At 63.0% G+C, this 442,928-nt stretch carries 461 protein-coding genes, 4 tRNA genes, 1 other RNA gene, 6 pseudogenes and 1 riboswitch (2 of these 473 running past the window's edge); of the genes and pseudogenes, 207 read left to right on the top strand and 265 right to left on the bottom strand.

The annotated features are described in order from the left end of the window. The 3 genes in view from AB4M76_RS17355 to AB4M76_RS17345 are tightly spaced (at most 55 nt apart) and all read right to left on the bottom strand, a layout consistent with a single transcriptional unit that may run on beyond the window. Nucleotides 1-22 carry the 5' end (the start) of an MATE family efflux transporter gene (locus AB4M76_RS17355; protein WP_368443545.1) on the bottom strand. 1,292 nt of this gene lie to the left of the window's left edge, so only the first 22 of its 1,314 coding nucleotides appear in the window; it begins with the start codon at nt 20-22; its stop codon lies off the left edge, out of view. A 55-nt stretch (nt 23-77) separates the two neighbouring features. Beyond that, nucleotides 78-590: a PaaI family thioesterase gene (locus tag AB4M76_RS17350; RefSeq protein ID WP_368443244.1), complete on the bottom strand. Its 513-nt coding sequence runs from the start codon at nt 588-590 to the stop codon at nt 78-80. Next, the gene (locus tag AB4M76_RS17345; protein ID WP_368443243.1) at nt 587-1,009 is read right to left on the bottom strand and encodes a PaaI family thioesterase; all 423 of its coding nucleotides are present in this window, start codon (nt 1,007-1,009) and stop codon (nt 587-589) included. The genes AB4M76_RS17350 and AB4M76_RS17345 overlap by 4 nt, the downstream gene beginning before the upstream one ends. Before the next feature lie 118 nt (nt 1,010-1,127). Between AB4M76_RS17345 and AB4M76_RS17340 the strand changes: the two genes are divergently transcribed. After that, nucleotides 1,128-1,499 carry a MerR family DNA-binding transcriptional regulator gene (locus AB4M76_RS17340; protein WP_368443242.1) on the top strand — a complete coding sequence of 124 codons (372 nt, stop codon included), beginning with the start codon at nt 1,128-1,130 and terminating at the stop codon, nt 1,497-1,499. Nucleotides 1,500-1,539: 40 nt separating this feature from the next. Here AB4M76_RS17340 and AB4M76_RS17335 read toward each other — a convergent pair whose 3' ends face one another. Further along, on the bottom strand, nt 1,540-1,785 hold the full coding sequence (locus AB4M76_RS17335; protein WP_368443241.1) for a hypothetical protein: 246 nt from the start codon (nt 1,783-1,785) through the stop codon (nt 1,540-1,542). Between the two features lie 92 nt (nt 1,786-1,877). Next, entirely contained in the window at nt 1,878-2,624 is a 747-nt protein-coding gene (locus AB4M76_RS17330; RefSeq protein ID WP_368443240.1) for a LuxR C-terminal-related transcriptional regulator, read from the bottom strand. Between the two features lie 204 nt (nt 2,625-2,828). Between AB4M76_RS17330 and AB4M76_RS17325 the strand changes: the two genes are divergently transcribed. The 7 genes from AB4M76_RS17325 (at nt 2,829) to AB4M76_RS17295 (ending at nt 10,713) form a co-directional block, all read left to right on the top strand. Beyond that, a complete protein-coding gene (locus AB4M76_RS17325; protein WP_368443239.1) occupies nt 2,829-3,230 on the top strand; it encodes a MerR family DNA-binding transcriptional regulator in 402 nt (133 codons plus the stop codon). A 38-nt stretch (nt 3,231-3,268) separates the two neighbouring features. After that, nucleotides 3,269-5,050 (top strand): acyl-CoA dehydrogenase C-terminal domain-containing protein, encoded by a 1,782-nt coding sequence (locus AB4M76_RS17320; RefSeq protein WP_368443238.1) that lies wholly within the window; start codon nt 3,269-3,271, stop codon nt 5,048-5,050. Between the two features lie 52 nt (nt 5,051-5,102). Continuing rightward, the gene (locus AB4M76_RS17315; protein WP_368443237.1) at nt 5,103-5,315 is read left to right on the top strand and encodes a hypothetical protein; all 213 of its coding nucleotides are present in this window, start codon (nt 5,103-5,105) and stop codon (nt 5,313-5,315) included. A gap of 17 nt (nt 5,316-5,332) precedes the next feature. Continuing rightward, on the top strand, nt 5,333-6,484 hold the full coding sequence (locus AB4M76_RS17310; RefSeq protein WP_368443236.1) for an acyl-CoA dehydrogenase family protein: 1,152 nt from the start codon (nt 5,333-5,335) through the stop codon (nt 6,482-6,484). Between the two features lie 135 nt (nt 6,485-6,619). Continuing rightward, on the top strand, nt 6,620-7,258 hold the full coding sequence (locus AB4M76_RS17305) for a glutathione S-transferase family protein (RefSeq protein ID WP_368443235.1): 639 nt from the start codon (nt 6,620-6,622) through the stop codon (nt 7,256-7,258). Nucleotides 7,259-7,273: 15 nt separating this feature from the next. Next, nucleotides 7,274-8,488 carry an acetyl-CoA C-acetyltransferase gene (locus AB4M76_RS17300; RefSeq protein ID WP_368443234.1) on the top strand — a complete coding sequence of 405 codons (1,215 nt, stop codon included), beginning with the start codon at nt 7,274-7,276 and terminating at the stop codon, nt 8,486-8,488. A 20-nt stretch (nt 8,489-8,508) separates the two neighbouring features. After that, the gene (locus AB4M76_RS17295) at nt 8,509-10,713 is read left to right on the top strand and encodes a 3-hydroxyacyl-CoA dehydrogenase NAD-binding domain-containing protein (RefSeq protein ID WP_368443232.1); all 2,205 of its coding nucleotides are present in this window, start codon (nt 8,509-8,511) and stop codon (nt 10,711-10,713) included. 203 nt (nt 10,714-10,916) lie between these two features. Here AB4M76_RS17295 and AB4M76_RS17290 read toward each other — a convergent pair whose 3' ends face one another. Both AB4M76_RS17290 and AB4M76_RS17285 read right to left on the bottom strand, forming a co-directional pair. Beyond that, nucleotides 10,917-11,558, bottom strand: coding sequence for a sulfotransferase family 2 domain-containing protein (locus tag AB4M76_RS17290; RefSeq protein ID WP_368443231.1), 642 nt, complete (start codon nt 11,556-11,558; stop codon nt 10,917-10,919). Next, nucleotides 11,555-12,487: a DMT family transporter gene (locus AB4M76_RS17285; RefSeq protein ID WP_368443230.1), complete on the bottom strand. Its 933-nt coding sequence runs from the start codon at nt 12,485-12,487 to the stop codon at nt 11,555-11,557. The genes AB4M76_RS17290 and AB4M76_RS17285 overlap by 4 nt, the downstream gene beginning before the upstream one ends. Before the next feature lie 95 nt (nt 12,488-12,582). Between AB4M76_RS17285 and AB4M76_RS17280 the strand changes: the two genes are divergently transcribed. Continuing rightward, complete coding sequence (locus AB4M76_RS17280) at nt 12,583-14,208, top strand: AMP-binding protein (protein WP_368443229.1); 1,626 nt, start codon at nt 12,583-12,585, stop codon at nt 14,206-14,208. 87 nt (nt 14,209-14,295) lie between these two features. After that, nucleotides 14,296-15,309 (top strand): hypothetical protein, encoded by a 1,014-nt coding sequence (locus tag AB4M76_RS17275; protein WP_368443227.1) that lies wholly within the window; start codon nt 14,296-14,298, stop codon nt 15,307-15,309. Between the two features lie 68 nt (nt 15,310-15,377). Here the strand turns inward: AB4M76_RS17275 and AB4M76_RS17270 are convergent, their stop codons facing one another. The 5 genes from AB4M76_RS17270 to AB4M76_RS17250 form a co-directional block, all read right to left on the bottom strand. Beyond that, nucleotides 15,378-16,811, bottom strand: a complete 1,434-nt coding sequence (locus AB4M76_RS17270; RefSeq protein WP_368443226.1) for an SPOR domain-containing protein — start codon at nt 16,809-16,811, stop codon at nt 15,378-15,380. Between the two features lie 90 nt (nt 16,812-16,901). Continuing rightward, nucleotides 16,902-17,543 carry a uracil phosphoribosyltransferase gene (upp, locus tag AB4M76_RS17265; RefSeq protein ID WP_368443225.1) on the bottom strand — a complete coding sequence of 214 codons (642 nt, stop codon included), beginning with the start codon at nt 17,541-17,543 and terminating at the stop codon, nt 16,902-16,904. A 67-nt stretch (nt 17,544-17,610) separates the two neighbouring features. After that, nucleotides 17,611-18,801, bottom strand: coding sequence for a phosphopentomutase (locus AB4M76_RS17260; RefSeq protein WP_368443224.1), 1,191 nt, complete (start codon nt 18,799-18,801; stop codon nt 17,611-17,613). Further along, the gene (locus tag AB4M76_RS17255) at nt 18,801-20,105 is read right to left on the bottom strand and encodes a thymidine phosphorylase (RefSeq protein ID WP_368443223.1); all 1,305 of its coding nucleotides are present in this window, start codon (nt 20,103-20,105) and stop codon (nt 18,801-18,803) included. The genes AB4M76_RS17260 and AB4M76_RS17255 overlap by 1 nt, the downstream gene beginning before the upstream one ends. A gap of 3 nt (nt 20,106-20,108) precedes the next feature. Then, on the bottom strand, nt 20,109-20,510 hold the full coding sequence (locus AB4M76_RS17250) for a cytidine deaminase (protein ID WP_368443222.1): 402 nt from the start codon (nt 20,508-20,510) through the stop codon (nt 20,109-20,111). Nucleotides 20,511-20,721: 211 nt separating this feature from the next. On the opposite strand from AB4M76_RS17250, the gene AB4M76_RS17245 reads away from it, so the two are divergent. Continuing rightward, a complete protein-coding gene (locus tag AB4M76_RS17245; protein ID WP_368443221.1) occupies nt 20,722-22,995 on the top strand; it encodes an NADP-dependent malic enzyme in 2,274 nt (757 codons plus the stop codon). A gap of 58 nt (nt 22,996-23,053) precedes the next feature. Here AB4M76_RS17245 and AB4M76_RS17240 read toward each other — a convergent pair whose 3' ends face one another. Next, a complete protein-coding gene (locus AB4M76_RS17240) occupies nt 23,054-23,164 on the bottom strand; it encodes a malic enzyme (RefSeq protein WP_368443220.1) in 111 nt (36 codons plus the stop codon). 142 nt (nt 23,165-23,306) lie between these two features. Further along, a complete protein-coding gene (locus tag AB4M76_RS17235) occupies nt 23,307-24,062 on the bottom strand; it encodes a MipA/OmpV family protein (protein WP_368443219.1) in 756 nt (251 codons plus the stop codon). A gap of 165 nt (nt 24,063-24,227) precedes the next feature. On the opposite strand from AB4M76_RS17235, the gene AB4M76_RS17230 reads away from it, so the two are divergent. The 3 genes from AB4M76_RS17230 to AB4M76_RS17220 all read left to right on the top strand — a co-directional run bounded on the left by AB4M76_RS17230 (nt 24,228) and on the right by AB4M76_RS17220 (nt 28,676). Beyond that, entirely contained in the window at nt 24,228-26,120 is a 1,893-nt protein-coding gene (locus tag AB4M76_RS17230; protein ID WP_368443218.1) for a propionyl-CoA synthetase, read from the top strand. Nucleotides 26,121-26,319: 199 nt separating this feature from the next. Further along, entirely contained in the window at nt 26,320-27,414 is a 1,095-nt protein-coding gene (locus AB4M76_RS17225) for a carboxynorspermidine decarboxylase (RefSeq protein WP_368443217.1), read from the top strand. A gap of 20 nt (nt 27,415-27,434) precedes the next feature. Then, nucleotides 27,435-28,676: a saccharopine dehydrogenase family protein gene (locus AB4M76_RS17220; protein WP_368443216.1), complete on the top strand. Its 1,242-nt coding sequence runs from the start codon at nt 27,435-27,437 to the stop codon at nt 28,674-28,676. 71 nt (nt 28,677-28,747) lie between these two features. On the opposite strand, the gene AB4M76_RS17215 is transcribed toward AB4M76_RS17220, so the two are convergent. Together AB4M76_RS17215 and AB4M76_RS17210 are read right to left on the bottom strand one after the other, a co-directional pair. Continuing rightward, entirely contained in the window at nt 28,748-28,945 is a 198-nt protein-coding gene (locus AB4M76_RS17215; RefSeq protein ID WP_368443215.1) for a CsbD family protein, read from the bottom strand. Nucleotides 28,946-29,096: 151 nt separating this feature from the next. Continuing rightward, complete coding sequence (locus AB4M76_RS17210; protein ID WP_368443214.1) at nt 29,097-29,858, bottom strand: NAD kinase; 762 nt, start codon at nt 29,856-29,858, stop codon at nt 29,097-29,099. A 184-nt stretch (nt 29,859-30,042) separates the two neighbouring features. Here AB4M76_RS17210 and glyA point away from each other — a divergent pair, with 184 nt between their 5' ends. Together glyA and AB4M76_RS17200 are read left to right on the top strand one after the other, a co-directional pair. Next, nucleotides 30,043-31,320, top strand: a complete 1,278-nt coding sequence (gene glyA, locus AB4M76_RS17205; protein ID WP_368443213.1) for a serine hydroxymethyltransferase — start codon at nt 30,043-30,045, stop codon at nt 31,318-31,320. A gap of 412 nt (nt 31,321-31,732) precedes the next feature. Then, nucleotides 31,733-32,131: a cupin domain-containing protein gene (locus AB4M76_RS17200; RefSeq protein ID WP_368443212.1), complete on the top strand. Its 399-nt coding sequence runs from the start codon at nt 31,733-31,735 to the stop codon at nt 32,129-32,131. A gap of 15 nt (nt 32,132-32,146) precedes the next feature. On the opposite strand, the gene AB4M76_RS17195 is transcribed toward AB4M76_RS17200, so the two are convergent. Continuing rightward, on the bottom strand, nt 32,147-32,530 hold the full coding sequence (locus AB4M76_RS17195) for a hypothetical protein (protein WP_368443211.1): 384 nt from the start codon (nt 32,528-32,530) through the stop codon (nt 32,147-32,149). Between the two features lie 45 nt (nt 32,531-32,575). Between AB4M76_RS17195 and AB4M76_RS17190 the strand changes: the two genes are divergently transcribed. From AB4M76_RS17190 to carB, 3 genes are all read left to right on the top strand, one after another. Further along, on the top strand, nt 32,576-33,358 hold the full coding sequence (locus AB4M76_RS17190; protein WP_368443210.1) for an alpha/beta fold hydrolase: 783 nt from the start codon (nt 32,576-32,578) through the stop codon (nt 33,356-33,358). Between the two features lie 92 nt (nt 33,359-33,450). After that, nucleotides 33,451-34,686 carry a class I SAM-dependent methyltransferase gene (locus AB4M76_RS17185; RefSeq protein WP_368443209.1) on the top strand — a complete coding sequence of 412 codons (1,236 nt, stop codon included), beginning with the start codon at nt 33,451-33,453 and terminating at the stop codon, nt 34,684-34,686. A gap of 104 nt (nt 34,687-34,790) precedes the next feature. Continuing rightward, entirely contained in the window at nt 34,791-38,150 is a 3,360-nt protein-coding gene (gene carB / locus AB4M76_RS17180; protein ID WP_368443208.1) for a carbamoyl-phosphate synthase large subunit, read from the top strand. Nucleotides 38,151-38,563: 413 nt separating this feature from the next. Here the strand turns inward: carB and AB4M76_RS17175 are convergent, their stop codons facing one another. Continuing rightward, nucleotides 38,564-39,061, bottom strand: coding sequence for a BrnA antitoxin family protein (locus AB4M76_RS17175; protein ID WP_368443207.1), 498 nt, complete (start codon nt 39,059-39,061; stop codon nt 38,564-38,566). A gap of 185 nt (nt 39,062-39,246) precedes the next feature. Between AB4M76_RS17175 and AB4M76_RS17170 the strand changes: the two genes are divergently transcribed. Then, nucleotides 39,247-40,371 (top strand): beta-ketoacyl-ACP synthase III, encoded by a 1,125-nt coding sequence (locus AB4M76_RS17170; protein WP_368443206.1) that lies wholly within the window; start codon nt 39,247-39,249, stop codon nt 40,369-40,371. A gap of 28 nt (nt 40,372-40,399) precedes the next feature. Here AB4M76_RS17170 and arsH read toward each other — a convergent pair whose 3' ends face one another. After that, complete coding sequence (arsH, locus tag AB4M76_RS17165; protein ID WP_368443205.1) at nt 40,400-41,116, bottom strand: arsenical resistance protein ArsH; 717 nt, start codon at nt 41,114-41,116, stop codon at nt 40,400-40,402. Nucleotides 41,117-41,236: 120 nt separating this feature from the next. On the opposite strand from arsH, the gene AB4M76_RS17160 reads away from it, so the two are divergent. Next, a complete protein-coding gene (locus AB4M76_RS17160) occupies nt 41,237-41,818 on the top strand; it encodes a thymidine kinase (protein WP_368443204.1) in 582 nt (193 codons plus the stop codon). Here the strand turns inward: AB4M76_RS17160 and AB4M76_RS17155 are convergent. From AB4M76_RS17155 to AB4M76_RS17135, 5 genes are all read right to left on the bottom strand, one after another. Then, nucleotides 41,815-42,765: a 2-hydroxyacid dehydrogenase gene (locus tag AB4M76_RS17155; RefSeq protein ID WP_368443202.1), complete on the bottom strand. Its 951-nt coding sequence runs from the start codon at nt 42,763-42,765 to the stop codon at nt 41,815-41,817. The genes AB4M76_RS17160 and AB4M76_RS17155 overlap by 4 nt on opposite strands. After that, the gene (locus AB4M76_RS17150) at nt 42,762-43,100 is read right to left on the bottom strand and encodes a tRNA-binding protein (protein ID WP_368443201.1); all 339 of its coding nucleotides are present in this window, start codon (nt 43,098-43,100) and stop codon (nt 42,762-42,764) included. Before AB4M76_RS17150 ends, AB4M76_RS17155 begins: the two co-directional genes overlap by 4 nt. Then, a complete protein-coding gene (proC, locus tag AB4M76_RS17145) occupies nt 43,093-43,908 on the bottom strand; it encodes a pyrroline-5-carboxylate reductase (protein ID WP_368443200.1) in 816 nt (271 codons plus the stop codon). Before proC ends, AB4M76_RS17150 begins: the two co-directional genes overlap by 8 nt. A gap of 30 nt (nt 43,909-43,938) precedes the next feature. After that, complete coding sequence (locus AB4M76_RS17140; protein WP_368443199.1) at nt 43,939-44,439, bottom strand: YbjN domain-containing protein; 501 nt, start codon at nt 44,437-44,439, stop codon at nt 43,939-43,941. 305 nt (nt 44,440-44,744) lie between these two features. Next, entirely contained in the window at nt 44,745-44,987 is a 243-nt protein-coding gene (locus AB4M76_RS17135) for an accessory factor UbiK family protein (RefSeq protein WP_368443198.1), read from the bottom strand. A gap of 95 nt (nt 44,988-45,082) precedes the next feature. Here AB4M76_RS17135 and lgt point away from each other — a divergent pair, with 95 nt between their 5' ends. The 5 genes from lgt to AB4M76_RS17110 all read left to right on the top strand — a co-directional run bounded on the left by lgt (nt 45,083) and on the right by AB4M76_RS17110 (nt 49,243). Continuing rightward, entirely contained in the window at nt 45,083-45,967 is an 885-nt protein-coding gene (gene lgt / locus AB4M76_RS17130; protein ID WP_368443197.1) for a prolipoprotein diacylglyceryl transferase, read from the top strand. Beyond that, a complete protein-coding gene (locus tag AB4M76_RS17125) occupies nt 45,964-47,022 on the top strand; it encodes a class I SAM-dependent methyltransferase (protein ID WP_368443196.1) in 1,059 nt (352 codons plus the stop codon). Before lgt ends, AB4M76_RS17125 begins: the two co-directional genes overlap by 4 nt. Then, nucleotides 47,019-47,774, top strand: a complete 756-nt coding sequence (gene pgeF, locus AB4M76_RS17120; RefSeq protein ID WP_368443195.1) for a peptidoglycan editing factor PgeF — start codon at nt 47,019-47,021, stop codon at nt 47,772-47,774. The genes AB4M76_RS17125 and pgeF overlap by 4 nt, the downstream gene beginning before the upstream one ends. A gap of 279 nt (nt 47,775-48,053) precedes the next feature. Then, entirely contained in the window at nt 48,054-48,197 is a 144-nt protein-coding gene (locus tag AB4M76_RS17115) for a hypothetical protein (RefSeq protein WP_368443194.1), read from the top strand. Nucleotides 48,198-48,487: 290 nt separating this feature from the next. Further along, the gene (locus AB4M76_RS17110) at nt 48,488-49,243 is read left to right on the top strand and encodes a Hint domain-containing protein (RefSeq protein ID WP_368443193.1); all 756 of its coding nucleotides are present in this window, start codon (nt 48,488-48,490) and stop codon (nt 49,241-49,243) included. Here AB4M76_RS17110 and AB4M76_RS17105 read toward each other — a convergent pair. Then, nucleotides 49,240-49,740, bottom strand: coding sequence for an Lrp/AsnC family transcriptional regulator (locus AB4M76_RS17105; protein ID WP_368443192.1), 501 nt, complete (start codon nt 49,738-49,740; stop codon nt 49,240-49,242). The genes AB4M76_RS17110 and AB4M76_RS17105 overlap by 4 nt on opposite strands. A 207-nt stretch (nt 49,741-49,947) precedes the next feature. On the opposite strand from AB4M76_RS17105, the gene trxB reads away from it, so the two are divergent. Then, nucleotides 49,948-50,952 carry a thioredoxin-disulfide reductase gene (gene trxB / locus AB4M76_RS17100; protein WP_368443191.1) on the top strand — a complete coding sequence of 335 codons (1,005 nt, stop codon included), beginning with the start codon at nt 49,948-49,950 and terminating at the stop codon, nt 50,950-50,952. A gap of 194 nt (nt 50,953-51,146) precedes the next feature. Beyond that, nucleotides 51,147-52,859 carry a bifunctional sulfate adenylyltransferase/adenylylsulfate kinase gene (locus AB4M76_RS17095; protein WP_368443190.1) on the top strand — a complete coding sequence of 571 codons (1,713 nt, stop codon included), beginning with the start codon at nt 51,147-51,149 and terminating at the stop codon, nt 52,857-52,859. A 93-nt stretch (nt 52,860-52,952) separates the two neighbouring features. Here the strand turns inward: AB4M76_RS17095 and AB4M76_RS17090 are convergent, their stop codons facing one another. From AB4M76_RS17090 to AB4M76_RS17080, 3 genes are all read right to left on the bottom strand, one after another. Next, complete coding sequence (locus tag AB4M76_RS17090; RefSeq protein WP_368443189.1) at nt 52,953-53,834, bottom strand: PhzF family phenazine biosynthesis protein; 882 nt, start codon at nt 53,832-53,834, stop codon at nt 52,953-52,955. Nucleotides 53,835-53,911: 77 nt separating this feature from the next. Next, nucleotides 53,912-54,130 carry a DUF1150 family protein gene (locus tag AB4M76_RS17085; RefSeq protein WP_368443188.1) on the bottom strand — a complete coding sequence of 73 codons (219 nt, stop codon included), beginning with the start codon at nt 54,128-54,130 and terminating at the stop codon, nt 53,912-53,914. A 4-nt stretch (nt 54,131-54,134) separates the two neighbouring features. Beyond that, nucleotides 54,135-54,548, bottom strand: coding sequence for an Hsp20 family protein (locus AB4M76_RS17080; RefSeq protein ID WP_067267324.1), 414 nt, complete (start codon nt 54,546-54,548; stop codon nt 54,135-54,137). Between the two features lie 166 nt (nt 54,549-54,714). Between AB4M76_RS17080 and AB4M76_RS17075 the strand changes: the two genes are divergently transcribed. From AB4M76_RS17075 to AB4M76_RS17065, 3 genes are all read left to right on the top strand, one after another. Next, entirely contained in the window at nt 54,715-54,939 is a 225-nt protein-coding gene (locus AB4M76_RS17075) for a YdcH family protein (protein WP_368443187.1), read from the top strand. A 96-nt stretch (nt 54,940-55,035) separates the two neighbouring features. After that, complete coding sequence (gene purE, locus AB4M76_RS17070; protein WP_368443186.1) at nt 55,036-55,521, top strand: 5-(carboxyamino)imidazole ribonucleotide mutase; 486 nt, start codon at nt 55,036-55,038, stop codon at nt 55,519-55,521. Further along, complete coding sequence (locus tag AB4M76_RS17065) at nt 55,514-56,584, top strand: 5-(carboxyamino)imidazole ribonucleotide synthase (protein ID WP_368443185.1); 1,071 nt, start codon at nt 55,514-55,516, stop codon at nt 56,582-56,584. The genes purE and AB4M76_RS17065 overlap by 8 nt, the downstream gene beginning before the upstream one ends. Nucleotides 56,585-56,587: 3 nt before the next feature. Here the strand turns inward: AB4M76_RS17065 and AB4M76_RS17060 are convergent, their stop codons facing one another. Next, the gene (locus AB4M76_RS17060) at nt 56,588-57,730 is read right to left on the bottom strand and encodes an alpha-D-ribose 1-methylphosphonate 5-triphosphate diphosphatase (protein ID WP_368443184.1); all 1,143 of its coding nucleotides are present in this window, start codon (nt 57,728-57,730) and stop codon (nt 56,588-56,590) included. After that, on the bottom strand, nt 57,717-58,475 hold the full coding sequence (locus tag AB4M76_RS17055; RefSeq protein WP_368443543.1) for an esterase/lipase family protein: 759 nt from the start codon (nt 58,473-58,475) through the stop codon (nt 57,717-57,719). Before AB4M76_RS17055 ends, AB4M76_RS17060 begins: the two co-directional genes overlap by 14 nt. An 84-nt stretch (nt 58,476-58,559) precedes the next feature. Here AB4M76_RS17055 and AB4M76_RS17050 point away from each other — a divergent pair, with 84 nt between their 5' ends. Next, complete coding sequence (locus AB4M76_RS17050) at nt 58,560-59,039, top strand: NUDIX domain-containing protein (RefSeq protein ID WP_368443183.1); 480 nt, start codon at nt 58,560-58,562, stop codon at nt 59,037-59,039. On the opposite strand, the gene AB4M76_RS17045 is transcribed toward AB4M76_RS17050, so the two are convergent. The 4 genes from AB4M76_RS17045 to AB4M76_RS17030 all read right to left on the bottom strand — a co-directional run bounded on the left by AB4M76_RS17045 (nt 59,005) and on the right by AB4M76_RS17030 (nt 62,879). Then, nucleotides 59,005-59,853 (bottom strand): DMT family transporter, encoded by an 849-nt coding sequence (locus tag AB4M76_RS17045; RefSeq protein WP_368443182.1) that lies wholly within the window; start codon nt 59,851-59,853, stop codon nt 59,005-59,007. The two genes, AB4M76_RS17050 and AB4M76_RS17045, sit on opposite strands and share 35 nt — an antisense overlap. Nucleotides 59,854-59,911: 58 nt before the next feature. Continuing rightward, entirely contained in the window at nt 59,912-60,565 is a 654-nt protein-coding gene (locus tag AB4M76_RS17040) for a response regulator (RefSeq protein WP_368443181.1), read from the bottom strand. A gap of 54 nt (nt 60,566-60,619) precedes the next feature. Further along, entirely contained in the window at nt 60,620-61,363 is a 744-nt protein-coding gene (locus AB4M76_RS17035) for an ATP-binding protein (RefSeq protein ID WP_368443180.1), read from the bottom strand. A gap of 70 nt (nt 61,364-61,433) precedes the next feature. After that, complete coding sequence (locus tag AB4M76_RS17030; RefSeq protein ID WP_368443179.1) at nt 61,434-62,879, bottom strand: extracellular solute-binding protein; 1,446 nt, start codon at nt 62,877-62,879, stop codon at nt 61,434-61,436. 128 nt (nt 62,880-63,007) lie between these two features. Between AB4M76_RS17030 and AB4M76_RS17025 the strand changes: the two genes are divergently transcribed. Beyond that, nucleotides 63,008-64,987, top strand: coding sequence for an ATP-binding protein (locus tag AB4M76_RS17025; protein WP_368443178.1), 1,980 nt, complete (start codon nt 63,008-63,010; stop codon nt 64,985-64,987). 23 nt (nt 64,988-65,010) lie between these two features. Continuing rightward, entirely contained in the window at nt 65,011-65,439 is a 429-nt protein-coding gene (locus tag AB4M76_RS17020) for a response regulator (protein WP_368443177.1), read from the top strand. Between the two features lie 158 nt (nt 65,440-65,597). Here the strand turns inward: AB4M76_RS17020 and groL are convergent, their stop codons facing one another. The 3 genes from groL to AB4M76_RS17005 form a co-directional block, all read right to left on the bottom strand. Continuing rightward, on the bottom strand, nt 65,598-67,241 hold the full coding sequence (gene groL / locus AB4M76_RS17015; protein WP_368443176.1) for a chaperonin GroEL: 1,644 nt from the start codon (nt 67,239-67,241) through the stop codon (nt 65,598-65,600). A 64-nt stretch (nt 67,242-67,305) separates the two neighbouring features. Further along, a complete protein-coding gene (groES, locus tag AB4M76_RS17010; RefSeq protein ID WP_368443174.1) occupies nt 67,306-67,593 on the bottom strand; it encodes a co-chaperone GroES in 288 nt (95 codons plus the stop codon). Nucleotides 67,594-67,759: 166 nt separating this feature from the next. Continuing rightward, nucleotides 67,760-68,440: a DUF2161 domain-containing phosphodiesterase gene (locus AB4M76_RS17005; protein WP_368443173.1), complete on the bottom strand. Its 681-nt coding sequence runs from the start codon at nt 68,438-68,440 to the stop codon at nt 67,760-67,762. Nucleotides 68,441-68,504: 64 nt separating this feature from the next. On the opposite strand from AB4M76_RS17005, the gene AB4M76_RS17000 reads away from it, so the two are divergent. The 7 genes from AB4M76_RS17000 (at nt 68,505) to AB4M76_RS16970 (ending at nt 73,829) form a co-directional block, all read left to right on the top strand. Then, complete coding sequence (locus tag AB4M76_RS17000) at nt 68,505-68,858, top strand: MmcQ/YjbR family DNA-binding protein (protein WP_368443172.1); 354 nt, start codon at nt 68,505-68,507, stop codon at nt 68,856-68,858. 99 nt (nt 68,859-68,957) lie between these two features. After that, a complete protein-coding gene (locus tag AB4M76_RS16995) occupies nt 68,958-69,878 on the top strand; it encodes a manganese-dependent inorganic pyrophosphatase (RefSeq protein WP_368443171.1) in 921 nt (306 codons plus the stop codon). Between the two features lie 49 nt (nt 69,879-69,927). After that, complete coding sequence (locus AB4M76_RS16990) at nt 69,928-70,800, top strand: TIGR01459 family HAD-type hydrolase (RefSeq protein WP_368443170.1); 873 nt, start codon at nt 69,928-69,930, stop codon at nt 70,798-70,800. A gap of 89 nt (nt 70,801-70,889) precedes the next feature. Then, a complete protein-coding gene (locus AB4M76_RS16985) occupies nt 70,890-71,333 on the top strand; it encodes a MaoC family dehydratase (protein WP_368443169.1) in 444 nt (147 codons plus the stop codon). A gap of 62 nt (nt 71,334-71,395) precedes the next feature. After that, complete coding sequence (locus AB4M76_RS16980) at nt 71,396-72,328, top strand: bifunctional riboflavin kinase/FAD synthetase (protein ID WP_368443167.1); 933 nt, start codon at nt 71,396-71,398, stop codon at nt 72,326-72,328. Beyond that, entirely contained in the window at nt 72,325-72,795 is a 471-nt protein-coding gene (locus AB4M76_RS16975; protein WP_368443166.1) for a YcgN family cysteine cluster protein, read from the top strand. Before AB4M76_RS16980 ends, AB4M76_RS16975 begins: the two co-directional genes overlap by 4 nt. Further along, a complete protein-coding gene (locus tag AB4M76_RS16970; protein WP_368443165.1) occupies nt 72,795-73,829 on the top strand; it encodes a low specificity L-threonine aldolase in 1,035 nt (344 codons plus the stop codon). Before AB4M76_RS16975 ends, AB4M76_RS16970 begins: the two co-directional genes overlap by 1 nt. On the opposite strand, the gene AB4M76_RS16965 is transcribed toward AB4M76_RS16970, so the two are convergent. Continuing rightward, entirely contained in the window at nt 73,826-74,632 is an 807-nt protein-coding gene (locus AB4M76_RS16965) for an alpha/beta fold hydrolase (protein WP_368443164.1), read from the bottom strand. The two genes, AB4M76_RS16970 and AB4M76_RS16965, sit on opposite strands and share 4 nt — an antisense overlap. Further along, nucleotides 74,629-75,225, bottom strand: a complete 597-nt coding sequence (locus AB4M76_RS16960; RefSeq protein ID WP_368443163.1) for a 2-hydroxychromene-2-carboxylate isomerase — start codon at nt 75,223-75,225, stop codon at nt 74,629-74,631. Before AB4M76_RS16960 ends, AB4M76_RS16965 begins: the two co-directional genes overlap by 4 nt. Before the next feature lie 102 nt (nt 75,226-75,327). Between AB4M76_RS16960 and AB4M76_RS16955 the strand changes: the two genes are divergently transcribed. Beyond that, nucleotides 75,328-76,347 carry a ribose-phosphate pyrophosphokinase gene (locus AB4M76_RS16955; RefSeq protein WP_368443162.1) on the top strand — a complete coding sequence of 340 codons (1,020 nt, stop codon included), beginning with the start codon at nt 75,328-75,330 and terminating at the stop codon, nt 76,345-76,347. A 49-nt stretch (nt 76,348-76,396) separates the two neighbouring features. On the opposite strand, the gene AB4M76_RS16950 is transcribed toward AB4M76_RS16955, so the two are convergent. The 7 genes from AB4M76_RS16950 to AB4M76_RS16920 all read right to left on the bottom strand — a co-directional run bounded on the left by AB4M76_RS16950 (nt 76,397) and on the right by AB4M76_RS16920 (nt 82,806). Continuing rightward, nucleotides 76,397-76,747, bottom strand: coding sequence for an H-type lectin domain-containing protein (locus tag AB4M76_RS16950; RefSeq protein ID WP_368443161.1), 351 nt, complete (start codon nt 76,745-76,747; stop codon nt 76,397-76,399). Nucleotides 76,748-76,860: 113 nt separating this feature from the next. After that, nucleotides 76,861-77,301 carry a F0F1 ATP synthase subunit epsilon gene (locus AB4M76_RS16945; RefSeq protein WP_368443160.1) on the bottom strand — a complete coding sequence of 147 codons (441 nt, stop codon included), beginning with the start codon at nt 77,299-77,301 and terminating at the stop codon, nt 76,861-76,863. A 12-nt stretch (nt 77,302-77,313) separates the two neighbouring features. After that, complete coding sequence (gene atpD / locus AB4M76_RS16940) at nt 77,314-78,738, bottom strand: F0F1 ATP synthase subunit beta (RefSeq protein ID WP_368443159.1); 1,425 nt, start codon at nt 78,736-78,738, stop codon at nt 77,314-77,316. An 18-nt stretch (nt 78,739-78,756) separates the two neighbouring features. Next, complete coding sequence (locus AB4M76_RS16935; protein WP_368443158.1) at nt 78,757-79,638, bottom strand: F0F1 ATP synthase subunit gamma; 882 nt, start codon at nt 79,636-79,638, stop codon at nt 78,757-78,759. A gap of 15 nt (nt 79,639-79,653) precedes the next feature. Next, the gene (gene atpA, locus AB4M76_RS16930) at nt 79,654-81,192 is read right to left on the bottom strand and encodes a F0F1 ATP synthase subunit alpha (protein WP_368443157.1); all 1,539 of its coding nucleotides are present in this window, start codon (nt 81,190-81,192) and stop codon (nt 79,654-79,656) included. Next, a complete protein-coding gene (locus AB4M76_RS16925) occupies nt 81,193-81,753 on the bottom strand; it encodes a F0F1 ATP synthase subunit delta (protein WP_368443156.1) in 561 nt (186 codons plus the stop codon). Nucleotides 81,754-82,059: 306 nt separating this feature from the next. Beyond that, nucleotides 82,060-82,806, bottom strand: coding sequence for a methyltransferase domain-containing protein (locus tag AB4M76_RS16920; protein ID WP_368443155.1), 747 nt, complete (start codon nt 82,804-82,806; stop codon nt 82,060-82,062). Between the two features lie 63 nt (nt 82,807-82,869). Here AB4M76_RS16920 and gloB point away from each other — a divergent pair, with 63 nt between their 5' ends. The 3 genes from gloB to AB4M76_RS16905 all read left to right on the top strand — a co-directional run bounded on the left by gloB (nt 82,870) and on the right by AB4M76_RS16905 (nt 87,087). After that, nucleotides 82,870-83,637: a hydroxyacylglutathione hydrolase gene (gene gloB / locus AB4M76_RS16915; protein ID WP_368443154.1), complete on the top strand. Its 768-nt coding sequence runs from the start codon at nt 82,870-82,872 to the stop codon at nt 83,635-83,637. A gap of 175 nt (nt 83,638-83,812) precedes the next feature. After that, entirely contained in the window at nt 83,813-86,134 is a 2,322-nt protein-coding gene (gene clpA / locus AB4M76_RS16910; protein WP_368443153.1) for an ATP-dependent Clp protease ATP-binding subunit ClpA, read from the top strand. Continuing rightward, nucleotides 86,131-87,087, top strand: coding sequence for a M23 family metallopeptidase (locus tag AB4M76_RS16905; RefSeq protein WP_368443152.1), 957 nt, complete (start codon nt 86,131-86,133; stop codon nt 87,085-87,087). Before clpA ends, AB4M76_RS16905 begins: the two co-directional genes overlap by 4 nt. On the opposite strand, the gene AB4M76_RS16900 is transcribed toward AB4M76_RS16905, so the two are convergent. The 3 genes from AB4M76_RS16900 to AB4M76_RS16890 form a co-directional block, all read right to left on the bottom strand. After that, nucleotides 87,088-89,046 carry a peptidoglycan -binding protein gene (locus tag AB4M76_RS16900; protein ID WP_368443151.1) on the bottom strand — a complete coding sequence of 653 codons (1,959 nt, stop codon included), beginning with the start codon at nt 89,044-89,046 and terminating at the stop codon, nt 87,088-87,090. 1 nt (nt 89,047) lies between these two features. Next, complete coding sequence (locus AB4M76_RS16895) at nt 89,048-90,247, bottom strand: biopolymer transporter ExbB (protein ID WP_368443150.1); 1,200 nt, start codon at nt 90,245-90,247, stop codon at nt 89,048-89,050. Nucleotides 90,248-90,318: 71 nt separating this feature from the next. Beyond that, on the bottom strand, nt 90,319-90,849 hold the full coding sequence (locus AB4M76_RS16890) for a gamma-glutamylcyclotransferase (protein WP_368443149.1): 531 nt from the start codon (nt 90,847-90,849) through the stop codon (nt 90,319-90,321). 66 nt (nt 90,850-90,915) lie between these two features. On the opposite strand from AB4M76_RS16890, the gene AB4M76_RS16885 reads away from it, so the two are divergent. Next, complete coding sequence (locus AB4M76_RS16885; protein WP_368443148.1) at nt 90,916-91,923, top strand: DUF2125 domain-containing protein; 1,008 nt, start codon at nt 90,916-90,918, stop codon at nt 91,921-91,923. Here the strand turns inward: AB4M76_RS16885 and AB4M76_RS16880 are convergent. The 5 genes and pseudogenes from AB4M76_RS16880 to AB4M76_RS16860 form a co-directional block, all read right to left on the bottom strand. Continuing rightward, nucleotides 91,920-92,400: pseudogene (locus AB4M76_RS16880) on the bottom strand (extensin family protein). The gene AB4M76_RS16885 and the pseudogene AB4M76_RS16880 overlap by 4 nt on opposite strands. Next, complete coding sequence (locus AB4M76_RS16875) at nt 92,397-93,317, bottom strand: prephenate/arogenate dehydrogenase family protein (RefSeq protein WP_368443147.1); 921 nt, start codon at nt 93,315-93,317, stop codon at nt 92,397-92,399. The pseudogene AB4M76_RS16880 and the gene AB4M76_RS16875 overlap by 4 nt, the downstream one beginning before the upstream one ends. Beyond that, a complete protein-coding gene (gene hisC / locus AB4M76_RS16870; RefSeq protein WP_368443146.1) occupies nt 93,317-94,399 on the bottom strand; it encodes a histidinol-phosphate transaminase in 1,083 nt (360 codons plus the stop codon). Before hisC ends, AB4M76_RS16875 begins: the two co-directional genes overlap by 1 nt. A 137-nt stretch (nt 94,400-94,536) precedes the next feature. Beyond that, nucleotides 94,537-95,157 carry a 30S ribosomal protein S4 gene (gene rpsD, locus AB4M76_RS16865; protein ID WP_368443145.1) on the bottom strand — a complete coding sequence of 207 codons (621 nt, stop codon included), beginning with the start codon at nt 95,155-95,157 and terminating at the stop codon, nt 94,537-94,539. 131 nt (nt 95,158-95,288) lie between these two features. After that, nucleotides 95,289-95,894, bottom strand: coding sequence for a DNA-3-methyladenine glycosylase I (locus AB4M76_RS16860; RefSeq protein ID WP_368443144.1), 606 nt, complete (start codon nt 95,892-95,894; stop codon nt 95,289-95,291). 102 nt (nt 95,895-95,996) lie between these two features. On the opposite strand from AB4M76_RS16860, the gene AB4M76_RS16855 reads away from it, so the two are divergent. The 4 genes from AB4M76_RS16855 (at nt 95,997) to AB4M76_RS16840 (ending at nt 100,019) form a co-directional block, all read left to right on the top strand. Next, nucleotides 95,997-96,839, top strand: a complete 843-nt coding sequence (locus AB4M76_RS16855; RefSeq protein ID WP_368443143.1) for an EAL domain-containing protein — start codon at nt 95,997-95,999, stop codon at nt 96,837-96,839. A gap of 160 nt (nt 96,840-96,999) precedes the next feature. Then, nucleotides 97,000-98,175 (top strand): acetyl-CoA C-acetyltransferase, encoded by a 1,176-nt coding sequence (locus AB4M76_RS16850; protein WP_368443142.1) that lies wholly within the window; start codon nt 97,000-97,002, stop codon nt 98,173-98,175. Nucleotides 98,176-98,251: 76 nt separating this feature from the next. Beyond that, the gene (gene phbB, locus AB4M76_RS16845) at nt 98,252-98,974 is read left to right on the top strand and encodes an acetoacetyl-CoA reductase (RefSeq protein WP_368443141.1); all 723 of its coding nucleotides are present in this window, start codon (nt 98,252-98,254) and stop codon (nt 98,972-98,974) included. 127 nt (nt 98,975-99,101) lie between these two features. Further along, entirely contained in the window at nt 99,102-100,019 is a 918-nt protein-coding gene (locus tag AB4M76_RS16840) for a DMT family transporter (RefSeq protein ID WP_368443140.1), read from the top strand. A gap of 94 nt (nt 100,020-100,113) precedes the next feature. Here the strand turns inward: AB4M76_RS16840 and AB4M76_RS16835 are convergent, their stop codons facing one another. The 3 genes from AB4M76_RS16835 to AB4M76_RS16825 form a co-directional block, all read right to left on the bottom strand. Continuing rightward, nucleotides 100,114-100,278, bottom strand: a complete 165-nt coding sequence (locus tag AB4M76_RS16835) for a YdcH family protein (protein WP_368443139.1) — start codon at nt 100,276-100,278, stop codon at nt 100,114-100,116. A 100-nt stretch (nt 100,279-100,378) separates the two neighbouring features. Beyond that, entirely contained in the window at nt 100,379-101,146 is a 768-nt protein-coding gene (locus AB4M76_RS16830) for a tRNA1(Val) (adenine(37)-N6)-methyltransferase (RefSeq protein WP_368443138.1), read from the bottom strand. Next, nucleotides 101,143-101,358: a DUF2007 domain-containing protein gene (locus AB4M76_RS16825; protein WP_368443541.1), complete on the bottom strand. Its 216-nt coding sequence runs from the start codon at nt 101,356-101,358 to the stop codon at nt 101,143-101,145. The genes AB4M76_RS16830 and AB4M76_RS16825 overlap by 4 nt, the downstream gene beginning before the upstream one ends. 52 nt (nt 101,359-101,410) lie before the next feature. Here AB4M76_RS16825 and AB4M76_RS16820 point away from each other — a divergent pair, with 52 nt between their 5' ends. After that, nucleotides 101,411-102,412 (top strand): polyprenyl synthetase family protein, encoded by a 1,002-nt coding sequence (locus AB4M76_RS16820; protein ID WP_368443137.1) that lies wholly within the window; start codon nt 101,411-101,413, stop codon nt 102,410-102,412. Here AB4M76_RS16820 and AB4M76_RS16815 read toward each other — a convergent pair. From AB4M76_RS16815 to soxR, 4 genes are all read right to left on the bottom strand, one after another. Continuing rightward, nucleotides 102,405-103,283 (bottom strand): 4-(cytidine 5'-diphospho)-2-C-methyl-D-erythritol kinase, encoded by an 879-nt coding sequence (locus AB4M76_RS16815; RefSeq protein ID WP_368443136.1) that lies wholly within the window; start codon nt 103,281-103,283, stop codon nt 102,405-102,407. The two genes, AB4M76_RS16820 and AB4M76_RS16815, sit on opposite strands and share 8 nt — an antisense overlap. Continuing rightward, nucleotides 103,280-104,989 carry a tetratricopeptide repeat protein gene (locus tag AB4M76_RS16810; RefSeq protein WP_368443135.1) on the bottom strand — a complete coding sequence of 570 codons (1,710 nt, stop codon included), beginning with the start codon at nt 104,987-104,989 and terminating at the stop codon, nt 103,280-103,282. The genes AB4M76_RS16815 and AB4M76_RS16810 overlap by 4 nt, the downstream gene beginning before the upstream one ends. 163 nt (nt 104,990-105,152) lie before the next feature. Beyond that, nucleotides 105,153-106,805 carry a 4Fe-4S dicluster domain-containing protein gene (locus AB4M76_RS16805; protein ID WP_368443134.1) on the bottom strand — a complete coding sequence of 551 codons (1,653 nt, stop codon included), beginning with the start codon at nt 106,803-106,805 and terminating at the stop codon, nt 105,153-105,155. A 126-nt stretch (nt 106,806-106,931) separates the two neighbouring features. Next, nucleotides 106,932-107,387 carry a redox-sensitive transcriptional activator SoxR gene (soxR, locus tag AB4M76_RS16800; protein ID WP_368443133.1) on the bottom strand — a complete coding sequence of 152 codons (456 nt, stop codon included), beginning with the start codon at nt 107,385-107,387 and terminating at the stop codon, nt 106,932-106,934. An 84-nt stretch (nt 107,388-107,471) separates the two neighbouring features. Between soxR and AB4M76_RS16795 the strand changes: the two genes are divergently transcribed. The 3 genes from AB4M76_RS16795 to AB4M76_RS16785 all read left to right on the top strand — a co-directional run bounded on the left by AB4M76_RS16795 (nt 107,472) and on the right by AB4M76_RS16785 (nt 109,545). Continuing rightward, nucleotides 107,472-107,852, top strand: coding sequence for a VOC family protein (locus AB4M76_RS16795; RefSeq protein WP_368443131.1), 381 nt, complete (start codon nt 107,472-107,474; stop codon nt 107,850-107,852). A gap of 143 nt (nt 107,853-107,995) precedes the next feature. Further along, nucleotides 107,996-108,466, top strand: coding sequence for a transcription elongation factor GreA (greA, locus tag AB4M76_RS16790; protein WP_368443130.1), 471 nt, complete (start codon nt 107,996-107,998; stop codon nt 108,464-108,466). Between the two features lie 14 nt (nt 108,467-108,480). Beyond that, nucleotides 108,481-109,545: a hypothetical protein gene (locus tag AB4M76_RS16785; protein ID WP_368443129.1), complete on the top strand. Its 1,065-nt coding sequence runs from the start codon at nt 108,481-108,483 to the stop codon at nt 109,543-109,545. A gap of 9 nt (nt 109,546-109,554) precedes the next feature. Here the strand turns inward: AB4M76_RS16785 and AB4M76_RS16780 are convergent, their stop codons facing one another. The 3 genes from AB4M76_RS16780 to AB4M76_RS16770 are packed head-to-tail and all read right to left on the bottom strand — an operon-like array spanning nt 109,555 to nt 112,815. After that, on the bottom strand, nt 109,555-111,321 hold the full coding sequence (locus AB4M76_RS16780) for a bifunctional molybdopterin-guanine dinucleotide biosynthesis adaptor protein MobB/molybdopterin molybdotransferase MoeA (RefSeq protein ID WP_368443128.1): 1,767 nt from the start codon (nt 111,319-111,321) through the stop codon (nt 109,555-109,557). Then, nucleotides 111,318-111,920, bottom strand: a complete 603-nt coding sequence (gene mobA / locus AB4M76_RS16775) for a molybdenum cofactor guanylyltransferase MobA (RefSeq protein WP_368443126.1) — start codon at nt 111,918-111,920, stop codon at nt 111,318-111,320. The genes AB4M76_RS16780 and mobA overlap by 4 nt, the downstream gene beginning before the upstream one ends. 4 nt (nt 111,921-111,924) lie before the next feature. Then, nucleotides 111,925-112,815, bottom strand: coding sequence for a formate dehydrogenase accessory sulfurtransferase FdhD (locus AB4M76_RS16770; protein WP_368443539.1), 891 nt, complete (start codon nt 112,813-112,815; stop codon nt 111,925-111,927). A 49-nt stretch (nt 112,816-112,864) separates the two neighbouring features. On the opposite strand from AB4M76_RS16770, the gene AB4M76_RS16765 reads away from it, so the two are divergent. Continuing rightward, on the top strand, nt 112,865-113,590 hold the full coding sequence (locus AB4M76_RS16765; RefSeq protein ID WP_368443125.1) for an AzlC family ABC transporter permease: 726 nt from the start codon (nt 112,865-112,867) through the stop codon (nt 113,588-113,590). Then, nucleotides 113,587-113,913, top strand: coding sequence for an AzlD domain-containing protein (locus AB4M76_RS16760; protein ID WP_368443123.1), 327 nt, complete (start codon nt 113,587-113,589; stop codon nt 113,911-113,913). The genes AB4M76_RS16765 and AB4M76_RS16760 overlap by 4 nt, the downstream gene beginning before the upstream one ends. A 26-nt stretch (nt 113,914-113,939) precedes the next feature. Here AB4M76_RS16760 and AB4M76_RS16755 read toward each other — a convergent pair whose 3' ends face one another. The 4 genes from AB4M76_RS16755 to AB4M76_RS16740 all read right to left on the bottom strand — a co-directional run bounded on the left by AB4M76_RS16755 (nt 113,940) and on the right by AB4M76_RS16740 (nt 117,871). After that, nucleotides 113,940-114,548 (bottom strand): hypothetical protein, encoded by a 609-nt coding sequence (locus AB4M76_RS16755; RefSeq protein WP_368443121.1) that lies wholly within the window; start codon nt 114,546-114,548, stop codon nt 113,940-113,942. A gap of 35 nt (nt 114,549-114,583) precedes the next feature. Next, nucleotides 114,584-114,718: an aa3-type cytochrome c oxidase subunit IV gene (locus AB4M76_RS16750; RefSeq protein ID WP_368443120.1), complete on the bottom strand. Its 135-nt coding sequence runs from the start codon at nt 114,716-114,718 to the stop codon at nt 114,584-114,586. Between the two features lie 352 nt (nt 114,719-115,070). Further along, nucleotides 115,071-116,144: an MBL fold metallo-hydrolase gene (locus tag AB4M76_RS16745; protein ID WP_368443119.1), complete on the bottom strand. Its 1,074-nt coding sequence runs from the start codon at nt 116,142-116,144 to the stop codon at nt 115,071-115,073. Beyond that, nucleotides 116,144-117,871 carry an acyl-CoA dehydrogenase gene (locus AB4M76_RS16740; protein WP_368443118.1) on the bottom strand — a complete coding sequence of 576 codons (1,728 nt, stop codon included), beginning with the start codon at nt 117,869-117,871 and terminating at the stop codon, nt 116,144-116,146. Before AB4M76_RS16740 ends, AB4M76_RS16745 begins: the two co-directional genes overlap by 1 nt. Before the next feature lie 158 nt (nt 117,872-118,029). Here AB4M76_RS16740 and AB4M76_RS16735 point away from each other — a divergent pair, with 158 nt between their 5' ends. Continuing rightward, nucleotides 118,030-118,962 carry an L-threonylcarbamoyladenylate synthase gene (locus AB4M76_RS16735; RefSeq protein WP_368443117.1) on the top strand — a complete coding sequence of 311 codons (933 nt, stop codon included), beginning with the start codon at nt 118,030-118,032 and terminating at the stop codon, nt 118,960-118,962. Here the strand turns inward: AB4M76_RS16735 and AB4M76_RS16730 are convergent. Next, complete coding sequence (locus AB4M76_RS16730) at nt 118,959-119,513, bottom strand: YqgE/AlgH family protein (RefSeq protein WP_368443116.1); 555 nt, start codon at nt 119,511-119,513, stop codon at nt 118,959-118,961. The genes AB4M76_RS16735 and AB4M76_RS16730 overlap by 4 nt on opposite strands. Before the next feature lie 164 nt (nt 119,514-119,677). On the opposite strand from AB4M76_RS16730, the gene AB4M76_RS16725 reads away from it, so the two are divergent. Beyond that, nucleotides 119,678-120,487, top strand: coding sequence for a protein-disulfide reductase DsbD domain-containing protein (locus AB4M76_RS16725; protein ID WP_368443115.1), 810 nt, complete (start codon nt 119,678-119,680; stop codon nt 120,485-120,487). Between the two features lie 2 nt (nt 120,488-120,489). On the opposite strand, the gene moaB is transcribed toward AB4M76_RS16725, so the two are convergent. Genes moaB through AB4M76_RS16710 form a run of 3 tightly spaced genes read right to left on the bottom strand, consistent with a single transcriptional unit; the run spans nt 120,490 to nt 122,397 of the window. Continuing rightward, entirely contained in the window at nt 120,490-121,032 is a 543-nt protein-coding gene (gene moaB / locus AB4M76_RS16720; protein WP_368443114.1) for a molybdenum cofactor biosynthesis protein B, read from the bottom strand. Then, nucleotides 121,029-121,643 carry a LysE family translocator gene (locus AB4M76_RS16715; protein WP_368443113.1) on the bottom strand — a complete coding sequence of 205 codons (615 nt, stop codon included), beginning with the start codon at nt 121,641-121,643 and terminating at the stop codon, nt 121,029-121,031. Before AB4M76_RS16715 ends, moaB begins: the two co-directional genes overlap by 4 nt. Further along, nucleotides 121,636-122,397: a uracil-DNA glycosylase family protein gene (locus AB4M76_RS16710; protein WP_368443112.1), complete on the bottom strand. Its 762-nt coding sequence runs from the start codon at nt 122,395-122,397 to the stop codon at nt 121,636-121,638. The genes AB4M76_RS16715 and AB4M76_RS16710 overlap by 8 nt, the downstream gene beginning before the upstream one ends. A gap of 108 nt (nt 122,398-122,505) precedes the next feature. Between AB4M76_RS16710 and AB4M76_RS16705 the strand changes: the two genes are divergently transcribed. From AB4M76_RS16705 to plsY, 4 genes are all read left to right on the top strand, one after another. Continuing rightward, the gene (locus AB4M76_RS16705) at nt 122,506-123,453 is read left to right on the top strand and encodes an aspartate carbamoyltransferase catalytic subunit (RefSeq protein WP_368443110.1); all 948 of its coding nucleotides are present in this window, start codon (nt 122,506-122,508) and stop codon (nt 123,451-123,453) included. A gap of 56 nt (nt 123,454-123,509) precedes the next feature. Further along, nucleotides 123,510-124,043: a hypothetical protein gene (locus AB4M76_RS16700; protein ID WP_368443109.1), complete on the top strand. Its 534-nt coding sequence runs from the start codon at nt 123,510-123,512 to the stop codon at nt 124,041-124,043. Nucleotides 124,044-124,287: 244 nt separating this feature from the next. Further along, nucleotides 124,288-125,568, top strand: a complete 1,281-nt coding sequence (gene pyrC, locus AB4M76_RS16695; RefSeq protein ID WP_368443108.1) for a dihydroorotase — start codon at nt 124,288-124,290, stop codon at nt 125,566-125,568. Beyond that, on the top strand, nt 125,568-126,176 hold the full coding sequence (plsY, locus tag AB4M76_RS16690) for a glycerol-3-phosphate 1-O-acyltransferase PlsY (RefSeq protein ID WP_368443107.1): 609 nt from the start codon (nt 125,568-125,570) through the stop codon (nt 126,174-126,176). The genes pyrC and plsY overlap by 1 nt, the downstream gene beginning before the upstream one ends. 33 nt (nt 126,177-126,209) lie before the next feature. Here plsY and AB4M76_RS16685 read toward each other — a convergent pair whose 3' ends face one another. The 3 genes from AB4M76_RS16685 to AB4M76_RS16675 all read right to left on the bottom strand — a co-directional run bounded on the left by AB4M76_RS16685 (nt 126,210) and on the right by AB4M76_RS16675 (nt 128,912). Next, nucleotides 126,210-127,580, bottom strand: a complete 1,371-nt coding sequence (locus AB4M76_RS16685) for a glutamate--cysteine ligase (protein ID WP_368443106.1) — start codon at nt 127,578-127,580, stop codon at nt 126,210-126,212. Nucleotides 127,581-127,645: 65 nt separating this feature from the next. Beyond that, nucleotides 127,646-128,176, bottom strand: coding sequence for a hypothetical protein (locus AB4M76_RS16680; RefSeq protein ID WP_368443105.1), 531 nt, complete (start codon nt 128,174-128,176; stop codon nt 127,646-127,648). A gap of 16 nt (nt 128,177-128,192) precedes the next feature. Next, entirely contained in the window at nt 128,193-128,912 is a 720-nt protein-coding gene (locus AB4M76_RS16675; RefSeq protein WP_368443104.1) for a 16S rRNA (uracil(1498)-N(3))-methyltransferase, read from the bottom strand. A gap of 12 nt (nt 128,913-128,924) precedes the next feature. Here AB4M76_RS16675 and ubiA point away from each other — a divergent pair, with 12 nt between their 5' ends. Genes ubiA through AB4M76_RS16655 form a run of 4 tightly spaced genes read left to right on the top strand, consistent with a single transcriptional unit; the run spans nt 128,925 to nt 132,616 of the window. Beyond that, nucleotides 128,925-129,899, top strand: a complete 975-nt coding sequence (gene ubiA / locus AB4M76_RS16670; protein ID WP_368443103.1) for a 4-hydroxybenzoate octaprenyltransferase — start codon at nt 128,925-128,927, stop codon at nt 129,897-129,899. Between the two features lie 59 nt (nt 129,900-129,958). Continuing rightward, entirely contained in the window at nt 129,959-131,884 is a 1,926-nt protein-coding gene (locus AB4M76_RS16665; RefSeq protein ID WP_368443102.1) for an OmpA family protein, read from the top strand. Next, a complete protein-coding gene (locus AB4M76_RS16660; RefSeq protein WP_007118939.1) occupies nt 131,871-132,194 on the top strand; it encodes a hypothetical protein in 324 nt (107 codons plus the stop codon). The genes AB4M76_RS16665 and AB4M76_RS16660 overlap by 14 nt, the downstream gene beginning before the upstream one ends. 26 nt (nt 132,195-132,220) lie before the next feature. Then, nucleotides 132,221-132,616: a VOC family protein gene (locus AB4M76_RS16655; protein ID WP_368443101.1), complete on the top strand. Its 396-nt coding sequence runs from the start codon at nt 132,221-132,223 to the stop codon at nt 132,614-132,616. A 6-nt stretch (nt 132,617-132,622) separates the two neighbouring features. On the opposite strand, the gene AB4M76_RS16650 is transcribed toward AB4M76_RS16655, so the two are convergent. The 9 genes and pseudogenes from AB4M76_RS16650 to AB4M76_RS16610 form a co-directional block, all read right to left on the bottom strand. Continuing rightward, complete coding sequence (locus AB4M76_RS16650) at nt 132,623-133,066, bottom strand: molybdenum cofactor biosynthesis protein MoaE (RefSeq protein WP_368443100.1); 444 nt, start codon at nt 133,064-133,066, stop codon at nt 132,623-132,625. 3 nt (nt 133,067-133,069) lie between these two features. Continuing rightward, complete coding sequence (gene moaD / locus AB4M76_RS16645; protein ID WP_368443537.1) at nt 133,070-133,318, bottom strand: molybdopterin converting factor subunit 1; 249 nt, start codon at nt 133,316-133,318, stop codon at nt 133,070-133,072. Further along, the gene (pgsA, locus tag AB4M76_RS16640) at nt 133,315-133,980 is read right to left on the bottom strand and encodes a CDP-diacylglycerol--glycerol-3-phosphate 3-phosphatidyltransferase (RefSeq protein WP_368443098.1); all 666 of its coding nucleotides are present in this window, start codon (nt 133,978-133,980) and stop codon (nt 133,315-133,317) included. Before pgsA ends, moaD begins: the two co-directional genes overlap by 4 nt. 97 nt (nt 133,981-134,077) lie before the next feature. Further along, a complete protein-coding gene (uvrC, locus tag AB4M76_RS16635; protein WP_368443097.1) occupies nt 134,078-135,946 on the bottom strand; it encodes an excinuclease ABC subunit UvrC in 1,869 nt (622 codons plus the stop codon). A gap of 501 nt (nt 135,947-136,447) precedes the next feature. Beyond that, complete coding sequence (locus AB4M76_RS16630) at nt 136,448-137,401, bottom strand: calcium/sodium antiporter (RefSeq protein ID WP_368443096.1); 954 nt, start codon at nt 137,399-137,401, stop codon at nt 136,448-136,450. 173 nt (nt 137,402-137,574) lie between these two features. Beyond that, nucleotides 137,575-138,371, bottom strand: a pseudogene (locus tag AB4M76_RS16625) (S49 family peptidase). Between the two features lie 60 nt (nt 138,372-138,431). After that, on the bottom strand, nt 138,432-139,193 hold the full coding sequence (locus AB4M76_RS16620) for an ABC transporter permease (RefSeq protein WP_368443095.1): 762 nt from the start codon (nt 139,191-139,193) through the stop codon (nt 138,432-138,434). Next, a complete protein-coding gene (locus tag AB4M76_RS16615; RefSeq protein WP_368443094.1) occupies nt 139,190-140,119 on the bottom strand; it encodes an ABC transporter ATP-binding protein in 930 nt (309 codons plus the stop codon). The genes AB4M76_RS16620 and AB4M76_RS16615 overlap by 4 nt, the downstream gene beginning before the upstream one ends. A 63-nt stretch (nt 140,120-140,182) precedes the next feature. Further along, the gene (locus AB4M76_RS16610; RefSeq protein WP_368443093.1) at nt 140,183-140,704 is read right to left on the bottom strand and encodes a CoxG family protein; all 522 of its coding nucleotides are present in this window, start codon (nt 140,702-140,704) and stop codon (nt 140,183-140,185) included. A gap of 103 nt (nt 140,705-140,807) precedes the next feature. Here AB4M76_RS16610 and AB4M76_RS16605 point away from each other — a divergent pair, with 103 nt between their 5' ends. Beyond that, complete coding sequence (locus AB4M76_RS16605; protein WP_368443092.1) at nt 140,808-141,788, top strand: DMT family transporter; 981 nt, start codon at nt 140,808-140,810, stop codon at nt 141,786-141,788. Here the strand turns inward: AB4M76_RS16605 and AB4M76_RS16600 are convergent. From AB4M76_RS16600 to AB4M76_RS16575, 6 genes are all read right to left on the bottom strand, one after another. Further along, nucleotides 141,785-142,750, bottom strand: a complete 966-nt coding sequence (locus AB4M76_RS16600; protein ID WP_368443091.1) for an NADPH:quinone oxidoreductase family protein — start codon at nt 142,748-142,750, stop codon at nt 141,785-141,787. The two genes, AB4M76_RS16605 and AB4M76_RS16600, sit on opposite strands and share 4 nt — an antisense overlap. An 82-nt stretch (nt 142,751-142,832) precedes the next feature. Then, nucleotides 142,833-142,943, bottom strand: a complete 111-nt coding sequence (locus tag AB4M76_RS16595) for a DUF2474 family protein (protein WP_368443090.1) — start codon at nt 142,941-142,943, stop codon at nt 142,833-142,835. Next, nucleotides 142,943-143,950: a cytochrome d ubiquinol oxidase subunit II gene (cydB, locus tag AB4M76_RS16590; RefSeq protein WP_368443089.1), complete on the bottom strand. Its 1,008-nt coding sequence runs from the start codon at nt 143,948-143,950 to the stop codon at nt 142,943-142,945. Before cydB ends, AB4M76_RS16595 begins: the two co-directional genes overlap by 1 nt. A gap of 1 nt (nt 143,951) precedes the next feature. Beyond that, entirely contained in the window at nt 143,952-145,370 is a 1,419-nt protein-coding gene (locus AB4M76_RS16585) for a cytochrome ubiquinol oxidase subunit I (protein ID WP_368443088.1), read from the bottom strand. Between the two features lie 90 nt (nt 145,371-145,460). Beyond that, on the bottom strand, nt 145,461-146,810 hold the full coding sequence (locus AB4M76_RS16580) for a sensor histidine kinase (RefSeq protein WP_368443087.1): 1,350 nt from the start codon (nt 146,808-146,810) through the stop codon (nt 145,461-145,463). After that, nucleotides 146,807-147,478 (bottom strand): winged helix-turn-helix domain-containing protein, encoded by a 672-nt coding sequence (locus AB4M76_RS16575; RefSeq protein WP_368443086.1) that lies wholly within the window; start codon nt 147,476-147,478, stop codon nt 146,807-146,809. Before AB4M76_RS16575 ends, AB4M76_RS16580 begins: the two co-directional genes overlap by 4 nt. A 161-nt stretch (nt 147,479-147,639) precedes the next feature. On the opposite strand from AB4M76_RS16575, the gene AB4M76_RS16570 reads away from it, so the two are divergent. Continuing rightward, nucleotides 147,640-148,761 (top strand): Do family serine endopeptidase, encoded by a 1,122-nt coding sequence (locus AB4M76_RS16570; protein ID WP_368443085.1) that lies wholly within the window; start codon nt 147,640-147,642, stop codon nt 148,759-148,761. A gap of 115 nt (nt 148,762-148,876) precedes the next feature. Here AB4M76_RS16570 and AB4M76_RS16565 read toward each other — a convergent pair whose 3' ends face one another. Both AB4M76_RS16565 and AB4M76_RS16560 read right to left on the bottom strand, forming a co-directional pair. Then, nucleotides 148,877-149,479, bottom strand: a complete 603-nt coding sequence (locus AB4M76_RS16565) for a response regulator transcription factor (protein WP_368443084.1) — start codon at nt 149,477-149,479, stop codon at nt 148,877-148,879. Nucleotides 149,480-149,507: 28 nt separating this feature from the next. Beyond that, nucleotides 149,508-152,030 carry a PAS domain-containing protein gene (locus AB4M76_RS16560; protein ID WP_368443083.1) on the bottom strand — a complete coding sequence of 841 codons (2,523 nt, stop codon included), beginning with the start codon at nt 152,028-152,030 and terminating at the stop codon, nt 149,508-149,510. A gap of 369 nt (nt 152,031-152,399) precedes the next feature. Between AB4M76_RS16560 and AB4M76_RS16555 the strand changes: the two genes are divergently transcribed. Beyond that, entirely contained in the window at nt 152,400-152,588 is a 189-nt protein-coding gene (locus tag AB4M76_RS16555) for a hypothetical protein (RefSeq protein ID WP_368443082.1), read from the top strand. Between the two features lie 14 nt (nt 152,589-152,602). Here AB4M76_RS16555 and AB4M76_RS16550 read toward each other — a convergent pair whose 3' ends face one another. Beyond that, on the bottom strand, nt 152,603-153,208 hold the full coding sequence (locus AB4M76_RS16550; RefSeq protein ID WP_368443081.1) for a LuxR C-terminal-related transcriptional regulator: 606 nt from the start codon (nt 153,206-153,208) through the stop codon (nt 152,603-152,605). Nucleotides 153,209-153,306: 98 nt separating this feature from the next. Between AB4M76_RS16550 and AB4M76_RS16545 the strand changes: the two genes are divergently transcribed. The 7 genes from AB4M76_RS16545 (at nt 153,307) to AB4M76_RS16515 (ending at nt 161,241) form a co-directional block, all read left to right on the top strand. After that, nucleotides 153,307-154,506, top strand: coding sequence for a substrate-binding domain-containing protein (locus AB4M76_RS16545; protein WP_368443080.1), 1,200 nt, complete (start codon nt 153,307-153,309; stop codon nt 154,504-154,506). Nucleotides 154,507-154,585: 79 nt separating this feature from the next. Then, nucleotides 154,586-155,353 (top strand): ABC transporter ATP-binding protein, encoded by a 768-nt coding sequence (locus AB4M76_RS16540; RefSeq protein ID WP_368443079.1) that lies wholly within the window; start codon nt 154,586-154,588, stop codon nt 155,351-155,353. Then, nucleotides 155,350-156,051: an ABC transporter ATP-binding protein gene (locus tag AB4M76_RS16535; RefSeq protein ID WP_368443078.1), complete on the top strand. Its 702-nt coding sequence runs from the start codon at nt 155,350-155,352 to the stop codon at nt 156,049-156,051. The genes AB4M76_RS16540 and AB4M76_RS16535 overlap by 4 nt, the downstream gene beginning before the upstream one ends. A gap of 11 nt (nt 156,052-156,062) precedes the next feature. Beyond that, entirely contained in the window at nt 156,063-157,055 is a 993-nt protein-coding gene (locus AB4M76_RS16530; RefSeq protein WP_368443077.1) for a branched-chain amino acid ABC transporter permease, read from the top strand. 7 nt (nt 157,056-157,062) lie between these two features. Continuing rightward, on the top strand, nt 157,063-158,136 hold the full coding sequence (locus AB4M76_RS16525; protein ID WP_368443076.1) for a branched-chain amino acid ABC transporter permease: 1,074 nt from the start codon (nt 157,063-157,065) through the stop codon (nt 158,134-158,136). Then, complete coding sequence (locus AB4M76_RS16520; protein WP_368443075.1) at nt 158,133-158,993, top strand: alpha/beta fold hydrolase; 861 nt, start codon at nt 158,133-158,135, stop codon at nt 158,991-158,993. The genes AB4M76_RS16525 and AB4M76_RS16520 overlap by 4 nt, the downstream gene beginning before the upstream one ends. A 160-nt stretch (nt 158,994-159,153) precedes the next feature. Beyond that, complete coding sequence (locus AB4M76_RS16515) at nt 159,154-161,241, top strand: ATP-binding protein (protein WP_368443074.1); 2,088 nt, start codon at nt 159,154-159,156, stop codon at nt 161,239-161,241. Between the two features lie 25 nt (nt 161,242-161,266). On the opposite strand, the gene AB4M76_RS16510 is transcribed toward AB4M76_RS16515, so the two are convergent. After that, nucleotides 161,267-162,112: a fumarylacetoacetate hydrolase family protein gene (locus tag AB4M76_RS16510; protein WP_368443073.1), complete on the bottom strand. Its 846-nt coding sequence runs from the start codon at nt 162,110-162,112 to the stop codon at nt 161,267-161,269. Between the two features lie 186 nt (nt 162,113-162,298). Here AB4M76_RS16510 and AB4M76_RS16505 point away from each other — a divergent pair, with 186 nt between their 5' ends. The 16 genes from AB4M76_RS16505 (at nt 162,299) to AB4M76_RS16430 (ending at nt 182,550) form a co-directional block, all read left to right on the top strand. Further along, complete coding sequence (locus AB4M76_RS16505; protein WP_368443072.1) at nt 162,299-164,566, top strand: acyl-CoA dehydrogenase; 2,268 nt, start codon at nt 162,299-162,301, stop codon at nt 164,564-164,566. Next, nucleotides 164,563-165,858, top strand: a complete 1,296-nt coding sequence (locus AB4M76_RS16500) for an acetyl-CoA C-acetyltransferase (protein WP_368443070.1) — start codon at nt 164,563-164,565, stop codon at nt 165,856-165,858. The genes AB4M76_RS16505 and AB4M76_RS16500 overlap by 4 nt, the downstream gene beginning before the upstream one ends. Then, entirely contained in the window at nt 165,855-167,927 is a 2,073-nt protein-coding gene (locus AB4M76_RS16495; RefSeq protein ID WP_368443069.1) for a 3-hydroxyacyl-CoA dehydrogenase NAD-binding domain-containing protein, read from the top strand. The genes AB4M76_RS16500 and AB4M76_RS16495 overlap by 4 nt, the downstream gene beginning before the upstream one ends. 185 nt (nt 167,928-168,112) lie before the next feature. Then, nucleotides 168,113-169,708, top strand: coding sequence for an ATP-binding protein (locus AB4M76_RS16490; protein WP_368443068.1), 1,596 nt, complete (start codon nt 168,113-168,115; stop codon nt 169,706-169,708). Nucleotides 169,709-169,809: 101 nt separating this feature from the next. Then, nucleotides 169,810-170,017: riboswitch (cobalamin riboswitch) on the top strand. Between the two features lie 126 nt (nt 170,018-170,143). Beyond that, a complete protein-coding gene (locus AB4M76_RS16485; RefSeq protein WP_368443067.1) occupies nt 170,144-171,964 on the top strand; it encodes a TonB-dependent receptor plug domain-containing protein in 1,821 nt (606 codons plus the stop codon). A gap of 19 nt (nt 171,965-171,983) precedes the next feature. Beyond that, the gene (locus AB4M76_RS16480) at nt 171,984-172,847 is read left to right on the top strand and encodes an ABC transporter substrate-binding protein (RefSeq protein WP_368443066.1); all 864 of its coding nucleotides are present in this window, start codon (nt 171,984-171,986) and stop codon (nt 172,845-172,847) included. Beyond that, nucleotides 172,844-173,827 (top strand): FecCD family ABC transporter permease, encoded by a 984-nt coding sequence (locus AB4M76_RS16475; protein ID WP_368443065.1) that lies wholly within the window; start codon nt 172,844-172,846, stop codon nt 173,825-173,827. The genes AB4M76_RS16480 and AB4M76_RS16475 overlap by 4 nt, the downstream gene beginning before the upstream one ends. Further along, nucleotides 173,824-174,582 (top strand): ABC transporter ATP-binding protein, encoded by a 759-nt coding sequence (locus AB4M76_RS16470; protein WP_368443064.1) that lies wholly within the window; start codon nt 173,824-173,826, stop codon nt 174,580-174,582. Before AB4M76_RS16475 ends, AB4M76_RS16470 begins: the two co-directional genes overlap by 4 nt. Continuing rightward, nucleotides 174,579-175,247, top strand: coding sequence for an adenosylcobinamide amidohydrolase (locus AB4M76_RS16465; RefSeq protein ID WP_368443063.1), 669 nt, complete (start codon nt 174,579-174,581; stop codon nt 175,245-175,247). Before AB4M76_RS16470 ends, AB4M76_RS16465 begins: the two co-directional genes overlap by 4 nt. Nucleotides 175,248-175,390: 143 nt before the next feature. Beyond that, entirely contained in the window at nt 175,391-176,311 is a 921-nt protein-coding gene (gene htpX / locus AB4M76_RS16460) for a zinc metalloprotease HtpX (protein WP_368443062.1), read from the top strand. Nucleotides 176,312-176,648: 337 nt separating this feature from the next. After that, entirely contained in the window at nt 176,649-177,833 is a 1,185-nt protein-coding gene (locus AB4M76_RS16455) for a tyrosine-type recombinase/integrase (protein WP_368443060.1), read from the top strand. Between the two features lie 77 nt (nt 177,834-177,910). Continuing rightward, nucleotides 177,911-178,615 carry a hypothetical protein gene (locus AB4M76_RS16450; RefSeq protein ID WP_368443059.1) on the top strand — a complete coding sequence of 235 codons (705 nt, stop codon included), beginning with the start codon at nt 177,911-177,913 and terminating at the stop codon, nt 178,613-178,615. A 72-nt stretch (nt 178,616-178,687) separates the two neighbouring features. Next, nucleotides 178,688-178,879, top strand: coding sequence for an AlpA family transcriptional regulator (locus AB4M76_RS16445; RefSeq protein WP_082852100.1), 192 nt, complete (start codon nt 178,688-178,690; stop codon nt 178,877-178,879). Nucleotides 178,880-179,026: 147 nt separating this feature from the next. Further along, the gene (locus AB4M76_RS16440; RefSeq protein WP_368443058.1) at nt 179,027-180,220 is read left to right on the top strand and encodes a hypothetical protein; all 1,194 of its coding nucleotides are present in this window, start codon (nt 179,027-179,029) and stop codon (nt 180,218-180,220) included. A 627-nt stretch (nt 180,221-180,847) separates the two neighbouring features. Then, nucleotides 180,848-181,996 carry a hypothetical protein gene (locus AB4M76_RS16435; protein WP_368443057.1) on the top strand — a complete coding sequence of 383 codons (1,149 nt, stop codon included), beginning with the start codon at nt 180,848-180,850 and terminating at the stop codon, nt 181,994-181,996. Continuing rightward, nucleotides 181,993-182,550: a hypothetical protein gene (locus tag AB4M76_RS16430; protein WP_368443056.1), complete on the top strand. Its 558-nt coding sequence runs from the start codon at nt 181,993-181,995 to the stop codon at nt 182,548-182,550. The genes AB4M76_RS16435 and AB4M76_RS16430 overlap by 4 nt, the downstream gene beginning before the upstream one ends. Nucleotides 182,551-183,027: 477 nt before the next feature. Here AB4M76_RS16430 and AB4M76_RS16425 read toward each other — a convergent pair whose 3' ends face one another. From AB4M76_RS16425 to AB4M76_RS16415, 3 genes are read right to left on the bottom strand one after another with little or no spacing between them, the layout of a single operon-like run. After that, the gene (locus tag AB4M76_RS16425) at nt 183,028-183,492 is read right to left on the bottom strand and encodes a hypothetical protein (protein WP_368443055.1); all 465 of its coding nucleotides are present in this window, start codon (nt 183,490-183,492) and stop codon (nt 183,028-183,030) included. A 55-nt stretch (nt 183,493-183,547) separates the two neighbouring features. Continuing rightward, the gene (locus tag AB4M76_RS16420) at nt 183,548-184,054 is read right to left on the bottom strand and encodes a helix-turn-helix domain-containing protein (RefSeq protein ID WP_368443054.1); all 507 of its coding nucleotides are present in this window, start codon (nt 184,052-184,054) and stop codon (nt 183,548-183,550) included. 49 nt (nt 184,055-184,103) lie between these two features. After that, a complete protein-coding gene (locus AB4M76_RS16415; RefSeq protein WP_368443053.1) occupies nt 184,104-184,388 on the bottom strand; it encodes a helix-turn-helix domain-containing protein in 285 nt (94 codons plus the stop codon). A 230-nt stretch (nt 184,389-184,618) separates the two neighbouring features. Here AB4M76_RS16415 and AB4M76_RS16410 point away from each other — a divergent pair, with 230 nt between their 5' ends. Genes AB4M76_RS16410 through AB4M76_RS16400 form a run of 3 tightly spaced genes read left to right on the top strand, consistent with a single transcriptional unit; the run spans nt 184,619 to nt 186,018 of the window. Then, on the top strand, nt 184,619-184,981 hold the full coding sequence (locus AB4M76_RS16410; protein WP_368443052.1) for a hypothetical protein: 363 nt from the start codon (nt 184,619-184,621) through the stop codon (nt 184,979-184,981). Continuing rightward, a complete protein-coding gene (locus AB4M76_RS16405; RefSeq protein ID WP_368443051.1) occupies nt 184,982-185,305 on the top strand; it encodes a helix-turn-helix transcriptional regulator in 324 nt (107 codons plus the stop codon). Continuing rightward, the gene (locus tag AB4M76_RS16400; RefSeq protein WP_368443049.1) at nt 185,302-186,018 is read left to right on the top strand and encodes a hypothetical protein; all 717 of its coding nucleotides are present in this window, start codon (nt 185,302-185,304) and stop codon (nt 186,016-186,018) included. Before AB4M76_RS16405 ends, AB4M76_RS16400 begins: the two co-directional genes overlap by 4 nt. A gap of 85 nt (nt 186,019-186,103) precedes the next feature. On the opposite strand, the gene AB4M76_RS16395 is transcribed toward AB4M76_RS16400, so the two are convergent. The 7 genes from AB4M76_RS16395 to AB4M76_RS16365 form a co-directional block, all read right to left on the bottom strand. After that, entirely contained in the window at nt 186,104-188,635 is a 2,532-nt protein-coding gene (locus tag AB4M76_RS16395) for a hypothetical protein (protein ID WP_368443048.1), read from the bottom strand. Further along, on the bottom strand, nt 188,632-188,820 hold the full coding sequence (locus tag AB4M76_RS16390; RefSeq protein WP_082852030.1) for a ribbon-helix-helix protein, CopG family: 189 nt from the start codon (nt 188,818-188,820) through the stop codon (nt 188,632-188,634). The genes AB4M76_RS16395 and AB4M76_RS16390 overlap by 4 nt, the downstream gene beginning before the upstream one ends. Before the next feature lie 253 nt (nt 188,821-189,073). Further along, complete coding sequence (locus AB4M76_RS16385; RefSeq protein ID WP_368443047.1) at nt 189,074-189,427, bottom strand: hypothetical protein; 354 nt, start codon at nt 189,425-189,427, stop codon at nt 189,074-189,076. A gap of 392 nt (nt 189,428-189,819) precedes the next feature. Beyond that, nucleotides 189,820-189,896, bottom strand: a tRNA-Arg gene (locus tag AB4M76_RS16380). Between the two features lie 87 nt (nt 189,897-189,983). Further along, nucleotides 189,984-191,369 carry a sensor histidine kinase gene (locus AB4M76_RS16375; RefSeq protein WP_368443046.1) on the bottom strand — a complete coding sequence of 462 codons (1,386 nt, stop codon included), beginning with the start codon at nt 191,367-191,369 and terminating at the stop codon, nt 189,984-189,986. Between the two features lie 8 nt (nt 191,370-191,377). Beyond that, on the bottom strand, nt 191,378-192,799 hold the full coding sequence (locus AB4M76_RS16370; RefSeq protein WP_368443045.1) for an NAD(P)/FAD-dependent oxidoreductase: 1,422 nt from the start codon (nt 192,797-192,799) through the stop codon (nt 191,378-191,380). Beyond that, complete coding sequence (locus AB4M76_RS16365) at nt 192,796-193,521, bottom strand: TVP38/TMEM64 family protein (RefSeq protein ID WP_368443044.1); 726 nt, start codon at nt 193,519-193,521, stop codon at nt 192,796-192,798. Before AB4M76_RS16365 ends, AB4M76_RS16370 begins: the two co-directional genes overlap by 4 nt. Before the next feature lie 318 nt (nt 193,522-193,839). Here AB4M76_RS16365 and rpmH point away from each other — a divergent pair, with 318 nt between their 5' ends. From rpmH to AB4M76_RS16315, 10 genes are all read left to right on the top strand, one after another. Then, nucleotides 193,840-193,974 (top strand): 50S ribosomal protein L34, encoded by a 135-nt coding sequence (rpmH, locus tag AB4M76_RS16360; RefSeq protein ID WP_007118882.1) that lies wholly within the window; start codon nt 193,840-193,842, stop codon nt 193,972-193,974. A 26-nt stretch (nt 193,975-194,000) separates the two neighbouring features. Then, entirely contained in the window at nt 194,001-194,423 is a 423-nt protein-coding gene (gene rnpA, locus AB4M76_RS16355) for a ribonuclease P protein component (protein WP_368443043.1), read from the top strand. Then, a complete protein-coding gene (gene yidD, locus AB4M76_RS16350; RefSeq protein ID WP_368443042.1) occupies nt 194,420-194,641 on the top strand; it encodes a membrane protein insertion efficiency factor YidD in 222 nt (73 codons plus the stop codon). Before rnpA ends, yidD begins: the two co-directional genes overlap by 4 nt. A gap of 66 nt (nt 194,642-194,707) precedes the next feature. Next, nucleotides 194,708-195,577 carry a tRNA 2-thiocytidine(32) synthetase TtcA gene (gene ttcA, locus AB4M76_RS16345; RefSeq protein ID WP_368443041.1) on the top strand — a complete coding sequence of 290 codons (870 nt, stop codon included), beginning with the start codon at nt 194,708-194,710 and terminating at the stop codon, nt 195,575-195,577. A 108-nt stretch (nt 195,578-195,685) separates the two neighbouring features. Next, nucleotides 195,686-197,227 carry a putative bifunctional diguanylate cyclase/phosphodiesterase gene (locus AB4M76_RS16340; RefSeq protein ID WP_368443040.1) on the top strand — a complete coding sequence of 514 codons (1,542 nt, stop codon included), beginning with the start codon at nt 195,686-195,688 and terminating at the stop codon, nt 197,225-197,227. Nucleotides 197,228-197,439: 212 nt separating this feature from the next. After that, nucleotides 197,440-199,308 (top strand): membrane protein insertase YidC, encoded by a 1,869-nt coding sequence (yidC, locus tag AB4M76_RS16335; protein WP_368443039.1) that lies wholly within the window; start codon nt 197,440-197,442, stop codon nt 199,306-199,308. Continuing rightward, nucleotides 199,308-200,045 carry an MOSC domain-containing protein gene (locus AB4M76_RS16330; protein ID WP_368443038.1) on the top strand — a complete coding sequence of 246 codons (738 nt, stop codon included), beginning with the start codon at nt 199,308-199,310 and terminating at the stop codon, nt 200,043-200,045. Before yidC ends, AB4M76_RS16330 begins: the two co-directional genes overlap by 1 nt. Further along, nucleotides 200,045-200,695 (top strand): ribosome biogenesis GTP-binding protein YihA/YsxC, encoded by a 651-nt coding sequence (yihA, locus tag AB4M76_RS16325; protein ID WP_368443037.1) that lies wholly within the window; start codon nt 200,045-200,047, stop codon nt 200,693-200,695. Before AB4M76_RS16330 ends, yihA begins: the two co-directional genes overlap by 1 nt. A gap of 36 nt (nt 200,696-200,731) precedes the next feature. Further along, nucleotides 200,732-201,595, top strand: coding sequence for an acetylglutamate kinase (argB, locus tag AB4M76_RS16320; protein WP_368443036.1), 864 nt, complete (start codon nt 200,732-200,734; stop codon nt 201,593-201,595). A 67-nt stretch (nt 201,596-201,662) separates the two neighbouring features. Then, nucleotides 201,663-202,151: a histidine phosphatase family protein gene (locus AB4M76_RS16315; protein WP_368443035.1), complete on the top strand. Its 489-nt coding sequence runs from the start codon at nt 201,663-201,665 to the stop codon at nt 202,149-202,151. A gap of 27 nt (nt 202,152-202,178) precedes the next feature. On the opposite strand, the gene AB4M76_RS16310 is transcribed toward AB4M76_RS16315, so the two are convergent. The 28 genes from AB4M76_RS16310 to rpmC form a co-directional block, all read right to left on the bottom strand. Beyond that, the gene (locus tag AB4M76_RS16310) at nt 202,179-202,946 is read right to left on the bottom strand and encodes an amino acid ABC transporter ATP-binding protein (protein ID WP_368443034.1); all 768 of its coding nucleotides are present in this window, start codon (nt 202,944-202,946) and stop codon (nt 202,179-202,181) included. Between the two features lie 14 nt (nt 202,947-202,960). Further along, nucleotides 202,961-204,259, bottom strand: coding sequence for an amino acid ABC transporter permease (locus tag AB4M76_RS16305; protein ID WP_368443033.1), 1,299 nt, complete (start codon nt 204,257-204,259; stop codon nt 202,961-202,963). Nucleotides 204,260-204,262: 3 nt separating this feature from the next. Further along, nucleotides 204,263-205,477: an amino acid ABC transporter permease gene (locus tag AB4M76_RS16300; protein ID WP_368443032.1), complete on the bottom strand. Its 1,215-nt coding sequence runs from the start codon at nt 205,475-205,477 to the stop codon at nt 204,263-204,265. A gap of 188 nt (nt 205,478-205,665) precedes the next feature. Beyond that, nucleotides 205,666-206,682, bottom strand: a complete 1,017-nt coding sequence (locus AB4M76_RS16295; RefSeq protein ID WP_368443031.1) for an amino acid ABC transporter substrate-binding protein — start codon at nt 206,680-206,682, stop codon at nt 205,666-205,668. Nucleotides 206,683-206,878: 196 nt separating this feature from the next. Further along, nucleotides 206,879-207,592 (bottom strand): ATP12 family chaperone protein, encoded by a 714-nt coding sequence (locus tag AB4M76_RS16290; RefSeq protein WP_368443030.1) that lies wholly within the window; start codon nt 207,590-207,592, stop codon nt 206,879-206,881. Beyond that, a complete protein-coding gene (locus AB4M76_RS16285) occupies nt 207,589-208,272 on the bottom strand; it encodes an HAD-IA family hydrolase (RefSeq protein WP_368443029.1) in 684 nt (227 codons plus the stop codon). The genes AB4M76_RS16290 and AB4M76_RS16285 overlap by 4 nt, the downstream gene beginning before the upstream one ends. Further along, entirely contained in the window at nt 208,269-209,315 is a 1,047-nt protein-coding gene (locus AB4M76_RS16280) for an RluA family pseudouridine synthase (RefSeq protein WP_368443028.1), read from the bottom strand. The genes AB4M76_RS16285 and AB4M76_RS16280 overlap by 4 nt, the downstream gene beginning before the upstream one ends. Beyond that, entirely contained in the window at nt 209,312-209,665 is a 354-nt protein-coding gene (locus AB4M76_RS16275; protein WP_368443027.1) for a CrcB family protein, read from the bottom strand. Before AB4M76_RS16275 ends, AB4M76_RS16280 begins: the two co-directional genes overlap by 4 nt. Before the next feature lie 31 nt (nt 209,666-209,696). After that, entirely contained in the window at nt 209,697-211,004 is a 1,308-nt protein-coding gene (locus tag AB4M76_RS16270) for a replication-associated recombination protein A (RefSeq protein ID WP_368443026.1), read from the bottom strand. A gap of 1 nt (nt 211,005) precedes the next feature. Then, entirely contained in the window at nt 211,006-212,379 is a 1,374-nt protein-coding gene (locus AB4M76_RS16265) for a trypsin-like peptidase domain-containing protein (RefSeq protein ID WP_368443024.1), read from the bottom strand. Between the two features lie 127 nt (nt 212,380-212,506). Further along, on the bottom strand, nt 212,507-212,923 hold the full coding sequence (rplQ, locus tag AB4M76_RS16260; protein ID WP_174859679.1) for a 50S ribosomal protein L17: 417 nt from the start codon (nt 212,921-212,923) through the stop codon (nt 212,507-212,509). 163 nt (nt 212,924-213,086) lie between these two features. Next, nucleotides 213,087-214,103 (bottom strand): DNA-directed RNA polymerase subunit alpha, encoded by a 1,017-nt coding sequence (locus tag AB4M76_RS16255; protein WP_007118862.1) that lies wholly within the window; start codon nt 214,101-214,103, stop codon nt 213,087-213,089. A gap of 114 nt (nt 214,104-214,217) precedes the next feature. After that, nucleotides 214,218-214,607 carry a 30S ribosomal protein S11 gene (gene rpsK / locus AB4M76_RS16250; RefSeq protein WP_067263152.1) on the bottom strand — a complete coding sequence of 130 codons (390 nt, stop codon included), beginning with the start codon at nt 214,605-214,607 and terminating at the stop codon, nt 214,218-214,220. A 15-nt stretch (nt 214,608-214,622) separates the two neighbouring features. Then, the gene (rpsM, locus tag AB4M76_RS16245) at nt 214,623-214,991 is read right to left on the bottom strand and encodes a 30S ribosomal protein S13 (protein ID WP_067263150.1); all 369 of its coding nucleotides are present in this window, start codon (nt 214,989-214,991) and stop codon (nt 214,623-214,625) included. 249 nt (nt 214,992-215,240) lie between these two features. Further along, a complete protein-coding gene (locus AB4M76_RS16240; RefSeq protein ID WP_368443023.1) occupies nt 215,241-215,888 on the bottom strand; it encodes an adenylate kinase in 648 nt (215 codons plus the stop codon). Then, nucleotides 215,885-217,267, bottom strand: coding sequence for a preprotein translocase subunit SecY (secY, locus tag AB4M76_RS16235; protein ID WP_368443022.1), 1,383 nt, complete (start codon nt 217,265-217,267; stop codon nt 215,885-215,887). The genes AB4M76_RS16240 and secY overlap by 4 nt, the downstream gene beginning before the upstream one ends. A gap of 120 nt (nt 217,268-217,387) precedes the next feature. Beyond that, a complete protein-coding gene (gene rplO, locus AB4M76_RS16230) occupies nt 217,388-217,870 on the bottom strand; it encodes a 50S ribosomal protein L15 (protein ID WP_368443021.1) in 483 nt (160 codons plus the stop codon). A gap of 442 nt (nt 217,871-218,312) precedes the next feature. Continuing rightward, entirely contained in the window at nt 218,313-218,501 is a 189-nt protein-coding gene (rpmD, locus tag AB4M76_RS16225) for a 50S ribosomal protein L30 (protein WP_368443019.1), read from the bottom strand. 2 nt (nt 218,502-218,503) lie between these two features. Continuing rightward, nucleotides 218,504-219,085 (bottom strand): 30S ribosomal protein S5, encoded by a 582-nt coding sequence (gene rpsE / locus AB4M76_RS16220; RefSeq protein WP_368443018.1) that lies wholly within the window; start codon nt 219,083-219,085, stop codon nt 218,504-218,506. Nucleotides 219,086-219,254: 169 nt separating this feature from the next. Continuing rightward, on the bottom strand, nt 219,255-219,614 hold the full coding sequence (gene rplR / locus AB4M76_RS16215; protein ID WP_174859672.1) for a 50S ribosomal protein L18: 360 nt from the start codon (nt 219,612-219,614) through the stop codon (nt 219,255-219,257). 11 nt (nt 219,615-219,625) lie between these two features. After that, the gene (gene rplF / locus AB4M76_RS16210) at nt 219,626-220,159 is read right to left on the bottom strand and encodes a 50S ribosomal protein L6 (protein ID WP_174859671.1); all 534 of its coding nucleotides are present in this window, start codon (nt 220,157-220,159) and stop codon (nt 219,626-219,628) included. 10 nt (nt 220,160-220,169) lie between these two features. Beyond that, nucleotides 220,170-220,562, bottom strand: a complete 393-nt coding sequence (gene rpsH, locus AB4M76_RS16205) for a 30S ribosomal protein S8 (RefSeq protein ID WP_174859670.1) — start codon at nt 220,560-220,562, stop codon at nt 220,170-220,172. Between the two features lie 12 nt (nt 220,563-220,574). Then, entirely contained in the window at nt 220,575-220,880 is a 306-nt protein-coding gene (rpsN, locus tag AB4M76_RS16200) for a 30S ribosomal protein S14 (RefSeq protein ID WP_136720403.1), read from the bottom strand. An 18-nt stretch (nt 220,881-220,898) separates the two neighbouring features. Continuing rightward, a complete protein-coding gene (gene rplE / locus AB4M76_RS16195; RefSeq protein ID WP_368443017.1) occupies nt 220,899-221,462 on the bottom strand; it encodes a 50S ribosomal protein L5 in 564 nt (187 codons plus the stop codon). After that, nucleotides 221,455-221,766 carry a 50S ribosomal protein L24 gene (gene rplX / locus AB4M76_RS16190; RefSeq protein ID WP_067267981.1) on the bottom strand — a complete coding sequence of 104 codons (312 nt, stop codon included), beginning with the start codon at nt 221,764-221,766 and terminating at the stop codon, nt 221,455-221,457. The genes rplE and rplX overlap by 8 nt, the downstream gene beginning before the upstream one ends. A 2-nt stretch (nt 221,767-221,768) precedes the next feature. Beyond that, nucleotides 221,769-222,137 (bottom strand): 50S ribosomal protein L14, encoded by a 369-nt coding sequence (rplN, locus tag AB4M76_RS16185; protein WP_005621870.1) that lies wholly within the window; start codon nt 222,135-222,137, stop codon nt 221,769-221,771. Between the two features lie 63 nt (nt 222,138-222,200). Next, complete coding sequence (gene rpsQ / locus AB4M76_RS16180; RefSeq protein WP_067267977.1) at nt 222,201-222,446, bottom strand: 30S ribosomal protein S17; 246 nt, start codon at nt 222,444-222,446, stop codon at nt 222,201-222,203. A gap of 14 nt (nt 222,447-222,460) precedes the next feature. Then, nucleotides 222,461-222,664: a 50S ribosomal protein L29 gene (gene rpmC / locus AB4M76_RS16175; protein WP_007118846.1), complete on the bottom strand. Its 204-nt coding sequence runs from the start codon at nt 222,662-222,664 to the stop codon at nt 222,461-222,463. 181 nt (nt 222,665-222,845) lie between these two features. On the opposite strand from rpmC, the gene AB4M76_RS16170 reads away from it, so the two are divergent. Next, nucleotides 222,846-223,466: a TIGR02466 family protein gene (locus AB4M76_RS16170; protein WP_368443016.1), complete on the top strand. Its 621-nt coding sequence runs from the start codon at nt 222,846-222,848 to the stop codon at nt 223,464-223,466. A gap of 413 nt (nt 223,467-223,879) precedes the next feature. On the opposite strand, the gene rplP is transcribed toward AB4M76_RS16170, so the two are convergent. The 7 genes from rplP to AB4M76_RS16135 form a co-directional block, all read right to left on the bottom strand. Beyond that, nucleotides 223,880-224,293 carry a 50S ribosomal protein L16 gene (gene rplP, locus AB4M76_RS16165; protein WP_007118841.1) on the bottom strand — a complete coding sequence of 138 codons (414 nt, stop codon included), beginning with the start codon at nt 224,291-224,293 and terminating at the stop codon, nt 223,880-223,882. Between the two features lie 13 nt (nt 224,294-224,306). Next, nucleotides 224,307-225,014: a 30S ribosomal protein S3 gene (gene rpsC, locus AB4M76_RS16160; RefSeq protein ID WP_174859664.1), complete on the bottom strand. Its 708-nt coding sequence runs from the start codon at nt 225,012-225,014 to the stop codon at nt 224,307-224,309. Continuing rightward, on the bottom strand, nt 225,014-225,394 hold the full coding sequence (rplV, locus tag AB4M76_RS16155) for a 50S ribosomal protein L22 (RefSeq protein ID WP_067267968.1): 381 nt from the start codon (nt 225,392-225,394) through the stop codon (nt 225,014-225,016). The genes rpsC and rplV overlap by 1 nt, the downstream gene beginning before the upstream one ends. Nucleotides 225,395-225,397: 3 nt before the next feature. Continuing rightward, nucleotides 225,398-225,676, bottom strand: a complete 279-nt coding sequence (gene rpsS, locus AB4M76_RS16150) for a 30S ribosomal protein S19 (RefSeq protein ID WP_007118838.1) — start codon at nt 225,674-225,676, stop codon at nt 225,398-225,400. Nucleotides 225,677-225,679: 3 nt separating this feature from the next. Continuing rightward, complete coding sequence (rplB, locus tag AB4M76_RS16145) at nt 225,680-226,522, bottom strand: 50S ribosomal protein L2 (RefSeq protein ID WP_067267965.1); 843 nt, start codon at nt 226,520-226,522, stop codon at nt 225,680-225,682. A 459-nt stretch (nt 226,523-226,981) separates the two neighbouring features. Beyond that, complete coding sequence (locus tag AB4M76_RS16140) at nt 226,982-228,121, bottom strand: PRC-barrel domain-containing protein (RefSeq protein WP_368443014.1); 1,140 nt, start codon at nt 228,119-228,121, stop codon at nt 226,982-226,984. Nucleotides 228,122-228,407: 286 nt separating this feature from the next. Beyond that, on the bottom strand, nt 228,408-229,439 hold the full coding sequence (locus AB4M76_RS16135; RefSeq protein ID WP_368443013.1) for a fatty acid desaturase: 1,032 nt from the start codon (nt 229,437-229,439) through the stop codon (nt 228,408-228,410). A 156-nt stretch (nt 229,440-229,595) separates the two neighbouring features. On the opposite strand from AB4M76_RS16135, the gene AB4M76_RS16130 reads away from it, so the two are divergent. Next, nucleotides 229,596-230,003, top strand: coding sequence for a DUF1801 domain-containing protein (locus AB4M76_RS16130; RefSeq protein WP_368443012.1), 408 nt, complete (start codon nt 229,596-229,598; stop codon nt 230,001-230,003). A gap of 54 nt (nt 230,004-230,057) precedes the next feature. Here the strand turns inward: AB4M76_RS16130 and AB4M76_RS16125 are convergent, their stop codons facing one another. From AB4M76_RS16125 to rpsL, 8 genes are all read right to left on the bottom strand, one after another. Then, a complete protein-coding gene (locus AB4M76_RS16125; RefSeq protein ID WP_007118833.1) occupies nt 230,058-230,354 on the bottom strand; it encodes a 50S ribosomal protein L23 in 297 nt (98 codons plus the stop codon). Further along, nucleotides 230,351-230,968, bottom strand: coding sequence for a 50S ribosomal protein L4 (rplD, locus tag AB4M76_RS16120; RefSeq protein ID WP_368443011.1), 618 nt, complete (start codon nt 230,966-230,968; stop codon nt 230,351-230,353). Before rplD ends, AB4M76_RS16125 begins: the two co-directional genes overlap by 4 nt. Continuing rightward, nucleotides 230,965-231,843 carry a 50S ribosomal protein L3 gene (gene rplC, locus AB4M76_RS16115; RefSeq protein WP_368443010.1) on the bottom strand — a complete coding sequence of 293 codons (879 nt, stop codon included), beginning with the start codon at nt 231,841-231,843 and terminating at the stop codon, nt 230,965-230,967. The genes rplD and rplC overlap by 4 nt, the downstream gene beginning before the upstream one ends. Before the next feature lie 18 nt (nt 231,844-231,861). Continuing rightward, nucleotides 231,862-232,182: a 30S ribosomal protein S10 gene (gene rpsJ / locus AB4M76_RS16110; RefSeq protein ID WP_093927152.1), complete on the bottom strand. Its 321-nt coding sequence runs from the start codon at nt 232,180-232,182 to the stop codon at nt 231,862-231,864. Between the two features lie 375 nt (nt 232,183-232,557). Further along, on the bottom strand, nt 232,558-233,733 hold the full coding sequence (gene tuf / locus AB4M76_RS16105) for an elongation factor Tu (protein ID WP_174859657.1): 1,176 nt from the start codon (nt 233,731-233,733) through the stop codon (nt 232,558-232,560). Nucleotides 233,734-233,827: 94 nt separating this feature from the next. Continuing rightward, on the bottom strand, nt 233,828-235,954 hold the full coding sequence (gene fusA, locus AB4M76_RS16100) for an elongation factor G (protein ID WP_368443009.1): 2,127 nt from the start codon (nt 235,952-235,954) through the stop codon (nt 233,828-233,830). 65 nt (nt 235,955-236,019) lie between these two features. Next, nucleotides 236,020-236,490 (bottom strand): 30S ribosomal protein S7, encoded by a 471-nt coding sequence (gene rpsG / locus AB4M76_RS16095; RefSeq protein WP_368443008.1) that lies wholly within the window; start codon nt 236,488-236,490, stop codon nt 236,020-236,022. 87 nt (nt 236,491-236,577) lie between these two features. Continuing rightward, on the bottom strand, nt 236,578-236,949 hold the full coding sequence (gene rpsL / locus AB4M76_RS16090) for a 30S ribosomal protein S12 (protein WP_007118826.1): 372 nt from the start codon (nt 236,947-236,949) through the stop codon (nt 236,578-236,580). A 367-nt stretch (nt 236,950-237,316) separates the two neighbouring features. Between rpsL and AB4M76_RS16085 the strand changes: the two genes are divergently transcribed. Continuing rightward, on the top strand, nt 237,317-238,120 hold the full coding sequence (locus AB4M76_RS16085) for a putative rhamnosyl transferase (RefSeq protein ID WP_368443007.1): 804 nt from the start codon (nt 237,317-237,319) through the stop codon (nt 238,118-238,120). Here the strand turns inward: AB4M76_RS16085 and AB4M76_RS16080 are convergent. The 12 genes from AB4M76_RS16080 to AB4M76_RS16025 all read right to left on the bottom strand — a co-directional run bounded on the left by AB4M76_RS16080 (nt 238,112) and on the right by AB4M76_RS16025 (nt 252,859). Then, a complete protein-coding gene (locus AB4M76_RS16080) occupies nt 238,112-238,981 on the bottom strand; it encodes a DMT family transporter (protein WP_368443006.1) in 870 nt (289 codons plus the stop codon). The two genes, AB4M76_RS16085 and AB4M76_RS16080, sit on opposite strands and share 9 nt — an antisense overlap. 130 nt (nt 238,982-239,111) lie before the next feature. Beyond that, nucleotides 239,112-239,516 carry a response regulator gene (locus AB4M76_RS16075; protein ID WP_368443005.1) on the bottom strand — a complete coding sequence of 135 codons (405 nt, stop codon included), beginning with the start codon at nt 239,514-239,516 and terminating at the stop codon, nt 239,112-239,114. Between the two features lie 243 nt (nt 239,517-239,759). Beyond that, nucleotides 239,760-244,010, bottom strand: a complete 4,251-nt coding sequence (rpoC, locus tag AB4M76_RS16070) for a DNA-directed RNA polymerase subunit beta' (protein ID WP_368443003.1) — start codon at nt 244,008-244,010, stop codon at nt 239,760-239,762. Nucleotides 244,011-244,104: 94 nt separating this feature from the next. Beyond that, nucleotides 244,105-248,241, bottom strand: coding sequence for a DNA-directed RNA polymerase subunit beta (gene rpoB / locus AB4M76_RS16065; RefSeq protein WP_368443002.1), 4,137 nt, complete (start codon nt 248,239-248,241; stop codon nt 244,105-244,107). 245 nt (nt 248,242-248,486) lie between these two features. Next, nucleotides 248,487-248,858 (bottom strand): 50S ribosomal protein L7/L12, encoded by a 372-nt coding sequence (gene rplL / locus AB4M76_RS16060; RefSeq protein WP_368443001.1) that lies wholly within the window; start codon nt 248,856-248,858, stop codon nt 248,487-248,489. Nucleotides 248,859-248,932: 74 nt separating this feature from the next. Beyond that, nucleotides 248,933-249,448, bottom strand: a complete 516-nt coding sequence (rplJ, locus tag AB4M76_RS16055; RefSeq protein ID WP_368443000.1) for a 50S ribosomal protein L10 — start codon at nt 249,446-249,448, stop codon at nt 248,933-248,935. A 270-nt stretch (nt 249,449-249,718) separates the two neighbouring features. Further along, nucleotides 249,719-250,417 (bottom strand): 50S ribosomal protein L1, encoded by a 699-nt coding sequence (gene rplA / locus AB4M76_RS16050; RefSeq protein ID WP_368442999.1) that lies wholly within the window; start codon nt 250,415-250,417, stop codon nt 249,719-249,721. Nucleotide 250,418: 1 nt separating this feature from the next. Then, entirely contained in the window at nt 250,419-250,844 is a 426-nt protein-coding gene (gene rplK / locus AB4M76_RS16045; RefSeq protein ID WP_368442998.1) for a 50S ribosomal protein L11, read from the bottom strand. Nucleotides 250,845-250,990: 146 nt separating this feature from the next. Then, complete coding sequence (gene nusG, locus AB4M76_RS16040; protein WP_067264099.1) at nt 250,991-251,524, bottom strand: transcription termination/antitermination protein NusG; 534 nt, start codon at nt 251,522-251,524, stop codon at nt 250,991-250,993. Between the two features lie 207 nt (nt 251,525-251,731). Next, nucleotides 251,732-251,929: a preprotein translocase subunit SecE gene (gene secE, locus AB4M76_RS16035; protein WP_368442997.1), complete on the bottom strand. Its 198-nt coding sequence runs from the start codon at nt 251,927-251,929 to the stop codon at nt 251,732-251,734. Between the two features lie 78 nt (nt 251,930-252,007). Further along, the gene (locus tag AB4M76_RS16030; protein ID WP_368442996.1) at nt 252,008-252,667 is read right to left on the bottom strand and encodes a hypothetical protein; all 660 of its coding nucleotides are present in this window, start codon (nt 252,665-252,667) and stop codon (nt 252,008-252,010) included. A gap of 116 nt (nt 252,668-252,783) precedes the next feature. Continuing rightward, nucleotides 252,784-252,859: transfer RNA gene (locus tag AB4M76_RS16025), tRNA-Trp, on the bottom strand. Between the two features lie 143 nt (nt 252,860-253,002). Here AB4M76_RS16025 and AB4M76_RS16020 point away from each other — a divergent pair. Further along, nucleotides 253,003-253,500 carry a DUF892 family protein gene (locus AB4M76_RS16020; RefSeq protein ID WP_368442995.1) on the top strand — a complete coding sequence of 166 codons (498 nt, stop codon included), beginning with the start codon at nt 253,003-253,005 and terminating at the stop codon, nt 253,498-253,500. 152 nt (nt 253,501-253,652) lie between these two features. Here AB4M76_RS16020 and tuf (AB4M76_RS16015) read toward each other — a convergent pair whose 3' ends face one another. After that, complete coding sequence (tuf, locus tag AB4M76_RS16015) at nt 253,653-254,828, bottom strand: elongation factor Tu (RefSeq protein ID WP_174859657.1); 1,176 nt, start codon at nt 254,826-254,828, stop codon at nt 253,653-253,655. Nucleotides 254,829-254,991: 163 nt separating this feature from the next. After that, nucleotides 254,992-255,570: a hypothetical protein gene (locus tag AB4M76_RS16010; RefSeq protein ID WP_368442994.1), complete on the bottom strand. Its 579-nt coding sequence runs from the start codon at nt 255,568-255,570 to the stop codon at nt 254,992-254,994. Nucleotides 255,571-255,696: 126 nt separating this feature from the next. Between AB4M76_RS16010 and AB4M76_RS16005 the strand changes: the two genes are divergently transcribed. Continuing rightward, the gene (locus AB4M76_RS16005; RefSeq protein WP_368442992.1) at nt 255,697-257,055 is read left to right on the top strand and encodes a cytochrome P450; all 1,359 of its coding nucleotides are present in this window, start codon (nt 255,697-255,699) and stop codon (nt 257,053-257,055) included. 41 nt (nt 257,056-257,096) lie between these two features. Here AB4M76_RS16005 and AB4M76_RS16000 read toward each other — a convergent pair whose 3' ends face one another. Then, on the bottom strand, nt 257,097-259,538 hold the full coding sequence (locus AB4M76_RS16000; RefSeq protein WP_368442991.1) for a DNA topoisomerase IV subunit A: 2,442 nt from the start codon (nt 259,536-259,538) through the stop codon (nt 257,097-257,099). Between the two features lie 211 nt (nt 259,539-259,749). On the opposite strand from AB4M76_RS16000, the gene AB4M76_RS15995 reads away from it, so the two are divergent. The 6 genes from AB4M76_RS15995 to AB4M76_RS15970 all read left to right on the top strand — a co-directional run bounded on the left by AB4M76_RS15995 (nt 259,750) and on the right by AB4M76_RS15970 (nt 264,122). Then, nucleotides 259,750-260,550 (top strand): SH3 domain-containing protein, encoded by an 801-nt coding sequence (locus AB4M76_RS15995; protein ID WP_368442990.1) that lies wholly within the window; start codon nt 259,750-259,752, stop codon nt 260,548-260,550. A gap of 58 nt (nt 260,551-260,608) precedes the next feature. After that, nucleotides 260,609-261,442, top strand: a complete 834-nt coding sequence (locus AB4M76_RS15990) for an SDR family oxidoreductase (RefSeq protein ID WP_368442989.1) — start codon at nt 260,609-260,611, stop codon at nt 261,440-261,442. Between the two features lie 57 nt (nt 261,443-261,499). Next, nucleotides 261,500-261,706 carry a twin transmembrane helix small protein gene (locus AB4M76_RS15985; RefSeq protein ID WP_368442988.1) on the top strand — a complete coding sequence of 69 codons (207 nt, stop codon included), beginning with the start codon at nt 261,500-261,502 and terminating at the stop codon, nt 261,704-261,706. Further along, nucleotides 261,706-262,278: a cob(I)yrinic acid a,c-diamide adenosyltransferase gene (locus tag AB4M76_RS15980; protein WP_368442987.1), complete on the top strand. Its 573-nt coding sequence runs from the start codon at nt 261,706-261,708 to the stop codon at nt 262,276-262,278. The genes AB4M76_RS15985 and AB4M76_RS15980 overlap by 1 nt, the downstream gene beginning before the upstream one ends. 159 nt (nt 262,279-262,437) lie before the next feature. Next, the gene (locus AB4M76_RS15975; RefSeq protein ID WP_174860552.1) at nt 262,438-263,196 is read left to right on the top strand and encodes an electron transfer flavoprotein subunit beta/FixA family protein; all 759 of its coding nucleotides are present in this window, start codon (nt 262,438-262,440) and stop codon (nt 263,194-263,196) included. Beyond that, nucleotides 263,196-264,122, top strand: coding sequence for an electron transfer flavoprotein subunit alpha/FixB family protein (locus AB4M76_RS15970; RefSeq protein ID WP_368442986.1), 927 nt, complete (start codon nt 263,196-263,198; stop codon nt 264,120-264,122). The genes AB4M76_RS15975 and AB4M76_RS15970 overlap by 1 nt, the downstream gene beginning before the upstream one ends. 96 nt (nt 264,123-264,218) lie before the next feature. Here AB4M76_RS15970 and AB4M76_RS15965 read toward each other — a convergent pair whose 3' ends face one another. After that, nucleotides 264,219-265,052 (bottom strand): DUF6473 family protein, encoded by an 834-nt coding sequence (locus AB4M76_RS15965; RefSeq protein ID WP_368442985.1) that lies wholly within the window; start codon nt 265,050-265,052, stop codon nt 264,219-264,221. A 157-nt stretch (nt 265,053-265,209) separates the two neighbouring features. On the opposite strand from AB4M76_RS15965, the gene AB4M76_RS15960 reads away from it, so the two are divergent. Next, the gene (locus AB4M76_RS15960) at nt 265,210-266,085 is read left to right on the top strand and encodes a 3-hydroxybutyryl-CoA dehydrogenase (RefSeq protein WP_368442984.1); all 876 of its coding nucleotides are present in this window, start codon (nt 265,210-265,212) and stop codon (nt 266,083-266,085) included. Nucleotides 266,086-266,156: 71 nt separating this feature from the next. On the opposite strand, the gene AB4M76_RS15955 is transcribed toward AB4M76_RS15960, so the two are convergent. Genes AB4M76_RS15955 through AB4M76_RS15925 form a run of 7 tightly spaced genes read right to left on the bottom strand, consistent with a single transcriptional unit; the run spans nt 266,157 to nt 271,543 of the window. Beyond that, complete coding sequence (locus AB4M76_RS15955; RefSeq protein WP_368442983.1) at nt 266,157-267,041, bottom strand: lysophospholipid acyltransferase family protein; 885 nt, start codon at nt 267,039-267,041, stop codon at nt 266,157-266,159. Nucleotides 267,042-267,073: 32 nt separating this feature from the next. Further along, complete coding sequence (locus AB4M76_RS15950; RefSeq protein WP_093738069.1) at nt 267,074-267,343, bottom strand: HPr family phosphocarrier protein; 270 nt, start codon at nt 267,341-267,343, stop codon at nt 267,074-267,076. A 15-nt stretch (nt 267,344-267,358) separates the two neighbouring features. Continuing rightward, complete coding sequence (locus AB4M76_RS15945; protein WP_174860558.1) at nt 267,359-267,751, bottom strand: PTS fructose transporter subunit IIA; 393 nt, start codon at nt 267,749-267,751, stop codon at nt 267,359-267,361. Further along, entirely contained in the window at nt 267,748-268,653 is a 906-nt protein-coding gene (gene rapZ, locus AB4M76_RS15940; protein ID WP_368442982.1) for an RNase adapter RapZ, read from the bottom strand. The genes AB4M76_RS15945 and rapZ overlap by 4 nt, the downstream gene beginning before the upstream one ends. Continuing rightward, nucleotides 268,650-269,081 carry an HPr kinase/phosphorylase gene (locus AB4M76_RS15935; protein ID WP_368442981.1) on the bottom strand — a complete coding sequence of 144 codons (432 nt, stop codon included), beginning with the start codon at nt 269,079-269,081 and terminating at the stop codon, nt 268,650-268,652. The genes rapZ and AB4M76_RS15935 overlap by 4 nt, the downstream gene beginning before the upstream one ends. Before the next feature lie 32 nt (nt 269,082-269,113). Beyond that, nucleotides 269,114-270,799 carry a sensor N-terminal transmembrane domain-containing protein gene (locus tag AB4M76_RS15930; RefSeq protein ID WP_368442980.1) on the bottom strand — a complete coding sequence of 562 codons (1,686 nt, stop codon included), beginning with the start codon at nt 270,797-270,799 and terminating at the stop codon, nt 269,114-269,116. A 42-nt stretch (nt 270,800-270,841) separates the two neighbouring features. Continuing rightward, entirely contained in the window at nt 270,842-271,543 is a 702-nt protein-coding gene (locus AB4M76_RS15925) for a response regulator transcription factor (protein WP_368442979.1), read from the bottom strand. Between the two features lie 380 nt (nt 271,544-271,923). On the opposite strand from AB4M76_RS15925, the gene AB4M76_RS15920 reads away from it, so the two are divergent. Continuing rightward, nucleotides 271,924-273,522 carry a phosphoenolpyruvate carboxykinase gene (locus tag AB4M76_RS15920; protein ID WP_368442978.1) on the top strand — a complete coding sequence of 533 codons (1,599 nt, stop codon included), beginning with the start codon at nt 271,924-271,926 and terminating at the stop codon, nt 273,520-273,522. A 107-nt stretch (nt 273,523-273,629) separates the two neighbouring features. Here the strand turns inward: AB4M76_RS15920 and AB4M76_RS15915 are convergent, their stop codons facing one another. After that, complete coding sequence (locus AB4M76_RS15915; protein ID WP_368442977.1) at nt 273,630-274,496, bottom strand: LysR family transcriptional regulator; 867 nt, start codon at nt 274,494-274,496, stop codon at nt 273,630-273,632. 205 nt (nt 274,497-274,701) lie between these two features. On the opposite strand from AB4M76_RS15915, the gene AB4M76_RS15910 reads away from it, so the two are divergent. After that, on the top strand, nt 274,702-275,061 hold the full coding sequence (locus AB4M76_RS15910; RefSeq protein WP_368442976.1) for a helix-turn-helix domain-containing protein: 360 nt from the start codon (nt 274,702-274,704) through the stop codon (nt 275,059-275,061). A gap of 107 nt (nt 275,062-275,168) precedes the next feature. On the opposite strand, the gene smc is transcribed toward AB4M76_RS15910, so the two are convergent. The 7 genes from smc to AB4M76_RS15875 form a co-directional block, all read right to left on the bottom strand. Continuing rightward, entirely contained in the window at nt 275,169-278,624 is a 3,456-nt protein-coding gene (smc, locus tag AB4M76_RS15905; protein WP_368442974.1) for a chromosome segregation protein SMC, read from the bottom strand. A 122-nt stretch (nt 278,625-278,746) separates the two neighbouring features. Further along, nucleotides 278,747-279,034, bottom strand: coding sequence for a hypothetical protein (locus AB4M76_RS15900; protein ID WP_368442973.1), 288 nt, complete (start codon nt 279,032-279,034; stop codon nt 278,747-278,749). A gap of 210 nt (nt 279,035-279,244) precedes the next feature. Beyond that, nucleotides 279,245-279,805 (bottom strand): F0F1 ATP synthase subunit B, encoded by a 561-nt coding sequence (locus AB4M76_RS15895; protein ID WP_368443535.1) that lies wholly within the window; start codon nt 279,803-279,805, stop codon nt 279,245-279,247. Between the two features lie 15 nt (nt 279,806-279,820). Next, entirely contained in the window at nt 279,821-280,378 is a 558-nt protein-coding gene (locus AB4M76_RS15890; RefSeq protein ID WP_368442972.1) for a F0F1 ATP synthase subunit B', read from the bottom strand. A gap of 90 nt (nt 280,379-280,468) precedes the next feature. Then, the gene (locus tag AB4M76_RS15885; RefSeq protein WP_007118046.1) at nt 280,469-280,693 is read right to left on the bottom strand and encodes a F0F1 ATP synthase subunit C; all 225 of its coding nucleotides are present in this window, start codon (nt 280,691-280,693) and stop codon (nt 280,469-280,471) included. 64 nt (nt 280,694-280,757) lie between these two features. After that, a complete protein-coding gene (locus AB4M76_RS15880) occupies nt 280,758-281,519 on the bottom strand; it encodes a F0F1 ATP synthase subunit A (protein ID WP_368442971.1) in 762 nt (253 codons plus the stop codon). Between the two features lies 1 nt (nt 281,520). Beyond that, complete coding sequence (locus AB4M76_RS15875; protein WP_368442970.1) at nt 281,521-281,871, bottom strand: AtpZ/AtpI family protein; 351 nt, start codon at nt 281,869-281,871, stop codon at nt 281,521-281,523. A 239-nt stretch (nt 281,872-282,110) separates the two neighbouring features. On the opposite strand from AB4M76_RS15875, the gene AB4M76_RS15870 reads away from it, so the two are divergent. Beyond that, entirely contained in the window at nt 282,111-282,464 is a 354-nt protein-coding gene (locus tag AB4M76_RS15870; protein ID WP_368442969.1) for an ArsR/SmtB family transcription factor, read from the top strand. A gap of 220 nt (nt 282,465-282,684) precedes the next feature. On the opposite strand, the gene AB4M76_RS15865 is transcribed toward AB4M76_RS15870, so the two are convergent. Both AB4M76_RS15865 and AB4M76_RS15860 read right to left on the bottom strand, forming a co-directional pair. Then, entirely contained in the window at nt 282,685-283,587 is a 903-nt protein-coding gene (locus AB4M76_RS15865; RefSeq protein WP_368442968.1) for a DMT family transporter, read from the bottom strand. After that, the gene (locus AB4M76_RS15860; protein WP_368442967.1) at nt 283,575-284,462 is read right to left on the bottom strand and encodes a LysR family transcriptional regulator; all 888 of its coding nucleotides are present in this window, start codon (nt 284,460-284,462) and stop codon (nt 283,575-283,577) included. Before AB4M76_RS15860 ends, AB4M76_RS15865 begins: the two co-directional genes overlap by 13 nt. Nucleotides 284,463-284,588: 126 nt before the next feature. On the opposite strand from AB4M76_RS15860, the gene AB4M76_RS15855 reads away from it, so the two are divergent. From AB4M76_RS15855 to rpmE, 12 genes are all read left to right on the top strand, one after another. Continuing rightward, the gene (locus tag AB4M76_RS15855; RefSeq protein ID WP_368442966.1) at nt 284,589-285,173 is read left to right on the top strand and encodes an FMN-dependent NADH-azoreductase; all 585 of its coding nucleotides are present in this window, start codon (nt 284,589-284,591) and stop codon (nt 285,171-285,173) included. Between the two features lie 270 nt (nt 285,174-285,443). Next, nucleotides 285,444-286,964 (top strand): signal recognition particle protein, encoded by a 1,521-nt coding sequence (gene ffh / locus AB4M76_RS15850; protein WP_368442965.1) that lies wholly within the window; start codon nt 285,444-285,446, stop codon nt 286,962-286,964. After that, entirely contained in the window at nt 286,961-287,269 is a 309-nt protein-coding gene (locus AB4M76_RS15845) for a chorismate mutase (RefSeq protein ID WP_368442964.1), read from the top strand. Before ffh ends, AB4M76_RS15845 begins: the two co-directional genes overlap by 4 nt. 43 nt (nt 287,270-287,312) lie before the next feature. Continuing rightward, entirely contained in the window at nt 287,313-287,699 is a 387-nt protein-coding gene (gene rpsP, locus AB4M76_RS15840; RefSeq protein ID WP_368442963.1) for a 30S ribosomal protein S16, read from the top strand. Nucleotides 287,700-287,715: 16 nt separating this feature from the next. Continuing rightward, a complete protein-coding gene (gene bluB / locus AB4M76_RS15835; RefSeq protein ID WP_368442962.1) occupies nt 287,716-288,345 on the top strand; it encodes a 5,6-dimethylbenzimidazole synthase in 630 nt (209 codons plus the stop codon). Then, entirely contained in the window at nt 288,345-288,494 is a 150-nt protein-coding gene (locus AB4M76_RS15830) for a hypothetical protein (RefSeq protein WP_174860576.1), read from the top strand. Before bluB ends, AB4M76_RS15830 begins: the two co-directional genes overlap by 1 nt. Next, complete coding sequence (rimM, locus tag AB4M76_RS15825; RefSeq protein ID WP_368442961.1) at nt 288,491-289,018, top strand: ribosome maturation factor RimM; 528 nt, start codon at nt 288,491-288,493, stop codon at nt 289,016-289,018. Before AB4M76_RS15830 ends, rimM begins: the two co-directional genes overlap by 4 nt. A gap of 15 nt (nt 289,019-289,033) precedes the next feature. Then, complete coding sequence (locus tag AB4M76_RS15820) at nt 289,034-289,825, top strand: hypothetical protein (RefSeq protein WP_368442960.1); 792 nt, start codon at nt 289,034-289,036, stop codon at nt 289,823-289,825. After that, entirely contained in the window at nt 289,822-290,610 is a 789-nt protein-coding gene (trmD, locus tag AB4M76_RS15815; protein ID WP_368442959.1) for a tRNA (guanosine(37)-N1)-methyltransferase TrmD, read from the top strand. The genes AB4M76_RS15820 and trmD overlap by 4 nt, the downstream gene beginning before the upstream one ends. A 66-nt stretch (nt 290,611-290,676) precedes the next feature. Then, nucleotides 290,677-290,838, top strand: coding sequence for a DUF1328 family protein (locus AB4M76_RS15810; RefSeq protein WP_174860579.1), 162 nt, complete (start codon nt 290,677-290,679; stop codon nt 290,836-290,838). Between the two features lie 251 nt (nt 290,839-291,089). Further along, entirely contained in the window at nt 291,090-291,467 is a 378-nt protein-coding gene (rplS, locus tag AB4M76_RS15805) for a 50S ribosomal protein L19 (RefSeq protein WP_368442958.1), read from the top strand. A gap of 11 nt (nt 291,468-291,478) precedes the next feature. Beyond that, complete coding sequence (gene rpmE / locus AB4M76_RS15800) at nt 291,479-291,700, top strand: 50S ribosomal protein L31 (RefSeq protein WP_174860580.1); 222 nt, start codon at nt 291,479-291,481, stop codon at nt 291,698-291,700. Between the two features lie 157 nt (nt 291,701-291,857). Here rpmE and AB4M76_RS15795 read toward each other — a convergent pair whose 3' ends face one another. Further along, nucleotides 291,858-292,547: a hypothetical protein gene (locus AB4M76_RS15795; RefSeq protein WP_368442957.1), complete on the bottom strand. Its 690-nt coding sequence runs from the start codon at nt 292,545-292,547 to the stop codon at nt 291,858-291,860. Between the two features lie 217 nt (nt 292,548-292,764). Between AB4M76_RS15795 and AB4M76_RS15790 the strand changes: the two genes are divergently transcribed. Further along, complete coding sequence (locus tag AB4M76_RS15790) at nt 292,765-293,574, top strand: division plane positioning ATPase MipZ (RefSeq protein WP_368442956.1); 810 nt, start codon at nt 292,765-292,767, stop codon at nt 293,572-293,574. 2 nt (nt 293,575-293,576) lie between these two features. Here AB4M76_RS15790 and AB4M76_RS15785 read toward each other — a convergent pair whose 3' ends face one another. Both AB4M76_RS15785 and AB4M76_RS15780 read right to left on the bottom strand, forming a co-directional pair. Next, nucleotides 293,577-294,461, bottom strand: coding sequence for a DMT family transporter (locus tag AB4M76_RS15785; protein ID WP_368442955.1), 885 nt, complete (start codon nt 294,459-294,461; stop codon nt 293,577-293,579). A gap of 26 nt (nt 294,462-294,487) precedes the next feature. Beyond that, nucleotides 294,488-294,937, bottom strand: coding sequence for a MarR family winged helix-turn-helix transcriptional regulator (locus AB4M76_RS15780; protein WP_368442954.1), 450 nt, complete (start codon nt 294,935-294,937; stop codon nt 294,488-294,490). 66 nt (nt 294,938-295,003) lie between these two features. Here AB4M76_RS15780 and hmgA point away from each other — a divergent pair, with 66 nt between their 5' ends. From hmgA to AB4M76_RS15750, 6 genes and pseudogenes are all read left to right on the top strand, one after another. Further along, complete coding sequence (gene hmgA, locus AB4M76_RS15775) at nt 295,004-296,359, top strand: homogentisate 1,2-dioxygenase (RefSeq protein WP_368442953.1); 1,356 nt, start codon at nt 295,004-295,006, stop codon at nt 296,357-296,359. Between the two features lie 25 nt (nt 296,360-296,384). Next, nucleotides 296,385-297,638: a fumarylacetoacetase gene (gene fahA / locus AB4M76_RS15770; RefSeq protein ID WP_368442952.1), complete on the top strand. Its 1,254-nt coding sequence runs from the start codon at nt 296,385-296,387 to the stop codon at nt 297,636-297,638. A 53-nt stretch (nt 297,639-297,691) separates the two neighbouring features. Next, nucleotides 297,692-297,958, top strand: a pseudogene (locus tag AB4M76_RS15765) (MBL fold metallo-hydrolase); the annotation flags it as partial. Between the two features lie 151 nt (nt 297,959-298,109). Next, a complete protein-coding gene (locus AB4M76_RS15760) occupies nt 298,110-299,717 on the top strand; it encodes an FAD-dependent oxidoreductase (RefSeq protein ID WP_368442951.1) in 1,608 nt (535 codons plus the stop codon). Next, nucleotides 299,714-299,911: a DUF2783 domain-containing protein gene (locus tag AB4M76_RS15755; protein ID WP_368442950.1), complete on the top strand. Its 198-nt coding sequence runs from the start codon at nt 299,714-299,716 to the stop codon at nt 299,909-299,911. Before AB4M76_RS15760 ends, AB4M76_RS15755 begins: the two co-directional genes overlap by 4 nt. A 223-nt stretch (nt 299,912-300,134) precedes the next feature. Further along, nucleotides 300,135-301,811 (top strand): ABC transporter substrate-binding protein, encoded by a 1,677-nt coding sequence (locus AB4M76_RS15750; protein WP_368442949.1) that lies wholly within the window; start codon nt 300,135-300,137, stop codon nt 301,809-301,811. Nucleotides 301,812-301,870: 59 nt separating this feature from the next. Here AB4M76_RS15750 and AB4M76_RS15745 read toward each other — a convergent pair whose 3' ends face one another. The 10 genes from AB4M76_RS15745 to clpS form a co-directional block, all read right to left on the bottom strand. Further along, a complete protein-coding gene (locus AB4M76_RS15745; protein ID WP_368442947.1) occupies nt 301,871-302,806 on the bottom strand; it encodes an acetamidase/formamidase family protein in 936 nt (311 codons plus the stop codon). Continuing rightward, nucleotides 302,803-303,771 carry a Gfo/Idh/MocA family protein gene (locus tag AB4M76_RS15740; protein ID WP_368442946.1) on the bottom strand — a complete coding sequence of 323 codons (969 nt, stop codon included), beginning with the start codon at nt 303,769-303,771 and terminating at the stop codon, nt 302,803-302,805. The genes AB4M76_RS15745 and AB4M76_RS15740 overlap by 4 nt, the downstream gene beginning before the upstream one ends. Nucleotides 303,772-303,850: 79 nt before the next feature. Beyond that, on the bottom strand, nt 303,851-304,279 hold the full coding sequence (locus AB4M76_RS15735; protein ID WP_368442945.1) for an acyl-CoA thioesterase: 429 nt from the start codon (nt 304,277-304,279) through the stop codon (nt 303,851-303,853). Between the two features lie 77 nt (nt 304,280-304,356). Then, complete coding sequence (locus tag AB4M76_RS15730; RefSeq protein WP_368442944.1) at nt 304,357-305,676, bottom strand: TRAP transporter large permease; 1,320 nt, start codon at nt 305,674-305,676, stop codon at nt 304,357-304,359. A 1-nt stretch (nt 305,677) separates the two neighbouring features. Beyond that, nucleotides 305,678-306,259, bottom strand: coding sequence for a TRAP transporter small permease (locus AB4M76_RS15725; RefSeq protein WP_368442943.1), 582 nt, complete (start codon nt 306,257-306,259; stop codon nt 305,678-305,680). Between the two features lie 75 nt (nt 306,260-306,334). Beyond that, nucleotides 306,335-307,375, bottom strand: a complete 1,041-nt coding sequence (locus AB4M76_RS15720) for a TRAP transporter substrate-binding protein (RefSeq protein ID WP_368442942.1) — start codon at nt 307,373-307,375, stop codon at nt 306,335-306,337. A 169-nt stretch (nt 307,376-307,544) separates the two neighbouring features. Then, nucleotides 307,545-307,621 (bottom strand) — tRNA-Met (locus tag AB4M76_RS15715). A gap of 213 nt (nt 307,622-307,834) precedes the next feature. Next, nucleotides 307,835-308,635, bottom strand: a complete 801-nt coding sequence (locus AB4M76_RS15710; RefSeq protein WP_368442941.1) for an SDR family NAD(P)-dependent oxidoreductase — start codon at nt 308,633-308,635, stop codon at nt 307,835-307,837. 19 nt (nt 308,636-308,654) lie between these two features. Further along, on the bottom strand, nt 308,655-309,647 hold the full coding sequence (locus AB4M76_RS15705) for a class I SAM-dependent methyltransferase (protein ID WP_368442940.1): 993 nt from the start codon (nt 309,645-309,647) through the stop codon (nt 308,655-308,657). Nucleotides 309,648-309,650: 3 nt separating this feature from the next. Continuing rightward, entirely contained in the window at nt 309,651-309,974 is a 324-nt protein-coding gene (clpS, locus tag AB4M76_RS15700; protein ID WP_368443533.1) for an ATP-dependent Clp protease adapter ClpS, read from the bottom strand. Nucleotides 309,975-310,130: 156 nt separating this feature from the next. Between clpS and AB4M76_RS15695 the strand changes: the two genes are divergently transcribed. Together AB4M76_RS15695 and AB4M76_RS15690 are read left to right on the top strand one after the other, a co-directional pair. Further along, nucleotides 310,131-310,838 (top strand): HAD family hydrolase, encoded by a 708-nt coding sequence (locus AB4M76_RS15695; protein WP_368442939.1) that lies wholly within the window; start codon nt 310,131-310,133, stop codon nt 310,836-310,838. 256 nt (nt 310,839-311,094) lie between these two features. Next, nucleotides 311,095-312,558: a serine hydrolase gene (locus AB4M76_RS15690; RefSeq protein WP_368442938.1), complete on the top strand. Its 1,464-nt coding sequence runs from the start codon at nt 311,095-311,097 to the stop codon at nt 312,556-312,558. Between the two features lie 63 nt (nt 312,559-312,621). On the opposite strand, the gene AB4M76_RS15685 is transcribed toward AB4M76_RS15690, so the two are convergent. The 6 genes from AB4M76_RS15685 to AB4M76_RS15660 all read right to left on the bottom strand — a co-directional run bounded on the left by AB4M76_RS15685 (nt 312,622) and on the right by AB4M76_RS15660 (nt 319,954). After that, nucleotides 312,622-314,202, bottom strand: a complete 1,581-nt coding sequence (locus tag AB4M76_RS15685) for an ABC transporter ATP-binding protein (RefSeq protein ID WP_368442937.1) — start codon at nt 314,200-314,202, stop codon at nt 312,622-312,624. Next, a complete protein-coding gene (locus tag AB4M76_RS15680) occupies nt 314,199-315,305 on the bottom strand; it encodes an ABC transporter permease (protein ID WP_368442936.1) in 1,107 nt (368 codons plus the stop codon). The genes AB4M76_RS15685 and AB4M76_RS15680 overlap by 4 nt, the downstream gene beginning before the upstream one ends. Further along, complete coding sequence (locus tag AB4M76_RS15675; protein WP_368442935.1) at nt 315,305-316,396, bottom strand: microcin C ABC transporter permease YejB; 1,092 nt, start codon at nt 316,394-316,396, stop codon at nt 315,305-315,307. The genes AB4M76_RS15680 and AB4M76_RS15675 overlap by 1 nt, the downstream gene beginning before the upstream one ends. Nucleotides 316,397-316,406: 10 nt before the next feature. Then, nucleotides 316,407-318,332, bottom strand: a complete 1,926-nt coding sequence (locus AB4M76_RS15670) for an extracellular solute-binding protein (protein ID WP_368442934.1) — start codon at nt 318,330-318,332, stop codon at nt 316,407-316,409. Nucleotides 318,333-318,511: 179 nt separating this feature from the next. Then, a complete protein-coding gene (locus tag AB4M76_RS15665; protein ID WP_368442933.1) occupies nt 318,512-319,330 on the bottom strand; it encodes an alpha/beta fold hydrolase in 819 nt (272 codons plus the stop codon). Nucleotides 319,331-319,453: 123 nt separating this feature from the next. Beyond that, nucleotides 319,454-319,954 (bottom strand): cytochrome c family protein, encoded by a 501-nt coding sequence (locus tag AB4M76_RS15660; RefSeq protein WP_368442931.1) that lies wholly within the window; start codon nt 319,952-319,954, stop codon nt 319,454-319,456. Nucleotides 319,955-320,107: 153 nt separating this feature from the next. Here AB4M76_RS15660 and AB4M76_RS15655 point away from each other — a divergent pair, with 153 nt between their 5' ends. Next, the gene (locus tag AB4M76_RS15655; RefSeq protein WP_368442930.1) at nt 320,108-320,965 is read left to right on the top strand and encodes a prephenate dehydratase; all 858 of its coding nucleotides are present in this window, start codon (nt 320,108-320,110) and stop codon (nt 320,963-320,965) included. Between the two features lie 33 nt (nt 320,966-320,998). Here the strand turns inward: AB4M76_RS15655 and AB4M76_RS15650 are convergent, their stop codons facing one another. Both AB4M76_RS15650 and nudC read right to left on the bottom strand, forming a co-directional pair. Then, nucleotides 320,999-321,472, bottom strand: coding sequence for an SRPBCC family protein (locus AB4M76_RS15650; RefSeq protein ID WP_368442929.1), 474 nt, complete (start codon nt 321,470-321,472; stop codon nt 320,999-321,001). A gap of 62 nt (nt 321,473-321,534) precedes the next feature. Beyond that, entirely contained in the window at nt 321,535-322,503 is a 969-nt protein-coding gene (gene nudC / locus AB4M76_RS15645; RefSeq protein ID WP_368442928.1) for an NAD(+) diphosphatase, read from the bottom strand. A 130-nt stretch (nt 322,504-322,633) separates the two neighbouring features. On the opposite strand from nudC, the gene ffs reads away from it, so the two are divergent. Continuing rightward, an RNA gene (gene ffs, locus AB4M76_RS15640) (signal recognition particle sRNA small type) lies at nt 322,634-322,731 on the top strand. A 264-nt stretch (nt 322,732-322,995) separates the two neighbouring features. Here ffs and AB4M76_RS15635 read toward each other — a convergent pair. After that, nucleotides 322,996-323,829 (bottom strand): neutral zinc metallopeptidase, encoded by an 834-nt coding sequence (locus tag AB4M76_RS15635; RefSeq protein ID WP_368442927.1) that lies wholly within the window; start codon nt 323,827-323,829, stop codon nt 322,996-322,998. Nucleotides 323,830-323,892: 63 nt separating this feature from the next. On the opposite strand from AB4M76_RS15635, the gene AB4M76_RS15630 reads away from it, so the two are divergent. The 4 genes from AB4M76_RS15630 (at nt 323,893) to recR (ending at nt 327,130) form a co-directional block, all read left to right on the top strand. Next, the gene (locus tag AB4M76_RS15630; protein ID WP_368442926.1) at nt 323,893-324,255 is read left to right on the top strand and encodes a YidH family protein; all 363 of its coding nucleotides are present in this window, start codon (nt 323,893-323,895) and stop codon (nt 324,253-324,255) included. Nucleotides 324,256-324,330: 75 nt separating this feature from the next. Beyond that, nucleotides 324,331-326,088: a DNA polymerase III subunit gamma/tau gene (locus AB4M76_RS15625; protein WP_368442925.1), complete on the top strand. Its 1,758-nt coding sequence runs from the start codon at nt 324,331-324,333 to the stop codon at nt 326,086-326,088. A gap of 51 nt (nt 326,089-326,139) precedes the next feature. Continuing rightward, nucleotides 326,140-326,484, top strand: a complete 345-nt coding sequence (locus AB4M76_RS15620; protein WP_007118099.1) for a YbaB/EbfC family nucleoid-associated protein — start codon at nt 326,140-326,142, stop codon at nt 326,482-326,484. Between the two features lie 52 nt (nt 326,485-326,536). After that, a complete protein-coding gene (recR, locus tag AB4M76_RS15615) occupies nt 326,537-327,130 on the top strand; it encodes a recombination mediator RecR (RefSeq protein WP_174860611.1) in 594 nt (197 codons plus the stop codon). Nucleotides 327,131-327,218: 88 nt separating this feature from the next. On the opposite strand, the pseudogene AB4M76_RS15610 reads toward recR, so the two are convergent. The 3 genes and pseudogenes from AB4M76_RS15610 to AB4M76_RS15600 all read right to left on the bottom strand — a co-directional run bounded on the left by AB4M76_RS15610 (nt 327,219) and on the right by AB4M76_RS15600 (nt 330,603). Continuing rightward, nucleotides 327,219-328,396, bottom strand: a pseudogene (locus tag AB4M76_RS15610) (type III PLP-dependent enzyme). A 186-nt stretch (nt 328,397-328,582) separates the two neighbouring features. Continuing rightward, nucleotides 328,583-329,704 (bottom strand): endonuclease/exonuclease/phosphatase family protein, encoded by a 1,122-nt coding sequence (locus AB4M76_RS15605; protein ID WP_368442924.1) that lies wholly within the window; start codon nt 329,702-329,704, stop codon nt 328,583-328,585. A gap of 119 nt (nt 329,705-329,823) precedes the next feature. After that, nucleotides 329,824-330,603, bottom strand: a complete 780-nt coding sequence (locus tag AB4M76_RS15600) for a DUF1013 domain-containing protein (RefSeq protein WP_368442923.1) — start codon at nt 330,601-330,603, stop codon at nt 329,824-329,826. Between the two features lie 123 nt (nt 330,604-330,726). On the opposite strand from AB4M76_RS15600, the gene AB4M76_RS15595 reads away from it, so the two are divergent. Then, nucleotides 330,727-331,371 carry a ribonuclease T gene (locus tag AB4M76_RS15595; protein ID WP_368442922.1) on the top strand — a complete coding sequence of 215 codons (645 nt, stop codon included), beginning with the start codon at nt 330,727-330,729 and terminating at the stop codon, nt 331,369-331,371. Between the two features lie 160 nt (nt 331,372-331,531). On the opposite strand, the gene AB4M76_RS15590 is transcribed toward AB4M76_RS15595, so the two are convergent. Next, complete coding sequence (locus AB4M76_RS15590) at nt 331,532-332,542, bottom strand: NAD(P)H-quinone oxidoreductase (RefSeq protein WP_368442921.1); 1,011 nt, start codon at nt 332,540-332,542, stop codon at nt 331,532-331,534. 96 nt (nt 332,543-332,638) lie between these two features. Here AB4M76_RS15590 and AB4M76_RS15585 point away from each other — a divergent pair, with 96 nt between their 5' ends. Both AB4M76_RS15585 and AB4M76_RS15580 read left to right on the top strand, forming a co-directional pair. Continuing rightward, nucleotides 332,639-333,862: an AMP-binding protein gene (locus AB4M76_RS15585; RefSeq protein ID WP_368442920.1), complete on the top strand. Its 1,224-nt coding sequence runs from the start codon at nt 332,639-332,641 to the stop codon at nt 333,860-333,862. After that, on the top strand, nt 333,859-334,965 hold the full coding sequence (locus AB4M76_RS15580) for an acetyl-CoA C-acyltransferase (protein ID WP_368442919.1): 1,107 nt from the start codon (nt 333,859-333,861) through the stop codon (nt 334,963-334,965). The genes AB4M76_RS15585 and AB4M76_RS15580 overlap by 4 nt, the downstream gene beginning before the upstream one ends. A 30-nt stretch (nt 334,966-334,995) precedes the next feature. On the opposite strand, the gene AB4M76_RS15575 is transcribed toward AB4M76_RS15580, so the two are convergent. From AB4M76_RS15575 to AB4M76_RS15560, 4 genes are all read right to left on the bottom strand, one after another. Further along, a complete protein-coding gene (locus tag AB4M76_RS15575; protein WP_368442917.1) occupies nt 334,996-335,541 on the bottom strand; it encodes a biotin transporter BioY in 546 nt (181 codons plus the stop codon). Nucleotides 335,542-335,604: 63 nt separating this feature from the next. Then, nucleotides 335,605-336,201 (bottom strand): energy-coupling factor transporter transmembrane protein EcfT, encoded by a 597-nt coding sequence (locus AB4M76_RS15570; protein WP_368442916.1) that lies wholly within the window; start codon nt 336,199-336,201, stop codon nt 335,605-335,607. Beyond that, nucleotides 336,176-336,910, bottom strand: a complete 735-nt coding sequence (locus AB4M76_RS15565; RefSeq protein ID WP_368442914.1) for an energy-coupling factor ABC transporter ATP-binding protein — start codon at nt 336,908-336,910, stop codon at nt 336,176-336,178. Before AB4M76_RS15565 ends, AB4M76_RS15570 begins: the two co-directional genes overlap by 26 nt. Nucleotides 336,911-336,985: 75 nt before the next feature. Then, nucleotides 336,986-337,678: a COQ9 family protein gene (locus AB4M76_RS15560; RefSeq protein ID WP_368442913.1), complete on the bottom strand. Its 693-nt coding sequence runs from the start codon at nt 337,676-337,678 to the stop codon at nt 336,986-336,988. 110 nt (nt 337,679-337,788) lie between these two features. On the opposite strand from AB4M76_RS15560, the gene rpsU reads away from it, so the two are divergent. Further along, nucleotides 337,789-337,995 carry a 30S ribosomal protein S21 gene (gene rpsU / locus AB4M76_RS15555; protein WP_007118112.1) on the top strand — a complete coding sequence of 69 codons (207 nt, stop codon included), beginning with the start codon at nt 337,789-337,791 and terminating at the stop codon, nt 337,993-337,995. A 567-nt stretch (nt 337,996-338,562) separates the two neighbouring features. Here the strand turns inward: rpsU and AB4M76_RS15550 are convergent. Then, nucleotides 338,563-339,021, bottom strand: coding sequence for an Lrp/AsnC family transcriptional regulator (locus tag AB4M76_RS15550; RefSeq protein WP_368442912.1), 459 nt, complete (start codon nt 339,019-339,021; stop codon nt 338,563-338,565). Between the two features lie 138 nt (nt 339,022-339,159). Between AB4M76_RS15550 and ald the strand changes: the two genes are divergently transcribed. After that, nucleotides 339,160-340,278: an alanine dehydrogenase gene (gene ald / locus AB4M76_RS15545; RefSeq protein ID WP_368442911.1), complete on the top strand. Its 1,119-nt coding sequence runs from the start codon at nt 339,160-339,162 to the stop codon at nt 340,276-340,278. Between the two features lie 71 nt (nt 340,279-340,349). Here the strand turns inward: ald and mscL are convergent, their stop codons facing one another. The 6 genes from mscL to pheS form a co-directional block, all read right to left on the bottom strand. Then, nucleotides 340,350-340,781 carry a large conductance mechanosensitive channel protein MscL gene (gene mscL / locus AB4M76_RS15540; RefSeq protein ID WP_368442910.1) on the bottom strand — a complete coding sequence of 144 codons (432 nt, stop codon included), beginning with the start codon at nt 340,779-340,781 and terminating at the stop codon, nt 340,350-340,352. A 127-nt stretch (nt 340,782-340,908) separates the two neighbouring features. Continuing rightward, the gene (locus AB4M76_RS15535; RefSeq protein WP_368442908.1) at nt 340,909-342,030 is read right to left on the bottom strand and encodes a histidine kinase dimerization/phosphoacceptor domain -containing protein; all 1,122 of its coding nucleotides are present in this window, start codon (nt 342,028-342,030) and stop codon (nt 340,909-340,911) included. A 170-nt stretch (nt 342,031-342,200) separates the two neighbouring features. Continuing rightward, entirely contained in the window at nt 342,201-342,644 is a 444-nt protein-coding gene (locus AB4M76_RS15530) for a YtoQ family protein (RefSeq protein WP_368442907.1), read from the bottom strand. A gap of 15 nt (nt 342,645-342,659) precedes the next feature. Then, nucleotides 342,660-345,056 (bottom strand): phenylalanine--tRNA ligase subunit beta, encoded by a 2,397-nt coding sequence (pheT, locus tag AB4M76_RS15525; protein ID WP_368442906.1) that lies wholly within the window; start codon nt 345,054-345,056, stop codon nt 342,660-342,662. Continuing rightward, on the bottom strand, nt 345,053-345,466 hold the full coding sequence (locus AB4M76_RS15520) for a DUF2513 domain-containing protein (RefSeq protein ID WP_368442905.1): 414 nt from the start codon (nt 345,464-345,466) through the stop codon (nt 345,053-345,055). The genes pheT and AB4M76_RS15520 overlap by 4 nt, the downstream gene beginning before the upstream one ends. Then, entirely contained in the window at nt 345,463-346,536 is a 1,074-nt protein-coding gene (pheS, locus tag AB4M76_RS15515; RefSeq protein ID WP_368442904.1) for a phenylalanine--tRNA ligase subunit alpha, read from the bottom strand. The genes AB4M76_RS15520 and pheS overlap by 4 nt, the downstream gene beginning before the upstream one ends. A 177-nt stretch (nt 346,537-346,713) precedes the next feature. Here pheS and AB4M76_RS15510 point away from each other — a divergent pair, with 177 nt between their 5' ends. Both AB4M76_RS15510 and AB4M76_RS15505 read left to right on the top strand, forming a co-directional pair. Beyond that, nucleotides 346,714-347,388, top strand: coding sequence for a type 1 glutamine amidotransferase domain-containing protein (locus AB4M76_RS15510; RefSeq protein ID WP_368442903.1), 675 nt, complete (start codon nt 346,714-346,716; stop codon nt 347,386-347,388). 86 nt (nt 347,389-347,474) lie between these two features. Then, a complete protein-coding gene (locus tag AB4M76_RS15505) occupies nt 347,475-347,651 on the top strand; it encodes a hypothetical protein (RefSeq protein WP_368442902.1) in 177 nt (58 codons plus the stop codon). Nucleotides 347,652-347,761: 110 nt separating this feature from the next. On the opposite strand, the gene rplT is transcribed toward AB4M76_RS15505, so the two are convergent. From rplT to pyk, 4 genes are all read right to left on the bottom strand, one after another. Then, a complete protein-coding gene (rplT, locus tag AB4M76_RS15500) occupies nt 347,762-348,127 on the bottom strand; it encodes a 50S ribosomal protein L20 (protein ID WP_067264504.1) in 366 nt (121 codons plus the stop codon). Nucleotides 348,128-348,142: 15 nt separating this feature from the next. Next, nucleotides 348,143-348,343 (bottom strand): 50S ribosomal protein L35, encoded by a 201-nt coding sequence (rpmI, locus tag AB4M76_RS15495; RefSeq protein ID WP_067264506.1) that lies wholly within the window; start codon nt 348,341-348,343, stop codon nt 348,143-348,145. A 124-nt stretch (nt 348,344-348,467) separates the two neighbouring features. Beyond that, entirely contained in the window at nt 348,468-348,692 is a 225-nt protein-coding gene (locus AB4M76_RS15490) for a hypothetical protein (RefSeq protein ID WP_368442901.1), read from the bottom strand. A gap of 29 nt (nt 348,693-348,721) precedes the next feature. After that, the gene (gene pyk / locus AB4M76_RS15485; protein ID WP_368442900.1) at nt 348,722-350,167 is read right to left on the bottom strand and encodes a pyruvate kinase; all 1,446 of its coding nucleotides are present in this window, start codon (nt 350,165-350,167) and stop codon (nt 348,722-348,724) included. Nucleotides 350,168-350,319: 152 nt separating this feature from the next. On the opposite strand from pyk, the gene AB4M76_RS15480 reads away from it, so the two are divergent. Further along, nucleotides 350,320-350,631, top strand: coding sequence for a DUF1244 domain-containing protein (locus AB4M76_RS15480; protein ID WP_368442899.1), 312 nt, complete (start codon nt 350,320-350,322; stop codon nt 350,629-350,631). A gap of 167 nt (nt 350,632-350,798) precedes the next feature. On the opposite strand, the gene AB4M76_RS15475 is transcribed toward AB4M76_RS15480, so the two are convergent. Then, nucleotides 350,799-351,257, bottom strand: coding sequence for a MaoC family dehydratase (locus AB4M76_RS15475; RefSeq protein ID WP_368442898.1), 459 nt, complete (start codon nt 351,255-351,257; stop codon nt 350,799-350,801). A 108-nt stretch (nt 351,258-351,365) separates the two neighbouring features. Here AB4M76_RS15475 and AB4M76_RS15470 point away from each other — a divergent pair, with 108 nt between their 5' ends. After that, nucleotides 351,366-351,809, top strand: a complete 444-nt coding sequence (locus AB4M76_RS15470) for a DMT family transporter (RefSeq protein ID WP_368442897.1) — start codon at nt 351,366-351,368, stop codon at nt 351,807-351,809. A gap of 3 nt (nt 351,810-351,812) precedes the next feature. Here the strand turns inward: AB4M76_RS15470 and AB4M76_RS15465 are convergent, their stop codons facing one another. Genes AB4M76_RS15465 through dgcN form a run of 3 tightly spaced genes read right to left on the bottom strand, consistent with a single transcriptional unit; the run spans nt 351,813 to nt 354,645 of the window. Then, complete coding sequence (locus AB4M76_RS15465) at nt 351,813-352,673, bottom strand: D-amino-acid transaminase (RefSeq protein ID WP_368442896.1); 861 nt, start codon at nt 352,671-352,673, stop codon at nt 351,813-351,815. A gap of 2 nt (nt 352,674-352,675) precedes the next feature. Then, on the bottom strand, nt 352,676-353,641 hold the full coding sequence (gene dgcA / locus AB4M76_RS15460) for an N-acetyl-D-Glu racemase DgcA (RefSeq protein WP_368442894.1): 966 nt from the start codon (nt 353,639-353,641) through the stop codon (nt 352,676-352,678). Between the two features lie 2 nt (nt 353,642-353,643). Then, the gene (gene dgcN / locus AB4M76_RS15455) at nt 353,644-354,645 is read right to left on the bottom strand and encodes an N-acetyltransferase DgcN (RefSeq protein ID WP_368442893.1); all 1,002 of its coding nucleotides are present in this window, start codon (nt 354,643-354,645) and stop codon (nt 353,644-353,646) included. A 257-nt stretch (nt 354,646-354,902) separates the two neighbouring features. On the opposite strand from dgcN, the gene AB4M76_RS15450 reads away from it, so the two are divergent. Further along, on the top strand, nt 354,903-355,862 hold the full coding sequence (locus AB4M76_RS15450) for an L-malyl-CoA/beta-methylmalyl-CoA lyase (protein ID WP_368442892.1): 960 nt from the start codon (nt 354,903-354,905) through the stop codon (nt 355,860-355,862). Between the two features lie 156 nt (nt 355,863-356,018). After that, complete coding sequence (locus AB4M76_RS15445; RefSeq protein ID WP_368442891.1) at nt 356,019-356,981, top strand: acetyl-CoA carboxylase carboxyltransferase subunit alpha; 963 nt, start codon at nt 356,019-356,021, stop codon at nt 356,979-356,981. Here the strand turns inward: AB4M76_RS15445 and AB4M76_RS15440 are convergent. After that, entirely contained in the window at nt 356,978-357,424 is a 447-nt protein-coding gene (locus tag AB4M76_RS15440; protein WP_368442890.1) for an N-acetyltransferase family protein, read from the bottom strand. The two genes, AB4M76_RS15445 and AB4M76_RS15440, sit on opposite strands and share 4 nt — an antisense overlap. Before the next feature lie 302 nt (nt 357,425-357,726). Here AB4M76_RS15440 and AB4M76_RS15435 point away from each other — a divergent pair, with 302 nt between their 5' ends. Beyond that, a complete protein-coding gene (locus tag AB4M76_RS15435) occupies nt 357,727-358,032 on the top strand; it encodes a hypothetical protein (protein ID WP_368442889.1) in 306 nt (101 codons plus the stop codon). Between the two features lie 3 nt (nt 358,033-358,035). On the opposite strand, the gene AB4M76_RS15430 is transcribed toward AB4M76_RS15435, so the two are convergent. Then, the gene (locus AB4M76_RS15430) at nt 358,036-358,686 is read right to left on the bottom strand and encodes a GntR family transcriptional regulator (protein WP_368442888.1); all 651 of its coding nucleotides are present in this window, start codon (nt 358,684-358,686) and stop codon (nt 358,036-358,038) included. Between the two features lie 126 nt (nt 358,687-358,812). Between AB4M76_RS15430 and AB4M76_RS15425 the strand changes: the two genes are divergently transcribed. Beyond that, nucleotides 358,813-359,106: a Dabb family protein gene (locus AB4M76_RS15425; RefSeq protein ID WP_368442887.1), complete on the top strand. Its 294-nt coding sequence runs from the start codon at nt 358,813-358,815 to the stop codon at nt 359,104-359,106. A gap of 12 nt (nt 359,107-359,118) precedes the next feature. Here AB4M76_RS15425 and AB4M76_RS15420 read toward each other — a convergent pair whose 3' ends face one another. Then, complete coding sequence (locus AB4M76_RS15420) at nt 359,119-359,805, bottom strand: M48 family metallopeptidase (protein ID WP_368442886.1); 687 nt, start codon at nt 359,803-359,805, stop codon at nt 359,119-359,121. A 111-nt stretch (nt 359,806-359,916) separates the two neighbouring features. Between AB4M76_RS15420 and AB4M76_RS15415 the strand changes: the two genes are divergently transcribed. Together AB4M76_RS15415 and AB4M76_RS15410 are read left to right on the top strand one after the other, a co-directional pair. Then, on the top strand, nt 359,917-360,246 hold the full coding sequence (locus tag AB4M76_RS15415; RefSeq protein WP_368442885.1) for a TIGR02300 family protein: 330 nt from the start codon (nt 359,917-359,919) through the stop codon (nt 360,244-360,246). Nucleotides 360,247-360,338: 92 nt separating this feature from the next. Beyond that, a tRNA-Ala gene (locus AB4M76_RS15410) sits at nt 360,339-360,414 on the top strand. A 179-nt stretch (nt 360,415-360,593) separates the two neighbouring features. Here the strand turns inward: AB4M76_RS15410 and AB4M76_RS15405 are convergent. Further along, on the bottom strand, nt 360,594-361,358 hold the full coding sequence (locus AB4M76_RS15405) for a sulfite exporter TauE/SafE family protein (RefSeq protein WP_368442884.1): 765 nt from the start codon (nt 361,356-361,358) through the stop codon (nt 360,594-360,596). Nucleotides 361,359-361,500: 142 nt separating this feature from the next. Here AB4M76_RS15405 and AB4M76_RS15400 point away from each other — a divergent pair, with 142 nt between their 5' ends. Further along, nucleotides 361,501-363,183 (top strand): acyl-CoA dehydrogenase family protein, encoded by a 1,683-nt coding sequence (locus AB4M76_RS15400; RefSeq protein WP_368442883.1) that lies wholly within the window; start codon nt 361,501-361,503, stop codon nt 363,181-363,183. Nucleotides 363,184-363,253: 70 nt separating this feature from the next. Further along, a complete protein-coding gene (locus tag AB4M76_RS15395; protein ID WP_368442882.1) occupies nt 363,254-363,646 on the top strand; it encodes an META domain-containing protein in 393 nt (130 codons plus the stop codon). On the opposite strand, the gene recO is transcribed toward AB4M76_RS15395, so the two are convergent. The 12 genes from recO to folK form a co-directional block, all read right to left on the bottom strand. Beyond that, a complete protein-coding gene (recO, locus tag AB4M76_RS15390; RefSeq protein WP_368442881.1) occupies nt 363,630-364,352 on the bottom strand; it encodes a DNA repair protein RecO in 723 nt (240 codons plus the stop codon). The two genes, AB4M76_RS15395 and recO, sit on opposite strands and share 17 nt — an antisense overlap. Continuing rightward, nucleotides 364,352-364,681 (bottom strand): DUF1491 family protein, encoded by a 330-nt coding sequence (locus AB4M76_RS15385; protein ID WP_368442879.1) that lies wholly within the window; start codon nt 364,679-364,681, stop codon nt 364,352-364,354. Before AB4M76_RS15385 ends, recO begins: the two co-directional genes overlap by 1 nt. 15 nt (nt 364,682-364,696) lie before the next feature. Continuing rightward, nucleotides 364,697-365,605: a GTPase Era gene (era, locus tag AB4M76_RS15380; protein WP_368442878.1), complete on the bottom strand. Its 909-nt coding sequence runs from the start codon at nt 365,603-365,605 to the stop codon at nt 364,697-364,699. Continuing rightward, a complete protein-coding gene (rnc, locus tag AB4M76_RS15375) occupies nt 365,602-366,288 on the bottom strand; it encodes a ribonuclease III (protein ID WP_368442877.1) in 687 nt (228 codons plus the stop codon). The genes era and rnc overlap by 4 nt, the downstream gene beginning before the upstream one ends. Continuing rightward, complete coding sequence (gene lepB, locus AB4M76_RS15370; protein ID WP_368442876.1) at nt 366,285-367,121, bottom strand: signal peptidase I; 837 nt, start codon at nt 367,119-367,121, stop codon at nt 366,285-366,287. The genes rnc and lepB overlap by 4 nt, the downstream gene beginning before the upstream one ends. A 113-nt stretch (nt 367,122-367,234) precedes the next feature. Next, nucleotides 367,235-367,636, bottom strand: a complete 402-nt coding sequence (gene acpS, locus AB4M76_RS15365) for a holo-ACP synthase (protein ID WP_368442875.1) — start codon at nt 367,634-367,636, stop codon at nt 367,235-367,237. 160 nt (nt 367,637-367,796) lie between these two features. Continuing rightward, a complete protein-coding gene (locus tag AB4M76_RS15360) occupies nt 367,797-368,240 on the bottom strand; it encodes a PA2169 family four-helix-bundle protein (protein ID WP_368442874.1) in 444 nt (147 codons plus the stop codon). A gap of 102 nt (nt 368,241-368,342) precedes the next feature. Beyond that, complete coding sequence (locus AB4M76_RS15355; protein ID WP_368442873.1) at nt 368,343-369,095, bottom strand: pyridoxine 5'-phosphate synthase; 753 nt, start codon at nt 369,093-369,095, stop codon at nt 368,343-368,345. A 141-nt stretch (nt 369,096-369,236) separates the two neighbouring features. Next, nucleotides 369,237-369,893, bottom strand: coding sequence for a DUF2062 domain-containing protein (locus AB4M76_RS15350; RefSeq protein ID WP_368442872.1), 657 nt, complete (start codon nt 369,891-369,893; stop codon nt 369,237-369,239). Nucleotides 369,894-369,929: 36 nt separating this feature from the next. Beyond that, complete coding sequence (locus AB4M76_RS15345; protein WP_368442871.1) at nt 369,930-372,080, bottom strand: bifunctional (p)ppGpp synthetase/guanosine-3',5'-bis(diphosphate) 3'-pyrophosphohydrolase; 2,151 nt, start codon at nt 372,078-372,080, stop codon at nt 369,930-369,932. Nucleotides 372,081-372,116: 36 nt separating this feature from the next. After that, entirely contained in the window at nt 372,117-372,470 is a 354-nt protein-coding gene (gene rpoZ, locus AB4M76_RS15340; protein ID WP_174860665.1) for a DNA-directed RNA polymerase subunit omega, read from the bottom strand. A gap of 73 nt (nt 372,471-372,543) precedes the next feature. Then, nucleotides 372,544-373,092 carry a 2-amino-4-hydroxy-6-hydroxymethyldihydropteridine diphosphokinase gene (gene folK / locus AB4M76_RS15335; protein WP_368443531.1) on the bottom strand — a complete coding sequence of 183 codons (549 nt, stop codon included), beginning with the start codon at nt 373,090-373,092 and terminating at the stop codon, nt 372,544-372,546. 184 nt (nt 373,093-373,276) lie between these two features. On the opposite strand from folK, the gene AB4M76_RS15330 reads away from it, so the two are divergent. From AB4M76_RS15330 to AB4M76_RS15310, 5 genes are all read left to right on the top strand, one after another. After that, a complete protein-coding gene (locus AB4M76_RS15330) occupies nt 373,277-373,831 on the top strand; it encodes an NYN domain-containing protein (RefSeq protein WP_368442870.1) in 555 nt (184 codons plus the stop codon). Nucleotides 373,832-374,100: 269 nt separating this feature from the next. Further along, a complete protein-coding gene (locus AB4M76_RS15325) occupies nt 374,101-374,844 on the top strand; it encodes a LuxR C-terminal-related transcriptional regulator (RefSeq protein ID WP_368442869.1) in 744 nt (247 codons plus the stop codon). Nucleotides 374,845-374,896: 52 nt separating this feature from the next. Further along, the gene (gene ispH / locus AB4M76_RS15320) at nt 374,897-375,847 is read left to right on the top strand and encodes a 4-hydroxy-3-methylbut-2-enyl diphosphate reductase (protein WP_368442868.1); all 951 of its coding nucleotides are present in this window, start codon (nt 374,897-374,899) and stop codon (nt 375,845-375,847) included. A 55-nt stretch (nt 375,848-375,902) separates the two neighbouring features. Next, nucleotides 375,903-376,367, top strand: a complete 465-nt coding sequence (gene rnhA, locus AB4M76_RS15315) for a ribonuclease HI (protein ID WP_368442867.1) — start codon at nt 375,903-375,905, stop codon at nt 376,365-376,367. After that, the gene (locus tag AB4M76_RS15310; protein ID WP_368442866.1) at nt 376,364-376,987 is read left to right on the top strand and encodes a trimeric intracellular cation channel family protein; all 624 of its coding nucleotides are present in this window, start codon (nt 376,364-376,366) and stop codon (nt 376,985-376,987) included. The genes rnhA and AB4M76_RS15310 overlap by 4 nt, the downstream gene beginning before the upstream one ends. A 4-nt stretch (nt 376,988-376,991) precedes the next feature. Here the strand turns inward: AB4M76_RS15310 and fmt are convergent, their stop codons facing one another. The 4 genes from fmt to def (AB4M76_RS15290) are packed head-to-tail and all read right to left on the bottom strand — an operon-like array spanning nt 376,992 to nt 379,448. Next, nucleotides 376,992-377,906, bottom strand: coding sequence for a methionyl-tRNA formyltransferase (fmt, locus tag AB4M76_RS15305; RefSeq protein ID WP_368442865.1), 915 nt, complete (start codon nt 377,904-377,906; stop codon nt 376,992-376,994). Nucleotides 377,907-377,941: 35 nt separating this feature from the next. Continuing rightward, nucleotides 377,942-378,439, bottom strand: coding sequence for a peptide deformylase (def, locus tag AB4M76_RS15300; protein WP_368442864.1), 498 nt, complete (start codon nt 378,437-378,439; stop codon nt 377,942-377,944). Then, a complete protein-coding gene (def, locus tag AB4M76_RS15295) occupies nt 378,436-378,933 on the bottom strand; it encodes a peptide deformylase (protein WP_368442863.1) in 498 nt (165 codons plus the stop codon). Before def (AB4M76_RS15295) ends, def (AB4M76_RS15300) begins: the two co-directional genes overlap by 4 nt. Continuing rightward, nucleotides 378,930-379,448, bottom strand: coding sequence for a peptide deformylase (gene def / locus AB4M76_RS15290; RefSeq protein WP_368442862.1), 519 nt, complete (start codon nt 379,446-379,448; stop codon nt 378,930-378,932). Before def (AB4M76_RS15290) ends, def (AB4M76_RS15295) begins: the two co-directional genes overlap by 4 nt. Before the next feature lie 96 nt (nt 379,449-379,544). Between def (AB4M76_RS15290) and AB4M76_RS15285 the strand changes: the two genes are divergently transcribed. Further along, nucleotides 379,545-380,714 (top strand): MalY/PatB family protein, encoded by a 1,170-nt coding sequence (locus AB4M76_RS15285; RefSeq protein WP_368442861.1) that lies wholly within the window; start codon nt 379,545-379,547, stop codon nt 380,712-380,714. A 45-nt stretch (nt 380,715-380,759) separates the two neighbouring features. On the opposite strand, the gene AB4M76_RS15280 is transcribed toward AB4M76_RS15285, so the two are convergent. Then, nucleotides 380,760-381,119, bottom strand: coding sequence for a hypothetical protein (locus AB4M76_RS15280; protein ID WP_368442860.1), 360 nt, complete (start codon nt 381,117-381,119; stop codon nt 380,760-380,762). Between the two features lie 172 nt (nt 381,120-381,291). Here AB4M76_RS15280 and AB4M76_RS15275 point away from each other — a divergent pair, with 172 nt between their 5' ends. From AB4M76_RS15275 to mnmH, 7 genes are all read left to right on the top strand, one after another. Beyond that, nucleotides 381,292-382,266: a glutathione S-transferase family protein gene (locus tag AB4M76_RS15275; RefSeq protein WP_368442859.1), complete on the top strand. Its 975-nt coding sequence runs from the start codon at nt 381,292-381,294 to the stop codon at nt 382,264-382,266. An 80-nt stretch (nt 382,267-382,346) separates the two neighbouring features. After that, nucleotides 382,347-383,294: a threonine-phosphate decarboxylase CobD gene (gene cobD / locus AB4M76_RS15270; RefSeq protein ID WP_368442858.1), complete on the top strand. Its 948-nt coding sequence runs from the start codon at nt 382,347-382,349 to the stop codon at nt 383,292-383,294. Beyond that, complete coding sequence (gene cbiB / locus AB4M76_RS15265) at nt 383,291-384,199, top strand: adenosylcobinamide-phosphate synthase CbiB (RefSeq protein ID WP_368442857.1); 909 nt, start codon at nt 383,291-383,293, stop codon at nt 384,197-384,199. Before cobD ends, cbiB begins: the two co-directional genes overlap by 4 nt. Nucleotides 384,200-384,213: 14 nt before the next feature. Then, nucleotides 384,214-385,422, top strand: coding sequence for a lytic murein transglycosylase (locus AB4M76_RS15260; RefSeq protein WP_368442856.1), 1,209 nt, complete (start codon nt 384,214-384,216; stop codon nt 385,420-385,422). A gap of 13 nt (nt 385,423-385,435) precedes the next feature. Further along, entirely contained in the window at nt 385,436-385,837 is a 402-nt protein-coding gene (locus AB4M76_RS15255; protein ID WP_368442855.1) for a rhodanese-like domain-containing protein, read from the top strand. Nucleotides 385,838-385,908: 71 nt separating this feature from the next. Continuing rightward, a complete protein-coding gene (locus tag AB4M76_RS15250) occupies nt 385,909-386,259 on the top strand; it encodes a RidA family protein (RefSeq protein WP_368442854.1) in 351 nt (116 codons plus the stop codon). 51 nt (nt 386,260-386,310) lie between these two features. Continuing rightward, the gene (mnmH, locus tag AB4M76_RS15245; protein WP_368442853.1) at nt 386,311-387,366 is read left to right on the top strand and encodes a tRNA 2-selenouridine(34) synthase MnmH; all 1,056 of its coding nucleotides are present in this window, start codon (nt 386,311-386,313) and stop codon (nt 387,364-387,366) included. On the opposite strand, the gene selD is transcribed toward mnmH, so the two are convergent. Next, nucleotides 387,350-389,524, bottom strand: a complete 2,175-nt coding sequence (gene selD / locus AB4M76_RS15240) for a selenide, water dikinase SelD (RefSeq protein WP_368443529.1) — start codon at nt 389,522-389,524, stop codon at nt 387,350-387,352. The genes mnmH and selD overlap by 17 nt on opposite strands. A 274-nt stretch (nt 389,525-389,798) precedes the next feature. Between selD and AB4M76_RS15235 the strand changes: the two genes are divergently transcribed. The 4 genes from AB4M76_RS15235 (at nt 389,799) to AB4M76_RS15220 (ending at nt 394,887) form a co-directional block, all read left to right on the top strand. After that, nucleotides 389,799-391,847, top strand: coding sequence for a DEAD/DEAH box helicase (locus tag AB4M76_RS15235; protein ID WP_368442852.1), 2,049 nt, complete (start codon nt 389,799-389,801; stop codon nt 391,845-391,847). A 260-nt stretch (nt 391,848-392,107) separates the two neighbouring features. Further along, the gene (locus AB4M76_RS15230; protein ID WP_368442851.1) at nt 392,108-393,505 is read left to right on the top strand and encodes an aspartate aminotransferase family protein; all 1,398 of its coding nucleotides are present in this window, start codon (nt 392,108-392,110) and stop codon (nt 393,503-393,505) included. A 207-nt stretch (nt 393,506-393,712) separates the two neighbouring features. Next, entirely contained in the window at nt 393,713-393,976 is a 264-nt protein-coding gene (locus tag AB4M76_RS15225; RefSeq protein ID WP_368442850.1) for a glycine zipper 2TM domain-containing protein, read from the top strand. A 152-nt stretch (nt 393,977-394,128) separates the two neighbouring features. Next, nucleotides 394,129-394,887: a sulfite exporter TauE/SafE family protein gene (locus tag AB4M76_RS15220; RefSeq protein ID WP_368442849.1), complete on the top strand. Its 759-nt coding sequence runs from the start codon at nt 394,129-394,131 to the stop codon at nt 394,885-394,887. On the opposite strand, the gene nagA is transcribed toward AB4M76_RS15220, so the two are convergent. Together nagA and AB4M76_RS15210 are read right to left on the bottom strand one after the other, a co-directional pair. After that, nucleotides 394,884-396,011, bottom strand: a complete 1,128-nt coding sequence (gene nagA / locus AB4M76_RS15215; RefSeq protein ID WP_368442848.1) for an N-acetylglucosamine-6-phosphate deacetylase — start codon at nt 396,009-396,011, stop codon at nt 394,884-394,886. The two genes, AB4M76_RS15220 and nagA, sit on opposite strands and share 4 nt — an antisense overlap. Beyond that, complete coding sequence (locus tag AB4M76_RS15210) at nt 396,008-396,898, bottom strand: BadF/BadG/BcrA/BcrD ATPase family protein (protein WP_368442847.1); 891 nt, start codon at nt 396,896-396,898, stop codon at nt 396,008-396,010. Before AB4M76_RS15210 ends, nagA begins: the two co-directional genes overlap by 4 nt. A 111-nt stretch (nt 396,899-397,009) precedes the next feature. On the opposite strand from AB4M76_RS15210, the gene AB4M76_RS15205 reads away from it, so the two are divergent. From AB4M76_RS15205 to AB4M76_RS15185, 5 genes are all read left to right on the top strand, one after another. Next, on the top strand, nt 397,010-398,473 hold the full coding sequence (locus tag AB4M76_RS15205) for a PLP-dependent aminotransferase family protein (protein WP_368442846.1): 1,464 nt from the start codon (nt 397,010-397,012) through the stop codon (nt 398,471-398,473). Between the two features lie 101 nt (nt 398,474-398,574). Further along, nucleotides 398,575-400,350 (top strand): sulfoacetaldehyde acetyltransferase, encoded by a 1,776-nt coding sequence (gene xsc / locus AB4M76_RS15200; protein ID WP_368442845.1) that lies wholly within the window; start codon nt 398,575-398,577, stop codon nt 400,348-400,350. 212 nt (nt 400,351-400,562) lie between these two features. Beyond that, nucleotides 400,563-403,379, top strand: a complete 2,817-nt coding sequence (locus AB4M76_RS15195) for a molybdopterin oxidoreductase family protein (RefSeq protein WP_368442844.1) — start codon at nt 400,563-400,565, stop codon at nt 403,377-403,379. An 85-nt stretch (nt 403,380-403,464) separates the two neighbouring features. Further along, the gene (locus AB4M76_RS15190; RefSeq protein WP_368442843.1) at nt 403,465-404,229 is read left to right on the top strand and encodes a 4Fe-4S dicluster domain-containing protein; all 765 of its coding nucleotides are present in this window, start codon (nt 403,465-403,467) and stop codon (nt 404,227-404,229) included. Beyond that, nucleotides 404,229-405,104 carry a dimethyl sulfoxide reductase anchor subunit family protein gene (locus AB4M76_RS15185; protein WP_368442842.1) on the top strand — a complete coding sequence of 292 codons (876 nt, stop codon included), beginning with the start codon at nt 404,229-404,231 and terminating at the stop codon, nt 405,102-405,104. Before AB4M76_RS15190 ends, AB4M76_RS15185 begins: the two co-directional genes overlap by 1 nt. Nucleotides 405,105-405,186: 82 nt before the next feature. Here AB4M76_RS15185 and dapA read toward each other — a convergent pair whose 3' ends face one another. Next, nucleotides 405,187-406,062, bottom strand: a complete 876-nt coding sequence (dapA, locus tag AB4M76_RS15180) for a 4-hydroxy-tetrahydrodipicolinate synthase (RefSeq protein WP_368442841.1) — start codon at nt 406,060-406,062, stop codon at nt 405,187-405,189. 125 nt (nt 406,063-406,187) lie between these two features. Here dapA and AB4M76_RS15175 point away from each other — a divergent pair, with 125 nt between their 5' ends. Continuing rightward, on the top strand, nt 406,188-408,152 hold the full coding sequence (locus AB4M76_RS15175; protein ID WP_368442840.1) for a lytic transglycosylase domain-containing protein: 1,965 nt from the start codon (nt 406,188-406,190) through the stop codon (nt 408,150-408,152). On the opposite strand, the gene AB4M76_RS15170 is transcribed toward AB4M76_RS15175, so the two are convergent. Both AB4M76_RS15170 and mnmD read right to left on the bottom strand, forming a co-directional pair. Next, complete coding sequence (locus tag AB4M76_RS15170; RefSeq protein ID WP_368442839.1) at nt 408,117-409,010, bottom strand: DMT family transporter; 894 nt, start codon at nt 409,008-409,010, stop codon at nt 408,117-408,119. The genes AB4M76_RS15175 and AB4M76_RS15170 overlap by 36 nt on opposite strands. Beyond that, nucleotides 409,007-409,681 carry a tRNA (5-methylaminomethyl-2-thiouridine)(34)-methyltransferase MnmD gene (gene mnmD / locus AB4M76_RS15165; protein ID WP_368442838.1) on the bottom strand — a complete coding sequence of 225 codons (675 nt, stop codon included), beginning with the start codon at nt 409,679-409,681 and terminating at the stop codon, nt 409,007-409,009. The genes AB4M76_RS15170 and mnmD overlap by 4 nt, the downstream gene beginning before the upstream one ends. Before the next feature lie 58 nt (nt 409,682-409,739). Here mnmD and AB4M76_RS15160 point away from each other — a divergent pair, with 58 nt between their 5' ends. Continuing rightward, complete coding sequence (locus AB4M76_RS15160) at nt 409,740-410,777, top strand: NAD(P)/FAD-dependent oxidoreductase (protein ID WP_368442837.1); 1,038 nt, start codon at nt 409,740-409,742, stop codon at nt 410,775-410,777. A 59-nt stretch (nt 410,778-410,836) separates the two neighbouring features. Here AB4M76_RS15160 and AB4M76_RS15155 read toward each other — a convergent pair whose 3' ends face one another. After that, nucleotides 410,837-411,493, bottom strand: coding sequence for an OmpA family protein (locus tag AB4M76_RS15155; RefSeq protein ID WP_368442836.1), 657 nt, complete (start codon nt 411,491-411,493; stop codon nt 410,837-410,839). A 133-nt stretch (nt 411,494-411,626) separates the two neighbouring features. Continuing rightward, nucleotides 411,627-412,496 (bottom strand): methylated-DNA--[protein]-cysteine S-methyltransferase, encoded by an 870-nt coding sequence (locus tag AB4M76_RS15150; protein ID WP_368442835.1) that lies wholly within the window; start codon nt 412,494-412,496, stop codon nt 411,627-411,629. Between the two features lie 111 nt (nt 412,497-412,607). On the opposite strand from AB4M76_RS15150, the gene nth reads away from it, so the two are divergent. The 3 genes from nth to AB4M76_RS15135 are packed head-to-tail and all read left to right on the top strand — an operon-like array spanning nt 412,608 to nt 414,831. Next, on the top strand, nt 412,608-413,252 hold the full coding sequence (nth, locus tag AB4M76_RS15145) for an endonuclease III (protein WP_368442834.1): 645 nt from the start codon (nt 412,608-412,610) through the stop codon (nt 413,250-413,252). Beyond that, complete coding sequence (locus AB4M76_RS15140) at nt 413,249-414,238, top strand: adenosine kinase (protein WP_368442833.1); 990 nt, start codon at nt 413,249-413,251, stop codon at nt 414,236-414,238. The genes nth and AB4M76_RS15140 overlap by 4 nt, the downstream gene beginning before the upstream one ends. Nucleotides 414,239-414,240: 2 nt before the next feature. Then, nucleotides 414,241-414,831 carry a GNAT family N-acetyltransferase gene (locus tag AB4M76_RS15135; RefSeq protein ID WP_368442832.1) on the top strand — a complete coding sequence of 197 codons (591 nt, stop codon included), beginning with the start codon at nt 414,241-414,243 and terminating at the stop codon, nt 414,829-414,831. 1 nt (nt 414,832) lies between these two features. Here AB4M76_RS15135 and AB4M76_RS15130 read toward each other — a convergent pair whose 3' ends face one another. From AB4M76_RS15130 to AB4M76_RS15120, 3 genes are read right to left on the bottom strand one after another with little or no spacing between them, the layout of a single operon-like run. Continuing rightward, nucleotides 414,833-415,315, bottom strand: a complete 483-nt coding sequence (locus AB4M76_RS15130) for a hypothetical protein (RefSeq protein WP_368442831.1) — start codon at nt 415,313-415,315, stop codon at nt 414,833-414,835. After that, nucleotides 415,312-415,794, bottom strand: coding sequence for an RNA pyrophosphohydrolase (locus AB4M76_RS15125; protein ID WP_368442830.1), 483 nt, complete (start codon nt 415,792-415,794; stop codon nt 415,312-415,314). The genes AB4M76_RS15130 and AB4M76_RS15125 overlap by 4 nt, the downstream gene beginning before the upstream one ends. Then, on the bottom strand, nt 415,791-416,264 hold the full coding sequence (locus tag AB4M76_RS15120; protein ID WP_368442829.1) for a GNAT family N-acetyltransferase: 474 nt from the start codon (nt 416,262-416,264) through the stop codon (nt 415,791-415,793). The genes AB4M76_RS15125 and AB4M76_RS15120 overlap by 4 nt, the downstream gene beginning before the upstream one ends. A gap of 117 nt (nt 416,265-416,381) precedes the next feature. Here AB4M76_RS15120 and AB4M76_RS15115 point away from each other — a divergent pair, with 117 nt between their 5' ends. The 4 genes from AB4M76_RS15115 (at nt 416,382) to zapE (ending at nt 421,640) form a co-directional block, all read left to right on the top strand. Continuing rightward, entirely contained in the window at nt 416,382-418,409 is a 2,028-nt protein-coding gene (locus AB4M76_RS15115) for an FAD-dependent oxidoreductase (protein ID WP_368442828.1), read from the top strand. Nucleotides 418,410-418,489: 80 nt separating this feature from the next. After that, nucleotides 418,490-419,431, top strand: coding sequence for a zinc transporter ZntB (locus tag AB4M76_RS15110; RefSeq protein ID WP_368442827.1), 942 nt, complete (start codon nt 418,490-418,492; stop codon nt 419,429-419,431). A gap of 144 nt (nt 419,432-419,575) precedes the next feature. Continuing rightward, complete coding sequence (locus tag AB4M76_RS15105; protein WP_067261147.1) at nt 419,576-420,481, top strand: LysR family transcriptional regulator; 906 nt, start codon at nt 419,576-419,578, stop codon at nt 420,479-420,481. A 100-nt stretch (nt 420,482-420,581) separates the two neighbouring features. Next, the gene (gene zapE, locus AB4M76_RS15100; RefSeq protein ID WP_368442826.1) at nt 420,582-421,640 is read left to right on the top strand and encodes a cell division protein ZapE; all 1,059 of its coding nucleotides are present in this window, start codon (nt 420,582-420,584) and stop codon (nt 421,638-421,640) included. Nucleotides 421,641-421,661: 21 nt separating this feature from the next. Here zapE and AB4M76_RS15095 read toward each other — a convergent pair whose 3' ends face one another. The 4 genes from AB4M76_RS15095 to AB4M76_RS15080 all read right to left on the bottom strand — a co-directional run bounded on the left by AB4M76_RS15095 (nt 421,662) and on the right by AB4M76_RS15080 (nt 425,125). Next, nucleotides 421,662-421,847 carry a hypothetical protein gene (locus tag AB4M76_RS15095; protein ID WP_368442825.1) on the bottom strand — a complete coding sequence of 62 codons (186 nt, stop codon included), beginning with the start codon at nt 421,845-421,847 and terminating at the stop codon, nt 421,662-421,664. Between the two features lie 91 nt (nt 421,848-421,938). Then, the gene (locus AB4M76_RS15090; protein WP_368442824.1) at nt 421,939-423,213 is read right to left on the bottom strand and encodes a folylpolyglutamate synthase/dihydrofolate synthase family protein; all 1,275 of its coding nucleotides are present in this window, start codon (nt 423,211-423,213) and stop codon (nt 421,939-421,941) included. After that, the gene (gene accD, locus AB4M76_RS15085; protein WP_368442823.1) at nt 423,210-424,169 is read right to left on the bottom strand and encodes an acetyl-CoA carboxylase, carboxyltransferase subunit beta; all 960 of its coding nucleotides are present in this window, start codon (nt 424,167-424,169) and stop codon (nt 423,210-423,212) included. The genes AB4M76_RS15090 and accD overlap by 4 nt, the downstream gene beginning before the upstream one ends. Before the next feature lie 56 nt (nt 424,170-424,225). Further along, the gene (locus tag AB4M76_RS15080; RefSeq protein WP_368442822.1) at nt 424,226-425,125 is read right to left on the bottom strand and encodes a lysostaphin resistance A-like protein; all 900 of its coding nucleotides are present in this window, start codon (nt 425,123-425,125) and stop codon (nt 424,226-424,228) included. 214 nt (nt 425,126-425,339) lie between these two features. On the opposite strand from AB4M76_RS15080, the gene ilvD reads away from it, so the two are divergent. From ilvD to AB4M76_RS15060, 4 genes are all read left to right on the top strand, one after another. Then, a complete protein-coding gene (gene ilvD, locus AB4M76_RS15075) occupies nt 425,340-427,106 on the top strand; it encodes a dihydroxy-acid dehydratase (RefSeq protein ID WP_368442821.1) in 1,767 nt (588 codons plus the stop codon). Next, entirely contained in the window at nt 427,087-427,680 is a 594-nt protein-coding gene (locus AB4M76_RS15070) for a hypothetical protein (protein ID WP_368442820.1), read from the top strand. Before ilvD ends, AB4M76_RS15070 begins: the two co-directional genes overlap by 20 nt. A gap of 89 nt (nt 427,681-427,769) precedes the next feature. Next, nucleotides 427,770-428,543 (top strand): DUF6478 family protein, encoded by a 774-nt coding sequence (locus AB4M76_RS15065; RefSeq protein ID WP_368442819.1) that lies wholly within the window; start codon nt 427,770-427,772, stop codon nt 428,541-428,543. Nucleotides 428,544-428,551: 8 nt separating this feature from the next. Then, nucleotides 428,552-428,929, top strand: a complete 378-nt coding sequence (locus AB4M76_RS15060) for a hypothetical protein (RefSeq protein ID WP_368442818.1) — start codon at nt 428,552-428,554, stop codon at nt 428,927-428,929. An 83-nt stretch (nt 428,930-429,012) separates the two neighbouring features. On the opposite strand, the gene AB4M76_RS15055 is transcribed toward AB4M76_RS15060, so the two are convergent. The 3 genes from AB4M76_RS15055 to gpmI are packed head-to-tail and all read right to left on the bottom strand — an operon-like array spanning nt 429,013 to nt 433,004. Further along, nucleotides 429,013-430,350, bottom strand: coding sequence for a S41 family peptidase (locus AB4M76_RS15055; RefSeq protein WP_368442817.1), 1,338 nt, complete (start codon nt 430,348-430,350; stop codon nt 429,013-429,015). Between the two features lie 3 nt (nt 430,351-430,353). After that, entirely contained in the window at nt 430,354-431,490 is a 1,137-nt protein-coding gene (locus AB4M76_RS15050; RefSeq protein ID WP_368442816.1) for a murein hydrolase activator EnvC, read from the bottom strand. Further along, complete coding sequence (gene gpmI, locus AB4M76_RS15045) at nt 431,487-433,004, bottom strand: 2,3-bisphosphoglycerate-independent phosphoglycerate mutase (protein WP_368442815.1); 1,518 nt, start codon at nt 433,002-433,004, stop codon at nt 431,487-431,489. The genes AB4M76_RS15050 and gpmI overlap by 4 nt, the downstream gene beginning before the upstream one ends. 167 nt (nt 433,005-433,171) lie before the next feature. Here gpmI and AB4M76_RS15040 point away from each other — a divergent pair, with 167 nt between their 5' ends. From AB4M76_RS15040 to AB4M76_RS15025, 4 genes are all read left to right on the top strand, one after another. Next, entirely contained in the window at nt 433,172-433,351 is a 180-nt protein-coding gene (locus AB4M76_RS15040; RefSeq protein WP_174860725.1) for a zinc-finger domain-containing protein, read from the top strand. 125 nt (nt 433,352-433,476) lie between these two features. After that, nucleotides 433,477-436,275, top strand: a complete 2,799-nt coding sequence (gene polA, locus AB4M76_RS15035; RefSeq protein ID WP_368442814.1) for a DNA polymerase I — start codon at nt 433,477-433,479, stop codon at nt 436,273-436,275. Continuing rightward, nucleotides 436,275-436,481: a YdeI/OmpD-associated family protein gene (locus AB4M76_RS15030; protein ID WP_368442813.1), complete on the top strand. Its 207-nt coding sequence runs from the start codon at nt 436,275-436,277 to the stop codon at nt 436,479-436,481. The genes polA and AB4M76_RS15030 overlap by 1 nt, the downstream gene beginning before the upstream one ends. Nucleotides 436,482-436,691: 210 nt before the next feature. After that, nucleotides 436,692-437,309, top strand: a complete 618-nt coding sequence (locus AB4M76_RS15025) for a glutathione S-transferase (RefSeq protein ID WP_368442812.1) — start codon at nt 436,692-436,694, stop codon at nt 437,307-437,309. A 24-nt stretch (nt 437,310-437,333) separates the two neighbouring features. Here the strand turns inward: AB4M76_RS15025 and AB4M76_RS15020 are convergent, their stop codons facing one another. Beyond that, nucleotides 437,334-437,918, bottom strand: a complete 585-nt coding sequence (locus AB4M76_RS15020; RefSeq protein ID WP_368442811.1) for a DUF1285 domain-containing protein — start codon at nt 437,916-437,918, stop codon at nt 437,334-437,336. A 70-nt stretch (nt 437,919-437,988) separates the two neighbouring features. Between AB4M76_RS15020 and AB4M76_RS15015 the strand changes: the two genes are divergently transcribed. From AB4M76_RS15015 to AB4M76_RS15000, 4 genes and pseudogenes are all read left to right on the top strand, one after another. Beyond that, nucleotides 437,989-438,996 (top strand): AAA family ATPase, encoded by a 1,008-nt coding sequence (locus AB4M76_RS15015; RefSeq protein WP_368442810.1) that lies wholly within the window; start codon nt 437,989-437,991, stop codon nt 438,994-438,996. Next, nucleotides 438,993-439,880 carry a DUF58 domain-containing protein gene (locus AB4M76_RS15010; protein WP_368442809.1) on the top strand — a complete coding sequence of 296 codons (888 nt, stop codon included), beginning with the start codon at nt 438,993-438,995 and terminating at the stop codon, nt 439,878-439,880. The genes AB4M76_RS15015 and AB4M76_RS15010 overlap by 4 nt, the downstream gene beginning before the upstream one ends. Beyond that, nucleotides 439,877-442,646, top strand: a pseudogene (locus AB4M76_RS15005) (DUF4159 domain-containing protein). Before AB4M76_RS15010 ends, AB4M76_RS15005 begins: the two are co-directional and overlap by 4 nt. Beyond that, nucleotides 442,643-442,928: pseudogene (locus AB4M76_RS15000) on the top strand (hypothetical protein); it runs 1,756 nt beyond the window's last position. The pseudogenes AB4M76_RS15005 and AB4M76_RS15000 overlap by 4 nt, the downstream one beginning before the upstream one ends.

Here is a 442,928-nt window from a genome sequence, read left to right as displayed (position 1 = left end):
TCACCACATCGCGGGCCGCCAGCGTGCCGCGCTCCACCGCGCGGACCTCGGCCTCGGTGAGCGGTTCGGCTTCCGGCTCAGCCACGCCGTTGCGGCAGCACGAAATGGCCGGTGGCCTGGGCGAAAATGCGGCTGCGGTTGTCCTGCCAGGCTTCGACATGGACGCTGGCATAGCGCCGCCCGGAGCGGTTGATCCGCGCCCGCGCATAGGCGTCACGCGGCAGGCCGGTGCGCAGGTAGTCGACGGTGAAATCAATCGTCTTGGGCAGACGCGGCAGGTGATCGCCGTCCAGATTGTCGAGATCGAGCGCGCCGCTTTCCATATCTTCCCAGATCAGCCCCCAGCTTAGCGTGATGATCGCCGTGACTTCCAGAAACGCCGCCGTCGCCCCGCCATGCAGCGCCGGCAGGATCGGGTTGCCGATCAGCTGGTCGGTATAGGGCATCACCCCCGTCAACTCATCGCCGCGTCGTTCCAACTGGATGCCCAGAAACTGAATGTAGGGCACGCCTTCGACCAGCGCGCGCAGCACCCCGTCGCGGCGTTGCTTGATGACCTGAACCGGCTCTGGCTTGCGACGGGTGCTCATTTGTGGCCCTCCACGGTGAAGGTTCCGGTGGCGGTGGCCACGAGGTTCTCGGCATCCTCATCCGTCGCCGTGGCGCGGACAAAGGCGACCGAGCGGGTGACGTGATAGCAGGTCGCGCGGGTGGTGATGGCTTGGCCCGGGGTCGCGGCGCGCAGATATTCGATGCGCAGATCCATCGTCGCCGTGGCCGCGGGGTTGCTTGGATGGCTCATCACCGCCGCGCCGCAGCAGGTGTCCATCAGGGCCGAGACCGCGCCGCCGTGGATGACACCCGTCTTGGGGTCGCCGATCAGTTTTTCGTCATAGGGCATGGTGATCTCGGCCGAGCCATCGCCCAGATCGCGCAGCTCCATGCCCAATGCCATGGAATGCGGCAGGGCCTGAATGAACTGGCGCGCAAATTTCAACTTCTCCGACATGCGGTCCGGTCCCTCGCGGCTGGTTTCCCCCTTTATCACGGGGGGATCGCGAAAGGGCAAGAGCAGCGGTTGCGCATCCCCGCCGCTGACCATAGTTTGCGCGTAAGGAGTAGATGCTTTGGATGATGAACGCCTGACTTTCAAAGAAATGTGCGCGGCTTTTGACGTAACGCCCCGCACCCTGCGCTATTACGAATACATCGAATTGCTCCAACCGCACCGCGAAGGGCGGTCCCGCTTTTACGGTCCGCGCGAACGGGCGCGGATGAAGCTCATCCTGCGCGGCCGCAAATTCGGCTTTGCGCTGGAAGATATCCGGCAATGGCTGCTGATCTATGAGAAAGAAGGCACCGAGGCGCAGATGCGCGCTTGGGTGACGATGGCGGATGGGCAGTTGGACGAATTGGCCGAGCAGCGCCGCCAGTTGGACGAAGCCATGGCCGAATTGCAAAAGCTGCGCGACGATACCGCTGCCGCATTGGTGCAGTAATCAGGCTGACCCCGGGCGCCTGTGACGGCGGGCAGGTCTGTTACTGAGACGGGCGGCCCGACAATTGCGAAATCAGCAGCTGCAAATCGGCCACCACGCGGATCATGTCGGACACCGTATCGTTATTGGCCTGCCCGGCAAGGTCAAAGGCGCCGTTTTCCACCAGATCAGAGGCGGCCCTGAGGTCGCGCAGGACACGTGCGGTGGTTTCATCCTGTGCCGCGTCCTGGGCTGCGGAACCGCCGGCACCCGCGGCGGGGTGCGTGATGCTCTGATGGTTGGACATGCTCGATCCCTATGGTTTCAGCTCACCTTTCTACCGGTGGCCGTAGCACAAGTCATGTCACGCGACCACGTGACAACCAATACCAAACTGGTTCAAGATTGGTCTTTTTTCGGTTTCCGCAATATCCCCGTGCCAAGACCGCGGATCGCGGCGGTGGTGCGGTCGTTGACCTCAAGCTTGGAAAAGATGCGCCGGACATTGGTGTCGACCGTATGGGGGGAGATCCCAAGGATCTCGGCAATCACCCCGTTGCTCTTGCCAGCGGCGATCCATTCCAGCACTTCGATTTCGCGCGGCGACAGATTTGCATCCTGCGCGCCGCCATCTTCCATCATCACCGAATAGCGCAGATGCGCGATCTGCGCCGCGCTGTGCAGCGTAAAGATATCAACCTTGGACAATCTCGGCGCCGCCGCCGCAAACCCCAGAGAAACTACCGCAGCAGCCCCCTGCGGCCCATGCACCTGAATCGCCAGACCATCGTTCGGGTAGGCTTTCAGCACCCTGCGCAGATAGCTCTGTTCGGCCTTGGTCATCCGCGTGAGCTCCGCAACCTCGGACCAGTAAAACGGCAGGATCCGCCGCCGGGCGAGATTCTCGATCGGGCTGACGCCCAAGGCTGCCCGGTCCAGAATATGGGCCGTCCAGCGCGGCTCATCGGAGACGCTCATGTCGCGATCAAACTGAACCGCCGTCGCCTCGCTGTCATCGCCATGATAGCTGACCGAATTGATACCATAGCCCGCATAGAAATTCAGTCCGCAGTGCGCCAGGGCGACCCCGTCTTCGGCCTCGGCACAGCAGCGTGAAAAACAATCCAATGCGGTTCTGTCTGACATCAATGCCCCTCAACTTGCCTGCCCCATTTGCCCAAAGGCAACAGGTTTGCGCAACCGCCGACGACAGTCCGTCGCCATGGGACGATCCGCGCCTCCCTGCGCAGAAGTGACGCAACGTATCGCTTACGTCAACGTAAGCTTTCATTGTATCAGCGAGGCAAGTCACCACCTGAAGTCTACAAACGATGCTCTGAGAGACATGATATGACTGCCGACACACTGACCATCCGCGAAATGTGCGATGCTTTTGAAGTGACCCCCCGCACCCTGCGTTTCTATGAGGCCAAGGAATTGCTGTTCCCCCATCGGGAAGGCCAGAAACGCCTGTTCACCAAGAGCGACCGGGCCCGGCTCAAGCTGATCCTACGCGGCAAACGCTTTGGCTTCAGCCTCGAAGAGATTCGCCAATTGCTCGATCTTTATTACATGGGCGACCAGCAGCAGACCCAGATCGCCGCCGCCTATGACGTCGCCCGCGCCCGTCTGGCCGATCTCGAATCCCGCCGCGATGAGCTGAATGAGGCCATTGATGACCTCAAGGACCAGCTGAAATGGGGGGAGAAGATGATCGCCTCCATGAACCAGACGCGCCGCGCCGCCGAATAATCCCCGACATCCATTAAAAGACCCCCCGGAGAGCCTAGATGCCCAGCTACACAGCCCCCACCAAAGACCTGCAATTCGTTCTGCATGACGTGCTGAAAGTCACCGAGAGCCAAACCCCCGGCTATGACGAGTTGGAGCCCGATTTCACCTCCGCCATCCTTGAGGAAGCCGGCAAGCTGACCTCCGAAGTGCTCGCCCCGCTGAACGTCGTGGGCGACAAGGAAGGCTGCCGTTTGGAAAATGGCGTGGTCTATACGCCGAAAGGCTTCAAGGAAGCCTTTGAAAAGGTCAAAGAAGGCGGCTGGCCCGGCCTCGACATGCCCGAACAATACGGTGGGCAGAACATGCCCTATGTCCTCGGCACCGCCGTGGGCGAGATGTTCTCCGCCGCGAACCAGGCCTTCACCATGTACCAGGGTCTGACCCATGGCGCGGCTTCGGCGATCCTCGCCCATGGCACCGAGGCGCAGAAAGACACCTACCTGCCCAAGATGGTTTCCTGCGAATGGACCGGCACCATGAACCTGACCGAGCCGCATTGCGGCACCGATCTGGGTCTCATGCGCACCAAGGCCGCCCCGCAGAAGGATGGCAGCTATAAAATCTCCGGCCAGAAGATCTTCATCTCCTCGGGTGAGCATGACATGGCCGACAACATCATCCATCTGGTGCTGGCCAAGATCGAAGGCGGGCCTGAGGGCATCAAGGGCGTCTCGCTTTTCATCGTGCCGAAATTCATGGTCAACGAAGACGGCTCCTTGGGCGAGCGCAACGGCGTCTCCGTCGGCTCCATCGAGGAAAAGATGGGCATCCATGGCAACTCCACCTGCGTGATGAACTACGACGGGGCGACCGGCTACCTCTTGGGCACCGAGCACAAGGGCATGCGCGCCATGTTTACCATGATGAACGAGGCCCGTGTTGGCGTCGGCATGCAGGGTCTGGCGCAGGCCGAAGTGGCCTATCAAAACGCCGTGATCTACGCCAATGACCGGCTTCAGGGCCGCGCGGTGACCGGGGCCAAATTCCCCGAAAAACCCGCCGACCCGTTGATCGTGCACCCCGACATCCGCCGCGCGCTGATGGATCAGAAAAGCTTCGTCGAAGCCGCCCGTGCCTTCATCCTCTGGGGCGCCACGATGATCGACGCGGCGCACCGCGCCGACGACAAGGACGCCGATGGCCTCGTCTCGCTGCTCACGCCGGTGATCAAGGGCTTCCTGACCGACCAGGGCTACGACATGACCGTGAAGGCCCAGCAGATCTATGGCGGCCACGGCTATATCGAAGAATGGGGCATGTCGCAGTTCACCCGCGATGCGCGCATCGCGCAGATCTACGAAGGCGCCAATGGCGTGCAGGCGCTCGACCTCGTGGGCCGCAAACTGGCGCAGGACGGCGGCAAGCACGTCATGGCCTTCTTCGATCTGGTCAAAGGCTTCATCAAGAAGAATGCGGGCCAAGACGCCGAGTTTGACGCCGCCTTCCTTGACCCGCTCAAAGCGGCCAGCAAAGATCTGCAATCGGCGGGCATGTATTTCATGCAAAACGGCATGAAGAACCCCAACAACGCGCTCGCCGGCTCCAATGACTTCATGCATATGTTCGGCCATGTCTGCCTTGGCCTGATGTGGGCCAAGATGGGTCTGGCGGCGAAAGAAGCGTTGAAGACCGGCAGCGGCGACGCCACCTTCTACGAAAGCAAACTGGCGACAGGCCGCTACTATATGGCGCGCCAATTGCCCGCCACGGCCCTGCACCTCACCCGCATCCAATCGGGCGCGGATACGGTCATGGCGCTGGAGGCTGCAAACTTCTAAACCGGGGGGTGGGGGCCAGCCCCCCCCACCCTACCCAACTTTCGGAGAGACCATGCCCAAACGCTTCCGCCTGACCCGCCGCTTCCCCGTCGCCATGACCGAAGAAGGCTACCGCAGGCTGAAAAAGTTCAGCGCAGAGGCCGGTCTCGACGAAGGCGAAGCACTGTCGTTCCTGTTCGAGAATTTCAACTCGGTGATGAACGAAGAAAACCTGACCGCGCGGCTGCGCCTGTTCAACGCCGAACTGGACGCCCGCAAACGCTGAACCCTGGGGAGGGGCGGATGACGCAAGGCAAGACATCCTCTTGGATGACCGAAGAACACCAGATGATCGCCGATATGACGGCGCAGTTCATCAATACCGAATGGGCGCCCAAGTTCGAGAAATGGCGCAAACAGGGAGAGATGGACCGCGAGACTTGGGCCCAAGCCGGCGCGCTCGGCCTGCTCTGCCCCTCGGTGCCCGAAGAATACGGCGGCGCCGGCGGTGATTTCGGCCATGAAGCCGCGATCCTGATCGAAGGCTCCCGCGCCAACCTCGCCTCATGGGGCCACGGCATCCATTCCGGCATCGTCGCGCATTACATCCTCGCCTATGGCACCGAAGACCAGAAGAAACGCTGGCTGCCCAAGATGGTCTCGGGCGAGCTCGTGGGCGCGCTGGCGATGACCGAACCCTCGACCGGCTCCGACGTGCAGCGCATCAAGACCAAGGCGATCCGCGACGGCAACGCCTACAAGCTCTCGGGCCAGAAGACCTTCATCACCAACGGCCAGCACGCCAACCTGATCATCGTGGCGGCCAAAACCGATCCCAAGGAAGGCTCCAAAGGCGTCTCCCTCGTCGTGGTCGAAACCGACGGGGCGCAAGGGTTCCAACGCGGCCGCAACCTCGACAAGGTCGGATTGCACGCCGCCGATACCTCCGAGCTTTTCTTCGACAATGTCGAAATCCCGCCCGAAAACATCCTCGGCCAGGACGAGGGTCAGGGCTTCTACCAGATGATGCAACAGCTCCCCCAAGAGCGTCTCATCATCGGCTGCGGCGCGGTCGGCGCCATGGAAGGCGCGGTGGCCCGCACGATCACCTACTGCAAGGAACGCGAAGCCTTCGGCGGCCCGCTCACCCAGTTCCAGAACACCCGCTTCCAACTGGCCGAGGTCAAAACCAAGACCGCCGTGGCCCGCGCTTTCCTCGACGAATGCATCGCGGAACATCTGCGCGGCGAGCTTAGCGTCGACAAGGCGGCGATGCAGAAATACTGGCTCACAGATACCCAGGGCGAAGTGCTGGACGTCTGCTTGCAGATGCACGGCGGCTACGGCTTCATGCAGGAATATGCCGTGGGCGAAATGTGGGCCGACGCCCGCGTCCAGCGCATCTACGGCGGCACCAACGAGATCATGAAGGAACTGATCGCACGCAGCCTCTGACCGCGCGCGGGTCGAAACACCGGTGCAGAGGTATTTAAGAAAGGATGAAGATAAGGCGCCCCCTGCCCCCTTTCATCCTTTTAAAAATACCGTCCGAAGATGCTGCGGGCGCCGAGATTTGAGAAGGAGAACAACGTGACCATTCAGCTTTATTGTTTTGGTGAATCCGGCAACGCCTATAAGGCGGCGCTCGCGCTGGAACTGTCGGGGCTCGACTGGGAACCGGTGAAGGTGGACTTCTTCGGCGGCCAGACGCGCCAGCCAGACTACCGCGCGCAGATCAACAACATGGGCGAGGCGCCGGTGATGATCGACGGTGAGTTGCGGTTGACGCAATCCGGGGTGATTCAGGATTACGTCGCGGAAAAGTCGGGCAAATTCGGCGGCCGCGACGCGACGGAACGGCGTGAAATCCTGCGGTGGGTGCTATGGGATAACCACAAGCTCAGCTCCGTCGCCGGGATGACCCGTTTTCTGATGAACTTCCTGCCCGAAGACAAACGCCCCGCCGAGGTCATCGCCTTCAACCAGGGCCGGCTCAAGGCCGCTTACGGCGTGCTGAACGACCATCTCGACGGCCGCGACTGGATCGTGGGCGACGAATTGACCAACGCGGACCTCAGCTGCTGCGGGTATCTTTATTACCCCGAGCCCTTCGGCTTTGACCGCAGCGACTGGCCCCATATCGACGCGTGGCTCACGCGTCTGAGCGAAACACCGGGCTGGAAAGCCCCCTATGATTTGATGCCCGGCAGCCCTGCTGACCGCGCCTGACCCGGAGGACATGACATGACCCAAGACGTTTACATCTACGACGCCCTGCGCACCCCGCGCGGCAAGGGCCGCAAGGACGGCGCATTGCACGAGGTGACCTCGCTGCGCTTGTCGGCCCAGACGCTGAATGCCGTGAAGGAGCGCAACAACCTTGAAGGCCATGCCGTCGAGGACGTGATCTGGGGCAATGTGACCCAGGTGATGGAACAGGGCGGCTGTCTGGCGCGCTCGGCGGTGCTGGCTTCGGACCTTGATGAGCGCATCCCGGGCCTTGCCATCAACCGTTTCTGTGCGAGCGGAATGGAGGCGGTGAACCTTGCTGCCAACCAGGTCAAAGGCGGCGCGGGCAATGGCTATATCGCCGGCGGTGTCGAGATGATGGGCCGCGTGGCGATGGGTGCCGATGGTGCTGCGATTGCCGTGGACCCGACCTTGGCGATGGAGAAATACTTTGTGCCGCAGGGTATCTCCGCGGACATCATCGCGACCGAGTTCGGCTTTAGCCGTGACGAGGCCGACCAGCTTGCCATGCAGTCCCAGCAGCGCGCGGCGCGGGCCTGGGAAGAGGGCCGCTTTGACAAATCCGTCATGACCGTGCGCGACCAGAACGGTCTCGCGATCCTTGACCGAGACGAATACATGCGCCCGCAGACCGATATGCAAAGCCTTGGCGGGTTGAACCCTGCCTTCCAGCAGATGGGTGAGGTCATGCCCGGCTTCGACAAGGTCGCGCTGATGAAATATCCCCATCTGGAGCGGATCAACCACATCCACCACGCGGGCAACTCGTCTGGCATCGTCGATGGTGCCGCGGCAGTGCTGATCGGCAACAAGGAGTTCGGCGAGCAGCATGGGCTGAAGCCCCGCGCCCGCATCCGCGCCACCGCCAAGATCGGCACCGATCCAACCATCATGCTGACTGGCCCGGTGCCGGTGACCGAGAAGATCCTCAAGGACAACGGCATGACCATCGGCGACATCGATCTCTTCGAGGTCAATGAGGCCTTCGCCGCCGTGGTGCTGCGTTTCATGCAGGCCTTCGATGTGGACGACAGCAAGGTCAATGTGAACGGCGGCGGCATCGCCATGGGGCACCCTTTGGGCGCCACCGGGGCCATGATCATCGGCATCCTGCTCGATGAGATGGAGCGCGCCGACAAGGAAGTGGGGCTGGCCACGCTCTGCATCGCGTCCGGCATGGGTGCCGCCACCATCATCGAGCGCGTGTGAGCCGCGAAGGGAGCAAGAGAATGACCGATTTCACAATGAACAAGGATGCCGAAGGCATCGCCACCATCACCTGGGACGTGCCGGGCAAGAGCATGAACGTCATGTCCTTCGAGGGCTTGCGCGATCTGGAAAAGCACATCGACGACGCGCTGGCCGATGACGCCGTGAAGGGCATCATCATCACCTCGGGCAAGGAGGGTTCCTTCGCCGGGGGCATGGACCTGAACCTGCTGGCCAAGATGAAGGAAGACGCGGGCGACGATCCGGCAAAGGGTCTGTTCGAAGGCACGATGCAGATGCACGCCCTGTTGCGCAAGATCGAGCGCGCGGGCATGGACCCCAAGACCAACAAGGGCGGCAAGCCCGTGGCCTGCGTGATCCCCGGCACCGCTGCGGGCATCGGGCTGGAACTGCCGCTCGCGACGCATCGCACCTTTGCTGCGGATAACCCCAAGGCGCGCATCGGCCTGCCGGAGATTCTCGTGGGCATCTTCCCCGGTGCTGGCGGCACCACGCGGATGGTGCGCAAGCTCGGCGCCATGGCGGCTTCGCCCTTCCTTCTGGAAGGCAAGATGGTGGCCCCTGCAGCAGCGCAGAAGGCCGGGATCATCGACGAGGTCAGCGAGGACCCGATGGCCGCCGCCCGCGACTGGGTGCTGAATGCCAAGGACGCCGATCTGGTGAAGCCCTGGGACGCCAAGGGCTACAAGATGCCCGGCGGCGCGCCCTACCACCCGGCGGGTTTCATGACCTTCGTCGGCGCCAATGCGATGGTCAACGGCAAGACGCAAGGCGTCTATCCGGCGGCTAAGGCGCTGCTCTCGGCGGTCTATGAAGGGGCGCTGGTGCCGTTTGACACGGCGCTGAAGATCGAGGCGCGTTGGTTCACCAGTGTGCTGATGAACCCCTCCTCGGGCAATATGATCCGCTCGCTTTTCCTCAACAAGGAAGCGCTTGAGAAAGGTGCCGTTCGGCCTGAAGGTGTGCCGGACCAGCGCGTCAAGAAGCTGGGTGTTCTGGGTGCCGGCATGATGGGTGCGGGCATCACGCTGGTCTCGGTTCAGGCCGGTATCGAAGTTGTGCTGATCGACCAGACCCAAGAAGCCGCCGACAAGGGCAAAGCCTATTCCGCGAGCTATTTCGACAAGGGCATTGCCCGCAAGAAATCGACCGAGGAGAAGAAGGCCAAGGCGTTGGACCTCATCACCGCGACCACCGATCTCGACGCGCTCAAGGGTTGTGACCTGATCATCGAAGCGGTCTTTGAAGACCCCAAGGTGAAAGCCGAGATGACCCAGAAGGTCGAAGCGGTAATCCCCGAGGATTGCATTTTCGCCTCCAACACTTCGACCCTGCCGATCACCGATCTGGCGAAAGCGTCGAGCCGCGATGAGCAGTTCATCGGCATCCACTTCTTCTCGCCTGTTGAGAAGATGCTGCTGGTGGAGATCATCAAGGGCCAGAAGACCGGCGACCGGGCCGTGGCCAAGGCGCTCGACTATGTGCGCCAGATCCGCAAGACGCCGATCGTGGTCAATGACGCGCGTTTCTTCTATGCCAACCGCTGTATCATTCCCTACATCAACGAAGGTGTGCGCATGGTGCAGGAGGGTGTCGAGCCCGCGCTGATCGAAAACGCCGCCAAGCTTGTCGGCATGCCCTTGGGCCCGCTGCAGCTGATGGACGAAACCTCAATCGATCTGGGTGCCAAGATTGCCCGCGCGACAAAGGCCGCGATGGGTGATGAATACCCCAATGACGACATCGACCCGCTGGTGTTCTGGATGGAGGAAGAGGGCCGTCTGGGCCGCAAGGCCAACGCCGGTTTCTACAGCTATGACGCCAAGGGCAAGCGTGAGGGCCTGTGGCAGGGCATGGGCGACAAATACCCCGTGGCCGAGGAACAGCCCGAGTTGATCGAGGTGCAGCATCGTCTGCTGTTCTCGCAGACCTTGGAGGCCGTGCGCGCGCTGGAGGAAGGTGTCTTGATGGACATCCGCGAGGGTGACGTGGGCGCGATCCTTGGCTGGGGCTTTGCGCCCTGGTCCGGCGGCCCGCTGAGCTGGCTCGACATGATCGGCGCGCCCTATGCGGCGGAGCGTTGTGACGAGCTGACCGAGAAGTATGGGGCGCGCTTTGCCTGCCCGGACCTGCTGCGCGAGATGGCGCAGAAGAACCAAAGCTTCTACGGGCGGTTCAACCCGGATGCCTCGAAGGCAGCATGATAGATTGGGGCGCTTCGGCGCCCCTTTTCTTTGAAGAGTACAAGGGCCATCGCCTGCCCGTGGGGTGGCGATGGTGACGCTGATCCATGCCACTTTATGGATCAGCCTTGGTGCGACTTTGCAGAGTTGCGCCCAGCCTCACCAAATCGCCAGCCCGCCGGGACGGGCAGGCGATGGCCCGGCGCCTACGGCTTGTCCCGGGCCTAGTGCTCTTCGTAAACGTAGCCAAACCGCGCGATATCCTCGGCGCAGACCTCGGCCACCACGTCCCGCAATTCCGGCGTATAGGCCGCCACCCCTTCCGAAGCGTTCACCCGCGGCAATTTCAACTCAAACCCCAGATGCTCGAACAGCGGCGCCGCATCCGCCGCGAAATGCTCCAGCCGGATATAGAGATCACAGCGCTCCCGTCCCGCCGCATCCACCATATAGCGCCGCGCGGGCCAGGCGCGCAGACTGGCCTGCGTTTGGGGATGCCGCAGGAACCCGGCGAAATCCTCCGCCTTGGCCAGAGCCACAGCCGGATGATCGAAGCCCTGCCCGCGCAGCCAGCGATAGTAGCTCGCCACCCGGTCCCACGGGTTGCGCACCATGGTAAAACAAAACAGCCCGTCCAGCTCCTCCGCCGAGACCAGCCCGTCAATATCCGCCAGCGTCGCATGTTTCCACAACCGCCCCGCAGCCTGCGCCCCCCGCAACCGCCGACGCCGCTTCAAGGCTTTCGGCGTGTCGCCCAACATCAGATCGTCCTTCATCGCCCGCCCCTCCAGCGTCAGCGCCAGCGAGGTGCCGCCGGTCTTAGGGATATGCACGAATGCATAGCGGCGGCCCGGGCTGATGATCACTCCACCGCCTCCGGCGCGCGCAGGGTAGAAGGCGCCTCGCTGCGCAGAGCGATCACCGCCCCTGCCCCGGCGATCAGCCCCATGCCAACCAGACCCAGCGGCGCGATGGTCTGGCCCCAGAGCATCCAGGCCCAGAAACTGGCAAAGATCAGCAGCGAATACTCAAAAATCGCCACATGGCCGGCCTCGCCCAATTGATAGCCGCGCACCAGCAGCCCGATGCCCAAGAGCGAGCCCACGGCCTGCACGGCGAACCAGAACCACATGGAGGCGTCCAGCGGCCCCCATGTGCGGCTCACGAAACCCCGCGTGCCCAGCGTATCGGCGCCGGGCAGCACCAGCATGCCAATGCCGCCCATCACCGCCAGCATGGCAAAGAACCCGGCGGTCATGACCATCGTGCTCTCCCCCTCGCACCAGGCCCGCGTCGCCACGGCCCCGATGGCATAGAGCACACCCGCCAGCAGCGGCAGAAAGGCCACCAGTTGCAAATCATTCGGATCCGGGCGGATCACCAAGAGCGCGCCGAGAAAACCGACAGCCACCGCCGCCCAGCGAAAGCGGCCCACCTCTTTGCCCTGAAACAGCGCCGCGATCATCAGCACGAAGAGCGGCGAGGTGAAAAGCCCGGCCACCACCACGCCAATCGGCAGAAAGGCCAGGCAGCCAAAGTAGATCAGCATCGCGCCGGACTGAAACAGGCTGCGCCCCGCCACCGCCCAAAAGCGCCGGGGCCGCAGGAAGCCGAAGCCCAAGGCCGCCAGCACCGCCAGAAGCGCCACCGCCATAATGCCCCGGACAAAGTGAAACTGCCAAAGCGAGCCGCGCTCGGAGATATAGGGCACGAAATTATCCGTCAGCCCCAAGGCCGCCGTGCCGCCAATGACGCAAAGCGCCGCCAGTCCTGATTTTACCGCCGTGTCCTGCATCTTGCCCCCCTTTTTCCCTGTCTCCCTCTTTGCAAAGTCACGTCCTCGCAGCAATACTCAACCCCAAATCGCAATCAAAGGCTTGGGAGGCTCAGATGGGGTGGATGTCGGACGAAACAGGGCTTGAGAAATGCGCGGCGAATTTCGTGCCGCTGACGCCCCTGTCACATCTGCGCCGCGCGGCGCGGGTCTTTGCCGAGCAGACCGCCGTGATCTATGGCACCCACCGTGTCACCTATGCGCAATACTATGACCGCTGCACCCGGCTGGCCTCGGTGCTGGCCCGGATCGGGGTGACCCCGGGCGATGTCGTCGCCACGCTGATCCCCAACCTGCCGGCGCAGGCCGAAGCGCATTTCGGCGTGCCGGCCTGTGGCGCGGTGCTCAACACCATCAACATCCGGCTCGATGCGGGGACGGTGGCCTATATCCTCGACCATGGGGAGGCCAAGGTGCTGCTGGTCGACAGCGCGTTTCTGGAGCTTGCCGAAGCCGCCTGTGCCAAGATGGAGGGCCCGCCCCCGGCGCTTATCGAAGTGCCGGACCCGGATGCGGGCTACCCGGCCAACGGGCGGCACCCCGAATACGAAGACCTGCTGGCCGAGGGGGACCCTGATTTTGATTGGATCATGCCGCAGGACGAATGGGAAAGCCTTGCGCTGAACTATACCTCCGGCACCACCGGGCGGCCCAAGGGCGTCGTCTATCACCACCGGGGGGCCTATCTGATGACCATGGGCACGGTGGTCTCCTGGCAGATGGTGCTGCGCCCGGTCTTCATGCAGATCGTGCCGCTGTTTCACTGCAACGGCTGGAACCACACTTGGATGATGCCGCTTTTGGGCGGCACGCTGGTCGGCTGCCGCGACATCACGGCGGCGGCGATCTATGATGCCATTGCCGATCACGGGGTCACCCATTTCGGCGGCGCGCCCATCGTGCTGAACCTGCTGGTCAACGCGCGTGCGGAGGAACGCCGCGATTTTGACCATGCGGTCGAAGTCTTTACCGCCGGCGCCCCCCCGGCCCCCGCGACCCTGTCCAAGATCGAGAGACTGGGCTTCAACGTGACCCAGGTTTACGGGCTGACAGAGACCTTTGGCCATGTCACCGAATGTCTCTGGCAAGGCGATTGGGATGAGCTTCCGGAGTCTGAGCGCGCCGCCGTCAAGGCCCGCCAAGGGGTCGCCATGCCGATGATGGAAGACATCACCGTCACCGACGCGCAGATCACCCAGACCCCGATGGACGGCAAAACGCTGGGCGAGATCATGATCCGCGGCAATTCGGTGATGAAGGGCTATCTCAAGAACCCCGAGGCCACGCAGGAGGCTTTCGCAGGCGGCTACTTCCATTCCGGCGACATCGCGGTGCAGCATCCCGACGGCTATATCCAGATCGCGGACCGCGCCAAGGACATCATCATCTCGGGCGGCGAGAATATCTCAAGCGTCGAGGTCGAAGGCGTGCTGATGGGCCATCCGGAGGTCAACCTCGCCGCCGTGGTGGCCCAACCGCATGAGAAATGGGGCGAAGTGCCCTGCGCCTTTGTCGAACTGAAACCGGAGGCCCAGACGACCGAAGCCGATCTCATCGCCTTTGCCCGCGAGAGTCTCGCCGGGTTCAAAACCCCCAAACGGGTGGTCTTTGGCGAGCTGCCGAAAACCTCGACCGGGAAGATCCAGAAGTTCGAACTGCGCAAGCAAGCGGCGGCGCTGTGACGCAGGACCGCCTTATGTCACATGCCATTGCTGATCCCGCGGCGCATGGTAGAGTGCCGAAAACACACAGGCCCGCAGCAGAACCCCATGACCGCACTCACAAAATACGCCCGCATTGAAGCGACGGGCCTTTGGCGTCCGGGGCCGGATGCGCAGCGGCGCGAGGTCATTGTCTCGATCGGTGATGCGACGCTGGTGATCAGCGATCTGAAGGATCAGGCGCTGACCCATTGGTCACTGGCCGCGATCGAGCGGGCCAATGCGGGCCAGCGACCGGCGCTTTATCACCCCGACGGTGATGCCAGCGAAACGCTGGAACTGCCCGACGATGAGACCGAGATGATCGAGGCCATCGAAAAGCTGCGCCGCGCCATCAACCGCAGCCGCCCGCGGCCGGGGCGCCTGCGCTGGCTTGGGGTGGCGGTCTCGGTGGCGGTGGTCGCGGCTTTGGCGCTGTTCTGGATGCCCGGCGCCCTGCGCGATCATGCGCTGAAAGTGGTGCCGGAGGTCAAACGCGCCTCGCTGGGGGCGGCGCTGCTGGACCGGCTCGAAAGGGTCTCTGGCCCGGTCTGTGAAACCCCCACCGGCAGTGCCGCGCTCAGCCGTCTGGCGAAACGGCTTGAGGCCGGGCGGCTGGCGGTGCTGCCCGATATGACCCGCCCCAGCCTGCATCTGCCGGGACGTCTGATCGTGCTGGACCGCTCGGTGCTGGAAGATCACGAAGAGCCGGATGTGGCGGCGGGCTATGTGCTGACCGAAGACGTCGCCCGCGCCGCCCATGATCCGCTGCGCGATCTGCTCGATACCGTGGGGCTGCGCGAGACCTTTCGCCTCCTGACCACCGGCGATATCGCCCCCGAGGCGCTGAACAGCTATGCCGAGACCCTGCTGACCCGCAAAACCGCCGTGCCGCAGATCGAGCCCCATCTGGCGCGTTTTGCCCAAGCCGAATTGCGCAGCACCCCCTATGCCTATGCCAAGGATATCACCGGCGAAAACACCCTGCCGCTGATCGAAGGTGATCCGATGACCGGCAAGCTCACCGCGCCGCTGTTGTCGGATGCCGATTGGCTGCGGCTGCAAAACATCTGCGGCGGGTAATGCGCCGATGAAAAAGGCCAGCCCGCTGTCAGCGCGGCTGGCCTTCTCTTGTTCTGGTTCAGTTTCTCTCAGCGCCGCAGATAGGCATCGCCGAAGCCTGCCCGGCGCAGCCGGGTGACCGCCGCATCGGTGGCGCCGCCTGCAATCGGCCCCGCCTGCACGCTGTGATAGGTCTTGCCGCCCCGGCTCTGCTGTCCGATCCGCGCGGGCAGCCCCATCTGCGAAATCTGCCGCGCGGCGCGCTGCGCATTGGCCGGGTTGCCGAACACGCCGACCTGAACATAGCCCGCGCGGGGGGCGGTCTGAGCCGTCGCAGCCGCGCTGTTGGAGCGGCTGGAATAGACCACATCGCGGCGCTTGGTGGGGCGCTCATCCCGGTGCAGCGGTGCGGCATTGCGGTAGCGCAGCACCCGTTTGACCACCTGCCCGTCGCGTTTCACGATCTTGACCTGCCCCAGCTTGCGCCGCTGCGTTGCGATATCGAGATAGGGATAGACCAACGGCACTTTGGCGGTCACATCCTCGCCGGTGGCGCGGTTGATCAGGCGGCGCGGCACGGTCTGGGTCCAGATCAGCAGCATGTCGGCGCGGCCATTCAAAGTCTGTTCGGCCCGATGCGGGTTCAAACGGTCATCCTCCCACACTTTGCGATAGCCGCGCGGGACTTTCACATTGGTGGTGTTGATCCGGTTGAGCGCCACATGTTTCGGCACGATCCGCGTCTGCGCGCCCACTGCGCGCGGCGCCGGGCCGCTGGGCCGCGAGAGGGTCACCACCGCCCGGGGCACGACAGCATGGGCCGGGGCGGCAGCATAGGCGGGCGCATGGGCGGCGCTGCGATAGGGCCGCGGCGCTTGCCCCCGCAGCGGCGCGCCGGGGGCGCTGCGATGGGAAACGATCGCCTCAGCCTGCGGGCCGCAGCGCACCGCATAGCCCTTGCCGCCCCGCATATAGTGCTGCGACAGCCTTGAGGCGCCCGGACAGGCACTGACATATCCGCCTGCCGCGGGGGCCGAAAGCGTGACCTGCCGAACCGGTGCCACGGGCACGGGCGCCGGGGCGGGCTGATGCACGACAGCCGGTGCGGGGGCGCGTTTCGGCGCCGGGGCGACGCGGCGCACCGTCTTTTGCGGTGCCGGCCGCGCGACCGGCAGTTCCTTTACCCGTTTTGGCTTGGGCTTCGCCTGGGCCGCGGCCTCCGCCACGGTGATCTTCTCGGCCGTCTCGGCCGGTTGCGCGGCCGCGGCGGCCACCTGAACACCCCCCGTCGGCTGGAAGCCGCAGACCTGTTTGCGCGCGCGGCTCATGCGCGGAACCCAGGACACATTGCCGTCAATCCCCGCCCGGATGAAAACACAGCCCGCGCTATCGACATATTGCTTGCCCTTATAGGACGCGGGCGGAAATTCCGCCGGCTGGCTGCGGCTGTCCTGCGCCTGCGCGCCGGTGACGCCCAGCGTCGCGGCAAAGACCGCCATGGCAATAGTTCTGGTAAGTGTCATCTGATGCCCCCACACAATCTGGTAGAAAGGATGCCTCAGCGCGCGGCTTGAGTAAAGCGTGACGCGCGCCGAGACACGGGAAAGACCCGATCACTTGGTGCCGAACATCCGGTCCCCTGCATCGCCGAGACCGGGGATGATATAGCCTTTTTCGTTCAAGGATTCGTCCAATGCCGCCGTGACGATCGGCACATCGGGATGGGCGGCCTTCATCGTGGCCACCCCTTCGGGCGAGGCCAGCAGGCAGAGGAAGATGATATTCGTCGCCCCGGCCTGTTTCAGCAGATCAACCGCCGCGACCGAGGAATTGCCGGTGGCCAGCATCGGGTCCACCGCGATGACCAGACGGTCCTCCATCGCCTCGGGCACCTTGAAGTAATACTGCACCGGTTGCAGCGTTTCCTCATCCCGGTACAGCCCCACGAAACCGACCCGCGCCGAGGGGATCAGTTCAAGCACCCCGTCAAGCAAGCCATTGCCCGCCCGCAGGATCGAGATCAGCGCCAGTTTCTTGCCGTCCAGCGTCGGTGCGTCCATCTCCTGCATCGGGGTTTCGATGCGCATGGTGGTCATCGGCAGGTTGCGCGTGACCTCATAGGCCAAAAGCTGGCTGATCTCGCGCAGCAACTGGCGGAACACGGCGGTCGAGGTGCCCTTGTCGCGCATAATGGTCAGCTTGTGCTGCACCAATGGGTGGTCGACGACGGTCAGATGTGGGGGGGTATCGGTCATGCGGCAGGCTCCTTGATTTCCCTCGCTTCTAGCCGGAGAAGCGCGCATCTCGCAAGCACAGGCTGCCCTAGCCCGGCACCGCCACCCCCAGATGCGCGGCCACCAGCGCTGCCACATCGGCAAAGCCCAACTGCCCCAGTTCACCGGCCCCGGTGCCTGCGATCACCACCGGCACCCGCTCGCGCGTGTGATCGCTGCCCGCCCATGTCGGATCATTGCCGTGATCGGCGGTCACCAGCAGCATGTCGCCTTCGCGCAGTGCGGCGATGACCTTGCCGATTTTCGCGTCGAACCATTCCAAGGCCCGGGCATAGCCCGAGACATCGCGGCGGTGGCCATAGATACTGTCGAACTCCACGAAATTGGCGAAGGTCAGGCTGCCCTCTTCACCCTCTGCCACCAGATCCTGCAGATGTTCCATTAGCCTGGCATCCGGCCCTTTGCGCAGCTCATCAATGCCCTGCATCGAGAAAATGTCACCGATCTTGCCCACCGCATAGACGCGCCCCCCGGCGTTCTGCACCCAATTGGTCAGAACCGGCTTGGGCGGCATGATCGCATAATCGCGCCGGTTCGCGGTGCGTTCAAAAGCCCCCGCTTCGCCCGTGAAGGGCCGTGCAATCACCCGGCCCACCTTCATCTCATGCAGCCGCGGCGCGATGTCCTCGCAAAGCTTCAGGAGCCGGTCGAGGCCAAAGACCTCCTCATGCGCCGCGATCTGAAAGACGCTGTCGGCGGAGGTGTAGCAAATGGGCTCGCCGGTGGCGCAATGCTCGGCCCCGAGCGCCTCGATGATCGCGGTGCCCGAGGCATGGCAATCGCCCAGAATACCCTCGGTCCCGGCCAGACGCGCGACTTCCGCCGACAGTTCTGGCGGAAAGGCGGGGGTCTCGTCGGGGAAATAATGCCATTCCCAAGGCACCGGCAATCCGGCCAATTCCCAATGGCCCGAGGGCGTGTCCTTGCCCTGCGACACTTCGGTCGCCGCGCCCCAGCGGCCCTGCGGCGCGGCCCCGAGCCCTGCAGCCTCGGCCCCGCTGGCGAGCTTCAACGCCGCCCCAAGTCCGAGCCGGTCCAGATGGGGCATATGAAGCGGCCCGCTGCGCCCCTCTTCGGCCTGCCCCGCGGCACAGGCCGCAGCGATATGACCCAGCGTATTGGCCCCCGTATCGGGCAGGGTGCCGTTAAAGAACGCCCCCGCATCCGGCGCGCCGCCGATGCCCACGCTGTCCATCACCACCAAAAATGCACGTGCCATCAGCCGATCCTTTCCAAGATCAATTTCGGTTCCGCCACCGGCGCATCGCCCAGCGTGATCGCCGCCGAAACCGCCGCGACCGCCGCCTCTGCCGCGTCGCTGCGCGCCGCATGGACCAGCGCCAAAGGCTGCCCCTGCGCCACCCGCGCCCCAAGGCGGACCACTTCCGACAGGCCCACCGCCGGATCGATCACATCCGCCTCAACCACCCGGCCGCCGCCCAGACCCACGACCGCCATGCCAAGCGCCGCGCCATCAATGGCGCTGACCACCCCGTCACGCGGCGCTTTCACCGCGCAGATCACCGGCGCGTCGGGCAGACAGCGCGACCAGTCATCGGCGAAGCGCTCCGGCGCGCCCATCGCAGACAGCATCCGCGCAAAACGCGCCAACGCCCGCCCGTCCCGCACCGCCGCCCGGATCGCCTCGGCCCCGGCCTGCGCATCCGGCGCCAGCCCCCCGCTCGCCAGCAGACCGCCGCCCAGCTCCGCCGCAACCTCCAGAATCGGCCCTTCGGACGCCCCGGTCAGCACCCGCATCACCTCGGCCACCTCCAGCGCATTGCCAAGGCTCGGCACCAGCGGCTGGTTCATATCGCTGATCATCGCCGTGGTCGGACAACCCGCCGAGGTCGCCGTGCTGCTCAGCGCCTGCGCCAAGGCCCGCGCCTCATCCATATCCTTCATGAAGGCGCCGGAGCCGACCTTTACATCCAGCACCAGCCCATCCAGCCCGGCCGCGAGTTTCTTTGACAGGATCGACGCGGTGATCAAATCCAGCGAATCCACCGTCGAAGTCACATCGCGCACCGCATAGAGCCGCTTGTCCGCCGGGGCGATATCGCCGCTGGCACTGACGATGGCACAGCCCGCCGCCTGCACAACCGCGCGAAACTGCGCCTCTTCCAATTGCGTCGTCACACCGGGGATCGCTTCGAGCTTGTCCAGCGTCCCGCCGGTATGGCCCAGCCCCCGCCCCGAGATCATCGGCACGTAAGCGCCGCAGGCCGCCAGCGCCGGGGCAAGGATCAGCGACACGCAATCGCCGACACCGCCGGTGGAATGTTTATCCAGCACCGGCCCGTCCAGATCCCACTGCAGCACCCGCCCCGAATCGCGCATTGCCAGCGTCAGCGCCACGCGCCCGGCATCGTCCAACCCGTTCAGACAGATGCCCATGGCAAAAGCCCCCGCCTGCGCGTCGCTCACCCCGCCTTCCGCCAGCGCCTGCGCCATCCAGCTGAGCGCCGCAGCGTCCAAGGGCTGCCCATGGCGCAACCGCGCCAGAATCTCCCGCGCGTTCACCGCTCAGCCTTTCATATGGGCCGCGCCAAAGGCGCCGGGCAGCAAATCACCCAGGGTCATCTGCTGCTCTTCGCCCCCGGTGGTCGCCATAACGACGGTCACGTCCCCGCCGCCAAACTCCGCCAGCTTTTGCCGACAGCCGCCACAGGGCGTCACCGGCAGCTCGCTGCCCGCCACCACATAGACCTCGGCAATCTCACGCTCGCCCGACGCCACCATGGCCGCAATCGCGCCCGCTTCGGCACAGGTGCCCTGCGGATAGGCGATATTCTCCACATTGCAGCCGCTGAACACCGCCCCCGAGACCGTGCGGATCGCCGCGCCGACCTTGAACTCTGAATAGGGCGCATGGGCATTTTCCCGCACCTTCACCGCCGCATCCCGCAAATCACGCAAATCACGCATCATCTTCTCCCGTTTTCCCGAACTATAGAAAATTGCCCCGCCCTATGCGATGCAAAACCCGCCGCCCTGCTCTTTTTGGCCAAGAAGACGTCGGGGAAACCGCCTGCAGGGGCGATGGGGGCCGGCCCCCGCGCGCCTTTGTCAAAAGCCGCTTTGCGCGCGCGCGAAAAATAGTTTAACGCTAAACCATTATTCGGGAGAAGCACAGAAGATGACCGACGCCCCCAATTTACGCCAAGCCGCATTGGATTATCACGAACACCCCCGCCCCGGGAAACTCGAGGTCCGCGCGACCAAGCCGCTGGCCAACGGCCGCGATCTGGCGCGCGCCTATTCGCCGGGCGTGGCCGAGGCCTGTATCGAGATCCAGAAAGACCCCGACAGCGCCGCGCGCTTCACCTCGCGCGGCAATCTGGTGGCCGTGGTCAGCAATGGCACGGCGGTGCTGGGGCTGGGCAATATCGGCGCGCTGGCCTCCAAACCGGTGATGGAGGGCAAGGCGGTGCTCTTCAAGAAATTCGCCAATATCGACTGTTTCGACATCGAGCTCGATCAGGCCGACCCTGAAAAACTGGCCGAGATCGTCTGCGCGATGGAGCCGAGTTTCGGTGCCGTCAATCTCGAAGACATCAAGGCGCCCGATTGTTTCACCGTCGAGCGCATCTGCCGCGAGCGCATGAACATCCCGGTTTTCCACGACGACCAGCATGGCACCGCCATTGTCGTGGGTGCCGCCGCCAAGAACGCGCTGCATGTGGCGGGCAAGCGCTTCGAGGACATCAAGATCGTCTCCACCGGCGGCGGGGCGGCGGGCATCGCCTGTCTCAACATGCTGCTGAAGCTCGGCGTGAAACGCGAAAACGTCTGGCTTTGTGACATCAACGGGCTGGTCTATGAGGGCCGGACCGAGGATATGAACCCGATCAAGGCCGAATATGCGCAGAAGTCCGAGCTGCGCACGCTCGATGATGTGATCCCCGAGGCGGACATGTTCCTCGGCCTCTCCGGCCCCGGCGTCCTGACCCCGGATATGGTCACCAAAATGGCCAGCCGCCCGATCATCTTTGCGCTGGCCAACCCCACGCCGGAGATTCTGCCCGACGTCGCGCGGGAAGTCGCCCCCGACGCGATCATCGCCACAGGGCGCAGCGATTTTCCGAACCAAGTCAATAACGTGCTCTGCTTTCCGTTCATCTTCCGCGGCGCGCTGGATGTCGGCGCCACCACGATCAATGACGAGATGAAGATCGCCTGTATCGACGGCATCGCCGCCCTCGCCCGCGCCACCACCAGCGCCGAGGCGGCGGCGGCCTATCAGGGCGAGCAACTCACCTTCGGGGCCGATTACCTGATCCCCAAACCCTTTGATCCGCGGCTCATCGGCGTGGTTTCCTCTGCCGTGGCCAAGGCCGCGATGGAGACCGGCGTGGCGGCCCGGCCCATCGCTGATCTTGACGGCTACAAACGCCGCCTCGACGGGTCGGTCTTCAAATCCGCCCTCATCATGCGCCCGGTGTTTGAATCGGCCCGCACCTCACCGCGCCGTTTGGTCTTTGCCGAGGGCGAAGACGAGCGCGTGCTGCGCGCCGCCCAAGCGATCATTGAAGAAACCGTGGAACGGCCGATCCTCATTGGCCGCCCCGAGGTCATCGAACGGCGCATCGAGAAAGCCGGGCTGAACCTGCAACTGGGCCAGAACGTCGATCTGGTGAACCCCGAAAACGACCCCCGCTACCGCGACTATTGGGAGACCTATCACAGCCTGATGTGCCGCCGTGGCGTCAGCCCCGACATCGCCCGCGCGGTGATGCGCACCAATACCACCGCCATCGGCGCGGTCATGGTGCATCGCGGCGAGGCCGACAGTCTGATCTGCGGCACCTTTGGCGAGTTCGGCTGGCATCTGAACTACGTCAATCAAGTGCTGGGCCGCGACGGCTTGCGCCCCCATGGGGCGCTGTCGATGATGATCCTGGAAGACGGGCCGCTGTTTATCGCCGACACCCAGGTCAACCTGCACCCCACCCCCGAACAGATCGCCGAAATCGCCATCGGCGCCGCCCGCCATGTGCGCCGCTTTGGGATCGAGCCGAAAGTGGCGCTTTGTTCGCAAAGCCAGTTCGGCAATCAGGGCGAAGGCTCCGGCAAACGCCTGCGCGCGGCGCTGCAAATCCTCGACGAGGGGCAGCATGATTTCGTCTATGAGGGCGAGATGAACATCGACACCGCGCTCGACGCGGACCTGCGCGCGCGGCTCTTGCCCTGCAACCGCATGGAAGGCGCCGCCAATGTGCTGGTCTTTGCCCATGCGGATGCGGCCTCGGGCGTGCGTAACATCCTGAAAATGAAGGGCGGCGGGCTGGAGGTTGGCCCGATCCTGATGGGCATGGGCAACCGCGCGCATATCGTCTCGCCGGCCATCACCGCCCGTGGGCTGCTCAATGTCGGCGCCATCGCGGGCACGCCCGTGGCGCATTACGGCTAAACACAAAACGCCGCCCCCCTTGTTTCAGGGGGGCGGCGCGGTTCGGCCAAGGCCGAGCTTACTTGCGCGCTGTTGCGGGTTTAATATCCGCCACCGAAGCGGGCGCCTTGGACGCGGGCTTTGCCGCACCCTTGGCTTGCTTTTTCTTCTTGCCGATCTTGTCACCCATGGGCGACCCCTTTGCTCATGAACGGCGCGCGCACCCTGCCGCGCCTGCCTGCATCATCGCAAAATCCCGGCGCCAGACTGATCCATTTTCGACAGGGATGTCGGAAATGATGCAGCGCCCCCGAGAGGCGGCGCAAAGCCGCTCAGAACCGCCAGTTGAAGGCGCGGCTCACGCCCAAGCGCATGGTCCATTGATCCTCTGACCCCGCCTGTGTGATCGGGCTGTCGGCGGCGTCGTTCAGCAGATGCTCATAGGCCACGGCCCCTTCCAGCGCCCAGGCCTCATCCAGACGGTAGGTCGCCTCAATCTCGACCCCCGCGCCGAGCAGACCGCCCTCGGCCTCATAGGCGGCGAAGGTCGGCGTGCGGGTATCGACGCCGAAATAAGTGTCCGCGAATCTGTCATTGCCGAGGCTGAAACGCGGGCCTGCGGTGATGGTCCAGCGTTCATCCGGGCGGAAGATCACATCGGCACCGATGTCGCCGGTCACCCCCTCATGCCCGCCAAAGCCGCGGCGAACCTTGCCGAAAACCTGCCAGTTCACCTCGCGGTAGACCACCCCAAAGCCCAGTTCGACCGCCGCGTCGATATCCTCAAGCCCGGCCAGTTCCGGGTGATCCGAGGCGTCACGCTCGCCCAGATAGCGGAATGAGCCGGTCAGGCCAAAGCCGGTCTTGGGCGCATTCCCGATCCCGGCGCCAATCTTGCGCCCGCCCCATTCCAGTGCGCCAAAGGTAAAGCCAAGATCGGGCGTCGCATGGTAGCTGCTGGACCCGGGATATTCCGGCGCCACCCCCAGACCGCCGCGCAGGGCAAAGTTGAAGGACCGTTCCTGCGCCCCGGCGGGCAGCGCGGCGGCGACGGAAAGACAGGCAAGAAAGGGAAGGGCAAAACGCATCGAACGGCTCCTGGACAGGGGTTTTGCGGCTAACTAGCACGTTTGCGGCCAAGGAACAGCTCTGCCCGCCCTTGCCGTTCCCGCGCCTTCGCGCCACTTTGTGCCACCGCGCCCGGCTTGTAGCAGCCTTAAGCCGCGCGTAACAAAAGGCAGGAGGACATCACCATGGGATACCGCGAGACCTACGACCGCTGGAAGGACGATCCAGAGGCCTATTGGCTGGAGCAGGCCGAAGCCATCGACTGGGACCTCGCCCCGAAACAGGCGCTGTTTGACCGGGGCGATGACATCTATGAATGGTTCGCCGATGCCCGGGTAAACACCTGCTACAATGCGGTGGACCGCCATGTGGATCAGGGCAATGGCAAACGTGTCGCGATCATCCATGACAGCCCGATCACCGGCAAGAAATCGACCCTGACCTATAGCGAATTGCAGGCCCAGGTCGCAGCGCTCGCCGGGGCGCTCAAGGCGCAGGGCGTGGAAAAGGGCGACCGGGTGGTGATCTATATGCCGATGGTCCCCGAAGCGGTTCAGGCGATGCTGGCCTGCGCCCGCATCGGCGCGATCCATTCCGTGGTTTTCGGGGGGTTCGCCTCCAGCGAACTCGCTGTGCGCATTGATGACTGCAAACCCAAGGCGATCATCGCCGCCTCCTGCGGGATGGAGCCGGGGCGTGTGGTGGAATATAAACCGCTGCTCGATGGGGCCATCGAACAGGCCGAGCATAAGCCCGAGGTCTGCATCATCTTCCAGCGCGGCCAGAACCCCTGCGAGCTGATCCGGGGCCGCGATATTGACTGGTACGCCGCCCAGGACGGCGTGCGCCCCGCACCCTGCGTGCCGGTCGAGGGCAACCACCCGGTCTATATCCTCTATACCTCCGGCACCACCGGCGCGCCCAAGGGCGTGGTGCGCCCCACGGCGGGGCATCTGGTGGCGCTGAACTGGACGATGAAGAACATCTATAACGTCGAACCGGGAGAGGTCTTTTGGGCCGCCTCTGACGTGGGCTGGGTCGTGGGCCACAGCTATATCTGCTACGCGCCGCTGATTGCCGGCAACACCTCCGTGGTGTTCGAAGGCAAGCCGGTCGGCACCCCCGATGCCGGCACCTTCTGGCGGGTGATCGAAGAGCATAAGGTCGCCAGTTTCTTCACCGCTCCCACTGCGATCCGCGCCGTGAAACGCGAAGACCCCGAGGGCGAGGAGATCAAGAAATACGACCTGTCGAGCCTGCGCGCGCTCTACCTTGCCGGCGAACGGGCCGACCCCGACACCGTCGAATGGGCGCAGGAAAAACTGGACAAGCCGGTTTACGATCATTGGTGGCAGACCGAGACCGGCTATACCATCGTCGGCAACCCCGCGGGTCTCGAAGCGTTGCCGGTCAAGGTCGGCTCGCCCACCGTGCCGATGCCCGGCTATGACGTGCAGATCCTCGATGAAAGCGGCCAGCCGCAACCGCCGGGCGAATTGGGCGCCATTGCCATCAAACTGCCCCTGCCCCCCGGCACCCTGCCCGGCCTCTGGAACGCCGAAGAGCGCTTCCGCAAATCCTACCTCTCCACCTTCCCCGGCTATTACGAGACCGGCGACGCGGGCATGATCGACGAAGACGGTTACGTCTGGATCATGGCGCGCACCGACGATGTGATCAATGTCGCGGGCCACCGTCTGTCGACGGGGGCCATGGAAGAGGCGCTGGCGGGCCACCCCGATGTGGCCGAATGCGCCGTGGTGGGGGTGAGCGATGAGCTGAAAGGCCAGATGCCTGTCGGCTTCCTCTGCCTGACCAAGGGCGTGGACCGGCCCGAGGCCGAGATCGTCGAGGAATGTGTCGCCCGCGTGCGCGACCAGATCGGCCCGGTGGCGGCCTTCAAACAGGCGGTGGTCGTTGACCGTCTGCCCAAGACCCGCTCGGGCAAGATCCTGCGCGCGACGATGGTCAAGGTTGCCGATGGGGAGGATTTCAAACCGCCGGCGACAATCGACGATCCGGCGATCTTGGACGAAATCCGCGCCGCCCTCGGGCGCATCGGCTACCCCAAGGGCTGAGCCGCCAACATAGGTCGCGCTTGCCCCCGGCGGCGCGGCCCCTACCCTTAGCGGGCGCGGCGTCGGCATCTGCGACGCCCCGGTGGCGTTTTTTGAATTGCAGGCTGCGGCCAAAATATGCGAAGCGCCCCCGCAATGCACCATCTCGGCGCAGACCATGACGACATGTTCGGCGGGCCAGGCCCAGAAAGGTTTGACAGTGCAGACCCCCTATTACCTGATCGATAAATCCCGGTTGCAAGACAACATGGAGAAGATCGCCCGCCTGCGCGCGCTCTCGGGCGCGCGTTGCCTGCTGGCGCTGAAATGTTTCGCCACTTGGTCGGTCTTTGACTTCATGTCGGAATATATGGACGGCTCGACCTCTTCCTCGCTTTATGAGGTGCGTCTCGGGGCCGAGAAATTCCCCGGTGAGACCCATGCCTATTCCGTGGCCTATGCCGAACATGAGATCGACGCGGTGTTGCGCCATGCCGACAAGATCATCTTCAACTCCATCGGCCAGCTCGACCGGTTCGACGCGCAGTCGGCGGGCCACATTCGCGGGTTGCGGGTAAACCCCGGTGTCTCGACCTCCGACTTCGACCTCGCCGATCCGGCCCGCCCCTTCAGCCGTCTGGGCGAGCATGACCCGGCGGCCATTGACGCGGTTGCGGACCGGATCAGCGGGCTGATGTTCCACAACAATTGCGAGAATGACAGTTTCGAGCGTTTCGACGAGATGCTGACCCTGATCGAAGACCGCTTTGGCGCGGTGCTGCATAAGATGCAGTGGATCAGCCTCGGCGGCGGCATCCATTTCACCGGCAGGGACTACCCGCTCGACCGCCTTGCCCTGCGGCTCAAAGCCTTTGCCGAAGCCTTTGGCGTGCAGGTCTATCTGGAGCCGGGCGAAGCCGCGATCACCGGGGCCGCGACGCTGGAAGTCACCGTCTTGGACACGATGTTCAACGGCAAGAACCTCGCCATCGTGGACAGTTCCATCGAAGCGCATATGCTCGACCTGCTGATCTACCGCGAACCGGCCAAGATCAGCCCCGATACCGGCGAGCAGGAATGGATGATCTGCGGCAAATCCTGCCTTGCCGGCGATATCTTTGGCGAGTTCCGCTTCGACGCCCCGCTGAAACCGGGCGACCGGCTCTCCTTTCAGGATGCGGCCGGCTACACGATGGTCAAGAAAAACTGGTTCAACGGCGTCAAGATGCCCGGCATCGCTGTGCGCGAGTTGGACGGAACCACCACAATGGTGCGCGATTTCGACTATGATGATTTCGCCGCCGCCCTGTCATGACATTGAGAGAGGTAGCTCACATGAAACGCAATGTTCTTATCATCGGCGCGGGCGGCGTCGCACAGGTCGTGGCGCATAAATGCGCGCAGAACAACGACCGTCTGGGCGAGTTGCATATCGCCAGCCGCACGGTCTCCAAATGCGAGGCGATCATCGCCAGCGTGCATGAGAAAGGCGCGATGAAACAGGAGGGCGTCTTCAAGGCGCATGAGGTCGATGGCATGGACACCGAGGCCGTCGCCGCGCTCATCAAGGACACAGGCTGCCAGATCGTCATCAACGTGGGCTCGCCCTTCGTCAATATGACCGTGCTCGAAGCCTGCATCCAGACCGGCGCCGCCTATATCGACACCGCGATTCACGAAGACCCCCGCAAAATCTGCGAGACCCCGCCCTGGTATGGCAACTACGAATGGAAGCGCCGCGAGGCCTGCGCCGAGGCTGGTGTGACCGCGATCCTTGGGGCCGGTTTCGATCCCGGCATGGTCAACGCCTTTGCGCGCTTTGCGGTAGATGAGTTCATGGACGAGGTGAAATCCATCGACATCGTCGACATCAACGCGGGCGATCACGGCAAGTATTTCTCGACCAACTTTGACCCCGAGATCAACTTCCGCGAATTTACCGGCACCGTCTACAGCTGGCAGGACGGCGAGTGGAAAGAGAACAAGATGTTCGAAGTGGGCCGCGAATGGGACCTGCCCGTCGTCGGCAAGCAAAAGGCCTATATGTCGGGCCATGACGAGGTGCATTCGCTGGCCGCGAATTATCCGCAGGCCGATGTGCGCTTCTGGATGGGCTTTGGCGATCACTACATCAATGTCTTCACCGTCTTGCAGAACCTTGGGCTTCTGTCCGAACAGCCGGTGACCACCGCCGAGGGGCTCGAAGTCGTGCCGCTGAAAGTGGTGAAAGCCGTGCTGCCCGACCCGTCGAGCCTTGCCCCCAATTACACCGGCAAGACCTGCATCGGTGATCTGGTGAAAGGTGTGAAAGACGGCGAAGAGGTCGAGGTTTTCGTCTATAACGTCGCCGATCACAAAGACGCCTATAACGAGGTCGGCTCGCAGGGCATTTCCTATACCGCGGGCGTGCCGCCCGTCGCCTTTGCCCTGCTAATCGCCGATGGCCCCTATGACACCGGCACCATGGTCAATGTCGAAGAGCTGGACCCCAAGCCGCTCTTTACCCTCCTAGACGACATCGGCCTGCCGACCCGCGTCAAAGACGACAAGGGCGACCGCGAGTGGCACCAGGCCTGAGCGGCGCGCCGCGAAAAACAGAAAAGGCGCCCGCTCGGGGCGCCTTTTTCACATGCGACACTTAGGAATGCTCAGTAACGCGCGGCGAACTCATCCACCTGACGCTCGGCTTCATCCTTTGCCACGCCATAGCGTTCCTGAACCTTGCCCACCAGTTTTTCACGGTTGCCGCGGGTCTCGGCGATCTCATCATCCGTCAGATCACCCCATTGCGCTTTCGCCGCACCGGTCATCTGCTTCCAATTGCCTTCGATACGATCCCAATTCATAGCAGGTCTCCTTTCTTTGGCCATGAGAGCGGTGACACCGCTTTCACAGGAGAAACGCGAAGCGTAAGGCGGGGGTTCCTACCCAAGGTGGAAACGGCGGGAAGGTGCTGACACCTCCGCGCCCTCGCCCGCCCGGCCGCAGCAAATGGCCCTAGTTAAACTGCTCCGAGATTAACCGCTCTTCCAACCCATGCCCCGGGTCAAACAGGATGCGATGCGTAATTCGGGGGTTCGACGTCACCTCCACCCGCGTGACATTCCGATGCGACTTCCCATCGGCATCCGCCATCACCGGGCGCTTGTCCACTTCCAGCACATCAAACCGCACCGTCGCCCCCTTGGGCAGCAACGCCCCGCGCCACCGCCGGGGTCGGAACGCCGCGATCGGGGTCAGCGCCAAAACATCCGCGCCAATCGGCAGGATCGGCCCATGCGCCGAATAATTATAGGCCGTCGACCCGGCCGGCGTCGCCACCAGCGCCCCGTCGCAGACCAGCTCTTCCATCCGCTGCCGGCCATCAATGGTGATCCGCAGCTTCGCCGCCTGCGGCCCGGCGCGCAGCAATGACACCTCATTGATCGCCAGCGCCTTGGACCGGCTCCCGTCAATATGCGTGGCCTGCATCACCAGCGGGTTGATCACCGCTTCCTCCGCCGCGGCCAGCCGCTCCTGCAAATCGCCCTCATGGTATTCATTCATCAAAAAGCCGATGGTCCCCCGGTTCATTCCGTAGACCGGCACGTCGAGCTCTTGGATGTCATGCAGCGTGTGCAGCATAAAGCCGTCCCCGCCCAGCGCGACGATCACCTCCGCCTCGCTCAGCGGCACATCCCCATAACGCCCGATCAACGCGGCCCGCGCGGTCTGGGCAACGCTGGCGCGGCTGGCGACAAAGGCAATTTTCTGCATCATGGCGGGCGATCTATCCGGGGGCAAAGTTTCCGATGGTCGGCGTTTGGGGCCAAAACAATCACATTATTCCGCACACCACCAGCGCTGCCGCACATATCTTCCGCTGATAGGGTTTACAGCCTTCACCTTCGGTAAAGTTTCCGATAGGCAACAGGCGCAACCTGCCCCCAATGAGGAACCCCAGATGTCCGATTTCTTCACCCGATCCCTTGCTGACTCCGACCCCGCCATCGCCGCCTCCATCCGCGATGAACTGGGCCGCCAGCGCGATGAGATTGAATTGATCGCCAGCGAAAACATCGTCTCCACTGCGGTGCTCGAAGCGCAGGGCAGCATCATGACCAACAAATACGCCGAAGGCTATCCGGGCCGGCGCTATTATGGCGGTTGCGACCATGTCGACGTGGCCGAGAACCTCGCGATCGAGCGCGCCTGCAAGCTCTTCGACTGCCAATTCGCCAATGTCCAGCCGAACTCCGGCAGCCAGGCGAACCAGGGTGTCTTTACCGCGCTGCTGCAACCCGGCGACACCATTCTGGGCATGAGCCTCGACGCCGGCGGCCACCTCACCCATGGGGCCAAGCCGAACCAATCCGGCAAATGGTTCAACGCCGTGCAATACGGTGTGCGCAAACAGGACAATCTGCTCGATTATGATCAGGTCGCCGAACTGGCCAAAGAACACCAGCCCAAGATGATCATCGCCGGCGGCTCCGCCATCCCGCGCCAGATCGACTTTGCCAAGATGCGCGAGATTGCCGACAGTGTCGGGGCCTATCTGCTGGTCGATATGGCGCATTTCGCCGGCCTCGTGGCGGCGGGCGAACACCCCTCGCCCTTCCCCCATGCCCATGTCGCCACCACCACCACCCACAAGACCCTGCGCGGCCCGCGCGGCGGCATGATCCTCACCAATGACGAGGCGCTGTCGAAAAAGATCAACTCCGCCATTTTCCCCGGCATCCAGGGCGGCCCGCTGATGCATGTCATCGCCGCCAAGGCCGTGGCCTTTGGCGAGGCGCTGGACCCGTCGTTCAAGGACTACGCCAAACAGGTCATCGCCAATGCGCAGGCGCTGTCGGACCAGCTGATCAAAGGCGGGCTCGACACCGTGACCCATGGCACCGACACCCATGTGGTGCTGGTCGATCTGCGGCCCAAAGGCGTCAAAGGCAATGACACCGAAAAGGCGCTGGGCCGGGCGCATATCACCTGCAACAAGAACGGCGTGCCCTTTGATCCCGAAAAGCCGATGGTGACCAGCGGCATCCGTCTGGGCTCCCCGGCGGGCACGACGCGCGGCTTTGGCGAGGCCGAGTTCCGCCAGATCGCGGATTGGATCATCGAAGTGGTCGATGGGCTGGCCGCCAATGGGGCTGAGGGCAATGCCGAGGTCGAGGCCAAGGTCGCGGCTGAGGTCGAGGCGCTTTGCGCACGCTTCCCGATGTATCCGAAGCTGTAAAGCAAACGAGGCGATCCCCAGCGCGCAGGGTATCGCCTTCCCTGGCGGGCGTTCCGACGTCCGCTGGCTACCAGATACGCTCCTAAATCGCTCACCGCGCGGGGCTACCCGAACGCTGCGAAATTGTGCTCTGGGGGAAGGAAAGGCGATGGTCGGCGTGTCGCCGGGCGATACGGCCCAGCCCGGAATCAAGGCGCCCCGCGCCGCCGGGCAGCGCCCGACCGCCCCATGGGCGGGCGCTTTTGCGACCAAGCACCCGCTCACGACCACACATCAAATCTGATAAATAAAGTGGCAGCCACTTCTGGTCCGATGCCCACCCGCGGTCTGGCGCCGCCCTCCAAGGCAAGGTCACGCACCCCCTTGCCGATCCCCCACCACCGCGCCACATTCTCCTGCAAAGGAGACCCATATGATTGTCCACCCCGCCAACAGCCGCCCGGTCGAGCCCGGCCCCGAAGATTATTTCACCGGCGAGGTCCAGATAACCCCGCTGATCTCTGCCCCCGCCCCGGCCCGCCTGCGCGGCGTCAGCGTCACCTTCCAACCCGGCGCCCGCACCGCCTGGCATGTGCATCCCCTGGGCCAGACCCTCATCGTCACCCAAGGCAGAGGCCGTGCCCAGACCGCAGGCGGCCCGGTGAAGACCCTCAACGAAGGCGATGTCGTCTGGTTTGAACCCGGCGAGAAACATTGGCACGGCGCAGCCCCCGACAGCGCCATGACCCATATCGCCCTGCAAGAAGCGCAGGTCGGCGAAGCGGTCGAATGGATGGAAAAGGTCTCGGACGCGGATTACGACCCGGCCTAGGGCAAACAGCGCGGCTCAGACGTAGCCGCGCCACCAGAGCCAAAACACGAAAGCCGTGAAAACCACGATCAGGTTGAACGCCACCGTCGCGGCAATGTCCAACAAGCGCCCGCGGCGGCGATGGCCCACATCGACCCCGCGTAGAAACGCGCTGACCCGGTCAAAGGCCTCCCAGACCGGGGCCGCCTCCAACTGCCGCGCGATATGCGGGTTGCCAACCACCCGCTCGGTGCGGCTCAGCAAGGCCCCATCGGCCCGCAGCCTGCGCGGCAAGTCCCGCCCGGCGCGGCCAAAGGCATGGCGCAGATCATGCGCTTTGACGCCCAGTTTTTCCTTGAACTGGGGGCGCAGGGCTTCGGCGCGCGCGGTGAATTCATTGCCATCAATCATGGCGCGCATCTAATCGCTCTGGCCCCCGGCCTGCAATGGCCGTAATTTGCCCCCATGCTGAATTATACCGAATATGGCGATCCCACCGCCGCCCCGCCCCTGCTCATTGTCCACGGTCTCTATGGCTCAGGCCGCAACTGGGGCGTGATTGCCAAACGCCTTGCCGATACGCGCCGCACCGTGACCGTCGACATGCGCAACCACGGCCAAAGCCCGCATCACGAAAGCCACAGCTACGCGGAGCTTGCCCAAGACCTTGCAGAGCTGATCGACCACCTCGGCGCCCCGGTCGATATCTGCGGCCATTCGATGGGCGGCAAGGCGGTGATGATGCTGGCCCTGACCCGGCCCGAATTGCTGCGCCGCGTGGTGGTGGCCGATATTGCCCCGGTCAGCTATGGGCACACGCAGCAGATGTTCATCGACGCCATGCGCGATGTTGACCTCACCCGGGTTGAACGCCGCTCGGACGCCGAAGCCCAGCTGGCCGAGGCCGGGGTCGACCGCGCCCTGCAAAGCTTCTTTACCCAATCGCTCGACATTCCCGGCAAACGCTGGCGGCTCAACCTCGACGCGCTGGAGGCCGAAATGCCCCAGATCATCGGCTGGCCTGCGGATGTCTCGGGCCAATTCGACGGGCCAACGCTGTTCCTATCGGGCGGCGCGTCGGACTATGTGACCCGCGATCACCGCGCCCCGATCAAAGAGTTGTTCCCGCAGGCCCGCTTTGCGAAAATCCCCGACGCGGGCCATTGGCTGCACGCCGAAAAGCCCCGCGAGTTCGAAGCCGCCCTGCGCGTGTTTCTGGATGCCGACCTGCCGCAAGACCCTGCCTGAATTGACCAAAACCGCTTTTTCGGCTAGGCTGGAGCGGCAAAACAAGGTCTTTGCATCTGTCTTGCGCTTCTGGGTGGCTACAGGAGGACGGCATGTGGAAGGGACTGCTCGGCCAACTGCTTAACGGCATGATGGTGCGCGACCGGCTGCTGGTGCGCTTTCCCGATGGGGACAGCCGCCACTACGGTCCCGACATTGGCGAAACCGTGCAAATCGCCATCAACGATCCCGCCACCCTGCGTGCCCTCTGTCTGAACCCTGAACTGGCCTTGGGCGAAGCCTTTATGGACGGCACGCTGGTGCTGATCGACACCCGCCTTGATGATCTGCTGCGCGTGCTGCTGCGCAACCGCGAGGCGGGCGACATGCCGGGCTGGGTCGTCTCTTCGGACCACTTCCGCTACCATCTGCGGCGCATCATCCAACGCAACAGCCCGCAGCGGGCCCGGGCCAATGTGGCGCATCACTATGACCTGTCGGACGAGCTTTACCGCCTCTTCCTCGACACCGACATGCAATATTCCTGCGCCTATTTCCCCGACCCGAAAATGTCCCTCGAAGCCGCGCAGGAGGCCAAGAAGGCGCATATCGCCGCCAAACTCTGCCTGAAACCGGGCCAGCATGTGCTCGACATCGGCTGCGGCTGGGGCGGGCTGGCGCTGACATTGGCGCGGGACCATGACGTGCGCGTCACCGGCATCACCCTGTCGGAAAACCAGCTGCGCACCGCCCGCACCCGGGCCGAGGCCGAGGGCCTCTCTGACCGCGTGCAATTCCACCTTGAGGATTACCGCGACACCCAAGGCATCTTTGACCGGATCGTCAGCGTTGGCATGTTGGAACATGTGGGCCTGCCCAACTTTGACACCTATTTCACCCGGCTGCACGATCTCCTGACCCCCGATGGCGTCGCGCTGATCCATGCCATTGGCCGCAGCGCCCCGCCGATGCCGCATAGCGCATGGCTCAACAAATACATCTTCCCCGGCGGCTATGTCCCCTCGCTTTCGGAAATCGCCGGCCCGATGGAGCGGGCGGGGCTCTGGCAATGCGACATTGAAATCTGGCGCCTGCATTATGCCCGCACCCTGCGCCATTGGCGCAAGCGGTTCGAGGCCAATGTCGATAAGCTGCGCGAGATGTATGACGAGCGTTTCATCGCCATGTTCCGCTATTACTTCGCGATCTGCATCGCCGCCTTTGAGCATCAGGCCCAGGCTGTCTATCAATTCCAACTCGCCCGCGAACGCGATTCGGTGCCGCTGACGCGCGATTACCTCTACAGCCGCCCCGATCCGCTGCCCGCGTCGCGCGCCACAATCGGCTGATCTTCCCCAAACCCCTTTTTCCTATGACGCAGGCCCATTCCCCCCTTGCAGCCCCTGTCGCCATCCCTATAAGGCAGGACAATTTGCAAAATTAGGGGGCCGCCATGCCAAAACGCACCGACATCCAGTCGATCATGATCATTGGTGCGGGGCCGATTGTTATCGGACAAGCCTGCGAGTTCGACTATTCCGGCGCCCAAGCCTGTAAGGCGCTGAAGGAGGAAGGCTACCGCGTCATCCTCGTCAACTCCAACCCCGCCACGATCATGACCGACCCCGGCCTCGCCGATGCCACCTATATCGAGCCGATCACGCCCGAGATCGTCGCCAAGATCATCGAAAAAGAACGCCCCGACGCGCTGCTGCCCACCATGGGCGGCCAGACCGGCCTTAACACCTCGCTCGCGCTCGAAGAAATGGGCGTGCTTGAGAAATTCGGCGTCGAGATGATCGGCGCCAAGCGCGAAGCCATCGAAATGGCCGAAGACCGCAAGCTTTTCCGCGAGGCGATGGACCGTCTGGGCATCGAAAACCCCAAGGCCACCATCGTCACCGCGCCCAAGCGCGAAGACGGCAAGAAAGACCTCGCCGCCGGCGTCACCCTCGCCCTCGAAGCACTGGAATACGTCGGACTGCCCGCGATCATCCGCCCCGCCTTCACCATGGGCGGCACCGGCGGCGGCGTGGCCTATAACCGCGAAGACTACGAATTCTACTGCCGCTCGGGCATGGACGCCTCGCCGATGGGGCAGATCCTCGTCGACGAGTCGCTGCTCGGCTGGAAAGAATATGAGATGGAAGTGGTGCGCGACACCGCCGACAACGCCATCATCGTCTGTTCGATCGAGAACATCGACCCGATGGGCGTGCACACCGGCGACAGCATCACCGTGGCCCCGGCCCTGACGCTGACCGACAAAGAATACCAGATCATGCGCAACCACTCGATCGCGGTGCTGCGCGAGATCGGGGTCGAGACCGGCGGCTCCAACGTGCAATGGGCGGTGAACCCCGCCGATGGCCGCATGGTGGTGATCGAAATGAACCCGCGCGTCAGCCGCTCTTCGGCGCTCGCCTCCAAAGCCACCGGCTTCCCCATCGCCAAGATCGCGGCCAAACTCGCCGTGGGCTTCACGCTGGACGAGCTCGACAATGACATCACCGGCGTCACGCCCGCCTCCTTCGAGCCCTCGATCGACTATGTCGTCACCAAAATCCCCAAATTCGCCTTCGAGAAATTCCCCGGCGCCGAGCCGAACCTCACCACCGCGATGAAATCCGTGGGCGAGACCATGGCGATTGGCCGCACCATCCACGAGAGCCTGCAAAAAGCCCTCGCCTCGATGGAATCCGGCCTCACCGGATTTGACGATGTGACCATTCCGGGCTTCGACGCTGACCAGCCCGAGGACGCGCCGGCCAATATCGCCGCGCTGATCAAAGCCGTCTCGGCCCCCACGCCCGACCGGATGCGCACCATCGCCCAGGCCATGCGCCACGGCATGAGCGACGACGATCTGCACGCCCATACAATGTTCGACCCTTGGTTCCTCGCCCGCATCCGCGAGATCATCGAGGCCGAAGCGACCATCCGCGAGAGCGGCCTGCCGACCGACGCCGACAGCTTCCGCGAGTTGAAAATGATGGGCTTCACCGACGCCCGTCTCGCCCTTCTGACCGACCAGCGCGAAGCCGCCGTCCGCGACGCCCGCCTCGCCCTCGGCGTCAAGGCCGTCTTCAAACGCATCGACACCTGCGCCGCCGAATTCGAAGCCCAAACCCCCTATATGTATTCCACCTACGAGGCCCCGCTGATGGGCGAGGCGGAATGCGAAGCCCGGCCTTCGGACCGTAAAAAGGTCGTCATCCTCGGCGGTGGCCCGAACCGCATCGGCCAGGGCATCGAGTTCGACTATTGCTGCTGCCACGCCTGCTATGCGCTGACGGACGCCGGCTATGAAACCATCATGGTCAACTGCAACCCCGAGACCGTCTCGACCGACTATGACACCTCCGACCGCCTCTATTTCGAACCGCTGACTTTTGAGCATGTGATGGAGATTCTGCGCGTCGAGCAGGAGAACGGCACGCTGCACGGCGTCATCGTCCAATTCGGCGGCCAGACCCCGCTGAAGCTCGCCAATGGTCTGCAAGAGGCCGGCATCCCGATCCTTGGCACCACGCCCGACATGATCGACCTCGCCGAAGACCGCGAGCGTTTCCAGCAGCTTGTGCTGAACCTCGGCCTCAAGCAACCGCGCAACGGCATCGCCCATTCCGACGCCGAAGCTCTGGAGATCGCCAAGGAAATCGGCTTCCCGCTGGTCATCCGCCCTTCCTATGTTCTGGGTGGCCGGGCGATGGAGATCGTGCGCGATCAGGCCAGTCTTGAGCGCTATATCACCAATGCCGTCGTCGTCTCCGGCGACAGCCCGGTGCTGCTCGACAGCTACCTCTCTGGCGCGGTGGAGCTGGACGTCGACGCGCTCTGCGACGGCGAAAACGTCCATGTCGCGGGTATCATGCAGCATATCGAAGAGGCCGGCGTCCACTCCGGCGACAGCGCCTGTTCCCTGCCGCCCTACTCGCTCCCCCGCGAAATCATCGCCGAGGTCGAAGAGCAGACCCGCGCATTGGCCAAGGCGCTCAATGTCGTGGGCCTGATGAACATCCAATTTGCGGTGAAAGACGGCGAGATCTACCTGATTGAGGTCAACCCCCGCGCCTCGCGCACCGTGCCCTTCGTGGCCAAGGCGACCGACTCTGCCATCGCCTCCATCGCCGCGCGGATCATGGCCGGGGAGCCGCTTTCGAACTTCCCGCAGCGCGCCCCCTACGACGCCTCCGCCGCCTACGAAGACACGCTGCCGCTGGGCGATCCGATGACACTGGCGGACCCCAATATGCCATGGTTCTCGGTCAAAGAGGCGGTGCTGCCCTTCGCCCGTTTCCCCGGCGTCGACACGCTTCTGGGGCCGGAAATGCGCTCCACCGGCGAGGTCATGGGCTGGGACCGCGACTTCCCCCGCGCCTTCCTCAAGGCGCAGATGGGCGCCGGCACGATGCTGCCGCGCAAGGGCTGCGCCTTCCTGTCGATCAAGGACGCCGACAAGGATGCCGCGATGCTGGAGGCCGCAGAAATCCTGCTGTCCCAAGGCTTTACCCTCATCGGCACCCGCGGCACCGCGCAGTGGTTGTCGCAGAACGGTCATGCCTGCGAGGTGGTGAACAAGGTCTATGAGGGCCGCCCGGACATCACCGACCTGATGAAAAACGGCGATGTGCATCTGGTCATGAACACCACCGAAGGCGCGCAGGCGGTGGAAGACAGCAAGTCGATCCGCTCCATCGCGCTTTACGACAAGATCCCCTATTTCACCACCGCCGCCGGCGCCCATGCCGCCGCGCTGGCAATCAAGGCGCAGGCCGAGGATGAGATCGGGGTCAAGGCGCTTCAGGGGTGAGAGCCGGCCCCGCGCGCCCCGCGCGGGCGGACTGTCCAGTGGACAGTCCGAGGCTCGAACGGGCGGAGCCCCGGGGGCAGCGTGAGACGGTGCGCTTCTAGCGCGCCTTCTCAACGCTAACCACGAACTCCCACCCTCCTTCACCCCCCGCCCGGTGGCACAGCGGGCGAAAGGTCCGGCACCGAGCCGGGCAGCGCCAGACCGCGGGCGGGCATCGCAACAGCCGTGCCCACCACTTTATTTCTCAGCCATGATCTGCGCCGGATATGTTGCACAGGGTCGCAAAAGCGCCCGCCCATGGGGCGGTCGGGCGCTCCCCGGCGGCGCGGGGCGCCTTGAGTCCGGGCAACCACCGCAAGACAGTCTCCTCAACTCCCCGCCCCCGTCCGGTGGCACAGCGGGCATCGGCCTCCTCACCCCACCCCACCCCGGCACGACCGAAACACCCCCAGCGCCCCCTCGCCCCCGGTCACCTCCTCCTCCGCCAGATACCGCTCCTCATTCAGCGAATAGAGCCGCCCGTCATCCCGCCGCACCACCCCGTGATGCGCCATTTCGATCTCCCCCGTGCGCGGCCTCGGATATTGCATTAACAAGGCCAGCTCCAAATCATCGGCCTCCGGCCCGTCGATCACCCCGGCCAAACGCCCATGCATCCAGGCCCGCAGCACATCGTTCATCCGCTCCTGATAGCCCCGCCCCATGGCGCGGTAGAATTTCACCACATCCTCTTCCAGCCGGATCGTCAGCCGCAGCTTCGGCCGCCGCCCCCGCGCCCGGGCAATCTCATGCCAGTCCCGCGGCACCGCCCCATTGTCCAAGACCGCCTGATGCACGTCCCATTTCACCTGCTGCATGACATCGGTGAAATAATTCATATGCATCCGCTGCACCTGCCCGCGCTTAGTCATAACGCCTCCCCTGTCAAAGCCGTGGCAAGTCTGTTGCAATTTCGTTAAAATAATCCCTGACCACCGTATGCACGCGCCGTGCACGCCCGGTGTACAGGCTGTGACAATGACCAAAGGGTTAATCCCAAGCGGCCCAACCGAATGAACAGGACGAGCCAAGCCATTGGCGAGAAAGGATACTTTAGATGTACCAAGCCGCCATCACCGGCACGGGCGTTTTCACCCCGAAACAGACCATCAGCAACGCCGAACTGGTCGAAGCCTTCAACGCCTATGCGGACCTCTATAACGCTGAAAACGCCGACGCGATCGAGGCTGGCAAGATCACGCCCAAAGCCCATTCCTCTGAGGAATTCATCGTCAAGGCCAGCGGCATCGAGCAGCGCTATGTCATGGATAAATCAGGGATTCTCGACCCCAATATCATGCACCCGCTGCTGCGCCAGCGCAGCGACGAAGAGCCCTCTCTCATGGCCGAAATGGCCGTCGACGCGGCCCAGAAAGCGCTCGCTCAAGCGGGCAAGACCGCCGCGGATATCGACCTTGTGATCTGCGCCGCCTCCAATCTGGAACGCGCCTATCCCGCCGTGGCGATTGAGATCCAAGACCTCATGGAAATCAAAGGCTTCGCCTTCGACATGAACGTGGCCTGCTCTTCCGCCACCTTCGGCATCCAAGCCGCCGCCGACATGATCCGCTCCGGCTCGATCCGCGCCGCATTGGTTGTCAACCCCGAGATCTGTTCCGCCCATCTCGAATGGCGCGATAGGGACTGCCATTTCATCTTTGGCGACGTCGCCACCGCCACGCTGGTCGAGCGGGCCGAAGACGCAGACGGCCCCTGTTTCGATATCATTTCAACACGTTGCGCGACCGACTATTCCAACAACATCCGCAACAACAACGGCTTTCTGCGCCGCTCCCGCCCCGACGGTCTGGCCGACCGGCGCGACATGCAATTCATGCAAAACGGGCGCAAAGTCTTCAAGGAAGTGCTGCCCATGGTGGCCGAACATATCGGCAGCCACATGGCCGACAATGACCTGCAATCCGCTGATCTGAAACGGGTTTGGCTGCATCAGGCCAATAAATCCATGAATGATTTCATCGGCCGCAAAGTACTGGGCCGTGAGCCGGAGCCGGGCGAACAGCCCAATATCCTGCAGGACTACGCCAATACTTCCTCCGCCGGGTCGATCATCGCCTTTGCCAAACATTCCAGCGACTTGGAAGACGGCGACACCGGGCTGATCTGCTCCTTTGGCGCGGGCTATTCGGTGGGTTCCGTCCTCGTCCGGAAACGCGGCTAGGCGTTTCCGGAGGGCGGATGCGGGGGCGTTAAACGTCTTTTAACGAAACTCGCTTATGAAGTTCCTCGGCGCTTTCCACGCGCTCTGAGTAACGATTGACGAGGTAATCCGCCCGACCCCGCACCAACCATGTGAACTTAACCAGTTCCTCCATCACATCGACGATGCGGGCCAGAAACGGCCCCTGCGGCAAACGCCCGCCTTCGTCGAACTCCAACCAGGCTTTCGGGATGCTGGATTGATTGGGGATCGTCACCATTCGCATCCAGCGGCCCAGAATACGCATCTGGTTCACCGCGTTAAAGGATTGCGAGCCGCCGCTGACCTGCATCACGGCCAGCGTCTTGCCCTGTGTCGGGCGAATGCCGCCTTTCAACGACAGCGGCAGCCAGTCGATCTGCGCTTTCATGATCGCGGTCATCGCGCCATGCCGCTCCGGGCTGGACCAGACCATGCCCTCGGCCCAGATCGCCAGCTCGCGCAGCTCCGTGACCTTCGGATGATCGGCCGACGCATCATCCGGCAGCGGCAGACCGGCGGGGTCGAATATCCGGGTTTCACAGCCCAGATACTCCAGAATCCGCGCCGCCTCCTGCGCGGCCTTGCGCGAATAGCTGACCTCGCGCAGAGAGCCATAAAGCAGCAAAATCCGTGGCTTATGCCCCGGATCATCTGCCGCCTTGAGTGCTGCCACATCGATCTGCGGCAAGGCCTCTTTGCGCAGGTTGTCCAAACCATCTGTCATCACGCGATCCCCTATATTGACCTGCCTGCCCCTTACCCCCTCGCGGCCCCAATGTCATCCCGCAGGATCCCCGGTCATTCAATCTTGATCCGCCCCGACGGGCGGCGTAACACCCGGCCCATGGCCAAGCTCTACTTCAACTATTCGACCATGAACGCCGGCAAATCCACGGTGCTCCTGCAAGCCGCGCATAACTATGTGGAACGCGGCATGGTGCCCTATTTGCTCACCGCGCAGTTCGACAACCGCGCCGGCGAAGGCCGTATCGCCTCGCGGATCGGCATCGGTCAAAACGCCGATACTTTCGGCCCCGGAGAAGACCTTTTGGCCAAGGTCAAAACCCGGCTCGCCGACGGCCCCTGCGCCTGTATTTTCATCGACGAAGCCCAGTTTTTGGAAGCCGAACAAGTCTGGCAACTGGCCCGCGCCGTGGACGATTTACACGTGCCGATCATGTGCTACGGGCTGCGCGTGGATTTCCAGGGCAAGCTCTTCCCCGGCTCCGCCGCCCTGCTCGCGCTGGCGGATGAAATGCGCGAGGTGCGCACCATCTGCCACTGCGGGAAAAAGGCAACAATGGTCGTGCGCCAAGACGCCGAAGGCCATGTCATGCGCGCCGGGGCGCAGGTTCAGATCGGCGGCAACGAGACCTATGTCTCGCTCTGCCGCCGACATTGGCGCGCCGCCGTGGGCGACAATTAAACTTTATTGGGCAAAGGCTTACCCTCTATGAAAGCCTGTAGGTTGGCAACAACCATCAGCCCCATATCCACCCGCACCTCGCGCGCCGAGGTCCCTAAGTGCGGCAGCAGAACCACATTTTCCAGGTCACGCAGCGCCTGCGGCACCTGCGGCTCGAACTCATAGACATCCAGCCCCGCCCCGCCGATCTGCCCCGCCTGCAGAGCGTCGATCAGCGCAGCCTCCTGCACCACATCGCCGCGCGCGATATTGACCAGCCGCGCATGGGGCTGCATGGCTGCCAGAACCTGCGCGTCAATCATATGCCGCGTTTCACTGCCGCCGGGAACCGCCACGACGAGCACATCGACCTTGCCCGCCAGCGCTGCAAGGCTCTCCACCCGCGCAGCCGGAAAGGCCAAGTCCTTGGCGCTGCGGTTAAAATAACTGACCTCCATGCCAAAGCCGAAGTGGCAACGCTGCGCAATCGCCTGACCGATACGCCCCATGCCGACGATCCCGACCTTCTTGCCGGTCAGATGCAGCCCCAGCATCTGCGTCGGATGCCAGCCCTCCCAGGCGCCGGAGCGGACCAGTCGCTCCCCCTCCCCCGCGCGGCGGGCGGACATCAGCATCAGGGTCATGGCGATATCTGCGGTCGCATCCGTCACCGCCCCGGGAGTGTTGGTCACCGCCACACCAGCAGCCCGCGCGGCCTCCACGTCGATATGGTTGTAACCGACGCCGAAATTGGCCAGCAGCTTGCAACGGGGCTCGGGGACATCGGCAAAAACCTCGGCGGTAAAGCCATCGCCCAGGGTCGGCATCACCGCATCATAATCCCGCAGCGCCGCGCGCAGTTCATCCGCGCCGAGCGGGGCAGTCTCTGCCCGGACCGTCACGTCACAGCCCACGAGCGCGCGGGTTACCTCCTGAGGTAACGGTCTGGCAAACAATATCTTTTTCAATGCATCCGCCCCCCGTCCGGCACCTTCTGGTCGGGTGAAATCAAGACGATCTCGCCCGAGCTGTCGGGCAGCCCCAAGACCAGCACTTCGGACATGAAAGGCCCGATCTGCCGCGCCGGGAAGTTCACCACCGCCAGCACCTGCCGCCCGACCAACCTCTCGGGATCATAATGCGCCGTGATCTGCGCCGAGGTCTTGCGCTCGCCGAGCTCAGACCCGAAATCGACCCAGAGCTTGATCGCAGGTTTGCGCGCTTCGGGGAAAGGCTCGGCCCGCGTCACGGTGCCCACCCGGATGTCGACTTTCAGGAAATCATCGAATGCAATCTCAGCCATCGGCCAGCTCCCGCGAGCGGTCTGCGGCGGCGGCAACGGCCCGTTTCAGCAAGGCGGGGAAGCCGTTCTCGGCATCCATCAGCACTTCGAGCGCGGCCTGCGTGGTGCCATTGGGGCTGGTGACATTCACGCGCAGCTGCGCGGGGTCCTCCTCGGCCTCCATCGCCAGCGCCCCGGCCCCGGCGACCGTGGCCTTGGCCAATTGCAAGGCCAGTTCCTCTGGCAACCCCTGCGCCACACCGGCGGCGGCCATAGATTCGATCATATGGAAGACATAAGCCGGGCCCGAGCCGCTCACCCCGGTCACCGCGTCGATCTGCGCCTCATTCTCAAGCCGAACCACCTCGCCCACGGCGCTGAGCAGCGTTTCGGCCTCCTCCAACGCCCGGCTGCCAGCCTGCGCGTTGCCGACGATGGCGGTGATCCCCCTGGAAATCGCGGCGGGCGTGTTGGGCATGGCCCGCACAATGGGGGTGTCTGCGCCGAGGATACCCTCGAAATAGCCGATCGTCGTGCCAGCCGCGACGCTGACAAAGACCGTCTCGCCATTGCCCATCGCTTGCAGCGTCGGCAATGCCTCTGCCATCATCTGCGGTTTGACGGCGACCAGCACCACAGCGGGTATTGCAGGCAAGGTGGCATTGAGGTTCACCCCGGTCTGCTGCACCCAATCCGACGGCTTTGGGTCGACCACCCAGACGGCGCTTGGCGGCAGCCCGCGGGCCAACCATCCTGCCAGCATTGCCGATCCCATCTTGCCACAGCCCAGCAAAACCAGACCATCGCGCGCAACCCTGCTGTCTTTCATCCTATCCCCCGAAGTTGTTCGGGGACTTTGTTACGCCCGGCCGTAAGCCTCTGCAATGGCTACGTCCATCGCGGCTTTTGGGGATTGATCGCCCCAGACCAAAAGTTGCAGCGCCGGATAGTAGCGTTCCGCACTCATCACCGCGGCCCCGATCATCGCGTCAATCTGTTCTGGCCCCGCATGCTGGCCACCGGACAGCACCAGACCATAGCGGTAGACCATCAACTGCTGCTCGGACCAAAAGGTAAAGGCCCCTGCCCAGCATTGATCGTTCACCAGGTTTAACAATTCGTAAAGCGGCGACAGTTTTTCTGCGGGCGGCTCCATTTCGAAGGTACAGATCAGACGGAGCGTTTCGTCATAGGCGGACCATGCCAGTGTCACCGAATAGGTGCGCCACTGCCCCTCGACCGCCATGGCGATCTGATCATCGGCAACCCGGTCAAACTCCCAATCATGATGAGCCGCCAAGTTTTCAACGATATCAATGGGGTGAATGTCTTCGTCAAGGTACTGTTCGGACAGGGCCATCTCGCCACCTTTCACTCTCTTCCGGGCGGAGCGGTGAACGCTACCAACCATGGAAACCTGCACAAATAGACGTGTAACTTTACCAAGCCTATACAATATATGGTGGTGCGAGTGAGTCGATCTGGCAACCTTTTTCTTGGGGATAACCACAATTCATAGGGGATAACCGCAATAACTTGTGGGTAAGTTGCGCAAATCGTCTAGGGTTGGGGGAAATGCAGGGGGCGCAGGCTATCGAGGGATGCGCTTGCGGGGCCGCCGCCCTGAGGGCGACCGCCGGTCTTTCATGCGACGCGGAGCGAAGATCAGCCTTTCGCTTCCAGCTTGTCCAGCCGCGCCTTTAGCGCGTCATTCTCTTCACGGGCTTTTTGCGCCATGGCGCGCACGGCATCGAACTCTTCACGGGTCACGAAATCGCGGTCTGCGAGCCACCGGTCCAACATGCCTTTGAACGCGGTTTCGGCCTCGTCTTTGGCGCCCTGGGCCACGCCCATCGCATTTGTCATCATCTGTGATACGTCGTCGAAAAACTTGTTACGGGTCTGCATTTCTGGCCTCCGGCTATCATGTTGGTTTCTATATGGGGCGCATGGCCCCTACCCGCAAGGTTGACTTCCCCGCGCGCCCTTGCTCAATCAGCGCCATGATAGCCATGCTCCCCTTCCCCGACATCGCGCCGGAAATCTTTTCGGTCAGCCTTTTTGGCACCACTTTCGCGCTGCGCTGGTATGCGCTGGCCTATATCGTGGGCATTCTGATCGGCTGGCGGATCGCCACCGCGGCGGTCAAACGCCCGCATCTGTGGAAAGACAACACGCCGGTGATGAAACCCGGACAGGTCGAAGACCTGCTGTTTTGGGTGATCCTTGGCGTGATCCTTGGCGGCCGCCTGGGCTATGTGCTGTTTTACCAGCATGCCTACTATCTCGCGAACCCGGCGGCGATCCTGCAGCTTTGGGAAGGCGGCATGTCCTTCCACGGCGGCGCGCTTGGGGTTATTCTGGCGGGGCTCTTCTACACTTGGCGCCACCGCATCCCGGTGATCTCCACCGGCGATATGGTCTGTCTTGGGTTGGCGCCGGGGCTGTTCTTGGGGCGGCTCGCGAATTTCATCAACGCCGAGCTTTGGGGCCGCCCGACCGATCTGCCCTGGGGCGTCGCCTTTCCCGGTGAGGCCGCGCAATTTTGCCCGGACGTGGCCGGCATCTGCGCCCGCCACCCTTCGCAGCTTTATGAAGCCCTGCTGGAAGGGCTGCTGCTCGGCGGGTTGCTGATCTGGATGGCATGGAAGCGCGGCGCGCTGAAGAAGCCGGGCCTCATCGGCGGCACCTTTCTGGCCGGCTACGGCGCGGCGCGCTTTGCGGTTGAGTTTTTCCGCCAGCCCGACGCGCAGTTTGTCACCCCGGGCAACCCGCTTGGTCTGGCGTGGCATATTGGCGGCTGGGGGCTGACCATGGGGCAAATCCTGTCGCTGCCGATGATCGCCGTCGGGGTCTATCTTATCCTGCGGGCACGGCGGCGCGGATGAGCTTGAAGGACCATCTGCTGGCGCGGATCGCCTTGGAAGGCCCGATGCGGCTCGACGCCTATATGCAATCCTGTCTACTGCACCCCGAATGGGGCTACTACACAACCCGCGCGCCCTTTGGGGCGGCGGGCGATTTCACCACCGCGCCCGAGATCAGTCAGATGTTTGGCGAGTTGGTCGGCCTGTCGCTGGCGCAAAGCTGGCTCGATCAGGGCGCGCCGGCGCCTTTTACGCTGGCAGAGCTTGGCCCCGGACGCGGCACGCTCATGGCCGATATCCTGCGCGCCTGCGCCCGCGTGCCGGGATTTCTTGACGCGGCGCAAGTGACGCTGATCGAGGCCAGCCCGGCCCTGCGTGAGGTGCAGCGCGAGACGCTCAAGGGGCATGAGGTGACATGGCAGGACGGTGTTGCGGACCTGCCCAACGCGCCGCTTTTCCTGATCGCCAATGAGTTTTTCGACGCGCTGCCGATCCGTCAGTTCATCCGGCAGGGCGCGGGCTGGGCCGAGCGTTTGGTGGGCGCGGCCGAGGGCGAGCTCGCCTTCGGTCTTGGCCCCGTCGCCGCGCAGCCCGCCCTCGCGCATCGCATGGAGGATACGCGGGACGGCGATCTGGTCGAACTTTGCCCCCTTGCGCCCAAGATCATGCAGAGCATCGGCACGCGGATCGACCAGCACGGCGGAGCCGCGCTGATCTTTGACTATGGCGATTGGCGCGCATTGGGCGACACGTTTCAAGCGGTGGAGAATCATCAGCCCACCGACCCGCTGGCCGCCCCGGGCCGCGCTGATCTGACCGCCCATGTGGATTTCGAAGCGCTGGCCACAGCCTGCCCCTGCGCGCATAGTCGGGTGACGCCGCAGGGCGTGTTTCTTGAACGTCTCGGCATCACCGCGAGGGCGCAAAAGCTGGCCGAAACCCTTAAAGGCGACGCACTTCAATCGCATATCGCTGCACATCGACGGTTGACGCATCCATCGGAAATGGGAAACCTGTTTAAAGCGATGGGGCTTTATCAGGCCGGTCAGGCCCCGCCACCGGGGACCGAAGCATGACGTTAGAAATTCTCACCTCAGACGCCCTCAGCCCCTTTCGCCACGGGTTCTTTACCCGACAGGGCGGCGCGTCTTCGGGGGTTTTCGCCGGGCTGAATTGCGGCACCGGCAGTTCGGATCAATCCGAGATCGTCAGCATCAACCGCGCGCGGGTGGCGCAGGCAATGAATGTAGCCCCGGACCACCTCGTCGGGGTGCATCAGGTACATTCCGCGACCGTGGTGACGGCCACCGCCCCCTGTCAGGACAAGCCGCGCGCCGATGCGCTGGTCACCCGCATCCCCGGCCTCGCCCTGTCGGTGCTCACGGCGGATTGCCAGCCCGTCCTCTTTGGCGATGCGGAGGCCGGCGTCATCGGCGCGGCCCACGCAGGCTGGCGCGGCGCGCTTGATGGGGTGCTGGATGCCACGGTGGATGCGATGGTCGGCCTTGGCGCAAGCCGCGAGGGGATCACCGCCGTCATTGGCCCGACGATCAGCCAGCGCGCCTATGAGGTCGGTCCGGAGTTCATGGACAATTTTATGAATGAAGACCCGGCCTTCGCCCGGTATTTCACGCAGGGCGACGGCGACCGGCTGCTCTTTGATCTGCCCGGTTTTGGCCTCAACCGCCTGCGCGCCGCCGGGGTTGGCCATGCCGAATGGACCCGGCACTGCACCTATAGCGACCCGCAGCGATTCTACTCCTACCGCCGCACGACCCACGCCAAAGAGGCGGACTACGGGCGATTGATCGCGGCCATCGTTCTGTAAAACGGCCTTAAATAGGGCAACCCCCGCCCCCTTTGCGCCGCATTGCTGATGCCAAATCGGGCACAATACCCCAGAGCCGCGCACTATTGTTTCAACAACCTCCCGGAACGCCCTGAAAAATCGCATTTTTCAGAATGCGGCGAGAGCTGCACAATCTGCCTTCTGCCTCGCGCATTTTCTCTAAACCTTTCCTCGAATCGTCAAAAACCGGCCCGATTGCCCCGTCATAGTAATCCTATGCCGGGTGCCAGCCCCGATAGACGCAAGAGGAATAAGACCATGAAAAAGAACCCGCGTTTCATTAAGTCGGTGGTTGATAGCGCCGCCAAGAATGACACCGTCATGCCTTGGGCCAGAGGCGCCCGCCGCGCGGCCTTTATCGCCAAGCGCAACGCCGCGCCGGTTGCCCGCAAAACCGCCTGATTTCCCCTTCCCCGCAGGCGCGCCCTGCTGGCGTATCCGACAGCCCCGCGGGGCGGCGATTCGCCTTTGGGGGCAGGCTCAGCTGAATTATGGCCAGGGGTTACCACCAAGCGGAAACAGCCCCCGCCGATCCAACGCATTGACCCAAAACGCGACCGCAATGTCGCGGAAGTTTTGACAATGCGCCGCCAACATGGCGAACTCGTCTGACAGACCCGATGAACCGATGCCGTTTATGCCTGTACCGCCGGTTGCGCCCGCGCGGATGGGACCGATTGAAAGGTTTCGAAATGCCAGCACCCGCAGCTCTAGCGGCCAGCCCCCTGCTCTCCGACGCATTTGGCGGTGGCGAAATCCATGCGCCCCCCCCGCCAGTGCGCAACTACGAGATCGCGGCCCTGAGGGCGGATGGATCGCTTTTCATTGGCCAGGACCACGCCCCCGCCCTGCCGCTGTTTGAATCCGCCTTCGCGGCCTTTGCGCGCGGCACGCTGGTCCAGACGGTGCAGGGCGAAGTCGCCATCGAAGACCTGCAACCGGGCGATATGATCAACACATCCTCGAGCGAGCCAGCGGAACTGGTCTGGATCGGGTCAAGCAATTTTGTGCCGGCAGACGCCGGGCGGCGGATGCCCCTCGTCAGGATCATGCCCGACAGTTTTGGCCAAGATCGGCCTAGTTCTTTCCTGACCGTCGGCCCCGCGGCCCGCGTGCTGCACACGCCGCCTCAGCTGCGGGGCGAAGCTGGGGGCACGCGTCTGCTGACACCGGTTCGGGAATTTGTGGATGGGGTCAATGTGATCGAAGTCGTTCCGCCCACGCCGGTGCGGCTTTTCCACATCTGCCTGTCGCGCCACGCGGTGCTCAAGGCCGGGGGGCTTGAGATGGAGACGTTTCATCCCGGCGCGCAGGCCACGCGGGCTGTCTCGCAAAACCTTCGCGACAGGTTCCTCTCCCTGTTCCCGCAAATCGGCCATGCCACGGACTTCGGCCCTCTGGCCCACCCGCGCGCGCCTGAGACAGCTGGTGACGGCGCCGCGCCCTAAGGCGCTGTCGCCAGCCGCGCTTCCAACACATCAAAGGGCACGCCGGGCTCATCCTTGGCGCCCCGGATCACAAGGCTTGTCTTGACGCTGGCGACATTGGGCGTCGTCAGCAACTGCCCGGTCAGAAAGCTTTGAAAGCTCGACAGATCGGGGGCCACGCATTTGAGAATGAAATCGACCTCGCCATTGAGCATGTGACACTCTCGCACCAAGGGCCAGCCGCGGCATTTCTCTTCGAAAGCGCTGAGATCAGCCTCCGCCTGACTGGCCAGACCGACCATGGCGAAGACCTGCACTTCAAACCCGAGCTCTCGCGCATCAACGTCGGCGTGATAGCCTTTGATATAGCCGTGCTCTTCCAAAGTGCGGACCCGACGCAGGCAGGGCGGCGCTGAAATACCAACCCGTTTCGCGAGTTCGACATTCGTCATCCGACCATCCGCCTGCAATTCCGCCAGTATCATTCGGTCAATTGGATCCAGTCGCGTGCCTGCCATAATATCCTCAGCATTTTTCAATTCTTATAGCAGCCCACAGGGCGCGCGCAATAAAGTTTCACAATAGCGCAAGATTCTTCGCGCTTGAAAAGTCTTTGCTTCGAGACTGCCGATCACTGGAGGGGGCAACCTACGGCAGGGGTTTAACGGCCCCGCAGTGATCGCTATATGAAACCAGCATTATCAACGACAGCCCGGGGGCGCCAGATGGCCGAAACACGTAAAACCAAGGTACTGATCATCGGCTCCGGCCCCGCAGGCTACACCGCTGGCGTCTATGCCAGCCGGGCGATGCTGAACCCGATCCTCGTGCAGGGGATCGAACCGGGTGGCCAGCTCACCACCACCACCGAGGTCGAGAACTGGCCCGGCGACAGCGAGGTTCAGGGCCCCGATTTGATGATCCGCATGCAGGAACACGCCAAGGCCATGGGCACCGAGATCATCGGCGACATCATCACCGATCTGGATCTCAGCAGCCGCCCCTTTCACGCCAAGGGCGACAGCGGCACCACCTATATCGCCGACGCGGTGATCCTCGCCACAGGCGCGCGGGCAAAATGGCTGGGGCTGGAGTCAGAAGAGAAATTCAAAGGCTTCGGCGTCTCGGCCTGTGCCACCTGTGACGGTTTCTTTTACCGCGGGCAGGAGATCGTGGTCATCGGCGGGGGCAATACCGCTGTGGAAGAGGCGCTGTTCCTGACCAACTTCGCCTCCAAGGTCACGCTGATCCACCGCCGCGATGAGCTGCGCGCGGAGAAGATCCTGATCGACCGGCTGATGAAGAACCCCAAGATCGAGCCACTGTGGTTCCATGAGCTGCATGAAGTCTATGGCAGCGACAGCCCGCTCGGCGTGGAGGGTGTGAAGGTCAAACACACCCAAACCGGCGCGATCACCGACATTCCGGCCAAAGGCGTCTTCGTGGCGATCGGCCATGCGCCGTCGAATGAGCTGGTGAAAGACGTGCTGGAGACACATATGGGCGGCTATGTCGTCACCAAGCCCGACAGCACCGAAACCTCCGTGCCGGGTGTTTTTGCAGCAGGCGATTTGACCGACCACAAGTACCGCCAAGCCGTCACCTCTGCGGGAATGGGCTGTATGGCCGCGCTGGAGGCCGAGCGGTTTCTTGCAGAGGTTGGCGATGACGAGGGCAAAGATACCTCCCTCCCGCTGGGCTACGGGGCCGAGGTTAAGGAAAGCGTTTAAAACATCGCTCGGGAAGGCGGACAGAATTCTTCTGGCGCCTTCCCCATCCTCACGTTTTTACGAAAGATCGAGCATCGAGGGGATTCCTGCCCTTCTTCGCCTGCTGCACCACGATACTATAGACTTTCTTACCCGTCCGACGCTAAGGCGGCTTTACCGAGACCTGACCCTACTCGTTGCCAAAAGTGATAGATATGATGCAAAACAACCTCGCCCCGATTTCCGAACTCTATGTCTCCTACGACTCCGCGCAGAAGCTGAAAGTAGAAGCCGGCAACCTCGTCAGCCTCGACCTTACCCCCCGCCAGATCTGTGATCTGGAACTGTTGATGAACGGCGGTTTCAACCCGCTCAAAGGGTTCCTGACCGAGGAAGACTACGACGGCGTGGTCGAGAACATGCGGCTGGCGGATGGCTCCCTCTGGCCGATGCCGATCAACCTCGATGTCAGCGAAGACTTCGCCGAGAAGCTGGAACTGGGTCAGGACATCGCCCTGCGCGATCAGGAAGGCGTGATCCTCGCCACTATGACGGTCACCGACCGCTGGACCCCGAACAAGGCACGCGAAGCCGAAAAGGTCTTCGGCGCCGATGATGACGCGCACCCGGCGGTGAACTATCTGCACAATCAGGCGGGCAAGATTTACCTCGGCGGGCCGGTGACCGGCATCCAGCAGCCCGTGCATTACGATTTCCGCGGCCGCCGCGACACGCCGAACGAGCTGCGCGCCTATTTCCGCAAGCTGGGCTGGCGCCGCGTTGTGGCTTTCCAGACCCGCAACCCGCTGCACCGCGCGCATCAGGAACTGACCTTCCGCGCCGCCCGCGAAGCCCAGGCCAACCTGCTCATTCACCCGGTCGTGGGCCTGACCAAACCTGGCGATGTCGATCACTTCACCCGGGTGCGCTGCTATGAGGCGGTGCTCGACAAATACCCCGCAGCCACCACGTCGATGAGCCTGCTGAACCTCGCCATGCGCATGGCCGGCCCGCGTGAAGCGGTCTGGCACGGGCTGATCCGCAAGAACCACGGCTGCACCCATTTCATCGTCGGCCGCGACCACGCCGGGCCGGGCAAGAACTCCGCCGGTGAAGATTTCTACGGCCCCTATGACGCGCAGGAACTCTTCCGCGCGCATCAGGAGGAAATGGGCATCGAAATGGTCGACTTCAAACATATGGTCTATGTGCAGGAGCGCGCCCAGTATGAGCCCAATGACGAGATCGAGGATAAGGATAACGTCACCATCCTCAACATCTCGGGCACCGAACTGCGCCGCCGCCTGCGCGAGGGGCTTGAGATCCCCGAGTGGTTCTCCTTCCCCGAGGTGGTCAAGGAGTTGCGCCGCACCTCGCCGCCGCGTTCCAAACAGGGGTTCACCGTTTTCTTCACCGGCTTCTCCGGCTCGGGCAAATCCACCATCGCCAATGCGTTGATGGTCAAGCTAATGGAGATGGGCGGCCGCCCGGTCACGCTTCTGGACGGCGACATCGTGCGCAAGAACCTCTCCTCCGAATTGGGCTTCTCGAAAGAGCACCGCGACCTGAACATCCGCCGCATCGGCTATGTCGCGAGCGAGATCACCAAGAACGGCGGCATCGCCATCTGCGCCCCCATCGCGCCCTATGCCACCACCCGCCGCGCTGTGCGTGAGGATGTGGAAAACTTCGGTGCCTTCGTGGAGGTTCATGTCGCCACCTCCATCGAGGAATGCGAACGCCGTGACCGCAAAGGTCTCTACAAGCTGGCGCGCGAGGGTAAGATCAAAGAGTTCACCGGCATCTCTGACCCCTACGATGTGCCGCAGAACGCCGAACTGGTGCTGGACACAGAGAATGTCGATGTCGACAACTGTGCGCATCAGGTGCTCTTGAAGCTGGAAAACATGGGTCTGATTGCGGGCTAATCTCCGCCAGTTGAGATCAACCGTAGGCGCAGCCCCCCGGGGCTGCGTTTTGCGTTTCAGCGCTCTTTCATGAGCCTTCCGCGCCGCCTTCGCCTAAACCGCCCCTGGCATAAAGACATCACCCGACATCACGACACGCCCCTGCCCGGCCACGCGCACGCCGGTGATCGCCTCACGGGCCCCGAGTACCTCTACCTCGGCGCGGCCGGGGCGCCCCATGCCGTGCCCCTGCTCGGCGGTGAACTGCGGCCCGTTGATCAGCCCGTTGGCCCAAAGATAGGCCGCCATCGCCCCGGTCGCCGATCCGGTAAAGGGATCTTCGGGCGGGCTGGGCGGGGCAAGCAGCAGACGCGCATAGGTGTCACCCGCCGCCGTCGCGCCATCGAGCGTGACCCAAAAGGGCTCCATCATATCCGTGCCGGGCTGCCCCAGCAGGCGATTATAGGTCTCAAGCGCGCCCATATCGAGCTGCAGCGCGTCAAGCATGGCGCGGTCTTTCAGGACGGTGATGCAAAAGGGCAGCCCGGTGGACACGATCTGCGGTGCGCCGAGAATGGCATCCGGTGAAATCCCCCCGACCGCTGCCACAACCTCGGCCGGGACCTTTTGACCGAACTCGGGCGCGATCTGCGTCATGGCGATCTGCTCGCCCGCCACCTCAACCTCGACGATGCCGGCCCCGGTCTCAAGCCGCAGCGCGCCCTCACCCACCAAGCCGCGGTGGCGCAGGGCCGCAACGGTGGCGATGGTGGGGTGACCTGCAAAGGGGATCTCGCGGCTGGCGAGATAGTATTTCACCTTGATGTCCGCCACCTGAGACGGGCCGGTAAAGGTGCATTCCACCAGGGAAGTCTCGCGCACATAGGCCAGACAGCTTTCATCCGGCAGTTCAGCACCATCATGGACCACGGCGCAGCCATTGCCGCCAAACAGTTGATCCGTAAATGCATCGACCCAATCGAATTTATATGTCACGGCCCTGCTCCCACCAAAAAGGCCGCAGCGGACTGCGGCCTTGCATAAAGCTTAGGTTACCTACGTCGTCTGGCGCGTCAATGCACCAGAACCGGTTTATAGTCGTGCTCACGGGCCAGTGCGAAAGCAAGCTTGCGGTCGCCCACCAGCGCCAACTGCTGCCCTTCCGCGTCGTGAACGGCATAGAGCAGTTCCAGCCCTTCCGCCTGATCGCGCACCTCCCGCGGGAGGTCGGTAACAGCGATGGTCTTGACATAGACCATACGGTCATTTCCGTGGGTGATTGCGTTTTGCATGATATTACCCCTTCTTGATCTTGATGGTTTGAACCACCGTTTCGGGCTTGGCGCGGGTCAGGTCGACATGCAGCAGACCATTCTCCATCACGGCTTCGCCCACATCGACCCCATCGGCCAGAACGAACGAGCGCTGAAACTGTCGCGCGGCGATTCCACGGTGCAAGAACACCCGGTCTTCGCCATCGTCAGACTGACGCCCACGGATCACGAGCTGTCTATCCTCAACGGTTATGGACAGATCCTGTTCCGAAAAACCTGCAACGGCGAGCGTTATTCGGTAGCTGTAATCCGATGTTTGTTCGATGTTGAACGGCGGATAACCTTCGTTTCCGGCCTTTGCGCTGCGTTCAAGCACCCGTTCCAATTGTTCAAACCCAAGCATATGCGGGTAAGAGGCAAGCGTTAGTTTCGTCATGCGACACGTCCTTATCAGGTCAAGCGACAGTGTTTCTTACGGGCCCCGCGTTTGGCGACCCGTTGCTATGAATATGGGGGGGCTTGGGGGGCGGCGCAAGGGCTATGCCAAATGATCTCAACCGCTTATATTCAGGGTTCAGCAGCCCTAACGGAATCACCTGCCCATGAATGCCCCTACTGATCTGTCGATGAAAACGGACGAAGTGCTGCGTGTGGAGCTTGAAGTCTTTAGACGAGAACATCGCGACCTTGATGATGCCATTCAAGCCCTCTCCGACAAGGGAACCGGCGACCAGCTGACGCTGCAACGGCTCAAGAAACGCAAGCTGCGCCTCAAGGATTTGATCGCCCAGATCGAAGACCGTTTGACCCCCGACATTATCGCCTGAGCCAATATCCCCCTCGGCCACGGGCAATCGCCGTTGCCACATGGTCGATGATGAGTATAGTGCGCGCTTTGATACACCAAGAGAAGGCCCAGCGACATGACCACGCCCCCGGTTGGCATCATCATGGGGTCCCAGTCTGACTGGGCCACCATGCGCGAAGCAGCGACCCTGCTGGACGAGTTGAACATCGCGTTTGAACCCCGCATCGTCTCGGCCCATCGCACCCCGGACCGGCTGTGGGACTATGGCAAAACCGCTGCGGAACGGGGCTTGCAGGTCATCATCGCAGGCGCTGGCGGGGCCGCGCATCTGCCCGGGATGATGGCGTCCAAAACCCGGCTGCCGGTGATTGGCGTGCCGGTCCAGACCAAGGCGCTTTCGGGCGTGGATTCGCTCTATTCCATCCTGCAAATGCCGCGCGGTTATCCGGTGGCAACCATGGCCATCGGCGCGGCGGGGGCGGCCAATGCGGCCCTGATGGCGGCAGGCATCCTTGCCCTGCAAGACCCGGAGCTCGCCAAACGGCTGGACGACTGGCGCGACGCGCTCAGCGCCTCGATCCCCGAGGTGCCGCATGACTGAGCCGCTGCAAACCGGCGCCACCATCGGCATTCTGGGCGGCGGGCAATTGGGCCGTATGCTGTCGGTCGCGGCCGCGCGCCTGGGCTTTCGCAGCCATATCTTTGAGCCGGGCGCCAACCCGCCCGCTGCCGACGTGGCCCATGCGGTGACCACCGCAGGTTATGACGACCCCAGGGCGCTGGAGGCTTTCGCCCGCGCCTGTGACATCGTCACTTTCGAGTTCGAAAACATCCCGACCGAAGCGCTCGATGTGGTCGAGGCGATCACCCCGATCCGCCCGGGCCGCGAAGCCCTGCGCATCTCCCAGGATCGCCTGACGGAAAAAACCTTTCTCAGCGATCTCGGCCTGCAGGTGGCGCCTTTCGCCGATGTGACCGACGCCGCGAGCCTGAAGGCGGCCGTCGCGCAGATCGGCACGCCTGCGATCCTCAAAACCCGCCGGTTCGGATATGACGGCAAGGGCCAAGCGCGTTTGAAGGGGGCAGATGACCTCGACGCCGCATGGGCCGAAATGAACGGCGCGCCCTCGGTTCTCGAAGGGTTCGTGGATTTCACCGCCGAGATCTCCGTCATCGCGGCCCGCTCCTCCACCGGCGAAGTCGCCTGTTTCGACCCCGGCGAGAATGTCCACCGTGACGGCATCCTGCATACCACCGCCGTGCCCGCAAAGATCAGCAATGGGCAGCGCACCGACGCGGTCTTGCTGGCCGGTCGGGTGCTGAATGCGCTTGATTATGTCGGTGTCATGGGGGTCGAGCTTTTCGTCACACCGCAGGGGCTGATCGTGAATGAGATCGCGCCGCGGGTGCATAACTCCGGCCATTGGACCCAGAACGGCTGCGCCATCGACCAGTTTGAGCAGCATATCCGCGCCGTGGCCGGGTGGCCGCTTGGCGATGGGCAGCGCTATGCCGATGTGGTTATGACCAATCTCATTGGCGACGACATGGACCAGGTGCCGGATCTCGCCCGCGCGCGCGATACGGCGATCCATCTTTATGGCAAGGTCGAGGTCAAAGCCGGCCGCAAGATGGGCCATGTCAACCGCATCCTACGGGATTAAGGCTCAGGTGGCGAAACGCTCGGCGATCGCCCCTGACATATAGCTGACCCGCCCCGCCGCGAATGTCGCCGCAACGCGCCCCGTGGCTTTCTCAAGCACCACAATGTCAGCCCGCTTGCCCGTTGCGAGCGTGCCGCGATCCGCGAGCCCCAGCACCTCGGCCGGGCCCGCGGACACCAGCGCCCAAGCGCCCGCCAAATCCAGCACCCCGCTCTGCGCCAACATCAATGCGGCGCGGCGCGGGGACGGGTAGTGGTAATCCGACGCCAGCGCATGACACAGCCCCATGCTGATCAGGTCCAAGGCCGAAAGATTGCCATTGTGCGACCCGCCGCGCACCACATTGGGCGCGCCCATGATGACGCTATCTCCTGCCGCATGGGCCGCCTCTGCCGCCTCATGCGTTTCGGGAAACTCCGCCAAGGTCACATGCCGCGCGCGCCATTCGGCACGGCCCTCTGCGGTTTGATCGTCATGGCTGCCCATCCGAACGCTGCGGGCCGAGAGCGTGGCACAAAGCGCGTCCAATGCCGCCGGAACCTCTGCGCGCCGCGCGTGCATCGCTTGCATCTGCGCCAGATGACTTTCCGGACTGCGCCCCGCCTTTAACGCCTGCCCCACCAACCGCTTTGGCGTTTTGCCCTGTGCCAGCCGATCATGCGGCAGATGATCGTTAAAGACCACATAGCCCACCTTCCATGCGTCCATCCGTTTCGGGAGGTCCTCATAAAGGTCCAGCATATGGGTCTCGAAGCGCAATTGCGGGCGCAGGTCTGTGACGAGCTGCGGCGCCGTGTCGCGAATGCCGGTAAAGACCTGATCCGCGAACTCCAGCCCCCGCAGCCCGCCTTCCCAACTTACGAATTGCGCCAGAACCGCGGTGGTGATCCCATTGGCCGCCAGTTCTGCCTCTGCCGCGACCAGCCCTTCGGACAGTTGTTTCATCGCCCCCCGCCGGGGCGCAAGGTGCCGCTCAAAGCCGTCGCCATGCAGATCAACGATCCCCGGCAGCACCTGAAATCCCGACAGATCAACCGCGCGCCCGACAGAGCTGTCGGTGATGCGCCCTTCGGCAAACGACAGCGGCGCGCGGCTCAGCCCATCAGGGTGCAATACCTCGGCCCCGACCAGATCAAGGTTTGGCATCGTCGTCCCCCAACTTTGGCAAACAGCCCCCTTCGGGACAGCCGATCGCTTCAAGCACCCCCTCAAACCACGTCATCGAGCCGTCAAAAGCGCCGGTCTCCAAAAAAGCCATGGTCTGCGCGATCACCCGGGGGTTGTTCATCATAAACGTATGGGTCACCGGCAGCACGATATGATCCTTCATCCCGGCCACGCGGGTCGATGCGACCGACACCTTGCCGTCATCCGGCCCCGGCAACAGGCTGGAAAAATAGGGGTTCAGCGACTGCGACCCGGCAATTACGCCCAGTTCAAACGTCACGGGCGGCAACTGGTTCGGCACGGCTTCCGCATCGGTGCCGATCTCGGCCCCGGCTGGACCGTTAAGCCAAGTGAAGGCCGGGTTCTCGACCAATTCATCCACCACCTCGCTGCCGTGGTTCGGCGGCCCCAGCATGACCACACGGCCCACCCTCTCGGCGCCCACCTCGGCCACCCATTTGCGCAGCAGAATACCGCCCATCGAATGGGTCACGAAATCAATCCGCGCCGTGCCACAGGCCGCGACCGCATCGGGCATGGTGCGGGTGACAAGATCGGCAATCGCAGCTTTGGTGGAGGGATAGCCGGGCCGCACCACGCGGTAGCCTTCGGCAGAGAGCGCGGCTTCCATGACCGCGAATGAGGTCTCAGTTCGCGCCAGCCCATGCAACAGCACAACGCAGCGCGGCGGGTCACCTGCCGCAGAGATCTGGGGCAGAGCCATGAAGGCGGTGGCAAGAAGGAGAGCAACACGAGGCATCATACGCATCAGATAGACTGATTGCGCGCGGTGTGAAATGGTCTTGCGATGACCCATGACGAAAGTCTGCCGATGCCCCGTCCCTGCCCCCGTTTGGCCGCCCGCGCTGTGATCATACACGAGAACCGGCTGCTGCTGGTGAACGCCTATCCCGACAATCACTTGGGCCTAATGTGCGCCCCCGGCGGCGGTGTTGAGGCGGGCGCCTCACTGCCTGACAATCTGATTCGCGAGGTTTTTGAGGAAACCGGCCTGCGGATCAACGTCGGCGCCCCCTGTCTGGTGAATGAGTTTCACGACCCCGGCGGCACGTTTCATCAGGTCGACATCTACTTTCACTGCACAGTGCGCGGTGCCTCTGTGGTCGATCCCGAATGGAAGGACAGCGAAGCGGTCGTTACCCGCCATCTTTGGGTCACACAGGCCGAACTCGCAGAGGTGCCTCATAAGCCCGACAGTCTCGGCGCTGTGGCCTTCGGCGCGACTGGGGCGCTTACCTATGATCCGCTGGAACCGATCTTGCGCTAAGCGCCCAGAAGATACCGCCCAGCACCAGTCCAGTGGCCAGAAGCAGCGTTCCGCTCACCGGCTCCCCCAGCATTAAAACGCCGCCCAAAATGGCGATAATCGGCACGCTCAGCTGCGCCACCGCGGCGGTGCCGCCGTCGATGTGTTTTAGAACACCGTACCACAAAGCATAGCCGAGGCCGGAGGTGACGCCGCCCGAAAGCGCGGCGAGCATGACACCTGTCGCACTGAATGTCGCGCCCGACAGCAGCGGCAATATCAGCATCACGGGGAGGCAAAGCAAGAAGTTCGCCGCCGTCACCGCCAATGGATTTCCCGCATCCCGGCCGATAATCGTATAGGCGGCCCAGCCAAGCCCGGCGAGCCCCATCAGACCGGCCCCCGCCAAATCGGTGCCGCCGCCCTCTGCGGGCCGGAGCACGAGCATAAGCCCGCTAAACGCGACCAGAGCCCCGGTCATCTGCCGCCCTGTCGGGGGCGTTCCGGCCAAGGCACCATGCCCAAACATCGCCATCTGCACCACGCCAAACAAGATCAAGGCGCCCAGCCCCGCGTCAAGGGTGAGATAGGCCAGACTGAAGCCGATCATATAAAGCGCAAGGCTGAGCGCGCCGGCGATCCGCTCGCGCCGGAACAGCGGCAACCTTTCCCCACGCAAAGCCACCAAGCTCGCCAGCACCGCCGCCCCCGCCGCGACCCGCAGAAGGGCGAACCCCGCGGGATCGATATGCCCCGGTTCCACCGCCATGCGGGTCAGGATCGAGTTTGCGGCAAAAGCAGCCATGGCTACCGTGGTCAAAAAGAATATCCTCATAGCAAAGGGCTTAGCCATCACGCCGCGTTGCGCCAAGCCCGGATGAGGGTCCTGGGGGTTAATGCGGGCTTGCGGCGAAAATAAACTCATCTGCATCTGCCAACGCCGCGATCATGCCATCGATTTCCGTTGTGCGCTGCAACGGCTGCGCTTTCGTGAAATGGGTCAGTTCCCTCTGGTTAATCGCACCGATGCTGTCGCGCACTTCGGCGTCCTTCAACGCGACCATACAGTCGCGAACGATTTCGCGCTGCATTGCCATCTGTTGCTGCGCCTGCGCGCTGCGGCGCGCCAAAGATATCACATTTAGGATTGCATCGCGCAGAATTTCCGCACTCATGGCATTTTTCGACAGGAAATCGTGACAACCCTTGCGCATCGCTTCAACAGCCGCCCCGATATCCTCCCTCCCGGTGATCATGATCCGCCCGGCGCCATGATGTCTTGCGATGTTTGATATCCGTTCCAGAGCCTGCACCCCGGTGCCTTCCGCCAAGCAATAGTCGACAAAAATCACATCATAGGCTCGGCGCGCCGACGCAGTTTCAAGTTCAGCCAAGGGGCCAACTTCGTCCAGTGCCAGCGCCAAGTCGGCGATCCGCGCCCCGAGCCGGCGAATGCGCTGCCGATCAAAACTGCTGTCATCAAGTAAAAGTGCCTGAATTCTGCGCGGCGACGACACTTCAATACCAAGCGGATTTTGGGGCTGCATTACCTTACCTCTGTATCCTGTAAAATTTCGGCGCCACCTCGGGGGGCCCTCGCTTCATTCATCTTTAAAGACTCTGCCGCGATAGAACTGCACCTCAACACAAGTGCCGCGCCCCTGCGGCATGGGGAGAAGCCGAACCCCGCCCCCATAATGCCCAGCGGTTCTAGCCACATTGGCGAGGCCCAGACCGGACCCCTCGACATCATCGCGGGGTCGGAGGGTGGTCAGGGGCTGGAAGACGCGGGTGTGAAACTCGGGCGCGATGCCCGGGCCGTCATCCTCTACCGCAAGGATTACCGCACCCTCGCGCCTTTGGCTGGAAAAAGTAATTCGACCTTCATCGCGGTCATGGTGCTTGACGGCATTGTCGATCAGCGCAAACAGCAGGGTTTGAAGGTCACGGTCACCCATCACGATGCTGGGGCAGTCCAGCCGTCGATCAAGGGTGAACCCGCGCGGCAAAGACAACATCTCAAGCACCTGATCCAGCGCCTTGCCCAGACCGACGTGTGAAACCGTTTGCATCCTTCCGATCCGGGAATAGGTCAATAGATCGATCAACATACGGTCCAACCGTCGCGTGTGGCGCTGCATCAAAGCGATAGATTCCGCGACCGGCCCTTCGAGTCTAAAACCCGCTTCTTCAAGATCCTCGGCAATCCAATGAGGCAATTCCAGCAATGCCCGGACCGAACTGCGCAGATCATGGCTGACGAGGTAGATAAACTCCTCCTCATTTGTCGTGGTTTGACACTGCGCTTCAAACTGTACCGCGTGATCTAAAGGCTGTTGTGGCATAGGCTCTTTCGGTCTGGTTTCCTCCTAATTAGACCCTCAAAGTTGACTTGGCGTTAAACGATGAGGCCATTCAAGCAAGGTCGCGCAATAATCGCTGAGCCCCCGGTGGATATTTCGCACGCAGTTGACGCCACCGTTTAATCTGAGCGCGACGCCCCGCGCGGCTCGTGATCAGCTCCCATTTCTGCGCAACCCGCGCCAGAGCCACTTCCGGGCTCACTTGCCCCTGCAAGGCTCGGTCCAACCCCTCGCCAAGCGCTTGGAAATAGTCCGATTGACCCTTGAGATAAAGGTCAGGGATGGCCCCTTCGAGCGCCGCACGCTGCACCTTGAGGAAGGGGGCGGAATAGGCGTCGCGCACGCCGATATCGTCATAATGTTCAGGCCGGTAGGGATCGAAGAAACCGTCAGACTGGCGTACAGCCAAGGTCGACATGTGCGGGCTGGTGGCGAAGAGGGAGAACAGATAGGCCAATTCAGGTCTGGTAGACGTAGCACTGACGACGAAGCTCCAGCCCCAGTTGAAATAGGGCGTTCTCAAGAGTTCCCCCCGGACCAGCCCCCCCGGGGTCGGCCCGTGTTCAATACGCCCGCGCATGGCCGATTGTGGGCTGTTCAAATATTTCTGCGTGCCGCCCCAACCAATGTTGCAATAGACATCGCCCCTTGCATAGCGCGCCCAATTTCCAAATAGACCCAATGTGCCCACTTCGGGCGCCAAATATCTGGTCACAGCGATCATTTCTTCGAGCGCCGCCACCCCCGCCGCGCCTGCAATTTGTGGGGTCATGTCAGGACTAAACGGCCAATGCCCTTTCGCATGAAAACGCACCCACCATTCCCAAGCAAGATAGCCAGGCGTTCGAAACAAAAGCCCGCCGTATCTGCCGGCATCCGGGTCGTGGAAAAAGGCAATCTGTCGGTCCAGTTCCGCCCAAGTCTCAGGGGGTGACAAGGGGATCCCGAACCGGTCCTCATACCGCGCCTTGAACTCAGGGTCTTCAAGCATTTCGCGGTGATAGAACATAACATAGGCATCGCCGTCCGTCTGAAAGCCATAGGTCTGGCCATCGAACTGGTCGCCTACTTTATATAGAACATCCCCATGAACACCCCGCGCTTTATATTTTGAGGCATAATTATCAAGGGGTTGGATCGCCCCGGCATCTGCCAAGTCTGGAAGCCCAAAGGTCGCTGGAAGGGCAATGTCATATCTCGCCGTGCCCATCATACTGTCGAGCATCACTTCCGTATTTATCTGGTCCACATGGACCTCTTCCATCACGATCTCTATCCCCGTTTGCGCTGAAAACGCGGCAACAACAGGCGCCAGATTGGCCTGCGATCCTTCAGGCAAGAGCATCATCAGCGGCATATCGGATACCGGCGCGAACTCTTTGGCATAGGCGACAACGCGGTCGTCGAGAGCCATGGCCGGCAGCGACGTCGCAAAAGCCGCAAACCCGGCAGTCAGTCCCAATGTGACGTCACGTCTATTTGGTCTGACAGAGTTCATGCGAGACAGACCATGAGCTTCTCCCTCCTATCAAAACGGCGCTGCCACAGACTTCAAAACCGCCGATAGGATGGATTTAGGCAAAGGCTTTTAACATTGCGTTAATTGCTGAGGTCTATGCAGTCGCCATGGTCTCCTTACCGCCATATACTCAATTGTTGCAGGCCTTAAGCAGCCGCATTACCACCCGTTTGCGGGCGGCGCTGTCGGTGGTGGCCATTATCTTTTGCGCAGCTGGGCTGAGCACGGCGCTGCAAATGCAAACGGTGCTCAACACGCCCGCGCATCTCAATAAGTCAGCCCTTCCGATGCTGACCATCGCCCAGCAAATCGAACGCGATTTGAACAGTGTTTTCCTGACAATGGACATGCTTCAACAACGCGAAACCCCGTTCGCCCTCAGTGAGTTGGAGGCCGATGTTTCGGCGAAAATATCGACCATCAGCGCCCGGCTATCTTCCCTGCGCACGCTTGGCATGTCCCCTTCCCTTGTTGATCGGGTAGAGCATCGTTTGCTGACCGCCAAGCGGGCCAGCAAGGAGGTTCTGCGCAGTCGGGAAGCCTTGCGGAAGGCTGATGAACAGATCGCCGCAACCCTTGACCAAATCAGAGATTTACAGGAGCGGAGCAATCTGATCCTCGACGGTCTATCCTATCGCTTCTCGGCGGAGACAGACCGACTGCTGCGTGCCGCCGCGCGGAAAAATATAACCGCGTCACCCCAAGACAACTCATTTTCCAAGCTGATGTTGGACGCCATCAACCTTAACGATCTGCGATTGGACATCGATGCGCTGGTCAATATTGCGGTCAGTGAGGGACTTCAGAAACAGCCGGACCACTCTGACCGCGCGCGGTTGCTGGTATCTGAAAAATTGCAGGATGTGATCGCCCGGCTGCCCCGCATTGCGGACGAAGGGAAACGGCGCGCTCTGGCATCCCAGACCGCGATGATGCGCGAACGCCTTCTGAATGAGAGCGATGGGTTCTTCTCACATCTTGCTGCGCGCCAACATTTTCAGGCGAAGTTCAATGTCCTTAGGGCCGAACATCTGCCGATGATTGTCGAAATCTCGAATATGACGTCGGACCTGACAGCGTACACGCTTCGGCTCGTCGATACCATTACGCAGCGGTTGCGAGATACGATCCATCGGGTGATCTGGATTGTGGCTGTGACAGCGCTTACCGCTCTGCTGATCATCATTTTGACCAATCGGCTGGTTATTGAGCGCCAGTTCAACAGCCGCATCAAAAAGCTCACCGGGGCCGTCAGCGCAATTTCAGCGGGAGATCTGGATCATCCGATCCCCGTTAAAGGGCGCGATGAACTGGGAGAAATGGCGCGGGCGCTGGTTGTTTTCCGGCGCAATGCCGAAGAGCTGCGACGCTCTAACGTCGAGTTGGAAAAATTCGCCTATGTCGCGGCCCATGACCTGCGTTCACCGCTCCGGGCGGTGCATGAGCTGAGTGTTTGGGTGGTTGAGGATGAAGACAATCGCCTGAGCGCCGAAAGCCACGCCTATCTTTGCATGTTGCAACAGCGCATTGGCCGTCTGAACCGGCTCTTGAAGGACCTGTTGGATTACGCCCGCGCGGGTCAGAACGAGCCTGCGGCCGAACCGGTCGATTTGCACCATTTGGTGCGAGAGCTTGCACGGGGCGCTGATCCTGAGGGGCGTTTCGAGGTTACCTTTGAGGGGCCTGAGGAACCGGTGACAGCGCGATTAACACCGCTTCAACAGATACTTGGAAACCTGCTGTCCAACGCGATCAAACATCATGACAGCAATCACGGCGCGATCCAGGTGCGAGCTGAAATCGACCACGACAGGCTATTGCTGCGTGTCACGGATGATGGCCCGGGCATCGACCCACGCTATCAGTCACGTGTATTCGAGTTGTTCCAAACGCTGCGCCCCCGGGATGAAGTCGAAGGCAGCGGGCTCGGCCTTGCCATCGTTAGCAAACTGGCCTCGCATTACAAAGGCAGTGTCACATTGATCTCGGACCCGAAAAGCGCGCGGGGGGCGACCTTCGTTGTCGAACTGCCGCTGCCGCACGCGCCCTCTGCCCCACCGATACCGCGCGTTGCTGCCGCCGCATGAGCCATAAATTGAAAGGCATCACGATGAAAACAACCGCCGTCAAATTTCTGATTGTCGACGATGACGTCGTCAGCGTCATGGCCATGCAGCGCGCGATGCGCAAACTCAAGATCGTGAATGAGACCGAAGTCTGCCACGACGGCCAGCAGGCGCTTGATTTCCTTGGCGAAGAAGTCCAGCGGCATGGGCGCTTACCGCCTTATATCGTGACGCTCGACCTTAATATGCCGCGTATGGGCGGGCTGGAGTTTCTGGAGGCCGTGCGTGCCGATCCGGCGCTAGAACGGGTCGTTGTTTTCGTTTTCACCACATCTGACATGCCGACGGATGTGCAGTCTGCCTATAGCAAGAACGTGGCGGGCTATATTGTGAAAGAGAACCCGTCTGAAACCTTTTCCAATGCGCTTGATATGCTGAACGCCTATGTGCGGATCGTCGAATTACCGCGTTGAAGGAGCGCCCAGGAGCAGACCTTCGACGCAACCCAGATCGGCCGCTACAATGACGCATCCGCTGCGCTGGTGAGCGGGCCACAGGAATTAACTAAGCTGCAAATGAAAGAGGCGCGCCATTTCTGGCACGCCTCCGATCTTTAGCCAATAGGGCTGGCTTACATCATGCCGCCCATGCCGCCCATGTCGGGCATGCCGCCTGCGGGGGCTGCGCCTTCTTTGGCGGGCTTGTCGGCAACCATCGCTTCGGTGGTGATCAGCAGACCAGCGATCGAAGCCGCGTCCTGCAGTGCGGTGCGCACCACTTTCGCAGGGTCGATAACGCCGAAGGAGAACATGTCGCCATATTCTTCGGTCTGTGCGTTGAAGCCGAATTTCAAGTCGTCGCTCTCGCGGATCTTGCCGGCCACAACCGACCCGTCCACACCAGCGTTCTCAGCGATCTGACGCAGCGGTGCTTCCAGTGCCTTGCGCACGATGGAGATACCGACGTTCTGATCGTTGTTGTCGCCTGTGAGGCCTTCCAGCTTCTTGGCGCCCTGAACCAGAGCAACACCACCACCCACGACGATGCCTTCTTGAACAGCGGCACGTGTCGCGTTCAGGGCGTCGTCAACGCGGTCTTTGCGCTCTTTCACTTCGACTTCGGTCATGCCGCCGACGCGGATCACGGCAACACCGCCTGCCAGTTTGGCAACGCGCTCTTGCAGCTTCTCACGGTCGTAGTCGGAGGTGGTTTCTTCGATCTGGTTGCGGATCTGGGCCACGCGGGCTTCGATCTCGGCCTTCTCGCCAGCGCCGTCAACGACGGTGGTCTCGTCCTTGGTGATCGACACTTTCTTGGCCGAACCCAGCATGTCCATGGTCACGGACTCGAGCTTCATGCCGAGGTCTTCGGAGATCACCTGACCACCGGTCAGGATCGCGAGGTCCTGCAGCATCGCCTTGCGACGGTCACCGAAGCCCGGTGCCTTCACAGCAGCAATCTTCAGACCGCCGCGCAGCTTGTTCACGACGAGGGTCGCCAGAGCTTCGCCCTCGACGTCTTCGGCGATAATCAAGAGCGGCTTCTGGGACTGGATCACCTGCTCAAGCAGCGGCACCATCGGCTGGAGGCTCGACAGTTTCTTTTCGTGCAGCAGGATGATCGCATCTTCCAGCTCGACAGTCATCTTGTCGGAGTTGGTGACGAAATAGGGGCTCAGGTAGCCGCGGTCGAACTGCATGCCTTCGACGACATCGGTCTCGGTTTCCAGACCTTTGTTCTCTTCGACGGTGATCACACCTTCGTTGCCGACTTTCTGCATCGCGTCCGCGATCTGACGGCCGATCTCTTTTTCGCCGTTGGCGGAGATGGTGCCGACCTGCGCGACTTCGTCGCTGTCGGATACGTCACGGGCCGCGGCGCGGATCGCTTCGACGACTTTCGACGTGGCCAGATCGATGCCGCGCTTGAGGTCCATCGGGTTCATGCCGGCGGCAACCGATTTCATGCCTTCACGCACGATTGCCTGGGCCAGAACGGTGGCGGTGGTGGTGCCGTCGCCGGCTTCGTCGTTGGTCCGGGAAGCGACTTCCTTGACCATCTGTGCGCCCATGTTCTCGAACTTGTCTTCCAGTTCGATTTCCTTCGCCACGGAAACACCGTCTTTGGTGATGCGCGGTGCGCCGAAGGATTTGTCCAGAACCACGTTCCGGCCTTTCGGGCCGAGCGTGACTTTCACCGCATCGGCAAGGATGTTCACACCCTTAAGCATCCGGTTGCGGGCTTCGGTGTCAAATTTGACGTCCTTAGCAGCCATGTTGTCTTCTCCTAAATTCTTGGATTGATGGGAGCGTCTTCAAAGGGTCAGCAAGCCGGGTGGCTTACGCGAGGATCCCCATGATGTCGCTTTCTTTCATCATCAGCATTTCTTCGCCGTCGACGGTGACCTCGGTGCCGGACCATTTGCCGAACAGGATTTTGTCGCCGGGTGCGACGGCCATCTCGATCAGCTCGCCATTGTCCTTGCGTGCGCCGGTGCCCACGGCCACGACTTCACCTTCGGAAGGCTTTTCCTTGGCGGAATCGGGGATGATCAACCCGCCGGCGGTTTTCTCTTCGCTTTCTGTGCGCTTGACCAGCACACGGTCATGAAGCGGTTTCAATGCCATCTTTGCAGCTCCTTAAGGCTCAAAGTTACTCTTCCAAGCCACCCCCTCCGTCCGAGGGGTGCAGCCGTTAGCACTCGACCCATGTGAGTGATAACGAGGCATAGCTAAGGAGCGTTCTGAGTTCTGTCAACAACGGCGTTGAAAAATTTCGAGCGCATTGGAACCATTAATCGGCGCCCAGGATCCGCCCTGCGCTGGCGACGGCCTCGGCCCCCGCCGGGGTCAGCCCGTATATGCCCTTGTCGACCTTTTCAAACCAGCCATAGTGATCGGCGCGCATCATGCGGGTGGCCGCCGAAACGCCTGTGGCGCGGGCCACATCCGCGCCTTTGCTCGCCCCCGCTTCAAAGAGAAACATCGCCAGCTTCAGCGCGTCCTGCCGGTAGGCCGTCACCAGCCCGGCGCGGGTCTGGCCGCCGTCATTCGGATCACCCTGCCGCCGGGCAAATTCGCGCAAGAGCAGCGCCGCCCGTTTGGCATTCTTGCGCGGCGCATAGGGGCCGGGGTCGCAATGCACCTCGACCAGCCCATCCGAGAGCCGCACGGTGATCAGCCCCAGCCCGAGCCGCCGCGCCAGCGTGACATTGTCCTTTACCGCCTTGGCAAAGCGTTTGCCGGGCTGGCGGGCCACCGCAAGGTAGACATCATCCGACACCTTCAGCCGCGCCAGACATTGATGAAACAGCGCCAGTGAAAAGCCGAGCTTCAGCTCCACCACGACCGGCGGCTCCGCCCCGCGCAGCGCCACCACATCCGCCGCCCCCACCTCGGATTTCACCACATAGCCCTGATCCTCAAGGAATGCCTTGATCGGCGGGTAAAGATCGGTTTCGCGCGGGCTGCTCATGGGGCGCAACTTGCCCCATCGCGCGGCGCTATGCAAAGGGGCTCCGTGGCCCTAGAGTGACCCGATGACCCGCGACGATTTCAACGCCTTCTGCGCCGCCCTGCCCCAGACGACCCATGTGGTGCAATGGGGCAATGCCGATGTGTGGAAGGTGGGCGGCAAGGTCTTTGCCATCTGCGGCTGGGCCGAGGATGCGCCGGCCTTTACCTTCAAGGTCACGGAACTGGGGTTTGAAGTCCTCTCCGACAGCCCCGGACTGCGCCCTGCGCCCTATCTGGCGTCACGCGGGCTCAAATGGATACAGCATTACGCGGCACCGGGGCTGAGCGACGAGAGCCTGCGCGACCACATTCGCGCGTCATATGACATGATCGTCGCGGCCCTCGCCAAAAAGAAGCGCGCGGAGCTGGGGCTTTAGGCCCGCTCTGCAATGCCGCATTGCAGAAGGCGCAGGTGACAAGCCTATTGAACCTGTTATAAGGCCCGCAAATTCACCCGAACAGACAGGACCGCCCGTATGACAACGCTTGTTTTTGGCCATAAATCTCCCGACACCGACAGCACCGGCAGCCCGATCGTTTGGGCTTGGTATCTCAATGAGATCAAAGGCATCCCCGCCAAGCCGGTCCTGCTGGGAGAGCCGAATACCGAAGCGCTGTTCATGCTGGATAAATGGGACCTCGAAAAGCCCGAAATCCTGACCGCGCTTGAGGCCGACACCAAGGTTGTCATCGTCGACACCAACAACCCCGCCGAACTGCCCGACAACATCAATGACGCCGACATCACCGGCATCATCGACCACCACCGTCTGGTGGCGGGTCTTGAGACGCGCGGCCCGATTGAGATCAACATCCAGCCGCTCGCCTGCACCGCGACCATCATGTACAAGATGATCGGCAGAGACTGGGCACAGGCGCCGCGCGGCATCAAGGCGGCGGCCCTGTCCTGCATCCTGTCCGACACGCTGGAATTCCGCAGCCCGACCACCACCCAGGAAGACCGCGCCATCGCCCATGACATCGCGCAGGATCTGGGCGTCGATATCGCTGACTATGCCGCCGAAATGTTCGCCGCAAAATCCGATGTGTCGTCCTTCAGCGAAGCCGAATTGCTGCGCATGGACAGCAAGGAATTTGACCTCGGCGGAACCAACCTGCGCGTGAGCGTGCTGGAGACCACCTCCCCCGCCCCGCTTTTGGCGCGCAAGGACGCGCTGATGGCCGAGATGCCGAAAGTGGCCGAAGCCGATGGCGCCGCGCAGGTGCTCTTGTTCATCGTCGACATTCTGAAAGAAGAGGCGACGCTGCTGGTGCCCAACGACATGGTCAAACATATCGCCGAGCAGAGCTTTGGCGCTGAGGTCTCCGGCGACACGGTCGTGCTGCCCGGCGTGATGAGCCGCAAAAAGCAGATCATTCCGAACCTCAAGATGTAAGCCAATCGGGCGGGCCAAATGCCCGCCCTCGCTTTTTGAAAGGCCGCCTATGACCCGCGTTATCTCTGACCTGTCCGCCGTCTCCGATCAATATGACGCGCTTTTCGTCGATCTTTGGGGCTGTGTGCATGACGGGCGCAAAGCCTTGCCGGACGCGGTCGCGGCCTTGCAGGCCTACCGTCAGACCGGCGGCAAGGTCGTGCTGGTCACCAACTCCCCCCGCCCCCGCGGGGGCGTCGAGAAACAATTGCAGCAGTTCGGCGTGCCGCAAGACGCATGGGACAGCATCGCCACCTCCGGCGATTCCGCGCGCTCGGCGATGTTCCGGGGCGTGGTGGGCGAAAAGGTCTGGTTCATCGGTCATCCGGGCGAGCGCAAGTTTTTCGAACCGCTGGCGATCCTTGAAAACCCCGTTGAGGTTGAGACCGTGCCGCTGGACCACGCGGAAGGCATCGTCTGCACCGGCCCCGTTGATCCGATGGCCGAGCCCAAGGCGATGCGCCCCGAGTTTGAGCAGGCCATCGCCCGCGGTCTGAAACTGCTCTGCGCCAACCCCGATATCGTGGTCGACCGGGGCGAGGTGCGCGAATGGTGTGCCGGGGCGCTGGCCGCGCTCTATACGGAGATGGGCGGCGAAAGCCTCTATTTCGGCAAGCCGCATGCCCCGATCTACGACCTCGCCCGCCGTCGTCTCGCCGCGCTTGAGGTCGACATTCCCGACAACCGCATCCTCGCCATCGGCGACGGTATCCTCACGGATGTCAAAGGCGCGATGGACGAAGGCATCGATTCGCTCTTCATCACTGGCGGGCTCGCCGCGGCCGAGACCGCGACCAGCGAGCAGCCGGATGAAGAGAAGCTCCGCGCCTATCTTGACCGCGAAGCATCGGCCCCGACCTACGTCATCGGCTTCCTGCGCTAACCCAGAATAAACTTGATTTTCTGCGATTGCGAAGTAATAAAGTTACACCAAGGCGCTACGCTGCGCCACTTTGTTATCAAGGAGCCGCCATGTTGGACAATATGCCGCGCGGAACGATCTGCATCGAAGACATCGAAATCGGCATGACCCGCCATCTGCGCAAGGTCGTGACCGACATGGACATCGAGATGTTCGCGCAGGTCTCGACCGACCGCAACCCGGTGCATCTGGATGACGACTATGCCCGCGAGACGATCTTTGAAGGGCGCATTGCCCATGGCATGCTGACCGCCGGGCTGATCTCGGCGGTGATCGGCGAACAACTTCCCGGCCATGGCACGATCTACCTCGGCCAATCGCTCAAGTTCCTCGGCCCCGTGCGCCCCGGCGATATGGTGCTGGCCGAGGTCACCGTGACCGACATGGACATCGCCAAGCGCCGCGTGAAAATGGATTGCCGCTGCTCGGTCGATGGCAAGCCGGTGCTGGCGGGTGAAGCCACGGTGCTCGCCCCCTCGGCCAAGCTGGACTGAGCGGGCGGTTTTCGCCCTCTGAGCATCTTGCCCTTGCGCCGCCGCGCCGCTAGGCAAGGCGCATGCGGATCATCCGAGATTATCAATTCGTCGACCTGCCAGATCGCGGTGCCACCGCTGCGATTGGCAATTTCGATGGCGTACATTTGGGTCACCTGTCGGTGATCGAATTGGCGCAGCGTGCGGCCCCTGATGCGCCGCTCGGGGTGCTGACCTTTGAGCCGCATCCGCGCGAATATTTCGCCCCCGACGCCCCGCCCTTTCGCCTCATGGGCCGCGACGCCCGCGCGCATCGGTTGGAGAAGATCGGCGTCGAGCGGCTTTATGAACTCGCCTTCAACGGCACATTGGCCAGCCTCAGCCCCGAAGCCTTTGCCCGCGATGTGCTGCACGAGGGGCTGGGCCTTGCGCATGTGGTCGTGGGTGCGGATTTCTGCTTTGGCAAAGGCCGCGCCGGCACGGCCAAGGACTTGGTGCGCTTTGGCGCGGAATACGGCTTTGGCGTCACCATCGCGCCGCTGATGGAGCGCGATGATCTCACCGTCTCTTCCACCGCCATCCGCGACGCGCTGAGCCGGGGTGCCCCCCGCGAAGCCGCTGCGATGCTGGGCCATTGGCACCGGATCGACGGGCCGGTGATCTCGGGCGAGCAGCGCGGCCGCGAGTTGGGTTTTCCCACCGCCAACATGTCCATCGACGGTCTGCACCCGCCCGCCTTTGGCGTCTATGCGGTGCTGGTCGACGTGCTGGAGGGGCCGCATCGGGGCAGCTACCACGGTGCCTCCAGCATTGGCGTGCGGCCGATGTTTGGTGAGAACAAAGCCAACCTCGAAACCTATCTCTTTGATTTCAAAGGCGACCTCTATGGCACGCCCCTGTCGGTCGGTCTGGTTGAGCATCTGCGCGGCGAAGAGAAATTCGACAGCCTCGACGCCTTGATTGCCCAGATGGAGGCCGACTGCGCCCGCGCCCGGACCATTCTGGAGGCGCTATGAGCGACCCGATCCCCCGCAAAGGTCTCGCCCCGAAGTTCTGGGAAAAGAAGCCGCTGAAGGAAATGTCGCAGACAGAATGGGAAGCGCTCTGTGATGGTTGCGGCAAATGCTGCCTTAACAAGCTGGAAGACGAGGACAGCGGCGAAGTCGCCCTGACCCGTGTTGCCTGCCGCCTGCTCGACGACAGCACATGCCGCTGCGTGCATTATGAGAACCGGCATGAATTCGTGCCCGACTGCATCGTGCTGCGCCCCGACAACCTTGATACCCACGCCTATTGGATGCCCCAGACCTGCGCCTATCGGCTGCTCTGGGAGGGCAAGCCCCTGCCCGAGTGGCATCCCCTGCTGACCGGCACGCCCGAGAGCGTTCATGAGGCCGGGGTCAGCGTGCAATTTGATACCGTATCCGAATTTGATACCCCGTTCGAGGAATGGGAAGACCATATTATCGAGGAGCCCACCTGATGTTTTTCGCCTCTGACAACGCCGGCCCCGTCCACCCCAAGGTGATGGAGCGCGTGATCGCGGCCAACAGCGACTACGCGATGCCCTACGGGAAAGACCCGATCATGGAGGAGGTCCGTGCCCAGATCCGGGAGCAGTTCGAGGCACCGGAGGCGGAGGTCTATCTCGTCGCCACCGGCACGGCGGCCAATGCGCTGGCGCTGGCCTGCTACTGTCAGCCTTGGCAGACGATCTTCTGCTCCAAGGTCGCGCATATCGAAGAGGATGAGTGCAACGCGCCGGAATTCTACAGCGGGGCGGCCAAGCTGACGCTGGTGGACACCGAGGACAAGATGACCCCCGACGCCCTGCGCCGCGCCATCACGGCCCGCGTGGCGGGGGACGTGCACACGCCGCAGCGCGGGCCGGTGTCGATCACCCAGGTAACCGAACGCGGCGGCGTGCACAGCCTTGAAGAATTGCATGCGCTGACCACGGTGGCCAAGGACTACGACCTGCCCGTCCATATGGACGGCGCGCGGTTCGCCAATGCGCTGGTGGCACTGGGCTGCACGCCGGCTGAGATGACCTGGAAATCGGGCGTCGATGTGGTGAGCTTTGGCGGCACCAAGAACGGCTGTATGGGTGTAGAAGCGGTCGTGTTCTTCGATCCCAAGAAAGCATGGGAGTTCGAGCTGCGCCGCAAACGCGGGGCGCATCTGTTCTCCAAACACCGGTTTCTTTCGGCGCAGATGGCGGGATATCTTGGTGAGGGCGTATGGCTGGAGGCAGCAAAGACGGCCAATGCCAATGCCGCGCATCTGGCCGAGGGGCTGCGCAAGGCGGGGGCCGAGTTTCTCCATGAGCCCGCCGCGAATATGATCTTCGCCCGTTTCCCCCGCGCCATTCACCGCAAGCTGCATGACGTCGGCGCGCGCTATTACCTGTGGGATGGTATATTAGAGGGCGACGATGACGAGATGATCGCGGCGCGGATGGTCTGCGATTGGTCGATCAGCCGCGCGCAGATCGACCAGTTCCTGAGCCACTTTTAGGCCCGCGCGGCCAGCGGCACGTCGTTCAGGAAATCACGTATCGCCTCGGCAACCTCGGCGGCATGGGTGATCGGGACCATATGCCCCGCCCCTTCGACCACGACGCGCCGCGCGTCCGGCAGGCGTCGCATGAGCGAGGTGTTGATCGCATGGGCCGCCTTGGGCGAGGCGCTGCCCTCGACCAGCAGCGCGGGCATTGCCGCACGCTCGAACATCCCCGGCGCCAGCAACCCCGCGCTGTCTTCGCCAAGGAAGGGTGAAGAGGCGGGGATAAAGCCGATCCGCTCCACCATATAGGCGCGGGTGGGCGCGGGGATTTGATCCCATTTCGTGCCATCCCCCCAGACCCGGTTGAACAGCCGCGCGGCGGTCTCTCTGTCGCCCTCGGCCAAGGCTGCCTCAAAGGCGGCGTTCTGTTCGTTGTACTCTGCGATGTTGCTCGGGTCATCCTGCGCCGCCGCGGCGAAATAGACCGGCTCGATCAGCGTCAGGCTGCGGACCAGTTCCGGCCGTTCAATCGCGATCCGCAGCGCAACGGTCGCGCCAAAGGAATGACCAATCAGGTCCATCGGCGCTTCGAGCAGGCTCAGCGCCATGTCGGTGGCAACGTCATGGATATTGCCCTGCCCGTCCCATTCGCCCGACTTGCCATGCATCGGCAGATCAAAGGCCCGCAGGGTCAGGTCATCGGCAAGCGCCTCCCCCACCCCGCGCCAGGCGCCGGAATGCGCCAGCGAGCAGTGGATCGCCAGCGCCGGACGCGGCCCATAGCCAAAGCGCCGGGCGTTGATCTCAGGGATCACAGCTTGCCCCCAAGGTGCAGGTCTAGGTCTTCCAGCCGGTCCTGCCCCCAGAATTTCTGATCGCCCACAATGTAGAACGGCGCCCCAAAGACCCCTTGCGCGACCGCTTCTTCGAGATTGGCGGCATAGGTTTCCGCCCCCTGCAACAGCCCGCTGTTCGCCAGATCGGGATCAAACCCCGCCTCGGCCAAACAATCGCGCACCACATCGTCATGGCCGATGTCCTTTTCCTCGGCCCAGACCGCGCGGGTGATGGCATGGGTCAGCTTGCCCAGATCCCCCCCGCCCGCATTCTGCGCCGCGATCACCGCATAGGCCGCGGGGGCGCCGTTTGTGGGCCAATGGGCGGGCTGCAGGTTAAACGGCAGCCCCAGCTTGCGCGCCTGCCGCGGCAGGTCTTGGGCACGGTAGTCATTGCGGCTCGGGTGACGCTCTGCCGGGGAGAGCCCACCGGTGCGGGGAAAGGCCGCGACGATGTCGAAGGGCTTGTAGATTATCTCTGCCCCATGTTTCTCGGCAATGGCCTCAAGCCGGTTCCCGGCAAGGTAGCAATAGGGCGACAGGGTTGCGAAAAAATAATCGATCCGGGCCATTTGGCTCTCCTTTGGGGGCGGTGCAGCTTTGCCCGACCGTAAGCCCATGCTAAGCGGTGTCAACGTCACGAATCTGCAACCTACCGCTGCTCCGGAGCCCCTATGCCACGCACTTCAGAACCAAAACTGATCTCAGGCAATGCCAATATGCCGCTTGCCAAAGGCATTGCCCGGCGCATGTCGCTGCACCGCGGCGTCAACGTGGGGCTCGTCGATGCGCGGGTGGAGCGGTTTAACGATGGCGAGATCTTCGTCGAGGTCTATGAGAATGTGCGCGGTGAGGACATGTTCATCATCCAGCCCACCTCGAACCCCGCCAATGACAACCTGATGGAACTAATGATCATGGCCGACGCGCTGCGCCGTTCCTCGGCCGCCCGTGTGACCGCTGTGCTGCCCTATTTCGGCTATGCCCGTCAGGACCGCCGCACCAAGGCGCGCACGCCGATCACCGCCAAGATGGTTGCCAATATGCTCACCGGCAGCGGCATCGAGCGCATTCTGACCATGGACCTGCACGCAGCTCAGATCCAGGGCTTCTTCGACATCCCGGTCGACAACCTCTATGCCTCGCCGATCTTCGCGCTCGACATCAAGGACGCGTTCAAGGATCGTATGGACGAGCTGATGATTGTCAGCCCCGACGTCGGCGGTGTGGCCCGCGCGCGGGAACTTGCGAAACGCATCAACTCGCCGCTCGCCATCGTCGACAAACGCCGCGAGAAGGCGGGCGAAGTGGCCGAGATGACCGTGATCGGCGACGTGAAGGACAAGACCTGCCTGATCGTGGACGATATTTGCGACACCGCCGGCACGCTCTGCAAGGCGGCAGAGGTGCTGCTGGAGAACGGTGCGAAGGAAGTGCATTCCTATATCACCCATGGCGTCATGTCCGGCCCCGCGGTTGAGCGGGTGACCAATTCGGTGATGAAATCCTTGGTGATCACCGACAGTATCGCGCCCACGGCAGAGGTGAAAAAGGCCGCGAACATCCGTATCGTGCCCACCGCGCCGATGTTTGCCCAGGCGATCCTGAACATCTGGAACGGCACCTCGGTCTCCTCCCTCTTTGAGGCCGAGACATTGGGCCCGATCTACGACGGCATGTACAGCCACGGCTGAGACCAAGCGCAGGGCGGCCCGATCGGGCTGCCCGCCTCCGATCCGGGCGCTAGTCCACCGCCCAATCGTCCTCTTCCCCCACCGCTCCGATTGCCGTCCAGGCCATGCGTATCCGTGCGACGCGGGTGTCGCCCCAGGTGCGGAACACCATATCGAAACCGGCCTCTGTGACCGCCTCGGCGCTGACGTCTGCGCGGATCACCGTGCTGCTGTCGATATCCCAAAGGGATGTGCTGACCTGCACGGTTGGGGCTTCTCGGAACGGCTCGGAGAAGGTCACCCGGCGCCGGCGCTCCCTTTGGCCCCGGCCTGTCCACATCGGGCCGCCATCCTCGTAATCCGAGAACAGCATCACATCACCACTGTCCACACCGATCGTATGGCTCCGGAGTCTCTTCATGGGAAGGGTCAGCCTGCTTTGGGTCTCATTGCCCCATGATGCCGCAGGGACGCAGGCGGTAAAAGCACAAAAGCCCCGCCGGGGCGGGGCTTTCGTAAAGCGATAGGAACGGATTACAGGTTCGGCTGCTTGCTCGACAGGCCGATGTGATCGCCAACGGCAACCATGTCAGCCAGAAGCTTGGCCGCGTCATCCACGGGACCGGGCTCGTTCTCCCAGTTCTCCTTGGCGCGGGTGTAGACGGCATGCGCCTCTGCCACCATGTCGTCCATCTGCTCCTGCGTCATGTCGGCGCGTGCCACGGCACGTTCCGCCAGCACAGACACGCCGCCCTGACCGCCGATTTCGGCGAAGCCGCCGGTCACGACATATTCGGACGTGCCCTCCGGCCCTTCCACGCGCAGAAGGCCCGGACGCAGGGTGGTGATGGTGGGCGCATGATCGGCCATGGCCGTCATGTCGCCCTCGGTGCCCGGAATCTGCACGGCCGTCACCTGCATCGATGCCAGCCGCCGTTCCGGCGAAACGAGGTCGAATTGCATTGTGTCTGCCATTGTCAGCGCTCCTTAAGCGGCGTCTGCCGCCATTTTCTCGGCTTTCGCCTTCACGTCATCGATGCCGCCAACCATGTAGAAGGCACCTTCGGGCAGGTGGTCATACTCACCGGCAACCACGGCCTTGAAGGAGGCAATGGTTTCTTCCAGCGGCACCTGAACACCGTCGGACCCGGTGAAGACTTTCGCCACGTCGAAGGGCTGGCTGAGGAAACGCTCGATCTTACGGGCGCGGGCCACGGTCAGCTTGTCTTCTTCGCTCAGTTCGTCCATGCCGAGAATGGCGATGATGTCCTGAAGCGATTTGTAGCGCTGCAGCACCTGCTGCACGTCTGTCGCCACCTTGTAGTGCTCGTCGCCGATGATCAGCGGGTCAAGCAGACGCGAGGTGGAGCCGAGCGGGTCAACCGCCGGGTAGATGCCCTTTTCCGAGATCGAACGGTCAAGAACCGTCGTCGCGTCGAGGTGGGCAAAGGAGGTCGCCGGCGCCGGGTCGGTAAGGTCATCCGCAGGGACGTAGACGGCCTGCACCGAGGTAATCGAACCGGATTTGGTCGAAGCAATACGCTCCTGCATGACGCCCATGTCGGTCGCCAGTGTCGGCTGGTAGCCCACAGCGGAAGGGATACGACCCAGCAGAGCGGACACTTCGGAACCGGCCTGTGTGAAGCGGAAGATGTTGTCGACGAAGAACAGAACGTCGGAACCGGATTCGTCGCGGAACTGCTCGGCCAATGTCAGGCCGGTCAGGGCGATCCGCATACGCGCACCGGGAGGTTCGTTCATCTGGCCGTAGACCAGCGCAATTTTCGAGTCGACGAGGTTATCGGGAACGATAACGCCGGATTCGATCATCTCGTGGTAGAGGTCATTGCCCTCACGGGTCCGCTCACCTACGCCCGCGAACACGGAGAGGCCCGAGTGCACTTTGGCGATGTTGTTGATCAGTTCCATGATGAGAACCGTCTTGCCCACGCCGGCACCGCCGAAGAGACCAATCTTACCACCCTTGGTGTAAGGCGCCAGCAGGTCGATGACCTTGATGCCGGTGACGAGGATCTCGGTCTCGGTGGACTGGGCCGCGAACTCGGGCGCTTCGCCGTGAATGGCGCGGGTCGCGTCGGAGTTGACCGGGCCCTGCTCGTCCACGGCTTCGCCGGTGACGTTCATGATGCGGCCCAGGGTCGCGTTGCCCACGGGCACGCGGATCTGGTCGCCCGTGTCGGTCACGTCCTGACCGCGCACCAGACCTTCGGTGGCGTCCATCGCAATGGCCCGCACCGTGTTTTCGCCAAGGTGCTGCGCCACTTCGAGAACCAGCGTCTTGCCCTGGTTCTCGGTGTGGAGCGCGTTGAGAATCTCGGGCAGTTCGCCCTCGAATTGAACGTCAACGACAGCGCCGATGACCTGTGTGATTTTACCGACAGCGTTTGCCATGTCGTTTCTCCGATTTGCTTACAGCGCTTCCGCGCCGGAAATGATTTCGATCAGCTCGTTGGTGATGACAGCCTGACGCGAGCGGTTGTACTCGATGGTCAGCTTGTCGATCATCTCGCCCGCGTTGCGTGTGGCGTTGTCCATCGCCGACATCCGCGCACCCTGTTCGGAGGCGCCGTTCTCCAGCAGAGCCGAGAAGATCGCCGTGGCGACCCCGCGCGGCAGAAGGTCGGCCAGAACCGCCTCTTCGCTGGGTTCATAGTCGAACAATGTGGACGCGCCGCTGTCTTCGCCCTCTTCGGCGTCGAATTTGGCGGGGATGATCTGCTGCGCCGTGGGCGTTTGCATGACCACGTTGACGAACTTCGCATAGAAGATCGTCGCCACGTCAAATTCACCCGCGTCAAAGCGGTTCAGCACGTCCTGCGCGATCTTCTGCGCATCACCATAGCCGATCTTCTTGACTTCGCTGAGGTCAACATGGCCGACCAGATGGTCGCCCAGATCACGCCGCAGCGCGTCACGGCCCTTTTTGCCAACGGTGAGGATTTTCACCTCTTTGCCCTGAGCCAGCAGTTCCCGCGCATGGGCTTTCGCCTTTTTCGCGATATTGCTGTTGAAGCCGCCGCACAGCCCGCGTTCGGCGGTCATGACCACCAGCAGATGCACCTTGTCTTCACCCGTGCCGCTGAGCAGCTTGGGCGCGCTGTCGGAACCGCTGACCCCCGCCGCGAGCCCTGCCATCACGGCGTTGAACCGCTCCGTATAGGGACGCGAAGCCTCGGCAGCCTCCTGCGCGCGGCGAAGTTTCGCCGCGGCAACCATTTGCATGGCCTTGGTGATCTTGCGGGTCGATTTGACCGACGAGATCCTGTTCTTCAGGTCCTTGAGATTTGGCATTGCCTTATCTCCCGTTTAAGCGAAGTCGGCGGCGAAACCGTCGATGGCGGCTTTGATCTTCTCTTCCAACTCGCCTTTGACCTTGCGGTCATTGTTGGTGATGTCCTTGAGAAGGTCGTCATGCTTGCTGCGCAGATGCGCCAGCAGCCCCGCTTCAAAGCGGCCAACGTCGGTCAGGTCGACCTTGTCGAGATAGCCATGGGTACCGGCGTAGATCACGCAGACGATTTCGGAGTTGGTCAGCGGCGCATACTGGGGCTGCTTCATCAGTTCGGTCAGACGCGCACCACGGTTCAGCAGCTGCTGGGTCGCGGCGTCGAGGTCGGAACCGAACTGGGCGAAGGCCGCCATCTCGCGGTACTGGGCCAGCGACAGTTTCACCGGGCCGGCGACCGAGGACATCGCCTTGGTCTGGGCCGAGGACCCGACGCGGGACACCGACAGACCGGTGTTCACGGCGGGACGGATGCCCTGGTAGAACAATTCGGTCTCAAGGAAGATCTGGCCGTCGGTGATCGAGATCACGTTGGTCGGAATAAAGGCCGACACGTCGCCCCCTTGGGTTTCGATGATCGGCAGCGCCGTCAGCGAGCCATTGCCAGCCTCGTCACCCAGCTTCGCGGAACGCTCCAGCAGGCGGGAGTGGAGATAGAAAACGTCGCCCGGATAGGCTTCGCGGCCTGGCGGGCGGCGCAGCAGCAGGGACATCTGACGGTAGGACACGGCCTGTTTGGACAGGTCATCATAGACGATCAGCGCGTGGCGGCCATTGTCGCGGAAATGCTCGGCCATGGCGGTGGCGGCATAGGGCGCAAGGAACTGCATCGGCGCAGGCTCGGACGCGGTCGCGGCGACAACGATGGAATAGTCGATCGCGCCGGTTTCTTCGAGCTTCTTCACCAGCTGTGCAACGGTCGAACGCTTCTGGCCGATCGCGACATAGACGCAGTACATCTTCTTGCTCTCGTCGTCGCCGGCAGCGGCGTTGACCTGAGCCTGGTTCAGCATCGCGTCGAGGGCGACAGCGGTTTTACCGGTCTGACGGTCACCAATGATCAGCTCCCGCTGGCCACGGCCGATTGGGATCATCGCGTCAACGGATTTGATCCCGGTCGCCATCGGCTCATGCACCGATTTACGCGGGATGATGCCCGGCGCCTTGACGTCGGCGATGCCGCGCTTGGAGGCGCCGATGGGGCCTTTGCCGTCGATGGGGTTGCCCAGACCGTCCACAACGCGGCCCAGCAGTTCGTCACCGATTGGCACGTCCACGATGGAGTTGGTGCGCTTGACGGTGTCGCCTTCGGTAATGTCGCGGTCGGAACCGAAGATAACAACACCCACGTTGTCGGCTTCGAGGTTCAGGGCCATGCCCTGAATGCCGCCGGGGAATTCGACCATTTCACCGGCCTGAACATTGTCCAGACCATAGACGCGGGCGATACCGTCACCGACGGAGAGAACGCGACCCACTTCGGCCACTTCGGTTTCCTGACCGAAATCCTTGATCTGGTCCTTCAGGATCGCAGAAATCTCTGCTGCTTGGATACCCATTTATCCGACCTCTTTCATTACATTCTGGAGGGAATTGAGCTTGGAACGGATCGACGTATCGATCATTTTCGAGCCCACTTTGACAACAAGACCGCCGATGAGGCTTTCATCAACGGTCGCATGGAGTGATACTTTCTTGCCGGTGGAGGCGTTGAGCGACTTGGTCAGCTTGTCGGCCTGCGTCTTGGTCAGCGCCTTGGCCGATGTGACGTCCGCGGTGATCTCGCCCTTGGCGTCGGCAATCGTCTCGCGCAGCGCTTTGACAAGGGCCGGCAGCACAAACAGACGACGCTTCTGCGCCATCAGCGCCAGCGTGTTCGCCATGGTCTTGGTCAGGCTCATCTTATCGGCCAGCACCTTGATCGCCTGTGCCTGCTCTTCGCGCGTGTAGAGCGGCGAGGTGATCAGACGGCGAAAGTCTTCGCTGTCGTTCAATGCCGCTTCAAGCGCAGTCAGATCACCTTCAATGGCATCGACCTGATTGGCCTCACGGGCCAGATCGTACACGGCGGTCGCGTAGCGTTCTGCGATGCCGGTGGAAATGGAAGCAGGTTCGGACACGTCCATCCTCTCGTTCAATAAGCGCCGGATATGCGAATATGTCGCGTCACCAGCAGTTGGCGCGGCTTGAAGTTACCCAAGACGTCTAAATCAGGGGCGATGTAACAGACAGGTTCGCGCCCGGCAACACAGTATAGACAGCTAATGTTCCCATGCGCGGCAATATTGCAAAGGTCCCACAAATGCGCCTCCTATTTCTGGTTGAAAAACAGGCAAGGTGCAACGTCCCCGACACGGCAGATTTCAGCGATTCCCCTCGGGCCTAGTCGCCCCACCCCGCTGTTGTTTTTGGGCTTCGCCCGCGGGTCAGACCGGCTTGGCCTGCGGTTCGGCCATGCCTTCGAGCACCCCAATCGCCCGGCGCGCCCGGGTGCGCTGAGGCCGGCCGCGCGGCGGGTACACCAGCTTTGTCGCCTCCACCATGATCGCCCCGCCGCCCATCATCGTCGGCATCTGGCGGCCGATCTTTTCAAACAGCGGCGCGGATTTCATCCAGATTCGCTGCTGTGACGGAAACTGATAAAGCGCCCCGATATGCCGTTCGGGCAGGAACTGATGTTTGCGCAGCTGGGTCTCCAACTGCCGCGGTGAATAGGGGCGCCCATAGCCGAAAGGCGTGCGGTCCCGCCGCGCCCACATGCCCGCGCGGCTCGGCACGATAAAGAGCGCCTTGCCCCCCGGCCCCAGCACCCGCCAACATTCATCCAAAAGGTCACTTGGCCGTTCCGAGGTCTCAAGCCCATGCATCAGCACCAGCTTGTCCACCGCCCCGGTTTCCACCGGCCAGAGCGTCTCTTCCGTCAGCACCGATGTATTCGGCATCCCCGCGGGCCAGGGCATCACCCCCTGCGGGCCGGGCATCAAGACCATCACCCGCCGCGCATCCGCCAGATAGGGCCGCAGCAGCGGGGCGGCAAAGCCAAAGCCCACCACCGTCTGCCCCTTGGCTTCCGGCCAGAGCTCCAACAGCCGCCCGCGCAGGGATTTCTGCGCCGCCCGTCCCAACGCGCTGCGATAATAGAAATTGCGCAGATCCTGTACATCAAGATGCATTGCAGCCCGCCTTGGTGAATGTCACTCTGATCTCAGCATAACAACACAGCGAGGTAAGACGCCATGGCCTTTGATCTGGTCACGATTCCCTGTCTGTCGGACAATTACGCCTTCCTGCTGCGCGACCATGACAGTGGCAAAGTCGCATTGATCGACGTGCCCGAAGCCGCCCCGATCAAACAGGAACTCAGCGCGCGCGGTTGGACGCTGGACCAGATTTGGCTGACCCATCACCACCCCGACCATGTGCAGGGGCTCGCGGATGTCCTTGAGAGCTTCCCGGCCCGGGTGATCGGTGCCACGGCCGACGCCCACCGCCTGCCCCCGCTCGACCATAAGGTGGCCGAGGGCGACCGCGTCGAGCTTGGCGCGCTGGAAGCCCAGGTGATGGATGTGTCGGGCCATACCGTCGGCCATATCGCCTTTCACGTGCCGCAGGCCAAAGTGGCCTTTACCGCCGACAGTCTGATGGCGCTCGGCTGTGGCCGCCTGTTCGAAGGCACGCCCGCGCAGATGTGGGAGAGCCTGCAAAAGCTCGCCGCCCTGCCCCAAGACACGCTGATCTGCTCGGGCCATGAATATACCGCCGCCAATGCAAAATTCGCGCTGACCGTTGATCCGCAGAACCCGGCGCTTATATCAAGGTCCAAGGACATCGAGACCGCCCGCGAAGCAGGCCGCCCCACCGTCCCCTCGTCGCTTTCACTGGAACTAGAAACCAATCCCTTCCTGCGCCCCGCCGACCCGGACATCCGCGCGACCCTAGGGATGCCAGACGCCACCGACACGGAAGTGTTTACCGAAATCCGCAGGCGCAAAGACCAATTCTGAGTGCCTGCAATCATGGCTCAAAGTCCTCGCTCACGGCAATTGTGACCGATTCGGACCAGAATCTTCTTGAAGATGAGCTATGATCAACCAAACTCTAATACTATGAGGCCATGGTCGGACCGGGGCCTGAGACATCTCAGCACCTCACCGACCCCGATCGAAAAGGAGCACGCCCGTGCCTTCATTCTCGACTACACTTGAGCAGGCGATCCACGCGGCCCTCGCGTTGGCCAATGCCCGCCGCCATGAATTCGCCACGCTGGAACACCTGCTGTTGGCCCTGCTGGACGAGCCTGACGCGGTTCAGGTGATGAAAGCCTGTTCGGTCGACGTCTCTGATCTGCGCGACACGCTGGTTGAGTTCGTGGATGACGACCTGAGCAATCTGGTCACCGACATCGACGGTTCCGAAGCGGTGCCGACCGCCGCCTTCCAGCGCGTGATCCAACGCGCCGCGATCCACGTGCAATCTTCGGGCCGCACCGAAGTGACCGGCGCCAATGTGCTCGTCGCAATCTTTGCCGAACGCGAGAGCAATGCCGCCTACTTCCTGCAGGAGCAGGACATGACCCGCTATGACGCGGTGAACTTCATCGCCCATGGCGTCGCCAAAGACCCGGCTTACGGCGAAGCCCGGCCCGTGTCCGGCGCGCCGGAGCATGAGGAAGAAGCCCAGGGCGTGACCGATGGCGACAAGAAGGAATCCGCGCTGGCGAAATACTGCGTGGACCTCAATGCCAAATCCCGCGAAGGCGACATCGACCCGCTGATCGGCCGCGAGGGCGAGGTCGAGCGCTGCATCCAAGTGCTTTGCCGCCGCCGCAAGAACAACCCGCTTCTGGTGGGGGATCCGGGCGTGGGCAAGACCGCCATCGCCGAAGGTCTGGCGCGCAAGATCGTCGCCGGTGAAACGCCTGAGGTTCTGGCAAATACCACGATCTACTCGCTCGACATGGGCGCGCTCTTGGCAGGCACCCGCTACCGCGGCGATTTCGAAGAGCGCTTGAAGGCCGTGGTGACCGAGCTTGAAGAGCATAAGGACGCGGTGCTCTTCATCGATGAGATCCACACCGTGATCGGTGCGGGCGCGACCTCTGGCGGCGCGATGGACGCCTCCAACCTCCTGAAGCCCGCGCTTCAGGGCGGCAAGCTGCGCACCATGGGCTCCACCACCTATAAGGAGTTCCGCCAGCATTTCGAGAAGGACCGCGCGCTGTCGCGCCGGTTCCAGAAGATCGACGTGTCCGAGCCTTCGGTCGAAGACGCCACCAAGATCCTCAAGGGCCTCAAGCCCTATTTCGAAGAGCATCACAGCGTCAAATACACCTCGGATGCGATCAAGACCTCCGTGGAACTGGCGCATCGCTACATCAACGACCGCAAGCTGCCGGACAGCGCGATTGACGTGATCGACGAAGCGGGGGCCGCCCAGCATCTCGTGGCCGCCTCCAAGCGGCGCAAGACCATCGGCACCAAGGAGGTCGAGGCCGTCGTGGCCAAGATCGCCCGCATCCCGCCGAAGAACGTCAGCAAAGACGATGTCATCGTGCTCAAAGATCTCGAAAGCTCGCTGAAACGGGTGGTCTTTGGTCAGGACGACGCCATCGTGGCGCTGTCTTCGGCCATCAAACTGTCCCGCGCGGGGCTGCGTGAGCCGGACAAACCGATCGGCAACTACCTCTTCGCCGGCCCCACCGGCGTGGGTAAAACCGAGGTCGCCAAGCAACTGGCGGATACGCTGGGCGTGGAACTGCTGCGCTTCGACATGTCGGAGTATATGGAGAAACACGCGGTCTCCCGTCTGATCGGCGCGCCTCCGGGCTATGTCGGCTTTGACCAGGGCGGCATGTTGACCGACGGTGTTGACCAGCATCCGCATTGCGTGCTGCTGCTGGACGAGATGGAGAAGGCGCATCCGGATGTCTACAACATCCTCTTGCAGGTGATGGACCACGGCAAGCTGACCGATCACAATGGCCGCACGGTGGATTTCCGCAATGTGGTGCTGATCATGACCTCCAACGCGGGCGCCTCTGAACAGGCCAAAGCGGCCGTGGGCTTTGGCCGTGATCGGCGCGAGGGCGAGGACACCGCCGCGATTGAGCGGACCTTCACGCCGGAGTTCCGCAACCGTCTCGACGCGGTGATCTCCTTCGCACCGCTGCCGAAATCGGTGATCCTGCGGGTGGTTGAGAAGTTCGTGCTGCAACTCGAAGCGCAGTTGATGGACCGCAATGTGACCATCGAGCTCAGCAAGAAAGCCGCCGCATGGCTGGCCGATAAAGGCTATGACGACAAGATGGGGGCGCGCCCTCTGGGCCGCGTGATCCAAGAGCACATCAAAAAGCCGCTGGCCGAGGAATTGCTGTTCGGCAAGCTCGCCAAAGGCGGTGTGGTCAAGGTGGACGCGAAGGATGGCGAGTTGACGCTCGAAGTTCTGGGCGTCGAAAGCAAACGTCTTTCGGGCAACCGTCCACCGCTGCTGACCGCAGAATGATCCGCAGGGCCGTGCTGGCCCTGCTTCTCTCCTCCGCCGGCCCTGCGTTGGCGGAGGATTTGCAACTGGCTTTTCCGCTGGATTGCAGCCTCGGGCAAGACTGCCACATTCAACAATATATGGACCGAGACCCCAGCCCCGAGGCGCGCGATTATCGCTGCGCGGGGCTGACCTACGACGGCCACAAGGGCACCGATTTTGCCCTGCCCAGCACTGCCGCGATGCACAGCGGCGTGACGGTGCGGGCGGCGGCTGCGGGGGTGATCAAAGGGCGGCGCGATGGGATGGCAGACGGGGCGCCGCTGGACGCGGTGCAGGGCCGCGAATGTGGCAATGGCGTCGTCATCGATCACGGGGGCGGCTGGGAAAGCCAGTACTGCCATCTGAAACAAGGGTCGGTCAGCGTATCAGAAGGCCAGCAGGTCGCCTCGGGCGAGGCTATCGGACAGGTGGGCCAATCCGGCAAAGCGGCCTTCCCGCATCTGCATCTGTCCCTGCGCCGCAACGGCGCGCCTGTTGACCCCTTTGACCCTGCGAGCGCAGAGACCTGCGGCGCAACGCCCACGCAATCTCTTTGGCAAGATGCCCTGCCCTATCGTCCTGGGGGTCTGATCACCGTCGGTTTCGCCGATCAGATCCCCGATTACGCGGCGATCAAAGCCGGCACCGCAGACCGCCGCGCTCTGCCCACAGACGCGCCTGCGCTGGTGGTTTTCGGTTTCAGCTATGGCACCCGCGCGGGCGATATATTGCGCCTGCGTCTGACTGGGCCTCAGGGGGAGGTCATCGAAAAAGATGTGCTGCTGGGGAAATCCCAAGCGCAATCCTTTCGCGCCATCGGCAAGAAACGTCGCGGCAAGGCTTGGCCAGCGGGAGCCTATGAAGGCAGCGCGACACTTTTGCGCGACGGCGACGTCATTGACAGCCTCAGAGCAACATTGGCCCTGCGCTGACTATTTCTCGGTAAATTTCAGCTCGATCCGCCGGTTCTGGGCGCGGGCCGCTTCGGTATCGCCGCGCGCGACCGGTTGATACTGGCCAAAGCCATTCGCCGCCAAACGATCCGGCGCAATGCCGAGGAAGTCGATCATATATTTCACGACCGACAAAGCCCGCGCTTGGCTCAATTCCCAGTTGTCGGCGAACTTGCCCCGGCCCGAGAGCGGCACATCGTCCGTGTGACCGTCGACGCGGATCACCCAGTCAATCTCGGCTGGGATGTCATCCACCACGCTGCGCAGGATGCCTGCGACCTTGGCGATCTCGCCCTGACCTTCTTGCGACAACACCGCGCTCCCGGGCGCGAAAAGCACTTCGGAAGAGAACACGAACCGGTCGCCTTCGATCCGCACGCCCTCCTGATTGCCCAAGAGATCCCGCAGCCGGCCAAAGAACTCAGAGCGATATTGCGCGAGGTCTTTGGTTTCCTCTTCCAGCCGTTTGCGCTCTGCCGCCTCCAATTCGGCGCGGCGGCGTTCTTCGGCGGCCACCCGCGCCAATGCGGTGTTCAACTCAGACCCTAGCGACTGCAATTCGACCGATTTGGCCGCGTCGCGCGCCACCGCATCGTCGAGCAGGGCTTGCAGTTTGCCCAGCTGCGCACGCAGCTCCGCGACCTGCTGGTTGAGCAATTCGGTCTGCCGCTGCGCCTCTGCGCTCACGGCTTTTTCCTCTGACAATGTCTGCTCGGCTTGCGCAAGCAAGGCGGCGCGGCGTTCGGCGGCGGTGGTCTTGTCCTCGGCCAGCGTCTCCGCCGCCAGTTTGGCGGCCAGGGCCTGCGCCAATCTCTCGCGCAGATCGGCTTGATCGCCGCTCAGCGCCTTGCCCTCTTCTTCCAAAGCCTGAACCCGCTGCAGCGCCTCGGCCAATTTTGCGTTCAGTTCAGTCTCGGTGGCCTCCGCCTCGGCCAGTCTTGCGCGCAGCGCGCCCTCGGTCCCCTCGGCAGCCACCAACTCCGCGTTCAGCGCCTCTTGCTGCGCCCGCAGGGCGGCGCGCTCCGCGTCGAGATCCTCCCCCCTCTGTTCGAGGTTCTCCATCCGCAAGAGCGCTTCGGCCAATTGCGTATCGAGATCGCTCTCCGCCGCCCGCGCGGCGGCGAGCAGGGTCAGCGTGTCTTCGGCCTTCTGGCGCTGCTTCTCAAGCGCGAGGGTCATCGCGGTGAGTTCCGCATCGGCATTTTCCAGCTTTTCGCGCAGAGCCTGAGCCGCAGCCGCTTCGGCCAGACGGGCGGCCTCTTCATCGCTGAGGGCCGTTTCCGCCTCGGCCACTTCGGTATTCAGGGCGGCGACTTCGGCCTCGGCTTCGGCATTCTGCGCGCGCAGATCGGCGACCAGAGCATCCAGCGCCTCGCGTTTTGCGGCGGCCAAACGGGCGGCCTCGGTCTGCGCGTCGATCTCATCCCGGGCAGAGGCCAGCGCGCTGTTCAGGGCCTGCTGTTCGTCGAGCAGTTCCGCCTCGCGCGTCTCCAGATCGCCAATCCGCGCTTGATCATCGGCCTGTGCGGCCAGCAAAGCCGCGACGCGCGCCTCGAACCCCGTGATCTGCGCTTCTGCCGCCTGCAACGCCCGGTCCTGCTCCGCCCGTTCAGCGGTCAACCCGGCGATCACAGCCTCCTGCCGGGAGACTTCCTCGCGGGTATCGTTCAGCGTGGCGTTGAGCGCGCCCAGCCGGGCCTGCAGGCGCGCGTTCGAGCGTTCCTCAACACCAAGCGCCTGCGCCAGAGCCGCAATCTCTCCGGCCAGATCGTTTAACTCGTTTTCCTGCCCGCTGATGCGTTCGGTGAGCACGAATTGCACCACCATGAAGATCGTCAGCACGAACATCAGGACCAGCAGCAGGCCGGTCATGGCATCCACGAAACCGGGCCAGATCGACCCCTGAAACCGCGTGCCTGTCCGCCGGGAAAGCGCCATATTAGCGCGCCTCGCTACCGGGGTTTACACCATCACGGGGGCGGCGGCTGTCGGCGCTGCGCTGGCCTGACAAGGCCTTGGCGAGCAATGAGATATCCTTGCGCAACTCGGCCATCGTCTCCTGCCGGCCTGCCGAAATCTCTTCGAGGATGCGCAGCATCTGCACATCGATGGAGCGCAGCCGCATCCGGCTTTCCGCGTCGATCCCTTCGCCGGCGGTCTGGCCTTCGAGCACCGTGATCAGCCGCTCCTGCCCCTCGGCCACACGCTCCAGTGCGGCGCTGGACGGGTCAGTACGTTCCATCCGGGTGGTCATCCGGTCCACCGCATCGGCGAGCTTGCCCAGCTTGTCATCCACCATCGCGCGGCTGACATCAGACTGGGTGAACAACTGCTGCAACTCGCCCATCTGCTCGACCATCTGGTCCATCACACCGGCCATGACGTTCTGGTCATTGGCCTCATCCCCGGTGGAGAGCCCGACGCGGGTAATGGAGCTCAGCCAATCCTCAAGCTCTTGGTAAAAGCGGTTCTGCCCATGGCCGGCGAAAAGCTCCAGCAGCCCAACCACCAGAGACCCGGCCAGCCCCAGAAGCGAGGAGCCAAAGGCCACGCCCATGCCTCCCAACTGCGCCTCAAGCCCGGTCATCAGCCGGCCAAAGACATCAACGCCGGCCTCCCCCTCACCGGGGGCGAGGGAACGGATCGTATCGACCACCGCGGGCACCGTCGTAGCGAGCCCGTAGAACGTGCCCAAGAGCCCGAGGAAAATCAGCATATTGACGATATAGCGCGTGATCTCGCGCACTTCGTCGATACGCGAGGCCACGGAATCGAGAATCGAGCGGGTCGAGGTCGGGCTGACCTGCATCCGCGCCCCGCGCTGGCGCAGAAGCGAGGCCAAGGGGGCCAGCAGCTGCGGTGCGACGGTATCGGGCACCGGGGTGTCGGAGGCGAAATTCTCGATCCAGCGCACCGAGCCGATCAACTGCGTGACCTGATAGAAACAGGCCAGCACGCCGATCAGAAAGACAAAGATGATCACCCCGTTCAGCCAGGGGTTTGCCGCGAAGATCGGCAAGACGCGGGGCAACGCCAAAAACGCCCCGACGCCGGTCAGGCCCAGCACGATCAACATCAGAGAAATCTGACGCACCGGTTGTGAAAATTGCGGTTTTGCCTTGCGGTCTGGCTGTGCCATGCGGCCTTTCCTGACCCTTTGTTCTGCCCTCGGCTCAGCCTACACCGAAACCGCGGGGAGTTGCCAAGTTTTTATGAGGCTAATGCCTTCACGCGGTCATGAAGCCATTCCAATGCCGGGTCGTGCAGACCGACTTCCGACAGATGCAGGGCGGTATTTATCAGATACTCGCTGTTCGGCCCCCGGTCGCCTACGGCGCGGGCGATGATCTGGGCCTGTTCTTCGAGCGGCAGCCCGCCGCAATATTGCACGTGATCGGCGTCGATCACATAGGTCACCGCTTCGATATCGCGCCCGTCGGTCAGATGCACGGTGAGGTTTTTCTCGATATAGGCCGAAGAGATCAATTCCCGTTCGCGCAGATAGTCGAGCGTGCGCGCCTCATGGCCTTCGGCCACCCGCATCGCCATGCCTTCGCAGGCCGAGCGAACGGATTCGTCCAGCGCGAGCACCAGCCCCGGTTCGCTAACCGTGCCGCGGTGGTGGATCGAGCGCATGCAGAAAGACCGCGCGTATCCCGGCAGGGTGCTGATCACCCGTTCCGCCACCTCAAACCCCGGATTCCACAACAGGCTGCCATAGCCAAATACCCACATCGCCATCTTGCTGGTCCTTTCTGCTGGGCTTGGATAAACCGCATCTGAGGCACGATTTAAAGGGCTATCGAGATGCGCAAATTGGTTTGGCTGCTGATTTTACTGGCCGCGCTCTGGGGCGCATGGTGGGCCGTGGCCACGGCGCAGATGCAAAGCGCCCTGTCCCGCCTGCTCGACGCCCGCCGTGCGGCGGGTTGGGAGGTCGCCTTGGACGATATAACCAAGGCCGGGTTTCCGCTGAAACTGCAAAATACCCTGACCGGGCTGTCATTGGCCGACCCGGCGCAGGGCTTTCAGCTCAAGGCTGCCAAGACGACACTTTCGGCCCCCCTCTGGTGGCCCGGCGACCTCTCACTCGACGCGCCGGGCCTGCATCTGGACACCGCAGCCGGACCGCTGCCGCTGGAAGTGACAGCGCAGGATGTGGCGGGGCGGCTCTTCCTGTCCCCCGGTCTCGCGCTTGAGCTTGAACAGCTGAGCCTGCACAGCGCCGCGCTTGAACTGGAGGGGCCGGACGGCCCGCTGTTGGAGATCGCGCAGCCGCGGGCAGAGATGCGTCCTCTGGCGGACCAGCCGATGACCTATCGCCTTCATATTCTGCCCGACGCGATCACCCCCGGCCCGCTGCTGCGCCGGCTTTTCTCCGAAGACGGCCCGCCGCCATCGGCCCCAAGCCTGGCGGTCGAGGCAGAGATCACCTTTGATCACCCTCTGAACCGGCAGATGGCGATGCGCGGCAGCGCGCCGCGCGTGCAGCAGATTGACCTGACAGAGGCCCGTATCGCTTGGGGTGACATCAGCCTTGCGGCCAATGGCACTGTGTCCGTCGATGCCGAGGGCCAGCCCGAGGGGGCGCTGACCCTCAAGGTGCAGAACTGGGAGCGTCTGGTGAATATTGCGCAGCGCGCCGGCCTCTTGCCGCCCGCGATGCGGTTGCAGGTGGAAACGATGCTGCGGGCCTTGGAAAACCGGGGCGACGTGCCGGGCGGGCTGGACCTGGAACTTGTCTTTATCGACGGGCAAATGACGCTCGCGGGCATCCCGCTCGGCCCTGCTCCGCGCCTGCCCCGCACGGACTAGCGGCAGTAGCGGCCGTTGCGATAGCGGGCCGTGTCGAAGTGGAAGTGATCTTGGTGGTAGCGATCGGCTGCGGGGCCAAGCACGGTGCCAAAGGGACCGCAGGCGCCCTTATGCATCCGCCGCAACGCATGACCGCCGCGCCGCGCGCCAGCTTTTGAGCAGCACCGTCCCGATCGCCTCGCCTTGTATCGCCAGATCGCCGCAAACCGCCCCTTTGGCCAAGCGCCGCGCCCGGGCGCGGGCGGCGTTTTCGACTTTCTGACTGCGCAGAAAGGGGCGCAAGGAAAATCTCAGGCCGCCGGCTGCCTTCTGCGCCGCCGGAGCGCCTGCGGGCGGGGCAATGGCGCCGCTGGGGCTTACGGGAACGGGCAAAACCCCATCCCCACCCCGCGTCATGGGGCGGAGAGAGGTTTCAGGCCCCGCCGCAAAGACCGCCTGTCCGATCAAGATCAGACAGCGGGCGGCCCCCAGTTTCATCGCTTCGGCGCGCCCCGGCCAAAGTCGGGCGCGTCGGTGTCCTGCCCCGCTTCGATAATGCCGCGCCGGATCGCGCGGGTGCGGGTGAAATAGGCGTGCAGGTGATCGCCGTCGCCGGTGCGGATCGCCCGTTGCAGGGCGAAAAGCTCTTCGGTGAAACGGCCGAGGATTTCCAGCGTGGCATCTTTGTTGGTCAGGAAGACATCGCGCCACATGGTCGGGTCACTGGCCGCGATCCGGGTGAAGTCCCGAAAACCGGCGGCGGAATATTTGATCACTTCGCTGTCGGTCACCCGGCGCAGATCATCGGCCACGCCAACCATCGTATAGGCAATGAGATGCGGTGCATGGGAGGTCACGGCGAGCACCAGATCATGGTGTTCGGCGTCCATCTCCTCGACATGCGCGCCCGCCCCTTCCCAAAGCGCGCGCAGCCGCGCGATGGCCTCGGCATCGGTTCCCTCGACCGGGACCAGCAGGCACCAGCGATTGTCGAACAATTCGGCAAAGCCGCTGCGCGGGCCGGAATGTTCGGTCCCCGCCAGCGGGTGGCCGGGGATGAAATGCACGCCCTCGGGCAAATGTGGCCCGACCTGGGCGATGACATCGGCCTTGACCGAGCCTACGTCCGTCACCGTCGCGCCCGGCGCCAGATGCGGTGCAATCTCGGCCGCCACGGCGCCCATGACACCCACCGGCACGCAGAGCACCACCAGATCGGCATCCGCCACCGCCTCGGCCGCGCTGTCGCAAACCCGGTCGCAGAGGCCGATCTCACGCGCGGTCGCGCGGGTCTCATCGCTGCGCGCATAGCCGGTCACCTCGCCCGCCAGACCGCCGCGTTTCATCGCCCAGTAGAGCGAGGAGGCGATCAGCCCGAGCCCAATGAGCGCGACCCGTTCGTAAACCTGCGCCATCAGCGCACCCCCTTGAACTGCCGCACCGCATGTACCACGCGGCGACAGGCGCTTTCGTCCCCCACCGTGATGCGCAGGCATTGCGGCAGGTTGTAGCCGCCCACCCGGCGCACGATCAGCCCTTGGGTTTTCAGGTAATCGTCACAGGCTTCGGCCTCGGCCTGATTGGCGAAACGCGCCAGCACGAAATTCGCGCAGGACACATCCGAGGGCACGCCGATCTCGGCCAGCGCATCGGCCAGCCACATCCGCCAGCGGGCATTCTCGGCCCGGCAATGGTCGGTATAGGCGCGGTCACGGATCGCGGCTTCGGCGGCGGCGAGCGCGGCCTGAGAGATGTTGAACGGCCCCCGCACTCGGTTCAGCACATCGATCACATGCGCAGGACCGTAACCCCAGCCGATGCGCAGCCCGCCGAGCCCGTAGAGTTTGGAGAAGGTCCGCGTCATCACCACATTGTCGCGCTGGTCGACCAGTTCGGCCCCGCCGTCATACCCTTCGACATATTCGGCATAGGCCCCATCCAGCACCAAAAGCGCTTGCGGGGGCAGCCTGTCGGCCAGCCGCTCGATCTCGGCCAGGCTGACCATCGTGCCGGTCGGGTTGTTGGGGTTGGCGATAAAGACCAGACGCGTCGCCGCGCTACAGGCCGCAAGGATCGCATCGACATCGGTGACCCGCTCGCGCTCCGGCACTTCGACCGGCGTGGCCCCGGCGGCCAGCGCCGAGATGCGGTACATGGCAAAACCGTGTTCGGTATGGACCACCTCGGTCCCCGGCCCGGCATAGGCTTGGCAAAGAAAGGCGATGATCTCATCCGACCCGGCGCCGCAGATGATCCGCTCGGCGTCCAGCCCCAGCACCTCGGCAATGGCGGTGCGCAGCGCGCTATGGTCGGAAGACGGATAGCGATGCAGATCATAGGCCGCGCGGCGATAGGCTTCGACGGCGGCGGGGCTTGGCCCCAATGGGTTCTCGTTCGAGCTCAGCTTGACCACATTCTCAAGGCCCGCGACATGCGCCGCACCCCCTTGGTAAAGGTCAATCTCCATAATGCCCGGTTGCGGTGCGATCTGTGTCATCTCGCTGGTATCCTCACGCTATTGCCGCTCTTCTATCGGGGCCAGTGCGCCGATGCTACAGCAAGTTTGCCGCGCAAAGAAAAGGGCCGCGCGGTGATATACCGCACGGCCCCAAAGCACAAAGATCAATGCGATCCTTAGTTCTTGGCGTAGAATTCCACCACGAGGTTCGGTTCCATCACGACCGGGTAAGGCACATCGCCAAGGCTCGGCGTGCGCACGAAGGTCGCGGTCATTTTGGAGTGATCGGTTTCGAGGTAATCCGGCACGTCGCGCTCAGGCAGTTGCACGGCTTCCAGAACCGAGGCCAGCTGCTTGGAACGGTCACGCACTTCGATCACGTCACCCTCTTTCACACGGTAGGAGGGGATGTTGACCTTGCGGCCGTTCACTTTGACATGGCCGTGGTTCACGAACTGGCGTGCGGCGAAAACGGTCGGCACGAATTTGGCGCGATACACAACCGCGTCCAGACGACGCTCCAGCAGGCCGATCAGGTTTTCACCGGTATCGCCCTTAACACGCTCGGCTTCGCCATAGATGCGGCGGAACTGCTTCTCGGTCAAGTCGCCATAGTAGCCCTTGAGCTTCTGCTTGGCGCGCAGCTGGATACCGAAATCCGAAATCTTGCCCTTACGACGCTGGCCGTGCTGGCCGGGGCCGTATTCACGACGGTTCACCGGGGACTTCGGACGACCCCAGATGTTTTCGCCCATGCGGCGGTCAATCTTGTGCTTGGCAGCTGTGCGTTTTGTCACGGCTGATCTCCTTTATAAGGCCCCTGAGGGCGGTAAAGGGCGTTGTCCTTTGGCCGAAGCCCGACAGGGTTCCCCTTGCGGGGTCCACCAACACCAATGAAGGGGCGCTTATACGGTGCTGCGGTGCAGAGTCAACGGGGGATTTTCGCGCCAAGCGCCGCCCCGCCCTTACCCGCCATCGCCGCGCAGGGCGCGTGGCGGTGACAGCTCAGAATATGGTCATTGACCAGGCCGCAGGCCTCCATCCAGGCATAGGTGATCGTCGGGCCGCAGAATTTGAACCCGGCTTTCTTCAGATCCTTGCTCACCTGTTCTGACAGCGCTGTCTTGGGCGGCACATCGGCCTGTGTGGCAAAGCCGGGCTGTAGCGGCACCCCGTCGACATAGCGCCACATGAACTGGTCAAACCCGGCGCCGGCCTCGATCTCTTGCCAGGCCCGGGCGTTGGTGATCGCGGCCTCGATCTTGCCCCGGTGGCGGATGATGCCGGGATCGGCCAGCAGACGCTGAACATCCGCCTCGCCCCATTCGGCAATCCGGTGCGGATCGAACCCGGCGAAAGCCCGGCGAAAGTTATCGCGCTTTTTAAGGATCGTGATCCAGCTCAGCCCGGCTTGGAACCCATCAAGGATCAGCTTTTCCCACAGCGCCCGGCTGTCATACTCCGGCACGCCCCATTCGGTGTCATGATAGGCTTGGTATATCGGGTCATCCCCGGCCCAGTCACAGCGCTGCATCTTGCCCCTCCCCGATTGGCCGGGCGGAAATTGCCGCCGATTAAGGCCATGTTATCACCTTGTCGCCCATACCTGCAGCGAAGTCAGTCAGAAAGTACCCCCGTGACCCGCCGATTCCAACGCCGCATTGCCGATATGCCCCCCGGCGCGCAGAGCCCGCTTGATCATGCGGTCACGCAGCGCGATGGGTCCACGCTCGATATGGTGCGCGACGCGATTGCGCATAAGCAGACCTTGCTCGCCTTTCAACCGGTGATGCGCGCTGCAGATCCGACCCGCATCGCTTTTTACGAAGGGTTGATCCGCGTGCTGGACCCCACCGGGCGGATCATCCCGGCGAAGGATTTCATCTCTTCGATTGAGGACACAGAGACCGGGCGCCAGATCGACGTGCTGGCCCTGCGCATGGGGCTGGGCGCGCTGCATAACAACCCCGGCCTGCGCCTGTCGATCAACATGTCGGCCCGTTCCATCGGCTATCAGGCGTGGAACCGGATGCTGCGCCGCTGGCTGGACCGCGACGCCACCATCGGCGAAAGGCTCATTCTTGAGATCACCGAAAGCTCGGCGATGCTGGTGCCTGAACTGGTCGCTGATTTCATGGATCAATTGCAGCCCTATGGCATCTGCTTTGCGATGGACGATTTCGGCGCGGGGCATACGGCGATCCGCTATTTCAAAGACTTCTACTTCGACATTCTGAAGCTTGACGGGCAGTTCATCAGGGGCATCGCCCATGACCCCGACAACCGCGCCCTGACCGCGGCCCTGATCTCCATCGCCACGCATTTCGATATGCTCACCGTTGCCGAATGCGTCGAGAATGCGGAGGATGCGGCGGTGCTCAGCGAGATGGGCATCGACTGTCTGCAGGGCTACTACTATGCTGCCCCCACCGCCCAGCCGGAGTGGCTGAACAAGGGCCAAGGTCGCGCGACGGGCTGAACGGTTTCTCCGCCTATCCGCCGGCATCGGCGGTGCTTGACCTGCTCAGTTGCCGCAATGCAGCGCATCCGCTATCACTTCACACAAGGGACAAGAAACCCGCGCCCCCAGACGGTGCGCGCGGTTTGCTTTTGCCCAGTTAGATAGAGGAATTCACACTATGACCAATGTTGTCATCGCATCCGCCGCCCGTACCGCCGTGGGCAGTTTCGGCGGGGCCTTCGCCAAAACCCCGGCCCATGATCTGGGCGCTGCCGTTCTGAAAGAGCTCGTCGCCCGGGCCGGCGTCGATCCCAGCGAAGTCTCCGAGACCATTCTGGGCCAGGTGCTGACCGCCGCCCAGGGGCAGAACCCGGCCCGTCAGGCGCATATCAACGCGGGCCTGCCGAAAGAAAGCGCCGCCTGGGGCATCAATCAGGTCTGCGGCTCCGGCCTGCGCGCCGTGGCCTTGGCCGCGCAGCACATCCAATTGGGCGACGCCAGCATCGTCGCCGCCGGGGGGCAGGAAAACATGACCCTCAGCCCCCATGCGCAGAACCTGCGCGCGGGTCAGAAGATGGGCGATCTGCAGTTCATCGACACGATGATCCGCGACGGGCTCTGGGATGCGTTCAACGGCTACCACATGGGCCAAACCGCCGAGAATGTCGCCGAGAAATGGCAGATTTCCCGCGATACGCAGGATGAATTTGCCGTGGCCTCCCAGAACAAGGCCGAGGCCGCCCAGAAAGCCGGTAAATTCGCAGATGAGATCGTCCCCTATACGATCACATCGCGCAAAGGCGAGACGGTCGTGGATCAGGATGAATACATCCGCCACGGCGCCAATATCGAGACCATGCAGAAGCTCCGCCCCGCCTTTACCAAGGATGGCTCTGTCACCGCAGCCAATGCCTCTGGCATCAATGATGGCGCGGCGGGTGCTTTGCTGATGAGCGCCGATGACGCCGAAAAACGCGGCATCACCCCGCTGGCGCGGATCGCCTCCTATGCGACGGCGGGTCTTGACCCGTCGATCATGGGCGTCGGCCCGGTCTATGCCTCACGCAAGGCCTTGGAAAAAGCAGGCTGGAAGCCCGAAGATCTCGATCTGGTGGAAGCCAACGAAGCCTTCGCCGCTCAGGCCTGCGCGGTGAACAAAGAGATGGGCTGGGACCCTGAGATCGTCAATGTGAACGGCGGCGCCATCGCCATCGGCCACCCGATCGGCGCGTCAGGCGCGCGGGTGCTGAACACCCTGCTGTTCGAAATGCAACGCCGCGGCGCGAAAAAAGGTCTCGCGACGCTGTGTATCGGCGGCGGGATGGGTGTTGCCATGTGCCTTGAGCGCCCCTAAGACTATTATCGGCGCGCAACTTTATTGCGCGCCGAAACATGCAATTGCAAGAACGTTACATTGAGGGAGGGATTACATGTCACGCATCGCTTTGGTCACCGGAGGCAGTCGCGGCATCGGCGCGGCAATTTCCACCACGCTGAAGGACAAGGGCTATACCGTCGCCGCCACCTATGCCGGCAATGACGAGGCCGCCGCGAAATTCACCGAAGAGACCGGCATCAAGACCTACAAATGGAACGTGGCAGATTACGACGCCTCCAAAGCCGGGATCGAACAGGTCGAAGCGGAGCTTGGCCCGATCGACGTGGTCGTCGCCAATGCCGGCATCACCCGCGATGCGCCCTTTCACAAGATGACCCCGGACCAGTGGAACGAGGTTATCGCGACCAATCTGACCGGCGTGTTCAACACGATCCACCCGGTCTGGCCCGGCATGCGGGAGCGTAAATTCGGGCGCGTTGTGGTGATCTCGTCGATCAATGGCCAGAAGGGACAGTTCGCGCAGGTCAACTACGCCGCGACCAAGGCAGGCGATCTGGGCATCGTGAAGTCACTGGCCCAAGAAGGCGCGCGGGCCGGCATTACGGCCAATGCGATCTGCCCCGGCTATATCGCGACGGACATGGTTATGGCGGTGCCTGAAAAGGTCCGCGAAAGCATCATCGCGCAGATCCCTGCGGGCCGTTTGGGCGAACCCGAAGAGATCGCGCGGGCGGTGGCGTTCCTCGTCTCGGATGACGCGGGCTTTATCAATGGCTCGACCATTTCGGCCAATGGCGCACAGTTCGTCGTCTGACACCTCTTGCGTGACATGGTCCCGTACCCCACACCCCTGTGATCGCTCACGGGGGTGTTTTCGTTGTAGAGCGTGTTAATAGCCGCCGCGCTGCGGTGACATCGCCCACCCCGGAAAGGAACGAAGAATGAGCCGCCAAAAAGCGACAGTGACCGGATTTATCGCCGTTCTGCTCTGGGCCTTGCTTGCGCTCTTCACCGTCGGCTCCGCGCCGACACCGCCGCTGTTGCTGAATACGATCTGCTTTGCGATTGGCGGTACGCTCGGGCTGATCTGGACCGTGGCAACCGGCGCGGCAGGGCGGCTGCGTCGCGTGCCATTCAAGGTCTATGCTTTCGGCACCATCGGCCTCTTTGGATACCATGCGCTTTATTTTTCAGCCCTGCGTCTGGCCCCGGCGGCCGAAGCGGGGTTGATTGCCTATCTCTGGCCGCTGCTGATCGTTGTTTTCTCGGGCCTCTTGCCCGGTGAGCGGTTGCGGCGCGGTCATATCGCAGGCGCGCTTCTCGGCTTTGCCGGTGCCGCGCTGATCATCACCGGCGGGGGCCGGGGGTTTTCGACGACCTATCTTCCGGGCTATGGGCTGGCGCTGCTCTGTGCGCTCACATGGTCGGGCTACTCCGTTCTGTCGCGCCTTGTCGGTGCGGCCCCGACCGCAAGCGTGGCTGTCTTCTGCCTTGCCAGCGCCGCTTTGTCCCTGCCGCTGCATTTGGCATTTGAACAGACCGTCTGGCCTGAGGATACTCTCGGCTGGGCGGCGATCTTGGGGCTCGGGCTCGGCCCGGTGGGGCTGGCCTTTTACGTCTGGGACATTGGCGTGAAACAGGGCGACATACAGCTGCTGGGGACAAGCTCCTATGCGGCCCCCTTGTTGTCGACGCTCGTTTTGGTGGGTGCCGGGGCGGCGGTGCCGAGCTGGACATTGCTCTGGGCAGCGCTGCTGATCACCGGTGGGGCGATCATTGCCGCCCGGGCGAGCCTTGCGAGAAACGCGCCATCTCTCGGGGCAGATAAGTCAGCGGCAGATAGAAACTGCGCATCCTGATCTAAAGACCAACGCCGAAACTGTTGAACCGTTCCAGCGGTTGTCGGATCACCGAAGTGATCCGACGGGCCTTATTCAGTCATGGCGCCTGAATTCAGGTGGAAAGGCGGTTGATCTCCTCCTTCAGGCGCAGTTTCTCTTTCTTCATGGAAGCCACTTTCAAATCGTCCATACCGGGGGCGCGTTGAGCGGTTTCAACCGCCTCACTCATCGCCTGATGCTTCCGCTTCAAGCTATCCAGATGTGCGTTCAAAGCCATACAATCCTCCATGGTGAGTGTTTACAAATTCAGTGGACCACAGCGTGACGCACAAGTCACGCAGCATCGCAGCATAGGGGTGGAGTTGGTAAAAAATTGCTTAAGACGCGGGAAAATCCAGCGGTGCCCCATGGCGCAGCACGGCTTCGATTTCCGGGACATAGCTGTCGCCGTCCCGAAGGTGCCGTGCGCCTTTGTGCATGATCAAATTCTGATAGAGCCGGAAGGCCCCGCGCCCGTTCTTGCGCGCCCGCATGAGAATCAACTCTGGATGCCTTCCGGGACGGGGCGACAGCGGCTGCACCTCGATCGATCCCATCTCATGCGGCAGGGCCGCGAGCAATTCAGGCAGGCGCTCTGCCCGGTGGATGAAATGCGCCTGGCCCTTGGGTTTCAGCCGTTTCGCCGCGATCCGCACCCAATCGCGCAGCGGCGTCGCTTCGCCCAGGGCCCGCTCGCGCCCCGGATCACGGGATTGCACCGACGCGGCACGGTCGAAATAGGGCGGATTGGCCAAGACATGATCGAACTGACGGTCGCGAAGATGCAGCGGCATGGCGGTGATGTCCGCCTCGACCACCTCCAGTCTCTGGCCGCCATTGCGGCGGGCCAGATCGGCATAGGCCGGTTGCAATTCGCAGCCCGTCAGCCGCAGCCCCGGCACCCGCGCCCCGAGACAAAGCGCCGCAGCCCCGGCGCCACAGCCAAGCTCCAGCACCGTCTCCCCGGATTGCGCTGGCACGGTCGCGGCCAGCAGCACCGGGTCGACCCCCGCGCGATAGCCCCGGCCCCGGCGGGGTTGCCAGAGGTGCAGCTTACCGCCCAGAAAGGCGTCGCAGGTCAGCTCGTCTTCGGCAAAACGGGTCACAGCCCGAGCGGGATCTCATTGTCGCGCATCACCCGCAGGGCGGCGTCGTGATCGTCGGGGTGCACCATCAGACGGCGCGGGAAGATTCCGATGCCGCCTTCGAGCACGCTCATGTTTACGTCCATTTCAAAGCAGTCTATATCCTCCCCCCTGAGAAGGGCGGAAGCAAAGGCGATGATCGTCATGTCGGTGCTGCGCAAAAGTTCCTTCATATCAGAGATGTAGAGCCGGATCGGCAGCCTGTCGAGCCTGTTGCGGGGAATGATGATGAAAAGTGATGTGATGGACAAACCGCACGACCGCATGGCGGCCTATCTGGCCGATGATATGACCGCTGTCAGCACGCTGATCCGCGAACGTATGGCGTCAAAACACGCGCCCCGCATTCCCGAGGTGACGGCCCATCTGGTCGAGGCCGGTGGCAAGCGCCTGCGGCCCATGCTGACGCTGGCGGCGGCGCGGATGTGCGGCTATGGCGGCCCCTATCATGTGCATCTGGCCGCGACGGTGGAGTTCATCCACACCGCCACCCTGCTGCATGATGACGTGGTGGATGAAAGCGCGCAGCGGCGGGGGCGGCCCACGGCGAACCTGCTCTGGGACAACCAGTCTTCGGTGCTGGTGGGCGATTACCTCTTTGCCCGCAGCTTTCAGTTGATGACCGAGCCGGGGTCGATGCCGGTCATGCGCATCCTGTCCAACGCCGCCGCGACCATCGCCGAGGGCGAGGTGCTACAGCTCACCGCCGCGCAGAACCTCGCCACCGATGAAGCGGTCTATCTGCAAGTGGTGCGCGGCAAGACCGCAGCGCTGTTTTCCGCCGCGACAGAGGTGGGCGGCGTGATCGCCGATGCGCCGAAGGATCATGTGCAGGCGCTGTTTGACTATGGCGATGCGCTCGGCATTGCCTTTCAGATCGTCGATGACCTGCTCGATTACCGGGGCGATACCGGCGCCACGGGCAAAAACGTGGGCGATGATTTCCGCGAGCGCAAGCTGACCCTGCCGGTGATCAAAGCGGTGGCCAAGGCCGATGCCGAGGAACGCGCCTTTTGGACTCGCACGATTGAAAAGGGCCGGCAGGAAGAGGGCGATCTCGACCATGCGCTGGCGCTGCTGCACAAGCATGACACGCTCTCTGCCACGCAGGTTGACGCGCGCAGCTGGGCCGAGCGTGCCAAGACCGCGCTGGCGCCGCTGCCCGAACATGAGTTGAAAGAGATGCTGACCGATCTGGCCGATTACGTCGTGAGCCGGATCAGCTAGGCTGCAGCAAGGGCGCTGCGGCGACCCACCATTGGGGCGCCTCGGCGCGGATCCGCTCTGCTGCGGCTGCGGCTTCTGGGGCGCTGCCGTAAAGCCCGAAACAGGTGGCGCCAGAGCCCGACATCCGCGCCAGCAGCGTGTCGCCGAGCGCCTCAAGACAATCCGCGATGACCGGCGCCCGCGCGAGGGCGGGGGCCGTGAGGTCATTGCGCTCTTTGCTGAGAAAATCAACGAATTCTGTGAGGCTACCAAACTGGGGGATTACCTTGGGCATCGGCGGCTGAGACTTATCTGCGAGCCCGGCAAAGACCGCCGGGGTCGGCACGTCAATCCTGGGGTTCACCAGCACCATGTGACAGGGCGGCAGGGCCGGCAGCGGCGTCAGCACCTCGCCCACGCCCTGCATCCGTTGCGGCGCCTGCGCAAGACAGACCGGCACATCGGCGCCCAGCTGCGCCGTGTCCTGGGGCAGCGCCACGCCCCAATGGGCCGCCAAAAGCTCCAAGGCCGCCGCCGCATCGGCAGAGCCACCGCCGATCCCCGCCGCCGCTGGCAGATGTTTGATGAGATGCAAGGCCGCGCCGCGCCCCCTGCCCGCGTCCAGCAACGTGGCGGCGCGCAGCACGAGGTTGCGCGCATCCGTCGGCACGCCTTCGGCCCCGGGGCCGCTGACCGTGAGGCTCAGACGGTCGCTGGGCAGGACATGCAACTCATCGCCCACCCCGGCCCGCACCACCAGCGAGTCGAGCAGGTGATAACCGTCCTCCCGTTGGCCGGTCACATGCAGGGTGAGGTTGATCTTGGCCCAGGCCATCCGGCTGCCTGTGGCGCCGGCCTGGGCAGGTAAAAGCGCCGCGTCCGTGAGGGTCATTCTTCGGCTGCGACCTTGAGCGGTGCGGCGCCCTCCTCGGCCAGCACGGCATCAAGACCGACTTCGAGCTTACGCCGCATGCGGTCTGGGTCAGCCTCGGAATCCGCATCGCTCTGATCGACGAAAGACAGCGCCCGACGCCATTGGAACTCGGCTTCGCGCTTGCGGCCCACGGCCCAATAGACATCGCCCAGATGGTCATTCACCACAGGGTCCACCGGCTCCAACTCCACTGCCCGCTCCATCTGCTCGACGGCTTCTTCATAGCGGCCCAAACGGTAGAACACCCAGCCAAGGGAATCGACGATATAGCCGCTTTCCGGGCTCGCCGCGACGGCGCGTTCGATCATGTCGAGCGCCTCGTCCAGATTGCGCTCCTGCTCGACCAAGGAATAGCCGAGGTAGTTCAGCACCTGCGGCTGTTCGGGATTCAGCTCTAGCGCGGCGCGGAAATCGGCTTCCGAGCCTTCCCAATCACTGCTGCGTTCCTTGGCAATGGCCCGGGCGTAGTAGAGCACCCAACGCGCGCGGGCGTTTTGCGATGTGCGCTCAAGCGCTTCGTCATAGGAGGCGATGGCGGCGGCATAGTCTTCTTCGGCCCGCAGGATATCGCCCAGCGTTGAATGCACCACGGCGAGCTCCCCATGGCTGCGGGCCAATTGTTCAAGCACCTCAATCGCCTGCGCGGTCTTGCCCGACCGCCGCAGCGCATCGGCGCGGCCCAATTCGGCGGCATGATAGGCCGGGCTGTCAGGCGGCAATGCCTTGTATTCGGCAATCGCCAGATCATGTTCACCGAGGTTTTCCAGCAGGCTTGCCGTCAGCAGCAGCGCGTCGACATGGTCGGGCCGCAGATAGCGCGCGATGCGGGAATAGAGCAGCACATAGTAATCGCCCGCCGCCTCATTGCGCAGCACGGCGGCGAAGGTGAAAAACACCTCGGCCATGCCAGCGCGGGCGTCGGGCATATAGGTGAAAGGCGCGGACTCCTCTGCGGTCAGCCGCGTGACCAGATCGTCGATTTCGGGATCGGTGTCATCGCCAAAGCCGTCTTTCAGCAGGGCCAAAGCGTCACCATACCGGCCCAGCTGGCCGAGGATTTCCGCATGGGCGATGACCCCGCGGCGGGTCTGGGCCGCAGCCCCTGCGTCGTCGCTGGCAAGGATCGCCTCGGCGCCTTCAAAATCCCCCACAGAGGCGAGGGCCAGCGCCTTGTGATACATGACAAATCCCTGCATCCCGGCTTCGGCGCTGAGACTGTCGAAAGCGTCCATCGCGGCACTCACGTCGCCCGCCCCCATATGCGCCCAAGCCTGCACCAAGCCCCCTACCCAGGGGCCAATGGCAGCGCTGTCCCGCTCCAGCAGGGCGTCATAGTCACCCTCTTTGGCCAGTCCCGCGACGATCGTCATCTCGGCCACCTGGCTTTTGGTGCCGATGGTCACCATGCTGCGCGCCAGCGGCAGCGCCTTTTCGATCCGTCCAAGCGACAGGTAGGACAGGACCGCGTTTTCCATCAGTTCGACGTTCTTGGGGTCACGCGCCAGCGCTTCGGTGTAGTAGCGTGCGGCCTCGGGGTAGTCGCTGTTCACCGCGGCATGGCGTCCGGCCAGATAGGGCCCGGCGATGGACTGCGCCATCAGCGGTGCCGACAGGCCGATGCAAAGCGCCGCAACGCTGGTGAAAGTCAGGACATTTCGATACATCAAACCGCCTCTTGTCGCTTTGCCTCAGGCTATCAGACCAGCGCCCGGGCGCAATGCCGCGCATCTGATCGGACATGCCGCGAACAGGTTTTCGCCGACCGAAACGCAGAAGGACCGGCAGGCTGTCGCATGCCGGTCCTCCGCTCTGGCTCAGGGGAGCGGTTTACATATTGGGGTAGTTCGGCCCGTCGCCGCCCTGCGGCGTGGTCCAGACGATGTTCTGCGTCGGGTCTTTGATATCGCAGGTCTTGCAATGCACGCAGTTCTGGAAGTTGATCTGGAACCGCGTCTCGCCGGTCTTTTCATCCTCGACGAACTCATAGACGCCTGCCGGGCAATAGCGGGCCGAGGGGCCGGCGTATTTCGGCAGGTTGACCTCCACCGGCACCGAGGGGTCTTTCAGCGTCAGATGCGACGGCTGGCTTTCCTCGTGGTTGGTAAAGGAGAAGGCGACGTTGGTCAGACGGTCAAAGCTGAGTTTGCCGTCGGGCTTGGGGTAGTCGATCTTCTTGTGCTTATCGGCAGGCTCGGTCGCTTCGGCATCAGATTTGCCGTGGCTCAGCGTGCCGAGCAGAGAGAACCCAAGCGTGTTGGTCCACATGTCAAAGCCACCAAGCGCCAGCGAGGCGGTCAGCCCGTATTTCGACCACAGCGGCTTGACGTTGCGCACTTTCCTGAGGTCTTCGGCAATCGGCCCTTCGCGCACATCCGCCTCATATTCGACCAGTTCATCGCCGCCCCGCCCGGCTTGGATCGCGGCATAGGCCGCTTCAGCCGCGGCCTTGCCCGAGAGCATGGCGTTGTGGTTGCCCTTGATGCGCGGCACGTTGACCATGCCCACCGAACAGCCCAGCAGCGCCACGCCGGGGGCCACCATCTTGGGCATCGACTGATAGCCGCCTTCGGTGATCGCCCGCGCGCCGTAGGCCACGCGTTTGCCGCCTTTCAGCAGTTCGGCCACCATCGGGTGATGCTTGAAGCGCTGAAACTCCATGTAGGGGAAGACATGCGGGTTCTTGTAGCCGAGGTGCACGACGAAGCCGACGTAAACCTGATTGTTCTCAAGATGATAGATGAAGGACCCACCGCCCGCGTTGCTATTGAGCGGCCAGCCCATCGTGTGGGTGACGGTGCCTTCCTTATGTTTGGCAGGGTCGATCTCCCAAATTTCCTTCATGCCGAGACCGTATTTCTGCGGCTCTTTGCCCTCGTCGAGCCCGTATTTCGCGATCACCTGTTTGCTCAGGCTGCCGCGCACCCCTTCAGAGAGGAAGACATATTTCCCGTGCAACTCCATGCCGGGCTCATAGTTCGGCCCCGGGGTGCCATCGGCTTGACGGCCCATCTCGCCTGCCACAACGCCTTTGACCTCGCCATTGTCGCCAAAGACCAGTTCGGAACAGGCCATGCCGGGGAAGACCTCGACACCCAGTTCCTCGGCCTGTTCGGCCATCCAGCGGCAGACATTGCCCATCGAGACGATGTAATTGCCGTGGTTCTTCATCAGCGGCGGCATGGGAAATTCGGGGATGCGCAGCTTGCCCGCCTCACCCAGCAGGTAGAAGTTGTCTTCCTTCACCGGCACAGTGATCGGCGCGCCTTTTTCCTTCCAATCGGGGATCAGCGCATCCAGCCCGCAGGGGTCAAGCACCGCGCCCGAAAGGATATGCGCGCCCACTTCAGAGCCTTTCTCAAGCACCACCACATTGCACTCGGCGTCCAACTGCTTGAGCCGGATCGCAGCCGACAGGCCAGCAGGCCCGGCGCCGACGATCACAACGTCATATTCCATCGCTTCGCGTTCAATCTCGGCCATCGTGGTGCTCCCTCACGGCAAATTCGGTTTGGATTTGGCTAAACCAGAGCCGCACGCATTGCAATCGCGACCCTGCGTTTATTGCGCAAAACATGGCCTCAGCGACATAACATGACGCGCGACCCATCAGGCCGCCGGTTCGTCCCCCATCAGATAGCGCGGTCCCGGGCCATTTTCACCTGCCCGATCGACAGGATTGTAGAGCGCGCAGGCGTCAAGGCTGAGGCAGCCACAGCCGATACAACCGTCAAGATTGTCACGCAGCTTGGTCAATGTGGTGATGCGGGCATCCAGTGCGCTGCGAAAACTTTGGGAGATGCGGGTCCAATCGGCCTTGGTGGGCGTGCGTCCGCCCGGCAGGCGGTCCAACTCGGATTTGATCTGCGGCAGGGTAAAACCGAACTGCTGGGCGATCATGATGAAACTCAGCCGCCGCAGATCGGCCCGGTCAAACCGCCTCTGCCCGCCGGCGTTGCGCCAGGGCGCGATGAGCCCCTGCGCCTCGTAATAGCGGATCGCCGACACCGCGAGCCCGGTGCGCCGCGCCAATGCCCCGATGGAAAGCCCCTCATTCACCGCCATGTCACCTCCCATAAGTCCCTTGACCTAAAGTGAGGTTTAGCAATTAGCCTCGGTTGGCACAAGAAACCCGATAGAGGAAAGATTATGCCAGCCCTGCTTGAACATGCGAATTTCACCGTCTCCGACCCCGCCGCCACCGCCGCCTGGATGAAGGCCGTCTTTGGCTGGCACATCAGATGGGAGGGCGACGCAATGGCGGGCGGGCATACCAAACATGTCGGCACCAAAGACCACTATGTCGCGCTGTATACCCCCGGCGGGCCTACTGCAGCGAAAGAGGACAGCTACCACAGGCTCGGCGGGCTCAACCATATCGCCGTTGTGGTGGAGGACATCGAGGCCACCGAAAAAGCCGTGCAGGCACAGGGTTTCGACAGCAGCAACCACGCGGATTATGAACCCGGACGACGCTTCTATTTCCATGACGCCGACGGGATCGAATATGAGGTCGTCCAATACGACTGACGGCATGCAACCGCCGATGCGCGGGGCGCTTAGCCCTTGCAATCGGGGGGCAGTTTGGGTCAGGTATCCAGAAAGTTGACACTGCAATCGGCCGCCCCCCGGCTCAACCCCGGGTGCGGCCCTCATTACGTAGGCCCACCGCCATGGAAAAGATCCCGATGACCCGCGACGGTCACACCGCGCTCGAAGTCGAACTCAAGCAGCTGAAATCGGTTGAGCGGCCTGCCATCATTCGGGCCATCGCCGAAGCGCGCGAGCATGGCGACCTGTCGGAAAACGCCGAATATCACTCCGCCAAGGAAAAGCAGTCCTTTATCGAAGGTCGCATCAAGGAGCTTGAGGGCGTGATCTCGCTTGCCGATGTGATCGACCCCAAGAAGATGTCCGGCTCGATCAAATTCGGCGCGACGGTGACCTTGGTGGATGAGGACACGGAAGAGGAAAAGACCTATCAGATCGTTGGCGAATATGAGGCCAATATCGAAAAGGGTCTGCTCAACATCAAATCCCCGATTGCCCGCGCCTTGATCGGTAAGGAAGAGGGTGATTCCGTCGACGTGCGCACCCCCGGCGGCTTGAAATCCTATGAGGTCGTCAAGATCGTCTACGCCTGATCAGGAGCGAACAGATGGCAGACCCGAACCAAGCCCCGTCCGTCACCCGTGACGGCGGTGCCTCCTCCAGCAATGCCCGCAGCAGACCGACAAGTCTGGGCGTTTATGACCGCCCCAGGGCCGGCGGCATCACCGAGATTGAGGTTATCGCCATTGCCCTGAGCCTGCTGTGGCTGATCGGCACGCTTGTGTTCTTTGTGTTTCTGGCCCCCGATAGTGGCGAAGAACCCGGTGCCGGGCTGCGGGGGGTCATGACGCTGCTGGCGGTGATCCTGCCTCTGGGGATGATCTGGGTCGCGGCCACCGCGCTCCGTGCCAGCCGCATGATGCGCGAGGAAAGCCAAAGGCTTCAGGCAGCGATTGACGCGATCCGCCACAGCTCTGGCAGCCAGCTTCAGGGCAACCGAAACGCTGTGGATCAAAACCTCTCCCGCAAGCTCGACGAGGTGATCGCCACTGTCCGCAAGACGGAAAACGCCCTTGCCGCGCTGAGCACCCCGCATGAGGACGCGCCGCGGCCCGCCCCGACGGCACCGGCAGCGCAGCCCGCCGCGCCGGAAGATCAGCCCACCCTTGCCCTGGGCACAGAGGCCAGCGACAGGGCCGCGCCGCTTTCGGCAGAGGATTTCACCCGCGCACTGAACTTCCCCGAAACCGCCGAGGATGAGGCGGGCTTCACCGCCCTGCGCCGCGCGCTCAAGGACCGCTCTGCTGCCCAGTTGGTGCAGGCGGCGCAGGATGTGCTGACCCTGTTGAGCCAGGACGGGATTTACATGGACGACCTGCGCCCAGACCGCGCCCGCCCCGAGGTCTGGCGCCAGTTCGCCAATGGGGCGCGGGGCCGGACCATCGCACCTCTGGGCGGCATCCGCGACCGGTCTTCCCTAGCGTTGGCGAATGCCCGGATGCGCCAAGACCCCATTTTCCGGGATGCCGCGCATCATTTCCTGCGGCGGTTTGACCGGACCTTTGCCGAGTTCGAAAAACAGGCCACGGATGAGGAAATCTCCACCCTCGCCGACACCCGCACCGCCCGCGCTTTCATGCTGCTGGGGCGCTGTGCGGGGACATTCGACTGAGACGAGCGTCTAGCTGGTAAAGCTGCCATACGGGATAAAGCGGACCAGATCGCCGGGCCCGATGTCCCGCGCGGCCTCATCCAGTTCGACCAGCCCCTCGGCCCAACTCAGCCCGCTGATCCGGCCCGAGCCTTCGGAGGCAAAAACCTCCACCCGGCCCTCCCGCATCCGCGCCCGCAGATATTCGCGCCGTCCCGGTTTCCTGCGTTTTTCAAAGGCCGCGGGCACCTCAAAGCCCTGCGGCTCTTGCCATCCCGCCCCGGCCAGCAGCCCCATTGCGGGCCGCGCAAAGATCAGCGTGCAGACCAGTGCCGCCACCGGGTTGCCCGGCAGGCCAAACACCGGCACGCCCTGCCACAGCCCAAGGGCCAAAGGACGCCCCGGTTTCACCGCGATCCGCCAAAGCGCCATCGCCCCCGCTTCGGTCAGCAGGGCCGAGACATGGTCTTCCTCCCCCGCCGAGGCGCCGCCGCTGGTCAGGATCACATCCACATCCCTGGCCGCCGCATCCAGCCGCGCGCGCAGGGCGGCGCGGTCATCGGCGACGCGGCCCAGATCCACCGGCACATGGCCAAAGCGCTCGGCGAGATGCAACAGCATCGGGCGGTTGGCATCATATATCTGCGCCTCGGTTGCCGGGCCGCCCATCTCGACCAGCTCATCCCCGGTTGAGATCACGCCCACCTTGAGCCGCTTGCGCAGGCTGACCTCGGCCACCCCTGCTGCCGCCAGAAGCGCCAGTTCCGGCGGGCCGATCCGTTTGCCGGCGGGCAGGATCACCTCCCCCGCCTGCACGTCCTCGCCTGCCTTGCGGGTGTTCGCACCCGGTTTTATCGGCCCGTTAAAGCGCAACTCCCCGCCCTGCGCCGTGACGTCCTCTTGCAAGATCACCGTGTCTACCCCGGCGGGCAGCGCCGCCCCGGTCAGGACCCGGATCGCATGGCCTGCGGGAACGGCGCCGGGGCGGTCCCCGGCTGCCGCGCGGCCTGTGGCCAAGGGCAATTCATGCAGCCCGTCGCCGCGGCCCCCGGCGAAACCATAACCATCAACCGCGGTATTGGGCAGCGGCGGGTTGGCCCGCGCGGCGGTGACCTCCTTGGCCAAGACCCGCCCACCTGCGCGCGCGACGGGCAGCGTTTCCTGCTCGGTGACCGCGTGCAACCGGCCATGCAGCATCTCCAGCGCCTCTTGTACTGGGGTCCAATGCACGCCGGGCGGCAGGGCAAAGCAGTCGTTGCGCAGCGGTGGCGGGGCCGCATTGGCATCCGGCTCAGCGGGCGCCGCGATCAGACCCACCTCGCGCAGAATGAAATCGGCCACCGCCCTGGTGTCATTCAGATCAAAGACAGGCCGGTCCAATGTCAGCGGCACATCTGCGGCCACCGCGCGCACGGTGTTGTCCTCGGGCGCGATCAGCGGGTTGCCGGTCTCGGCCCGATGCGCCTCGACCTTGGGATGGGCGTCGCGTTTGTAGCCCTCGACCAGCACCAGATCGACCGGGGCCAGCCGCTTCAACTGCGCGTCGAGCGGCGGCTCCTCGGCCCCGCGCAGCTCATGCATCAAGGCAAAGCGCGCGCCCGAGGCCAGCAGCACCTCGCGCGCGCCCGCAATGCGGTGGCGGTGGCTGTCCTTGCCCGGATGATCCACATCAAAGCTGTGATGCGCATGTTTGACGGTCGAAACCGTAAAGCCGCGCCCGGTGATCTCTGCAACCAGCCGTTCCATCAACCCGGTCTTGCCCGCGTTTTTCCAGCCGACGACGCCGTAAACCCTCATGCCATCGCCTCTGCTTTCGCCAGATCCTCTGGTGTGTTCACGTTGAAAAAAGCGGCCTCATCCGGAAACAGCGCCTCGCGCCCGTCATGCGCCTGTGTCCAGAGCACCACCTTGCGCAGCCCGCCCTGCAAGGCGGCCCGCAGATCATCGCGCAGCGCCACGGGCCAGAGACCAAAGGTCGGATGCCGCGCCCTGCCGCGTCGGGCGTCGGGCGTGGCGGCCAGCGCCAGCGGATGGGCCATTCCGTCGGCCGCCAAAAGCAGTTGCGGCACCAGATCACAGGGCAAGAAGGGCGTGTCAGCGGCGGCGGTGACAATCGTGTCAGCCCCCTGCGCGGCGGCCCAATCCATCCCGGCCAGGACCCCGGCCAGCGGCCCGGCAAAACCCTCGATACTGTCCGGCAGCACCGGCAGCCCAAGATCCGCAAACCGCGCCGCATCGCCATTGGCATTGAGCGCGAGCCCGGCCACCTGCGGCTCCAGCCGGTCGATCACCGAAGACAGCAAAGTGCCCTGCCCCAGCGGCAGCAGCCCCTTGTCGCCGCCGCCCATACGGGTCGCCTGCCCGCCCGCCAAGATGACGCCAAGTGGTTGTTTCATTGCTCTAACTCTTCGCCCCCTTGCGCCCGCTCTTGCGCGGCTCATCGGCCACGCTGGCAGGATCGGCATCGCGGATCAACCGCCCTTCGCCCGCCAGACAGGTAAAGCGCTGCCCGCGCATGCGCCCGATCAATGTCAGGTTCACCTGCTGCGCGATCTCCACCCCCCAAGCGGTAAAGCCCGAGCGCGAGGCCAGCACCGGAATGCCCATCATCGCCGTCTTGATCACCATTTCAGAGGTCAACCGCCCGGTGGTATAGAGCACCTTATCCTCGGCCCCCACCCCTTCGGAAAGCATCCAGCCTGCGATCTTGTCGACCGCGTTATGCCGCCCCACATCCTCCATATAGACCAGCGGCCGGTCGCCCTGACAGAGCACCGTGCCATGGATCGCCCCGGCCTCCAGATAGAGGCTCGGCGTGCGGTTGATCTTGGCGGCCAGCGCATAGAGGTCCGAGGTGCGCACCGGCGTGTCGGGCAGGCGCACATCCGCGAGCCCTTCCATCATATCGCCAAAGACGGTCCCCACAGCGCAGCCGCTGGTGCGGGTCTTGCGCTGCATCTTGTCTTCGTAATCGGTGGCGCGTTCGGTGCGCACGACGACGGTCTCCAGCTCTTCGTCATAGTCGACGCCGGTGATCTGCTCATCCGGACGCAACATGCCCTGATTGCGCAGAAACCCAAGCGCGAGATAGGCCGGGTAATCGCCGATCGTCATGGCGGTGACGATCTCCTGCCGGTTGAGGAATATCGTCAGCGGGCGTTCCTCGACCACATTAATCGCCACCTCCGCGCCCGTGTGATCCACGCCAGAGACATTTCGCGTCAGCCGAACAGCACCCGGATCGGGGGCGATCAGATAATTGCTAAGTTCATTGTCGCGGGCCAATTGTATCCCCTTCTGGTTAGGTCTAAGCCTTTGGTATTCTATTTAAGAGTTCGTCATGACCATCACCACCACCAAATCCGCCTATCGCAAGGGCGTCGTCGATGCATTGCCTTTTGTCTTGGTGATCATCCCCTTTGCCTTGCTCTTTGGCCTCTTAGCCACCGAGGCCGGATTGAATGTCGTTGAAACGCTGACCTTCTCCATCGTGGTGATCGCAGGCGCGGCGCAGTTCACCGCCCTGCAACTGCTGCAAGAAGATGTGCCAACAGCGATTGTGCTGGCCTCGGCATTGGCGGTGAACCTGCGCATGGCGATGTATTCGGCCTCTCTCACCCCCTGGATCGGCGGCGCGCCGATCTGGCAGCGGGCGCTGGCGGCCTATATGACGGTGGATCAATCCTATGTCGCGGCGATCACGCAATATGAGCGCGCGCCGCAGATGACCGTGCCGCAGCGGATGGCCTATTTCTTTGGCACCGTGACGCCCGTGGTGCCGCTTTGGTACATTTTCACGCTGGTCGGCGCGATGGTGGGGGCCAGCGTGCCCGACAGTTGGGCGCTGGATTTCGCCATTCCGATCACCTTCCTTGCCATGATCGCGCCGATGTTCCGCACCATGGCGCATGTGGCCGCCGCATTGGTGGCGGTGATCGTGAGCCTGATTGCGGTCGACGTTCCCTATGCGCTTGGGCTGATCATCGCGGGCGTCGCTGGCATGGTCACCGGGGCGCAGGTTGAAGCATGGATGGAACGGGTCAAACCGGGGAGCACGGCACGATGATCGACAAGACTTCGCTTTGGATCGTCATCATCGGGCTTGGCATCGGCAGTTTCTTTCTGCGCTTTGTCTTTACCGGCTTGGTCGGAGAGCGGCAGATGCCGCCCTGGCTGCTGCGCCACCTGCGTTATACTGCCGTGGCGATCCTGCCGGCGCTGGTCGCGCCGCAGGTGCTCTGGCCCTCGGGCACCGATGGGCAGCTTGACCTGCCGCGCGTCAGCGCTGCCGTGGTGACGCTGAGCGTGGGCCTTGTCACCAAGAACGTGCTGGCCGCGATCCTGTCCGGGGCCGCGACGCTTTACGGGATGTTGTATTTTCTGGGCTAGGCCGGGTTCGGCCCAAGGCGGGCGCGCTATTGCCGCGCCAGCCGAGCGGCGCGTAGGGCGTCGATCACATCGCCCGCGTCATCTTCGTAGTATTTCGTCGTGGTCACACCCGGAAGCGTTTCGAACTGCTCTTGCAGTTTGACCGGATAGAAGGTCGATTGCACCCCCTCGAACCCCGGCAACTTCTGCAATAGGCCGGTCGTCGCCTTGGCGCAAAAGGCCCCCGGCACCGCGCCATTGCCGGTCACCAATTGCAAGGCGCGCTCGGCCACGGCGGGGCTGACCGGAATCTCCTGGCTGACCACATGGAAGGTGCTGCGGGCATGGGCCGATTTATAGGCCTGCAACCAGGCCGGCGTCACGCCGTAAAGCACATCGCCCCGCTCTGGCAGACGCGGATCGCGGAACGACCCGGCCGGGTCAAAGATCACGCGTTGGGACCCGTTTACCATCAGCGCCGTATGGCCGCCGCTGCCGGTCCGGTTGTTGACCATGGTCATCAAGGTCAATGACGGCGGCTCCGGTGCGCGATAGGCAGCCGCAGCCACGACCTCAGGCGCGCTGTCGGGGCTCTGATCGACAGAGCAGCCCGCAAGCGCGGCAACCAATGCCACAGCCGTCAAATATGGCTTCAAACCGCGACTCCTTTAGGGGGTCGGAAAGGGCCGTATCACCCGGCGAAAAGCGCCAGCAGCACCAGAATCGCAAGAATGACCACAACACTGCGCGTGACGAAGCTCATGAAGCCGTCAAAGGTCTTTTCCTGCGCTTCGATATCCATGCTGCCATGCTCATGTTCAGCCATTTTCGTCTCCCTAAGACAGTGTTTCGCGCTCCCTACCCTATTCGTAACACGGTGTCACGGGGGCATAGCGTCATGTTTTCCATACTAGCAGAGGTTGATATTGCACGTTAAAGGAGAATCACACGCAGCCATATCACCTTAAAGTAATGCTAATACTCTAGGGTTAATTGGAGCCACTTGCCAGCCCAAAGCGACCGTATGACGGGCCTCCAAGCGAAGATTTGGCGACAATGCGCTTCGCAACTTGCGATTGTAGGTCGGCCTGCATCAGTTACCCTCCATTTCGCTGCGCCATTCCCCGTTTGAACGCCCCTGCTTGCGCAGAATCACACATGCTGCCGCCCTGCCCCGTTCAACCCTTGCGTTGATAGACCCATGCCCCGTCTGCGCTGCGCAGGCTGCGCGTGGCCGCTCCGACCTGATAGAGATGGCTCAGATGGGCCACCGCTTCGACCAGTGCCAGCCCATATTCCGCCTCGCCAATATTGCGCTTGAAGAGCGGTGCGAAACATTCTGAGGCCGATTTCGGCGTATCAATATAGGCCAGCAGGCGGCGCAGGGCGCTGTGGTGGTTCTCGATCAACTGCTTCAGCCTTGTGGGCAAGCCGGTGAAGGGCAGTTTATGCCCGCCCAGCACCAGATGATCTTCGCGCGCCAGCGGCAGGAAACGCTCGCAGGCCTCCAGCCATTCGCCGATCGGGTCGGCCATCGGTTCGGTCGGGTAGACGCCGATGTTGGGGCTGATCGAAGGCAGAATCTGATCCCCCGCGATCACCAGATTGTCATCGCGGCTCCAAAAGGTCGCATGTTCGGGCGCATGGCCATTGCCGATATGCACCTCCCAATCGCGCCCGCCCATGCGGATCACATCGCCTTGCCGTATCCGCGTGAAGCCGAGCGGCAGCGGGGCCACCACATCCGAGAAATTGAAGGGCCGCTCACTGGCCCGTTTGTCATAGAGATCCGCCGCCATGCCGGATTTGCGGTAGAAGGCCAAAGCCTCGGCCACGGGCCGGACCTGCACATCCAGCGTCAGCATCCGCGCGGTCAGCCAGGCGGTACGGGTTGTCACCAGTTCCGCGCCAAACTCCGTCTGCAGCCAGCCTGCAAGGCCAATGTGATCGGGGTGGTGATGGGTGACCACCACGCGTGTGATCGGCTTGCCGCCCAGCGGTCCTGCCATCAGCCCGCGCCAGATCTCCTTACCCCGGCGCGAGGCGAAACCGGTGTCGATCACGGTCCAGCTGTCACCCTCGTCCAGCGCATAGACGTTGACGTGGTCAAGCTTCATCGGCAACGGCAGGCGGAACCAGAGCACCCCCGGCGCCACCTCGATCGCCGCCCCTTCGGCGGGCGGCACCTCCCAAGGGTAGCGCAGCCCTTGCGGCGGTGTCGGTGTGACGGGGATGGGGGCCTGTTCGGTCATCAGCTTTTCAGATCCTCCACGTCGAGCGCATAGAGATCCTCTGCCCCGGCCTGCGCATGGGCGAGCAGGCCCTGATGCGCGGGCAGCAGCCGCTGCATATAGAACCGCGCCAGTTTTTCCCGCGCGTCACTGCCGCCTGCGGCTTTCTCGGCCATCGCGGCTTGCAGATGCAGATGTCCGCCCAGCACGCGGGCAAAAGCATGCAGATAGGGCACCGCACCGGCGAAACGCTGGTTCATATCCTTCTGCGCCACCATCCATTCGGTCGCCTCGCGCAGGGTTTCGCTGGCCTGCCAGACCGCGTCGGCCATACGCGGGAAGGGGCCGCGGGCGGATTCGGCATGGGCTTCGATCTCGTCCAGCAGCCGGTTCGCCGCCTCGCCGCCGTCCATCATCTTGCGGCCCACAAGGTCCATCGCCTGAATGCCGTTGGTGCCTTCATAGATCGCCGTGACGCGCACATCGCGGCTGAACTGCGCGGCGCCGGTTTCTTCGATAAAGCCCATGCCGCCATGCACCTGCACGCCCATCTCGGCGACGCTCATGCCGGTATCGGTGCCGAAAGCCTTGGTGATCGGTGTGAGGAAAGCCGCCCGCGCGGCCCAGTCGTCGCCCTGCCCTGCACGCGACATGTCGCTGGCATAGGCACAGCTCAGCGCAATCGCGCGGGCGGCGAAGATATCGGCCTTCATGCTCAAGAGCATCCGGCGCACATCGGCATGGTCCACGATGGTGCCGCTGCCGCCTTCCACAGGCGACCGGCCCTGCTTGCGCTCCAACGCGTAGTCCAGCGCCAGTTGATAGGCCCCTTCGGCCGCGCCGATGCCCTGTTCGCCGACGCCAAGCCGGGCGTTGTTCATCATGGTGAACATCGCCGCCATGCCACCGCCCTCGCGGCCAACGATCCAGCCGGTGGCCTTGTCATATTGCATCACCGCGGTGGGCGAGCCGTGCAGGCCCATCTTATGTTCAAGGCTGACCACGCTCACCCCATTGCGCTCTCCCGGCTCGCCATTCTCATCGGGGATGAACTTCGGCACGAGGAAGAGGCTGATCCCCTTGGTCCCCGCAGGCGCACCCGGCAGGCGGGCCAGAACAAGATGGCAGACATTGCCCGCGAAATCATTGTCGCCCCAAGAGATATAGATTTTCTGCCCCGAGACCGCATAGGTCCCGTCGCCATTGTCCTCGGCCCGGCTGCTGAGCGCGCCCACGTCCGAGCCCGCCTGCGGCTCGGTCAGGTTCATCGTGCCGGTCCATTCGCCCGAAATCAGCTTCGGCAGGTAGAGGTCCTTGATCGCGTCCGACGCGTGATGTTCCAGCGCCTCGATCTGGCCTTGGCTCATCAGCGGGGCGAGTTGCAGCGACAGGCAAGCGCCGCTCATCATCTCATTGACCGCGCTGGTCAGCGTCATCGGCAGGCCCATGCCGCCGAACTCCGGGTCCGCCGACATGCCGATCCAACCGCCCTCGGCAATCGCGGCGAAACCTTCGGCGAAACCGGGCGAGGTGCGCACGACGCCATTCTCCAGCTTAGCCGGATGCAGATCGCCGCCGCGTTGCAGGGGCGCCAGCACGTCGTTGCAGAGCCGCCCGGCCTCCTCCAGAATCGCGCCGGTCACGTCATCGGTGGCCTCGGCAAAGCGCTCGGTGCTGCGGAGCGTTGCGAAATCCAGCACATCCTCGATCAGAAAACGGTAGTCATCGACGGCGGCGCGGTACGGCATATCATATCCTCCTGAAAGGCGCGCTTGATCTGGCAAGCCTGACATGGCCCTGATAAAGGCGAGTTGGTGTTGCCGCCAGCATGAAACGCCCGGCCGCCCCCCGCAACCCAAACGCGGCGTCACGGGATGCCGCGTGATCCGACAGGATGTGCCGCGCCATGACCGAGACCCTAAGCCCCACCGCCGACGGCATCGCCCGTGCCGCAGCCCTGTTGCAAGAGGGCGCGCTGGTCGCCCTGCCGACCGAGACGGTCTATGGCCTCGGCGCCGATGCGCGCAATGGCGCGGCGGTGGCGGGGATCTATGCGGCAAAGGGGCGGCCCAGCTTTAACCCGCTGATCGTGCATCTGCCGGATGTGGCGACCGCCAAACACTATGTCGACTGGTCGGATCAGGCCGACCGTCTGGCGCAGGCCTTTTGGCCCGGGGCGTTAACCTTGGTGCTGCCGCTCAAGCCTGACAGCGGGCTCTCCTCTCTGGTGACCGCCGGCCTGCCCAGCCTTGCGCTACGCGTCCCCGCCCATCCGGCGATGCGCGAGGTGCTGCAGACCCTCGGCGGCCCGGTGGCGGCCCCCTCGGCCAATCTTTCGGGCAAGATCAGCCCCACCACGGCGGCGCATGTTCTGGCAGGGCTTGAAGGGAAGGTCGCGGCGGTGCTGGATGATGGCGCCTGCACCGTGGGGCTGGAAAGCACGATCATCGGCCTGACCGGCCCGTGCCCGACCCTGTTGCGGGCCGGGGGGCTGCCGAGTGAAGTGATCGAGGCCGCCCTCGGCCAAGAGCTGAAGATCGTCGATGGGGCAGAGATCATCGCGCCGGGTCAACTGGCCTCTCATTACGCCCCCGGTGCGGCGGTGCGGCTGAATGCGGCGGCAGCGGAAACGGGCGAAGTCCTGCTCGGCTTTGGCCAGATGCGCTGCGACCTCAACCTTTCGCCCTCTGGCGATCTGACCGAGGCGGCGGCGAATCTGTTTGACCATCTGCACCGGCTGGACGCGACGGGCCGCCCGATCGCCGTCGTGCCGATCCCCGATCACGGCTTGGGCCGCGCGATCAACGACCGTCTGGCCCGCGCCGCAGCACCGCGTTAGGCCCGGCCCGCCGTGGCCGACAGGCTCAGCGGATCGACCCCGAGCGACTGCAAGGCCGCGCTCCATTTTTCGCTGTCGGGCAGGCCGAGCACCAGTTCAGCCGTCGCCGGGCAGGTCAGCCAGCCGTTCTGCGCGATCTCGGCTTCCAACTGCCCCGGCCCCCATCCGACATAGCCCAGCATCAGCTGCGCCTGTTTCGGGCCTTTGCCATTGGCGATGTCTTCGAGGATGTCGCGGGTGGCGGTCATCGCAATGCCGTCGCCCACCACCAGAGTCTCGATGGCGGATGTGTAATCGTCGGAATGCAGCACAAAGCCGCGCCCGGTCTCGACCGGCCCGCCAAAATGCACGGCCAGTGATTTGGCATGCTGCGGTGTCTCTTCGACCAATTGCTCCAACACATCCGCAAGACGCAACTCGGGCGCGGGCTTATTGACCATCAGCCCCATGGCGCCCTGCTCTGAATGCGCTGTCAGATAGATCACGGAATGGGCGAACCGCGGATCTCCCATGCCCGGCATCGCAACCAAGACCTTGCCCGTCAGTTTCATTGTCTGACCCGTCAAAGCGAACCTCCAAATGCCAACCCTTAGGCGAACATGACCCCTGTGCGGCCACAAAACAAGAGAGGAGCGCGGCAGCCCGGCGCATCGGCGAAACATCGATGATGCAAATGTGACTTGGCAGTATGCCGCGGATGCCGCATCTATAGCGCATGAAAATACCGCATCTCCTCTCTGCTCTTGTGACCTGCCTGACCCTCGCGCTGCCTGCTGCGGCACAGCAAAGCGGTTCACCGCTCAGGGGCGATCTGCTGACCGGTTGGCAGCAGGCCGATGGGCGGCGAGTGGCGGCGATCCGGCTGCGCATGGCGCCGGGGTGGAAAACCTATTGGCGCAGCCCCGGCGATGCAGGCATCCCGCCTGAATTCGACTGGTCCGGCTCGGACAATCTGGCGGATGTGGCGATCACCTGGCCCGCGCCCAAGGTGTTTGACCAAGGCGGCGTGAGCTCCATCGGCTATGCCCGCGAGGTGATCCTGCCGCTTACGCTGACCCCGCGCCGCGCTGGCCAGCCTGTCGCCCTTGATGTGGAGATTGATCTGGGCGTCTGCAGCGATATCTGCCTGCCCCAGACCGTCCAGTTGAACGCGCTGCTTGACAGCAGCAGCCAGCAGCCGACGCCCGCCATCGCGGCGGCCATCGCCGCGCGCCCCTATAGCGGGGCCGATGCCGGGGTGAAACGCGCCACCTGTCGCCTGCGTCCCACCGCGGAGGGGCTCTCGATCGAAACCCGTCTGACCCTGCCGCCCGCCGGGGGCAAGGAGACGGTGGTGATCGAGCCGGGCACGGCAGGGCTGTGGATGAGCGCGACCGACAGTCAACGCCGGGGCGATACGCTGATCTCCACCGGGGAACTTTTCGCAGAGAATGGCCGCGCCCTCGCGCTGGACCGTTCGGCCATCCGCATCACGGTGATCGGCCAAAAGCACAGTGTCGAGATCAAGGGCTGCACCCCCGCCTGAGCTTACTTGCGGCGCTGATGCTCTTCCAGACGCGGCATGATCTCGACGAAATTACAGGGCATGTGGCGGTAATCCAACTGCTTGAGCAGAATGCCATCCCAGGCGTCCTTGCAGGCCCCCGGGCTGCCCGGTAGTGCAAAGAGATATGTTCCCTGGGCCACCCCGCCCGTGGCGCGGCTTTGCACGGCGCTGGTGCCGATCTTCTCCATCGAGATCATCGTGAAAACCGTGCCGAAAGCGTCGATCTCTTTCTCATAGACATCGCGGTGCGCTTCGACGGTCACGTCGCGACCCGTAAGCCCGGTGCCGCCGGTGCTGATCACCACGTCAATCTCGGGGTCGGCGCACCAGTCACGCAGCCGTGCGGCGATGGCCGGGCGGTCATCTATCACGATATCGCGCGCCGCCACGACATGGCCCGCCGCCTCAATCCGCCCGGCCAGCACATCGCCAGAGCGGTCCTCGGCCATGCTGCGGCTGTCGGAGACCGTCAAAACCGCGATCCGCACCGGGATGAACTCTCGGCTGTCGTCAATCCTGCTCATGTCCGCTCCATCATTGCCAGTCGTGCCGCCAAGGCGGCGAAAATCCCGCTGCTGATCCAGCCAAGCAGCCGCCCGCCGCCCGCCAAGCGCCGCCCGATCCCGGCGGCAAAGACGCCCACCGCCCCGTTGATCACAAAGCCGCCCAAGGCCAGCACCGCGCCAAAGGTCAGGAACTGCGCCAAGACCGGTCCGGCGCTCGGCACGACGAACTGCGGCAGAAAGGCCAGCACGAAAAGGATCACCTTGGGGTTGGTCAAATTGACCACGAAGCCGGTGTTGAACGCGCGCCAGCCGCCCATGCCCGGGGTCACATCACGCGGCTTACCGGCCTGTCGCAGGGTCTGCACCGCGAGCCAGAGCAGATAGGCCACGCCGAGCCAGCGGATCACATCCAGCGCCCAGGGCAAGGCGGCGACCAGCGCCCCGAGCCCCAGCCCCGCCAGCGCCACATGCGCCAAGACCCCCGCCGAAATCCCCGCGCTCGCCGCCAGCGCAGCCCTTGGGCCAGAGCGCAGCCCTTGGCCCAGACAGAACATCATATCCGCCCCCGGCGTGAGGTTCAGCGCCAAAGCGGCAGGCACGAAGGCCAGAAGCGTCAAGGCGTCAACCATCGCGCAGCCGCGCCTTCAGGCTCAGCAGATCCGCCCAGGCCTCGCGTTTGAACGCCGGGTTGCGCAGCAGATAGGCCGGGTGGACCATCGGCAAACAGGGCAGGCCCGCGGCCTCGGTCCAGGTGCCGCGCAGCCTGATGATGCCGCGTTTTTCAAGCAGGGTCTGGCAGGACCAATTGCCCACCAGCACCAGAAGCTTGGGCTTGGCCAATTCGATATGCCGCAGCACGAAGGGCCGCATCATCGCGATCTCATCCGCCTTTGGGTCGCGGTTCTGCGGCGGGCGCCACGGCAGGACATTGGTGATATAGACGTTCCGGTCCCGCCCCATGTCGATCGCGGCCAGCATCCGGTCGAGCATCTGCCCCGCGCGCCCGACAAAGGGTTTGCCCGCGCGGTCTTCCTCGCGGCCCGGCGCTTCGCCAAGGAACATCACCGGCGCACCCGGCACACCGTCCGAGAACACCAGATTGCGCGCGCCCTTGCGCAGCTCGCAGGGCTCGAACCCTTCGACCGCGGCGCGCAGCTCGTCCAACGTCTGCGCCGCCTGCGCCGCTTGCCGCGCCAGCGCCACCGGATCGGGCTTGGCCTCGGGCCGCAGGGGTTGCGGGCCTCTCGCGGCGGCCTTCGCCTTGGGCGGGCTCGCCGGCACCTCATAGCGGTTGACCGGCGCATCGCAGATCGCCTCGGTCGCGCCCAGTTCCACCTGCCACGCCAGCAGTTCCGCCGCCTGATGATAATCCAATGATTCCATGGCCGCAGCTTACGCCCTGCGCGGGCGGGGCGAAATGCCCTATCGCATGGCTTGCTGCCGCGCGCTCCCCGCGCCTATAAGGCGGCAACAGCAGAAGGGATCGCCACCATGTCATTCGCCCATCGCCACCTGCTTGGCATCGAACAGCTGTCGCAGTCCGACATCACCACCCTGCTGGATCTGGCCGACACCTATGCCGACCGCAACCGCCAGCCCGACAAACATTCCGACGCGCTGCGCGGGCTGACGCAGATCAACATGTTCTTTGAAAACTCCACCCGCACGCAGGCAAGTTTCGAAATTGCGGGCAAGCGGCTTGGCGCGGATGTGATGAATATGGCGATGCAGGCGTCGTCGATCAAAAAGGGCGAGACGCTGATCGATACGGCGATGACGCTGAACGCGATGCACCCTGACCTGCTGGTGGTGCGGCACCCGCAATCGGGCGCGGTGGACCTGCTGGCGCAGAAGGTGAACTGCGCCGTGTTGAACGCGGGCGACGGGCGCCATGAGCATCCCACGCAGGCGCTGCTCGATGCGCTGACGATCCGCCGCGCCAAGGGGCGGCTGCACCGGCTCAGCATCGCGATCTGCGGCGACATCGCGCACAGCCGTGTGGCGCGGTCGAACATCCTCTTGCTGGGCAAGATGGAGAACCGCATCCGCCTTGTCGGCCCGCCGACCCTGATGCCAAGCCAGATCGACCAGTTCGGGGTCGAGGTCTTCGACGACATGAAAAAGGGCCTCGAAGGCGTCGATGTGGTGATGATGCTGCGGCTTCAGAAAGAGCGGATGGACGGCGGCTTCATCCCTTCCGAGCGCGAGTATTACCACCGCTACGGGCTCGACGCCGAAAAGCTGGCCCATGCCAGCCCCGAAGCCATCGTCATGCACCCCGGCCCAATGAACCGCGGGGTCGAGATCGACGGCACCTTGGCCGATGACATTAACCGCTCCGTCATTCAGGATCAGGTCGAGATGGGCGTCGCGGTGCGCATGGCGGCGATGGACCTGCTGGCGCGCAACCACATGGCCGCGCAACCCGGCGTGGCCTAGGCGGAACCCCAGCGGACCTGTTGCGTTTTACTGGTAACAACGCAAAGGAAATCGCCATGTCCGCCACCACAGTCGCCCCGCAAGAAGCCGGCAAAGTCCGGGTCTATTCCCTCTCCCTCTCTGACGCTGAGGCGCAGGCCATGCGCGACGACAGTGCCGCCCAGGCCGCAGCGCTTGGCGTCGATCGGCTCGACGGCACCTATACGGAGGTGTTTCGGGTGGCCGATCTCGATACCATGGGGCTGGCGGGCTACCTGCGCGATGGCAATGGCGTCCATCCCGAACAGATCGAGACCGACCGCAGCAAACTTGGCGCGCTGGATGGCTGGGTCATGGTGGTCTATTCGCGCGCCTTCGGCGGCGAATCCCGCCAGTTGGCCCCGATCCCCGCGCTGACCCATATCGGCACCTATGACGAGGGCGGGCCGGACACGCCCGTGCAAGCGATGGAGGCCGAGGCCGCGCAGCCCTATACCGGCATCCCCCGCGTCGAGCCGACCACCCCCACAAAGGAAAGCAGCAATAAGACAATGATGATCATCGCCATCGCTGTGCTGGTCCTTTTGCTGCTCTGGTGGCTGATCGCATGATCGGCGGGGATTCCGGCTGGCATCTGCACGGCTGAACCCGTAGGATAGCCCCATGCAAGAACCCAAACCTGATCCCAAGATGTCTGGCCGCGTGGCCATGGTTGCCCTGCTCGTCGCTTTCGGCGTGGCGGGGCTGATGGTGTGGATCGGCGGCTAGGGGGCCACTCGGGAGCGAAAACCGCTTGGTTCACGGGGCGATTTGGGGCATGACACCGGCGCAGTTGCTCCAGACCATAGGCCCGTCATGACCCAGCTTTTCACCAATTTGCGTTTGCTTGATCCTGAGGCTGGCACGCTCGGCCCCGGTGCCGTTCTGGTGCGCGACGGTCTGATTGCCGAGGTTTGGGACCAGGCGCCCGAACCGCCTGAAGAGGCACAAGTGATTGACTGCGGCGGCCATATCCTCGCCCCCGGCATTGTCGACATCGGGGTCAAGGTCTGCGAGCCGGGCGAGCGGCACAAGGAAAGCTACCGCTCTGCCGGGCGGGCCGCGGCGGCGGGCGGGGTGACCACGATGGTCACCCGTCCCGATACCGACCCGGCCATCGACAGCCCTGAGACGCTCGAATTCGTGACCCGCCGCGCCAATGAGGCCGCCCCGGTGAATGTCGTGCCGATGGCCGCGCTGACCAAAGGCCGCGCGGGCCGCGAGATGACCGAGATCGGTTTCCTGATGGACGCAGGCGCCGCCGCCTTTACCGATTGCGACCGGGTGGTGACGGATACCAAGGTCTTTTCCCGCGCGCTGACCTATGCCCGCAGCCTTGGCGCTCTGGTCATCGCCCATCCGCAAGACCCCGGTCTGAGCAAGGGCGCCGCCGTGACCTCTGGCAAATTCGCCTCCCTGCGCGGGCTGCCCGCCGTGTCGCCCATGGCCGAGCGGATGGGGCTCGACCGTGACATCGCGCTGCTGGAGATGACCGGCGCGCGCTATCACGCCGACCAGATCACCACCGCCCGCGCCCTGCCCGCGCTGGAACGCGCCAAGCGCAACGGGCTCGACATCACCGCCGGCCTCGGCATCCACCACTTGACGTTGAACGCGCTGGATGTGGCGGACTACCGCACTTTCTTCAAGGTAAAGCCCCCGCTGCGGGATGAGGACGACCGTCTGGCCGTGGCCCATGCGGTGGCCAGCGGGCTGATCGACATCATCTGCTCCATGCACACGCCACAGGATGAGGAATCCAAACGCCTGCCCTTTGAAGAGGCGGCAAGCGGTGCGGTGGGGCTGGAAACGCTTCTGCCTGCCGCCATGCGCTTGGTGCATGCCGAGATCATGGACCTGCCGACGCTCTGGCGTGCGCTGTCGCTGAACCCCGCCAAACGCCTGGGCTTGCCGGGCGGGCGGATCGCCCCCGGCGCCCCTGCCGATATGGTCTTGTTCAACCCCGATGCCCCCTTTGTGCTGGACCGCGCCACCCTGCGTTCCAAGTCGCGCAACACACCCTTTGACGGGATGCGCATGCAGGGTAAGGTGCTGGCAACCTATGTGGCAGGCTCCTGCGTTTTTGAGGCGAACTGATGCCCCCAATCGACACATCTATCGAGATGATCCTTCTATGGGCTTTGCTGGGCTATATCATCGGCTCCATTGCCTTTGGCATGGTGCTGGCCCAGCTGATGGGGCTGGGCAATCTGCGCAGCATCGGCTCGGGCAATATCGGCGCCACCAATGTTTTGCGCACCGGCAATAAAAAGGCGGCCGCGCTGACCCTGCTGCTTGATGGGGCCAAGGGTGCGGTGGCAGTGTTTTTGGCGCGCAGCTTTGCGGGTGAGGATGCCGCGCAGGTGGCGGCTTTGGGCGCGATGATCGGCCATTGCTATCCGATCTGGCTGGGCTTTCGCGGCGGCAAGGGCGTGGCAACCTTCCTTGGCGTCTTGCTGGCGCTGGCTTGGCCCGTGGGTCTGGCCTGCTGCGCGGTCTGGGCGGTCGCTGCGGCGCTGACGCGGATTTCCTCCATGGGGGCGCTGGCGGCGGCGGCAAGCTCGACCGTCTTTATGGTGCTGTTCGGCTATGGAGAGATGGTGCTGCTGAGCATCGCGCTGACCCTGCTGATCTTTTGGCGGCACCGGGACAACATCAGCCGGATTCGCGCCGGCACGGAATCGCGCATCGGGCAAAAGGGCTGACGCCACCCGTAGGCGGCATCAGCCGGTTTCAACTCAATAGGAATATTCGGCGTAGATCCGGCTCAGATCGCCGTTCCACGGCCCGTGATAGTCCGCCAGCAGGTCATCGGCGGGCACGCGACCGGTCTCGATACTGTCGCGCAGGGCGTTAAGGAAATGGGTCTCGTCCGGCACAAGACCACCGGCACCGGGACGGGCGCGGGCTTTCAGCCCCGCCTCTGACAGGGCCACGGCTTCGCGCGCCAGATCATGCATTTTGATCCCGCCAACCTCGGCCTGAAGGCCATGGGTGGAGGCCGCGATGCGCAGTTCTTCCCGCGTCTCGGCATCCCAGTCCTTGACCAGATCCCACGCCCCATCCAGCGCGCTCTGGTCATACATCAGCCCCACCCAAAAGGCCGGCAGCGCACAAAGCCGCCGCCACGGGCCGCCATCCGCGCCGCGCATCTCGATGAATTTCTTCACCCGCGCCTCGGGGAAGAGCGTGGTGAGATGATCGGCCCAATCGCTCAGCGTCGGCTTCTCGCCCGGCAGCGCGGGCAACTCGCCCTTGAGGAAATCGCGGAAGGACTGGCCGAGCGCGTCGATATATTTGCCGTCGCGGTAGACGAAATACATCGGCACATCGAGCGCATATTGCACCCAGGCCTCAAAGCCGAAGCCTTGCTCAAAAACAAAGGGGATCATGCCGGTGCGCGCATCATCCAGATTGCGCCAGACCAGACCCCGGGTGGATTTCACGCCGTTGGGCTTGCCGTCAAGAAAGGGCGAATTGGCGAACAGCGCATTGGCCACCGGCTGCAATGCCACCGCCACGCGCATCTTTTGCACCATGTCGGCCTCGGTGGCGAAATCGAGGTTCACCTGAACCGTGCAGGTGCGGCGCATCATGGTGGTGCCCATGGTGCCGACCTTTTGCATATAGCCGTCCATCAGCTTGTAGCGGCCCTTGGGCATCAGATCCATCTGCTCATGCGACCATTCGGGCGCGGCGCCCAGACCGATGAAGCCGACGCCGATCTCGTCGGCCACGTCCTTCACTTCGCGCAGATGGGTGTTCACCTCATCGCAGGTCTCGTGAATGGTCTCCACCGGGGCGCCGGACAGTTCCAACTGCCCGCCCGGCTCAAGACTGATGTTGGCGCCGTCCTTCTCCAAGCCGATGAGCTTGCCGCCCTCTTCCACCGGTGCCCAGCCGTGCCGGTCGCGCAGCCCTTCCAGCATCACCCGGATCGAGCGTGCGCCCTCATAGCGCAGCGGTTTGTGGCTGTCGGTGCAATAGCCGAATTTCTCGTGCTCGGTGCCGATGCGCCAGTCTTCTTTCGGCTTGCAGCCATCCGCCAGATATTGCGCCATCTGGTCGTGATGTTCGATCGGGCCACCGCCGGATTGAGGAATGGACATATGCGTAGGCTCCGTCTTGAAATATCGTCGTTACCCAGCAGGGATGGGCGGAATTGCCGGGGCTGTCAATGCAACAGCACATGCGCCGGGCGCAGCGGCGCGCGCTCCCAGATCACAACCGCGTCACGGCGGGTCTTGCGCAACTCAAAGAGCATCCGCTCGGTGCGCAGACCGGGCAAAGCGGCAAAGGCGTCAAACAGCGCCTCCGATCCGGCAGCATTCACCGGGATCAGCAGCGGCGCGCTGTCGTCGCGGGGCTCTAGCCGCCAATGGGCGGGGAACATCTGCCGGTCAAGGCTGAGCCGCTGCAACTCGCGCAGGGCAACCGTGCCGCCGGTGAGCGGGCCGAAATAGGTGATCTGCCCTTCGACCACCTGCACCGCGCCCGCGCCATCGTCATTGTCGCGAAACCGCGCCCGCTGTGCGCCAAGCCAGATCAGCGCCGCCCCACCCGCCAGCGCCGCATAGCCTGGCACCGCCAAAAGATAGCCCGGCCCGGCGACCAGCCAGAGCCCAAGCAGCAAAAGCGCGCCGCCGACAAGCGCTTCGCGCCAGCGCCAAAGCTGATCGCGGGCCCCTGCGCGCAGGAAACTCATGGGGTTTTCTTTCGCATTACCAATCCCCCAAGGCTTGCTGCCAGATCGTCATCGCCGCCACCGCCGCCGTATCGGCCCGCAGGATGCGCGGCCCCAAGGTCACCGCATGGGCGTGGTCAAACCCGTGCAGCCGCTTGCGTTCCGCATCGGAGAACCCGCCTTCGGGACCGATCAGAATGGCCCATGGCCCGCGCGCATCCGCAGGTAGCGCCCCGCTCTCGCCCGCCAAGGTCTCGTCGCAGAACATGATCTGCCGCGATCTGTCCCACTGGTCCAGCAGCCGGCCCAGCTTCTCGGCCTCGGTGACCTCGGGCACATAGGTGCCGCCGCATTGCTCTGCCGCCTCGACCGCATGGGCCTGAAGGCGGGGCTGTTGCACGCGGCCTGCATTGGTGAAATCGGTCATCACCGGGACAATGCGCGCGGCCCCCATCTCGGCGGCCTTTTCGACAATGAAATCGGTGCGCGTCTTCTTGATCGGGGCAAAGAGCAGCCACAGATCGGGCGGCATCTGCAGGGGCCGGGTCTGCTCGCGACAGGTCAGCAGCCCGCCGCGTTTGCCTGCCTCGGTCACCTCGGCCAGCCATTCCCCGTCGTGCCCGTTGAACAGCAGCACCGCCGCCCCGACCGTCTGCCGCATCACCCCAAAGAGGTAATGCGCCTGATCGCGCGCCAAAGGAACCGTTTGCCCCTGCCCCAAGGGCTGATCTACATACAATCTGATTTTCGCATTCATGGGGCCAGATATATGCACAACCCGCCGCCTTCGCCAGATGCGTCGCAAGATGGTTCGGTCGCGGATGCCGTGGCCGACAATTGGGTCGACCGCCACGCCCCCCGCGCCCTGCGCCCCTATCTGCGGCTGAGCCGCGCGGATCGGCCCATCGGCACATGGCTCTTGCTGCTGCCCTGCTGGTGGGGGCTGACATTGGCGATCCTGTTTGACCAGTCGCCGCGGTGGGAAGATTTGTGGATTTTCATCGGCTGCGGCTTTGGCGCTTTCCTGATGCGCGGCGCCGGCTGCACATGGAACGACATCACCGACCGCAATATCGACGGCAAGGTCGCCCGCACCCGCTCGCGGCCGATCCCCTCGGGCGCGGTCTCGGTCAAACAGGCGTTGGCGTGGATGGTGTTGCAAATGCTGCTGGCGCTGATGATCCTGCTCACCTTTAACCAAGCCGCCATCGCCATGGGCGTGCTGGCGCTGCTGCCGGTGGCGGTCTACCCCTTTGCCAAGCGTTTCACATGGTGGCCGCAGGTCTTTCTGGGCCTCGCCTTCAATTGGGGCGCGATGCTGGTCTGGACGGCCCATGCCGGCACGCTGCATGCGCCTGCCATTGTGCTCTACCTCGCGGGCATTGCCTGGACCCTGTTCTATGACACGATCTATGCCCATCAGGATGCCGAGGATGACGCGCTCATCGGTGTGAAATCCACCGCGCGGCTCTTTGGCGAGAACTCTGACAAATGGCTGCGGCGCTTCCTGATGGCCACGGTGGGGTTGATGGGGATCGCGGTGATCTATGCCGGGCTGCCCAATGCCTCCGTTCTGGCGCTGGCAATCGCGCTTGGCGGGCCTTGGGCGATGGGCTGGCATATGGCCTGGCAGCTGCGCGGGCTGGACACGACAGACAACGCCAAGCTCTTGCAGCTCTTCCGCGCCAACCGCGACACCGGCATCATCCCGCTGCTGTTTTTCGCGGCAAGCCTGCTGGCCTGATTGCACCCCCGGCAGGAGGCGCGTATCAAGTCGCAAGCTTAACAAACAGAAGTCTGCATATGCGCCTGTCCGCTATTTTCATGATCGCCCTCACCTTTGCAGCTGCGGCGGTGGTCTCTTTGGTGGCGGCGAGCTTCTCCGTGCAGTTGATCGAAGACACCTCTGAGATCGGCGTGCGTGATGCGCTCGACGACCAGGGCATGACATGGGCCGAAGTGCAGGCGGATGGGTTGCAGGTGACTTTGGCAGGCGTCGCGCCCACAGAGGCGGTGCGTTTTCGCGCGCTCTCGACCGCTGGCACCGTGGTCGATGCGGCCCGGGTGATTGACGAGATGGAGGTCGAGGCACAATCCGGCATCGCCCCGCCGCGCTTTTCGGCCGAGGTGCTGCGCAATGACGCGGGCGTGTCGATCATCGGCCTGATCCCCAGCAGCACCGACCGCGAGGCCCTGATCGACGCCTTCACCGACATGGCGGGCGATGCCACGGTGACCGATCTGCTCGAATCCGCCGACTACCGCGCCCCCGAAGGCTGGGAAGACGCGCTGGACTTTGCCGTCTCCGCCATGGCGGACCTGCCGCGGGCCAAAGCCTCGGTCGATGCGGGCCGCGTGGTCATCACCGCCATCGCCGACAGCGCCGCCGCCAAGGCCCAGATGGAGCGCAAGCTGCAACGCGCCGCGCCATCTTCGCTGCGCCTCACCCTCGACATCGCAGCCCCGCGCCCGGTGATCACCCCCTTCACCCTGCGTTTCGCGAAAGACGAAGAGGGCGCGCGCTTCGATGCCTGTTCTGCCGATACCGAAGCCGCGCGGGATCGCATCCTGAAAGCCGGTATCGCTGCCGGTGCCCCCGACGATGCCAGCTGCACCATCGGTCTTGGCGTGCCGAGCCCGAACTGGTCCAAGGCGGTGGCCGAGGCGATCAGGTCGCTGGATCAACTGGGCCAGGGCTCGATTGCTTTTGCCGATGCCGATGTGACCCTCATCGCCGCGCCCGGCACGGACAGCAACGCCTTTGACCGGGTTGTTGGTGAGTTGGAAACCGCCCTGCCCGATGTCTTTGCGCTCACCGCGAAACTGCCCAAGGTCGAAGACCCCAATGCGGGCCCGCCTGAATTTACCGCGACCCTATCGCCCGAAGGGCAGGTGCAACTGCGCGGCCGGCTGAGCAACGAAGGGCTGCGCGATCTGGCCGACAGCTATGCCAAATCGCACTTCGGCTCGGACCGGGTCTATACCGCCGCCCGTCTGGACGATGGACTGCCCGATGACTGGCCCACCCGTGTCCTCACCGCGCTCGAAGCCATGGCGACCCTCGCGAATGGTTCGGTCCGAGTGACCCCGGATCAGCTTCGGGTGGTCGGCAATACCGGGAACAAGGACGCCGATACCAAAGTGGCCTCGCTCCTGGCCGACAAGCTCGGCGAAGGGGCGGACTACAGCATCGACATCACCTATCAGGAAAAGCTGGACCCGATCGCCGGCCTGCCCACGCCTGAGGAATGTGAAGCCGAGATTCGGGCGATCCTGAAGATCGGCAAGATCACCTTTGAGCCGGGCAGCGCAACCATCGACGCAGCCGCATTGGGCACGATGGACGACATCGCCGAAGTGCTGAAACGCTGTGGCGACCTGCCGCTCGAAATTCAGGGCTACACCGACAGCCAGGGCCGCGAATCGATGAACCTCGCCCTGTCGCAAAGCCGCGCGGAATCGGTCTTGAACGAATTGCGCGCGCGCCGGGTGCTAACCGCCTCTTTCCTGGCCAAAGGCTATGGCGAGGAGAACCCGATCGCGGACAATAAGACCGAAGCAGGCCGCGAAGCGAACCGCCGCATCGAATTCCGCCTGATCCAGCCTGAAGCGACCGAGGAGGAGGGCGAAACAGCGCTGGAATCCGCCGACGAAACAGGCGATACCACGACAGAAGAGATCGGGGAATCCGACGCAACCGAAGAAGGCAGCGGTGATGAGCAGAACTGAGTTTGTCCTGGCCACGGCCATCATTCTTTTCGTAGCCTTCTGCATGGGATGGTTCGCAAACTGGCTGCTGAACCGCTTTACCCGCGTGGCCGCCGATGACGTGGCCCAGCTGGACCGGATGAGCCAAGAGCTGCATGAGGCCGAAGAAACCCGCGACCAAGCAATCACCTATCTGCAACAGCGCGAGGCCGAGTTGACCAACCAGTTGGCCCAGACCGAGGCCGAGTTGCGCGCGGCGATGGACGGGCTGCGCGACGCACGGCATGAGGCCGAAGAGATGCGCGCCTATATCGAGCGGCAGAAAGCGTAAACCCCCTACCCCCCCGGAGGCCGAGAATGGCAAAGCTCGCACATAGTATGATCCGCGTCCTGGATGAGGCCGCCTCGGTGAAGTTCTACGATGAGGTCTTTGGCCTGAAGATTGCGGACCGGCTGGACTTCGACAGTTTCACCCTGATCTATCTGCGCGATGGGACGGGCGATTTTGAGCTTGAGCTGACCGTGAACAAAGACCGCGACACGCCCTATGACCTTGGCGATGGCTATGGCCATCTCGCCTTTGTGGTCGCCGATCTGGCAGCCGCGCGCGCAACTGCGATGCAGGCCGGAGCCGAACCGCGCGAGATCGTGGATTTCCGCCCGGCAGGCGAAACCGTTGCGAAGTTCTTTTTCGTCGCAGACCCGGACGGCTATCAGATCGAAGTCATCGAAAAAGGCGGCCGCTTCGCCTGACGCGGCCTACCAGCGCTCCAGCGCCGCCTCGTCCTCGTCCTTGGCGGCGACCCAATTTGCGCCCTTGGCCGTGATCTCACGCTTCCAGAAGGGGGCGCGGGATTTCAGGTAGTCCATCAGGAAATCCGCCGCGTCAAAGGCACCGCGCCGGTGTCGCGCGGCGGTGGCGACCATCATGATCTGCGCCCCGGGCACCAGCCGCCCATGGCGGTGGATCACCAAGACATCCTGCAGATCAAACCGCGCCACGGCCTGCGCCGCAATGTCGCGCAGGGCCTTCTCGGTCATGCCGGGGTAATGCTCGATCTCCATCGCTTCCAGCGGCGCGCCGTCAAGATCGCGCACCACGCCGGTGAAGGTCACGATCGCACCGCTGTCGCCCTCTCCCTGCGCGAAAGCCGCGGTCTCTGCCGCCAGATCAAAGGGTTCTTCCTGCACCACGATGCGCATGGCTCAGCCTCCGGTCATCGGCGGGAAAAAGGCCACCTCACGGGCGCCCGCCAAAGGTGCGTTGAAATCCGTCAGCTCCTGATCCACCGCCACCCGCAACGCGCTGAGGTCCGAGAAGGCCACCTCATAGCGTTCCTCGCGCCCGCGCAGCTCTTCGACCAGTTCCGCCACCGTGGCGGCCTCGCTGTCCACCCGCTCGCGCGGCAGGCCGATCCGCTCGCGCACCCATGCGAAATAGAGTATATCCATCAGTGCTTCTCCCTCAGATGTGGCAGCGCCTTCAGCAGATAGTCTGCGCCGGTGATCGCGGTCAGCACCGCCGCGATCCAGAGCAGGATCAAGCCCAGCACCCCGGCCCATTCCATCCCGGCCAGCTTCCAGCCCAGCCCCAGATGATCCTCGACCTCACCGTTCAAAATCGCCTCGACCAGCTGCTGGTCCATGCCAAAGACGCTCATCCCGAGGTAATGCTCAAACACGCCCTGCGAAAAGAGCACCGCGATGGCGATCATTTGCAGGGTGGTTTTCCATTTCGCCAGCTGCGTCACCTTCAAGGTGCCCGAAACATCGCCCAGATATTCCCGCAGGCCAGAGACAAAGACCTCGCGAAACAGGATCAGCGTGGCGGGCAAGACCAACCAGGGCGACCAGCTGGAGAAGGCCACGATCACCATCAGCGCGATCACCACCATTGCCTTGTCGGCGATCGGGTCCAACATAGTGCCGATCTTGGTCTCTTGCTTCCAGGCGCGGGCGAGGTAGCCGTCAAACCAGTCGGTGATCGCCGCCCCGACGAATAGGACCAGCGCAAACCAGTCGGCATAAGGCCGGGTAAAATAAAGAAACATGACCGCCACACCGGGCGCTGCGACCAGCCGGAGCAGGGTCAGGAGATTGGGCAAATTCCACTTCATGCAGCTATCCTATCTTGCGTCGTCCGGGGCTGAAAGGACGAAACCGCCCCCGCGCTTCTGTGTTCTGGGTTTCAATCGCGCAAAGGCGCGCTTGGCCTTATCCTCGCTCGTGGAAATAGCCGTAAATCGTCTCCGCCAATGCGTCCGAGACGCCCTCAACGGCTTTGAGATCGCTCAGGTTCGCGCGCCCCACCGCCTTGGCCGAGCCGAAATGCGCCAAAAGCGCGCGTTTGCGCGCAGCGCCGACGCCCGGCACATCATCGAGCGGCGTGGCACTCACCCCCTTGGCGCGTTTGGCGCGGTGGGTGCCGATGGCAAAACGGTGCGCCTCATCCCGCAGGCGTTGCACGAAATAGAGCACCGGGTCATTGTGCCGCAGGGCCATGACGCGTTTGCCGACGCGGTGGAACTCTTCCTTGCCCGCATCCCGGTCGATCCCCTTGGCCACGCCGACCATCGGGATATCCTCCACCCCATGCTGCGCCATGATCGAGGCCACAGCACTCACCTGCCCGGCCCCGCCGTCGATCAGCAGCAGATCGGGCCAAAGCCCGCGGCTGCGGTCCGGGTCTTCCTTGATCAGCCGTTTGAAGCGCCGGTGCAGCACCTCTTTCATCATGCCAAAGTCATCCCCGGGGGTCAGGTCATCACCGCGAATGTTGAACTTGCGGTATTGGTTTTTCATCATGCCTTCCGGCCCCGCGACGATCATCGCGCCCACCGCATTGGTGCCTTGAATATGCGAGTTGTCATAAACCTCGATCCGCTGCGGCGGCCCGGGCAGGTCAAAGGCATCGGCCAGCCCTTGCAACAGCTTGGTCTGGGTCGCTGTCTCGGCCATCTTGCGGGCAAGGCTTTCGCGGGCGTTGCGCAGGGCACCGTCGACCAGCTCGGCCTTTTCGCCGCGTTTCGGCACCAGCAGGTCGACCTTGCGGCCCAGCTTGCCGCTCAGGGCTTCGGCCATCAGATCGGGGTTCTCGATCTCATTGCTCAGGATCAACTGGCGTGGCGGTTCGCGGGTGTCATAGAACTGGCCGATGAAGGCCTCCAGCACCTCGGCCTCCTCCACATCCGCCCCGACCCGGGGGTAATAATCGCGGTTGCCCCAGTTCTGATTGGCGCGGATGAAAAACACCTGCACACAGGCCTGCCCGCTTTCCATATGCAGCGCGATGATATCCGCCTCTTTGACCCCCTGCGGGTTGATCCCCTGCGCGGTCTGCACCTGTGTCAGCGCCTTGATCCGGTCGCGCAGCGCGGCGGCGCGTTCAAACTCCATCGCGGCGCTCGCCTCTTCCATCTCGCGCGCCAGACGGCCCTGAATCTCGGTGGATTTGCCGCAGAGGAACCGTTCCGCATCCCGCACCGTCTGGCGGTAGTCTTCGGGCGAGATCTTGCCCACGCAGGGCGCCGAGCAGCGTTTGATCTGATGTTGCAGACAGGGGCGCGTGCGGCTGTCGAACATGGCGTTGGAACAGTCGCGCAGCAGAAACACCCGCTGCAATTGGTTCAGCGTCCGGTTCACCGCCCCCGCGCTGGCGAAGGGGCCATAGTAGCTGCCCTTCTCCTTTTTCGCGCCACGGTGTTTCTTGATCTGCGGATAGTCGCTGTCCGCCGTCACAAGGATATTCGGAAAGCTCTTGTCATCGCGCAGCAGCACGTTGAACTTGGGCTTGAGCTGTTTGATCAGGTTCTGCTCAAGCAAGAGCGCCTCGGTCTCTGTCTTGGTGGTCAGAAACATCATCGAGGCGGTATTGGCGATCATCCGCGAGATGCGCGCGGAATGCCCGGTCGGACGTGCATAGGAGCTCACCCGCGCCCGCAGGTTGCGCGCCTTGCCGACATAGAGAACCCGGCTTTCGGCATCCAGCATCCGGTAGACGCCCGGCGAGGAATCGAGCGACTTCAGATAGGCCTGGATCACCTTTCGGCCCTGTGGCGGTGGCGTATCAGAGGGTGCTGTCATGGGCGGGCCTGATTCTGGTCGTGGGCTGCAATAGGACGTAGATGGGAGCAAGGCTTAACATGTCCACCAAAGATGTGGATAACTCTGTCGGTAACTTCTGAGCATGTCGGATTCTTCGTTGTTTTTAACATGGTTCGTCGGTTTGCCTATTTTTTAGGCAGCTCCACAACTCTCTGCAATTACTGCGCTTTTTCTTTTCACCACAACAAGCCTCTGAAAACAAAGGGGATTCAGTAACACTTTGTTTATACTCCTTAGCACGGTGCAAAACTTCCCGCGTTACAGGTGTTTTCAAGGCTCCAGGGCGGCATTTGCCAATGCAGATATGCCCCGCAGCCGCCATCTACCCGCCCCCATACAGCCTGTTGAAACGCGGATGCGCTCCCCCCACCGTAGGGGGGTATCTGCCAGTCTCCCGCCCCGCCGCGCTATCGCGGCAAGACGCAAGGCAGGGCCCAAAGGCTGCCCGGACAAGTCCCCCAGCAGCCGCCAATGCGCCCTCTAGATCAGGATCACCACGATATAGAGCCCGTAAAGCGCGCTGAGCGCGATGCCCCAAAGCCGCGTGATGTCGCGCCGCAGATAGACGAAGGGGATCAACAGCAGCGAGGCCGCCAGCATGACCCATAGGTCAAAGCGCAGGAACGAGGGATCGACCGAGATCGGCCCGACAAGGCTGGCAATCCCAATGATCGCCAACAGGTTGAACATATTCGACCCGATGACATTCCCAAGCGCCACATCCGCCTGCCGTCGCAGCGCGGCCATCACGGTGGTGGCAAGCTCCGGCAGCGATGTGCCCACGGCCACCAGCGTCAGGCCGATCACCGTGTCGCTGACCCCATAAGTCTGCGCGATGATGGTCGCGTTTTCCACCAGCAGGCTCGCGCCCAAAGGCAGGCCAATGAGCCCGAGGATCAAGAACAGGGCAATCTGCCAGCCCGCCATATTGGGGTCGGCCCCTTCGGGCTCTTCCAGATCGTCCTCGGCCCCGGCGCGCTCTGCCCGGCGGTGATCCTTGGCGTCGTCGAAAGCGTCGTAAAGCATATAGGCCAGCCCGCCGAGCAGCACGAGTCCGGCGATCCAGTCAAAGACCCCCCGGAAGGCCAGCGCGATGAAGAGCAGCGAGGCGGCGATCATCTGGTTATAGGTCTTGCGGGTGCTACATTCCGAGGTATGCATCACGGCCAGCAATGCGGGGACACCCAGCACCAGCAGGATATTGGCCGTATTGGACCCGACCACATTGCCAAGCGCCAGCCCCGGCACATTGTCCAGCACCGCTTTGACCGAGATCAGGAGTTCCGGCGCCGAGGTGCCGAAAGCCACGATGGTCAGGCTGACGATCAATGCCGGCACCCCCAGACGCAGCGACAGGTTCACCGCCCCTTTCACCAGAGCATCCCCCGCAAACAGCAGGATCACGAGGCCAAGCCCCGATAACAGCCACGGCATCACCATCAACGATCTCCCTTACAGGCGCATGCGCCCTTGCCTATGCGGTAACGCCCGCAGTTGCGGCATTTGGTCCGGGGCGCAGGTTTGCCCCCCAGCCAATGCATTTTTCCAAACCAAGCCAGAAGGCCCATGGCGACCAGAAAGAGCAGGACAATTTTGAAAACCATGGGCTAGAGTCCGAAGCGCGCATAGGCCGCGCGTTCCTCTATGCCCTGCACCGCGTCTTGCACCATCTGGACGCCAAAACGCGACAGAAGCCCGCGTTTCACCCCAAAGCGGCGCAGTTTGACCTTTGCGCCAAAGCGGTCTTTCAAGAGCGGTTTCAAATGGCCGATCCCGTCGATCAACCCCAGTTCGGCGGCGCGTTTCGCCAGCCAGATTTCCCCGGTAAAGAGGTCTTGCCCCTCGGCCAGCTTGCCCGCGCGGCGGGTCTTCACATGGTCGATGAAATTGCCATGGATATCTTCCAGCAGCACCTTCAGCCGCGCGACATCTTCGGGGCTTTCGGGGCGGAACGGGTCGAGCATGGATTTGCTCTGCCCTGCGGTATAGACGCGCCGCTCGACGCCATGCTCGCGGATGAACTCATGCACCCCGAAGGAGGCGGAGATCACCCCGATGGACCCCACGACCGAGCTTGGGTCCGCGTAGATTTCATCCGCCGCCGCCGCCAGCCAGTAGCCGCCCGAGGCGGCCACATCTTCGACGAAGGCGATGACGGGAATGTTCTTTTCCTCCGAAAGCCGCCGGATACGCGCGCCGATCATAGAGGATTGCACCGGGCTGCCGCCGGGGAGTTGACCTCAAGCGCGACAGCGGCAGGCTTGCCCTTGGCAAAGGCTTTTTCGATCACTGGCCCGAGGGCGGCGTCGCTCAATACCGCACGGCCCTGCGATCCGATCATGCCGGAAAGTCGGATGACGGAAACGCTGGGCGGGGATTTTAGGAAGGGCAGCCGATTTCTCATTCACCTCATGTAGAACGCCACCGCAGCGCAAACAAGGCGGCCGCAGAAGTTTCGCAGCCCTCAGGCCCGCAGACGCCAGCCGGTGCGAAAAATCCACCAGATCACGCCAAGGCAAAGCGCCGTGAAGAGCGCGATTGCGGCAAGGCTGGTCAGGATCGGCACATCCGCCGTACCGAAGAACGCCCAGCGGAAGCCCGAGATCAGATAGACCACCGGATTGAAATGGGAGATCACCTGCCAGACGGGGGGCAGCATCGAGATCGAGTAGAACGACCCGCCAAGGAAGACCAGCGGCGTGACGATCAAGAGCGGCACCAGTTGCAACTGCTCGAAATTCCCCGCCCAGATGCCGATGATGAAGCCCATCAGCGCAAAGCTGATGCAGGTCAGGATCAGGAAGGCGACCATGGCGATGGGGTGCTGAATGGTGATGTCGACAAAGAAGAAGGCGGTGATCAGGATGATCGTGCCAATGAACAGCGCCTTGGTCGCCGCCGCGCCGACATAGCCGATGACGATCTCGAAAAAGTTGATCGGGGCCGAGAGCAACTCATAGACCGTGCCGATGAATTTGGGGAAGTAGATCCCGAAGGAGGCGTTGGAGATCGACTGGGTGATGACGCTGAGCATGATCAGCCCCGGCACGATGAAGGCGCCGTAGCTCACGCCCTCGACCTCATCGATGCGGCTGCCGATGGCGGCGCCGAAGACCACGAAGTAAAGCGAGGTCGACAGGACCGGCGAGATGATGCTCTGCGTGATGGTGCGAAAGAAACGCGCCATTTCAAAAGCGTAGATGGCTTTGATTGCGGTCCAGTTCATGCCGCATCCTCCTTGAGCAGACCGACGAAAATGTCTTCCAGACTGCTTTGCCGCGTCGCCACGTCCTGCAGCACCAACCCGCTTTCGGCAACTTTAGACAGCAGTTTGGTGATGCCGGTGCGCTCGGCATTGGTGTCATAGGTGTAGATCAGCGCCTGCCCGTCCGCCGAAAGTTCCACATCCGGCGATTGCAGCGCCAGCGGCACTTCGGTGATCGGTTCGGTCAATTGGACTTCCAGTTGTTTCTTGCCCATCCGCGCCATCAGCGCGTTTTTCTCTTCGACCAGCAGCAATTCACCCTTGGCGATGACACCGATGCGGTCCGCGATGGCCTCGGCCTCTTCGATATAATGGGTGGTCAGGATGATCGTCACGCCTGAGGCTTTCAGCCCCGCCACGATCTCCCACATGTCCTTGCGCAGTTCCACGTCGACGCCTGCGGTCGGCTCATCCAGAAACAGCACCTGCGGGTCATGCGCCAGCGCCTTGGCGATCAGCACGCGGCGTTTCATCCCGCCCGAAAGCTCGCGGATCTGGCTGTCTTTCTTGTCCCAGAGCGAGAGTTGGCGCAGGATTTTCTCCAGCACCGCCTCATCCGCCGGTCGGCCAAAGAGCCCGCGTGAGAAAAGCACGGTGTTGATGACCTTCTCAAAGGGCTCCAGATTGATCTCCTGCGGGACCAGCCCGATCATCGAGCGCGCGGCACGGAAATCATCGATGATGTCATGGCCGCCCACGGTCACCTTGCCGCTGGTCGCGGTGGTGATGCCGCAGATGGTCGAAATCAGCGTCGTCTTGCCCGCCCCGTTGGAGCCCAGAAGCGCGAGGATCTCGCCCTTCTCGATCTGCAAGTTGACCCCTTTGAGCGCCTCGAATCCGCCCGCGTAGGTTTTGCGCAGGTTCTGAATGTCCACGATGGTCGGCATGGTCGTCTCCGCTTTGGTAAGGCGGGCAACCTAACTGGCTTCGGCCTGAGTGAACAGATGCCTTCAGGTCTTGGCGCGGCCGAACCAGCCCTTTTTGGCGGGGGCATCCTCTTCGGCGGTCTCGGGCTCCGCCTCTTCCTCTGCCGGGCCTTCGAGCGAGGCTTGCAGATTGTCGAAAAACTGATCCGCCATTTTCTTGGCGAAACCGTCGATGATCCGGCTGCCAAGCTGCGCCAGCTTCCCACCGACCTTGGCCTCTACATCATAGCTGAGTTCGGTGCCGCCGTCCTTCTCGGCCAGCCGCACCTCTGCGCCGCCCTTGGCGAAACCGGCGGCACCGCCCTTGCCCTCGCCGGTGATGGTCAGCGCCTCGTTGGGCACCAGATCAGAGAGCGTCACATGGCCCTTGAACGTCGCCTTCACCGGGCCGACCTTTTGCACCACCGTGGCGTCATAGCCCTCTTCGACCGAGCCTGAGACATCCTGTGCGCCGGGCACGCAGGTTTGCAGCATCTCCGGATCCAGCAATGCGGCATAAACCTCGGGCGGGGTGGCGGCGATCTGGCGGGTGTCGGACATCTGCATTGCTGGCTCTCCCTCTGGCGTATCCCACCAGTCTAACGGGGAATTCTGCGCAAACCAATGTCAAAGCGCTGGACCTTACGCGCCGGGCTGGTAGGTCTTTAGCATGACAACCAATCCCCATAACCGCGCCGGTCTGGCGATCGGGCTGATCCTTCTCGGCGTCGCTGCGATTTCGGTCAATGACATGCTGATCAAACGTCTGTCGGGCGGCTATCCGCTGCATCAGATCGTCTTTACCCGCTCGGCCATCGGGCTTGTGCTGGGGCTGGTGCTGGTCAGGCTCGAAGGCGGGTTCCACCTGCTCAAGACGCGCCAGCCGGTGCTGCATCTGCTGCGCGGGCTGCTCATCGTGATCTCGAACATGGCATTCTTTCTGGCCCTGTCGGTCCTGCCGCTGGCCGAGGCGACGGCGCTGTTCTTTGCCGCACCGCTGTTCATCACCGTGCTGTCGATCCCGCTTCTGGACGAAAAGGTCGGCCCGCTGCGCCTTGGCGCGGTGATCGTGGGGTTCATCGGCGTGGTGATCATGATGCGGCCTTGGGCCAGCACGGCAACGCTTGAGGTCTCCCGCTGGGTTCTGCTGCTGCCGGTGCTGGCGGCGCTGACCTATGCGCTGAACCAGCTGATGACGCGCAAGCTCGGGGTGAACTCCAAAGCCTCGGCGCTGATGGTCTATATTCAGGCGGCCTTTGTCGCGGTGTCGCTGGGGTTCTTTCTGGTCGCAGGCGATGGGCGGTTTGTGGATGCGGGCAGCAGTGTCTCACTGCAATTCCTGCTGCGCGCATGGATTTGGCCTGCGCAGGAGGATTACCTCACCTTCCTCGGCATCGGTCTCAATATCGCGCTGATCGGCTATTGCCTGAGCCAAGCCTACCGGCTGGGCGACGCCGCCACGGTGGCCCCTTTTGAATATATCGGCCTGCCGCTGGCGGTGTTCTGGGGCTTCGTGATCTTCGGCGACCTGCCGGTCTGGGAGGTCTGGGTCGGGATCGCGCTGATCCTCGCTTCGGGGCTGTTCGTTTACCTACGCGAGCGCCAAAAGGCGCTGCGCGTGACGCGTTTGCCGGGCGGGCGACGGGCCTAGCCCGCGACCTGCACCACCACCTTGCCGGTTGCCTTGCGGTCGCGCAGCAGGGCCAGCGCCTCATTGGCCTGTTCCAGCGGCAGCACGTTGCTGACATGGGGTTTCAGCTTGCCGGCCATATACCATTCGATCAGCTTGGCAAAACTGTCGGTCAGCACCGAGGGTTTGATCTTGGCATAGCCGCCCCAGTAAAAGCCCAGCACAGAGAGGTTCTTGACCAGCAGGATATTGGCCGGGATTTGCGGCACCTCGCCGCTGGCGAAGCCCAGAGGGATCAGCCGCGCTTCCGGGTTGCAGGCGCGCATCGCGGCTTTGAACTGGTCGCCGCCCACCGGGTCATAGACCACATCGGCGCCGCCCAACTCTTTGACGATGGCGCGGATGTCGTCGGTTTCGGAGTTGATCAGATGATCCGCGCCCGCCTCTTTGCAGACCGCGAGCTTGTCCGCGCCCCGCGCCACGGCGATCACCTCGGCTCCCATCAGCTTGCCCAGTTCCACGGCCGTCAGACCAATGCCGCCCGACGCGCCCAGCACCAACAGCCGCTCGCCCGGTTGTAGCCGCGCCTTATAGTCCAGCGCCACATGGCTGGTGCCATAGGCGATCAAGAATGCCGCCCCATCGACCGCAGACATCTCATCCGGCAGGGGCACACAGACCGAAGCAGGCACGGCGGCATATTCGGCCAGCCCGTCAAACCCGGTAAAGGCCGCCACGCGCTGCCCGACCTTGAGGTGATCCACCCCCGCCCCAAGGGCCGAGATCGTCCCCGCCAGTTCCATGCCAAGCGTGAAGGGCAGCGGTGGCTTTTCCTGATAGCTGCCCTTGATCAGCAGCAGATCGCCAAAGTTCAGCCCGCAGGTGTCGACCTGCACCAGCACTTCGCCCTGCCCCGGCATCGGCATTTCAAGCTCTCGCAGGGTGAGCGGTTCGTCATAGGCGGTGACTTGCATGGCGCGCATCGGGCTGTCCTTTCGTGCTGCTTTGGCGTGAAAAGGCCAGATGCAGAGCCGCTTGGCAAGTCCCGGCGCTCAGGCCGCTGCGTCACCCCGGCATGATCACCAAGCGGATGCCATAGGCCACCACCGTCAGCACAGCCACGCTCGTCAGCCAAAGCGCCACGAACCAGCCGCCGCGTTGCAGCCATTTGCGCATCAGTGATAGCCCTCTTCGGGGTCAACCTTGCCGCGGAACACCCAATAGGCATAGGCCGTATAGCCAAAGATCAGCGGCAAGAGCACAAGCGTCCCGACCAGCGTGAAGAGCAGACTGTCGTCGGGAGCCGCGGCCTCTGCAATGGTCAGGCTTGGCGGGACGATATGCGGGTAGAAACTGATCCCGATGCCGATGAACCCGAGCAGGAAAAGCGCCTGCGCACAGAGGAAGGGCTGAATGTCGGCCTTGCGCTGCAAGCCGCGCAGCATCCCGAAGGCGGCCAGCGCGACCAGGACAGGCACGATGCCGCTGAAAAGCGCCGTCGGCCAGGCGAACCAACGCTCGAAATAGACCGCATCCGTGAAGGGCGTCCAAAGGCTGACCAGCGCCATAAAGACCAAAGTCGCCAGCGCGAAAGGCCAGGCCAGACTGCGCATATGCTTCTGGATCCGACCCTCCAGCTTCATGTTGAGCCATGTCGCCCCCAAGAGCGCATAGCCCACGGTCACCGCCACCCCGGTCAGGATCGAAAAGGGCGTCAGCCAGTCCCACCAGCCGCCCGCATAGGCGCGGCCTTCGATCTCGATCCCCTGCACCAAAGCGCCAAGGGCGATGCCCTGACAGAAGGACGCCACCAGCGAGCCGCCGAAAAACGCCATGTCCCACAAGGGCTTCCACCGTCTCGTGCGCCAGCGGTATTCAAAGGCCACCCCGCGAAAGATCAGCCCCAGAAGCATCAGGATGATCGGCATGTAAAGCGCCGGCATGACCACCGCATAGGCCAAAGGGAAGACCGCGAACAACCCGCCGCCGCCCAGCACCAGCCATGTCTCATTGCCGTCCCAAATGGGCGCGACGGAGTTCATCATGACGTTGCGCTCGCGCTCGTCCTTGGTCAGCGGAAAGAGCAGCCCGACGCCGAGGTCGAACCCGTCAAGGATGACATAGATCAGCACGGCGCCGGCGATGATGCCGGCCCAGATGAATGATAGTTCCAGCCCCAGCATCTCAGCTCTCCCCCGGTTTGCCACGATGGGCAGCTTCTTCGCCCACAGCCAAGATTGGCCCGTCCTCCTGCGCCATGTCGCGCGCGTCGTCCAAGCCGTGTTCAACCACCGGTCTGCGCATCATTGATACGATGTACCAGGTGCCGGCGCCAAAGACGAAGAAATAGACCACGATAAAGGCAATGAGCGAGGTGGCCACCGCAGGGGCCGCCACCGGGGCCAGACTGTCCGAGGTGCGCAGCAGACCGTAGACGGTAAAGGGTTGGCGCCCCACCTCGGTCGTGATCCAGCCCGCCAGCACGGCGACAAAGCCGGTCGGCCCCATCAGCAAAGCCAGTCGGTGCAGCAGCGGCGCATCGTAAAGCCGCCCGCGCAGCCGGGCCAGCGCGGCCCAGAGGCCGAGCCCCAGCATCGCGAAGCCAAGCGCGATCATGATGCGGAACGACCAGAAAACAATCGCCACCGGGGGCTGATCCTCTTCGGGGATCGTGTCCAACCCGTCCAGAGGGGCGTTCAGGTCATGTTTCAGGATCAGCGACGAGAGTTTGGGGATTTCCACCGCATAGTCGATCCGCTTCTCTTCGGCGTTTGGAATGCCGAAGAGGATCAGCGGCGCGCCCTCGGGGTGGCTGTCATAATGCCCCTCCATCGCCATGACCTTGGCGGGCTGATGCTCCAGCGTGTTGAGCCCGTGCATATCGCCCGCAAGAATTTGCAGCGGGGTGACGAACAAAAGCATCCACATCGCCATGGAGAACATCCGCCGGGCCGCCGCATTCGCCCGGTCGCGCAGCAGATGAAGCCCGCCGACCGCGCCCACAACCAGCGCCGTGGTCAGATAGGCCGCCAGCACCATATGCACCAGACGGTAGGGGAAGGAGGGGTTGAAAATGATGGCCCACCAATCTTCGGGGATGAACTGCCCCAGATCGTTCATGCCAAAGCCGGCGGGCGTCTGCATCCAAGAGTTTACCGCCAGAATCCAAGTGGCCGAGGCCAATGTCCCAAGCGCCACCAGCGCGGTTGCGAACATATGCAGCCCGTCGCCCACCCGTTTGCGGCCAAAGAGCATGATGCCCAGAAACCCCGCCTCAAGGAAAAAGGCCGAGAGCACCTCATAGGCCATCAGCGGCCCCACGACCGGCCCCGCCTTGTCCGAAAAGACCGACCAGTTGGTGCCGATCTGGTAGGACATCACAATGCCCGACACCACGCCCATGCCAAAGGCCACGGCAAAGATCTTTTTCCAGTAGTTGAACAGGTTCAGATAGGTCTCATCCCGTTTCCACAGCCAAAGCGCGTTCAGCACGGCCAGGTAACTGGCCAGGCCGATTGAAAAGGCCGGGAAAATGATGTGGAAGGAGATCGTGAATGCAAATTGCACCCGCGCCAGAATTTCAGCAGTAAATCCGTCGAGCATGAGCAGCCCCGCGTGTTGTGTTGGCTCTCATATAGCCCGCCACCCCTATAAGCGCACAGGATAAATTGCCGCAGCGGCGAAACCCGCGGCCTAGCGCTGGAATGTCACCACCACCCGCAGGCCGGGGTCATTGTCGCGCAGCTCCAGCCCCGCCCCATGCAGTTTGGCCACCCCGTCGACCAGGGCCAGCCCCAATCCGTGCCCCTGCGTGCCACGGCTGCGGTCCAGCCGGTAGAGCCGTTGCAAGACCCGCGCGCGGTCCTCGGCGGGGATGCCGGGGCCGTCGTCCGCCACGCTAAGCTCGGCCTTTTCGCCGCGGGGCCGCAAGCCGATCGTCACCTGCGCGCCATCGGGCGTGTGGCGCAGAGCATTTTCTATGAGGTTCGCCAGCATCTGCCCGATCAAGGTGCGATCGCCGGAAACCGAAACCGACGTCTCGGGCAGATCACAGATCAGCGTTTTGCCTTGCTCCTGGGCCGCAGGCTCGAACAGCTCGCTCATGGTGCGGCAGAGGGCGGCCAGATCGACCGGCGCGAAATGCGCCCGGGCGTCGCCGCTTTCCACCTGCGCCAGTTGCAGCAGCGCCTGAAAAATCGCGGCAATTCCGTCCAACTCCTCCCGGGCGCGGGCGAGCGGCGCAGAGAGGTCAGCCCCCTCCGCCTCGGCCCGGGCCAGATCGTCAAGATGGACGGAAACCCGTTGGATCGGCGTCTTGAGATCATGGGCGATGTCCAAAGACACCTGCCGCAGCGCCGCGACCGAAGTCTCTTGCGCCCGGGCCATCTGGTTCACCGCCTCGCCGATCCGCGACAGATCATCCGACCAGCGCGGCCCCGCCTGCACCCGCGCGGCCAGATCGCCGGTGGTCAGACGGTCCAGCGTGTGGCGGATCACCTCGACATGCCGTTTCGAGCGCCGGGCGAGGATCAGCCCGCCCGAGAGCGCGATCAACACCGTGGGCAGCAGGCTCACCAGCAGAATGTTCACAAAGACTTCGCGCAGGGCGGTGATCTCTGCCCGGCTGCGCGCGATGGTCAAAAGCCCGCCATAAAGCGTATCGGTCAGGGTCAGATAAACGCCGGTGTATTCCGTCCGCGCAGCCCCCAGCGAGACGATGTGATAGCCCTCATCATCCCGCGCAATCGCGCCATTGCCGTAGATGCGCCCGTCGGGGCCGATGTAGCTCAGGATCAACCGGTTCGGATCAGTGGCGCGCGATTCAGCCTCGACCAGTCTCGCCAATGCCCCCGCGCTCGGGGCGGCGCGAAACCCCGCCATATCCTGCGCAAGATCGGCGCGCATGGCCTGTTCAAAAGACCGCTGCGTCACCGCATAGCTGCCCGCGAGGCTCAAGAGGCTCACGGTGGCGAAAAGCAGCACCAGCAGCAGCGCCAGCCGCAGCGGCATGGAGCGCCATAGCCCCGCGAACCGCGCCTTCACGCGTCGATCCTATAGCCTGCGCCGCGCACGGTCTGGATCAACTCGCTGTCAAAGGGCCGGTCGACCTTGGCACGCAACCGGCTGATATGGGTTTCGACCACATTGGTCATCGGATCAAAGGAAATGTCCCAGACCGCCTCAAGCAGCATGGTGCGGGTCTGCACCCTGCCCCGGCGTCGCAAGAGATGTTCCAGCAGAGCAAATTCGCGCGGCAGCAAGTCGATCTCCTGCCCGGCGCGGGTGACGCGGCGGCTGATCAGATCCATCGTCAGATCGCCCGCCCGCAAGGTGGTTTCCTGCTCCAGCGCCTGCGGGCGCCGGGCCAGCGCATTGACCCGGGCCGAGAGCTCGCCAAAGGCAAAAGGCTTCACCAGATAGTCATCGGCGCCTGCGTTCAGCCCGTCGATCCGATCCTCGACCGCGCCCATCGCCGTAAGCAGCAGCACCGGGGTTCGATTGCCCGCGCCGCGCAGGGTTTTGAGCAGCGCCAGACCATCCAATTCGGGCAGCATCCGGTCAAGGATCAGCACGTCATAAGACCCGGTGGTGGCCTGCACCAACCCGTCCCGGCCATCGGCCACCACATCCACCGCATGCCCCTCTTCGCGCAGGCCGCGCGCGATATAGGTGCTGGTGGTGGTATCGTCTTCGACAACAAGCAGTTTCATCGCTCTCTCATGTAGGATCGGCCAAGGATTAGGGCAAATCCGCCCGCCGCACATCCCGCCGCCTGCATTCTCACAAATTTGTATAGCGCCCGCGACAGCGCTGTAAAACGCGCGCCCCAGATAGGGCGTCGGAAACACGAATGCACAGCAAGGAGCATCCCATGAACAAGACTCTCTCCAAGGCCCCCCGCGCCGCCGCCCTTGCGCTGAGCGCCGCCGTCGCCGCCACCCCGATGCTGGCGCTGGCCCCCTCGGCGGCACTGGCCGTGCCCGCAGGTGGCTATGCCGACCTGGTCGAAGCGGTCTCTCCCGCCGTGGTCTTTATCGAGGTGACGGCGAAACAGGACAACGCCCAGATCCAGACCCAGCTTCCCCCCGGCATGCCCGAAGAGTTGCGCCGCCAGTTTGAACAGATGCTGCCCGGCCAGAACGGCAAGGCTCCGGCCCCGCGCCAAGGGCTGGGATCGGGCTTCATCATCTCGGAAGACGGGCAGATCGTCACCAACCACCATGTCGTGGCGGGCGCCGAGAAAGTGACCGTGAAACTCGCCGATGGCCGCAGCTTTGACGCCGAAGTGGTTGGCAGCGATGCGATGACGGATATCGCGCTGCTCAAGGTGACCGCGGATGTGGAACTGCCCAAGGTCGACTTTGGCACCTCCAAATCCCTGCGCGTCGGCGATGAGGTCGTGGCCGTGGGCAACCCCTTTGGCCTTGGTGGCACCGTGACATCGGGCATCGTCTCTGCCCTGTCGCGTGACATTCAGGCCGGGCCTTTCGATGATTTCATCCAGACCGACGCGGCGATCAACCGCGGCAACTCCGGCGGGCCGCTGTTCAACAACGCGGGCGAAGTCGTCGGCGTGAACACCGCGATCCTGTCGCCCGGTGGCGGCTCCGTCGGGATCGGCTTCTCGGTGCCCTCCGATCTGGTGCAAACCATCGTGGCGGACCTCGCCGATGACGGCGCGGTTGAACGCGGCTGGCTTGGGGTGCAGATCCGCCCGATGACGCCGGAGGTTGCCAATGTGCTCGGCTATGACGAGCCGCGCGGCGCGGTGATCGAGGCGATCTCTGACGACAGCCCGGCGGCCGAAGCGGGGCTGAAGAAGGGCGATATCATCCTGTCCTTCGGCGGAGAGGAGATCATCGACCTGCGCGACCTGACCCGCGTTGTTGCCACCACCGCACCGGATAAAGCCTCTGAGATCGTGGTGCTGCGCAAGGGCACGGAAAAGACCCTTGAGGTGACGGTCGGCGCGCTGGACGCGCAACCGGCCTGACCAGCCTTCCCGGTGGACCTCATGCCACCGGGGAACCTGCACCCCTCCCCTAATGGGGCGGGGTCACCTGCCCCGGCGGACCCGAACCGCCGGGGCTTTTTTGTGCGCGGGTCAATTACCCGTTTCCCCCGCCCTCTTCGGTGCTGCCGTTAAGGTGAAAGCGGACAAGATCAGCCACCGATCCCGCCTCCAGTTTGCGCATGACCCGGGCGCGATGCACCTCAACCGTTTTGACCGAAATATCCATCTCGGCCCCGATCTCGCGGTTCGACTTGCCTGCGACCACACGCTCGAACACCCGGTGTTCCTGTGGCGTCAGCCGGGCCAGCATCTGCGCGCCTTCTTCGGCAGCGGCGGTGGACTGGCGCCTTGCCGCATCGGCCAAAAGCGCCGCATTGATCAGATCCAGCATGTCCTGATTGCTAAAGGGTTTTTCGATGAAATCCACGGCCCCGGCTTTCATCGCCTTCACTGCGGTCGAGACATCGCCAAAGGCGGTCATCAAAATGATCGGCATCTCGATCTGCCGGGCCGTCAACGCCTTTTGCAACTCCAGCCCGCTCATTCCCGGCATGCGCACATCGCTGACCAGACAGGACACGCCGGCGTCCTGATAGGCGTCCAGAAACGCCCCCGCGCTGTCAAAGGCCACGGTGCGCAGCCCGACCGACCCCAGTAACCAAACCAGCGATTCCCGCACCGCTGCATCATCATCCACTACATATACGATCGCGTGTTCGATCTTCTCACTCCTGCGCCACAAGCGGTAGGCGTACGGTCAAGCAGGCCCCCGTTTCGTCCGATTTCGTTACCTGGATGGACCCGCCATGGGATTCCGCGATTGTTTCACAGATCGCCAAGCCCACGCCCAGCCCTTTGGCCTTGGTCGATCTAAAGGCCGTGAACGCCTTTTCAATCGGCATATCCGGCGCAAATCCCAGCCCCCCATCGCAGACCTCGACGACAATATCGTCATCCACGCAACGGGCGGTGACTTTGACTTCGGCGTCTGAACGGCCAGAATCGCGACAGGCCTCGATCCCATTCTTGATCAGGTTGATCAGCAGTTGTTCGATCTCGATGCGGGCGCAGTGGAGCGGGGTGCCGTCGCAGGCGTCTTCGATCACCACCGCCACGCCAATGGCCGCGCTTTCGGGCTGGACCAGCAGCCGCACCGAGCGCAGAAGCTCGTCAAACGGCACGGTTACATAGTCCGCCGGATCGCTCTGCAAATAGTTCGACATCGAGCGCAGGATCGCGCTGGCGCGCTCCGACTGGCTTTGCATACTGCTCAGCACCGCGATCATATCGTCGGGTTCCAACTGGTTGTTCTTGGCCCGCAGGACACAGCCGGCGGCAAAGTTGTGGATGGCCGCCAGGGGCTGGTTCAACTCATGGGCAATCGCGGCGGTCATCTGGCCCAGCGTCTCGCGGCGGTTGAGCAATTGCAGCGCGGTCTCGTGATGGTGCAGACGGTCCTCGCGGGACACCCGCTCAGTGATGTCCGAGGCGATGGTCAGCAGCCCCCCCGCCGCCAAGAGGTAATCCGTCACCTCCAGCCAGCGGCCATCCCAAGATTGCGCGCGAAAGTATTGCGCCGGATCCGCGCGGCGGTTGCGCCGCTGTTGCAGCCAGCGGTTCCGCCCTTCGGACGAGGCTTTGAGCAGCCCGGCATTGGCGAAATAGATAAGCAATTCATCGAAATGCCGCCCGACGATATCGCCGCCATCCAGCCCGCATAGGCTGGCGCGATATTCCTCGTTGCAATAGACCAAACGGTCTTCGGCATCGAACAGCGCCACCATGGTCGAGATATTCTCAAACGCCAGCGCAAGCGCTTCAAGCGCACCTTGCCGTTCGCTCTGCGCGGCGACGATTTCCGTCATGTCGAAACAGGTGCCCCGGTAGCCTGCCAGCGCCCCGCTGCTGTCGTAGAAGGGTTTGCCTGACATGTCGATCTGGCGGGTGCAGCCCCCGGGTTGCGGGATGACCAAACGCAGGTCCCGAAACGGAGCCTGCGTGGCAAGCCGCTGTTGCAGCAGGTCATAATCGCCGCGATCACGGGCAATCTCGGCTTCGGCAAAGGTGCTGCCCAACTGGAAGAATGGGCTGCCCTCATCCGTCTGGCGCCCGCCGCCGGAGAGAAAGGTAAACCGCCGGTTCACATCCATCTCCCAGACCCAATCGGTCGCACTCGCGGCGAAATCGCGGAACCGCGTCTCACTTTCGACCAGTTCATCCAGCACACGCTGCTGCTCTGTGACATCCTGAATCGCCGCCAGAAGCCGGCCCCCGCCGAGCCCCTCCACCCGACGCATGGAGGAACGCAGCTCGATCTGTCGCCCGCTTTCGGTGAGGAACTTGAGCGTCTCGACCACATCGCGCGGCCGGCGGCCCGCCCGTTGCAGGTTGCGGCTCAGCGTGGCGCGGCTGCGCGGATCGACGAAACGCTGCCCCTGCTGCCACATCTTGCCCAGGGTGCGCGCGTCGCGGCCCAACAGGGATTCGACCTCGGGCGAGACATCAATCAGCGCCCCTGTGCTGTCCCATTCGAGGTAACCAACCCCGGCGACTTCGGCAGCCAGCGCATGTTTTGCCTCGCTGACTTCGGCCTGCTGCGCGGCGTCTTGCAGCGACGAGCGGTCCATCACAAAGACCAAGACCCCGACGACCTGATCCCGGTCCATCAAAGGCTGATAGACGGCCGACCCTTCGGTCCGCTGCAACACGGGGCGGGCGGCGTTGAACAGCCATGTCACCTGCTCGCCCGAGAACGCCTTGTCGAAATTTTCTTTGATCCTCGGGAGGATATCCGACTGAATGATCTGCGAAAGATGCTGGCCCAATATGTCAGCGCGCGACAGACCAATCGCCTGACAATAGGCATCGTTTACAAAGCCGTAGCGCCTTTCAGGAGTGATAAAGGCCACCTCCATCGGCAGGCTGTTCAGCAGACCCTGAAGGTGATTGGTCCCCCCCGGGCTTGGATCGATGATCTGCCCCATCCGGCGGGTCCGGTGCAGGCGCAGCCCCACGGCCATCAGCACCGCCAGAAGCGCCAGCGCCGACACGACCTCTGTTGGGTGCTCGTATATCCTGCCCGTTTCTGAAGGTGTCAGGGAAATAACAAAGCCCTGTAGCAGCAGCACAGTCGCACCGGCGCCTATGCCATAACGGCTCACCGGGTCGCCCGTCCGCCGCACGATAACGGCAGAAAGGATCACGATACCACATAGGACGATCAGCGTGAACGCTGCGGCCAAAGTCATTCAACACCTCTGCTTTCCGCGCCAAACCTCAGACTTTCGCAGGCATTTGTCTATTGGGGGAAACCCTGATGTCTCTGACACGCGCGCAGCGACGCGGCCCGGGCGTCAGCTCTGGGCGCAAAAAAGATGCAAAGTTTTATTTTCTTAGATTCAATCCGTTGCCGCCAATTGTACGGGTATTCCCCGATATGCTGAGGGCAAGGCCCGATGGAAAGGGCGCGGAGAGCTTGTTATGCTCGCTTCCTATCGGACCAAGGTCCGGCCATTTTTTTATTTAAATACGGTATCATAGCAGTGAATAATAAGACGGAGCGCGGCAATAAAGCCCCTGCCAAACCCGCCTCGCGCGGTCCTTCGGAAAAAGAGTTAATGGAAATTCGCGCCCTTTATGCACAGGCCGACGCGCTTGTGGCTTCCCTGCCCGAAGGGCTTCAGCAGGAGGAAGCCGCCGAGGAGGCGCAGCAAGACGATCCCGAAGACCGCGAGACCCGCCCCTTTGCCTCTTCGGTTCAGCCCCAGTGCGTGGACAGCGACCCCGAACAGGGCAATCCGCGCTAGGCGCCCTGCTGCGGCTATTTCTGGCTGTTGGACACCACATGATCACTGTCGATCCCGCCCAGCGAGTGGAACAGCCCGCTGGTGTTGCTGACCCCGAATTTCTTCAGCAGCTTGGCGCGGTACACTTCCACCGTGCGGTGCGAGATATCGAGATTGATGGCGATCTCCTTGCTGGTCAGCCCTTCGGCCAAATGGCTCAATATTTCGCGCTCGCGCCGGGTGAGCGGCAGATAGGGGCGTTCGGCGGACAGGTCGGCAAAGCTCCAGACCGCGCGGTCCAGCGGGCTGTCTGGGGTAAAGGAATGGCCCCGCACCCGGCACCAGAACAGGCTGCCGTCCTGCCGGGCCATGATGCGCTCATCCCAATAGGTATTCGTCTCGCGCAGCTGATCGACGCCGCGGTCGCGGATGTTCTTGAACTCCTCATCCGAGGGGTAGAGCATCGAGAACAGCTGATCGCGCAGATCGCCGCGCCCGTAGCCGAACATCTGCGCGAAAGCGTTGTTGCAGTCGCGGATCAGACGGTTCTGCGTGACCACCAGCCCGATCGGCGCATGGACGAAAGCCAGTTCGGCAAAGCGCCCGTCGCGAAAGCAATCTTCGGTACGTATTTCCACCATCTTGCCCCGTTCGGATTATTCTCGGATGCTGAAATTCTAAGCTAGACGACGGGTTTGTGCGGCGCAACAGCGCCCAGCACCCGTTCAGGGAGGATACCATGAAGACACTCACGCGGATCGCCGCCGTGACGGCAAGTGTTGCGACATTTGCCAGCGCGGCTTGGGCCGAAGACCCGATCAAGATCGCCCTTGTGCACGGGATCTCGGGCAGCAGTTTCGAAGCCTTCTCCAAACAGGCGCAGACCGGATTCGAGCTTGGCATCGAATATGCCACCGATGGGACCAACACGGTCAAGGGCCACCCCATCGAGCTCATCATCAAGGACACGCAGTTCAAACCCGATGTCGCCCGCGCCGTGCTGGCCGAAGCTTACGGCGACGACGAGGTGCTGATGGCCGTGGGCTCGACCTCTTCGGGCGTCGCCAAGGGGATGCTGCCGATTGCCGAGGAATACGAGAAGATCCTGATCGTCGAGCCGGCGGTGGCCGACAGTCTGACCGGGCCGGACAGCAACCGCTATGTCTTCAAGACCTCGCGCAATTCCTCGATGGATATGCAGGCGCAGGCTTTGGCCTTGCAGCCGGATGAAAACCTCTTTGTCGCCACCATCGCCGAAGACTACGCCTTTGGGCATGACGGCATCAGTGCTTTCAAAGCGGCTCTGGAAGGCACCGGCGCGACCGTTGTGGCCGAAGAATATGTGCCCCAAGGCACGGCTGATTTCACCGCCCCGGCCGAACGGCTGTTCAACGCGTTGAAGGACAAGGAAGGCCGCAAGGTCATCCTGGCCTATATCGCCGGGGGCGGCGACGGGCCGGGCAAGATCAAGGCGATGAACCCCGAGCGCTATGGCATCGAAATCTCCATGGGTGGTCACATCCTGCCGGTGCTGCCGACCTACAAGCGTTTCCCCGGCATGGAGGGTGCGGTCTATTACTATTATGAAGCCTATGACAATCCGGTGAACGACTGGCTGGTCAAGACCCATCAGGAACGTTTCGACAGCCCGCCGGATTTCTTTACCGCAGGCGGCATGTCGGCGGCGCTGGCGGCGGTCAAAGCCATCGAGACCGCAGACAGTCTTGAGACCGAAGACCTGATCGATGCGATGGAGGGCATGTCTTGGGAGACCCCCAAAGGCACCATGACCTTCCGCCCCGAAGACCATCAGGCGCTGCAATCCATGGTGCACTTCAAAATCCGCGTCGATGAAGATGTCGACTGGGCGATCCCCGATCTGGTGCGCATCATCGAAGCGGATGAGATGGACATCCCCATCGGCCGCAGCAACGACTGAAGACGGACAGAGACTTGGCCCCGCCTCCCCACCCCTGTCGGGGCGGGCCATCCCTCGCCGCGCAAAGGTTCCCCACATCATGCCGACGCCCTCGCTCATCACGCGCGATCTGACCATTCGTTTTGGCGGTCATGTCGCCGTCAATCAGGTCTCCTGCGCCTTCCACCCCGGCGAGCTCACCGTCATCGTGGGGCCGAACGGGGCCGGTAAGACCACCTATTTCAACCTGATCTCGGGCCAGCTTACCGCGACTTCCGGGCAGGTGCTGAAAGGCGCGGTCGATCTGACCCGCATGGCCCCCTCGGCGCGCGCACGCCAAGGTGTGGGCCGGGCCTTTCAGCTCACCAATCTCTTCCCGCAGCTCACCGTGTTGGAGAACATCCGCCTTGCCGTGCAGGCCCGCGCGGGCGATGGCTGGCGGCTGCTGCGCCCGGTGCGCCGTTTCACCAAACTCACGCAGGACGCGGAGCACTACCTCGAAGCCACCCGCCTGTCGCGCGTCGCCCATCTGCCCGCCGCCGCCCTGCCCCATGGCGACCAGCGCAAGCTGGAGGTCGCGCTGCTGATGGCGATGGAGCCCGATATCTACATGTTCGACGAACCCACCGCCGGCATGTCGCTGGACCATGCGCCCGATGTGCTGGAACTGATCGCGCAAATCAAATCCGATCCTTCCAAGACCGTGCTGCTGGTCGAACATAAGATGGACGTGGTGCGCCGCCTCGCCGACCGGATCATCGTGCTGCACAACGGCGAATTGCTCGCCGACGGAGCACCCGCCGAGGTCATGGACAGCCAGATCGTGCGCGATGTCTATCTCGGCACCGCGACGGAGGAGACCGCATGAGCCTGCTGACCCTCGACCGGATGCAAACCAACATCGGGCAATATGCGGTGCTGCATGATGTGAGCCTTGAGGTGCCCGAGGGGGGCGTTTTTGTCCTGCTGGGCCGGAATGGCGCGGGCAAGACGACCACGCTGCGCTCGGTCATGGGTCTGTGGAAGCCGGCGCCCGGCACGGTGCGCTTTGACGGCGCGGACCTCACCGGGCTGCACACCGCCGAGATCGCCCGGCGCGGCATCGCCTATGTGCCCGAGAATATGGGGATTTTCGGCAATCTCACGGTTGAGGAAAACCTGATCCTCGCCACCGACAAGGGACGCTTTGACCCCGCCCGCCTCAAGCGCATCACCACGCTTTTCCCCGCGCTGGAGCGGTTCTGGACAAAACAGGCCTGGGCGCTCTCGGGCGGGCAGAAACAGATGCTCTCCGTCGCCCGCGCCATTGTCGAGCCGCGCCGCCTGATCCTGATCGACGAGCCGACCAAGGGGCTGGCGCCTGCCATTGTCGCCGCCATGGCCGAAGCCTTTACCGAGATTTCACGTGAAGCAACGCTGCTGCTGGTCGAGCAGAACTTCCACTTTGCCCGCAGCATTGGCCGCGAGATGGCGGTGATCGACGATGGCCGCGTGGTGCATCGCGGGACCATGGCGGATTTCGCCGCCGACAAACCATTGCAAGACCGGCTGTTGGGCCTGTCGTGATGAGGAAGAACATGGATCGCATTTCGGATATTCTGGGGCGTTTCGGCGGGGTTTACCTCTTGCCGCTGATCCTCGCCGCGCTGGCCTTCGTGCTGATCGGCGCGCCCTCCTCATGGGCCACGCTCACGGTGGCGGGGCTGGCGATGGGGATGATGGTGTTTCTCATGGCGTCGGGTCTCAGCCTGATCTTTGGGCTGATGGATGTGCTGAACTTCGGCCATTCGGCCTTTGTCAGCTTCGGGGCCTTCGTGGCCGCTTCGGTTCTGGCCGCCCTCAGCGGCTGGCTGGGAGCCGAGAACCTGCTCCTCAACATCGCCGCGCTGAGCCTGGCGATCATCGCGGCGATGTCCTTTGGCCTTGCCGCCGGGTGGTTTTTTGAGACCGTGATCATCCGCCCGGTCTATCACGATCACCTGCGGCAAATCCTCATCACCATGGGCGCGCTGATCGTCTCCGAGCAGATCATCCTCGCGGTCTGGGGCGGCACGCCGATCACCGTGCTGCGGCCGCAATTCCTCGAAGGGGCGTGGATCATCGGCGACGTGAGCATCGAGATCTACCGCATCTTCGCATTCGGTCTTGGGCTCGCGGCCTTCGTCGGCCTTTATCTCGTGCTGAACCGCACCCGGCTCGGCCTTCTGGTCCGCGCCGGTGTCGAGAACCGCGAGATGGTGGAAGCGCTTGGCTTTCGCATCGACCGGCTGTTCATCGGGGTCTTCATGGTGGGCTCAGCGCTTGCCGCCGTGGGCGGGGCGATGTGGGCGGGCTATGAGACGCTGATCACGCCTGCGCTTGGCGGCGAGATGATGATCGTGGTCTTTATCGTGGTCATCATCGGCGGGCTCGGCTCCATCGAAGGCACGCTCTTGGGCGCGCTGCTGGTCGGGCTGACCGCGAATTACGTGGGCTTTCTCGCGCCGAAACTGGCGCTGGCGAGTAATATGATCCTGATGACGGCGATCCTGCTCTGGCGGCCCAACGGGCTGCGCCCGGCGGTGAAGTGAGGTGACCATGCAGACCAAATCGACCTATGGCACAATCGCCGTGAAGACCGCCGTGCTGGTGATCGCCGCCCTGCTCCTCTTTGCGCCCTTCCTATTTCAGGACGTGCGCGCGCTGGAAGTGGCCGCCCGCATCTGTATCTTCATCGTGCTGGTCGCCAGCTATGATCTGCTGATCGGCTATACCGGCATCGTCAGCTTTGCCCATACGATGTTCTTTGGCTTCGGCGCCTATGGTGCTGCCATCGCCCTGCGCCAAATGGGGCCGGGCTGGGACGCGGTGGCCTTGGGCGCGGTGGCGGGGGTTGCGGTCTCGCTGGTGGTCGCGACCGCGGTGGGGCTGTTGAGCCTGCGGGTGAAGGCGATCTTCTTTGCCATGATCACGCTGGCCACGGCCTCGGTCGCGCTGGTGCTGGCCTCGCAATTGTCGCAGTTCACCGGCGGCGAGGATGGCATCACCTACCGCGCGCCGGACCTCTTCAAACCGGCGACGAAGCTGATGGTGACTGAGGAGGGTAAGGTGGCGCGGCTCTTCGGGGTCAAGCTGAACGGCAAGCTCGCGGCCTATTACTTCGTGTTCTTCACCTCGCTGGCCCTGTTCCTGCTGATGCTGCGCATGGTCGCGGCGCCCTTGGGCTCGGTCCTGAAAGCGATCCGCGAGAATGAGGCCCGCGCCGAGGCGATCGGCTACCGGGTCGTGGCCTACCGCACCTTTGTCTTTTGCCTCTCCGCCGCTGTCGCCTCGCTGGCCGGGACGGTCTATGCGATCTGGCTGAAATACACCGGGCCGGACACCACGCTGAGCTTTGCCATTATGATCGACATCCTGCTGATGGTGGTGATCGGCGGCATGGGCACCATGTGGGGCGCGGTGGTCGGCGCGGTGCTGATGGTCATGGCGCAATATTACCTGCGCGACCTGATGGGCGCCGCCGCCGAGGCAACCGCGACGATCCCGCTACTGCCCGATCTGCTCGACCCGGACCGCTGGCTGTTCTGGCTCGGCATCATCTTTATCCTGCTGGTCTATTTCTTCCCCCGCGGGATCACCGGCACGATCATGCAAAAAGGGGCACGCGCATGACCTCTCCGCGGTTCCGCTTTGTCCCCGTCATGGACCACGAAGTCCATGTCACCGAATGGGGCGACCCGGCCAATCCCGCGCTGATCATGGCGCATGGGCTGGCCCGCACCGGGCGCGATTTCGATGAGCTCGCCGCCGCGCTGTCGGACAGCTACCATGTGCTTTGCCCCGATATGATCGGACGCGGGCTCTCGTCTTGGTCGCGCAATCCCGAGGCGGAATATTCTGTCGAATATTACGCCGGCATCGCGACCGACCTGATGGACCTTTGCCAGATCGAGCGCGCGACATGGCTCGGAACCTCGCTGGGCGGAATGATCGGCATGCGCCTTGCCTCTGGCCATGATGCGGACCGGATCGAGGCGTTGATTGTCAATGACATCAGCCCCGAACTGCCGGCGCCTGCGGTCGCGCGTATCCTGTCCTATGTCGGCAGCTTGCCGGTGTTTGACAGTTTCACCGAGGGCGAGGCCTGGCTGCGAAATACCTATGCCCCTTTCGGGCCCGCGGCGGATCTTTTCTGGCAGCGCATGGCCCGGTCTTCGCTGCGCCGGCGCGGTGACGGGCGGTTGACCCTGCATTACGATCCCCGCATCACGGTACAGTTCACCGCCTCGGCGCATGAGCTTTCCACATGGGATCACTGGGCGCGCATCACCGCCCCGACCCATCTGCTGCGCGGCACCCTGTCGGACCTGCTCCTGCCCGACGCCGCTGCGAGGATGGCGGCCAGCGGCCCGCGTCCCGCGCTTACCGAGTTCGCCACATGCGGCCATGCGCCCAATCTTTCCAACCCCGAGGACATCCGGCTTCTGCGTCAGATTCTGACGCAATTGCGGCAGGCGGCCGCCGCATAGGCCAATTGCGGCCAAATCCGATATATTTGACGCCCTCACCGGGGCAATTTTCTGGGCGGCGGTCTTTCCTCTTGCACCAGCGCCAAGCAGATGCACTCTTCTTGGTTAATGACGCCCACGCCGCTAGAGCAGAACCGGGCGCGTGTGGGGAGGGAATGGCGTGACTGAGGCAGTGAAAACAGGGGTGACAGCTCTGCTGTCGCGGGGCATGAAACGTGTGATCGTGCTGCTGCTGCTTGGCGGCGTGATCCTCGGCGTTGGCCACCGGATCGAGACCCTTTCCTACCAAGCCTATGTGCAAGACCTGAAGCTCGAAGCCGCGCGTGAACTTGTCGAGGTGCGTGAGCGCATTCGGAAAGATATCTTTGACCAGATCCTGAAGCTGCGTGAACTCTCCACGATCATCAGCGAGAACCCGGAGATCTCCCAAGCCGAATTTACCGCCCGTGTCGCTGGTTTTTCGGCCCGCAATCCCGAGGTGATCAACCTCGCCGCGGCGCGCGATCTTGTGGTCAATATCGTCCACCCGATCGCAGGCAATGAGGCCGTGCTGGGGCTCGACTACCGTGAGATCCCGGATCAGCTGCCAAAGGTGCAACAGGCCATGGACAGCGGCGGCTTGATCACCGGGCCCGTCGATCTGGTGCAAGGGACCAAAGGGCTGATTCTGCGCCAGCCGGTTTTCTATGCGCAGGCGGACGGGGCCATGGCCTCTCCCCGGCCCTGGGGGCTGCTGTCGATGGTGATTGATTATGACAGTTTCATCGAGCGGCTGCGGATTCCGGAAGTGGAACAGACCTATGATCTGATGATCCGTGAGATGAACCCCGATGGCACGGTCGAACAGGTGATCATCGGCGCGCCCGAGGCCGAGCTGGTCGATCCGATCAAGCTCGACTTCAACTTTGCCTTTGGCCTGTGGGAACTGGCGGCCACCACAGATGGCGGCTGGCCCGACCACCGGCCCGACTTCTACTGGAACTGGTTGTTGCGTCTGCTCGGTGCGGCGGCGGTCATGGCCTTTGCCTCCTATGTCATGCGTCTGAGCGAGACCCGCCATCTGGCCGAAGAGCGTCTGCGCACCGGGATCGAAGCGCTGGACCACGGCTTTGTGATGTTCGACCCCAGCGGCACCCTGGTGCTCTGCAACGAGAAATACCGCGAAATCCACGGTTATAGCGCGGTGGTCAAACCCGGCTCGACCTATGAGCGCATCGCCCGCGACAGCATCCGGCGCGGGCTGGTGCCGGATGCTGTCGGCAAAGAGGAGGAATGGATTCGCGTCTGGTTGGAAAAGCGCGAACAGGGCGCTTTTGAAACGGAGCAGCGGATGCCCGACGGGCGCATCATCCGAACTTCGGACCGCCGCATGGAAGATGGCAGCGTCGTCGGCCTGCGCATTGATGTGACGGATATCAAGAAGGCATTGATGACCGCCGAGGATGCGAACAAGGCCAAGACCGATTTCATGGGCGTGCTCAGCCATGAGCTGCGCACCCCGCTGACCGTGATCCTTGGCCATGTGCGGCTGGCCCGCCATTTTGACCGCACCAAAGTCGCCCGCGAACTAAGCGATGCGATCCAGGCCGATCCGCAGACCAGCACCGCCCTTGCGCCGAAACTGGAGGCAACATTCGCCAAACTGGGTGAGACCATGCAGACCGTGGAGCGTTCGGGCAACCATCTGCTGACCCTGATCAATGAGGTGCTGGACTTTGCCAAGATCGATGCGGGCAGCCTGTCGATCAATATGGCCCCGGTGAAAATCGACGACATTATCACGCCAAGTGCCGAACAACTGCGCCCGATGATCGAAGACAAGGGGCTCACGCTGCGCGTCGCCTCGACCAAGGGCACTCTTTTTGCGGATGACAAACGGATCCAGCAGGTCCTGATCAATCTGCTGAGCAACGCGGTCAAATTCTCTGACCAGGGGGAGATTTCGCTGGTCAGCCGCGTGCGCGGGGAGGTGGTTGAGTTTCGCGTCACCGACAATGGCATCGGCATTCCCGAAGAAGAGCTGGAGCGCGTGTTCGAGCCCTTCCATCAGGTCGATTCAACCGCCACGCGGCGCTTTGGGGGGACCGGGCTGGGGCTTGCGATTTCACGCGATATCGCGATTGCCCATGGCGGCAATCTGGTCGCCACCAGCCGTCTGGGACAGGGCAGCAGCTTTATCCTGACGCTGCCGATGGATCCGGCCCATGCGGTCACAACCGTCCAATCCAAAATCGCCGAGCCTGCCTGACACCGCAGACAGGCTCAGGCCGGTCTCAAAGCCGCGTGACCTCTTGGTGCTGGGTGCCGAGCCCCTCGATCCCCAGCCGCAGCTGATCGCCGGGGGACAGATAGCGCGGCGGTTTGAACCCCATGCCAACCCCCGGCGGGGTGCCTGTGCAGATCAGATCGCCCGGCTCCAACCGGGTGAATTGCGACATATAGGACACGATGGTTGCCACATCGAAGATCATCTTCTCGGTGGTGCCGTCCTGCACCCGCTCACCGTTCACCTCGGTCCACAGGCCAAGCCGCCCCGGATCGCCCAGCGCCGCGCCGGTCACGAGCACCGGTCCGGTGGGGCAGAAGTTCGGAAAGCTCTTGCCCTTGACCCATTGCCCGCCCCGCTCGGCCTGCCAGGCGCGTTCGGAGACGTCATTGACCAGACAATAGCCCAGCACATGCGCCAGCGCGTCCTCCGCGCTGACATTCAACGCAGCACGACCGATCACGACGCCCAATTCGACCTCCCAATCCAGTTTGGTCATCTTGTCGGAGTAAAGAAGCGGGTCATTCGGTCCGCAATAGGTGCCGCTGGCTTTGTTGAACAGGATCGGCTCATCGGGCACTGCCATGCCGGCTTCGGCTGCGTGATCGGAATAATTCAGCCCGACGCACCAGATATTGCGCGGCTGGCCGATGGGGGCGGCGATGCGTTGATCTGTGGTGTCGAACCGGGGCAGGCTCTGCGGATCGACGCCGCCCAGCAGCTCGGGCAGCGCGGGGATGGTCTGCGGGGTGAAATCGGCCACGATCCCCGAGACATCGCGCGCTTGACCTTCTGCGTCGAGCATCACCGGTGTTTTCGCGCCGTCGCGCGGTCCGTATCGCATCAGTTTCATCATCACTCCCCTTTTCGCGAAACTTTGCCCGCACCATAAACATCACGCGCCGCTGCGCCACCACCTGCATGGCGCGGACGTTTATTCACGGCCCCGGCAGAACAACGGACTGCACGTCGCCGAATTGCCCTTCCGGCGCAGGAACCCTTGGCGCGCGGTGGCGTTGGTCTCGATAAGGGGACCGTTATGACAAATCTGCGCGCCAGCCTTCTGACCAAACCGATCTACCACTGGGCGAAAAAAGCGCTTCCGGCCTTGTCCGAGACCGAGAGCGAAGCGCTGACCGCGGGCGAGGTCTGGTGGGAGGCAGAACTGTTTTCCGGCAATCCCGATTGGTCGAAACTGCAGGCGGTTAAAGCCCCCCGACTCAACGCAGAGGAACAGGCGTTTTTTGACGGTCCGGTGCAAGAGTTCTGCACCATGGTCGACGACTGGAAGATCAACCACGAAACCGCCGATCTGCCCGCCGAGGCATGGGATTTTCTGCGCGAGAAAAAATTCTTTGGCATGATTATCCCGAAATCCCACGGCGGTTTGGGGTTTTCCGCCTTCGCCCATTCCGAAGTGGTGCGCTACATCTCGACCCGCTCCGTCGCGGCGGCGGTGACGGTGATGGTGCCAAACTCCCTCGGTCCCGGCGAATTGCTGCACCAGTTTGGCACCCAGGCCCAAAAGGAGCACTGGCTGCCGCGTCTTGCCGATGGGCGTGAGCTGCCGGCCTTTGGCCTGACCAGCGCCGAGGCGGGCTCTGACGCCTCCGCGATGGTCGATGAAGGCGTGGTTGAGAAAGGCATGTGGCAGGGCGAGGAGCTGCTGGGCATTCGCCTCAACTGGGCCAAACGCTACATCACCCTTGCGCCGGTGTGCACGGTGCTGGGGCTGGCCTTCCAACTGCGCGACCCGGAGGGGCTGCTGGGTGATACGGCTGACATTGGCATCACCTGCGCCTTGGTGCCGACCGATCTGCCGGGGGTCGAGACCGGGCGGCGGCACCTGCCCTCTTCCACCATGTTCATGAACGGGCCGACCACCGGCAAGGACGTCTTCATCCCGCTCGATCATATCATTGGCGGGGCGGAATATGCCGGCAAAGGCTGGATGATGCTGATGTCTGCCCTGGCGGCGGGCCGTGGCATTTCGCTGCCGTCGATGGGATGTGCAGCGATTGCCTTCTCGGCCCATACCACGGGCGCTTACGCGCGCATCCGCCAGCAGTTCAACCTGCCCATTGGCAAATTCGGTGGCGTGCAGGCGCGAATGGGGCGGCTGGCGGCGGATGCCTATGCGATGGACGCCGCCCGGCACCTGACCTGCGCCGGGCTGGACGAAGGCCGCGCACTCTCAGTCATCTCGGCCATCATGAAGGCCCATGCGACATTCAAGATGCGCGAGGCGCTGAACGATGCGATGGATGTGCATTCGGGCAAGGCGGTGATCGACGGGCCGCTGAACTACCTGCTGCCGCTCTACCGCGCCGTGCCCATCGGGATCACCGTAGAGGGGGCGAATATCGTCACCCGCAGTCTAATCATCTTCGGGCAGGGCTCGATCCGGGCCCACCCCCATATGCTCGACAATATGCTCGCGCTGCAAAAGGAGGATGAGGCAGAGGCGCTTGAGGCTTTTGACCAGTCGCTCTGGGCGCATGTCGGCCATACCACCAAGACCCTGTTCCGCGCTTGGGGCCGTGCGCTGACGGGCGGGCGTTTCGCCCCCGCCCCCGAAGCAGGGGCCGCGACCCCGATCTACCGCGAATTGTCCCGCTGGGCGGCGGCCTATGCGCTGACGGCGGATTTCCTGTTCCTCACCTTGGGCGGTGCCTTGAAACGCGAGGAGATGATCTCAGGCCGGATGGGCGATATCCTGTCGGAGATGTATATCCTTTCGGCTGCGTTGAAGCGGTGGGATGACGAGGGCCGGCAGGACGCTGACCTCCCCCTGCTGCAATTCGCCGCCGATGCCGGTTTCTCGCGCATTCAAACCGCCTTGGATGAGGTGATTGCCAATCTCCCCGCCCGCTGGGCCGGGTGGCTGCTGCGCGCATTGACCCTGCCGGGGCGGGGCCGCCGGGGGCCGGATGACAGGCTGACCGTTGCCTGCAGCGCGCTGATCTATGCGCCCTCGGCCACGCGCGACCGGATCACGGGGCAGTTGTTTGCGGGCTGCGACGGTGACGGGATCGATCTGCTGAACCGCTGCTATGCCAAGGTCGTGGAAATGGAACCGGTGATGAAACGCCTGCGCGATGCCAGGAAAACCCCGGAAAGGGCGCGTCAGGCAGGCATTCTGAGCGATGCGGAAATGGCGCAGATCACCGAGATGAACGACCTTATCGCCAAGGTGATCGCGGTCGATGACTACACGCCCGAAGCGCTGGCCGAGCAGTTCCCCGATCTCGCCCCGCCGCAAGACGGCCCTGACCAGCCCTCAAACCCGCGAAAGGCCGCCGAATGACCCATTTCAAACAGCGTGTCTTTCTCGTCGATGGCGCCCGCACACCGTTTCTCAAGGCCCGACAGGGCCCCGGCCCCTTTACGCCGGTTGACCTCGCCGTGCAGGCCGGTCGTCCGCTCCTTGCCCGTCAGAGTTTTGAGCGCACCGCCTTTGATCTGGTGATCCTGGGCTGCGTCAATGTGATCGCGGATGAGATGAACCCCGCCCGTGTCGCGGCGTTGCGTCTGGGCATGGGGGCGCAAATGGTCGCCTTTACCATGCAGATCAACTGCGGTTCCGGCATGCAGAGCATCGACACCGCCTACCGCTATATCCGCGATGGCAGCCACCAGATGATCCTCGCCGGAGGGGCCGAAGCCCTCAGCCACGCGCCTTTGGTGCTGCGGCAATCGGCGGTGGAATGGTTCGGGCGGATGAATGCCTCGAAAAACCCCTTGGAGATGTTGCGCGCCATGGGCGGGCTGCGGCCCGAGTTCTTCAAACCCGTGATCGGACTGGAGCGTGGCCTGACCGATCCGATCACGGAGCTGAACATGGGCCAAACCGCCGAAGTGCTGGCGCATCGTTTCGGCATCACCCGCGAAAGCGCCGATACCTATGCGATGGAAAGCCATCACCGTCTGGCCGCCGCGCAGAAGGAGGGGCGTCTTGCCGATGAGGTCATGCCCGCCTTTGACCGGGACGGGACAGTCTATGACCATGACGATGGGGTGCGGCCAGACAGTGACATGGAGAGCCTCGCCAAGCTGAACCCCGTCTTCGAAAAACCGCATGGCAAGGTCACAGCGGGCAATTCCAGTCAGATCACCGATGGGGCGAGCTGGGTGATCGTGGCCTCCGAACGCGCGGTCGAGGCGCATGGGCTGACGCCGCTGGCAGAGATCACCGATAGTGAATGGGCCGCCCTTGATCCCGCGATCATGGGGCTGGGGCCGGTGCTCTCGGCCACGCCTATTGCCCAGCGGCATGGGTTTGGCCCGGGGGACATTGATCTTTGGGAGTTGAACGAGGCTTTTGCCGCGCAGGTCTTGTCTTGCACCGCCGCTTGGGAAGACGCGGATTTCTGCCGCGAGGTGCTGGGCTATGACGCGGCCTTCGGGCGGATTGACCGGGATCGGCTCAACGTCGACGGCGGGGCGATTTCGCTGGGCCATCCGGTGGGCACCAGCGGCAACCGGATCGTGCTGCATCTCGCCAATGCAATGAAGGACCGCGGCGCCAAACGCGGGATCGCCACGGAATGTATCGGTGGCGGCCTTGGCGGGGCGATGTTGTTGGAGGCCATAGAATGACTGGGCATGTTCTGAAACATCTGGGCGAGACCAAGCTTGAACTCGGTCCCTTGGGCGGGCGCGAGGGTAATTGGCGCAGCGGTCGGGACGCCGCCGGGGTTCTGTGGCTGGCACTGGACAAGGCTGACAGTGGCACCAACACGATCTCGGGCGATGTGTTGCGCGAGTTGGAGACCCATGTGACCGCCGCCGAAGCGGAGCTGCCCCGCGCGGTTGTGCTGCGCTCTGCCAAAACCGGCGGTTTTGCCGCGGGCGCCGATATCACCTCCTTTGACCGCATGGGCGATGAAGGCGCTGCCGATCTGTTGATGCAGGGCCATGCGGTTCTGGACCGTTTGGAAAAGCTGGCCTGTCCGACCATTTGCGTGGTTCACGGCGCCGCCCTCGGCGCGGGGTTCGAACTGGCACTGGCCTGCGACGCGCGAGTCGCGGTGCCGGGGGCGTCCTTTGGCTTTCCCGAGGTGAAGCTGGGCCTGCACCCCGGTCTGGGCGGCACCTTTCGCCTGCCCGCGCTGATTGATCCGACCGAAGCGATGACGATGATGCTGACCGGCAAGACCGTTCACACCGACCGCGCGCGCTCTCTGGGCATTGTCGACGCGGTGGTTGAGGAACGCCATGTCGCAGCGGCGGTCCATGCTTTGGTTGAAAAGGGCATTGAGCGGCATGAACCGGGGCTGAAGGCCCGTGCGCTTGGCTTTGAACAGGCGCGCACGATGATGGCCCGCCAGATGCGCAGCCGGACCGAGCAGAAGGCCCCGGCGGAGCACTACCCCGCCCCCCATGCGCTGATTGAGCTATGGGAGGAACATGGCACCGACCGGGCCACCATGCAGCGCGGCGAAGTTGTTTCTTTCGCCAATCTGCTGAAAACCCCCAGTTCGAAAAACCTGCGGCGGGTGTTCTTCCTGCAGCAAACGCTCAAAGAAACCGGGCGGGGCACCGATGGGATCGCGCATGTGCATGTGATCGGGGCTGGGGCAATGGGTGCCGACATCGCAGCCGTGGCGGCGATCAAAGGCAAGACGGTGACGCTTGGCGATCTGTCCTTGGATACGCTTGGGCAGGCCGTGAAACAGGCCGAGACGCTCTGTCATGACAAACACCTCAGCCCCGCGGAGACGCGTGATGCGCTGGACCGTCTGATGCCGGACCCGCGCGGCTATGGCATTGCCCGCGCTGATCTGGTGATCGAAGCAGCGCCCGAGCAGAGCGAGGTAAAGGAAAAGATCTATGCCGAGCTTGGCAACCGGATGAAACCTGACGCGATTCTGGCGACGAATACATCGAGCCTTTCTCTGGACAAGCTCGCCGAGGCCGCGCCGGACAAGGTGCGATTCGCGGGGCTGCATTTCTTCAACCCGGTCGGGCGGGTCGATCTTGTCGAAGTCGTTCGGGGCGCGCGAACCAATGCCGAGACGGTCGACCGGTTGGCGGCCTTTTGTGGGGCCATTGGCAAGCTCCCCGCGCTGGTCAGCGACCACCCCGGCTTTGTCGTGAACCGTATTCTCACCCCCTATCTGATGGAGGCGATGGTGCTCTTGGACGAAGGGGTTTCGAAAGAGGAGATCGACAGCGCGGCGCGGCAGTTTGGGATGCCGATGGGGCCGGTGACACTGGCCGATCAGGTCGGTCTGGACGTCGGGTTGAAAGTCGCCGAAAGCCTGCACGACAGGCTCGACACGCCGCTGCCCGACATCACCAGTGATCTGCGCGATAAGGTTGCGGCGGGTCATCTGGGGCGCAAGACCGGGCGCGGCTTCTATGACTGGTCAGAAGGTGCGCCACAGGGGCAAAGTGACATGCGCCCCCCCCCCGACCTCACCGATCGGCTGATCCTGCCCATGCTCAACGCCGCGGTCGAGGTGCTGCGTGCAGATGTAGCCTCTGACGCGGATGCGATTGATGCCGCGATGATCTTTGCCACCGGATGGGCGCCGTTCCGCGGCGGGCCGCTGCACTATGCCCGGGCCCGGGGGGCCAAGGCCGTGACCGACCGCCTGCGCGAATTGGCCGAGGCGCATGGGCCGCGCTTTACCCCCGACGACGGCTGGCAGGGGTTTGGCTAGGCGCGCGCCTGCCACTCCATGCACGCCCCATCAATCAGACCCGAGAGGGGCTGACCGAATTACAATACTCGAAGCGGACATTTGCAAAGCGCGTCATTTCAGATTGGCACGCCCCGCTCTCGGGGCTAGTTTGGGGCCCAATCAAGCGAAATCTCGCATATAAATCGAGCACTTCCGAGGCACCTATGACCGCACTCCACAAAACGTTGGCGAGCTTTGATGAACCATTGCGCCAGCTCTATCTCCTTGCCGTCGCGCCGGACCTGTCGCTGGACGACAAGGTGGCCAAGCTGCTCGCCTTGGGGACGGAAGGTCTTGGGCTCGATCTTGGCATTGTCAGTCAGGTGGATCGGCCGGTTTACCGGTGTCTCTACGTCGATGGACCCGAAGGGGCGCCTGCGCCGGGGACCACCTTTGACGTCTCCGACACCTATTGTCTGCACACGCTGGCAAACGACAAGGTCACGGCCTTTTACCACGCCGGAGAGGAGATCGCCTCGCATCCCTGCTATCAGAATTTCGGGCTGGAAAGCTATATCGGGGCGCCCTTGTTCTGCGGCGACACGCCTTTCGGCACGCTGAACTTTTCCAGCGCCACGCCCCGTGGCACCCCCTTTACCGAAGGCGAGCAGGAATTTGTCAGCTTTCTGGCCCGCTGGCTCGGCAATGAATTGCAGCATCAGGCCGAGCGTCGCGAGCTCGACGAGCAGCGCGGCCTGTTGAGCGCCATGATCGCCGCCGTGCCCGAGGCCATTGTCATGGCCGATACGAACCGGCAGATTCAGCTGGTAAACCCGGCCGTCGAGACGCTGTTTGGCTATAAGCCGGATCAGCTGATGGGCCGCCAGACCGCGGTGCTCTACGAATCCCTTGCCCGCTATGAACGCGCGGGCGAAGAGCGGTTCAACCCGGATCAGGGCGAGAAAGGCGATGACTATTCGACCTTTTGCCGCCGACTGGACGGGACGACCTTTGAAGGGCTGGTGGCCTCGGCGCCGGTCCAGACCGAGGATGGCGAGCATCTGGGGTTTCTGGGGGTGATCCGTGATGTCACCGAACAGCGCGAATTCGAGCGGGCCAAAGACCAGTTGATCGCCACCGTCAGCCATGAGATGAAAACCCCGCTGACCTCCCTCCAAGGGGCGCTGAGACTGCTTGAAAGCGGCGCCGACGATCTGCCTGAACCCAAGGCCAAGCTCTTGCGCGTGGCGCTGCGCAATGCCCGGGCGATCGAGCAGATGGTGGCGGATATTCTTGATGTGGAACAGCTTCGCGCTCAGGACCAAAGCGGCTTTGCCGAACAGCCCCTCGCGCCGCTGCTGACCCATGCTGCGGAAACATTGGCCCCCTATGCCAAAGAGCGCAAGGTGACGCTCAAGGTCACGGGTGCCGAACACCCCGGCGCGGCGCTGCGGCTTCATGAAGGGCGCGTGCAACGGCTGGTGTCCAATCTTTTGTCCAACGCGATCAAAGCCTCCGACGAAGGCGGGACCGTCGAGCTTGGCGCCCTGCCGGAAGGCACCGGCTTTTGGATCAAGGACGAGGGCGCCGGCCTGCCGCCCGATCTGCAACCGGTTCTCTTTGAGCGGTTTTCACGCGGTTCGAACTATCGGGTCGAAGAGGGGCACGGTCTGGGCATGAGCATTGTCAAAGCCATCGTGGATCAGCATCTGGGCGACATCAGGTTTGAGACCGCCGAAGGCGAAGGCACGACATTCTTTGTCAATTTCCCCGCGCCGGACCTGCAGGAGACCTCCGTCGATATCCGGGCCGCCTCCTGAGGCATCGCGCCCGCGCTTGGCCGGGGGTGCGCCCCCTCCGCCCGCATCCCTCGCCCTGCCCCCGGGTGGGCGAAGAGCGCTTGCAAAACCGCGCCAGACCTGTAGACAAGCCCTGCTTCGGTTCAGGCGGTTCGCCGTCTGATGAAAAGGGAATGTGGTGCGGCCCCCGGCCAACTCCACGACTGCCCCCGCAACTGTAAGCGGTGAGCGAAGCCGGTAAGAACCACTGTCACGCATTCTCGTGATGGGAAGGACCGGCCAAGCCTCGACCCGCAAGTCAGGAGACCTGCCGCAGCATTCACCCTGTCCGGGCGCGAGGGGCGTCGGGGCTGCGGATCTTCCGCTCGTGGTGTTTTCACCGTCTGCGGGGGTTTTGCCCCGAAATGACACGTTACAGTCTCCGGCCCCGCAATGGGCCGATATCGAGGGTATATCATGCTCCGTTTCCACCTGCTGGCCACCGCCGCCGTGCTCCCCTTCCTCCCCACCGCCAGCTCTGCGCAAGACGCCTTTGATCTGGGCGAAGTCGTCCTGTCGGGCAGCCTCAGCCCGGTTGCCGAAGACCGGACCGGGGCAACCGTCGAAGTGCTTGAGGGGGACGACCTTGCAGGCCGCGATACTTCCGTGATCCAGCGCCTTGACCGGCTGCCGGGCATCAGCTCCACCGCCAATGGCGGCCTGGGCGCAAACGCGACCTTGCAGGTGCGCGGCCTGCCGGGGCGCTATGTCGTCGTGCGGGTCAACGGGATCGACATGAACGACCCCTCCGGCACGCAGAACAGTTTCAACTTCGGTTCTCTCACCCCTGCGGGCATCGACCGGATCGAGGTGCTCAAAGGCTCGCAATCCGCGCTTTACGGCTCCGAGGCCATCGGCGGCGTGATCGACATCACCACCTACCGCCCGACCGAACTGGGCTTCTCTGGGCGGGTCAGCGGCGAATACGGCAGCGACAACACCCGCGCCGCAACGCTGAGCCTTGGCTATCTGACCGAACGTGCGGAACTGGCCTATACCTATGGCCGGGTGCTGACCGACGGTTTTTCGGCCCGCGCGGATGACGGCGAAGACGATGGTTTCCGTCAGACAACGCAGACTTTCACCGGGCGCTACAACCTGACCGAAGAGTTCACCATCGGCGCCGCCGTGACCGACCGCAGCGGTGATCTGGAGATCGACCGTTCGTCCACCAACAACAGCGGCGCCACCTCTTTCGAGGAACGCGGCGCGCGGGTCTTTGGCGAGTGGCAGACCGGCACCGTGCTGCATACCTTCGCCTATTCCCATTTCGACATCGACCGCCGCGACCCCAGCGGTTTCACCACCCGCTTTCAGGGCGACCGCGAGCGGCTTTCCTATCTCGGCAGCGCCGCGCTGGCCGGGGATATGACGCTGAACTTCGGGCTGGACCGGACCGAGGAGAGCTTTAACTCCGGCGGCTCCACCGGAGACGAGCGCACGCTTTCCGCCCAGGCCGAACTGCTGATGGCTCCCTTGGACAATGTCGATCTCTCCGCCGCCCTGCGCTACGACGACAACAGCGATTTTGGCAGCAAGGCGACGGGCCGTCTGGCCGCCGTTTGGCGTCCGCAAGACGATCTGGCCTTCCGGGCGGTGCTGGGGACGGGCTTCCGGGCACCGTCGCTCTATGAGCGTTTCAGCTTCTATGGCGATGCCGGGTTGCAGCCCGAAGAAAGCCGCAGCTTCGAGTTGGGGGTCGAGAAAACCTATGGCGATATGGCTTCGGTCAAGGCGACGGTTTTCTACACCGAGATTGATGACCTGATCCAGTTTGACGGCGCCTCGACCGCCTGCGGCAGCGGCTTTGGGTGCTACAACCAAGTCCCCGGCACCTCCAAATCGCGTGGGATCGAGCTCTCAAGCACCTATGCGCTCAGCGCGCGCACCGAGGTCTTTGGCAACTACACCTATACCCACGCCTCCACCAACGGCGAGCGCTTGACCCGCACGCCCAAGCACGATCTGCTGCTGGGTGTGGAAACCGATGTGACCGACCGTTTGCAGGCGACGCTGGATATCCGCCATGTCGGCGACGTGGTGCCAAGCATCTACGCGCCTGCGGACCATAAGGTCGGCACCTACACACTGGTCGGCGCGGGCATGTCCTATGAGGTGACCGATACCGCCCAAGCCTATCTGCGCATCGAAAACCTGTTTGACGAGGATTACGAGACCGCAGGTGGGTATAACACCCCCGGCCGGTCTGCGTTCTTTGGCCTCCGTGCGGATTTCTGATCGCCTTACCCCCTGCGTGATGCCGGCCCTGAGGGCTGGCATCACCGCCTTGGGCCTGCTGGCCGGCGCTGCCCTGCCCGCCTTGGCCGAGGACGCCCCGCGAAGGGTCGTCTCGATGAACCTTTGCACCGATCAACTTGCCATGCTGCTGGCCGATGAGGGGCAGTTGATCTCGGTCTCTGACCTTGCGCGTGATCCGCGCAGTTCGGCGATGGTGGCCGAGGCCGCCGCCTATCCGGTCAACAACGGGTTGGCCGAAGAGATTTACCTCATGCAGCCCGATCTGGTGCTCGCCGGGCGCTACAGTCAACTCGCGACCGTTGATATGCTGCGCCGTCTGGGCATTCGGGTCGAGCAATTCGATCCCGCGACCTCCTTGGACCAGGTGACCGAGCGCATGACCCGCATGGGCGCGCTGCTGGGGCGTGCGGATATCGCCGCCGATCAGGTAGCGCGCTTTGACCAGCGCCTTGCCAGCTTTCGGGACGGGATCGCCCCGCGTCCACGCGCGGCGCTTTATTTCGCCAATGGCTATACCTCCGGCGACCAGACCCTCGCGGGTGACATTCTGACCGCCGCGGGGCTGATCAACATCGCCGCCGAACTGGGGCTGGTCTCGGGCGGGGTGATCCCGCTGGAAACATTGGCGATGGCGGTGCCCGATACCGTCGTTACAGGGCAGCCCTACCCCGGTGCCTCACGCTCCGAAGAGATTCTGTCGCATCCGGTGGTGGGCGCGCTCAAAGCGGCGCGGCCCTCCACCTCCATGAACGCGCAGGACTGGCTTTGCGGCACGCCCTATGTGCTGCGCGCGGTAGACCAGATGGCCGGGCTGCGCCGCGAAGTGCAGGCCGACCGCGAACGCCAGCAGGCCCGCAAATGACCCGTCTGGCCTTGGCTCTGGGCGCGCTGGTCTTCGCGCTTTTTCTGGCCGCGCTCGTGGTCGGGCCCGCCCCGCTGGGCATCTGGCATGGGCTGCAGGCGCTGATCGCGGGCGGTGACGGGCCTGAAGTGCTGGTGATGCGCGAAATCCGCCTGCCCCGCGCCTTGCTGGGGCTGATGATCGGCGGCGCTTTGGGCCTCGCGGGGGCTGCGATGCAAGGCTATCTGCGCAACCCGCTGGCCGATCCGGGGCTGATCGGGGTTTCCGGTTCTGCCGCTTTGGGCGCGGTGCTGGCTCTGCAAACCGGGCTTGCGGCCACCGTGGCGCTTGGCCTGCCGCTGGCGGCTTTGACCGGGGCGCTTTTGGGCGTGGGGCTGGTGCTGGCGCTGGCCGGGCCGCGCGGCACCTCGCTGACGCTGATCCTTGCGGGGATCGCCATTTCCGCGCTGGCGGCGGCGCTGACCTCGCTGGTGCTGAACCTTTCGCCCAATCCCTTTGCCGCGAATGAGATCGTTTTCTGGATGATGGGCTCGCTGGCCGACCGCTCAATGACCCATGTCGCCATTGCCGCGCCGCTGATCCTGCTGGGCGGCGTGATGCTCGGCTCGCTCGCCCGCGGGCTGGACGCGCTGACCCTGGGCGAGGATGCGGCCGAGGCGATGGGCGTGAACCTCACCCGCCTGCGGCTGGTGCTGATCTTTGGCACCGCAGCGGTGGTCGGCGCGGCCACGGCGGTTGCGGGGGCGATTGGGTTTGTCGGCCTCGTCGTGCCGCATTTGCTGCGCCCCCTCGTCGGCGCGCGGCCCGGACGCCTGCTCTGGGCCTCGGCCTTTGGCGGGGCGGCGATGTTGTTGGCGGCGGATATCGCCGTGCGGGTCATCCTGCCCGCCCGCGACCTCAAGCTTGGCGTGGTCACCGCCTTGGTCGGCGCGCCCCTGTTCCTGCATCTGATCTACCGCACCCGGCAGGAGGGACTATGACCCTGCTGACCCTGCAAGACTTTGCCGTGACCCGGCGCGGGCGGGACATTCTGCGGGATGTGAACCTGCGCGTCGGCAGTGGCGAGTTGATCGGCATCATCGGTCCCAATGGCGCGGGGAAAACGACGCTGATGCGGGCCGCATTGGGGTTGATCGACCACAGGGGGCACAGCTCGCTCGCCGCCCTTTCGGCCCGCGAACGCGGCCGGGCGGTGGCCTGGATGCCGCAGCAGCGCGAGATCGCATGGCCGGTGGATGTGCTGAGCCTCGTCACGCTGGGGCGCACGCCGCATCTTGGCCCCGGGCAACGGCCGAGCGCTGCGGACCAAGCCGCCGTTGACCGCGCGCTCAAGCGGATGGACCTGCAGGGTTTCCGCGACCGCACGGCGACGCGGCTCTCGGGCGGCGAACAGGCGCGGGTCCTGATCGCCCGTGCCTTGGCGCAGGAAACCCCACTGCTCATGGCCGATGAGCCGATCGCCGGGCTCGACCCCGCGCATCAGATCGCCACGATGAAGAGTTTCCATGCGCTGGCGGCGGAGGGGAAATCGGTCATGGTCTCGCTGCATGATCTCGGCCTCGCCGCGCGCCATTGCACACGGCTGATCGTGCTCGACCAAGGCGGGTTGGTCGCCGATGGGCCGCCACAGGACGTGCTGACCGCGTCCCGCGTGCGCGAGACTTTCGGGATCAACGCCTATCTGCGCGACACGCCCGAGGGGTTGATCTTTCAGCCGCTGGATGTGGTGACATGAGCGCGGTTCAGCTTGCCCGGCCCTGGCTCAGCTTCGACCTCGGCCAAGAGATGCAGGTGTTGAGCTGGGCCATCAACCGCCCCGGCTTTGTGCGTGCTGACCGCATCATCTGGCGCGAGGTGCGCAATGCGGACCTGCCCGAGGATCTGGACGTGCAAGACTGGTTCGCCCGCGAACTGCAGGCGCAGGGAGAGACCGCGAGCGTCGCCTTCCTGACCTCCCGCGATGTTTCACGTTTCACGCAGGCGCGGCGGCAGGCAGGCGATATCTCGGCCCATTGCGTGGCAACGGTGGGGCTGTCCAATGCCGAACGGGTGGGCCAGCGGGTCGACCGACAGGGGCAAGTCTGGGGCACCATCAATATCGCGGTCAGGCTGGATCACGGGCTGTCCCAGACCGGGCTGATCGAGGCGCTCAGCATCGCCACCGAAGCCCGCACCGCCGCGGTGATGGACGGGGGGGTTCAACTCCCCTCCGGGCTTGCCACCGGCACCGGGACCGATTGCATCGCCGTCGCGGCCCCCGCAGGCGCGACGGACTACGCCGGTCTGCATACGCAGCTGGGCGAAGCCCTGGGCGCTGCGGTCTATGCCGCGACCCGCGCCGGGACGCTGGCCTGGCTCGCGCAATACGGTGCCGCGCGCATGGTCGCCCCGCTGGGTTGAAAGGGCGTGGCTGATCGTTTCGTGGCCCCTACCACGGGGGATGCCAAGCCAGAGGGCCGCCTGTACTGACGCCCAGAACCCTTGCACGGCCCGCAAAGCACCCCATATTTTCGACAAAGATCAACCAACTTCGGATGACCACGATGGGCTATGTAAAGACAGCAATGCTGATGGCGGCGATGACCGCTCTTTTCATGGGCGTAGGCTATCTGCTCGGCGGATCGAGCGGCGCGTTGATTGCGCTGCTGGTGGCGGCGGGGATGAACGCGTTCACTTGGTGGAACTCTGACAAGATGGTGCTGCGCATGCATAACGCGCGGCCAGTCTCGCCCAATGACAGCGCCGGGCTCTACGCCATGACGGCCGAACTGGCGCGCAATGCGGGCATTCCGGAACCCAAAGTCTATCTGATCGACACGCCGCAGCCCAACGCCTTTGCCACCGGGCGCAACCCCGCGAATGCGGCGGTGGCGGTGACGGCGGGGCTGATGCGCAGTTTGACCCGGGAGGAACTGGCCGGGGTGATCGCCCATGAGCTGGCGCATATCCGAAACCATGACACGGCGATTATGACGGTGACGGCGACCTTCGCCGGGGCAATCTCCATGCTGGCGAATTTTGCGCTGTTCTTCGGCGGCTCGCGCGAGCGTCTGGGTTTGGTCGGCACCCTGCTGATGATGTTCCTCGCCCCGATGGCCGCAGCCTTAGTGCAGATGGCGATCAGCCGGACCCGCGAATATGCGGCGGATAAGGCCGGGGCCGAGATCTGCGGGCAACCGCTGTGGCTGGCCTCGGCGCTTGAAAAAATCGCCATGGGCGCCGCGCGGATCGACAACCACGCCGCCGAACGCAACCCGGCGACGGCGCATATGTTTATCATCAACCCGCTGCATGCCCATAAACACGACAGTCTCTTCGCGACCCACCCGGCGACTGAAAACCGCATCGCCGCCCTGCGTGCCATGACAGCGCAGCGCGGTGCAGCCCCGGTCGCACGGGCCAAGCCCACCACGCGCAGCCGTATCCCCAAGACAGGCCGCCGCAATACGACGCCTTGGGGCTAGGGTTAACTGCCGGGCCGGGTGGCGCATCTGAGCAAGCCATAGCGATAGGCGGCGCCTTTCCGGGTACTCTTGGCGCGCAGCGCCTCACGGATCAGCGTCATCCGCCCCCATGCCCCGGCCATACGGCTCAAGCCCGAACGGATCGCAGCGCGCCGCTGCCAGTCTTAAATTTTAGGGTAGTGGCGGACCGAGGATCAGCCTAACACCTTTATCACTCACCTCATACGATATCATTTCTTACATTTATTTCTGACACTTAAGAGACCTTCACTTGCAAGAGTGATCATCCGTAGTCATTATGTATCAAGGATACAGGGTGGAAAAATGGTGGGATGGAATGTCAAAACTTAACGCCAAGAAAATTCAATCGCTCCGTGACAAAGGTATGTATGGGGATGGCGGAGGCCTTTACCTTAATGTTGCTGCCGGTGGGACAAAGAGCTGGCTCTTGCGCGTTACAATAAAAGGTCAGTCTAGGCGGCGCGAAATTGGCTTAGGAGGGCTGGATACTCTTTCACTGGCAGACGCGAGAACCAAAGCCCATGAGCTGCGCTCGGAGGCTAAGGCAGGGCGCGACCCCATAGCCAAGCGCGATCATAGTGAAACAACGTTTGAGGAAGCCGCACGCCAATTGCATGCAAGCCTCGCCCCCACCTTTCGCAATGATAAGCACCGGGCCCAATGGCTTTCCAGCCTTAACAACCATGCTTTTCCCAAGATTGGCAGCCGCAGCGTGGCAGATATTCAGCGCCATGACGTGCTGGATGTACTCAGCCCGATCTGGGTCGATATGCATCCTACTGCAAAGCGCCTTAAACAACGGTTGGAGGCCGTGTTTGATTATGCAATCGGCCAAGGGCGCCGAGAGGCTCCGAACCCGGTTGACGGGGCGCTACGGCGCGCATTGCCCAAAGGAAAGCACAAGCCTACCCACCATGCTGCTTTGAGTTGGCGAGATGTGCCTGCGTTCATGTCTGATCTGGCGGCGCGGGAAGCCGTTGCCGCGGCTTGCCTCCGTTTTCTTATCCTCACGGCCACGCGAAGTGGCGAAGCGCGCATGGCAACTTGGCAGGAGATCGATCTGGAAAACCGTACATGGACCATCCCGGCCAGCCGAATGAAGGCTGAGGAAGAGCATCGTGTCCCGCTTAGCGACGAAGCAGTAACCATTCTTGAAAGCGTGCGTGGTCTCGACGCCAAGTATCTGTTCCCATCGCCTCAGCGCACCGCGGAAGGACTAGGCAAGCCTTTTAGCGTTAATGCCTTCCGCCCCCTTTTTAAACGCATGGAACGCGAGGGCTTAACGGCACATGGCTTTCGCTCATCGTTCCGGGACTGGTGTGCTGAAAAGGCCCACGTCGACCGACAACTAGCCGAGGCTGCTTTAGCGCACAAGGTCGGGGGCGTGGAGGGAGCCTACTTCCGGTCCGACCTGTTTGAACGACGTCGCGCGTTGATGGACGCTTGGAGCCGATATGCCACAGGCCAAAGCGGTGATGTGGTGGAGCTCGTAAGGGTATGAGGGCTGAAACGCGCGCCGCACTAAACGAGATTGGATGGGAACACGTTGTTGAACGATACCCTGCGACCGCAGTCAAAATGGTGAATGCCCTTCGCCGAGAGCCCAATTACTCGGAAGCAAAAGCAAACTTGGCGGTGATCTCTTCTGTAGATGGAGCGATCAAAAGGCTTTCGAATGCTCTGTCTGATATACCCTCCGAATTGCTACACCAGATCAATCTCTGGTCAGCCAACGAAAACGAGCTGGAAGATGATGTTCCCCCATTTTGCCAGCTCGCAACCGAAGCATCCGAAAAGTTATTGCGCGGCTTATCGATGGTCGCTGAGATTAACCAAGCAGTGATCGACCAGTCGGGGGCCGGAAGCCTTTCGCCAAAAACAGGAGAGGTCAGAGGCCCAAAGGCGCGCCCTGGAGATGATTGGGGCTATCGGCTGGCGATCACATTGGGGGAAGTCTACTTTCTTGGGCAGAGGCAGAGCCCTGGAGCGGGCAAAGATGGAGATCAAGCAAGGCCCAACGGGCCTTTTCAGAAAGCTCTTGTCACAGTTCTTAAAAGCGAGAAGCACCCGGTTCCCAGCACTTCAACTATCAACAACATGACGACAGCTGCCAAGCGTCAGATCACTATGGCTTGGGCGAAGAGAACTCTCGCCAAGAACAATGAGACGAGGAAGCGATGGTCAGGGAAACCTCAAATCTCTCTGATGGATCACGAGCTACATTTTTCTGGCAAATCGCTAATGGAGTACGCGAGTTGGCACTTAATCATATCCGATGACTGATTAAATGGGTTTGGTCAGCTAGCACCTAGAAATGTCATTCGTGCTCACACCTTACAAAATGGAGTGCATGATATGACCAGCCAGCCCCTACCCTCTGATTTCGATCAATTGTTGACCGTTAAGCAAGTAGCCCAGCGCACCGCTATATCGGTCCCCTCAGTTTGGCGCTTGTCAAAATCCGGCGATTTGCCCCAGCCCGTGCGGATCGGCCGAAGTGTCCGGTGGCGCGCCAGCGATCTGCAAAAACACATTCAAACTGCCTGATTGAGAAAGCCCGCGACCTTTAGGAGAGGTCACGGGCTTTTAGATGCAATAGGCCTTGGCGGTCCTTGCGGGTGAACAACACAAATATAGGCTATCGTCCATATTTCCGCAACGAAAACCGTCCCGGCCCTGAATGGGAAACGGGCATTGAACGAGCCATATTATCCTGAACAGGGTGAGCGCCAGATACCGCTTGGGGTGAAATATGAAACCAAGCCTCTCTGGGTAGAGATCGAACTGACGTTTGGTGTTGGCGCAACAGGGGCGGCAATCGTCGTCGCGGCGTTTGAAGCCTTCTTTATAGGCACTCCGGTATCCTATAGCCGCAACAAAAATTACTACGGCCCCCATCGGCACCAACTGATAAAATACAAAGCCGTTCTACAAGCCGTGGACCGGCTAGCCGCTGCGGGTTGGATCAAGCACTACAGGCAAGCGCAAGGTAATTTCGGCTGGCAAAGCGCCTTTGAAGCGACCCCAGAGCTAATCGATACACTGCAGAGCATTCTCGCAGGAAAGCCCCGGCTCAAACTGGCTCGTTTGCCCCAAACTACCATTCTGCGAGACGAAAACGGCAAGCCCATCGACTATAAGCGCACGCGGCAAATTGATCGACAGGACCGAAAAACAGAAGGGTTTAATGAGGCAATTTCGGCGGCGGATATCAACCACGGCGATCCGTCAAACGTGGTCGCTATGCCCACCTTGGCTTGTCCGTTGGCAAGGATCCACAATAAGAATTTTGGACGCGGAGGGAGGTACTTCTCAATGGGAGCCAGTTGGCAGAATATCAAATCCGAAGCGCGACGAGCGCTTACGATCGATGGCGAGCCTGTGGTCGAACTGGACTTCGACGGTATGCATATTGCTATGCTCTACGCTGAGGCTGGCTTACCCCTTCCCCGAGACTGCCATGACCTTCCAGGCTGGCCTCGTAAGTTGGTGAAGGTGGCGACTTTCACCCTTATCAACGCCACCAATGAGATGGCCGCGCGAATGTCCATTGCCCACAGCGAACACTTGGGCGAGCTTGCAGAGCCGGGTAGCCAAGAGGCTATCGGAAAGGCGCGAGCACTCATCGAGGCGATTAAGCACAGACACGCCCCCATTGCCGGCCAACTGCACAGCGATGCAGGCGCGCGGCTGATGCGAAAAGATTCCGACATTGCAGAAGCGGTCATGGCCGAGCTGATCCTACGCAAAGGCATCGTTGCGCTACCCGTTCACGATAGCTTTCTGGTGCCAGCGTCTAAACGTGATGAGCTGGAAGAAGCTATGACAGATGCGGCTTATAAGATCATGGGCGTCTATCTCAGCGTATCCGAAGCAGGCACGAAATAAGACCACACAAAACGGCGCATCTTTTCATTACACATCAGTGGGTTACGCCATTTGCGACTTACATATGGAGGGGAACCGGGTGGGTTGGTCTGCTTCCCGGCCTTCTGTGCCGTTGGGATGAATTTTCGGCCTCCCTCCCGCGAGAAACTCCACTCCACAGCCCTCATCCCTCTCTCTGGAATCGCTCAAACCCTGTGTTTTAAGGCCTCTGAAAAATTCTCGCTTTTTGTTGGCTTGTTTCAGGGTGTCGCCTCTGGTCTCGTTAAATACGGCTTCTGCAGGGCTTCATGGCCTCTATGGTTCCCAAAGGGGCGCGCTACGCGCTCTTACGGCTTTATCCCTCCAACTGCTCTGTGCCTGACGCAAGCTTCCCGGTTTGCCTACAGTGTGCAGGTGTCGTTTGGGTTAAGTTCCTAGTGTCGGCTACGCGCGGATACCAAGCTTTGCAAAGTCTCGATCGCTAAGCGGGGTCCGACGGCGCACTAGGCCCGGTCCGGACATTCCATGCAACAATCGGCGAACGAGGCGACGCGAGCGGCCTCAGTATCTCTCTGCGATTGTATTTGATGTGGCATTGAACCAGTTTGGTCGCTAAACGTACTAGGAACTTTTTATCGGAGAGCGTTGTTGACCCGTTTCCGCTTAGATTTGAACACCAAAATCATTCCTAATAATGCGCGCGTCTTCCTAGCGAGAGCCGGAAAGCAAGGGCACATGTTTCAGCAAGTGTTGGAGCATCGGGCAATTGGCCCCGACCTGCCGATGCTTAACCTTGACTTGCGGAACGGGCTCGACGGTGATCCGAATATCGAAGCGAAGGTGAAACGGGCGCGCGCGTTCGGCAGTTGGCTACGGCAGTCGCGCGAGGCGCGAGGCGACAGGCCTTCGGAAAGCGTTAACGACTACCACGACGCCAATAGGCGACCAGGACATGCTCAGATTGACGGTATCGTCCGCTCCTATTTCCAGGAATTGAGCGCGGGCGATGTTTTGGTGATCCCCAATCCGTCCTACTTCGGGGACGCGATCATCGCCGAGTTGCTTCCGATCGGTAAGGCCGTGGTCAAAATTCCAGGCGCGCGCCGTTTCGAAGGTTTTGAGTTCGATGGTCGCCGCTTCGGCCACTTCAAGATGGTGAAGATGGCCGACCTGCCCAGATCGGTGATCGATCTGGCAAAGGCTCCGACAGGCCTTGCTGAGATCAGAACACCTGTTGTGAAGCGCCGCATCTTCGAACTCGGCTATGACGACTTCGTCTTCGACGACGAGTTCGTGTCACGGATCTTCACGACCAAGCGCGACTTCACATCATTTGATGGGAACGTGCTTAACGCGCTCGTCACGATGGTTGCGGAAAACGTAGATCGCCTTGAAACAGACGGTGCGGATGCACATCTCCTAAGCTTGGTGCAAGCAGCGTTCGAACAGCTTGACGAAGATGATCTGCAAGTAAAGATCGACATTAGTTCTCCGGGCTTTCTGGCTGTGTTCGACCGGTCGGTTGTGCCTTTGGTAATAAGTGCCATGCTATCCGTGTTGGTGTCGGTTGGGTTTGATGCAAGAGCATTCGCTCAAGGTGCAGAGGTCGAGGTGACCAACAGCAGAGCAACGGAATTGGCCGACGTGTGCAGTCAGGAGGTCGGACGACTCACTGAGAATATGCTAAAGTTGCTGTCGACTGCGGAAGAAGAGTTCCAGCGCACCTGTCGCCTTCTGCGCGAAGCGCACGAAAACACCGGCGCGCGGACGAATGTGACTGTCGAGGTTGAAAGATGATTAATATTCCGAACACTCGAGAAGAATGGGGCGCACTCGGTCGTAAGCTCGGGTGGGTTCTTGTACGCTTCCAAGTCCTTGGGATAGTCGTCGGTGCGGTGGTGACCATCTTCACCCAGTTGCTCACGGGCTTCTGGGATTTTCGGGCCAGCCATGAGGAAATGCTGCGTCAGCAATGGAGCACGGTCGTTGAATCCCAAGAACAGTTCGAAAGCCAGTTAGATCAAATCGGCACGGTGCTTCGTGGTCAACCGTCGCCGACAGCGGGAATCGAGTATGCGAGTGCGGCGCAGACATACATTCGGTCCATGGAGGCGATCAGTCGATCGTTGCCGACCACCTCGACGGAGATTGCGGACTACATCGACGCTATCGCCGCGCTCCGGAAATACTACGATGTGGTCGTCCCTCCGGCTCCGAGCACTGACGAGTGGATGATCTTCTATGGCGAGTATCGGCAGGATTTCGACCGATATATCGCAGCCAGAGAGCAATATTTCGACGTGCTGGCTGCAGATTTGGGTGACTACGCTCGATACATCACCAACTCTTAGTCCCGATCCTGCAGCACAAAGGTCGGCCAGCTAGCTGCTGCACTGAGGGTCGCGCCGCATACGCGAGGATGGTGAAAACCCATTTACCAAATGATGAACGGCAGTCGACGAAAAGCTCGGAAGATCGTGCGCAGGTGGGAACCTACTAGCCGTAACCGGCCGTTACGGCTCTCCGGCGTAGGGGCGCGCTGCCCCTTTCGAAACCCCAAGCTGATGTTCTCTATTTTTGTTTGTCGATTTCGGTTAGCAGGGAGGGCATGTGATCACGAGAATGGTAAGGGCATGCGCACCAGCACACTGAATGTTCGGATTAGACGCGCGGAGGGGCTGGTGAGGAAGTTGGAAGTAGCGCTGGTTGATCCCAACCTGAGCACGGCGCGGCGGGAGACGGCGCAGCTGGCATTGCGGGGCGCGCAGCACCTTCTCGACAAGCGGAAAGCGCAGCAGTTGGCAATCGGTGCCGCACCGGAAGAGAGCCTACACCCCCGATGATCCCGCCTTGTCGTTGGGGCCATCCTCCATATCCACAACCTCGACCACTTTCTGTCCTGGGCGAACGTATTCGTATCCGTTGTTCTGCCGCGCATCGATGTGAACCGATACGGGCGAAACCTTCCCATCGCTGGCAAAGAACTCGACCATTCGCGCCCGGACCGCTTCGCTTTTTGAGTTCAGCATCAGATCCATCCCGACCTCCATTGCGCGGGCCTTGTGCATTGCCTTGTCGCTCTCGACGCTGGCAACGAATTCGAGCTGCACCGTCTGGAGATAATCGCGCACAGCCGGGCGCTTCATGGCTTTGTGATAGCCTTGGGGGCTCATTCCAGCCTCTTCGCAGGCCGCACCGATGGTCATCCCCTTCTTTACGCGGAGATCAATCGCACGGCGCAGCGCAGCACGCATACGGAGGGGGCGGGTCGGGATTGCTGTGAGGTTTGTCATGCGACCATTTTGCCATGCAAACTCTGCAGATTAGATGCACGTTATATGACGCCAGTTATCGTTTTGTATCTGCCCTTTTGCCGCGGCGCCTGTTTTCCAGCGTCATGCGCTTGGTCCTGGCCGCCGACTTGTCGCGCGTCTCGACGATTGTGCGAACAGCCAGAGGGGTCATAGGCACCGGGCGCAAGGCGATCTCAAACCCCAGAGCCCCAGCCCAATCCAACAGGGTTTGCACGTTGGGGATCTTCTTTGTCCCATCTCGCTCGACCTTGGCCAGCAGATCGGGCTCAAGGCCCGCGACTTCTTCCAATTCCCTGATCGTCAGCAGCAAGTTCTCCCGGCGCTTGCGGAACGACCTTCTGATGTCGTCGTATGTTTCAATTTTGACGTTGATCGGGTCACGCCGGCAGCCCGGATCAACTGCCGGAATAGCTGCGCCTAGTTTCAACTGAGCGTGCAGATCGCAGCCCGCGCTTGGGCACTTACCGATCACTGCATCATCCGACACGGCTTGAATTGACCAGCCCGCCGCCTGCACGTCTTTGACAAACTTGGTGTCCATCGTAACTCCTTATTCCGCCAGCATTTTCAGCGTGTAACTTTTCAGGCTCTCAATCGCCCTCGATGTCCGGGGCATTATCTTTGAGGGGGTCTGCAAACCTGACGCCCTCCGGCCCACCATTGGCAGGGACAAATATCACCCCTCTTGCTTCAAAGAACATGCGCAAGGATCGCAAGGTGGACTTGCTGGGGCTCCCCCCCTCCTTTTCTGCCGCGTTGATCGTGTTCTTGTGCAACCCGGTAGCCGCAGAGAGTGCGGGGTTCGATAAATTCAGGGCCGCTTTTGCCAGGCGAATTTGCAGAGGACTGATGTCTGCGGTTTGCATGTTTTCCATTGGATCTCTCAATATGTGTCATTGGCACAAATATAGGTTGATAATAGTGTGCCTTGCGTCTATATTTGTACCAATAGCACAATTTTGTCAAGAAAGGTAGCGCCAATGTAGTCAGGGCGTCGAAGCCCTGCGCGCCCAGATCTCATCGAATGCAGGCTATTCAGACCATCACCACTGAGAGGTTAGACACGATGACAAAATCAAGCACCGCCCCCCATAGACTTTTGAACATGTCCAATCAGAAAGCGTCAGAGGCCGGCGATCCGGTCGTAACGCTGTATCATCAATGGAATGATGCTCGGGCAACATGGGAACGCCTTGCCGCCGCCCCCGGCAATGAAGATTTCGATGCGCCCGAAAGCAAAGCGGCAGAGGCCGAAGAAACCGCAGCCTTTGACGCGATGATCAAAACCCCGCCGACCTCTCTGGCGGGTGTCGCCGTTCTGGCCAGTGCCCTTTGGGAGATGGAAGGTCCTACCGGGGCGCCGGGAAGCGAAGAATACCAGAAGCAGGCCGAGACCTTGAGCTGCCAGCTTATTCTCGCGATCTGGCGCGCGGCCAGCGGGGAGAATGGCCTTCCGCCAAATGGTTGAATGAGCGAATGCGAAAGGGCCCGCCCTGCCCGTGCATTCGGATTTGGACTCTGGTGGACCATGCTGACCCCTGTTGGAAAACAGGAGACCCCAATGAACATTCCCGCACCACCTTCTTCAGTCCTTCGGCTCCCGGAGGTTAGGGAGCGCGTCGGACTCTCTAAATCCTCGATCTATGCCTTCATTGCTGCGGAACAGTTCCCAAAACCGATCCGTATTGGCGCGCGCGCCGTTGCTTGGAGGCTGTCCGACATAGAGGCATGGCTGGCTTCAAAGTCAGAGCAAAACTCATCCCCAAAACTATCTGTAAAGGAAAACTCATGACGACCTCGACACTCGATAACCCTTCGAAATCTCTGGACAACCTTCTTTCTCGTATTGGCAAAAGCCTCAACAATGCCGCTGCCACATCTTCTGCAACCGCCCGCTTGCGTGAAGAGGCCATGAAGATGGTGAAGAAGATTGACGAGCATGCAGAAGCATCGCGCGACCAGATGCTCGACCCCCTTTTGCCTCGCGCTCAGATCGAAGAGGCCAAACGGAATGCAGAGGCGGCGTCCGTTGATAGCCAGCGTCTTAAAGCTGCCATTGAGCTTTTGCAGAGCCGCGCCGAGGAACTGCTGAATTCTGAAAGCGCTGCAAAGGCCGCCCGCCGCTATCAGGCAGCCCAGGAGCAAAGGGATAAAGTTTCCGCAATGATTGCCGATCGATATCCGGCGCTGTCCTCCGAACTCGTCACCCTGATCGAAGAAATCATGAAAGCTAACGCCATGGTGGATCGTGTGAACTCTGACCTTCCAGAAGGAAGTCCTCCGCTTAATAGACCAGAAGGCCATGCAAGAGGGTTTCATGATCATGGGAGCTATGACGTCCCAGTCTCGCTCAGGACTTTCAGGATTACCCAAAGCATGTTGCCGAGCATGGAGGCTGAAAGCCGCACTGTATGGCCCCTAGCGCGGGACTATGAGTACCACGTCCTGGAGCGGGGCAAAGTGTTCTCACAAAAGCAAGTGCAGGGAATGTTTAACCGGTCATAGTCCTGCGCGAACCAAGCGCATAGGAGCTATTGCCCCGCGGTCCTTAATTGGCCCGCGGGGCTTTTTGTTGAGGGTCAAACGTCGATCAGCCGGAGGTTCCCCGAGTGCCGAGTAAAGAACTGAGATCAGGGGCACGGTCGGGAGCAGGGCTGCCTGGCATCCACCAAGACCCCGAGCGCGTGTAGTTCTTCTGGACTTTCGCCTTCTTAAGGAAGTCAGCCTCCGCTTCGGGATCGAGAACAGAGTGCAACTGATCCCAGAACAGGCGATCAACAGCCGGTCCGACAGCAGGGGTCTGCCCCATTGGGGTATATCTCTTTCCGAGCCGTACCGCCTCTTTTACGAACCCGGTTTCGATATCACGGCCGCTTGCAAGATCGCCCGCCGCGTCGATGGCATTACTGACCGTCAATCCCCATACGTCCTGAACACCCTGGATCATCGGGCCGGAGGCGTATGAGCCCAGCCCCCCGCCCCATGAGGCCTGCCCGGTAGAAACAATGTCACCGATGATCCCGAAGCCGCCCCCCTTGAGCGCGGCAAGCCCCCAGAATTGTGGGTTCTCCATAAAGGACATGCTCATCGGGTCATTGCCCTTGAGGATTTCCCCGATCTGCAAAGACAGTGCGCCAAGCACGGTAGCGCCGGCGGCCATCTGTGTGACGTAGAGCGCGCGTGCAGCCGCAGTTGGTTGCCGCACAATCATCCGGTATTGGTTGATCGTGAAGGCTGCGACAAAGCTCTTGAACATGCCGCCTGATTTTAACATTTCATACATCGGCGTTCCCGGCGCGTGCCCATATGCCACGGGATCGAACCAAGCCTTTGCCTTCAGGCTGTTGGTCGGCACAGCAACCTCGGTCCACCGTTCAACCATGCCCTGCATTGCAAGATAGACCTCATCAGCGCGCGCAGTAGGCAGGGACGTGCTTTCACGCCAGTAAAGGGGGTTGAGGAACGTGGCGCCTTCATCGGGCTCATAGGTCAGCCTTTCGGCGCGGAAGTCCTTCCAATCGCGGGCCTGTACGCCATGTTCGCTCATCATCTGGCGCAGGTTTGGTTCAAGGGCAGAGAATGGCTTGTCGGCGTTCTCAGCAAACATCCCCCAGAAGCCCGATTGAAAGGCGTAGCGCGCGCTGTCGGTATGGTGGGTTAACCCCTGCACCCGCATGGATGCTGCCGAGAGACGCTCAAATATCTCCCCGGCAGGAACCTCCATTTGGAAGCGCCCCATAGCAACACCGGGATCCGCCAGCGTGTCGAGAACCCACTTGTCCCGCTTGAGCTGCGCGGTGGACATGGTGCCCTCGCTGATCATGTTTGAGAGCGTCTCACCATAGCGGGCGAACATGTTGCCGCGGTTCGCTCCGATGGCCTTGGCCGCCAGCTGCATCGAGTTAAAGTCCGAGATGCTGGCAACCACAGCCTTGTCCAAAAAGGCGGAGGTCATCAGGTGGCGCGTGTTCGAAAAGAAACGGGCGGAGATCACACCCCATTTCCCCTCTGGCGCTCTGGGACCATTGAACAACCGCAGCATACGTTCCGCATGGGCGCTGCCCCCTGTGACCGCATCCGGATCGAGCCCACGCTCCCTTGCCCGCTTAACGATAAGCTGGCGCTGATAGTCGAGGCCGAGGCCTGTGTTTGGGCTGAAATTTCGCATGGCCGCGATATCGTTTGCCATCGAATTCACATGGCTCATGATCGCGGTGAAAGGGTCACTCAGCCCGTACTGGCTGTTGTATTTGATCCAACCATCAGCCGTTTTGAAGTGCAGGATGCGCTCTTGTGCGTGCTGCCTGTAAGTTGGGACGCCTTGGGCCTTTCCATAAACCGCATCGCGTGAACCCTTCCCGTAGGCAATGTTGTCGTAGATGTCGCCCAGAAGCCTTTCCTGTGTCTCACGCATGGGAACCGGATCGTCTGGGTTGGCCTGAAACGGTCGCCCGGTGGAATGGTTCCTGATCTTCGACCAGTCCAGTTCTCCACTGTCGATCAAGCTATTGACCCACTTAGACTTTCCGGCCCTTACGATCAGGTAGCGGTCATGGCTCTGGGGAAGCCAATTGTCGATTTTCCCAATTATCGCTCCCGCCTCGTTTGCCATCAGGCGCATGTCATTGAGGGCAGTATGTATGGATCGCGCCAACGCCTTTGCCGGGGCGCTACCTGTCGCTTCTCCAAGCATTTCTTTCGTCAGGTCCAGCATCATTGCCGGGTCAGAGAGGCTGCCAGTCGTCTTGCGGTGAACGTTCTTCAATAGATCGGCCACACGCAAATTGAACCATCTGGTCAACGCGCGCGCCTCATAGTCCAGCTTCTCAACGCTGAACGTCTGTAAGTGCTTCAAGTCCTGATCAGGGGTCGAGTTCACAAGTAACTGCTGTTTGCGCGCGTTTGCCAATTGGGCCTGATAGACGTGCCGAATTTCCCCCGCCTCTTTCTTGAACGCTGCTTTCACGTCCTCCCCGGCCATGGCTTCGGCATTGTGGCGGGTCCAGCCTTGACGCTCGTAGATATCAGCCGCCTCGCGCCACATTCGCTGCGCGCGCTCACCACGCACTCGGTCGACGCTGCCCTCGGCCATAGCGTCCGTCAAACAATCGTAGAAACTCATACCCGTGTCCCCCCGCCAGAAGTAACAGGCTGGGCCCCATCAGGCTTGCCATGGCCTATCAGCGCTTCAATGGCCGAGCGCACTACCTCAGCGCGCGTCAGGTCACGAGCAGCACAGTATCGATCCAGACCAGCGACAAGGTCATGATCCAAACGAAATGAAAAAATTTTACGGGGCACAAGCATATCTCCATGTGATTACGGAGACAGGGTTACAGGCCAAAACCCGCATTCCAGATGCACCAGCGTATTACGGCGGCGAAATTGTGTAAGCCGCGAGAGAGGGAGACGACTACCAGCTCTGCGCGCGCGAATTTTCCCCCCACCCCCCTCCGATCGAGACCCCCCTACCCCCTTCGAGGTCAGGCAATCCGCTGGGGGTCAGCCAGCCTCGATACTTGAATGGATGCATGCATGCCTTCATGCTTTCACCCAGCTATCAGAAGAATTCAGGGCGCTCCTTATTCCCTTGGGACGGCGGGCGCCGATCTTTCGCAGCCACATCGGAGTATTGCCGCCGCTTGGTGATCCATGCTCGAACATCAGCCTTTATGGTGTGACCAACGATCCTGCACACCCTCGGGAACCCTTCGGCCTCCAACGTCTCCCGGTTCTTTCGAAACCAGTCAGTGCTTTTACCGAGCACCGCAGCGCACCAAGCATGGCTGCCGTATTCTGACAGAGGGTCGAACGTTCGATCGGTCTTTGGTTTGGTCACGGGTTTAGGGGTGCCGGTATCCATGGAGACGCTTAAGGCGCCAGTCGTACCGTCGAGTTCCATGCTCTTGCTCATTCTAGAGACCCTTCTCTGTAGCCCTGTGCCGCGGCCATTTCCTGCGCAGCCTTGCAGGTGCCTGGAACAGTAGCACCTAGCTCGAAGGCGGCCATGTCAGCATTAACCACTTAGACAGAAATAGCCATCAAGCCCATCAGCGCGAGGTCATCAGTCAGTTCCTTGGATGCAGCGCAGAGCAAACGGGCAGTTTCATAGGAGAACTTGCAGCCTGCATAGGCTACCGGCCGCCGCGGGCCGAACGGTTATCGCGCTGCGCATTGGCTCTCAACACCACTTCAGCATCTATCGCCTTGGGCGCCAAAGCTCCGACAAGTGGAGGGAAAAGTGGTGGGTTGAGAATGAGAAACCAAGGTAACTCACTGAAATCAAATCACCTTCAAAGGGGGTAGTGGCGGACCGAGGAGGATTCGAACCCCCGACCCCCTGATTCGTAGTCAGGTACTCTATCCAGCTGAGCTATCGGTCCACTGGGGCGGGGTTTAGTCTTGCAGCGCGGGGGTTGCAAGCCCTGAATTTGCTGAAAAGGAAAAAACTTCGGATTTTCTGCAAAGGGTCAGACGGTCCCGTCGCTTTTGGGCAGATTGATCTCGAAAACCGTGCCCTCCGGGCCGCTGCTGCGCAGGCTCAGCGTCCCGCCATGGCCCCGCACCAATTCTGACGCGATCACCAGCCCAAGCCCCGACCCGCCTTTGCGCGCGCCGCCCTGGAAAGCGGTGAAGAGATGCTCGCGGGCTTTGGGCGGCAACCCGGGGCCGGTGTCGGAGACCACGATCCGCCAGGCCTCCGCCTCCTCGCTCGCATGCAGATGAACCTCCCCCGGCGCCCCGGTGGCGGCGATGGCCTGCCGCGCGTTGCGGATCAGGTTGGTCAACACGCGGTAAAGCTGCTCCGGGTCCGCCCGCACGGTCAGCCCCATCGGAATGTCGGCGGCGAAACTGATGTCGGTCTCGGGATCGGCAAAGCGCTCCGCGTCGATCACCTCTTCCACCAGTTCCGCCAGCCGCACGCGGGTCAGGGTCGGGCCCGGTTCCTCGGCCTTGCCAAAGGCCAAGGTCGATTCGCACAGATGCACCGCGCGGGTGATCGAGCCCACAAGTTTCGGGGCCATCCGCTTGACGGTGGGGTCGTCGGACATCTCAATCCGGTCGGTGAACAGCTGCGCAGAGCTTAGGATATTGCGCAGGTCATGGCTGATTTTACTGACCGCCCCGCCCAATTGCGCCAGACGCTCCTTTTGCTTGAGCGCCTGCGTCAGGTCTGTCTGCAAGGTCTTCAGCGCCTCTTCCGCTTCGCGCAGCTCGGTCACGCCCGCCGAAGGCTCGATGATGCGCCGGGCGTCCTCGGGGGCGGCGGCATAGCGTTGCATATGGCCCGCGACCCGTTTGATCGGCTTGAGCAGCAGCGCGCGCATGGCAAAGAACAGCAGCACCGCCGTGATCACCGAAATCACCGCCGAGAGCATCAGGATGCGCATCCCGTAATCGAGCATCGCTGCCCGCATGGGCGCGGTCTCCATGGTGACTTCGATCAGCAGCCCGGCCTCGCGCACCGGGGCGCCGATGACCCGCACGACTTCATTGCCGGGGCGGAACAGGCGCAGCATCGCATCGCGGATCAGCACCACGGCTGTGGCGTCACGCAGGTCATAGGTCTGCGACACGGTGCGTGGCATCGGCGAGGCCAGCACCAATTGCCGCGCCTCGTCGCGGCGCAGCACGACGTTGAAGACCTCGGCGTTGCGCAGCAGCTCCTCTTCCAACGCCGGGTCGAGCATATCATCGGCCAGCAAGGCGAGAGAGGCAATCTGCGCCCGCTCCAGCCGGGTCAGCATATATTCTTCGCGGAACCGGGCGATGGAGGGGACAAAGATCAACACCTCGGCCAGCATCACGAAGATGGTGGTCAGGATCAGCAATCGGCCGGAAAGCGAGTGGATCATGGACATCCTCAGGGCAACAGGCGCTGCAGGGCGCGCACCACCCATTTTACCAAATCGCTCTCAAACAGGCGCGGGCTGAAATAGGCGCCGGCCGCGCGTTTGTTGATCTCGGAAATCGTTGGGTATGGGGCAACCATTGCTGCAATCTGGCTCATCTTCATCTTATTGACCAGCGCCAGCGACCACAGCGAGATCAACTCGCCCGCCTGATGCCCGACAATGCTGGCCCCGACCGGACGGCCCTTGACCACCATCACCTTGATAAACCCTTTTGTCTGGCGTTCGGCAATGGCGCGGTCGTTGTGATTGTAGTGAAAGCGCACGACCTCCAGCCTATCCCCGTGCGCCTCACGCGCCTGCGCCTCGGTCATGCCGACCTGCGCCAGTTCCGGCGCGGTATAGGTGACCCAAGGAATATGCGCCAGTTTGGTCTTGCTGGGCAGGCCAAAGAGGATCGAGCGAATTACGACCCCCGCATGATAATTGGCCAGATGGGTGAATTGCAGCCCGCCCGCCACATCGCCGATCGCATAGACGCGGCGGTTGCTGCTGCGCAGGCTGTCATCGACCTTGATGCCCGCCTTGGTGGTCTCGATCCCGGCTTTGTCGAGGTCGAGCCGCTCGGTATTGCTTTTGCGCCCCACGGCCATCAGCAGATGCGAACCTTTGATCACGCGGCCATCCTCGGTCTCGACCTCGATCGCCCCCCGCTGCCCGCTGATCCGCGCCGCATCACTGCCTTCTTCAAAATGCACGCCCTCATCGCGCAGGCTCTGCAAGACGACCTCGGCCAGCTCCGGGTCATCCTTGCTCAGAGCGCGGCTGCCTTCGATCACGGTCACCTTGCTGCCCAAACGCACATGCGCCTGCGCCATTTCGATCCCGATCGGGCCACCGCCGATGATGATCAGATGCGCGGGCTTTTCGCGCAGGTCAAAAAGGGTCTCATTGGTCTCATAGGGCACATCCTCAAGCCCCGGAATCGGGGGCACCAGCGGTGAAGAGCCGGTGGCCAGCACGATGCGCCGGGCGCTGATGATGGTATCGCCCGCCTGCACCTCGTGATCCGAGATAAAGCGCCCGTATTCTTGGATCACACGCACGCCCAGCCCTTCGAAACGCTCAACGGAATCGACTGGGGCGATCTGGGCAATAACCTCGGCCACGTGATCCTTGGCCGCGGCGTAATCGACGGCACCGGCGGCATCCTCGACCCCATATTGCGCGCTATGCTGCTGGGCATAGGCGGTCTTGCCGGACTTGATCAGCGCCTTTGACGGCACACAGCCATAATTCAGGCAATCACCGCCCATCTTATGGCCCTCAAGCAGCGTCACATCCGCGCCCATCTGCACGGCCCCCGCCGCCACCGACAGCCCGCCAGAGCCCGCGCCGATAATAAGAACGTCGGTCTTGATACGGGTGGTCATTTCAGCAAATCCTTCTTGCCCGAGAATGTCTTGATCGCCACGGGCAACAGCGACAGCACGCAAAGCCCCAGAATGGGCAGCAGAATATGCGGCTCGAATATGATCCCGAGGTTCGGAGACTCACCCCGGGCGAATACGCTACCTAGCCCTGCCCCTACCGAGGTAAAGACCAGCGCCCCGGGCATGATGCCCAAAAAGGTCGAGATCACAAAGCGCAGGAGCGGCACGCCGAGAAAGGCAGGCAGGAGATTCGCGACAAAAAACGGCACCACCGGCACCAGCCGGATCAAGAAGAGCATCGACCACTGATTGTCATCAATGCCCGCCTTGATCTTACGCAGCATTCCGTCAGAGGCGTCCAGCCGCTGTTTCAGCCGCTCACCCAGGCCCCATTGCGCGGCGAGGAAGATCACCACCGCCCCCAAGGTCGCTGCGGTGACGTTAAAGAGCGCGCCGGGGAAGACGCCAAACAGAAAGCCCCCCGTGAGCGTGGCGACGGTGGCGCCGGGCAGCGAGAAGGCGACGATCACCACATAGGCGGCGATGAAACCCCCAACGGTCAGCAGATAATTCTCATCCCGAAAAGCGATCAGCGCCGCGCGATTCTCGCGCAACGCATCAAAGCTCAGGTAATCCCGAAGGGTGAAAGCCCCGATGGCCGCCACGATCAAAATCACCCCCAAGGGCAGGTAGCGTGTTAACGAGGGGGCATTGTGGCGCATAGGGTCACTTCCATTGGGCCACTATGGACCGGGGCGGGATCCCTGTTAGGATGGCGCGAAAGTGGGGCGACGGGTAGCCACCTCACGCGTGGTTGATAGGACTTGTAGATAAAGGACCGATTTTGCAGGCTTCGGCGGCAAACTGAAACATCCAAGCCGGTTCCGCCTCGGCATTTTGTTGCAAAGCGCCATTTTTCCCTGTCAGAGGGTTTGACTTGGCCGCCTCATCGCTTTAGAGGACGGGCTTGAATTGACGCTGGCCGCGGTGGAACCTTCAAGTGATTCCGTGCCCAGCCAGCTTTAGATGGAGACGGAGCGATGAAACGCACCTTTCAACCCTCGAACCTCGTGCGCAAGCGGCGCCATGGTTTCCGCGCGCGTATGGCCACCAAAGCCGGCCGCAAGATCATCAATGCGCGCCGCGCACAGGGCCGGAAATCGCTGAGCGCGTAAGCGCCTTCGATCTTCGGAACCAGAATATGACACCGCCGGAGGCACCCCAGGATGGCACTAACGCCACGACGGGGGACACTGCTCCGGCGGTTTCATTGCGACTGGCCGTTCTAACCAAACGCGCCGATTTCCAACGCGCCAGCCGCGCCAAACGTGTGGCAACCCCCGGTTTCATCCTGCAAATGCGCCCGCGCCGCGCAGGCGAGCCCAGCGACGCGCCCATTCGCGTCGGCTTCACCTGCTCCAAAAAGGTCGGCAACGCTGTGGCCCGCAACCGCGCCAAGCGCCGCCTGCGCGAAATCGCCCGGCTGACCCTGCCCCACCGGGGCCGCGCCGGGATGGATTACGTCTTTGTCGGGCGCCGCGAGGCCACCGCCACCCTGCCCTTCGCGCACCTCCTTGCGGATCTGGAACGCGCGCTGGACACCCTGCACGGGGTCAAGAAATGACCCCCCTCGCCACCCTATTGTCCCTGCCGGTGCGAGGGTATCGGCTGATCTTCAGCCCCTGGGTTGGGTACAACTGCCGCTACCAGCCAACCTGCAGCGCCTATGCGCTCGAAGCGCTGCAAAAGCACGGCGGCCTGCGCGGGGGCTGGCTGGCCGCGCGGCGGATCGCGCGCTGTCACCCCTGGGGGCGCAGCGGCATCGACAACGTGCCAGACTGAGCGCATCTTGCGAGAATCGCGCGGATTGCTCTAGGTGACACCATTCTTGATGACGAAAGACCGATGATGCTGGACGAACCCAACGAGATCCACCCACTCTTTGCCGGCGCGCCGCCGAGCACCGAATTCAAGAAGCTGCGCAAGCGCATCGTCCGGATGACCCGTGAGGCGATCGAGCAATACGGCATGGTCGAGCCCACCGCCGAAGGCGCCCCCAGACCGCGCTGGCTGGTCTGCCTCTCCGGCGGGAAGGACAGCTATACGCTGCTGGCGGTGTTGCATGAGCTGAAATGGCGCGGACTGCTGCCCGTCGATCTGCTGGCCTGCAACCTCGATCAGGGGCAACCGGGCTTTCCTGCGACCGTTCTGCCGGAGTTTCTGGAGAAGATGGGTGTGCCACACCGCATCGAATACCAAGACACCTATTCGATCGTGATGGATAAAATCCCCGCCGGACGCACGTTTTGCGCGCTGTGCAGTCGCCTGCGCCGCGGCAATCTCTACCGGATCGCCCGCGAGGAAGGCTGTTCTGCCGTGGTGCTGGGCCACCACCGGGACGACATCCTCGAAACCTTCTTTATGAATCTCTTTCACGGCGGGCGATTGGCGACCATGCCCCCGAAACTGGTCAACGAAGAAGGCGACCTGTTTCTCTACCGCCCCCTTGCCCATGTGGCCGAAGCCGATTGCGAACGCTTTGCCACGGCGATGAATTACCCCATCATCCCCTGCGATCTCTGCGGGTCGCAGGATGGGTTGCAACGTCAGCAGGTCAAGGCCATCCTTGATGGATGGGAGGCCAATAGCCCGGGCCGCCGCCAAGTTATGTTCCGCGCCTTGATGAATGCCCGGCCCTCTCATCTCCTGGATCCCAAGCTTTTCGACTTTGAAGGACTAATGCGGAACGTTGAGAGCACAGACACGGAACAATTTTAGGTAAAATCCCCTCAGGATTCCCCGTTCCGTTAACCCCCATCATACCGCAGACACGATACCCCTGTAGCTGGCAGCGCAGATTTGCGCCCAGACAAGGGGAAGATCGCCATGGCATTTCAACAGCGCTCGGGGCTGACATCGATGCGGCGTTCTGTGGCGGCCACGCTGACCGGCCCGCCCGCATTGGCCTTTCTTCCGGCGCTGACCCTGGCCGCCTTCTGGTTCGGCGGGGAAGTTGCTTTGTTTCTTGCCGCGGCTCTGCTTCCGATCCTTTATCTTGTCGGCAATCGCCTTGGCGGTGGGCTGATGCTGCCGCGTGATGCGGTCAGCGGGTTGTTTCAGCGCAGCGCCTTTGAGGAACTGACCGAACAGGTCTATCAGCGCGCCAAGGCAAAGGGGCGCCACACCGCAGCCTTTTTCATCGCGATCGAAGACCTGGACCAGCTGACAGATCGCCATGGTCAGAGCGCCGCTGATATTGTCGTGCAGCGCACCGGTGAACGGCTCGTGACCGCGCTGCGCGGCGATGACAATGTGGGGCAGATGGGGGATGCGCGTTTTGCCATATGCATGGATCCGGTGCGCCAGCTGGACCTTGAGCTTTGCATCCAGCTTGCCGGGCGCCTCCAGGCGGCGGTGGAAGAGCCAGTATCGATTGACGGTGTCGCGATCTATCTGACCGCCTCGGTCGGGTTTTGCCTCAACACCCGGGCCCCGGGTGACGATGGGGCCGCTTGGCTTCGCGCCGCCGCCACCGCCCTGCGCGCCGCGCAGCGGCGCGGCCCCTCCTCGATCCGTGCCTTCTCCGATCAAATGCGCCGCGACACCGAAAACCGGGCCGAACTGCGCGAAGAGGTGGTGCAGGCGCTCGACAACGGCCAGATTCAGCCGTGGTTTCAGCCGCAAATTTCCACCGACACAGGGCAGATTACCGGGTTTGAGGCTTTGGCACGCTGGAACCATCCGGTCCGCGGCATGATCTCCCCGGCGGAGTTCTTGCCCATCATCGAAGACATCGGCCTGCTGGAGCGGCTGGCCGAAGTGATGATGTACCACGCCTTCGCAGCCCTCAAGGCATGGGACGGGTCGGGCGTCGAGGTGCCGCAGATCGGGGTGAATTTCGCGGGCTGCGAGTTGAACAACCCGCGCCTGATCGACAAAATCACATGGGAGCTGGACCGCTTTGACCTTACCCCCGACCGTTTGGCGGTCGAAGTATTGGAAACCGTCGTCGCCTCGACCCCGGATGACGTGATCACCCGCAATATCACCGCCTTGGGCAAACTCGGCTGCCGCATTGATCTGGATGATTTCGGCACCGGACATGCCTCCATCGCCTCGATCCGCCGCTTTTCCGTCAGCCGGATCAAGATTGACCGGTCCTTTGTAATGAAGGCGGACCGTGACCCCGACCAGCAGCGCATGATCAGCGCGATCCTGACCATGGCGGAAAGGCTCGGCGTCGAAACCCTGGCCGAAGGGGTTGAGACCGTGGGCGAACATGTGCTGCTTGCGCAGCTCGGCTGTGATCACGTCCAAGGGTTTGGCATCGCCCGCCCCATGCCGTTTGAACAGACCCTGGACTGGATCTCGCGCCATAATGCCAAATTGCAAAGCGTCCCCCGCATTCTGGATGGCCGCGCGAAGTAACCTTCTGCATCGAAAGGGCGGGCCCCCTTACCTGCCCGCCAAACGGAGCGCAGCTTAGCCGCCGCCGAGCTTGCTGAAAGACGCCGCAGCCCCTGCCAATAAGGCCCACGCCCATGTCTCCGCGCCAAGGTGCAAACCCGATTCCGCTTGACCTTTGGCCCCTTACTCTGTTGAACCCCCCCTGATATTCCAAGACATCAGGTGGCAGCCCCATGGACGACCAGAACAAGAATCTTATCCTTGCCACGGCGCTTAGCTTTGCGGTCATTCTTGTGTGGTTCCTGCTGTTCCCACCCCCCGAAGCTGACCCCGTGCTTGAGCCGGGCACCGAGGTGAGCCAGACCGAAGGCGGCACCGTGGTGCCTGCCACCCCGTCAGATGCCAGCACGCCGGACCCCGACGCGGGCGAAGGCGCCGCCCCCGCGGGCCGCCGTGCCGCTTTGGCCGATGCCCCGCGCGTTGCCATTTCCACCGACCGGATCAGCGGCTCGATCTCGCTCATGGGCGGGCGGATCGACGATCTGAAACTCAATGATTACCAGACCACTCTCGACGAAGACGCCGAGGTGGTCACCCTGCTCTCCCCCGAAGGGTCGAGCGACGCCTATTATGCCCTGCACGGCTGGGCCGCCGGCTCCGGCCTTGCGCCCGACGCGGTGCCGGGGGTCGACACGATGTGGACCCTGAGCGAAGGCGAGGTCTTGGGTGTCGACAGCCCTGTCACGCTGACCTGGGACAATGGCGCCGGTCAGGTCTTTAGCCGCACCATCTCTGTCGATAACGAATATATGTTCGACATCACCCAGAGCGTCACCAACACCGGCGAAGCGCCGGTGAACCTCGCGCCCTTTGGCATGATCGCGCAGCATGGGCTGCCCGAAGACCTGAAAAGCTTCTTCATCCTGCATGAGGGCGCGGTCGCCATGGCCAATGGCGAGCTCGCGGAGATTGACTGGGACGACATCGCCGAAGCGGATGTGAACAGCACCTGGGGCCGCCCCGCCGTGGTGACCGAAGGCGTCACCGAAGGCTGGATCGGCTTTACCGATCACTATTGGCAGGCGGTGCTGATCCCCGAGGCCGGCGAGACATTCGAGCAGGCGCTCACCTATGACCCGCGCGCAGATGTCTACCGCGCCTTCACCCGCCAGCCCACCCGGTCGGTGGCGGCGGGCGAAAGCGTCAGCACGTCGAGCAAGTTCTTCGCGGGCGCGAAGGAATGGGAGACGCTGCAGGATTACCAAGCCTCCGGCGTCGCCAAATTCATCGACAGCATCGACTGGGGCTGGTTCTTCTTCCTGACCAAACCGATCTTCTGGCTGCTGCACAACCTGAACCAGTTGATCGGCAACATGGGCGTGGCGATCATCGGCCTGACCCTGCTGATCAAGGCGCTGCTCTTCCCGCTGGCCTATAAATCCTACGTCTCCATGGCGCGGATGAAAGAGCTTCAGCCGGAAATGGAGAAGCTGAAGAAAGACGCCGGCGATGACCGTCAGAAGCTGCAGCAAGGCATGATGGAGCTTTACAAGAAGAACAAGGTGAACCCCGCCGCGGGCTGTCTGCCGATCCTTCTGCAGATTCCGATCTTCTTCTCGCTCTACAAGGTGATCTTTGTCACGATCGAACTGCGTCACGCGCCCTTCTTTGGCCCGTTCCAGGACCTCAGCGCGCCCGATCCGACCTCGATCCTGAACCTCTGGGGTCTGCTGCCCTATGCAGCGCCCGAACCGGGTTCGATGCTGGCGTTGATCTTCATCGGGATCCTGCCGCTCTTGCTGGGTATCTCCATGTACCTCCAGCAAAAGCTGAACCCGGCGCCCACCGATCCGACCCAGCAGATGATCTTTGCCTGGATGCCATGGGTCTTCATGTTCATGCTCGGCGGTTTTGCCAGCGGCTTGGTGGTCTACTGGATCGCGAACAACACGATCACCTTTACCCAGCAGTATCTGATCATGCGCAGCCAGGGGTATAAGCCGGATCTTTGGGGCAATATCGCGGGCGGCTTCAAACGCACGCCCAAGAGCGCTGCTGCCAATGCGGATGCCAAGCCCAAGTCGGGCAAGTCGAAGAAGTGATGCAGGTCACCGCGCTCAACCGCCATCCGCTCAAGGCCCATGGCCGCGAGACGGTTGAGCGCGTGACCCTCACGCCGGGGCAGTCGATGCCCTATGACCGGCTCTGGGCCGTGGCCCATGACGCTTCCAAAGCCGCGCCCGGGGCATGGGCGCGCTGTCTGAATTTCACCCGCGGTGCCTCCTCGCCGCAGTTGCAGGCGATCACGGCCAAGCTGGATGAGGCGGGGGAGATTCTCACCCTGCGCCACCCTGAACGCAGTGAGATCAGCTTTCATCCGGACCATGACAAAGCCGCCTTCCTCGACTGGGTGCGCCCTCTGGAGGCCGAAGGCCGCGCCGCGCCGGTGGACATTCTGCGGCTCGACGGGCGCGGCTATACCGACAGTGCGGAACCCACGCTTTCGCTCAACAGCCTTGCCTCCCATGCCGCTGTCGAAACGCTCACCGGCAGCCCGCTGCAAACCGCCCGCTGGCGCGGCAACATCTGGTTTGACGGCGCGCCCCCCTGGGCCGAATTTGACTGGATCGGGCGCGCGTTGAAAATCGGCAAGGCGCGGTTGCATGTGTCGAAACGCATCACCCGCTGTCTTGCCACCACCGTAAACACCGACACCGGCGCGCGCGACGTGGATACGCTCGCCGCGCTTGACCAATTGGGCCACCGCGATTTCGGTGTTACCCTGACCGTCACCACCGGCGGAGAGATCGCCGTGGGCGACGAACTGGAGCTGATCTGATGCAAGTGAACTACACCATCGCCGAAGAGCCGGACGCGCCGAGCGCCGAGAAGGGCCGTATGCTTTTCGCGGGCGAGACGACATTCGTCAAAGGCGTGGTGGCGATGGACGGGCTGCCTGCGCCGGACCGGATGGAGGTCTGCTTTGCGGGCCGTTCCAACGTCGGCAAATCCACCCTGATCAATGCGCTGACCGGGATGAAGGCGCTGGCCCGTGCTTCCAACACGCCGGGGCGCACGCAGGAGATCAACTTCTTCACCGCAGGCGAAGAGCATTACCTCGTCGACCTGCCGGGCTATGGCTATGCCAATGCGCCCCTGCCCGTGGTGGAAAAATGGCAACGCCTGCTCAAGCAATATCTGTCTGGCCGCCAGACCCTGCGCCGCGCTTTCGTGCTGATCGACGCGCGCCATGGCGTCAAGAAGGTCGACGATGAGATCATGTCCCTGCTCGACAGCTCTGCGGTGACCTTTCAGGTCGTGCTGACCAAGGCCGATAAGGTAAAAGAAGCCGAGCGCGAGAAGGTCCTGACGCAGGTCAAGGACGCGCTGAGCAAACACCCCGCCGCCTATCCGGAGATCGTCGTGACCTCCTCGGAGAAGGGCTGGGGCATCCCCACCCTGCGTGCCATCATCGCCACGCTGGTCTGATAGCCGCCGCGCCTGCGGCCTCCCATGGGTCAAGAAATGAGAATGCAAGACATGAACCGCGACTGGATTGCCACCGCCCGCACCCTCAGCCAAGCCCTGCCGTTTCTGCAACGCTATGCCGATGCCACCGTGGTCATCAAGCTGGGCGGTCATGCGATGGGCAGCGATGAGGCGATGGACGAATTTGCCCGCGACGTGGCCCTGATGCGGCAGGTCGGCGTGCGTCCGGTGATCGTGCATGGCGGCGGGCCGATGATCAACGACATGCTCACCCGGCTTGGGATCGAATCCGAATTTGTGAACGGCAAACGGGTCACCGATGCGGCGACGATGGAAGTCGTCGAAATGGTGCTCTCGGGCCTCGTCAACGCGCGGATCGTGCAGGCCATTTCCGAACAGGGCGGCCGCGCCGTGGGGGTGTCGGGCAAGGACAGCGGCTTGATCATTTGCGACCCCGAAGATCCCGCCCTTGGCTTGGTCGGCAGACCCGCCGAAGTGAACCCGAGCATCCTGCGCGATTTTGCCGAGAAGGACATCATTCCCGTCATCGCCCCGCTTGGCATGGGCCGGGGGGGCGAGACCTATAATATCAACGGCGACACCGCAGCCGGGGCCGTGGCCGCTGCTCTCAAGGCGGATCGCCTGCTGTTGCTCACCGATGTCGCCGGGGTCAAAGATGGCGCGGGCGAGGTGATCACCGACCTCACCGCGAGCCAGATCAATGAGATGATCGCCGATGGCACCATCGCGGGCGGCATGATCCCCAAGGTGCAGACCGCGCTCGATGCGCTGGCGGGCGGCACGCGGGCGGCGGTGATCCTCGACGGGCGCGCCCCCAATGCCTGCCTGCTGGAACTCTTTACCGAACATGGCGCGGGCAGCATCATTCGCAACGGGTAAACGTCAAAGCGCTTGCCCCCTGCCCCTGCTTCGCGCCTATGATGGGCCGAGCCGCGAAAGGAACGCCATGCGCCGCCTGATACTAATGCGCCACGCGAAATCTGATTGGTCGCAGGGCGCCAGCGACCACGACCGCCCCCTGAACCCGCGCGGACATCGTGCGGCTGCGGCTTTGGGCGACTGGTTGCGACAGGTGGCGGCGCTGCCGGATGCGGTGCTGTGTTCCACCGCGCAGCGCACCCGGGACACATTAGACGGCCTTGCGCTGCCCGACGAGACGAGGGTCACCTATAGCCGCGCGCTTTATCTGGCGAGCGCCGAGGATATTCTGGCGGTGCTGCGCGCGGCCAAAGGCAAGTGTCTTCTGCTGCTGGCCCATAACCCCGGCATCGCCACGGCCGCCGCGCAGTTCCTCCGCGCCGCCCCCGATCACGGCAAATTCCAGCGCTATCCTTCGGGGGCGACGCTGGTGGCAGAGTTTGAGATCGACGATTGGGTCCATGCGGATTGGGGAAAAGCAAACGCGCGACACTTTACCGTGCCGCGCGATCTCTAGTCTCTGTCGGGGCCGTGGCCCCTGCCCTCAGTGGCCCAGAATCTGGCTCAGGAACAGCTTCGTGCGCGGGCTCTGGGGGTTGTTGAAGAAGGCTTCCGGCTCGTTTTGCTCAACGATCTGGCCCTCATCCATAAAGATCACCCGGTTCGCCACCTGACGGGCAAAGCCCATCTCATGGGTGACGCAGAGCATGGTCATGCCCTCTTCGGCAAGCTCGATCATCGTGTCGAGCACTTCCTTGATCATCTCAGGGTCAAGCGCCGAGGTCGGCTCGTCAAAGAGCATGATCCGCGGGCGCATGCAGAGCGAGCGGGCGATGGCCACACGCTGCTGCTGCCCCCCCGACAACTGGCCGGGGTATTTGTTGGCCTGATCCGGGATCTTCACCTTCTCAAGGAAATGCATCGCCGTTTCCTCGGCTTCCTTCTTGGGCGTCTTGCGCACCCAGATCGGCGCCAGCGTGCAGTTCTCAAGGATCGTCAGATGCGGGAAGAGGTTGAAGTGCTGAAAGCACATGCCGACCTCTGAGCGGATCTTGTCGATGTTCTTGAGGTCCGAGGAAAGCAGCGTGCCATCGACCTCGATCGAGCCCTTCTGATGCTCTTCCAGCGCGTTGATGCAGCGGATCAGCGTCGATTTCCCCGAGCCCGAAGGCCCGCAGATCACGATGCGTTCGCCGCGGTAGACCGTCAGGTCGATGTCGCGCAGCACATGGAACGCACCGTACCATTTGTTCATATTGTCGATCCGGATCGCGACTTCGTCGGATACCTGCATTTGTGCGGTCTCAGCCATGTGAGAACCCTCCCTTAACGATGGTCAGTCGCAAGACGGCGTTCCAGCCACTGCGAATATTGTGAAATGCCGTAGCAGACGATGAAGAACAGCACGGAAGCAAAGAGGAAAAGCTCCCAATAGACGCCGTTCCAGTCGGTCGAGGCGAGGATCGGGCCGCGGATCATGCCGATGATGTCAAACAGCGAGATCACCGAGACCAGCGTGGTGTCCTTGAACAGGCCCACAGCGATGTTGACGATGCCCGGAATCGAGATCTTCAGCGCCTGCGGCAGGATGATCAGCCGCATCGCCTGCGGGTAGTCGAGGCCAAGGCTGTCGGCGGCCTCATACTGGCCCTTTGGCAAAGCGGCGAGACCACCCCGGATCACCTCAGCGATATAGGCCGAGGAGAACATGGTGATCATGATCACCACCCGGATGAAGAGGTCAACGCCCGAACCCGGCGGGAAGAAATAGGCCAGCATCACATTCGCCACGAACAAAAGCGTGATCAGCGGCACGCCCCGGACGAATTCGATAAAGACCACGCAGATGCCTTTGACGATCGGCAGATGCGACTGACGGCCAAGCGCCAGTGCGATCCCGATGGGCAGCGAAAGCGACACGCAGGTGATGCCCAGCATCATGTTGAGCATGAAGCCCCCGAGATCCCGGCTTGGCACCGCTTCGAGCAAGGGCCGTGCGGGGCGCAGAGCCTCTCCGATGATCCCGCCGACATACCAGATGATGGCAGCTCCAACGATGCCCGCGGCCAGCGCCTTGGCAAAGCTGCTGTGCACCAACCGGGCATAGACCAGATAGCCGCCGATGACGCCCAAGAGGGCAAAGACCGGTCCCCAGATCGGCCCGCCCCAGATCAGCCAGAAGGCCAGGAAGGGGTAGATCCCGGTGAAGATCAGCAGCTTGCGCGGCAGATCGATGAAAAGCACCGGGGCCACCGCGAGGAACAGCAGCACCAGCGCCAATGTCGGGCGCCAATATTCATCGCTGGGGTATTTGAAGCCAAAGAGCAGCTGGTGCCAACGCTCGGATATGACCGAGAAACAGGCCCCCGTCGCCCCGTTCAGAATCTCCCGGCATTCCGACAGGCTGCTGGCGTTCCAGACGCCGTTGAGCAGCCAAGGCAAAGACCCGGAGAGCAGCAGATACAGGAAGTAGAGCGCGAGGACGGTTAATATCGCATTGGCCCAGGTCGGGAAAAGATTGTCCTTCACCCATTTCAGCGGGCCGCCGACCTTTTCGGGCGGGGCTGCCGGCGGCAGGGCGGATTCACGCACGAAGGCGATGGATTCAGCATGTGTATCGGACATGGCTCAGCGCTCCTTCAGCTTCGTTGCGTTGTTATATACGTTCATCACCATCGAAATTCCCAGTGAGATAACAAGGTAGAACAGCATCAAGAGCACCACACATTCAATCGCGCGGCCGGTCTGGTTCAGGGTGATCCCGCCCAGCGTCGCGGTGATGTCGGCATAGCCCACGAGGATCGCCAGCGAGGAGTTCTTGGTGATGTTGAGATAGTTGGAGATCAGCGGCGGGATGATCACCCGCAGCGCCTGCGGCAGCACGACGAGGTTCATGATCCGCCCCGAGCGCAGCCCCAGGGCCGCGGCGGCCTCGGTCTGGCCCTTGCTGACGGCCTGAATGCCCGCACGGACGTTCTCGGCGATGAAAGCGCCGGTGTAGATCGACAGCGCGAACCAAAGCGCGATCAGCGGCGCACCGATCTGAATGCCGCCCCGGAAGTTGAAGCCTTTCAGCGCCGGGTAATCCAAGCCAATGGGCATGCCCATCAGGAAGAAGACAAGGATCGTCGGCACAAACAGGATCGCCACCGAGGGCCAAAGCATCGGCAGCAGACGGCCCGTGTCATAAAGCAGTTTGGTGGCATAGCGGCGGTAGGCGAAGACACCGATCACCGAGGCCACGAATGTCGCCACCACGATCGTCGACCCCGGCCCCCAAACCGGCCCCGGAATATAAACGCCGCGGTTGGTAAAGGCGAAAGAGCCCAGCATCATGGTCGATGCCGGATCGTCACCCCGGAAAGCGCTCGGCGCGGGCATGGCGGCGGTCATGATCGTATAGATGATCAGGATCCAGATCAGCACCGGGATATTGCGAAAAATCTCGACATAACCGGCCATCAGCTTGCGCACGAGCCAGTTGTTCGACAGGCGCAGCACCCCGGCGATGACGCCAAAGACCGTGGCGGTCACACAGGCAAGGAAGGACACCAGCAGCGTGTTGATGATCCCGACCCAAGCGGCCTGTAGGTTGGACGACTGGCTGGTATAGGGAATCAGCGTCTGGTTGATGTCATAACCGGCAGGGTTGCCAAGGAACTGAAAGGAAATGTTCAGCCCGGCAGCGCGCAGGTTGGCAGCGAGGTTCGATCCCAGATACCAAATCGCCGCGATCAGCAGCACCAGCGCAATCACCTGAAAGGTGATCGACCGATAGCGGATATCGCTCAACAGCATAGATGGCCGGAACGACTCCTTTGGAGGGTCGGTGAGTATCGTCATGTATGTTTCCCTGTGTTCCGGCATTTTTATTATCAGCGCCTTAACAGCGCCTTTTACCGAATCGTTTTTGGTCGTTGATCGTTTTTCGATCGTGGGTTTTTATTGTCGTCTTGGGGCCGTGCTGAAACGTAAGGTATCGGCAGAGGCACAAGGGGCGCAGGAATTCCTGCGCCCCTTGGCTTGGTATCTTAGCGGAAGGGCGGCGCGTAGAGCAGACCACCGTCTGTCCACTGCGCGTTCAGACCACGGGCCAGACCGATGGGGGTTTCCTCACCGATGTTCTTGGCAAAGATCTCACCGTAGTTGCCTTCGGCCATGATGGCGCGCTTGGCCCAGTCGCTGTCGAGACCGATCATCTCACCCAGCGTGCCCTCGGTGCCCAGCAGACGGGCGACTTCGGGGTTGTTGGTGTTGCCGGCCATCTCTTCGATATTGGCCGAGGTGATGCCCAGCTCTTCGGCTGCGATCAGCGCGTTCAGCACCCAGCGGGTGATGTCGCCCCAGTCGTTGTCGCCGTGACGGACCAGCGGGCCCAGCGGCTCTTTGGAGATGATCTCGGGCAGCAGAACATGCTCGTCCGGGTTCTCGAAAGTGGCGCGTGTCGCCGCCAGACCGGAGGCGTCTGTGGTGTAGGTGTCGCAGGCCCCGGCAAGGTACTGCTGCTGGCCTTCGGCGTTGGTTTCAACCGGAACGGGCTCATATTCGATGCCGTTCTTACGGAAGAAGTCCGCGAGGTTCAGCTCGGTCGTCGTGCCGGTCTGGATGCAGACGGTCGCGCCGTCGAGGTCTTTGGCCGAGGAGACGCCAAGCGCTTTGGGCACCATGAAGCCCTGACCGTCATAGTAGTTGATGCCGACGAAATCGAATTTCAGGTCGGTGTCGCGGCTGAATGTCCATGTGGTGTTGCGCGCAAGGAAATCGATCTCGCCCGATGCCAGCGCGGTAAAGCGGGTCTTGCCGGTTGTCGGCACGAATTCCACGGCGTTCTTGTCGCCGAGCACAGCGGCAGCAACGGCACGGCAAACGGCGACGTCAAAGCCTTCCCATTCGCCATTGGCGTTCGGTGCGGCAAAGCCTGCCAGACCGGTTGTCACGCCACAGTTCAGCTTGCCGCGTGCCTTGACATCATCAAGCGTCGCCGCGCCGGCAGCGCCGGCAGCAAGACCCGCAACGGTCAGCGCGCCAAAAATTACGGTTTTTTTCATTTTTACCTCTTCCTGATAGTCCGCCACGTTCACTGGCGGTTAATCCGGCATCTTCCGATCCCGGAGACGATCATGCGCTGAGTTGCCCCAGCTCAATGAAAAGCAGTGTGGGCGGATTCAGCTTTCGAGGTCAAGTGCGCGTTGGGCAAAAGTGCGGCGCTCACATCGGCGGCGCCGCACCGGAAACATTCGTACTTCAGCCCGCGCGGCTGAGCACAATCATTGCGCAGGCATGCAGGAAGGCTTGCCGTTTGATCTCGGCTTCGGCCTCTGCCACATCATCGCGGCCCCATTGTTCGGCCTGCCAGGTTTCATCCAAACGCGACACAGCCCATATTTTCTCGGGGTCATAGGCCTGTTCCAGCGCAGCAAAGCCCAGAATGAGCGAGCCTGTCAGGCTCACAAGGTCGTGAAAGGCAGCGAGTTCAAAGGGGTCGAGCGCGGCGGTCCGGCGGTGCAGTTCTTCCAAGGCGTCGGGCGCTTGCGGTGCGTGCATAATGCCCTGACGGGTCTCCAGCTTGACGCCAAGACATCCTTCGGCCCAGTCCAATATCGGGTCCCATAGCGCCGCTTGCCGCGCCACCAACTCCTCTGGGCTGTCCGCGCGGTAGCACAGCAGATCGCTGTCACCATAGGCCGCGAGCATGGCGGCGACCTCCTGTTTTTGCACCGCAACCTTGTCGATCGCGGCATTCGCGGTCTTGGTGACCGGCATGGTGCGCGGGTCGATCTGCTTGTCCTGCGCCTGCCATTCGGCGGCCACCGCCTCGGCCATGGCGCGGGTCGGCAGGGTCAGCGGGCGTTTGGCCGGGGTTTTGACCCGGCGGCCATCAAGCTCGACGGTATAGCCCTCTTCAAGCGCGACGACGGCGGCCTCTTTCCAAAAGCGTTTCGCTTTCCAATCGCTCATGCGGGAATGCTCCAAATCTGTTCCAACAAAGGCGGCAGCGCGGTGTAGCTCTCAACCAGATGGGTCGCTGCGGTCAGCCTATCCGCACCGTGATAGCCCCATGTGACGCCGATCCCGGTCACCCCTGCCGCCGCGGCCATGTCCATGTCAAAGGAGGTGTCGCCGATCATCACCGTCGCCTCTGGCCCCACGCCGGCATCGGCCATCGCCTGATGGATCATCGAAGGATGCGGCTTGGAGGGATGAAAATCGGCCACCTGCTGCGTGATGAACAGCCCGTCCAGCCCATGCCCTGCGATCAGCTTATCCAGCCCCCGTTTCGACTTGCCCGTCGCCACCCCCAGCAGGATTTCCGGCTCCCCATGCAGCCGCCGCAGGATGTCCAAGGCGCCCGGGTAAAGCGGCGAGGATTGCGCCACGCCCACCTCGGCGCGCAGCCGCATGTAGGCGTCTTTATAGGCTTCGACCATGATCTTGTGGTCCCCGGCCGGGCGCGCAGGTGCCAGCACCGTCATCGCCACATCCAGCGAGAGGCCGACGATCGAGAGGATCTCTGCCCGCGACGGCAGCGGCGCCTCGACAGCGGCAAAGGCCGCCGCCATCGCCGCGACGATATCGCCCTGGCTGTCGACCAGCGTGCCGTCGACGTCGAAGATCGCCAGACGCAGCGGCTTGCTCATTGCAGCGCCTCAAAGGGGTCTTCATCGGCCAGATCTTCGGTCCAGCCAAAGGTATCCCAACTATGCGCCATATGGTCGGGCAATTCGGCGGTAATGGTGACCGTCTTGCGGGTATGGGGATGCTCAAAGCGCATCATCCGGGCGTGTAGATGCAGCTTTTTCGAGATGATCCCGCCCAGTTGTGCGCCCCAGCCATCACCAAGGTTCTCTTGCCCTGAGCCGCCGTATTTGCCATCGCCGACAATCGGATGGCCGATCTCGGCCATATGCGCGCGCAGCTGGTGGGTGCGGCCGGTGACCGGCTCCATCGCCACCCAGGATGCGCGCGAGCCGACGCGGAACAGCGTCGCATAAAGCGTATGCGCCCGTTTCGCGCCCGGCGTGGCGTCCATATCGCGCGGGTGCACGGCAATCATCTTCTCGCCCTCGCCGCTGCGGCCATGGCCGCCCGCTTTCACGAGACCGTATTTGATTTCGCCCAAGTACGGCGTCGGCACACCGGCGACGATGGCCCAGTAAATCTTGCGCGTCTCACGGTGACGCATCGCCGCCGTCAGCGCCTTGGCCGCCAGACGGGTCCGCGCCAGCAGCAACACGCCCGAAGTGTCGCGGTCGAGCCGGTGCACCAGACGGGGCTTTTCCTCGGCGTCAAAGATCAGCGCCTCCGACAGCGCATCGACATGCCGATCCGCCTGCCCCGAGCCGCCCTGTACCGCGAGGCCCGGCGGTTTGTTCAGCGCGATCACATGGTCGTCGCGGTAGATCACGCAGTTGCGGATCATCTTGGCATCGGCCTCGGTGATCCGGGTCCGCTTCGGCGGCGGCGGCGGCGCGCTATCGGGGAGCGGCGGCACGCGCACCTCTTGGCCGGCTTCCAGCCGCGTATTGGCCTTGACCCGGCCCCCATCGACACGGATTTCGCCCTTGCGGCACATCTTCTCGATGAGCCCCTGATTGATCTGCGGAAACATCCGCTTGAACCAACGGTCGAGCCGCTGGTCGCCATCGCCCTCGGCGACGGTCACTGTCTGTACGCGGCTCATGCCAATACCTCTCGGGCCAGCCAGAGGCCCAGCAAACAGGCGGCCAGCGACAAGATCACCGAGGCCCCCACATATGAAAATGCGACAGCGGTGCGACCTGCTTCCAGCAGGCGCATCGTGTCGAGTGAAAACGCCGAAAAGGTGGTGAAACCGCCCAGCAGGCCCGTCATCAGAAAGGGCAGCAGCAGTATCTTATCGGCCAGCGTGACCCAGACCACCCCGATCGCCAGAGAGCCCGCGACATTGACCGCCAGCGTGCCCAGCGGAAAGCCGACGGCCAGACCGACAAGGTAGCGCAGTGACGCGCCCAGAGCGCCGCCAAGCGCCACCATGATCAGTGTTTTCATCATCGACACCCCATCGCGCCTGCGCGGCCCGGAGTCAAGTTTTCCGCTTGGCCCTGAGCCCGGCAAAGTAGTCCTGCCGCTTTTTCAACTCGCGCTCGAAGCCGCGCTCGACAGGCTCGTAAAGGCTGGGCCTTTCCATCGCGTCGGGGAAGTAGTTCTGCCCCGAGAACCCATCTTCGGCATCATGGTCATAGGCATAGCCCGAGCCGTAGCCCTGCTCCTTCATCAGCTTCGTGGGCGCGTTGAGGATATGTTTCGGCGGCGGCTCCGACCCGGTGCTGCGCGCCAAGCGGCGCGCCCCCTTATAGGCCTTGTAGACAGCGTTCGACTTGGGCGCGAGGCAGATATAGGTCAGCGCCTGCGCGATGGCCAATTCGCCCTCGGGGCTGCCAAGCCGCTCATAGGTCTCCCAGGCCTGCAGGCAGAAGGCCTGCGCCTGCGGATCGGCAAGGCCGACATCCTCCACCGCCATGCGGGTGATCCGCCGCATGAGGTAACGCGGGTCCTCGCCGCCCTCCAGCATCCGCCCCAGCCAGTAGAGCGCGGCATCCGGGTCCGAGCCGCGCATGGATTTATGCAAGGCCGAGATCAGGTTGTAATGCGAATCGCCGCCCTTGTCGTATTGCGCGGCGCGGCGCATCAGGCGTTTCGATAGCCCCGCCTTGTCGAGCGGCGCATCGCCTTTCCACGCCGTCACCTGTTCGATCAGATTGAGCAGCGCACGCCCGTCACCATCGGCCATTTCCAACAGCGCCTCGCGGGCCTCGGGCTGTAGCGGGAGCGGCTTGCCCAACTCCTGCTCTGCCCGCTGTGCCAAGCGCTCCAGATCGGCGTGCGGCAGCCGTTCAAGCACCAAAACCTGCGCACGGCTGAGCACGGCGGCATTGAGCTCAAAACTCGGGTTCTCGGTCGTGGCGCCAACCAAGAGGATCGTGCCATCCTCCATATGCGGCAGAAACCCGTCCTGCTGCGCCTTGTTGAACCGGTGGATCTCGTCGACGAAAAGCAGCGTCCCCTGCCCCTGCCGCCGCCGCATCTTGGCCGCCTCGAAGACCTTGCGCAGTTCCGGCACGCCGGAGAAAATCGCGCTGATCTGCACGAAATGCAGATCCGTTTCATCCGCCAGAAGCCGCGCAATGGTGGTCTTGCCGACGCCGGGCGGCCCCCAGAAGATCAGCGAGGACAGCGCGCCAGAGGCCAGCATCACCGTCAGCGGCGCGTCTGGCCCAAGCACCTGATCCTGACCGATCACCTCACCCAAGCTGCGCGGGCGCAGCCGATCCGCCAAAGGGCGATGCCCGCTCTCTGCCGCTCCTTCGCTCTCGCCAAATAAGTCCGCCACGCTACCCCCTAAACCGCAGCGCCATGCGCTGGTCGCCGCGTTGGATCACCATCTGAATGCGCCGTACCTGCCCCGACAGCAGCGCCAGCAGCGCCTTAGTGTCTTCGACCGTGACGCCATTGATCGCATGGATCACATCGCCCTCCCGCAGGCCCACACGGGGGCCGAACCGTCCGGCATCGACCACCACAACCCCGGTGCTTTCCAAGGGCAGGTTCATCTCTGCAATCACCGCCGGGTTGATCCGCGCGGCCCGCAGCCCCGGCAGCAGGCTGCGCCCGCCCAGGGTGACCTCGGCCCGGTCCGGCCTATCCGGTGCCGCGATCAGCGCCACGGTCATTTCCTGCAAGGTGCCATCGCGCATCACCCCCACCCGCGCCGTATGGCCCAGACCGGCCACCGACATGCGGTAGATCATCTCCGCTGGCGTGTTCACCGGCTGCGCATCCACCGTGACGATCACATCGCCCACCTTCAGCCCCGCCGCGTGAAACGGGCTCGCCGCATGCAGGCCCGACACGATGATCCCGCCCGGGCGGTCCAGCCCCAGCGGCCCGGCCATGTCGAAATCCACCGGCTGGCCAGAGAGCCCCGCCCAGGGCCGGTGAAAGACCGCCTCCCCCGCCCGCGCCTGTTCGACGAAAGCCGCGACGAGATTGGCGGGAATCGCAAAGCCGATGCCATTGCTGCCGCCCGACCGGGTCAGGATCGAGGTATTGACCCCGATCAGCCGCCCGGACATGTCGATCAGCGCCCCGCCGGAGTTGCCGGGGTTGATCGGCGCATCGGTCTGGATGAAATAGCCCAGCCCGCCATTGTTCGCCGCGCCCGACCGCGCGAGGCCTGACACGATGCCGCTCGACACGGTCTGCCCCACGCCAAAGGGGTTGCCGATGGCCAGTGTCAGCTCGCCCACCTCGACCGCGTCGCTGTCGCGCAGTTCCAGAAACGGCAGGTCCTGCGCCCCCTCAAGCTTCAAGATCGCCAAATCGCTTTCGGCGTCCCCCAAGAGCACATGGGCGCTGTATTCACGGCGGTCGTTCAGCACGACGCGAATGTCCGTCGCGGTGCCGACCACATGGTAATTCGACACGACAATCCCGTCGTCGGAAAGGATCACCCCGGAGCCAAGCGAGTTCTGTACCCGCGGACGTTCGGAAAAGGGGTCACGAAAGAAGCGCTCGAAAAACGGGTCAGACTGCAGCGGCGTGCGCCGCGCCTCGGTCATGATCTTGGCATAGATGTTCACCACCGCAGGCGTGGCTTCCTTGACCAGCGGCACGAAGCTCAACTGCATCTGCGCGGCGGAACTGGGCACTTGCTGCGCCGCCAGCGGGGTGGCGAGGAGCATCAGGATCGTCAGAAATAATCTCATGCCCCCAGATATGCGCAGCCGCTTCGGCGCGCGCAACTCCCCTTTCTGTCGCAGCGGGATTTCCCCGACCTCAAAAGAAAAAGCCCCGCCAAATGGCAGGGCTTTGCGATCCGCAATTTGCGAAATCTTATTCTGCGGCGTCTTCTTCGGCCACCCGCGCTTTGTCTGCGGCGCCTTTGGCGTCGCGGTCGCGGTCGACGAATTCGATGATCGCCATCGGCGCCATGTCACCATAGCGGAAGCCGGCTTTCAGAACGCGCACGTAACCACCCTGGCGGTCTTTGTAGCGCGGGCCCAGGATGTCGAAGAGTTTCGCGACATACTGGTCTTCTTTCAGCTTGCTTGCAGCCTGACGACGGGCGTGCAGGTCGCCGCGTTTGGCCAGCGTGATCATCTTTTCGATGATCGGCTTCAGTTCCTTGGCTTTCGGCAAGGTGGTCTTGATCTGCTCATGTTCGATGAGCGAGCCTGCCATGTTCGAGAACAGCGCCTTGCGGTGTTCATGTGTACGGTTCAGGCGGCGGTATCCACGTGCGTGACGCATAGTCTTACTCCAATCGTGAGGCCCTCTACGGGCGGTTTTGCTTTGTCTGGCCCGCGATGCGTGTCACGGGCTCTCCTTGGGGCTTGCGCCCGGTCTTCACGGCACCCGATTTCTTTAAAAGAAATCGGCCCCGGAAACTTTAAAAGTTTCCGGGCCCCGTATCTTAGAACGAATCCTCGAACTTCTTGGCGAGGTCTTCGATGTTCTCTGGCGGCCAGTCTTCGACGTCCATCCCGAGGTGCAGGCCCATGCCCGACAGCACTTCCTTGATCTCGTTCAAGGACTTGCGGCCGAAGTTCGGCGTGCGCAGCATTTCGGCTTCGGTCTTCTGGATCAGATCGCCGATGTAGACGATGTTGTCGTTCTTCAGGCAGTTTGCCGAGCGCACCGAGAGCTCCAGCTCGTCGACCTTCTTGAGCAGCAGCGGGTTGAATTCCAGACCGTCGTCGTCGTCCTGACGGGACGCCGATTCCGGCTCGTCGAAGTTCACGAAGATGCCCAGCTGGTCCTGCAGGATACGCGCGGCAAAGGCCACGGCGTCATCCGGCGTGATGGAGCCGTCTGTTTCCACCTTCATGGTCAGCTTGTCATAGTCCAGCACCTGGCCCTCACGGGTGGGCTGCACGTCGTAGGAGACCTTCTTGACCGGCGAGTAGATCGCGTCGATCGGAATGAGACCGATGGGCGCGTCTTCGGGCTTGTTCTTGTCGGCCGAGACATAGCCCTTGCCGGTGTTGACGGTCAGCTCCATGTAGACGTCTGCCCCATCGTCGAGGTGGCAGATCACATGCTCGCGGTTCAAAATCTCGATACCGGCGGATTCAGAAATGTCACCGGCAGTCACAACGCCCGGACCTTTGGCGGAGATCGACAGGCGCTTCGGCCCTTCGACTTCCATGCGCAGGCTGACACCCTTGAGGTTCAGGATGATGTCGGTCACGTCTTCGCGCACACCGGCGACGGAGGAGAACTCGTGCAGCACGTTGTCGATCTGCACGGAGGTGATCGCCGCACCCTGCAGCGAGGACATCAGCACGCGGCGCAGCGCGTTGCCGAGGGTCAGGCCAAAGCCCCGCTCCAGCGGTTCGGCCATGACGGTCGCCTGACGGGCCGGGTCGTTCCCCGGCTTGACGTCAAGCTGTTGCGGCTTGATCAATTCAGCCCAATTCTTGTGGATCATGCGTCCCTCCATCCTTGTTTGTGCCTCATGTCCAAATGACACAAACGCTCGAGGTTTCTGAAAAGCGGTATGGGGCCGCACGCAAGGCGCGACCCCATGTAAAACAGTCCCGGCTTAAACGCGGCGGCGTTTGGGCGGGCGGCAGCCGTTGTGGGCCATCGGGGTCACATCACGGATCGAGGTGATGTTGAAACCGGCAGCCGCCAGAGCGCGCAGTGCGGATTCACGGCCGGAACCGGGGCCTTGCACTTCGACTTCCAGCGTCTTGACGCCGTGATCCTGAGCTTTGCGGCCTGCATCTTCTGCGGCCATCTGAGCGGCATAGGGTGTCGATTTACGCGACCCTTTGAAGCCCATGGTGCCAGCGGAGGACCAGGAAATTGCGTTGCCTTGAACATCCGAGATCAGGATCTTGGTGTTGTTGAAGCTCGAGTTCACATGCGCCACACCTGCGGCGATGTTCTTGGAGACCTTACGCTTGGTGCGTGTCTTATCGCGTGCCATTGATCGAACCCTCCCTTATTTCTTCTTGCCAGCAATGGCCTTCGCGGGGCCTTTGCGTGTGCGTGCGTTGGTATGGGTACGCTGACCGCGAACCGGCAGGTTGCGACGGTGGCGCAAGCCACGGTAGCAGCCGAGGTCCATCAGGCGCTTGATGTTCATCTGCGTGTCACGACGCAGGTCGCCTTCGACGGTGTAGTTGGCGTCGATGTGCTCACGCACGGCCAGAACTTCGGCGTCGCTGAGTTCGTTGACCCGGCGGGTCTCGTCGATGCCGACGGCTTCGCAGATGGCCTTGGCGGAGGAGCTGCCAATACCGGTGATATAGGTGAGGGCGATGGGAACCCGCTTTGCAGTCGGGATGTTTACGCCGGCAATACGTGCCACGTTAGCTATTCCTTTTCGTTGCGGGTCCGTCGTTCCAGACCCTTTTTTCACAACACAAGCCCGAGGCGTAGGACCATCGGGCTGAGGCTGATCAGGTGATCTTGCGGGGTTGGGCGGAACCCTTGCCACAATTTGATTCTCTTGCGAGATAGGGGTGACTATGAGGTTTTGCGCAGGGCGTCAAGCGCCTGCGCAAAACTCTGCGACAGAAGGCGCAGGGGCGCGCCCCCTGTCCGCCTCATCCGCCGGTTACTTGTCGAGAATGCTCGCGATCGCGCCGCGCACTTCGTCGATCTGGCCCAGCCCGTTCACGCCGCTGAGCATGTCCTTGGCATAGTAGTAGCCAATCAGCGGCGAGGTCTGTTTGTAATAGGCCATCAGACGGGTCTTGAGGCTTTCCTCATTGTCGTCGGCACGGCGCTTGAACTCGGTGCCGCCGCAGTTGCTGCATTTGCCATCATCGGGGATCGGCTTGGTCAGGTCGTTATAGACCTCACCACAGTTCGCACAGGTGGACCGCGCGGTGATCCGGGCGACCAGCGCCTCATCGTCGACCTTCATCTCGATCACGGCGTCGAGGCTTTGCCCCTCCTCCGCCATCAATTCGGCCAGCGCGTCGGCCTGGGCCAGCGTGCGGGGGAAACCGTCAAAGATGAAGCCGCCATGTTCGGCCTTGTCGGAGAGCTTTTCGCGGATCAGCCCGATGACGATCTCATCGGTGACCAGCGCGCCGCGGTCCATCACATCGGCCACGATCTTGCCCATCTCCGTGCCGCTGTCTTTCGCCTCACGCAGCATGTCGCCGGTGGAAAGCTGTACCATATTGCGGGTTTCGACGAGATGACGTGCTTGCGTGCCTTTGCCTGCGCCCGGAGGCCCGAGTAGAATAATGTTCATCGACGTACGGGGCTCCGTTTCTTGCGTGTACCTTTGCCTTTGCCTGCACCCTTGCCGCGCAGCTGGGACTTTTCAAGCAGACCTTCATATTGGTGCGCGAGCAAATGGCTCTGCACCTGTTGGATCGTGTCCATGGTCACCGACACAACGATCAGCACCGAAGTGCCACCGAAGTAGAAGGGAATGGCGAACTGGCCGCGCAGGATCTCGGGCAGAACACAGACCGCCGCCAGATAGGCCGAGCCGAGGACGAGGATGCGGTTGACCACATATTCGAGGTATTCCGAGGTGCGCTTGCCGGGGCGGATGCCGGGCACGAAGCCGTTCTGGTTCTTCAGGTTGTCGGCCACGTCATCGGGTTTGAAGCTGACGTTGAACGTATAGAAATAGGCGAAGAAAACGATCATGCCGACGAAGAACAGCAGGTAAAGCGGCTGACCGGGGCCGAAGTTCGCCAGCAGCCAGGACATCACCGGGCTGGTGGAATTGCCCGAGAAGGTGCTGACGGTGACCGGCAGCAGCAGCAGCGAGGAGGCGAAGATCGCCGGGATCACGCCCGCGGGGTTTACCTTGACCGGAAGGTGGCTGGTGCCGCCGTCATACATCTTCATGCCGACTTGGCGGCGGGGATACTGAATGTGGATCTTGCGCAGCGCGCGTTCCATGAAGACCACGAACATGATCGTCGCAATCACCATGACCAGCACGCCCACGATCACCGCGGGGCTGATCGCACCGGACCGGCCAGAAGCAAAGAATTGCGCGATGGCCGCCGGAACCTCGGCAATAATGCCGACAAAGATGATCAGCGAGATGCCGTTGCCGATGCCGCGGGCGGTGATCTGCTCGCCCAGCCACATCAGGAACATCGTGCCGCCCACGAGGGTGATCATACAGGCCGCGATAAAGCCAAAGCCCATCTGGCCATCGGCGACGATGTCACCGGCCTGAAGGCTGACCGCAAGACCGTAAGACTGCAAGGTCGCCAGCGCGACAGTGCCGTAGCGCGTATATTGGTTGATCTTCTTGCGCCCCTGCTCGCCCTCTTTCTTGAGCTGCTCCAGCGAGGGGACCATGGAGGTCAGCAGCTGAACGATGATCGAGGCGGAAATATAAGGCATGATGCCAAGAGCGAAGATGCCCATCCGGCCAAGCGCGCCGCCGGTGAACATCGAGACCATGCCGCCGATACCCTGGCCCGCGCTTTCCATAAAGTCGCGCAGGGCGCCACCGTCGATGCCGGGCACCGGGATGAAGGTGCCAAGGCGGTACACGATGAGCAGCCCGAGTGTGAACAGGATCCGATTGCGCAGGTCAGTTGCCTTGCCCAATGCGGCCCAGCTCGTGTTCGCGGCCATGTTTTCGACGGCAGATACCATGAGGGGTCTCTTCTCTTGTTGCGAAAACGCCGCCCAGAGCCGTTTTCCGGCGGGCGGCGTTCGGGAAAACTTGAGGTTATGTAAGCGGCTCAGCAGCCGCTCACAAGCCTTAAGGCCGCTTTACTCGGATGCCTCGGCAGCCTGCGGCGCCGCCACGGTCACCTTGCCGCCTGCCTTCTCGACCGCCTCAATCGCGGATTTGGAGGCGCCGGCGACGTTCAGGTCGATCTTGGAGGTGATGTCACCCTTGGCCAGAACGCGGATACCGTCCAGCTCACGACGCACCAGACCGGAGGCAACCAGCGCCGCGCTGTCGATGGTGGTGGAGGCGTCGAGCTTCTTGGCGTCGATGAATTTCTGGATCAGGCCCAGGTTCACAACAGCGAAAGACTTGCGGTTCGGCTTGTTGAAGCCACGCTTTGGCAGACGCTGGTAGATTGGCATCTGGCCGCCTTCAAAGCCCTTGATCGCCACGCCGGAACGGGACTTCTGACCTTTGATACCACGGCCACCCATTTTACCCTTGCCAGAGCCGGGGCCACGGCCAACGCGCATACGCTTCTTGGCTGCGCCTTCGTTGTCGGAAAGTTCGTGCAGTTTCATGTCGCTTCTCCTTATGCCGGAAATGGCCCCCAGCGACGGGAGTGGCCAAACGCGGCGTTTCGATTCCATTGCAACCCATCACGGGCCACCGGGGGCGTATAAGGGATGGCGGAAGGCGTGACAAGGGGGTGGCGGCACGCAGTAGGCTGCGCGGGGGTTCTTGCCGCCCCGGAGGGCCATCGCCTGCCCGTGGGGTGGCGATCCCAACAGTGATCCATGCCACTTTATGGTGCAGCGATGGCGCGCTCTTGCAGAGTTGCATCGAACCTCGACAAATCGCCTCCCCGTAGGGCGGGCAGGCGATGGCCCGGCGCCTTCGGCTTGATCCCGGGCCCGCTGTGCTTCAAAACGCCGCACCCTGCCCCGCAAAGCAAAACGCCCCGCAGTTTCCTGCGAGGCGTCTTTGTAGAGCGGTCCCCCGCCCTACCGCTGAACCCTAGGTTCAGCCTTTCTCTTCAACGATCTCGACCATATGCGAGACCTTGTTGATCATGCCGCGCACGGAAGGTGTGTCTTCCAGCTCACGGGTACGACCCATCTTGTCCAGACCGAGACCAACCAGAGTGGCCTTTTGCTTGGCGGGGCGGCGGATCGGCGAACCGATCTGCTTGATTACGATTGTCTTGGCCATGCTTATGCCTCCTCAGCCACTTGTGCGGAGGACTCTACGTTGTCTTCACGCTTGGGCAGAATGTCAGCCACTTTCTTGCCGCGACGCTGCGCGACGGAACGGGGCGATTGTTCTTTTCTCAGACCGTCCAAAGTGGCGCGGATCATGTTGTAGGGGTTCTGCGACCCGACCGACTTGGACACAACGTCCTTCACGCCGAGCATCTCGAACACGGCACGCATCGGACCACCGGCAATGATCCCGGTCCCTTCAGGTGCTGTGCGCATGATGACTTTGCCGGCGCCGTGGCGGCCGTGCATGTCATGGTGCAGCGTACGACCTTCGCGCAGTTGCACGCGGATCATCTGACGCTTGGCCTGCTCGGTCGCCTTGCGGATGGCCTCGGGCACTTCTTTCGCTTTGCCCTTGCCAAAGCCGACGCGGCCTTTCTGATCGCCCACGACCACGAGTGCGGCAAAGCCGAAACGCTTACCACCCTTAACGGTCTTGGACACGCGGTTGATCGCGACCAGACGGTCAGCGAATTCCGGGGTCTCGTCGCGCTGGTTGCGGCGGTTGCCCCCACGGTTGTCATCTCTTGCCATCTGGCATCTTCCTTTTTCTGTGGCCCAAAGGCCCCTTTGGTCAATCCTGGTGGGCCAGCGGCCCCCGGATCATCGAGAGGGCCAGCACGGCCCTCTTCGCAGCAAAGGTGCGCGCGATGCGCACCCTACGTGGTGACGGTGGGTGCGTGGTTGCCCACGCACCGCGCCATCAGATCTTCAGACCGCCTTCGCGGGCCGCTTCGGCCAAAGCTTTCACCTTGCCGTGGAACAGGAAACCGCCCCGGTCGAAGTAGGCTTCTTCGACGCCGGCTTTCTTGGCACGTTCGGCAATCGCTGCACCGACCTTGGTCGCCGCTTCGATGTTGTTCTTGCCGACGACGCCCAGATCCTTCTCCATGGTGGAGGCGGAGGCCAGTGTCACGCCGTTCACATCGTCGATCAGCTGGGCCGAGATGTTCTTGGACGAACGGTGCACCGACAGGCGCATGCGCCCGGCGTTCACTTTGCGGAGTTTGTTCCGAACGCGCATGCGGCGTTTCAGGAACAGCTGTCTTTTGGTGTTTGCCATCTTTCCGTTCCTTACTTCTTCTTGCCTTCTTTGCGGAACACGAACTCACCCTTATAGCGGATGCCTTTGCCCTTATAGGGCTCGGGCTTGCGCCAAGCGCGGATGTTCGCAGCGACCTGACCAACAAGCTGTTCGTCAATGCCTTCCACAACGATTTCGGTCTGCTTCGGTGCTGTCACGGTGACGCCCTCGGGGGCCACATAGTCAACATCGTGGCTCAGGCCGAGGTTCAGTTTCAGCGTGTTGCCATTGATGGCCGCACGATAACCAACACCCTGAATCTCCAGCTCTTTCTTGAAGCCGGTGGAGACGCCAGTCACCAGGTTTTCAATCATGGTGCGGGACATGCCCCACTGCTGACGCGCGCGCTTGGACTTGCCACGCGGGGTCACAGTGATCGCATCGTCTTCGACCGTCAGTGTCACATCGTCAGTCGCGCGGAAGCTGCGGGTGCCCTTGGGGCCCTTCACTTCGATCGTCTGACCGCTCACCTCTGCCGAAACGCCCGAAGGAATGGCGACAGGTTTCTTACCAATACGAGACATGGTCTACTCCTTAGAATACGGTGCAGAGCACTTCGCCGCCAACATTGGCAGAACGTGCAGACGCGTCCGACATCACACCCTTGGAGGTGGAGACAATCGACACACCGAGGCCCTGACGGACAACGGGGATGTCATTGACGGCCATGTAAACGCGGCGACCGGGTTTGGAAACCCGCTTCAATTCGCGAATGACAGGCTCGCCCTCGTAGTATTTGAGGCTGATCTCAAGCGCCGGGTGGCCGTCGGCGCCCGTCACTTTTTCGTAGCCGCGGATGTAGCCTTCGTCGGCCAGCACGTCCAGCACCCATGCACGCAGCTTGGAAGCCGGTGTCACAACTGTGGATTTGCCGCGCAGCGAAGAGTTACGGATGCGTGTCAGCATATCTGCGATAGGATCGTTCATCTGATGCGCTCCTTACCAGCTCGACTTGACCATACCGGGGATCTGGCCCGAAGAGCCAAGGTCCCGCAGCGCGATCCGCGAAATTTTCAGTTTACGATAGTAGGCGTGCGGGCGGCCCGTCAGCTGGCAACGGTTATGCAGACGCACAGCAGAGCTGTTGCGCGGCAGTTTCGCCAGTTTCAGGGAAGCGCGGAAACGCTCTTCCATCGGTTTGCTTTCGTCGCTCACGATCTCTTTCAGAGCCGCGCGCTTGTCAGCGTACTTTTTAACCAGTGCTTCGCGCTTCTTCTCGCGCTCGATCATGGATTTTTTAGCCATTTTTAATCCTTCCCGCGCTTATGAATTGAAGGGCATGTTGAAAGCTTTCAACAGCGCCTTGGCTTCAGCGTCGGTTTTCGCCGTGGTGGCGATCACGATGTCCATACCCCAGGTCTCGTCAACTTTGTCGAAGTCGATCTCGGGGAACACGATATGCTCTTTCAAGCCCATGGCGTAGTTGCCACGGCCGTCAAAGCTCTTGCCCGGGATGCCGCGGAAGTCGCGGATACGGGGCATTGCGATCGTGATCAGACGGTCCAGGAATTCATACATGCGGTCACCGCGCAGGGTCACTTTCGCACCCAGCGGCATTTCCTCACGCACGCGGAAACCAGCAATGGATTTCTTGGCCACGGTTGTCAGCGCCTTCTGGCCTGCAATCGTCGTCAAGTCTTCCTGAGCCGACTTGGCTTTCTTGCTGTCACGCACGGCTTCGGCACCACAGCCGATGTTCAGAACGATCTTGTCCAGCTTGGGGATCATCATGTCGTTCTTATAGCCGAATTCCTCTTTCAGGGCGGCGCGGATCTTGTCGCGGTATACGGCCTGAAGGCGGGGTGTGTAGGTTGCGGTATCAAGCATCGATCACGTCCCCCGTGGTCTTGGCAAAGCGCACTTTCTTGTCGCCTTCGATTTTGAAACCCACGCGGGTGGCTTTGCCATTGGCATCCACCAGTGCGAGGTTGCTCAGGTCAATCGGCATCGCCTTGGGGATGCGGCCGCCCTGAGATGTCTGGGTCTGGCGGGTGGCGCGGATGGCGATTTTCACACCGTCAACGATGGCCTTGTTCGACTTGGGGTCAACGGACGAGATGGTGCCCGTCTTGCCCTTGTCCTTGCCGGACAGCACGATGACCTTGTCACCTTTGCGAAGTTTAGCAGCCATGATTACAGCACCTCCGGAGCGAGCGAGATGATTTTCATGAAGTTCTTCGCGCGCAGTTCACGCACAACCGGCCCGAAGATACGGGTGCCGACAGGCTCGTTGTTGTTATTCAGGATAACAGCAGCGTTGCGGTCGAAGCGGATGGCGGTGCCATCTTCACGACGAACTTCTTTGGCGGTGCGAACGACAACAGCCTTGCGGACGTCGCCCTTTTTCACACGACCGCGAGGGATGGCTTCCTTGACCGACACGACAATGATGTCGCCGACGGATGCGTATTTACGCTTGGAACCACCCAGGACCTTGATGCACTGAACACGGCGCGCGCCGCTGTTGTCAGCAACATCCAGGTTGGTCTGCATCTGGATCATTTGGTTTCTCCCGACCTTCTGGGGGGCGATGCGGCCCTAATCCCAGGGTTTCGTTTAAGGGGCTCAGGCCTCGGCTTTGTCCGAAGTCAGAACTTCCCAACGTTTGGTTTTCGACTTGGGGGCACATTCGATGATGCGCACAGTGTCGCCCACCTTGAACGTGTTGTTCTCATCGTGAGCCCGGTACTTCTTGGACTTACGGATGGTCTTTTTCAGAACCGGATGCGTAAAGCGGCGCTCTACGGAAACGGAAACTGTTTGTGCGTTGGCGTCCGATGTCACGGTGCCTGTAAGGATACGCTTGGGCATGTTTCAGGCTCCTATTATTCGGCTGCCGCAGCAGCGGCTTTCTGGTTCAGCACGGTGTGGACACGGGCCACGTCACGCTTCACGGTCTTCAAACGCGCGGGATTTTCCAACTGGCCGGTGGCCTGCTGAAAACGCAAGTTGAAGGATTCTTTTTTCAGGTTCACAAGCTCGTCGCGGAGCTGGTCCGGCGTCTTGTCGTGCAGTTCGCTGGCTTTCACGGCCTCTTCCTTTCAACATCACCAGTAGGCCCCTGTCAGGGTGACCATGATTCTGGTGGAGTTCATGATGAAAGCTGCCAATACGCGCTGAGGTCGCCCATGGCAACCCCCGTTGGCCCGCATCTGCGCTTTTGGCGCAAATAGGCTGGCGATGGGGGTATGTTCGGCGTAAGTAGGACTTATGTCAAACATCAAATCGCTTTTCGCCACCCGCCTCTATCACGCCGCCCTCTCGGCCCACGGCAGCCCGATCGACACCGACGAACTGGCCGCCTCCTGCTTCTCGATCGCCGAGGATGACGAGGCCGGACAGGACTGGTGCGAAGAGAACGGCTATGCCGGCTACACCTCCTACGCCTCGCTCGACGACCTGCCCTACCGCTTCCCGATCTTCAAGGATCTGGTCGCGGTGCTGGACCAACATGTGGCCGCCTTTGCCAAGGATCTGGAGTTTGATCTTGGCGAGCGCAAGCTGGTGCTCGACTCGCTGTGGCTGAACATCCTGCCCGAAGGCGGCATCCACACCTCCCATATCCACCCGCATTCGGTGATCTCGGGCACGACCTATGTGACCATGCCCGAGGGCGCCAGCGCGATCCGTTTCGAAGACCCGCGCCTGCCGATGATGATGGCCGCCCCCGGTCGGGCGAAGGACGCCCGTGAGGAGCTGCGGCCCTTTATCTATGTGGCGCCCGAAGCGGGTGACGTGCTGCTGTGGGAAAGCTGGCTGCGGCATGAGGTGCCGATGAACATGATCGAGGAAGATCGGGTTTCGGTGAGTTTCAATTACAACTGGGCGTAACCGGCAGAGGGCCGCAACGAGGGCGCGGTCCGAGCTGCTAGCAAAGATAGGCAGTGATCATCTCCTGCCACACGGGCCATCGCCTGACCGCGGGTTGGCGATCCAACGTGGCCTCGTGCCACTTTATGGTTCAGCCGTGATGTGCGTCCGCAAAGGAGCGCCAAGCCCCACCAAATCGCCTACCCGCCGCACCAAAGGTGCGTTCTTAAATCACGGCACGCCTTTGGCGTGACGCGGGCAGGCGATGGCCCGGCGCCTCCGGCTTGATTCCGGGCCAGCGGTATCGAACAACGACGTTTTCTGCCGCGTAGCGACGTGACCTTGACGCCTTCCCCACCCCGCCAAAACAAAACCCCCGCCGATCGCTCGACGGGGGTTTCATTTCTCTCAGCACCCCTTGCGGGGCAACAGACTTACCAGTCTTCGCGGACCACGACCCGGGTCTTGATCGGCAGCTTCATGGCTGCCAGACGCAGGGCTTCGCGCGCCACGTCTTCGCCGACACCGTCGATCTCGAACATGATGCGGCCGGGCTTGACCTTGGCGGCCCAGAAGTCGACGGAACCTTTACCTTTACCCATACGCACTTCGACGGGCTTGGAGGTTACCGGAACATCCGGGAAGATGCGGATCCAGACACGGCCCTGACGCTTCATGTGACGCGTCATGGCGCGGCGTGCCGCTTCGATTTGACGGGCGGTAACCCGCTCCGGCTGCAGTGCTTTCAGGCCGTAGGTGCCGAAGTTCAGGTCAGACCCGCCCTTCGCCAGACCCTTGATCGAGCCCTTAAACTGCTTGCGGAATTTAGTACGCTTTGGTTGAAGCATTTCTCATTCCCCCTTAGCGACGACCGCCGGCACCGCGAGGTGCTGGGCCGTCTTGGAGTTCCTGTGCCTTACGGTCACGCGCAGCGGGGTCGTGTTCCATGATCTCGCCTTTAAAGATCCATGTCTTGATCCCGATGATGCCGTAAGCGGTGGCCGCTTCGACATGTGCGTAATCGATGTCGGCACGCAATGTGTGCAGCGGCACGCGACCCTCACGGTACCATTCGGTACGCGCGATTTCAGCCCCACCGAGACGACCCGCGAGGTTCACGCGGATGCCCAGTGCGCCCATGCGCATGGCGTTCTGCACGGCACGTTTCATGGCGCGGCGGAAAGACACCCGGCGCTCCAGCTGCTGTGCAATGCTCTCACCAACCAGATGTGCGTCCAGCTCGGGCTTGCGAATCTCAACGATGTTGAGGTGCAGTTCCGATTTGGTCATCTTGGCGATCTTCTGGCGCAGCGTCTCGATGTCCGCGCCTTTCTTGCCGATGATGACACCGGGGCGTGCGGTGTGGATCGTGACGCGGCACTTCTTGTGCGGACGCTCGATGATCACACGGGCAACACCGGCCTGGTGGCACTCTTTCTTGATGAAGTCGCGGATTGCGAGGTCTTCGAGCAGAAGATCACCGTAATCCTTGGTGTCGGCGTACCAGCGGCTATCCCAGGTGCGGTTCACCTGAAGACGCATACCGATCGGATTGACTTTGTTACCCATCAGGCTTGCTCCTCAACTTGACGCACTTTGATCGTGATCTCGGCAAACGGCTTGATGATCTTGCCGAACCGGCCACGGGCCCGCGGGCGACCGCGCTTCATGGTCAGGTTCTTACCGACATAGGCCTCGGCCACGATGAGTTCATCGACGTCCAGGTTGTGGTTGTTCTCGGCGTTGGCAATCGCGGACTGAAGGCATTTCTTCACGTCCTGCGCGACCCGCTTCTTGGAGAAGGTGAGGTCGGTCAAAGCCTTGTCCACGGACTTGCCACGGATCAGAGCTGCAACCAGGTTCAGTTTCTGCGGGCTGGTGCGAAGCATGCGCAGTTTTGCCATTGCTTCGTTGTCTGCCACGCGGCGGGGATTCTTATCCTTGCTCATGGCTTATTTCCGCTTCGCTTTTTTGTCGGCGGCATGACCGTAGTAGGTCCGAGTCGGGGAGTATTCACCGAACTTCTGACCGATCATGTCTTCGCTGACGTTAACAGGGATGTGCTTATGACCGTTGTACACGCCAAACGTCAGACCCACGAACTGGGGCAGGATCGTGCTGCGGCGCGACCAGATCTTGATCACTTCGTTACGGCCGCCCTCGCGGGAAGCCTCTGCCTTTTTGAGGACATAAGAGTCAACAAAAGGACCTTTCCATACTGAACGAGCCATTGATTAACGCCCCTTCTTCTTGGCGTGACGCGAGCGGATGATAAGCTTGCTGGACGCTTTGTTCTTGTTGCGGGTCTTGGCACCCTTGGTCGGCTTGCCCCAGGGGGTAACCGGGTGACGACCACCAGAGGTCCGGCCTTCACCACCGCCGTGCGGGTGGTCGATCGGGTTCATCACCACACCACGTACAGAAGGACGGATGCCCTTGTGACGCATGCGGCCCGCTTTACCGTAGTTCTGGTTGGAGTTGTCGGGGTTGCTGACGGCACCAACGGTGGCCATGCATTCCTGACGCACGAGACGCAGCTCGCCGCTGCTCAGACGGATCTGAGCGTAGCCACCGTCACGACCCACGAACTGGGCGTAGGTGCCGGCGGCACGTGCGATCTGACCGCCCTTGCCGGGCTTCATCTCGATGTTGTGGACGATCGTACCGATCGGCATGCCCGAGAAAGGCATCGCGTTGCCGGGCTTGATGTCCACTTTGGCGCCGGCGATGATCTTGTCGCCGATGGCCAGACGCTGGGGGGCCAGGATATAGGCCTGCTCGCCGTCTTCGTACTGGATCAGTGCGATGAAAGCGGTCCGGTTGGGGTCATATTCGATCCGCGCGACAACAGCGGACATGTCCAGCTTGTTCCGCTTGAAATCAACGATACGGTAGAGGCGCTTTGCACCACCACCTGTACGACGCATTGTGATTCGTCCGGTGTTGTTCCGACCGCCAGATTTGGTCAAACCCTGAGTAAGGGCTTTGACCGGGCGGCCTTTCCACAGCTCCGAACGGTCGATCAGTACCAGTCCACGCTGGCCTGGCGTCGTCGGTTTGTACGACTTGAGTGCCATGTTCTCTGTCTTCCGTTTGCTTGGCACGCCCGCATCGAAACGAAGGCGCGTTGGTTGTAGGGCCCCGAAGGTCCCCTGTGGGAGTGGTGAATGGGCGGTTATCTCTTGCGAGCTAAGCATCCGATCCACCGGGATCGTTCAAATAGCCAAACCCCGGACGAATCCGGGGTCTGGGCCGATGGGGTCTGATAGGGGGGATGCTGCGGGGGGTCAAGCGGTAAGCGGCAGATGTTTTGCCCGGAGCGCCGAACCATGCCGAAAGCCTGGCCGCGCCGCCCTAGCCTGACAGCGACTGGGCCTCTGCGCAAAGGAAAGGAAGCCTATCGAATGCGAGGCGCCCTTCCCCATTATTCCTGCAGCGCCCCACCTTCCGCCATAGCGCGCCAAGCAGACGTCACGCAAAAAAAGAAGGCGCCGAAGCGCCCTCTCTCGATAGCTCATGCGAAACACGCGGTGGGTTTAGTCAAGCCCGACGCTCTCGGCCAAACGCATGCCCGGCTCAAGGATTTTGACCTCGGCTTCGTTGAACTCCGGCATGCTTTCCAGACGCTCTTCGGTCACGCCGGGAACGATCACTTCGTCTTCACGCAGGATCAGCTTCTCCACTGGAATGGCGACTTCGTTCTCGCCCATACCAAGGAAACCGCCAACGCCGATGATCGCAACAACGGTGTCGCCACGGACGCCGATAAAGTCGATTTCACCAACATCTTCACCGGTCTCGGTGGCAACGCTGCGGCCACGGAGGTCATCTGCGGTCAGGTTGAAGATCGGCAGACGCTGAACGTCGCGCTGGTACCGCGCACGGTCTTCCTCGGCCATACGGCCCTGCTCGTCTGCGTTGAAGTCTTCCATCAGAACGCGGGCTTGCTCCTGCTCGACGTCGATGTCGGCTTCCTCAGACCCTTCGACCTGCACGCGAGGCTCTTCCGCTTCCTCGACCACGACATTCGCATCGTCGCTCTGTTCAACGTTCACGTTGGCTTCTTCCTGCTCCACATTCACGCGGGCGGCATCGGATTCAGCAACATTCACATCGGCGTCGGCCTGCTCAACCGTGACGCGCGGCTCGGCTTCTTCGATGGTGATCTTGGGCTCAGGGCGCACGAATTTCACGACGGGCTCTGGCTGCTCAAGGTCGACAATCGGCTCGCCCGTGTCCACGTCCACCTGTGGCTTCGGCACCTGCACGGTCACGACCGGCTCGGGGATGCGCACGGTCACCTGGGGCTGGGCCTGCTCAACGGTGATGACGGGGGCCTGCTGCTGCACGCGCACGGTCGGTTCCGGCACCTGCACGGTCACTTCGGGCTGGGCCTGCTCAACGGTCACGACGGGCGCTTCCTGCGATACGTTGACGTCTGGCTCCGGCACCTTCACGTCGACATTGGCGTCTTCCTGCTCAACAACGACCTGACCACCGGCGACATTGGCCGTCGCGGCGGCGTCGGTGTCGACGTCAATCTCAGCGGCGGTGCCGTCTTCCATCTGGGCTTCGGCTTCGGCGTTGCGCTCGATCGTCCGCTCAACGTCTTCTGTCGCGTCCTGCGCCAGCACGGGTGCCGCGGCAAAAAGAGCGACTGCGGATACGCCAGCCATGAGTGTCTTTGTATTGATCATAAGGTCTCTCCCATCAGGTCAAAGAAATTTGCAAAGCGGTGGCCCGCCTCAGCTTCCATGGAGAAACAACAGGCAATTTCCTGCTCTGTTCCAAAGAAAATTTCCTGAGTTTTTTGGAACTTTCGTGCGGCTCAATGCATGATTGTTCCGGCGCCGCCCTGCGGACGACCATAGGGCGAAGAAATCCCTGATCTGAAAGCAAAAACAGCCCCCGCAAGAACGGGGGCTGCCACAGCGTTGCAGGCGCAAATTTGGACCGGCGGCCTCAGGCGGCCTTGCGCGCCTGGGCGAAGGACAGAAGCCTTTTGGTGTTCTCATCCCAAAGATGCAGCCGCGCATTGGCCAGACTTTCGCGGATCGTCATGCGGTTGCCCTCGGCCAAAGGCGCATGGTCGCGGAGCACCTCGGGCAGCCGGTAAAAGGGGATGCGGCTATAGAGGTGATGCACATGGTGAATGCCGATATTCGCGCTAAGCCACTGCAAAGGGCGGGGCAGGATGTAATGCGAAGAGCCGTGGAACGCGGCGTCATGTAGATCCCAATTCTGGTTCTCCTCCCAATGGGTCGTCTCAAACTGATGCTGGACGTAGAAGAGCCACATGCCCGCCGTCGCTGCCAAAAGCGTGCTGGGCACAAAGATCAGCAGGATCGGCATGATGCCCCCGAAGTAAAAGATCACCGCCAGCGCGATCAGGATCGAGGCATTGGTCCCCATGGCGCTGAGCCAGTAACGGGTTTTCGCCATCAACCCGATGGGCAGCCGGTTCTGTAGAAAAAACAGATAGCTCGGCCCCAGCCCAAAAAGCACCACGGGATTGCGGTAGAGCCGGTAATGCAGCCGCCCCAGCGGCCCCATGGCACGGTATTCCGCAACCGTGAGGGTGTGCACATCGCCAATGCCGCGCCGCCCCAGATTGCCGGCCGAGGAATGGTGAATCGAATGGGTCCGCCGCCAGACGTCATAGGGCGTGAGGGTCAGCACCCCCAGAATACGCCCCACCCAATCGCTGGTCCGGCGGCTGTTGAAAAAGGCCGCATGGCCGCAGTCATGCTGGATCGCAAAGAGCCGCAAAAGGAAACCCGCATTGACCAGCGATATGCCCAAGGCCAGCCAACCGCTGACCGAGAGCGCCCACCAGGCCAGCGCCCAGAGCAAAAGGAAGGGGCCAAGGGTGACCGCCAGTTCAAAACTGCTGCGCCAAGTGCTTGGCTCGCGGTAGCGGGCCAGCACCCTGACCCAGTCGCGCGCGTTCGACACGTCCGAAGGCGCGCCAGAGGATACATTTTTGTGGGACATCTATCTGCTTTTTATCGTTGTCAGTCGTCTTGTAGAGGAAAGCGCGCCGCAAGCAACGTAGGACGGGCCCCTTAACAGCGGGTTTCCGACCGCTTGGGCCAGTTTTGGCCGGTTTCGCCGATTTGCGCCCCACCACGCCCGGCCCTATGATGGCCTATGGACAGGATATATCCGCCCTTTCAGACCCCAGACGTCCAAGCCGCCTTTGCCGCCTTCCCAAAGACGGCGCGCCCCGGCCTGCTGGCCCTGCGGCGCCTGATCTTTGATGTCGCGGAAGAGGCGCAGGGCGTCGGGCCGCTCGCGGAGACGTTGAAATGGGGCCAACCCGCCTATCTGACCCCTGTCACCAAATCGGGATCGACCCTGCGGCTCGGCACGCCAAAATCCGGCGGCATCGCGCTTTACGCCCATTGTCAGACCACGCTGATCTCGGACTTCCGCAGCGCCTTCCCCGAGACCTTTGCCTATGAGGGCAATCGCGCCGTGCTGCTGGCGGAGGATGCGCCGATCAGCGATGGGCCTTTGCGCCTGCTCATTGCCGCGGCGCTGACCTATCACCTGTGATACGAAAAAGGCCCCCGCAACGCGGAGGCCCTTCCCAATTCTCGTTACCGCGGCTCAGAGCCCGGTGGAGACGTCGATCGTGTTGCCCTCTTCGAGCGTCACATAGGCCTTCTTCACGTCCTTGCGGCGGCCCATCTGGCCCCGGAAACGCTTGACCTTGCCTTTGGTGATGGACGTGTTCACGGCCTTCACCTTGACGTTAAAGAGCGCCTCGACGGCCTCTTTGATCATCGGCTTGTTGCTTTCAATCGCCACTTCGAAAACGACAGCGTTCTGTTCGGACGCCATGGTTGCTTTCTCGGTGATGATCGGCTTGCGGATCACGTCGTAGTGTTCGTGCTTGGCGCTCATTTCAGGCGTGCCTCCAATGCTTCGATCCCCGCTTTGGTGATCACCAGAGTGTCACGCTTGAGGATGTCATAGACGTTTGCGCCCATCGACGGCAAGACATCCAGCCCTTCGATGTTGCGCGCGGCCTGTGCGAAGTTCTCGTTGACCGAAGCGCCATCGATGACCAGCGCGCGTTTCCAGCCAAGGTTCGACACCTGTTTGGCCAGAGCGGCGGTTTTGCCCTCGGAGGTTGCTTCGTCGATGATGACCAGCGAACCGGCTTTCGCTTTGGCGCTGAGCGCGTGGCGCAGACCCAGCTTGCGGAACTTTTTGGTCAGCTCATGGCCGTGGCTACGCGGGGTCGGACCTTTGTAGATACCACCCTTGCGGAAGATCGGCGCGTTGCGGTCACCGTGGCGTGCGCCGCCGGTGCCCTTCTGGCGATAGATCTTCTTGGTCGAATAGCTGGTCTCGGACCGAGTCTTGACCTTATGCGTGCCCTGCTGCGCGTTGTTACGCTGCCAGCGCACGACGCGGTGCAGGATGTCGGCACGCGGCTCCAGGCCGAACAGGGCTTCGTCCAGGTCTACGGACCCGGCGTTGCCACCGTCGAGTTTGATGACATCGAGTTTCATGCGTCACCTTCTTTCTTGTCAGCGTCGGCATCGGAATTATCAGCATCCGACCCTTCAGCTGCGATTTCAGCTTCTGCGGCTTTCAGCGCTTCGGCTTCCTGTGCGGCTTGCTCTTCGGCCAAACGCTTGGCTTCGGCTTCGGCCTCTGCGGCGGCTGCGGCGGCGGCCTCTTCGGCGGCTTTCGCGGCTTCGTCAGCGGCGGATTTCAGAGCGGCGGGCAGAATCGCGTCTTCGGGGAACGGCTTTTTGACCGCATCCTTGACGGTGACCCAGCCACCTTTGGAGCCAGGAACGGCGCCTTTGACCATGATCAGGCCACGCGCGCTGTCGGTCTTGACGACTTCGAGGTTCTGCGTGGTGACACGGGCAGCACCCATGTGACCGGCCATTTTCTTACCTTTGAAAACCTTGCCGGGATCCTGACACTGGCCGGTGGAGCCGTGCGAACGGTGGGAGATCGACACACCGTGGGAGGCCCGCAGACCGCCAAAGTTGTGACGCTTCATCGCACCGGCAAAACCTTTACCGATCGAAGTGCCTGCCACGTCAACATACTGACCGGCGAAGTAATGGTCAGCGGTGATTTCCTCACCCACGTTGATCATCGCGTCCGCGTCGACGCGGAACTCGGCAACCTTGCGCTTGGGTTCCACTTTCGCAGCTGCGAAATGGCCACGCATGGCTTGGCTTGTGCGTTTGGCTTTCGCCGTACCGGCACCGAGCTGAACGGCGGTGTAGCCGTCACGGTCTGCGGTGCGTTGTGCGACAACCTGAAGCTTGTCCAACTGAAGCACGGTCACAGGGATCTGCTTGCCGTCTTCCATGAACAGCCGGGTCATGCCGACTTTTTTTGCAATAACGCCTGAGCGCAACATATGATTACCCTCCCGGCTTTACGATTGCAGCTTGATCTCGACGTCCACGCCAGCGGCGAGGTCGAGCTTCATCAGCGCGTCCACGGTCTGGGGGGTCGGATCAATGATATCCAGCAGACGCTTATGCGTGCGGATTTCAAACTGGTCACGGGATTTCTTGTCAACGTGGGGACCACGCAGAACGGTGAATTTCTCGATTTTGTTCGGCAGCGGAATGGGCCCGCGGACCGAAGCGCCTGTGCGCTTCGCGGTGCTGACGATTTCCTGTGTGGAAGAATCGAGCACCCGGTAGTCAAACGCCTTCAGGCGAATGCGGATGTTCTGGCTTGGAGCGGCCATATGCATATCCCTTGTTTTGGGATTTCAACGGATTGGAGGAAGCAGGCTCATCCGGCCCCCTCATCGCGCCTTGGTATCAAATCAAACGGGGCGCGTCTGACGCACCCCGGTGATGGGCGTCCTATAGGGGGAATCAGAGCGGGGGGCAAGAGGGTTCTAAAAACCCCCGTGTTTTTAGAACCAGTGCGCAAAGTCATGCCGGCGACGGCGTGACAGCGCACCCCGCCCGCGTTCAACCCCAACCGAACCATGCACCGACTTCCCTGTCTCCTGCGGGCTCCACAGAGCCCCCTCCCCCCCGCAACGCAAAAGGCCGCAGCAGATGCTGCGGCCTTTCGTTTGTCCGGGACGGGCCCGAGAGCCCGACCGTTCCGATTACTCGGTGATCTTCGACACAACACCCGCGCCAACAGTCCGGCCACCTTCGCGGATCGCGAAGCGCAGGCCGTTTTCCATGGCGATCGGAGCGATCAGCTCAACGCCGAAGGAGACGTTGTCGCCCGGCATGACCATCTCGGTGCCTTCGGCCAGTTGAACGGTGCCGGTCACGTCAGTTGTCCGGAAGTAGAACTGCGGACGGTAGTTCGCGAAGAACGGCGTGTGACGGCCACCTTCCTCTTTGGTGAGGATATAGGCTTCGGCTTCGAACTTGGTGTGCGGTGTCACGGAGCCGGGCTTGCAGAGAACCTGACCACGCTCAACGCCGTCACGCTCAACGCCGCGCAGCAGGGCGCCGATGTTGTCGCCGGCTTCACCACGGTCCAGCAGCTTGCGGAACATTTCCACGCCGGTGCAGGTGGTTTTCTTGGTGTCGCGGATGCCGACGATTTCGATCTCGTCGCCAACGTTGATCACGCCACGCTCGACACGGCCGGTCACAACGGTACCACGACCGGAGATCGAGAAGACGTCTTCGACGGGCATCAGGAAGGGCTGGTCCACGGCGCGCTCGGGCGTCGGGATGTACTCGTCCACGGCGGCCATCAGCTTCTTGATCGCTTCTTCGCCGATCTCGGGCTTGTTGCCTTCCATCGCCGCCAGAGCGGAACCTGCGACAACGGGGATGTCGTCGCCGGGGTAGTCGTAGGAGGACAGCAGCTCGCGGATTTCCATTTCCACCAGCTCAAGCAGCTCTTCGTCGTCGACCTGGTCAACTTTGTTCATGAAGACGACCATGGCGGGGATGCCAACCTGACGGCCGAGCAGGATGTGCTCGCGGGTCTGGGGCATCGGGCCGTCGGCTGCGTTCACAACCAGGATCGCGCCGTCCATCTGCGCGGCACCGGTGATCATGTTTTTCACATAGTCCGCGTGGCCGGGGCAGTCGACGTGGGCGTAGTGACGGTTCTCGGTCTCATACTCGACGTGCGCGGTCGAGATGGTGATGCCGCGGGCCTTTTCTTCGGGCGCGCCGTCGATCTGGTCATACGCCTGGAAGTCACCGAAATACTTGGTGATCGCCGCGGTCAGCGTGGTTTTACCGTGGTCAACGTGGCCGATTGTGCCGATGTTGACGTGTGGCTTGTTACGTTCAAACTTTGCCTTTGCCATGTGTTGGCTCCTTTTGGTCTTCTAGAACGGTGCGTGCAGCGCACGCACCCTACGGTTTGGACTGGGGTGCGTGGTTGCCCACGCACCGCATTGCTTATGCAAACTTGGCCTGAATCTCGTCCGAGATGTTCTGTGGCACAGGCTCGTAATGGTCGAACTGCATGGTGAAGTTCGCACGACCGGAAGACATCGAACGCAGCGTGTTGATGTAGCCGAACATATTGGCCAGCGGTACGAAGGCGTCGATCGCGATGGCATTGCCGCGCGTGTCCTGACCCTGCACCTGACCGCGACGCGACGTCAGGTCACCGATGATGCCACCGGTGTATTCTTCCGGGGTCACAACTTCGACCTTCATGATCGGTTCCAAAAGCTTGGCGCCGGCTTTCTTCATGCCTTCGCGCATCGCCATACGGGCGGCGATTTCAAAGGCCAGAACGCTGGAGTCAACGTCGTGGAACTTACCGTCGATCAGGGCCACCTTGAAGTCGATGACCGGGAAGCCTGCCAGCGGACCGGAGTCCAGAACCGACTTGATCCCCTTTTCCACGCCCGGGATGTATTCCTTGGGAATAGCACCACCGACGATACGGCTCTCGAAGGAGTAACCTTCGCCCGGCTCGGTCGGCATCAGGATCATCTTCACTTCACCGAACTGACCCGAACCACCCGACTGTTTCTTGTGGGTGTAGGTGATTTCGGCCTCTTTCGAGATCGTCTCACGGTAAGCCACCTGCGGTGCACCGATGTTCGCCTCAACCTTGAATTCACGCTTCAGACGGTCAACGAGAATGTCGAGGTGAAGTTCGCCCATGCCCTTCATGATGGTCTGACCGGATTCCAGATCGGTTTCGACGCGGAAGGAGGGGTCTTCGGCGGCCAGACGGGCCAGACCTGCGGACATCTTTTCCTGGTCGGCCTTGGTCTTCGGCTCAACCGCGATCTCGATCACCGGATCGGGGAAGGTCATGGTTTCCAGAACCACCGGATCATTGGCAGCACAGAGCGTGTCACCTGTGGTGGTGTCCTTCAGACCGGCCAGCGCGATGATGTCGCCCGCAAAGGCTTCTTCGATCTCTTCACGGTTGATGGCGTGCATCATCATCATCCGACCGACGCGCTCTTTCTTGCCTTTGGTCGAGTTCAGAAGGGTGTCGCCCTTCTTCAGCACGCCGGAATAGATCCGGGTAAAGGTCAGCGAGCCCACGAAGGGGTCGTTCATGATTTTGAACGCAAGGCCAGAGAACGCCATGTCATCATCCGCACGGCGCGGGATGTTCCGGGTTTCTGTCTCATCGCCCGGCTTGAAGCCCATGTAGTCAACAACGTCCAGCGGGCTGGGCAGATAGTCGACAACAGCGTTCAAGAGCGGCTGAACACCTTTGTTCTTGAAGGCGGAGCCACAGAGAACGGGGATGAATTTGATGGCCAATGTGCCCTTGCGGATCAGGTCGCGCAGGGTGTCGACGTCGGGCTCGGCGCCGTCCATCAGGTAGTTTTCCATCGCCTCATCGTCCATCTCGACCGCGGTCTCGATGAGCTTGGCGCGCCATTCATTGGCCGAGTCCTGAAGGCTCTCGCGGATGTCGCGCTGTTCCCAGCCGGCACCCAGATCTTCGCCGGACCAGACCCATTCCTTCATGGTGACCAGATCAACGATGCCTTCCAGCTCGTTCTCGGCACCGATCGGGATCTGGATCGGCGCAGGCGTGGCACCTGTGCGGTCCTTGATCATGTGAACGCAGTTGAAGAAATCCGCGCCGATCTTGTCCATCTTGTTGACGAAGACGATGCGCGGCACCTTGTAGCGGTCAGCCTGACGCCACACGGTTTCGGTCTGCGGCTCAACACCGGCGTTGGCGTCAAGCACGGCAACCGCACCGTCGAGAACCGCCAGCGAACGCTCAACTTCAATGGTGAAGTCAACGTGGCCGGGGGTGTCGATGATGTTCATCCGGTATTTGGTGTCGGATGTCGCATCGGCTGTGGGCTCTTCCTGACGCTGCCAGAAAGTTGTGGTCGCGGCGGAGGTGATGGTGATCCCGCGTTCCTGCTCCTGCTCCATCCAGTCCATGGTGGAGGCGCCGTCATGGGTCTCACCCAGAACGTGGTTTTTGCCGGTGTAGAAAAGGATACGCTCAGAGCAAGTGGTCTTGCCGGCATCAATGTGGGCCATGATGCCGAAGTTGCGGTAGCGTTCTAGCGGATAGTCGCGTGCCATAGGGCTGCTTCCTCGAAAATGTCAGTACGAACGGATCGCGCCCGAAACCGGGCGCGACGTTGAAATTACCAGCGGTAGTGGCTGAACGCCTTGTTGGCGTCGGCCATCTTATGCGTGTCTTCGCGCTTCTTGACCGCGGTACCACGGGATTGGACCGCGTCCATCAGCTCGCCGGCAAGGCGCTCTTCCATGGTGTTTTCGTTGCGCGCACGGGCGGCTTTGATCAACCAGCGGATCGCCAGCGCCTGACGACGCTCGGGGCGCACTTCGACCGGCACCTGATAGGTGGCACCACCGACGCGGCGCGAGCGGACTTCGACGGAGGGCTGGATGTTTTCCAGCGCTTCGTGGAACACCTCGATGGGCGCACGCTTGATCTTGGTCTCAACGCGGGTCATCGCGTTATAGACGATGCGTTCGGCGACAGATTTCTTGCCGTCGATCATCAGGTTGTTCATGAATTTGGTGAGAACCAGATCGCCGTATTTGGCGTCTGGCAGGACTTCGCGTTTTTCAGCGGCGTGGCGGCGTGACATGTCAGTGTCTTCCTCTTGGCGGGTGGTGGGGTCTGGCCCCACCCTACATCGAATGGATGGGTGGGGACGCGCCCCACCACTGCGAGATTACTTCGGACGCTTCGCGCCGTATTTGGAGCGACGCTGCTTCCGGTCTTTAACGCCTTGGGTATCGAGAACACCGCGCAGGATGTGGTAACGCACACCGGGAAGGTCTTTTACACGACCGCCGCGGATCAGAACCACGGAGTGTTCCTGAAGGTTGTGGCTCTCGCCCGGGATGTAGGAGATGACCTCAAAACCGTTGGTCAGGCGCACTTTGGCAACCTTACGCATGGCCGAGTTCGGTTTTTTCGGTGTGGTTGTGTAAACCCGTGTGCAGACGCCACGCTTTTGCGGGCACTCCTGCAGGTGCATGGATTTCGAACGTTTGACTTTTGGCTGTCGCGGCTTGCGGATCAGCTGCTGGATCGTTGGCATTCCGGTTATATCCCCGTATCGCTCAGATTGTGTACACGGGGGATCCCCCATGCGGCTAAATTCGGCTACTTCATGCGTCCACAAAGCAAAATTACCGCAACGTTCCCGTACCGAGGAAAACGAGGCGGTGGGTTAACAGAGGATCGGGCCAGTAGTAGGCCGGATCGTGACCACTTGAGTTATGATGTCGGATTGGCAGAGCGGCCTCCACCTCCGAGATAGCGGGCGTATAAGACGTTGTGCGCAGCCTGTCAACAGCCCGCGCGGCACGGCTGCAAGCTTATGCCAAACCCCGCCCCCGCGCGCCCTTGTCAGAGGTAACCTTCCTTGGTCATAGTCGCAACACAAGGCGACGAAAGGCAATTTCATGCAAGCGATAGGGCTATGCCGCTTCTCCTACCCTGCCCTGGGCGGGTTTCAGGTCGGGCATGAGACGACAGAAGAACGTATCGCCTATCTTTATGACGAGACACGGCTGGAAGAGCGATTCCGCCTGTTGGAAACCGTTGCCCTGCCCTGTCTCAAGGCCCAGACCGACCCGGATTTCCATATGGTTTTCGTGGTCGGCGATCAGTTCCCCGCGCGGCATCTGGCACGGCTCGAAGCCCTGCTCGCCGATCTGCCGCAGGCGGTGATCCATCAGGAACCGCCGCGGCGCCACCGCGAGGTGATGAAAGAGGTGCTGAACGCGGCGCGGATCAATCCCAAAGCCCCCTGTCTGCAATTTCGCTATGACGACGATGATGCGGTCTCGGTCGATTTCATCGCCCGGCTGCGGCAGGTGGTGGAACGGAGCGCGGGGCTGCTGGAGGGCGCACGCTCGGTCGCCTTTGATTGGCCGCAGGGCTATGTGGCCGAGTTTGACGCCAGCGGCATTCGCGCGGCGGACCTCTACCGCCCGCTCAACGTTGCGGCGCTGGCGATGTATGTGAAAGGCGGCAGCCCGCTGACCATCATGAACTTCGCCCATGAAAAACTGCCCCGTTTCATGCCCACGCTGACCCTGCCTGACGCGGCGATGTTCGTGCGCAGTCACAATGGCTCAAACGATTCGCGGAAAGGCACCGCGCGGCAGCTACAGGTCGCGCCGCTTGACGCCGACGGGGTTGCGCTCTTCCGGGACCGTTTCGCGATTGACGAGGCCCATGTGCGGCAGGTCTTCTCAGCCTGACAGCTTCACCTTGCCCTCGCGGTAGAGCGTGAAAATCCCGGTGGCGACAACGATCGTCGCCCCGATCAGGGTCAGCGGCCCCGGCCAGTCGCCAAAGACCAGCCAACCCAGCAACAGCGCCCAAAGCAGCCCGGTATAGCGAAACGGCGCGATGAAAGAGACATCGCCCGCCCGCATCACCTGGATCGAGAAGAAATAGCCCCCCATGACAAAGACCGCCGAGCCCCCGACGAGCAGCGCCAGATCCACCGTCACCGGCGCCCAGGGGGTCGAGAGCGAGGCCAGGCCCGCCGCCGCCATGACCGACAGCGCGGTGATCAGCGTCACGGTCATCGAAGGCACGGCCGGCGAAAGCGCGCGGGTAGACAGATCCCGCACCGTGACGCAGAGCACCGCGATCAGCACATAGATCGACCAGATGTTGAACCCCTCGGCCCCCGGTTTGACGATCAGCAGCACGCCGCAAAAACCGACCGCAATCGCCGACAACCGCCGCCAGCCCACCGCCTCGCGCAGCACCAGCGCCGAGGCCAGGGTCACCGAGAGCGGCACCACCTGCAAGATCGCCGTCACATTGGCGAGCGGCATGCTGAACAACGCCGAAAGGAAGAAGTAAGCCGCCGCCACCTCGGCCACCGACCGCAGCCCGATCACCTGCCAATCCCGCCGCGGCAACTGCCATGTGATCCGCCCCAGCCGCCCACTGAGCGCGAGGATCAGAACCGATGTAATCGCCCCCCGCAGAAACAACAGTTGGAACAGGGGGATCGCGCCGTCGGTGGCTTTCAACATCGTATCGTTAAAGGTGAAACAGGCCATCGAGGCGATCATCAGCAGCGCGCCGATGGTATTGGGGGACATGAAAAGCGCTCCGATAAAATATGGCGCGGCCAATCATGGCGCCGCTGCACAAATGACTGGCAGCGGGCGCGAGAGCTGTCAAGAATGGTCGGCGCTTCTGAAACCGGGGGCACCGGCGCAGCGCACGCCCCTAAGCCTGATCCGGCGCGGCACCCGGCTGCGCCGCTTCGTCCAACAGCTGCCGCACTTTCGCGCGCAGATCGGACGGGTCGACCGGCTTTTGCAGAACGATGGCAGCAAGCTTTCGGAAGGAATCGTATACCTCCAGATCCCGCGACCGACCGCTCAGAAAGATGATCGGCACGTCCGAGATGGCGTCAATCTGCTTGAGGTTATGCGCAAGCTCCAGCCCGCCCATCTCCGGCATGGAGATATCCGAGAGGATCAGATCGGGCCGCAGATCCTTCACCACCTCCAAAGCGTCATGCGCATTGAGACAGGACAGAACGGCGATGTCACGGTCCCCTGAAAAGACGGATTTGACCAGTTCGAGAACGATCGGGTCATCATCGATATGCAGAATGCGGGAAGTCATGGCGACGCCTTATGCAGGGGTAAATGCAGGTGAAAGACCTACCCCGCGCGGCAGCGAGAAGAAAGCCCCTCTGCGCCCGCAAGTCGGCAGGTTTTCGCGAGGGAATGCGCCCCCGGCGGTGCGCGCTGTGGCAGGGCGGCAGGGCACAGCACGCAAGCGCGGAGGGCCACCCCAGCCCTGCGCATAAAAAAGCCCCCGCAACTTTCATCGCGGGGGCCTTTCGATTTCAGATCAAACCGACGATCAATCGCGGCTCTCGTCGTCGCCTACCGCCGTGTCGAAGACATCGCCACCGACGATATCGTCCTCGGCAGAGGCTTCGGGAGCAGCCAGAGCGGCCGCCGCTTCGGCTTCCTCACGACGGGCTTCGATCACGACATTGTCCCGATCCGTCGCCACTTTGCGCATCTGCTGGGTCGCCCCACCAGTGCCCGCAGGGATCAGACGGCCCACGATGACGTTCTCTTTCAGACCGACCAGCTTGTCCCGCTTGCCCTGAACCGAAGCCTCGGTCAGCACGCGCGTGGTCTCCTGGAAGGAGGCGGCAGAGATGAAGCTGCGGGTTTGCAGCGACGCCTTGGTGATGCCCAGCAGGATCGGTTCGCCCTTGGCCGGACGGCCGCCCTTCTTGAGCGCCTTCTCATTGGCCGTGTCGAACTCCTGCTTGTCGACGTGTTCACCCTTGAGCAGCGTGGTGTCGCCGCTTTCCTGGATTTCCCACTTCTGGAGCATCTGACGCACGATGACTTCGATGTGTTTGTCGTTAATCTTCACACCCTGCAGGCGGTAAACATCCTGCACTTCGTCAATCATGTATTCGGCCAAGGCTTCAACGCCCATGATCGCCAAGATGTCATGCGGCGCGGGGTTGCCGTCCATGATGTAGTCGCCCTTCTGCACGAAGTCGCCTTCGCCAACGGGGATGTGTTTCCCCTTCGGCACCATGTATTCAACCTTCACGTCCGGATCATCCGAGCTTTCGATCGCGATGCGGCGCTTGTTCTTGTAGTCCTTGCCGAAACGCACGTAGCCGTCGATTTCCGCAATGATGGCGTGGTCCTTGGGGCGACGTGCCTCAAAGAGTTCGGCCACACGCGGCAGACCACCGGTAATGTCCTTGGTCTTGCTCCCTTCACGCGGGATCCGCGCGATGATGTCACCCGCCTGGATTTCGGTCTGATCCTCGACGGACAGAACCGCATCCACGGACATGGGATAGGTCACCGGGTTGCCCGCATCGTTGCGGACCGGCTCGCCATCGTCACCCACCAGAATGATCTCGGGCTTCAGCTCATTGCCTTTCGGCGCCGCCCGCCAGTCGATCACGATCTTCTGGGTCATGCCTGTCGCATCATCGGTGTCATCTTTCACCGCGATGCCCGAGACGAGGTCGACATATTTCGCCGTACCGGCCTTTTCGGCAATGATCGGCAGGGTGTAGGGATCCCATTCGAACAGCTTGTCGCCGCGCTCGATGGTATCGCCATCCTTGACGAAGAGCTTGGTGCCGTAGCCGACCTTATGGCTGGCACGTTCCTCACCATTCTCATCCACGATCGACAGCTTCATGTTCCGACCCATGACGAGGATCTCGCCCGCGCTGTTGACCAAGGTCTGCGCGTTTTCGAACACGATCTTGCCGGACTGGCTCGCCTCCAGGAAGGACTGCTGGCCACCCTGAGCAACACCACCGATGTGGAAGGTCCGCATCGTCAGCTGCGTGCCCGGTTCACCAATCGACTGCGCCGCGATGATGCCGACGGCCTCACCTTGGTTAACCAGCGTACCACGGGCCAGGTCACGGCCATAGCACATCGCGCAGACACCTTCTTCGGCGTCACAGGTCAGCGGGCTGCGGATACGGGCAACCTGAACTGCCGCCGCATCAATCGCATCCGCCATACGCTCGTCGATCAGACCACCGGCAGGCACGATGACGTCATCGGAACCCGGTGCGACGATGTCTTCCGCCGCCACACGGCCCAGCAGGCGCTCGGCCAGCGAGGAGACAACTTCACCATCGTTCACCGCCGCTTCGGCGGTGATCGCGGTCTCGGTGCCACAGTCGTGCATGCGCACGATACAGTCCTGCGCCACGTCCACCAGACGGCGTGTCAGGTAACCGGAGTTCGCCGTTTTCAGAGCGGTATCCGACAGACCTTTCCGCGCACCGTGGGTCGAGTTGAAGTACTCAAGAACGGTCAGACCTTCTTTAAAGTTCGAGATGATCGGCGTCTCGATGATGTCGCCATTCGGCTTCGCCATCAGGCCGCGCATCCCGCCCAGCTGCTTCATCTGGGTGACCGAGCCACGGGCCCCGGAGTGGGCCATCATATAGACCGAGTTCGGCTCTTTCTCGGAGCCGTCCTCATGGTGGGTCACGGCAGAGATCGAGCCCATCATCGCCTCGGTCACCTTGTCGTTACACTTCGACCAGGCATCGACGACTTTGTTGTACTTTTCGCCCTGGGTGATCAGGCCGTCCATATACTGCTGTTCAAAGTCCTTCACCTGCTCACGGGTCTCTTCAACCAGCGGCCATTTGGTGTCGGGGATCAGCATGTCGTCCTTGCCAAAGGAGATGCCCGCTTTGAAAGCTTCGCGGAAACCCATGGTCATGATCTGGTCACAGAAGATGACCGACTCTTTCTGACCACAATAACGGTAGACGGTGTCGATGACCTGCTGCACTTCTTTCTTGCGCAGCAGACGGTTGACCAGATCGAACGGCGCTTTGGCGTTCAGCGGCAGAAGCGCACCAAGACGAATACGACCGGGGGTCGTATCGTAGCGCTTCATCACCTCGTTCCCTTCCTCGTCGACCTGTTTGATGCGGGCCTTGATCTTGGTGTGCAGATGCACCGCACCGGCGTCGAGGGCGTGCTGCACCTCGTCAACGGAGCCGAAGACCATGCCTTCGCCAACCATGCCTTCACGCTCAAGGGTCGTGTAGTAGAGACCCAAGATCATATCCTGCGACGGCACGATGATCGGCGCGCCGTTTGCAGGCGACAGAACGTTGTTCGTGGACATCATCAGAACACGCGCTTCCAACTGGGCTTCCAGCGAGAGCGGCACGTGAACGGCCATCTGGTCACCGTCAAAGTCAGCGTTGAAGGCCGAGCAGACCAGCGGGTGAAGCTGGATCGCCTTGCCTTCGATCAGCACAGGCTCGAACGCCTGGATGCCCAGACGGTGCAGGGTCGGCGCGCGGTTGAGCATGACGGGGTGTTCACGGATCACCTCATCCAGAATGTCCCAAACTTCGGGACGCTCTTTCTCGACCAGCTTCTTCGCCTGTTTCACGGTGGAACTGAGGCCTTTGGCCTCAAGCCGCGAGTAGATGAACGGCTTGAAAAGTTCCAAGGCCATCTTCTTGGGCAGACCACATTGGTGCAGTTTCAACTCCGGGCCGGTCACAATGACCGAACGGCCCGAGAAGTCGACGCGCTTACCCAAAAGGTTCTGACGGAAGCGACCCTGCTTGCCTTTCAGCATGTCCGACAGCGACTTCAGCGGGCGCTTGTTGGCACCGGTGATGACGCGGCCACGACGGCCGTTGTCGAAGAGCGCATCGACGGATTCCTGCAACATCCGCTTTTCGTTGCGGACGATAATGTCAGGCGCGCGCAGCTCAATGAGACGCTTCAAACGGTTGTTCCGGTTGATCACGCGGCGATACAGATCGTTGAGGTCCGACGTCGCAAAGCGGCCACCATCCAGCGGCACCAGCGGGCGCAGCTCTGGCGGGATCACCGGGATCACGGTCATGACCATCCACTCCGGGCGGTTGCCCGATTCAAGGAAGCTCTCGACCACTTTCAGACGCTTGATGATCTTCTTGGGCTTCAGCTCGCCTGTCGCCTCTTTCAGATCGGCGCGCAGGTTCTCGGCTTCGGCTTCCAGATCAATCGCCGCCAGCATTTCGCGGATCGCTTCAGCGCCGATATTGGCGGTGAAAGCGTCCATGCCATAGGCGTCTTGGGCGTCCATGTATTCTTCTTCGGTCATCATCTGACCGTATTGAAGATCGGTCAGGCCCGGCTCGATCACCACGTAGTTCTCGAAGTAGAGCACCCGCTCCAGATCACGCAGGGTCATGTCTAGCATCAGGCCAATGCGCGAGGGCAGCGACTTGAGGAACCAGATGTGTGCGACCGGCGAGGCCAGTTCGATGTGGCCCATACGCTCACGACGAACCTTTTGCAGCGTGACTTCGACGCCGCATTTCTCGCAGACGACGCCGCGATACTTCATCCGCTTGTATTTGCCGCAAAGGCATTCGTAGTCTTTGATCGGGCCAAAGATACGCGCGCAGAACAGGCCGTCACGTTCGGGCTTGAACGTCCGGTAGTTGATGGTTTCCGGCTTCTTGATCTCGCCGAAGGACCAGCTGAGGATCCGTTCGGGGGAGGCCAAGGAAACCTTGATTTCGTCAAACGCTTTCTGCGGCGTCAGCGGGTTGAACGGGTTGTTTGTCAGTTCCTGGTTCATTTTCAAATCCTTGAAAGGGGTGCGTTGGGAGGGAGGGGTGCCGCTTTCTTTTGAAGAAAGCGGCACGGAATTTTCAAAAAATTCCGTTTAGACCTCACTCATCCTCCTCCGCATCCAGGAGTTCCATATTCAGGCCGAGGCCGCGCACTTCCTTGACGAGAACGTTAAAGCTCTCCGGAATGCCCGCTTCGAAGTTATCCTCGCCCTTGACGATGCTTTCATAGACCTTGGTCCGGCCCGCGACGTCGTCCGACTTGACGGTCAGCATTTCCTGCAGCGTGTAAGCGGCGCCATAGGCTTCAAGCGCCCAGACTTCCATCTCACCAAAGCGCTGGCCACCGAACTGTGCCTTACCACCCAGCGGCTGCTGTGTGACGAGGGAGTACGGCCCGGTCGAACGTGCGTGGATCTTGTCGTCCACCAGGTGGTGCAGCTTCAAGAGGTACTTGACGCCGACGGTCACGGGGCGGGCAAACTGCTCACCTGTACGACCATCGAAGAGCACCGACTGACCGGAGGTGTCGAACCCGGCCCGCTTGAGGCTGTCGTTCACATCCGCTTCCTTGGCACCGTCAAAGACCGGCGTGGCAATCGGCACACCGCGGCGCACGTTGCCCGCCGCTTCAAGCAGCGTGTCTTCGTCCATGCCGCTGATGCCCTCTTCGTAGACATCATCGCCATAGGCCAAGCTCAGCGCTTCACGCACCGGGGTCAGATCGCCCGAACGACGGTACTCTTGCAGCGCCTCGTCGACATTCAGACCCAGACCGCGTGCGGCCCAACCCATATGCGTCTCAAGGATCTGACCGACGTTCATCCGCGAGGGAACACCCAGCGGGTTAAGGCAGAAGTCGACCGGGGTCCCATCGGCGAGGAACGGCATGTCCTCCATCGGCACCACTTTCGAGATCACACCCTTGTTCCCGTGACGACCGGCCATCTTGTCGCCCGGCTGCAGCTTGCGCTTCACCGCGACGAAGACTTTGACCATCTTCATCACACCCGGGGGCAGATCGTCGCCACGGCGGACTTTCTCGACCTTGTCCTCGAAACGTGCATCCAAGGTCCGTTTCTGGATCTCATACTGCTCGTTCAGGGCTTCGACGATCTTCGCGTCATCCTCGTCCTCAAGGGCCAGCTGCCACCACTGACCACGGGTCAGGGTTTCCAGCAGTTCCTCGGTGATCTGGCTGTTCGCCTTCACGCCTTTCGGGCCTTTCACGGCAACCTTGCCGAGGATCATGTCTTTGAGACGCGCGTAGATGTTGCGGTCAAGGATCGCCAGCTCGTCGTCCCGGTCACGGGCCAGACGTTCGACTTCCTCACGCTCGATCTGCAGCGCACGCTCGTCTTTCTCAACACCGTGACGGTTGAAGACGCGGACCTCGACAACGGTGCCGAAATCGCCCGGCTTCACCCGCAGCGAGGTGTCGCGCACGTCAGAGGCTTTCTCACCAAAGATCGCGCGCAGAAGCTTTTCTTCCGGCGTCATCGGGCTTTCGCCCTTGGGCGTGATCTTACCCACGAGGATGTCGCCCGGCTCAACGTCCGCACCGATGTAGACGATGCCCGCTTCGTCGAGGTTGCGCAGGGCTTCCTCGCCGACGTTGGGAATGTCGCGGGTGATCTCTTCCGGCCCGAGCTTGGTGTCACGCGCGGCGACTTCGAATTCCTCAATGTGGATCGAAGTGAAGACGTCGTCGCGGGAAATCCGCTCGGAGATCAGGATGGAGTCTTCGTAGTTGTAGCCATTCCACGGCATGAAGGCGACAACGACGTTCTTACCGAGCGCCAGTTCCCCCATGTCGGTCGAGGGACCATCGGCGATGACCTGCCCCTTGGTGACCTTCTCGCCCACTTTCACCAGCGGACGCTGGTTGATGCAGGTGTTCTGGTTGGAGCGCTGGAACTTGCGCATGCGGTAGATGTCCACACCTGCGTCGCCCAGCTCCAGATCCTCGGTGGCCCGGATCACGATACGCGAGGCATCGACCTGGTCGATGATACCCGCGCGGCGTGCCGTGTAGGCCGCCCCGGAATCGCGCGCCACGACCTCTTCGATGCCGGTGCCGACGAGCGGCGCCTCGGCCTGCAGAAGCGGTACGGCCTGACGCTGCATGTTCGAGCCCATGAGAGCGCGGTTGGCGTCGTCGTTTTCGAGGAAGGGGATCAGCGAGGCAGCGACCGAGACCAACTGCTTCGGGCTCACGTCGATCAGGTCAACGTTCTCGGTCGGTGCCAGCGTGTAGTCGCCGGACTGACGGGTCGATACCATCTCATTCACGAACTTCATGTCATCGTCGAGGTTGGCGTTCGCCTGCGCCACGGTGTGACGCATTTCCTCGGTCGCGGACATATAGTGCACCTCGTCGGTGACCTGGCTGTCCTTCACGACACGGTAAGGCGTTTCGATGAAGCCGTATTTGTTCACGCGGGCGAAAGTGGCCAGCGAGTTGATCAGACCAATGTTCGGCCCTTCCGGCGTTTCAATCGGGCACATCCGACCATAGTGGGTCGGGTGCACGTCGCGCACCTCAAAGCCCGCACGCTCACGGGTCAGACCGCCCGGCCCAAGCGCCGAGAGACGACGCTTATGCGTCACTTCCGAGAGCGGGTTGGTCTGGTCCATGAACTGCGACAGCTGCGAAGAGCCAAAGAATTCACGCACGGCAGCCGCGGCGGGCTTGGCGTTGATCAGGTCCTGCGGCATCACGGTGTCGATCTCGACCGAAGACATCCGCTCCTTGATCGCACGCTCCATGCGCAGCAGGCCAACGCGGTACTGGTTTTCCATCAACTCGCCAACCGAACGCACACGGCGGTTGCCGAGGTGGTCAATGTCATCGATGTCGCCACGGCCGTCGCGCAGGTCTACCAGCGCCTTGATGCAGGCGACGATGTCGTCACGGTCCAGCGTGCGCTGTGTGTCAGGCTTATCAAGCGCCAGACGCATGTTCATCTTCACCCGGCCAACAGCCGAGAGGTCATAGCGTTCGCTATCGAAGAACAGCGTGTCGAAGAGCGCGGAGGCGGCCTCGACGGTGGGCGGCTCGCCCGGGCGCATGACGCGGTAGATGTCCATGAGCGCGGTGTCGCGGTTCATGTTCTTGTCCTGCGCCATGGTGTTGCGCATGTAGGGGCCGACATTGACGTTGTCGATGTCCAGCAGCGGAATCTCGGTGATGCCGGCGTCGATCAGCTCTTTCGCGGTGCCGCCGATCAGGGTGCCGTCCTTGTCATACTCAAGCGTCAACTCATCGCCGGCTTCGACATAGATCGCGCCGGTTTCTTCGTTGATGATGTCACGTGCCGCAAATTTGCCAACGATATGGTCGAAGGGCAGCAACAGGTCTTTGACCTTGCCTTCGTCGAGCAGTTTCTTGACAGCGCGCGGTGTCACTTTCTTGCCGGCTTCGAACAGGATCTCGCCGGTGGCCGCGTCAACCAGATCATAGGTCGGACGGGTGCCGCGCACACGGTCGGGGAAGAAGGGTGCAACCCAGCCCTTGTTCTTCTCAAGCGTGTAGGTGACGGTGTTGTAATAGGCGTTCATGATCGCCTCCTGGTCCAGCCCAAGGGCATAGAGCAGGGTCGTCACAGGCAGTTTGCGGCGGCGGTCGATCCGGGCAAAAACGATGTCTTTGGCGTCGAATTCGAAATCCAGCCAGGAGCCGCGATAGGGAATGATGCGGCAGGCAAAGAGCAGCTTGCCCGAAGAATGGGTCTTGCCCTTGTCATGGTCAAAGAACACGCCCGGGGAGCGGTGCATCTGGGATACGATCACACGCTCGGTGCCGTTCACGACAAAAGTGCCGTTCGGCGTCATCAGGGGCATGTCGCCCATGAACACGTCTTGCTCTTTGATGTCCTTGACCGATTTGGCGCCGGTGTCTTCATCCACATCAAACACGATAAGACGCAGCGTCACCTTGAGCGGCGCGCTATAGGTCATGTCACGCTGCTGACATTCCTCAACATCATATTTCGGCTTTTCGAGCTCATACTTGACGTATTCAAGCACCGAAGTCTCGTTGAAATCCTTGATCGGGAAAACCGACTGGAACACGCCTGCGATACCTTCACCATCGGTGGGGGTCTCGGCGTCGCCGGAGTTCAAAAACAGATCATAAGAGGATTTCTGAACCTCAATAAGGTTCGGCATCTCCAGCACTTCGCGGATTTTGCCATAATATTTACGCAGACGTTTCTGGCCAAGGAAGGATTGTGCCATGTGTCGTGTCACCTTTCGTGTCTCTTGCCGAGCGCATCAACCACCGGGGCCGTGGTGCGCGCCCATAAGAGCGGAAAATCCGGGTCAATTCTTGGAATGCGTCCCACTGCATCCCCTCCGACCATGGACCTCTCCAGAGAAATGCTCCGCGGCTGGGAACATTCGTCAAAACAGGTCAGGCTGGACAGGAAGATTCCCGTCCAGCCCTTGTTCATGCGTGGTGCACGTTGCCGCGCACCTCTGGCTTAGGCCAGCTCGACTTCGGCGCCAGCTGCTTCCAGCTTGCCTTTGATGTCTTCGGCTTCGGCTTTGTCGATGCCTTCTTTGATCTTGCCACCGGCTTCGACCAGATCTTTGGCTTCTTTCAGGCCGAGACCTGTGATGCCGCGGACTTCCTTGATCACGTTGATCTTGGATGCGCCGGCGTTCTTCAGAACGACGTCGAATTCGGTCTTTTCTTCTTCGGCAGCGCCACCTTCAGCAGGGCCGGCCATCATCACTGCGCCGCCAGCGGCGGGCTCGATGCCGTACTCGTCTTTCAGGATGGTTTTCAGTTCTTGTGCTTCAAGCAGAGTCAGACCAACGATGTCTTCTGCCAGTTTCTTCAGATCAGCCATGTTTAGCTCTTTCCGTTACGATATGTGTGTTCCAACGCGCGTGTTCAACCCGTGCGCCAGTTTGACGATTTGCCTTACGCAGCCGCCTTGTCCTCGATGGTGGACAAGATGGATGCGATGTTGCTTGCAGGTGCGCCAATGGCCCCGGCGATGTTCGAAGCAGGTGCGCCGAGCATGCCCGCGATGGTGGAGATAAGCTCCTCCCGCGAAGGCATTTTCGACACGGCTTCGACACCAGCGGCGTCCAACGCGTTCTCACCCATGGAACCACCAAGGATCACCAGCTTTGGGTTTTCCTTAGCGAATTCCTGAGCAACCTTGGCCGCGGCCACAGGATCCTCAGAATAGGTCAGAACGGTCATACCCGTCAGAAGGTCAGCGATGCTTTCGCATGGCTTGCCCTCAAGGGCGATCTTGGCGAGCCTGTTCTTGGCAACACGCACGGCCCCACCGGCAGCGCGTGCGCGCGCCCGAAGGTCCTGCATTTCGGCAACTGTCAAACCGACGTAGTGGCTAACCACAACGACGCCAGAGCTTTCAAAGATCTGGCCGAGTTCGTCGACCAGCTGTTCTTTTTGTGCTCTATCCACAGTTTCACTCCAAATTTGGGGGTTGCCCCCCGGCTCAGTTCAGGATGCGGTCTTTTGCATCCCATTCGGGTCCAATGAAGGGTCCCGGCCAAAACCGCCCGAAGGCAGCGTTTTTCCGGTTTCCCATCTCAGGAAGGAATTATTCAGGCCGTGGCCCAAACCCTCCGTCTCGGACAGACGCGCGGACCGATCTTTTGGTCCTTGCGTATCTGACGGCCGAAGCCGCCAAATTCGGGTCGCAGGGTGGGGGCTTCCCCCACCCCACGAGGATCACTCGGCGGTTGCGTCTTCGACAGCGACCGACACGCCCGGGCCCATTGTGGAGCTCAGGTTGATCTTTTTCATATAGGTGCCTTTGGCACCGGCCGGCTTGGCTTTCGACACGGCACCCACGAAGGCACGGATGTTTTCAACCAGCTTGGCTTCGTCGAAGGACAGTTTGCCAACGCCGGCGTGGACGACACCGCCCTTTTCGGCCTTGAACTGCACTTCGCCGCCCTTGGCCGCTTTCACGGCGTCTGCGACGTCCATGGTCACGGTGCCAACCTTGGGGTTCGGCATCAGGTTGCGGGGGCCAAGCACTTTACCCAGACGGCCAACGATCGGCATCATGTCGGGTGTCGCGATGCAACGATCGAAATCGATCTTGCCGGACTGCACGGTTTCCATCAGGTCTTCTGCGCCAACGATATCTGCGCCCGCCTTTTCGGCTTCTTCAGCTTTCGCGCCACGGGCGAAGACAGCAACGCGCATGGTTTTGCCGGTGCCGTTGGGCAGGCCGACAACACCGCGGACCATCTGGTCTGCGTGGCGCGGGTCAACACCGAGGTTCATGGCGATCTCGATGGTTTCGTCGAACTTCGCGGAGGCGTTTGCCTTGATGAGGCTTACCGCTTCTTGAACGGTGATCTCTTCTTTGCCAGCAAAGGCTTCACGGGCGGCGCGGGTGCGTTTACCAATTTTTGCCATCTTACTTCACCTCGATGCCCATGGACTTCGCGGAGCCCAGGATGATTTTCATCGCCGATTCCACGTCATTCGCGGAGAGGTCGGCGGCTTTTGCTTCTGCGATCTCGCGCAGCTGCTTGGTGGTCACGGTACCAACAGTCTCACGGCTCGGCGTTTTCGCGCCGGAGTTCACCTTGGCCGCTTTCTTCAGGTAGTAGGACGCCGGGGGCGTCTTGATGTCCATGGTGAAGGACTTGTCCTGATAGTAGCTGATCACGGTCGGGCAAGGCGCGCCCGGCTCCATGTCTGCGGTCTTGGCGTTGAACGCCTTGCAGAATTCCATGATGTTGATGCCGCGCTGACCGAGAGCCGGACCCACGGGCGGGGACGGGTTTGCTTGACCCGCTTTAACTTGCAACTTCATCGTACCGACGAGTTTCTTGGCCATCTGACCATTCTCCTTTCAACACCCTTGGGGCGCGCCCCGCAGGTTCTTCGTTGCGTGGTCCGGGCCGAGGCGCCGCGGCACCCTTCCCTCCCACAATGACCGGCTCCCTCAGGCGCCGGGATGGCGGGGCTGGCCCCGCCGCGCACTCAGACCTGTTTGTTGACCTGAGTGAATTCCAATTCGACCGGGGTCTCCCGACCAAAGATCGACACCGACACCTTGAGGCGCTGATTCTCGTCGTCGACCTCTTCGATCATGCCGTCGAAATCCTCGAACGGACCATCGGCAACCTTGACCTTCTCGCCGACCTCAAAGTGGATCAGCGTGCGCGGCGCTTCTTCGCCTTCCTGCACGCGACCCAGGATCGCCTGAACCTCGGCATCGCGCATCGGCATCGGGCGGCCCTGCGGACCGAGGAAACCGGTGACGCGGTTGATCGAGTTGATCAGGTGATAGCCCGCGTCGGACATCTCCATATGCACCAGCACATAGCCAGGCATGAAGCGCCGCTCGGTCGTCACCTTCTTGCCGCGCCGGACCTCGATCACCTCTTCGGTGGGCACCAGCACTTCGTCAATCTGGTCTTCAAGTTCCTGCTCAGCCACGGATGCGCGGATCTGCTCGGCGATCTTCTTCTCGAAGTTCGACAGGACACTGACCGAATACCACCGTTTTGCCATCTGAACTCTGGTCCCTGTCTTGCCATGCGGGCTGCCCCGGCATGTAAATTCGTCAATCAAACGAGGCGCGAGCCTCGAAACTTCTGAACAAAAAATCGGCGCGCAACTCGAATCGCCGCACGCCCTTTTCAGGTCAGGTCTGCGCAATAGCCCGCGCGGAGGCAGGTTTCAAGGGTGTAAACATAAAATCACCGAAGCTGGCCAAGGTCAGCCGAACATCCCCAAGATCTGCTGCAAGCCGCCACGGATCAGAATGTCGACGATGGCAAAGAAAACAGCCGTCAGCGCGGCGAGGATGAACACCATCACCGTGGTCAGCATAACCTCGCGCTTGGTCGGCCAAACAACCTTGGCAACTTCGCTGCGGACCTGCTGGATGAACTGAAGCGGATTGGTGGTGGCCATGACATCTTTCCCTATTGGCAGATTGGGCGGATGTAACGGGTCCGCCGCGCGGTTTCAAGACGGTGTTTGCAAAGCCGCCTACCCTTCGGAGTTGCGCAGCCCCTCAAAACGCCGCGCCAGCGCGGCGTCATGACGCGCATCGGCGCTGGCCATCTCGCCGAAATCAGGCAGATAGAGCCCGTCGACCGTGCCTTCGGGGAAACGGTCCAACACGGCGTCCCACCGCATGGCGAAAGCATCCAGCCGCGCATGCAGCGCGACCGCCCGCGCAGGGTTCCGCCCCGCGTACCAGCGGCCCAGCCCCATGGCACGGCGCCAAAACCCGTCATAGCCAAGGGCGAGGAACAGCCCCAGCAGCAGCGCCACCACCCCGAAGAGCAGCCCCACCATGAGCCATGGGCGCAGCAGGACGACCAGAACAAGGCAGGCCAGAATGACCTGCTTTGGCGTCGGGCGATAGCCGCGCAACCGCCCCCAGCCCCGCGCCAATGGACCGGGTCGGCGCGTGGGTTTGGCCTTGCGGGGCGACGGTGCAGCCGGGACCTCCTCCAATATGGGCAGCGCCGCGCGTCCCCTTGGCCGGGGCGCAGCATGTGCAGAGGGCAGTGCCGGTTCGGGCGCCGGTCTTTCCACCGCCCGCGAGGATAGAGCCTCATCCTTTAACAGATTCTGAATCGCCGCCATCGAAGCCGGATCGAGTTCCGCTTCTGGCGCAGGCTGGTCTTGGGTATGGGTCATGTCAGGCTCTTTCACGCAGATACGCAAGAGCTACCGCGCCATTCAGACAGGCTGAGGGCGCAAATATGACAAGAATCTGACGCCGCCGCGCCCGGAACCCGAGATGCTGGAAAATCTGGCAGGGGCTGAGGGACTCGAACCCACGACCCTCGGTTTTGGAGACCGATGCTCTACCAACTGAGCTAAACCCCTATGCCGATGGCTTGGGTAGTCGCAAAACGCCGCCGGATCAAGAGCCGATCTGCCCTTTCCTGCCGATAATCTTCACAAGGCGGAACATTGCTGGCCCAGCCCACGTTTTCCCGGCGAACCCAGCCCGAAACGGAGGATATGAGATGCCGATGAACAACCTGAAGGACGTCTATACCGATCAACTGCAAGACCTTTACTCCGCCTGCAAGCAATCGCTGGAAGCCACCAATGCTCTGGGCCGCGCGGCGGAGGACAAGGAACTTTCGGAAGCGCTGATTGATGGCGGCAATGGCATTGCCAAGGGCATGGATGTGCTGAAATCCATCTGTGCCAAACATGATATCGACCCCGAAGACGAACATTGCTTCGGCATGGAGGGGCTCGTCAAAGAAGCGCATAAACATGTGCTGGAAGAAGACTTTGGCGACAGTGACACCCGCGATGCCATGATCATCACCCAGTATCAGCGCATGGTGCATTACGCGCTGGCGGGCTACGGCTGCCTGGTGGCTTTCGCCAATCGTCTGGGCGAGGATGAAGACGGCGCGCAGCTGCAAGAGCAGCTGGATCACACCTATGATGGCGACCGCCGCATGACGGAAATCGCGACCAAGGGCGGGGTGAACGCTGACGCGGTGTGAGCCCGTTAAGCCGCAAGCAACAAAGGCCGGCTCCGCTGGGGTCGGCTTTTTGTATCTGGAGGCTTACCGAGGCCCCCACAACGCAAAAGGCCGCAGCAGATGCTGCGGCCTTTCGTTTGTCCGGGACGGGCCCGAGGGCCCGACCGTTCCGATTACTCGGTGATCTTCGACACAACGCCGGCGCCGACGGTCCGGCCACCTTCGCGGATCGCGAAGCGGAGGCCGTTTTCCATGGCGATCGGGGCGATCAGCTCAACGCCGAAGGAGACGTTGTCGCCCGGCATGACCATCTCGGTGCCTTCGGCCAGTTGAACGGTGCCGGTCACGTCGGTGGTCCGGAAGTAGAACTGCGGACGGTAGTTCGCGAAGAACGGCGTGTGACGGCCACCTTCCTCTTTGGTGAGGATATAGGCTTCGGCTTCGAACTTGGTGTGCGGTGTCACGGAGCCGGGCTTGCAGAGAACCTGACCACGCTCAACGCCGTCACGCTCAACGCCGCGCAGCAGGGCGCCGATGTTGTCGCCGGCTTCACCACGGTCCAGCAGCTTGCGGAACATTTCCACGCCGGTGCAGGTGGTCTTCTTGGTGTCGCGGATGCCGACGATTTCGATCTCGTCGCCCACGTTGATCACGCCACGCTCGACACGGCCGGTCACAACGGTACCACGGCCGGAGATCGAGAAGACGTCCTCGACAGGCATCAGGAAGGGCTGGTCCACGGCGCGCTCGGGCGTCGGGATGTACTCGTCCACGGCGGCCATCAGCTTCTTGATCGCTTCTTCGCCGATCTCGGGCTTGTTGCCTTCCATCGCCGCCAGAGCGGACCCTGCAACGACGGGGATGTCGTCGCCGGGGTAGTCGTAGGAGGACAGCAGCTCGCGGATTTCCATTTCCACCAGCTCGAGCAGCTCTTCGTCGTCGACCTGGTCAACTTTGTTCATGAAGACGACCATGGCGGGGATGCCGACCTGACGGCCGAGCAGGATGTGCTCGCGGGTCTGGGGCATCGGGCCATCGGCCGCGTTCACAACCAGGATCGCGCCGTCCATCTGCGCCGCACCGGTGATCATGTTTTTCACATAGTCAGCGTGGCCGGGGCAGTCGACGTGGGCGTAGTGACGGTTCTCGGTCTCATACTCGACATGCGCGGTCGAGATGGTGATGCCGCGGGCCTTTTCTTCGGGCGCGCCGTCGATCTGGTCATACGCCTGGAAGTCACCGAAATACTTGGTGATCGCCGCGGTCAGCGTGGTTTTACCGTGGTCAACGTGGCCGATTGTGCCGATGTTGACGTGTGGCTTGTTACGTTCAAACTTTGCCTTTGCCATGGTGGCGCCCTTTTAATTGAGGGGCCCCAACGGGGACCCGAACCCTATCTGGCGGGCGATGTATTGGGTTCGGGCGGTAAAATCAAGCGGGACTTGCACTTGATGCCCCTTTTTAAACCTCGCTCCGGGCGCGGCGCCGCGTCGCTCTGCCTGCGGCCCGGCGTTACCTTTCGTCCGAGCTGCGCGGCGCGGCGGTGGCGACGCCGCCGTTGAACCAGCCCTGCTCCCGGTTCTGCTTCACCAGATAGGTCTCGATCGCCTTGGCGGCGTTCTGGCTGAGGTTCTTGAGCTGCTCCTCAGCAGATTTGGTATAGCCCGACCCGACCACCGGCCCTTGATCGAGGGATTCAAAAACCGTGATCTGATGCGGCTCGGGGTTCAGCTTCTTGTTCTTGGCGTCATCCCAGACGGTCAGGTTCAGGATCAGGATTGACTTGGGCGCAAAGACCAGCGGGATGCCGGGTTGCGCCAGCACATAGCCTTCGACGCTGATGCCGAAGTGATAGAACCGCTCCCCGTCATAGCGGTCGAACCGCTCGGCGGTGGCGGCCTGCACGGCGGCGGCCAGTTCATCCTTGCTGACCTCGCGGCTGAGCGGGCCTTTCTGTGCTTTCGGTGCCACGACGATATTGTGATGCAGGTTGAAATCGCCCAGCGGCGTCGGCGCATCGCCCAGATCGGAGGCGCCGTTGCAGGCGGCCAAAGTCACAACGGTCATCAGCACGGCAAGAACACGGATCATCGGCACATCCTTCGGGGCGTTAATAATTGCAAAAGGCGTAGCCGATGGCCGGAGGCGGCGCAATCAATTGCCGCAGTTGCATGCGGGCCGGGTGGCTCTATCTTGAGGGCAAATGAGGACAGCACCATGACCGAGCCAGCCCCCCTCCCCGTGCGCGTGCCGCTTGTTACTGAGCCTGTAGGCCTTTGGGGCAGCCTGCAGATGGCGCGGCGCAATGTGCTGAGCATCATTCCCAAAATCGCCACCACCCAGCCGATGGTTTCGGGCAAGACCGGCAAGCGCTGGCATATGGTGATGGACCCCGGCGCGATCCGGCAGATCCTGCTCGACCGGCTCGATGATTACCCCAAGTCGCTGGTGACCAAGAACCTGCTGAGGCCCGCCATCGGAGAGTCTCTCTTCATCGCCGAGGGCGCCCATTGGCGCTGGCAACGCCGCACCGCCGCCCCGGTGTTTTCGCAGCGCAACGTGCGCAACCTCGCCCCGGTGATGACTGCAGCCGCCAGCCGCGCCGCCGAGCGGATCGCCGCCGCGGGACCGCGGGCGGTAAACATGCTGGATGAGATGGTGACCACCACCTTTGACGTGATCGGCGACGTGACCTTCTCCGGCGATGGCACTTTTGACCGCGACAAGGTGCATGGCGCGATTGACGATTATATCGCCGAGGCGGGCAAGATCAGCCTGTTCGACATTCTGGGCTTTCCCGACTGGCTGCCGCGGCCGGGGCGCATAATGTCGGGCCAGGCGCTGAAACAGATGAAAGCCATGGCGGATCAGGCCATCGAGGCCCGCGTCGCACGGGGCCATGACGGCACGCCCGATCTGCTGGACCTGCTGCTTGAAGGCGTCGACCCCAAGACCAAGCGCAAGATGAACACCGGCGAGCTGCGCGACAATCTGCTGACCTTCATCGTCGCCGGGCATGAGACAACGGCGCTGACGCTGGCCTGGTCGATGTATCTGATGGGGTTCGATCAAGACAGGCAGGACCGCGCCCGGGCCGAGGTGCAATCCGTTCTGGGCGATCGCGCCTGCAGCGGCGAGGATGTGGACCAGCTGCCGCTGGTGCGGATGATCGTCGACGAGGCGCTGCGGCTCTACCCGGCGGCGGGGATCATCTCTCGCACGGCACTGAAGAAAGACACGCTCTGTGGCCGCGATATCCTGCCCGGCGATACGGTGATGATCCCGATCTATGCGCTTGGACGGAGCGAACTCCTTTGGGACGAGCCCGACGCCTTTCGCCCCGAGCGTTTTGCCGACCGCAAGGCGATTGACCGCTATGCCTATCTGCCCTTCGGGGACGGGCCTCGGATCTGCATCGGGGCGAGCTTCGCGTTGCAAGAGGCGGTGATCATCCTCGCCACGCTGCTGGGCCGCTTCAAGTTCACCCCGGTGCCGGGCAAAGAGCCCGAGCCGGTGATGATCCTCACGCTGCGGCCCCAAGGTGGGGTCTGGATGACGGCCGAGCCGCTCGACTGACCCCGCCGTGCGGCGGGGCTGTCGCGTTCAGTTGACCTTAATCAGTTGAACTTGTTGTCGCGCGGGAAGCCGCGCGGCGCCATGCGGCCCGAACTGGCGCGCTTGCCGGTCCATTCCGCCAGATCGACCTCGGTCCGCGTGCGCCCGGCCGGGTCGCGCCAGCTCAGACCTGCCGCGCGTTCAAAGGTGGTGGCATCCGACAGGCCACCGTCCTTGTACTTCTGCAACCGCACGCCTTTGCCACGGCCCATCTCGGGCAGTTCATCAAGACCAAAGACCAGCACCTTGCGGTTCTCGCCCACGGTGGCGACGCTGTCGCCCGACACCGGGTGACAGACCAGCGCCACGACACCTTCGCCGCGCACGTTGAGCACCTGTTTGCCGCTGCGGGTCTGGGCCACGACCTCATCCTCCGGCACGATGAAACCATCCCCGGCCGAAGAGGCCACCAGCAGCCTACGCCCCGGTTGATGAATAAAGAGTGAAACGATCTGCACCTCATTCGGCAGATCGACCATCAGCCGCAGCGGTTCGCCCATGCCGCGCCCACCTGGCAGATTGGCGGCGGAAACGGTGTAGAAGCGCCCGTTCGAGCCAAAGACCAGCAGCCGATCCGTGGTTTCCGCATGGAAGATGAAACGCGGGCCATCGCCGTCCTTGAATTTCAACTCGCGGTTCAGGTCGATATGGCCGGTCATGGCGCGGATCCAGCCCATCTGGCTGCAAACCACGGTGATCGGCTCGCGGTCGATCATCGCCTCGATCGGCACCTCTTCGACCTCGCCCGCGGCCTCAAAGCTGCTCAGACGCTGTCCGCGTTTGACCCCGTCGATGACCCAATCCTTGCCGAATTGCTTTTTCGTGGCGCGCAGCTGGTCGGCAATGGTGGTCCATTGCAACTTTTCATTCTCAAGCAAGTCCTCCAGACCCGCCCGTTCGGACATCAACGCATCGCGTTCGCGCACCAGCGCGTCTTCTTCCAGGCGCCGCAAAGACCGCAGCCGCATGTTGAGGATCGCCTCGGCCTGCACATCCGACAGCCCATTCTCGCGCCCCGCATAGCTGTGCGGCACGGCGCGGGTCTCGCCGCTTTCGGCCAACACGCCCGTCGCCTGTGCCTCGGCATCGGCGATCACCGCGAGTTTGGAGACATCGACACCGGCCAAGGGCGAGACATAGGCCGCCTCATCCATCGCGCGGCTCAGTGTGTCCTGATGCGTCCGGCTCCAATCCTCATACATCAGCGCGGCTTTGGGGTCGTCATCGTAGCGGATGATCTCGATCACCCGGTCGAGGTTCAAAAAGGCGGTGATCAGCCCCTGCAACACCTCAAGCCGGTGGTCGATCTTGTCCATCCGGTGCCGCGAACGGCGTTGCAGCACCTCGCGCCGGTGGTCGAGGAAGGCGCGCAGCACCTCTTTCAACGAGCAGACCTTGGGCGTCTGCCCGTCGATCAACACGTTCATATTGAGCGAGAAACGCACCTCAAGATCAGAGTTGCGGAACAGCATCCCCATCAGCACCGCCGGATCGACGTTCTTCGAGCGCGGCTCGATGATCATGCGGATGTCATCGGCGGATTCATCGCGGATATCGGCGAGAATCGGGATTTTCTTGGTCTGGATCAGCTCCGCGATCTTTTCGATCAGCTTGGATTTCTGCACCTGATAGGGGATCTCGGTGACCACGATCTGCCACGCGCCCCGGCCCAGATCTTCGACCTCCCAACGGCAGCGCAGGCGGAAAGAGCCACGGCCCGTGCGATAGGCATTGGCAATATTTTCGGGCGGCTCGACGATCACCCCGCCGGTGGGGAAATCCGGCCCGGGGACGTAGTTCAGCAGCGTGTCGTCGCGGGCGTCCGGGGTTTTGATCAGGTGAATACAGGCGTCGCAAAGCTCGGCAATGTTATGCGGCGGGATGTTCGTGGCCATGCCCACGGCAATGCCCGAAGAGCCATTGGCCAGCAGATTCGGGAACTGCGCGGGCAATACCGCCGGTTCGGTCAGCGTGCCGTCGTAGTTCTCGCGGAAGTCGACGGCGTTCTCGTTCAACCCTTCCAACATGGCTTCGGCCACGGCGGTCATCCGCGCCTCGGTGTAGCGCGAGGCGGCGGGGTTGTCGCCATCGATATTGCCGAAGTTCCCCTGCCCGTCGACCAGCGGGTAACGCACGTTGAAATCCTGCGCCAGACGCGCCATCGCGTCATAGATCGCGGCATCGCCATGCGGGTGGTAGTTACCCATCACGTCGCCGGAAATCTTGGCCGATTTGCGGAACCCCCCGGTGGAGGAAAGCTTCAACTCCCGCATCGCAAAGAGAATCCGGCGGTGAACCGGCTTCAGCCCGTCACGGGCATCCGGCAGAGCACGGTGCATGATCGTGCTGAGCGCATAGGTCAGATAACGCTCCCCCAAGGCGCGGCGCAGCGGCTCAGACAAGTCATTCGGGTCGCGATCAGGGGGGGTAATTACGTCAGACATGACGGGTCTTTTAGCCAAGCCCCCGCGGGCGGGCAAGCGTCGGATTCACAAAGCCGGGCCTCAGATCGCCCTGCATCCGCCTGTCAAGGGACGCAAGGGCGCAAATATTAACCATCCGCGATTTTTTGCCAGAAGGTTTTGAACCATCAGGGTAGCTTTGCGTTGGGTCGGTGAAGAAACAGCAATGTTCGCAGACTTGGGGTATGGCGCAATGAAACGGTTCATTTTTCTGACTTTCGGCTTCATGGGCTGGGCTTTCTACGAAATGAGCGGCGGTGCCGACTTTGACCCCGCAGGCCAGCGCATGGCGCGCCTGTCCGAGCGTGAAACCGCACCGATTGCCGAAAGCGCGACCGAGACTGGCACCCTTGTGACCGCCGCCGCCGAAGAGGCGGCCCGCAAGCGGATCCTGCAGGACCAGCGCATCGCGAAGGACAGAGCGGCAGATAGAATCGATGACGCCAAAGTGACCCGCGTCGCCCTCAACCTCACCACTTTGAGCGATCTGCCCCGCGCCGGTGACCACGCCATGGTCGAAAAAGCCGTCGCCAAACCCGCCGTGAACAAACCCGCCGTCAACAAGGCCCTCGCCACACGCGACGCCGGCGCCATCAACGATACCGGCGCAAAGGCGATCAAAGCCGCAGTGACGGCGCTTCAGACGGCGGGCTATACCACGACCAGCAGCGGCACGCCTGAGACAGCGGGCTATAGCGTGACCAGCACCGGCACGCCTGCGATCATCCAAAGCCTGATCGACCCGGACGATGCCGGTAAGGTCGCGCAGACCACCACACGCATCAGCACATCGCAAAGTGACATTCGCACCGTGACCGGCAACCGCGTCAACGTGCGCCGCGGGCCGGGGACCAACTTTGGCATTGTCGGCAAACTGGGCGCCGGGGATGCGGTGAAAGTGATCGAAGACAATGGCGCGGGTTGGGTCCGCCTGCGCGCGCTGGACAGCAACGAGATGGGCTGGATGGCCGAGTTCCTCCTGTCGGCGGGCTAACTTGCCAATCCCATAGCATCACGCGATGAAGGGTCTTTCAGTCGAAAGGCCCTTTTTCATGTCCGCCATACGTTCGATCCTCATCACAGGCTGTTCCAGCGGGATCGGCTATGCCGCCGCCCACGGGATGCGCGACCGGGGATGGCGGGTCTTTGCCACCTGCCGCCAGCAGGAGGATTGCGACCGTCTGGCCGCCGAGGGCTTTGACGCGCCCCGGCTCGATTATACGGATGAGGCCAGCATTCAATCCGCCCTCGCCCATGTGCTGGCGCAGACCGGCGGCAGGCTCGACGCGCTGTTCAACAATGGCGCCCATGCCACGCCCGGTTTGGTCGAAGATCTGCCCACCGAAGCGCTGCGCGAGATTTTCGAGGCGAATTTCTTTGGCTGGCACAGCCTGACCCGCGCCGTGATCCCGGTGATGCGCGCGCAGGGGCATGGGCGGATTGTGCAATGTTCCTCGGTGCTTGGCATGGTCGCCATGCCGTGGCGCGGGGCGTATAATTCCACGAAATTCGCGCTGGAGGGGCTGACGGATACCCTGAGGCTTGAGATGCGCGGCACCGGGGTCGCGGTGATCCTGATCGAACCCGGACCGGTCACCTCCAAGCTGCGGGCCAAGGCGATCCCGCGCTTTGAGCGTTGGATCGACTGGCAGAACAGCCCCCGCGCGGCGGAATATGAGAGCACCATGCGCCCCCGGCTTTATGACGCCAGCGGCAAGAAGGACCGTTTTGAACTCCCGCCCGAGGCGGTGGTCGAAAAACTGGCCCATGCGGTCGAATCCCCCCGCCCGCGTCCGCGCTATTTCGTCACAACCCCGACCCATATCGCTGGCATTATACGGCGTATCCTGCCGACGCGGGCGCTGGATTGGGTCACCAGCCGTTGATTTTGGTTGCGCGGCTGCCCTGCGCCGCTACATCTCGGGGCAACGAAAGGACAGCCCATGCCAAATGATCCGTTTTTCGTGATCGTCCTGCTTGCCGTGGTCGCGGTTGCCGTCGTGCTCCTGATGGGGCTGGGCGGTTTTGCCACCGGCGGCAAGTTCAACAAACGTAACGCCAACAAGCTGATGCGCTGGCGGATCATCGCGCAGTTCATCGCCGTGCTGCTGATCCTCGCCTATGTCTATTTCCGAGGAGGGCCAATCTGATGGTGGTGCTGAACAAGATTTACACGCGCACGGGCGACAAGGGCACAACCGCGCTTGGCAATGGCGCGCGCGTGGCGAAACATGACGCGCGGGTCGAAGCCTATGGCACGTCGGACGAGCTGAACTGCTTTGTCGGCGTGGCGCGGCTGGAAGCGACCAAGGACACGGATGAGGCGCTGGCCCGTATCCAGAACGATCTGTTCGACCTCGGCGCAGACCTCTGCCGCCCTGATATGGCCAGCGACAAGGACGCCGAATACCCGCCCCTGCGCGTCACCCAGGAACAGGTCGACCGGCTGGAACGCGAGATCGACGTAATGAACGCCGAGCTTGAACCGCTGCGCAGTTTCATCCTGCCGGGCGGCCGCGCGCTGGCGGCGCATCTGCATGTCTGCCGCACCGTCGCGCGCCGCGCCGAACGGCTGGCGGTGCTGCTGTCGGAACAGACCGACATCAACCCTGCCACCGTGACCTACCTCAACCGTCTGAGCGATTGGTTCTTTGTCGCGGCCCGCATGGCCAATAACGCGGGCAAGGAGGATGTGCTCTGGGTGCCCGGCGCGAACCGCTAGATTATTAGCGCTAACAGAGAAAAACCGAGGAAACGCCGCGTTCAAAACAGTCAGAAAGCCGATTTTGGCCTGTTTTGTCCTGATGTGCTTCGTTACACCCATCTTGAGAATTAGGGAGACCGGGCCAAGCCCGCGTCACAAACTGAGGAGAGAGACCGCATGAAGGTACTGGTGCCTGTCAAACGCGTGATCGACTATAACGTGAAAGTTCGCGTCAAAGCGGATGGATCGGGTGTCGATCTTGCCAATGTAAAAATGTCGATGAACCCTTTCGATGAGATCGCCGTCGAACAGGCGATCCGTCTGAAAGAGGCCGGTCAGGCCGAAGAGATCGTCGCGGTCTCCATCGGTGTGAAACAGGCGCAGGAAACGCTGCGCACGGCGCTGGCAATGGGCGCGGACCGCGCGATTCTGGTTGTCGCCTCGGACGATGTGCACAAGGACATCGAACCGCTGGCCGTGGCCAAGATCCTCAAAGCCATCGTTGACGAAGAGCAGCCGGGCCTCGTGCTCTGCGGCAAGCAGGCGATCGACAACGACATGAACGCCACCGGGCAGATGCTCTCGGCGTTGATGGGCTGGTCGCAGGCGACATTCGCCTCCGACATCGCGATCGAAGGCGACAAGGCCAAGGTCACCCGCGAAGTCGACGGCGGTCTGCAGACCATCGAAGTCACCATGCCGACGGTCGTCACCGTGGACCTGCGCCTCAACGAGCCGCGCTATGCCTCGCTGCCGAACATCATGAAGGCCAAGAAAAAGCCGTTGGATGAGAAGACCGCCGAAGACTATGGCGTCGATGTCTCCAACCGGCTGGAAATCGTCAAAACCGTTGAGCCTGCCGAGCGTGCCGCCGGCATCAAGGTCGGCTCGGTTGACGAGCTTGTGGCGAAACTCAAAGAAGCGGGGGCTGTGTAATGGCTGTTCTTCTGATTGCCGAAATCTCCGATGGCGAATTGTCCATGGACGCCACCGCCAAGGCGATGACCGCGGCCAAGCAACTGGGCGACGTGACCGTTCTGGCAGCCGGCAGCTCTGCTGCGGCGGCGGGCGAAGCGGCGGCCAAGATCGACGGCGTGTCGAAGGTGCTGGTCGCCGAAGACCCGATGCTGGGCCACCGTCTGGCCGAAGCCACGGCGGCGCTGATCGTCTCGCTGGCGGGGGATTATGACCACATCGTCGCCCCGGCCACCACCGACGCCAAGAACGTGATGCCCCGCGTCGCGGCGCTCTTGGATGTCATGGTGATCTCGGATGTCTCCGGTGTGGTTGACGCCGATACGTTCGAGCGTCCGATCTATGCCGGCAATGCGGTTCAGACCGTGAAATCGTCGGACGCGAAGAAGGTCATCACCTTCCGCACATCGACCTTTGATGCGGCGGGCGACGGCGGCTCTGCCTCGGTCGAGACCATCTCGGCTGCGGAAAACCCCGGCCTGTCCACATGGGTCGAAGACAAGGTCGCCGAGAGCGACCGCCCCGAGCTGACCAGCGCGGGCGTGGTGGTATCCGGTGGCCGCGGCGTCGGCTCCGAAGAGGACTTCGCCCTGATCGAAAAACTGGCCGACAAACTGGGCGCCGCCGTTGGCGCGTCCCGCGCGGCGGTCGATTCGGGCTATGCGCCGAACGACTGGCAGGTCGGTCAGACCGGTAAGGTCGTGGCCCCTGATCTCTATGTCGCGGTTGGCATCTCCGGCGCGATCCAGCACCTTGCGGGCATGAAGGATTCCAAGATCATCGTCGCGATCAACAAAGACGAAGAATCGCCGATCTTCCAGGTGGCGGACTACGGTCTGGTCGCCGACCTCTTCGATGCGGTGCCCGAGCTGATCGAAAAGCTCTGAGCCCCTTCACGTGAAACAATGAAAGGCCCGCCAATCTTGGCGGGCCTTTTTCGTTGGACGCCTCTGCCCGCCGGGCTGCGGGACGCGCGGCTAACGCTAGCGCAATCCCTGCAGAGCAGCGCAGAGCGCCTCTGCCGCCGCGCGATGGGCCTGCGGCCCGAGCATTTCCGAGGCTGCCAAAACCTCCATCTGGCCAAAGATCAGCCCTTCGGCAGGCGCTGTTTGCATCTCTCGGGGCGACACCACCTGCACCACCGCGGTGGCATGTTCGGCCACCTCCTCCATCATCGCAGGCGTGACAAAGAGCGGGTCCGCCCCCAGATGCGCCGGGCCTTTGCAGCTATCGGGCTGCGGCGCGTGATCCGCGAGCCAGAGCAATATGGTCTTGCCCTTGATCTGCCCCAACATCAGCCGCATCCGGGCCAGCCACGCTTGCTGCAACTCCTGCCGCACCGCCTCGAACCGTTCCGGCGACAGCTGCATGAGATGGTTCAGCATATGGCGGGTAAAGTGGAAATCCGCGAAATCCACCTCGCGGTAGATCGTCTGGAGCAAGGCAGAGGCGCCCACGAACCGGTCATTGCGGCGCGGATGCACCGAATAAAAGCGGTTCGTCATATTCTGCGCGCCCATGATCTGAAGCACGGTGACCTCCGCCCCGGCCGCCGCCTGCGCGACGAAGGGGTCATGGGCAAAGACATCGATGCCGGCGTTGGGAAGGCCGAAGTTCACGCAGGTCCGACCGGTGGTTTCTTCGACCAGCGCCGGGAAAGGCTGCGTCATGAACTTCCCATAGGTTTCCGTTCCGCCCAGAAAAGCCAGATAAGGCGCTTCGAGATTGCGGCGCGGGCCGCGGAACAGAAGTTTCGACGTGCCATAGCGGCACGGCAGATAATCCAGGGGCCCCGGCCCCAGTGCATCATAGGTCATAACACCCACCTTTTTCATTCACCCAAAGCCAGATTGCATGGCCGGGGCTGTGATTCCGTTAACGGGTGAATTTGACGAAAGATTTCCTAAACAGCTGCCCTTGCGGCACCCCCGTAACGCACCCTATTGTGCGCCGAAGCAATGCAAAGGACAGGCCATGGACATCCAGACAATCGGTATCGTGGGCGCGGGGCAGATGGGCAACGGCATCGCCCATGTCATGGCGCTGGCGGGCTATGACGTGCTGCTGAACGATGTGAGCGCCGATGCGCTCGCCAAGGCGATGAAGACCATCACCGGCAATCTGGACCGTCAGGTCAGCCGCGAGAAGATTTCAGCCTCTGACCGCGACGCGGCGCTGGCGCGGATCACCACGACACAGACCCTCAGCGATCTGGGCCGGAGCGATCTGGTGATCGAAGCGGCGACCGAGCGCGAAACGGTGAAACAGGCGATCTTTGAGGATCTGATCCCGCATCTCAAGCCGGAGACGATCCTGACCTCGAACACCTCGTCGATCTCCATCACCCGTCTGGCAAGCCGCACTGACCGGCCCGAGAAATTCATGGGGTTCCACTTTATGAACCCGGTGCCGGTGATGCAGCTGGTGGAACTGATCCGCGGCATCGCCACGGACCGCGAGACCTATGACGCCTGCAAAGAGGTGGTGGCGCGTCTGGGCAAGACGGCGGCCTCGGCCGAAGATTTCCCGGCCTTTATCGTGAACCGGATCTTGATGCCGATGATCAATGAGGCGGTCTATACGCTTTATGAAGGTGTCGGCAGTGTGGAATCGATCGACAGTTCGATGAAACTGGGCGCCAACCACCCGATGGGGCCGCTGGAACTGGCCGATTTCATCGGGTTGGACACTTGCCTAGCGATTATGAACGTGCTGCATGACGGTCTCGCGGATACCAAATACCGCCCCTGCCCCTTGCTGACCAAATATGTCGAGGCCGGCTGGCTGGGCCGCAAGACGCAGCGGGGGTTTTATGATTATCGCGGCGAAAAGCCCGTGCCGACCCGGTGACGCAAGAGGGGGCGCTGCCCCCATCGCGCCAAGGCGCGATTCCCCCGCGGGTATTTTCAAAAGGATGAAGTTCAGTCGGTCAGCGCCAGAGTATGGGCGCGCAGCCAAGCCATAAAGCCGCGCGGGTCGTCGGCCCAGCGATCGATGTCAGCCTGGGTCAGCGGGTGGCCGACGATTGGTGCCTGGGGTTTGCCGCAGGCATGGGCGATTTCATGCAGCAGCAGCCCTTGGCGCAGGATCGGGCTGATCTGGTTGGCGATCTGATAGGCGCGGCTGTTCTGTCCGGGAAACCGCATTGGCACCACCTGCGCGCCCGAGCGGCGGATCATCTTGGCGGTGAAGACATTCCATTCCGCCTCGACCGCCGGCCCCCACCAGCTTTCCGACGCCGCGACCACGCCCGAAGGAAACAGCGCCACCACGCCGCCGTTCTTGAGATGGGCCATCGCCTTGGCGCGCATTTCCACCCCTTTGCGCTGCGCATCGGGATCATGGGGGAAGGGCACCGGGATCATGTAGCTGCCGGCGACCTCGTCAATCGAGGTGAGCAGGGAACGGGTCAGGATGCGGTAGTCGGGGCGGGCGCGGCCGATGAGATCGGCAAAGATCATGCCGTCGACCATGCCATGCGGGTGGTTGGCCACGACCACCACCGGCCCCTCTTTGGGAATCCGGTCAAGTTGATGCTGCGGGGTTGTCAGTTCGATCCCCATCGTATCGAGCGCCGCGCGCCAGAAGGCCTGACCAGAGGGGGTGCCCCGGCGCTCAAAGGCGCGGGTCAGGCGCAGGATCTTGATCTTGCCGGTGAAGAGTTCCAGCGCGGAGATGATCCGGGCTTTCCAGGGGTCATCGAAAGTTGAGGCATAGGACAGGCTGCGGCGGTCATATTTGGTGAATGTCACCTCGCCATCGGGCGCCGGTTGGCGCGCTGGCTCTGACTGCTCTGTGTCTTCCATAGGGTGGATGATCCTCGTCGTCGCAGGCTGGCTCAGAAACCTTCGCCGAATTTATCGGCCACCAAGGCGGTCAGGGCTTCGGCCAGGGCTTCGGCATCCGGCCCCGAGGTCTGCACATCGATGGTCGTGCCGCGTGCCGCCCCCAGCATCAGCAGCCCCATGATACTGTCGCCCGAGGCGGACATGCCATCCTTGCTGACCTCGGCACGGGCGTCGAAGGCTTCGACCACCTCGACCAATTTGGCAGAGGCGCGGGCGTGGAGCCCTTTTTCATTTACGATTTTAAGAGAAAACTCGGGCATTCAAACAAGGGCCTTCTAACCTGCACTGATATTCTGGCTATCAATATATTTCTTACCCGCTTCCAGCGCCGCGCGCACGGCGTCGGGCACTTCCATCTGGCGGGATTTCGCGAGTTTGATCAGCATCGGCAGGTTCGCGCCATAGATGATGCGCCGGTTTTCCGGGCGGCAGGCCAAGAGGCTCAGGTTCGACGGGGAGCCGCCGAAAAGGTCGGTCACCACCACGACACCGGCGCCCTGGTCGACTTCATCCGCCGCGGCGCAGATCTCGCGTTCCTTGTCGGCGCGGTCGTGGTCAGGCTCGATCGCGATGGCGCGGACACCGTATTGCGATCCCACGACATGTTCGATGGCGGCAAGATATTCCTGCGCCAACCCCCCATGTGCGACAATCACGATCCCGATCAAGGCTTGCTTCCTTCACGCTGCTGCCGGTCCAGTTCCCGGTGCCTAATTGACACCTGCCATCCCTGCTCTGCAAGGCGCAAAGCATGGTTTTCGGCCATCGCGACCGAGCGGTGTTGTCCGCCCGTGCAGCCAAAGGCGATGGCGATATGCGACTTCCCCTCTTCGCGGTAGGCGGGCAGCAGCAACAGGCTGAGATCCAGCACTTTATCAGCAAAGGGGGGGAACCGTTTGTCCGCTGCGACATGGGCCGCCACGGCAGCGTCGCGGCCATTGCCGCTGCGCAGTTCCGGCACCCAATAGGGGTTGCGCAGGAAGCGGCAGTCATGGACGACATCCGCCCCTCGCGGCAGGCCGCGTTTGTAGGAAAAGCTCTGCACCGAAACCGTGAGATGGCGCTGCCCGCCGGGGGCGAACCATTGCTCCACCTCGGCGCGCAATTCATGCACATTGAGCGTTGTCGTATCGATCAGAACATCGGCGCGGGCGCGGATCGGATGCAGCAGATCCTGCTCGCGGCGGATGCCATCGGCGGGGCGGTCCGAGGGGGCCAGCGGGTGGCGGCGGCGGGTTTCGGAGAACCTTTGCAAGAGCACATCGGTGGCGCAATCGAGATACAAAAGCTCTGTGCGCCACCCCGGCTCTACCGCCAGACGGCCAAGCAGTTCCAACACCCCTTCGGTCGAGAAATCGCGGTTGCGCGCATCAATGCCCAGGGCCACCGAATGCGCCTCCCCCGGGCGGTCGAGCAGCACGGGCAGCAGCCGCAGAGGCAGGTTGTCGATCGCCTCAAAGCCCGCGTCCTCCAGCACATTGAGCGCAGAGGATCGGCCGGCGCCCGAGGGGCCGGTCACGAGGACCAGGCGGCGCTGCGGCTGGTCGGGGGTGGGGGTCTGGGTGGTCAATTCCTGTGGTCCATACTGCTTGTCATATACAGATGAAGTGCTGCGGGAAAATGAGCGCTATCGCATTTGTGATAACAGGGCAACGCGACACCCTGTACCAGATGGCTGTGCGGCGCCGGCAGGCGCTGATGTTCCGTCTGGTCCAGATCGACGACAAGGGCCAAAGGCACCGGCCCGAAGTCCGTAACCCGTAGCAGACCCATGTAGCGCGCTTCGATCAGCCCTTTGATCCGCGCCGGGGCGCTGGCGATCACCTGCCCGCCCGCCCGTTCGACCGTGGTTCGGTCATCGGCCACCAGCGTGGCGCCAAGCGCCATCAATTGCAGCGCCAAGGCAGATTTCCCCGCCCCCGACGCGCCGAGGATCAGCAGCCCGCGCCCGGCAATGGTCACGCAGCTGGCGTGTAGAATGTCGCGTTCAACCGTCATCTCTGCCCCGGCGGTTTGGCCTTGCGGGCCGCTCAGGTTGGCAGGCCGACAACGAAACGGGCGCCGAGCGGTTCGGAGGTGATGTCGGCCTCGGTCGGGCGGATGTTTTCCGCCCAGATCACGCCGCCATGGGCCTCCACAATCTGTTTGGAGATCGCCAGACCGAGGCCGGAGTTATTGCCGAAATGCTCCTCCGGCCGTTGCGAATAGAAGCGCTTGAAAATTTTGCCGAGCGCCTGATCGGGGATGCCGGGGCCGGTGTCTTCGACCACGATCAACACGCGGTTGGAGCGTTTGCGCGCCCAGACCCGGATCGCGTCGCCCTCTTCGCAAAAGGAGATCGCATTGGTGATGAGATTGACGAAAACCTGCGCCAGACGCGCTTCCAACCCATGTACCGTGATCGGTGCGGCGGGGAGGTCGGTGATGAAATCGATGCCCTGCGCCCTGGCGTCTTCGCCAAGGAACTGCCCGAGGTTGCCCAGCATCTGAAGCAGATCGAAGGGCTCTTCCTCTTCCTTGACCAATTCGGAATCGAGCCGCGAGGCGTTGGAGATATCGCTGACCAACCGGTCCAGGCGACGCACGTCATGTTCGATCACATCAAGCAATTTGTCGCGCTGGTCGTCTCGCTTTACCACGCGCAGAGTGCCGACAGCGGAACGCAGGGAGGCCAGCGGGTTCTTGATTTCATGCGCGACGTCGGCGGCAAATTGTTCGTTGCCATCGATGCGGTTGTAGAGCGCCGAGACCATGCCCCGCAGCGCCCCGGAAAGGCGACCGATTTCGTCGGGGCGGGCGGTCAGATCGGGGATGCGGATGCGGCCGGGGTTCATCTTGCGCGCGTCCTTGTCGCGGCCCAGCTCAGCGGCGGCCGACAGATCGGCCAGCGGATTGGCGATGGTGGAGGCCAGCACGAGACTGAGGCCGATGGAGACGAGTGTCGCGATCACGAACATCTGCAAGACCCGCTCACGCTCGCTGCGGACGAGATTGTCGATTTCCCCCGCCGCAGAGGCCACCGCCACCACGCCCACGGGCTGATCGCCCTGCATGATCGGCGTGGCGACGCTGAAGAGCGAGCTGCCGGCCAGATCAATGTCATCCCTCAGCTGCGTGCCGCTGCGCAGGCTTTCGGCAACCATGGCGCGCAGCTGCTCTTCCAAGGGCGGAGAGGCGACTTCCTCTGCGCTGAAGGGGGCCGAAACCCGCGCCCACAGCCAGTTCAGCCCGTCGTTCAGCAAGGTGCGCTCTTCGGCGGGCGCGGCGGTCAGCGCCTCCGTGAGGGTCAGATCGCCCGCGCTGCGCGAGACCAGCGTTTCCGCCGGGTCATAGACCAGAACCTCGACCCCGCCGCGCAGGTCGAGCCCGGCCAGTGTCTCGGCCACGTCGACACCATCGCCCGTGGTCAGGTTGACCGGCGCGCCGGCAGGCAGCTGCGCTTCGATCACATCCGCGATGAGCTCGGCTTCGGAGACCAGGGCGGCGGCGCGTTGCACGGCGAGACTGTCGCGCGAGGAATTGAGATAGAGGATACCTGCAACCAGGACGTTCAGCGCGATCAGGTTGAACGTGATGATCTTGCGCGTCAGCGGTGAGGAGCGCAGCGCAAACAGCCCGCGCCGCTCACGCTTGACGCGGATTTCATCCGGGGCCGCGCTGTCCGGTGTGACCCAATCGTCACCCAGAACAACGTCCCCGTCCCTGCCAGCAGCCATGTCCCGCACAAATGTCCTTTCGACCAACGTCAACCGCTGGATTTAGTCTTCGTTATATCTGTAGCCGATGCCATAAAGCGTTTCGATCGCCGAGAATTCATCATCCGCGCTGCGCATCTTTTTCCGCAGCCGTTTGATGTGGCTGTCGATCGTGCGGTCATCCACATAGACCTGATCGTCATAGGCCACATCCATCAGCTGATCGCGCGATTTCACGAAACCGGGGCGTTGCGCCAACGCCTGTAACAGCAGAAATTCGGTGACGGTCAGGGACACATCCTTGCCCTTCCAGCTCACCGCATGGCGCAGCGGGTCCATCCGCAGATCGCCGCGTTCCATCACCTTGGTCTCTTCGGTGTCGCCGACCTCATCGGTGGCCACAGCATCCTGACGGCGCAGCAGCGCGCGGATACGTTCGACCAGCAGGCGCTGGCTGAAAGGCTTTTTGACGTAATCATCGGCCCCCATGCGCAGGCCCAGAACCTCGTCGATCTCGTCATCCTTGGAGGTCAGAAAGATCACCGGCATCGCGGTTTTCTGGCGCAGCCGCTGCAGCAGGTCCATCCCGTCCATGCGCGGCATCTTGATATCGAGCACGGCCATATCGGGAAGCTTCTTGTTGAAAGCGTCCAGCGCGGCCTGCCCGTCGTTGTAGGTTTCCACTTCGAAGCCTTCGGCTTCAAGAGTCATCGAAACGGATGTCAGAATGTTTCTGTCATCGTCCACCAATGCAATCTTCGACATTGCCTGCTTCCTTATACTGCTCAATTCATTCTTAATTTTTGAAGCCAGTGATCCGCAATATTGCCGATCGAATCAATCCTTAAGTGCGAATCGTGCCTTTGAGATGCGCCAATTCGGTCATAATTTGGTTAGGAATGGCTAAATTGCCGCACATCGGCGCGTCTTAATCCCACGCGCCGCCGACGGGCAGCCCCGGCCCAAGGGTCGAATTTGGGCGTGGCGAAACAAAGTTTTAGATGGTGGCGCTAACTGTGACAAAGCTGCCTGTTCAAGTTCAAAACCGCCGTGTTAAGAGGCTCGCAAGGCTTCCAAGGCCCCGGGCACTGCAGCCCAGTCGGACACGTTTTGCGCCTCTCATGCGCCGCTACAGGAGACATCACATGACATTTGGACGGGTAAACCCGCAGTTCAGCCTCGAAGATCAGCAGATCACCGGGCTTGGCGATGTCTACTACAACCTGACCGAGCCTGCGCTGGTCGAAACCGCGGTAAAGCGTGGCGAAGGCAATCTGGGCAAGGGCGGGGCGTTTCTGGTCACCACCGGCAAGTTCACGGGCCGCTCGCCCAAGGACAAACATGTGGTCAAGACCGACAGCGTGGCCGACAGCATCTGGTGGGAAAACAACGCCGAGATGTCGCCCGAAGGCTTTGACGCGCTTTACGAAGACATGATCGCCCATATGCAGGGCAAGGACTACTTCGTCCAGGACCTCGTGGGCGGCGCCGACCCGAAACATGCGATCAATGTCCGTATGGTCACCGAACTGGCCTGGCATGGGCTTTTCATCCGCACCATGCTGCGCCGCCCCGACGCCGAAGCGCTGCAGGATTTCACCGCCGATTTCACCGTCATCAACTGCCCCAGCTTTCAGGCCGACCCCGCAAAGCACGACTGCCGCAGCGAGACCGTCATCGCGATGAACTTTGACCGCAAGATGATCCTGATCGGCGGTACGGAATATGCGGGCGAGAACAAGAAGTCGGTCTTTACCCTGCTGAACTACCTGCTGCCCGAAAAAGGCATCATGCCGATGCACTGCTCGGCCAACCACGCCACCGGCAACCCGGTCGACACGGCGGTCTTCTTTGGCCTCTCGGGCACCGGCAAGACCACGCTGTCCGCTGATCCGGAGCGCACGCTGATCGGTGACGACGAACACGGCTGGTCGGACAATGGCACCTTCAACTTCGAAGGCGGTTGCTATGCCAAGACCATCAACCTCAGCCCCGAAGCCGAGCCGGAAATCTACGCGACCACATCCAAATTCGGCACCGTGATCGAGAATATGGTCTTCGATCCCGACACTTTCGAGCTGGATTTCGATGACGATTCGCTCACCGCCAATATGCGCGCCGCCTACCCGCTGCACTACATCTCCAACGCCAGCGAGAAGGCCGTCGGCGGGCACCCGAAGAACATCATCATGCTGACCTGCGATGCCTTCGGCGTGCTGCCCCCGATCGCTCGGCTGAGCCCGGCACAGGCGATGTATCACTTCCTCTCGGGCTTCACCTCCAAAGTGGCCGGCACCGAGCGCGGTGTGACCGAGCCCGAGCCCACCTTCTCCACCTGCTTTGGCGCGCCCTTCATGCCGCGCCGTCCGGAAGTCTACGGCAATCTGCTGCGCGAAAAGATCGCCCAGCATGGCGCCACCTGCTGGCTGGTCAACACCGGCTGGACCGGCGGCGCCTATGGCACCGGGTCGCGCATGCCGATCAAGGCGACACGCGCGCTGCTGACCGCCGCGCTTGAGGGGACGCTGGCCGATGTGGACTACCGCAAAGACCCGAACTTCGGCTTTGACGTCCCTGTCTCGGTCGACGGTGTGGCTGACATCCTGCTCGACCCGCGCCGCACTTGGGATAATCCGGAAGCCTATGACCGCCAGGCTGCGAAACTGGTCAAAATGTTCTCGGACAACTTTGAACAATATCTGCCCCATATCGATGAAGATGTGAAAGCGGCCGCCATCGGCTAAGCCTGCACGGCAAGCAGACAGGAAAAAGGGCGGCCTGATCGGGCCGCCCTTTTTGCATCTAGTCCTATGGTGTGACCGCTATCGCCACGAACGGCGCCAACGGGCGCCTATCCGTCGAAATTCACCTTGGCATCGGCGGGCATCTCATCAAGGAACCGCTGATCGACCCCTGCGATATTCACCGTCGAAGACCGGTCGATCGCGGCGATCAGGGCAAAGCTCTTGTCGGGATATCGCCCGGCCATCAGCAACCGTTTATAGGCAAGCGGCATCGCCGCCCCGCCCTCTTCGCGCGGAACGCGGGTGACGACCTCGTCAAACCTGATCCCCTTGGTCGCCTGCACCTCGCGAAAGGCGTAGTTCAGCATGTCCTCGAAATCAGGGCCGCCGGCAAACTGCTTGAGCGGGCGCCCAATGCTGCTGCGCGCATTCGCCCAGCCCCACCAGCGGGTGTAAAAGGACTTCTCGCCCACTTCGGTACAGATCCAACCGTTCGGCGAGTCGCGATAGACCAGCACATAGGGCCGGATCACGCGGAAAGCCTCGCTCTCAAGCTGCCCCCGGCTGTGGGTCCAGGCATCGAGCGCGGCCTGCAACATCGGCGACCCGTGGTCCCAAAGCAGGGTCAGGGGCTGTTGCTGCTGGTAAAACGACCAGCCCTTCTGATCGGCGTAGGAGAGTTTCTGCAAACCCTGCGTATGGCGCGACTTGCCTTCGAGCCACAGCTTTCCCCGCGCCAGAATATCCCGCGCCGCCGGCAGCGCATCCACCGCGGCAGGGGTGAGCGAATAGCGCCGGGCGTCGATCTCGAACAGCGGCGCTCCCATCGCCTCTTCCAACTGCTGGATATGACGGCGCACGGTCTGCCGGGTGCTGTTCAACTCCAGCACCGCGTGGCTGAGGTTCAATGTATTGGCCAAGGTCACGAAGGAGCGGATCATCTCAAATAAGAGCGGCGGTGCCGGCTCTGTCAAAGAGAGGGGCGGCACAGGGTGTACGGGTTCGTGAATTGGCAAATGTTGGTTCATAGGGGCCTGATGGTACAGGAATCACCCATCACTGCAACAATTTTCACCTATCAATTAAACATAAATGCGAGGAAAGCGCACATATCTGTGCAATTGAACGCTAACTTCCTCTGGGTACTGAATCAGAAAGCACAACCAGAGGTACTTGAACATGGCTCATCCCGTAGATGCACATGTAGGACGGCGGCTGAAACAGGCCCGCACCCTGCGCCGCATGTCGCAGACCGACGTGGCCCGCAAACTGGACCTGTCCTTTCAACAAATCCAAAAATACGAGATCGGTTCCAACCGGGTCGCCGCCAGCCGCCTCTTTGATCTGGCGCAGATATTGGACGTTACCCCGGGATATTTCTTTGAAGGGATGGAAGAAGTCGAGAGCGAAGGCCCGCGGAAAGACCCGACAATGGACATCGTCAACGCCATCGGATCGATCAAGGACGAAGGCGTAAAGGCCCGAATTGTAACGTTTATCGAAGACGTGGCCGGCATCACCGTCGCCCGTCGGGGATAGGTAAAGCGCCCCCGGCGCGGGCGCGCAGCCCCCCGCGGCCGTCCGCTGACACAGGTGCCGATCCAAGCCCCTCCCCCGCCTGACAAGGCCGGATGCAGCGCATGGGTCTACGCGACCAGCGTCTCCGCTTTCTTCAGATCAACCGAAACCAACTGGCTGACCCCCTGCTCCGCCATGGTCACGCCAAACAGCCGATCCATCCGCGCCATCGTCACCGCGTGATGCGTGATGATGAGGAATCGCGTGTCCGTCTGGCGGCACATTTCGTCCAGCAGGTCACAGAACCGGGTCACATTTGCGTCATCAAGCGGCGCGTCGACCTCGTCCAGCACACAGATCGGCGCCGGATTGGCGAGGAAGACCGCAAAGATCAGCGCCATCGCGGTCAGGGTCTGCTCGCCGCCTGACAAGAGGCTCAGCGTGCTCAGCCGTTTGCCCGGCGGCTGGCACATGATCTCCAGCCCGGCCTCCAGCGGGTCGTCGCTTTCGACCATCACCAGATTGGCCTCACCGCCGCCGAAAAGATGGGTAAAGAGCATCGAGAAGTTTGAGTTCACCTGCTCAAAGGCGGTCAGCAACCGTTCCCGGCCCTCTCGGTTCAGCCCCGCGATGCCGCTGCGCAGCGTCTTGATCGCTTCCTCAAGATCGGCCTTTTCGCTGAGCAGCGTGTCATGTTCTTCCCGCACTGCCTTGGCGTCATCCTCGGCCCGCAGGTTCACCGCGCCCAAGGAATCGCGTTGCCGCTTATGGCGGTTCACATCCTCTTCCAATGTCTCGACCGAAGGGATCTCTCCGGCGTCGACCTCCAGCGATGCCAGAAGCTCTGGCGCAGACATCTGCCGGTCATCGCTGATCCGCGCCTCTGCCAGCGCCACGGTCTCGCGCGCGGCATCGCTGCGGGCCTCGGCCCTCGCGCGGGCTTCGCGCGCGTCAGAGGCCTGTCGCTCCGCCTCGCGCTCCGCCGCGGTGGCGGCCTTCAAAGCACTCTCCGCCGCCGCCAATGTCTCCGCCGCATGGGCCCGCCGGGCCTCGGCCTTGGCGATCGCCTCCGACAATTCCGCGCGTTTCGCCGCAATCTCGGCAGGCGCGGCGCTGGCGTTTTCCAGTTCCGCCTCCGAGGCCGCCTTGCGCTCGCTCAATTCGGCAGACCGTTTCTCCGCCGTCTCCAACCGGTTCCGCCAATTGCCGACTTCACGCGCGACCTCGCCCTGCCGTTTGACGCGGGCCTCCCCCTCGCGCCGCAATTCATCATGCGCGGCGCGGCGGGTCATCATCGTCATCCGCGCGGCTTCGACGGTCATGCGCAGATCATCGACGGCGGCCCGCGCGGCGGTCAGATCCTCCAGCTCCGCCAAAGCCTGCTCTGCCGCCTCCACCTCGGCACGGGCGGCTGTGGCGGTATCCTCATGGCGTTTCACCGCAAGGCCCAGCGATTCCAGCTTGCTCTGCAACAGGTTCCGGTCGGCCTCGGCCCGGCTTAGCGCGCGGCCGGCATCGGCCACCTGCCGGTCCGCGTCCCGCCGCGCATCACGGGCGCGTTTATCGGCTTCTGCCTGTTCGGCCAGTTGTTTTTGCAGCGTTTCATGGGCGCTGCGCGCGACATCTGCGCGGCCACTCGCCTCTGCCAAAGCCTGCTTCAAGACCTCAAGCCGGTTAAGCTGCTGCAAGCGAAGTGCTGCCGCCGAGGGCGCGTCTTCGGCAGCGGCGCGGAAACCGTCCCACCGCCACAGATCGCCTTCGGCGGAGACCAGTCGCTGCCCCGGCAAAAGCGCCGCCTGCAAGCGATGCCCCGCGCTGGCCTCGACCAGACCGACCTGGCTCATCCGCCGCGCCAGCACGCCGGGGATCGCCACATGGGCGGTGAGCGGTGTCGCCCCCTCGGGCAGCGGCTGGGTCTGCGCATAGGCGGGCAACATCGCCCAGCCGGACGGCCCTTCTCCGGCCACTTCAGGGGCGCGCAGGTCATCGGCCAAAGCCGCCCCGAGCGCCTTTTCAAACCCCTGTTCGACCTGCAGCTGATCAAGGATCTGCCCGCCCTCAGCGCTGTCTCGCTCAACAAGTTTCGCCAAAGCCCCGGTCTCGGCCCGCAGAGCGTTCATCTCGCCTTCTGCTTCGGACCGTTCGCCCCGCGCCTCCGCCTCGCGCATCTGCGTGTCTGTGCGGGCGTCTTCCGCAGCCACCAGCGCCGCATCCGCGGCGGCAGCGGCGGCGACGGCGTCACCTTCGGCCTGCTGGGCCGCCGCGAAATCGGCGTCGGCCTTGTTCAATGTGGCTTGGCTCTGCGCCACGGTCTCACGGGCCTTGCGGCCCTCTGCCTCTGCCTTCTCAAGCGTGCGGCGGCTGTCCTGCAACAGCCGCTCAGCCGAACTATGGCGGGCGGCAAGCCGGGCGACATCTTCGGTCTGCTGCGCCAGATCCGCTTCCCGCGCCTGCAAGACGGAGGCGGCGGCCTGCGCGGCCTCGGCCGCGGCTTCCAGCGCGACCTCATGCCCCGCGCCCGCTTCGGTCAATTCCTGCGCCTCAAGGTCGAGCCGGATGATCGTTTCATGGGCATCGCGGTTCAGCTCGCCTTCGCGCTCAATGTCCCGGCCAAGCTGTGCAATACGGCCCGTCAACACCTCGATGAGGGCGCGCGCGCGGTCCTCTTGCTCGGCCAATGTATCGCGCTGCGTGGTCACGCGCTGCAAGATCGCCTTGGCAATGGCCTCCTCCTCGCGCAGGGCGGGCAGAGCCTCCTCGGCCTCGGCGCGGCCCTTTGCGACCTCGCGCACCTGCGCTTCGGCCTGGGTGGCCGCGGCGACACGGCTGCGCAGCTCTTCCTCAGCCGTGCTGCGCGCCGCGTCTGCCTCGCGCCAGCGGCGGTAGAGCAACATGCCTTCGCCGCGCCGCAGCGCATCACCGATCTCGCGGTAACGGGCGGCTTGCCGGGCCTGACGGGCCAAGGTCGCCAGCTGCGCGGCCAGCTGTTCGATCACATCATCGACCCGGGCCAGATTGGTCTCGGCGCTGTTCAGCTTCAGCTCGGCCTCATGGCGGCGCTGGTAAAGCCCGGAGATACCAGCGGCCTCTTCCAGAATACGGCGGCGGCTTTTCGGCTTGGCGTTGATCAATTCGGCGATCTGCCCCTGCCGGACCAGCGCCGGGCTATGGGCCCCGGTGGAGGCATCGGCAAAGAGCATCTGCACATCCCGCGCGCGCACTTCCTTGCCGTTCAGCTTATAGGCGCTGCCCACGTCACGGGTGATCCGGCGCACGATCTCCAACCCGTCCTGTTCGTTGAAACCGGCGGGCGCCAGACGGTCGCTGTTGTCGAGATGCAGGGAGACTTCGGCGAAATTTCGAGCCGGGCGGGAGGCGGCGCCGGCGAAAATCACGTCCTCCATGCCGCCGCCGCGCATGGCGGTCGGGCGGTTTTCCCCCATCACCCAGCGAAGCGCTTCGAGCAGGTTGGATTTGCCGCAGCCATTCGGCCCGACGACACCGGTCAACCCGTCCGAGATGACGAGGTCCGTGGGGTCGACGAAGCTTTTGAAGCCCGTCAGTCTGAGTTTGGAAAAGCGCAAGTTTGACCTGTCGTATTGATTCTCGCCTGAGCGGCGAACTTGCCGTTGGGCGGGGGGCCAAGTCAATCAAAAGCCCCAAGGGGCAGCGCCGCGTCGGCGGTTATCCACAAGATATTGTCGCGCTAAAGCGCCGTACAGGTGATATCCACGTCCACCGCCCTGCCAATGAGCCCCGCCGATCCGGGCACCGGCGCGCAGTCGATCGAAAGCTGCCCGGAGCGCAGCTTTCTGCCGCCCTTGCCACAGTCCAGCAGCCCAAGCGCCAGCGCCTGATCGCCGCGTACCTCGGTCACCTTGCAGCCGCTGACCAGCGCCATCGCCTTGCCCGCGCGGGCGCGGATGGGACCAAAACGCGGCGCATATTCCATGTTGATCCGCATCGCCTCCGCCAGTTCATCGCGGACGCGCACATCAAAGGTTGAGCCCTCAACCGTGACCCGCGTCGCAGGCAGCCCCCGGAAATGGGGACCAGCGGTGTTACAGCCAACGAGGAGCAACGGAAGAAGGAGAATGAGATAACGCATGGGCCTAGGGTGCGGCGCATGGGTTAACAAACCCCTAACCCGCAAAGCAAAAAGCCCCGGCGGAACCGGGGCTTTCTTAACTCAATGTTAAGCGGCTTAGTGCAGCTTGGCTTCGACCTGGGCGATGCCATCGTCGATCAGCTTGTTGCTCTGAGCGGCGGTCATCTGTTTGGCGATCACGTCACGTGCGGCGGCGACGGCGATGGTCACAGCCTGGTCGCGCACTTCCTTCACAGCGGCGGCCTCGGCCGAGCTGATCTGGTCTTTCGCGGCGGCCATGCGGCGCTCAAGCGACTTGGCCATATCCGCCCGCGCCTGTTCGGCAGCAAGACGGGCATCTTCCTTGGCGGAAGACACGATACGGTCCGCTTGGTCCTGCACCTCTTTCTGCTTGCGCTCATAAGAGGCCAGCAGGGTCTGAGCTTCTTCACGCAGGCCGCGGGCTTCTTCAAGCTCGGTCTTGATGCCCTCGGACCGCTTGTCGAGCATGCCGACCAAGAGGCTGGGAACCTTGTAATAAATCAGGATTCCGAGGAACAGCAGGAAGGCCAGCAGCACGATGAAATCGGTGTTGCGCAGCGAGAAGAAAGGCCCGGTGGCCGCGAAAGCAGGCGAGGCCACCATGCCAGCGAGCAGGGTCGAAAGTGTCAGGCGCATGGATTTGGTCATGGCTTATCCTTTCATCCGCGCATCGACGGCGGCATCAACAGTGGTTGCATCTGCCGTGCCACCCAAAGCGGTGACGAGGGCTTCGGCGGTGTCCTTGGCAACGGCTTGCACGTTTTCCATGGCACCGGCGCGAATTTCGGCGATGGCTTTTTCCGATTCCGCCACTTGCCCGGCAATCTCGGCATCGGCCTTGGCCATTTCGGCATCCAGATCAGCCTGCATGTCCGCCTTGGCCTGGGCCACGATCTGCTGTGCCTCGGCACGGGCGTCGATCAGGGCCTTGTCATAGGCGGCTTCGGCTTCCTGTGCCTTGACCTTGAGGTCTTCGGCAGCCGCGATGTCATTGGTGATGGTCCCCTGGCGTTCGGCCAGAACCGCACCGATACGAGGCAGAGCCACGCGCGACAGGATCAGGTAGGTGGCGATCAGCGCCAGGATCAGCCAGAAAATCTGGTTGCCCCAGTGATCGAAGTTCAGCTGCGGCATGCCCGGCGTTTCGGCAGCATGGGTCGCAATGCCGGTCGCGTCGGCCAGCCCGTCGCTGGTTGTTACAGTTGCCATCGTGGCTTCTCCTTGGAAACTTTGCCGTTACAGCCGGGCAGACACGGCGATGCGCGCCTGCCCGCTCGTAAGGATTACAGTTCCGAGAGCTTAGACAGCGAACATCAGCAGCAGAGCGACGAGGAACGAGAAGATCCCCAGAGCTTCTGCAAACGCGATGCCGATGAACAGGGTCGCTGTCTGGCTTGCGGCTGCCGACGGGTTGCGCAGAGCGCCGGACAGGAAGTTGGCGGCAACGTTGCCGACACCCAGGGCTGCGATGCCTGTGCCGAGACCTGCGATGCCTGCGCCGATATGTGCGAGTTGACCTTCCATGGGGGTATCTCCTTACGATTGGAAGTTAAAACTGTGGCGGGAAGTCCCGCCGTTGTTGGGGTTGTTAGTGTGCGGGGTGCAGCGCGTCCTTGAGGTACACGCATGTCAGGATGGTAAAGACATAGGCCTGGATAAAGGCCACCAGCACTTCGAGACCGTACATCGCGGTAATCGCGAGCACCGACACCGGCGAGATCACGGCGATGGCCGCGAAACCGGCGAAAACCTTGATCACCGCGTGGCCCGCCATGACGTTGCCCGCCAGACGAATGGAGTGGCTGACCGGGCGCACGAAATAGCTGATCAGCTCGATGATCGCCAGCACCGGACGCAGCGCCAGCGGGGCCGAGGACACCCAGAAGAGGCTCAGGAAGGCCGCGCCGTTCTTGACGAAGCCGACGACGGTCACGGTGATGAACACCGCCAGCGCCAGAACCACGGTCACCGAGAAATGCGATGTGGGGGTGAAGGCCGTCGGGATCAGGCCGAGGAAGTTCGCCATCACGATGAACATGAACAGGGTCATGATATAGGGGAAGAACTTCAGCCCCTCCTTGCCGCAGATGTCTTCGACCATCTTGTGGATGAAGCCATAGGCAAGTTCGGCCACCGACTGCATCCGGCCCGGCACGACAGAGCGGCGCGCGCTGCCCAGCACCAGCAGGGCGAAGGTCGCCAGAACCGCCAGCGCCATCCAGAAGGTGGCGTTGGTGATCGTGTACCAAGCAACCGAACCGCCATCGCCAAAGAGCGGCGATACGATGAACTGGTCCATCGGGTGGAATTCCAGACCGCCTGTTTCAGCGCCTTGTATCTCTGTTGCCATCTCAGGCTCCCTCGTCCTTGCCCGATTGGGGCGTATCCTCTTCGGCCGCTTCGGCCTGTTGTTTGCCCTGGATTTCCTCAGCGGTGCGAAGCATCGTCTTCACCCCCGCCGCAAGGCCCAGTATCACAAAGAGCACCATGAAGATGGGCAGGGTGCCAAAAAGCAGATCCAGCCCGTATCCGATGCCAAAACCGATCCCAAGACCGGCCACAAGTTCAACCACCATCCGCCAGGCCATATTGGCCTGCGAATAATGTTCATCCACTCGGGGCTTGGGTGCGCTGCGCTTCTTTGCAGCGGCCAGTTTGGCCTCAAGCTGCTCCATCTGCTGCCGTTGGTCCGGGCTGGTCACACCAAAATCCCCATCGGAATATCTGCTGCGGTGCTACTGTCAGGGGGGGATAGAGTCAACTGCGATTGCCTTTCCGAAATTTCAACTGAAATCAGCACCTTACCGAAACTTCCGCCGCGCCGGTCTTGAATTGCAAGGCCGCGGCCCCCAGCAAACCGCGCCTCATCGTTATTTAACCTTTGGGTTAAGAGACCCCTGCCAGCGCTTCCCCACGCCCCCGGTCCGCGCTATGGGAGGGCATGAGCCAAGACTTAGATCAGGTGTTTGCCGCCCTCGCCGACCCGACCCGCCGCGCCATCCTCGCGATGCTGCTGGAGGACGATATGGCCGTGACGGATGTGGCCGAGCCTTTCGAGATGTCGCTTGTCGCGATCTCGAAACACCTGGGCGTGCTGACTGCCGCAGGGCTGATCAGTCAGGAAAAACGCGGGCGGGTGAAATGGTGCAAGCTGGAGCCGGATGCGCTGCGCGATGCGTCGATCTGGATGCAGGGGTTCGGGCAGTTTGAGCCGGTGAACCTGGATGCCTTCGAAAGATTTCTACAATCTGAATTGCCGGATGCGGTGGAAGGCGTGACACCGCAGCGGGAATAGAGGTGAGAGTGATCCCCCCTCGCCACGAGGTAAATAAGACGAGGGGAAGATCAATCGGCGATCAGATGACGCCGAATGCAAACCGCAAAATAGCCAAAACCACGACAATCAAACCGATCAGGTATAAAATGCTACGCATGGAGTATCCTTTACTTTGATTTCACCCCCCAACGCAGTGGGGGAAGGCTAAGTTCCGGTGAAATCGAAAAAAGGCGCAAATCTATGATTTTTCTTGGCTATCGTCGCGCAGAAGCAAATAAAGCGCCACGATCGTAAGCGCCACACCGCCCCAGACCAGCGCCCCCGGCAGCGCATTGCCAAAGCCGATTTCCCACAGGATCACCCAGCTTGGCGTGAGATAGGTATAGGCCATCACCTTGGCCGAGGGCAGCCGCAGCGCCGCGAACTGCAAAAGCACCACCGTGGCCGCCGTGGCAAAGATGGCGACATAGAGAATGGTGACCCACACCAGCGGCCGCAGCCCCGCCCAGTCCGTCTGCATGAGGTCCGACCAGCCATAGGCGGTCAGCAAGACGGTCCCGGCCAGCAGCGTGCCAAAGGTGAACAGCACCGCGCTTTCGCCCCGGTTCAGCCAACGCACCATCGGCGCATAGATCGCGTGACAGACGCAGCCGATGAAATAGATCGCCTCGCCCTGCCCGATGTCAAAGGACAAGAGCGCGCCGAGGTCCCCGCGAAAGATCACCCAAAGCGCTCCGACCCCGCCAATCGCCAGTGCCAAGGCCATGCGCGGCGTCATCACCTGCCGCATCAGCAGCCAGGCCACCCCTGCCGCCATGACCGGCACAAGGGTAAAGACCGCCGCCGCCGCGACCGGGGGCGCGGTTTTCAGACCTTCGAACATCAGCACAAAGTAAAGCGTGAACAGCCCCGCCAGCACGAAATACCGCCAGGGCGCGGCAAAGCCCGCGCGAAACCGATCACCGCGCGCCCAGGCCAGCCCGCCCACCAGCACGGTCGCCAGCGCAAAGCGCACCGCATTCAGCGTGGTCGGCGCGATCTCATTCGCCACCTGCGCGCCGAGCGAGAAGGAGCCGGCGACCAGGGCCGAGAAACACAGCATTGCCAGATGACCCTGCGCCCAAGGACTTAGTCCGGGCATGCAACGGCATCCTCGGCGTGTTTCTTCAGAAACGCCAGCACCGCCTGAACCTTGCTGCTGCGGTGCAGGTCGACATGGGTCACCAGCCAAAGCGCGCTGGCCCAATCGGGCCGGGGGGCATGAATCTCCACCAGTTCCGGATCGCCCCGCCCCTGTGCGGCGGGCAGCGCGCCGATCCCCGCCCCGGCCCGAAGCGCCGCTTCCATCGCGGCACCACTGGAACTGCGCCATGTGATGCTTTCCTCCGGCACCGTCGCCCAGAGCCATTTGTGATAGGGTGCCCGGCTGTCGCGGTTGTCTTCGGCGATGAAACGGTGGTTGGCGTAGTCCTCTGGCCCCTGCGGGATGCCGTATTGCTTGACATAGTCGCGGCTCGCATAGGCGCCGACCGCAAGCTGCGCATAGGGCTGCACCACATTGTCCGGCTGGTCCGGCGCGGCCCCGGCTCGCACCGCGACATGGGCCTCGCCATATTCAAGCCGGAACAGCCGCTCGCCAATCAGGTAGCGCACCACCAGCTCCGGGTTCTGGCGCTGAAACTCCGTCAGCAGCGGCGCGAGCTGCGGGGCGAGGAAATCCAGCGAAGTGATCACCAGCTCGCCCGAGACATCACTGCCGCGCCCCCTGATCCGCCCGGCCAGCTGACTGAACTGATCATCCGTCGCCCGCGCCACCCGCAAGAGGTCCTCCCCCGCTTCGGTCGCCGTGTAGCCGCGCGCATGGCGCTGAAACAGTTTGACGCCAAGCCGCCCCTCCAGCGCGTCGATATGGCGGATCACGGTGGCATGATGCACGCCCAGCACCTCTGCCGCGCCGCTTACCGTGCCAAGCTGGGCAACCTGATAGGCGGTCCTGATCTCATCCCAATTGTCCATTGCTCACCCCGCCCTCCTAACCTGTGCATTTACGAACATGGCCACGTTCATTCTGGCAGTTGCGTTCGCGAGTACAATGGCCAATTCCATGTCATCAGATTTACCCTTGGAGCAAGGATCAACACCATGGCCATATTGCGCATCGAAACCTCGGTGAACCGCGAGAACTCCGTCACCCGCAAACTGACAGACCGGATCATCGCGTCCCTTGGCGACAGTGACGTCGTCACCCGTGACATCGCCAGCGAGCCCCTGCCGCTGATCGATTCCACATGGGCCAGCGCCCGCGTGAAACCCGCCGAGGCGCGCAGTGCCGAAGATCAAGCGGCGCTCGCCCTCTCCGACGCGCTCGTCGCCGAAGTGCAGGCCGCCGATACGATCGTGATCAGCGCGCCCATCTACAACTTCAATATCCCCGCCTCGCTCAAAGCCTGGATCGACCTGATCGCCCGCGTGGGCGTGACCTTCCGCTACACCGAAGACGGCCCCCAAGGGCTGCTGAAAGACAAACGCGTCATCGTCGCCTTCGCTTCGGGCGGGACGGGCATCGATTCCGCCGCCGATTTCGCCAGCGGCTACCTGCGCTTCGTGCTGGGTTTTCTGGGCATAACCGATGTGACTTTTGTGGCGGCGGACCAGTTGGCCGTGGACGCCGAAGGCACCATCGCCCGCGCCCATGCGCAGATCGACGCGCTGCGCGCCGCGGCCTAAGCGCTCCCGCCCTTTCACCCAAATCAGCCGCGCCCCCGCGCCGAGGGCGCGGCTTTCGCGTGGCGACCTTTCGCCACCCACTCCAGCCGGCTTGACTCGTTGCCCCGCAGCGCGTAAACGCCACCCAATCTCCGGAAGCATCGCCTTCCGGTCCCGGCCTGCGTCGGGATCGCCCCCAGTCAGCGCGTTGCGCCCACTGGGGCATTTGTGCATTTTCGCGCGCGTCCTTACATAGGGGCAAGTGCAACCGACCCGAAAGGCCCTGTGCCCATGTTTGAGAATCTTAGCGAACGGCTCTCTGGCGTCTTTGACCGCCTGACCAAGCAAGGCGCGCTCAGCGACGAAGACGTCAAAACCGCCCTGCGCGAAGTGCGCGTCGCCCTGTTGGAGGCGGACGTCTCGCTGCCCGTGGCGCGTGATTTCGTCAAAGCGGTGCAGGACAAAGCCACCGGCCAAGCCGTCACCAAATCGGTCACCCCCGGCCAGCAGGTCGTCAAGATCGTCCATGACGCGCTGGTCGACACGCTCTCGGGCGAGGGCGAGCCCGGCGCCTTGAAGATCGACAGCCCGCCCGCGCCGATTCTGATGGTTGGTCTGCAGGGGGGTGGTAAGACCACCACCACCGCGAAACTGGCCAAACGTCTGAAAGAACGGGACGGCAAGCGCGTGCTGATGGCCTCGCTTGACGTGAACCGCCCCGCCGCGATGGAGCAGCTGGCGATCCTCGGCAATCAGATCGGCGTCGACACCCTGCCCATCGTTGCTGGCGAAGATCCCGTCGCCATTGCCAAACGCGCCAAGACCCAGGCGGGTCTGGGTGGCTATGACGTCTATATGCTCGACACCGCGGGCCGCCTGTCCATCGACGAAGAGTTGATGCAGCAGGTCAAGGCGGTGCGCGATGTGGCCAATCCGCGTGAGACATTGCTGGTCGTCGATGGCCTCACCGGTCAGGACGCCGTGCACACGGCCGAGAACTTTGACGAGCGCATCGGCATCTCCGGCGTCGTCCTCACCCGGATGGACGGCGATGGCCGCGGCGGTGCGGCGCTCTCGATGCGCGCCGTTACTGGCAAGCCGATCAAATTCGTCGGCCTCGGCGAAAAGATGGACGCGCTGGAGACCTTTGAGCCCGAGCGGATCGCGGGCCGTATCCTCGGCATGGGCGACATTGTCGCGCTGGTCGAAAAGGCGCAGGAGACCATCGAGGCCGAACAGGCCGAGAAGATGATGAAGCGCATGGCCAAGGGTCAGTTCAATATGAACGACCTGAAGATGCAGCTTGAACAGATGATCAAGATGGGCGGCATGCAGGGCATGATGGGCATGATGCCCGGCATGGGGAAAATGGCGAAACAGGTCGAAGACGCCGGTTTTGACGACAAGATCCTCAAGCAGCAGATCGCCCTCATCCAGTCCATGACCAAGAAAGAGCGCGCCAACCCTGCCCTGCTGCAGGCCAGCCGCAAGAAGCGGATCGCCAAAGGTGCCGGCATGGAGGTCTCGGACCTCAACAAGCTGATGAAAATGCACCGCCAGATGTCCGACATGATGAAGAAGATGGGCAAAATGGGCAAAGGCGGCATGCTTAAGCAGGCCATGAAGGGCATGATGGGCAAGGGCGGCATGCCTGGCGGCATGGACCCGAGCCAGATGGACCCCAAGGCGCTGGAAGCGGCGGCCAAGCAGATGGGCGGCAAACTGCCCGGCGGCATGGGCGGCGGCAATCCCTTCGGCGGCGGCGGCATGGGCCTGCCAAGCGGGCTGAGCGGTTTCGGGAAGAAGAAATGACCGACACCGCCACAGATACCGTCGCCCGCGCCGCCGAGGTCTTGAAAGAGCACCGCGCCAGCATCGACCGGCTCGACGCGATCCTCGTCTATACGCTGGGCGAGCGGTTCAAACACACGCAGGCCGTGGGGAAACTCAAGGCCACACACGACCTTCCCCCCTCCGATCCGGCCCGCGAAGCGGCCCAGATCGAGCGGCTCGAAGATTTGGCGGAAGCGGCGGACCTCGACCCCGTCTTCGCCAAGAAGTTCCTGAACTTCATCATCGCCGAAGTCATTCGGCACCACAAAACCCACCAAGAATAGGGCGGCCTCCCGTCCCCCCAACCAACCTAAAGGACCAAACATCATGGCAATGAAAATTCGTCTCGCCCGCGGCGGCTCCAAAAAGCGCCCCTTCTACCGTATCGTGGCTGCCGACAGCCGCATGCCGCGCGACGGCCGCTTCATCGAGAAGCTGGGCACTTACAACCCGCTGTTGCCGAAAGACAGCGAAGACCGCGTGAAAATGGACGTTGAAAAGGTTCAGGAATGGATCGCCAAAGGCGCCCAGCCGACCGAGCGCGTTGTCCGCATGCTGGAAGCCGCTGGCGTCCGTGAAAAGGCCGAGCGCAACAACCCCAAGAAGGGCACACCGGGCAAGAAAGCTCAGGAACGCGAGCAGGAGAAGGCCGACAAGGCCGCTGCCGCTGCCGAAGCTGCCAACGCCCCTGCCGAAGAAGCTTCCGCAGAATAAGCTGGGAGCGCCCGGCATGGATGCATTCTCTGAAGACTTCCGTGCCGGGCTGCACGACCTGATGCGATGGCGGCGCGATGTGCGCCGCTTTCGCACAGACCCGCTGGACGAGGCGCTGGTGCAGACCTGCCTCGACAGTTTCAACCTCGCCCCTTCCGTGGGCCTGTCGGAACCCTGGCGGATCATCCGGGTAAAATCCGACGCCGCGCGCCAAGCCGCGCTTGAGAATTTCCAGACAGCCAATGCCCGCGCCCTTGCCGGATATGACGGCGAGAAGGCCGCGCTTTATGCCGGGCTCAAGCTCTCGGGCATGAGCGACGCCCCGGAGCAACTGGCGATCTACTGCGATGACAGCACCGACAAGGGCAGCGGCCTTGGCGCCGGCACCATGCCCGAGATGCGCCGCTATTCCGTGGTCGGCGCGATCAGCCTGATGTGGCTCACTGCCCGCGCCCATGGTCTTGGGATGGGCTGGGTCTCGGTGCTTGACCCGATGCGGCTCAACCGTGATCTTGACGTGCCAAAGGACTGGTCGCTGGTGGCCTATCTCTGCATGGGCTGGCCAGAGGACAACAGCCTGACGCCGGAACTGGAAACCAAGGGTTGGGAGACCCGCGCCCCAAGTCTGAAGATCGAGACCCGTTGATGAGAAAATTGCTGTTCCTTCTGGCCGTTCTGGTGCTCGGTTTTGTCCTTGGCATCCGTTATGATCGGCAGTTAATGCAGGACGAATGCAAAGCCGGGGCCGGGGAATGGACCGGGACGATCTGTGTGAATTCGGAGTTGTTGCAATGAGTGACCAAGACCTGATCTGCGTCGGCGCCATCGCGGGCGCCTATGGTGTGCGCGGCGAAGTGCGCGTGAAGAGTTACTGCGCTGTGCCCGAGGATATCGAAAGCTACCGCCCGCTCTATGCCGAAGATGGCCGCCGGACGTTCACCCTTGCGCTGCTGCACCCGGTCAAAAACGGTTTCGCCGCCCGGATTGCCGAGATCACCACCAAGGAGGAGGCCGACGATCTGCGCGGCGTCTCGCTCTTTGCGGCCCGGGATCAATTGCCGGGCCTGCCGGATGATGAGTTCTACCACGCTGACCTCATCGGGCTTGAGGTCTATGACACCGGCGGCACGCTGCTGGGCCGCGTGAAAACGGTGCAGAACCACGGTGCCGATGACCTGCTGGAGCTGCAATTGGCGGGCACCTCTGCCACCACCTTCCTGCCCTTCACCAAAGCCGCTGTGCCGACCGTCGATCTGGCCTCTGGCCGCATCGTGGCGGACCCGCCCTTGGGGGTATTGCCGGACGCCACGGATGGCTGATCGCGGGCGCTGGTAATGCCGCGCCGGATCATCCTGCATCCCGGTTTTCACAAGACCGGCAGCAGCAGCATCCAAGCCACGCTGCGCGCCAATCGGGCGGCGCTGAAACCCCATGTCGCCCTGCGTCTGCGCTGGCATATGAAAGACCTGCTGCATGCGACCCGGGGCTATTCGACATGGCGCGACCCGATCTCCCTGCTGAAAGCCGAACATCGGTTTGAGGCTTTGCTCGACAGCCTGCCGCAGATGCCGCGCCGCACGCTGCTGCTCTCGGCAGAGGAGCTGGCAGGCCATCTGCCGGGCCGGGGCGATCTGGCCGACTACAGCGCAGCGCCCGAAGCGCTGGAGCTGTTTCACCGAACCCTGCGCCGCCGCTTTCCAAAGGCCGAGATTATGGTCTACCTTTCCACCCGCGCGGCTGACGATTGGCTGGCCTCGGCCTATTGGGAACATGTCAGATCCTCGTCCATGACACTGTCGCTTGCGGCTTTCACCGCCCGCCATGCCCCCGCTGCCAAGCTCGACGAGATGCGGGACGAGATCACCCGCCGCCTGCCCTGCCCGGTCCATCACGCGGCGCTGGAGGACTGCCAGCACCTGCCGCTCGGCCCGGCAACGCCGCTGCTGGAACTCTGCGATCTGCCGCCGGACCTCATGGCACGTCTCACGCTGCCACCCCCGGCGAACACAAGACTTCCGGCCCCGGTGCTGCAGGCTTTGCTTGACGCCAACCGCCAACACGCCGATGACCCGCAGGCGCGCCGACGCGCCAAGACCGCCATTCTCGAACAGGCAGACAAAGCATGAAACCGACCCGCTCCCACGGCCGCCAAAGCGCACGGCCCAGCCTGAAGCCCCGCGCTTTGATGCAGGACACCCCTGACTACGCCGATGTCTGGCAGGCGCGGATCGTGACGCTGTTCCCCGATCTCTTCCCCGGCGTGCTGGGCGCGAGCCTGACCGGCAAGGCGCTGCAAGAAGGGCGCTGGCAGCTGCACACCCATGATCTGCGCGACTTTGGCATCGGCAAACACCGCAACGTCGATGACACGCCCGCCGGCGGCGGCGCGGGGATGGTCATGCGCGCCGATGTGGTTGGCCCCGCATTGGCCGAGGCGCAGCGCCATGCGCGCGGGCGCTGGCCGATCCTCTATATGTCCCCGCGCGGGCGGCGGTTCGATCAGACGATGGCGCGGGATCTCGCGGGCTGCGCCGGGGTCACCCTGCTTTGCGGCCGGTTTGAAGGGGTGGATGAGCGGGTGATCGAGCATTTCGACATCACCGAGGTAAGCTTGGGCGATTTCGTCATGACCGGGGGCGAACTGGCCGCGCAGGCGATGATCGACGCCACGGTTCGCCTGCTGCCCGGGGTGCTGGGCAATGCCGAGAGCATCGAAGAGGAAAGCCATGCCTCTGGCCTGTTGGAACATCCGCAATATACCCGCCCCGCCCTATGGGAAGAGCGTGAAATCCCGCCCGTGCTGATGTCGGGCAACCATGGCGAGATCGCCAAATGGCGCCAGGCGCAGGCCGAAGAGCTGACCCGCGCCCGCCGCCCGGACATGTGGGCCAGATATCAAGAGAAGGGCTAGCGCGGGGCTGAAGGAACCGCCGCTCTTGGCCCGGCGTTGATCTTTCACATTGAAGGGAGACAACACATGCTAGAGATTATTCTTATTCTGCTCATCGTCGCCGCCGTGGCGGCACTTTTGGGTTTTGGCCGGGTGTCCGGTGCCGCGATGACCGGGGCGAAAGTGCTTATCGGGATCGTCTTGGTGCTGTTCCTGCTCGTCGTTCTGGGCGTGATCGCGCTGGCCTAGCCCTGCGCGGGATCACGGCGGCAAAGAGCCCCCTTGATCCCGCATCCCCTTGCCCCTATACCCCAGACATCCGGAATCGCTTTGGCGGCTCCGGTGCTTTGCGTTTACGCAATGAACCAAGCAATGACGACGATACCTCCGGCGGGGGCCTTGCGGTCCGAAAGGATCACGGCGCTGCCCGACAGAACCCGAAGCTCTGGGTCGCAACATAATTTCGTGGAATACCGCGAACATCATAGGAGAATGGTCAGATGAACCTGATCGCAGAGATCGAGGCGGAACAAGTCGCCGAACTGGGGAAAGAGATCCCCGACTTCCGTGCCGGTGATACCATTCGGGTTGGCTTTAAGGTCACCGAAGGCACCCGCACCCGTGTGCAGAACTACGAAGGCGTCTGCATTTCGCGCAAGAACGGCCATGGCATCGCCGGGTCCTTCACCGTGCGCAAGATTTCCTTTGGCGAAGGCGTGGAACGTGTCTTCCCGCTGCATTCGACCAATATCGACAGCATCACCGTTGTGCGCCGTGGCCGCGTCCGTCGCGCCAAACTGTACTACCTGCGCAGCCGTCGCGGCAAATCCGCACGGATCGCCGAAAACGCCCACTACAAGCCGCGCGCAAACGCATAAAGGACTGTTCGATGAAAACCGATACACATCCCGACTACCACATCATCAACGTCAAAATGACCGACGGCACCGTTGTGGAAATGAAATCGACATGGGGCAAAGAGGGCGACCAGCTGGCGCTCGACATCGACCCTTCCGTGCACCCCGCCTGGACCGGCGGCACTGGCCGGATCATGGACACCGGCGGCCGCGTGTCGAAGTTCAAGAACAAATACGCAGGTCTGGGCTTCTAAGCCTTTTCCCGATGCGAGAAAGTTGGAAGGCGCGGCCCATGGGCTGCGCCTTTTGCGTTTTGCGGGACTGGTGTCGATGGGGCCGCGACGGGGCCTGTGTGGCGGAGGCCGTGCAAGGTATTTGTAAAAGGATGAAGGAAGAAGGGGCGCGCGCCGTTTAGCCGCGTGGCTCTTGCAGGGGGGCGTGGGCGCCATAGCCCTGCAGATGCGACAGCACGGCGCCATAGGCGATCAGCAGATAGGCCAGCAGCTCCGTGCCCTCCTGGACCGTGGTCTTGACCTGCGGCAGATAGGCCGCCCCCATCACCGCTTCCCACAGCGCGCTGGTCCCAAAAAGGCGCGAGAAGAACAGCAAGAGCACGATGCCGATATAGACGAAGGTCGCGGATCTTGTGGCCAGGTGGTGCAGCAAGGGCAGCCGGGTTGTTCCCCGGTTGCGCCATGCGATCCAGATGCCGATCAGCAGCACGGCCAGCGCCGGGTAAATCCAGAAACCATGCCGGATGCGATCGAACGCGGCATCATATTCGCGCAGGAACATGCAGGTGAACAGCGTGGCCGTCAGGGTAAGATAGCCGCGCAGCTCCATATGTTGGTAGGCGCCAAGGGCAAAGAGCGCGGCGGCGATTGCCAGAAGCGTATTGTGCAGATGTTCGGTGACCGAGTCCTCGGTCACGCCATCGCCCCAGACCGCGCTGTCAAGGTAGACGGTCACCGGCACCAGCGTCACCAGCAGACAGACCAGCAGCAATTCCGCGAACACGGCCCTGAGCGTCGGCAGGCCCTGCGGGTGCTGCGCCCTGCCCGCGCGGGGGCTGCTGTCAATATGCTGTCCTGTCTTCGCCACCTTGTCACCTCTAAACCCGCTGATCGCCGGCTGTCTGTGGCGAATTCGATGTCGGACTTTGCAGCATAGGGCGGATTGCGCGGCCTGCAAAGATGCCACAGCACGGTGGCGTCAAACCGTGGCAATAGGGCCTCGCCACTTTCCAAAGGCGCAAACCCTACATATAGTGCGGCTCAACAATATCCTGCTGAAACAGCAGGCGCGAAGGGACAGCAGCATGGCGCATATTATCGTCGTCGGAAACGAAAAAGGCGGCGCGGGCAAATCGACCGTTTCGATGCATGTGGCAACGGCTTTGGCGCGTTTGGGGCATAAGGTCAGCGGGCTTGATCTGGACCTGCGCCAGCGCACCTTTGCCCGCTATATCGAGAACCGAAAGAATTTCACCCATGAGGCCGGTCTTGCGCTGGCCAGCCCGTCGCTTTGCGAATTGCCCGATGTCGAGGCAAGCAGCCTGCGGCCGGGTGAGAATATGTATGATCACAGGCTCAGCGCGGCGGTGGCGGCGCTGGAGCCTGATAATGATTTCATCCTGATCGACTGCCCCGGTTCGCACACCCGGCTTAGCCAGGTGGCGCATTCGCTGGCCGATACATTGATCACCCCGCTGAACGACAGTTTCATCGACTTCGACCTTCTGGCGCATATTGACGCCCATGGCGAAAAGATCACCGGCCCGTCGGTCTATTCGGAAATGGTCTGGAACGCACGGCAGTTGCGCGCGCAGGCCGGGCTGTCGGCCATCGATTGGATCGTGGTGCGCAACCGGCTGGGGGCGCAGCGCATGGTGAACAAAGAGAAGATGGAACGCGCCATTGGCAATCTCAGCAAGCGGATCGGTTTCCGCACGGCACCGGGGTTCAATGAGCGGGTGATTTTCCGCGAACTTTTCCCGCGCGGACTGACCTTGCTGGACCTCAAGGACATCGGGGTGAAGCAGCTTAACATCTCAAACATCGCCGCCCGGCAAGAGCTGCGCGAGTTGGTCAAGGCGCTTGATCTGCCCGGCGTGACAGCAGACTTCTGAGGCTAGTGGCGCGGCATCGGTGGCACGACGCGGCGGCGGCGCGACAGGGCGATGAGGTTCGACACGAACAGCGCGCCCAGCACGATGCCCCCGCCGATCAGCGCATAGAGCCCCGGGTCTTCGCCCAGCACGGCCCAGACCAGCAGCGGCGCCAGCACTGATTCCAGCAAGACCAGCAGGCCCACTTCGGCGCTGCTGATATAGCGCGGCCCCAGAGAGATCAGCCCGGCGCTGAGGCCGATGAAGGCCGCATAGAGCGCCATCTGCGGCAATTCGCTGACAGGCATGGCGAGCGGGTCCGCAAAGGGCAGCACCGCAAGGGCGGCGATCAGGTAGGCCAGCGCCACCGCCGGAACCATCGAGACCGCCCGGGCATGGCGCGCGGCAGTGAGGGCGCCGGCAAAAATGGCCGAAATGCTGAGCGCCACGAGGTCGCCCACCCAGGACGCCCGCTCAGACTCGCCCGAGCCATAGGCGATCACGGCCAGCCCCATCAGCACCGCCGCAATGGTAAAGAACATGCGCCGGCTGATCGGCTCACCCAGAAAGACCCTGCTATAGAGCGCCGCAAAGACCGGCAGGGAGGCCAGGATAAAGACCACATTGGCCACCGAGGTCAGCCGCACCGCCAGCACAAAGCCCACGCCCGCGCAGGCGGCGCCGCCGACATAGATCGCGCTGGACCAGCCCCCGCGGCGCAGGGCCCGGAAGGGCGCGGTGCCTTGCAGGAGCAACACCCCCGCGCCGATGACGATGCCGACCGAGGTGACCTTCCAAAAGGCCAGCGTCAGCATTGGCGCGTCGATCACCCGCACGAAGAGCGCTTCGGGTACAATGCATACCACCCCAAGAAAGGTGAGCAGGAGGCCTTTGGTTTGATCAGTCATGGCGCATCGGTGCCGTTTTGGGGCGGTTAAGTAAAGCCCCCGGGCCGCGCTTCGGTCAATTTCCTGAGCACCCGGCGCAGCAACTCGGCCTCGGCAGGGTCGAGCGCGTCCAGAAGCGCGGCATCATAGCGCTCTGCGACGGCGCGCAGATCGGCATAGGCCGCCTGCCCTTGCCGGGTCAGCGCCAGATGTTCGACCCGCCGGTCGCTCTCATCCCGGCGTCGCGTGACAAAGCGGCGCTCGGTCAGCCGGTGCACGGCGCGGCTGATCTTGGTCTTATGCACACGCGTGCGTTGGCCGATCTCGCTTGCCGTCAATTGCCCGTAAAGACCCAAATGGAACAGCACGCGCCATTCGGTGCGCAGCATGCCGTAGCGGTTCTTGTAAAATCTCTGGAACTCCAGCGACGACGCCTCTGCGGCCTGGTTGAGCAGATAGGGCAGGAAGTCCTGTAGATCGAAGCGCTCAGTTTCCATGCGGGACCGCTTGTTAGTTACAAAACCAACTATTACAAATGCAACAGATTCCGCAAGGGGGCCGAGATGACCAGTGAGACCACGCCATTGACCACCGCCGCCACGACCTCGGGGACGCATCCGGGCTATATGCCCGGCTTCGGCAATGATTTTGAGACCGAGGCGCTGCCCGGTGCGCTGCCGCAGGGCATGAACTCTCCGCAAAAATGCAACTACGGGCTTTACGGCGAGCAGCTTTCCGGCACCGCCTTTACCGCGCCGAGCCATGCCAATGAGCGCACATGGTGCTACCGCATCCGGCCTTCGGTGAAACATTCGCACCGCTACAGCCGCATTGATCTGCCCTATTGGAAATCCGCGCCGCATATCACTGAGGATGTGACCAGCCTTGGCCAATACCGCTGGGACCCGGTGCCCCATTCCGGTGAACAGCTGACATGGCTCACCGGCATGCGGACCATGACCACGGCGGGGGATGTGAACACCCAAGTCGGCATGGCGAGCCATATCTACCTTGTGACCGAGAGCATGGTGGACAGCTATTTCTATTCCGCCGACAGCGAATTGCTGGTCGTGCCGCAAGAAGGCAGCCTGCGCTTTTGCACCGAGTTGGGGGTGATCGACCTCGCCCCGCAAGAGATCGCCATCATCCCGCGTGGGCTGGTCTACCGGGTCGAGGTGCTGGACGGTCCGGCGCGCGGCTTTGTTTGCGAGAATTACGGTCAGAAGTTCCACCTGCCCGCACGCGGCCCGATTGGCGCGAACTGCATGGCGAACCGGCGCGACTTCAAGACCCCCGTCGCGGCCTTCGAGGACCGCGAAGCGCCCTCGACCGTGACGATCAAATGGTGCGGGCAGTTCCATGAGACCAAGATCGGGCATTCGCCGCTCGATGTGGTGGCATGGCATGGCAATTATTGTCCGGTGAAATACGACCTTAACACCTATTGCCCGGTGGGCGCGGTGCTTTTCGACCACCCCGACCCGTCGATCTTTACCGTGCTGACCGCGCCCTCGGGCGTCGAGGGGACCGCCAATATCGACTTCGTGCTGTTCCGCGACCGCTGGATGGTGGCCGAAGATACCTTCCGCCCGCCGTGGTATCACAAGAACATCATGTCGGAACTGATGGGCAATATTCACGGCCAATATGACGCCAAGCCCAAAGGGTTCGTCCCCGGCGGCATGTCCCTGCACAATATGATGCTGCCGCATGGGCCGGATCGGAACGCCTTTGAAGGCGCGTCGAATGCCGAGTTGGAACCGCATAAGCTCGACAACACGATGTCTTTCATGTTCGAGACCCGCTTTCCCCAGCATCTGACCGAATTCGCCGCCAAGGAAGCGCCCTTGCAGGATGATTACATCGACTGCTGGGAGAGCCTTGAGAAGAAATTCGACGGCACGCCGGGCAAGAAGTGACCCCGCGGCCCCGGAAAGGAGCAATATGACCCTGATGACCTCTTGGGTGGAGAGCGCCAACAGCGCCGATACCGATTTTCCATTGAACAACCTGCCCTACGGCGTCTTCTCGACCAACCGGCTGGAGGCCCGCTGCGGCGTGGCGATTGGCGACCAGATCCTCGACTTGGCCGCGCTTGAGGAAGACGGGCTGATCACCCTTGCCGAAGAGCCGGTGTTCGACGTGCCCTATTGGAACGATGTGATGGAGCTTGGCCCCGAGGCCTGGGCCGCCCTGCGGGCGCGGCTGATCGAACTGCTCAGCGCCGATGCCGCCGATCAGGCCAGTGTCGCGCCGCATCTTGTGCCGATGGCAGAGGCCCGGCTGCACATGCCCATGGTGGTTTCGGAATACACCGATTTCTACGCGGGCAAACATCACGCGACCAATGTCGGCACGATGTTTCGCGGGGCCGAGAACGCGCTGCCGCCGAACTGGCTGCACATCCCCATCGGCTATAATGGCCGCGCCTCAACCGTCGTCGTCTCGGGCACCGAGATCACGCGGCCCAATGGCCAGTTGAAAGCCCCCGATGCCGAGGCGCCGCATTTCGGCCCCTGCCAACGGTTGGATATCGAGCTGGAAATGGGTGCCATTGTCGGCACCTCGACCGAGATCGGCCAGCCGATCAGCATCGAAGACGCCGACGAGATGATCTTTGGCTATGTGCTGCTTAACGACTGGTCCGCGCGGGACATTCAGGCCTGGGAGTATCAGCCGCTCGGCCCGTTTCAGGCCAAGGCTTTTGCCACCTCGATCTCCCCCTGGATCGTCAGCCGCGCCGCACTGGAACCGTTCCGCACTTCCACGCCAGAGCGCGAGAAAGACCTGCTGCCCTATCTGCGCGAAGACAAACCGGGGCTTTACGACATTGATCTTTCCGTGCTGATCCAGCCCGAGGGCGGCGAGACTGAGGAGATCGCCCGCACCAACTACCGCGAAATGTATTATTCCGCCGCACAGCAGCTTACCCATCACGCCTCTTCGGGCTGCGCGATGAACGCGGGCGATTTGCTCGGCTCCGGCACCATCTCCGGCCCCGAAAAATCACAGCGCGGGTCGCTGTTGGAACTGTCATGGGGCGGCAAGGAACCGATCACCCTCGCAGACGGCAGCAGCCGCAGCTTTGTCGAAGACGGCGACACGCTCACGCTTACCGGTCATGCGCAGGGCGATGGCTTCCGCGTGGGCTTTGGCAGTTGCACCGGAAAAATCCGCCCGGCAATCGACTTTCCCTGAACAGCCGAACGCGCGGCGCGAAAGCGCGGCCAGGCAAGACAGAAGGACATACCATGGCCATGCAATTCGCATCCCAAGGCGACATGACCGAAAAGGAAATCTCCTTCACGCAAGTTGGCGAGGGTCTCTATGCTTTCACCGCCGAGGGCGATCCGAACTCTGGCGTTATCATCGGCGACGACAGCGTGATGATCATCGAGGCGCAGGCCACCCCGCGTCTGGCGAATAAGGTCATCGAATGTGTCCGCTCGGTCACCGACAAGCCGATCAGCCATCTGGTGCTGACCCATTACCACGCCATCCGCGTACTGGGCGCCTCGCACTGCCTGCCCTTCAATGTCGCCCGCGCCTATGACGAGGCGCTCGACATTGACACCCCGCGCATCTGGACCGCCGCGCGCGACAAGGAGATGTGGGAGGCGCTCTCGGGCGCGTGACTGCCGCCCGCTCTCTGACGTGAAGGATGCCGCTATGGCCTATGCCTACACCCCCTTCCCCTACAGCCCGCCGCCCGGCCTGACCAAGCCCGAGCCGCGGCATCCGGTGGTGATCGTGGGCGCCGGCCCCATCGGCCTGTCGATGGCGGTGGACCTGGCCCTGCGCGGCGTGAAATCCGTGGTGCTGGACGACAATAACGTCGTCTCCCTCGGCTCTCGCGCGATCTGCTGGGCCAAGCGGACGTTGGAGATTTTCGACCGGTTGGGCATCGGCGAGCGGATGCTAGAGAAGGGCGTGACATGGAAAGTGGGCCGCCAGTTTCACGGCGACCGCGAGGTCTATAACTTCGATCTGCTGCCAGAGCCGGGGCATAGATACCCGGCCTTCGTGAACCTTCAGCAATATTACGTCGAAGAGTATCTCGTCGAACGCGCACAGGACTTCCCCAATCTGATTGACCTGCGTTTTCTCAACAAGGTCACCGATCACAAGGGCCACGCCGATCACGTCGAACTGACGGTCGAGACGCCGGACGGCCCCTACCGGTTGCAGGCCGACTGGTACATCGCCTGCGACGGCGCCGGCTCCGCCACGCGCAAACGCATGGGGCTAGCCTTTGAGGGGCAGACCTTTGACGAACATTTCCTGATCGCCGATGTGGAGATGGAGACCTCCCCCTTTGGCGACCATGACCGGCCCGAACGCTGGTTCTGGTTCGCCCCGCCCTTTCACAACGGCCAATCCGCGCTGCTGCACAAACAGCCTGACAACATTTACCGCATCGACTTGCAAGTGGGGCCAGAGACCGACCCCAAGGCCGAAGCGACTGAGGAAAAGGTCGTCCCGCGCCTGAAGCAAATGCTAGGCGATGCGCCTTTCCGTCTGGATTGGATGAGCGTCTATAAGTTCCGCTGCGCCCGGTTGGAGCGGTTCGTGCATGACCGGGTGATCTTTGTCGGCGACAGCGCTCATGTGGTCAGCCCCTTTGGCGCGCGGGGCGGCAACGGCGGGGTGCAGGATGTCGATAACCTCGGCTGGAAGCTCGCCGCGGTTCTGCAAGGCTACGCAGCGCCCGATTTGATCGAGACCTATGACATTGAACGCGGCCACGGGGCCGAAGAGAACATGCGCAACTCGGCCCGCGCGACCAATTTCATGACGCCGAAATCGCCGATCGAAGCCTTGTTCCGGGATCAGGTACTCACCCTCGCGCACCAGCATCCTTTCGCCCGCAAGCTGATCAACTCCGGCCGCCTGTCCCAGCCCTGTTCACTGGCGCAGAGCCCGCTGCAAAGCCCGGCGGATGCGCCGCTCAAACCGGGCACTGCCTTGCTCGACGCCCCGCTGCACGGGCCAGATGGTCCGACCTGGCTGATCCGGGAGGCCCAGGGCCGCTTTGCGCTTTTGGCGATTGGCGAGATCACCGCCCCTGATCTGCCCGGCATCGCCCGGATCGGGATCAATCAAGATGCTGCCGGCTACCCCTGTTTTACGGACGCAGAGGGGCACGCAGTGCACCGCTATGGCACCGGGCGCCTTTACCTGCTGCGCCCTGACGGCCATGTCTGTGCCTGTTTCACCCAGCCCGACAGCGCGGCGATCCAAACCGCCCATGCGCGCGCCCTAGGAGCCAACAAATGACCCATGTGACATTAGAAGACCGGCTCGGCCCCGACGGCGATGCGGTCTATGCCGCGCTCATGGCCGCCCATACCGGGCTGACCGAGGCGCAAAGCCATGCGCTCAACGCTCGGCTGGTGTTGATCCTGGCGAATGAGATCGGGGACCGCGCCCGGCTGGAGGCGCTGTTCAGCGCGGCCCGCGACCTTGCGTGACCCCGCGCCCCGCCAAAGAGCGACAGACTTGCCCAGCCTCGCCCCGACGCTACCTGCTGTGTCATGTGACCAGAGCGGCTTGACCTATCTAGCCTGATCGTCAGACTGACAGGATACGGCCCGTCAGAACGGCAAGATAAGCAGGTCAACGGTAGCATCTGACCCGGCCCCGGAGGGGGGCTTCGCAATCGCTTCGGCACCCGCGACAACAGAGAGGAAAATCATGGAGTTCGTCACGCGCATGGGAAAACCACTGCCGCAATCCGTGTTGAAGTCAGCCGAGCGCGCCAAAAGCGATCCTGTCAGCCGACGTGAGTTCCTTGCCGTGGCCAGCGCCTTTGGCGCCAGTTCTGCCACGGCCTATGCGATGCTGGGCATGGCGCGCCCCGCGCAGGCGCAGACCCAGCCCGCCTTGGAGAAAGGCGGCACGGTGCGGATGCAGATGGAAGTGCGCGCGCTGAAAGACCCGCGGACATATGACTGGCCGCAGATCGCCAATTTCACCCGCGGCTGGCTGGAGTATCTGGCGATCTGGGAGAACGATGGCACCTTCACCCCTGCCCTTCTCGAAAGCTGGGAGATCAACGACAGCGCGACCGAATATATGCTGCATGTTCGCAAGGGCGTGACATGGAACGACGGCAGCGCGTTCACCGCGCAGGATGTGGCCCGCAACATCGAAGGCTGGTGCGACAAGACGATTGAGGGCAACTCCATGACGGGCCGTTTCGCCACGCTGATCGATGACGCGACCGGCAAAGCCCGCGCGGGGGCCATCGAAGTGCTGGATCCACATACCGTCAAACTGACGCTGCCCAAGTCCGACATCACCCTGATCCCCGGCATGGCCGACTATCCCGCCGCGATCACCCCCGAAGGATTTGACCCAGAGAACATGCTGCAAAACCCCGTCGGCACCGGCCCCTATCTGCCGGAATCGCTCGATGTCGGCATCAAAGGCGTGCTGGTGAAAAACCCCGACCATAACTGGTGGGGTACTGAGGTCTTTGGCGGCCCCTATATCGACCGGCTGGAATATATCGACTACGGCACCGACCCTTTGACATGGATCGAAGCGGCGGAGGCGGGCGAGATCGATGTCCTCTATTCGCTGGGGGGCGATTATATCGACATTATGAACGCGCTCGACGGCTGGGTCGAGAATGAGATCGCCTCTGCCGCGACCATCGTGATCCGTCCCAACCAATTGGCCGAGGTCAATGGCAAGAGACCCTATGCCGACAGGCGCGTGCGCAAGGCGCTGCAACTGGCGGTCGATAATGCAGTGCTCTTGGAGCTTGGCTATGCCGGGCGCGGCATCCTCGCCGCAAACCACCATGTCGGCCCGATGCATCCCGAATATGCGCCTGTGGGTCTGCCCGAGACCGACCCTGCCGCCGCCAAGGCGCTGATGGAGGAGGCGGGCATGGGCAGCTATGAGCATGAGCTTATTTCCATCGATGACGCCTGGCGCAAGGACACCACCGATGCGGTCGCGGCGCAGCTGAGGGATGCGGGCATTCTCGTGAAACGCACGATCCTGCCCGGCACGACCTTTTGGAACGACTGGACGAGCTATCCCTTTTCCTCGACCAATTGGAACGCGCGGCCTTTGGGGGTGCAGATCTGGGCGCTGGCCTACCGTTCGGGGGAGGCCTGGAACGAGTTTGGCTATGCCAACCCGGCCTTTGACGCGCTGGTCTCAGAAGCCCTGGCCACTGCAGATGTCGAGGCCCGGCGCGAGATCATGGCCAAGGGCGAGAAGATGTTGCAGGACGATGGGGTCACGATCCAGCCCTATTGGCGCTCGCTTTACAACCACACCCGCGAGGGGCTGGTCGGCGCGGGGCATCATATCGGCTTTGAATATCACCCCGCGCGGATGGCGTGGCTTGCGTGACCTTATGCACAGATTGAATGAGGGCCGCAGCGGTGCGGCCCTTTTTCACCGGGGCGGGCTCAACCGTCAAGCAACGCCTTGGCCATCATCATATGCACCCCCTTTTCGCGGTTCACCGTCTGGGTCACCCGCAGATCCCCCGCGAGGCTACACAGCACATAGGCATCTTCGCGGCTGATCCCGGCACGCTTTGACACCAGCGAGATCATGTCGCGTAGGGCCATCTCGGCGCAGGTATCCAGACTGGGGGCCATGCCCATGGTGATGACATGCGTCGGCGTTTCGGCCTGCGGATAGGTAAGCGGCTGGTCTTTCAGCACGGTCAGGCGAAAACGCCCCTGCAAGGCGGTCTCGATCGCCGTGACGCAGACCTCGCCATCGCCCTGCGCGCCATGCCCGTCGCCGCAGGAGAACAGCGCCCCTTCGGCATGGACCGGCAGGTAAAGCGTGCTGCCCGCCACCAGTTCCTTATTGTCGATATTGCCACCGTGTTTGCGCGGTTCAATCGTGGCGATCCGTCCCCATTCGGGCGGCGGGGCCACCGCCATGACGCCAAAGAACGGGGCCAGGGGCAGCTCCAGCCCCCAGGGCAGACGGGCGATGCCCCGCTCTGCGTCGAGGGGGATATGGCTGTGATAGGTCTGAGGGAAATCCTGCGGAAGCGTGCCGGCCAGCGGGCGGATGAAGTTATAGCCCCAATCCTGCCGCAGCGCGACGTCGAGGATATCGACGCGCAGGACATCCCCCGGCATCGCGCCGTCGACGGCCACCGGGCCGGTCAGGATATGGCCGGGCATCGGCGGCGGGCCTGCGGCGTGAATGTCATAGAGCTCCGGTGGCACGTGGAAGCCCTCGGGCGGCAGGCAGTTCGGCGCGCCGGAGACCGTGTTGATGACCACCTCCTCGCCGCTCTTGATGGTGAGCGCCGCCGGGCGGGCGGCTTCGAAATAGCCCCAATGACAGGTCTCGGGCGCGGCGTTCAGCGTGGCGGTCATCGGCGCGCCCCTCCCCCGGCCAGAATGCCTTCGATCAAGGTCTGCACCCGCAGCGCCTCTTGCGGGCTGGCCAAACGGGTCGGCTTGCCCGCCATGAGCCGCGCCATGTCGCTGAGCTGCGCCTTGAGGCTGCTCGCCCGGTCATCGGGCGGCGCGGCGCTGGTGGGGGTAAAGTCGCCGCCGGTCGAGACCGTATCAATGGAGAATTCCGAAATGCGGCGGCTGGCTTTCTCGCCCTTCACCGTCACTTCCTGGCGGTCCGGCTGCGCCCCGCCGACGCTGCCGAAGATAGACACCGGCAGCCCGTCCCGGTTGACGAGCCGCGCCGCCACATGGGTCTCGCAAAGCTTGTCGTCCGGGTATTCCGCATGCGCCCATGACAGTTCCAGCGGGCCAAGCACCCGTTCGCTGAGAAAGAGGAAATGCGAGATCACCTCGCGCGTCATGCCGCCTTCGGCCGCAAAGCGCAGCCAGTCCGCGTCCTTCTGCCAGGCCCGCGGCCAAGCGCGATAGGTGACGATGATGTCGATGCCGCAGAGCGCGCCAAGCGCACCCTCTTCGATAGAGCGCTGCAAATCGGTCAGCGCCGCCCCCGCGGCCTGGGTAAAATTCACCGCCGCTGGCACGCCCGCCGCCTCAAGTTCCGCCACCAAACCGCGGCTTTCGTCTATGTCCACGCCGAGCGGCTTTTCGAGAAAGATCGCCTTTCCCGCCGCCGCCGCTTCCAAGGCATAGGCTTTGCGCGGCACGGGCGGACAGGCGAGGTAGACCAGATCGACATCCGCCATCGCCTCGGAGGCGGAGCCCGCCAGAACCGCCTCCGGGGCCACGGCCCGCGCGGCGTCACAGGCGGTGGGGTCCGGATCCCACAGGGTGGCAACGACAAAATCGGGATGGTGCCCCATATGTTCGGCCATCCGCCGCCCCATGATCCCCAAGCCAATAACCGCAGTTCTGATCGTCATGTCGCTCTCCCTCGCGTTGCTGCGCGATATGACGCCGCAAATCAGAGGACTGCAACCTTGCCCGGCTGAAAAACCCCGCTCAGCCCTCGGCGCGGACCAAAGGTTCGATCACTCGGCGCAGTTCTTCCGGGGCGGATTGGCTTTCAAACACATCCGCACGGGTAAAGACGCAGGTAAAGGAGCCCTCGAAACACAGCACCCCGTTTTGCCGCGCCTTCATGCCAAAGGTGATGGATTTATTGCCAAGCCGGGTCGGGTAGGTCTCGCAAAGCAGCTTATGACGCGGGGTCACCGGGCTGCGGAAATCCATCGAAAGGTTCACGAAAGGCGTGCCGATGTTGCGGTCGAGCTCAAGCTGGAACCAGCCGTCCCCGTCAAAATGCGCCTCCCACCAGGCGTTGATCGCATCAAGCGCGAAATAGGGCAGCCGGGCGGTATAGGCGATCCGCGCCGGGTCACAATCGCCCCAGGTGACGTTGATCTCATGCACGAAGTTCTGGGCGGTCATAGCAAGTTCCATCTGGTCAGGGGCGCGCGGCTCGGGGACAGTTCTAGCCCTTCCAGCCCCATGCGCAACCCGCCCCGCTAGCCCGGCAGCAGGAACAGCGTGATCGCGGGGAAGGCCACGAGAACAACGACCCGCAGCATGTCGGACCCGACAAAGAACATCACCGCCTTATAGGTTTCCTTCATCGGGGTGTCGCGGTCCATCGCGTTGATGATAAAGAGGTTCATCCCCACCGGCGGCGTGATCAACCCGACCTCGACGACGATCAGCACCAGAATGCCAAACCAAATCGCCAGATGTTCCGGGCTCATGCCGAAATCCATGGCCGAAATCACCGGGAAGAAGATCGGCACGGTCAGCAAGATCATCGACAGGCTGTCCATCAGACAGCCAAAGATCAGGTAGAAGATCAGGATCACGATCAGCACCGTCAAAGGCGCATAGCCTTGGGTGGTGACCCATTCCGCCATGAACTGCGGCACGCCAGAGAGCGCCAGAAAACCGTTGTAGAACCCCGCCCCCAGGACGATGAAAAAGATCATCGCCGTGGTCTTGGCCGTGCCGAGCAGGCTGTCGCGCAGCACCGCCCAATTGAGCGAGCCCGCCAGAAGCGCCGCAAGCCCGGTGCCCGCAGCGCCGATGGCCGAGCCTTCGGTCGGGGTGAACCAGCCCGCATAGATGCCGCCCACCACGACAATAAAGATCACCAGCACCGGCCAGGTATCCGCCAGTGCGCCAAAACGCTCGCGCATCGGCACCGGCGCGCGGGTGCCGGCGGCCTCGGGGTTGAGCCGCACATAGAGCGAGATCGTGGCGATATAGCCAAGCGCCGCGAGGATGCCGGGGATGAAGGCCGCGAGGAAAAGCTTGGCGATGTTCTGTTCCGTCAGAATGGCGTAGATCACGAGGATCACCGAGGGCGGGATCAAGATGCCCAATGTCCCGCCGGCGGCCAATGTGGCGGTGGAAAAACCGCCCGAATAACCATAGCGCCGCAGCTCTGGCAGCGCGACCTTGGACATGGTGGCCGCTGTGGCCAGCGAGGAGCCGCAGATCGCGCCAAAGCCCGCACAGGCGCCCACCGCGGCCATCGCCACCCCGCCCCGCCGATGGCCAAGAAAACTCTCTGCCGCGCGGAACAGTTTGGAGGACATGCCCGAGAGGGTCGCAAACTGTCCCATCAGCAGGAACATCGGGATGATGCTGAGCGAATAGCTTGAAAAGGTGGTGTAGGTTTCCGACTTCAGCTTGGCCAGCAGCGGCGTCGGGTTGCCGCCCATCGCCAGATACCAGCCACCGAAGCCGCAAAGCAGCATCGCCAGCCCAATCGGCGCGCGCAGAAACACCATGACGAGCAACACAGGGAAGGACCAAAAGCCCAATTCGAGGTTGGTCATCTCAATGCCCCCCGTGTTCGCGCGGCAGCAGCGGCTTGTTGACCAGCGCCTCTCCCACCCGCATCACGGCGCAATAGAGCGCCACCAGACAGGCCACCAGACCGGCGGCAAAGCTTGCCGCATAGGCCCACCAGACCGGGAACTGAAGGAAGAAGGTCGTCTCACCATTGCCGATATAGCGCTGCATCCCCTCATAAAGCCGCCAGATCAGCAGCAGGATCACCAGCGTGAGCACGACCTCCCAAAAGGCCGCGATCCAGGCGGTGACCCGGTTTGGCAACATGGAGGTGAAAATATCGACGCTGGCATGGGCGCCATAGAGTTGGCAGATCGGCAGGAAAGCAAAGATTGCAAAGGCAACACCGGCCTCAAGGATTTCGTAGTTGCCGTTGATCTCCCCGACGCCGAGGTCCAGCATGAACTGCGCAAAACCGGTAAGCGTGCTGTCAAAGAAATCACTGTGCAGCGTCTTGTTCACGGTGCGCCCGATGATCGACAGGGTGGTGAGCAGCACAAGGGCGAGGAGCGCCAAGCCACCGGCCAGCGCCGTGCCACGGGCAAGGAAGAAGATCGTTCGGTGCATGCGAAACCTTTGTTCCGGGAAGAAAAAGATCTGCGACGGGCGGCGCCGTCGCAGATCAAGGTCATGGAATAACGTTTATTTGTCGTAATCGGCCATCAGGGCGCGGGCTTCATCGATAAGCGCTTGCCCGTCAATGTCCTTTTCCGCCATCTCGGCGATCCATTCGTCATAGATGGGCTGTGCCGCCGCGCGCCAGACTTCGGCTTCTTCTTCGGTCAGGGTGACGATATTGTTGCCCAGATCGACCGCCACCTGGCGGGCCGGCCCATCCGCATCCGCCTGGGTGCCGCCGGCAAAGATCGAGAATTCGAGACCGGAATTCTCATCCACGACCTTTTTCAGATCATCCGGCAGGCTCTCGTATTTGTCCTTGTTCATCGCCAGAACAAAGGTCAGCACGTAAAGCGCATTGCCGCTGAATTCGGTGTGGTTGTCGACCAGTTCGGAAATCTTCAGCGCGGGGGTGACTTCCCATGGGATGGTGGTGCCATCGATCACGCCTTTGGACAGCCCTTCGGGGATCGCTGGAACCGGCATGCCGACCGGGGTGGCGCCGACCTTTTCCAGCAGCTTATTGGCCAAACGCGACCCGCCGCGGATTTTCATCCCTTGCAGGTCATCGGGCGTGCGCACCTCTTTGTTGGTGTGCAGCATGCCGGGGCCATGGACCCAGGCGCCGAGGATATGCACGTCTTTGAACTCGCTATCCTTCATGTGTTTTTCGAACATCTGCCAATAGGCCGAAGAGGCCGCGCGGGCATTGGTCATCATGAAGGGCAGTTCAAAGACTTCGGTGCTGGGATAGCGCCCGGGCGTATAGCCGACCACGGTCCAGACCACATCGGCCACACCATCGATCGCCTGGTCGATCAGCTCTGGCGGGGTGCCGCCCAGTTGCATCGAAGGGTAGCGTTCGACCTTGATGCGACCGTCGCTCGCCTCTTCGACATTGTCGGCCCAGACGTCGAGGATCAGCTTGGGCACATTCGCCTGCGGGGGCAGGAACTGGTGCAGACGCAGGGTCACCTCTTGCGCCATGGCGGCAGTCGCGCCCAATCCCATGGCCAAGGCGGTCGCGCCGGCGAGCTTCAGAAAAGCGTGACGTGTGAAGTTCATATTTCTCTCCCTAGTGACGCCGGCGTCCGGTTTGCCCCGGGCTGCCGCGTCTTCCCTGTTCATGGATTGACGCTAAGCGACCGGTGGTTTCTTGTCACGACCAATATGCAGCCCGACAGGTGTCTTGGGTCTGGGGCCGAAATTTTGCGGTGAAATCAAGGAGGGAGGGTGGTGGCGTTACCTGGATTTGAACCAGGGACCTAACGATTATGAGTCGTTCGCTCTAACCAACTGAGCTATAACGCCGTAGGCGCGGGAGGTACCGCCGCATCGCCATGCCGTCAAGGGCGAAAAAGGCGGAGAGGGCGAATTTTCGGATAAAAATGCTGATGCGCGCTTTGGCGAGGGTGCCCCAGCAGGCGCAGGTTGTGCAGCAGGGGGCGCTGCCCCCATCGCGCCAGAGGCGCGATTCCCCCGCGGGTATTTTTCAAAGGATGAAGGGAAGAGGGGCCGCGGCGTTTAATGCGCCGGGGCGGAGACCACATCGAGCAGCGTGCGGCCGCCGTCGATGGTCATGATCTCGCCGGTCATGAAGCCGGAGCTTTCCGCCGCCAGGAATTGCACGGCCTCGCAAAGCTCATTCGGCCCGGCGATCCGGCCAAGCGGCGTATGGGCGCGGATGTCATCGCGCCAGTCGCGGTTTTCAGCCACGGCGGCGCGCAGTGAGGCGCTCATGACCGAGCCAAAGGAGATCGCGTTCACCCTGATCCGATACGGCGCCAGCACAAGGGCCAGCGACCGGGTCATCTGCTGCACGGCAGCCGAAGCGATGGAATAGCCCATCAGGTCCGGCTGGTGCTGACGCGCGGCAATGGAACTGAGGTTGATGATCGACCCCACCTGCCCTTCGGTCTGATGCTCGGCCTGTTTCATCATGCGCCGCGCGACCTGTTGCGAGAGTTGCAGCGCGGTCATGAGGTTTTGCTGAAGCAGCATTTCGACCGAGCTGTCTTCGACATCCAGCGGATCGGTCGGCATCACCTGGCGCGAGGCGTTGACCAGAATATCGACCTCATCATAGGCGTCGATGGTGGCGGAGACCAGATTGGCGATGGTGAGCCGCTGGCGCAGGTCGCCGGCGAAGACGCGGATATTGCCCTCGTCCGGCGTGTCGCCCAGCTCTTCCATCAGCTTTTTCTCATTCGAGTCGGCGCACATCACATTGGCGCCGCGGTCGGCCAGATGCCTGGCGATGGCGAGGCCGATGCCGTCCGCCGCGCCGGTGATGATGGCGGTTTTGCCGGAGATCGAGAAGGACATCGGGAAGCTCCCTTATGGCTCAGCGGCGGCGGGTCAGCGGACGCGTGGCGTGGAACAGTTTGAACCGCGCGTCGCCGCCAAGCTCGGCCACCTGAGCAAAGCGTTTCTTCAGTTCCGCCTCATAGGGCAGATGGCGGTTCGCGACCATCCAGAGGTCGCCCTGCCCCGAGAGGATGCGGGCGGCGGCGGCGACGAAGGCCTGGCCGATCTGCGGCTCTGCGGCGCGCCCTGTGTGGAAGGGCGGGTTCATCACCACCGTGTCCATCCGGTGCGGCGGCTCCCATTGGGTGGCATCCTCCCAATGGAACACGGCGCGGTCATCGGTGACATTGTGGCGCGCGCATTCCAAGGCGAGATGCCCGGCCTCGACCAGATGCACGGCTTTCACCTTGGGCCGGGTCAGCACATGGGCCGAGAGGAACCCCCAGCCCGCGCCGAGATCAGCCACTTCGGAGCCAAGATTGTCCGGCAGGATATCGACCAGCAGCGCGGAGGCAAGATCGACACCATCGGCCGAAAACACCCCCGGCGCGGTCCAGAAGCCGCCGTCGGTCTGGGCCGGGCCGGCCTGCCAATCGGTGAAAAAGTCACTGGCGCCCGGGTCGATCCAATAGAGCTTGCCATGGGCCTTGGAGATCGGCCCATGCACGGTCACCCGGGCGCGCATTTCACGCAGGATCGAATCCGCGCCATCGGTTTTCTGACCGTCCACCACGACCGGCCCGTCGCTCACCGCACAGGCCTGGGCGATCACGGCGCGGGCTTCATGTTTGGCGCGGGGCAGGCAGACGATGGCGGCGGCATAATGGCCCTCAACCGAATGGCTGGCCTCATAGCCGCGGGCGGTCCAGGCGTCATAGGCGGGTTTGACATCATGGATGATCTTGCAGCGCTCCGGCGGCAGATCGGCCAGATCAGCGTCTACCGGGGGCTGAAACACGGCGATCACACCCTCTTCGGGCAGGTCCAGCCCACCGCCGTTCAGGGCCAGTTCCAATCGCGGATCAATCACGTGTTATTCTTCTTTTTCCATAGTGCATTGCAGCGGGTGTTGGTGCCGACGGGCGAAATCCATCACCTGCGCGACCTTGGTCTCGGCAATTTCATGGCTAAAGACGCCGACCACGGCCAAGCCCTTTTTATGCACCGTCAGCATGATCTCGAACGCCTGCGCGTGGTTCAGGCCAAAGAACCGCTCCAGCACATGAACGACGAATTCCATCGGGGTGAAATCGTCGTTCAGCAGCATCACCTTATACATCGGCGGGCGTTTGGTTTTCGGGCGGGTCTTGGTCAGCAGGTCGGTTTCGTCACCATCCTGCGGCCCGTTTGCCATCATCCATGCGCCACAGGGGCCCGGCCTGACTGTCGGGATCGTCCAATTCGCCTTTTGGTCGTCACGGTGCATTGCTGCTCCTGCGGCTGAGGGTGTCGCTTGTTCCTAGTGCAGCCGTCTATATAACCCGTAAACCGGTTAAGGGAAGAGGCAGCATATATGGCACGGGCACTCACCACCATCGGCTTCGATGCGGATGACACATTATGGCATAACGAACGCTACTTTGCACTGTCGCATGACCGTTTCGCCGCGCTCTTGGCCGACCATAGTGAACGCGACCAACTGATGGCCCGGCTGCTGGAAGCCGAGCGGCGCAATCTACCGCACTACGGCTATGGCATTAAGGGCTTTACCCTGTCCATGATCGAGACGGCGATTGAGGTGACCGACGGCGATGTTCCGGCGGCTGTTATCGCCGACTTGCTGGCGGCTGGCCGCGATATGTTGGCGCACCCGATCGAGATACTACCTCATGTTGAGGATGTGCTGGAAGAACTACGGGGCCAATTCCGCCTGGTTGTGATCACCAAAGGCGACCTGCTCGACCAAGAGCGCAAGCTGGCGCAATCGGGTCTGCGCGCGCGTTTCGACGCGGTGGAGATCGTCTCGCATAAGACCGAAGCGGCCTATCGCGAGATTTTCGCCCGTCACGGCGCAGGGGCGGAGCGCGGGTTGATGGTGGGCAACTCCATGGCGTCGGATGTGCGCCCGATGATCGATGCGGGCGGCTGGGGGGTCTATGTGCCGCATGATCTGACATGGGCCATGGAACATGCCGCGCCACCCGCGGAAAGCGCGCGATTCGCCGAGATCAGTGACCTTTCCGAGTTGCCGGCGCTGCTTCGGGAAATTGACCTTGGGTGACTCGCACGGAAAAGGGTCCGAAAAATTCAATTGCGGCGGAAACGCCCAGCTCTCGCCCAATTCTCGCCACATTTGCCGCAGATAGTAGATAGACGCGAAGCACCCTCTATATGTTGGGGGAGAATTTCGCTCCTTTTACCCTCATGTTTGGATTCGCAGCCTTCCGCGATCACTGCGATTGTGTTAGTCTTTAACCAATCAACAAATGGTCAGCCGAAGAAATCGGCGATCCCGAGGCAGTAAAAGGCAGGACACTATGAAGGCTTGGCGCCATCAGCCGGCCCGTTACGGGCTATCTTTCTTCGCAGCACTCTGGCTTTTGATGATCGTGCCGCTTGGCGCTATTGCCGCGCCCTATGCGGCCTATGTCATCGACGCCCGCACCGGCAAGGAGCTGCATTCCGAAAATGCCGATACGCGGCTGCATCCGGCCTCGCTGACCAAAATGATGACCCTTTATATTGCCTTTCAGGCGGTCGAACGGGGCGAGCTTTCCCTTGATACCAAGGTGACCATCTCTAAGAACGCCGCCTCCGAGCCGCCGAGCAAACTGGGCATGCGTCCGGGGCAGAAGATCGCCCTGCGCTACCTCATCCGCGCCGCCGCCGTGAAATCTGCCAATGATGCCGCCACCGCCATCGGTGAGGCCATCGAAGGGTCCGAAGCCGCCTTTGCCCGCCGGATGAACCGCACGGCCAAACAATTGGGCATGACGCGCACCACCTTCAAGAACATGCATGGTCTGACCGAGAACGGCCATCTGTCGACGGCGCGGGACATGACCCGCATGGGGCGGCATCTGCTCTATGATTACCCGCAGTATTACAACCTGTTTTCGCGGATTACCGCCGATGCCGGCGTGCGCAAGGTCTCGCATACCAACCGCCGCTTTCTGGGGTCCTACAAGGGCGCGGATGGGATCAAAACCGGCTATACCCGTGCCGCGGGTTTCAACCTCACGGCCTCGGCCGAGCGGGGCAATGAGCGGATCATCGTGACGGTCTTTGGCGGCAAATCCACCGCATCGCGCAATGCGAAAGTGGCTGAGCTGATGGACCTCGGCTTCCGCCGCGCGCCCTCCAGCGCGCCTTTGCGCAAGCCGGTGCCGCCGGTCTATGCCGATGTCGAACATGGCAACGGGACGCGGGCCGCGGGCAAGACGATCCGTCTGGTCGGCGCGGTGACCACGTCTAAGCGCCCCACGCTGCGCCCGCGCAGCGAAGAGGTTCTCGTCGCCACCGCCGTGGCGCCTGAGGCCACCAGTGTCGTCTCGAACAGCGATATCACCGCGGCCCTGCGCGAAGCGGTCAAGACCGTGCCCGCCGCCCCCGTGGCCGTAGAACCGGAGAGCCGCCCGCAGGAGGCGATCACCCTCGCCTCTGCCAATGTCTCGATCCGCCCCGAACCGCGGCCCGAGGAGGTGCAGGTGGCCGTGGCGCAGGCGGTGGAGCAGGAGATCGTGACCCGCATCTCCACCTCCGGCAGCCGGCACTGGGGGGTCAATGTGGGCCGCTACCCCAGCCGCTATGCCGCCGAGAAGGTGCTCTTGAAGACCGCATTGGCCGAAATGTCGACCCTCGACGGGACCTTGCGCAAGGTCGTGCAACGCCCGCAGGGGTTTGAGGCGAACTTCCTCGGCATGTCGCGCGAAAGCGCCGATCTGGCCTGCCGCCGTCTGGCCGCGCGCAATGTCAACTGCTTTATGATCGGGCCAAGCTAAGCCTGCCGGCGCCGCGCCTTTCGGGCGCGGCCCCCTCCCCTTTCCACGACAATCAGTTGTGTTTCAGCCCGCCGCCTGCAAAAGCGTGCGGGTGTAGTCGGTCTGCGGGTTGTCATAAAGCGCGTCGACATCGCCATATTCCACCACATCGCCGCGTTTCATCACCATCACCTTATGCGACATGGCGCGCACGACTTTCAGGTCATGGCTGATAAAGAGATAGGCCAGCCCGTATTTCACCTGCAAGCGCCGCAGCAGATCGACGATCTGCACCTGCACCGTCATGTCCAGCGCCGAGGTCGGCTCGTCCAGCACCAGAAGCTTGGGCCGCAGCACCATGGCGCGGGCGATGGCGATGCGCTGGCGCTGGCCGCCGGAGAACTCATGCGGGTAGCGGTCCATCGTCGCCGGATCGAGCCCGACTTCCGCCATCACCTCGGCGACCAGTTCACGCCGGTCGCGGCCCTTGTCGATCTTATGGATCGCGAGCCCCTCGCTAATGATCTGATAACAGGTCATGCGCGGGCTGAGCGAGCCGAAAGGGTCTTGGAACACGATCTGCATGTCGGCGCGCAGGCGGCGCAGCTTCTTGGTGGACCATTTGCGCAGGTCCTCGCCGCGAAAGGTCACCTCCCCTTCCGAGGCGATGAGCCGCATGATCGCCAGCGCCGCCGTGGTCTTCCCCGAGCCGCTTTCGCCGACGATGCCCAGGGTCTCGCCTGCGCGGACCGAGAGGCTGGTGTCATTCACCGCCTTCACATGGCCCACGGTGCGGCGCAGAAGCCCCCTCTGGATCGGGAACCAGACCTTGAGATTATCGGTGCGCAGCACCTCGGGCGCGTCTTCGGCCACCGGCTCCGGCGCACCGGTGGGTTCGGCGCTGAGCAGTTTTTGCGTATAGGGATGCTGCGGGTTGTCAAAGATCTCGGCCGTCGGCCCCTCTTCGACCACCAGCCCCTTTTGCATCACGAAAACCCGATCCGCGATGCGCCGCACGATGCCAAGGTCATGGGTGATGAACAACAGCCCCATGCCCATCTCGTCCTTGAGGTCTTTCAACAGGTCGAGGATCTGCGCCTGAATGGTCACGTCGAGCGCGGTCGTGGGCTCATCCGCGATCAGGATATCGGGCTTATTGGCCAGCGCCATGGCGATCATCACGCGCTGCCGCTGCCCGCCCGACAGCTGGTGTGGATAGGCGCCCATACGGCTTTCGGCGTCGTTGATGCCGACCTGCTGCAAGAGGCTCAACACCCGCGCGCGGGCCTCGGCCCCCTGCAAACCCTGATGCAGCGCCAGCGATTCCGCGAGTTGCTTCTCGATCGTGTGCAGCGGGTTGAGCGAGGTCATCGGCTCTTGGAAAATGAAGGAGATGTCATTGCCGCGCACCTTATGCAGCAGCTTGTCATCCGCGCCGATCATCTCCTGCCCGTCGTAGGTGACCGAGCCGCTGACCGCAGCACTCTCGCCCAAGAGCGACACCGTCGACAGCGCCGAGACCGACTTGCCCGAGCCGCTTTCGCCGACCAGCGCCACCGTCTCGCCCCGGTTCACGGCAAAGCTCACCCCGCGCACGGCGGGGATCAGTTGACCGTCCTGCCGGAAGGAAACTTGCAGGTCTTTGACGTCCAAAAGCGCAGTCACGAGAAGGTCTTTCTGGGGTCGAATGCGTCGCGGATGCCTTCAAAAATGAAGACCAGCAGCGACAGCATGATGGCGAAGGTAAAGAAGGCCGAGAAGGCGAGCCAGGGCGCTTGCAGGTTCTGTTTGGCCTGCAGCGTGAGCTCGCCCAGCGAGGGTGCCGAGGACGGCAGGCCGAAGCCGAGGAAGTCGAGCGTGGCCAGCGTGGAGATCGTGCCGGTGATGATGAAGGGCAGCATGGTGAGCGTCGCCACCATCGCATTGGGCAGCATGTGGCGCAGCATGATCGTGCCATTGCCGACCCCAAGGGCGCGGGCCGCGCGGACATATTCCAGGTTGCGGGCGCGCAGGAACTCGGCCCGCACGACGCCCACCAGCGCGGTCCATGAGAACAGCACCAACAGGACCACCAATAGCCAGAAGCTGCGTCCCAGAATGGCGAACATGATGATGATGACGTAGAGCGACGGGGTCGAGGACCAGATCTCGATGATGCGCTGGAAAATCAGATCAAGCCAGCCGCCAAAGAAGCCTTGCACGGCGCCCGCGAGGATACCGATGAGCGAGGCCGCCCCCGTGACGATCAGGGTAAACACCACCGAGAGCCGGAAGCCATGGATCACCCGCGCCATCACGTCGCGTTTGGTGCCGTCGGTGCCGAGCCAGTTCTGCCCGTTGGGCGGCAGCGGCGCGGCCCCGGGGCGGTCGACGGCGGTGTCGAAGGAATAGGGAATGACCGGCCAAAGCGCCCAGCCCTTCTCGATCGCCTCGCCCTCGACCTCGCCATCCTCGGCGTCGAGGATATAGCCCTCGGGATCGTCAAAGCAGAGGTCCAGCCCGCCGGTGGCGATCAGGCATTGCACCTCCGGATCGCGGTAGGCGGCTTCGGTCTGAAAATCGCCGCCAAAGGCGGTCTCGGGGTAGAAGTTGAAGATCGGCGTAAAATACTCACCCCGGTAATTCACCAGGATCGGCTTATCGTTGGCGACAAACTCGGCAAAAAGCGAAATCCCAAAGAGGATCGCGAAAATCCACAGCGACCAATAGGCGCGCCGGTTCGCGGTGAAATTGCGCCAGCGGCGCTGGTTGAGGGGCGAAAGCGCCATCAGCCTTCCCTCTTTTCAAAGTCGATGCGCGGGTCGACCAGCACATACATGAGGTCCGACAGGATGCCGACGACGAGGCCAATGAGGCCAAAGATGAAAAGCGTGCCAAAGACAATCGGATAGTCCCGCGCCACCGCTGCCTCGAAGCCAAGCCGCCCCAGACCGTCGAGGCTGAAGATCGTCTCGATAATGATCGACCCGCCGAAGAAAACCGAGATGAAGACCGCCGGGAAACTGGCGATCACGATCAGCATCGCGTTGCGGAAGACATGACCGTAGAGAACCTTGCGTTCCGACAGGCCCTTGGCGCGGGCGGTGATGACATATTGCTTCTTGATCTCATCGAGAAAGCTGTTCTTGGTCAGCAGCGTCAGCGTGGCAAAGGCCGAGATCGTGGAGGCCAGCACCGGCAGGGTGATATGCCAGAAGTAATCCGCGACCTTGCCCAAGGGGCTGAGACTGTCGAAATTGTCCGATGTGAGCCCCCGCAGCGGGAAGATCTGCCAGTAGGAGCCACCGGCAAAGAGCACCAGCAGCAGGATCGCGAAGAGAAACCCCGGGATCGCATAGGCGGCGATGATTGCGCCGGAGGTCCATGTGTCAAACCGCGACCCATCCCGCACCGCTTTGCGGATGCCGAGCGGGATCGAGATCAGATGCGCGATCAGCGTCGACCAAAGCCCCAGCGTGATCGACACCGGCAGTTTCTCCTTGATCAGATCGATCACCCCGATAGACCTGAAATAACTCTCGCCAAAATCCAGCCGCATGTAATTCCACAGCATGTGAAAGAACCGCTCGACGGGCGGTTTGTCGAAGCCGAACTCCTTCTCCAACTCTTCGATCAACTCAGGCGGCAGGCCCCGTGCGCCGACATAGGTGCTGTCGGACCCGCGCGCCATGGTATCGACCCCGGCATCATTGTTGCCCCCGGCAAAGCCGCCAAAGACATCCCCGCCGCCCTGAATCCGGGCGATGGCCTGTTCGACCGGGCCACCGGGGACGAATTGCACCAAGGCAAAGTTGACCAGCATGATCCCAAGCAACGTCGGGATCACCAGCAACAGCCGTCTGAGAATATAAGCACCCATGGAGGTCGCTTTACCGCAAGGCGCCCGAGGCGCGCAATTGCTCTGCGGCCTCTTCGTCATACCACCAGAAATCAAGGTAGCCCAAAGCATAGGGCGGAATTTCGGGGTGGTCGTATTGGTCGTAATAGGCGACCCAATAGCTGTCGTTATACCATGTCGGGATCATGAAGAACTCATGCCGCAGCGCCCGGTCGAGGGCCATCAGCGCCGCGTCTTCTTCCTCGGCGGTCTCGGCGTTCAGCGAGGCATCGATGATCGCGTCGACCATCGGGCTGGCCAGACCGGCAGGATTGAAGAGCGAGAACTCCGCCGCCTCGGACCCGTAGCGTTGCGCCAGTCCGGTGCCGGTGCCGAGGAAGGCGGCATAGGCGTCATAGATCATGTCATAGTCGCGGTCGCGCTCACGGGCGGTGTATTGCGAGCTGTCGACCTTTTCCAACCGGGCATCGATGCCGATGGAGGTGAGGTTGTTCACGAAATTCTCGATCACCGCCGAAATCGTCGGCGAGCCGGAGGAGTTCATCAGGAAATTCAGCCGCAGCGGCTCACCCGCCGCATTCACCCGCATCCCGTTTTGCACGGTCCAACCGGCCTCTTCCAGCAGCTTCGACGCGCGGCGGGCATTGCGGCGGTCGAGCAAACGGCTGGGGTCGGAGCTATGCGGCATCACGGCGGGCGCGCTGAGCAGTTCAGCGGGCACCAGATCGCCAAGGCTTTCCAAAAGCGCCAGTTCCGCCCCTTCGGGCGCGCCTTGGGCCATCAGCGGCGTGTCTTGGGTAAAGGAGGCGCGGTGGTTGAACAGACCGTATTGCAGGGATTCATTGGTCCATTCGAAATTGAACATCAGCGCCACCGCCTCGCGCACACGGCGGTCCTGCAACGTCTCGCGGCCGAGGTTGAAGATGATGCCCGAAGGCGTGGGGGGCGAGCCGTCGGGCAGCTCGGCCTTGACGATGGCGCCATCGGTCACTTTGGAAAAGTCATAGCCCGTGGCCCATTTCTTGGAATCGCCCTCGGCGCGGAAGGTGTATTCGCCCGCCTTGAAGGCTTCGAAGGCCGAGGTGTCATCGCTGAAAATCTCCAGCCGGATCCGGTCAAAGTTCATCCGGCCCCGGTTTATCGGCAGATCCTTACCCCAGTAATCCGGGTTGCGCTTCAACACGATGCGCTTGGTCAGATCGACGCTTTCCACCATATAGGCGCCCGATCCGGGGGGCGGGTCCATCCAGCTGTCCTTGAGGGTGTTGCCGGTCTCTTCGAACCAATGTTTCGGCCAGGCCGGCACGCCGCCCACCGTCTCGATTAGGCTGCGACGGGAGATGCCGTCGGCAAAGGTGAATTTGACCGTATGATCGTCCAGCGCCTCCACCTCGGGGATGCGTTTGCGCACCGCGTCGGCGTAGGATTTCAACCCCTCGTCCAGCAGCAGGTTGTGCGAGAAGACGATGTCATGCGCGGTTACCGGGGTGCCGTCGGAGAACCGCGCCTCGGGGCGCATATGGAAGATCACCCAGGATTTGTCCTCGGGGTACTCAAGGCTTTCGCAGAGCAGACAGTAGCTTTCGCCATAGACATCTGCCGGCAGCGGCTCCCCGCTGGGCGCTTCGCCGAGCAGGCTTTCAAAGCCGAAGATCGAAAACAGATGCGCCCGGCCCTTGCCCGAATAGGGGTTCATCGAATCGAGCGTGCCGACAAAGGGCAGCGAAATCTCACCGCCCTTGGGTGCGTCGGGGTTCACATAGTCGAAATGCTCGAAATCCGCAGGATAAGTCAGATCGCCGTAGAAGGAGTAGCCATGGCTCTTGATGATCTTCTGCTCTTGGGCGGAAGCGGCCCCCGCCAGCAGGACGAGCACCGTCAGCATCATCGTCGCCATCCAAAGCGGCAGGCTAGGGTCCGATTGACGGGTCGCGGCGCGGGTCTGGGCTCGGGGCATGGGTCACTCCTTGGCGGGGCATGGTCCGGATCATTGCGTCATCTAGGCTAACGCCGTGATGCGCCAAGATACAAGTTGCGAATATGTTATGTAAGCAGCCTGCGCGCCAAAACGCAAAGGCCGACGCGGCCCGGGTGAGGCAGCGGCAGCCTGACATTTTAGTGAACGCCTGTCGATCCTTAGCCGTCGACCGTCCGGATCAGGGCATTGATCTCTTCCGCAATGATCTGGGGGTGATCTTCGGGGGTGAAATGCTTGCCGCCTTCGATCCGCCGCAGAGGCGCCCGCAGATCTTTGGCCAGCCGTTCGCCATATTCGATCTTCTGGAACTCATCCGCCGCTCCCCAGACGATCCGCGCGGGCATCGTGAGGTGCGGCAGCTGGTCGGCGATCGCCTTGGTGTCCTCAACGTCGAGCGACTGCGCCTGACGGACAAAGGCTTCGGCCTCCCCATGCGCCTGGTAATGCGGGGCATGGGCCTCATAAGCGGCTTCGGCTGCCGCGTCGGTCTCATGTCCTTTGGAGAACATCAACTTCAACAGCTGGTGGAACGACCCATCGGGCGCATGTTTGGTGATGCTGCCGGTTTTGGCCACGGCGCTGACCAGCGGCACCGGCCAGGAATCATAGCAGATCGCATTCGTGAGCAGCAGACCACTGACCCTTTCGGGATGACGCACCGCCACGATCTGCGCGACGCCGCCGCCCAGATCATGGGCCGCAAGAACAGCACGTTCAATGCCCTGGTCCTGCATCCAGGCAACAAGGTAATCGGCCTGGGTCGAGATCGAGATGTCGCGGTCTTCGCCCTGCGGGATCGAGGCGCCATAGCCGGGCATCTCCCACGCCAGAACCCGGCGCCCCTCAATAAGCGGCGCCACATCGCGCCAGAGTTTGGGACAGGTGGGGATGCCGTGCAAAAGGATCACCGGATCGCCTGACCCCCTCTCCTCCCAACGCATTTCGATGCCGTTCACGGTGGTGGTATGACTTTGCATATCGGGCTCCTGATCGCTCGGGTTGCGTTCAGGCCCAACCCGCATTTGGCGAAACCGTTCCGATCCCCCAAACGCAAAAGCCGCCCCGAGGGGCGGCCAGCACGCACGCAGCTTTGCGCGATATCAGTTCGAAACGCTCTGCAGATAGGCGATCACATCCGCCCGGTCTTCGACCTTGCGCAGGCCCGCGAAGCCCATTGTCGTGCCGGGGGCATAGCCCTTGGGGCTTTCGAGGAAAGCGCTCAACTCTTCCGGGGTCCAGCTGCCGTCGATGGAGGACAAGGCGCCGGAATAGCCAAAGCCATCCACCGCCGCGATCTCGCGATCGACCACACCGTCCAGATGCGGGCCGGTGGCGTTGGTGCCGTCAACCTTGTGGCAGGCGGCGCATTTGCGGAAGACTTTGGAGCCGCTGTCGGCATCCGCTTCGGCCATGACGGCGGAGAAATCCACCTCTTCAGCGGCTTCGTCACCGCCGGCATCGGCCACTTCGATCACATAGGATGGCTCGCCATGCGCGTCGGCGTGGTAAATCTCTTCACCCGTCCATTTGCCCAGCAGAAGTACCAACCAGGCGCCAAACACGCCGGCTGCGATTTTGGTCAGGGTCATTGTATCGAACATGCGTCAGGGTCCATCACTTGGTATTGGCACCATGGCCGGGCCACGGTCTTGGCGTCGTTGCAGGCGTATCTATTGCTTTCCCTTGGCGCAGGCAAGGTGTAGTTACCGCGACCAATTGACCAATCCCGCACCGTTGCTATCAGGATGCTGCCCATGACCCGCCAGACCACCCCGCGCATCGCTTTTCAAGGGGCGCTTGGCGCCTATAGTCACGAAGCCTGCCTGCAAGCGGCCCCCGAGATGGAGCCGGTGCCCTGCCAGTCTTTCGAAGGGGTGATCCGCGCCGTGCGTGAAGGCCGCGCCGATCTGGCGATGCTGCCGGTGGAGAACACGACCTATGGCCGGGTGGCCGACATCCACCGTCTGTTGCCCGAAAGCGAGCTGCATATTATCGGTGAGGCTTTCGTGCGGGTGCGGATCGCGCTGATGGCGCGTCCGGGCGTTGCCCTGTCGGACATCAAACATGTGCGCGCCCATCTGGTCCTGCTGCCACAGGCGCGGAGCTTCTTGCAAAAACATGGCATTACCTCTGAACCCGCGGCTGATTCTGCGGGGGCCGCGGCGGAGCTTGCGGGCTCGGACAGTCTGACCGATGGGGTGCTGGCCAGTGAGGTCGCCGCCGAGATTCACGGGCTGGATGTGCTGGCCTGCGACATCGAGGATTTGGACCACAACACCACGCGCTTCTTGCTGATGGCCCCGGAAATCGACCTCAGCCGCCGCGCCGAGCGGATGTTGACCACCTTTGTTTTCGAGGTGCGCAACATTCCGGCGGCGCTTTACAAGGCGATGGGCGGTTTTGCCACCAACGGGGTGAACATGACCAAGCTGGAAAGCTATATGATCGGCGGCTCCTTCACCGCGACGCAGTTCTACGCTGATATCGAAGGCCACCCCGACGACCCGGCGGTGCAACGCGCGCTGGATGAATTGGGGTATTTCACCAATATGCTGGACATTCTTGGCGTCTATCCCGCCCATCCTGACCGGGGGGCCTCCTTAGGCATGTAACCCCGGCACAGGCCGCCCGCGCGGCGGCCGCGCTCAGGCTTGCACGCTGCGCGTATGGCGCGCTTCCATGCCGCGGGCATATTCCGCGACACGCTGTTTGTATTTCTTGCTCAGATTGGTCTTGGCCAATTTCAGCGATTGCACCCAAAGCCGCGCCGAAAGGGTCAGCGGTTTGACCTCAAGCGACACCAGCACCCGCGTGCGGTTGCGCGACAGGGCCATCAGCTCAAAGGACATCTGCGCCGCCACACCGGCAGACAGACTGTCGAGCACCATTTCATTGGGGCGGTCAAAGGTGACCATCTCGACCGTCAGCTCCCGCGTCTTGCCGCGCAGGGGGAAGACCGCCTTCCACATCATCCCCACGCCGGGCTGGTGCAGCTGATCGACGCGTTGCACCTCGGCCCCGCGCCGCATGGCGGAACGCTCGAAGCTTTCGAAATCGCACAACATGGCGAAAACCGCCTCAATCGGGGCTTCGATGTCTTCCTTGGTGGAAAATTTCATGCTGTCCGTTCCAATTCTTCTGTTCCCGCTCGGCGGCTTTTCTAGCGTTATGTCACGGTAGGTTAAAGCAGTGTATCCGCAAGCCAGTTTTCCAGTAAGAAATGCGCAATGGCGCCGCTTCGGGCGGGCAGCAGACGGGGATGGGCGCCGGCAAAGACCTCCATCATCTCTTCGCGGCTGACCCAAAGCGCGTCTTCGATTTCCACCGGGTCGATGGTAATCTCGCGGCTCACGGCGACGCCGGCGCAGCCCAGCATCAGCGAAGAGGGGAAGGGCCAGGGCTGGCTCGCCAGATAGCGCACGGCACCGACCTGCACCCCCGCCTCCTCAAAGACCTCGCGCCGCACGGCGGCCTCCATGGTTTCGCCCGGCTCGACAAAGCCCGCGAGCAGCGAATACATGCCCTCCGGCCACCCGGGGGAACGCCCCATCAGCACCGCGTTGCCATGGGTGATCAGCATGATGACCACCGGATCGGTCCGCGGGAAATGGGGCGCACCGCAGGCCGGGCATTGCCGTTGCCAGCCGCCCTGGGTGACCTCGCTGGCCGCGCCGCAGCGCGCGCAATGCCCGTGGGTCTCATGCCAGCCCAGGATCGCCTTGCCGCTCGCCGCCAGTTCCGCGTCACGGGGCGAGAGCCATGTCATCACCCGGCGCAATTCGGCAAAGACCATGTCATGGTCCAGAAGCGGGTGACGCTGTTCGCTGGGGTCGAGAAAGGCCCCAAGCTGGCCCTGGTCCAGATGGTCCGGCGCCCAGTTGGACAGATCGACGGCGAAACGCCCGGCCCCGTCTTCGCGGCCCAGCAGGATCGGCGTGCCGCGGGCGTCGGCCATGACGGGGTGATCCATGGGCAGCCGCACCAATGCGGCGGGGCGTTCGGGCTGGATGAGCGGCTTGCCGCGCCAAAAGACGATGGCGCGGGCCTTGGGATCGGCCGCCAGCGCAGCCAGCGCCGCCGGATCCCCGCGCAGTTCCCCGGCCCGGTCCAGCGCCGAGCCTCCGAATGTCACCGTCTCTGCATGACGCATGTTTGTCTCGCTCCCCATCGCAGCCTTTCTGGCTGCGGAAGGCTTGCCATGGCCCATCCGCCTTGGCAACGTTCTGCAATCGCGCATTTCCAACGGTTGCACATTGGCCAAAGCCGCCCTATATGGGCCTTGAGAGGTTGGTGCGGGCAAGCGCCTCGCCAACCCGGTCAGATCCGGAAGGAAGCAGCCGTAACGAGCCCCGCTTGGGTCGTTATCAGCCTCTCACCCACGTCCCATTGCGCAGCAATGCGACGACCCCGGCAGTCGTTTCGCAGAAACGATGAGAGGGGCGCCCCCCAATCATTCACATGACCTTCCCCGATATGCCCCGCCCGTGGGAACCACGGGCATCGTCCTCCCTCCCCCCGGAGGGCGATTTTGCAACGCTTCAGGTAACTGCGCGGCTTGCACTTGCGGGGATGGGCTGGCGGCTATCGACGGCAGCATCGCCCCCCAGGGAGGGCGCTGCCCTTATCGCTTCATCGCAGCGTATTACAACCGATCCGCCTCAAACGTATCACAAGCGGCAACCTCCCCGGTCTCGAACCCGCGCTCAAACCAGCGCGCACGCTGTTCTGACGTGCCATGGGTAAAGGTATGCGGCTGCGGCACCTGCCCGGCCTGGCGTTGCAGATGGTCATCGCCAATCATCCGCGCCGCGTTCAACGCCTCTTGCAGATCCCCCTTTTCCATCAGGCCTTCGACATTCGACGCCCAGATCCCGGAAAAACAATCTGCCATCAACTCCAACCGCACGGTCAGCGCATTGGCCTGCACCTCGGAGGCCTGCTGCCGCATCCGGCTGACCTGCGGCAGCACGCCGATCTCATTTTGCACATGATGCGCGACCTCATGGGCGATCACATAGGCCGCCGCGAAATCGCCCCCGGCGCCGAGCCGCTGCTCCATCGTGCGAAAGAAGGCGACGTCGAGATAGGCCATCCGGTCCGCCGGGCAGTAAAACGGCCCCGTCGCCCCCGAGGCCCCGCCGCAGGCGCTTTGGGTCACACTGTCAAAGACCACCAGTTTCGGCGGGGTATAGGTCTCGCCCAATTGCTCCTGAAAGACGCGGGACCAGACCTGCTCGGTCGTGGTCAGCACACGGGCAGCAAAATCAACCTGCGGGTCTTCGTTCTCGGACAGCGGGCGCGACTGCTGGACCTGTCCGCCCCCCTGCCCGGTCAAGAGCGGGCTCACATCGATCCCGGTGAAATAGCCGATCGCCATCACCGCCAGCACACCGACCAGCCCCAGACCGCCAGCCTTGCCTGCCCCACCGCTGCGCCGAATGATGTTCTTGCTCCGTCCGATCCCCCGCAAGCGCATGGGCCGCCTCCCGCTATGTCCTAGATTATTGCCATATGAACGCGCAGAGGGCTAAATGGTTCAATGACCGACAAGACCGACCTTGCGGAAGACCGCACCGACTGGGCCGAGGACCGCACGATCCTTGCCAATGAACGCACCTTTGCCGGCTGGATGCGCACCGGCATGGCCGCCGTCGCTGTGGCCATCGGCCTGCGCGCCGTGTTTCGCGAGTTCGAGCCCACATGGGTGGCAAAATCGGTCGCTTCGGTCTTCATCCTCGCGGCGCTCTATGTCTATTGGGCGGCACAGGCCTCGGCCGCGGAAACGCAAAAGCGGCTCGACGATCACCACGCCAATCCGCAGCCGAACGGACGGCTGAAGATCTTGGCCGTCATCCTCGGCATTGCTTCGGCCGGAACCGGGGTGATCCTCTGGATGCTCTGACCCCGGCAAGCCCGGTGGACGCCAGAGCGCGGAAGGCGTAGCTTACGACATTGATCGAATCCGACACGGGACACCATGACAGAGACAACCGCCTACCGCGTGCTGGCCCGCAAATACCGGCCCGAGACCTTTGCCGATCTGGTTGGCCAAGACGCCATGGTGCGCACGCTGAAAAACGCCTTTGCCGCCGACCGGATCGCGCAGGCTTTCGTAATGACGGGCATTCGCGGCACCGGCAAGACGACCACGGCGCGGATCATTGCCAAGGGGATGAACTGCATCGGCCCTGATGGCAACGGCGGGCCGACGACCGATCCCTGCGGTGTGTGCGAACATTGCACCGCGATCATGGAAGGCCGCCACGTCGACGTGATGGAGATGGACGCCGCCTCGAACACCGGCGTCGCCAATATCCGCGAGATCATCGATTCGGTGCATTACCGCGCCGCCTCGGCCCGCTACAAAGTCTATATCATCGACGAAGTGCACATGCTCTCCACCGGCGCCTTCAACGCGCTGCTGAAGACGTTGGAAGAGCCGCCGGAGCACGTCAAATTCATCTTTGCCACCACCGAGATCCGCAAGGTGCCGGTGACGGTGCTGTCGCGCTGTCAGCGGTTTGATCTGCGCCGGATCGAGCCCGAGGTGATGATCGCGCTCTTGCGCAAGATCGCCACCGCCGAAAATGCCGAGATCACCGACGACGCCCTTGCGCTCATCACCCGCGCCGCCGAAGGCTCGGCCCGCGACGCGACCTCGCTGTTGGATCAGGCGATCAGCCATGGCGCGGGCGAGACCGGGGCCGAACAGGTCCGCGCGATGCTGGGGCTGGCAGATCGCGGCCGGGTGCTGGACCTTTTCGACATGGTGCTGCGCGGCGATGCCGGGGCCGCGCTGACCGAACTTTCGGCGCAATACGCCGACGGGGCCGACCCGATGGCGGTGCTGCGCGATCTGGCCGAGATCACCCATTGGGTCTCGGTCGTGAAGATCACGCCCGACGCCGCCGAAGACCCCACCATCGCCCCCGAGGAACGCGCCCGCGGTCAGCAGATGGCCGAGACCCTGCCAATGCGCGTGCTGACGCGGCTGTGGCAGATGTTGCTCAAGGCGCTGGACGAAGTCGCCGCCGCGCCCAATGCGATGATGGCCGCCGAAATGGCCGTGATCCGCCTGACCCATGTGGCCGATCTGCCCTCCCCCGAAGAACTGGTGCGCAAGCTGCAAAACAGCAGCCCGCCCCCTGCCCCCGGTCCGGTCGGCGGCGGCGGTGGCAATGGCGCGGCCCAGAGCAGCAGCGGCGCGCAGGCGGTGCAGCACGCCCAGCAGCGCATGGCGTCGCCCCCCGGCCCGCAGGGCCAGACCACCGCACTGGCGCAGGACCTCGATGCCGCCCTCGCCCGTTTCCCGACCTTTGAACATGTGATCGAACTGATCCGTGTGAACCGCGATGTGAAACTGCTGGTCGAGGTCGAAACCTGCGTGCAACTCGCCGCCTATCAGCCCGGTCGCATCGAGTTTGTCCCCACCGACGACGCGCCCCGGGATCTGGCGCAGCGGCTGGGACAGAAACTGCAGCTTTGGACCGGCAACCGCTGGGCGGTCTCGCTGGTCAACGAAGGCGGGGCCGAGACCATCGCGCAGGTCCGTGACGCGCGGGAGCTGGCACTGAAGGCCAAGGCCGAGGATCACCCGATGATGCAGGCCGTGCTGGCGCAATTCCCCAAGGCCCGGATCACCGCGATCCGCACGCCCGAAGACCTCGCCGCCGCCGCCACCGCCGAAGCGTTGCCCGAGGTCGAAGACGAATGGGATCCGTTCGAGGACGGTTGATCCCTGCCCCCGCAGGCCACATATAAACGACAACGCAAAAAGGAGACCCAGATGCTCAAGGGATTAGGCGGCCTCGGCGATATGGCCGGGATGATGAAAAAAGCCCAGGAAATGCAGGGCAAGATGGCCGAGCTGCAAGAGGAGATGCACAATATCACCGTTGAGGGTGAATCCGGTGCGGGCCTTGTCAAAGCCACCTGTTCTGCCAAGGGTGAGTTGAAGGGCCTCGATATCGACCCGTCGATCTTTAACAAGGACGAGAAAGAAGTCGTCGAAGACCTGATCCTCGCTGCCATTAAAGACGCTCAGAGCAAAGCCTCGGAACGCGCACAGGCCGAGATGAGCAAGCTGACCGAAGGCATGGGTCTGCCCGCAGGTATGAAACTGCCCTTCTGATCTGGCGGGGCGGGCCAGTCTCGCCCCTCTTTCAATCGCACAGGTGCCATTCTTGAGCTCTACCCGCGACATTGACGCCCTGATCGAGCTGATGGCGAAACTGCCCGGCCTTGGCCCGCGCTCGGCCCGGCGGGCAGTGCTGCACCTGATCCGCAAACGCGCGCTTTTGCTGACCCCTCTGTCCGACCTGATGCAGACTGTGGCCGCCACGGCGCGGGAATGTCTGAACTGCGGCAATGTGGGCACGGCGGACATCTGTGACATCTGCACCTCGGAAAAGCGCGCCAATGGTGAGCTTTGCGTGGTGGAGGATGTGGCTGACCTCTGGGCGATGGAACGCTCGGGCGTCTTCAAGGGCCGCTATCATGTGCTCGGCGGCACGCTTTCGGCGCTGGACGCCATCGGCCCGCAGGAATTGCGCATCCCACGACTGGTGGACCGGATCGACACCGAAGGCGTGACGGAGGTCATCCTCGCGCTCAATGCCACGATCGACGGGCAAACCACGGCGCATTACATCGCGGATCAATTGGAGGGCCGGGTACGGCTGACCTCCCTCGCCCAAGGCGTGCCGATTGGCGGGGAACTGGATTACCTCGACGACGGCACGATCACCGCCGCGATGCAGGCGCGCAAGTCGCTTTAAGCCCGCCGGAATTAAAGCCCAGAATCAAAGCGGGCCGCCTGCCCCTCCCAAAGCTGGCGGCCCTTTTCCGGGCGACGCTAATCGGCCATCAGAGCACGATCACATCAAGCGGCGGAAATCCGTTAAATCCAACCGAACTGTACGAGCTTGTGTAGGCACCGCAAGCACGAATCATCACTTTATCACCATCTCTTAGCGCCAAAGGCAGATGAATCGGGCGTTTTTCGTAAAGAATGTCCGCCGAATCGCAGGACGGGCCGGCCAAAACGCAGGGTCCGGTCTCTTCGCCGTCATGTGGCGTGACGATTTGATAGCGAATCGCCTCGCCCTCGGTTTCGGCCAGACCCGAGAAGCGACCGATATCGAGATAGACCCAACGGTGCAGATCATCGGCGGATTTACGGCTGACCAACATGACTTCGGCGGCGATATGTCCGGCCTCGGCCACCAGCCCCGCCCCGGCTCTGCCATCACCTGCGGCACGTCGCCAAAGCGGGCTTTGACCGCGCGCATCACGGCGGCGGCATAGGCGCGGGGCGCTTCGATGTCTTCGCCATAGAAGGCCGGGAAGCCGCCGCCGAGGTTCAGCAGTTGCAGATCATGCCCATCCGCGCGGGCCGCGTGCCAAAGCGGGGCGACCTGATCCAGCACCGGGTTCCAGAATTCTGCCTTGCGGGTCTGCGAGCCGACGTGAAAGGACAGGCCAAATGGCACAAGACCCACTGCGACTGCATGGTTCAGCAGCGCCGGGAGCGCGGAGCCAGCACAGCCGAATTTACGGCTCAGCGGCCAGTCGGCCATGGAGTTTTCGACAATCAGCCGCAGATAGACCCGCGCGCCGGGCGCATGGGTGGCGATCTTATCGAGCTCCGCCTCGCTGTCGGCCGCAAACAGGGTCACGCCCGCCGAATGGGCAAAGGCGATGTCGGAGGCGCGTTTGATGGTATTGCCGAAAGAGATGCTCTCGGGTTTGGCCCCTTGGCTGAGGCACAGCTCGATCTCGGCCCGGGAGGCCGCGTCAAAGCCGGAGCCTTTCTTGACCAGCAAACGGATGATTTCCGGGGCCGGGTTCGCCTTGACCGCGTAGTGAATATGCGCCGCGCCCAGACCTTTATGCAGCGCGTCATATTGCGCGGCAACACGGTCCCGGCTGATCACCAGCGTCGGTTTGTCGAAGCTGTTGGCGGCGATATAGGCAGCAGCCGGATCGGCGTGAAAGGAGGGTGCGGCGCGCAGGGCGCCGGGGGCTGTAGCGTTCATGGTCATCTCCAAAGAGCAGGTGGGGCTGGTTCCCCGCGTGTCGTTTCAAGAGACGTTACCGTCGCTACATAAACGCGGGTCAGTCAGAGTGGGAACTGACCGGCCAGAGGCGCGTGCGTTGGCGTCTGTAAAGCGCCACATACGCCGTTTTCGGATTCGTACAAGGGGTAAAATTTCCCCCGATGCAGATTGTCAGTTTTCCTCGTCTTCCCAATCGCTGCCAATCGGCGCGCGGGTGCGGTGGCGCTCTTCTTTGATCATATTCTTAGTCTTTTCTTCTTCCTTTGGATCGGTCTCCTCGGGGTCGCTTTCGGCGGCCTCGGTCTCGGCAAGGGCCAGCACGAACCACATCGGAAAGTGATCCGATCCGATTTTATCGAGCCGGTCCATCTCAAGCAGGCGGAACTGCGGGTCATGGAACAGGTGGTCCAGCGGCCAGCGCATCCAGGGCATCGTGGCGCTGAAAGTGTTATACATGCCGCGCCCCACGCGCGGGTCCAAAAGGCCAGAGAGCCGCTGAAAGCGCCGCGTCGTGGTCGACCAGGCCACATCGTTCAGATCACCCGAGACCACGGCGGGCAAAGGATCCTTCTCGGCCTCTATGCCGACCAGGGCGATCTCGCTGTCGCGGCCTTTGGTGTCATGCTCGATCACCGGCGGTTCGGGATGGACGACGTAAAGCCGGAAATCCTCCCCCACCGGCAGATGCACCCTTGCGCGGATCGACGGCACCTCCCGGGTGACCAACTCACGCACCTCGACCTCCGACAGCGGCAGTTTCGACATGACGCAGAGCCCGTACCCGTTGTCGAGCGGCACATCGACACGGTGGTCGTAATTCTTGCCCAGACTGTCACTGAGCGCGTCGATCCATGGCCGGTCCACCTCAATGGCCATAAAGATGTCCGGCACCCGCGCCTCGACGAGGGCGATAAGCTTGCCATAATCGCGGTTGGATTTTTTGACATTGGCGGCCAGCAGGCTGAAATGGCGGTCGGTCGCACGCCGCAGTTCAGGCGAAGCGCCCAGCGACTGTTTGCGCCAGATGGGGGTGAACTTGGTGATATAGAGCGCCTGAAGCGCCGCCACGCCCAACATCAGCGCGATCCCGGTCAACCCGGATGCGGTGGTCAGCCCCTCTGTCAGGGCGAAAGCAACCGCCAGCAGCAGCGCCAGCCCAAGGAATTGTTCGCGGGGGAAGGCCAGCCCCCGGATCGCGCCGAAGGGCAGTTTGCTCAGCGGCAGCAGGCTGCAAAGTATCAGCACGCCCGCCAAGCCCCAGATTGTCCAGCTCAATGCCGTTTCCAAGTCCATTCCCCGGCTCCATGCGCCTTTCCCTTAAAGCGAAACAGGGCGCCGGAGAAACCGACGCCCTGTCACTTTAACACATCCTTGTGGTGAAAGTTCCTGTCACCACGGGGCCCCGAGAGGGCTTAGCTCTTGTCCTTATCTTCGGCATCGTCCTCTTCGTCACTGCTGTCGGGCAGCGAGAAGAAACTGTCGGCGTCGGAGTAATCGCCCTTCTGCTGGTCTTCGTCCTCATCCTCATCCGCGTTGTTGCCGGAGAGGGTGAAGGTCTCCAACCCTTCGATGGCCGTGGGGATCTTTGGCTCATTGTCCATGCCAAGGCTCTGCTCGGTCGACACCAGCTTGCGGCGCTCGTCGTCGTTCATCACCTCTCCCGCAGCGGCCTTTTTCGCGGCAGCCTTTTGCACGGCGGCGTCAAGCTCGGACTGTTTGCACAGGCCCAGGGCAACCGGATCAATCGGCTGGATATTGGCAATGTTCCAATGGGTCCGCTCGCGAATCGCCTGGATCGTCGGCTTGGTGGTGCCCACCAGCTTGCTGATCTGACCATCGCTGAGTTCGGGGTGGAACTTGACCAGCCAGAGGATCGACGCCGGCCGGTCCTGCCGTTTGCTGAGCGGCGTGTAGCGCGGACCGCGGCGTTTCTCTTCGCCCTCGGCGGCGGCGTTGAACTTGAGCTTCAGCTTGTGCAGCGGGTTGTTCTGCGCGGCGTCGATCTCTTCCTGCGTCAACTGGTTGTTGGCGATCGGATCAAAGCCCTTCACCCCCTGCGCCACGTCGCCATCGGCGATGCCCTGCACTTCCAACTCATGCATGCCGACGAAATCGGCAATCTGCTTGAAGCTGATGGTGGTGTTGTCCACGAGCCAGACGGCGGTGGCTTTGGCCATGATCGGTTTTGCCATGTCACTCTCCTAAAAACGCAATTTTCCCGTCGCCTGAAAGGCTGTCCTGTCTGGCAGAACGGTCTTCATTGTCGGGGAAGTTGCGGGCTGTATACTGGCTCAAACTTAATAAGGAAAGACAAAATGCAGCCCTTGCGCGCCTGTCTGCTGATCCTCACCCTGCTCGCGCCCCTTTCTGCTATGGCTCAGGGGGACCGCGCGGGGGAATTTGACTACTATGTGATGTCCCTGTCATGGTCGCCCAATTGGTGCGCATTGACCGGCGATGCGCGCCAGTCCCCGCAATGCGACGCCGAGAAAGACCACGGCTGGACCCTGCACGGGCTTTGGCCGCAATACACCCGCGGCTACCCCTCCTATTGCCAAAATGGGCAGCGCCCGCCCAGCCGTGCCCAGACCGGCGCGATGGCCGACATCATGGGCAGTGGCGGCCTGGCCTGGCATCAATGGAAGAAACACGGCTCTTGCAGCGGGCTGGACCCGGCGAAGTATTTCGCTCTCTCGCGAGAGGCTTACGCCCGCATCACCCGGCCCGAGGTGTTTCGCAAGCTCGACCGTAGCGTGGCCCTGCCCGCTTCGGTGGTGGAGGACGCCTTCCTCAAAGCGAACCCCGATCTGACCGCCCAAGGGATCACCATCACCTGCAAGCAAGGTCACATCCAAGAGGCGCGCATCTGCCTGTCGCGCGACCTTGAGTTCATTCCCTGCGGCCCGGATGTTCGGCGGGACTGTACCCTTGATGACGCGCTCTTCACCCCTCTGCGTTAAACCCAGTGCGGTGGATATTCAGGCGAAAGCGGGAAAGGCGTAATTTCCTCCCCCGCTTTCAATGCCTTTCGGCGTTCTTCAACACGGCTGGCCAGCGTCCCGACGACCCGTGCTTTCAGTAAACGAATTACTGGTTAACAATTCGTTACTGTCCTAAAGTTTACAGGTCTTCCCCAGCGTCCGGCGCGCCGCCGACCTTCAGGACGATTTTACCGATATGGCCACTGGCCTCCATCCGGCGATGCGCGTCATTCGCTTCCGAGAGGTCATAGGTGCTGTCCATCACCGGGGCGACACGGCCGGAATCAAGCAGCGGCCAGACATTCTGAAGCAATTCCTCGGCGATCCGCGCCTTGGCAAGGTCGCTCTGCGGGCGCAGGGTCGAGCCGGTCATGGTCAGGCGGCGGGTCATCAGCGTGGCGAAATTCACCTCTTTCTTGGCCCCCTGCAGAAAGGCGATCTGCACCAGTCTGCCGTCCTCGGCCAAGGCTTTGAAGTTACGGTCGATATAGCTGCCGCCAACCATATCGAGGATGACATCCGCGCCGCCCTCGGCCTGCATGACATCGACGAAATCCGTATCCCGGTAGTTGATCGCCACTTCCGCGCCAAGCTTCATACAGGCCGCGCATTTGCTGTCGGTCCCGGCGGTCACAAACACCCGTGCGCCCAAGACGCGGGCCAGCTGAATCGCCGTTGTGCCAATGCCCGAAGAGCCGCCGTGGATCAGCACCTTTTCCCCGGCCTTGAGCCCGCCCCGCATGAAGAGGTTGGACCAGACGGTAAAGAAGGTCTCCGGCAGGCAGGCGGCTTCCTTCAGCCCCATGTCTTTGGGGATCGGCAGGCAATGCGCGGCGGGCGTGGCGACATATTCCGCATAGCCACCCCCGGGCAGCAGGGCGCAGACCTGATCGCCCGGCGCGACTGTGGTCACCCCCGGTCCGACCTCGACCACCTCGCCCGACGCTTCCAGCCCCGGCAGGTCGCTGGCGGTCGGGGGCGGCGCATATTTGCCCGCGCGCTGCAGCGCGTCGGGGCGGTTCACCCCGGCATAGGCGACCTTGATGATGACTTGCCCGTGTTTCGGCTGCGGCCGGGGCCGGGTCGTCGCTTGCAGAACGTCCGGACCGCCGGGTTCGGTGATTTCGATTGCACGCATCGTCTCTGTCATGTCTGAAGTATCCTCGGGTCTGGTTTTGCGCAGCCTAACGGGCGGTCCCGGGGCTTGCACCCGGAATTTCCAGATCGGCGAAAGAGGGAGGGCCGGATGGTCGCGCAGGATAGATTTGCTTGGCATGAAGCGGCGCGGCTCTTCGCGGGCTCTCAGGAGGTGCAGCGCGCCCCGGCAGGCCAATGCGATATGTTCCGCCCCCTGCCCGCCCTGCCGGCGGGTGACGCGCTCTCGGCCCTCGGCACCGCCATCGCCCAACGCGCGCCCTTTTGCCTAAGCGACCGCCCCCTGCCCCCGGAGCTCACCTGCCCGCCGGGGGCGTTCCTCACTCTCACCGGCGGCGCATCGGGCCAGCCCAAGGCGGTGCGGCGCAGTCAGGCTTCGTGGATTGCCAGTTTTGAGGTAAACGCCGCCCGCTTTGCCCTGCGCCGCGCCGACCGTGTGGCCGTGCTGGGTCAGCTCAGCCATTCGCTCTCGCTCTATGCGGTCCTGGAAGCGCTGCACCTTGGGCTGGATGCCCATGTTCTGGCCGATCAATCGCCGCGCGCACAGGCGGCCCGCATTGCAGAGATGAGCGCGACGCTGATCTACGCCACCCCGACCCAATTGCGCTTGCTGGCCCGCGGGGCGCGGGCGCCGCTGGCTTCGCTGCGGCTGGTGCTTTGTGGCGGCGGCGCGCTTGATGCGGTAACGCGGTCGGCGGTCCAAGCGCTTTGCCCGAACGCGGCGCTGCATGTGTTCTATGGCGCGGCGGAGACGAGCTTTATCACCTTGGCGGATGCCGATACGCCGGAAGGTTCGGTCGGCCGCCCCTATCCCGGTGTTGAACTGCGGCTTTTGGACGAGATCGGCCAGCCCACCGCCGGTATCGGCGAGATCTGGGTACGCAGCCCCTATCTTTTCCAAGGCTACGCCTTGGGCGACAGTGTCGATACCCGCTGGCGCGATGGTTTTGTCAGTGTCGGCGAGATGGGCAAGCGAGATGCCGATGGACACCTATGGATCATGGGGCGGCGGCAACGCATGGTACAGATCGCCGACCAGCTTGTCTTTCCCGAGGCGGTCGAGGCGGTGATCACGGCGCGGATGGGCGCTGCCTGTGCGGTGCTTCCGCGCGTGGATGCGCTGCGGGGGCACCATCTCATAGCGGTGGTGGAAGGGGATGACACGCGGGCGGAGGAGATCATCGATCTATGCCGCGCTGAATTCGGCAGGCTGATCGCGCCCCGGCGGGTGTATCCTATTGCCGCGCTTCCGTTGCTCCCTTCGGGCAAGACGGACCTGCGCGCGCTGGCGGATTGGGTGGAGGAACAGCTGTGACCCGTGCTCTCATCGTTGCAGCCTGTCGCAGCCCGGTCGCCCCGCGCGGCGGGGCGCTGGCGCATTTGGACCTGCCGGCGCTCGCTGCGCCGGTGCTGCGGGGCGCTTTGGCCCGTGCCGGCCTGGACCCTGCGCAGGTCGACGAGGTGATCTGCAGCACCGCCATCGGCCCCGGTGGCAACCCGGCGCGCAGCATCGCCTTGGCGGCGGGGCTGCCTCAGCATGTGGCGGGGCTGAGCATTGACCGGCAATGTGCCGGCGGCTTGGACGCGCTGGCGCTGGCCCGGCAGATGATCCTGAGCGGCGCGGTAGAGGTTGTCGTCGCCGGCGGGGCGGAGAGCTATTCGCGCCAGCCCCTGCGCTCCCGCACTTTCGCCGATGGGCGCCCGCCCGAACCCTATCAACAGGCGCCCTTTACCCCCTGGCCTGACCGCGACCCCGATATGACCGAAGCCGCCGCGGCGCTTGCTCTGTCGCAGGGGATCGACCGCGCGGCGCAGGACCGATGGGCGGTGGAAAGCCATGCAAAAGCGCGTGCCCATCCGCCAGCGGAGGCGGAAATCGTGCCGGTCGAGGGGTGTGCCTCCGATGCTTTCACCCGCCGCTTGACCCCTGCCCTGTGCCGGCGGGCCAAGCTGCTTGCCGGGGACATCACCGCCGCCAATGCCGCCGTGGCCGCCGATGCTGCGGCCTTTGCTGTGGTGGTGTCAGACCGTGTCGCGGACCGCCTCACCACGCCCCGGGTCGACCTCCTTGCCAGTGCCACCAAGGGCGGCAGGCCCGAAGAGCCGGGCTTGGCCCCACTGGTGGCGATTGACGACGTGTTGCGGCGTGAAGCGGTAGCCGCGCAGGATCTCGACGTGGCGGAGGTCATGGAAGCCTATGCCGTGCAGGCCATCGCCTGTGTCAAAGGTGCCGGGATCGCGCCGGAGATCGTGAACCCCGGTGGCGGGGCGCTGGCGCGGGGGCATCCGATTGGCGCTTCGGGGGCGATCAATGCGGTGCGGCTTTGGCATGCATTGGTGGCGCGGGGCGCCGGCACCGGGCTGGCCGCGATTGCGGCGGCCGGGGGGATCGGCTCTGCCGCTTTGATGCGGCTGTAGCCCGCCCCTTTGCAGGGCGGGCCCAGGGGTTTAGCTGCGGGACAGCAGGCTCGCCGGACGCGCCTTGGCCAGACCCGAGGTGATGAACCCCGCCAGCACGGCCTTGATCAGGTCACCGGGGATGAAGGCCTGAACCAGCAAAGTGGCTTCGATCACGGTCTTGTTCAGCGTCATCATCATGCCGAAAATGCCAAAAATATAGACCACCAGCGTGCCGCCGATGACCGAGGCCACCCCGGCGGCCAGCCCCACCGGCGCGTTGCGCCACTGGTCCATGATAAAGCCGGTGACGAAAGCACCGATCGGGAAGCCGACAAGAAAGCCCACGGTGGGCGAGGCAAAGACGCCCAAGCCCCCACGGCCCCCGGCCAAAAGCGGCAGCCCAAGCGCCACCAGCCCGACAAAGAGCAGCGCCGCCAGCCCGCCGCGCCATGCGCCCAGCACGGTGCCGCAGAGCATAACGCCCAGCGTCTGCGCGGTGATCGGCACACCAAAGCCAAGTGTGAATTTCGGAATCAGGCCCAGTGCCGCGATAAGGGCAGCAAAAAGGGCGATCATGGTCAGGTTGCGTTCCATGGGAAGGGTCCTCGGGTTAGGTTTGGCATTTGGGTAAGCCAGCCCCCCGCCCCGGTCAAGCGATCAGAGACCACCGCGCGCGCGCAGGGCTTCGGCCACATGTTCGGCATCATCAATGGCCAGCACGGTAAAGGGCATGATGATCCGCCGGCCCGGCCGCCGCCGCGACCGCGCCCGCCAGGCCAGAGACAGCATCTGCCCCTTGGCCGCCAGCACCGGGGTAAAGCGCACCACCAGCGCCACGGCGAGCTCCAGGCTGCGGGTCCCCAGCCCGAACCGCCGGAGCGGCGTGGCAAGCCAGCGCACCACGGCCATCATATCGCTGAGCTTGGTGGTCATGGTAACAAGGTTCGCGAGACCCACGGCGGTGACCATGCGCAGCGCGATGACGAGCCCCGCTCGGGCATCATCGGTCAGCAGGTGCCACAGCAGGATGAGCGCCACGAAGGGCCAAAGCATCCGCAAACGCCCCAAACCGACCCGCAAAAAGGCCCGCCCCGGCAAAGCATAGAGCAGCACCATCCCAAGGCAGAAGGCGATCTGCCAGCCGGGCGCTTCCACCGCAAAGAGCAGCAGCGTCGCCACACATAGCGCGCCGAGCTTGGCCCCCGCGGGCCAGCCATGGGCGCGGGTCTCAACCGGCGAGGTCAGAGAGATCATCACGTGCCCCCAATTCCCGCATCCGGGTCTCAAAATGGCGCAGCACCGGGCGGGCCGCGCCTTGCTGGGCAACCGCGCCGCGTTCCAGCCATAGGATGTGATCGTAATCGGCCACAGCTGCCGGATCATGGGTGATATGGACAAGCGTGAGGTCCAAACCCGCCAACACCCGCTCCAGATGCAGCTTTGTGGGAATGTCGAGCCCGGCAAAGGGTTCATCCAGCACCAGCACCCGCGGCTGCATCGCCAGAACTGCCATCAGACAGACCAGTTGCCGCTGGCCTTGGGAAAGCTGGTGGATCGAGGCCTGCGCCCAATGCCGCCGGTCAAATTGATCAAGGATCGCGGTCACGCCCCGCGCCGCTTCGGCCTTGGACTGGCCCATCTGATGCAGACCAAAGGCGATTTCCTCTTCCACCGTGGGGAAGATTATCTGATGGTCCGGGTTCTGAAACAATATCCCCACCGCCCCAAGCGCCCGGCGCCGGTCGCGGGCCACGTCCACCCCGCTGATCCGCACCTGCCCCTGATCGGCAGCCACCAATCCGGAAAGCACCCGCGCGAAAGAGGTCTTGCCGGAGCCATTGCGCCCCACGATCCCGATCCGCGCGGCATCCGAGCGCAGGCTCACATCGCGCAGCACCGCGGTGCCGCCGGGGGTGTAGCTGACCTGATCGATATCGATGAGCGGAGGGGTCGGGCGGGTCATCGCGTGCCTGTGTAAAACCTTGTGCCCTGCCCTATCATCTGGCGCGCGGACGGGAAAGCCCAGCCTGCCCTTTGCCTAGCGCGGCAGGGTCCAGCGGCCCGGCAAATCCGCCCCCCGCATAGAGCGCGGCGCCTTGATATGGCTCAGAAACCAGTTCGGCCCCGCCATCAGACGGCTCAATGTCGGGCTTTCGCGGACCTGCGCCTTGAGCTTTTCGATCTGCATCACATCGTCAATCCGACGGTCAAGGAAGGACCAAGTCGCGCCATGCCCCTCGCTGGTATCGCCCAGCCAATAGAGCAGCGTGGCGGAATAGACCCCCGACAACGTGGCCCGTTTGCTGTACCAATTCACATCGTCCGATGTATCACCGAGCGCGGTCCAGATCGCATCACAGGTCTCCCAAATGAGCCGCGCCCCCTCCGGCGCGTGATGCGGCAGGGCAAAAAGCGTGCTGCCGCGCCGGATGGTCTCGCGGTCCCCCGCTTCCAGCCGCAGACGCAGGGCCTTGGCAATCCGGTCGCGAAAGCGCATCCCTGACAGATCCGCTTCGGCCAGCGCCGCCAGCATCTTGGCATCGCCACGTTTGTGATAGGCCACCGCCAGATCCACCGCGCCACGTGGGCAAAGCGCCCGGGCCAGGGCAGGGTCGAGGCCGCTGTCCTTCACCGCCGCGCTAAAGGTCGCCGGGGACCAGCCGTCAAAGGGCACATGCATCAGCGCGGCATCAAGCAATTGGTCTTTTGGATCGGCCTTGGGCGGGGTCATGGGACGCTCCTTTCGGGGCTGGATGGGGTGGACAAACTGGATATAGCTTGCTATAGGGCCATTTCCTGCAATTCCTTGCAACTTTATCCTAGAAAGGTGGTGACAACCACATGCAGGTTAGTGTTCGCGACAATAACGTCGATCAGGCCCTTCGGGCTCTGAAGAAAAAGCTCCAGCGCGAAGGCGTGTTCCGTGAAATGAAGCTCAAGCAACATTTCGAGAAACCGTCCGAGAAGAAAGCGCGCGAGAAAGCTGAAGCGATCCGCCGTGCCCGCAAGCTGGCACGCAAAAAAGCGCAACGCGAAGGTATGATGTAAATCATTCCCGCGACACGCGACAGACATAGAACCCCCGGTGCCGATGGCAGCGGGGGTTTTGTTTTGTGGGGCGCCGGGCAGTGCCAGACCGGGGGCTGGCGCTCGCAGGTCCTTCCGTTTGGCAGTTTATGCCAGCAGCACTTAGGCGAAATCGAAGGACGACACTTCGATTGCAAAAGCGCCAGCCCGTCGCACCAGAGGTGCGCATTTGAATGATGGCACGCCTCTGGCGTGACGGGCGGTCTGGCGCTGCCCGGCGGCCTTCGGCCTTGATTCCGGGCTGTTGCGCTTAGGGGCGAACATGGGGCCCGGGCTCAATAACGTAGCCGGGCGGCGCCGGACCGCGGGGTGGCGCTCGCAACAGCGCAATTGGGCAGTTCATGCCTGCCACCCATGCGCCGAGATCACGGGACAGCACTCCGATTGCAAAAGCGCCAGACCGTCGCACCAGAGGTGCGCATTTGCATAATGGCACGCCTCTGGCGTGACGGACGGTCTGGCGCTGCCCGGCGGCCTTCGGCCTTGATTCCGGGCTGCCCCGCTCGAAACCTCCGCCGCGCTCTCCGACTACACCGGCAGCGCCGTGGTCTTGCACACCGTCCTGAGCGCGAAACTTGACTGCATCTGCGCCACCCCCGGCAGCCGCGCCAGATGCTGGCGGTGTATCCGCGCAAAATCCTCGGTATTCTCTGCCACGATCTTCAACAGATAATCCGCCGTCCCGGCCATCAGATGACACTCCAGTACATCGGGTATCCGCGACACCGACTTCTCAAAGGCCTCCAACACCTCCTCGGCCTGGGCCTGCAGGGTGATCTCGACAAAGACCGTCGTCGGCATATCCAGCTTGCGCGGGTCCAGCAGGGCGACATAGTCGCGGATGTAGCCCTCTTTCTCCAACCGCTGCACGCGCCGGTGACAGGCCGAGGGCGACAGATGCACCACCTCCGACAGGTCGGAATTGGACATCCGCCCGTCGCGCTGTAAGGCGCGCAAAACACGTCGATCAATCTCATCCAAGGGCATTTCCGCAATACTTTCGCGTCTAACTTCAATTGCGCGAAAGACTATTCGAAAATGGCGTGGAATGGCGACCCCAATTTCGCAGGGATATGCACAGATATTGTGATACTTCTGATCCCCTACGGAGGAGGAGGAACCCCCATGAAGATCGGATGTCCGACAGAAATCAAACCGCAGGAATTTCGCGTCGGCCTGACGCCCAATGCGGCCCAGGAAGCCATTGCCCATGGGCATGAGGTCTATGTGCAGGCGGGCGCGGGCATCGGCGCGGGTTTTGAGGATGCGGATTACAGCGCCGCGGGCGCGACCATGATCGACACGGCAGAGGAAATCTTTGCCAAGGCGCATATGATCGTAAAGGTCAAGGAACCGCAGGCGGCAGAGCGCAAGATGCTGCGCGACGGACAATTGCTCTTTACCTATCTCCACCTCGCCCCCGACCCGGATCAGACCCATGATCTGCTCGCCTCTGGCTGCACTGCCATCGCCTATGAAACCGTGACCGACCGCAACGGCGGCCTGCCCCTGCTGGCGCCGATGTCGGAAGTCGCGGGCCGCTTGGCCCCGCAGATGGGCGCATGGACGCTGCAAAAGGCCAATGGCGGCCGCGGCGTGCTGATGGGCGGCGTGCCGGGTGTCGGGCCGGCGCGGGTCATGGTGATCGGCGGCGGCGTCGTGGGCATCAACGCGGCGCGGGTGGCGGCCGGTATGGGCGCGGATGTCACGGTGCTGGACCGCTCCCTGCCGCGGCTCAGCCTCTTGGACGATCTGTTTCAGGGCCGGCTCAAGACCGGCTATTCCTCGACCGGCTTGGTGGAGCAACTGCTGCCCGAGGTCGACATGGTGGTGGGCGCCGTGCTGATCCCCGGCGCGGCGGCCCCCAAGCTGATCAGCCGCGAGCAGATGGCGATGATGAAACCGGGCGCGGTGCTGGTCGATGTTGCCATTGATCAGGGCGGCTGCTTTGAAACCTCCAAGGCCACCACCCACCAAGACCCGATTTATGAAGTCGACGGGATCATGCATTACTGCGTCGCCAATATGCCGGGTGCCGTCGCGCGCACCGCCACCATGGCGCTGAGCAATGCCACCATGCCCTTCCTGCTCGCTTTGGCCGACAAGGGCTGGAAACAGGCCTGCGCCGATGATCCGCATCTGAAAGCGGGTCTGAATGTCCATGCTGGCAAGCTTACCTATGCCGCCGTGGGCGCGGCCCTCGGGATCGACAGTATCTCGGCAGATGAGGCCATCGCCAGCTAAGCGCCCCGCCCGAAGGAAAACGAAAGGCCCGCGGGTGCAGCGGGCCTTTCACGACAGCAATGCGGCAGCGGTCAGCGGTCTTTCAACGCATCCCGGATCTCAAGCAAGACATCGACCTGCGAGGGGCCGGTCTTCACGTCAGGGGCGACCTCATCCGGCTTTTCCGCCGCAGATTTCACCCGATTGACCATCTTGACCAAGACAAAAACGACAAAGGCGATGATGAAGAAATTGATCACCGCCATGAGGAATGACCCATAGGCAAAGACCGACGCCCCGGCCTCCCGCGCCTGTTCTAGCGAGGCATCCACTGGCACCTCGCCTGACAGCACCGCGTAGTTATTGGTGAAATCCACCCCGCCGGTGAACAGCCCGACGATCGGGTTGATGATATCGGCCACAAGGGACGAGACGATCGCCGTAAAGGCCGCGCCGACGATGATCCCCACCGCCATATCCATGACATTGCCCTTGGCGATGAAATCCTTGAATTCCTGAAACATCCCTTTTGCCCCTTCGATATTTTGCCAACCTGTTTGGTCTTTCAAAGGGATAGTGAAGAGCGCAGGGCACTCGGGTCAATCTTTCTTTCGCGAAAACAGGGCTGTCGGGGAAAGAGGCCAGCGCTCTTCAACTGCTGAAAGACACTTTCATCACCGCGCCGCTGGCCCCGAAATCGGCTTCCAACCGGCCATTCAACTGATCCGCAGCCGAGCCCATCAGCATCTTGCCCAGCCCGGTGCTGTCCGCGCCCGACACCCGGCCACCATGACCGCCGCCATTGTCGCGACACTCAAGAAGCCAGCGGCCTTCGCCTCTGGCGCGCAGCGACAGGGTGACCTCGCCGCTCTGGTCATTGGGGAAGGCATGTTTGATCGAATTGGCGACAAATTCGCTGACGATCATACCAATGGCCGAGGCCTGTCCAACCTCCAGCTCGCCATCATCGGCGCTGGTCACAATCGCAATGTTTTCCGGCGCGCCCGCCGTCAGCAGCTTGCCCAGTTGCGAGAGGAAAGACACCGTCTGCACCGAGCCTTCACCATCGCGGGTCATCAGCTGGCTGTGCAGGGAGGCCACCGCCCCAAAGCGCCGCTCGACCAGCGCCAGAACGTCCTTGGCATCAGGGTCATCCACCTTGCGCGTGGCCATCCGCAGCAAAGAGGCGATGGTCTGGAAGGAGTTCTTGACCCGGTGATCCATCTCGGCCCGCAATGCCGCTTCGAGCCGGATTTTCTTGCGCAGTTCCAGCTGTGTCATCACATGGCGCGAAAGGGTCTGAAGCGCCTGTTTCTGAAAATCATTCAGATGGCGCGGCTTGGTATCCAGCACACAGAGCGTTCCAATCACCTGTCCATTGGGCGCGACAAGATTCGCCCCGGCATAGAATTTCACCTCCGGGTCACGGACATGGAGAGGATTGTCGAACGTCCGAGGGTCCGCGCCCATATCGGGGATCTCAACGAAATCCTCGCTCAAAATCGCATGGGAGCAGACAGATTGATCGAGCGTGGTTTCACGGGGCTCAAACCCGACCCGCGCCTTGAACCATTGCCGCCCCTCATCCACCAGACTGATCAGCGAGACCGGCGTATCGCAGATCTTTGAGGCAAGATCGACGATATCGTCGAAATCAGCCTCCGCTTCGGTATCAAGGACATTGTAGGAGTGCAGCGTCTTAAGGCGCTCGTCCTGTTTGGGGGGCGTGTCGGCTAGAATGAACCTGGTCCTTTTCGTCTTGGCCCGTTGCAATCCGCGTGCAAGCGAGTGTCGACAATAGCCGCCGATCCGAATGGGGTTCCAGCGGGCCTGTGAACTGTTCTAGCCTGCTCCCTCTAACTGTCCAGCGCAGGATCGGGGCGTTTCGCGCCACATGGCTTGATAAATATTAAGAACCGGCCTTTTGCCCGATAATACCACGATCAGCCCGGCAAAGCACCTGTCAACACATAGCGCAGGATCTCCACCACCTGCGCCGGTTCGGAGGCCACCGCAAGGGCCGCGGCATCGACTTCCTTGAGCGCATGGGCATGATCGGCCCCGTGCAGGATGATCAGCGATTTGCCAAGGGCTGCGGCATAGCCCGCGTCAAAGGCCGCGTTCCACTGTTTGTATTGCTCGCCAAAGCGCACCACGACCACATCCGCCTCGGCAATCGCCTTGCGGGTGCGGATCGCGTTGATCTGGGCGCCCTTGCGGTCGTGCCAGAACTTGTCGGCCTCCTCCCCAAGGATCGCCACGCCGCAATCGTCGCTGGCGGCGTGGTCGGTGACCGGCGCGGTAAAGGTCACGTCGAGCCCCTCGGCCCCTTGGGTGATCTGTTCGCGCCAGTCGGTGTGGATTTCACCGGAGAGATAGACTTTCATCGTTCTGCCCTTTCGTTAGCCGCGCAGCACGCCGCCGGTGGCCTTGGTGACTTTCTCGACAACCTTAGCGCCCACCGCTTCGATATCGACATCTTTCAACGTCTTATCACTCGGCTGCAAACGCACGGTGATGGCGAGGGATTTCTTCCCCTCCCCAAGGCTGCCGCCGATGAATTCATCAAAGACGCGCACGTCTTCAATGAGGTTCTTGTCGGCGCCCTTGGCCGCGTTCACCAGCGTCAGCGCCTCGACATCGGCATCGACGACAAAGGCAAAGTCACGTTCGACCGCCTGAAAATCGCTGATCTGCAAGGCCGGGCGGGTGGCGCCGGATTTGCGCGGCAGCGGCACGTTGGCCGGGTAGATGGTAAAGGCCATCGCCGGGCCTTTCACGTCCATCGCGGCCAGCACCCGCGGGTGCACTTCGCCAAAGACGCCCAAGACCTTCTTGGGCCCGAGGCAGATCTTGCCGTGCCGGCCCGGATGCCACCATGCGTCAGCCCCGCGCAGGATCTGCACCTTGGCGGGCGCACCGATGGCCGAGAGCACGGCTTCGGCATCGGCTTTGGCGTCAAAGACATCCACCGCCCGCGCCGCGCCATGCACGTCCTTCGGGCCGGTACGGCCGACCAGCAGGCCGCTGACCATGATCTGCTCTTCGCCCGGCTCCCCGCCGGAAAAAGCCGGTCCGACCTCAAAGAGCGCCATATCGGCAAAGCCCCGCGCCTGATTGCGGGCGGCGGCCTGCAACAGACCGGGCAGCAGATCGGGGCGCATGTGGCTCATGTCCGAGGAGATCGGGTTTTCCAGCCGGGTCTCATCGGTACCACCGCCGAACAGCGCCGCCGAAGCCTGGTCGATGAAGCTATAGGTCACACATTCGTTGTAGCCAAGCGCCGCCGCCGTGCGCCGGGCGGTCACCACGCGGCGCTGCATTGGCGAAAGCACCGGGCGCGGGATGCCTGCGGTCAGCCGCGGCAGCGGCCTGCCTTCGAGCTTGGTCAGCGAGGCGATCCGCGCGACCTCCTCGACCAGATCGGCCTCGCCCTGCACATCGGGCCGCCAGCTTGGCACCTGCGCCATGTCGCCGTCGAGCTGGAAGCCCAAGGCGGTCAGCGTCTGGCGCTGCTCGCTTTCGGGGATCGTCATGCCGACCAGCGATTGCACCCGCGCCGCGTCCAGCTTGTAGGCGCGGGAGGTATCCGGCACCTGCCCGGCGACCACCACCTCAGAGGCTTCACCGCCCGCGTGATCGAGGATCATCCGCGTGGCATGTTCGATGCCGTAGGGCGTCCAGGCCGGGTCCACGCCGCGCTCAAACCGGTAGCGCGCGTCCGAGTTGATCTTGAGCGCGCGGCCTGCATAGGCGATCTGCACCGGGTCCCAATAGGCGCTTTCGACAAAGACGTTCACCGTCTCTTCGGTCACGCCGGTCGCCTCACCGCCCATGATGCCCGCGATGCTCTCGACACCGCTGTCATCGGAAATGACCATCTGCCCCGCTTGCAGGGTATAGGTCTTCTCATCCAGCGCGACGATCTCTTCGCCGCCCTTGGCACGGTGCACGCGCAGATTGCCCTTCACTTTATCGACGTCGAAAACATGCAGCGGGCGGTTGCGGTCGATGGTGAAGAAGTTGGTCACATCGACGAGAAAGGAGATCGGGCGCAGCCCGATGGCGCGCAGACAGTCCTGCAACCACTGCGGGCTGGGGCCGTTCTTCACGCCCCGGATCACCCGGCCATAGAACACCGGGCATCCGTCGAGCGTGTCTTCGTCGATGCTGACGTCGATCGGCGAGGCAAAGCTGCCCTCAACCGCAGCGCAGTCGCGTGGCTTGAGCTTGCCCAAGCCCCGCGCCGCGAGGTCGCGCGCAATGCCACGCACGCCGAGCGCATCGGGGCGGTTGGGGGTGATGGCGATCTCGATCACCGGGTCGACCTTGGCCGGGTCATTCTCGGCCAGCCAGTCGATGAAACGCTCGCCGACCTGCCCCGAGGGCAGCTCAATAATGCCGTCATGCTCTTCGCTGAGCTCCATCTCGCGTTCGGAGGCCATCATGCCGAAGCTTTCGACGCCGCGGATCTTGCCGACGCCGATGGTGGTGTCGATCCCCGGCACATAGACGCCCGGCTTAGCCACAACGACGGTGATCCCCGCGCGGGCATTGGGCGCGCCGCAGATGATCTGCATCACGCCCTCGTCGGTTTCCACCTGACAGACGTTCAGCCGGTCGGCATCGGGGTGTTTCTCGGCCGATTGCACATAGCCGAGGGTGAAGTCGGCCAGTTTCGCCGCCGGGTTCTCGACGCCTTCGACTTCGAGGCCGAGGTCGGTGAGGGCATAGGTGATCTCATCAATCGACGCATTGGTGTCGAGATGGTCCTTGAGCCAGGAGAGGGTGAATTTCATAGCTTAATTCCTAGCTTCTCAGCTGCTTCTTGTTTCATGTAGGCGATGGCAAGTTCTTTAATCATGTCGAGTGACATCCCACCCACCTTAGCGACCCCGGCGGTCGTTTTGTCCCAAACGGTATCGCTACGGATTGCGTCTAGATAGTCATGACCTTTGTATGTGATCTCTACAAAATTCGGTGCGTTCGCGCCAACAGCCCTTCTTGTGACGAAACCAGCCTGCTCAAGAAGACCTATCTGATAATCAAGATGAGCATTCAGTTCGTCAGCTTGCGGAAAGGGATCGGCCTTAAAGCCCCAGTTCCCTAACTTCTTCTCGTCCTTCCAAAAAAAGGCTTTCCCTCTCGGGTCGTCACAAGCCTCGACCACGAGAAGCAGCCTTCTTATTTCGTCGAGATCTCGCTTCAACGCGACAACCCACCATGCAAATTCGGCTGATCCAAGCTCGCGAACCCGTAGTGCCGGAGCCAGCGCAGGTCTGAATCAAAGAACGCCCGCAGATCTGGAATACCGTATTTCAGCATCGCGATCCGGTCGATCCCCATGCCAAAGGCAAAGCCCTGCCACTCGTTCGGATCGATCCCGCCCGCCTGCAGTACCTTGGGGTGCACCATGCCGGAGCCGAGCACTTCCAACCAGCCATCGCCCTCGCCGATGCGTAGCTGGCCGTCGACCCAGGAACATTGGATATCGACCTCGGCCGAAGGCTCGGTGAAGGGGAAGTGCGAGGCGCGGAAGCGGGTCTTGATGCCGGGAGTTTCAAAGAAGGCGGCGAAAAACTCCTCAAGCGTCCACTTGAGGTTCGCCATCGAGATGTCCTTGTCGATCGCAAGCCCTTCGACCTGATGGAACATCGGCGTGTGGGTCTGGTCGTAATCGGCGCGGTAGACGCCGCCGGGACAGATGATGCGCAACGGCGCGCCTTCGGCCTCCATGGTGCGGATCTGCACCGGGGAGGTATGGGTGCGCAGCACATGCGGGGGACGCGCGTCGCCCTCGGCACGGGCCATGTAAAAGGTGTCCATCTCGGCCCGTGCGGGGTGGTGGCCGGGGATGTTCAGCGCGTCGAAATTGTACCAATCGGTGTCGATGCGCGGACCTTCGGCGACGGAAAACCCCATCTCGGCAAAGATCGCGGTCAGCTCTTCGGTGACCTGGCTCACCGGGTGGATGCTGCCCTGACGCTGGGCGCGGGTCGGCAGGGTCACGTCGAGCCATTCGCTGCGCAGCCGCTCATCAAGCGCGGCATCGCCAAGCGCGGCCTTCTTGGCAGAGAGCGCCGAGTTGATCTCATCCTTCAGCGCGTTCAGCGCGGGGCCCGCGACCTGCCGCTCTTCGGGGGTCATCTTGCCCAGCTCGCGCATCTTCAGCGCCACTTCGCCCTTTTTGCCCACGGCAGCCAGCCGGATGTCTTCCAGCGCGGATTCGTCGCCGGCATCGGCGATTTGGCTCAGGTATTTTTGCTTCAGATCGTCCATGACAGGCCCTTGGAATAATACCCCGTCCTGCTAGCCCCCCCGCCCCTCGAATGCAAGCCGTAGGGCGGCGGGGCGAAATCACGGAACCATCGCCCAAGCGGCACGTTGGCCCGCATCGACACGCCGCGCGGGGCCTCTGCCCGGCGCGCGCCCAACCTCCCCCGAAAGGAGAGAGAGATGAAAATCCTGATGGTTCTGACCTCGCATGATGAGCTGGGCGACACCGGCAACAAGACCGGCTTCTGGCTCGAAGAATTCGCCGCCCCCTATTATGTCTTCAAAGACGCCGGCGCCGATGTGACCCTCGCCTCGCCCAAAGGCGGCCAGCCGCCGATTGACCCCAACAGCGACAGCGAAGACGCGCAGACCGACGCAACCCGCCGCTTCAAGGATGACGCAGCCGCGCAGAAAGACCTCGCCACGACCAAAGTGCTGGCGGATGTCGAAGCCGAGGGTTTCGACGCGATCTTCTACCCCGGCGGCCACGGGCCGCTGTGGGATCTGGCAACAGACGCCGACAGCAAGCGGCTGATCGAGACCTTCTGGGCCTCGGACCGCCCCGTCGGCGCCGTCTGCCACGCGCCTGCGGTGTTCAAGAACGTCGAGGCGGAGGGCAAGCCGCTGGTCTCCGGCAAACGTGTCACCGGCTTTACCAACACCGAGGAAGAGGGCGTCGGCCTGACCAAGGTGGTGCCGTTCCTGGTCGAAGACATGCTGAAGGAAAACGGCGGCGACTACAGCAAGGGCGAGGACTGGGCGTCTTATGTGCTGGTCGATGGCAAGCTGGTCACCGGCCAGAACCCCGCCTCTTCCGAAGCCGCGGCCAGGGAATTGCTGGCGCTACTCAAATAACGGATCGGGGGCGCAGCCCGCGCCCCCTGCGCGCCCGGGAACCGCTGAGCAAGGCAGATCGTTTGGCCCCTGAAAGGATCCCAGATATGACTGAATATGACCGCACCACCGGCGAGCCGTGGAATGACGAAGACCTCGACCAACTCCGCATTCTGGCGGCCGAGGATAAGGCCCTTGGCGTCATCGCCGTGCGGCTCGGGCGCACGGAGGAAGCTGTTCGACACAAGGCCGAGGCCGAAGGGATCAGCCTGATGGCAGGGTAACCCCCGCCGCCGCATGGCGGCTTCAAACCCGAGATGGCCGCGCCAGATACGCCCAAAAGCAAAAAGCCCCGCCAAATGGCAGGGCTTTCGCAATTCTTTATAACGTCGGCTTAGGCTGCCAGAGCGTCCTGCGCCTGTTTGACGATCGCGCCAAAGGCTTCGGGCTCATGCACGGCCAAATCGGCCAGAACCTTACGGTCCACTTCGATACCGGCCAGCGTCAGACCGTTGATGAAACGGCTGTATGTCAGCGCTTCGTCATGGCTGCGCACCGCGGCGTTGATCCGCTGGATCCACAGGGCGCGGAAGTTGCGCTTGCGATTCTTGCGGTCACGGGTTGCATATTGGTTGGCCTTGTCGACCGCCTGTGTGGCGACCTTGAAGACGTTCTTGCGCCGACCATAGTAGCCCTTTGCGGCTTTGATGATCTTCTTGTGACGCGCGTGGGTGACTGTACCACCTTTAACTCGGGACATCTCGGTACTCCTTAATCAGCGGGCGTAGGGCATGAAGCCCTTGACGATCTTTGCATCGGCTTCCGACAGGGTTGTCGTGCCGCGTGCGTTACGGATGAACTTGTTGGTCCGCTTGATCATACCGTGCTGTTTGCCGGCTTGGCTGGCGATGACCTTGCCGGTCGCCGAGACCTTGAAGCGCTTCTTGGCGCTCGATTTCGTCTTCATCTTGGGCATTTCCGTCTCCGTCTTTTGAGTTCGGTATAAACACGACTCGGCATGCCACTTGAGGCCGGTCGTGCAGGCTAAGATGCGCCGTATAGGCGGGCGCGGGCGCGGATGCAAGCGCTTTCGATGCGGCTCAGGGCAGGATGTCAGCCGCCACGGCGACAAAGACATCGGGCAGTTCCGCAAAGCTATAGCGGCCCGGGTTTTCCCGCAGCGCATAGAGGATCAGCGCCGCGGCGATCAGCACCGTCAGCGCCGAGGCCCGCGGGGCGCGCTGGTCACTGACCGCCGACAGGATGGAGGGGACCGACAGCACCGCCAGAAGGCAGCCCATGACCAAGGCCAGATCGCTATCCATATCGCCCCTTCCTGCGCGGTTTTCTGAGGCTACTCCGGATCAGAGGCGTAGATCAAACGTTCATCGCAGGGCGCCACCCGCAGGATATTGGTGCTGCCGGGCACGTTGAACGGCACCCCGGCGGTCACCACCACATGATCCTCCGGCCCGGCATAGCCTTCGGCCAAAGCCGCCTTGGCCGCGCTGATAACGGCCAGTTTGAACCGGTCATGCCCATCGGTGATGATGCAATTCGTCCCCCAGCTCAGCGCGAGGCGCCGGGCGGTGCCCACCAGGGGCGACAGCGCGATGATCGGCACCCGGGGCCGTTCGCGGGCGGTCAGTAGCGCGGTGGTGCCGGATTGGGTGAAACAGCAGATCGCCTTGATATCCGTCGTCTCGGCAATCTCCCGCGCGGCGGCGACGATACCGTCGGCGACGGTCATCCGGTCCGCCTTGCGCGAGGATTCGATGATCTGGGTATAGGTCGGATCGACCTCCACCTCCTGCGCCACATTGTCCATCGTGGTGACCGCTTCGATCGGATAATCCCCGGCGGCGGATTCGGCGCTGAGCATCACCGCATCGGCGCCTTCATAGATCGCGGTCGCCACGTCAGAGACTTCGGCGCGGGTCGGCATCGGGCTTTCGATCATCGATTCCAGCATCTGCGTCGCCACGATCACCGGTTTGGCCGCGGCGCGACATTTGCGCACCAGACGTTTCTGGATCGGCGGCACGTTCTGCACCGGCAGTTCGACTCCCAGATCGCCCCGCGCCACCATGATGCCGTCGCTGACCTCCAGAATATCCTCAAAGCGCTCCACCGCGGCGGGTTTTTCGATCTTGGACAGGATCGCGGCGCGGCCTTTGACCAATTCGCGCGCTTCAGTCACATCCTCGGCGCGCTGCACAAAGCTCAGCGCCAGCCAATCGACGCCCAACTCGCAGACAAACTCCAGATCGGCGCGGTCTTTGTCGGACAATGCCGCCAGCGGCAGCAGCACATCCGGCACGTTCACACCCTTGCGGTTGGAGATCACCCCGCCGGTCACGACCTCGCAATTGGCGAAATCCGCGCCACAGTCGCGCACCTTGAGCCGGATTTTTCCGTCATTGACCAAAAGGCTCGCCCCCGGTTCCAACGCCGCGAAAATCTCGGGATGGGGCAGGCAGACGCGGCGGGCATCGCCCGGGGTCTCATCAAGGTCGAGCCGGAAGTCCGCGCCTTCGTCAAGCATCGGCCCCTCGCCCTCGAACACGCCCACGCGCAGCTTTGGGCCCTGAAGATCGGCCAGAATACCAATCGCCCCGCCGGTCTCCTGCTCGACCTCGCGGATGATCCGGTGCTTCTCGCGAATTTCATCATGGCTGCCGTGGCTCATGTTGAGCCGAAAGACATCAGCGCCCGCCTTGTGCAAAGCGCCGATCATCTCGCGGGTCTCAGAGGCCGGCCCCAGCGTGGCCACGATCTTTACATTGCGCAAACGTCTCATATCTAATCCTTCGTATCCCATGCCGCCCCAAGGGCGATGTTACCGGTAACATCGGTTGCCTTGCGGGGTATCGACCCTATGCTTGCCTGTCAAAGGTTTCGTTAGAATGACGGGCCATAGCGGCGCCGTCCAGCGCTATGAAAGGAAAGCCCATGCCCAGCCAACAAGAGATCGAACTTCAGGCCGCCGCCTTTCGCCGGTTGCAGAAACATCTGATGCATGACCGGACCGATGTGCAGAACATCGACCTGATGAACCTCGCCGGCTTTTGCCGCAACTGCCTGTCGCGCTGGTATCAAGAGGCCGCCAATGAGCGCGGGATCGAGATGGACAAGGTGGAGGCGCGGGAGCTCTTCTATGGGATGACCATGGACGAGTGGAAAGCCAATTATCAGACCGAGGCGAAGGACAGCCAGAAAGAGGCGTTCAAAACCGCTTTTGCCGAAAATGTCGGGAAGGACTGACCTTGCCCACCGCCGCGCGGCAATGCGCCCGGTGACGGCGCGACCGCCCGCGGCAGTCGCAACGATGACACCCGCGGCGGGGCGGAGGTGATTTGATTGGCAGGGGCGGCTGGCGCAGACAGCGGTGCCAGCCTCACCGATTTCAACCCCGCTGTCGCCGCCCCCGCCTAAAAGAGGTAAAGCACCAGCCAATCGGCCTTCAGCGCCGGACGCGCGGCGCCTTCGATCTCGACCGTGGCGGCAAAGGTGGTCATCAGATCGCCCCGCCCGCGCAGCTTGGCCTCCGTCAGGGTAAACCGCCCCCGAATCCGCTTGCCCGCATGTACCGGCGAGATAAAGCGCACCCCCTCAAGCCCATAGTTCACCGAAGCCTTCGCCCCCGTCATCACCGGCAGCGCGCCATAGGCCATGCCCGACATCATCGACAGCGTCAGCATCCCATGCGCCACCGTGCCGCCGAAATCGGTCTCGGCAGCGCGCACAGGGTCGACATGGATGAACTGATGATCCTCGGTCACATCGGCAAAAGCGTCGATCCGCGCCTGATCCATCCTGAACCACGGCGAGACGCCCAGCTCGCGCCACACGGCCTGCTGCATCTGCTCTTTGCTGATCTCGCTTTGCATCGCCCCTCCACTCTCTGCCCAGCTTAGCGGGGTTTGCCGCGCAACCGAAAGGGGCTTTGCATTCGCTGCGGCTTCTCACATGCTGGGTGAAACTGGAGCGGAGCCGTTATGAACACCCCCCTTCTCGCCCTGATCACCGTGGCCATCGCAGGTGGCGCAGTCGCGCTGCAGACCCCGATCAACGCCGCTCTGGGCCGCAACATCGGCAGTGGCGTGGCGGCCGCGGCGGTGTCCTTTGGCGTGGGTTTTGCGGCGCTGCTGGCGGTCTTGTTGCTGCGCGGCGAACTGGGGGCGCTGCCGCGTGCGTTTTCCGCCCCGCCGGTCCTGCTCGCGGGTGGCGTGCTTGGCGCCTTCTATGTCTGGGCCGTGCTTTGGGCGATCCCCACACTGGGCGCTTTGACGGTGATCTCGGCGCTGATCCTTGGCCAGTTGAGCGCGGCGCTGGTGATCGATGCCACGGGGCTCTTGGGCCTGACGGTGCAGGCCATCACCCCGACCCGTATCGCCGCCGCCGCGCTGGTCGCGGCGGGGCTGGTCTTGTCGCGGTTCTGAAGCTCAGATCGCGGTCTTGCGCATTTCCGAGATGTAGATGTCGCGCAGACGCGGGGCCAGTTTGCCCGGCGCGCCGCCGCCGATCTTGGCCCCGTCGATCTCAATGACCGGGGTGACAAAGGCGCTGGCCGAGGTCACGAAAGCCTCATCCGCCTGCTGCGCCTCTTCGATGGTGAAATTGCGCTCTTCCACCTGCATCTGCGCCTCACGCGCCAGCTCCAGCACCGCCTTGCGGGTGATGCCATGCAGGATGTTGTTGGAGGTCTCGCGCGTGACGATCTTGCCGTCCTTGACGATATAGGCGTTGTTCGAGGTGCCTTCGGTGACGAAACCGTCCTCGACCATCCAGGCGTCTTCGACCCCGGCCTTCTTGGCCATCATCTTGCCCATCGACGGGTAAAGCAGCTGCACCGTCTTGATGTCGCGGCGGCCCCAGCGGATGTCTTCGATGCTGATCACCCGGATGCCGTCGCGCCCGGCGGCATTGTCGGCCAGCCCCGGCTTGGCTTGGGTGAAAAGCACCAGCGACGGTGCGGTGCTGTCGGGATCGGGGAAGGCGAAATCGCGGTCGCCCTCAGAGCCGCGGGTGACCTGAAGATAGATCAGCCCGTCCTTGATGTCGTTCAGACGCACCAGCTCGCGGTGAATCTCCAGCAGTTCCTCGGTGCTGGCCGGCGCGCGCATGTCGAGTTCGTTCATCGAGCGGATCAGACGCTCGGCATGGCCGTCAAAGGCGATGAGCTTGCCATCGAGCACGCTGGTCACCTCATAGACCCCATCGGCCATCAGAAAGCCCCGGTCAAAGATCGAGATCTTGGCCTGATCCTCGGGCAGGTATTCGCCGTTTACATAGACAGTTCGCATGGTCACCCCCAAAGCGCGGCGACGGGGGGATGCACGCCCGCGCCGTCAAATTTCAAAGCATTGTCGCGGTCTTCTGCCAGAAGCAGCGGGCCGTCAAGGTCCACGACCTTTGCCCCTTGCGCGACCAGTGTCGCCGGAGCCATCGCCAGCGACGAGCCGACCATGCAGCCCACCATGACCTCAAACCCTTCGGCCCGCGCCGCATCGCGCAAGGCTAGCGCTTCGGTCAGCCCGCCGGTCTTGTCGAGCTTGATGTTCACCACATCGTATTTGCCCTTGAGGCCGGGCAGGCTGGCGCGGTCATGGCAGCTCTCATCCGCGCAGACGGGCACGGGGCGGTCCATGCCCAGCAGCGCGTCGTCTTCGCCAGCGGGCAGAGGTTGTTCGACCAGCGCCACACCCAGGCGGACCAGATGCGGGGCGAGGTCGGCATAGACCTCCGCCGACCAGCCCTCATTGGCGTCGATGATGATGGTGGCATCGGGCGCACCGGCACGGACCGCTTCGAGCCGCGGCATGTCGTCTGGCGTGCCGAGCTTGATCTTCAAGAGCGGGCGGTGGCTGTGCTTCGCCGCCTGCGCGCGCATCGCCTCAGGGTCGTCCAACGAGAGCGTATAGGCCGTGATCTCCGGCCCCGGCGCGGTCAGCCCGGCCAGTTCCCAGACCCGTTTGCCCGCGCGTTTGGCTTCCAGATCCCATAGCGCGCAGTCGACCGCATTGCGCGCGGCCCCGGCGGGCAGCAGATCATAGAGCGCTTGGCGGGTGATATCGCCGGGCAGGCCCTTGATCTCTGCCGTGACCGATTCGAGGGTCTCGTCGTAGCGCGCATAGGGCACGCATTCGCCCCAGCCGGTCACGCCGTCCTCGGTCACGCGGACGGTCAGCACTTTGGCCTCGGTCCGTGAGCCGCGGCTGATGGTAAAGACCTGCGCCAGTTTGAACCTATCTGCGGTAACGTCGATCTGCATGGTCACAGCGCCGCCAGCGCATCGGCCAGTCGCGCGGCGCCCTGACGGAAGGGATCGACCGCCGGCAGGCCCAGACGCTCTTCGACCTCGGCCAGATAGGCATCTGCCTCGGCTTCGGACATGTGGTAGGTGTTGACGGAAATGCCGACCACCTTGCAGTCGGGGTTCGGCACCTGCGCCAGCGTCAGGGCCATGTCGCGCACCGCTTCGAGACTGGGCAGGCTGTATTCCGGCAGGCCGCGCATATGGGTGCGGGTCGGCTCATGGCAAAGGATCAGCGCATCCGGCTGGCCGCCGTGGATCAGCGCCATGGTCACGCCGGAGTAGGAGACGTGGAACAGGCTGCCCTGCCCTTCGATGATGTCCCAATGGTCATCGTCATTGGCGGGGGTCAGATATTCCACCGATCCGGCCATGAAATCGGCAATCACGGCGTCCAGCGGCACGCCTTCGCCGGTGATCAGGATGCCGGTCTGGCCGGTGGCGCGGAAGGTGCTTTTCATGCCCTTCTCGCGCATCGCCTCATCCAGCGCGAGGGCGGTGTACATTTTCCCGACCGAGCAATCGGTGCCCACGGCCAAGACCCGCTTGCCGCTGCGTTTCTTGCCGTCGGCAATGGGGTATTCGACGCTGGGCACGCGCACGTCATGCAACGTGGTGCCGCTGGCTTCGGCGGCGGCGACCAGATCGGCTTCATCGCGCAGCAGGTTGTGCAGGCCAGAGGCAATGTCGAAGCCCATGTTCAGCGCCTCGATCAGCACCTCTTTCCAAGCCGCGCTGATTTTGCCGCCGCGGTTGGCAACCCCGATGACCAAAGTCTCTGCTCCGGCCTCACGCGCTTCGGCCAATGTCATGTCTTGCAGGCCAAGGTCGGCCTTGCAGCCCTCCATGCGGAACTGGCCGACGGCATTGTCGGGACGCCAGTCTTTGATGCCTTGGGCAACCTTGGCAGAAAGGGAGTCGGGCGCGTCGCCCAGAAAGAGCAGATAGGGGGTTTTGATCATGGCAGGCCTCCGGCATTGAATTTGTCCGCATATTGCGCGCGAGAATACGCAAGTGCGTGGCGTTGTCGACGCGGGAACGCCTTAATGCGCCGCATTTGTCGCAAATTATCTTTAGCTGCGCAAAAATCGTGCGCGACCCCGGGCCGCCCGAAAGCCCGCCCAAATGCTGCAACTGCGAAATCACGCTTGCGATTGAGGGCGCAATTTCCTACCAGAAAGCTGAAACCATATGAAACAATATTACCAATAGGTGCCCCATGAGCTTCCGCATTCAGCCTGCCGCCCCTGCCCGCCCGAACCGCTGCCAATTGTTCGGCCCCGGCTCCCGCCCGGCGATTTTCGAGAAGATGGCGGCATCGGATGCCGATGTGATCAACCTCGACCTCGAAGACAGCGTCGCGCCCTCGGACAAGGACAGTGCCCGGGCCAATATCATCAAGGCGATTTCCGAGATCGACTGGGGCAACAAGACGCTTTCGGTCCGGATCAACGGGTTGGACACGCCCTATTGGTACCGCGATGTGGTGGAGCTGCTGGAACAAGCCGGGCCGCGCCTTGACCAGATCATGATTCCGAAAGTCGGCTGCGCGGCGGATGTCTATGCGGTGGATGCACTGGTGACGGCGGTGGAGACCGCCAAGGGCCGCGAGAAGAAGATCAGCTTTGAGGTCATCATCGAATCCGCCGCGGGCATCGCCCATGTGGAAGAGATCGCGGCCTCCTCCCCGCGCTTGCAGGCGATGTCGCTGGGGGCGGCCGATTTCGCCGCCTCCATGGGGATGCAGACCACCGGCATCGGCGGCACGCAGGAGAACTATTACATGCAGCGCGGCGACCAGAAACATTGGTCCGACCCCTGGCACTGGGCACAGGCGGCGATTGTGGCGGCCTGCCGGACCCATGGCGTGCTGCCGGTTGACGGGCCCTTTGGCGATTTCTCGGACGACGAAGGGTTTCGCGCACAGGCCCGGCGCTCGGCCACCTTGGGCATGGTCGGCAAATGGGCGATCCACCCCAAGCAGGTGGCGCTGAGCAATGAGGTTTTCACCCCCTCTGACGAAGCCGTGGCCGAAGCGCGGGAGATTCTGGCTGCGATGGAAGAGGCCAAGGCCAAGGGCGAAGGGGCCACCGTCTATAAGGGACGGCTGGTCGATATCGCAAGCATCAAACAGGCCGAGGTGATTGTGCGCCAGTCCGAGATGATTGCCGAGAGCTGAGCGCGCTTTGCAGACCGCCGGGGGCGCTGCCCCCGGACCCCCGCGGGTATTTGAAAAAGGATGAAGGGAGAAGGCCGGGCTTCCCTGCCTTGCGAAGCTGCGTTGCAAACCGGCGCATTGCGCTCCATATACACAGGCAACAAGCCGGAGCATGCAATGACCCAATATCTGGATTTCGAAAAACCACTGGCCGAGATTGAAGGCAAGGCGGAAGAGCTGCGGGCGCTGGCCCGGTCCAACGAAGAGATGGACATCACCGCCGAGGCCCAGGCGCTGGACAAGAAAGCCGCGGTGATGCTGGAGGACCTTTATGGGTCGCTCACACCCTGGCGCAAATGCCAGGTGGCGCGGCATCCGGAGCGGCCGCATTGCAAGGACTATATCGAAGCGCTGTTTACCGAGTTCACGCCTTTGGCGGGGGACCGGAACTTTGCCGATGACCATGCGGTCATGGGCGGCCTGGCGCGGTTCAATGACACGCCGGTGGTGGTGATTGGCCATGAGAAGGGCAATGATACCAAGAGCCGGATCGAGCGGAACTTCGGCATGGCGCGGCCCGAGGGCTATCGCAAAGCGGTGCGTCTGATGGAACTGGCCGATAAGTTCAATCTGCCGGTGGTGACCATTGTTGATACGCCCGGCGCCTATCCCGGCAAGGGGGCCGAGGAGCGCGGCCAGTCCGAGGCGATTGCGCGTTCGACCGAGAAATGTCTGCAGATCGGCGTGCCGCTCATTAGCGTGATCGTGGGCGAAGGCGGCTCTGGCGGGGCGGTGGCCTTTGCCACGGCGAACCGTGTGGCGATGCTGGAACATTCGGTCTATTCGGTGATCACGCCGGAAGGCTGTGCCTCGATCCTGTGGAAAGACAGCGAGAAGATGCGCGAGGCTGCGGAGCAGATGCGGCTGACGGCGGATGAGCTCAAGACGCTTGGGGTGATCGACCGGATCATTCCCGAGCCGATGGGCGGCGCGCATCGGCATGCCGAAGACTCCATCGCCGCTGTGGGCGAGGCGATTGGTGAGATGTTGCAAGACCTTGATGGCAAGGACGGCCCGACGCTTATCAAGGACCGCCGGACCAAATTTCTTGAAATGGGCCGCAAGGGGCTGGCGGCCTAGGCCAGCCTTGCCCTGAAACGCGGATCGGCTGCGATCTGATCAAAGCCAGCGCGGCGGTAGAAGCCCTGGACGCGCTGGTTGCGCGGGTCCGTGCCGACGGTGACATAGGCGCAGCCCTGCGCCCTTGCGTGATCGAGCGCGGCCTGCACCAGCGCGCGGCCCAGCCCCTTGCCACGCGCCGTGTCGCAGACGAACAGATGATGCAGATCCATCCCCCGCGCGCCGAATTGCAACTGCATCTGCGGGCATAGCGCGGCATAGCCCTGCAGGCCCGTGTTGCCCTGGGCCACCAGCAAGGTGATCCATGGCGCGGGGCCGAGGCTGTCGCGCTCCAAGGCCGGCAGGGTCAGCGTGGCTGCGTCGCCGTGGTAGGCGGCCAGCGCATGGGCGAGGTCGAGAACCATCGGCAGGTCTGATTTTTCGGCAGGGCGGATCAGGGGCATATTGTCTCTTTCTGGGGGGGGCACCACAGGGAGACAAGCCAAGCCGCACTGTGGCGGCTGTTGGATAGGGGAAAGGGGCCGCGCCGGTTAGGAGCGGGGGTAATAGACGGTTGCGGTGCAGGTCTTTTCCATGGGCCATCTCATGCGCCTGCCCAGCCCGGCTGTCAAGCGACCGCAGCCGCTTTCGTGACAGGATGTGAATTGAAACCACGGGCCTGAGACCCGATATTTATAGCAGAGGGCGTCCGCGAGACCCCGACACGACTGGGCGCCCCGATCCCCGCATCGCAAAGGAGCCTGTCATGTATAAACGTATCCTCACCGCCGCCCTGCTCTTTGGCATGGCCTGCACCGGCCCGCCCGTCTGGGCCCAGTCCTGCGCCCCGCGTACGGCCCTTGTGACCCGGCTGGAAGCGGCCTATGGCGAGACCCTCTCGGCCCGCGGCCTGCAAAGCGGGCAGTCTCTGATCGAGATTTTCGCCTCCCCCAAAAGCGGCAGTTTCACCGTGCTGATGAGCCGTCCTGATGGCATCAGCTGCATCCTGTCGACCGGCACCCATTGGATGGTGGAACCCGGCCTTCCCGAGAAGGAGGGGGTGACGGGATAGGGCTCAGCTGGCCAGCATCCGCAGGCCCTGGGTCACGTCCGAGCGCACCGCGAGCCGCAGGCCGGGCTCATCCCCGGCCCGCAGCGCGGCAATGATCAGACGGTGGAAATGCGGCGGCTCGGTCCGCCGCAGCCGGCCATAGAGCGCGCGCATGGTCGGCCCCATCTGCAGCCAGACCGTTTCGGCCATGGCCAGCATCGCGGGCGCCTGCGCGCGCAGGTAGAGCGTGCGGTGGAATTCGAGATTGGTGCGGATGTAGCTGACCGCATCCCGATGCGCGACCGCTTCGGCGATATTGGTGTTGATCGTCTGCATCCGCTCGATCAGCGCCATATGGGCGCGCGGCAGGGCGCGGGAGGCCAGTTCGACCTCCAAAAGCGCCCGCAGCGCCGCCAGTTCCTCGATCCGCTCGTTGCTGAGCTCAGGCGTAGAGATCCGCCCCGAGGTCGACATGGTCAGCGCCCCTTCGGCAGCGAGCCGCCGCACGGCCTCGCGGGCGGGGGTCATCGACACGTCGTATTCACGCCCCACGCCGCGCAGGGTGAGCGCGTGGCCGGGGGGCAGATCGCCATGCATGATGCGCGAGCGGAGCCCGCGATAGACGCGGTCATGGGCCAATGGCGTGGCCTCGATGGGGCGGGGGCTCAGGTTCATGGGGCGGTTGTGATCACAAGCGGCCAAGAGGTCAAGTGCGGCGTTTGCGGTGCGCGCTGGATCACCCGTTGCCCTGCGGGGCACTGCGGTCTATCGGGGGCCAAACTGCCAAAGGAGCCGCCCCCCGTGACCCAAAGAGACTTCATCCGCCATGTGGTTTTCTTTTCAGCCAAAGACCCCAAGGACATTCCCGCGATCAAGGCGGGGCTTTGGAAACTTGCCGACATCCCCCATTCGACCTGCTTTGAGATCTGCGAGAACAGCCGCGTCGATGCGCTCTCGGACGCGGTGGATGTGGTGGTCTATGCCGAGTTTCCCGATGCCGAGGCACTGGCCGCTTACAAGGCCCATCCGATCTATCAGGAGTCTATCGACATCGTGCGGCCCCTGCGCGACATGCGGGTGCCGGCGGATTTCTAAAGACGCCGCGCCCTAAAACCGGTAGCGGTGCAGCCCGCCGCCATGGTCCCGCAGCCATTGCCGGGCCGGGCCATAGTCGCCGTAAATCCGCGTGACCTCGGCCCAGAAGGCGGGCGAATGGTTCATCTGCGCCAGATGCGCGACCTCATGCGCCGCGACATAGTCCAGCACCTCGGGCGGGGTCATGATCAGCCGCCAGGAGAACATCAGCCCGCCGTCGCTGGTGCAGGAGCCCCAGCGGGAGCGCGTATCGCGCAGGGTCAGACGATGATAGGGCCGGCCCAAACGCGCGGCATAGCCGTCACAGGCGCCTGCGAGCCGGTCCCGGGCCATTTCGCGCAGATGCGCGGCGAGCCTCTTGCCGATGCTCTCTTCCGGCCCCGGCACGGCGATCTCCGCCGCCCCGATCCGCACACCGCGCCCCGGCCCGGCGGTGACCCGCAGCATCTTGCCGGCCAGCGGAAGCTCCGCCCCGGGGCCGACGATCACATCCGCCCCCCGGGCGGCGAGATGCTTGCGAATCCAGTCCTGCTTGGTCTCGGCGAAGGCCAGCGCCTCGCGCTCGGGCAACCGTTTCGGCAGGGTCAGGGTCACCCGCCCATCCAATTGCGAAATCCGCAGGGAAATGCGGCGCGCCCGCGCGGAACGGCGCAGCGTCAGGGGAATCGGCGGGTTGCCGGGCAGCACAGGGTCTTTCATTACCGGGGCAACGTCCCTAGATAGAGGCCAAAGCCTTTGACAGTGCCCCCCTCATATGGCACTTGGCCGGAATCATCTACACGCAACAGCAATATTATAAAGGGGTGTTTCATGCCCAACGAAGAATGGGGAACCAAGCGCCTGTGCCCCACTACGGGCAAGCGCTTCTATGACCTCAACAAGAATCCGATCATCAGCCCCTACACGGGCGAAGAGGTCGAGGTCGACAATGCCAAATCCCGCATGATCGCGGCGGATGCCGAGGATGCGGCCACAGCGAAAGCCAAGAAGGGCGACAAAGTTGACGACGATTCGCTCGTTGATGACGATGATGCCGTGGACGTCGATCTGGACGATGATCTGCTGGACGACGATGACGACGACACGGATACTGTGCCGCTCGACGATCTGGCCGAAGTCGCTTCGGACGACGAAGATTAATTAATCGGCGGCGGGGTCATTTTCCGCTTGATCCCGCCTTCGCCAGCGCCTAGACAGCGCCACAGAACGACCCGGATCACATGATCCACGATGGGGCCTTAGCTCAGCTGGGAGAGCGCCTGCATGGCATGCAGGAGGTCAGCGGTTCGATCCCGCTAGGCTCCACCAAACACCTTACGCAGTAAGGTGTGACTCGCGGCAGTCGCTTCGAAGAAGCGATGAGAGCGCTGCACAACAGATCTACACTCGAAACAGCGGTATCTCACGATTAAATAAAGATACATTGCGCGCGGCGCCTTCCCGCGGGCAGGCGACGGCCCGGCGCCTGCGGCATTATTCCGGGCCTCTCAGAACAGCGCCCGGCGAATCAAGTTCAGCCCCGCCAGCAAGAGCACCACCAAGGTCATCTTGCGAAACAGCACCGGATCGACCCGGTCCATCACCTTGCCGCCCAGCCAGACCCCAAGCATCACTGGCGCCAGCAGCAGCGCCGAGAAGGGCCAGGTCTGCGCGTTCAGCACCCCCGAGCCCAGATGCGCGCCAAGCAGCGCCATGGCGCCCAGCCCGTAGATCACCCCCTGTATCCGCATCTGATCGTGTTTATCGGTGCCAAGCGCCGTCAGATAGGCCACGGTCGGAGGCCCCCAGACGCCCGACAGCCCGCCAATCGCCCCGGCAAAACCGCCCACCAGCGCCTCGACCCGCCCCGAGCGGCGGGGCAGGTGAAACTTGTATTTCGACAGTTGCAACAGGGTGAAAAACACCACCGGCCCGCCGATCAGCAAAAGCAGCAGGGACTGCGGCACCGATTGGACCAGCTGCGCGGTGATCGTCATGGCGGCGGCACCGCACAGCAGGAAAATCCAGAACATGCGAATGGTGCGCAGCGCCGCATTCGGCCCCTGCCGCAAGGCCTGAAACGCATTCGCCAGAACCGTGGGCAAGATCAGACCCGCAAGCGCCAGCTCTGGCGCCATAAAGGTCGTAAGCCCCGAGATCAAAATCAGCGGCAAGGCAAAACCGACCACGCCTTTGACGAATCCGGCACAGAGCCCGATGACCAATGCGGCGTAGAATTCGAACGGGGTGAGAAAGGGGAAAATACTGTCCATGCCGCTACATAGCAGGCTGATCCCCGGCTGCACGATGAAAATCATCGCGCAAGAATAAAACAAAACGTCGCGGCAAAACGTATCTTTGTTGTGCTGCAACTGCGAAGGCGCTATGTCTGCCCCAAGCAAGAAAGGACAGCCCATGGCACATGACGGTCAGGACATGACGATGCATAGCGTAATTCTCGACGATCTGACCGGGCTGACCGGCGCGGCGCTGGCGCCGCTCGACCGGCTGCTCGACAGCGCCACCGCCGCCGTGCGGGCGCAGGTGAGCGACGGCGACCGGGTGTCGGCCAAGCTGATCGAGGCCAACCAGACCGCCGCCCATGGGCTGGCCTGGCTTGCGACCTATGTCCAGGCGCTGCGGCAGATGCAGCTTTGGGCCGAACGGTTGCAAGGTGACGGGCGCTTTGGCGAGGTGGAACAGCTGCTGCATCAGATCGCCTTTGGCGAATACCTCTGCCAGATCAGCGGCGGCATTCAGATGAACCAGGGCGAAATGCTGCGCCTGCAAGATCTGGGGTTGAGCGCCGAAGATGAGGCCACGCTCGACGACCCTGCAATCACCACCCTGACCCGCAGCGGCAACACCCAAGCCGCGCGCAGCCGGCTGGTGGAGCTGATGCAGGAGCGCAATGCCGATGTGACCTTTGGCGTCAGCGGCCTGGATGAAGAGCTTGAGATGATCCGCGACCAGTTCCGCCGCTACGCGGTGGAGAAGGTCGAACCGCACGCCCATGATTGGCACCTGAAAGATGAATTGATCCCGATGGAGGTGATCGAGGAACTGGCCGAGATGGGCGTCTTCGGCCTGACCATCCCCGAAGAATACGGCGGGCTGGGGCTGACCAAAGCCTCCATGTGCGTGGTCAGCGAGGAACTCTCGCGCGGCTATATCGGCGTTGGTTCGCTCGGCACCCGGTCTGAGATCGCGGCGGAACTGATCCTCTGCGGCGGCACCGACGCGCAGAAAGAGAAATGGCTGCCCCGCATCGCCAGTGCCGAAACCCTGCCGACGGCGGTCTTTACCGAACCGAACACAGGCTCCGACCTCGGCAGCCTGCGCACCCGCGCGGTGAAGGACGGGGACGACTACAAGGTGACCGGCAACAAGACATGGATCACCCATGCCGCGCGGACCCATGTGATGACCCTGCTGGCCCGCACCGACCCTGAGACCACCGACCACCGGGGCCTGTCGATGTTTCTGGCCGAAAAGACCCCCGGCGACGATGCCAACCCCTTCCCCACCCCCGGCATGACCGGTGGCGAGATCGAGGTGCTGGGCTACCGCGGGATGAAGGAATATGAGCTTGGCTTCGACGGTTTCGAGGTGAAGGGCGAGAACCTTTTGGGCGGCGAGGAAGGCCGGGGCTTCAAACAGTTGATGGAAACCTTCGAGTCCGCCCGTATCCAGACCGCCGCCCGCGCCATTGGCGTCGCGCAATCGGCGCTCGATATCTCGATGCAATATGCCCAAGACCGCAAGCAGTTCGGCAAGGCGCTGATCAACTTCCCCCGCGTGTCGGGCAAGCTGGCGATGATGGCGGTGGAGCTGATGGTGGCGCGGCAGCTGACCTACTACAGCGCCTTCGAGAAGGACGCCGGGCGCCGCTGCGATGTCGAAGCGGGCATGGCCAAGCTGCTCGGCGCGCGGGTCGCATGGGCCGCCGCCGACAATGGCTTGCAGATCCACGGCGGCAACGGTTTTGCGCTGGAGTATAAGATCAGCCGGGTGCTCTGCGACGCACGGATTCTCAACATCTTCGAGGGTGCCGCCGAAATACAAGCACAGGTCATCGCGCGGCGGCTATTGGGCTAGGCCAGCGCATGGGTTGAACCTGCCGTCAATGTCGGGGACATAGGCGGCGGTTTACTCGAAAGGATGCCCCATGCGCATGTTTCTGATCCTCGCCAGCCTCGTCGTGCTTCCCCAGTGTCAAAGCGATGGCACGCCCGACGTCTATGGCGATAGCGGCACGACCTGGCAGCTTACGACGCTGAATGGCGAAGCTGTCACCGCCCGCGCAACGCTGATGTTTCCCGAAGCCGGGCAGATCGCTGGCAAAGCACCCTGCAACAGCTTCAGCGGCCCCCTGACCGCCGACTTCCCGGCGTTCGAGACAGGCCCCATCGCCGCCACCCGCATGGCCTGCCCGGATCTGGCGCTGGAAACGGCGTTCTTGAACGGGCTGGATCAAGCCACGACCGCCACGGTCGACGCGGGCATTTTGACCCTGTCAAACGACAGCGGTGCAACGCTGGTGTTCAAAGCCGCCGACTGAAGGCGTCGATGAAGCGGGCGCGGGCTTCCGGCAGCGGTTTGCCGCCCAGATCCCGCGCCAGATGCGCGGTGAGAAAGTGGCCGGTGGTGGTCAGCCCCTGCGCCACTTCAGCATCGCTCCCCGCCCCGCCGCGCAGCACCGGGGGCAGCGGCAGCAGACGGTCCGCCCACTCCCCCGCGCCTTGGGCCGAGACCGCCCTGCCGGACTTGGGCGAGACATAGATCAGCCCTTCATGCGCCCCTGTCACCGCGCAGGTGTCAAGGTCGAGCGCATAGCCCATTTCCTCCAACAGCCGCAGCTCCCATTTGAGATAGGCCAGCGGCCAGACCTCCCCCTGCCCCAGCATATCGAGGAGCGTCTCGGTCCGGCGGTAAAGCGCCGGATGCGGCTCGCGTTCGGGCAGGCAAAAGGCCAAGAGCGCGGTCACCGCATTAAGCCCCGCCAGCGCCAGACGGTCCTGCATCGCCACCGCGGCGCGGCTGCGCAGTGGCTCAACGGTGAAGGCGCCGATATGGTCTTCCAACCGCGCCCGCCAGGCCAGATCAAGCTGCGCGCCGGGTTGCAGGCTGGGGGCGATCTTGCGGCTGGTGCCGCCGCGCACGACGCCGGCATGGCGGCCCTGCTCGGGGGTGAAGACTTCGATAATGGCCGAGGTCTCGCCATGTCGCCGCGCGCTCAGCAAGATGCCCTGATCGCGCCATTCCATCAGGCCAGCCCCGGTTCGTCCAGCAGATGACGGCCCTGCCGGTCTTCGACCTCGATCACCCAGAGGTCCGGGTCGAAGCTGCGCTGGCGGGCGACGGTGGCGTCGACTTCACTTTCATCGCCCGAGGCAAGTTCAACCCACTTCCGATCCCCGGTCATCAGGTCAAAGGAGCGTTGAAACAGCACGGCGCGGCCATCCAGCGTGGCCAGTTTGACTAGCACCGCGCCGCCGGTGTCATCGCCATGCGCCACGACGAAAGCGGGAATGTCCTGCAACCGTAGCCGCGCGAGATAGGCATCGACCCAGAAACGCGCGGTCAGGCGGGGCATGGCTGGCCTTTACGCTCAGTCGTTGCCATCTTTGAAATCCAAGCCCATCTCGGAGTAGCGCTCGGCCTCTTCCAGCCAATTGGCCCGGACTTTCACCTGCAGGAACAGATGCACCTTGCGGCCAAGGAACTCTTCCAACTCCTCGCGCGCGGCCTTGCCCACGGCCTTGATCGTCTCGCCCTTATTGCCCAGCACGATGCCCTTGTGGCCATCGCGCACGACATAGACCAATTGGTCGATCCGGGCCGAGCCGTCCTTGCGCTCTTCCCAATTCTCGGTCTCGACAGTAAGCTGATAGGGCAGTTCCTGATGCAGGCGCAGGGTCAGTTTCTCGCGGGTGATCTCGGCCGCGATGTTGCGCATCGGCAGATCGGCGATCTGGTCCTCGGGATAGAGCCACGGGCCTTCGGGCACCTCGCCCGCCAGCCATTCGCGCAGCGTGTCGACACCATGGCCGCGCTCGGCGGAGATCATGAAGGTCTCGCTAAAATCGAAAGCCGCGTTCATCTTTTCGGCCAGCCCCAGCAGCACCGGCGCCTCGACGCGGTCGATCTTGTTGATCGCCAGTGCCACGCGGCGGCCCTTGGCGATGTTGCCCAATTCTTCCAGAATGCGTTCCACACCCTCGGTCACGCCGCGATGCGCTTCGATCAGCAGCACGATCACATCGGCATCCGCAGCCCCGCCCCAAGCCGCGGCGACCATGGCGCGGTCCAGCCGCCGGCGCGGCTGGAACAGGCCCGGCGTGTCGACGAAAACCAATTGCGTCTCGCCCTCCATCGTGACGCCGCGGATGCGGGCGCGGGTGGTCTGGACCTTATGGGTCACGATCGAGACCTTGGCCCCCACCATGCGGTTCAGCAGCGTGGATTTGCCCGCGTTGGGCTCTCCGATCAGGGCGACGAATCCGGCGCGGGTGGTCATGAGTTACTCTCCAATTGCCGCAGCAGCGTGGTGGCGGCGGCCTGTTCGGCGGCGCGCTTCGAGGGCGCGGTGGCGGCGGCTTCGGCCCCATTGTCGAGCCGCGCGGTGATGGTAAAGACCGGCGCATGGTCCGGCCCGCTGCGCCCGGTCTGGACATAGCGTGGCGGGTTGAAGCCGCGCGCCTGCGCCCATTCCTGCAAGGCGGTCTTGGCGTCGCGGGCATCTTCCTTGACGGTCTTCAGCCGGTCGCCCCAAAGCCGCAGCACCAACTCCTTGGCCGCGTCAAAGCCCCCATCAAGATAGACCGCCGCGATCACCGCTTCAATCGCATCGCCCAAAAGCGCCTGTTTGCGTCGCCCGCCTGAAATCATCTCGGACCGGCCCAGTTTAAGCACCTTGCCCAGATCAATCTCCCGCGCCACATCGGCGCAGGTCTCCTTGCGCACCAGCGCGTTGAAACGCGGCGCCAACTGCCCTTCGGTAGCGCCGGGGTCTAGCGCCAGCAGCGCTTCGGCCATCACCAGCCCCAAGACCCGGTCGCCCAGAAACTCCAACCGCTGGTTGTCGTCCCGGTTGGCCGAGGACATGGAGGCATGGGTCACGGCGCGGCCCAGCAGGTCCGGCTTGGCAAAACTATGGCCGATCCGCGCCTCGAAGGCTTTGAGTTCCCCGCTCAGCTTCATCTGACCGCTTCAAAGAAACGGTCGCCACGCCATGTCCAGAAGAACAGCATCGAGCGGCCAGCCGAGCTGAACATGATGCGGTCGGCCCGGCCAATGAGGTTCTCGAACGGCACAAAGCCCACGCCGCCCGCGCGCTGCGCCAAACGGCTGTCGGCGGAATTGTCGCGGTTGTCGCCCATGAAGAAGTAATGCCCCTCGGGCACGGTATAGACACCGGTGTTGTCCGACTGCTGATCGCCGATGTTCAGCACCGGATAGGACACGCCATTGGGCAGGGTTTCGATCTGGCGGCTCTTTTTACAGATACCACCTTGGCCCACGGGGCCGTTTTCACAGCGCGGGCGCAGACGTTGTGGGCCTTGCGGCGCCATGACTTCTTCGAACACGCCATCGTCTTCATGTTTGACCGGGGTGCCATTCAGGCTGATCACCCCATTGCGGATCTGCACCTTGTCACCGGGCAGGCCGATCAGACGTTTGATATAGTCGCGCCCCGAAACCGGGTGACGGAACACCACCACATCGCCGCGTTCCGGCTCGGAGCCGAAGAGCCGCTCGTTGTCGCCGTCAAAGACCCCGCAAACATCCTTGGCGTCGATCTCGATCCCCATGCCGGGCAGCATCAGGCTGGGGCAGGAAGCATAGGAGTAGCCATAGGCCATTTTGTTCACGAAAAGGAAATCACCGATCAGCAGGGTCTCTTTCATCGAGCCGGAGGGAATCCAGAAGGGTTGGAAAAAGAGCGTCCGAAAGACACCGGCAATCAGCAGCGCCCAGAAGATGGTCTTGATGGTTTCAACAAAGGCGTTGCCGGTTTTTTCCTTGGCGGCCATGCGGCGCTCCTGACATATCGGTTTGGCGTTACATGCTTGGCGCTGTCGGGCAAGTCAAGAGAAGCGGCGCCGTGGGGCCGCCGGGGGCCGGGAATTGGCCCGGAATGCGGCGGTCAGACCAGCGGACGCGCTTCGATCACCACAAAGGCCTGCGCCCAGGGGTGATCGTCGGTCAGGGTGACATGGATGATCGCCTCATGGCCGGGGGGCGTCATCGCGGCCAGACGCTCGGCCGCCCAGCCCGTGACCTCCATCACCGGCTGGCCGGTGCGCAGGTTGCTGACCGCCATGTCGCGCCAGGCGATCCCCATGCGCAACCCGGTGCCAAGCGCTTTGGAACAGGCCTCTTTCGCCGCCCAGCGTTTGGCATAGGTGCCCGCGACATCGCGGCGGCGCTCGGCCTTGCGCTGCTCGACCTCGGTGAAAACCCGGTTGCGAAAGCGGTCGCCAAAACGGTCCAGCGTGCCTTGGATACGGTCGATATTCGCCAAGTCGGTGCCGATGCCAAGGATCATTGGGTGCCATTCTCTTGCGCGCGGGACGCCGCGCTGTTGCGGCCAATAGACCACGCGGGGCCGGTAAGGAAAAGCCGATTGCGGTGCGGGCTTTTCGGGCGGACATGCAAAACGCCGCCCCCGAAGGAGCGGCGTAAAGTAAGGTCAAAGGTGCCGCAGCTTAGACGGCGGCGTGGCGGGCCTTCTCGGCCCGCGCCTCGTCAATGGCGCGCTGTACGTCGGCCCGCTGTTGGGTCAGGAATTCATAGCCTGGGCGGCCAGCGGTGGCCTTGATCGCGTCGTCATAATTCTCAAGCAAGGCGGTTTCACCGTTGATCACCTCGTCATAGACCGCCTCATCGTCGCCGGTCACCGCATCGCGCAGCTTAAGCCAGCCGCGGTGCGCCGTGGCGCTGGCCGAACCGCTCTCGGACACTTCGACGCCCTCGACGCCCAACTGCCGGTGCAGCTCGGTGTGGAACTTCTCACGTTCCGCGATGCGCTTGTCGAAAAAGCCGACAAAGCTCGCCTCATCCGAGACCTGCTTGCGGGATTCGCGATAGCCATCGCGGCTGTCGATCAGGCGGGTGTGCAGTTTCTTCAATGTGTCGATATGATCGCTCATTCTTGCCTCCTAGCTATGTTACCAGTCTGCCGTCCCAACGCGACAGCGCGGCATTAGGTCCATAGCGAAAGCAGCAATGAGTGTTTTTTCGCCGCGCCCGGCTCAGCCCTCGCGGGCCTCATCCATCAGGCGGCGCATCTCGGCAATGGCAGGCTCCAGCCCCAGAAAGATCGCCTCTCCGATCAGGAAATGCCCGATGTTCAACTCCCGCACCTCGGGGAAGGCGGCGACGGGGGTGACGGTGTCATAGGTCAACCCGTGGCCGGCATGAACCTCCAGCCCCAGCGAGGCGGCGAAGACCGACATCTCGCGCAGTTTGGCGAGTTCGGCATCGGCCTCTTCCCAACGGCCCTCGGCAAAGGCATCGCAATAGGCGCCGGTGTGTAGCTCGATCACCTCGGCCCCGATCCGGTTGGCGGCTTCGATCTGCGCAGACTCGGCGGCGATAAAGATCGACACGCGGCAGCCCGCCTCGCGCAGGGGGGCGATGAAATGGGCCAGCTTGTTTTCCTCGCGCGCCACTTCCAGCCCGCCTTCGGTGGTGCGTTCCTCGCGTTTTTCCGGGACGATGCAAACCGCGTGCGGCTTGTGGCGCAGGGCGATCTGTTGCATCTCATCGGTGGCGGCCATCTCAAAGTTCAGCGGCACCGAGAGCACCTCCATCAACCCTTCGATATCCGCATCCGAGATATGGCGGCGGTCTTCGCGCAGATGCGCGGTGATCCCGTCGGCGCCCGCTTTTTCGGCGATCTTGGCGGCGCGCAGCGGGTCAGGATAGGCACCGCCCCGCGCATTGCGCACGGTTGCCACATGGTCGATGTTCACGCCCAATCTCAGCTTCGGTTGGTCAGCCATGGTCATCCCTTTCATCACTTGCGGCAACCATAGGTCGGAATTTTGGCCAACCCCATAGGGCGCGGGCTAATTTTCGTAAATTTTGTCGGGGGGCAAGGGGCTGGCGCGCGATTCAGGCAGCGCGGCGCGGGCAGCCTGCGGTTAATCCGCGTGCCGCTTGGCATCGGCCTTCTGCGCGGCCTTATGTTTGAGCGCCTCAAACTTGGCCTTGATCATGCCGCGCCGCCGCTTTTGATAGGCCCGCAACACCGGGACCGACAGGTAATAGGCGATCGAGGCGCAGATCATCCCCGGCAACACACCCCCGATCAGATAGGGGTAGAAGACCTGTTGGAAAAAGACCGTCAGCCCGCTCCAATCCATGGTTGCATCGGTAAAGATCGCCACGAAGTTTTCCTGTAAGTCGCGCCCGGCGTCCAGAAACTTGCCGCCAAAGGAGCGGTGTTCGGTCGCGGCCACAGGCGCGCCCAGCAGCCAATGGCCGGTCTGCAGGGCGGCGATGCCAATGGGCACATAGGTCAGCGGGTTGCCGAAAAAGGTCGCCATCAAGGCTGCCAGCATATTGCCGCGCATCAGCCGCGCAATCAGCGCCGCGACGACGAAATGCATGCCGTAGAATGGGGTGAAAGTGGTAAAAACCCCCGCCCAGATGCCCCGCGCGATACGCTCGGGACTGTCGGGCAGGCGGCGCATCCGGTGTTTGACATAGTGAAACGCACGCGTCCAACCGCCACGCGGCCACAGAAACTCGGCCAGCGCGCGCAGGGTCGGTTTCGGATCGCGGCGTTTGAAGATCAATTCTTTCGTCCAGTCTCGGCGTTTCGTCTGCCCGGGTCAGGCGGGCTCTTCGGCACTCTTCCCGGCGCTCATATTGCGGTGCCTGCTGACATCGGCAACTTCGCTCTCCGCTTCGAGCGTGGACATCAGCGAATGCAGATGCGTGACGTCCCGCAGGTCCACATAGACCAGCAAACGGTAAAAGTCAGGCTTGCGTTCCACAAACTCAAGATTGGAGATATTGGCCGAAGCCTCGCCAATCAAGGTGCAAACCCGCCCCAAGACCCCGGCGCCATTGCCAATGGTGATATCAAGCCCGCTGGTATAGACCGCCGGGTGGCTGCCATCGTGCCACCGCAGGTCGAGCCATCGGTCCGGCTGGTCTTCGTATTCCGACAGGCGGTCACAATCGATGGCATGAACCGTCACCCCCCTGCCGCGGAAGGTGATGCCGACGATCCGCTCCCCCGGCAGCGGCGTGCAGCAGGGCGCGCGGTCAAAGCTCTGGCCCGGCTCCAACCCCACCACCGCACGGCGCACATCGATCTGGTCGCCCTTTTGCGGTGCCAGATCGGGATAGACGGATTCGACCACTTCCCGCCCGGTGAGCTCAGAACTGCCCAGACGCGCCAGCACCTCATCGGGGCCGTTCAAACGCATGTTCTTGGCCACCGTGCGCAGCACCTTATCCGTCACCGTCTTGCCGACCTGGCTGAAGGCAGAGCGGGCCAGCTCGCGGCCGAGTTTCACGAAACGCTCCCGGTCGACTTCGCGCAGGGACCGGCGGATCGCGGATTTGGCCTTGCCGGTGGTGGCGATGTCGAGCCATGTCGCCTGCGGGGTCTGGCCCTGCGCGGTGGTGATCTCAATCGACTGGCCGTTCTTGATCCGGGTCCAAAGCGGCACCCGCATGCCGTCGATCTTGGCCCCGACACAGGCATTGCCGATCCGCGTGTGGATCGCATAGGCGAAATCAATCGGCGTCGCCCCGCGCGGCAGTTTCACCACATCGCCCTTGGGCGTGAAGCAGAACACCTGATCCGCGTACATTTCGAGCTTTACCGCCTCAAGAAAATCCTGATGGTCGGTCTCGGCGTCGAATTGCTCGGTCAGCTGGCTGATCCATTTGGCGGGATCGACGGCAAAGGGGTTCCGGCTGCGCACCCCGTCGCGGTAGGACCAATGCGCGGCCACGCCGGTCTCGGCCACGTCATGCATTTGGCGGGTGCGGATCTGCACCTCGACCCGCTTGCCATCGCGCCCCGACACGGTGGTGTGGATCGAACGGTAGCCATTGGTCTTGGGTTGAGAGATGTAATCCTTGAAACGCCCCGGCACCGCGCGCCAGCGGCGGTGGATGGCGCCAAGGGTGCGGTAGCAATCTTCCTCAGAGCCGGTGATGACGCGAAAGCCATAGATGTCGGACAGGCGCGAAAAGCTTTGCTCCTTCTCCTCCATCTTGCGCCAGATCGAATAGGGTTTCTTGGCCCGGCCAAAGACCTCGGCCTCGATCTCGGCCTTCTCCAACTCGACCCGCATGTCGCCGGTGATGCGCTGGATCACATCGCCGGTATCGCGTTGCAGGGTGATGAAACGGCGGATGATCGACGCCCGGGCATCGGGGTTGAGCACGCGAAAGGCGAGGTCTTCCAGCTCTTCGCGCATCCACTGCATGCCCATCCGCCCCGCCAGCGGCGCATAGATATCCATCGTCTCGCGGGCTTTTTTGATCTGCTTGTCGGGGCGCATCGATTTGATCGTGCGCATGTTGTGCAGACGGTCGGCGAGTTTGACCAGGATCACCCGCAGGTCTTTCGACATCGCCATGAACAGCTTGCGGAAGTTCTCGGCCTGTTTGGTCTCGGTCGAGTTCAGCTGCAAATTGGTCAGCTTGGTCACCCCATCGACAAGCTCGGCGACCTCGCTGCCAAACAGGCTCTGCACTTCGGTATAGGAGGCTTTGGTGTCCTCGATCGTGTCATGCAGCAGGGCGGTGATGATCGTGGCGTCATCCAACTGCTGCTCGGTCAGGATCGCGGCGACGGCAACGGGATGGGTAAAATAGGCCTCGCCGGAATGGCGGAACTGGCCCTCATGCATCTGCGCGCCGTAATCAAACGCCGCGCGGATCAATGTTTCATTGGTTCGGGGATTGTAGCCCTGAACAAGGGCGATCAGATCATCGGCAGTGATGTCGGCGCTGTTCATGCCATCTGCCTCTTGGCCCCGGCCGGGGCGCGGGGGTTAACCCTGCCCCTGGGCGGCCATCAACTGGCGCAGCAACATTTCTTCGGACATGCTGTCTTCTTCCGGCTTGTCCTGCTCGGCCCCCATCAGAAGCGCCATGGCGTCATCTTCGGGCTCATCAACCTCGATCTGGCTCTGGTTGCTCTCGATCAGACGTTCGCGCAGATCATCGGCGGACTGCGTTTCCTCCGCAATCTCGCGCAGCGACACGACAGGGTTCTTGTCATTGTCGCGGTCAACGGTCAGCGGCGATCCGGCAGAAATCTCGCGGGCACGATGTGCAGCCAGCATAACGAGTTCGAAACGGTTCGGAACCTTATCCACACAATCTTCGACGGTGACGCGGGCCATGAAGCCTCCAATATCTCATTTGCTGCCAGAAGTGCGTTATTTAGGCGCCTTTGGGCAGATTTACAAGTCACTATTACAGGCGGCGCACGCTGGCCTTATCCCGCGCCGGCAAGGCATCAAGCAGTGCGCGCACGGGCATTTTCAGCAGCGGATGCACCCAATCGGGCGCCACATCGGCCAGCGGCACCAGCACAAAGGCGCGGTCTTGCAGCCGGGGGTGCGGCAGGATCAACTGGTCCGGGGTGCGCCCGATCTGGGCCTCAAGCGGCAAATCACGCCATATCTTGTGGGTGTTACGGTCCGGCAAGACGATGTCATCCACCGCCAGCAAATCCAGATCAAGGGTTCGCTGCCCCCACCGCTGGGTCCGCTCGCGCCCGAACCGGGCTTCGATGCGGTGCAGCACCTCCAAGACCTGGGCCGGGGTCCAGGGCGCTTCGATCCGCACGGCGGCATTCACATAATCCGGCCCGGCACCTGCGGGAAAGGCCGGAGTGTGGTAGAATGGACTCGTGGCGCGAATCACCGCGCCAGATGTTTGCATATATTTCAACGCGGCCGTTAGTGTTTCCCGAGGCGTACCTACGGAAGATGTAAGGTTTCCGCCAAGCGCTATAAGCATGCTGCGCACGGGAACGTGCGCATTATTGCCGAGTTCTTTGCTTGCTAACTCTTGCGACATCTTGTGAAAACCTTAGTTAGAATAAACGCCTGCGTTCAACTGTGGTTATCTGACTTGTGTCAAACAGTGGCAAGCAAGGATGGTTTTGGGAAAATGCGGCGACGTGAGCCGAAAGGATAATTGAATGTTCTACAAAGATGAGCGTCTGGCGCTGTTTATTGACGGCTCCAACCTCTACGCGGCGGCAAAATCGCTCGGTTTTGACATAGACTATAAACTACTGCGCCAAGAATTCATGCGCCGCGGGAAACTTTTAAGGGCGTTCTACTACACGGCGCTGCTTGAGAACGATGAATATTCACCGATTCGCCCCCTCGTCGACTGGCTGAACTACAACGGCTTTAGCATGGTCACCAAACCGGCCAAGGAATATACCGACAGCATGGGCCGCCGAAAGGTGAAGGGCGACATGGACATCGAACTGGCGGTGGACGCGATGGAACTGGCCCCGCGTGTCGACCACATCGTGCTCTTTTCGGGCGACGGTGATTTTCGACCGCTGGTAGAAAGCCTGCAGCGCCAGGGCGTGCGCGTCTCTGTGGTGTCCACGATCCGCAGCCAACCGCCGATGATCTCAGACGATTTACGCCGCCAAGCGGATAACTTCATCGATCTCGACGATCTGCGCGATGTCATAGGCCGCCCCCCGCGCGAACCGGCGGAACCCGCCAACAGTTGATCATGCGGCACGACGCTGCCCCATTTAGCACTACATCCGTCAAAGCAGGCACAACGGCTTTGCCGGGACCGACCCCGAACCGCGACCTCTCGCCCAGCTTACAAATAACAGGTCAGCGACGCTGAGCGTCCCTGACCTGTGAAATGATTCAAATACCCCAGGGAAATTACAATACAGCACATGTTCCCATGCGTTCCCCTTGATTTAAACATAGCATATCTGCCTAATGACATTCGATCCCCCGAGAAAGGGGGGCCAAAGGAGCCAGAATGCTGGTCGACGCCGCAGTAAAGCTTGAGCAGATAGAAGATATCGACACTCTTTGGCAGGGATTGGTGGCCGCCCTGCGCAAAGTCGGCTTGGCGCATGCGGTCCACATCAGCGTCGATGCGAATTTTCAGGCAGCCCAATTGCGCTGCACGATCCCCGATCTCTACAGCGAACTGCCGCCCGAAAAGGACCCGTTCCTGCACCACCTGTGCAACCGTTATGAGGTTCTCACCATCGGCAAGGCTTTCGTCCATCATTACCCGGAGGTCACCGCGGCGGAGCATAAGTTCATCACCCATGCCGCCCAGCATGGGTTGAATGCCGCCTTTGCGGTGCCCATGCGCTTGCAAGGGTCGGAGCGTTTCGGCGGTTTTATCATCGGCAATGCGATGGATGCCGACAGCTTTGAGCAGCGCTTTCACGACATCGCGGAGGAATTGCGCCTGTTCTGCCTGCTGATGCATCGGCGGATCGAGGACCTGACCAATACGACCCCCCTGCCCCTGTCGGCCCACCCCGCGGCCTTTGACAAGCTCAGCCCCCGGGAATCGGAGGTGGTGAATCTGCTCGCCCATGGCTACAGCCGCCAGGAAACCGCCGATCGCTGCAATCTGTCGGTGCATACCGTCTCGGACTATGCGAAATCCGGCTACCGCAAGCTGGGCATCCGCAACCGCGCCCAGGCGGCAGCCCTTGTGCATGGCGCACCGCAGAAAGGCGCTGGCAAGAAGTCTGACGGGTAGACGAACCGCCCCCAAGCCCTTACCTCTGCGCCAAGCCACCCGGAGACCAGCCATGACCAAGCCCAACCTGACCCTCTATCTTGCCGCGCCGCGCGGGTTCTGTGCAGGTGTGGACCGGGCGATCAAGATCGTGGAAATGGCGCTCGAAAAATGGGGCGCGCCGGTCTATGTGCGCCATGAGATCGTGCATAATAAATTCGTCGTCGACGGGCTGCGCGACAAGGGCGCGATCTTTGTCGAGGAACTGTCGGAATGCCCCGATGACCGCCCGGTGATCTTCTCGGCCCATGGCGTGCCGAAATCCGTGCCAAGCGCCGCGCAGGCGCGCAATATGATCTATGTCGATGCCACCTGCCCGCTGGTCTCCAAGGTTCATATCGAGGCGCAGCGCCACGCGGATGCGGGCCTCCAGATCATCATGATCGGCCATGCGGGCCACCCCGAGACGATCGGCACCATGGGGCAGTTGCCCGAAGGTGATGTGCTTCTGGTCGAAACCCCGGAGGATGTCGCAACGGTCGATGTGCGCGATGAGACGCGGCTCGCCTATGTCACCCAGACCACGCTCAGCGTCGATGACACCGCCGATATCGTCGCAGCGTTGCAAGCGCGCTTCCCCGCCATCATCGGCCCGCATAAAGAAGACATCTGCTACGCCACCACCAACCGTCAGGAGGCGGTCAAGGCCATGGCGCCGAAATGCGACGCCATGCTGGTGGTGGGCGCGCCGAATTCCTCGAACTCCAAACGTCTGGTCGAAGTCGGCGCCCGGGCGGGCTGCGCCTATGCGCAACTGGTGCAACGCGCCGATGATATCGACTGGCGCGCGCTCGAAGGCATCGGCAGCATCGGCATCACTGCAGGCGCCTCGGCCCCAGAAGTGCTGATCAACGAGGTGATCGACGCCTTCAAAGCCCGCTATGACGTGACCACCGAACTGGTCGAGACCGCGCAGGAAAATGTCGAGTTCAAAGTGCCCCGCGTGTTGCGCCAACCCGCCTGATTGACCGCCGCGCGCCAGCCGCCTAAACCGCGTTGAAACCGCGACGGGAGCCGACATGCCAGACCTTTATGCCTATACAGACGGAGCCTGCTCGGGCAATCCCGGCCCCGGCGGCTGGGGCGTGTTGATGCGCGCCATGGAGGGCGAAAAGATCGTCAAGGAGCGCGAGTTAAAGGGCGGCGAGGCGCAAACCACCAACAACCGCATGGAACTGATGGCCGCGATCTCGGCGCTGGAATCGCTGAGCCGCCCGACCGAGATCACGCTGGTGACCGACAGCAACTACGTCAAAAACGGCATCACCGGCTGGATTTACGGCTGGAAGAAAAACGGCTGGAAGAACGCGGCCAAGAAGCCTGTGAAAAACGCCGAGCTTTGGCAGCGGCTGGATGCGGCCAATGCGCGGCACAATGTGACGTGGAAATGGGTCAAGGGCCATGCCGGCCACCCCGAGAACGAACGCGCCGATGAACTGGCCCGCGCGGGCATGGCGCCCTTCAAACCGGGCGCGAAAAAGTGACGCTGCTGGCCCTGCTCGACTATGCCGCCGTTTTGGTCTTTGCCATCACCGGCGCATTGGTCGCCAGCCGGGCGCAGCTCGATATCGTCGGCTTTGCTTTCATCGCCTGTCTCACCGCCGTCGGCGGCGGCACGATCCGGGACCTGCTGCTCGACCGCAACCCGATCTTCTGGATCGAAACCCCGAGTATGTTGGGCGTCGCCATCACCGCAGCCCTGGTGGTCTTTTTCACCGCCCATCTGCTCGAAAGCCGCTATCGCGCGCTGATCTGGCTCGACAGTCTGGCGCTGGCCGTCGCCGTGGCGGCGGGGGTCGGTGTCGCCATGGCGCAAGAGCAATCCGCCCCGATCATCATCGTCATGGGCATGATCACCGGCTGTATGGGCGGGCTGATGCGCGATGTGGTGGTGGGTCAATTGCCGCTGGTGCTGACCCAGGGCGAGCTCTACGCTTCTGCGGCCCTGTCGGGTGCTGCCATGGCCGTGCTGCTCGCCCCCTATACCGAGGGCACGCTCTACCCGCTGCTGGCCTGCGCCGTCACCACATGGGTGCTGCGGGCCGGGTCGCTCTATTTCGGCTGGCATCTGCCGGTCTACAAAAGCACCCCGCCCAAAAGCTGAGCAGTCAACCGTGGCTGAGGTTCGCCCCCACCGCGATCTGCGCACCGCGCTGGAACACATCCGCATCCTGCGCGCCCTTGCCCGCTTTTTGCAAACGCGTCAGCCGCACGGCCCCGGCGCCGCAGGCCACCCGCAAATCGTCTGAAAGCACCGCGCCCGGCGCGCCGTCTCCGTCATCCAGCACCGAGCCCAGCACCTTGACCCGCTGCCCGTCGATCTCAAACCAGGCGCCGGGAAAGGGCGACAGGCCCCGGATCAGCCGATCCACCTCAACCGCCGGGCGCGTCCAGTCGATCCGCGCCTCGGCCTTGTCGATCTTGGCGGCATAGGTCACCCCTTCTGCGGGCTGCGCCTCAGGAGTAAGGTCAGTGAGCTGCGCCAGCGCCTTGTTGATCGCCAGCGCGCCGATGCCGCTCAGCCGATCATGCAGTTCCGCCGTGGTCTCCGCCGCGCCGATCTCGGTCTCTTCGCAAAGCAGCACCGGCCCGGTGTCGAGCCCCGCTTCCATCTGCATGATGCAGACCCCGGTCTTTTCGTCGCCGGCCATGATCGCCCGCTGGATCGGCGCCGCCCCGCGCCAGCGCGGCAAGAGGCTCGCGTGGATGTTCAAACAGCCATGTTGCGGCGCGTCCAGAATCGCCTGCGGCAGGATCAACCCATAGGCCACCACCACCGCCGCTTCGGCCTCAAGCTCGGCAAATTCTTCCTGCGTGTCGGGATGTTTCAACGACACCGGATGCCGCACCAGCAGCCCAAGCGTCTCGGCGCGCTGCTGCACCGGGCTGGGGCGCGGCTTCTTGCCTCGACCGGCAGGGCGCGGCGGCTGGCAATAGACCGCGCGAATGTCATGCCCGGCCTGCACCAGCGCATCCAGAACCGGCACCGAAAACTCCGGCGTGCCCATAAAGATCAATCGCATCGCGTTCCTCCTGACGGCCCGGCCCCTCTGGGCGGTCAGCCGTTTGCCTTGCGGGCCTTGCGCAACAGCATGTCGCGCTTGGTTTTGCTGAGGTTGTCGAAATACATCTTGCCCGCCAGATGGTCGATCTGGTGCTGCACGCTCACGGCCTCCAGCCCGACGAAATCGCGCTCGACTTCTGCGCCCGTCTCATCCAGAAAGCGCACCTTGACGCCGCGCGGGCGGCGGATCACGGCGCTGAAACCGGGCAGGTTCGGGCTGGCTTCCTCGTAAGGATGCAGCACGGCAGAGGCGTCGATAATCACCGGGTTCGCCAGTCGGATACGTTTGTTGCGCGCCTCGGAGGCATCGACCACCGCGACCTGCAACATTACCCCGATCTGCGGCGCGGCAAGGCCGACGCCGGGCATCGCGTCCATCGTTTCGATCATATCATCCCAAAGGCTGCGGATCTCATCCGTCACCGCGTCGATCGGCGCAGCGGGGCTGCGCAGACGTTTGTCGGGCCAAGGCACATAGCGGCGCAGGGTCATTGGGCTTCATACTCCGCAATCTTGGCAGCGCGGGTCTCCGCGTCGAGGTGGTCAAAGGTCACCACGCCATCCAGGTGATCCATTTCATGCTGCGCGATCAAGGCGGCGGCGCCCTCAAAGCTCTGCACATAGCGGCCCCCGTTCACCCCGGTCCAGACCATCTGCACCTGTGCGGGGCGCGAGATATCGGTGCTAATGCCGGGGATGCTGAGGCAGCCTTCGGTATTGGTGACGCGCTCTTCGCCGATTTCCTGAAACATCGGGTTGATACAGACCAGCGGGTCGGATTTTTTCTCTTTCCAGCCCGCATCCATCACGAAAATCCGCAGCATCGCCCCGACCTGCGGCCCGGCGAGACCTCGGCCCGGGGCGGCATACATGGTTTCCAACATATCGGCCGCCAGCTTTTCGATCTCCGGCGTGATCTCTGCAACCGGCGCACAGGTCTCGGCCAGTCGCGGATCGGGCCAGCGGACAATCTCCAACAGGCTCATCCTCGGGCCAACTCGCGTTTCAGCTTTACCATTTTGCGGGTGATCATCTGGCGTTTCAGCGGTTTCAGATAGTCGATAAAGAGCTTCCCGTTAAGGTGGTCGATCTCATGCTGCACACAGGTCGCCCAAAGCCCGTCAAAGGCTTCCTGCTGCTCGTTCCCGTCGCGGTCCAGCCAGCGGACTTCAACCTCCGCCGGGCGGGTCACATCGGCGAATTGCTCGGGGATGCTCAGGCAGCCTTCTTCATAGGTGTTCAGCTCCTCCGATGCGGCCACGATCTCGGGGTTGAACATCAAGAGCGGACGCGGCGCCTCGCCCTCTTCCTTGACGCAATCAAGCACGATCACGCGGCTCAGCACATCGACCTGCGGCGCCGCAAGGCCGATGCCCGGCGCGTCATACATGGTGGCCAACATATCATCGCCCAACTGGCGCAGCTCATCGCTGAGGTCAGCGACAGGGGCTGCGGTTTTCTTGAGCCGGGGGTCGGGGTGCAAAAGGATCGGGCGTTTCATCCCGATCATTTAGGCCATGCCCGGGCATCGCGCAACCGGGGGCTTGCAGCCTCTGCGACAGCCGTTAGCTTGGCCGCAATATCAGGAGAGACCAGCATGAGCTTTGACGAGATTATCGACCGGCGCGGCACCCATTGTGCGAAATGGGACAAGATGGAAGCGGTCTATGGGGTGCCCGCCGACACCGGCATCGCCATGTGGGTGGCCGACATGGATTTCCGCCCGCCACAGGTGGTGCAGGACGCACTGCAAGCCCAGATCGACCACGGCGTGCATGGCTATTACGGCGACGACAGCAAATACCTTGCCGCGATCCAGTGGTGGATGGAGCACCGCCACGGCTGGAAAGTCGACGCCAATGCGATCTTTTCCACCCATGGCTTGGTGAACGGCACGGCGATGTGCATCGACGCTTTCACCCAACCCGGCGATGGTGTGGTTCTGTTCACCCCGGTCTATCACGCCTTTGCCCGCGTGATTAACGCGGCCAAGCGGCGCGTGGTGGAATGCCCGCTGACCAATGTTTCGGGCCGCTACGAGATGGATTTCGACGCCTATGACGCCCTGCTCTCGGGCGATGAGAAAATGGTCATCCTCTGCTCCCCGCATAACCCCGGCGGGCGGGTCTGGAGCCGTGAGGAACTGCAGGGCGTCGCGGATTTCGCCAAACGGCATGATCTGGTGGTGGTCTCCGATGAAATCCACCATGATCTGGTGATGCCGGGGCAGAAACACATTCCGATGGCGCATATCGACGGGATCGAAGACCGTCTGGTGATGATGTCCGCCACCACCAAGACCTTCAACATGGCGGGCAGCCATGTCGGCAATGTCATCATCCATGATCCGGAACTGCGCGCGCGTTTCGCCCAGCGGATGGCCGCGATGGGCAGTTCGCCCAATTCCTTCGGGCTGATCATGGCGACGGCAGCCTATTCGCCCGAAGGGGCCGCCTGGCTTGACGAGTTGATCGCCTATCTCGACGGCAACCGCCGGGTGTTCGACAAGGCCGTGAACGCGATTCCCGGGCTGCAATCCATGCCGCTGGAGGCCACTTATCTCGCTTGGGTCGACTTCTCCGGCACCGGGATGGAACAGGCGGAATTCATCGAGCGGGTCGAGAAGACCGCGGCCATTGCCACCAACCACGGCGCCAGCTTCGGCACCGGGGGGGAAAACTATCTGCGCTTCAACCTCGCCACGCCACGTGCGCGGGTTCAGGAAGCCGGCGCGCGGCTGACCGAAGCCTTTGGCGATTTACAGTAGATGCGCGGATGCGCAGGGCAGAACCTCTTGCCCTGCGCGCGACCTTCAGGCCCGGCGGCCATCCTCGATCAACGCCGCCGGCGCGTCAGAGGCGAGTTCAAAATCCAGCGCCGCGCGGTCGGCTACAGCGGTGGCGCGTTTGAACTCATAGCGCATTTCGCCGTCTTCCTCTTCGCCCGCGACGATCAAACACTGGAACAGATGCACGCCCCCGTCATAGAGGTCCACCAACCCGCGCAGGCGCGGCGCATCTTCGGCGGCGATGGAGAAACCCGTCTTCCACAGGGCCAGCACCCGATGCACGTCACCATCAACCTCAAGCCGCAGCCGCGATGCTTTGCGCAGGCTTTCGCGCCGCGCTGCCGCCAGCCCCGCCTGTATTTCCTTAGACAGAAATTCTTCCATGAGTAGCCCCCAAATGATGCCTATAGGCTGACGTAAACTGTGGGATTTTCAAGTTAATATTAGATGACATGGCGGCAGCCTGCATCTGCGCAGAGGTCCTGCGCGGAGGTGAAGATTGGCGGCGCTTGGTCCGCCCCCTAAATCTACCCTCAAACGCGAAAAGGAGAACAACATGGGCCTTTTGGTCGACGGAAAATGGCAGGACAAATGGTATGACACCAAATCCTCGGGCGGCAAATTCGAACGCAGCGAGGCACAGTTCCGCAACTGGGTGACCGCCGATGGCAGCGCCGGGCCGAGCGGCGAAGGCGGTTTCAAGGCAGAATCAGGGCGCTATCACCTCTATGTCAGCCTGGCCTGCCCCTGGGCGCATCGCACCTTGATCTTTCGCCGGTTGAAAGGGCTGCAGGACCATATCGACGTCTCTGTCGTGCATCCCGACATGCTGGGCGAAGGCTGGACCTTTGACCGGGATTTCCCCGCCGCCACCGGCGACCGGCTTTTCGATCTGCCCTTTGCCCGCGACATCTATACCCGCGCCGACCCGAGTTTCACAGGCCGCGTCACCGTTCCGATCCTGTGGGACAAAGAGCGCGAGACCATCGTCAGCAACGAATCTGCCGAGATCATCCGCATGTTCAACAGCGCCTTCGACGGTATCACCGGCAACAGCGATGATTACTATCCCAAGCCCCTGCGGGCGCGCATCGGCGCGGTCAACGCCCGGGTCTATGACGAGGTCAACAACGGCGTCTACAAGGCCGGTTTCGCCACTTCGCAAGCGGCCTATGACGCGGCGGTGCATCCGCTCTTTGACACGCTGGATTGGATCGAAGACCTTCTGTCGCGCAACCGCTACCTCGCCGGCGACAAGATGACCGAGGCCGACTGGCGGCTCTTCACCACGCTGGTGCGGTTCGACAAGGTCTATCACCTGCATTTCAAATGCAACCGCAGGCGGATCGTGGATTACCCCAATATCTGGGCCTATACACGCGCGCTTTATCAGCAGCCGGGCGTGGCCGAGACGGTGAACTTTGACCATATCGTGCGGCATTACCACTACAGCCACGACACGATTAACCCAAACCGCATCATCCCGATCAACCCGGTGCTGGATTTCGACGCCCCGCATGGGCGCGGCTAAACCTCCCCCCTGCCTTGCGGAAGGCGCTTGAACGCGCAGCCCTTTTACGCTTTCACCGCAGCAACGGCAGGGGGATCATCATGCAACAGCCAGACGAGCGGGACCACGGCGGCGGCGTCGATGCGGCAGCGGCGCGTTTCGGCGGGCAGCGGGCGGCGTGGATGGACCTTTCCACCGGGATCAACCCGCAGCCCTACAAGGTCCCCGTGATCCCCGCCGACGCCTGGAACGCCCTGCCCGACGCCGCGGCGCAAAGCGCGATGGAGGAGGCCGCCCGCAGTTTCTGGCAGGTGCCCGAGGGGGCCGCCCTGCTCGCCGTCCCCGGCGCCTCCTCGGCCATCGCCCGCATCCCGGCGCTCGCCGCGCCGGGCCGCGTGCGCATCCCCGGCCCGACCTACAACGAACACGCCGCCAGCTTTGCCGGGTGTGGCTGGCAGGTGGTCGACGCAGGCGAGACAGAGGCCGCTGTCCATGTCCACCCCAACAACCCCGATGGGCGGCTCTGGCAGGCGGCAGAGACGCGCGCGCCGCTCAGCATCATTGACGAGAGTTTCTGCGACATCACCCCTGACGCCACGCTCATGGCGCAGGCCGCGACCCCCGGCACGCTGATCCTGAAAAGCTTCGGCAAGTTCTGGGGGCTGGCCGGGCTGCGGCTCGGCTTTGTCATCGGCGATCCTGCCTTGGTCGCAGCGCTTCGGCAGATGCTCGGCCCATGGCCGGTCAGCGGCCCGGCCCTGCATATCGGCGCGGCGGCGCTGCGGGATCGGGATTGGGCCGAGGCGACGCGGGCGCGGCTGGCGACAGATGCCGAAAGGCTCGACGCCGTGATGACCGGTGCCGGCGCTCAGATCGTCGGGGGCACGCCGCTCTTCCGGCTCTATGAGGTTGACGACGCGCGGCACTGGCAGACCCGCCTCGCCCGGCACCAAATTTGGACCCGCGTCTTCCCCTATAACCGGCGCTGGCTGCGCCTTGGGCTGCCCGCCGCCGACGGCTGGGCGCGGTTAACGCAAGCGCTGGCATGAGCACCGCCGCGATTCTTGTGCTGGCCATGCTGCTTGACGCGGCCTTTGGCGAGCCGGACTGGCTCTGGCGCCGCCTGCCCCATCCCGCCGTGCTGATGGGCCGGCTGATCGGCTGGGGGGACCGCCGGTTCAACCACGGCCAGGCCCGGCACGCCAAGGGTGTGGCGCTGCTGCTGGCGCTGATGCTCGGGGCGGCAGGTCTCGGCTGGGCGCTGAGCCTGCTCGGCCCGCTCATCGAGATTCTGCTCGCCGCCATCCTGCTGGCGCAGCGGTCCTTGGTCGAACATGTCCGCGCCGTGGCCGATGGGCTGCGCCAGTCCCTCGCCGCCGGGCGCCGTGCCGTGGCGATGATCGTCAGCCGCGACACCGCCGAGATGACCGAAGACGCCGTGGCACGTTCGGCCATCGAAAGCGGGGCGGAAAACCTCAGCGACGGGATCATCGCGCCCGCCTTCTGGTTCCTGCTGGCCGGCCTGCCGGGGCTGCTGGTCTATAAGATCGTCAACACCGCCGACAGTATGATCGGCTACCGCACAGCGCGCCACGCCGATTTCGGCTGGGCCGCGGCGCGGATGGACGACCTGATGAACCTCGCGCCGGCCCGGTTGACCGCCCTGCTCATCGCCCTGCCCGGCGGTGTGCTGCACCAGTGGCGCGAGATCCGCGCAGATGCGGCGCTGCACCGCTCGCCCAATGCCGGTTGGCCGGAAGCCGCCATGGCACGGGCCACGGGTGTGGCCCTCGCAGGTCCGCGCGCCTATGATGGGCAATTGCAGCAGTTCGCTTGGGTCCACGGCGCGGGGGCGCGCGTCATCGGGCCACGGGCGATCGATGCCGCCATCACCCGCCTCTGGCAGGCATGGTTGGTGATGTGGGCAATCGCCCTAGTTCTGGCCTGTCTGTGACCAAGAGGATATCTATGCGCCCCTATTTTCTAGCCGCCGCCCTTGCGGCCCTGACCCTGCCCGCCACCGCCCATGCTGAAACAACCCCGGCCCAAACAGCCCCTGCCGAAACAGCCTGTGGCGGCGACTTCTCCAGTTTTATCGCGGATGCCAAGGCCGAAGCCGTGGCCAAGGGCACCGATCCTGCCACCGCCACGCGTTTCTTTGACGGCCTGCGCCAGGACGAGGCCGTGCTGCGCGCGGACCGGGCGCAGGGGGTGTTTCAAAAACCCTTCGTCGAATTTTCGCGCCACCTGATTTCCAGCGACCGGATCAACCGGGGCCGCGCCAATGCCGAGAAATATGACGCCATCTTTGATCGGGTCGAAGCCGACTACGGTGTCAGCCGCGCTGTGCTGCTGGCCTTCTGGGCGTTCGAAACCGATTACGGCGCGTTTCAGGGGGATTTCAACACCGCCAACGCGCTGGCCACGCTGGCGCATGACTGCCGCCGCCCCGAATTGTTCCGCCCGCAGCTCTTTGCCGCGCTGGACCTGTTTGAACGCGGCGAGTTCGACCCCGACACCACCACGGGCGCCTGGGCCGGGGAGATCGGCATGGTGCAAATGCTGCCTCGTGACATCATCGAAAACGGTGTCGACGGGGATGGCGATGGCAAGGTCTCACTGAAAACCTCGGTCCCCGATGCGCTGATGTCGGGCGGCAAGATGCTGCAAAGCCTCGGCTGGCGCGCGAACGAGCCTTGGCTGGCGGAAGTGTCATTGCCGGAGGATTTCGACTGGTCGCAAACCGGGTTGGAAACCACCAAACCGGTCAGCGCATGGCAGGCCATGGGCGTGACCCCGCGCGGTGGGCAACTGGCCGAGGGGCTCACCGCCTCTGTCCTGCTGCCGCAGGGGCGCGGCGGGCCGGCGTTCATCGCCTACCCGAACTTCCGCGTCTATTTCGAGTGGAACCAGAGCTTCACCTACGTCATGACCGCCGCCTATTTCGCCACCCGGCTGGACGGCGCGCAGGTTTTCGACGCCGGCAATCCCGCGCCGGGGCTGGAGGGCGAGGCGATGAAGTCCCTGCAACGAAAACTACAGGCCAAGGGCTATGATGTGGGCGAGATTGACGGCATCCTCGGCTCCGGCACCCGTGCCGCCGTGCGCGAGGAACAGGCCCGCCTTGGGCGCCCCGTCGATGGCTGGCCGACGCCGGACCTGCTGAACCAATTGTAAGGAGAAGACCCCGATGGCCCTCAAGAAAACCGCCGCCCAAATGGTCGCCGAGGCCCGTGCCCGGATTGAAGAGATCGACAGCGCTGAGGCCATCGCCATGCTGGACGACGAAGACGTGCAATTCGTCGACCTGCGTGACCCCCGCGAACGCGAGCGCACCGGGTTCATCCCCGGTGCCTTTCACTGCCCCCGCGGCATGCTGGAGTTCTGGGTCGATCCCGACAGCCCTTACTTCAAAGACATCTTTGCCCAGGACAAGAAGTTCGTCTTTCACTGCGCCTCGGGCTGGCGCTCGGCCATATCGGTGGCGACGCTGCAAGACATGGGCTTTGACGCGGCGCATCTGAAGGATGGTTTCGGCGGATGGGAGAAAGCGGGCGGCCCAAAAGAGGGCGGAAAGGTCGAGAAAGCCTGAACCGCGGGCTTTGATCTGGCCTCCCTCTCGCAAAGCTGCCACAACCCTTTCGACGTCAAAGGAGAGACAGAATGACCGAGATCAAACGCCACCACAGCAACACCCGCATGAGCCAGATCGTCGAACATGGCGATGTGATCTACCTTGCCGGGCAGGTCGGCACGGCGGGCGCGGATGTCGCCACCCAGACGCAGGACTGCCTTGATAAGGTCGACGCCCTGTTGGCCGAAGTGGGCAGCGACAAGACCCGCATCCTGCAATCCACCATCTGGTTGGCCGATATGGCCGATTTCGCGGCGATGAACGACGTTTGGGACGCTTGGGTGCCCGAAGGCCATGCGCCAGCCCGCGCCTGCGGCGAATCCAAACTCGCCACGCCGGACTATCTGGTCGAAGTGCTGGTGATCGCCGCCAAGGCCTGAGCCATTGCCTCGCGCCCAGTCACGGTGCGCGGGGCTTTGCCGGAACCCCAGATGACCCCCTGCACCCTCACCGCCCTGTCGGACCTCGCCACGCTCAATGTCGATACGATCATCGACGTGCGCGCCCCTGCGGAATATGCCGAGGACCATCTGCCCGGGGCCATCAACCTGCCGGTGCTGTCGGATGCGGAACGGGCCGAGGTCGGCACGATCTACAAACAGGTCAGCCCCTTTGACGCCCGAAAAATAGGCGGGGCGCTGGTGGCGCAGAACACCGCGCGGCATTTGCAGGGGGCATTGGCCGACAAAAACGGCAGTTGGCAGCCGCTGGTCTATTGCTGGCGCGGCGGGCAACGCTCCGGCGCCTTTTCCACCATCCTCGATCAGATCGGCTGGCGCGTGCAGCTGCTGCGCGGCGGCTATCGCAGCTATCGGCGGCTGGTTGTCGAGACGCTCTATGCCCGACCGCTGCCGCACCGTTTGATGCTGATCGAAGGCGGCACCGGCACCGCCAAGACCCGGCTGCTGCACCATCTGGCCGAGACCGGCGCGCAGGTGCTGGACCTTGAAGGTCTGGCGCAGCACCGCGGCTCTCTGTTCGGCGCCATGAAGGGCGGGCAGCCGCCGCAGAAGATGTTCGAGACAGGGCTCGCGCAACGGCTCGGCGCGCTCGATCCGGCGCGGGTGACATGGGTCGAGGCTGAAAGCAGCAAGATCGGGGATTGCACCCTGCCCCCCGCGCTCTGGTCCGTGATGAGCGCCGCGCCGCGGGTCGAGATCACCGCCCCGCTCGCCGCGCGGGCGCATTTCCTTTGCCGGGCCTATGACGATCTGACGGCCACCCCCAGCCTGCTCGAAACACGCATTGACAGGTTGCGCCCCTATCACAGTGGAGAGACCCTCACCGCATGGCTGGCGCAAGCCCGCGCGGGCGATTGGGCCAGCCTTGCCGAAGCGCTGATCGGCCAGCACTATGACCCGCGCTATGCCAAAGCCGCCAGCCGCAACCCCGCGCCGGTTGCGCGGCTGTCGCTGCGCGATCTCGATGAGCCCACATTGGCCGAGACCGCCGCGGCGTTGCACACCCGTTTCAACGCAGACGCATAGACGGGGCGCCTGTCGCCAACCGCCCGATGATATGGCCCTCAAGCCCTGCCGCCTCCAGCCGCGCCAGTGCTGCCTTTGCCGCCGCGTCTGGCAGAGCCGCCAGCAGCCCCCCAGCGGTCTGCGGATCATGCAAGAGCGGGTTCACCGGACCCGCCGCACGGATCGGCGCATCCGCTTGATTGATCGGCAAGAGCGACGAGGCCACCCCCTGATCCGACAGCGCCTGCGCACCGGGGTAAAGCGGCACCGCGCCGCCCCAAAGCTCTGCCGCCAGCCCCGAGGCACGGCAGATCGCCTGCACATGCCCGGCGAGGCCAAAGCCCGTTACATCCGTCATGGCATGGGCATTCGCCAGTATCTCCGCCTCCCGCGCCTGCGGTGTGGCCATGCGGCGCAGCGCCTCGGCCACGACCCGCCCTGGCGCGCTCCCCGCCATATGACCGGCAAGGATCACCCCCGACCCGATGGGCCGGGTGAGCAGCAAGAGATCGCCCGGCTGCGCGCCGCCGACGCCAAGCGGCACCTCGGTGCGCGTGCCGGTGACCGTGAAACCAATGGTCAGTTCTGCGCCCATGGTCGTATGGCCGCCGACGATCTGCGCCCCGGCGGCCGCCATGACATCCTGCGCCGCCCCCGCGATCTCGCGCAGGGTGCGGGCCTGCAACGCCGGCGCCATGCGCGGCAGGATAATAGAGCTTAACGCGACCTGCGGCTTGGCCCCCATCGCCCAGATATCGCCCAAAGCATGGACCGCCGCGATCCGTGTCATCTGCGCCGGGTCTTCGATAAAACCGCGCAGGTGGTCCGTGCTCAGCACCTGAAAGCCGCCGCCCGGCTGCCGCAGGATAGCCGCATCATCGCCTGCGCCGGTGACGACATCGCCCGCCACCGGGGGGCACACCTGAGCCAGCAACTCCCCCAGCACCGCGCCGCCCACCTTGGCCCCGCAACCGCCGCAGAGCGGCTTGCCCGCCAGCGCCTCCGGCAGGCCCAAGGCCATGGGGCCGGCCGGCGCGTCGCTCTGCATCGCGGGCAGATCATCAAGCTGGTCCATGAACTTCCGGTCGATCCGGTCCTTCCACTGCCACAGCAGCGCGCCGCTGACGGCGAGCCCATTGCGCTCGGCCACGGCGGCTTTCCCGCCCAGAGAAATCAGCTTGAGATATTGCGTCTGCGGCTTGAACGCCCGCCGCGCGCCGCCGCTCAGCGCGGCGCGCAGATTGTCATGCAGTACCGGCGCCGCGCGCACGGCAAAGACACCGGCCTTGGGCCGCGGGGTGGCCTCCATATGGGCGCAGTCGCCCACCGCGAAAAGCGCCGGATCACCCAGCACACCCAGATCGGCCCCGACCCGGATGAACCCCTCATGCAGCGGCAAGTCCGTCTGCGCGAGCCAACCCTGCGGCACCGCCCCCGCCGCGCCGACGCAAAGCGCGGCGGCGATCGGGGAGCCATCCGCCAAGATCACCTCGCTGCGGGTGACCCGGGTGACCTTGGCATCAAGCGCCAGTCTCACCCCCAAATCCGCCATGCGCCGCCGCACCATGGCCTCGGTCCGGGGGGCCATGCCGGACAGTTGCGGCCCATGTTCCACCAGTGTCACAGCAGGCTGCGCCCCCGCCGCGCGCAGCGCGAAAGCCATTGCCATCGCCAATTCGCAGCCCGCGACACCGCCGCCGATCACCGCCACCTCGGGCGGCTGCTGCCCCGCCTTCACCGCCGCCAAAAACGCGCGCCAACGCTCAGCATAGATGTTCAGCGGTTTGGCCCCGACCGCATGTTCGGCAAATCCCGGCAAGCCCATGTCAGAGGTGACGCCCACATCGAATGAGGCCACGTCATAGCCCAGGGCGCCCTGCCCCTCGACCATGATCTCACGTGCGGCGCGGTCGATGCCTATGGCCTTGCCCAAGATCAGCCGCGCCCCGGCATGGCGGCAGAGGCGCATCAGATCGATCTCCAACGCATCGCGTTCATAGTGGCCGGCGATATGACCGGGCAGCATCCCGGTATAGGGGGCTGTCGGGCCGGGGTTGATCACCGTCAGCCGCGCGCCGGGCAGCGGGTCCATCCCCCATTTGCGCAGCACCAGCGCATGGGCATGGCCGCCCCCCACCAGCACCAGATCCCGCGTCAGGGGCAGATCGCCTTGCACCAGATTGCCTCACTCTCTCTTTTCGCTTTGGATATAGCTAACCGAACCCGCCCGCAGGCACCATTGGCCTGACTGAGATGTGAGGGGGATCAGACGGCATTTCCCCGCCCATTCAGGCCAGCAAAGCCACCAGACCGGTAAAAAGGGTGACATTCCCCCCCAAAACCCCCATGTACATTCCACCTCTGACCCTCTACCGACGGTCGGATTCCTTTGCCGTGGCTGGTAGCACCACGTGCCCGCCCCCCGCACAAACGTTCAAGACAGGACAGCCTTCGTGATCCAGACTATTGCCGATGCCCTTGCCCAGCAGGGTTATGAAACACTTACCGCCGTGCAGGAGGCCGTCACAGACCCCGCGCTTGCCGACAGCGACCTGCTGGTCTCGGCCCAGACCGGGTCGGGCAAGACGGTGGGCTTTGGCCTTGCCATCGCGCCGACGCTTTTGGGGGACGACGGCCATTTCGGCCCCGCCGGCGCCCCGCTGGCGCTGATCATCGCGCCGACCCGCGAGCTTGCCATGCAGGTCAGCCGCGAGCTGACATGGCTTTACGGCAAAGCGGGCGCGGTGGTCACCACCTGCGTCGGCGGCATGGACACCCGCACCGAGCGCCGTGCGCTCGACCGGGGCGCGCATATCGTCGTCGCCACGCCGGGCCGGCTCTGTGACCACATCAAACGCAACAACATCAACCTTGAGGCGATCCGCGCGGTGGTGCTGGATGAAGCGGATGAGATGCTCGACCTCGGTTTCCGCGAAGACCTTGAGTTCATCCTGTCGGAATCCCCCGAAGAGCGCCGCACGCTGCTGTTTTCGGCCACCGTGCCCGCCGCCATTGCGAAACTCGCGAAATCCTACCAGCGTGACGCGCAGCGCATCACCACCGTGGGCGAGACCAAACAGCACAGCGATATCGAGTACCGCGCGCTCAACGTCCACCCGCGCGACACCGAGAACGCGATCATCAACGTGCTGCGCTTCTATGAGGCCAAGAACGCCATCGTGTTCTGCAACACCCGTGCAGCCGTGGCACGGCTGACCACGCGTTTCACCAACCGCGGTTTCTCGGTCGTGGCGCTCTCGGGCGAGCTGACACAGTCCGAGCGCACCAACGCGTTGCAGGCGCTGCGCGACGGGCGCGCCCGGGTCTGCATCGCCACCGATGTCGCCGCGCGCGGGATCGACCTGCCGAACCTCGAACTGGTGATCCACGCCGATCTGCCCAGCAACTCCGACACGCTGCTGCACCGCTCGGGCCGCACCGGCCGTGCCGGGCGCAAGGGGGTTTCGGCGCTGATCGTGCCTGCGAAACTGCGCGGCAAGGCGAACCGGCTGATTGGTGGCGCCAAGCTGAAAGTCGAATGGGCCGCCCCGCCCTCCGCTGCCGAAGTGAATGCCGCGGATGAGGCGCGCCTGCTGGCCGATCCGGCATGGTCCGACCCGATCCCCGAAGACGCCGAAGGCTTTGTTGCCAATCTGGTCGAGCAATTCAGCGCAGAGCAACTGGCCACCGCCTTCGTCAATCTCTACCGCGCGCGCCAATCGGCGCCGGAAGAACTGGCCGAACCCGGCGCGCCCGGTGACGACAAGCCGCGCCCGGCCTTCGGCAAATCGATCTGGTTCTCGATCTCCACCGGTCGCAACGATGGGGCCGAGCCGCGCACCTTGCTGCCGATGCTCTGCCGCCGGGGTGATCTGACCAAGGACGACATCGGCGCGATCCGCGTGCAGGGCAGCCACAGTTTTGTCGAAGTGTTGGAGACCTCCGTGCCCGGTCTGCTTGCGGCGCTTGGCGGTGATATGAAGCTGGAAGACGGCGCGGTGCTGACACAGCTTGACCGCGCGCCCGATCTGGCGCGTGGCCCGAAACCTGCGGGCAAACGCGGCCCGAAACCCGGCGGCGGCTACAAGGGCGACCGCGACCGGCGCCCGCGCCCGCCGCGCGACAGCTATGACCCCGACGCGGCCCCCGCCCCGCGCAAACCCCGCGCCAAAGCGGCGGATGGCCCCGGTGCGGCGTCTTTCGATAAGCCCAAGTTCGACAAACCCCGCGCCCCCAAGGGCGAACGCCCGCCAAAGTCGCATAAGACCGAGCGCAGCCCGATGAAGCCCGGGGCGACGCCAAAGCCCAAGGCGAAAGCGGTGTGGAAAAAGGAAAAGCCTGCGGGCGAGGCACCGCGCAAGGGCAAGGGCAAACCGACCACCTCGGCCACCACCCCCGGCGGCGAGAAGTCTTATAAACGCGCCTCCGATCCGTCGAAACGCTTCACCCCGCCGAATAAAATCGGCAAACAGGGTGGCAAGGGCGGCCCGAAATCGAAGTAAAGGCAAACGCCGGGGCATCCCCCCGGCGTTTCTGCACGCGGCCGCCAGATTTTTCAGATCAGCTTTTTCAATTCGGACTTTTCAAAAAAGTCCGGCCTGATTTCTTTAAAAGAAATCAGCACCTCCGGCTGGCCTTAATAACCAATTCAAACTGGCACTACGCGCGGCGCGGCATTTGCGGTGAGGTGATAGCTGTACACCCCGCGCCCGCAGGGGCTTCATTCGTGGGTTCGCCCACCCGCATAGAAAGGTCTGATCCGATGGACGGCAATTTCAACGAGAATGACATCTCCCGCGTTGTCGAAGCGGACCGCGCGCATATCTGGCATCACCTGAGCCAGCACAAACCCTATGAAACCACCGACCCGCGCATCATCGTCGAAGGCAAGGGCATCCGGGTCTGGGATCAAAACGGCAAGGAACACCTCGACGCCGTCTCTGGCGGGGTCTGGACGGTGAACGTCGGCTATGGCCGTGAAAGCATCGCCAATGCGGTGCGCGACCAATTGATCAAGCTGAACTATTTCGCAGGCTCCGCAGGCTCCATCCCCGGCTCGCATTTCGCCGAAAAGCTGCTCGACAAGATGCCCGGCCTCGACCGCGTCTACTATTGCAACTCCGGCTCCGAGGCGAATGAGAAAGCCTTCAAGATGGTGCGCCAGATCGCCCATAAGCGCTATGGCGGCAAGAAGCACAAGATCCTCTACCGCGACCGGGATTATCACGGCACCACCATCGGCTGCCTGTCGGCGGGCGGCCAGGAAGAGCGCAATGCGCAATACGGGCCTTTCACACCGGGTTTCGTGCGCGTGCCGCATTGTCTTGAATATCGCAGCTTTGAGCAGGACGGCGCGCCGCAAGAGAACTACGGTGTCTGGGCGGCGGATCAGATCGAAAAGGTGATCCTCGCCGAAGGGCCGGAAACCGTCGGCGCGCTCTGCCTTGAGCCGGTGACCGCAGGTGGCGGCGTGATCTGCCCGCCCGAGGGCTATTGGGAGCGCGTGCAGGAGATTTGCCGCAAATACGACATCCTGCTGCATATCGACGAGGTCGTCTGCGGCGTGGGCCGCACCGGCACCTGGTTCGGCTATCAGCATTACGGCATCCAGCCCGATATGGTGACCATGGCCAAAGGCGTCGCCTCTGGCTATGCCGCCATCGCCTGCCTAGTCACCACCGACGCCGTCTTTGACATGTTCAAGGACGATGCCAGCGATCCGCTGAACTACTTCCGCGACATTTCGACCTTTGGCGGCTGCACCGCAGGGCCGACGGCAGGGATCGAAAACATGCGCATCATCGAAGATGAGGGCTTGCTTGAGAACACCACCAACATGGGCAACTACATGCTGGAACAGTTGCACGCGCTGGCCGACAAACATGAGATCATCGGCGATGTGCGCGGCAAGGGGCTGTTCCTCGGCGCGGAACTGGTGACGGATCGCGACAGCCGTGCCCCGGTGGAGGAAAAGCGCATTCAGGCCGTGGTGGGCGACTGTATGGCCCAAGGCGTCATCATCGGGGCAACCAACCGCTCGCTGCCCGGCAAGAACAACACGCTGTGTTTCTCGCCCGCGCTCATTGCCACCCGCGACGACATTGATGAGATCATCACGGCGGTGGAGGGCGCGCTTGGCCGGGTCTTTACTTCGGCGTAAAACCGCAAGGCAGATTTGAAAGAAGGCCGCATCGGTTGACCCGCTGCGGCCTTCGGCTATCTACGTCCCTGTCTTGCCCGAACATGACATCAGAGATGAAAATTCTCCTGCGCGGAAGCGTATGAAAGTTTTCTGAAATTTTAACGCCTTCGTGGGAACATCTTCCTTTTCCCCTGCGTTGGCACATGAGTAACATGGGAGAAAGACATGAAGAAGTTTCTTATCGCAATTCCGATGATCGCCGGTCTGGCCGCTTGTGATGGCACCACGTCCAATCAGGGTGCTTTGACAGGCGCAGCCTTGGGCGCCGCGACAGGCGCTGCCGTCTCCGGCGGTGACGACAAGGTGCAAGGCGCCATCATCGGCGGTCTCGCCGGTGCGGCGGCTGGCAACTACATCGGCCAGACCCAGTCCGGTAAATGCGTATATCAGAACTCTGCCGGTCAGCGTTACTACGCAGCCTGCCCCTAAGCGGCTGAATTAACGCGAAACCGCGTATCCGGCCTCGACCTTTCGGTCGGGGCCTTTTCTTTTCGCCGCCCCATCTTGGAAGTCTCAGCCTTTGCCCCTAACAGGAGTGGAAGCGTCAAAACAGGCGCAGTGAGGGGGGATCAGTGACGGGCATGGCATTCACGGATATCGCAGTTCTATTGCTGGCGGCTTTTGGCGCCGGCGTTTTGAACACCATCGCGGGCGGCGGGACATTCCTGACCTTCCCGGCGCTGGTCTTTACCGGCATCCCCCCGGTGGCCGCCAATGCCACCAGCGCGGTTGCGATCTTTCCCGGCTATCTGGCCGGGGCGTTTGGGTTCCGGCGCGAGCTTGCCGGGATCAAACGCGGGCGGCTGATCCGGCTCTGCCTGATTACGCTGGCGGGCGGTGCGGTCGGGTCGGGCCTGCTGCTGATCTCGTCAAATGAGGCTTTTGCCGCTGTGGTGCCTTTCCTGCTGCTGGCCGCCACGCTGGCGTTCCTGCTGGGCGAACGCATCCGCGCCTTTGCCGCCGCCCATGCCCGCGCCGTCACGCCCGAAGGGGCGCTCGGGCTTTTCGCGGTCAGCGTCTATGGCGGCTATTTCAACGGCGGCTTGGGGATCGTCCTGCTGGCGCTTTTCGCGCTTTGGGGGATGACCGATCTGCTGGGGATGAACGGGCTGAAAAACGGGCTTAGCTTTGCCTTATCGGCAATCTCGGTCGCGATCTTTGCTTTGGCCGGGCTGGTGGCTTGGCCGCAGGCGCTTTTGATGATGCTCTCGGCCACCGCAGGCGGCTATGCTGGCGCCCCGCTGGCGCGGGCGCTGCCCAAGGAAGTGGTGCGCTGGTTGATCGCGGCCATCGGTTTCGGGATGAGCGCGGTGTTCTTCTGGCGGTGGATCGCGGGCTAGGCCAAGAGGCGGGATGTGCCGCTCTCGGGGTAATAGTGCAGCAGCACCCCCGGCGTTTCGATCTGCCCCAGCCCGCCCTTTTTTCGCAACAAGGCCGCCGGCCCCGAGGTCGCCATGGCCAGAGCCTGCGCCAGCGGCACATCGGCCGAGCCCACCAAAGTCCGCACTGCGTGGCCCATTTCCAGATCCGCCCCCGCCAGCGTCCCATCCGCCAAGGTCAACCGGCCTTCACTGCGGTAAACCGCGCGCCCATTGAGCGAAAAGCTCTGAATATCCGACCCGGCGGTTGCCATGGCATCGCTGACAAGGAAGATCCCCGCCCCCTTGGCCGCCAGCGCATTGCGCATCGAGGCCGGGTGGACGTGAATCCCATCCGCGATCAGCCCCGCCTGCACATCCGCCCGCGCCAGCGCCGCCCCCACCAGACCCGGCGCGCGGTTGCCCATCTGGCTCATCGCGTTGAACAGATGCGTCACGCAGCGCGCCCCGGCGTCAAAGGCCGCGATACAGGTCTCGTAGTCGGCATCGCTATGGCCCAGGGATACGATCACCCCCGCCTGCGCCATGGCGCTGATCTGCGCGCGGGTCACCGTTTCCGGCGCAACCGTGACCATGAGATTGGGCAGGCGCGCCGCGGCCTGCAGGATCAGATCGATGTCCGCGCTCTCCATCGGGCGGATCAGCGCCGCGTCATGCGCCCCTTTGCGCGCGACGGAGAGATGCGGCCCCTCAAGATGCAGCCCGATGATCCCCGGCACCGCATCGGCCACCGCCTGCGCCACGGCATCAATCGCGGCGGCGGTGACCTCGGGCCTGTCGGTAATCAGCGTCGGCAGAAACCCCGCGACCCCGGTGGCGCGGTGGGCCATGGCCATGCGGCGCAGGCTGGCCCCATCCGGCGCCGCGTTCAACATCACCCCGCCGCCGCCATTGACCTGAAGATCGACGAAACCGGGTGTCAGCACGCCGCCCTCCAAGACCTCTGTCTCGCAGCCCTGTGGCACATCCTGCGGCGCAAGGATGCGGCGGCGACCGTCTTGCAGCAGCGCAAGCGCGGCCCCGTCATGCAGCCGCTGCCCGTCATGCACATCCGCGCCGGTGAAGATCTTGATAATCTCGCTCATGTCAGCGCTTCCTCAGCTACCGCGCGGCGGGCCAGTTCAAGCGCCCCGTCCAGCGCCGTGCCCTGCGGGGCCACCAGGCCGGAAAGGTGATCCGAGGGCAGAAACCCGGCGTAATGCGGCCCGATACCACCCAACAGACAGAGCCGGTCCCCGGGGGTGAACCCCAAGGCCCTAAGCCCGCGGCAGCAATAGGCCGCCCCCTCCTGCATCAATGCGGTCGCCAATGGGTCTGACCGGCGGGCGGCCCGAAGAACCTCGGGCGCGAAAGCCGCGTAATCGCCCGGCTGGGCGGTCAGGCTGAACGCGGTGACGGCAAAAGGGTCCTCGCCGAAATGGCGCAGCAGACCGCGGGTCAGATCGCTATGCGGCAAAAGCCCGTCATGGCATTGCAGCGCCCGGTCCAGCGCCGCCCGCCCCAGCCATGCGCCGGAGCCTTGGTCGGCCAGATGAAACCCCCAGCCCCCGACATAGCGACAGGTCACGCCATCCGTGGCGGCGATGATCGTGCCGGTCCCGATCGCCAGCACCCAGCCCGCGACACCCGCGCCCAAAGCGCCGCGCACACAGGCCGGGCGGTCATCATCGGCGATGATCCGACGGTAGGGCAGCGCGTCCTGCAACCGGGCCGCATCCCGCGCGGGGTTCATGCCAGCAAGGCCGATATAGGCCGTGGCCCCCGCGAGCGCGTCCAGCGGCAGGCCCGCGGCGGCGGCTGCCGCTTCCACTGCCATGCGCAGGTTGATCAGCGTTTGCGCCGGGTCCGTGCCGATATTCGCCCGCCCGCCTTCGGCCCGGCCTAAGATACCCGCGGCAGTGCCAACCGCCGCGCGGCAGCCGGTGCCGCCACCGTCCACTGCAATCAAGATATCCTGGGCTGAAATTGTCATGTGCCATTTCTAAGCGAGAGCCGTCGGGAACGGAAGTGCGACCCGCCGCGCCGCGCCACAGGCGATAATGCCAGATTGCGCGCCCGCTAAGTCCAGCCTAAGCTCACACCCATGGCCCTCCCCGTCGAAACCTTCTTTCTGCGCCCTGACGCCCAAGGCACGCTGCAACAGCAGATCCAGCAGATGATCGCCCAAGGCATCCTCGCCGGGCGCTATCAGCGCGGGGAGAAGCTACCCTCGACCCGCAAACTCGCCGCGCATCTGGGCGTCAGCCGCATCACCGTGACCATCGCCTATACCGAGCTTCTGGCGAATGACTACCTCACCTCGCGCGGGCGCTCGGGCTATTTCGTCTCGGACAACGCCCCCGCGCCGCCCGCCTTTGCGCCCAAGGTCCACAGCGATGACGCCATCGACTGGACCCGCGCCATTGGCCAGCGGTTCAGCAACAACGCCCTGCCGGCCAAACCCCAGAACTGGGCCAGCTATCGCTATCCCTTCATCTACGGGCAGGCCGATCCGGCGCTTTTCGACCATACGAATTGGCGGCTCTGCGCGCTGCAAGCTCTGGGCCAGCGCGACTTTACCTCGATGACCACGGATTACTACGATCAGGACGACCCGCAGCTGGTGGAATTCATCGCCCGCCACATCCTGCCCCGGCGCGGGGTCTCTGCGCGACCCGAGCAAATCCTCATCACCATGGGCGCGCAGAACGCGCTTTGGCTGACCGCGCAGGTCCTGCTGACCCAACGCCGCCGCGCCGTGCTGGAAGACCCCTGCTACCCGGCGCTCAGCGGTATCCTGAGCCAGTCGCGCTGCCATATCGCCCCGGTGCAGGTGGACCAAGACGGCCTCCCGCCCGAGGCGATCCCGCCGGATACGGATGTGATTTTCACCACTCCCAGCCACCAATGTCCGACCAATGCCACCATGCCGATGGACCGACGCCGCGCGCTGCTGGCCCGCGCAAGGGAACTGGAGGCGCTGATCGTAGAGGATGACTACGAGTTTGAGATGTCCTTTCTCAAGCCGCCTTCGCCCGCGTTGAAATCGCTCGATGACGAAGGGCGGGTGATCTATGTCGGCAGTTTCTCCAAATCGCTCTTCCCGGGGCTGCGGCTGGGCTATCTGGTCGGGTCTGAGCCTTTCATCCGCGAGGCCCGTGCCCTGCGCACCAGCGTGCTGCGCCACCCGCCCGGCCATATCCAGCGCACCGCGGCCTATTTCCTGTCGCTGGGCCATTACGACGCGCTGGTGCGGCGCATGGGGGGCGCACTGCATGAGCGTCGCCGCGTAATGGAATCCGCGCTGGAGACCCATGATCTCGGGGTGTCCGGACGCGGTGCCTATGGGGGATCATCCTTTTGGATGCGCGCGCCAAAGACGGTGGACAGCGCGGTCCTGGCCGAGAACCTGCGCGCCCGCGACGTGTTGATCGAACCCGGCCATGCGTTTTTCACCGGCGCCGATCGGGCCACGAATTACTACCGTTTGGCCTACTCCTCGATCCCAAGCGCGCGGATCGCCGAAGGGGTCGAACTGATCGCCGAAGAGATCGCCAGATTGGCCTGATCTGGCCCTAAGCCGGCGTCGCATCTGGCCCTAACGCCGTGGTAGAACCCCGCCTAGTCTGCGCCAAAATTGCCCCCCCCTTCGTCCAAAGGACCACCCCCATGAAAATGACCACCGAGGAAGCCTTCGTCAAAACCCTGCAAATGCATGGGATCGACACGGCCTTTGGCATTATCGGCTCGGCCATGATGCCGATCTCCGATCTCTTCCCGGCTGCCGGGATCACCTTCTACGACGGCGCGCATGAGGGCAATTCGGGCATGATGGCCGATGGGTTCACCCGCGCCTCGGGGCGGATGTCGATGATGGTGGCGCAGAACGGGCCGGGGATCACAAATTTCGTGACGCCGGTGAAAACCGCCTATTGGAACCACACGCCGCTTTTGCTGGTGACCCCGCAGGCGGCGAACAAGACCATCGGTCAGGGCGGTTTTCAGGAGGTCGAGCAGATGGCGCTGTTCCGCGACATGGTCGCCTATCAGGAAGAGGTCCGCGACCCCTCGCGCATCGCCGAGACGCTGAACCGCGTGATCCTTCAGGCCAAGCGCCACTCTGCCCCCGCCCAGATCAACGTGCCGCGCGATTTCTGGACGCAGGTCATCGACATCGACCTACCCGCCATCGTGGAATTTGAACGCCCCTCGGGTGGCGAGGCGGCCATTGCCGAGGCGGCGGAACTACTCTCGAACGCGTCCTTCCCGGTGATCCTGAACGGCGCGGGTGTGGTGATCGGCGGCGCGATTGACGATTCGCGTCAACTGGCCGAGCGGCTCGACGCGCCGGTCTGCTGCGGCTACCAGCACAATGACGCCTTCCCCGGCTCGCACCCGCTGTCCGTGGGGCCACTGGGCTACAACGGCTCGAAGGCGGCGATGGAGTTGATCGCCAAGGCCGATGTGGTGCTGGCGCTCGGCACGCGGCTGAACCCCTTCTCGACCCTGCCGGGCTATGGCATCGACTATTGGCCGAAGAAGGCCAAGATCATTCAGGTCGACATCAACCCCGACCGCATCGGCCTGACCAAAGCGGTGAGCGTCGGCATCATTGGGGATGCGGGCAAGGTGGCACGCAGCCTCCTCGACCACCTTGGCGACAGCGCCGGAGACACGGGCCGCGAGGAACGCCGCAATCTGATCGCCCAGACCAAATCCGCCTGGGCGCAGGAACTGACCTCGATGGACCACGAAGACGACGACCCCGGCACCACATGGAACGCACGCGCCCGCGACCGCGAGCCGGAAAAGATGTCGCCCCGCATGGCATGGCGCGCGATCCAGAAAGCGCTGCCGAAAGAGGCGATCATCAGCTCCGACATCGGCAACAACTGCGCCATCGGCAATGCCTACCCGACATTCGAGGCAGGCCGCAAATACCTCGCCCCCGGCCTCTTCGGCCCCTGCGGCTACGGCTTCCCGGCAATCTGCGGCGCGAAAATCGCCTGCCCCGACACTCCGGTGGTGGGCTTTGCCGGCGACGGCGCCTTTGGCATTTCCATGAACGACATGGTCAGCGTCAGCCGCGAGGATTGGCCCGCCGTGACCATGGTAATCTTCCGCAACTACCAATGGGGCGCCGAGAAGCGGAACACGACGCTCTGGTTCGACGACAATTTCGTCGGCACCGAACTCGCGCAGGAGGTAAGCTATGCCGGGATCGCGCAGGCCTGCGGTGTCGAAGGGGTGCAGGTCGCGTCGATGGAGGCGCTGACCGAGGCGCTCGACCGCGCGGTCAAAGCGCAGATGAACGAAGGCAAGACCACCTTTATCGAAGTGCTGCTCAATCAGGAACTGGGCGAGCCCTTCCGCCGCGACGCGATGAAAAAGCCCGTCTCTGTCGCCGGGATCAACCGCGATGACATGCGCCCGCAACGGGTCTGAGCCAAGGAACGCTCTGTGACGGTGGTCTGGCCGAGCCTCTGGCCTACGCCGGACCACAAAACGGACCGTCTGCGCGAAAACGATTGGGGGATAAGGGAAAAGGTTCTTGCAAACCATCGCGGAGCGGGAAATATTCCCAACAGGATCACCCCCGCCGCCGAAGAGAAACCTACCGCGCGCCAAGCGCAGCCTGCTGAAAGACCCGCCCTCTCATGACGCACCCCCAGCCACCGCTCGATCTGTCGCCCAAGGTCTCGGACGAGGTTCGCAAGACCACCTGCTACATGTGCGCCTGCCGCTGCGGCATCAATGTGCATATGAAAAAGGGCAAGGTCGCCTATATCGAAGGCAACCGCGATCACCCGGTCAACCGCGGCGTGCTCTGCGCCAAGGGCTCGGCCGGGATCATGCAGCACAATTCCCCCGCCCGCCTGCGCAACCCGATGAAACGCGTGGGCCCGCGGGGCTCTGGCGAGTTCGAGGCGATCAGCTGGGCGGAAGCGCTGCAGATCGCCACCGATTGGCTCGCGCCGCTGCGCCGCGAAGCGCCGGAAAAGCTTGCCTTTTTCACCGGGCGCGACCAGTCGCAGAGCTTCACCTCCTACTGGGCGCAGCAATTCGGCACCCCCAATTACGCGGCCCATGGCGGGTTTTGCTCGGTCAATATGGCCACCGCTGGCATCTATACGATGGGCGGCGCCTTTTGGGAGTTCGGCCAGCCCGATTGGGACCACACCAAGCTCTTCATGCTTTTCGGCGTGGCCGAGGACCATGACAGCAACCCGATCAAAATGGGCCTCGGCAAGCTGAAAAAACGCGGCGCGCGGGTGATCGGGGTGAACCCCATTCGCACCGGCTATAACGCCATTGCCGATGATTGGGTCGGCATCACGCCGGGCACCGACGGGCTGTTCATCCTGTCGCTGATCCACTGTCTGATGAAGGCCGGGCGCATCGATCTCGAGTACCTCGCCCGCTATACCGACGCGCCGGTGCTGCTGAACGGCGACCCGAAGTCGCCCGACTACGGGCTGCAACTGCGCGACGCAGACGGCAAGGCGCTGGTGATCGACCGCAACAGCGGCAAGCTCACCGCCTTCGACCAGCCCGGCGTGCGCCCCGACCTCGCCGCCACCTACCGCAGCGCCGGCGTGACCCACCGCCCGGTCTTTCACCAAATGGCCGAAGAATACCTCGGCGAAGACTATAGCCCCGAGGCCGTGGCCGAGCGTTGCGGCATCCCCGCCCCGCGCATCCGCGCCATCGCCAGTGAACTGGCACGCGTCGCCTTTGACGAAGCCTTTGAGCTTGACCACCCATGGACCGACTTTCGGGGCGAACATCACAAGACGATGACTGGCCGCCCGGTTTCCTTCCACGCCATGCGCGGCATCTCGGCCCATGCCAATGGCTTCCAGACCTGCCGCGCGCTGCACGTGCTGCAAATCATCCTCGGCACCGTCGAAGTGCCCGGCGGCTTCCGCTTCAAACCGCCCTACCCCAAGCCCGCCACGGCGCATCCGAAACCGCATTGCAAAGCCACCCCCGATGCGCCGCTTGACGGGCCGCACCTGGGCTTCGTGCAGGGCCCCGAGGATCTGGCACTGAAAGCAGACGGCAGCCCGTCGCGGATCGACAAGGCGTTTACTTGGGAAAACCCGATGTCGGCCCATGGCTTGATGCATATGGTGATCAGCAATGCCCATGCGGGCGATCCCTACAAGATCGACACGCTGTTTATGTATATGGCCAATATGTCGTGGAACTCCTCGATGAACCCTGGCGGGGTGATGGAGATGCTGACCGACACGGACGAGAACGGCGACTATGTGATCCCGCGCATCATCTACTCTGACGCCTATTCTTCAGAGATGGTCGCCTATGCCGACCTGATCCTGCCCGACACGACCTATCTTGAACGCCACGACTGTATCTCGCTGCTCGACCGTCCGATCAGCGAAGCCGATGCCGCCGCCGATGCGATCCGCTGGCCGGTGGTCGAGCCCAACCGCGATGTGCGCGGCTTTCAATCGGCGCTCTGCGATCTGGGGGCCAAGCTCGACCTCCCCGGTTTCGTAAAGGAGGACGGCAGCCAGAAATACAAGGACTATGCCGATTACATCACCCACCACGAACGCCGCCCCGGCATCGGCCCGCTGGCCGGGTTCCGGGGCAAGGACGGCAGCAAAGCCGGCCGCGGCGGGGTGAACCCCGGGCAGATCAACCGCTATATCGAAAACGGCGGATTTTTCGTCAGCCACATCCCCGAGGGCGCGCATTACTACAAGCCGTGGAACGCCGCCTATCAGGATTGGGCGGTGGACATAGGCATCTATGATGCGCCTCAGCCCTATCTCTTCTCGCTCTACGTCGAACCGCTGCGCCGCTTCCAACTGGCCGCCGAAGGCCACGGCGAGTGCCAGCCCCCCGACCACCTGCGCGAACGCATCCGACAGACCATGACACCCCTGCCAAGCTGGTACGAGAGCGACCCACACGGCACCCAAGACTACACCATCCACGCGCTGACCCAACGTCCCATGGCGATGTACCACTCCTGGGGCGGGCAAAACGCATGGCTGCGCCAATTGCACGGCCATAATCCGCTCTACCTGCCCACGGCGATCATGCGCGAGAAAGACCTGCGCGACGGCGATTGGGCGCGGGTCACCTCGCCGCATGGGGCGATCACCGTGCCGGTGATGGAAATGGCCGCGCTCAACCCCAGAACGGTCTGGACATGGAACGCCATCGGCAAACGCAAAGGCGCCTGGGCGCTCGAAAAAGACGCGCCGGAGGTGACCAAAGGGTTCCTGCTGAACCATCTGATCCACGAGCTGCTGCCGCCCAAGGGCGACGGGCTGCGATGGGCCAATTCTGACCCGATCACCGGCCAGGCCGCCTGGTTCGACCTCAAGGTCCAGATCGAAAAGACCGAGGCCCCGGCGGAGGCCAAACCGCAGATCCCGCCGCAGCATTCCCCGGTGCCACCACCGCCGAAAGAGCTTGCATGGAAGGTCGGCAAATGACCCTGTCTCTCTGTCTGGCCGCACATACTTTCGGGGGGCCGGGGGCTGGCCCCCAGCCGACCCTCGCAACGCAGGACCGCCACCCATGACGACCCTCCCGCAACAGACCGACCGCAAACTCGGCCTCGTGATCGACCTCGACACCTGCGTCGGCTGCCACGCCTGTGTGATCTCCTGCAAAGGCTGGAACACCGAAAACTACGGCGCGCCGCTGTCGGACCAGGACGCCTATGGGGCGGACCCCTCGGGCACTTTCCTGAACCGCGTGCACAGCTATGAGGTCCAACCCGAGGCCGGCGCCGCGCAGCTTGTCCATTTCCCCAAATCCTGCCTGCATTGCGACGACGCGCCCTGTGTCACCGTCTGCCCCACCGGGGCCAGTTACAAACGTGTCGAAGATGGCATCGTGCTGGTCAATGAAAGCGACTGTATCGGCTGCGGGCTCTGCGCCTGGGCCTGCCCCTATGGCGCGCGCGAGATGGATCAGGCCGCGGGTGTGATGAAGAAATGCACCCTCTGTGTGGACCGGATCTACAACGAGAACCTGCCCGAAGAAGACCGCGAGCCTGCCTGTGTGCGCACCTGCCCGGCGGGCGCGCGGCATTTCGGCGATCTGGCCGATCCAGAAAGCGCCGTGAGCCAGTTGGTGGCCGCGCGCGGCGGCATGGACCTGATGCCCGAGCAGGGCACCAAGCCGGTCAATAAATACCTGCCCCCCCGCCCCCGCGATCAGTTGCAAGCGCCCCCGGAGAGCGGCGAGATTGACGTGCTCGCCCCTTTTCTCGCCCCCATCGACGCCGGGCCAAAAGGGTTCCTTGGCTGGCTTGATCGAACCTTGGAGAAGCTCTGATGCATCCCGCGCCTTCTGTGATCCTCTTCAGCAGTCTCTCGGGGCTTGGCTTTGGCCTTCTGGCCTGGCTCGGGCTCGGCCTGCCTGCCGTCACCGGCTGGGTGGCTTTCGTCTTCTTCGCGCTCGCCTATCTGCTGGCCGTGGGCGGGCTGATCGCCTCGACCTTCCACCTCGGCCACCCCGAACGCGCGCTCAAAGCCTTTACCCAATGGCGGAGCAGTTGGCTCAGCCGCGAGGCCTGGGCTTCTGTCGCGGCCCTGCTGGTCATGGCGGGGTATGGCGCGGGTCTGGTGTTCTTTTACGCGCGCTGGTGGCCGTTGGGGGTGATCGGCGCGGCGTTGTCGCTGCTGACGGTGCTGACCACGGCGATGATCTATACCCAAATGAAGACCGTCCCGCGCTGGCACAGCATGTGGACGCCCGCGAACTTCCTGTCGCTCAGCATTGCGGGCGGGGCGCTGCTGGCGGGGCAGGTGACCGCGGCAATGGTCCTGCTGGCGCTGGCCGGTGTCGTGCAGGCCGCCACCTGGTGGCGCGGCGACCAAGCGCTGGCGGGCTCCGGCACCGATATTGCCACGGCCACCGGGCTGGGCGAGATTGGCCGGGTTCGCGCCTTTGAGCCGCCGCATACGGGTAGCAATTACCTGCTGCGGGAGTTTGTCTATGTGCTGGGCCGCAAACATGCGGTGAAGCTGCGGATCATCGCGCTCGCGCTGATGGTCGTCCTGCCGCTGCTGCTGTTGCTCTCGCCGGTCTGGCACCATCTTGCAGCCGCCCTCGCGGTGCTGAGCCATGCCGCAGGGGTGTTGACAGCGCGCTGGCTGTTCTTCGCGCAGGCCGAACATGTGGTCGGGCTTTACTACGGCAAAAGGTGACGCCGGGCGCGGGCGTCGGCACGAGGGGGCGTCCCCCCTCATGCGCCCCTTTCGAGGGTTTCAGGCGAATAAGAGCAAAGGCTCAGTTCATCAGCCCGGCGTGGCGCAGGGCGTCGTCGACCAATGCCTTGGTCGGGTCGGTCAGCGCTGTCAGCGGCAGCCGCACTTCGTCGGAGCATAGGTCAAGCTGCGCCATGGCGTATTTGACCCCCACCAGACCCGGCTCGGTAAAGATCGCCTTATGCAGCGGCATCAGCCGGTCTTGCAGCTCCAGCGCCTTGGCGTAGTCGCCTTCGGCACAGGCGGTCTGCATCTCGGCCACCATGCGCGGCGCGACATTGGCGGTGACGGAAATACAGCCGACGCCGCCCTGGGCGTTGAAACCGTGGGCGGTGGCGTCTTCGCCGGAAAGCTGGCAGAAATCCGGGCCGCAGGTGATGCGCTGGTCGCTGACGCGGGCCAGATCGCCGGTGGCGTCTTTGACCCCGACAATGCGCGGCAGTTTGGCCAGTTCGCCCATGGTCTCGGGCAGCATATCGACCACGGAGCGACCGGGAATATTGTAGATGACGATCGGCAGTTCGCAACAGTCATGCACGGCGGTGAAATGCGCGATCAACCCGGTCTGGGTCGGCTTGTTGTAATAGGGGGTCACCACCAGCAGCGCGTCCGCGCCAACTTTTTCGGCGTGGCGGGCGAAACGGATGCTTTCGACCGTGTTGTTCGACCCGGCACCCGCGATGACGGGGATGCGGCCACGCGCGGCTTTGACAACCTCTTCGACGACGGTTTCATGCTCGCCGTGGCTCAGGGTCGGGGATTCGCCGGTGGTGCCGACGGGGACCAGCCCGCTTGAGCCTTCGCCGATGTGCCATTCGACAAGTTTTTTCAACGTATCCAGATCCAGCGCGCCGTTGCGAAACGGCGTGACGAGGGCAGGCAGAGAGCCTTTGAACATGTGCACGCTCCTTGTTGTGCTGGCCGGTAGAAACCGGTCTGGATGAAGGCTTTGTCGGCAGGTCGGGTTTGATAAACGCTGCCAGGGCCATATGTTGCATGGCTCTAGCCCCGGAGTTGTATGAAATGCAAGTGATGACGCGCCTCTTCGCGATCTTGACGACTGTTTTTGCCCTGACCGTGCCCGCCGAGGCGCAACGTCCGCGCCCCTTGGGATGGGCGATGGACGCTGTGCGCTCGGGCGAATGGGGCGCTGCGGCCCGGCTGGCAGAGCGCGATGGCCCGGTTGCGGCGGATGTGGTGGAATGGCACCGTCTGCGCGCCGGGCGGGGCACGCTGGCCGAGGCGCAGGAGTTCCTGAACCGGCGCCCCGATTGGCCGGGCGAAGCCTATCTGCGCAAGCAAACCGAAGAGGCGGTGATCGGCCAGCCGGATGCCGATGTTCTGGCGTTTTTCGAGAAATGGGCCCCGCAGACCCCGCGCGCCGTTCTGGCCCATGCCGCCGCACTGATCAACAATGGCCAATCGGGCGAGGCCGAGGCGAACCTTGTGCTGGCATGGCGCACCATGCCGATGAGCGAGACCAGTCAGGACCTCTTTACCGAGGCGCATGGCAGGCTTCTGGCCCCGCATCACGCGGCGCGGCTGGAAGAGATGCTCTGGCAGCGCGAACATGCCGAAGCGCGGCAGATGTTTGGCCTGGTCACGAAAGCGCAGCGTGATCTTGCCGAGACGCGGATCGCCCTGCAAAAGCTGGAGAGTGACGTAAACGTCAAGATTGATGCGCTGCCGGCGGCGCAAAAGGACGATCCCGGCCTCGCCCATGATCGTTTCGAATGGCGCCTGCGCAAGGGGCTGCGCGACAGCGCCAAGGCGTTGATGCTGGCGCGGTCGACCTCGGCTTCGGCCCTGGGGCAGCCCCCGGCCTGGGCCAACCGCCGCCGTTCCCTGGCCCGTGACGAGATGCGCAATGGGGAGGCCAAGACCGCCTATCGCCTTGCCTCGCAGCATTTCCTGATGGAGGGGTCCGATTACGCCGACCTTGAATGGCTGTCGGGCTATATCGCGCTCCGGTTTCTCGACGATCCCGAAACCGCGCTGACCCATTTTCAGAACCACGACAACGCCGTCGAATCGCCGATCAGCCAGGGCCGCGCGGGCTATTGGCAGGGCCGCGCGCTGGAGGCGATGGGCGATGCCGAAGCGGCGCAGAAAGCCTATGCCATGGGGGCTAAATACCAGACCTCCTTTTATGGGTTGCTGGCTGCCGAACGGGGCGGGATTGCCTTTGATGAAAAGCTGAAAGGCACCACCCCCGCGCAGGATTGGCGGGGCTCTCCGCTGGCGCGGGCGCCGCTGTTTGAGGCCGGGTTGCTCTTGCAGGCTTCCGGCGAGCTGTCTTTGGCCGAGCGTTTCTGGACCCATCTGGCCGAGCAGCTGGTGCCGGAAGACATCGCGCTCTTGGGTCAGGCCGCGATTGATGTCGAGCAGCCGCATATCGCGGTGATGATCGGCAAACGCGCGGCCCAGCGGGGGTTGGAAATCCCCGCGCCCTATTACCCGCTGCACAGTCTTGTAAAGATGGACCTGCCGATGGCGCCGGAAATGACCCTCGCCATTGCGCGGCGTGAGAGCGAGTTTGACCCGCAGGTGCAAAGTGGCGTCGGCGCCCGGGGTTTGATGCAGATCATGCCTGCCACCGCCCGCGATGTGGCGCGGGATCTGGGACTGTCGCAGCTGCACACGACCGAACGTCTGACCGCCGACCCGGATTACAACGCGCGGCTGGGGGCGACCTATCTGTCGCAGATGGCGGGGTTGTTTGACGGCAATGTATCGATGATGTCGGCGGCCTATAACGCGGGCCCGACCCGGCCGCGCCGCTGGATGAGCACCTATGGTGATCCGCGCAAAGGCGAGATCGACATTGTCGATTGGGTCGAGATGATCCCCTTCCGCGAGACCCAGAACTACGTCATGCGGGTGACCGAAAGCCTGCCCGTCTACCGGGCGCGCTTGGGCAAAGACCCGCTGCCGATCCCCTTTAGCGAAGAGTTAACCGGATCGACCCTGAAGGCGTTCGCGCCATAGGGTGAACAGCCCCGCCGCCACGATTACGCCCGCGCCGATCAGCACATTGGCGCGCAGCGTCTCGCCAAAGATCGACAGGCCGATGATGACGGTAAAGATCAGCTGGGTATAGGCGAAGGGCTGCACGGCACTGGCTTCCGCCACCTCGTAGCAGCGGATCAGCAGCCAGTGGCCGGTCACCCCGGTGATGCAGAGCGTCCCCATCAGCAGCCAATTGGCGGGCGTCATCGGCTCCCAGAACCAGACCCCGACCGCGGTCATCACCAGCGCCCCGGTGACCCCGGTCCAGAAGAAGCTCGTTGCCGTATTGTCGCGCCGCGCAACATAGCGGGTCAGCAGGCCGTAGACCGCGAACATCGCAGCCCCGAGCAGCGGAATCGCAGCGGCAGGGTCGACCACCCGAAAGCCCGGTTGCAGGATGATCAGCACGCCGATGAAGCCGACGCCGATCGCGGCCCAACGCCGCCAGCCGACCTTCTCGCCCAGAATCGGACCAGAGAGCGCGGCCACCAGCAGCGGGTAGCAGGTAAAGACCGCATGGCTTTCCACCAGCCCCAGGATTGTGAAGCCCAGCACCATCGTACAAATCTGCGCCGAGAGCAACACGCCGCGCAGGATCTGCACCCCCGGCTGCGTGGTCGCCGCCGCCTTGCGGATGCCGCCGGCCTTGCGCAGCGCAAGGGTGATGACGAATGCCGCAAAGAACCAATAGCGGATCATCACCACCATCAGCACATTGTAATTCTCGGCCAGATGGCGCGACAGCCCGTCTTGCACTGCGAAGACCATGGTGGTGGCCACCATCAGCATGATGCCCAGCGGGATGTTGTTGGACTGCGGGACGTGCAACGTGCTCATAGCGGCATCTGCGCCCGGGTCATGTGGCGTTTGCGGCCATAGCCGGGGATACGGGTCACCTCGAAACCGCCCTCTGCCAGCGCCCGGCGCACGAAACCGGCGGCCGTGTAGGTCGCCGCGGTGCCGCCGGGGGCCGTGTGACCTGCGACCTCAGCCATCAGAGCCTCCCCCCAAAGCTCAGGGTTCTTGGCCGGAGAGAACCCGTCAAGGAACCAGGCATCCGCCTGACCCTGCCACGCGGGCAGGGTTGCGCGGGCGTCGCCGATGATGATCTCGGCGCGCAGCCCGGGAAGCTCCAGCACGCCGCCCGACCCATCCCACGCCTCGGTCAGCGCATCGCGCCGCCCGTCGAGCGCCGGGAAAGCCGCATGGGCTTGGGCCATATCCTCGGGGCGCATCGGGTAGGCTTCGAAACTGGTGAACTGCAACGCGCCCTCCATCCCGGCGCGTGCCCAGGCATCCCATGCCAGCAACAGGTTCAGCCCGGTCCCGAACCCCAGTTCAGCGATGTGAAACCCAGGTCGGAACCGCTGCGGCAGATCATTGCCCGCCAGAAAGACATAGGCCGTTTCCGCGGCACCGTCCTCAAGGCTGAAATAGGGATCATCGAACCGGGTTGAGACCGGCACATGGCCGTCTCGCCAGCTGATCTGGGCATTCTGGTCTGGCACGCTGCGTCCTGCTAGGGAGGGTGAGAATTTGCGCCGACACTGCGCAAGCTGGCAGGGAATGGCAATGGTAGAAGTGACCGTAAGAGGCGCCGGGATTTTCGGCCTGTCCGTGGCTTGGGCCTTGGTGCAGCGCGGCGCGAAGGTGCAGTTGGTGGACCCTGCCGGTCCGGCAGCCGGAGCCTCGGGCGGGATCGTCGGGGCGCTGGCACCGCATGTGCCGGAAAATTGGAACCCCAAGAAAGCCTTTCAACGCGACAGCCTGCTCTGCGCCGAAGACTTCTGGACCGAGGTCGCCGAGACCGGCGGCGCCGCCCCGGGCTATATCCGCAGCGGACGCTTGCAACCGGTGGCGGATGACGCGGCCCTCGCACTGGCCCGGCAGCGGGCGCAGACGGCAGCGGAGTTGTGGCAGGGCCATGCGCGGTGGGAGGTGATCCGCGATGAAGGTGGCGCTTGGTCCCCCACAAGCCCCAGCGGCTGGCTGATCCGCGACACATTGAGCGCGCTGATCCATCCGCGTCAGGCCTGCGCCGCGCTGGTCGCAGCACTGGCGGCCAAGGGGGCGCAGGTGGTGGCGGAGGCGCCTGACCGGGGTAAGACCCTCTGGGCCACCGGGGTTGCCGGGCTGGAAGCGATGAACGCCAGCCATTCCCGGCAGGTCGGCGCGGGGATCAAAGGTCAGGCGGCGCTGTTGCGATTGGACATGGGCGGGGCGGCGCAGCTTTTCGCGGGTGGGGTGCATGTGATCCCGCATCTGGATGGCACGGTGGCGGTTGGCGGCACGACCGAGCGGGTGTTCGACAGCCCCGAGGGCACCGACGAACAGCTCGACGCCGTGATCGCCAAGGCCCGCGCGGCGGTGCCTGCGCTGCGGGATGCCCCGGTGATCGAACGCTGGGCCGGGCTGCGCCCGCGCAGCCGCAGCCGGGCGCCGATGCTGGGGGAATGGCCGCGCAGGCCGGGGCATTTCATCGCCAATGGCGGCTTCAAGATCGGCTTTGGCATGGCCCCGAAAGTGGCGCAGGTGATGGCTGATCTCTTGCTGGAGGGGCGCGACACCATCCCCCAAGGGTTTCGGGTCACGGATAACCTCTGAGCCCAAAGAAAAACCCCGGCCAAGGGCCGGGGTTTCAGGCTTTCGCCGAACGACGCGGTTTACCGCGCGTTGGGCAGGATCACGATCTCAACCCGGCGGTTCTGCGCTTTGCCCGCAGCGCTCAGGTTGCTCGCCACCGGCTGGCTTTCGCCCCGGCCAAAGGTGCGCAGACGCGACTGCGGCACGCCGTTGGACATCAGGATATTGCCCACCGCCTGTGCCCGACGCTCGGAGAGCTGCTGGTTATAGGCCGCTTCGCCGTCGCTGTCGGTGTGGCCGACAACCTGCAGGGTCGAGTTCCGGTAAACATTCACGTTCTGCGCCAGGGCGGCCAGATCGTCACGCAGCGCCGGGGCCACGTTGGTGCTGTCTGTCGCGAAGAGGATGTCCTGCGGCAGGGTCACAATCAGCCGGTCACCGGTGTTGGTGATGACCACGCGGCTGTCCATTGCAGCGCGCAGTTCGGCTTCTTGCTTGTCCAGCGAATAGCCCACGCCCGCGCCAATGGTGCCACCGATCAGGGCACCTTTCAGCGCGCCTTTGCCGTCACCTTCGGAAATCGCACCGGCAAGGGCCCCGACGCCCGCGCCGATCAATGCGCCGCTTTTGGTCCGCTGGTTCGGATCGCCGTTGCCCGGCTGCATCGGCTGCGTACAAGCACCCAGTGTCATCGCGCCGGCAAGAGCGGCGGCCAAAGTCATCTTAGAAGAAATCATGTCTACTGCCTTCATATTTCACGGGCCCCGTTCGGGCGGGGCATCTTGACGTGAACGCAATATAGGCACTTCATGTTCCCACGAACATAAAACTTTTCTGCAGGTCAGCGGTATCCCGCCAAACTCGGCCCAATCACGCCTCGGCGCGGGCGGATTCAAAGGCCAGCATGGCGCGTTTGACCGGCAGCCCCCAGTGGTAGCCGCCAAGCGCCCCGCTCTTGCGCAGCGCCCGGTGACAGGGGATCAGCCAGCTGACCGGGTTGCGCCCCACTGCGGTGCCGACAGCGCGGACCGCGCGGGGGCTGCCGATCGCTTCGGCGATCTCGGAATAGGTGGTGACATGGCCCGAGGGAATGCGCAGCAGCGCCTCCCAGACCTTGATCTGAAAGGGCGCGCCGATGAGGTAGAGCGGGGCTTTCGCGTCCGGGTCGTCCTGCAGGCCAAAGGCGGTCCTCACCCAGGGCCGCAGCCTTTCCGGATTCTCGACAAAATCCGCCAGCGGCCAGCGGCTGGTGAGATCCTCCATCGCCGCCGCCTCCCCGACTTCAGCGGAAAGCGCCAAGCCGCAGAGCCCCTTGTCGGTGCCCATCACCAAGGTCGGGCCAAAGGGGCTGTCAAACCAGCCCCAATAGATGGTGAGCCCCGCCCCCTTGCGGGCAAACTCGCCGGGGCTCATCGCCTCCCACCGCAGGAACAGGTCATGCAACCGCCCGCTGCCCGACAGGCCCAATTCATGCGCCGCCCGCAGCGTGGTGAAACGCTCGCGCAGCATCACCTTGGCCTGATCCAGCATCAGATATTGCTGATAGCGTTTCGGCGAGACCCCCACCCAACGCGAAAACAGGCGCTGGAAATGGGCCGAGGACATGCCCATCTCCCCCGCGATCCGGTCGAGCTGCATCGGGTCTTCGGCCTCGTCGATCAGCGCGATGGCGCGGCGCATCACATGGTAGTGGTAGCCTTGATCTTCGGGCGCGGGGGATATGCTGGTGATCTCTGTCATGGTTCAAGATTAGCCGCGCCCCGGCCCGCGCGCGACCCGTTTCTTGCGCCATCGTCCCGGCCGCCCTGCCCCCGCTTGCCCTGACGCGCCATTCATCGCATACCCGACGCCATGGCACGCCAACTTGATTACCATACGATCCGCGAGATTTTCGCCCGCTTTCAGGAGGCCGAGCCCGAGCCGAAAGGCGAGCTGGAACATGTCAACGTCTATACGCTGGTGGTCGCCGTGGCGCTGAGCGCGCAATCCACCGATGCGGGCGTGAACAAGGCCACGCGCGACTTGTTCAAGATCGCCGACACCCCGCAGAAGATGCTCGATCTTGGCCTCGACGGGCTGATTGAACACATCAAGACCATTGGTCTCTATCGTCAAAAGGCCAAGAATGTCATCAAGCTGAGCCAGATCCTTGTCGATGACTATGGCGGCGAGGTGCCCAATTCCCGCGCCGCCCTGCAATCGCTGCCGGGCGTCGGGCGCAAGACCGCGAATGTCGTGCTCAACATGTGGTGGGGCCAGCCCGCGCAGGCGGTGGATACGCATATCTTCCGCGTCGGCAACCGCACCGGCATCGCGCCCGGCAAGACGGTGGACGCCGTGGAGCGGGCCATCGAAGACAACATCCCCGCCGATTTCCAGCGCCATGCCCACCACTGGCTGATCCTGCATGGCCGCTACCATTGCAAAGCGCGCAAGCCGCTCTGCCGCACCTGTATCATCCGTGACCTATGCCAATACGAGGACAAGACAGAATGACCCAATACGAAGTGGTTGGCATCGGCAACGCCGTCGTCGATGTGATTTCCCATGCCGATGACGCTTTCCTTGCCGGGAACGGCATCGAAAAAGGCATCATGCAGCTGATCGAACGCGACCGCGCCGAAGAGCTTTACGGCAAGATGCAGGACCGTCTGCAAACCCCCGGCGGCTCGGTCGCCAATACGGTCGCAGGCGCGGGGGCGCTTGGGATGAAGACCGCCTTCATTGGCCGGGTGCGCGATGATGAACTGGGCCGCTTCTATGCCAAAGCGATGACCGACATCGGCATTGATTTCGTCAACGCGCCGGTTCCCGAGGGCGAGACCCCGACCTCGCGCTGCATGATCTTTGTCACGCCGGATGGGGAGCGGTCGCTCAACACATACTTGGGCATCTCGACCGGGCTGACCTCTGACGACGTGCCGCAAGAGGTCACGTCAAAAGCCAAGCTGATGTTCCTCGAAGGCTATCTCTTTGACCATGACGCGGGTAAAACCGCCTTTCGCGAAGCCGCGCGGGCGGCCACGGCGGGCGGCGGCATGGCGGGCATCGCGATTTCCGATCCCTTCTGCGTCGAACGCCACCGCGCCGACTTTCTGGACCTGATCGAGAACGATCTGGGCTATGTCATCGGCAATGAGGCCGAAATCCGCGCCCTGTGGGAGACGGAGGACACCGAGACCGCCATCGCCAAAACCGCCGAGATCTGCCCGCTGGTGGTCTGCACCCGCTCGGGCGACGGGGTGACGCTGCTGCGGGGCGATGAACGTGTCGACGTGCCAGTGCGAAAGGTTGTGCCGGTGGATGCCACCGGTGCGGGCGATCAATTCGCTGCCGGGTTCCTCTATGGGCTGGCCACGGGCCGCGATCTGGAAACCTGTGGGCGCATGGGCAATATCTGCGCGGGCGAGGTCATATCGCATATCGGGCCGCGGCCCGAGACGGACATCATGGCGCTGTTCAAGACCGAAGGTCTGGTCTGATCATGCCCGGCAACGGTTTTCACGACATTCCACTTGGCAAATTCGCGGTGGTGGTGACGCATCTTGAAATGCGCAGCCCCCCGCCTGTTCGCGCGCTCGACGCGCCAGAGGGCGTGAGCTTTCGCCAAGTGACGCCGACGCTGGATTGGTACCGCGATATCTTTCGCCGGGTCGGCACGGACTGGCTCTGGTTCGGGCGGCTCAAGCTCGATGATGCGACGCTGGGAGAGATGCTGAAAGACCCGGCGCGGCAGTTCTACACCCTGACCCGCGACGGGGCGGATGAAGCGCTGCTGGAGCTTTATTTCAAACCGGATGGCGATTGCGAATTGGCCTATTTCGGCCTTACCGCCAAGCTGATCGGCAGCGGTGCGGGGCGGTATCTGATGAATCAGGCGATCCGGCTGGCTTGGGAGAAACCGATCAGCCGGCTGCATCTCAACACCTGCACCCACGACAGCCCGCAGGCGCTTGGGTTTTACGAACGCTCAGGCTTCACGCCCTATGCGCGGCAGATCGAGATCGACGACGATCCGCGTCTGACCGGGCTGCTGCCCCGCGATGCCGCGCCCCGGATACCCCTGCTGGCCTAGCTCAGCGCTCGGGCGTGCAGGGCCCGCCCGCGAAACAGCTTTGCACCTGATCGATCATCGCCGGTTTCGGCGCGGTGAACAGGTTCCCGCCGCAAGGGTTGCTCTCCAGCACATAGCCGTCCTGCGGGGTCCGTTCGACAAAGGCGAGCACATCGCCTTCCTCAACCGACCCGCACCAGGGGCCGTAGCAGGCCACCTCAAGCGTCAAAGGCTGCTCGAAGGGGACGTCAAACCCGCCCTTGGACAGGGCCATGCCGCTGATCTGCGCCGGCACCCGGGTCAGCTTAGGCGGGCTTTGCGTGCCGGTGCCGTTGTCCGGCAGGGCGCTGGCGTCAAAGGTCAGCCGACCTTGCACCACCACATAGCTTTCCTCGGCCTGATCGGCGCGTTGATAGGTCGCCTCGACCGAATGCGGCAGGCAGGACAGGGCCGCGGCAGGAAGCGGCGCGAACGCGGCCAGGGCGAAGGTGATGAAACGTGTCATAACTTCTCCTCGAATTCCTCCAGAACCGCCGCATAGACCGCCCTTTTGAACGGCACGATCCCGGCGACAAGATGCTCAGGCGGCAGCCAGCGCCATTCAGAGAATTCAGGCTCGGCCGTCTGGATGTTGACTTGGTCGTCCTGCCCCTGAAAACGCATGAGGAACCATTTCTGTTCCTGCCCCCGGTAGCGGCCCTTCCAGATGTTCGGCACCAGTTCCTGCGGCAGATCATAGGGCAGCCAGCCTTCGGTCTCGGCCTCGATCCGCACCAGATCACGCGGAATGCCGGTCTCTTCCTCCAGCTCACGCAGCGCCGCTTCGCGCGGGGTCTCACCCGGATCGATCCCGCCTTGCGGCATCTGCCAGGCCTCCTGATCCCGGTCGCGCCGCTGGCCGACAAAGACATGGCCCTCGGCATTGACGAGCATCACACCGACACAGGCGCGGTAGGGCAGTTTGGCGATCTCTTCGGGGGTCATGTCAGTATCTTCTCCATTTCAAAGCGGTCCAGATATTCACCCGACCGTGCGACGCGTTCGGCCGCGATAACATGAAAGCCCATCGCCTCAAAGGCAGGGCGCGCCATCAGGCTGGCATGGGCATGCAGCCGGCCTTCGCCCGCGGCAATCGCTGCCTGCTCGACCTGCCGGTAAAGCGCGCGGAAGACACCCTGCCCCTGCGCTGCGGCGGCGATAAAGGCCAGATCAATATAGCCCCGCTCGCGCATCATAAAACCGATCACCTGCCCCGCCCGTTCGGCCAGGATCACCTGCTGCCCGCGCAACTTGGCCGACCACTGCGGCCCCTGCGGCGGCGCGGAGAGCCAGGCGGCCCGCTCCGCCTTGCTATAGGCGCTGGCGCCATGGTGGATCGCATCGAACATCACCCGCCCCAAAGCGTCATGATCCGCCACCCCCGCATCGCGCAACGTCACCCCTGCCGGTTCCATCCGATACCCCTGTCTTGACCCACGGTGAGCCGCGCGGATGACGCGGCGTTCCACGTGACTTGCCCTGCCGTTTCCGATGGTGTCACAGTGACCCAGCCCGACCAGAAAGGTAAAGCCATGTCCGATTACCCCCATCTCCTCGCCCCGCTCGACCTTGGTTTCACCACGCTGAAGAACCGGCTGCTGATGGGGTCGATGCACACCGGGCTGGAAGAGACCGGCGACTGGAACCGGGTGGCCGAATTCTATGCCACCCGCGCGCGCGGTGAGGTCGGGCTGATGGTCACGGGTGGCATCGGTCCGAACCGGGAAGGCGCGGTGGCGCATGGGGCGGCGATGATGGTCAGCCAGAAGGACGTGGACAACCACAGCATCATCACCCAGCGGGTGCATGAGGCGGGCGGCAAGATCGCCATGCAGATCCTGCACGCGGGGCGCTATGCTTTCACGCCTGAATGTGTGGCCCCGAGCGCCGTGAAATCCCCGATCTCGATGTTCGCCCCCAAGGAGCTCGACGAGGAAGGCATCGAGAAGCAGATCAGTGACATCGCCGCCTGCGCCCTGCGCGCGCGCGAAGCGGGCTATGACGGGGTCGAGATCATGGGCTCGGAAGGGTATTTTCTGAACCAGTTCCTTGTCACCCATACCAACAGGCGCGAGGACCGCTGGGGCGGCTCCTACGAGAACCGCATGCGCCTGCCGCTCGAAGTCGTGCGCCGGGTGCGCGAGACGGTGGGGGAGGATTTCATCCTGATCTACCGCTTGTCGATGATCGACCTCATCCCCAATGGCTCGACCTTTGAGGAGGTCGTGCAACTGGCGCAAGAGGTCGAGAAGGCGGGCGCGACGATCATCAACACCGGCATCGGCTGGCATGAGGCGCGTATTCCCACGATTGCCACCTCGGTGCCCCGCGCGGCTTTCGCATGGGTCACGAAAAAGCTGATGGGCAAAGTGGGCATCCCGCTCATCACCTCGAACCGCATCAACACGCCCGAGGTGGCCGAGGAGGTGCTGGCCGAGGGCTGCGCCGATATGGTCAGCCTCGCGCGCCCGATGCTGGCGGATGCCGATTTCCTCGCCAAGGCAAAAGCGGGCAAGGCAGACCAGATCGCCCCCTGCATCGCCTGCAACCAAGCCTGTCTCGACCATACTTTCGGTGGCAAGATCTCCACCTGTCTGGTGAACCCCCGCGCCTGCTATGAGACGGAACTGCGGATCGAACCGGTGGCGACCGCGAAAACCGTCGCCGTTGTCGGCGCGGGTCCGGCGGGGCTTTCGGCGGCGATTACGGCGGCGGAACGCGGGCATAAGGTCACCTTGATGGACCGCGCCAGCGAGATTGGCGGGCAGTTGAACCTCGCCAAACAGGTGGCGGGGAAAGAGGAGTTCTGGGGGCTGGTCGATTGGTATCGCACCATGCTCGCAGAACGGGGCGTGACCGTGCAGTTGGAGACCGAAGCCAGTGCCGATGCGCTTTCGGGCTTTGACGAGGTCATCATCGCCACCGGCGTGGTGCCGCGCGATCCGCAGATCCCCGGTCAGAACCGCGATAATGTGGTCAGCTACATCGATGTGCTGAACGGCACGGCCAAGGTCGGCCAGCGGGTCGCGGTGATCGGGGCGGGGGGCATCGGCTTCGACGTCTCCGAACATCTGGTGCATGACGGCGAAAGCAGCACGATGAACCTGCCCGAATGGATGCGCGAATGGGGCGTCACCGATCCGGCCGAACACCGCAGCGGTCTGGCGCCCGAAGGGCCGCAGCCGCCCGCGCCGGCGCGGCAGATCACCATGCTGCAACGCAAGACCAGCAAACCCGGCAAGGGTTTGGGCAAGACCACGGGCTGGATTCACCGCGCCTCGCTGACCATGCGCAATGTGAAGATGATTGCCGGGGTGAATTACGAGAAGATCGACGACAACGGCCTGCATATCACCTTCGGCGAAGCCCGCGAAAACCCGACGCTGATCGAGGCCGACACCATCGTGCTCTGCGCCGGGCAACTCTCTGACCGCAGCCTTGCCGACACCTTGGAGGCGCGCGGCGTGCCCTGCCATGTGATCGGCGGCGCGGATGTGGCGGCGGAGCTCGATGCCAAGCGCGCGATCAACCAAGGCACCCGGCTGGCCGCAGCGCTTTAGGCGCCGAGGCGGCGGGGCTGGCCGCCCTTGCGCCCGGCCCTAGATAGCCGCAGGATCGCTGAAACAGCCCCAAGGTCGCCATGCCGCTCTGCGTTTTTGATATCTTTGAGGACGGCACCGCTCAGGTGCCTGAAGATGACCAGCTCACCGGGCCGGGGCGCTACCGCTGGTGGCATTATGACCTCTCGGACCCGGCGCTGGCACCGTGGTTGGCCGAACATCTGCCCGAGATCCCGGCAGGCGCCTTGCTGCAACCGGAAACCCGGCCCCGCTGCGATGAATATGACGACGGGCTGATCCTGAACCTGCGCGGCATCAACCTCAACGCCGGGCAGCAGGCCGATCAGATGGTCTCGGTCCGCATGTGGGTGACCGATGCGGTGGTGATCACGGTGCGGATGCGCCGGGTCTTTGCGATTGACGAGCTGCGTGCGCTGGCCGCGCAGAACAGCGCCCCGCCCCGGCCATCGGCCTTCCTCGAAGCCTTGGTGGCGCGTTTGACCGCGCGAGTGCAGGTCGAAGTGGCGCGGCTGGCGGACCGCACGGCCTTCTACGAGGCCGACCTCGAAGACCTCAGCACCCCGCCGCCCAAGGAACTGCCGGTCACCCGCCGCAGCACGATCAAACTGGAACGCTACCTCGCGCCGCAGCGCAGCGCCTTGGAGCGGCTGGCGGAACTGGACCTGCCGCTGGTGCCGGATGTCGATTCGATGAAGCTGCGCGAATTGGCCAACCGTACCGCCATCGTGGTGGAGGAGCTCGACGCGCTGCAAGAACGCATCGTCACCGTGCAGGACGAACATGACAATCAGGTGGCCCAACGCCAGGCGCGGCATGGCTATGTGCTGTCCCTCGCGGCAGCAGTCTTTCTGCCGCTGGGCTTCCTCACCGGCCTCTTCGGCGTCAATGTCGGCGGCATGCCGGGGGTGGACGACCCCCGCGCCTTTGCGATTCTCTGCCTCGCCATGGTGGGGCTCGCCGCACTCATGCTCGCCATCCTGAAGTGGTTCCGCTGGCTCTGAACCGAGGGGCATCGCAGTGCCGCGGCGTTTCCATGCCTTGAACGATCCTCGCAAAGACCACGGGACTGTCTTGTCCCTGCCCCCTTCCTGCCCGAATTGCCCGCCATATCTGCTCGCAACGATATTTAAGCGAAGGGACAGGCAATGGACCGCCTTACGGAAATGGAAGCGTTTGCCACAGTGGTGGATCAAGGCGGCTTTACCGATGCTGCCAAGAAAATGGGGATTTCGAAATCCGCCGTCTCCAAACATGTCTCTTCGCTGGAGGCCCGCCTTGGCGCGCGGCTGTTGAACCGCACCACCCGCCGCGTCTCGCCCACGGAGATTGGCCTGGCCTATTACGACCGCGCCCGCCGGGTGCTGAATGACGCGGGCGAAGCCGATGCGCTGGTCACTTCCATGCAATCCGCACCCTCGGGGCTGTTGCGGATATCTGTGGCGACGGATTTTGGCGTCAATCACCTCTCGCCCGCCCTGTCGGAGTTCTTGCAGGACTTCCCCGACATCACCGTGAACATGGTGCTGAACAACCGCTATGTTGAGCTGATTTCCGAAGGCTTCGACATGGCCGTGCGCATCGGTGAGTTGGAAGACAGCACCCTGCGCGCGCGCAAACTGACCGAGACCACCAAACGCATGATCGCCAGCCCGAAGTATTTCGAGCAATATGGGCGGCCGGAAAAGATCGACGATCTGAACAACCACAAGCTGCTGCATTATTCGAACCAGTCGTCTGGCAACGTCTGGAAGCTGACCGCGCCTTCCGGGGAGAAGCGGCAGGTGCGCACGGCGGGCTGGCTCTCGGTCAATGACGGGCAGAGTCTTTTGAATGCCGCGATTTCGGGGCTGGGCATCGCCTATCTGCCGAGCTTTCTCTATGCCGAGGCGATGGAGAAGGGCTTGGTCGAAGATGCGATCCCCGATCTGCCGCTGGAGACGCAGGGCATCTATGCGGTCTATCCGCCGGGGCGGTTCACCCAGCCCAAGGTGCGGGCGTTCATCGACTTTCTGGTGCATGAGTTTGCAGAGAAGGGGCCGGCTGACTGGTAACGGCTGAGGAAGCCACCCCTGCCCGGAATCAAGCCGCAGGCGCTGGCCCTTCCACAAGACCACCTTTCCTCTCCCCCAACAGCACGCTATCTCTCCCGCCATGAGCAATATGCGCGAGACCTATGCCCGGCTGGTCGCCGAGGGCAAACTCAAGGCCGACCCGGCCCAGGAAACCGTCATGGCGGAGTTCGACCGCATCCGCGATGCACTGGCCAATCCGCCGAAGAAAAGCTTCTTCCGCAAAGCCCCCGAACCGCCGAAAGGTCTCTACCTCTGGGGCGGTGTCGGGCGCGGCAAGTCGATGCTGATGGATATGTTCGTGGCCCATCTGCCTGACATCCCATCGCGCCGGGTGCATTTCCACGCCTTCATGCAGGAAATCCACAACGCCATGCATGAGGTCCGCAAGACCGGCGTGGATGACGCCATCGCCCCCGTTGCCCGCGACGTGGCCGAGAGCGTGCGGCTGCTGGCATTTGACGAGATGCAGATCACCGACATCACCGACGCGATGATCGTGGGCCGCTTGTTCGAAGCGCTCTTCGCCGCCGGGGTGGTGGTGGTCACCACCTCAAACCGCCTGCCCGATGACCTTTATAAAAACGGCATCAACCGCGAGGTTTTCGTCCCCTTCATCGACCTCATCAAAGAGCGGATGGTGGTCCATGAACTCGCCAGTCCGACCGATTACCGCCAAGACCGGCTGGCCGGATCGCAGGTCTATTTCACCCCCGTCAACGCCGAAAGCCGGGCCGCGATGGATGCGGTCTGGGACGATCTGGCGGGCACGAAGGGCGCGCCGCTGACCCTCCACGTCAAAGGCCGCGAAGTGGTCATCCCCGCCTTTCACAACGGCATGGCCCGCGCCGGTTTCCACGCGCTCTGCGGCCAGCCGCTGGGCGCTGCGGATTACCTCGCGCTGGCGCAGGCCGTGCGGGTGCTGCTGCTGGACAACATCCCCACACTGGGCCGGTCGAACTTCAACGAAGCCAAGCGTTTCGTCACGCTGATTGACGCGCTTTATGAGGCAAAGGTGCGGCTGATCTGCTCGGCGGCGGCCCCGCCGGAGATGCTCTATCTCGAAGGGGAAGGCACTTTTGAATTCGAGCGCACCGCCTCGCGCCTGCGGGAAATGCAGAGCGAGGAGTGGGGCCGCTGACACAGCGCCCCGCGCCGGGGTTCAGGAATCGCTGATCTGCTGCATATGCAGGTCATTGCCCTGCAAAATCGGATGGTAGGGGCGTTCGACTTCGTAAAGCCACCACAGGCCGCCGGCGATAATAGCGATACCTATGGCCATGAAGATAAACTGATATTTCCGCGCTGCGTCCTGCGGGTGACGCGCCGGGCCGATGGGGTTGGACATGAATGGCACCTCGGTCGAGATCGGGTTAAATCTGTAACGACCAAGGTACACCATATCGGCAATCCAAAGCAGGTGGCGCGCCCGAATATGGTTAATAGACGCTTTCGCGCAACACGCTCCCGGCGAGGTAGAGCGATCCACAGATCAACACACGTGCCTGCGGTTCCCGCGCCGTGATCGCTGCCAGCGCGGCGCTGACGCTCTCGGCCTCCGAGGTCTCAAACCCCACCTCCCGCGCGGCTGCGGCGGTGGCTGCCGCGGGCAAGGTCGCCGCCTCGCCGGGGATCGACACGGCGGTGAGACTGGCGCCCTGGGCCGCGAGGGGGCGCAGATAGCCTGCGATGTCTTTGGTGTTCAACATGCCGCAGATCAAATGCGTCGGACGCTCTGGCATCGCAGAGAGCGCGGCGGCCAGCGCCTGCCCTGCCGCCGGGTTGTGCCCGCCATCCAGCCACAGCTCCGCCTGCGGCGCTTGTTGCGCAAGCGGCCCCTCCGACAGCTTCTGCATCCGCGCGGGCCATTCGGCGCGCGTCACGGCGGCCTCACAGGCGTCCGCCCCCAGGCCCAACTGCCGCAGCGCCGCCAAGGCTGCGCCCGCGTTCATGATCTGGTGATCACCGGGCAGATTGGGGCGCGGCAGGTCCAAGAGCCCGCGCTCATCCTGATAGACCATGCGCCCGGCCTCTGGCCCGACATGCCACTGCTGCCCATAGGCCAGGAGCGGCGCGCCGAGTTTGGCAGCGCGGTCTTCGATCACTTCCAGCGCGGCGTCTTCCTGCGGGCCGACGACACAGGGCACCCGCCGCTTGATGATCCCGGCTTTCTCGCCGGCAATCTCGGCCAAAGTCTCGCCCAGATACTGCTGATGATCGACCGAGACCGGCGTGATCACCGTCAGCGCCGGGTCGACCACATTGGTCGCGTCCAAACGCCCGCCGAGGCCGACTTCCAAGAGCGTGTAATCCGCCTTGGCCCGCGCAAAGGCGAGGATCGCCGCACAGGTGGTGATCTCGAAATAGGTGATCTCTTCGCCGCCATTGGCGGCGTGGCATTCGTCCAGCACGGCGGCCAGATCCGGCTCCGAGATCAACGCCCCCGCGACCCGGATCCGCTCGTGAAACCGCGCCAGATGCGGCGATGTATAGGCGTGAACGGTCTTGCCCGCCGCCTCCAGCCCCGCGCGGATCATCGCCTGGGTGGAGCCTTTGCCATTGGTCCCGGCGATATGGATCACCGGCGGCAGATCGTTCTGCGGGTTGCCCAAAGCGTCCAGCAGCCGCCACATCCGGTCGAGCGTCAGGTCGATGATCTTGGGGTGCAGCGCCATCATCCGTTCAAGGATGACGTCCGATGAAGGCGTGCTCATTTCTTGTCGGCGTCGTCGGCGGGCAGGTCAGCCGAGGCCTGAACCGCAGCGGCGGCTTCGGCCACTTCGGTCTCTTTCGGGGCGGGCAGATCGCCGCGCACGGCCGGGGACAGCCCCATCAGCATCCGGGTGATGGTGATCAACTCGTCGCGCATCTCGGTCCGTTTGGTCACCCGGTCCAGCATGCCGTGGTCGAGCAGATATTCCGCCCGCTGGAAACCTTCGGGGAGTTTTTCGCGGATGGTTTGCTCAATGACACGTGGCCCGGCAAAGCAAATGAGCGCGTTCGGCTCGGCGATTTGCACATCGCCCAGCATCGCATAGGAGGCCGTCACACCGCCCGTCGTCGGATGGGTCAGCACGACGATATAGGGCAGCCCGGCCTCTTTCAGCATCTGGATCGCGACCGTGGTGCGCGGCATCTGCATCAGGCTCAGGATACCTTCCTGCATCCGCGCGCCGCCGGCGGCAGAAAAGAGCACCAGCGGGCGGTGCATTTTCACCGCCTCTTCGGCAGCGGCGATGATCGCATTGCCGACATACATCCCCATGGAACCGCCCATGAAGGAGAAATCCTGCGCGCAGGCGACGATCGGTGTGCGGCCCATCTCGCCGGTGACGACCAGCATCGCCTCATGCTCGCCGGTCTGTTTCTGCGCCGCCTTCAGCCGGTCGGGGTAGCGTTTCTGATCCTTGAAATGCAGCGGATCGGGGGTCGGTGCAGGGACTTTTACCTCGGTAAAGATGCCACCGTCGAACAGCGCCTTGAACCGTTCGCGCGGGCTGATGTGCATGTGATGGCCGCAATTGGTGCAGACGTTCAGATTGTCCGACAACTCGCGGTGAAACAGCATGGTGCCGCATTCGTTGCACTTGGTCCACAGGTTGTCCGGTGTCTCGCGGCGCGAGAAGATCGAGTTGATACGCGGACGGACGTAGTTGGTGATCCAGTTCATTGGCAGGCCTCTGCTGTGGTTCCGTTCCAGATAATCCCCGGGCCGGGAAATTGCAATCAGCGGCGTATCGCCAGTCTTGCCGCCAGCCAGGACACCAGCATCATCGCGAAATCCACCGGCAGCCAAGTGCGCATCGCTGCCGCGTCATCCATCGAGAAGGGCGCGAGATAGAGCGCCAGCCCCGACAGGTCATCCGGCAGGGAGATAATCAAAATTGCCGAGACATTGTTCCACAGATGCACCGCAATGGCCGGGCCAAGCGAGCCGGAGCGCGCCGTGAGATCGGCCATCAGCACGCCGAAAACCCCGGCCCAGAGCGCCACCATCAGCGCATTCTCCCCCGCCTCGGCGGGCAGATAATGACCGAGCGCAAAGAGCGCCGAGGGCAGCACCATCCAGACCAGCGGAGAGCGAAACCGCGCCGCCAGTTGCTGCTGCACATAGCCGCGAAAGAGGATCTCTTCGGCGCTGACCTGCACCAGCACCGCCAGCAGCGAGAGCGGCAAAAGCAGCAGCCAGCGCCCCAGCGGCAGGTTCGGCGTCAGCGCGCCGCCCATGTCCCAGGGCGGCAGCACAAAGAGCACCGCGCCAAGCACCAGCATGGCGATAGAGACCGCACGAAAACTCGGCCACAGCCGTTCTGGCGCACCCAGCAGGGTCCGCGTGTTGCGGCGGTGGACCACCCGCACCGTGACGCTCACCGCCAGTGCCATCGTCGCAAAGCTGAAGAGCAGCAGATACATCGCCTGCGGCGTGGCGCCCTGCAACAATGTACCATGCAGCGAGGTCGCGGCCGAGCCGACCAGCGCATAAATCGCCTGAAAGTAGAACTCGTTCAGCGCGACATAGGCCACCACCGCGACGAAAAGCCCCAGCAGGAAACGCCAGAGCGCCGAGCTGGGCCGCGCGGGGGCAATAAAACCCGCATGGGCGCTGTAATCGGGCCGCCAGATCATCACAGGGTCAGACCGAATGGGCAGAACGGGATCTCGCAGAGCATATGCCGGGCTTTCACGCAGGTGGGCTGGTCAGATTGACCGGGTTAGAAGGTCAGAACCTATGCCCTAACACGCTGCAATACAACAGTTCCCCCGCTCCAAATCGCGCCAAAGCCTTGCAGCACGGCCCCGCCCCGACTATTCCACTCAAGACGTTTCAAGGAGCTCACCGATGTCCACCACCCCACGCTTCGACAAATCCCGGCTGCCCAGCCGCCACGTGACCGAAGGCCCGGCCCGCGCGCCGCATCGGTCCTATTACTATGCCATGGGCATGACCGAAGAAGAGATTCACCAGCCGCTGGTGGGCGTCGCCACCTGCTGGAACGAGGCGGCCCCCTGCAACATCGCGCTGAACCGTCAGGCGCAGGCGGTGAAGATCGGCGTGCATGCCGAACAGGGCACCCCGCGCGAGTTCACCACGATCACCGTCACCGACGGTATCGCCATGGGTCATGAGGGCATGCGCTCCTCGCTGGCGTCGCGCGAAGCGATTGCCGATACGGTGGAACTGACCATGCGCGGCCATTGCTATGACGCGATCGTGGGTCTGGCGGGCTGTGACAAATCCCTGCCGGGGATGATGATGGCGATGCTGCGGCTGAACGTGCCCTCGGTCTTTCTTTATGGCGGGTCGATCCTGCCGGGCAAAGCACCTGCCGGGGCGGACGTGCCGGAAGATTTCGCCAGCCGCGATCTGACCGTGCAGGACATGTTCGAGGCGGTGGGCCGGTTCCAGAACGGTTCCATGTCGCAGGCCGCCCTTGATGTGCTCGAACGCGTGGCCTGCCCCTCGGCGGGCGCCTGCGGCGGCCAGTTCACTGCCAATACCATGGCCTGCGTGTCGGAAGCCATCGGCCTCGCGCTGCCCAATTCCTCGGGCATGCCCGCGCCTTACGAAAGCCGCGACGCCTATGCCGAAGCCTCGGGCGCGGCGGTGATGAACCTCATTGAGAAGAACATCCGCGCGCGGGACATCTGCACCCGCGAAGCCTTTGAAAACGCGGCGCGCATCGTGGCCTGCACCGGTGGCTCGACCAACGCCGGCCTGCACCTGCCCGCCATGGCGCATGAGGCGGGGATCGAGTTCTACCTCGAAGACGTCTGCGAAATCTTCCGCGACACGCCCTATTTCGTCGATATGAAACCGGGCGGTCAGTATGTGGCCAAGGACCTTTACGACGCCGGCGGCGTGCCGGTGGTGATGAAGGAGCTGCGCAAGGCTGGGCTGCTGCACACCGACTGTCTGACCGCCACGGGCCGCTCCATCGGCGAGGAACTGGACCGCATCGACCGCGAGGCCGACGGCAAGGTGATCCACACGGTCGCCAATCCGATCAGCAAGACCGGTGGCGTTGTGGGCCTCAAGGGCAACCTCGCCCCCGAAGGCGCCATCGTGAAAATCGCCGGCATGGCCGAAGACGACATCGTCTTTACCGGCCCGGCGCTGGTCTTCGAATGCGAGCAGGATGCCTTTGAAGCGGTGCAAAACCGCGCCTATTCCGAAGGCGATGTCTTCGTCATCCGCAACGAAGGCCCCGCAGGCGGGCCGGGCATGCGCGAGATGCTGGCGACCACGGCGGCACTTTCGGGTCAGGGCATGGGCAAGAAGGTGGCGCTGATCACCGACGGCCGGTTCTCCGGCGCGACGCGCGGTTTCTGTGTTGGCCACGTCGGCCCCGAGGCCGCACATGGCGGGCCGATTGCGCTGCTGAAGAACGGCGACATGATCACGCTCGACGCCATCAAGGGCAGCATCACCGTGGACCTTTCCGACGCGGAACTGGCCGAGCGTCGCAAGGCCTGGGCTGGTCCGCGCGCGACCAACTACGAAAGCGGCGCGCTGTGGAAATACGCGAAACTCGTTGGCCCCACCTACCTTGGCGCGGTGACACATCCGGGCGCCAAGGCGGAGACCCATGACTACATGGACCTCTAAACGGCCCTTTGCAGCGCTCGCGTTGCTGACCCTGTCCGCCTGTGAGGGCGGTCAGGGTTTCTCTTTTGCCCGCAGCGCCGGTGCCGACAGCCCCCCGTTGCGCAGCGCCAGCCTTGCCCAAGGCGCGGTGCAGGTGGTGCCGCCGCAGGGCTATTGCATCGACCGCAAAAGCCTGAAGCGCTATTTCGCGCTGATGGCCCGCTGCGATGCGCTTGGCCTACCCGATGTGGTCACCGACGCGCCCATGGGGATTTTGACCCTCTCGCTGATCGAAGCCGAGCCGGACCACCCGCTGCCCACCCCGCAGGACGTGGCCAAGGCCGCCGGGCTCAGCGCGGTAAGACAGACCGACAGCCGCGAGGGCACGACGCTCTTCGTGGCCGAGGGGCCGGTGCCCGCAGAGGGGATGTCTGGCCGCCATTGGCGCGGCATGGCTCAGATCGGCGGCCATATCGCCAGCGTCACCCTCTATGGCGCGCCGCAGAGTGCGGCGATATCCGACGCGGGCCGCGGCCTGATGCTGGATCTGATCCGCCAGACCCGCGCCAAGAGCGACGGTCAGCCCGGCATCTAGCCGCCCGGCCCCGGAAACCGCTGCGGGGCAATTTATTTGAATGAAACCTTCCTGTTGCATAGACTGCGGGAAACAAGGGGCGCAGCTTGATGGTCAAATTCACTAGCGGGATTCTGGAGGGCCGGCTTTATGCCCGCGCCGTCCAACGCTGGGCGCAGGCCGCGCGCCGTGCCGCCGATGCCGATCTGCCGCTTCTGCGCCGCCAGCGCACCCGTGCGCGGCTGCTGCGCGCGCAGTTGGACCAGTTGATCCACAGGGCCGACGAACGGCTTGCCCTGCCCGTCGTCGGCGCCACCGGTTTCCCCAAGCCGCATAACGCCGATTGGGCATGGCGGCCCGAGCTTTGGCGCGGGCCGTTGGCCGGGCCGGGGATCGCGGCGGTTGAGACGAAATCCATGCTCGGCAATGAGGCGACGCTGTTTCACGATTGCAGCCGTTCAGAGATCAGCCTGCGCCAGCTGCGCAACATGCGCGAGGCCGATCTGGCGCCCTACGGCCTGCAGATGGATGTGTTCAGCTTCGACGGCTCTTTCCTGTCGCTTGTGATCGATCTGCCGCCTGAGGCGGTGGCGGGGCTGAAACGGCGGCATGTCATTCGCATGGACAGTATCGTGCAGATGGAACAGCCCTTGGAAATCTTTGCCCGGCTCAATATCCGCCACGGCCCCAACACCGAGCAGATCGTGCGCGAACGGCCCAAGGGGGCGGAACAGGCCTCTATCGAGTTTGATCTGGCCTATAGCAAGCTCAACGAAAAGCGCATCGAGCGCGCCTGGATCGACCTGATCTTTGAAGGGCCGAACATGAATCAGGTCGTGCTGCGCGACCTCACCTTCACGCGCCGCCCGCGCGCCCAGATGTAGGACCTGCCATGAGCCGATTTGACCTGACAAAGACCGTCATGCGCCAAGGCGTCTGGCAGGGCGTGCTGACCGCCCGCGCCGGAGAGGGGGACGCGCCCGAGATCGCCGTGACCCATCTTGGCAACCCGGTCGCGGGGGTCAGCGTGACGGCACAGGACGCGCCGGGCCGCTGGGCGCTGCGCGTGCCGATCCCGGCCGAGGCGGTGGCCGATGGGGTGCAGACCCTGCTGATCACGGATCAGGCCAGCGGCGCGCAATTGGGCCATGTCACCCTGATCGCAGGCGAGGCGCTTGGCGATGACATCCGCGCGGAAATCGACCTGCTGCGGGCCGAGTTGGACATGCTGAAACGCGCCTTCCGGCGGCATTGTCGCGAGACGAGTTAACCGCCGCCGCCTATCGCCGCCCCGAAACAAGAAAGGCCCCGCTGTCGCCAGCGGGGCCTTGATCAATCACGCAGGGGGCAAACTTACCTCTCCGAGCCCAAAGCCGACAGACCTTTCAGAATGTCGATGGCATAGGCCAGTTGGTAATCCTCTTCGCGCAGTTCCGCCGCCTTGCGGGCCTTCTCGCGGTCCTCTTCGATCTGCTTGATTTGATCTTCGCTCAGGCTGTCATTGTTCAGACTGCCGCGCAGATCGGCTTCCGAGCGCAGCGGACGGGCGGGCAGGTTCTCATCCTCTTCGCTTTCCGGCTTGGTCGGAGGCTGGGCCACCACGATGTCGGGCGAGACCCCAAGCGCCTGGATCGAGCGGCCCGAGGGCGTGTAGTAGCGCGCCGTGGTCAGCCGCATCGCGCCATCGCCGCGCAGGGGCATCACGGTCTGCACCGAGCCTTTGCCAAAGCTCTTGGTCCCAATCACGATGGCGCGGCGGTGGTCTTGCAGGGCACCGGCGACAATCTCGGAGGCCGAGGCCGAGCCGCCATTGATCAGCACCACAATCGGCTTGCCCATCGACAGATCGCCCGGCGTCGCATTCACGCGGTCGCCGTCTTCCAGATCACGCCCCCGGGTGCTGACGATCTCGCCTTCTTCGAGGAAGGCATCCGACACTGCAATCGCCTGATTGAGCAGCCCGCCGGGGTTGTTGCGCATGTCGAGCACGATGCCATTGATCCCGTCGATGCCACCCGCGGCTTCGATCTGCTCTTCCAGCCCTTCCTTCATCTTCGGATAGGTCTGCTCGTTGAAGGTGGTCAGGCGCAGCACGGCGGTTTCGCCCACGGTCCGCGCCTTCACGGCGGTGAGCTGGATGGTGTCGCGCACGATGGAGACATCAAAGGGCTCCGGCTCGCCTTCGCGCACCACGGTGATCATGATCTCTGACCCAACCGGCCCGCGCATCATCTCGACCGCGTCATCGAGCTGCAGCCCGAGCAGGCTTTCGCCGTCAACATGGGTGATGAAATCCCCGGCTTCGATTCCGGCCTCGGCAGCGGGGGTGCCATCGATGGGCGAGACGACTTTGACGAAACCCTCTTCCTGGGTGACCTCGATCCCCAGCCCGCCAAACTCACCCCGGGTCTGCTCGCGCATCTTGGCGGCATCCTTGGGCGAGAGATAGGAGGAATGCGGATCGAGCGAGGTCAACATGCCGTTGATCGCCGCCTCGATCAGATCACCGGGATCGGATTCTTCGACATATTGGGCCCGGATGCGTTCAAAGATATCGCCAAAGAGATCAAGCTGCTCATAGACATTGCTGGTTTTTTCGGCCTCCTGCGCAAGCAATGGGCCCGCGACCTGTGTGGTCGCTACAACCCCTGCCACCGTGCCTGCCACGGCTGCCATCACGAATTTCTTCATCTGCTATCCATCCTTGTCGGTGCGGAACCAGTCTGCCGGGTCCTGAGGTATGTTCTCTTGTCTGACTTCTATATAGAGCGTTTCCGTTCGATCAGCGCCAGTGTCTTCACCATTTGGTGACATGGCCGAAGTTGTGCCGTTTTCCGGCCCGCCCATCAACCCGATGGGTGTCCCCCCGGCGATGACCTGCCCGGCTTGGCCGTAAACGACATCTAACCCCGCCAGAACGAAGAGCGTATTCACCTGCGGCTCAAGGATCACCACATTGCCCAGATCCAGCAGCGGCCCGACATAGCGGATCGTGGCGGCAGAGGGGCTGGTGACGATGGCGCGGGGCCGGGTGGCGAGGATCATGCCGGGGCGGGTAACACCGGCGGAATCGGTCTCGCCCGCCGCGCGCAGCACCAAGCCTTGCGCGGGCAGCGGCAGCTCCCCCACCCGCCCGTCAAGATTGACCGGCGCCGGCTCCACCGCGCCGGTGGCGATTTCCGACAGCCCGCTGGCAAAGCCTTCGAGCGTTTCGGTCGAAGCGATGAGGATCGCGGTGCGCACCGGGTCTTCGGTAAAGCGCATCGGCAGATCGGTGCGGTTGGCCATGGCCTGATTGAGCGCGGTGCGCGCGGCCTGCACCTCGGTCAGCCCCTCTTGCAGACGCTGTGCCGCATCGGTTTGCAAGGCGCGCAGGGTCTTGATGTCCTCGTAATCCTGCCGCAGCGCATCGGCGCGGGCGTTGAGCGCGGGGGTCAGTTCAGCCAGCAACATGCCCGCACGGGCGGTGCCCATCGGCCCGTCGGGGTGCAGCAGAACCACCGGCGACGGATCGCCGCCGATGCTTTGCAAGACGCCCAGAAACTGCGCTACCTCGCCTTCGCGGGCCTGTAGCTTGCGGCTGAGCTGCGCCTCATTGATCGCGGCCTGCCGCAGCCCCGCCCGCATCGCCGCGAGCCCGGCCTCGAACGCTTGAATCGTTTCGGTCAGCGCCTTCACCCGGTCGCGTGCGCCATCAGCCCCGTCAAGCTTGGTCGACGCCGCCTCTAGCGCCGCCGAAGCCGCGCGCGCCTCCGCGGCGGCCTCATCGGCCTGCGCCTGTGCCATCAGGGGCAGACAGGCAAAAAGGACAGCCGCGGCGAAATGCTTCATGTCAGCAGGCTTTTCCCGGTCATTTCCTCGGGCTGCGGCAGGCCCATCAAATCCAGCACCGTGGGCGCCAGATCGGCCAGACGCCCATCGCGCAGCGCGGCCCCTTCGGGCGCGCCCACCGCCACCACCGGCACCGGGTTGAGCGTATGGGCCGTATGCGCGCCGCCGGTTTCGGGGTCGATCATCATCTCGCAATTGCCGTGATCCGCCGTCACGATCATCGCCCCGCCCGCCTTTTCCAGCGCCGTGAGCACCCGGCCCAACCCCGCATCCACCGCCTCGCAGGCCGCAATCGCCGCGTCCAGATCGCCGGTATGGCCGACCATATCGGGGTTGGCGTAGTTCACCACGATCAGGTCATAGCCCGCCTCGATCGCCTGCACGAATTGATCCGTCACCTCGCCCGACGACATTTCAGGCTGCATGTCATAGGTCGCGACATTGGGCGACTTGGGCATGTTGCGGTCCTCGCCCTCCGCCGGGATCTCGACCCCGCCGTTGAGGAAGAAGGTCACATGGGGATATTTCTCGGTCTCGGCCAGCCGGAACTGGCGCAACCCCTGCTGCGCCACCCAGTCGCCCAGCGTGTTCTTGATATCCGGCTTGGGGTACATCGTGGTCATATAGGCGGCGTGATCCTTGGAATATTCCGCCATGCCCATCAGCGCCGCCCAATCGGGGCGCGCACCCGTGTCATAGGCGTCGAACCCCGGATCGCCCAAGGCCGCCATGATCTCCCGCGCGCGGTCGGCGCGGAAGTTGAGGCAGAAGAGCCCGTCGCCAGAGGCCGCGCCGCTGTAGCCGTCAATCACCGTGGCGGCGATAAACTCATCCGTTTCGCCTCGATCATAGGCCGCTTGCACCGCGCTACGGGCATCAGAGGCCGTGCCACCCTCGCCCCGCAGGATCGCGGCGGTGGCCTGTGCCACACGGTCCCAGCGGTTGTCGCGGTCCATCGCGAAATAGCGCCCGGTGACGGTGACGATTTTCACCCCCTCTGGCAGCGCCTCTTCCAAGCTCTCGAAATAGCCAAGCGCCGAGGACGGCGCCACATCGCGCCCATCGGTCACCGCATGGATCACCACAGGAACGCCCGCCGCGTCCAGCGCACGGGCGGCGGCGATCATATGGCTGAGATGCCCATGCACCCCACCGTCCGACACAACGCCCATCAGATGCGCCGTGCCGCCTGTTTCCTTGAGTTTACCGATAAAGCCCCGCAGCCGCGCGTTCTCGGCAAAGCTGCCCTCTTCAATCGCCAGATCGATCTGCCCCAGATCCATCGCCACCACCCGGCCCGCGCCGATATTGGTGTGACCGACCTCGGAATTGCCCATCTGGCCGCGCGGCAGCCCCACGTCGGGGCCATGGGTGATCAGCTGCGCGCTTGGCCCGGCCTGCATGATCCGGTCGAAATTCGGCGTCTTGGCCAGCAAAGGCGCGTTGCCGTCGCGGGTCTCGCTCAGCCCCCAGCCGTCAAGAATGCACAATACCACAGGTTTGGGGGCGCTCATTAGAATGTCTCTTCCGGCTGCTTTACTTTGCGGGTCTTTTACCCCTTGTAGGCTGGCACTTGAACCACTTTTCGCAGCCCCGCCCCATTCCCGCGCAGAGCCCTTGCCCCGCGCGGCGGCTTTGGTCATAACGAGGGGCAACTTTTGCCTGATCCGAGGACCCGCCCATGACCCTGCCAGCGCCCGAAACCCGCATTGTGAACACTTGGCGTGTGGCCTGTGACGGCAGCGAAGGCCCGCTCGGCCACCCCCGCGTCTGGCTGCAAATCCCCCGCGATCTGGGCTATGTGGAATGCGGCTATTGCGACTGCAAATTCGTCCATGCGGAGTTTGAAGGCAAAGTCTGAGCCTTCCCGACCGACAGTAGCGACAATCGAACCGACGGCACGAAGCTGCCCGCGCGGCGCATTGGCGTCTGGCCGTGGCCCTTGCTTCGTGGCACAAGGAACGCCAACCGAAGCGGAGCACCCCCATGACATTTGGCAAAGGCCACCACCTGCATCTGATCGACGGCTCGGCCTTCATCTTTCGCGCCTATCACGCCCTGCCCCCGCTGACGCGCAAATCCGACGGCATGCCGATCGGCGCGGTCGCCGGCTTTTGCAACATGCTGCACCGCTATGTGGAGGGCAACACCGGCCCCAATGCGCCCACGCATGTCGCCGTGATCTTTGACAAAGGCAGCCATACCTTCCGCAATGACATGTACGACCAGTACAAGGCCAACCGCGATGCCATGCCCGAAGACCTGCGCCCGCAGATCCCGCTGACCCGCAGCGCGACCGAGGCGTTCAACATCGCCTGCAAAGAGCTTGAGGGCTATGAGGCCGATGACATCATCGCCACCCTTGCCGTGCAGGCCCGCGCCGCCGGGGGGCGCTGCACGATCATCAGTTCCGACAAGGATCTGATGCAGCTTGTGGGCGACGGGGTCGAGATGCTCGACGCGATGAAGAACAAGACCATCGACCGCGACGGCGTCTTCGAGAAGTTCGGCGTCTACCCGGAGCGTGTGGTCGATGTTCAGGCGCTGGCCGGCGATTCGGTCGATAACATCCCCGGCGCGCCCGGCATCGGCATCAAGACCGCAGCGCTGCTGATCAATGAGTTTGGCGATCTGGATGCGCTCTTGGCGCGCGCCGAGGAGATCAAACAACCCAAGCGCCGCCAGACGTTGATTGATCACGCCGAGCAAATCCGCCTGAGCCGCAGCCTTGTGCTGCTGGACGAAAACACCCCGATCGACTTCACCATCGACGATCTCGAAGTGCGCGACCCCGATCCCGACCGCTTGCTCGGCTTCCTGTCCGAGATGGAATTCCGCACCCTCTCGAAACGCGTGGCCGAGGTGCTGGGCCGCGAGGCCCCTGCCATCCCCGAAGCGCCCGCCCCCGCCGTGGCGGACGCGCCGCAGATGGCGGAGGTGCCCTTTGACCATAGCGCATACGAGCAGGTGGGCGATGCCGAGGCGCTGCGCGTCTGGCTCGATCGGATTTATGAGCATGGCTATGTTGCGGTGGACACGGAAACCACCGGTCTGGATGAGATGACCGCCGAACTGGTGGGCGTCTCGCTCGCCGTGGAGGCCGGGCAGGCCTGCTATATCCCGCTGACCCATAAAGCCAGCCGCGACGACGACCTCTTCGGCGGTGAGGGGCTGGCCCCCGGCCAGATGCCGGTCGAAGAAGCGCTGCAACTGCTCACCCCGATGCTGGAGGACCCTGCGATCCTCAAGATCGGGCAGAACATGAAATACGACAGCAAGATTTTCGCCCAGCTTGGCATCACCGTCGCGCCCATCGACGACACCATGCTGATGTCCTATGCGATGCACGCGGGGCTGCACGGGCATGGGATGGACACGCTGTCGGAACGCTACTTGGGCCACACGCCCCTGCCGATCAAACCGCTCTTGGGCAGCGGCAAATCTGCCGTGACCTTTGACAAGGTGCCGCTGGAAGACGCCGTGCCCTACGCGGCCGAGGATGCCGATGTCACCCTGCGTCTCTGGCAATTGTTCAAACCGCAGCTGCACCGGGCCGAGGTCACCAAGGTCTATGAGACGCTGGAACGCCCGCTGGTGCCGGTGCTGGCGCAGATGGAACGTGCAGGCATATTGGTCGACCGCGACACGTTGAGCCGCATGTCCAACGCCTTTGCCCAAAAGATGGCGGGGCTTGAGACGGATATCCACGAGTTGGCGGGGGAGACGTTCAATGTCGGCTCCCCGGCGCAGCTTGGCGAGATCCTCTTTGACAAGATGGGGCTTCAGGGCGGCAAGAAGGGCAAGGCCGGCAAATATTCCACCGGCGCGGATGTGCTGGAGGATCTGGCCACCGAACATGACCTCGCCCGCCGGGTGCTTGACTGGCGGCAGCTGTCGAAGCTGAAATCGACCTATACCGACGCGCTGCAGGACCATGTGAATGTTGAGACGGGCCGCGTGCACACCTGCTATTCCATCGCCGGCGCGGCGACCGGACGCTTGGCCTCGACCGATCCGAACCTGCAGAACATCCCGATCCGCTCCGAAGAAGGTCGCCGCATTCGTGAGGCTTTCGTCGCCCCCGAGGGTAAGGTGCTGGTGGCGCTGGACTACAGCCAGATCGAGCTGCGGATTCTGGCGCATATCGCCCAGATCGACGCCCTGAAGGAAGCCTTCCAGCGCGGCGACGACATCCACGCCATGACCGCGTCGGAGATGTTCGACGTGCCGATGGACCAGATGACCCCGGAAATTCGCCGCAACGCCAAGGCGATCAACTTCGGTGTGATCTACGGCATCTCCGGCTTTGGCCTTGCGCGCAACCTGCGCATTCCACGGGCCGAGGCGCAGGGCTTCATCGACCGTTATTTCGAGCGTTTCCCCGGTATTCGGACCTATATGGACGAGACCAAGGCTTTCGCCAAAGAGCATGGCTATGTGCAGACGCTGTTCGGCCGCAAGATCAACACGCCCAACATCGGGGCCAAGGGGCCGCAGGCCGGGTTTGCCGCCCGTGCCGCGATCAACGCGCCGATCCAAGGCACCGCCGCCGATGTGATCCGCCGCGCCATGATCCGCATGCCCGAAGCGATTGCCGGTCTGCCCGCGACGATGCTCTTGCAGGTGCATGACGAACTGCTCTTCGAGGTCGAGAAGGGGGCCGAAGACGCGCTGATCGCGGCGGCGCGTGAGGTGATGGAGAACGCCAATGATCCGGTCGTGAAGCTGGACGTGAAGCTGATCGTGGAAGCGGGCGTGGGTGCCAATTGGGCGCAGGCGCATTGATGGCGGGCGCGGAGCTTCCCGCAGACCTCGCGCAAGCGCTGGAGGAGACCGGCGCGCAGGCGGGTTGGGACGGCTACAGTGCCGAATTGCAGGCCGATGCGCTGGCCTGGATCGACGCGGCGCGGACCACGACGGCGCGGTCAAAGCGGGTGGATGATGTGGCGCGCTTTGCCGGTAAGGGGCTGCCGCCGACGCCGTTTCAGTGAGGTCTACCCCCAGCCCGGAATCAAGCCGCAGGCGCCGGGCCATCGCCTGCCCGTCCCGGCGGGCTGGCGATTTGGTGAGGCTGGGCGCAACTCTGATGAGCCGCGCCAAGGCTGATCCATAAAGTGGCACGAAGCGACCATTCGATCGCCATCCCACGGGCAGGCGCTGGCCCTCTGTACTTCGGTCACTTTCTCCCTAGGTTCACCGTCATGACCCCAATCCTCTACTCCTTCCGCCGCTGCCCCTATGCCATGCGCGCCCGCCTCGCGATTGCCGCAGCCGATACCCCCGTGCACCTCCGCGAAGTCGTGCTGCGCGACAAACCGCAGGCCTTCCTCGATGCCTCCCCCACCGCCACGGTCCCCTGCCTTGTCACCGAGACCGGCCCGATCGACGAAAGTCTCGACGTTATGAAATGGGCGCTGGCGCAGAACGACCCCGAAGGCTGGCTCGACATGCCGCCGCAAGGCCATGACTGGATCGCCCGCGCCGACGGGCCGTTCAAAGACGCCCTCGACCGTACCAAATACGCCACCCGCTACCCGGAGGAAGATCCCGAAGAGCAACGCGGCAAAGCGGCCGCCTTCCTCCAAGACCTCGACGCCCAACTGAACGACTGGATTTTCGAGCGCCCCACGCTGGCCGACTACGCGATCCTGCCCTTCGTGCGGCAGTTCGCCTTTATCGACAAACCCTGGTTCGACGCGCAGGATTGGCCCGCCATGCACGGCTGGTTGAACCGCTTTCTGGCGGCCCCGCGGTTCGAAAGCATTATGGAAAAATACCCGCAGTGGCAGCCCGGAGACGCGCCTCTGCGCTTCCCGTGATACAGCCGCGCGTAGCCTTCGGCCCTAACTCTCTTGCGGCAGATCTTCCGAAGGGATGATGCCAAAGAACTCCCCGCCCGACCAGACGCCGAACCAGCCGTCGCGATGTGCGCCGAGATCAACCAGCCGGTAGAAACTCTTGCGGTCGATCAGCGCCTCCAAATTGCGCCGCACCAACACATAGGGCGCGGGCTCGCCCGTCTCTTCATCGCGCACCACGCGGATCGGATGTTCCGGCCCCGCCTCGGCCACATCGCCGAGATTGGTCAGAAACCGCAGCTGCTGCGCTTCGCCCGCGCCTTCGACCTCGAAATCCACCGCGACAAAGGGCGCGTCCTCCACCGTGATGCCCACCTTCTCGACCGGGGTTTTCAGGAAATAATCATCCCCCTCGCGCCAGAGAATCGATGCGAATAACTTGACCATTTCGATCCGCCCAATCGGCGTGCCTTGATAGAACCAGGTCCCGTCGCGTTTGATCTGCATGTCCAGATCGCCGCAAAATTCGGGGTTCCATTTCTCCAACGGCGGGGTTCCGCGCGCTTTTGCGGCCTTGGCAGCTTCGATCAGGCTCTTTGCGGAGGGTGTCACAGTATTTTGTCCGCTCATTGGTTTTGCCATTCCCTTTGGTCGCGATACACTTACACCTGAAAGATATAACTCCGGGGAAAGAAATGTCATGGCCGAAGCGGATGATCTGATCGCGCATATCGAAGCGCTGACCGAAAAGCTGGCAGAAGCCAAGCAATCGATCACCGGGCGTTTCGTCGGGCAGGCGCAGGTTGTGGACCTTGCGCTCACCGCGCTGCTTTGCGGTGGCCACGGGCTGCTGATCGGCCTGCCGGGTCTGGGCAAGACGCGTTTGGTGGAAACGCTGAGCACGGTCATGGGGCTGCAGGGCAATCGGGTGCAGTTCACGCCCGACCTGATGCCCGCCGATATCTTGGGCTCCGAAGTGCTCGACACCGCGCCAGACGGCAGCCGCGCCTTTCGCTTTGTCGAAGGGCCGATTTTCTGCCAGCTCCTGATGGCGGATGAGATCAACCGCGCCAGCCCGCGCACCCAGTCGGCACTCTTGCAGGCGATGCAGGAAAAGACCGTGACCGTCGCGGGGCAGGACCGCGCGCTCGGCCAGCCCTTCCACGTGCTCGCCACGCAAAACCCGATTGAGCAGGAAGGCACCTACCCGCTGCCCGAAGCGCAGCTTGACCGTTTCCTCGTGCAGATCGACGTGGCCTACCCCGACCGCGCCACCGAACGCGACATTCTGATCGCCACCACCGGCGTCGAAGAGGGCGCGGTGCGCCCCGTCTTCACCGCCGAGAACCTACTCGCCGCGCAGTCCCTGCTGCGCCGCATGCCGGTGGGCGACAGTGTGGTCGAACTGATCCTCGATCTCGTCCGCGCCTTCCGCCCGGAGGAAGCGGAGGCGACCCAGCCGGTGCGCGACAGTGTCGCCTGGGGGCCGGGGCCGCGGGCGGCGCAGGCGCTGATGCTGACGGTGCGCGCCCGTGCCTTGCTGGACGGGCGTCTGGCCCCCTCGGCCGAAGATGTGCTGGCGATGGCCCGCCCGGTATTGAGCCACCGCATGGCGCTGAATTTTGCCGCCCGGGCGCGCGGCGAAAGCCTGCAAGGGCTGATCGATGACACCGCCGGTCAACTGATCGGGAAAAAGGCCGCCGCGTGAGCCATTCCCCCCTGTCCCTCAGAGCCTGCGCCGAAGGCGAAGCGGCCCGGCTGCCCGCGCTTCTGGCGCGGGCCGAGCACCTGGCCGGTGCCGTGCTGCCCGGTGCTCATGGGCGGCGGCGGGCCGGAACGGGGGATGATTTCTGGCAATACCGCCCGGCGCAGATCGGCGACAGCCGCCGCATGGTGGATCACCGCCGCTCGGCGCGGGGCGATCAGGAGTTCGTGCGCGAGCGCGAATGGCAGATCGCCCAGTCGGTGATGCTCTGGGTCGATCAGGGGGCGTCGATGCGCTTTGCCTCCACCAAGGCGCTGCCGGATAAGGCGGACCGCGCGCGTCTGTTGGGGCTGGCGCTGTCGATCCTGCTCTTGCGCGGGGGGGAACGGGTCGGCCTTGCCGGCACGGCGCTGCCGCCCCGGCGCGGCAATCCGCAAATTTTACGTCTGGCCGAGATGCTTAGCAAAGAGGATGCGCAAGACTACAGCCCGCCCGAACATCGTGGCATGATCCCCCATGCGCGGGCGATCTTCATCTCTGATTTCATGGGGGATCTCGCCCCGGTGCAGACCGCGCTGACCAAGGCCGCCGACCGCGGCGTGCGCGGCATCCTCTACCACCTGCTGGACCCGTCGGAAGAAGCCTTCCCCTTCACCGGTCGCACGATCTTTGAAAGCATCGGCGGGTCACTGCGCCATGAAACCCTGAAAGCCAACGACCTGCGCGAGAGCTATCTTGACCGGCTCGCCGCGCGCAAAGACGAATTGCAACAGCTCTGCGCCCGCACCGGCTGGCGCTACGGGCTGCACCACACGGATGCCTCGGCGCAATCCGCACTGCTCTGGCTCTATGCGGCGCTTGACGCGCGCCAAGGGGGGCCGGCATGAGCGTCTTTGGCGGCATCGGTTTCACCGCGCCCTGGCTGTTGCTGGCGCTGCTCGCCCTGCCGATCCTCTGGCTGATCCTGCGCGCCGTGCCGCCGGCCCCGATCCGCCGCCGCTTTCCCGGCGTGGCGCTGCTTCTGGGCCTTACCGACGCCGAAAGCACGACGGACCGCACCCCCTGGTGGCTGCTGTTGCTACGTATGCTGGCGGTGGCGGCGATCATTCTGGGCCTCGCCGGCCCGGTGCTGAACCCGCAGGCCGAGACGGAACAGGGCAGCGGGCCGCTGCTCATCGTGCTCGACGGCTCTTGGGCCGGGGCCAGCCGCTGGGACCGACAGATGGCCGCCGTAGACGCGCAACTCAGCCGCGCCGGGCGGGCCGAGCGGACGCTGGGCATCCTCAGCCTCACCGATCCGCAGGTGCCGACCTTTCAATCCGCCGAAGCCTGGCGCAGCCGCCTTGCCGGTCTGACCCCCGCCCCCTGGCAGCCCAGCCCGGCCGAGATCACCCGCGCGCAAGAGATCATGGCCAAGCTGCCCGCTTTCGATACGCTGTGGTTCAGCGATGGTCTGGACTATCCGGGCCGTTCTGACCTGCTCGCCACCTTGCAAGACCGCGGCGCGGTGGAAGTGCATCAATCGGGCAGCAATGTCATCGGCATCGCCCCTGCGGTCTACCAAGACGGCGCGATCGACCTGACCCTGCGCCGCGCCGCGCCCGGGCCGGAACGCGAGACCGTGGTGCAGGCCGAGGGCCGCGATCCGGCGGGCAACGCCCGCGTCCTGGCCACCGCCAAGGCGACCTTCGAGGCGGGGGCGACCGAGGCCAGCACCTCCCTCTCGCTGCCTGCCGAGATGCGCGCGCGGCTGACCTCTTTCGACATCGCGGGCCAACGCTCTGCCGGGGCGCGGACCCTCGTAGATGACGGGCTGCGCCGCCGCGAAGTCGCGCTGATCGGCGGGCGGGGCGCTGAGGAAGGGCTGCAACTGCTTTCGCCGCTGCATTACATCGAACAGGCGCTGGCCCCGAGCGCCGATCTGATCGACGGCACCCTGCGGGAGGTACTGCCCGCCAACCCCGACGTGATCGTGCTGGCCGATGTGGCCACCCTCGCCCCCGCCGAGGCCGAACCCTTGCGAGACTGGATCGATCAGGGCGGCATGCTCATTCGTTTCGCCGGGCCGCGCATCGCCGCCAGTGACGTGAGCCGCAGGGACGAAGACCCGCTGATGCCCGTGCGGCTGCGTGCCGGGGGGCGCAGCGTCGGGGGCGCGATGTCCTGGGGGGAGCCGAAAGCGCTCGCGCCCTTCCGCAATGGCTCGCCCTTCTACGGCCTGCCCGTGCCGGAGGATGTCACCGTTTCCGCCCAGGTCGTCGCCCAGCCTGACCCGACGCTGGCCGACCGGGTGATCGCCGCGCTCAGCGATGGCACCCCGCTGGTGACGCGCAAATCCGTGGGTCAGGGGCAGATCGTGCTCTTCCATGTCACCGCCACGGCGGAATGGTCGACCCTGCCGCTGTCGGGCCTTTTCGTCCAGATGATGGAACGGCTGGCCATCTCCTCGGGGGCCAGCACGCCGGACGCGGGCCGTCTCGACGGCACCACATGGACCCCGCTGCGGGTGATGGACGGCTTCGGCAGCCTTTCGGACGCGGGCAACCTGCCCGGGGTTGCCGGGCCGGACCTGATTTCGGCCCCCGCCGGGCCGGCTCTGCCGCCGGGCATCTACGGTTCCGAAGACAGGCGGCTGGCGCGCAATGTGCTGACCGGGGAGACGCGGCTCACGCCCGCGAACTGGCCTGCCGATGTGCCGCTGCGCGGCTTGTCCCTGCCCCCCGAACAGCCCCTCGCGGGGGCGCTTCTGTCTCTCGCGATCCTTCTGTTGGTCGCTGATGTTCTTGCGTCGCTGGCGCTGTCGGGCCTTCTGCTCCGCCGTTCGGGCAGCACGCTGGCCCTCCTGCTCGCATTCGGCCTCATGTCCCAAAGCGCCGATGCGCAGGAAGACGACCCCGAAAGCTTCGCCCTGCGCGCCGCCTCGGAAGTCACGCTCGCCCATGTCCTGACCGGCAATGAAGAGGTCGACGAGATTGCCCGCGCCGGGCTGATGGGCCTGTCCGACACGCTCTATTTCCGTACCTCGGTCGAGCCCGCCCTGCCCACCGGTGTCGATCTGGAGCGGGACGAACTGGCCTTTTTCCCGATCCTCTATTGGCCGGTGACCCCCGACCAGCCGCGCCCCCTCGACCGAGGCCTATGCCAAGCTCAACGACTACCTGCGCTCGGGCGGGCTGATCCTGTTTGACACCCGCGATGCCGATATCGCCTCCTACGGTGCCGCCAGCCCCAATGGGCGCAAGCTGCAAGACCTGGCCGCCCCGCTCGACATTCCGCCGCTGGAGCCGCTGCCGGATGACCATGTGCTGACCCGCACCTTCTATCTGCTGCAAGACTACCCCGGCCGCTACAGCAGCCGCGATGTCTGGGTCGAAGCCGCGCCGCCGGATGCCGAGAAGATCGAAGGCATGCCCTTTCGCAACCTCAATGACGGGGTGACGCCGGTGGTGATCGGCGGCAATGACTGGGCCGCCGCCTGGGCCGTGCGCCGCGATGGGGCGCCGCTTTTGCCGATCGGGCGCGGTTTTGCGGGGGAACGGCAGCGCGAGCTGGCCTACCGCTTTGGCGTGAACCTCGTGATGCATGTGCTGACCGGCAATTATAAATCCGATCAGGTCCATGTGCCGGCGCTGCTGGATAGGTTGGGCCAATGAGTGCTTCGGTAATCTTTGACCCGCTGATCCCGCTGCCGCTGCTGGTGGCTTTGGCCCTGCTGGCGATGTTGGGCGTCACCCTGGCGCTCTGGCGCGGCCTGTCGGGCTGGGCGCTGCGCGGACTGGCCGCCGCGGTGGTGCTCGCCGCATTGGCCGGCCCGTCCTACCAGACCGAAGACCGCGCGCCGCTGAATGACATCGTGCTGCTGCTTGAGGACGAAGCGCCAGCCAGCGTTTGAGCGACCGCGGCGCGCAGACCGAAGCCGCCGCCGAGGCCATGGC

It is taken from the genome of Sulfitobacter sp. PS-8MA (genome assembly GCF_040933935.1).
In the GTDB taxonomy this organism is placed as follows: domain Bacteria; phylum Pseudomonadota; class Alphaproteobacteria; order Rhodobacterales; family Rhodobacteraceae; genus Sulfitobacter.
The sequence above is the reverse complement of the archived record's forward strand: the minus strand, read 5'-3'. Positions and strand labels throughout refer to the sequence as shown.

Bases quoted from the DNA above. Each gene is read 5' to 3' on its own strand.
- AB4M76_RS17350 (WP_368443244.1), bottom strand. From the start codon at position 590: ATGAGCACCCGTCGCAAGCCAGAGCCGGTTCAGGTCATCAAGCAACGC.
- AB4M76_RS17345 (WP_368443243.1), bottom strand. From the start codon at position 1,009: ATGTCGGAGAAGTTGAAATTTGCGCGCCAGTTCATTCAGGCCCTGCCG.
- AB4M76_RS17335 (WP_368443241.1), bottom strand. From the start codon at position 1,785: ATGTCCAACCATCAGAGCATCACGCACCCCGCCGCGGGTGCCGGCGGT.
- AB4M76_RS17330 (WP_368443240.1), bottom strand. From the start codon at position 2,624: ATGTCAGACAGAACCGCATTGGATTGTTTTTCACGCTGCTGTGCCGAG.
- AB4M76_RS17325 (WP_368443239.1), top strand. From the start codon at position 2,829: ATGACTGCCGACACACTGACCATCCGCGAAATGTGCGATGCTTTTGAA.
- AB4M76_RS17320 (WP_368443238.1), top strand. From the start codon at position 3,269: ATGCCCAGCTACACAGCCCCCACCAAAGACCTGCAATTCGTTCTGCAT.
- AB4M76_RS17315 (WP_368443237.1), top strand. From the start codon at position 5,103: ATGCCCAAACGCTTCCGCCTGACCCGCCGCTTCCCCGTCGCCATGACC.
- AB4M76_RS17310 (WP_368443236.1), top strand. From the start codon at position 5,333: ATGACGCAAGGCAAGACATCCTCTTGGATGACCGAAGAACACCAGATG.
- AB4M76_RS17300 (WP_368443234.1), top strand. From the start codon at position 7,274: ATGACCCAAGACGTTTACATCTACGACGCCCTGCGCACCCCGCGCGGC.
- AB4M76_RS17295 (WP_368443232.1), top strand. From the start codon at position 8,509: ATGACCGATTTCACAATGAACAAGGATGCCGAAGGCATCGCCACCATC.
- AB4M76_RS17285 (WP_368443230.1), bottom strand. From the start codon at position 12,487: ATGCAGGACACGGCGGTAAAATCAGGACTGGCGGCGCTTTGCGTCATT.
- AB4M76_RS17280 (WP_368443229.1), top strand. From the start codon at position 12,583: ATGGGGTGGATGTCGGACGAAACAGGGCTTGAGAAATGCGCGGCGAAT.
- AB4M76_RS17275 (WP_368443227.1), top strand. From the start codon at position 14,296: ATGACCGCACTCACAAAATACGCCCGCATTGAAGCGACGGGCCTTTGG.
- AB4M76_RS17270 (WP_368443226.1), bottom strand. From the start codon at position 16,811: ATGACACTTACCAGAACTATTGCCATGGCGGTCTTTGCCGCGACGCTG.
- upp (WP_368443225.1), bottom strand. From the start codon at position 17,543: ATGACCGATACCCCCCCACATCTGACCGTCGTCGACCACCCATTGGTG.
- AB4M76_RS17260 (WP_368443224.1), bottom strand. From the start codon at position 18,801: ATGGCACGTGCATTTTTGGTGGTGATGGACAGCGTGGGCATCGGCGGC.
- AB4M76_RS17250 (WP_368443222.1), bottom strand. From the start codon at position 20,510: ATGCGTGATTTGCGTGATTTGCGGGATGCGGCGGTGAAGGTGCGGGAA.
- AB4M76_RS17245 (WP_368443221.1), top strand. From the start codon at position 20,722: ATGACCGACGCCCCCAATTTACGCCAAGCCGCATTGGATTATCACGAA.
- AB4M76_RS17240 (WP_368443220.1), bottom strand. From the start codon at position 23,164: ATGGGTGACAAGATCGGCAAGAAGAAAAAGCAAGCCAAGGGTGCGGCA.
- AB4M76_RS17235 (WP_368443219.1), bottom strand. From the start codon at position 24,062: ATGCGTTTTGCCCTTCCCTTTCTTGCCTGTCTTTCCGTCGCCGCCGCG.
- AB4M76_RS17230 (WP_368443218.1), top strand. From the start codon at position 24,228: ATGGGATACCGCGAGACCTACGACCGCTGGAAGGACGATCCAGAGGCC.
- AB4M76_RS17220 (WP_368443216.1), top strand. From the start codon at position 27,435: ATGAAACGCAATGTTCTTATCATCGGCGCGGGCGGCGTCGCACAGGTC.
- AB4M76_RS17215 (WP_368443215.1), bottom strand. From the start codon at position 28,945: ATGAATTGGGATCGTATCGAAGGCAATTGGAAGCAGATGACCGGTGCG.
- AB4M76_RS17210 (WP_368443214.1), bottom strand. From the start codon at position 29,858: ATGATGCAGAAAATTGCCTTTGTCGCCAGCCGCGCCAGCGTTGCCCAG.
- glyA (WP_368443213.1), top strand. From the start codon at position 30,043: ATGTCCGATTTCTTCACCCGATCCCTTGCTGACTCCGACCCCGCCATC.
- AB4M76_RS17200 (WP_368443212.1), top strand. From the start codon at position 31,733: ATGATTGTCCACCCCGCCAACAGCCGCCCGGTCGAGCCCGGCCCCGAA.
- AB4M76_RS17195 (WP_368443211.1), bottom strand. From the start codon at position 32,530: ATGCGCGCCATGATTGATGGCAATGAATTCACCGCGCGCGCCGAAGCC.
- AB4M76_RS17190 (WP_368443210.1), top strand. From the start codon at position 32,576: ATGCTGAATTATACCGAATATGGCGATCCCACCGCCGCCCCGCCCCTG.
- AB4M76_RS17185 (WP_368443209.1), top strand. From the start codon at position 33,451: ATGTGGAAGGGACTGCTCGGCCAACTGCTTAACGGCATGATGGTGCGC.
- carB (WP_368443208.1), top strand. From the start codon at position 34,791: ATGCCAAAACGCACCGACATCCAGTCGATCATGATCATTGGTGCGGGG.
- AB4M76_RS17175 (WP_368443207.1), bottom strand. From the start codon at position 39,061: ATGACTAAGCGCGGGCAGGTGCAGCGGATGCATATGAATTATTTCACC.
- AB4M76_RS17170 (WP_368443206.1), top strand. From the start codon at position 39,247: ATGTACCAAGCCGCCATCACCGGCACGGGCGTTTTCACCCCGAAACAG.
- arsH (WP_368443205.1), bottom strand. From the start codon at position 41,116: ATGACAGATGGTTTGGACAACCTGCGCAAAGAGGCCTTGCCGCAGATC.
- AB4M76_RS17160 (WP_368443204.1), top strand. From the start codon at position 41,237: ATGGCCAAGCTCTACTTCAACTATTCGACCATGAACGCCGGCAAATCC.
- AB4M76_RS17150 (WP_368443201.1), bottom strand. From the start codon at position 43,100: ATGGCTGAGATTGCATTCGATGATTTCCTGAAAGTCGACATCCGGGTG.
- proC (WP_368443200.1), bottom strand. From the start codon at position 43,908: ATGAAAGACAGCAGGGTTGCGCGCGATGGTCTGGTTTTGCTGGGCTGT.
- AB4M76_RS17140 (WP_368443199.1), bottom strand. From the start codon at position 44,439: ATGGCCCTGTCCGAACAGTACCTTGACGAAGACATTCACCCCATTGAT.
- AB4M76_RS17135 (WP_368443198.1), bottom strand. From the start codon at position 44,987: ATGCAGACCCGTAACAAGTTTTTCGACGACGTATCACAGATGATGACA.
- lgt (WP_368443197.1), top strand. From the start codon at position 45,083: ATGATAGCCATGCTCCCCTTCCCCGACATCGCGCCGGAAATCTTTTCG.
- AB4M76_RS17125 (WP_368443196.1), top strand. From the start codon at position 45,964: ATGAGCTTGAAGGACCATCTGCTGGCGCGGATCGCCTTGGAAGGCCCG.
- pgeF (WP_368443195.1), top strand. From the start codon at position 47,019: ATGACGTTAGAAATTCTCACCTCAGACGCCCTCAGCCCCTTTCGCCAC.
- AB4M76_RS17115 (WP_368443194.1), top strand. From the start codon at position 48,054: ATGAAAAAGAACCCGCGTTTCATTAAGTCGGTGGTTGATAGCGCCGCC.
- AB4M76_RS17110 (WP_368443193.1), top strand. From the start codon at position 48,488: ATGCCAGCACCCGCAGCTCTAGCGGCCAGCCCCCTGCTCTCCGACGCA.
- AB4M76_RS17105 (WP_368443192.1), bottom strand. From the start codon at position 49,740: ATGGCAGGCACGCGACTGGATCCAATTGACCGAATGATACTGGCGGAA.
- trxB (WP_368443191.1), top strand. From the start codon at position 49,948: ATGGCCGAAACACGTAAAACCAAGGTACTGATCATCGGCTCCGGCCCC.
- AB4M76_RS17095 (WP_368443190.1), top strand. From the start codon at position 51,147: ATGATGCAAAACAACCTCGCCCCGATTTCCGAACTCTATGTCTCCTAC.
- AB4M76_RS17085 (WP_368443188.1), bottom strand. From the start codon at position 54,130: ATGCAAAACGCAATCACCCACGGAAATGACCGTATGGTCTATGTCAAG.
- AB4M76_RS17080 (WP_067267324.1), bottom strand. From the start codon at position 54,548: ATGACGAAACTAACGCTTGCCTCTTACCCGCATATGCTTGGGTTTGAA.
- AB4M76_RS17075 (WP_368443187.1), top strand. From the start codon at position 54,715: ATGAATGCCCCTACTGATCTGTCGATGAAAACGGACGAAGTGCTGCGT.
- purE (WP_368443186.1), top strand. From the start codon at position 55,036: ATGACCACGCCCCCGGTTGGCATCATCATGGGGTCCCAGTCTGACTGG.
- AB4M76_RS17065 (WP_368443185.1), top strand. From the start codon at position 55,514: ATGACTGAGCCGCTGCAAACCGGCGCCACCATCGGCATTCTGGGCGGC.
- AB4M76_RS17060 (WP_368443184.1), bottom strand. From the start codon at position 57,730: ATGCCAAACCTTGATCTGGTCGGGGCCGAGGTATTGCACCCTGATGGG.
- AB4M76_RS17055 (WP_368443543.1), bottom strand. From the start codon at position 58,475: ATGGCTCTGCCCCAGATCTCTGCGGCAGGTGACCCGCCGCGCTGCGTT.
- AB4M76_RS17050 (WP_368443183.1), top strand. From the start codon at position 58,560: ATGACCCATGACGAAAGTCTGCCGATGCCCCGTCCCTGCCCCCGTTTG.
- AB4M76_RS17045 (WP_368443182.1), bottom strand. From the start codon at position 59,853: ATGAGGATATTCTTTTTGACCACGGTAGCCATGGCTGCTTTTGCCGCA.
- AB4M76_RS17040 (WP_368443181.1), bottom strand. From the start codon at position 60,565: ATGCAGCCCCAAAATCCGCTTGGTATTGAAGTGTCGTCGCCGCGCAGA.
- AB4M76_RS17035 (WP_368443180.1), bottom strand. From the start codon at position 61,363: ATGCCACAACAGCCTTTAGATCACGCGGTACAGTTTGAAGCGCAGTGT.
- AB4M76_RS17030 (WP_368443179.1), bottom strand. From the start codon at position 62,879: ATGAACTCTGTCAGACCAAATAGACGTGACGTCACATTGGGACTGACT.
- AB4M76_RS17025 (WP_368443178.1), top strand. From the start codon at position 63,008: ATGGTCTCCTTACCGCCATATACTCAATTGTTGCAGGCCTTAAGCAGC.
- AB4M76_RS17020 (WP_368443177.1), top strand. From the start codon at position 65,011: ATGAAAACAACCGCCGTCAAATTTCTGATTGTCGACGATGACGTCGTC.
- groL (WP_368443176.1), bottom strand. From the start codon at position 67,241: ATGGCTGCTAAGGACGTCAAATTTGACACCGAAGCCCGCAACCGGATG.
- groES (WP_368443174.1), bottom strand. From the start codon at position 67,593: ATGGCATTGAAACCGCTTCATGACCGTGTGCTGGTCAAGCGCACAGAA.
- AB4M76_RS17005 (WP_368443173.1), bottom strand. From the start codon at position 68,440: ATGAGCAGCCCGCGCGAAACCGATCTTTACCCGCCGATCAAGGCATTC.
- AB4M76_RS17000 (WP_368443172.1), top strand. From the start codon at position 68,505: ATGACCCGCGACGATTTCAACGCCTTCTGCGCCGCCCTGCCCCAGACG.
- AB4M76_RS16995 (WP_368443171.1), top strand. From the start codon at position 68,958: ATGACAACGCTTGTTTTTGGCCATAAATCTCCCGACACCGACAGCACC.
- AB4M76_RS16990 (WP_368443170.1), top strand. From the start codon at position 69,928: ATGACCCGCGTTATCTCTGACCTGTCCGCCGTCTCCGATCAATATGAC.
- AB4M76_RS16985 (WP_368443169.1), top strand. From the start codon at position 70,890: ATGTTGGACAATATGCCGCGCGGAACGATCTGCATCGAAGACATCGAA.
- AB4M76_RS16980 (WP_368443167.1), top strand. From the start codon at position 71,396: ATGCGGATCATCCGAGATTATCAATTCGTCGACCTGCCAGATCGCGGT.
- AB4M76_RS16975 (WP_368443166.1), top strand. From the start codon at position 72,325: ATGAGCGACCCGATCCCCCGCAAAGGTCTCGCCCCGAAGTTCTGGGAA.
- AB4M76_RS16970 (WP_368443165.1), top strand. From the start codon at position 72,795: ATGTTTTTCGCCTCTGACAACGCCGGCCCCGTCCACCCCAAGGTGATG.
- AB4M76_RS16960 (WP_368443163.1), bottom strand. From the start codon at position 75,225: ATGGCCCGGATCGATTATTTTTTCGCAACCCTGTCGCCCTATTGCTAC.
- AB4M76_RS16955 (WP_368443162.1), top strand. From the start codon at position 75,328: ATGCCACGCACTTCAGAACCAAAACTGATCTCAGGCAATGCCAATATG.
- AB4M76_RS16950 (WP_368443161.1), bottom strand. From the start codon at position 76,747: ATGAAGAGACTCCGGAGCCATACGATCGGTGTGGACAGTGGTGATGTG.
- AB4M76_RS16945 (WP_368443160.1), bottom strand. From the start codon at position 77,301: ATGGCAGACACAATGCAATTCGACCTCGTTTCGCCGGAACGGCGGCTG.
- atpD (WP_368443159.1), bottom strand. From the start codon at position 78,738: ATGGCAAACGCTGTCGGTAAAATCACACAGGTCATCGGCGCTGTCGTT.
- AB4M76_RS16935 (WP_368443158.1), bottom strand. From the start codon at position 79,638: ATGCCAAATCTCAAGGACCTGAAGAACAGGATCTCGTCGGTCAAATCG.
- atpA (WP_368443157.1), bottom strand. From the start codon at position 81,192: ATGGGTATCCAAGCAGCAGAGATTTCTGCGATCCTGAAGGACCAGATC.
- AB4M76_RS16920 (WP_368443155.1), bottom strand. From the start codon at position 82,806: ATGCATCTTGATGTACAGGATCTGCGCAATTTCTATTATCGCAGCGCG.
- gloB (WP_368443154.1), top strand. From the start codon at position 82,870: ATGGCCTTTGATCTGGTCACGATTCCCTGTCTGTCGGACAATTACGCC.
- AB4M76_RS16905 (WP_368443152.1), top strand. From the start codon at position 86,131: ATGATCCGCAGGGCCGTGCTGGCCCTGCTTCTCTCCTCCGCCGGCCCT.
- AB4M76_RS16900 (WP_368443151.1), bottom strand. From the start codon at position 89,046: ATGGCGCTTTCCCGGCGGACAGGCACGCGGTTTCAGGGGTCGATCTGG.
- AB4M76_RS16895 (WP_368443150.1), bottom strand. From the start codon at position 90,247: ATGGCACAGCCAGACCGCAAGGCAAAACCGCAATTTTCACAACCGGTG.
- AB4M76_RS16890 (WP_368443149.1), bottom strand. From the start codon at position 90,849: ATGGCGATGTGGGTATTTGGCTATGGCAGCCTGTTGTGGAATCCGGGG.
- AB4M76_RS16885 (WP_368443148.1), top strand. From the start codon at position 90,916: ATGCGCAAATTGGTTTGGCTGCTGATTTTACTGGCCGCGCTCTGGGGC.
- AB4M76_RS16875 (WP_368443147.1), bottom strand. From the start codon at position 93,317: ATGGCGCAGGTTTACGAACGGGTCGCGCTCATTGGGCTCGGGCTGATC.
- hisC (WP_368443146.1), bottom strand. From the start codon at position 94,399: ATGACACAGATCGCACCGCAACCGGGCATTATGGAGATTGACCTTTAC.
- AB4M76_RS16860 (WP_368443144.1), bottom strand. From the start codon at position 95,894: ATGCAGCGCTGTGACTGGGCCGGGGATGACCCGATATACCAAGCCTAT.
- AB4M76_RS16850 (WP_368443142.1), top strand. From the start codon at position 97,000: ATGACCAATGTTGTCATCGCATCCGCCGCCCGTACCGCCGTGGGCAGT.
- phbB (WP_368443141.1), top strand. From the start codon at position 98,252: ATGTCACGCATCGCTTTGGTCACCGGAGGCAGTCGCGGCATCGGCGCG.
- AB4M76_RS16840 (WP_368443140.1), top strand. From the start codon at position 99,102: ATGAGCCGCCAAAAAGCGACAGTGACCGGATTTATCGCCGTTCTGCTC.
- AB4M76_RS16835 (WP_368443139.1), bottom strand. From the start codon at position 100,278: ATGGCTTTGAACGCACATCTGGATAGCTTGAAGCGGAAGCATCAGGCG.
- AB4M76_RS16825 (WP_368443541.1), bottom strand. From the start codon at position 101,358: ATGAAGGAACTTTTGCGCAGCACCGACATGACGATCATCGCCTTTGCT.
- AB4M76_RS16820 (WP_368443137.1), top strand. From the start codon at position 101,411: ATGATGAAAAGTGATGTGATGGACAAACCGCACGACCGCATGGCGGCC.
- AB4M76_RS16815 (WP_368443136.1), bottom strand. From the start codon at position 103,283: ATGACCCTCACGGACGCGGCGCTTTTACCTGCCCAGGCCGGCGCCACA.
- AB4M76_RS16810 (WP_368443135.1), bottom strand. From the start codon at position 104,989: ATGTATCGAAATGTCCTGACTTTCACCAGCGTTGCGGCGCTTTGCATC.
- AB4M76_RS16805 (WP_368443134.1), bottom strand. From the start codon at position 106,805: ATGGCCGAGATTGAACGCGAAGCGATGGAATATGACGTTGTGATCGTC.
- soxR (WP_368443133.1), bottom strand. From the start codon at position 107,387: ATGGCGGTGAATGAGGGGCTTTCCATCGGGGCATTGGCGCGGCGCACC.
- AB4M76_RS16795 (WP_368443131.1), top strand. From the start codon at position 107,472: ATGCCAGCCCTGCTTGAACATGCGAATTTCACCGTCTCCGACCCCGCC.
- greA (WP_368443130.1), top strand. From the start codon at position 107,996: ATGGAAAAGATCCCGATGACCCGCGACGGTCACACCGCGCTCGAAGTC.
- AB4M76_RS16785 (WP_368443129.1), top strand. From the start codon at position 108,481: ATGGCAGACCCGAACCAAGCCCCGTCCGTCACCCGTGACGGCGGTGCC.
- AB4M76_RS16780 (WP_368443128.1), bottom strand. From the start codon at position 111,321: ATGAGGGTTTACGGCGTCGTCGGCTGGAAAAACGCGGGCAAGACCGGG.
- mobA (WP_368443126.1), bottom strand. From the start codon at position 111,920: ATGAAACAACCACTTGGCGTCATCTTGGCGGGCGGGCAGGCGACCCGT.
- AB4M76_RS16765 (WP_368443125.1), top strand. From the start codon at position 112,865: ATGACCATCACCACCACCAAATCCGCCTATCGCAAGGGCGTCGTCGAT.
- AB4M76_RS16760 (WP_368443123.1), top strand. From the start codon at position 113,587: ATGATCGACAAGACTTCGCTTTGGATCGTCATCATCGGGCTTGGCATC.
- AB4M76_RS16750 (WP_368443120.1), bottom strand. From the start codon at position 114,718: ATGGCTGAACATGAGCATGGCAGCATGGATATCGAAGCGCAGGAAAAG.
- AB4M76_RS16745 (WP_368443119.1), bottom strand. From the start codon at position 116,144: ATGACCGAACAGGCCCCCATCCCCGTCACACCGACACCGCCGCAAGGG.
- AB4M76_RS16740 (WP_368443118.1), bottom strand. From the start codon at position 117,871: ATGCCGTACCGCGCCGCCGTCGATGACTACCGTTTTCTGATCGAGGAT.
- AB4M76_RS16735 (WP_368443117.1), top strand. From the start codon at position 118,030: ATGACCGAGACCCTAAGCCCCACCGCCGACGGCATCGCCCGTGCCGCA.
- AB4M76_RS16730 (WP_368443116.1), bottom strand. From the start codon at position 119,513: ATGAAACTGACGGGCAAGGTCTTGGTTGCGATGCCGGGCATGGGAGAT.
- AB4M76_RS16725 (WP_368443115.1), top strand. From the start codon at position 119,678: ATGAAAATACCGCATCTCCTCTCTGCTCTTGTGACCTGCCTGACCCTC.
- moaB (WP_368443114.1), bottom strand. From the start codon at position 121,032: ATGAGCAGGATTGACGACAGCCGAGAGTTCATCCCGGTGCGGATCGCG.
- AB4M76_RS16715 (WP_368443113.1), bottom strand. From the start codon at position 121,643: ATGGTTGACGCCTTGACGCTTCTGGCCTTCGTGCCTGCCGCTTTGGCG.
- AB4M76_RS16710 (WP_368443112.1), bottom strand. From the start codon at position 122,397: ATGGAATCATTGGATTATCATCAGGCGGCGGAACTGCTGGCGTGGCAG.
- AB4M76_RS16705 (WP_368443110.1), top strand. From the start codon at position 122,506: ATGTCATTCGCCCATCGCCACCTGCTTGGCATCGAACAGCTGTCGCAG.
- AB4M76_RS16700 (WP_368443109.1), top strand. From the start codon at position 123,510: ATGTCCGCCACCACAGTCGCCCCGCAAGAAGCCGGCAAAGTCCGGGTC.
- pyrC (WP_368443108.1), top strand. From the start codon at position 124,288: ATGACCCAGCTTTTCACCAATTTGCGTTTGCTTGATCCTGAGGCTGGC.
- plsY (WP_368443107.1), top strand. From the start codon at position 125,568: ATGCCCCCAATCGACACATCTATCGAGATGATCCTTCTATGGGCTTTG.
- AB4M76_RS16685 (WP_368443106.1), bottom strand. From the start codon at position 127,580: ATGTCCATTCCTCAATCCGGCGGTGGCCCGATCGAACATCACGACCAG.
- AB4M76_RS16680 (WP_368443105.1), bottom strand. From the start codon at position 128,176: ATGAGTTTCCTGCGCGCAGGGGCCCGCGATCAGCTTTGGCGCTGGCGC.
- AB4M76_RS16675 (WP_368443104.1), bottom strand. From the start codon at position 128,912: ATGAATGCGAAAATCAGATTGTATGTAGATCAGCCCTTGGGGCAGGGG.
- ubiA (WP_368443103.1), top strand. From the start codon at position 128,925: ATGCACAACCCGCCGCCTTCGCCAGATGCGTCGCAAGATGGTTCGGTC.
- AB4M76_RS16665 (WP_368443102.1), top strand. From the start codon at position 129,959: ATGCGCCTGTCCGCTATTTTCATGATCGCCCTCACCTTTGCAGCTGCG.
- AB4M76_RS16660 (WP_007118939.1), top strand. From the start codon at position 131,871: ATGAGCAGAACTGAGTTTGTCCTGGCCACGGCCATCATTCTTTTCGTA.
- AB4M76_RS16655 (WP_368443101.1), top strand. From the start codon at position 132,221: ATGGCAAAGCTCGCACATAGTATGATCCGCGTCCTGGATGAGGCCGCC.
- AB4M76_RS16650 (WP_368443100.1), bottom strand. From the start codon at position 133,066: ATGCGCATCGTGGTGCAGGAAGAACCCTTTGATCTGGCGGCAGAGACC.
- pgsA (WP_368443098.1), bottom strand. From the start codon at position 133,980: ATGAAGTGGAATTTGCCCAATCTCCTGACCCTGCTCCGGCTGGTCGCA.
- uvrC (WP_368443097.1), bottom strand. From the start codon at position 135,946: ATGACAGCACCCTCTGATACGCCACCGCCACAGGGCCGAAAGGTGATC.
- AB4M76_RS16630 (WP_368443096.1), bottom strand. From the start codon at position 137,401: ATGCCGTGGCTGTTATCGGGGCTTGGCCTCGTGATCCTGCTGTTTGCG.
- AB4M76_RS16620 (WP_368443095.1), bottom strand. From the start codon at position 139,193: ATGAACTGGACCGCAATCAAAGCCATCTACGCTTTTGAAATGGCGCGT.
- AB4M76_RS16615 (WP_368443094.1), bottom strand. From the start codon at position 140,119: ATGCCGACCATCGTGGACATTCAGAACCTGCGCAAAACCTACGCGGGC.
- AB4M76_RS16610 (WP_368443093.1), bottom strand. From the start codon at position 140,704: ATGCAGATGTCCGACACCCGCCAGATCGCCGCCACCCCGCCCGAGGTT.
- AB4M76_RS16605 (WP_368443092.1), top strand. From the start codon at position 140,808: ATGACAACCAATCCCCATAACCGCGCCGGTCTGGCGATCGGGCTGATC.
- AB4M76_RS16600 (WP_368443091.1), bottom strand. From the start codon at position 142,750: ATGCGCGCCATGCAAGTCACCGCCTATGACGAACCGCTCACCCTGCGA.
- AB4M76_RS16595 (WP_368443090.1), bottom strand. From the start codon at position 142,943: ATGCGCAAATGGCTGCAACGCGGCGGCTGGTTCGTGGCGCTTTGGCTG.
- cydB (WP_368443089.1), bottom strand. From the start codon at position 143,950: ATGCTGGGGCTGGAACTATCATTCATCTGGGCCGGCATCATCGCCGGC.
- AB4M76_RS16585 (WP_368443088.1), bottom strand. From the start codon at position 145,370: ATGCTCGACGGATTTACTGCTGAAATTCTGGCGCGGGTGCAATTTGCA.
- AB4M76_RS16575 (WP_368443086.1), bottom strand. From the start codon at position 147,478: ATGAAACTGCTTGTTGTCGAAGACGATACCACCACCAGCACCTATATC.
- AB4M76_RS16570 (WP_368443085.1), top strand. From the start codon at position 147,640: ATGAACAAGACTCTCTCCAAGGCCCCCCGCGCCGCCGCCCTTGCGCTG.
- AB4M76_RS16560 (WP_368443083.1), bottom strand. From the start codon at position 152,030: ATGACTTTGGCCGCAGCGTTCACGCTGATCGTCCTATGTGGTATCGTG.
- AB4M76_RS16555 (WP_368443082.1), top strand. From the start codon at position 152,400: ATGGAAATTCGCGCCCTTTATGCACAGGCCGACGCGCTTGTGGCTTCC.
- AB4M76_RS16550 (WP_368443081.1), bottom strand. From the start codon at position 153,208: ATGGTGGAAATACGTACCGAAGATTGCTTTCGCGACGGGCGCTTTGCC.
- AB4M76_RS16545 (WP_368443080.1), top strand. From the start codon at position 153,307: ATGAAGACACTCACGCGGATCGCCGCCGTGACGGCAAGTGTTGCGACA.
- AB4M76_RS16540 (WP_368443079.1), top strand. From the start codon at position 154,586: ATGCCGACGCCCTCGCTCATCACGCGCGATCTGACCATTCGTTTTGGC.
- AB4M76_RS16535 (WP_368443078.1), top strand. From the start codon at position 155,350: ATGAGCCTGCTGACCCTCGACCGGATGCAAACCAACATCGGGCAATAT.
- AB4M76_RS16530 (WP_368443077.1), top strand. From the start codon at position 156,063: ATGGATCGCATTTCGGATATTCTGGGGCGTTTCGGCGGGGTTTACCTC.
- AB4M76_RS16525 (WP_368443076.1), top strand. From the start codon at position 157,063: ATGCAGACCAAATCGACCTATGGCACAATCGCCGTGAAGACCGCCGTG.
- AB4M76_RS16520 (WP_368443075.1), top strand. From the start codon at position 158,133: ATGACCTCTCCGCGGTTCCGCTTTGTCCCCGTCATGGACCACGAAGTC.
- AB4M76_RS16510 (WP_368443073.1), bottom strand. From the start codon at position 162,112: ATGAAACTGATGCGATACGGACCGCGCGACGGCGCGAAAACACCGGTG.
- AB4M76_RS16505 (WP_368443072.1), top strand. From the start codon at position 162,299: ATGACAAATCTGCGCGCCAGCCTTCTGACCAAACCGATCTACCACTGG.
- AB4M76_RS16500 (WP_368443070.1), top strand. From the start codon at position 164,563: ATGACCCATTTCAAACAGCGTGTCTTTCTCGTCGATGGCGCCCGCACA.
- AB4M76_RS16495 (WP_368443069.1), top strand. From the start codon at position 165,855: ATGACTGGGCATGTTCTGAAACATCTGGGCGAGACCAAGCTTGAACTC.
- AB4M76_RS16490 (WP_368443068.1), top strand. From the start codon at position 168,113: ATGACCGCACTCCACAAAACGTTGGCGAGCTTTGATGAACCATTGCGC.
- AB4M76_RS16485 (WP_368443067.1), top strand. From the start codon at position 170,144: ATGCTCCGTTTCCACCTGCTGGCCACCGCCGCCGTGCTCCCCTTCCTC.
- AB4M76_RS16480 (WP_368443066.1), top strand. From the start codon at position 171,984: ATGCCGGCCCTGAGGGCTGGCATCACCGCCTTGGGCCTGCTGGCCGGC.
- AB4M76_RS16475 (WP_368443065.1), top strand. From the start codon at position 172,844: ATGACCCGTCTGGCCTTGGCTCTGGGCGCGCTGGTCTTCGCGCTTTTT.
- AB4M76_RS16470 (WP_368443064.1), top strand. From the start codon at position 173,824: ATGACCCTGCTGACCCTGCAAGACTTTGCCGTGACCCGGCGCGGGCGG.
- AB4M76_RS16465 (WP_368443063.1), top strand. From the start codon at position 174,579: ATGAGCGCGGTTCAGCTTGCCCGGCCCTGGCTCAGCTTCGACCTCGGC.
- htpX (WP_368443062.1), top strand. From the start codon at position 175,391: ATGGGCTATGTAAAGACAGCAATGCTGATGGCGGCGATGACCGCTCTT.
- AB4M76_RS16455 (WP_368443060.1), top strand. From the start codon at position 176,649: ATGTCAAAACTTAACGCCAAGAAAATTCAATCGCTCCGTGACAAAGGT.
- AB4M76_RS16450 (WP_368443059.1), top strand. From the start codon at position 177,911: ATGGTGAATGCCCTTCGCCGAGAGCCCAATTACTCGGAAGCAAAAGCA.
- AB4M76_RS16445 (WP_082852100.1), top strand. From the start codon at position 178,688: ATGACCAGCCAGCCCCTACCCTCTGATTTCGATCAATTGTTGACCGTT.
- AB4M76_RS16430 (WP_368443056.1), top strand. From the start codon at position 181,993: ATGATTAATATTCCGAACACTCGAGAAGAATGGGGCGCACTCGGTCGT.
- AB4M76_RS16425 (WP_368443055.1), bottom strand. From the start codon at position 183,492: ATGACAAACCTCACAGCAATCCCGACCCGCCCCCTCCGTATGCGTGCT.
- AB4M76_RS16420 (WP_368443054.1), bottom strand. From the start codon at position 184,054: ATGGACACCAAGTTTGTCAAAGACGTGCAGGCGGCGGGCTGGTCAATT.
- AB4M76_RS16415 (WP_368443053.1), bottom strand. From the start codon at position 184,388: ATGGAAAACATGCAAACCGCAGACATCAGTCCTCTGCAAATTCGCCTG.
- AB4M76_RS16410 (WP_368443052.1), top strand. From the start codon at position 184,619: ATGTCCAATCAGAAAGCGTCAGAGGCCGGCGATCCGGTCGTAACGCTG.
- AB4M76_RS16405 (WP_368443051.1), top strand. From the start codon at position 184,982: ATGAGCGAATGCGAAAGGGCCCGCCCTGCCCGTGCATTCGGATTTGGA.
- AB4M76_RS16400 (WP_368443049.1), top strand. From the start codon at position 185,302: ATGACGACCTCGACACTCGATAACCCTTCGAAATCTCTGGACAACCTT.
- AB4M76_RS16395 (WP_368443048.1), bottom strand. From the start codon at position 188,635: ATGAGTTTCTACGATTGTTTGACGGACGCTATGGCCGAGGGCAGCGTC.
- AB4M76_RS16390 (WP_082852030.1), bottom strand. From the start codon at position 188,820: ATGCTTGTGCCCCGTAAAATTTTTTCATTTCGTTTGGATCATGACCTT.
- AB4M76_RS16385 (WP_368443047.1), bottom strand. From the start codon at position 189,427: ATGAGCAAGAGCATGGAACTCGACGGTACGACTGGCGCCTTAAGCGTC.
- AB4M76_RS16375 (WP_368443046.1), bottom strand. From the start codon at position 191,369: ATGATCCACTCGCTTTCCGGCCGATTGCTGATCCTGACCACCATCTTC.
- AB4M76_RS16370 (WP_368443045.1), bottom strand. From the start codon at position 192,799: ATGACCACCCGTATCAAGACCGACGTTCTTATTATCGGCGCGGGCTCT.
- AB4M76_RS16365 (WP_368443044.1), bottom strand. From the start codon at position 193,521: ATGCGCCACAATGCCCCCTCGTTAACACGCTACCTGCCCTTGGGGGTG.
- rpmH (WP_007118882.1), top strand. From the start codon at position 193,840: ATGAAACGCACCTTTCAACCCTCGAACCTCGTGCGCAAGCGGCGCCAT.
- rnpA (WP_368443043.1), top strand. From the start codon at position 194,001: ATGACACCGCCGGAGGCACCCCAGGATGGCACTAACGCCACGACGGGG.
- yidD (WP_368443042.1), top strand. From the start codon at position 194,420: ATGACCCCCCTCGCCACCCTATTGTCCCTGCCGGTGCGAGGGTATCGG.
- ttcA (WP_368443041.1), top strand. From the start codon at position 194,708: ATGCTGGACGAACCCAACGAGATCCACCCACTCTTTGCCGGCGCGCCG.
- AB4M76_RS16340 (WP_368443040.1), top strand. From the start codon at position 195,686: ATGGCATTTCAACAGCGCTCGGGGCTGACATCGATGCGGCGTTCTGTG.
- yidC (WP_368443039.1), top strand. From the start codon at position 197,440: ATGGACGACCAGAACAAGAATCTTATCCTTGCCACGGCGCTTAGCTTT.
- AB4M76_RS16330 (WP_368443038.1), top strand. From the start codon at position 199,308: ATGCAGGTCACCGCGCTCAACCGCCATCCGCTCAAGGCCCATGGCCGC.
- yihA (WP_368443037.1), top strand. From the start codon at position 200,045: ATGCAAGTGAACTACACCATCGCCGAAGAGCCGGACGCGCCGAGCGCC.
- argB (WP_368443036.1), top strand. From the start codon at position 200,732: ATGAGAATGCAAGACATGAACCGCGACTGGATTGCCACCGCCCGCACC.
- AB4M76_RS16315 (WP_368443035.1), top strand. From the start codon at position 201,663: ATGCGCCGCCTGATACTAATGCGCCACGCGAAATCTGATTGGTCGCAG.
- AB4M76_RS16310 (WP_368443034.1), bottom strand. From the start codon at position 202,946: ATGGCTGAGACCGCACAAATGCAGGTATCCGACGAAGTCGCGATCCGG.
- AB4M76_RS16305 (WP_368443033.1), bottom strand. From the start codon at position 204,259: ATGTCCGATACACATGCTGAATCCATCGCCTTCGTGCGTGAATCCGCC.
- AB4M76_RS16300 (WP_368443032.1), bottom strand. From the start codon at position 205,477: ATGACGATACTCACCGACCCTCCAAAGGAGTCGTTCCGGCCATCTATG.
- AB4M76_RS16295 (WP_368443031.1), bottom strand. From the start codon at position 206,682: ATGAAAAAAACCGTAATTTTTGGCGCGCTGACCGTTGCGGGTCTTGCT.
- AB4M76_RS16290 (WP_368443030.1), bottom strand. From the start codon at position 207,592: ATGAGCGATTGGAAAGCGAAACGCTTTTGGAAAGAGGCCGCCGTCGTC.
- AB4M76_RS16285 (WP_368443029.1), bottom strand. From the start codon at position 208,272: ATGAGCAAGCCGCTGCGTCTGGCGATCTTCGACGTCGACGGCACGCTG.
- AB4M76_RS16280 (WP_368443028.1), bottom strand. From the start codon at position 209,315: ATGAGCCGCGTACAGACAGTGACCGTCGCCGAGGGCGATGGCGACCAG.
- AB4M76_RS16275 (WP_368443027.1), bottom strand. From the start codon at position 209,665: ATGATGAAAACACTGATCATGGTGGCGCTTGGCGGCGCTCTGGGCGCG.
- AB4M76_RS16265 (WP_368443024.1), bottom strand. From the start codon at position 212,379: ATGAGATTATTTCTGACGATCCTGATGCTCCTCGCCACCCCGCTGGCG.
- rplQ (WP_174859679.1), bottom strand. From the start codon at position 212,923: ATGCGTCACGCACGTGGATACCGCCGCCTGAACCGTACACATGAACAC.
- AB4M76_RS16255 (WP_007118862.1), bottom strand. From the start codon at position 214,103: ATGATCCACAAGAATTGGGCTGAATTGATCAAGCCGCAACAGCTTGAC.
- rpsK (WP_067263152.1), bottom strand. From the start codon at position 214,607: ATGGCACGCGATAAGACACGCACCAAGCGTAAGGTCTCCAAGAACATC.
- AB4M76_RS16240 (WP_368443023.1), bottom strand. From the start codon at position 215,888: ATGAACATTATTCTACTCGGGCCTCCGGGCGCAGGCAAAGGCACGCAA.
- secY (WP_368443022.1), bottom strand. From the start codon at position 217,267: ATGGTATCTGCCGTCGAAAACATGGCCGCGAACACGAGCTGGGCCGCA.
- rplO (WP_368443021.1), bottom strand. From the start codon at position 217,870: ATGAAACTGCACGAACTTTCCGACAACGAAGGCGCAGCCAAGAAGCGT.
- rpmD (WP_368443019.1), bottom strand. From the start codon at position 218,501: ATGGCCAAGACAATCGTAATCAAGCAGATCGGTTCGCCGATCCGCCGC.
- rpsE (WP_368443018.1), bottom strand. From the start codon at position 219,085: ATGGCAAGAGATGACAACCGTGGGGGCAACCGCCGCAACCAGCGCGAC.
- rplR (WP_174859672.1), bottom strand. From the start codon at position 219,614: ATGGCAAACACCAAAAGACAGCTGTTCCTGAAACGCCGCATGCGCGTT.
- rplF (WP_174859671.1), bottom strand. From the start codon at position 220,159: ATGTCTCGTATTGGTAAGAAACCTGTCGCCATTCCTTCGGGCGTTTCG.
- rpsH (WP_174859670.1), bottom strand. From the start codon at position 220,562: ATGAACGATCCTATCGCAGATATGCTGACACGCATCCGTAACTCTTCG.
- rpsN (WP_136720403.1), bottom strand. From the start codon at position 220,880: ATGGCTAAAAAATCCATGATCGAGCGCGAGAAGAAGCGCGAAGCACTG.
- rplE (WP_368443017.1), bottom strand. From the start codon at position 221,462: ATGCTTGATACCGCAACCTACACACCCCGCCTTCAGGCCGTATACCGC.
- rplX (WP_067267981.1), bottom strand. From the start codon at position 221,766: ATGGCTGCTAAACTTCGCAAAGGTGACAAGGTCATCGTGCTGTCCGGC.
- rplN (WP_005621870.1), bottom strand. From the start codon at position 222,137: ATGATCCAGATGCAGACCAACCTGGATGTTGCTGACAACAGCGGCGCG.
- rpsQ (WP_067267977.1), bottom strand. From the start codon at position 222,446: ATGCCCAAGCGTATCCTTACAGGCACCGTGACATCGGACGCCAACGCA.
- AB4M76_RS16170 (WP_368443016.1), top strand. From the start codon at position 222,846: ATGTCAAACATCAAATCGCTTTTCGCCACCCGCCTCTATCACGCCGCC.
- rplP (WP_007118841.1), bottom strand. From the start codon at position 224,293: ATGCTTCAACCAAAGCGTACTAAATTCCGCAAGCAGTTTAAGGGCTCG.
- rpsC (WP_174859664.1), bottom strand. From the start codon at position 225,014: ATGGGTAACAAAGTCAATCCGATCGGTATGCGTCTTCAGGTGAACCGC.
- rplV (WP_067267968.1), bottom strand. From the start codon at position 225,394: ATGAGCAAGGATAAGAATCCCCGCCGCGTGGCAGACAACGAAGCAATG.
- rpsS (WP_007118838.1), bottom strand. From the start codon at position 225,676: ATGGCTCGTTCAGTATGGAAAGGTCCTTTTGTTGACTCTTATGTCCTC.
- rplB (WP_067267965.1), bottom strand. From the start codon at position 226,522: ATGGCACTCAAGTCGTACAAACCGACGACGCCAGGCCAGCGTGGACTG.
- AB4M76_RS16140 (WP_368443014.1), bottom strand. From the start codon at position 228,121: ATGGCTGGCGTATCCGCAGTCGCTCTTTTTGCCGCGGCACCCGTGCTG.
- AB4M76_RS16135 (WP_368443013.1), bottom strand. From the start codon at position 229,439: ATGTCCCACAAAAATGTATCCTCTGGCGCGCCTTCGGACGTGTCGAAC.
- AB4M76_RS16130 (WP_368443012.1), top strand. From the start codon at position 229,596: ATGGACAGGATATATCCGCCCTTTCAGACCCCAGACGTCCAAGCCGCC.
- AB4M76_RS16125 (WP_007118833.1), bottom strand. From the start codon at position 230,354: ATGAGCGCCAAGCACGAACACTACGACGTGATCCGCAAGCCGATCATC.
- rplD (WP_368443011.1), bottom strand. From the start codon at position 230,968: ATGAAACTCGATGTCATCAAACTCGACGGTGGCAACGCCGGGTCCGTA.
- rplC (WP_368443010.1), bottom strand. From the start codon at position 231,843: ATGTTGCGCTCAGGCGTTATTGCAAAAAAAGTCGGCATGACCCGGCTG.
- rpsJ (WP_093927152.1), bottom strand. From the start codon at position 232,182: ATGGCCGCTCCAAGCCAGAACATCCGCATTCGCCTGAAGGCGTTTGAC.
- tuf (WP_174859657.1), bottom strand. From the start codon at position 233,733: ATGGCAAAGGCAAAGTTTGAACGTAACAAGCCACACGTCAACATCGGC.
- fusA (WP_368443009.1), bottom strand. From the start codon at position 235,954: ATGGCACGCGACTATCCGCTAGAACGCTACCGCAACTTCGGCATCATG.
- rpsG (WP_368443008.1), bottom strand. From the start codon at position 236,490: ATGTCACGCCGCCACGCCGCTGAAAAACGCGAAGTCCTGCCAGACGCC.
- rpsL (WP_007118826.1), bottom strand. From the start codon at position 236,949: ATGCCAACGATCCAGCAGCTGATCCGCAAGCCGCGACAGCCAAAAGTC.
- AB4M76_RS16085 (WP_368443007.1), top strand. From the start codon at position 237,317: ATGCAAGCGATAGGGCTATGCCGCTTCTCCTACCCTGCCCTGGGCGGG.
- AB4M76_RS16080 (WP_368443006.1), bottom strand. From the start codon at position 238,981: ATGTCCCCCAATACCATCGGCGCGCTGCTGATGATCGCCTCGATGGCC.
- AB4M76_RS16075 (WP_368443005.1), bottom strand. From the start codon at position 239,516: ATGACTTCCCGCATTCTGCATATCGATGATGACCCGATCGTTCTCGAA.
- rpoC (WP_368443003.1), bottom strand. From the start codon at position 244,010: ATGAACCAGGAACTGACAAACAACCCGTTCAACCCGCTGACGCCGCAG.
- rpoB (WP_368443002.1), bottom strand. From the start codon at position 248,241: ATGGCACAATCCTTCCTTGGCCAGAAACGTCTGCGTAAATATTATGGC.
- rplL (WP_368443001.1), bottom strand. From the start codon at position 248,858: ATGGCTGATCTGAAGAAACTGGCAGAAGACATCGTTGGTCTGACTCTG.
- rplA (WP_368442999.1), bottom strand. From the start codon at position 250,417: ATGGCAAAAATTGGTAAACGCACCCGCGCCGCCCGTGAAGCCTTTGCT.
- rplK (WP_368442998.1), bottom strand. From the start codon at position 250,844: ATGGCCAAGAAACTCGTCGGTACGATGAAGTTGCAAGTTAAAGCGGGT.
- nusG (WP_067264099.1), bottom strand. From the start codon at position 251,524: ATGGCAAAACGGTGGTATTCGGTCAGTGTCCTGTCGAACTTCGAGAAG.
- secE (WP_368442997.1), bottom strand. From the start codon at position 251,929: ATGGCCACCACCAATCCGCTTCAGTTCATCCAGCAGGTCCGCAGCGAA.
- AB4M76_RS16030 (WP_368442996.1), bottom strand. From the start codon at position 252,667: ATGACCCATACCCAAGACCAGCCTGCGCCAGAAGCGGAACTCGATCCG.
- AB4M76_RS16020 (WP_368442995.1), top strand. From the start codon at position 253,003: ATGCCGATGAACAACCTGAAGGACGTCTATACCGATCAACTGCAAGAC.
- tuf (WP_174859657.1), bottom strand. From the start codon at position 254,828: ATGGCAAAGGCAAAGTTTGAACGTAACAAGCCACACGTCAACATCGGC.
- AB4M76_RS16010 (WP_368442994.1), bottom strand. From the start codon at position 255,570: ATGATCCGTGTTCTTGCCGTGCTGATGACCGTTGTGACTTTGGCCGCC.
- AB4M76_RS16005 (WP_368442992.1), top strand. From the start codon at position 255,697: ATGACCGAGCCAGCCCCCCTCCCCGTGCGCGTGCCGCTTGTTACTGAG.
- AB4M76_RS16000 (WP_368442991.1), bottom strand. From the start codon at position 259,538: ATGTCTGACGTAATTACCCCCCCTGATCGCGACCCGAATGACTTGTCT.
- AB4M76_RS15995 (WP_368442990.1), top strand. From the start codon at position 259,750: ATGAAACGGTTCATTTTTCTGACTTTCGGCTTCATGGGCTGGGCTTTC.
- AB4M76_RS15990 (WP_368442989.1), top strand. From the start codon at position 260,609: ATGTCCGCCATACGTTCGATCCTCATCACAGGCTGTTCCAGCGGGATC.
- AB4M76_RS15985 (WP_368442988.1), top strand. From the start codon at position 261,500: ATGCCAAATGATCCGTTTTTCGTGATCGTCCTGCTTGCCGTGGTCGCG.
- AB4M76_RS15980 (WP_368442987.1), top strand. From the start codon at position 261,706: ATGGTGGTGCTGAACAAGATTTACACGCGCACGGGCGACAAGGGCACA.
- AB4M76_RS15975 (WP_174860552.1), top strand. From the start codon at position 262,438: ATGAAGGTACTGGTGCCTGTCAAACGCGTGATCGACTATAACGTGAAA.
- AB4M76_RS15970 (WP_368442986.1), top strand. From the start codon at position 263,196: ATGGCTGTTCTTCTGATTGCCGAAATCTCCGATGGCGAATTGTCCATG.
- AB4M76_RS15965 (WP_368442985.1), bottom strand. From the start codon at position 265,052: ATGACCTATGATGCACTGGGGCCGGGGCCCCTGGATTATCTGCCGTGC.
- AB4M76_RS15960 (WP_368442984.1), top strand. From the start codon at position 265,210: ATGGACATCCAGACAATCGGTATCGTGGGCGCGGGGCAGATGGGCAAC.
- AB4M76_RS15955 (WP_368442983.1), bottom strand. From the start codon at position 267,041: ATGGAAGACACAGAGCAGTCAGAGCCAGCGCGCCAACCGGCGCCCGAT.
- AB4M76_RS15950 (WP_093738069.1), bottom strand. From the start codon at position 267,343: ATGCCCGAGTTTTCTCTTAAAATCGTAAATGAAAAAGGGCTCCACGCC.
- AB4M76_RS15935 (WP_368442981.1), bottom strand. From the start codon at position 269,081: ATGACGGTTGAACGCGACATTCTACACGCCAGCTGCGTGACCATTGCC.
- AB4M76_RS15930 (WP_368442980.1), bottom strand. From the start codon at position 270,799: ATGGCTGCTGGCAGGGACGGGGACGTTGTTCTGGGTGACGATTGGGTC.
- AB4M76_RS15925 (WP_368442979.1), bottom strand. From the start codon at position 271,543: ATGTCGAAGATTGCATTGGTGGACGATGACAGAAACATTCTGACATCC.
- AB4M76_RS15920 (WP_368442978.1), top strand. From the start codon at position 271,924: ATGACATTTGGACGGGTAAACCCGCAGTTCAGCCTCGAAGATCAGCAG.
- AB4M76_RS15910 (WP_368442976.1), top strand. From the start codon at position 274,702: ATGGCTCATCCCGTAGATGCACATGTAGGACGGCGGCTGAAACAGGCC.
- AB4M76_RS15895 (WP_368443535.1), bottom strand. From the start codon at position 279,805: ATGCGCCTGACACTTTCGACCCTGCTCGCTGGCATGGTGGCCTCGCCT.
- AB4M76_RS15890 (WP_368442972.1), bottom strand. From the start codon at position 280,378: ATGGCAACTGTAACAACCAGCGACGGGCTGGCCGACGCGACCGGCATT.
- AB4M76_RS15885 (WP_007118046.1), bottom strand. From the start codon at position 280,693: ATGGAAGGTCAACTCGCACATATCGGCGCAGGCATCGCAGGTCTCGGC.
- AB4M76_RS15880 (WP_368442971.1), bottom strand. From the start codon at position 281,519: ATGGCAACAGAGATACAAGGCGCTGAAACAGGCGGTCTGGAATTCCAC.
- AB4M76_RS15870 (WP_368442969.1), top strand. From the start codon at position 282,111: ATGAGCCAAGACTTAGATCAGGTGTTTGCCGCCCTCGCCGACCCGACC.
- AB4M76_RS15865 (WP_368442968.1), bottom strand. From the start codon at position 283,587: ATGCCCGGACTAAGTCCTTGGGCGCAGGGTCATCTGGCAATGCTGTGT.
- AB4M76_RS15860 (WP_368442967.1), bottom strand. From the start codon at position 284,462: ATGGACAATTGGGATGAGATCAGGACCGCCTATCAGGTTGCCCAGCTT.
- AB4M76_RS15855 (WP_368442966.1), top strand. From the start codon at position 284,589: ATGGCCATATTGCGCATCGAAACCTCGGTGAACCGCGAGAACTCCGTC.
- ffh (WP_368442965.1), top strand. From the start codon at position 285,444: ATGTTTGAGAATCTTAGCGAACGGCTCTCTGGCGTCTTTGACCGCCTG.
- AB4M76_RS15845 (WP_368442964.1), top strand. From the start codon at position 286,961: ATGACCGACACCGCCACAGATACCGTCGCCCGCGCCGCCGAGGTCTTG.
- rpsP (WP_368442963.1), top strand. From the start codon at position 287,313: ATGGCAATGAAAATTCGTCTCGCCCGCGGCGGCTCCAAAAAGCGCCCC.
- bluB (WP_368442962.1), top strand. From the start codon at position 287,716: ATGGATGCATTCTCTGAAGACTTCCGTGCCGGGCTGCACGACCTGATG.
- AB4M76_RS15830 (WP_174860576.1), top strand. From the start codon at position 288,345: ATGAGAAAATTGCTGTTCCTTCTGGCCGTTCTGGTGCTCGGTTTTGTC.
- rimM (WP_368442961.1), top strand. From the start codon at position 288,491: ATGAGTGACCAAGACCTGATCTGCGTCGGCGCCATCGCGGGCGCCTAT.
- AB4M76_RS15820 (WP_368442960.1), top strand. From the start codon at position 289,034: ATGCCGCGCCGGATCATCCTGCATCCCGGTTTTCACAAGACCGGCAGC.
- trmD (WP_368442959.1), top strand. From the start codon at position 289,822: ATGAAACCGACCCGCTCCCACGGCCGCCAAAGCGCACGGCCCAGCCTG.
- AB4M76_RS15810 (WP_174860579.1), top strand. From the start codon at position 290,677: ATGCTAGAGATTATTCTTATTCTGCTCATCGTCGCCGCCGTGGCGGCA.
- rplS (WP_368442958.1), top strand. From the start codon at position 291,090: ATGAACCTGATCGCAGAGATCGAGGCGGAACAAGTCGCCGAACTGGGG.
- rpmE (WP_174860580.1), top strand. From the start codon at position 291,479: ATGAAAACCGATACACATCCCGACTACCACATCATCAACGTCAAAATG.
- AB4M76_RS15790 (WP_368442956.1), top strand. From the start codon at position 292,765: ATGGCGCATATTATCGTCGTCGGAAACGAAAAAGGCGGCGCGGGCAAA.
- AB4M76_RS15785 (WP_368442955.1), bottom strand. From the start codon at position 294,461: ATGACTGATCAAACCAAAGGCCTCCTGCTCACCTTTCTTGGGGTGGTA.
- AB4M76_RS15780 (WP_368442954.1), bottom strand. From the start codon at position 294,937: ATGGAAACTGAGCGCTTCGATCTACAGGACTTCCTGCCCTATCTGCTC.
- hmgA (WP_368442953.1), top strand. From the start codon at position 295,004: ATGACCAGTGAGACCACGCCATTGACCACCGCCGCCACGACCTCGGGG.
- fahA (WP_368442952.1), top strand. From the start codon at position 296,385: ATGACCCTGATGACCTCTTGGGTGGAGAGCGCCAACAGCGCCGATACC.
- AB4M76_RS15760 (WP_368442951.1), top strand. From the start codon at position 298,110: ATGGCCTATGCCTACACCCCCTTCCCCTACAGCCCGCCGCCCGGCCTG.
- AB4M76_RS15755 (WP_368442950.1), top strand. From the start codon at position 299,714: ATGACCCATGTGACATTAGAAGACCGGCTCGGCCCCGACGGCGATGCG.
- AB4M76_RS15750 (WP_368442949.1), top strand. From the start codon at position 300,135: ATGGAGTTCGTCACGCGCATGGGAAAACCACTGCCGCAATCCGTGTTG.
- AB4M76_RS15745 (WP_368442947.1), bottom strand. From the start codon at position 302,806: ATGACCGCCACGCTGAACGCCGCGCCCGAGACCTGTCATTGGGGCTAT.
- AB4M76_RS15740 (WP_368442946.1), bottom strand. From the start codon at position 303,771: ATGACGATCAGAACTGCGGTTATTGGCTTGGGGATCATGGGGCGGCGG.
- AB4M76_RS15735 (WP_368442945.1), bottom strand. From the start codon at position 304,279: ATGACCGCCCAGAACTTCGTGCATGAGATCAACGTCACCTGGGGCGAT.
- AB4M76_RS15730 (WP_368442944.1), bottom strand. From the start codon at position 305,676: ATGACCAACCTCGAATTGGGCTTTTGGTCCTTCCCTGTGTTGCTCGTC.
- AB4M76_RS15725 (WP_368442943.1), bottom strand. From the start codon at position 306,259: ATGCACCGAACGATCTTCTTCCTTGCCCGTGGCACGGCGCTGGCCGGT.
- AB4M76_RS15720 (WP_368442942.1), bottom strand. From the start codon at position 307,375: ATGAACTTCACACGTCACGCTTTTCTGAAGCTCGCCGGCGCGACCGCC.
- AB4M76_RS15710 (WP_368442941.1), bottom strand. From the start codon at position 308,635: ATGTCCTTCTCGATCTCCGGCAAAACCGCCATCATCACCGGCGCGGCG.
- clpS (WP_368443533.1), bottom strand. From the start codon at position 309,974: ATGATGGCAAACGGGCCGCAGGATGGTGACGAAACCGACCTGCTGACC.
- AB4M76_RS15695 (WP_368442939.1), top strand. From the start codon at position 310,131: ATGGCACGGGCACTCACCACCATCGGCTTCGATGCGGATGACACATTA.
- AB4M76_RS15690 (WP_368442938.1), top strand. From the start codon at position 311,095: ATGAAGGCTTGGCGCCATCAGCCGGCCCGTTACGGGCTATCTTTCTTC.
- AB4M76_RS15680 (WP_368442936.1), bottom strand. From the start codon at position 315,305: ATGGCGCTTTCGCCCCTCAACCAGCGCCGCTGGCGCAATTTCACCGCG.
- AB4M76_RS15675 (WP_368442935.1), bottom strand. From the start codon at position 316,396: ATGGGTGCTTATATTCTCAGACGGCTGTTGCTGGTGATCCCGACGTTG.
- AB4M76_RS15670 (WP_368442934.1), bottom strand. From the start codon at position 318,332: ATGCCCCGAGCCCAGACCCGCGCCGCGACCCGTCAATCGGACCCTAGC.
- AB4M76_RS15665 (WP_368442933.1), bottom strand. From the start codon at position 319,330: ATGCAAAGTCATACCACCACCGTGAACGGCATCGAAATGCGTTGGGAG.
- AB4M76_RS15660 (WP_368442931.1), bottom strand. From the start codon at position 319,954: ATGTTCGATACAATGACCCTGACCAAAATCGCAGCCGGCGTGTTTGGC.
- AB4M76_RS15655 (WP_368442930.1), top strand. From the start codon at position 320,108: ATGACCCGCCAGACCACCCCGCGCATCGCTTTTCAAGGGGCGCTTGGC.
- AB4M76_RS15650 (WP_368442929.1), bottom strand. From the start codon at position 321,472: ATGAAATTTTCCACCAAGGAAGACATCGAAGCCCCGATTGAGGCGGTT.
- nudC (WP_368442928.1), bottom strand. From the start codon at position 322,503: ATGCGTCATGCAGAGACGGTGACATTCGGAGGCTCGGCGCTGGACCGG.
- AB4M76_RS15635 (WP_368442927.1), bottom strand. From the start codon at position 323,829: ATGCGCTTGCGGGGGATCGGACGGAGCAAGAACATCATTCGGCGCAGC.
- AB4M76_RS15630 (WP_368442926.1), top strand. From the start codon at position 323,893: ATGACCGACAAGACCGACCTTGCGGAAGACCGCACCGACTGGGCCGAG.
- AB4M76_RS15625 (WP_368442925.1), top strand. From the start codon at position 324,331: ATGACAGAGACAACCGCCTACCGCGTGCTGGCCCGCAAATACCGGCCC.
- AB4M76_RS15620 (WP_007118099.1), top strand. From the start codon at position 326,140: ATGCTCAAGGGATTAGGCGGCCTCGGCGATATGGCCGGGATGATGAAA.
- AB4M76_RS15605 (WP_368442924.1), bottom strand. From the start codon at position 329,704: ATGGACTTGGAAACGGCATTGAGCTGGACAATCTGGGGCTTGGCGGGC.
- AB4M76_RS15600 (WP_368442923.1), bottom strand. From the start codon at position 330,603: ATGGCAAAACCGATCATGGCCAAAGCCACCGCCGTCTGGCTCGTGGAC.
- AB4M76_RS15595 (WP_368442922.1), top strand. From the start codon at position 330,727: ATGCAGCCCTTGCGCGCCTGTCTGCTGATCCTCACCCTGCTCGCGCCC.
- AB4M76_RS15590 (WP_368442921.1), bottom strand. From the start codon at position 332,542: ATGACAGAGACGATGCGTGCAATCGAAATCACCGAACCCGGCGGTCCG.
- AB4M76_RS15585 (WP_368442920.1), top strand. From the start codon at position 332,639: ATGGTCGCGCAGGATAGATTTGCTTGGCATGAAGCGGCGCGGCTCTTC.
- AB4M76_RS15575 (WP_368442917.1), bottom strand. From the start codon at position 335,541: ATGGAACGCAACCTGACCATGATCGCCCTTTTTGCTGCCCTTATCGCG.
- AB4M76_RS15570 (WP_368442916.1), bottom strand. From the start codon at position 336,201: ATGATCTCTCTGACCTCGCCGGTTGAGACCCGCGCCCATGGCTGGCCC.
- AB4M76_RS15565 (WP_368442914.1), bottom strand. From the start codon at position 336,910: ATGACCCGCCCGACCCCTCCGCTCATCGATATCGATCAGGTCAGCTAC.
- AB4M76_RS15560 (WP_368442913.1), bottom strand. From the start codon at position 337,678: ATGACCCCGCCCAAGGCCGATCCAAAAGACCAATTGCTTGATGCCGCG.
- rpsU (WP_007118112.1), top strand. From the start codon at position 337,789: ATGCAGGTTAGTGTTCGCGACAATAACGTCGATCAGGCCCTTCGGGCT.
- AB4M76_RS15550 (WP_368442912.1), bottom strand. From the start codon at position 339,021: ATGCCCTTGGATGAGATTGATCGACGTGTTTTGCGCGCCTTACAGCGC.
- ald (WP_368442911.1), top strand. From the start codon at position 339,160: ATGAAGATCGGATGTCCGACAGAAATCAAACCGCAGGAATTTCGCGTC.
- mscL (WP_368442910.1), bottom strand. From the start codon at position 340,781: ATGTTTCAGGAATTCAAGGATTTCATCGCCAAGGGCAATGTCATGGAT.
- AB4M76_RS15530 (WP_368442907.1), bottom strand. From the start codon at position 342,644: ATGAAAGTCTATCTCTCCGGTGAAATCCACACCGACTGGCGCGAACAG.
- pheT (WP_368442906.1), bottom strand. From the start codon at position 345,056: ATGAAATTCACCCTCTCCTGGCTCAAGGACCATCTCGACACCAATGCG.
- pheS (WP_368442904.1), bottom strand. From the start codon at position 346,536: ATGGACGATCTGAAGCAAAAATACCTGAGCCAAATCGCCGATGCCGGC.
- AB4M76_RS15510 (WP_368442903.1), top strand. From the start codon at position 346,714: ATGAAAATCCTGATGGTTCTGACCTCGCATGATGAGCTGGGCGACACC.
- AB4M76_RS15505 (WP_368442902.1), top strand. From the start codon at position 347,475: ATGACTGAATATGACCGCACCACCGGCGAGCCGTGGAATGACGAAGAC.
- rplT (WP_067264504.1), bottom strand. From the start codon at position 348,127: ATGTCCCGAGTTAAAGGTGGTACAGTCACCCACGCGCGTCACAAGAAG.
- rpmI (WP_067264506.1), bottom strand. From the start codon at position 348,343: ATGCCCAAGATGAAGACGAAATCGAGCGCCAAGAAGCGCTTCAAGGTC.
- AB4M76_RS15490 (WP_368442901.1), bottom strand. From the start codon at position 348,692: ATGGATAGCGATCTGGCCTTGGTCATGGGCTGCCTTCTGGCGGTGCTG.
- pyk (WP_368442900.1), bottom strand. From the start codon at position 350,167: ATGAGACGTTTGCGCAATGTAAAGATCGTGGCCACGCTGGGGCCGGCC.
- AB4M76_RS15480 (WP_368442899.1), top strand. From the start codon at position 350,320: ATGCCCAGCCAACAAGAGATCGAACTTCAGGCCGCCGCCTTTCGCCGG.
- AB4M76_RS15475 (WP_368442898.1), bottom strand. From the start codon at position 351,257: ATGCAAAGCGAGATCAGCAAAGAGCAGATGCAGCAGGCCGTGTGGCGC.
- AB4M76_RS15470 (WP_368442897.1), top strand. From the start codon at position 351,366: ATGAACACCCCCCTTCTCGCCCTGATCACCGTGGCCATCGCAGGTGGC.
- AB4M76_RS15465 (WP_368442896.1), bottom strand. From the start codon at position 352,673: ATGCGAACTGTCTATGTAAACGGCGAATACCTGCCCGAGGATCAGGCC.
- dgcA (WP_368442894.1), bottom strand. From the start codon at position 353,641: ATGCAGATCGACGTTACCGCAGATAGGTTCAAACTGGCGCAGGTCTTT.
- dgcN (WP_368442893.1), bottom strand. From the start codon at position 354,645: ATGATCAAAACCCCCTATCTGCTCTTTCTGGGCGACGCGCCCGACTCC.
- AB4M76_RS15450 (WP_368442892.1), top strand. From the start codon at position 354,903: ATGAGCTTCCGCATTCAGCCTGCCGCCCCTGCCCGCCCGAACCGCTGC.
- AB4M76_RS15445 (WP_368442891.1), top strand. From the start codon at position 356,019: ATGACCCAATATCTGGATTTCGAAAAACCACTGGCCGAGATTGAAGGC.
- AB4M76_RS15440 (WP_368442890.1), bottom strand. From the start codon at position 357,424: ATGCCCCTGATCCGCCCTGCCGAAAAATCAGACCTGCCGATGGTTCTC.
- AB4M76_RS15435 (WP_368442889.1), top strand. From the start codon at position 357,727: ATGTATAAACGTATCCTCACCGCCGCCCTGCTCTTTGGCATGGCCTGC.
- AB4M76_RS15430 (WP_368442888.1), bottom strand. From the start codon at position 358,686: ATGAACCTGAGCCCCCGCCCCATCGAGGCCACGCCATTGGCCCATGAC.
- AB4M76_RS15420 (WP_368442886.1), bottom strand. From the start codon at position 359,805: ATGAAAGACCCTGTGCTGCCCGGCAACCCGCCGATTCCCCTGACGCTG.
- AB4M76_RS15415 (WP_368442885.1), top strand. From the start codon at position 359,917: ATGCCCAACGAAGAATGGGGAACCAAGCGCCTGTGCCCCACTACGGGC.
- AB4M76_RS15405 (WP_368442884.1), bottom strand. From the start codon at position 361,358: ATGGACAGTATTTTCCCCTTTCTCACCCCGTTCGAATTCTACGCCGCA.
- AB4M76_RS15400 (WP_368442883.1), top strand. From the start codon at position 361,501: ATGGCACATGACGGTCAGGACATGACGATGCATAGCGTAATTCTCGAC.
- AB4M76_RS15395 (WP_368442882.1), top strand. From the start codon at position 363,254: ATGCGCATGTTTCTGATCCTCGCCAGCCTCGTCGTGCTTCCCCAGTGT.
- recO (WP_368442881.1), bottom strand. From the start codon at position 364,352: ATGGAATGGCGCGATCAGGGCATCTTGCTGAGCGCGCGGCGACATGGC.
- AB4M76_RS15385 (WP_368442879.1), bottom strand. From the start codon at position 364,681: ATGCCCCGCCTGACCGCGCGTTTCTGGGTCGATGCCTATCTCGCGCGG.
- era (WP_368442878.1), bottom strand. From the start codon at position 365,605: ATGACCACCCGCGCCGGATTCGTCGCCCTGATCGGAGAGCCCAACGCG.
- rnc (WP_368442877.1), bottom strand. From the start codon at position 366,288: ATGAAGCTGAGCGGGGAACTCAAAGCCTTCGAGGCGCGGATCGGCCAT.
- lepB (WP_368442876.1), bottom strand. From the start codon at position 367,121: ATGGCCGCCAAGGAAAAAACCGGCAACGCCTTTGTTGAAACCATCAAG.
- acpS (WP_368442875.1), bottom strand. From the start codon at position 367,636: ATGATCCTTGGCATCGGCACCGACTTGGCGAATATCGACCGTATCCAA.
- AB4M76_RS15360 (WP_368442874.1), bottom strand. From the start codon at position 368,240: ATGAGCGATCATATCGACACATTGAAGAAACTGCACACCCGCCTGATC.
- AB4M76_RS15355 (WP_368442873.1), bottom strand. From the start codon at position 369,095: ATGGCTGACCAACCGAAGCTGAGATTGGGCGTGAACATCGACCATGTG.
- AB4M76_RS15345 (WP_368442871.1), bottom strand. From the start codon at position 372,080: ATGAACAGCGCCGACATCACTGCCGATGATCTGATCGCCCTTGTTCAG.
- rpoZ (WP_174860665.1), bottom strand. From the start codon at position 372,470: ATGGCCCGCGTCACCGTCGAAGATTGTGTGGATAAGGTTCCGAACCGT.
- folK (WP_368443531.1), bottom strand. From the start codon at position 373,092: ATGCTTATAGCGCTTGGCGGAAACCTTACATCTTCCGTAGGTACGCCT.
- AB4M76_RS15330 (WP_368442870.1), top strand. From the start codon at position 373,277: ATGTTCTACAAAGATGAGCGTCTGGCGCTGTTTATTGACGGCTCCAAC.
- AB4M76_RS15325 (WP_368442869.1), top strand. From the start codon at position 374,101: ATGCTGGTCGACGCCGCAGTAAAGCTTGAGCAGATAGAAGATATCGAC.
- ispH (WP_368442868.1), top strand. From the start codon at position 374,897: ATGACCAAGCCCAACCTGACCCTCTATCTTGCCGCGCCGCGCGGGTTC.
- rnhA (WP_368442867.1), top strand. From the start codon at position 375,903: ATGCCAGACCTTTATGCCTATACAGACGGAGCCTGCTCGGGCAATCCC.
- fmt (WP_368442865.1), bottom strand. From the start codon at position 377,906: ATGCGATTGATCTTTATGGGCACGCCGGAGTTTTCGGTGCCGGTTCTG.
- def (WP_368442864.1), bottom strand. From the start codon at position 378,439: ATGACCCTGCGCCGCTATGTGCCTTGGCCCGACAAACGTCTGCGCAGC.
- def (WP_368442863.1), bottom strand. From the start codon at position 378,933: ATGAGCCTGTTGGAGATTGTCCGCTGGCCCGATCCGCGACTGGCCGAG.
- def (WP_368442862.1), bottom strand. From the start codon at position 379,448: ATGAAACGCCCGATCCTTTTGCACCCCGACCCCCGGCTCAAGAAAACC.
- AB4M76_RS15285 (WP_368442861.1), top strand. From the start codon at position 379,545: ATGAGCTTTGACGAGATTATCGACCGGCGCGGCACCCATTGTGCGAAA.
- AB4M76_RS15280 (WP_368442860.1), bottom strand. From the start codon at position 381,119: ATGGAAGAATTTCTGTCTAAGGAAATACAGGCGGGGCTGGCGGCAGCG.
- AB4M76_RS15275 (WP_368442859.1), top strand. From the start codon at position 381,292: ATGGGCCTTTTGGTCGACGGAAAATGGCAGGACAAATGGTATGACACC.
- cobD (WP_368442858.1), top strand. From the start codon at position 382,347: ATGCAACAGCCAGACGAGCGGGACCACGGCGGCGGCGTCGATGCGGCA.
- cbiB (WP_368442857.1), top strand. From the start codon at position 383,291: ATGAGCACCGCCGCGATTCTTGTGCTGGCCATGCTGCTTGACGCGGCC.
- AB4M76_RS15260 (WP_368442856.1), top strand. From the start codon at position 384,214: ATGCGCCCCTATTTTCTAGCCGCCGCCCTTGCGGCCCTGACCCTGCCC.
- AB4M76_RS15255 (WP_368442855.1), top strand. From the start codon at position 385,436: ATGGCCCTCAAGAAAACCGCCGCCCAAATGGTCGCCGAGGCCCGTGCC.
- AB4M76_RS15250 (WP_368442854.1), top strand. From the start codon at position 385,909: ATGACCGAGATCAAACGCCACCACAGCAACACCCGCATGAGCCAGATC.
- mnmH (WP_368442853.1), top strand. From the start codon at position 386,311: ATGACCCCCTGCACCCTCACCGCCCTGTCGGACCTCGCCACGCTCAAT.
- AB4M76_RS15230 (WP_368442851.1), top strand. From the start codon at position 392,108: ATGGACGGCAATTTCAACGAGAATGACATCTCCCGCGTTGTCGAAGCG.
- AB4M76_RS15225 (WP_368442850.1), top strand. From the start codon at position 393,713: ATGAAGAAGTTTCTTATCGCAATTCCGATGATCGCCGGTCTGGCCGCT.
- AB4M76_RS15220 (WP_368442849.1), top strand. From the start codon at position 394,129: ATGGCATTCACGGATATCGCAGTTCTATTGCTGGCGGCTTTTGGCGCC.
- nagA (WP_368442848.1), bottom strand. From the start codon at position 396,011: ATGAGCGAGATTATCAAGATCTTCACCGGCGCGGATGTGCATGACGGG.
- AB4M76_RS15210 (WP_368442847.1), bottom strand. From the start codon at position 396,898: ATGACAATTTCAGCCCAGGATATCTTGATTGCAGTGGACGGTGGCGGC.
- AB4M76_RS15205 (WP_368442846.1), top strand. From the start codon at position 397,010: ATGGCCCTCCCCGTCGAAACCTTCTTTCTGCGCCCTGACGCCCAAGGC.
- xsc (WP_368442845.1), top strand. From the start codon at position 398,575: ATGAAAATGACCACCGAGGAAGCCTTCGTCAAAACCCTGCAAATGCAT.
- AB4M76_RS15195 (WP_368442844.1), top strand. From the start codon at position 400,563: ATGACGCACCCCCAGCCACCGCTCGATCTGTCGCCCAAGGTCTCGGAC.
- AB4M76_RS15190 (WP_368442843.1), top strand. From the start codon at position 403,465: ATGACGACCCTCCCGCAACAGACCGACCGCAAACTCGGCCTCGTGATC.
- AB4M76_RS15185 (WP_368442842.1), top strand. From the start codon at position 404,229: ATGCATCCCGCGCCTTCTGTGATCCTCTTCAGCAGTCTCTCGGGGCTT.
- dapA (WP_368442841.1), bottom strand. From the start codon at position 406,062: ATGTTCAAAGGCTCTCTGCCTGCCCTCGTCACGCCGTTTCGCAACGGC.
- AB4M76_RS15175 (WP_368442840.1), top strand. From the start codon at position 406,188: ATGCAAGTGATGACGCGCCTCTTCGCGATCTTGACGACTGTTTTTGCC.
- AB4M76_RS15170 (WP_368442839.1), bottom strand. From the start codon at position 409,010: ATGAGCACGTTGCACGTCCCGCAGTCCAACAACATCCCGCTGGGCATC.
- AB4M76_RS15160 (WP_368442837.1), top strand. From the start codon at position 409,740: ATGGCAATGGTAGAAGTGACCGTAAGAGGCGCCGGGATTTTCGGCCTG.
- AB4M76_RS15155 (WP_368442836.1), bottom strand. From the start codon at position 411,493: ATGATTTCTTCTAAGATGACTTTGGCCGCCGCTCTTGCCGGCGCGATG.
- AB4M76_RS15150 (WP_368442835.1), bottom strand. From the start codon at position 412,496: ATGACAGAGATCACCAGCATATCCCCCGCGCCCGAAGATCAAGGCTAC.
- nth (WP_368442834.1), top strand. From the start codon at position 412,608: ATGGCACGCCAACTTGATTACCATACGATCCGCGAGATTTTCGCCCGC.
- AB4M76_RS15140 (WP_368442833.1), top strand. From the start codon at position 413,249: ATGACCCAATACGAAGTGGTTGGCATCGGCAACGCCGTCGTCGATGTG.
- AB4M76_RS15135 (WP_368442832.1), top strand. From the start codon at position 414,241: ATGCCCGGCAACGGTTTTCACGACATTCCACTTGGCAAATTCGCGGTG.
- AB4M76_RS15130 (WP_368442831.1), bottom strand. From the start codon at position 415,315: ATGACACGTTTCATCACCTTCGCCCTGGCCGCGTTCGCGCCGCTTCCT.
- AB4M76_RS15125 (WP_368442830.1), bottom strand. From the start codon at position 415,794: ATGACCCCCGAAGAGATCGCCAAACTGCCCTACCGCGCCTGTGTCGGT.
- AB4M76_RS15120 (WP_368442829.1), bottom strand. From the start codon at position 416,264: ATGGAACCGGCAGGGGTGACGTTGCGCGATGCGGGGGTGGCGGATCAT.
- AB4M76_RS15115 (WP_368442828.1), top strand. From the start codon at position 416,382: ATGTCCGATTACCCCCATCTCCTCGCCCCGCTCGACCTTGGTTTCACC.
- AB4M76_RS15110 (WP_368442827.1), top strand. From the start codon at position 418,490: ATGCCGCTCTGCGTTTTTGATATCTTTGAGGACGGCACCGCTCAGGTG.
- AB4M76_RS15105 (WP_067261147.1), top strand. From the start codon at position 419,576: ATGGACCGCCTTACGGAAATGGAAGCGTTTGCCACAGTGGTGGATCAA.
- zapE (WP_368442826.1), top strand. From the start codon at position 420,582: ATGAGCAATATGCGCGAGACCTATGCCCGGCTGGTCGCCGAGGGCAAA.
- AB4M76_RS15095 (WP_368442825.1), bottom strand. From the start codon at position 421,847: ATGTCCAACCCCATCGGCCCGGCGCGTCACCCGCAGGACGCAGCGCGG.
- AB4M76_RS15090 (WP_368442824.1), bottom strand. From the start codon at position 423,213: ATGAGCACGCCTTCATCGGACGTCATCCTTGAACGGATGATGGCGCTG.
- accD (WP_368442823.1), bottom strand. From the start codon at position 424,169: ATGAACTGGATCACCAACTACGTCCGTCCGCGTATCAACTCGATCTTC.
- AB4M76_RS15080 (WP_368442822.1), bottom strand. From the start codon at position 425,125: ATGATCTGGCGGCCCGATTACAGCGCCCATGCGGGTTTTATTGCCCCC.
- ilvD (WP_368442821.1), top strand. From the start codon at position 425,340: ATGTCCACCACCCCACGCTTCGACAAATCCCGGCTGCCCAGCCGCCAC.
- AB4M76_RS15070 (WP_368442820.1), top strand. From the start codon at position 427,087: ATGACTACATGGACCTCTAAACGGCCCTTTGCAGCGCTCGCGTTGCTG.
- AB4M76_RS15065 (WP_368442819.1), top strand. From the start codon at position 427,770: ATGGTCAAATTCACTAGCGGGATTCTGGAGGGCCGGCTTTATGCCCGC.
- AB4M76_RS15060 (WP_368442818.1), top strand. From the start codon at position 428,552: ATGAGCCGATTTGACCTGACAAAGACCGTCATGCGCCAAGGCGTCTGG.
- AB4M76_RS15055 (WP_368442817.1), bottom strand. From the start codon at position 430,350: ATGAAGAAATTCGTGATGGCAGCCGTGGCAGGCACGGTGGCAGGGGTT.
- AB4M76_RS15050 (WP_368442816.1), bottom strand. From the start codon at position 431,490: ATGAAGCATTTCGCCGCGGCTGTCCTTTTTGCCTGTCTGCCCCTGATG.
- gpmI (WP_368442815.1), bottom strand. From the start codon at position 433,004: ATGAGCGCCCCCAAACCTGTGGTATTGTGCATTCTTGACGGCTGGGGG.
- AB4M76_RS15040 (WP_174860725.1), top strand. From the start codon at position 433,172: ATGACCCTGCCAGCGCCCGAAACCCGCATTGTGAACACTTGGCGTGTG.
- polA (WP_368442814.1), top strand. From the start codon at position 433,477: ATGACATTTGGCAAAGGCCACCACCTGCATCTGATCGACGGCTCGGCC.
- AB4M76_RS15030 (WP_368442813.1), top strand. From the start codon at position 436,275: ATGGCGGGCGCGGAGCTTCCCGCAGACCTCGCGCAAGCGCTGGAGGAG.
- AB4M76_RS15025 (WP_368442812.1), top strand. From the start codon at position 436,692: ATGACCCCAATCCTCTACTCCTTCCGCCGCTGCCCCTATGCCATGCGC.
- AB4M76_RS15020 (WP_368442811.1), bottom strand. From the start codon at position 437,918: ATGAGCGGACAAAATACTGTGACACCCTCCGCAAAGAGCCTGATCGAA.
- AB4M76_RS15015 (WP_368442810.1), top strand. From the start codon at position 437,989: ATGGCCGAAGCGGATGATCTGATCGCGCATATCGAAGCGCTGACCGAA.